Below are 461,373 nucleotides of genomic sequence, written 5' to 3'. Positions count from 1 at the left end.
TGACGGGGGCTTCGCAGCAGGCCGCGCGTGATCGGTACGAGGATTTCCGGCGTTACACCGATCCCGAAGGAGCACTGGCCCTCTGGTCGGGCTGGCTGGGCAGCGACCTGTCCCGGTTCGACCTGGACGACCCCGTCGCCGTCACCGACAACGAATACCTGAAGTCATCGGTGCAGATGTTCGGCCAGGGTCAGTGGACCCTGCGCGACTTCATCGACGCCCACGCCATCGACGCCGAGGGTGGCTTCAGTGTCGGCGGACCCACCGAGGTGGCCGACGATCTGCAGTCCTGGGTGGAAGAGACCGATGTGGACGGGTTCAACCTGACCAACGTCATCACCCCGGGGTCGTTCGCCGACTTCATCGACCACGTCGTTCCGGAGCTGCAACGACGTGGTGTCTACAAGACCGCATACGAGGAAGGTTCGTTGCGGCACAAATTGTTCGGGCGAGGCGCGCGCCTGCCGGAATCACATCGCGCGGCGCGTTACCGCCGCGTCACCGAGGAGGTAACACGATGACCACCACCACCGAACCCCTGACCTTCGGCTCCGAGCGCCTGGCCGCGCTCATCGCGGCAGTCGGCGAGGGCGCGCTGGAACGTGAGCGCCACAACGAACGTCCCTTCGCCGTCATCGACCTCATCCGCGCGTCTGGACTGGGCGCGCTGCGAATCCCGCGCGAGCACGGGGGCGGCGGGGCGAGCCTGCGCGAACTGTTCGCCACGGTGATCGCGCTGGCCGCCGCCGATGTGAACGTGGCGCACATCCTGCGCGGGCACTTCGCCCACGTGGAGGAGCGGCTGCGGCTCGACGAGGTACAACGTCAACGGGTGACCGCACTCGCGTTGTCGGGCGCCATCGTGGGCAATGCCTCCACCGAGCTCGGCTCCGAGCCTGCCGGCGGCTTCGTCTGGCAGACCAGGCTCACCCCCGACGGCGACGCCTACCGGCTCAACGGCAAGAAGTTCTTCACCACCGGGACGCTCTATGCCGACTACGCCGAAGTCCTGGCCAGCGACCCCGCCGACGCCACCGTGATCGCCCTTGTTCCCACCGATCGGGCCGGTGTCACCGTGCTCGACGACTGGGACGGTTTCGGGCAGCGCGCCACCGGCACCGGGACCGCGATCTTCGTCGATGTCGCGGTCACCGCCGATGAGCTGCTGCAGTTCTCCCCGCCGGAGAGCGATGCCGAACGGCCGCCGCTGTACCACTCCGGCGCGTTCTTCCAGCTGTATGTGACCGCGCTGGAAGTCGGTGTGCTGCATGCGCTGCGCGCCGATGCGGTCGCTCACGTGCACCAGCGGGCGCGCAGCTTCACCTGGGCGCCCAACCCGTCGGCACCGGATGACCCGCTGCTGCAGCGCGAGATAGGTGAGATCGCCGCCGCGGCCTACGTCGGCGAGTCCACCGTACTGGCCGCCGCCGATGCGCTGGCCATCGCCTACGAGGCCGACGTCGACAAGACCGATCCGAATCTCGAACTCGCGCACGAGGCGTCCCTGCAGGCCGCCGCAGCCAAAGTCGTCATCGACGGCTTGGCGCAGAAAGCGGCATCGCAGATCTTCGATGTCGGCGGTGCGTCGGTGGTGCGCCAATCGCATTTGTTGGACCGGCACTGGCGCAACATCCGGACGCTGGCCTCGCACAACCCGACGTCGTACAAGGCCCAGGCCATCGGCGCCTACTACACCCGCGGTACCAAACTTCCCGGCAGCGGCTACTTCTGACCAGCGATTTGTGGAGTCTCAGCCGTAATGATTACGGCTGAGACTCCACAAATCACGAGAAAGCCCCGCGGTAGCGGGCCGCGGGGTGCCGCTCGTTGATCAGGTCGGCACCGAACAGCTTGGCACGCACGCTGCCGGGGGCGTAGTCGCGCTGAGCCAGCCCACGCTGCTGCAACACGGGAGTGACGTGTTCGACGAAATCCTCGTAGCTGCCCGGGATGGTGGCGTTGACGACGTTGATCCCGTCCACACCGGCATCGCGCCAGCGCTGCAACTGATCGGCGATGGACTCCGGGGTACCCACCACCCGCGAGTTCCGGCCCTGCAGCAGACCAAGATCACGCACGGTGGCCGTCTGCCCGGGTGGTACCGACTCCTGTACCCACTCCACGATGCTGCGGGTCCCGTCGGTCCGGCCGATATCGCCGACTGGGGTGTCCAGGTCGTGGCCCCCGAAGTCGACGCCCACCGCACCGGACAGATGGGCGACCATCCCATCGAGATCGATCGCCTCCTCCAACTCGGCCTCCCTGCGGCGGGCCTCCTCCTCGGTGCTGCCGATGACGAAGTGCAGCCCCTGGAAGAATTTGAGGTCATCGGGTTTGCGGCCGGCGGCCACCACCCGCCTGCGGGTGTCCTCGATCAGGTCGCGCGCCTGGTTCGGCCCAGGGCTGATGATGAACTGGGCTTCGGCGTGGCGGGCCGCGAAATCTCTTCCTGCCGAGGATGATCCAGCCTGGAACAGGATGGGAGTGCGCTGCGGAGACGGTGCCACCAGATGTGGACCCTCCACCCGGTAGCGCTTTCCGACGTGATGGATCTTGTGGATCTTGGCGTAGTCGCCGTGCAGTCCCCGAACACGGTCCTGCAGCAGCGCGCCGTCGTCCCAGGACCCCTCCCACAACTTGTAGGTCACATCGACGTACTCGTCGGCCCAGCGGTAGCGCTCGTCATGTTCCTCCAGATCGTCGTACCCGAAGTTACGGGCGGCGTTGGCCAGCGCGCTGGTGACGATGTTCCATGCGATCCGGCCGCCGGTGGCATGGTCCAGCGTGGAGATCTTGCGGGCGAAGTTGAAGGGATGTTCCTGAATCACCGAGCTGGTGATGGCGATGCCGATATCGCTGGTGTTGTACGCGATCGCCGAGGCGATCACACTCGGGTCGTTGCTCGGGATCTGCAACCCGGACTGCACGTACTTCTCGTATGACCCGCCGTAGTCCCCGTACAGGCCCACCACATCGGCGAAGAAGATGAAGTCGAATCGGCCCCGTTCAAGCACTTTCGCCAGATGCACCCAGTGCTCCAGCGAATTGAAGTTCGTCTGGCCGGCGTCGGGTTGGCGCCACAATCCCTGCAGGATGTGGGATGTGGTGTTCATGACGAAGGCGGAGAAGTGCAGGTGCTGCTGATCGGACACCTCGCCGACTGTTGCTTTCAATCACCCTTGGGCGCAACGGTTATACTCACCGTGCGTTGCAGTCGCGGTAATTCTTATGATGAGCCAGAATCTCGGCAAGGCCTCGGCCGGCCCGTACCGTCGGCGCGGTGAATTCCGAAGAGCGCCGAGCGATCGACCCCATCCTGGAGCGCCTGGACACCTACGGCCTGGGGCGGCGCCAGTTCGTCAAACTGCTGGCCGGCAGCGCCGCGGCGCTCACCGCTGCGGGCGCGCTGACCGCCGTGGGCCGCCGCAGCGAGGCCCGCGGTGACGCGGTCGCCTACACCGATGGCCAGTTCGCGCTGCTGAACTGGTCGGCCACCGGCGACTACCAGGTGCAGTGGGCCAAGGCCTACCAAGAGGCCGCCGCCCAATTGGGTTACAAGAGTGTGGTGTTGGACGGCAAGAGTGACGCCGCCGTACAGTCCAACCAGTTCAACCAGTTGCTCACCCAGAAGACCACCGCCATCTTCGTCGGGCTCAACGACGCGGGCGCACTGCCCACCCTCGCCCACGACGCCAACGACCGCGGGGTGCTGTTCCAGGCCGCCTGGAACTCACCGGCCTGGTACACGCCGTGGCACAGCGATGCCGACGGCAACAAATACAACAGCTTCCTGATGCCCGACGAGTACATCGCCGTCGGCAAGGCCGTGGACGTACTGGCCAAGAAGGTCGGTGAGGAGGGCACCATCGTCCGGGTCGGGGGCTACTACCCGTCTATCGACGGCTGTGAGGTGCAGCGCCGGCTCGCGGTGCACGACACCTTGAAGAAGTACCCGAAAATCAAGTTCGCCGGTGAATTGCACGCCAAGTACGACGCCGATCTGTCCCAGCGGGCTGCGGCGTCACTGCTGGCCCGGTACCCGGATACCGTCGGCATTGTCGCGGTCAACGACGACGCCGCCACCGGGGTGGTCGCCGGTATCGAAGCCGCGGGCAAGGTTCCGGGCAAGGACGTCTTCGTGGTGGGCGCCAACGGCTCCACGGCGGGAATCGACCGGATCGTCAACGGCACCCAGCTGGTGACCACGGGCAACGTCCCGGCCTACCCGTCGTTCGTCACCATCGCGCAGTTCCACGACCGGCTCAACGGCTGGAAACCCGAAGCCGCCGAACGCTTCTACAGCTGGCACGCCGAGATCATCACCGCCGACAACGTGCAGGCCTTCAAGGCCCGCTACGTCGATGGCCCGATCGCCGAGTCGTTCGACGTCAAGCGGCTGTCCCGGGTCGAGCATCCGAACGATTTCGATCTGCAGTTCGACGGTTTCCCGGTCGAGGATCTGGAGACCATCTGGCCGGGGGTCCCCAAGCCCAAGGACTTCCAACTGCCGCAGGCCTATCTGAACGCACAACGCAACGGCGACTTCGACCGCATCCGGGCCTTGTACAAGGACCACTACCGCACGCCGGTGCTCGCGCCATCCCCTTACCAGAAGGTCTGATATGACAGCACAGAGTTCGTCGGGCCCGAGGCTGCAGGCCAGCGGCATCGTCAAATCGTTCGGTGCCAACCGCGCCCTCAAAGGTGTCGACCTTTCGGTGGGCGACGGCGAGGTCGTCGGACTGATCGGTGAGAACGGCGCAGGCAAGAGCACCATCCTCAACATCATCTCCGGGGTGCTGCCGTACGACGCGGGATCCCTGATCCTCGACGGTCGTGAAATCGCACCGAAGACCTACCAGGAAGCCAACCGGCTGGGTATCTTCCGGGTGTTTCAGGAGGCCAACCTGGTGGACTCCCTGGCGGTCTACGAGAACGTGTTCTTCGGTTGGGAGCACCTGTTCCGCTCCCGCACCGGCGGATTGGATCGACGTGCGCTGCGCCGCGCGGCAACCGAGGCCTTGGACAAAGCGGGGGTGGACGGCGTCGACATCTCAGCCCCGACCGGCAAGCTGACCCCCGGCCAGAAGCAGAACCTCGACATCGCGCGGGTCACCGCGCTGGCACAGTTGCTGGAGGTGGCGCGTCCGGTAGTGCTGTTCGACGAACCCACGACCGCGCTGGACTCCGAGCACGAGGACAACTTCCTGCGTCTGCTGGAACGGCTGCGCGGCGTCGCCGCGGTGGTGTTCGTCTCACACCGACTGCCCGAGATCATCGAATCCACCGACCGCATCACGGTATTCAAGGACGGCGAGTCGGTGGCGCACCGGCCGACCGAAGGCGTCGACGAGAACGAACTGCACCGTCTCATGGTGGGCCGGGTGCGCACCGAGAACTACTACCGCGAACACGCTCAGCGCACGATAGGCAGGGACGTGGCGCCCCGGTTGGTGATCGACGGTATCGGCGGCGCCGGCGTGTTGCGGGAGGCCTCGCTGGAGGTGGCACCCGGCGAGATCATCGGCCTGGCAGGCACCGAGGGGTCCGGGAAGCGCGTACTCGGCGAGATCATTGCCGGGGCGGTACGCCCGGACCGGGGTCGCATCCTGGTCGACGGCAAACCGGTCGGCGGCACCATCGGCGACCATGTCCGCGCCGGGATCGCCTATGTGCCACCGGATCGCGCGGACAAGGGCCTCATCGTCACGCAGTCCATCGCCGACAACATCCAGTTGGCCTCCCTGCACGACCGGTTCGCCACCCGCCGGGTCGGGTTGTGGGCGGTGGGCCGTGCCCGCAAGGTGGCCCAGCAGTACGTCGAGGAACTGGGCATCGTCGCCGAGAGCATCGACGCCCCGGTGTCCTCCCTGTCGGGCGGAAATGCGCAGAAGGTGCTCATCGCCAAATGGCTGCTCCGCCAACCGGACATCCTGGTCCTCGACGAGCCCACCCAGGGCGTGGACACCGGCGCCCGCGAAGGCATCTACGACCTACTGCGCACGGTGGCCGCAGCCGGCACCACGATAGTCCTGGTCAGCGACGACCTGCCGGAGTTGATCGGGTTGTCCCACCGGGTCGCGGTCATCACCGAAGGCCGACTGGTGGCCGTCGTGGACGCACCGGCGGATGCCAAACCCGACGAACACGATCTCGTAGCCCTGATGATCCCCGGCGCCACCGCCGTCCCTACCACCATCGGATGACCAATGACCACTGAGCTCACCGCCCCCGCCCAAGAGTCCGTCTCAACCGAACCCGTTGCCACGCCGAATAGTTCACCACCTGGACTGTTCGCCCGGGTGAACCTGGTGCGGGATGTGCTGCCGCTGGCGGCGCTGCTGGCCCTGGTGGTGTTCTTCTCGGTGCGTGCCGAGGCGTTCCTGACAGCGGCCAACCTCACCTTGATCAGCGGGCAGGCGGGCATCCTGCTGCTGGCCTCGCTGGGTGCGACCCTGGTGATCGTGGCCGGCAGCGTCGACCTGTCGGTCGGGTCCATCGCCCTGCTCACCGGGGCGGTGGTGGCCTCACTGATCAACGACGGATTCGGCAACCCGTTCCTGGTGCTGCTCATCGCCGTTGCCGTCGGTGCGGCCATCGGCCTGCTCAACGGCGTGGTGTTCGCCTACGGCCGGGTGCCGTCGTTCATCGCCACCCTGGGCACCCTGTCCCTGTTCGCCGGGATCGGCCTGACCATCCTGCAGGGCAGCACCATCAACTTCACCAACCAGGGCATCCGGGATCTGGCGATCGGGCAGTTCATCCCGAACATCCAGAATGCCGCGCTGATCGCGTTGCTGGCGCTGGCCGTGGTGTGGTTCTTCGCGCGGCGCACCCGGTTCGGGCTGTACGTGTACGCCATCGGAGGAAACGAGAAGGTCGTCGAACTCGCCGGTGTGAAGACCCGCCGGGTCAAGGTGCTCATCCTGGTGGTCTCCGGGATCACCGCCGGACTGGCCGGCCTGCTGCTGACCGCCCAACTGGGTGCGGCGGGACCGACATTGGGCTCACAGATCCTGCTCGACTCGGTGGCAGCCATCGTGATCGGTGGCACCGCGCTGTCGGGCGGCGTCGGTGGCGTCGGCCGCACCGTGCTCGGCGTGCTGATCCTCACCGTGCTGTCCAACGGGCTGAACCAGATCGGCGCGGCCGACTACACGCAGACCATCATCAAGGGCCTGGTGATCATCGTGGCAGCCGTCTTCACCATGGCCTCCCAGCGCAAGCTCATCGTCAAATAGCATGGCGCCGCGGTTCGGGGTGTGGGCGCTGGAGGAGGGCACGTTCGGGTCACCTCATCACCCGGAGGATCCGCACGACGCCCGCTGGGAACGCGTGCGTGCTCAGGTGCTGCTCGCCGAGCAACTGGGCTACGACAGCACGCTCATCGCGCAGCTGTTCATCAGTCCCTACGGTGAGGACTATGACCAGGGTGAAGCGTGGACCCTGGCGGCGGCGCTGGCCGCGCTGACCGACCGGATCGAGATCATCGCCGCGGTCAAGCCCTACACCTTCCCACCCGCGGTGCTGGCCAAGATGGCGTTGCAGATCGAGGAGATCAGTGGCGGCCGTTTCGCGATCAACCTGGTGAACGGCTGGTTCACCACCGAGGCACGCCGGCTCGGGCTGACGTTCGGTGCGCACGACGAACGCTATGCCTATGGGCGCGAATGGATCACGGTGGTGCGCGAGCTTCTGACCGGCGGACCGTCCACCTTCGACGGACGGTGGTTTCACACCGACGGCTACCGGCCGCGGCCGGTGTCGCGATGGCGGGAACGCCCACGAATCTATTCCGGCGGCGAGTCACCGGCGGCCCGGGACCTGGCCGCCGACGCCTGCGATGCCTGGTTCATCAACGGACAGCCGCTGGACCGGGTGGCCGCACTCATCGACGATGTGCGGGCCCGGTCACGCACCGGCGCGCCGGTCGAATTCGGCATGGCCGCCTTCGTCATCGCGCGCGAGACGGACGCCGAGGCTGCCGAAGCGCTGGCCTATGCGTGGGAGATCGACAAACGGGACAAGGCCGAGCAGGAGTGGATCACCGGGCAGGTGGATCCCGCGGTCGCGATGTTCAAGACCTTTCAGGAGTTCCCGCACATCGGCACCAACGGAGGTACCGCGGCCGGGCTGGTCGGCAGTTATGACACGGTGGCCGCGCGTATCCAGGAGTTCCACGAGGCGGGCGTCGAATTGTTCATGCTCCAGTTCCAGCCGTTCGAGACGGAGATGACGCGCTTCGCCGAACACGTGATCCCGCGGGTTCGCAGCCGGGCTCCGGCCCGCTCGTCGACATCCCGCTCATAGACTTGGGACATGCCCCGCACCTACGCCACCGCAGACGATGTCAGCCTCGATGAACTGCTGGAGTTCGTGCGGCCGAGGCACCGTATGGTGCTGACCACCTTCCGGGCGGACGGCTCGCTGCAGAGCTCGCCGGTCACCGGCGGCGTGGACGAGCAGGGACGCATCGTGATCGCGAGTTACCCGCAGCGTGCCAAGTCGGTGAACATCGGCCGGACGCCGCGCGCCAGCGTCACAGTGTTGTCCGACGAGTTCAACGGCCCGTACGTACAGGTCGACGGTGACGCGGAACGGATCGATCTGCCCGAGGCGGTGGAGGCGCTGGTCGACTACTTCCGCGCGGTCGCCGGTGAGCACCCGGATTGGGACGAGTACCGGCAGGCGATGGTCGATCAGCAAAAGTGCCTGCTGCGCATCACTCCTACGCGCTGGGGCCCGGTGGCCACCGGCGGGTTCCCGCCGGCACGGGACTAGGCGGTGAACGCCGCCTCGAAGAATCCGAGCTCCAGTTGCATGGCGCGCCGGTAGGTGGCGTGCACGGCGGGGGTGTCGGTATGTTGCTCGTCGAGCAGCTTCTCCAGCTGGGTGGCCAACGCTTCGAACCCGGGATCGGCGTAGGTCTGCACCCACTGGGTATAGGGTCCGGCGGTGTCGTGGTCCAGCGACTGCCCCAGCCATCCGTAGAGCCGCATGCACGGCGTCATCGCTGCGTATACGGCTGCCGGACCCTGGGTGGCGGCGGTGGCCAGCAGGAACTCGGTATAGGCCAGGGTCGCCGGCCATGGTGTGACACCGGACATGTCGATACCCCACGACTCGGCGTAGGACGCGTGCAGGCCGAGTTCATCACGGACCCCTGCCAGCAGGTCGGCCAGGGTGAGTAGCGTGGCGGTGTCGGTGCTGCGCGCCAGCGCGAAAGCGTAGGCGCGGGCGAAGGATTCGAGGAAGAACGCGTCCTGCGCGACGTAGCCGGCGAAGAGTTCCCGCGGCAGCGAGCCGTCGCCGATCCCACGTACGAACGGGTGGTCGAGGACCTGGGCGGTGACGTCGGTGTTCTCAGACCACAGCCGGGCGGACAGTGTCATACCCCGGCCATCTCCCAGAAGTCGACCTCGTGGGACAGCACCTCGGCGATCAGCGCGTCTTTGCCGTCGGGGGTGGCCAACGCGGCGAGTTCTTCGACGTAAGACGCGAACTCCGTTGTGCTCCAATGCTCTACGAACTCGCGGAACCGCGAGGTATCCGAGCGGGCGTGCGTCCAGGCGAGCAGGTACACCCGCTCCAGCACCCACAGGGCGGTGATCGCCGCGTCGAACGGTTCGCCGTCGAGAACCCGCAGCAGCTCCCGGTAGGCCAGCGTGGCGGGTAGTGGTCGCTGGTCCAGGGCGATATCGCGCAGCCGCGCCTGCGCCTCGAACCAGTCCAGTTCCGTCACCAGCGCGACACAGCCCGCGGCGAGCACCGACTGGGCCGGGCGGGGTGCGCGGGCCAGCAGCCGGGCCTGGAACGTGAGCAGGTCGGCGACGAACAGGGCGTCCTGGCACAACCAACGATCGAAGGCCTCATCGGTGATGGAGCCGTCGCGCACCGCATCCAGGAACGGATGCCGGGTCGCGCTCTCCCAGAGCTCGTCTGACACGTCACGAACAATAGCGGTGTGCGTTCAACGTGGGTGGTCGCCGGTCCGGCTCGTCACTCGCTTGGCTCACCGGCGGTGAACACCGGTGATGCCGGTGGGAATTGCGCCGCGACGGCGGGCAGGAAGAAGACGTCGAGGTAACGCCTTGTCGTCGCGGGATCCTCGGAGCCGGGGATGACGCCGAGCAGCAGGCTCATGCTGGTGGCGATGAGGAACAGGCCGAGGTCCTTTGCGCGCAGCCCGGGTCGCAGTGTCTTGCCGGCGTCGGCTTCGACCATCGCGGACATCCATGTCTCGACCAACCGGTGCAGTTCGGCGTTGTTGGCCAGCATCATGGCGACGGTGCGCTCATCCGTCTGATCCGAGATCGAGCGCACCAGGGGATCTCGATTGAGTTCGCTGGCGACGATCACCAGGCTCTCGGTGATGACGTCGAGTGGTTTGGCGTCCTTGGGCAGGCGGTCGAGGATGCCGAGCATGTGCCGACGTGTGGTCCGCTGGATCAGTGCTTCCACCAGGAGGTCCCGGGTGGGGAAGTGGCGGTACACGCTGCCCCGTGAGTACCCGGCCTCGCGTGCGATCAGTTCGATGGTGGTGGCCCGGTAGCCGCGGCTGACGAACAGTCGCTCCGCCGCGTCGAGGAACGCCTCTCGTAATTCTTCGGCTGCCGCCCCGCCGCCGGAGGGGCGGCCCCGACGGCGGCGTACCGGCTCCTCGCCCACTCGTGCTGCCCTTCGTGCTGGTCGTGACACCGAAAGGGTACTCCGGCCGCGCGGGCAGACCTCGACAGTTAAATAACATATAGTCGGCTTTGTTTAATTAGGCCGCGGCCGCGGTGTCGAACAGGAGGCTCGGATGCGTGACCGGTTGATTCGATGGCTCGGCGCCCTGGCAGCGATGACGGCACTCACGGTCGCGCTGCTCGCCGGCGCGGCCACGGCCGCGGCCGACCCCGGATCGGAGCCGTCGGCGGGAAACGACAAGCCGGCCGCAGCGGGACAGCAGGACAGCCCGACATCCACGTCGGATGAAGGCGTGCCGCATCACCCGCGACCGGCCGGCGGCGACGAAACACGCGGAGCGGCCTCCGGGCATGACGTCGAACCGGCCTCGGAAGCCGATAAGTCCGGGACCGCCAAGAAGAAGGCCCGGGCGGCGCGCCTGAGTGTGGTCCGGAGTGTGGGCACGGTGCAGCGCGACATCGCAAGCCGGCAGGAACATCCCGACGACCCGCCGACGCAACAGAAACCCGCGGTGCCGACGAGCACCGCCGCGGTGACCGAGCGCGCGGCCGACACGGCGCTGGCGCAGGCTGCTGCTCCGCGCCGCGCGACGCCACTGGATGCTGTCGGTTCGGCGGTCCTCAACGTCGTCATGGGACTCATCCAGTTCTTCGCCGGACCACCCGTGCTCCCAGCCGACGCCCACGTCACCGTGCGGACGTCGACGCTACGCATCCCGGTCGCCGGCGGGCGTACCGTCACCGCCGATTGGTATTTCCCGGATACCGACGAACCACCCACTCGCCTGATCTACCTACAGCACGGATTCGGTGCGGTCGGTTCGATGTACAGCCACACCGCTGCCGCGCTCGCCGAACGGACCCACAGCGTCGTGGTGGCGCCGACCATCACGTCGAACTTCCTCGTGTCCGACGGTGCCTGGCTGGCGGGCGCTCCGATGCAACAGGCGATCGCGGATCTGTTCGCCGGCAATCGGGATGCCCTGACGGCCAGCGCCGCCGCTGCGGCTGGACACGATGTCGTCCTACCCACCCGCTTTGCACTGGTCGGTCATTCCGCCGGCGGCAGCCTGGTGATGGGCGCCGCGGCCGGGATGACCGAGAACGGTGCGATCGCCGACTTGACCGGAATCGTGCTGTTGGACTCGGTCGATATGAACGGTACGGTACCGCACGCGCTGTCCGTCCTCACCGGTGCCAATTACCGCCCCGTGATGGATATTTCGTCGGAGAGATACGTGTGGAACATGTTCGGCGCCGTCGGCGACGAACTCGAAGACGCCCGCCCGGGCCAGTTCAACGGGGTGATGCTGACCGGTGGCCGCCACATCGACGGCCTCTCCGGTGGCAACCCCGTCATCCAGGCCGCCGAATATCTGATCGCCGGGGTCTCGGCGCCGAAGAATGTGGCGGCAGTGCAGACGGTCGCGACCGGGTGGATCAATGATCTGTTCGCCGGTACTCGCGAGGGTTACTACCCTGCACCGCGTGAGGTGATCGACATCCCCACTGTCAAGGGCACGGCCACCGCGGTGGGGTTACCCTTCACCTGGACAAAGCACATCCAGGCGACGCCATGGGACAAGGTGTCCGAAGTCATCCTGACCTGGATCGCGCGGGTGGCGCACTACGATTCGGACTCCGGATCAGTTGTGGCTCTTAAGGACTAGAGGAAGGCCTGTGCACTAGCATTGCGGCATGAGGCTGGACGGTCAGCAGTTGGCGGCCTATGCGGCGGTCATCGAGCTCGGCAGCTTCGATGCTGCGGCCACCCGCCTGCACGTCACCCCATCCGCGGTCAGCCAGCGCATCAAAGCCCTTGAGCAGCGGGTGGGGCAGGTGCTTGTGGTTCGCGAAAAGCCCTGTCGTGCAACATCAGCGGGCGTCCCATTGCTGCGCCTGGCCGCCCAGACCGCGCTCCTGGAGGCCGAGGCGCTCGCCGAGACAGGTGCGGGACCGCAGGAACACGTCAGGGTCGCCATCGCGGTCAACGCGGATTCCATGGCAACCTGGTTCACCGATGTCTTCGCCGGCCTGCCCGGCATATTGTTCGATATCAGGATCGAGGACCAGGACCATTCGGCGCGACTGCTGCGCGAGGGTGAGGTGATGGGCGCCGTCACCACCGAGCGTGCGCCGGTGTCCGGTTGCCGGACGCGGCCGCTGGGTGTCATGCGCTATATCCCGGTGGCCACCCCCGCCTACATCGCGCGGCACCTACCCGACGGATTCACCGCGAAATCGGCCGCCCAGGCTCCGTCGCTGGCCTGGAATCGCGATGATGCCCTGCAGGACAACCTGATACGCAAGGTGTTTCGCCGAGAGGTGCGTCGGCCGGTGCACTACATCCCGACGGCCGAGGGATTCCGGGCGGCGGTACAGGCAGGGCTGGGCTGGGGGATGTATCCCGAACAATTGATCGGTCCGGACTTCGTCCAGATCGCCGAGGTGCATCTCGATGTGCCGTTGTACTGGCAGTGCTGGAAGCTGGACAGCCCGGTGGTCGACACCGTGACCGACGCGGTGCGGGGCGCGGCCGAGCACCTGGGCCGGCGCCGTTAGACACTGCGGGTGAATCGGGCGCTGCGGCACGCCGGGCCCCTATAACGACTGTGATAACCGCAGCGTGAGCTATGCTATGACGGTCGTTATAGCGAGGAGTGCCGTGACTGACAGCGGAGTGGATGCACGGATGCGCATGGTGGCGGGCGCGGCGGACATGATCGGGCGCCGCGGGGTGAACGCCACCAGCGTGCGGGAATTGGCGAAGCACACCGGCGCCCCGCTGGGGTCCACCTACCACTATTTCCCGGGCGGGAAGGGGCAGCTGGCGGCCGAGGCGGTCCGGTGGGCCGACGACCTCACCGCACGCATACTGGCTCGGGCGATGGCTGCCGGGCCGGCCGAAGGCCTGGATGCGTTTCTCGGGATGTGGCGGAAGAAGTTGGTGAACAGTGACTTCCACGCGGGATGCGTGGTTCTCGGCGTCGCGGTCGAGGAAACGGCCGACGAGGATTCCGTGGCGCGCGACGCGGCGGTCTTCGCCTTCGGGAATTGGACATCGATCCTGGCCGGCGCGTTGCGGGAGCACGGTGTCGAACCTACCCAGGCGTTGGGGACCGCCACACTGATCGTGGCCTCGGTGGAAGGAGCGGTGGCGATGTGCCGGGCCGAACGCGCCACCCAACCGCTGGACACGGTGGGGCACGAGCTGCACCGAGTCGTGCGGTCGGTGCTCGTCGAATCCGCCGGATAGGGACTAGCCGCAGGCTGCCGCGCGTGTCCGTTCGGCGAGGGGTGGGCCGCCCTCAGGGCAGCGGGACCTGCCACACGACCACGATGCCGCCACTCGGGGATTCCTCGAACGACAACGTGCCGCCGCATTCCTCGGCGCGCAGGCGCAGATTCGCCAGCCCGCTCTCGGTGATCGGTCCGTTGAAACCTGTTCCATTGTCCGTGATTTCGATGGTCAGATTGTCGTCGACGCGCACCGAGACCGAGATCTCGGTGGCGCTGCCGTGCCGCACCGCATTACTGACCGCCTCGCGTGCCACGGCCTCGGCGTGGTCGGCGATCGTCGGTTCGATCACCGACAGCGGTCCGCTGTAACTCGCCGAGGTCCGGACACCGTCTGACGCGAACTGGGTCAGGGCGGCATCGATTCGCTGGCGCAGCCGAGTGCTTCCGGCGGAGGATCCACTGTGCAGATCGAAGATCGCGGTGCGGATCTCGGAGATGACATCCTGCAGGTCGTCCACGCACTGCTCGACACGCCGTTGTGCATCGGCCGGACGGATACGGGGAACGGCGCCCTGCAGCGCCAGGCCCGCGGCGAACAGCCGCTGGATGACGTGATCGTGGAGGTCGCGCGCGATGCGGTCGCGATCGGTGAGCACATCGAGTTCGTGCATCCGCCGCTGGGTGGTGGCCAGCTGCCAGGCCAGCGCAGCCTGGTCGGTGAAGGCCGCAGCCATCGACAGATCGTCCTCGCTGAACGGGGCGCCCCCGGCGCTGCGCTGGGTGATCACCACGCCCGCAACGGTTTCGGTGGTGCGAAGCGGAAGCACCATCGCCGGTCCGCCGGCACCGGCAAGATCGAGATGGCCGGTCCGCACCGGAGCCCGCCGGGCGTAGGCTTCGCCGACGATCCCCGCACCGACCGGGATCGGCGCGAAGGCCGCGATGTCCACCGGTTCGGCGCTTGCGGCCTCGACCACGACGAGCTCACGCGCGGAGTCTTCGTCGTCCTCCTCGGCGGGCACCGCGACGACCGCGATCGTCGACTCGGTGAGCCTGCGGGCCTGCTCGGCGATCACCTGGAATACGGCGGCGGGTTCGGTGCCGGACAGGAGTTCGGTGGCGATATCGCGAGTCGCCTCGATCCATGCCTGCCGTCGCTGGGACTGCTCGTACAGCCGGGCATTGTCGATGGCGATACCGGCGGCGGCGGCCAGCGCTTGCGCGAGTACCTCATCGTCCTCACTGAAGGGCTGTCCCGAGTTCTTCTCTGTGAGATAGAGGTTTCCGAACACTTCGTCCCGAATCCGGATCGGTACCCCGAGGAACGTCGACATGGGCGGATGGTGCGCAGGAAATCCCACGGACGCAGGGTGATCGCAAATGTTGTCCAACCGGATCGGCCGCGGGTCGTCGATGAGCGCACCGAGCACCCCGAGGCCCTGCGGCAGCTTTCCGATGTGCCGACTGGTGTCCGCGTCGATTCCTTCGTAGATGAACTCGACCAGTTCATGCCCGTGGCCGCGAACGCCCAGTGCGCCGTAGCGGGCGTCGATCAGTTCGATCGCGGTGTGCACGATCGTGGTGAGGGTGGCGTCGAGTTTCAGACCGGATGTCACGGCCAGCATCGCGTCGACAAGTCCGTCCAGGCGATCTCGGCCCTCGACGATCTGTTCGACACGATCCTGTACCTCGCTCAGCAGTTCGCGCAGCCGCAGCTGCGACAGCGTCTCGCGAAGGGGGCGATGGTGTCCCTCATCTGGTCCGGCCACGACAGGAGTCTATTGTCCCTGGGTGGGCCGGCGATCCAACTTTGAGACGAAGACTGCGGCCTGGGTGCGGCGGTGCATCCCGAGTTTGGCGAGCAGCCGCGACACATAGTTCTTCACGGTCTTCTCCGCCAAGAACATTCGGGCCGCGATCTGCTTGTTGGTCAGCCCTTCGCCCAGCAGGTCCAGCAGGACCCGTTCCTGATCGGTGAGCCCGGACAACGGGTCTGCCTGTTCGGCCGAGCCGCGCAGCTTGGCCATCAGTGCCGCGGCGGCGCGGTTGTCCAACAGCGAGCGGCCGGCTCCGACTTCCTTGATGGCCTGGGCGAGCTCCATCCCCTTGATGTCCTTCACCACATAGCCGCTCGCGCCGGCCAGGATCGCGTCCAGCATCGCTTCGTCGGAGGTGAACGAGGTGAGCATCAGGCACCGGAGGTCTGGCAGCTGGGACAACAGCTCTCGGCACAGTTCGATTCCGTTACCGTCCGGCAGGCGGACGTCGAGGACCGCGACGTCGGGACGCAATGCGGGGATACGTGCCAAGGCCTCGGACACCGACCCCGCTTCGCCGATCACGTCGAGTTCAGGGTCGGAGTCCAGCAGGTCGATCAGTCCGCGCCGCACCACCTCGTGGTCGTCGACAAGAAATACAGAGACCATGGGCAGACCTTTCGCGAGAGACCCTGTGGTCACCATAGTGGCGGTGTGGGTACTTCGGGGGCGAGCGAAGCGGCTGGGTTGATCAGATCTCGACACGCAGCACGTCGTGCAGCGGCCGGCGCGGCGTCGGCGGCGGCACTTCCTCCAGCGGAGGGGCAATCCCCAGTCGCACCACCACCTGCGGCGAGGCGCGATGGACCAAGGCCGCGACGATATCCCGGCTGGCGGGCACCTCGGTCAGATGGCTCAGTGTGCACGACGACATCCCGGCCATGGTGGCGTCCAGCAGCACCGCAGACAGCGCCTCGCCGGCGGCGAGGACACCCTCTCGGGTGTCGTCGGAAGCGGAGATGACCAGCAGCCGTGCCTGATCTTCGCCGACGTCGAGCCGGCGTTCCCGATTGTGCGTGATGGGGAAGGTCCGGCCGACGTCGACGCGGTCGGCCTCCTGCGCCGATACCAGCGAGGTGTGGGGGATACCGTCGTTGACCTCGTACGGCGAAGTCCACCAGGTGATCTCGTGGTGATATTCGGAATCGTAGAGCCGCAGGGCGTCGGTGAGGTGGGAGGCCTCGGCCAGGGTCTCCCGGTCGGCGGGGTCGATCACGTCGACGGCGCACCCGGAGGGGTTGGCCGTGCTGTCGACGGCGGTACGTAACGTCGGTTCGAAGGCATCCCAGTCCGGCGGTGCGGCGAACGGCAACCGGTCGGTGCGCCGGTGCAAGATGGCGTCGGCCCGACGGCGCTGAGCGACGGTGACCTCGGCCAGCCTGCTCAGGCGGATATCCGCGATGCGGTGATGGTCGTCGGGGTCGGGATAGCGATCGACGTGGCTGGCATAGCCGGCGGCCGCCATGGCCACCCGGAAATGATCCAGGGCGACACCGCAGCTGAGCAGGGCCTGCCGCCCGTCGGCATCGGAGGCGACGAGGTGGTCGGGATCGATGAACAGCGATACGGTGCCGGACTGGATTACCCACCGCCACGGCTGGCTGTTGTGATATGACGGGGCACGGCACGCGAGGTGGACCGCGTCTTCGATGACGGTGACTGGGAGCAATGTCGTCGGCATCAGTCGATCCTGCTCGAGGGCGGGGCCGGACAGCAGGGTCAGAAGTCCTCAATCGCGGGACTTTCGGCGCTTTCGAGAGGCGACCCGGCCGATTAGCGTGACCGCCATGACGAGTTCTGAGGATTCGCCCATCACGGTGCTCAGCGCGGACGAGAGCTGGGATCTGCTGTCGTCGGTGACCCTGGGCCGGTTGGCGACCAGTATCGGCGGGCAGCCCGACGTGTTCCCGGTGAACTTCGTCGTCGTGCGGCGCCAGATCATCATCCGGACCGCGGAGGGCGCCAAGCTCACCGAGATCGTGCTCAACGACCGGGTGGCATTGGAGGCCGACGACCACGGCCTGGAAAACGCCTGGAGTGTGGTGGTCAAGGGTGTGGCTGAGGTGCTCGCCACCGCGGAGGACATCGCCGCCGCCGACCGGGCCCAGGTGCTGCCGTGGACGGCAACCGTCAAACAGCGCTATGTGAGGATCACCCCGGCCGAGATCAGCGGTCGCCGTTTTGTTTTCGGGACCGAACCGGAGTGGGGTTGCGGTCTGGGGTGAGGCGCGACGCCTCCAGGTAGGCCACGATCGCGTTGGACAGGCCGCGACGGGCCTCATCGAGGTCGATATAGCTGCCGAGTTGCCGCTCGGAGGTGATGCCGCGCATCGCCCCGGGGATGAACAGCGCCACCTCCCGGACCCGGGCCGGGTCGACATCGAGATCGGCAAAAGCCTTCTGGCAGGCTTCGATCCAGGTCCGCTGCCAGGACGCCAACTCCGACGCGGTCTGTGGGAACAGCCGCTCGAGCTCGGCGCGGTCGCGGGGGAGTGCCGCGCGCAGATTCTCGATGGCGCGGGAGTCCGTCGCGGTCAGCCCGTCGTACATGACGTCGAGGATGGCCGAGACGCGCACGGCGAGCGGACCGTGCGGCGCGGCCCGGGACGGCAGTTCGCCGCGCCGTTCCGCGGTGAAGCGCAGCACCGCCGCCCACAGCCCGTCGATATCGCCGAACTGGTATTTCACCGTGCCCCAGGTGGCCCCGGCGTCCTTGGCGATCCGATTACCCGACACCGACCCCGGCTCGCCGGACGCTAATGCGTGTAGCGCTGCCTCCAACATGCTTTCGCGGGACGCTGCGCCGCGCCGGTTGGTGCGGCGTTCGGCGGCTTCGGTCATCACGCGAATGCTACGCGATGGTTGACTTTGATAGAACCCTCTGTGATTCTAGGGTCCATGGCAAAACCGCCGTTATCCATGACGCCGACGGGGTGGTTCCAGGTTGCCTGGTCGGACCAGATCGGCGTCGGCGACGTCCGTGCGATGAAGTACTTCGACACCGAAATGGTGGCCTGGCGCGCAGAATCGGGCCAGGTCACGGTGATGAACGCGTACTGCGAACACCTCGGCGCCCACCTCGGCTTCGGCGGGCATGTCGTCGGTGAGGTCATCCAGTGCCCGTTCCACGGCTGGCAATGGAACGCCGAAGGGCGCAACGTCTGCATCCCGTACGAACCACGCCCCAACCGCGGTCGCCGCATGCGCACCTACCCCGTGGCCGAACTCAACCAGTCGATCTACATCTGGCATGACACCGAGGGACGCGAGCCCTTCTTCGACGTGCCCGACGTGTTCACCGCATTCGGGGACGGCAGCACCGTCGAGGACTACTGGCCGCAACAGCGCCTGCACCGTGAAGCGCTGGAGCTGCACCCGCAGTACGTCCTCGAAAACGGTGTCGACTTCGCACATTTCAAGTACGTGCACCAAACCCCGATCGTGCCGGTGTTCACCCGGCACGATTTCGCCGAGCCCACCTCGTACGTGGACTTCACCATCACGTTCGACGGCGACGAGCAACAGTCCATAGACGATGTCCGCAGTGGCGTGGAGGCCATCAACGGCGGACTCGGCATCGCGGTGACCAAGAGTTGGGGGATGGTCGACAATCGCACCATCTCGGCCATCACACCGGTCGACGATCGCACGTCCGACGTGCGCTTCATGGCCTACATCGGGCGGGTGCCCGGCAAGGATTCACCGAGGGCGGAGGCCAAAGCCGTCGCGTTCGGCGAGGAGATCATCCGTCAGTTCGCGCAGGACATCCACATCTGGAGTCACCAGCGCTATTCGGATCCGCCCGCGCTGTCGACCTCCGAATACGAGGGTTTCACGGCGATTCGCACGTGGGCCATGCAGTTCTATCCCGACGGCCGGGGCGGAAGCGCCGTGGACCTCGCACACCAGAAGGGTTGACAGTCATATGAATACACCGATCCGGGTATTCCAGGTGGCCACCGGCAACGTTGGCTCCGAGATGATCAAGCGGTACGCTGCGCAGTCTGAACTCGAACTCGTCGGCGTGCACTGCTACTCGCCCGAGAAGGTCGGACGGGACTCCGGTGAACTCGCAGGCGCAGCGCCGAACGGGGTGATCGCCACCGGCACGATCGCCGAGATCATCGCGGCGAAGCCCGATGTGCTGACCTTTCACGGGGTGTTCCCCGATGAGGATCTGTACGTCCAGGTCCTGGAGGCGGGAATCGATATCGTCACCACCGCCGACTGGATCACCGGCTGGCACAGGGACACCAACCACCCGCACCCGTCCGGAAAGCCCGTCAGCCAAGTACTCGCCGAGGCGTGCGAGAAGGGTGGTGCCACGTTCTACGGCACCGGCATGAACCCCGGCCTGAACCAGATCCTCGGTGTGGTCTGCTCGGCCGACGTCGCCGAGATCGAGAACGTCACCACCATCGAATCCGTCGACGTGTCCTGCCATCACAGCAAGGACACCTGGATCGAGGTGGGATACGGTCTGCCCGTTGATGATCCGTCGATTCCGGACAAGTTGCGCAAGTACACCGAGGTTTTCGCCGACAGCGTACTGATGATGGCCGACTGCTTCGGACTCGAGCTCGACGAGGTCAAGTTCAGCTACGAGCTCGGCGCATGCACCAAAGACGTCGACCTGGGCTGGTACGTGCTGCCGAAGGGTTCCCTGGGTGGCAACTACATCAAGTACCAGGGCATGGTCGACGGAGTGCCGCGGGTCGAGACGCATCTCGAATGGCAGATGACCCCGCATACGGATCCGAGTTGGGATATCAAGGGCTGCTACATTACTCAGATCAAGGGCGACCCCTGCGTCTACAACAAGCACATGATCTTCCCGAAACCGGGCGTGGACCTGTCGAACCCCGACAACTTCGCCTCGATCGGCATGACGGTCACCGGTATGCCTGCGCTGCACGCCATCCGGTCCGTCATCGCCGCTCCACCGGGGCTGCTCACGAGTGCGGACCTGCCCCTGCGCGGTTTCGCCGGCCGCTTCAAATGACCTGCAGCGCAGGTCCGGTCCGGTGCCGAGGGTAGGCGCCGAGCTCATCGGTGATCACGGGCACTGGCCGTTGTTGACGCAGGTCGCCGCTGCGGTGGCTTTGTACGTGGGTGCCGCGAGCGAGGTGGCCGGCGTCGACGCGGGAATCTGAGCTGTCGCGGTCGAACCCAGCTTCATGTTGCCGGTGGCGTTGATCGTCATGGCCGGCACCACAGGCGACGAATAGGTGCCGGTGGTCGAGGAATCCCCCGACCCGCCGGCGACGATGGTGGACTGCGCTGCGCTGCCGATGACGTCGATCAACAGGCCGACGGCGACCGCCCCGCCGCCGACCACAGCACACACTCGCTTCTGGAAATCCTGCATCTCCGCTCCTTCACACGACGCCGATGACGGAAGGATCAAGAGGGTTCCAGTGCCCGGCATTCCCGGAAAATCGCTGCATCAGCGGGCTTTACGGATACTTGCAACCGACGGGCAGCGTTCGGGGTGTCTCACAGTGACATCGCGGCCCCGATCCCACTCACCGCATCCGGTGACCTACTGATTAGCCTGTCAAAGGATCCGGGGTAGAGTCACGCCGATGACGGTGTTCGACGACGGGATTGCCCTGGAAGCCCTGGGCGACGGCCTGTTACGAGGGCGGACGATTCCGCAATGGGCGAATATGGTGGGCCCGTTCGGCGGTATCACCGCGGCCACACTGCTGCGGGCCGTCGAACTCCAGAGTGACGTGCACGGGTTTCCGGTGGCGCTCACGGTGAACTATCTGGCGCCGATCGCCGACGGAGATTTCGACGTTCGGGCACGGGCCGTGCGAACCAACCGGTCCAACCAGCACTGGTACGTCGAACTGAGTCAGAACGGTGAGGTGAAGACCACGGCGACCGCGGTGTTCGCGGTGCGCCGTGAAACCTGGGCCGACACCGAGATCGCGCGCCCGGACGTGGGCGACCCGGCGTCGATCGAGGACGCGAGTGCCGGGTTCGGGGTGGCATGGACCAGGAATTACGACCTTCGATTCATCGACGGTGCATTGCCCGCTGCCGGTGCCGGTGAGTCGACGTCGTCGACAACGACGTTGTGGGTTCGCGATCGACCTGCCCGCCCGATCGATTTCGCCTCACTCACCTCGCTGTGCGACATCTTCTATCCGCGTCTCTGGCTGCGGCGCGGGCAGCTTCTGCCTGCGGGCACCATCTCGTTCACCGCGTACTTCCATGCCGGGCCGGCTGAGCTGGCCGAGCAGGGTGACGGATACCTGCTCGCCACGGCACGTGCCCAGGGGTTCTCGGGTGGGCATTTCGATCAGTCGGCGCAGATCTGGAGCCGGGCGGGCGGTCTGCTGGCGACCACGCATCAGCTGGTCTATTACAAGGCCTGAACGCGCTGGGCTGAACATGAAAAAACCTGACCGGCGAGTCGCGCGACTCGCCGGTCAGGTTTCTTGGTGATGCAGTTAGTGGGCGTGCTTGCGGTGACGGCGAACCAACGCGGTCAACCAGCGAACATCGAGCAACATGTGATCCGCCTTTCTTTGTTATGCGGTCTTGTGCAGGAGTGGGAGCAGGCGCCGGCGGGCCAGGGTGCCCTCGGCGAAGTGATGCAGTGCCTCGGGTACCGATGCGGTGATCGGGAAGGCGTCGTCGAGGAGCCGCAGAATGTCGAGCACCTGCGGGCTGGCAACCAGTGCCCATTCGACACCGGCGAGGTCGCACTCGTCATCGAGTCCGTAGAGCAGGGACACGCCGCGCGCGGACAGTCCCGTCACGCCACTGAGGTCGAGGACGAACGGCTTCTCGGTGAGCACCATCTGCCGGACCCGATGCGTGAGTCGGTCGAAGTTGGCGTCGTCGATGACTCCGGTGAGCGTCGCCACGGTCGCCAGATGGCGGCACTGTGCGCGCAGCTGGGCACCGTCACAGTCGACCGCCGGATTGCCGTACCTGAATGCGATCGTCATGTAATGCCTCCCTTCGGTGCTTCGAACTAACACCGAAGTTATCCGGCGAATTTAAGGTACCTGGGAGTACGCATTAATACTTTGCTAAGAACTGCGCCTGATGAGCCCATAAGGTTTTGCTGAGAGTTTTCTATTATGTTGAGGCGCAACACTTTTGGATTACTATAAGAGTACTCCTCAATAATCGACGACAACTTACCGTTGAGTAGCCCCGATCCGGTCTCAGCGTCGAAATTGTCCACCGGTGTAACCGACCCAGGGCGAATAGTCGGCGATCAGTGGTTCCTGTGGCGGGCGTTGGTCTTCGGGAACGTGCTGCAGATTGACGCGTACCCGGTACCAGATCGAACTCGGGCCACGCATCCCGTCGACCAGCACGTCGACCGGTGTGAGCAGGTCGGCGGCCGCGGGGTGGCGACCCCGCCACACGTCCAGTGCGGCCAGCGCCTCATCCCGGGTCTTGGTGCGGGCTACCTCGATGAGCGGCATCTGCGACACTCGCCGGCCCGTTCCACCGGACGCCTTCGCCGGCTTCTCCGGCGGCCCGAACTCCTTGGCCAGGGCGAGTAGTGGCTCCAGCCCGCCCGGTGCGTCGTCCATGCCCTCCCACGGATCGCCGATATCGGCGAACCGTGCGGGCACGGTCGCGATGGTGAAGGCCTCGGCTCGGCACCCCGGTACCTCCGCCCAGTGCAGCGGAGTGGAGACCCGGGCGTCCGGGGTGGCCCGCACCGAGTACGCCGAGGCGACGGTGCGGTCCTTGGCGTTCTGGTTGAAGTCCACGAAGACGCGCTCACCGCGTTCTTCCTTCCACCAGCGCGCGGTCGCCAGGTCGGGTACGCGCTGCTCGACCGCCCGGGCCACCGTCTCGGCGGCCAGCCGAACCTGTCTGAACGGCCAGTGCGGGTGGATGCGGGCATAGATGTGGAATCCGCGTGAACCGGAGGTCTTCGGCCAGGCGGTCAGACCGTGATCGTCGAGCACCTCGCGCGCCACCTGGGCCACGGCGAGGATCTGCTCCCATTCCACCCCGGGCATCGGGTCCAGATCGATCCGCAACTCGTCGGGATGGTCCAGGTCGGCTGCCCGCACCGGATGTGGGTTGAGGTCGACGCAACCGAGGTTGATCGCCCAGACCAGGCCCGCCGCATCGGTGAGCACGGCTTCCTTGGCCGACGTGCCGGAGGCGTACTTGAGCTCGGCGACCTCGATCCAGTCCGGCCGCTTCTCCGGGGCACGTTTCTGGAAGATCGCCTCCTGGGAGATGCCCTTGACGAAACGCTTGAGGATCATCGGCCGGTCCGCGACACCGCGCAGCGCCCCATCGGCGACGGCGAGGTAGTAGTCGATCAGCTGCCGTTTGGTGACCCCTGCGTCGGGGAAGACCACTTTGCTCGGATTGCTGATCGGTACCTGCCGGCCGCCCGCCTCGAGTGAGACCGCTTCGGCCATGGCCCCATGGTAGTTACCGACCCGGGTGCGACGTGTGTCACATATTGTGGCCGTATGCCCAGTCTTTTCGACCTGCCGGCGCAGGTGGCCGCGAAAGCCCAGCAGTACTTCGACCGCGGCTCGGCGGAGCTGCACTACGCCCGCAAGATGTTCGAGGCGGGCGCATTCAAGCTCGAGCCGCCGCAGAACTTCGTGGCGATGCTCGCCGACATCCGGCGCTGGGGAGAGTTCGGCATGATCCCGGCGCTCAACGCGCGGCGTTACCCGGACCGACCCGCCATCATCGACGACGACGGCGAGATCACCTTCGCCGAACTGGATGAAGCTGCCCACGCGGTGGCCAACGGCCTGCGCAATATGGGTGTCAGGGGCGGCGACGGTGTCGCGCTGCTGATCCGCAACCACCGCTGGTTTCTGATCAGCGTCTACGGCGCGGCCCGGGTCGGAGCCCGCATCATCCTGCTCAACAGCGAGTTCTCCGGCCCGCAGATCAAAGAGGTGTCCGAGCGTGAGGGCGCCAAGCTGGTCATTTACGACGACGAGTACACCGCGGCGGTGGCGCAGGCCGAACCCGCGCTGGGCAAGCTGCGCGCCCTGGCCACCAACCCGGACACGGACGCGCCGTCGGGCAGTACCGACGACACCCTGGCCGATCTCATCAAGCGCAGCAGCAAGCAGCCCGCGCCCAAGGCCACCAAACACTCCTCGGTCATCATCCTGACCAGTGGCACCACCGGTACCCCCAAGGGCGCCAACCGGAGCACCCCGCCGTCGCTCGCGCCGATCGGCGGCGTGCTGTCACACGTGCCCTTCAAATCCGGCGAGGTGACCTCGCTGCCGGCGCCGATGTTCCACGCACTCGGCTTCCTGCACGCCACCATCGCGATGATGTTGGGCACCACCCTGGTGCTGCGCCGCCGTTTCAAACCGGCCACCGTGCTCGCCGATATCGAGAAGCACCAGGTGACCGCGATCGTCGTCGTACCGGTGATGCTGTCCCGGATACTCGACGAGTTGGAGAAGACCCAGCCGAAGCCGAACCTGTCCAGCCTGCGGATCGTGTTCGTATCCGGCTCGCAGCTGGGTGCGGAGCTGGCCACCCGGGCGCTGAAGGACCTGGGTCCGGTGATCTACAACCTGTACGGGTCCACCGAGATCGCGTTCGCCTCCATCGCCCGGCCCAAGGACCTGTCCAAGAATCCCGCGACGGTGGGCCCCCCGGTCAAAGGCATCACGGTGAAAATCCTGGACGACAACGGGATTGAGCTTCCGCAGGGCGAGATCGGGCGCATCTTCGTGCGTAACACCTTCCCGTTCGAGGGCTATACCGGCGGCGGCGGCAAGCAGATCATCGACGGAATGCTGTCCTCGGGTGATGTCGGGTACTTCGACGAAGGCGGTCTGCTGTACGTATCGGGTCGCGACGACGAGATGATCGTGTGCGGCGGCGAGAACGTCTTCCCCGCCGAGGTCGAGGACCTCATCAGCGGGCATCCAGAGGTGGTCGAGGCCACCGCCCTGGGCGTGGAGGACAAAGAGTGGGGGCACCGGCTGCGTGCTTTCGTGGTGAAGACCGAGGGTGCGTCCGTCGACGAAGAGGCGATCAAGACGTATGTCAAGGAAAATCTCGCCCGCTACAAGGTGCCGCGAGAGGTGATCTTCCTCGATGAGCTGCCCCGTAACCCGACCGGCAAGATCCTCAAACGCGAGCTGCGTGAACTGTGATGCCCTGAACATCACCCGGTCGGCTGCGTAGTCGGGACTTAAGTCCCTAGATCGAGACGCGGACAGGTCGCAGAGTTGAGGTGCTCTGACAGTCCAGTGCCGATCACGCCGCAAGGCGGGGGAGACGAATGTGGTAGCCGAAGCACCCTCAATCCCGGACGTCCTGCCGCGCCGACCCTTTCCCGCGCGCATGGGCCCCAAGGGCAATCTGGTCTATAAGCTGATCACGACGACCGATCACAAACTGATCGGCATCATGTACTGCGTCACCTGCTTCATCTTCTTCATGATCGGCGGGCTGATGGCCCTGCTGATCCGCACCGAACTGGCGGCACCGGGCCTGCAGTTCCTCTCCAATGAGCAGTTCAACCAGCTGTTCACCATGCACGGCACGGCGATGCTGCTGTTCTACGCCACCCCGATCGTGTTCGGCTTCGCGAATCTTGTGCTGCCGCTGCAGATCGGCGCCCCCGACGTGGCGTTCCCCCGGCTGAATGCACTGTCCTACTGGCTGTTCGCGTTCGGTGCGCTGATCGCGCTCGCCGGCTTCATCACTCCCGGTGGTGCGGCGGACTTCGGGTGGACGGCCTACACCCCGCTCTCGGATGCCGTACACAGTCCGGGTGCAGGTTCGGATCTGTGGATCCTGGGTATCGCCGTCGGCGGTCTCGGCACGATCCTGGGCGCCGTCAACATGATCACCACGGTGGTCTGCATGCGTGCCCCGGGGATGACGATGTTCCGGATGCCGATCTTCACCTGGACCATCCTGGTGACCTCGGTCCTGGTGCTGGTGATCTTCCCGTTGCTGACCGCAGCGCTGTTCGGTCTTGAAGCCGACCGCCGCATCGGTGCGCACATCTACGATCCGTCCAACGGCGGGATGCTGCTCTACCAGCACCTGTTCTGGTTCTTCGGCCATCCCGAGGTGTACGTCATCGCGCTGCCCTTCTTCGGGATCATCAGCGAAGTGGTGCCGGTGTTTTCGCGTAAACCGATCTTCGGCTACACCACGCTGATCTACGCGACGTTCGGCATCGGCGCCCTGTCGGTCGCGGTGTGGGCACATCACATGTACGCCACCGGTGCGGTTCTCCTGCCCTTCTTCAGTTTCATGACGTTCCTGATCGCGGTGCCCACCGGTATCAAGTTCTTCAACTGGATCGGCACCATGTGGAAGGGACAGTTGACCTTCGAGACACCGATGCTGTTCTCGGTCGGCTTCATGGTGACCTTCCTGCTGGGTGGCCTGTCCGGCGTGCTGCTGGCCAGCCCGCCGCTGGACTTCCACGTCACCGACTCCTATTTCGTGGTGGCGCATTTCCACTACACGCTCTTCGGCACCATCGTGTTCGCCAGCTACGCGGGCATCTACTTCTGGTTCCCGAAGATGACGGGCCGGCTGCTCGACGAGCGCCTGGGCAAGCTGCACTTCTGGCTGACCTTCATCGGCTTCCACACCACCTTCCTGGTACAGCACTGGCTGGGTGACGCGGGCATGCCGCGCCGCTACGCCGACTATCTGCCCACCGACGGGTTCACCACGCTGAACGTCGTTTCGTCGATCGGTGCGTTCGTTCTCGGTGTGTCGACGCTGCCGTTCGTCTGGAACGTGTTCAAGAGCTGGCGGTTCGGCGAGCCGGTGACGGTGGACGATCCGTGGGGGCACGGCAACTCGCTGGAGTGGGCCACCTCGTGCCCGCCGCCGCGGCACAACTTCACCGAGCTGCCCCGGATCCGTTCGGAGCGACCGGCATTCGAGCTGCACTACCCGCACATGGTGGAGCGCCTGCGGGCGGAGGCCCATGTGGGTAGAGGCGAAGGCGCGCACTGAACGACCCGGGGGTCTCCACCGGGGGTAAGGGCCGTTCGGGAATAGGCGACCGGGCGCGCGGGTAGAACTATGTCATGAATATCGACCTCTCCGGAAAGACCGCACTCGTCACCGGCTCCACCCAAGGCATCGGCTTGGCCATCGCCGAGGGTTTGGCCCGCAGCGGGGCGCGGGTGGCGGTCAACGGCCGCACCTCAGCCCGCGTCGACGAAGCCGCGGAAAGGGTGCGCGGTCTCGGCGGTACCGCTTTCGGGGTGGCCGCCGATGTCAGCACGGAAGAGGGCACGGCACAACTGCTCGCGGAACTGCCCGAGGTCGACATCCTGGTCAACAATCTCGGCATCTTCGGCGCGGTGCCGGCTCGTGAGATCACCGATGCGCAGTGGCGCACCTACTTCGAGGTGAATGTGCTTGCCGCGGTGCGGCTCATCCGCGCCTACCTGCCGGGCATGGCGGACCGAGGCTGGGGCCGGGCGATCCAGATCGCCAGTGACTCGGCCATCGTCATCCCGGAGGAGATGATCCACTACGGCGTCTCCAAGACCGCGTTGCTGGCGGTGTCCCGGGGCTTCGCCAAGGATGCCGCGGGTACCGGAGTGACCGTCAACTCGGTGATCGCCGGACCGACGCACACCGCCGGGGTCGAGGATTTCGTCTACGAGTTGGTGGACAAGTCGCTGCCGTGGGAGGACGCGCAGCGCGAGTTCATGGTGAAGTACCGGCCGCAGTCCCTGTTGCAGCGGCTCATCGAGCCGGCCGAGATCGCCAACATGGTGACCTATTTGGCATCGCCGCTGGCCTCGGCCACCACCGGAGGGGCGCTGCGGGTCGACGGCGGGTACGTCGACTCAATCCTGCCTTAGCGGGGGACTCCATCCTGCCCTAGCGGGGGACTCGATCTTGCCCTAGGGGTTGTTGACGTAATAGGACAGGCACACCGGATCGTGGCGGCACGCGATGATCGCCCCGGCATCGGGTGCCGATCCGCGGATCTTGGGTGGACGGGTCCCGAGATTGCAGTTGATGACATACGGGTTGAGCGGGACCACGCCGTTGACACACGGCTGCGCCACCGTTGCGGGCCGCTCATCGCCGCCGGTGAGGCCGTGCCCCTCGATGGTCAGCGTCGGGACGAACAGCGCCAATCCCGCCACCGCAGCGCAGAGCATGCGGCCGGTGCGATCTCGTGAACTGCTCACATCAATGGGCAACCGAATTCGACGGCCGGCTGATTCCTGCTGGGCCCGAGAGGTCCGGGATCGTGGGATGGCATGCTCTCCCACGATCCCGGACGCAGTGCTTTACGGGTCGCGGGGCAGGCCCAGCAGGCGTTCGGCGATGATGTTCAGCTGTACCTCGGTGGTGCCGCCGTAGATGGTGGTCGCCCGGCTGAACAGCAGATAGTCGGCCCATTTCCCGGTGATCTGTTCCTTGTCACCGACCGCGCCGTCGGTGCCGAACGACGACACCCCGAACTCGGCGTAACCCTGCCCGGTCTTCATCGACAGCAGTTTGGAGATGGCCGCGGCGGGCATCGGATCGCCACCGGCCAGGGTGAGCAGCGTCGAGCGCAGGTTGAGCACCTTGGCGGCGTAGCCCTCGGCGATGAGCTTGCCCGCGTGATTCTGCTCGATCTGATCGAACTGTCCTTCGGCCAGGAACGCCACGAACTGATCCAGGCTGGCCAGGAACGGCGGTTCGCCGCTGCCGATGGACACCCGCTCGTTGGTCAGGGTGTTGCGGCTGACCTCCCACCCGCGGTCGACCTCACCGAGCACCATCGAGTCCGGGACGAACACATCGTCGATGAACACCGTGTTGAACAAGGCGTCGCCGGTCAGCTCGCGCAGCGGTTTCACCTCCACCCCAGGTGATTTCATGTCCAACAGGAAGTACGTGATGCCGTTGTGCTTCGGGGCACTCGGGTCGGTGCGGGCCAGTAGCGCACCCCACTGGGAGAACTGCGCACCGGTGGTCCAGATCTTCTGCCCGGTGATCCGCCAGCCGCCGTCGACCTTGGTGGCCTTGGTGGTCAGGCTGGCCAGGTCCGAGCCGGCGCCCGGCTCGGAAAACAGCTGGCACCAGATCATCTCGCCGCGGAAGGTGGGGGACAGGAACTGCTGCTGCTGTTCGTCGGTGCCGTAGGCCACGATCGACGGGATGATCCAGGCCGCGATGCCCATGTTGGGGCGGGCGACCTTCCCGGTGCTGAACTCCTGGGCGGTGATGATCTGTTCGACGGGGCCGGCGTTGCGTCCCCACGGTTTGGGCAGATGCGGCTGCACCCAGCCGCCCTCGGCGATTGCGGCGTTACGCTCTTCGCGCGGAATGGCTTTCAACGCTGCGACCTCGGCGCGAATCTCCTCGCGGAGCTTCTCGGTGTCCGGGTCGAGATCGATGTTGAGGTTGCGCAGCCCGGAGCTGGTGGCGGTGTCGACGACAAGCTGCGGGTAGTCGGCAGCCCGGCCGAAGCTGGCCGCGAGAATCAGCGAGCGACGGTAGTAGATGTTGGTGTCGTGCTCCCAGGTGAAGCCGATACCGCCGTGCACCTGGATGCACTCCTGGGCGCAGTGCTGAGAGGCGACCGGAGCGAGCGTGCCCGCGACGGCGGCGGCGAACTCCCACCTGGAATCGGGATCGCCGTTGCGGAGTTCGTCCAGCGCACGCGACGCGTCCCACACGGCGGCGGTGGCACGCTCGGTCTCGGCGATCATGCCCGAGCACTTGTGCTTGATGGCCTGGAACTGGCCGATGGGGCGGCCGAACTGCTCACGGATCTTGGCGTACTCGGTCGCGGTGTCGGTGGCCCAGCGGGCGACGCCGACGCACTCGGCAGACAGCAGTGTGGCGATGAGCGCGCGGGCATGGGCACGGGTGAGGTTGGACAGCACCTTGTCGAGGCCCACCTCGACGGCATTGGCCCGGACGTGCGCCACCGGGCGCAACGGGTCGATGCTGGCCACCGGCTCGAGCTCCAGGGTGTCGGCATCCAGGACGACCCATTGCACGCTGCTGGCTTCACCGAGGCCGGACACCGGGAGCACCAGCAACGACGCCTGCCCGGCCGCGGGGACCGCACGGACCTCACCGCGGATGACGAGCTTGTCGTCGGTGGAAGTGGCCGTCAGTCCCGAGTCGATGGCGTAGGCGGCGATGGTGTCGCCGGCGGCCAGGCCCTGCAGCAGCGGGGACTTCGGGTCGTTCGCGGAGATCAGTGCGCTGGCGATGGCCGAAGGCACAAACGGGCCCGGCACCGCGCCGTAGCCGAACTCGGCCAGGGTGATCGCCAGCTCGAGGATGCCGAACCCTTGGCCGCCAACCTCTTCGGCGAGGTGCACGCCCTGCAGGCCCTGTTCGGCCGCGGCCTTCCAGTAGCTCGGCGGGTTGGAGATCGGGGTCTCCAGCGCCTCGTGCAGGACGTCGGCGGGGGCCATCTTGGCCACCAGGGACCGGACCGAGTCGGCCAGGTCGTTGTGCTCAGGATTGATCGCGATAGGCATATGCGCCCTTCCCTATTAACCGGTCGGTCGGGAACGAGGGTACCCCGACGTGACGGGCGCCACTTCAGGGGGCTATCTCACTTCGTTAACCAAGTGGGCCAGGGGTTCGCCGTCGCGCAGGCGGCGGCAGTTCTCGACGGCCATTTCCAGATATCTGCGCATGGTGTCGACCGTGTACCAGGTGACGTGTGGGGTCACCACGACGTTGTCGAGGGTGAGCAGGGCAGCGCCCGCGGGCACCGGTTCCTCGGCGAACACGTCGAGCCCGGCTGCGGCCAGGTGACCGGATCGCAGCGCCTCGACCAGGGCCGCCTCGTCGACGATCGGCCCGCGTGACGTGTTGACCAGGACGGCACCCGGTTTCATCGCCGCCAGCTCGTCGGGGCCGATCAGATGACGGGTGTGTTCGTTGAGCGGCAGATGCAGCGAGACGATATCGGCGGTCGCCAGCAGGTCGGGCAGGGCGCGCCAGCCGGGCGTCCCGTCGTCGCGGGTGCTGGTGTGCTCCACCTGGCCGCCCATGGCCAGCACGATGCGCTCGACCTGTTTGGCGATGTTGCCGTAACCGACCAGCCCCACCGTGCAGCCGCCGATATCGCGGACGGTCTCTCCGAGACTGGGATCCGACGGCCAGCCGCGGCCCTCTCGGGTGGCCCGGTCCAGCGCCGGTAGCCGGCGTAATGCGGCCAGCATGAGGAGCAGGGTGCCCTCGGCAACCGACGGCGCGTTGGCCCCTGGCATATTCGCCACCGCGATACCGCGTCGGGTGGCGGTGTCGACGTCGATGGTGTTCACGCCGGCGCCCAGCTTGTGTATCAGCCTGGCGTGCGTAGCCCGTTCCAGGTCGGAGCCCGACAGCGGCCGCAGCACGTGCCAGATCACCTCGGCGTCGGGCAGTTCGCGGTGGAAGGTCTCGTCGTCATCCTCGGCGCACCACCGGATATCGAGCCAATCAGATTCCGGTGCAACGAAATCCAGAACCTTCGCGCCTGGGGTGAAGTGGGCGAGGACCTTGACTACTTCCACCGCTTCGCGATCCATTTGGCGATGGTATCGGCCTGTTCGCTGCGGGCACCCGGGGTGGTGAAGTAGTGGTCGGTGTCGATCGAGCACAGTGCCTTGTCCGTCGAGGCCAGTGCGGCATGGATACGCTGGGCGTCGGACGGGAAAACGCCGGTGTCCTGTTCGGCGTTGATGACCAGGGCCGGGCAGTCGATCAGCGCCAGGTGCGGTTCGGCGCGGGTCTGCGCGTGCCGCAGGCTCCACATGCCGAGCCAGTTGCGCAGCGTGCACGCCGCGGCGATCCCGCGTGCGGATCGGTTGGCGTGCATCGGGGTTCCCGCGTAGCACAGGTTGGCCTGGCGCTTGGTCGGCTCCAGTGTCGGGTCGACCATCCGGGGATCGGCCCAGGTGCGCATCACGGTGAACGGGCGGTCGGAGTGTCCGGCCGCGCGGATACGTTCGAGTTCGGCTTCGGCCCAGTCGGTGATGGCTTCGTTGCGGGCGGTCTGCGCCGCACGGTATCGCGCGACGAACTCCTCGGTATAAGGCGGGCCGTTCTTCGCCTCGAACAGATCGAGCGCGGGATCGGTGGCCACCGGGTCGTCCTCGTCGACCACCGCGGCATCCATCCACGCGGTCAGCACGTCCGGGCGGCCGGGGTGTGCGGCGCTGGCGACGTAGCCGTCGGCGGGGGGTAGGTCGGACAGGCCCGCGGCGGGGCGCATCCCGTCGAGCACCGGCCGGACATGGTGGTGTAGCGCTTGTGCCTGATAGGCCGACATCAGTGATCCTCCACCGGAATTGCCCAGCAGGATCACCGTTTCGATACCTTGCACCTCGCGCAGCCAGCGCACGCCGACCCCGATGTCGACTAGGGCGTGGTCGAGCAGGAAGCTGCTCTCGAAACCCCGGAACCGGGTGTTCCAGCCCAGGAAGCCGATACCCCGGGTGGCCATGTAGTCGGCCAGATAGTGCTCGGAGAAGTCGATCTGATAGTGCGTGGCGATCATCGCGATCTTGGGTTTGCGCCCGATGCCGCGATGGTAGAGGCCCTGACAGGGATGACCGCCGGCGCCGGCGCGGATGGCGGTAGGTGAGTCCAGTCCGACGAATTCGCGCGTGACGCCGGCGGCAGCGCTCTTGCTCATGGTGCGACGTTCTCCTTGTGGTAGATCGTCCGGTAGAAGATGTTGGCCAGCGTGGTGATGCAGGCGGCGTCGTCCGCGGTGGCCGCGCCGTCACCCGAGAGTTGGGTGTAGCAGAACTGGTTGAGCATCGACACGAGGGCCACCGCCACCAGTTTCGGGTCGTCACCTGCGCAGAAACCCTGGCGCTGAGCGTCTTCGACCATGGCGGTGATCAGGGCGATGGGCAGCGCGCAGATATCCGCCCAGTACTGCGCGAAGTCGTCGTTGATCATGGCCAGCTGCGAGACACTGATGATCTCGGCGAGCCGGTGCCGATAGGTGTTCCAGTGCGCGGCGGCCGCGGCATGTGCGCGTTCGGCGTTGCTCAGACCGGGCTCGGAGGCCGCGCGCGCCCGGTGCCGGGCCTCGTCGCGGAACCGCAGGGCCCAGTCCCGGACCATCGCCTCCTTGGAGTCGTAATAGTTGTAGAACGACGCCGTGGAGCGGCCCGCTTCGGCGGCGATATCGGCGACCGTGGTGGCCAAGATCCCTTTGCGCGCCACCACATTCCGTGCGGCCGCATCCATCGCCGCCTCGGTCTGGCGGCCACGGACCGTCGGAAGCTGCACGCGCGCGGTCACGATGTTCCCCCTCGTCCGAGTCGTGCATTGATCGAATCTGAATCTGATGTTAGGTTCAGATTCAGATCTGCGCCAGAGGGGACGTCATCATGATCAGGCCGGACAATCCCAACACCGAGTTCGCGCTCGGCGGCATCAACCACGTCGCGCTGGTGTGCTCGGATATGCAGCGCACCGTCGACTTCTACTCCGGTGTGCTCGGCATGCCGTTGATCAAGGCGATCGATCTGCCGGGCGGTATGGGGCAGCACTTCTTCTTCGATGCCGGCAACGGCGACTGCGTGGCGTTCTTCTGGTTCACCGATGCGCCGGACGGCGTTCCGGGCATCTCGGCGCCGATCGCACTGCCGGGTCTCGGCGAGATCACCAGCGCCGTGTCCACCATGAACCACCTGGCCTTCCATGTGCCGCCGGAGAAGTTCGACGAGTACCGCGAGAAGCTGAAGGCGAAGGGTATCCGCGTGGGTCCCGTGCTCAATCACGACGAGAGTGAATGGCAGGCCTCGCCCAAGGTGCATCCCGGTGTCTACGTGCGGTCCTTCTACTTTCAGGATCCCGACGGCATCACACTCGAATTCGCCTGCTGGATAAAGGAGTTCAATCCGGACGAGGAAAAGGTGGCACCCCGGACGGCGGACGACCGCCGTCCGCGCGCCGCGGTCTGACAAAGCGAAGCCCCTCCCACCCTCGTGTGCCGCGAGGGGGAAGGGGCTTCGGGCTTTTCGGTTACCGGTTCTGCAGCGCGGCGATCTTGGCGGGGCCGTGGTGTCCGTGCCAGCCGGGCTGCATCGTCGGGGCCGGGTGGGCGTGGGTGTCGGGGCTGTAGGAGTAGCCCGGGCCGGTCGGGGCGGTGCTGGTGGCCGCGGCGGCGGTGCCGGCCAGGCCGAGGGCTCCGGCGCCGATGAGGGCGGCGGTGCAGATTCCGAGGGCTGCGGCCTTCAGGTTCTTGATCATGTTCGTAATCCTTTGTGTGAGTGGCTTTCTGCGTTGAGATAAGAATGCCGGGAATCACACGTCAGATCTGTCGGGTGACCGGTGGATACACCGGGTGAAGCTGGTGTCCCCCGATCGGGGGAGTCGGCGGCACGCTCAGTACAACCGGGGGTCGACGAAACCGTCGAGCAAGGTGGTCAGCTGGTCGATGAGTTCCTCCTGGCCGAACGCGATCGACCCGGTGAGCCACGCGTTGATGGCCTGACTGACCCCGCCGACCACGAAATGCGCCACGGCATTGATCCGGGGCGTCTCGTCGCGCTGCAGTGCCGTTTGCAGGTGTTGACCGGCCAGAGCCGCGAACACCCCGCCCAGTTCCGTCCGTTTGCGCATCAGCACGGCGTTGGACAGTCGGGGATCGAACAACAGCCGGCCCACCCGGGTGTCCTCGCTGACGGTGCGCACCAGGTTGGTGATGCCGGCCCGGTTCTGCTCGGCGAACGGGACCGAGGCCACGGCGGCCTGGGTGGTGGCGGCGATCACGGCGACCACCGAGTCGAACACCGCCGCGACGAACTCGTCCTTATCGGCGAACGCCTCATAGAAGTGGCGGGTGGCCACGCCAGACTGGCGGCAGATGGCGCGGACCGTGAGCTCCTCGGTGCCGCCACCGAGCAGTTCCAACCCGGCGTCGATGAATCTGCGGCGCCGGTCGGCCATCCGCTGCGGAGCCTCGACGCCGCGATACGGCCTGACCTGCGTCACCCTGACATCTTGACACCTGTCCAATCGGAAAGGCAAGATCAGGAAACATTCGTTCTCACTTTTGTGACAGGGGTATCAATGACGATCGCCGAACGTCCCATCAACGAGACCGCACCGACTTCGACGCGTACATCGAAGTGGGGTGCCGGCTTCGACGACGGGTTGATGGGGGTGGCCCTGCTCGCCGGTCCCGCCAACGTGATCATGCAGCTGGCGCGGCCCGGAGTGGGCTACGGCGTGATGGAGAGCCGGGTCGAGAGCGGCCGGATCGACCGGCATCCGATCAAGCGCGCACGTACCACCTTCACCTATCTCGCCGTCGCGGGACGCGGCACCGACGAGCAGAAGGCGGCGTTCCGGCGCGCGGTGAACCGGGCGCACGCCCAGGTGTATTCGACCGATGAGAGCCCGGTGCAGTACAACGCCTTCGACAAGAACTTGCAGCTCTGGGTGGCGGCCTGCCTGTACAAGGGCGCGGTGGACGTACACCGGCTGTTCGTCGGGGAGATGGACGAGCAGATGGCCGCACAGCACTACCGCGAGGGCAGCACGCTCGGAACGACCCTGCAGGTGTCCCCGGAGATGTGGCCGGCTGACCGCGCCGCGTTCGACAAGTACTGGGAGGAATCGCTCGAGCAGGTGCACATCGACGACGCGGTGCGCGAGTACCTCTATCCGATCGCGGTATCCCGTGTGCGCGGGGTGCGACTGCCGGGTCCGTTGCAGCGGCACGCGGAGTACTGGGCCGGGCTCATCACCACCGGCTTCCTGCCACAGCGCTTCCGGGACGAGATGCGTCTGCCCTGGGATCTGCAACGGCAGCGCCGGTTCGACCGGTTGATGAAGGTGATCCGGACGGTCAACAATGCGGCGCCCGGTTTCGTCCGGCAGTTCCCGTTCAACGTCCTGCTGAAGGATCTGGACTGGCGCATCCGTACCGGCCGCCCGCTGGTCTGAGGAACATCGCCGCGCACGTATTTGCTGTACTACGCCAGAAGGCTGGTCGGCTGGTTGTTGTTTTCGCCCTCGAATCGCCGCTGCCAGCGAAGTTATCCCGTTCTGCGCGAATCACGCGCAGGTGACCGTTACTCGGAGCGATTCGCCCAGCTGGGGCGGTAAGCCCCCGCTCCGGTGACTGGCGTCACTGACGCAGCCGTCCCCGAACGTCTCGACAGTTAGTTAATGCAATGCTAACTTCAGCCGAGTTAGCATAGGCAAACTTAAGGAGACGGCAGGCGGCTTTGCGCCCCTGTACGAAGGCATATGGATAAGGTCAGTGGCACGCTCACGCCGAGCGCAGCAAGAGCGCGCGTCGACCGCGACGTCGCGAGCAGGTTCGCGACCTGTTGTCGCGCGCTGGGGTTGTCGGTCAACGATCGGCAGCGTCCGGCCGACCTCGCGGCCGCGCGATCGGGTTTCACCGAGCTGACTCGCATCGCCCGGGACCAGTGCGACGGCTGGGTCGGTCTGGCCGCTGCCGGTGCGGGCATCGGCCAAGACGCCCCGCGCGTCATCGAGACCATCTGGCGGACCGCGGCCACCTTCGGTGTCCTCCAGCGCGAGATCGCCCTGGAGCCCGGCGCACTCGGTTTCGTCTACGACACCGGGCTGTATCTGCAGTTCCGGGCTGCCGACCGCGACGATATCGAGCTGGCCTACGCAGCCTCCCTTGCCGACCGGGGCGAGTTCGCCGCCGCCGACCAGCTGGCCGCGGCGCTGGCCGAGCGCCGGCCGCACTGGCTGCAGGCGCGGTGGGTCCGGGTGGCGATCTTCCACCGGGCCCGGCGCTGGTCCGATGTGGTGCGTCTGCTCACCCCGGTGGTCAACGCCCCGAATCTCGAGGACCACTACGCGCACGCGGCCCGCGTGACCCTGGGGATCGCGTTGGCCAACCTGGCCATGTTCGCGCCGGCGATCTCGCACCTGGAGAACCCCGACGGCCCCGTCGCGGTGGCTGCCGTCGACGGCGGGCTGGTCAAGGGCCTGTCGTTACGGGCCCAAGGTGAAGCGGACGAAGCTGCCGATGTGCTGGCCGCGCTGTACGCCGCCAACCCCGAGCATGCCGGAACCGAAGAGGCGCTGCTGGATTCGTCGTTCGGCCTGGCGACCACCACCGCGGCGCGCATCGACGCCCGCACCGATCCCTGGGACCCGGACACCGAACCCGGGGAAGGCGATTTCGTCGATCCGGGTGCCAAGGAGCGCAAGGCACACCTGCTCACCGAGGCCGAAGCCGAACTGGCCGAGTTCATCGGCCTCGACGAGGTCAAGTACCAGGTGGCCAGGCTCAAGAGTTCGGTGGCCATGTCGATCCGGCGTCAGGAACGCGGACTGGCCGTTGCACAGCGCACCAACCATCTGGTGTTCGCCGGTCCGCCCGGTACCGGCAAGACCACGATCGCCCGCGTGGTCGCCAAGATCTATTGCGGCCTGGGTCTTTTGAAGAAGGAGACGGTGCGCGAAGTGCACCGCGCCGACCTCATCGGTCAGCACATCGGGGAGACCGAGGCCAAGACCAACGCGATCATCGACAGCGCCCTGGACGGGGTGTTGTTCCTGGACGAGGCCTACGCGTTGGTGTCCACCGGCGCCAAGAACGACTTCGGCTTGGTGGCCATCGACACGCTGCTGGCCCGCATGGAGAACGACCGCGATCGGCTGGTCGTGATCGTCGCCGGCTACCGCGCCGACCTGGACCGATTCCTGGACACCAACGAGGGTCTGCGCTCGCGTTTCACCCGCAGCATCGACTTCCCGTCCTACAGCGCACCGGAACTGGTCGAGATGGCCGTCCGGATGGCCGAGAAGCGCGACAGCGTCTTCGAGTCCGCCGCCCATGACGAGATGGAGGCGCTCTTCGCCCAACTGGCGGCGAGCAGCACCCCGGACGCCGATGGTGTGGCGCGCCGCAGCCTGGATATCGCCGGTAACGGCCGTTTCGTACGAAACCTTGTCGAGCGTTCCGAAGAGGAACGCGAATACCGATTGGACCACATGCCGCGACCGAGCGGCCCGGCCGCCGATTCCGACGACTTCACCGACGAAGAACTGATGACGATCACCGCCGACGACGTCAACCGCTCGGCCGGCCCGCTGCTGCGTGGCCTGGGACTGTCGGTGCCTGAACAATGACCGATAACAACCATGACGGTCGCCGCGAATTCGCCTCGCGCACACCGGTGAATGAGAACCCCGACCGGGTCGCCCACCGGCGTGGATTCGTCACCCGGCATCAGGTGTCGGGCTGGCGGTTCATGATGCGCCGGATCGCCTCCGGTGTCGCGCTGCACGACACCCGGATGCTGGTCGATCCGCTGCGCAGTCAAAGCCGCGCGGTACTTGTCGGTGCGCTCGTGGTGGTCACCGGCCTGGCCGGCTGTTTCGTGTTCTCGCTGATCCGTCCCGGCGGAGACGCCGGCGGCTCCACCATCCTCGCCGACCGCGACACCTCCGCGCTGTACGTACGCATCGGCGACGTGGTGCACCCTGCGCTGAACCTCACCTCGGCCCGGTTGATCGCCGGTCAGCCCGATAACCCGACCCTGGTCAAGAGTGCCGAGATCGACCGCTTCGCCCGCGGCAACCTCATCGGCATCCCGGGAGCGCCGGAACGTATGGTGCAGAACACTTCCCGGCACGGGGAATGGACCGTGTGTGACGCAGTCGCAGGCCCCGCACCGGGAGTCACCGTGGTGGCCGGCACACCCGACCAGACGGGTGAGCACGCCACGGCGTTGCCCTCCGATCACGTCGTGCTGGTGCAGAACGTCGGTGGTGTCCATGCCGGCACGTGGCTGCTGTGGAACGGCAGGCGCAGCCCGATCGACCTGGGCAGCCGGGCCGTCACCGATGCACTCGGTCTGGGTACCGATATCCCGGCGCCCCGGGTGATCGCACCCGGTCTGTTCAACGCCATCCCGGAATCGGCACCACTGGTGGCGCCGGCGCTGCCCGGCGCCGGAACCCCGCCCCGCTTCCCGCTGCCGGTGCAGGCACCGATCGGTGCTGTGCTCGCGGCATACCAGGCGAATAACGACATCCGCTACTACGCGGTGCAAGCCGATGGCCTGCAACAGATTTCGTCGGTGCTGGCGGCGATGCTGCGCAACACCAACTCCTACGGCCTGCAACAGCCCCCGAGACTGGGTGCCGATGAGGTGTCGCGGCTGCCGGTGGCCGCCGGTATCGACACGGCCGCCTATCCGTCCGATGAGGTCACCCTGGTCGACACCGCGGCCGATCCGGTGACGTGCGCCTCCTGGTCCAAGCCGGCCGATGCCACCGAGAGTTCACTGACGCTGCTGGCCGGCGCCGCCCTGCCGCTGCCGAGCGGACTGCGCACGGTGGACCTGGTCGGTGGTGGGAACGGATCCACCGCCAACCGGGTTGCCCTGTCCCCGGGCAAGGGGTACTTCGTCCAGTCGGTGGGTTCTGACGCCGGCGCGCCGCAAGCGGGTTCGTCCTTCTGGATCAGTGACACCGGGGTGCGCTACGGCATCGACACCACCGGTGACGCCAAAGCCGTTGCCGCGCTGGGCCTGATCTCGCCACCCGTGGCGATCCCGTGGTCGGTGCTCACCCAGTTCGCCGCCGGACCGACGCTGTCGCGCGCCGACGCCCTGATCGCCCACGATGCGCTGCCCGCCGACCCGAAACCTGCCGCGGTGAACACCGCCCGCGAGGGAGACAACTGATGAGCCGCTTGATCTTCGAGGCCCGGCGGCGCATCCCCGCCCCGGAGGTACGCAAAGGCGCGATCACCATCGAGGCGCCGCCCACGTTGCCGCGGCTGGTACCGCCGTCGCTGCTGCGCCGCGTGCTGCCGTATTTGATCGTCATCCTCATCGTGGGCATGATCGTCGCGCTGGTCGCCACCGGGATGCGGTTGATCTCACCGACGACCCTGTTCTTCCCGTTCGTGCTGCTGCTTGCCGCCACCGCGATGTACCGGGGCTCGGACAACAAGCTGCGCACCGAGGAGGTCGACGCCGAGCGTGCCGACTATCTGCGTTACCTGTCGGTGGTGCGGGACAACGTGCGCGCACAGGTGCAGTCCCAGCGGGCGGCGCTGGAGTGGTCGCATCCTGATCCCGAACTGCTGGCCGCTGTTCCGGGCACCCGCAGACAGTGGGAACGCGACCCGCATGATCCGGATTTCCTGGTGCTGCGGGCCGGACTGCACGACGCGCCGTTGTCGGTCGCGCTGCGCGTCAAGGATGCCGTCGATGAGGTCGATCTGGAACCGGTGTCGCACACCACGCTGCGGGGTCTGCTCGATGTGCACCGCACCGTCCGTGCGGTGCCCGCCGGAATCGACCTGGCCAAGGTTTCCCGCATCACGGTGCTCGGGGATCCCGCCGAGGTCCGGGATGCGTTGCGGGCGTGGGTCGCTCAGGCGGTTACCTGGCACGACCCCGCGGTGCTCGGCGTGGCGCTGGCCACCCCCGATCTGGAGGGGCCGGACTGGTCGTGGTTGAAGTGGTTGCCGCACAGCGATATCGCCGGCGCGGCCGACGGCGTCGGACCGGCACGCTACCTCGCGACCAGCGCACCCGAACTCGGTGGCCTGCTCGCGCCCGTGCTCACCGACCGTGACGCGTTCACCGGCGACGCGCTGCCGTCGGGCAAGCACCTGCTGATCGTGCTCGACGATCCCGAGATCGATCCCGACGATGTGCTCGGCCGCGCCGGCGCGGCCGGCGTGACGCTGGTGCACCGCGGTGCAACCGAGCCGCACCGTGAACAGTATCCGGATCCGGAGCGTCCCATCCTGAAGGTGGTGCACGGCAAGATCCTGCGGTGGGGCAGTGCGGGCTGGCAGCCGTTCGTCGACACCGCCGATGCGTTCTCCGCCGCGGCGGCCACGCACCTCGCCCGCGGGTTGGCGCGTTGGGACTCCAATCCGGACCAGGCGCGTTCCGCCGGCTCCGGCGCGTCGACGTTCACCACGCTGTTCGGTATCCCGGATGCCTCGGCGCTTGATATCGCGAGCCTGTGGGCGCCGCGTGACCGCGATGACGAGCTGCGGGTGCCCATCGGGGTCACCGCCACCGGTGATCCGCTGGTCTTCGATCTCAAGGATGAGGCCGAGGGCGGCATGGGTCCTCACGGCCTGATGATCGGTATGACCGGGTCGGGCAAGTCGCAGACCCTGATGTCGATCCTGTTGTCGTTGTTGACCACTCATTCCGCCGACCGGCTCATCGTCATCTATGCCGACTTCAAGGGTGAGGCGGGTGCCGATATCTTCCGGCACTTCCCGCAGGTGGTGGCCGTCATCTCCAATATGGCCGAGAAGCGTTCGCTGGCCGACCGGTTCGCCGACACGTTGCGCGGTGAGGTGGCCCGTCGTGAACAGCTGCTCAAAGAAGCGGGCCGCCGGGTCCAGGGCAGTGCGTTCAACTCGGTGACCGAGTACGAGGCCGCCCAGAAATCGGGCGTGCCGGGCGCCGTTGATCTGGCTCCCATCCCGACGTTGTTCGTGGTGGCCGACGAGTTCACCCTGATGCTGGCTGAGCACCCCGAGTACGCCGACCTGTTCGACTATGTGGCACGCAAGGGTCGATCGTTTCGGATCCACCTCCTGTTCGCGTCGCAGACGCTGGATGTGGGGCGGATCAAGGACATCGACAAGAACACCTCGTATCGCATCGGCCTGAAGGTGGCCAGCCCGTCGATCAGCCGACAGATCATCGGCACCGAGGACGCGTTCCACATCGAGTCGGGCCGCGAGCACAAGGGTGAGGGCTTCCTGGTGCCCGCGCCCGGGGCGACGCCCATCAAGTTCCGCAGCACCTACGTCGACGGGATCTACGACCCGCCGCGTACCGCCCGTTCGATCGTCGTGGCGGCCACCCCAGCGCCCCAGCTGTTCACCGCGGCACGGGTCGAGCCGGCACCCGACACCGTCATCATGTCCAGCGAGCCCGAGGAGGTGCCGGTCCCGCGCAAGCTCATCGCCACGATCGGTGACCAGCTGGCGGCGTACGGGCCGAAGGCGCCGCAGCTGTGGCTGCCCCCGCTGGATGAGCCGATTCCGCTGGCCGAACTGCTGGGCCGTACCGGGGCAGCGGCGAGCGCAGCCGCGGGAAGTGGCTTCGCCGAACAGCGATTCCAGTGGCCGCTCGGTGAGATCGACAAGCCGTTCGAGATGCGCCGGGACACACTGGTGTTCGCGGCCGGCTCGGCGGCCGGCAACATGCTGATCCACGGCGGCCCCAAGTCCGGCAAGTCGAGCGCACTGGCGACGTTCATGTTGTCTGCCGCTGCCTTGCACACCCCGCGTGAGGTCAGCTTCTACGTGCTGGACTACGGCGGCGGGCAGCTTGCACCGATGGCCGATCTGGCCCACGTCGGCGCGGTCGCCACACCATTGCAGCCCGAGCGGATCCGACGCACCTTCGCCGAGCTGGAACAGCTGCTGCGGCAACGACAGCAGCGCGGCGCGGTCAACCGGCCCGGCACCTACGAAGACGGTTACGGTGAGGTCTTTCTGGTCATCGACAACCTCTACGCGTTCAGCCGGGACAATGTCGACACGTTCAACACCCGTAACCCGTTGCTGGCCAAGGTCACCGAACTGGTCAACGCCGGCCTGGCCTACGGGATCCACGTGGTGATCACCACGCCGAACTGGCTTGAGGTCCCGCTGGCCATGCGCGACGGTCTCGGTCTGCGCCTGGAGCTCAAGCTCAGTGACTCCCACGACAGCAACGTGCGGGTGGTCGGGGCGCTTCGTCGGCCCGCCGACGGCGTACCGGCCGAGCAGCCGGGGCGCGGGCTCACCATGGCCGGCGAGCACTTCCTGTTCGCCGAGCCGGATCTGCGCCTCATTCCCACGATCAATGCCCGCTACCCGCAACTGCGTGCGCCCGAGGTGCGGTTGCTGCCCAGTCAGCTTCCGCCGACTGCGTTGGGCCCGTTGTACGTCGGCCCGGAACAGGTGGTCATCGGTCAGCGCGAAGAGGACCTGGCGCCGGTCGCGATCGATTTCGCCGCGCATCCGCTGATGATGGTGTTCGGCGACACCCGCTCGGGCAAGACCACCCTGCTCCGGCATCTGATCCGCACGATCCGGGACAACTCGACGCCCGACGGGGCCGGGGCGAGCGGAGCGACGGGGAATGGTGTGGCGTTCACCGTCGTCGACCGCCGGCTGCAGATGGTGGACGAGCCGTTGTTCGCCGACAACGAGTACACCCCCAACATCGACCGGATCACCCCGGCGATGCTTGGGTTGGCGGCGCTGATCGAGGCGCGGCGACCACCGGCCGGGCTGTCCCCACAGGAGCTGCGCAACTGGCGTTACCAGGGACACACCCACTACCTGATCATCGACGATGTCGACCAGATCCCGGACGGCCCGGCGGTCAGCGGACCCTATGTCGGAGCGCGGCCGTGGACCCCGCTGCTCGGCCTGTTGTCCCAAGCCGGGGATCTGGGACTGCGCGTGATCATCACCGCGCGGGCCAGCGGCTCGGCGCACGCGGTGATGACCGCGCCGTTGCTGCGCAGGCTCAACGACCTGCAGGCGACGACCGTGATGCTCTCGGGCAGCCCCGCCGACGGCGGCAAGCTGCGTGGTCACCGTTTCCACCGCCTGCCGCCGGGACGGGCCATGCTGCTCGGTGACAGTGAGGTCGCCACCTATGTCCAACTGGTGAACCCCTTCGTCCCCGAACATGTTTCGGGGATCGCTTCGAACGGAAAGGAATACAGCTGATGACCCTGCGTGTCGTTCCCGAAGGACTGACCGCCGCGGGCGCCGCGGTCGAGGCGCTGTCCGCGCGGCTGGCCGCCGCTCACGCCGCTGCGGCGCCGATGACCAACGCCGTGCTGCCGCCGGCCGCCGACCCGGTGTCGCTGCAGACCGCCGCAGGTTTCAGTGCCGCAGGCGCCGAACACAGTGCCCTCGCGGCGCTGGCCGTGACCGAACTCGGCCGGGCCGGTGCCGGTGTCGCCGAATCGGGGGCGAGTTACGCCGCCGGGGACGCCGCGGCCGCTTCGTCGTACCTGATCGCGCGCGGCTGATATGACAACCCCCGTCGCTTCGCTCGCCCCGGTCCTGACAACCCCCGTCGCTTCGCTCGCCCCGGCATGACCGCCCCCATCTGGATGGCCCTGCCACCCGAGGTCCATTCGGCGCTGCTCAGCAGTGGCCCGGGACCGGGGCCGTTGCTCGCCGCCGCGGGGGCCTGGCAGTCTCTCAGTGCCGAATATGCATCCGCGGCAAGTGAACTCAGTGCCACGCTGGGCTCCGTCGGCGCTGGGTCGTGGCAAGGTCCCAGTGCCGAGCAGTACATCATCGCGCATCAGCCGTACCTGATGTGGCTGGCTCAGGCCGCCGCCGACAGTGCGGTCGCGGCGGCGCAGCACGAGACCGCGGCGGCCGCCTACAGCACTGCTCTGGCCACCATGCCCACGCTCGCCGAACTGGCCGCCAACCACGTGGTGCACGGCGTGCTGCTGGCCACGAACTTCTTCGGTCTCAACACCATTCCCATCGCGGTGAACGAAGCCGACTACGTCCGGATGTGGATCCAGGCGGCCACGGTGATGAGCGGATATCAGGCGGTGTCGGCGGCGACCGTGGCGGCCACGCCCACACTGCAGCCGGCGCCGATGCTGCTCACCCCGGGTATCGGCGAAGCGGGTGCGGCCACCGCGACGGCCACCCAATCGGCGGCACAGGCGCAGGCCGTGAATTCCGGTACGGCGCTGGATAGTTCGAACTCCATCGTCAGCTACCTCGAGCAGTACATCAAATCGCTGCCGGGCGGAGATCTGATCTGGGATTTCCTGCAGAACCCGTTAGGGACCACCCGGCAGATCATCCTCGACTTCCTCACCAACCCGGCCGGGGCACTCGTGCAGTGGGGGCCGCTGCTGGCCGCTCTGCTCTACCAGGCGATCCTCCAGCCGGTGGGGTGGGGAACCTGGATCGGGGTGGCGATCGCGCCGTTCCTGCTCCCCGTGCTGGCCGGCGTCGGCCTGGCCATGCTCGGACTGCTCGCCCTGCTCCCGCAGCCCGATGTGCCGGTCGACACGACACCCGCACCGGCTCCGCAACGGTCCGACCAACCCAACGTCTGGCCGGTGGCCGGCGTGGCCCCGACCGTCAGCACGCCCACGGGATCCCCTGTGGGGGCGCCGGCCGGAACGGCCCCGGCGAGCGCACCGGCGCCGGCGCCGGCCGCGGCGACCACCGTCGCCTATGCGGTGCGCGGCGGTGACCCGGGCGAAGGGTTCACGCCGGTGATCCGCGACCAATCCGCAGCCAAGGCGCCGGCTTCGGGTTCGGCGGCCGCGGTGGGCTCCGCGGCGGCGCTCTCGGCAGCAGAACGGCGCAAGCGCCGCCGCAAGAAGGAAGCCGAGATCAAGGACTTCGCGTACGCCGACGAATACCTGGACTACGGCGAAGGCGAACAGCGCCCACCCGCCCCACACCGATCCGACCCGGCGGTACGTGCTTCCGCCCGCGGGGCCGGGCCGATGGGCTTCACCGGCACGCTGGACGGTGAGACGGAGAGGACCGCGGCCGCCGGGCTCACCGAGATGAGCGGCGACCAGTTCGGCGGGGGACCGGTCAATCCGATGCTGCCGGGCAACTGGTCCGCAGAACCTGAAGGGGGACAACGTAACTGAACGCAACCGGAGACTGTCACTCCATCTGATCAGCACATCCGAGAGGAAAATCCATGAGCATGCTCGACGCACACATCCCGCAGATCGTCGCCTCTGAGTCGGCGTTCGGCGCCAAGGCCGCGCTGATGCGCAGCACCATCGCGCAGGCCGAGCAGGCCGCCCAGGCCTCACAGGCCTTCCACATGGGCGAGTCCTCGGCCGCGTTCCAGGCCGCGCACGCGCGCTTCATCGAGGTGGCCGCACGGGTCAACGCACTGTTGGATGTGGCCCAGGCCAACCTGGGTGACGCCGCCGGCACCTACGTCGCGCAGGACGCGTCCGCCGCCACCACCTACACCTCCATCTAACCCACCAGCCGACCAGGAGAACCACATGTCGCAGATCATGTACAACTACCCGGCCATGCTGGGGCTCGCCGGCGAGATGGCCGGTTACGCAGGCGCTCTGAACGCGGTGGGCGCCGATATCGCCGCCGAGCAGGCCGCGCTGAGCGGCGCCTGGCAGGGCGACACCGGTATGACGTACCAGGCGTGGCAGGCACAGTGGAACACCAGCATGAGCGAGCTGGTCCGGGCCTACCAGGCGATGGCCAGCACCCACGAGACCAACACCGTCGCGATGAACGCCCGCGACCAGGCCGAGGGCGCCAAGTGGGGATAGATGGCTGCTAACGCGGTCGAGCTGACCGTCGAGCAAGCCTGGTACCTCGCCGAACTGACCGGCTCCGGCTCGTTCCCCTGGGTGCTGGCCATCACGCCGCCCTACAGCGATTCGGCGGCGGCGGAGGGATTCGCCGCCGACCGTGTCGCCGAGCTCACCGAGCTGGGTGTGCTATCCGGCGGTGGTGCTGTCAACCCCGCTGTCGCCCAGTGGATCCGAGTGAGCTGCCGGGCCCGGCAGTGGCTTGAGATCCGGGTGGTCAGTGCTGACGGCAACATGCTGCGCGGCGTGGTGGGCCGCCGGGGCGAGCGAAGCGACGGGAAGATAGCCCGGGGCGAGCGAAGCGACGGGAAGGTAAACCAAGGCGAGCGAACCGTCGTCGCGCTGCGCAGCGGAGGGCTGGTGACGTTCACCGAGATGGACATCGCACATCCGCACGACCTGGTGCCAGTACTGACGGCAGGGCTCACGGCGCGGCGCGCGGCCGACTTCGACGAATTCACCGTCCCCATGCGGGCCGGGGCGCGAGCCGACGAGAGGCTGCGCGGAGGCGCCGAACTCGCCGAAGTAGTTGAACACCTGGGCATCCCGCCTTCGGCGCGAGCGGTGGTGGAGGCGGTCTTCACCGGACCGCGCACCTATGCCGAGATCGTCGCAGGCGAACACCGCGACGGGTACCGGGTGAGTACCGAGGTGGGGGTCGCCGTCGTCGACTGCACCGCAGGCCGCCTGCTGGTCCACCCCACCCAGGCGTTCGACGGCGAGTGGGTGTCGACCTTCGCGCCCGGGCACACGTCGGCCATCGCCGCCGCGGTGGACCGGCTGACCGCCTCCCTGCCGGGGGGCTCATGGTTTTCTGCGCCCGCCGGCAGCGACCAGATTCCCGCCACCTTGCTCCATAGAGATTTCGACCAGAGAACGGAAAACCGATGCCCGACAACACTGTGATGCCGATCGTGCGGGTGGCCGTGCTGGCTGACTCCGGCCGGCTCACCGAACTGGCGTTGCCGGCCGAGCTGCCGCTGCGCGAGATCATCCCGGCCATCCAGCACACCGTGCTACCCGCCGATGACGATCGCGAAGGCACGCTTGCCCGGCTGAGCCTCGCGCCGATCGGCGGAGCGCCGTTCAGCCTGGATGCGACCCTGGACACCGTGGGGGTGGTCGACGGTGACCTGCTGGCCCTACAGCGGATTCCGGCCGGCCCCGCGGCACCGCGCATCGTCGAAGATATCGCCGACGCGGCCGTCATCTTCTCCGCAGCACGCGAACGAGCCTGGGGTGCCGCACAGATTCAGCGTGGTGCCGGTGCCGCGGTGATCGCGCTGCTGTTGCTGGCCACTGCGCTGGCCGCGACATTCCGCGTCAGCACCGGGCATGCCGGCGGGCTGTTCACCCTTGCCGGTGTTGCCGTCGCGACCGTCCTGGCAGCCCTGGTGGCCCGGGCCCGGTTCCGCGGATTCAGTACCGCGCTGGCGGTGACGGCGCTCGTTCCGGTGGCCGCGGCGTTCGCGCTGGCGGTTCCCGGCGAGTTCGGCGCCGCGCAGTTACTGCTCGCGGCGGCCGGTGTGACCGCATGGTCGATCATCGGCATCGTCGTGTTCGAACGTGCCCTCGCGACCTTCACGGCGGCCGCGGTCACCGGCTTCGGAGTGCTGCTGTTCGCCGCGCTGGGCAGTGTGTGGGAGCTGACCGATATCAGGATCGGCTGCGGCTTGATCGTGTTGGCGCTACTGGTCACCGTGCAGGCCGCGCAACTGGCGGCGTTGTGGGCCCGGCTGCCGGTCCCCGTCATCCCGGCTCCGGGGGACCCGACGCCGTCGGCTCAGCCGTTACGGGTGCTGGAGGATCTGCCGCGCCGGGTCCGCGTCACCAACGCGCATCAGACGGGCTTTCTGGCGGCCGGGGTGCTCCTGTCGGTGGCCGGCTCGGTGATTCTGGTCGGTGGCCCCGCGGTGTCGCCGTGGGCGTGGGTGCTGGTGGTCGCCGCGGCAGCGGGCACGGCGTTGCGTGCCCGAGTGTGGGATTCGGCCGCCTGCAAGACCTGGCTGCTGAGCCATTCGTTCCTGGTGACCGCCGTGCTGCTCGTCGTCCTGCTGGTCACCGGCCGCTACACCGCGGCGTGGTGGGCCCTCGGCGTCCTGACCGTCCTGGTGACCGCCTGGGTGCTGGTGGCGCTCAATCCGCGGATCGCGGCACCCGAGACCTACTCGCTGCCGGCCCGGCGCCTGCTCGGGTTCGTCGCCGCCGCGGTGGACGCCTCGGTGATCCCGCTGGCCGCCTACCTGCTGGGCCTGTTCGAATGGGTCCTGAATAGGTGAGCGGATTGCGTGTCGGTTCGGCAGTGCTCGGCGTCGTCGGGGCCGTGGCGCTGCTGATCAGTCCCTCCGCGGGCGCCATCACCCCGCCGGCGGTCGATGATCAGATCGTCCCGCCGGCGGGTGCCGCGGGCCCGGTGCAAGCGATGGCCCTGCGCAGTCCCTGCGTTACCACCGGTGTGCTGCCCGGTGGCGATCCTGCCGCGGTGAACCCGAACCAGTTGGCACTCAACCTGTCCGATGCCTGGAAGTACAGCCGCGGTGACGGGCAGACGGTGGCCGTCATCGACACCGGCGTGCACCCCGGGCCCCGGCTACCCAATGTCGAAGCGGGCGGCGACTTCGTCGAATCGACCGACGGCCTGACCGACTGCGACGGTCATGGCACCCTGATCGCCGGATTGATCGCAGGCCGGCCCGGCCCCGACGGATTCTCCGGTGTTGCGCCCGGCGCCACCCTGTTGTCGATCCGCCAGACCTCCGCGCACTACTCACCGGCGCAGCAAGGTGAGGATCCCGTGATCACCCGGGCCACCATCGACATCGCCACCCTGGCCCGCGCGGTGGTGCGGGCGGCCGACCTGGGCGCTCGGGTGATCAACATTTCCGCGGTGACCTGTGTGCCCGCCGACAGCACCGTCGACCAGGCCGCCCTGGGCGCGGCCCTGCGTTACGCGGCAGTGCAGAAGGACGCCGTCATCGTCGCGGCCGCCGGTAACAGCAGCTCCACCATCGGTACCGGAACATCCTGCACGACAAACCCATTGACGGACCCTGCCCGACCCGATGACCCGCGCAACTGGGGTGCTGTCACGTCGGTGTCCATCCCGTCCTGGTGGCAGCCCTATGTGCTGTCGGTGGGCGCGCTGACCGGCGCCGGCGCGCCGGCACCGTTCAGCATGGCCGGGCCGTGGGTGGGTATTGCCGCACCCGGACAGGACATCATCTCGGTGAGCAACGGTGCCGACGGCGGACTGGCCAACGGAATGCCCGATGCCAAAGGTGAATTGGTGCCGCTGCGCGGCACGAGTTACGCCGCGGCCTATGTGTCCGGGGCGGCGGCGCTGGTGCGCGCCCGATTCCCCGAGCTGACCGCTGAACAGGTGATACGCAGACTGACCGTGACCGCGCACGGCGCCGACCGATCGCCGTCGAACCTGGTGGGTGCGGGCAGTATCGACCCGGTGGCGGCATTGACCTGGGATGTCCCCGGCCCGGGAGGTGCGGCGCCCACGGCGAAAACCGTTGCGGGACCGCCCGCCCCGGCGCAGAAGGACCTCACGCCACGGACAGTCGCATTCATCGGTACGGGCGCGCTCGCGCTGCTCGTGCTGGTGGTGGCCGCGATCACCGCCCATCGACGGAAGGACAAAGCCGCATGACGGCCCGACTCACCCTGGCGCTGCTCTTCATCGTTCCGGCCGCGCTGGCCTACCCGTGGCAGACCGTCACCTCACGCTGGGTGCTCGGCGCGGCGGTCGCCGTGGTGGTCATCGTGTTCGCTTGGTGGCGTGGTGAATTCGTCACCACGCTGCTGGGCCGGCGGTGGGCGATCCTCGCTCGTCGGATCCGCACACCACAACCGGCTGCCGCGCCCGCCGGCCGCGCCTCCATTCTGCTGCGAATCGAGGCCTCCGACGTCGATGAACTGCCGGTGCCGCTGATCGCCGGCTATGCCGATCGCTACGGTCTGCGCTGCGACAAGGTACGGATCACCAGCCGCGATGTCGACGGCCGGCGGCAGACCTGGGTGGGGCTGACCCTGGCCGCCCAGGACAATCTGGCCGCGTTGCAGGCTCGTTCGGCGCGGATCCCCTTGTATGACACCGCCGAGATCGTATCCCGCCGCCTGGCCGATCACCTGCGGGAAAGCGGCTGGACGGTGACCGCCGTCGAAGGCGGCCAGCCGGATCCGGTGCAGGCGGAGGCGAGGGAATCCTGGCGGGCACTGTCCGACGGCGCCGGGTTCGTCTCCGCGTACGCGATTCCGGTGCAGAATCTGCCGGAGGTGCTGGCGTCGGTATGGGCCCATCCCACGCTGGAGACCTGGACCGCCGTCGAGTTCGGCCCCGATACCGCCGCGGCGCTCGTTGCCCTGCGCACCGCCGAGGCGCCGGCCAGTTCGGCGCCGGTGCCGGGGCTGGTCCGCCTGGGCGGTCGGCAGCGCCCGGCTCTGGATGCGCTGAATCTCCATGCCGCCCAGCGGCTCGACGGTCATAGCCCGGCCGGCGCGGATCTGGCCGGCAGACTGAGCTGGCCGGCAGGTGCGCAGCAGGCCCAGGTCAGAACATGAACGGGTGCATGAAACGCGTCATCCGGCGCAGGTAGTCCGGTTGGCTGACGTGCAGGATGTGGTTACCCGGGAACCAGTGGAACGCGCAGCGATCCCAGTGCCGCCACAGGATTTCGGCCTGCTGCGGCGGCGCAAGCCTGTCACCCAGTCCGGCGATGATCAGACGGCGGTCCCGGGCTACCAGCGGCTGGTAGTTCAGTGGTGAATGGAACATGGTGGCGGCGTCGGACTTGGCCTTGTCGACGCGGGCGATCCGGTTGCCCAGCGACACCAGCTTGTTGGCCGGGAACCAGTCGTCGAACGCCGCTTCCGGGGTGACCACCGGGACGTTCGGGATGACCGTCTGGATGCGGTCGTCGACACTGGCGATGAGTGCGGAGGTGTATCCACCGAGCGACATGCCGGTCAGCGCAATGCGATCGACCCCGGTGTGCTCCAGATAGTCCAGTACCGAACGGAAGTCGTGCACGGCCTGGGCCATCGCCTCGGCGAATCCGGCCATACCGTCGGCGAAGTACCCGTATCCGCTGTAGGGCGAGCCCTTTTCGGCACGCGGGCCGTGAAACGGCAACGTGTAGAGCAGCACGTCGTATCCCGAGCGGTAGAACCAGGGCAGTGCGAAGAACATCCCGTTGAGCAGATAGGGCGACCCCATGAAACCGTGGATCACGCACAGCGTCGGGTGCGGTCCGTCCTTGTGCACCCAGTGCTGGGCGTGTACCACGTTGTTTCGGGTGTAACCCCGGCGCTGATCCCGGAGTGCGGGATTGATCGCCTCGAAACTGCTCTGGAACCGGAGGTTGCGCACCTCGCCGTGCGCCATCCAGGTGGCGACGGGGTTGGCCGGGCGCGAGGACACCCGCGCCGCGGCGGTCGGCGCCGGGAACGACAGTTCCGGATCGTGTTTCGCGGCCAGATCGATGTAGAAGTCCAGCGCGTGCTCCTCGGCGGCCACGCGCGACGGGTGCCGTGCTGCTCCCGCGAGCCGGGGCAGCATGGCCGCGCCGACGATCGAGGCGATCGTGGTGCGCAGCCCGAGATCGGCGATCGCGGAGGCGTCGACGACGAGTTTCTGCTGCCAGGTCAGGTCGACTCGGCGGGGCAGGCCGCGGGCGGTCGCGTCGGCGCCGGCGACATCGGGGACAGGAATCGGAGGGACCGGGGGAGCCTGGAATGGTTCGGTCACGACCCCGATGCTAGCGGCAGCCGGCTCAGTGAAGTCCGAAGATGCGGGCGGCATTGTCGTGGAAGACCCCGCGCAACCAGTCGTCGTCGATACCGGGCAGCCGGGTCAGTGCCGTCATCGCGTCGGCATAGCCGTACGGGATGTTCGGGAAGTCGCTGCCCCAGAGGATCCGGTCGCCGCATCCGCGTAGTCGCGGGTACTCGCGGGCGGGGAAGGGCATGGTCTCCTCCGAGAAGGCGGTGAACGCCATCGTGGTGTCCAGATACACCCCGAAACGTTCGGCCAGGTCCAGGAATTCGGTGTACTCGGGCATGCCCATATGCGCCACGATGAGCCGCAGCCCCGGGTGTCGCTGCAGCAGCGCCCGGACCGGGCCGGGACCGGTGCGCGCGCCTGGCTGCGGCCCGGACCCGCAGTGGATGACGATGGGGGTGCCGGCCTCGGCGAGCACACCCCACACGCCGTCGAGCAGCGGATCCGTCGGGTCATAGCCGCCCACCTGCACATGGGCCTTGAACACGCGGGCACCGCCGGCGATGGCCGCACCGACGTATTCGGCCGCGCCGGGTTCCGGGAAGAACGTCGCCGTGGACAGGCAGTCCGGCGTGTCGGCCGCGAACTGTGCCGCCCACTGGTTCAGCCACGCCGCCATCGCGGGCTTGTGCGGATACACCAGTGAGGTGAACGCCAGGACTCCGAACGAGCGCAGCGTCTGCAGCCGGGCTTGCTCATCGCTGCGATAGGTGATGGGCCAGGGCCGCCCCACCAGCGGGCCGGCGGCGTCGAAATACTGCCAGACCTTGTCCATGACGTTCTTGGGCATGAAGTGTGTGTGTACGTCGAAGATGCCGGGCAGCCCGAGGGCCTCCCAGATCTGGCGCACCGAAGTCGGTTCGTCCATCGCCTGAGAACATACTCACGGGCTCGAGGGGCACAATCGGGGATGTGTGGAATCCCGACGTGTACCTGGCGTTCGCCGATCACCGCGGCCGCCCGTTCTTCGATCTGCTGTCGCGGGTGGCGGCCGAGAGCCCGAGGCGGGTGGCCGACCTCGGCTGCGGACCCGGCAACCTCACCGCGACCCTGAACCAGCGCTGGCCGGACGCGCAGATCGAAGCATGGGACTCATCGCCGGAGATGGTGGAGAAGGCCCGCGAGCGGGGCCTGGACGCCAAGGTCGGCGGGATCGAGGACTGGGCCCCGCAACCGGATACCGATGTGGTGGTGTCCAACGCCGCACTGCAGTGGGTGCCGCGACACCGCGATATCGTGCTGCGGTGGGTGCGTCAGCTGGCGCCGGGATCGTGGCTCGCGTTCCAGGTGCCAGGTAACTTCGACGCACCCTCGCATGAGGCGGTCCGCGAGGTCGCCCGGCGGGAGCCGTTCGTCGAGGAACTGCGGGATATGCCGTGGCGGGAGGCCGATGTCGTCGGCACGCCGGTCGAGTACGCCGGCCTGCTCCGCGACGCGGGCTGCACGGTGGACGTCTGGGAGACCACCTACATTCACGAATTGCGCGGTGACACACCGGTGTTGGACTGGATCACCGGGACCGCACTGACCCAGGTGAAGGCACGGCTGTCCGGTGAGTTGTGGGAGCAGTACCGCAACGAGATCATCCCGGTGCTCGCGCAGGCTTACCCGGTACGCGCCGACGGCAGCACGTTCTTCCCGTTCCGGCGGATCTTCGTGGTCGCCCAAACCCGGTGATTTGTGGAGCCCTAACCGGAATGGTTACGGGTGCGGCTCCACAAATCGCTTGTTGTCGAGCAGCGCGATGACCTGTCCGACCAGCTGATCGAGATCGGCATCGGTGGTGTCGACCACGAGATCCGCCGCCTCGGGTGCCTCATACGGGGCGTCAACCCCGGTGAGCCCCTTGAGTTCGCCCGCGTTGGCCCGCGCGTAGAGGCCCTTCGGATCGCGGCGTGCGCACTCCTCCACCGGGGTGGCGACATGGACCTCGATGAACGGCAGCTTGGCGGCGGCGTTGAGCGACCGGGCGATCTCGCGGTCGGATCGCAGCGGTGACACCAGCGCGGCGAGTGCGATGACACCGGCGTCGGCCAGCAGACGGGTCAGATGCCCGACCCGCCGGATGTTCTCGGTGCGATCACCCGCCGAGAAGCCGAGATCGTCGGAGAGTCCGTGGCGCAGATTGTCTCCGTCCAGCAGGTAGGCCACCCGGCCGGCCTCGACAAGTGCTCGTTCGACTGCCACCGCCAGCGTCGACTTACCCGATGCCGGCAGCCCCGTGAACCAGATGGTGGCGCCGCGCTGACCCGTCTTGCTCCACCGGTAGTCGCGGTCCAGCGATGACGGGTGCCACTTGATATCGGAACGGTTGTGACCGCTGGGCTTGACCGTGCGGGCCTCGGTGATGATGCCCGCGCCGACGGTGTCATTGGACACCTCGTCGATCAGGATGAAAGCGCCGCTGTCCCGGTTCTCTTCGTACGGATCTGCCACCACGACCGAACTGGTCCGCAAGGTCACCGAGCCGATATCGTTGAGTGCCAACTCAACCGGACCGTCGACCTCGTCGAGCGTCTCCGGGTCGAGCTTGGTGTGCAGGTCCTGCACCGTGGCGCGCACGGTGCGGGTGCCCTGCTTGAGTGCCAGCCGGTCACCGGCGCGCAGCGGGCTGTCCTGAAACCAGCACACCGTCGCGTCGATCTCGCGGGCCAGCACCGGCAGCGCACCGGCTTCTTCCGCGGCGGCGCTGACGAACACGTCACCACGGCCGACGTCGATATCGTCGGCCAATTCGATGGACACCGACAGCGGGGCCACGGCGGTGGCGCGGTCGTCGTCGAGTGTGTCGACGACGGTGACGGTGGACCGGGTGCCCGCGGGCAGGCTCACCACGGTGTCGCCGACACTGAGCGTGCCCGCCGACAGCCGGCCGGTGTAGCGGCGGCGCTGTTCGGCCGTCGGGCGCGACACCCACTGGACGGGCAGGCGCAGGTTGGCCGGATCCGGATGTGGTGCCGAAAGCTCGACGGCCTCAAGGTATTCCAAGAGTGTCGGACCCTGGTACCACGGCGTGTTGGTGGACCGCAGCACGACGTTGTCGCCCAATTTGGCGGCGATCGGGATCACCGTCAGTTCGGCTTGGGAATGGGAGAAGCCGAGCCGGCCGGCGAGCAGCTGCAGCTCGCGTTCCACTTCGGCGAAGCGCCGCTGATCGAAATCGACCAGATCGATCTTGTTGACCGTGGCGACAAAATGCTTGATACCGAGCAGTTTTGCGATTCGGGCGTGGCGGCGGGTCTGGCGCAGCACCCCGGCGCGAGCATCCACCAGCAGAATGGCCACGTGCGCGTTGGACGCGCCGGTGAACATGTTGCGGGTGTACCGCTCGTGGCCGGGTGTGTCGGCGAGGATGTAGCTGCGGGTCTCGGTGGAGAAGAACCGGTAGGCGACATCGATGGTGATGCCCTGCTCACGCTCGGCGCGCAGACCGTCGGACAGCGCCGCCAGGTCGGCCACCCCGTCGGAATCGGTGACGGCGTCCAGATGGTCCAGGGGCAGGCTGTCGGTGTCGTGCAGCAGACGGCCGATCAGTGTGCTCTTGCCGTCGTCGACCGAACCCGCGGTGGTGATCCGAAGCAACTGCCGGGTCGTCGAGCCCGTCTGAGAACCCATCAGAAGTAACCCTCTCGCTTGCGGTCTTCCATGGCCGCCACGGATGTGCGGTCATCGGCGCGGGTCTCGCCCCGCTCGGACACCGTCGCGGCCGAGATCTCGCTGATCACCTGATCGATGCGGGTGGCACGTGAGCGGACGGCGCCGGTGATGGTGAGGTCGCCGACGGTGCGGTAGCGCACCCACTCGACGGCCGCCTTCTCGTCCCCGGTCGGCTGCGCGTACTCCGACACCGCGAGCAGGATGCCGTCGCGCTCGAACACCTCACGCTCATGGGCGAAGTAGATCGACGGTAGCTCAAGGTTTTCCAGCTCGATGTAGCGCCAGATGTCCAACTCGGTCCAGTTCGACAGCGGGAACACGCGGACCTGCTCACCCTTGCGGATACGGCCGTTGTACAGCGACCACGGCTCGGGGCGCTGGGCCCGCGGATCCCACTGGCCGAATTCGTCGCGGAAACTCAGGATGCGCTCTTTGGCGCGCGCCCGTTCTTCGTCGCGCCGGGCTCCGCCGAACGCGGCGTCGAAGCCGCCGGCCTCCAGCGCGTCGAGCAGCGTGCGGGTCTGCTGCCGGTTTCGCGAGGCGCCCGGGCCCGGGTCGGCGACGCGGCCGCTGTCGATGGTCTCCTGCACCGAGCCGATGAGCAGCTTGTGGCCCTGACCCGTCGTGCGGCGGTCCCGGAACTCGATGACCTCACCGAAGTTGTGTCCGGTGTCGACGTGCAGCACCGGGAACGGCAGCGGATTGGGCCTAAAAGCCTTCTCTGCCAGCCGCAACAACACAATGGAGTCCTTGCCCGCGGAGAACAGCAGCACCGGCCGCTGCAACTCGGCGACCACCTCCCGGATAATGTGGACGGCCTCGGCCTCCAGCAGCCGCAACTCATCGACCCGAATCGTGTCGCTCGCAGTGGTCATGTCGGCAGTCCCTCCCGGTGCGCATCCGCGCGGTAGCGGTCAACCCATTCGTCGGATCGTTGATCTGCTTGGCGTTCGAGTACCGGTTGGGGCGCCAGCCGAGGATCCAGGCCCAGTTGCTCCAGCACCGTGGCGACCACCGTGGTGAGGTTGCGCCACAGGTACGGGTACGAGACGTCGATCGGCTCGACGCCTTCCTCGGCGAACCAGTTGCGCCATCCTTCTTCCTGATCGCGCAACAGCTTCACGACATGCGCGATGCCACCGGCGTGGTATTCGGCGCGGGCGTCGCGCACCGGGTCGGGCCGGCCGCGCCACACCCGGGTCTGCACCGCACGCCAGAACGACACCGCCTGGGACACCACATCGGGGCGGTAGACGTGGATCAGTACCGGATCGCTGCCGACCACATCGCGAATGGCCGCCAGCAGCCCGTCACCGGAGCGGTTCGGCAGATCCTTGGCGCGGTCGCGCAGCAGCGGCGTCTGATTCCACATCAGCTTGCCGCCCCACACTCCGTTGGGGGTCCGACCGACGGTCTGGATGTAGTCGCGCCAGATCTCGGCGGGGGCAAGATCGGGCTTGCCCTCGACGATCGGGTCGAGCAGGCGCAGGATCGACTCGTCCTCGACATCGGCGAACCATTCGCGCGGCTGCGGCGACATGCTGGTGGTGGGTAGGTACTGGAAGAACTCCTGCGGTTCCCCGGCGACACCCGTGGCGCGCAGGGATTCCACCAGCAGAGTGCTGCCGCTGCGCTGTGAGGCGAGGACCAGATACGCCGTGGGTGCCGTCGGTGAGGACATGCGCGAGAGCCTAACCGGTAGGCGTAAGTGCTGCTCAGAGGGGTTTTTCACTCACCGTGAGTATTATTCTTGCCGCTCTGCTCGCCGTCGATTCCGCGGTCCGCGGCGATACCGGATCGGCTGGTGACAGGGCGTCCGTGAACGCTCAGGTAGGTCTGGGTGTAGCGCTCTGAGATGCGGCTACCGGCGAAATCCGAGGGGATGACGTCATTGGTCTTGTGCCGCCAGTCGTCGAGTTTGAGGGCCAGCTCCCCGGCGATCTCCTCGGCAGCCCGGACGTCGGAGTCGGTAGCACTCTCGGTGAGCAGATTGCAGGTTTCGGTGGGGTCCGCCGTGAGGTCGTAGAGTTCGCGCTCCGGCCGCGGTGCGGCGACCAGCGGACCGACCGCCTGACCGGGTGGACTGTCGGCGATATCCCACGGCAGATCCAGCAGCGGACGCGCGGCGTAGTTCTCGATATAGCTGTATTCCTTGGTCCGGATCGCCCGGATCGGATCGAAGGAGTCGTGGTAGGTCTTGGTGGTGTACACCTCGGCGCGGACCTCGTCGCCGGCCGCGGCGCGCAGATTGTCGGCGTGTGAAAGCCCTTGCACCTCAACAGGAATCGGCACACCCAGCAAGTCCAACAGGGTCGGGGTGAGGTCGACACCGCTGAACAGGTCGTCATAGACCCGGGGGGCGATGTTCGCCTCCAGCGGCGGACGCACGATCAGCGCGATCCCGGTGCCGGCGTCGTACAGCGTGGACTTGGCCCGCGGCAGCGCGGGCCCGTGATCGGTGAGGAACACCACCCAGGTGCTGCGGTCCAGGCCGGTCTCGGCCAGCGTGTCCAGCAGCTCGCCGACGGCGGCGTCGGCCACCGTGATGGAGCCGTAGAAATCGGCGAGGTCCTGGCGGATATCGGGGGTGTCGGGCAGGTAGTCGGGGACGTCCACGCCCGCGGGATCGGCCGGGTCGTAGCGCTCGGCGGGATAGGGCCGGTGCGTCTCGAAGAATCCGGTGGTGAGCAGGAACGGTTCCGGATGCCCCGGGGCGCTCGCCCGGCCATTGAGCCAGGCCACGGCCCGCTCGACGACGTACTCGCAGTAGGAGTTGGACACGTCGAACTCGTCGAAACCCAGCCGCGCCGGGTAGGAGGTCTCGTGCTGCATGCCGAACAGGGCGGTGTGCCAACCGGACTCGGACAGCAGGGCCGGCAGTGTCCGCACATCAGCGCGGTACTCCCAGCCGTGGTGCGCCAGGCCGAGCAGGCCGTTGCTCTGCGGGTAGCGGCCGGTGAACAGGGATCCGCGCGACGGCGAGCACAGCGGGGCGGTGGCGTGTGCCCTGGTGAACAGGATGCCTTCGGCTGCCAGCTGATCCAGTCGCGGGCTGCTGACATCGGCATGGTGGTAGGCGCCGAGGTAGCGGCCGAGGTCGTGCCAGTGCACGAACAGCACGTTGTCGCGAGGGGGTCCGTCGGGACGGGGGGTGGTCACAGAGAGTCCTTCATCGGATCAAACACGGAACGGATCACCACGGAACATGGTGGGCCGACGTTCGGCAACCCTTTCGTGCAAGGGGATATCACTCATTTCCAGGCGAACACCGGTTGCTCGAGCTCGTCGACACGTTCGGAGTTGCCCTGCAGGCACAACCAGCGGACTTGGAGCAACACCGCGCCCGTCGGTGCGTGGATGAGGTCGTTGCCCAGCGGAATCTGCACCACCGGCCGGGGGCTTTCCGGGATGCTGATGTACCGCGGTGAATCGTCGCGCAGCAATTGGTGCAGGCCCACCCGGTAGGCGGCGACCACTTCCTGGGGTGCCGGCCGTAGCTCGAGCCGGCCGCCGCCCCACAGCACCACCGGTGTGATGACGTACCCGGACCGGGTGGGGTAGTCGTCGAGCAGACCGAGCACCGAGGAACCGGGTAGGTCGACGCCGACCTCCTCATGCGTCTCGCGCAGTGCGGCGTCCACCGCCGTCTCGCCGGGGTCCAGCCGCCCGCCCGGCAGTGCCCACTGCGCCGCATGGGAATTGAGCCGGGATGCGCGCCGGCACAACACGAAGGCGGCGCCGCCGGACACGTCGACCATGCGGCCGTCCAGACCGGCCTCGGGCATCGGCCGACCCGCGATCCAGTCGTCGACGGGTGCCGGGTCGACGCGGTCCTCGCCGAGTTCGGAGTCGACCAGCACGACCGCGACCGCGGCATGCCGCTTGGCCGGATCGGTGACACTGCGCCGCCGGTGCCCGGTCAGATTCCGCTGGATGCGCTCTCGCAGCGTCGCGTCATAGGGGATGGTCACGGGTGGTACGGCACGCCGACGGCACGGAAGACGAACTCCGGCGGGACGTCGTAGGACAGCGTCCGCCGCGGCAACTGGTCCAGCACCTCCTGCGACAGCGTGTCCTTGTAGTGCAGCGACAGGTGTCCGCTGCAGTGTGGATCGACCTGGCCCACGTCGACGTTGATGTGCAGTCCGGTCTCCGAGATGTCGGCGGTCACCGCACCGGATTGTGGTGCATCCCAGCGTTGATCGATGACCCGGCCGGCCAGCTTGGGTACCGAGGACAAGGTGGCCAGCACGCGCTGCGAGGTGAACACCAGCGATCCGGAGTAGCTGCTGACACTGCCCGCGGACCGAAGGCCCGGAACCTTACCCGAGAAGTGCCGGGTCACCGCGACGTATTCGGCCAGATGGATGATCCCTTCGGCCGTCACCGCCGCGCGCAGATCGTCGGGCAGCTTGCCGATGCCGAACAGCTTTCGAAGAACGACGGCCATGAGGCCACACTACGACGACTTGTGCACGTTTACCGGCGCTCAACGCCGGTAAACGTGCACAAATCGCGCGGTTTACTGGGCGGGTAGGACGTGCTCTCCGGTCTTGTCGGTGCTCAGGCACAGCGAGCAGATGAAGCCGTTGCCGGTCGCCGATTTGAGCATATCGGGCCGCTCGTAATCATGATGGCAGACATGGCATTTGAGGTGATCGTCGGCCGGGTTGCCGTGCTCGTCGAACATCGGCAGGTCGATCTCGTCGCTGGTGCGGCGCAGGTAGTACTTGCCCTTGGTGGCGATGGCGAAGATGGGCGGGAGTACCAGGGCCAGGCCGATCGCCACCAGCGGCGAGTAGGGCCGGATGGCCTCACCCAGTCCGCCGAAGAACGCGATGACCGACAGGCCCGCCGCGATCAGCATCGAGCCGAAACCGACCGGGTTGAACGCGTAGAGCATGCCGCGCCGGAACTCGGGCACCTTCGGTGACAACTTGAGCAGGTACTTGTTGAACACGATGTCACTGGCCACCACCACGACCCAGGCCATACCGCAGTTGGCGTAGAAGCCCAGGATCGTGTTGAGGAAGTCGAACATGTTGGCTTCCATCAGGATCAGCGCGATCAGCAGGTTGACACCGAGGAACACCAACCGGCCCGGGTAGGTCTTGGTGACGCGGGTGAACGAATTGGTCCAGGCCAACGAGCCGGAGTAGGCGTTGGTCACGTTGATCTTGATCTGGCTGATGACCACGAGCACGACGGCCAGGGTCATGGCCAGCCAACCGGGCAGGAAGTTCTGGTAGATCTCCAGGAACTGATGCACCGGCTGGTTGGCGATACCGGCGCTGCCGGCAACGTTGGCGATCAGGTAGACGGCCAGGAACAAACCGACGATCTGCTTGATGGCGCCGAAGATCACCCAGCCGGGGCCGGCCAGGAACATCCACGTCCACCAGCTGCGCTTGTTCTCCGGGGTCTTGGGCGGCATGAACCGCAGGTAGTCGTTCTGCTCGGCGATCTGCGCGATGAGTGACAGGCACACGCCCGCGGCCAGCAGCGTGGAGCCGATATCGAAGCCCTTGACCCCGTTCTCACCCTGGTAGGCGAAGAACTGGCCGACCGATTCCGGGTGGCTGATCACCAGGTAGCCGAACGGCGCCACCATCAGGATCAACCACAACGGGGTGGTCCACACCTGCAGTGTGGACAGCACTTTCATGCCGTAGATGACCAGCGGGAAGATGATGAGCGTGGAGGCCGCGTAGCCCAGCCACAGGGGGATGCCCAACCCGAGTTTGAGGCCCTGGGCCATGATCGAGCCCTCGAGGGCGAAGAAGATGAAGGTGAACGTCGCGAAGATGACATTGGTGACGACCGACCCGTAGTAACCGAAGCCGCTGCCGCGGGTGACCAGGTCGAGGTCGATGTTGTAGCGCGCCGAGTAGTAGGCCACCGGGAATCCGGTCAGCATCACCACGACGGCGAAGATGAAGATGCCCCACAGTGCGTTCGTGGTGCCGTAGGAGATGCCGATATTGGCGCCGATGGCGAAGTCGGCCAGATAGGCGATACCGCCGAGTGCCGAGATGCCGACCACCCGGGTGGACCACTTCCGATAGCTGCGCGGGGCGAAGCGCAGCGTGTAGTCCTCGAGGGTTTCCTTGGTGGCGGTGAGCCGGTCGTCGGGGTCGACGGAAGTGCCGGCCGGCTCGTCCGTGAGCTCTTGTGTCATGGTCAGCAAACTTATGGGGGCTATGTTTCGCCCGTATCACCGTGGCGTTGCCCTCAGACTGCGTCCAGCTGTGGGTGGTAGGACTGATTTGGTGACACGCATGACGAGGTGGGCGGCGGTGCTGGCGGCCGTGAGTGCCGTCGTGTTCATCGTTGTTCTCGTGGCGGTGCTGACTCATGCCGAGTGGCTGGCAACTATGGACGCGGCGATCCTGGATCCGCTGCACCGTTACGGTCTGGACCACCGGGGCTGGGTGCGGGGTTGGACGATTTTCTGCGACGTGTTCCATCCCGGAGTGTTGCGGGTTGTGGGCGGAATCTGCATCGTCGTAGCCCTACTTCGGCGCCGGTTTCGGGTGGCGCTCTTCCTGACACTGTCGGTGGAGTTATCCGGTCTGCTGGTCACCGTGCTGAAGAATGCGGTGCGCCGGCCCCGCCCGTCCTTCGATCTTGCCTATGAGGCGTCCTGGTCCTTCCCATCCGGGCATGCGCTCGGGGATATGGCCGCCGTGCTGGCTCTGACGGTGGTGGCCTGGGAGCTGTTGGGGCACCGCCGGCGGATGCCGGTGCTCGTCGCGGGCGCGGTGATCGTCATCGGGATCGGAGTGGGGCGGGTGGTGCTCAACGTGCACAACCCCTCCGATGTGCTGGCCGGCTGGGCGCTGGGCTATCTGTGGGTGCTCGGGTGTCTGCCCGTGCTGAGACGAAGGACCGTCACCAGGCCTGTCGACCCAGGGGCCGAAACACCGGCAGCGCTCGGTAGCGCACCTTGAACGTGGCCTCCTCGCAGGAGTTCTCCACCTCTCCGTCATGAGCCACCGGTGTCGGTCCGTCGACCGCCACAAAACTGAACTCGGGCACCCGCAGCTCGTGGTACAGCGGGCTGCGCACCAGACGTCCCAGCATGAGGGAGGTCAGGACCCGCACCCGAGCGAACCGGCGTCCGGTCTCCAGGATGCGGATATCGATCAGGCCGTCGTCCATCCGGCTGCGCCGGGACGGGGCGAAACCCGACGGTGCGTACACCGAATTGCCGAGGAAGAACAACGAGGTCTGCAGGGTCGTGTTGTCGAACGCGATGCGCACGGCCTGATCGCTGCGCAGCGTCCGCCACAACGCGTACGCGCCGGCCAGCGGCTTGCCGATCCGGTGTTCGAGCTTCTCCCGGACCCGCACGAACGCCGGGTAGGCGCCGATGCTGGCGGTGTTGATCACGGTATCGGCCTCATTGAAGCGAATGACGTCCACGTGCGCCGCGTGCCCGTTGCGGATCGCCGACACCGTCGCGGCCACGGTGTCACAGCCGATGTCCTTGGCGAAATGGTTGAAGGTCCCGCCCGGGAACACGGCGAGCGGTAACCCGGCGTCGACGGCGATGCCGGCCGCGCACGACACGGTGCCGTCACCACCGCCGACGGCCAGCACCTCGGCCCGGGCGGCGGCCGCCCGGAGCGCGTCGGCGATGTCGTCACCTTCGCCGACCTCGACGATCTCGGCCCGGGGCAGCTGCGCCTTCACCTCGTCGACGACCCGGGCGCCGGTGCCGCTGCCCGAGGCCGGGTTGATGACCAGCACGACGCCTTCGCCGGCGGGGCGCGGCGGGGTATCCAGGCGCAGCAGTTCCGACGCCGTCGGCGAGACCTCGACGATCGGCGGGACGATACGGGCACCGAGTACCGCCACGGCCGCGCCGATACCGAATCCGGCGAAGACGTCACCGGGGTAGTGCGCGCCGGTCGCCACCCGGGACAACCCGACGAGCCCGGCGAGCAGGGCCAGCCCGAAACCCAGCGGGGGGCTTTCCAGGCCGACACCCACGGCGAACGCAGCCGCGCTGGCCGAATGTCCCGACGGCAGCGAGTTCGATGTCGGGATGCGCAGGGACCGGCGGATCAGCGGGACCGGCGTGCGATCCGGTCGCGGTCGCTTCCACAACCGTTTGGCGCCCTGATTGGTGACCAGACTGGTCACGGCCAGTGTCATCAGGCCGCGGGTGGCCCCGCGCCGCATCGAGGGGGTACCGACCGCGGTCAGCGCGGCGCCGATGCCGATCCAGAGTTTGGAATGGTCGGCCGCAGAGGTCAGCCTGGGCATGACGGAGTCCAGCAGCGGGCTGGGGGATTCGGCGACCGCCTCGAAGATCTCGCGGTCCAGGGTGCCCAAACCCTGGCCGATCTGCTGGAGTCCGCGAGCCCGCCGTCCGATCATCTTTCCAACCTACGCAGCGCGCTCCCTGGCCAACCGCAGCCCGTGTCCAAACCTTGACTTGACCCGCGCGGTGCCGGCTGCAGACGATGGACGGATGCGCCGACTGCTGATGCTGTGTGCGGCGATGCTCCTGTGCGGTGCGGGGTCGGTGCCGCCGGTGGCCCGCGCGGTGGACACTCCGTGGTTCGCCGATTCCGTCGGCGCCGCGACCCAGGTCATCTCGGTTGTCGGGGTGGGCGGTTCGTCGGCGAAAATGGATGTCTGGCAGCGCACGACGGCGGGCTGGGAGCCGATCGGCGTGGGAATCCCGGCGCATATCGGGGCCAACGGAATGGCACCGCAGACCCACGACGGCGAAATGAAAACGCCGATGGGCATATTCACCCTCGACTTCGCCTTCGGCACGCAGCCCAACCCGGGCGGTGGGCTGCAGTACGTCCAGGTCGGTTCGGATCACTGGTGGGACGGCGATATGAAGAGCCCGACCTACAACACCATGCAGGTGTGTAAGAAGGCGCAGTGTCCGTTCGACACCGACCCGAGCAGCGGTACCGAGAACCTCAAGATTCCGCAGTACGCCCACGCCGTGGTGATGGGCGTGAACAAGGCCAGGGTGCCCGGTAACGGTGGGGCGTTCTTCCTGCACACCACCGACGGGGGTGCGACGGCGGGTTGCGTCGCGATCGACGACGCCACCCTGGTGAAGATCATGCGGTGGCTGCAGCCGGGCGCCTTGATCGCCGTCGCAAAATAGCCAAGCGCGAAATAAGTACGCGCGAACCCGTCAGTTATCCCGTCAGATATTCAGTGCACGACCGGGTTTCAGGGAGAACTTCAGGCCCTCCAGCGACATCGTGGCGTCGTAGGTGCGGTCATAGGATGTCGCGCTGATCTTCCAGCCGTCCGGTGTGCGGCGGTATCGGTCGTGGTAGAACGCCGCACCGATGAGCATGAAGTTGAAGTCGGGAGCGATGACGCGGTCCTGCAGATACCAGGTCGCCGAGGCTTCGTCGGGTCCGTCGAGGGTGATCTCGGGGTGGTCCACCCGGTGCTCGGTGATGATCTCCGGTCCCAGCGACGTGCGCATGAAGTTCACCAGCGCATCGCGGTCGGTGAAGTGCAGTTCGTTGCCCAGGGAGGGCCCGTAGTCGCCCTTGACGTCCTCGGCGAGGGTATCGGCGAAGTCCTCCCAGTGCTTGGTGTCCAGTGCTCGCAGGTACCGGTATTTGACCTGTTTGATCGCTTCGAATTCACCCAAGGTGTCACCCATACCCGACATTGCAGCACACCCGTGGTCCGTCGGATGCCGGTCCGGGCCACGAAGTTCGTCGACACCGTCGTCAAATATCCGTGTGCGCGCCTGGTGTCCGATTCGGTGCCGGCCCGGGCCGGCCGAATTGCGCAAACTTCCCCCGCTGCCCACTGCCCCGGGGAAGTGGGCAAAGCTGGTTCACAACTGATCCAAAAGTTCAGTGCCGGAACATAGTTCGAATCGGCGCGGTGTGTCCGTTCGTCGGGGTGGTGGTGGGGCGGCTAAGGTGTGCTCAATATGACCGACCCCTTGGGGTTGTCGATCGGGACGACCAACCTGGTCGCGACGAGTGTCGGCGGCCAGTCTGTGACCCGACGCGCTGTGCTGACCCTGCCCACGCACGGCACGCCGGCTATCGGCGTGTCCACAGAAGAGGGCCTGGTACTCACCGGGTTCGTCGAGCGGGTGGGCGACCCGGTACCGCTGGTGGCATCCGACGGATCGTCTTACGCCGCCGACGACCTACTGGTCGAGGCGCTGGAAGCCATGCTCGGTGCCGCCGGTGCGGACCCGGCGCCCCAGACGGCCATCGCCTTTCCCGCGCACTGGACCGCGGCGACGGTGCGGACGTTGCGCGCGGTCGTCCGCACCAACCCGGTGCTCGCGCCGAGCGGCACCCCGCCCAGGCTGGTGTCCGACGCGGTGGCCGCGCTGACATCGTTGCGCACCAACCCGGGCCTGCAGGGCGGCGGCCCGGTGGTGTTACTCGATTTCGGGGGCGGCGGCACCAGTATCACGCTCGTCGACGCCGGAGCCGCGTTCGAGCCGTTGGACGAGACGCTGCGGGTGACCGAGTTCTCCGGTGATCTGATCGACCAGGCGGTGCTGACGAAGGTGCTGGCCGCGGTCGGTGGCGCCGATCCCGCCGCCACCGCCGCGGTCGGACTGCTCGGGCAGCTGCGCGAGGAATGCCGCCACGCCAAGGAAAGACTGTCGTCGGTCACCGCCACCGAGGTGCCCGTGGCGCTGCCGGGTGAGCGGTCGGTGGTCCGGCTCACCCGTGCCGAACTGGAGGAGCTGCTTGCCGAGCCGTTCGCCGAGGTGCTGGCGAGCCTGGATAATCTGTTGCAGCGCAACAGGATCACTTTTTCCGACCTGTCCGCGGTGGCGACTGTCGGCGGTGGCGCGAGCATTCCGCTGATCACCCAACTGCTTTCGGAACACACCAGGATCCCGGTGGTGACCACGGCGCAGCCGGCGCTCGACGCCGCCGTCGGCGCCGCGCTTTTCGCCGCCTACGGGGCCGAATCCGATCTGCGCACGGGAATGGCACCGATCTCCGCGGACGCACCCACCGGGCTGGCGCCGGCGGCGCCCGACGCGCCGACGGGGCTTGCCCCAGCCGCCCAGGACATCCCGACCGAGCTCGGGCCCGCAAGCGCGGGTGCGGTCGGTGCGCTGGCCTGGTCGCAGGACGATGACGCCACCGGTGAACCGGTCCCGTACGCCGGCGGGGAGATTCCGTATGCCGGCGCAAACCCGTATGGCACGGAGAACCCGTACACGATCGACACCACCACACGGGCTGTGGCACAGCATGTTCCCGGCACGTACGACGATGCGCCGCGGGCCTGGCAGCGACTGCCGATCCTGGTGTTCGCCGGTGCGGGCGTACTGACCCTGGTCGCCCTCGGAGGGGTGGCGATCGCGCTGACCGGTAACTCGGGCACGTCCACTCCTACGCCGACGCCCGCGCCGGCAACCCGGGCGATCACCCCGCCGCCGAGCGCAACGCCGCCCGCTGCGGTGGCGCCGTCGGCCACCGAGGCCCCGCCACCCGTCCTCACCGTGACCACGGAGCCACCGGCGCCGCCCCCACCACCGCAGACCCAGACCCCGGTGCCGGAGCAGACCGTCACGGTGACCAAGACGTACACCACGCACAGCACGACCACCACGACCACACCGCCGACCACGACGACCACACCGCCGACCACCACCACCGAACCGACCACGACCACCACCGAGACGACCACCACGACCACGACGCCGGCGATGACCACCAGCTACATCAAGGTGCCGTTCCTGCCGGTACCGATCCCGATCCAGGTGCCCAACCGGGGTGCGACCACCCAGACCACCTACCCCTACGCACCGCAGTATCCGAACCAGCCGACCTACCCGTAAGTGCCCGGCTTGCGGTAACCGGTCAGTAACCATTGCGCCAGCAACATCACAGGTCGGGTTCAGCCAGCTTGCGGTTCCTGGCAGCACGATCAGGGGCATGAACACTCAAACGTCATGGCATTCGCGGCGCGCGGTTCTCGGCGTGATCGGGGCCGGCGCGATGATCACGCTCGGGGCGCTCAGCGCCACGCACGACGGTGGGGGCTCGGCCAGCATGTTGGCGGGCTCGGGCGATGCACCCGCCAACACGACCTACTCATCGCCGGTCGTGAAGGCCGCCGACATGGGCGCGACGGCCACGTGGGAGGCGCCGTCGAATGTCGAGGCCACCACGATGGCGGTACCCGCAGTGAAAGCGGGACACTGATGAAACGGCTCGCCCTCGGGGTCGGACTTGCGGCGGTCACCGCGGGTTTTGTGGCGGCGATCAGCACCGGAAGTGCCGCCGCATCGGGTACCGACGTGACCGGCCAGAAGTACAGTGACGCGTCGTCGACGCTCAGCGGCGCCGGTTACACGGTGATCGTGGGTACCACCTTCGGCGACGAGCAGGGCCGCGACGATTGTGTCGTCGTCAACGCGGTACCGCGGACGGTAGCGGCGCCGGAGAACAGCTCCGGGTCGGCCACCAAGGAGATGGTCGTCTCATTGAACTGCGATTCCGGCGCGGCGTCCAACAAGTCGGCGGGCTACTCGATGGGCAGCCCGGAAGGCCGGGCCGCCAAGGCCGCCGAAGAATCGGCGGCGGCCAAGGCGTCCGCGCAGGCGTCCCCAGCCTCGGGTGGTCAGTAGGTAGTCAGCCGGGCGGCAGGTCACCCGAACGCATCGATTCCCTGCCGAGGTGCTGTGATCCATTCTGATCCGGTGGTACGGCTTCTACGGTGAAAAGGTGTGCTGCGGCTCCTCTTCGACACCCCGGTTGTCCACCCGTCGTGAGCTGCTGCGCTACGCAGTGGCCGCCCCGGTCGTCCTGGGCACCGCGTCGGTTGTGCTCTCCGAAATGCCTGTGGCTCATGCCGCCTCGAACGTGGCAGGCCGGATCGTGTTTCTCGATCCCGGGCACAACGGTGCCAACGACTCCTCGATCGTCCGGCAGGTGACGGACGGACGCGGCGCGACCAAGGAGTGCCAGACGACCGGCACCACCACCGACGCAGGTTATCCGGAACACACCTTCAACTGGGACACCGTCTTGCGGATCCGGGCGGGGCTGAGCCAACTGGGCGTGCGGACGGCACTGTCGCGGACCAATGACGATGCGCTGGGCCCGTGTGTCGATCAGCGTGCGGCCATGGCGAATTCGGTTCGTCCCGACGCGATCGTCAGTATCCACGCCGACGGCGGACCCCGGCAGGGCCGCGGGTTCCATGTGAACTATTCGGATCCGCCGCTGAACGCCGCGCAGGCCGGTCCGGCTCGGCGGCTGGCCCAGGCGATGCGCGACGAGTTGGTCGCGTGCGGTATGCAGCCGTCGACCTACCGTGGCACGGACGGGCTCTACGGGCGAGCCGATCTCGCCGGCCTCAATCTGGCTCAGTATCCGGCGATCCTGATCGAGATGGGCAACATGAGGAATCCCGACGACGCGGCGGCGCTGACGGACGCGGGCACACGCGCGCGTCTTGCGGACGCCGTAACGCGGGGGATTGCCGGCTATCTGCAGATGCTGGCGTGAGCGTCGCCGATCAGCCGGCCGGCGGATACGGAAGATTGCTGCTGGTCTGCGGATCGACCTGGACGGGCCGGCCCACGTACGGGAAGGCCCGCTGCGGGCACGCCGACCGGTCGCAGATCCGGCAGCCCGCGCCGATCGGCACGGTGGCGTTCGGGTCGGCGAGGTCGATACCCACCGAGTAGACGAGTTTGTCGGCATGTGCCAGATCGCAGCCCAGGCCGATGGCGAAGCGTTTGGGTGTACCGAGATACCTGCTCGGGGTCGACGCCGATGTCTTGGCGAGCCAGAAGTAAGTGCGCCCGTCGGGCATCTGTGCCACCTGGGTGAGGAACTCTCCGGGTCGTGAGAACGCATGGTGCACCACCCACAGCGGACAGTTGCCACCCACCCGAGAGAAGTGGAATGCCGTGGCAGACTGGCGCTTCGAGATGTTCCCGGCGCTGTCGGTACGGACGAAGATGAACGGCACGCCACGCGCATCCGGTCGCTGAAGGGTGGACAACCGGTGGCAGATGGTCTCGAAACTGACCTCGAACCGGCGGGCCAACTGGTCGATGTCATAGCGTAATTGCTCAGCGGCACCGAGGAATTCCCGGTACGGCAGCAGGAGGGCACCGGCGAAGTAATTGGCCAGCCCGATATGGGCCACATCCCGGGCCTCGGCGCTGAGCTGGCTGTCGGTCGCCACGATCGCGGTGATGAGCTCGGAATGCAGCAGCAGGGCGAGTTGGGTGGCCAGCTGGAAGGCCCGCTGGCCGGGCAGCAGCCAGCGCGCCAGGTGGAGCACTTTGGCATCGGGCTGGTAGCGCCGCTTGACGTTGGCGCCCAACGCATCTCCGTCTTCTATCAGCACGGTGATCCCGAACGTGTCGGCCAGCAGGGTGGCCAGCTGGCCGTCCAGCCCGCCGACCCGCAGCCGGTGGGTGCTCCGAAGCTCTTCGGCCGCGCGATCGAGTGCGTCGATGTAGTTGCGCCGGTCGTAGAAGAAGTCCCGGACCTCCTCGAACGGCATCGGCTGCTGGGCCCCGGACTGACTGTCCAGATTGGCGCGTCCGTGCACCGATTCGAGCTCGGCGGTGGCGTCGTGCAGGCGCCGATGCAGATTCACCATGGTCTGCCCGACCTCGGGCATGCGCGCCACCAGTTCCTCGATCTGCGCCGTCGTGGCGGGTCCGTCGGAGAGGATCTCGCGCAGGTCGGTCACCAGCCGGGCATCGGCATCGGCGGCGAAGTAGTGGGTGGGGAGATCGAAGCGGTCGGCCAGGGCGAGCAGTACGGACACGGTGATCGGCCGCTGGTCGTTCTCCAGCTGATTGACGTAACTGGTGGACAAACCGAGGGCGCGCGCCAGTGCGACCTGGGTCAGGCCCCTCTCCTCGCGCAGCCGTCTCAGCCGGGCGCCCGCGAACGTCTTCGCCACCCGGTCAAGGCTACCGCCCGAGGAGTTCGCAACATTCGCAAAACGGGTGAGGAAAGGACACAAAATTACGCATTTACAGGTACTTTCCGTGATTCAGCGGCCTGCGTAGCGTGCGAAACATGCGTGAACACGACGTCAAGACCCGGCGCAGCGCCGACGAATTCCCCCGCACCGAGCACCTCGCCTGGAAGATCGCCGAGGTGGCGGCGGACCCCGTCGAGGTCCTGCCGGAGACCGAGGAGATGGTGATCAACCGGCTCATCGACAACGCGGCGGTCTCGGCGGCATCGGTGATTCGCCGCCCCGTCACCGTGGCCCGGACCCAGGCCCTGGCCCACCCGTGCCGCAAGGGCGCGGCCGTGTTCGGCGTCGAGGGCAGGGTGTCGGCCGAGTGGGCGGCGTGGGCCAACGGCGTGGCGGTGCGCGAGCTCGACTTCCATGACACCTTCCTGGCCGCCGAGTACTCGCACCCGGGGGACAACATCCCGGCCCTGGTCGCTGTCGCGCAGCAACTCGGCATCCGCGGGTCCGACCTGATCCGTGGCATCGCCACCGCTTACGAGATTCAGGTCGATCTGGTCAAGGGAATCTGCCTGCACGAGCACAAGATCGACCATGTCGCCCATCTCGGCCCGTCGGTTGCGGCGGGCCTGGGCACCATGCTGCGTCTCGATCCGGAGACCATCTATGCGGCCGTCGGGCAGGCGCTGCACCTGACGACCGCGACCCGGCAGTCTCGCAAGGGCTCGATCTCCAGCTGGAAGGCCTTCGCACCGGCATGGGCCGGCAAGGTGGCCATCGAAGCGGTCGACCGGGCGATGCGCGGCGAGGGGGCGCCGGCGCCGATCTGGGAGGGTGAGGACGGCGTGATCGCCTGGCTGCTGGGCGGACCCGAGCGCACCTACCACGTGCCGCTCCCGGAACCGGGCGAGCCCAAGCGCGCGATCCTGGACACCTACACCAAGGAACACTCCGCCGAATACCAGAGCCAGGCGCCGATCGACCTGGCGCGGCGCCTGCGCGAGCGCTTGACCGGTTCGGGGGGCGACCTGGACCAGATCGCCTCGATCGTCCTGCACACCAGCCATCACACCCATGTGGTGATCGGCACCGGCTCCGGTGATCCCCAGAAGTTCGACCCGGGCGCCACCCGCGAGACGCTGGACCACTCGGTGCCCTACATCTTCGCGGTCGCTCTGCAGGACGGCACCTGGCATCACGAGCGGTCCTACACGCCGGAGCGCGCCCATCGCGCCGACACCATCGAGCTGTGGAGCAAGATCTCCACCGTCGAGGATCCCGCATGGACCCGGCGCTACCACTCGAATGACCCCGCCGAGAAGGCGTTCGGCGCCAGGGCGGTGGTGACCTTGAAGAGTGGCGAGACGATCGTCGACGAACTCGCCGTCGCCGACGCGCATCCGCTGGGCGCCCGCCCGTTCGCACGCGCGCAGTACGTCGCCAAATTCACCGAACTCGCCGCCGGCGTGGTGGAATCGGCAGAGCAGCAACGCTTCCTGGATCTCATCGACGGTGTCGCCGCGATCAAACCCGGCGGGCTGGATGCGCTGAACGTGCGGGTCGACCCGCGGGTGCTGGACAAGGCGCCGACGATCCCGTCAGGGATCTTCCGATGACCGGGCTTCTGGGCGCGGCCACCTCGGCCGCCGACAAACGCACGAGGTTTCGCGACGCATTGAACTCCGGTCGTCTGCAACGCTTCCCGGGTGCCTTCTCGCCACTGGTCGCCAAACTGGTCGCGGATATCGGCTTCGATGGCGTGTATGTGTCCGGCGCGGTGCTCTCCGCCGACCTCGGTCTGCCCGATATCGGGCTGACCACGCTGACCGAGGTGACCGGCCGGGGCGCGCAGATCGCCTCCGCGACCGACCTGCCGACCCTCATCGATGCCGACACCGGCTTCGGCGAGCCGATGAATGCGGCGCGCACCGTCACGCTGCTCGAAGAGGCGGGCCTGGCCGGGTTGCACCTGGAAGATCAGGTCAACCCGAAACGCTGCGGGCATCTCGACGGCAAGGCCGTGGTCGACATCTCGACGATGGTGAAACGGCTGCGAGCAGCGGTGGCCGCCCGCCGCGATCCCCACTTCGTCATCTGCGCCCGCACCGACGCCGCGGGTATCGAGGGGATCCCCGCGGCGATCGACCGCGCCAAGGCCTATGCCGATGCCGGTGCCGACCTGATCTTCACCGAGGCGCTGCACACGCCGGCCGACTTCGAGCAGTTTCGCGCGGCCGTGACAACCCCACTGCTGGCCAATATGACCGAGTTCGGGAAGTCGCCGCTGCTCACGGCGAGTCAGCTGTCCGAGATCGGCTACAACGCCGTCATCTACCCCGTCACCACGCTGCGGCTGGCCATGCACGCGGTCGAGACCGGACTCCGTGAAATCGAGAGCACCGGAACACAATCCGGGCTGGTCGATCGCATGCAACACCGCGGCCGGCTCTACGAACTGCTGCGGTACGCCGACTACGACCAATTCGATTCCGACATCTTCAACTTCAGCCTTCAGGGGGCGCAGCGATGAGTGTTGTCGAGGACAAGCCGCAGATCTACAAGGGACTGGCCGGAGTCGTGGTCGACACCACGGCCATCTCCAAGGTGGTCCCGGAGACGAACTCGTTGACCTACCGTGGATATCCGGTCCAAGATCTGGCCACCCACTGCAGCTTCGAGCAGGTCGCCTACCTGCTGTGGCACGGGGAGCTGCCCAACGACGCGGAACTGGCCCAGTTCACGCAGCGGGAACGGGCCTCGCGGCGCATCGACCGCTCCCTGCAGTCGCTGCTGGCCAAGCTGCCCGATACCTGCCACCCGATGGATGTGGTGCGCACGGCGATCAGCTACCTGGGGGCCGAGGATCCCGAGGAAGACGATGCCTCCGAATCGGCGAATCACGAGAAATCCCTTCGGATGTTCGCGGCGCTGCCCACGATCGTCGCCGCAGATATGCGTCGCCGGCGCGGCCTGGATCCGATCGCACCGCACAGCCACCTGAGCTACTCGGAGAACTTTCTGCGGATGGCGCTGGGGGAAGTGCCCGACAAGGCGATCGTGGAGGCTTTCGAGCAGTCCATGGTGCTCTACGCCGAGCACAGCTTCAACGCGTCGACGTTCGCTGCCCGCGTCGTCACCTCGACGCAGTCCGATATCTACAGCTCGGTGACCGCGGCCATCGGTGCTCTCAAGGGCTCCTTGCACGGCGGCGCGAATGAGGCTGTCATGCACGACATGCTGGAGATCGGCTCCGCGGACAAAGCGTCGGAATGGCTGCACGGCAAACTGTCCCGCAGGGAGAAGGTGATGGGGTTCGGGCACCGGGTCTACCGCAACGGTGACTCGCGGGTGCCGACCATGAAGGCCGCGTTCGAACGCGTCGCGACGGCGCGAGACGGGCGTCGCTGGCTGGATATCTACCACCGGCTGGAGCAGGACATGTTTGCGGCCACCGCGATCAAACCGAATCTGGACTTCCCTACCGGCCCGGCGTACTACCTGATGGGTTTCGACATCGCCAGCTTCACCCCGATCTTCGTGATGAGCCGGATCACCGGGTGGACCGCGCACATCATGGAGCAGGCCGCGTCCAACGCCCTCATCCGCCCGCTCAGTGAGTACAGCGGACATCCGCAGCGCGCACTCACGTGATCACCGGAGTTCTGGTCGCGAACCCGGCGCCACGAAGGCGGATGTCGAAGTCTCAGTTGGCCGATGGGTGTGATCCGTCGGGAACCGGCGATTGGCGGAACCGGGCTCGGTGTCGGGACAGCGACCCCGACCTGTTCTTTCACCCCGACGGCGAACGTCCGCAGTCCAGGCGCCGACGACTGGCACTGGCTCGGGACATTTGCGCGACGTGTCCGGTGAAGTGGGAATGCGCGGGATTCGCGCTCGACAACGGTGAGGATTTCGGAATCTGGGGTGGTATGTCAGAGACCGATCGCGCCATGCTGTTCCTGATCCAAGACGAACGTCGGACCACCTGAACGGAACTCGTCGCCTACCGAGATCGTGCCCCGGAATCCGCGTCGGATTCCGGGGCACGATGTTGTTCACTGCTCGGCGCGTACCAGCTCGGCGGCCTGCACCAGATTCTGCAGGGCCGCGATCACTTCGTCGGTGCTGCGCGTCTTCAGGCCGCAGTCGGGGTTCACCCAGAGCCGGCCGGCGGGGATGGCCCGCACCGCGGCACGCAGAGATTCGGCGATCTCCTCGGTGTCGGGCACCCGCGGGGAGTGGATGTCATAGACACCCGGGCCCACGCTGGTGGAGAACCCGATCGCATTGAGGTCGTCCAGTACCTCCATATGTGAACGCGCCGCCTCGATCGAGGTCACATCGGCGTCCAGATCCGCGATCGCGCCGATGATCTCACCGAACTCCGAATAGCACAGGTGCGTGTGGATCTGGGTGCTGTCGCCGACTCCAGAGGTCGAGAGCCGGAAGGCCCCGACTGCCCACCGGAGGTAGGACTCTTTCTGCTCGGACCGCAATGGCAGCAACTCGCGCAGGGCGGGCTCGTCGACCTGGATGATCGCGATGCCGGCCGACTCCAGGTCGACGGTCTCGTCACGGATCGCCAGCGCGATCTGGTTCGCGGTGTCCGCCAACGGTTGATCATCACGCACGAACGACCACGCCAGGATCGTGACCGGACCGGTCAGCATGCCCTTGACCGGCCTGGTGGTGAGCGATTGAGCGTAGGTGGCCCAGTCGACGGTCATCGGTTTCGGTCGGACCACGTCGCCGTACAGGATCGGCGGACGGACGCATCGGGTGCCGTAGGACTGCACCCAACCGTTCTGAGTGGCGAAGAAGCCGTCCAGCTGTTCGGCGAAGTACTGCACCATATCGTTGCGCTCGGGTTCGCCGTGCACCAGCACATCCAGCCTGATCGCTTCCTGCAGTCGGATCACCTCCGCGATCTCGGCCTTCATCCGCCGCTCGTACTCGGCCGAGGTGATCTCGCCGGATTTCAGGGCGGCGCGCGCCTTTCGGATCTCGACGGTCTGTGGGTACGAGCCGATGGTGGTGGTGGCCAGTGCCGGAAGGTGCAAGTGGGCATCTTGGCTAGCCCGCCGCCGGTCCGCGGGCCCGCGGCCGATTCCTGAAGCCAGCACGGTCTGCAGTCGAGCCCGGACCGCACTGTTGTGCAGACGCGGGTCGGACTTACGGGATGCCACAGCTGCCGCAGAAGCGGTGATCGTGTCGGCCACCGACTCTCGTCCGTCACGCAGCGCCGTGGCCAGCGTCGCCACCTCGGCGACTTTCTCGGCGCCGAAGGCGAGCCAACTGCGCAGCGCCGCATCGAGTTCCGTCTCCTGATCCAGGGAGTACGGGACGTGCAAGGTGGAGCATGACGTCGAAACGGCCACCGCCCCGGCCGATCCCGACAATCTCGCCAGCGTGCCCAGCGCCGACTCCAGGTCGGTCGCCCAGATGTTGCGGCCGTCCACGACTCCGGCCACCAAGAGCTTGTCGGCGAGCTCGGGGATGGCTGCCGGCGCCCGGTCGCCGCCGGCGACCAGGTCGACCCCGATCGCCTCGACCGGGGTCCTCGCCAGCGCCGGCAGCGCACCGTCGAGCGCGCCGAAGTAGGTGGCGACGAAAAGTGCTGGACGGCTGCTGGTTTCGCCGAGGTACTGGTAGACGCGTTCAGTCAGAGCGGCGGGATCGTCGAGGGTGTCGGTGACCAGCACCGGCTCATCGAGCTGAACCCACCGGGCACCTGCGCCGGCCAGCTGTTCGAGCAGGTCGCGGTAGAGCGGCAGCAGTTCGTCGAGGCGCTCGATGGGTATCGGGCCCCCGTCGACGGCTTTGGACAGGGCCAGGAATGTCAGGGGCCCGATGACCACCGGACGGGCAGGGATGCCCTGTGCCTGCGCCTCGGCCAGTTCACTGAGGACCTTGTCCGGATTGAGGTGAAATGTCGTCCCGGGGCCGATCTCGGGCACGAGGTAGTGGTAGTTCGTATCGAACCACTTCGTCATCTCCAGCGGCAGGATGTCCGCGGTGCCACGGGCCGCGGCGAAATAGCGATCCAGATCGTCCGGCACGGCGCCGACCCGTGGTGGCAGGGCACCCAGCAAGACAGCGGTGTCGAGCATCTGGTCGTAGTACGAGAACGTGTTGACCGGGACCGAGTCCAGGCCGGCACCGGCGAGCGCCGCGCAGGTGGCCGAGCGCAGGCCGGCCGCCACGGATTCGAGCTGGGCACGGTCGATCCGTCCCGCCCAGTAGCTCTCGGTGGCCCGTTTGAGTTCGCGATGGGCGCCGATGCGCGGCGAGCCGAGCACGGTGGCGCGGAAGGTCGGGGATGCAGAGGGTGTCGGCGATGAAGAGGGTTCAGTCACGGCAGTGTTGTCCTTCGAACAGAGGGGAAGCCCACCGCCCTAGAACGTGCAGCCGAAAGAACCACCGCATCACGGATACGGCGGCCATGCCGGCCATACGCCCAGTCCACGAGGCGATGCGCCGCCGGACGCGGCGCGCCCGGCACAGCTGGCAGGTCTTCGGACTCACAGGCGCACACCCGTAGACGGGTATTCCTACCGGCCGTCGCTTCCCAGTGCTCGTTGTGCTGCACACCAGTGCTCATGACGGCGTTCGTTCCTGCTCACCGCTGCGGGACAGTCCCGGATTCCCACCGGGTTCCCTCTCGCAGCACCACCGTCACCGGCGATGCCGCTCGATGTCCATGAGACGTCTCCGTATCGCGGACAAACCAGCTGCGGGGAGTACTTTACGCGGTCTGGAATTACCTGTCCCCGGGCGAATAGACGTGGATGTCTTGGAGAGCCGGAAGATGCACTTGCGGCCATCCTCAACACGGGGTTCCTGCACCCGCCTGGCCATTGCCTGTGTATCACCTGCGATCAAGCTGGACATGGGAACTTCGTCTGCGCAAACACCGACCATCGCTACTGATGACTATGCCAGCGTGGTTGTGCTTTGCGCTCAGCGCGGTGTTCGTTGCAGCAGCCGCCGGTTACCTGGTTCCGCTACATGCCGGCGTGGACCGGTGGCGTCGTTGCGTGGGATTGGCTCATGGTCTGTCTGCCGTCGTCATGACGGCGATGTTATGGCCGGTGGGCATGGCGGTCTGCGCCCTGGTCTACCTCTTGTTCTTCACCGCGTTGGCGCTGTTGCTGGCATATGTCGGACTCTTCGAACGCACCGTGTCGAGCTGGCCGGTTCACGCGGCGATGTTCAGCGCGATGGCTGTCATGCCCGTGATCATGACAACGCCGACACCCGCTCCGGTGATGCCGTCGATGAGCGGGCATGCGATGGCGTCGGCGCCGATGGCGAGTGTGGAGCTTCCGACGTGGCTTGAGGTGTCGGCCGTGGTACTCGCCTCGGCCTCGTTCGCCGGTGCGCTCTGGTGGTTCTACGCCGCTGTGCGTGGACCTGAGCGACCGTGGCCGGACGCGCTGATGGCCCTGGGGATGGGAACGTGCTTCGCGCTGGGTGCGTGAGGTCAATCATTATCGAAATCGAAGGGAACACTCGATGAGAACACGTATGAAAGCAGCAACGGCGGCCGCAGTGATGGCGGCTGCAGCGGTGAGTTCGGCGGTGCCCGCGTGGGCACACGTCGAGGTGTCCGGTATCGACGCCAGTCAAGGCGGCTATGGCGTGCTCACCTTCCGGGTCCCGACGGAATCGGACACCGCCACCACGACCGATCTGCTCGTGACCCTTCCTGACGACGATCCCATTCTCTCGGTCTCCACCCAGCCGAAAGCCGGGTGGACGGCGCACATCACCAAGAAGAAACTAGCTACTCCGCAGAAAGATGATGACGGCAACGACGTCACCGATTACGTGTCGTCGGTGGAATGGAAGGCCGATAACCCCCAGGCTGCGATTCCTTCGAACCAGTTCGACACGTTCAGTATCTCGGCCGGACCGCTGCCGAAGACCGAGTCCTTGTCGATACCGGCCGTCCAGACTTACAGCGACGGCAAGATCGTCAACTGGAATGAGAAAGCCGCGCAAGGGCAGCCCGAGCCGGAACATCCCGCTCCGGTCGTCAAGCTGACAGCTGGGGGCGATACGGACAGCCCAGCTGCAGTCACGCCGCCCCCACCGGCGTCCAGCACCACTCCAGCCGCCGCACCGGCCGCCGCGCCGACCTGGCCGGGCATCGCCGGGTTGGTCGTCGCCGTCATCGCGGTGTTGCTGGGCTTGGCCAATTTGGCACTCCTGCGCCGCAAGAGTTGAGTCAGGTGGTGCGGTTGGCGGGGTCAGCGCTGGTGATGCTGGCGCTCACCCTGCTGACTGCACCAATGGCGCATGCCCACGCGGTGCTCGTGACCAGCACTCCGATTGACGGTGCGCGTCTGGTATCGAGCCCGCCATCGGTGACCTTGACGTTCGATGAGCCGGTTCGGTTGATTCCGGAAGCGGTGCTGGTGATCTCCGACACCGGCACTCGGGTCGACACCGGCCCGTCACTGCGTTCGGACGGCGCCACGATCGACCTTCCCCTTCTTCCGAACCTGCCGCGTGGCAGCTACACGGCGACGTGGCGGGTGATCTCCGCAGACACCCACGAGGTATCCGGGTCGATCAGCTTCGGTATCGGCCAAGACCCATCGGCCGCCGGCGGGGCGCAATCGGTCGACGATCGGCTGGGATGGATTTCAGATGCGGTCAGGGGCCTGATCTACCTCGGTTTGGTGTTCGGCTTCGGGACCGGGGTATGCGTGGCGCTGCTGTGGCCGTGGGTGTTCGAGCGCCGACCGGCGCGCGCACTCGTCTTGCTCGGGCTGGTGCTGGTGGGTTGCGCGACTGTCCTTCAGCTGTTGCTTGCCGGACCTCGCGCACTCGGTTTGGACTGGGCAGGTGTGTTCGATGCTGCCGGGCTCAGACAGACGCTACGTGGTGCGGCGGGCGCAGTGGCGTCGGTGCGGTTGATCGGCATCGCCGCATGGACCGCGACGCTGTGGCGCTGGTGGCAAAGCGCAGGCACAGGAGCGCCGCCCTACCGACTTGTGCTGGTCGGTGTGGGGGCAGCACTTGGCGTGGTCGGTTCGGTTGCCGTCGAAGGACACTCCGGTGTGGGTGCTGACGTTTGGTTGGCGGCCCCGGCGGCTGCGCTACACATCCTGGCCATGTCTGTGTGGATGGGCGGTCTTGTTGTTCTGACGCTGTTCGTCCTGCCCTCTGATCGAGTTGACCAGTTGAATCGATGGTCGGTAACGGCGTTTCTGTGCCTGGTGGTGCTGGTCCTGACAGGGGAGTACCAAGCGTGGCGTCAGGTGGCTCCCGTCGAGGCCTTGTGGTCGACCTCGTATGGAATCACGTTGCTGGTCAAGCTCATCGGGGTCACGGCCATGGTCGTGCTGGCCTATCTGGGGAGACGGCGTCTATCGCGAAAGGTCTTGCGTCGCACGGTACCTGTCGAGGCTGTGATCGGAATAGGGGTCCTGGTGGTCACCACTTTGCTCGTGGCACAACCGCCGGCGCGCACCGTGTACGGACCGCCGGTTGCCCTGACCGCGCCACTCGATGCAGGCAGGACTGTCCACATCGAGGTATCCAGCACCCGTCGCGGTCCTATCGACATCGACCTCACGGTGCTGGACGCGGGTGGTACTGCGGTGCGCGTGCAGAACCTGGCAGCCACCCTCGCGTCAACCGACGCAGGCATAGCCTCGCTTCCCGTCCGCTGGTCGCCTGCAATCGGGTCGGTATGGCGCAGCAGCTACGCGGTCGCGCCCCGCCCCGGGACGTGGACGCTGAATCTCACGGTGGGGTTCACCGCCACGGAGGTCATTACCACCACCACAACGTTCCATGTGTGGTGATGTTCCATGTGTGATGATGAGGTCTCCACGCACCGGATCACTGCCCGGCTTCGAGCCGCCAGCGATGCTCGGCACCACTGAGCCGCCAGTAACCGATCGCCACTGCCCACGTCACCGCGAACAACCCGACGATGACGAAACCGAAGTTGTTCAAATCGATGGCGCTCACCCAGTCGGTGGCAGGGTTGACCCAGCCGAGGTTGTCATGGAGAACTCCGACGAGTTCAATGGTGCCGATCAGAAGCGCCACTGCCACCGACAACCCGGTGATGGTGAGGTTGTAGTAGATCTTGCGCACCGGATTGGCAAATGCCCAATCGTAGGCGACGGTCATGAACAGACCATCGGCTGTATCCATCAGGCTCATGCCGGCGGCGAACAGGACTGGCAGGGTCAGCACGGCGAACCACGGCAGGCCGGCTGCGGCACCGGTCCCGGCTAGCGCGAGCAGGGCGACTTCGGTAGCGGTGTCGAAGCCGAGACCGAAAAGTACTCCGACTGGGAACATTTGAATGGGATGCTTGATGCGTTTCATGATCGGCCGCAGGATGCGGGACAGGAAACCTCGATTGTCGAGGTGTCGCTCGAGTTCCTGCTCTTCGAACTCGCCGCGGCGCAGTGCCGCGAAGACTCTCCAGATACCCACCAGGGCAACAACATTGATGATACCGATGAGCCAGAGGAACAGGCCCGAAGACAGCGTGCCGGCGAGGCCGAGCCATTGACGGACTGGAGAGTCGTCACTGCTCAGGTTGCTGGCGACCTTGGTCGCCACCACGACCAGTAGCGCCATGAACAGCACCATCGTCGAATGGCCCATGGCGAACCAGAATCCGACTGATTTGGGCCGAGACCCGTCGGCCGCCAGCTTGCGTGTGGTGTTGTCGATCGCGGCGATGTGATCGGCATCGAACGCGTGTCGTAGTCCGAACGTATAAGCTGTGACGCCAAGACCGATCCCGAACACTTGCGTGCCTACCTGGTAGTGGTGTGGTGCCACGAGCAGGAGCAGGGCGCCGAAGCCGATGAGGTGTAGTGCGGCAATGGCGCCGGCCAGGCCGGCGAACTCCCACCAATCCCTACGATCCCAGGCGCCTATCAGGCGCCCTATGGCGCCACGCCCGCCTGCCGGCTCATTGGGAGTATCGAAGACCGTCCGGTTGCCAAGTGCTTGCAGATCCTCCGGCTCCGAAGGATCGTATTTCGGCAAATCATCTTCGGACACGAATATAAACACCTCTCTGGGGATGTCGCGTCCCCAATTGCGGCGTTGTAGGTGGGCGGGTCTGGCTCCCGACTGCCATGAACTTTGGCAGTGGCGGACACAGTGGCGCGACCGCGCCGGAATGACACCGGCTTCCGCACCAACCACAACAGAACACTATGAACATAACGGGCGTTTGTGTCCGCTTGTCCCGACTGGGCTGGCAGATTGCTGTCAATTGTCTTGCCAGTGCGGTCGTTGAGCAGGCGCAAGCGCGAGAGCACGTTCGCGGTGTCAGTCAGGGATCTGGGGGGATCCGGATGGATCCGTTCTTGCTCGAAGACGCAGAAGATTCCGCCAGGCGGCGGCGATCACCACGGCTACTGCAAGGACGAAGAACGGCCACACTGGTATCTCGTCGGAACTGCCGTGCTGGGTGGCATTGGACGCCAATGGTTTCCCTTCCTCCGACACGGCCGTCCGGAACTGCCAGGTTCCTTTGGCGATGTGCCCGGCTTCCGTGTTCACCTGATAGTCGACGGTGTAGATGCCGGCGGGCCCAAGCGGCGGGAGGTCTAGGCTGATCACCGATCCGTCGACCTTGGCCCCGTCATGGGCCCAGAGACTGCCGTCGGGACCGAAAACAGTCATTTCGGAGAATCTCGCTTGGAGTCTTTCGTTGAAGGTTGCAGAAATACGCTGTGGTGCGGTCGAAAGGAGTGAGTCCTTGGGCGGGTCTGTCGCCATCCGGACGCCGTGTATCGACGTCGGTGGCGGCCCCACGGTGGCGACGAGCGCCAGCACGGTGGCCGTGACCAACTTCACCGGAGTCTTCATCTCGCTACTTCCGCTTGTATGCCTGCGGCCGTCGTCGCAATTCCGCGTCGACCACCATCGTTCAGTATGCAATGGAGCGAGCCCTGCAACTGTGTCCCGTGCGTTCAGTTGATCTGCCGATTCCGTCCTGTCCAGAATGGTTCGCGCAGTTCGCGGCGCAGGATCTTGCCACTGGGATTGCGTGGAATCGACTCGATGAAATCGAATCCGGAGGGCACCTTGAACCGGGCCAGTCTGCCGCACAGGAACTGGGTCAGCTCGTCGGCGCAAACATCGGCTCCGGGCTTGATGGCGACGAACGCGTGGACGCGCTCTCCGCGCCGATCGTCCGGCGCACTCACCACCGCACTGTCGTGCACACCGGGGTGCGCGTTGATCGCCTTCTCGACCTCGGCCGGATACACGTTCTCACCGGTGACGATGATGAGATCCTTGACACGGTCCCGAATCACGAGATAGCCGTCATCGTCCAGATATCCGGCGTCGCCGGTGCGGATCCATCCGCCCACGATGGTGGCGGCGGTCGCCATCGGATCACCAAAGTACTCGACCATCTGCGCCGGGCTGCGGAGGTACACCTCGCCCGATATACCGGCGGGCAGGTCGGTGCCGTCTGCGTCGCGTATAGAGACTCCGATGCCGGGGTATGGCCGGCCTGCTGCGTGCAAGCGCTCATGCCCGGCACGATGTTCAGACGGCGGCAGACAGACCGCGGTATTGCCGGTCTCGGTCAACCCGTAGATCTGCGCGAACTCACATCCGATGGCCTCGATGGCCCGGCGAAGCAGATCGGGGCCGATTGGTGATCCTCCGTAGACGATCTTGCGCAGGGTGGCAAGGTCCGTCGCGGAGATGCCCGGCTCGGAGAGCATCATCAACAACATCGCGGGAACGAAGCAGGCAGTGGTAACCCGGTGTTCTCGGACTGCCGCGGCGGCCCCGGTGGCGGTGAATCGTGGGATCACCACACTGGGCACGCCACTGTTGAGAGCCTGTGTAGCCCACCACATTCCGCCGATGTGAAAGGCGGGTAGCGCGATGAGGCTGGTGTCGTCGCCTCGCCAATCGATCCAGTCGAGGCCGGATCCGTCGAGCAGGGCGCGGACCGCGAAGAACGTGCGGTGCGCCAGAACGACACCTTTTGGACGTCCTGTTGTGCCACTGGTGTACATCTGGACGATGGGGGTGTCGCCGGTGATTGGGTTGTCCGGCAACGGTATATCGGCTGCGTCGTCCCGCCACTGGGCAAAGTCAGCAAGGCGCACTCGACTGCCCGACTGAAGATCTGAGCGGTCGGTGAATACCATCTGTGCCCCGGAATGCGCCACGATGAAGTCCACCTCATCGGTAGCCAACCGCCAGTTGACCGGAACCAGAACTACGCCAATACGTGCACATCCGTACAGCAACTCGTACAGCGCCGGGGAATCGGCGGCCACGTGCACGACACGGTCGCCCGGACGCAGTCCTGCCTGAAGCAGTTTGTGTGACACGGATCGTGATGCGCGCGCTAGGTCCGAGAAAGTGAGGTGCGCACCCTCGTAGATGAGCGCGGTAGCAGAGCCCCGGATCTCGGCGTTGTGGTCCAGCCTCGATGCCAGATCGTTTTTTCCTCTTAGCATGCGGCGATCTCACGCCCGAGTGGGTAGTCGTCGGTGGTGGTGATGCGGTAGGACTCGGTGGGTTCATTGGTGGGGTTGTGCAGAGCGCGATGGATCAGAGTGCGGTTGTCCCACAGCACGAGGTCGCCGAGTTCGTAGGTCTGCAGGAAGATGTTGTCATGCTCGTATTCAGAATCGAGCTGGCCTGATTGTTCGAGGAGTTCGTCGAGCAGTGTGCGGGGCAGGGCGTTGCCGTCGGCATCTTCGATGCCGTAGGTGAAGGCCTCCGAGATGTAGAGAATGCGCTCGCCGGTGTGCGGATGCGTGACCACCGTCGGCCAGCGTTGCGGCGGGGTGATGCGTTCTATATCGGCGAGTACCTCGCCGATGGGGCGGTAGACGTCGCTGGGGCGGATCTTGACGTAGCGGCGAGCACTGTGGGTGCAGTAGGTGCCCTCGATCGTCTTCTTGAGGTGGGTTGGCAGCTTCTGGTAAGCGGTGGCCATGTTGATGAAGCGGGTGCCGCGGGTGGTGCTGGGCAGCCGCTGCGGGTAGAAGATGGTGATGGCGAACGGGTTTGGCATGAACTGGTAGTCGCAGTGCCAGAACCCGCCCGTCTTGGGAACGCCCACCTGACCTCCGGGGCGATTGAGGTTGGACGAGACGAAGATCAGCTCGCTCTCGGGGTGGTGATACATCGGTTCGTAGTAGGCCACCGGAGTGCCGAAGCATCGGCCGAGTTCGACGAATGCGGCGGGTTTGAGTTCTTGAGACTTGAGAACGACGACCTTGTCGGTATAGATGTGCTGACGGATCAGGGCAAGGTCTTCGTCTGTGGCGACTGCTGGATCGAACTCGCGTACCTCGACCGTGGTCTGCGTGCCAGGGCGTACGGTGATCTTCATCGGTGATTCTCCTTGTTACACGTACCCTCGAATGGGCCGTCCAACGGCAGCGCCAATCTCGGGTCGAAGGCTGCTTGGCGTCCGCGCCGGTGAGTCGGCGGCCGCCAAGCTGACTGAGGTCGGTCGATTGGTCGGGTGCGGCGGACGGAAAGTTCCCAGAATGGTCGAAGTTCCGGCTGCGGGTCGCGTGACTTGGCGAAGGTCGGTTCTAGGACACCGTTCCGGCACTCGCAAGGACAGATGACATCAGATCGGTGATATCGCCGAGATCGACCAGAGAATTCTGTAGGGCCCGCTTGTCGACGAGTTCGGGTACGAAACTTGCGGCGAACTCGATTCCGCCGTTGGCACCGCATGCGGCGACGGTGAGGTTCTCGGGACTGGTTGGGTAGGTCATGACGGTGTACCGCGCCGTGGAGAGGTCCGTCCACCTCACGTGATCGAGCCCAGGGTTGCGCATCATCAAGTTGAAGGTAAGCGTAATTCCGGGTATCTCGGCCGGATGCGGTCTATGGCTGCGAGGAAGAAGTCCCGCTCTGAGCCCGCCGATTGCCAAGGCCGGCACCGCTCGCGCGGAATCCACTGCCAAACGTATGGCCTGCCCGATGTCGTTGGGGTCGGCCATATTAGCTGGTATGTAGACGCTCTTGGCCAAGTTCCCGGGGCGAAGGGCGTGATCCGCCGGAAGGTACCGACGCAAGTCGACCACCGTGTAGAAGCCGTCAGCGCTCACGGTCACACCATTGCGCGCCAACGCATGGTGGGTGGCCGCGGCCATCAGTGCAGACGTGGGCGCCTCCGGAAGATTGTCCTTGCGCCACTGTTGAAATCGCTGGAACTCTGCGGCATGCATCCGGTAGCCGACAGCATCGGCGCTGAGCTGTGCGGGAACCGGAATGCTTGCCGGGGCCGATGCCGGAAAGGGACGCGCTCCTCTGCGGTGGTGTTGCCACCATTTTTTGTGGTGCGACCTGAACTCGCCGAGGAGAAGTCTTCCGGCAGTGGTCATTCCGACATCGGGCTTCAGGTAGCGAAGCCCATCGACGTCGCCGAGGGTAAGCAGAACGGGGAATGCGCTGTTGGAGACGACGTCGCCGAGTATGTGTGCCCAGTAACATGTCAGCGAATCCGGTCCGACGAGTATTCGATATGCGCTGCGCTCGTTCGGTTCCGGCGCATGCTTGCGGATATAGGGATGCAGATCGACCGTGCTCATCCGCTCTGTTGAGACCACCGCCCGATCCAGAAATTGATCACGGCGCGAGCGTTCGATCGGACACCATCGCCGTCCGTTTTCGCTCAGAACGCAGTTCAGAGGATTGGTGGGATCGTTCTCCATGAATTCGGCCAGCATCGAACGGATCTCGTCGACCTCGGGTCGCACGATCGGGCCCACCGCGATCGCCGACCAGTGATTGGCCCACGTCCGGTCGATCCAGCTTGGTCGCCGGGGGCGGTCGCCGACCACGCTGTTCACGTTCGTTCTCCTGTCAGGTCTCGTGGTGGCGCCACGCCGTTCATACGATCCGCCATGAGCAGACACCGGTAGATTGCGAGAGTTCGCTCGGCTACCGAGGACCACGCAGGAATCCTTTCGGTAGGTGGCGCTTGAACCTCTTTGAGCTTGCTCTCGATCGCCGCGGCGAGCTCTCGCGGCGAGGCGTAGGAACCGATGGATGCGGCTTCGCCGAGGAATTCGGCTGCAATTTCGCGATGCGCGGGGATATCGCTGAGGATCACTCTGGCGCCCGCTGCCGCTGCCTCCAGTGGCGCCATGCCGAACGCTTCGTGCCTCGATATCGAGACAAGTACCTTCGCTGTGCGGAACCATCTGTGCAGGTCGGCGTCGGTCGCTCGGCCTATGATCTCGACCCGTTTCCCCAGTGCGGATTGACGTACCTGGGCTTCCAAGTCGCTGCGCTGTTGCCCGTCGCCGATGATGATCAGCCTGGCTGGTGGGGCGACATAGGCGAAGGCACTGATCACGTCGGCGAACCTCTTGTACTTTTCCAACCGTCCGACGCAGAGCACGATCGGATCTGTGATCGGCCAAGGCCGTGCCCGTTGTAATTTATCGATCCGAACACCGTTGGGAATCACCGTTATTTTTCCGGACGATGCAGGAAAATCTCTGGCGAGCAATGCGCTTTCGGCTTGTGAGACGCAGATGATCGCATCGCTGCGATCGATGATCCTCGCGCCGAGGTGGCGGTAAAACCGATGCAATAAACGAGCAGCCGGGCTGTGTCCCGTACTGCCATGATAGTGCGGTGTGAATACTGTCGGTCGGCTGCTTCGCAGTACAGCGAGCGCGGTGCTCGCGTGGTAGCTGTGCACATGTACCACCTGTGACCGGCGATGCCGGTGCATCCCACCGAACACGATTCGCGGTGCCACCGACATTGACCGGATGGCCCAAGCCGGATACACCGTCGAACGGCAATCCGGGTGGTCACTCCGATGGCGTCTTCGAGCAGATCGTCGACCGGTGACAACTTCAATCTGGGCGCCTAGTTGATTTGTGGCCCTGACTATCTCGGACACGTGTCCCTCGACGCCGCCGGGCTCGTCGCGAAAGCCGGGCGTCACCATGGTGATCCTGATCGTCTCGAGTGTTTCGGAGCCGGCAGGTATTTTCATGCGATGGCCGATTCGATCGCCCGTGCTGTAAGTGCGTGCCCGTCGCGATTGGGATGCGGGTCTTTGTTCGAGCAGAAGTAGGTGAGCTCGCACACCCGCGACACCGCGGTGGGAACCGTGCCGTGTCCGGGCAGAAGAGACACTTGCGAATCCGGCAGCGACCCTCCCGTCAACGAGTACATGTCGACAAAATGCGAGTCGAACTGGGCGTATGTCTTCGCGAGAACCGGATTGAGATAGTTGGTGAAGAGCACCTCCGACACCGAGGCTTGCCGTTGGGAGTTGGGTGTGTTGTCGAGAACGGCCGCGCGGTAGGGATTGATATAGGACAGTCCCACGATAGGTACCTCGTCGCCGAGCAGCGAGCGGACCGATGCAAGAAATGCGCTCAAACTCTGTCGGACCTCTACCGACGCGCTCTCGGCGCATGTCCGTGCGGCGAGGTCATCGACTATGTCCAAACACTTGAGCATGTCGTTGGCACCCATCGACACGGTCACCAACCCGACCCGGTTGCGATGTACGGCGATGAACTGTTCGGCAGCGGCCTCCTGGGTATCTCGGGGGTAGTCGATACCGCCCGTGGTACGGGCCTGTTGCTGGCACCCGTTGTCGAACTGCATGCCGTGTGCGGTCTGGCCGGTGCAGGCGAAGTTGGCCAGCTCCCAGTTTTGCTTCTCGTTGAGAGCATCCACCAATTGATAGGCGTACCCGTCTCTGGTGGTCGAACCGGACAAGCCGTCGGGGCGGTAGCCGGCGGCGTAGGAGTCGCCCACTGCAACGTAGTAAAGGTTGTTCGCGCTGCCGGCGTGCGTGGGCCTCGCCAACTGAACCGAGAGACCCATGGCCAAGGCACCGGACAGCACCGTCGCTGCCAGCCAAGCGGCCCGGGTAGCCAACGTCATGGTTCTTCCTGTAGTTGTGCGCCTACCTAAATGCCGGCGCTGCGAAGTGGATCGCAGAAAGCTGAGGTGATCTGTCGCCCCAGCGGAACTGCCGGGGATACTACGGTGCAGATCGGCGGCAGACAAGACTGGTCAGTCGGTTTGCCATGCACCGCAATAGGCGTGGTCTGTCTTGCGTGCCGTCATCGGTGTCCGGCCCGCGACCTCACGATGTGATCCAAAACTCGTCTCGTTGCCCTGGAACTAAATCGCTTTGTTTGCCGACTACTGCTGATGTGAGAGAGATTGCAGGCCGCGTAAATGGCTGGAGCGGTGACTGCTTCGCCAGTTCTGGCGGGTCGATGCATGGCCCGATTGGTCAGCATAAATGCGCGGTTGGACGGTGTTGACCCGTGGTGATCCTGTCGATCGTCATGCCGGTGTACAACGAGGTGGCAACGATCTCGCGTGCCTTGGATCGCGTTCTGGGAGTTGACTATCCATGCCCGGTCGAACTCGTCGTGGTCGACGACGGAAGCTCGGACGGTACGCCCGACATCTTGAAGAGCTATTCGGGGCGGGGCGTCACCAGCGTCTTCCAGCCGTTCAACCGAGGCAAGGGTGCGGCAGTCATCCGGGGTGTCCGGCACGCAACAGGTACCCATCTGCTGATTCTCGACGCCGATCTCGAATACGACCCAGCGGATATTCCACGATTGCTCAATCCGGTGATCGAGGGTATTTCCGACCACATCTTCGGTGCCCGTATCTTCGGCCTCAACACGAGATTTCCGTCGTACAGATTCGCCTTGGGTGGTCGGTTCACCACCGTAATCGCCAATGCGTTGTTCGATTCCTGTCTGACCGATATGCACACCTGCCTCAAACTCATCCCGGTCGAGCATTTCCGCTCACTCACGTTGCGCGAAGCGGGTTTCGGATTCGACACCGAGCTGACAGCCACCTTGCTGCGGGCAGGCGTTCGACCGTATGAGGTGCCGATCACCTACCTCGGGCGCACGGTCGACGAGGGTAAGAAGATCACCTGGCGTGACGGACTGACCTGTCTACGCCTACTCGCTTCGGTCCGGCTGAGTTCGTCGGTAGCCTTGGTGCCGGGACCGTTCCGCACTCGTCCGGTCGTGGTACCGATGCGCGCCGCGACGATCGTGCAACGACTCAACGAAGTGCAACACAGCGTGATCGATGCAGCTACCCAGCCCGCGACCTGACGCGCGTCTGTGCAGGCCCGATGACGATCGCCCGTCGCGACGGGTCCTGCTCGTAGGGGCTGGATTTCGCTTCCTCGGAGGTCTCTCTGCATATACATGCGCGTTGGCGAACACGCTTGCAGAGGACCGTCATGTCTCGGTGCTCTTGATCGACCGGCTGATTCCCACACGGCTCTATCCAGGTTCGGCGCGGGTGGGACAGCATCTGACAGCACTCAGTTACGACAACCGGGTCACCATCGCCGGTACGCTTGACTGGTACTGGGGTCCTGCAATCCGGCAACTGCCGAACCGGATACGTGCCGTCCGGCCTGATGTCATAGTGCTGCAATGGTGGACGGCGGCCACCCTGCACACCTACCTCTTGATCTCCGCTGTCGCTCGGCGCAACAGGATTCCGGTTGTCATCGAGTTCCACGAGGTCCAGGACACGGGCGAAGTCAAGGTTCCACTCGTCGCTCGGTACTGTCGGCTGTTCCTGCGCCGACTGGTGCGTGAAGCGTCTGGCGCTATTTTCCACAACCTGCATGATCGTGAACTGATTGCCCGGAATCTGGGGTCGGAGTTCGTCGAAAGACTGCCTGCCCGCGTCGCACCGCACGGACCGTATGACCATCTGGCCAAAAGATCTGCAGGGGAAGGGGTCTTGCCGCACTGTGGCAAGGATGACGGTCCCACGAGGGTGCTGTTCTTCGGGTTGATCAGACCGTACAAAGGGGTCGAGGATCTTGTCGCGGCGATCGACCAGATGACCGATGAACAGGTAGGGCGACTCGAGGTTGATATCGTCGGTGAGACGTGGGAGAACTGGAACGCTCCGGCAGATGCCATCCGCGCCAGTCGGCACCGGGAGCGAATTCGATTCGACAATCGCTACGTTTCCGATGCCGAAGCAGCCGACTACTTCGCCAATGCCGATGTCCTCGTCCTGCCCTATCGCAGGGCTTCGGCAAGCGGAGCTCTTGAAGCAGCGATGAGCAACGGGATTCCCGTCATCTTGTACGCAGTCGGCGGCCTGGTGGAAGCGGTAAGCGATTATCCCGGCGCGATACTGGTTCCCCCGAAGGATATCTCGGCTCTAAGCCAGGCAATCGTCGATGTCTCGCGCAAGAGCCGGGAGCGCTTCGTCAACCCGCACACGTGGGAACCTCTTCGGGCTGCCATCGACGCATTTGCGGAGGCTGGCCACCTATGACGGTGGTCGCCGAATCTGCTTCGTCCAGCGCGGCAAGAAGACCCCCGATGCGACGGCTGCGCTCCGTTCATTCGTGGGCCGCGCTGAGCCACCTCACCACGTGGCCTACGGTAGTGGTCACTGCCGGGGCCGGCGTACTGGTGGTCGGATACTCGTACCGCCTATCCGGCGTCGGCACCGCACCGTCGGTGTACTACCCGGTGTTTTGGCTGGGAATGCTCGCGGCGACGATGCCCTGCGCGACGAAGCTGATCGTGTACAAGACCATTCGTACCGACAGGTTGTGGGCGGTGGCCATGCTCGGTGTCGTCACCATGATTCCGAAGGTGCTCCGGAACCCGCAGGGTCCTCGTTACCATGACGAGTACGCCCATTGGCGCGCGGCAGTCGATCTTGCCACGGCCGGAAAACTCTTCCAGCCCAACACGATCATTCCGATTGTCCAGTTCTATCCGGGTACTTCAGGCATCACGGTCGCGGCGCAGTCCATCAGTGGGCTATCGATGTGGACAGCCGGCCTGCTGGTCGTCACGACCATGCACGTGGCCGGTGTTTTCGCCGTGTACGTGTTGAGCGAGCGTCTGTTGCGGTCGAACCGTGCGGGCGGGATCGCCGCGCTGGTGTACGGAGTCAACCCCTCCGCGGTGTATTTCGACACCCAGTACGCCTACGAGAGTGTGGCGATCAACTGGTATCTGTGGGTAATCGCGATGACGGCGATCGCCGCTCAGTCATCGGGATGGCGCAGGCGCATCAATTGCCTTGTAGCGGCGGCATTTTTGGTCGCTGCCATCGTCGTGACCCACCATCTGACCGTCGTGTTCCTGATATTGACAACGGTGACGGTCGGTACCACGGTGTCGATTCTGGCGTTGCTGCGCCTCGCGCGCCGTCGGCGCCGCGGCGGGCAACGACCCACGGTTGTGCCCGCTCGCGTCTGGTGGACCATGTTCGCCATCACGCTGACCCTGGCCTCAAGTTGGGTCTGGTTCTTCGCACGCCCCACCCTCGACTATCTGTCCCCCTACTTCGGGAATTCGCTCGATCAGCTGCGCAGCATGGTCGGGAAAAGCGGGTCGGGCGGCCGGAAACTCCTTGCAGCACAGATTCAACCGTTCTGGGAGCAACTGCTGACCGCGGCAGCACCGCTGCTTCTCCTGATGACCGCGCTGATGGCCGGGCTTCTCATCAAGCGGGGATATGTCCGGCTCGTGCCGACCGCATGGGGGCTGCTCGTGTTCGGCCTATGCTATTTTCTCTCGTTGCCCTTCATCCTTGCGCCCTCCGGAGCCGAAGGAGCGCGACGTTCCTGGGGTTTCACCTATGTCGGCATCGCCCTGATTGTCGCTTTGGCTGTGGACCGCTGGCCTGCGACCGGTATGAGAATCGGGCGAGGGCTGGTCTCCGCCTGGACGGTGGTTCTGACGGTGGTTCTGTTGATCGGCAATGTCGGCGGAGGCCTGAATGACCCGTACCGATTTCCGGCCCCGTTTCGGTGGGGCACCGATACGAACTCGGCGACTGCCGAAACACGCTCGGTTGCGGAGCAGTTGGAGCATCAAGTTGGCCGGGTAAAAGTTGTCAGCGATGCCTACACCGGACTGCAGTTTGCCGCAGACGGTGGCATGTTCATGGCGGCCCCGTCTCCTGGATTCCCCGCGTGGGAGCTGACGCAGCTGGATCGTGATCCATCCCGCGCGCTCGCCGGCATGCTGTTGAGCTCAGACTACCGCTACCTGGTCGTGAACATCGCAATGGGGCAGGAGGTGCCGTTCAATGGTCACAATTTCGGTCAGCACGATCCACTGCTCGGCCAGAAGACCCCGATGCAGAACCTGATCCGGCTCGATTCCATCCCGTGGGCTACTCGGGTGCTGGCCACGGAGAACCTCAGGGTGTATCGACTTCACCTCGATGACCTCGCGCTGCCGGGGGTTCGGGGATGAGTAATCGCAGCGTGCGCACGCGACGAGTGCTTAGACAGAGCATTGGGCAGGTGCTGGCGCTGGTGCTGGCGGCTGCGCCGAGTCTCATATCGTTACCAGTGACGTTGCGGGCGGCGGCATCAGCTGTCCTGGTTGTCCTCACCGGCTCTGCTCTGGTGCGGGTGTTGTTGGCCGAACCCCGAGCGGTGCGGTCGCGGGCATCGCGCGATCTGCCGTTGTCCGGGGATCCTGCTATCCGATGGCCGCTGACCGGGGTACTGGGCGCGGCCGGTCTGCTCGCCACGGTGCTCGTTCTCGCTGCAGTCGGTCTACCACTCAACGAGCGGTCGATCGGCGCTGGTGTGTGCGCACTGGGTGCCCTGGCCGTAGGTGCGGCCTGGTTGTTGCGGCGCGACAGGTGTGGCAACCAGGCCCACGAAGGTGGTGGCCAGTTGCCCATGCGACGACTCGTCAGGACGGGAACGTCGGTGCTGGCAGCCGTGGCGGTGATCGGTGGTGGGTTCGCCGGAGCCCTGGCAATTCAACCGAAGGAATCGGCGACCTACACCAGCTTGACCTTTGCCGACATCTCTTGGCTGACCGCGCAGGACCAACCGGTGAACGCCGGCGGTCTGGTCCGCATCCCATGGGAGATGAATGCGTTCGGCTATCAGCCCGATGTCGCAATGACGGCTGTGACGATCCGGATCGACGGTGCGGAGACGTCGGGTATCGCCCTCGATATCGCGACGCCGGTCAGCTCAGCGGATTCGGTGGATGTCCTGGGGGCGGTGACGTTTCGAGCCCCGATCGAACCCGGGCGTCATTTGGTCGATGTCATCGTGCATCCGTATACGCGTGACTCTCTGCAAGAGCGTGAACAGGTGATGATATCCGGATTCCTCAAGGTGATTCAGACATGACCGGACGGTTCCCGTTGTTGAAACGTATACGATCGTTCAAGGTCGTTCGCTCGTCGCTCTCGGATCCCATGACCCGAAACAGCCTGGTTCTCATGGGTAACACTGTGACAACGTCGCTGCTGGGCTATGTCTTCTGGGTGATTGTGGCACGCGGTTTCGGTGCGACCGCGAGCGGAACCGCCGCGGCGACGACGAGCGCGATCCAGGCGACGGTGCTGGTGGCCAGCATCGGGTCGGCTACGGCGCTCATCGAATGGCTACCCAGGACCACGTCGGCAGTGGAATGGCGCGAACGCGTCACGGCCGGAATCGCGGTCGCGGTGCTGACGTCGCTGTCCGGTGCGGTGGTGGTGATCACCCTGCTCGGATGGACTGTCGGAGTTCTACCTCAGATCGCGAATCCCGCCGGTGCAGCGTTGTTCTCGATCACGTGTGTGTGCTTCGCTGTGGGACAGGTCATCGATTACGTCTCGGTGTCGGATCACCGCAGCGGTATCTTGCTGGTGCGCAACTTGATTCAGTGCGGTATTCGCATTCCGCTGATATTCGCCTCGGTATCGGTGCTCACCGAGGCGGACTCGATACTCCTTGCCTGGGCCGTGGCGTCAGGGCTGTCCCTCGTATGGGCTTTCGTGGCTTACGGTTCTCGCGCCGGACGCGCGCTGCGACCCTCGTTCCGGAACATCGGACGTCATCTCGGTGAGATGGCATCCGCCCTGGCCGGTCAGCATCTGATCACCGTGTCGGCGATGCTCGCAGGCTATGTGCTACCCGTCATCGTTTACTCCCGGTTGTCGGCTGCGGAGAATGCCTACTTCTACACCACCTGGATGTTGGGCTCGGTCTTTTTCATCGTCAGCCCGGCGGTGTCGGCGTCCCTGTTCGTCGAGGGCGCAGCGTGTCCCACCGATCTGCGCCCGCTCGCGCGGCGATGTGTCGTCACGATCATGGTTCTGATGGTGCCGCCGATATTGGTGTACGTACTTGCGGGACGCTCGATCCTGGGGTTGTTCGGACGGGATTTCGCCGACCACGGATACTTGCTACTGCTGTTGCTGGCGATCTCCGCGGTTCCCGATGCGGTCACCAACGTCGCGATATCGATTCTGCGGGTGACCGGGCGGATCCGCACCGCCATGCTGCTCAATGCCGGGATGTTACTGGGCTGCCTCGGTGTTGCTTGGTTCATTGCGCCGTTGTGGGGCATCGAAGGTGTGGGTGCGGCATGGATTATCAGCCAGCTTGCGGGAGCCATCTGGGTTGTTTTGTGCTGGAAGAGAATAAGCGACCCAGCCACCGTGGTTGACGAGCAGGCTGCATTTTTGGCAGTGGCCGATACAGCAGCTCTAGGCGCCGATGGCGGTAGCCGGTGAAGGTCCTGCAGGTCACCGATGGGTTCGCACCGGCTGTCGGCGGCACCGAGCGCGTCGTCGAGGCTCTGGCGAAAGGGTTGACTGCACGTGGCCACTCGTCCACCGTCGTCACGCTGGGCCGCCCCGATGCACCTGCTCACGAGGTGGACGGCGGTGTCGACGTATACCGGATCGACGGATTCACGAGATATCTGCGCCGCTACGCATCGGATCCTGGACACTACTTTCATCCCACTTTTCCCGACCCGCTACTGGTCAATAGGCTTCAGCAACTCGTCGACGATATCCGGCCCGACGTCGTCCATGCACACGGGTGGATCCTCAATTCGTGCCTGTCGCTGCGGCTTTCTGCTGCCCCGCTGGTCGCGACGTTGCACGACTACGGCCTGAGCTGTGCCAAGAAGACCCTGATTCAGGGCTCCGCGCTGGACACCGCCTGCGAAGGTCGGCGACCCGCGCGGTGTACGAAGTGCTCGGTCGAGGCCTATGGCCTCCTCAAAGGACTTCCGACCGCAATGGGTCTATGGGAAAGTCGGCGCCGCTTTGGCCGCGTGACGCGCTTTCTGCCGATCAGTGCGGCGGTGGAGGCTGCCAGCCTGCACGACGTGCCCACCGAGCGCATCGAGCGGATCCCGTCCTTCGTCGCTGATTCGATCTTTGACGAGGCACACTCCGATCCGCCGAAGATGCTCCCCTCGGGCCCCTTCGTCATCTTCGTCGGCGCGCTCGGAGAACACAAAGGCGTAGGGCTGGCGGTCGCCGCCCACGAGATGATGCGCACTGCGGTGCCATTGGTGATGATCGGCACCGAGAGGTCCGATACCATTCGTTACCCGGGGACCCCCAGCCGGCCCGTGCTCACTTTGACGGATATCTCGCATCCGCAGATCATGGCCAGTCTGGCTGCGGCCGCGGTCGCCGTGGTGCCGTCGCGCTGGCAGGAACCACTGGGCTTGGTCGCCATTGAGGCGATGGCTGCGGGTACCGCGGTGGTCGCGACGGACGTCGGGGCGCTCCCCGAGGTGGTCCGACACGGATCAACCGGGCTCGTTGTGGCTGCCAATGATCCCGCCGCACTCGCGGTGGCGCTCGATTCCCTGGTATCCGACCGGAAACTGGCGGAGACCTTCGGTGCTGCCGGCATGACGCGCGCACATGACTACACCGCATCTCGAGTGATCCCACGTGTGATCGACGCATATGACAAGGCGCGGAGGGTGCATCGTGCAGCTTGATGCGGCGCTGTCAACGTCCCCGATTGTGAACCAGATCCACCGCGTAGGACTCGAAGAATTCGCCGGAAGTGGGTTCGCCGCGCCCGCAATCGCCATCTGACTCGCCCGGCCGCTTGATCCACAGGTATGCGTCGGCATGTGGGTAGTCGGTGTTCGCGCTGGGAGTCACTCCTAACGCACGCCCTTGCGGGTTGCACCAGTTCAGCGGTGCAGCCGGTGCCGGGCCCGTGCCATTGCGCGATGTGTCGATCACGTAACTGGAGCCGCCGGTGAGGCTGGAGACCTTCTCGCCATATGCAGCTTCCTCCTCCGTGGTGAGGAAGTTGGACACGTTAAGGCTGAAGCCTCGCGCTTTACTGAGACCTACCGATGAGAGGCGCTCCGCGAGCTTCTCCGCAGGCAACCATCGTGAGTGTCCGCCATCGATATAGACAACGGCGTTGGGGTTCTGAGTAAATGTACCGACCGCGAACCGAAGTAGGTCCAGTCGTTCGTGCTGCAACGGTGCGGAGAGACAGTCGGCGGAGACGAGGCCGTCTGGCTCGATGATGATCGTCACCGGAAAAGAGCCGAATCCCCGTGCCAATTCCGCGGTCCACAACCGGTACTCGTCGGCCGTGTTCAGACCGCCCGCTGCAAAGCCGCCGCAGTCTCGGTGTGGAATGGCGTAGGTTGCCACGATCGGCATGTCGTGACCGACGGCGGCTGCACAGACGTAATCATGCGCGGCGGCGGCGGCGGCAGTCACTGGCGTCTGCTGGTCCACCCACCACGCCGTCGGGGTGCCCGCTATCAGGTTGAGGCCGGCATTCTGCGGAGTCGCCCGGGCGGCTGCCACGGCAGCCGAGCTGGTCGGATCGACGTAGAAAGCTTTGTCCAGCAGAGGATTACCATTCTGCGTGGCGGCCGCAATGGTTGTCGGTGACGAAGTGCAGGGGGCAGGTTGGTTATCGGTTGCGGTCGCGGTGGCCCAGCCCGACGCTGTCGCCGCCAGGATCGCGATTGACAACGTTACCCATGTGCGGCTGGCTGACCACTTTGAATCCGCCATGACATCACCGTAGTGGATGCCAGTAAGACCGTGCACCCGTCCACCACCGGCACTCGCCGCCGAGACATGGTTGACGTTATTGAGATTCGGCTGGTAGATCGAGCAGGACGATCTCGACATCGCCTTGAGCATTGCCGATGGCGTCGTCGGTGAAGTCGATCTTGGTCTGTAGTGCCAACAATGGTCGTGAACGCTGCCGGAATTCGATGTCGGTGATGGTGAGTTCGCCATGGTAGTTGCGAGCGTTGATCGGCTGCCGGAATCGCGTGGACATTCTGCTGATGAGGATCGAGGGGAGCTGCCGCTGCCAATAGTCCTCCAAGTCCCAGTTTTTCAGCTCGGGGAGGAGGTGATCGCGTACGGTTGCCGCGAGGGTGTAGTAGACGAGCTGGTTGTAGGAGATGACGAACTCGACGGCGTTGAAGTGCCCGGTCTCCTCGATATAGCAGGATTGCTGGAAGCCGAAATCGCCGATGCTGGTGACAGTATCGCCCTGGCGCCGGGTGACGGCGTTCTTCAGGTAGATGGTTTCTTTCCGGGCGTATGGGGCCATGGTGCGGGCCAGCAGTGTGGTGTCCTCGCGAAGGTTGTCTACTGCGAGTGTGGGGGAGGTGGTCATAAATCGTTCTCCTTCTGAATTCAACGCTGCGCTGAATTCAACGCTGCGCTCGGGATCGCTCCAGTCCGTCTGTGGGATAGGTTCCACATTTGGTCGTCGCGGATCGCCGGATAGTTCCCGTGCAGTACTGTGCTTGCGGCAGGCCGGTGTCGGCGGCGAGAGGGGCCGCTGTTGCTGAGAAAGAGGGTCTCATGGTGCACACACCTGCTGACAACACGCTGGCGTATATGGACCAGGCATCTTTCCTGGCTCTGCGCGCGCTCGGCCGCGGCCCCGTCATCCAGTACGTCTGGATCTACGAGCACGGAGTCGATCTCAACGGGTTGCGCCGGTTTCACCGAAACCTGCACCACACACTGCTCGGCAGACTGATCGAGCGGTCGCCCCTGCCATTCGGGCGGCACAGGTGGGTCTCGTATGCCCCCGAAACTGCCAGTCTGGATATCGCGGTTGCAGAACGGAGCCGCGCTGAGGTCTGGGACTGGGTGGACGAACGATCCTTCGTGCCAGTCGATCCCGAGTTCGGACCGCCGTGGCATCTCGGCGTGCAACCCTTGACTGGAGGTGGTGCGGCCGTATGTCTGGCCATATCGCACACCACTGCTGACGCGGTCGCCGGGATTCGGTCCATCGTCTCCTCGGTGCAGGGCGTCCGGGGAGATTTCGGATTCCCGTCGGCAGCGGCGCGCGGTCGCTGGCGTGCGTTGCGTGAAGACATCGGGGTGACGGTTCGCTCGGTTCGGGAGATCCCGGCTGCGGTCACGGCGGGTGCGCGGTTGGCTCGGGAACAACAGGAAGAGTTGTCCGCCTCGGTAAAGGCCGCGCTGCCCGCACAAGAGGCTTCCCGGGGTGGTCCTGTGGTGGTACCCAGGGTCTACGGTGCGATTGATGCTCGGGTCTGGGACGATCGCGCCACCTCGCTCGGGGCCACCCGCAACGTCTTGGTCGCCGCCTTGGCTACCCGCATCGGAGATCGGCTGGGCCGGACAGATCAGCACGGCCGGGTCTTGCTGTCGATACCTGTAAGTGAACGCACCGAAGGCGACACGCGGGCAAACCCACTGAACGCCATTACAGTTCACGCCGACCCAAGTCAGGTCTGTGAAGATCTGACGGACCTCCGCGCCGCGATGAAAGCGGCACTGGTCGAACTGGGCGAGAGTCGCGAGACGATCTTGGCCCCGCTGGCGATGTTGCCGTTCACACCGCGGGCGGTGGCGAGACGGCTGGAGAACCTGGTGTTGAAGGTGGGAAAGCCGGTCGGCTGCAGCAACGTCGGTGAGGTTCCCGACGCGGCCAACCGTCCGGACGGTACCGATGCCGACTTCTTCGGCATCAGAGGCGGCGAGGCCGGCGTCACGGCCGCCACCCTGGAAAGGCTGGGCGGACATCTGCTGGTATCCGTAGTCTCGCTGCGCGGAAAGATCTGGTTCAGCGTCGCGTCGTGGGAGTCCCATGCACTCAATACGAAGGATGCTCTGCTGACCTTGGTGCGCGCTGCGCTGGACGATCTGGACCTCACGGCCGTTCTGGAATGAGGCGAAACCCGGCCGGAGTGTGGCGGTCCGGCCGCAGTGCGGCAGAACAGCCCGGTGAAGTGCCCACCTTTTGCGGACTCGGGGAACTAAAGGTGATCCGGGGCCGACTACAGCAACGTGGCAATCATGATCATCGGGTCCCTGCGTGCCCGTCGGTAGTGGCTTCCGTGCGGTCGGGGGGAGCGCTCGCATCGACGGGGAAGTTCTCAGCCGCTTCGAGACATGCTGCAGGACCCTGGGCCTGCCGGTCTACGAACGCCGCCGCCCGGTTGATCTGACCGCGGCGCGCACAGGATTCGCGGAGCTGACACGACTGGCCCCCGACCAGTGCGATGCCTGGACCGGCCTGGCCGCTGCCGGCGACACCTCCGCTCGAGTACTGGAGGCGGTCTCGGCGACCCGTGCAACATCCGGCGTCCTTTCCGGCCGTATCGAATTGACTCCGGCGGCTCTAGGTTTCAGCTACGACACCGGCCTGTACCTGCGGTTCCGCGCGTCTGCTCCCGACGGCTATCAGCTCGCCCACGCGGCCTCGTTGGCCGAAGCCCGACGGTTCGGCGAAGCACACGCAATCACCGACGACATCACCGCGAGCAATCTCGGCGATCGGGACGCACGCTGGGTCCAGACTGCGATCAACTTTCGTGCCGAACGGTGGGCCGATGTGGTGAAACTGCTCACCCCAATGGTCAACGACGTCGACGCCGACGAGGTCTTCATCCACGGGGCCAGAATCGCATTGGGTATCGCGCTGGCGCGACTGGGAATGTATGCCCCGGCGCTGTCGTATCTGGACGAACCTGACGGCCCGTGCGCGACGGCTGCCGTGGACGGCGCCCTTGCCAAGGCGCTGGCGCTGCGGGCACACGGTGACGAAGAAGCCACGATCGATGTACTTCAGGAACTCTATGCGGCCCATCCTGAAAACGTCGAGGTCGAGCACGCGCTGTCAGACCCGACCCACGGTATCGTCACGACGTCGGCCGCGCGGATCGATGCCCGTACCGATCCTTGGGACCCGGAAACCGAACCGGGCGAAGCCGATTTCGTCGATCCCGGCGCCCATGAGCGCAAAGCCGCGTTGCTGGCCGAAGCCGAGCAGCAGCTGACGGCCTTCATTGGTCTGGAGGAGGTCAAGGACCAGGTAGCGCGTCTGAGGAGCTCGGTCGCGATGGCGTTGTTGCGTCAGGAACGCGGACTCGCGGTCGCGCAGCGGTCCCATCATCTGGTGTTCGCTGGTCCGCCCGGTACCGGCAAGACCACGATCGCCCGCGTGGTCGCCAAGATCTATTGCGGCTTGGGTCTTTTGAAGAAGGAGACGGTGCGCGAAGTGCACCGTGCCGACCTCATCGGTCAGCACATCGGGGAGACCGAGGCCAAGACCAACGCGATCATCGACAGCGCCCTGGACGGGGTGTTGTTCCTGGACGAGGCGTACGCGTTGGTGTCCACCGGCGCCAAGAACGACTTCGGCTTGGTGGCCATCGACACGCTGCTGGCCCGTATGGAGAACGACCGCGACCGGCTGGTCGTGATCGTCGCCGGCTACCGCGCCGATCTGGACCGGTTCCTGGACACCAACGAGGGTCTGCGCTCGCGTTTCACCCGCAGCATCGACTTCCCGTCCTACAGCGCACCGGAACTGGTCGAGATTGCCGGCGTGATGGCCGAACAACGCGACAGTCTGTTCGAGGAGCGCGCTCTCCAGGATCTGACGTCGCTGTTCGCCCATTTGGCCTCGGCGACCACGCCGGATGCCAACGGTGTCAATCGGCGCAGCCTGGACATCGCCGGAAATGGCCGTTTCGTGCGAAATCTGGTCGAACGTTCCGAAGAGGAACGCGAATACCGATTGGACCACTCCAGCTCCGCAGGCGCCGGTAGGTTCACCGATGACCAGCTGATGACGATCACCGCAAGCGATGTCAGCAATGCGGCCGCGCCCCTACTGCGCGGACTCGGACTGGGGGCGTACGCACCGGCTGCTGGCGAGGGGACCACATGACTTTCGTTTCGCGCACCCCGGTCAACGAGAACCCCGACCGGGTCGAGTACCGGCGTGGCTTCGTCACTCGGCACCAGGTCACCGGGTGGCGATTCCTCATGCGCCGAATTGCTTCGGGGATAGCTCTGCACGATACCCGGATGCTCACCGATCCACTTCGTACACAATCGCGTTCGCTCATGACCGGGGTGCTGATCGTCGTCACCGGACTGATCGGGTGCTTCGTGTTCACCTTGATTCGGCCGAACGGAGCAGTCGGCAACAACACGGTGCTGGCCGATCGTGACACCTCCGCACTCTATGTACGAGTCGATGGCGTACTGCACCCGGTGCTGAACCTGACGTCTGCGCGGCTGATCGCCGGACAGCCGGCGCGCCCGGAAACCGTCGGCGGCTCCGCGCTCGATGCGCTCCCCAGAGGAGTACAGCTTGGCATCTCAGGTGCTCCGGAACGTATGGTGCAGAGCGACTCTCATGATGCGGACTGGACCGTTTGCGACAGTGTCGGCACGTCCTACCCGGGGCTCACCATCATCGGCGGTGCGCCGGCCCAGGGAGGCCAGTTCGCCTCGGCATTACCGGGAGATCGAGGTGTGCTGGTGGACAGCGGTTCCCAGGGTGCGCCGGTCACGTGGCTGCTATGGAACGGTAGACGAAGTCGTATCGATTTGGCAGACCGCGCTGTGACCGATGCGCTCGGACTTGGTTCAGCTATTCCACCTGCCCGGCCTATCGCCCCCGGGTTGTTCAATGTGATCCCCGAAGGCGTCCCTCTGCAAATCCCAGCGATTCCGGGTGCAGGTGCCCCGGTGCAGTTCACGCCGTCGGTGCCTGAGCCGGTGGGATCGGTGGTGGCGGCGTATGGCGATGTTCACGCGGTGAACTTCTACGCCGTGCTGCCGGACGGTCTACAGCGGATTACCCCGGCACTGGCCGCATTGCTGCGTAACTCGAATTCGTATGGGCTGGTGCAGCCTCCGTGGCTCAGTGCTGACGAGATCGCGAGGATGCCAGTATCCCGGCTATTGGACACGGACGCTTTCCCGGCGGACCAGATCGAGTTATCCGATACTTCGGGGGCGCCGGTCACCTGCGCGCGATGGGTCAAGCCGGGTGACGCGACCACGAGTTCGCTCACGTTGCTGTCGGGAGCAGCAGTTCCGATTGCCCGCAACACGGTTGATCTGCATTCTTCCGGTGCTGGTACGGCGACACGGGCGGTGTTACCTACCGGTAAAGGCTATTTTGTCCAAACGGCCGGACAGCAGCCCACAGCACCGCAAGCTGGTTCGGTGTTCTGGGTGTCCGATATCGGCATGCGGTACGGACTCGAGGCCGCGAGTCCGGAAGAACTGTCCAAGACCATTGCGGCGCTGGGATTGTCAGCGCCTCCGCTCCCCATTCCGTGGTCTGTTCTGAGGTTGTTCGCAGCGGGACCTGCGCTGTCCAGGGACGATGCGCTCACCGCGTTCATTGGGACGGAGAACTGATGAGCCGTTTGATTTTTGAGGCCCGGCGGCGCATCCCCGCCCCGGAGGTGCGCAAAGGTGCGATCACGATCGAGGCGCCGCCCACGTTGCCTCGGCTGGTGCCGCCGTCGCTGCTGCGCCGTGTGCTGCCGTATTTGATCGTCTTTTTGATTGTGGGGATGATCGTCGCGCTGGTCGCCACCGGGATGCGGTTGATCTCACCGACGACGCTGTTCTTCCCGTTCGTGCTGCTGCTTGCCGCCACCGCGATGTACCGGGGCTCGGACAACAAGCTGCGCACCGAGGAGGTCGACGCCGAGCGTGCCGACTATCTGCGTTACCTGTCGGTGGTGCGGGACAACGTGCGCGCACAGGTGCAGTCCCAGCGGGCGGCGCTGGAGTGGTCGCATCCTGATCCCGAACTGCTGGCCGCTGTTCCGGGCACCCGCAGACAGTGGGAACGCGACCCGCATGATCCGGATTTCCTGGTGCTGCGGGCCGGACTGCACGACGCGCCGTTGTCGGTCGCGCTGCGCGTCAAGGATGCCGTCGATGAGGTCGATCTGGAACCGGTGTCGCACACCACGCTGCGGGGTCTGCTCGATGTGCACCGCACCGTCCGTGCGGTGCCCGCCGGAATCGACCTGGCCAAGGTTTCCCGCATCACGGTGCTCGGGGATCCCGCCGAGGTCCGGGATACGTTGCGGGCGTGGGTCGCTCAGGCGGTTACCTGGCACGACCCCGCGGTGCTCGGCGTGGCGCTGGCCACCCCCGATCTGGAGGGGCCGGACTGGTCGTGGTTGAAGTGGTTGCCGCACAGCGATATCGCCGGCGCGGCCGACGGCGTCGGACCGGCACGCTACCTCGCGACCAGCGCACCCGAACTCGGTGGCCTGCTCGCGCCCGTGCTCACCGACCGTGACGCGTTCACCGGCGACGCGCTGCCGTCGGGCAAGCACCTGCTGATCGTGCTCGACGATCCCGAGATCGATCCCGACGATGTGCTCGGCCGCGCCGGCGCGGCCGGCGTGACGCTGGTGCACCGCGGTGCAACCGAGCCGCACCGTGAACAGTATCCGGATCCGGAGCGTCCCATCCTGAAGGTGGTGCACGGCAAGATCCTGCGGTGGGGCAGTGCGGGCTGGCAGCCGTTCGTCGACACCGCCGATGCGTTCTCCGCCGCGGCGGCCACGCACCTCGCCCGCGGGTTGGCGCGTTGGGACTCCAATCCGGACCAGGCGCGTTCCGCCGGCTCCGGCGCGTCGACGTTCACCACGCTGTTCGGTATCCCGGATGCCTCGGCGCTTGATATCGCGAGCCTGTGGGCGCCGCGTGACCGCGATGACGAGCTGCGGGTGCCCATCGGGGTCACCGCCACCGGTGATCCGCTGGTCTTCGATCTCAAGGATGAGGCCGAGGGCGGCATGGGTCCTCACGGCCTGATGATCGGTATGACCGGGTCGGGCAAGTCGCAGACCCTGATGTCGATCCTGTTGTCGTTGTTGACCACTCATTCCGCCGACCGGCTCATCGTCATCTATGCCGACTTCAAGGGTGAGGCGGGTGCCGATATCTTCCGGCACTTCCCGCAGGTGGTGGCCGTCATCTCCAATATGGCCGAGAAGCGTTCGCTGGCCGACCGGTTCGCCGACACGTTGCGCGGTGAGGTGGCCCGTCGTGAACAGCTGCTCAAAGAAGCGGGCCGCCGGGTCCAGGGCAGTGCGTTCAACTCGGTGACCGAGTACGAGGCCGCCCAGAAATCGGGCGTGCCGGGCGCCGTTGATCTGGCTCCCATCCCGACGTTGTTCGTGGTGGCCGACGAGTTCACCCTGATGCTGGCTGAGCACCCCGAGTACGCCGACCTGTTCGACTATGTGGCACGCAAGGGTCGATCGTTTCGGATCCACCTCCTGTTCGCGTCGCAGACGCTGGATGTGGGGCGGATCAAGGACATCGACAAGAACACCTCGTATCGCATCGGCCTGAAGGTGGCCAGCCCGTCGATCAGCCGACAGATCATCGGCACCGAGGACGCGTTCCACATCGAGTCGGGCCGCGAGCACAAGGGTGAGGGCTTCCTGGTGCCCGCGCCCGGGGCGACGCCCATCAAGTTCCGCAGCACCTACGTCGACGGGATCTACGACCCGCCGCGTACCGCCCGTTCGATCGTCGTGGCGGCCACCCCAGCGCCCCAGCTGTTCACCGCGGCACGGGTCGAGCCGGCACCCGACACCGTCATCATGTCCAGCGAGCCCGAGGAGGTGCCGGTCCCGCGCAAGCTCATCGCCACGATCGGTGACCAGCTGGCGGCGTACGGGCCGAAGGCGCCGCAGCTGTGGCTGCCCCCGCTGGATGAGCCGATTCCGCTGGCCGAACTGCTGGGCCGTACCGGGGCAGCGGCGAGCGCAGCCGCGGGAAGTGGCTTCGCCGAACAGCGATTCCAGTGGCCGCTCGGTGAGATCGACAAGCCGTTCGAGATGCGCCGGGACACACTGGTGTTCGCGGCCGGCTCGGCGGCCGGCAACATGCTGATCCACGGCGGCCCCAAGTCCGGCAAGTCGAGCGCACTGGCGACGTTCATGTTGTCTGCCGCTGCCTTGCACACCCCGCGTGAGGTCAGCTTCTACGTGCTGGACTACGGCGGCGGGCAGCTTGCACCGATGGCCGATCTGGCCCACGTCGGCGCGGTCGCCACACCATTGCAGCCCGAGCGGATCCGACGCACCTTCGCCGAGCTGGAACAGCTGCTGCGGCAACGACAGCAGCGCGGCGCGGTCAACCGGCCCGGCACCTACGAAGACGGTTACGGTGAGGTCTTTCTGGTCATCGACAACCTCTACGCGTTCAGCCGGGACAATGTCGACACGTTCAACACCCGTAACCCGTTGCTGGCCAAGGTCACCGAACTGGTCAACGCCGGCCTGGCCTACGGGATCCACGTGGTGATCACCACGCCGAACTGGCTTGAGGTCCCGCTGGCCATGCGCGACGGTCTCGGTCTGCGCCTGGAGCTCAAGCTCAGTGACTCCCACGACAGCAACGTGCGGGTGGTCGGGGCGCTTCGTCGGCCCGCCGACGGCGTACCGGCCGAGCAGCCGGGGCGCGGGCTCACCATGGCCGGCGAGCACTTCCTGTTCGCCGAGCCGGATCTGCGCCTCATTCCCACGATCAATGCCCGCTACCCGCAACTGCGTGCGCCCGAGGTGCGGTTGCTGCCCAGTCAGCTTCCGCCGACTGCGTTGGGCCCGTTGTACGTCGGCCCGGAACAGGTGGTCATCGGTCAGCGCGAAGAGGACCTGGCGCCGGTCGCGATCGATTTCGCCGCGCATCCGCTGATGATGGTGTTCGGCGACACCCGCTCGGGCAAGACCACCCTGCTCCGGCATCTGATCCGCACGATCCGGGACAACTCGACGCCCGACGGGGCCGGGGCGAGCGGAGCGACGGGGAATGGTGTGGCGTTCACCGTCGTCGACCGCCGGCTGCAGATGGTGGACGAGCCGTTGTTCGCCGACAACGAGTACACCCCCAACATCGACCGGATCACCCCGGCGATGCTTGGGTTGGCGGCGCTGATCGAGGCGCGGCGACCACCGGCCGGGCTGTCCCCACAGGAGCTGCGCAACTGGCGTTACCAGGGACACACCCACTACCTGATCATCGACGATGTCGACCAGATCCCGGACGGCCCGGCGGTCAGCGGACCCTATGTCGGAGCGCGGCCGTGGACCCCGCTGCTCGGCCTGTTGTCCCAAGCCGGGGATCTGGGACTGCGCGTGATCATCACCGCGCGGGCCAGCGGCTCGGCGCACGCGGTGATGACCGCGCCGTTGCTGCGCAGGCTCAACGACCTGCAGGCGACGACCGTGATGCTCTCGGGCAGCCCCGCCGACGGCGGCAAGCTGCGTGGTCACCGTTTCCACCGCCTGCCGCCGGGACGGGCCATGCTGCTCGGTGACAGTGAGGTCGCCACCTATGTCCAACTGGTGAACCCCTTCGTCCCCGAACATGTTTCGGGGATCGCTTCGAACGGAAAGGAATACAGCTGATGACCCTGCGTGTCGTTCCCGAAGGACTGACCGCCGCGGGCGCCGCGGTCGAGGCGCTGTCCGCGCGGCTGGCCGCCGCTCACGCCGCTGCGGCGCCGATGACCAACGCCGTGCTGCCGCCGGCCGCCGACCCGGTGTCGCTGCAGACCGCCGCAGGTTTCAGTGCCGCAGGCGCCGAACACAGTGCCCTCGCGGCGCTGGCCGTGACCGAACTCGGCCGGGCCGGTGCCGGTGTCGCCGAATCGGGGGCGAGTTACGCCGCCGGGGACGCCGCGGCCGCTTCGTCGTACCTGATCGCGCGCGGCTGATATGACAACCCCCGTCGCTTCGCTCGCCCCGGTCCTGACAACCCCCGTCGCTTCGCTCGCCCCGGCATGACGTGCCTGTGTTGGTCTGAAGGGGAGGCCTACCACTGAATCTCGGCTACAAGAAATGACCTAGTCACCGAAAAAGATTGGAGTTCAACAATTATGAGTCTTCTGGATGCTCACATACCCCAGCTCATCGCCTCCGAGTCCGCTTTCGCCGCGAAGACCGGACTGATGCGAAGCACGATCGCACAGGCTGAACAGGAAGCGATGTCCGCGCAGGCTTTCCACATGGGTGAGGCCTCGGCCGCCTTCCAGGCCGCCCACGCGCGATTCGCCGAAGCCGCCTCTAAGGTCAACGTGCTACTCGATCACGCGCAAGCCAATCTGGCCGACGCGAGCAGCACCTATGTCGCCCAAGACGCATCGGCTGCGAGCACTTACGGAGGTTTCTGATGTCCCAGATCATGTACAACTACCCCGCGATGCTCGGCCACGCCGGCGATATGGCCGGTTACGCAGGCGCGCTGCAGACTGTGGGAGCCGATATCGCCGCAGAGCAGGCCGCGTTGCACAATGCCTGGCAGGGCGACACCGGTATGACCTACCAAGCCTGGCAGGCGCAGTGGAACACCGCCATGGACGAACTGGTGCGGGCCTACCGGGCAATGTCGGCGACCTATGAGTCGAACACGATGGCAATGCAGGCCAGGGATGCGGCCGAAGGCGCCAAGTGGGGTTAGGTCCGTGCCCAAGGCTGTCGAGCTGACTGTCGACGCGGCCTGGTTCATCGCAGACCAGGAGGATGCGGGCTCATTTCCCTGGGTGCTTGCGATCATCCCGCCCTATCGTGACCAGTCAGACCGTGCGGCGTTTGCGTCGAGACAGACTGCCGAATTGGACCGGCTCGGAGTGGTAGAAGACGGGCAGATCAGTCCCGCAGTGCGGCAATGGATCCGAATCGTCTGCGAACCCGAATGCTGGCTCGAGTTGCGCTATGTCCGCGGGGTGGACGGTAAACGACTACGCGGGATTGTCGCTCGTCGTCACGGCGAGACAGTGGTGGCATTACGTAACGCCCAGTTCATCACGTTCTCCCCCGTCGGGGGCGATGTCGATCATCGATTCGCCGAGATCGTCACTGCCGGACTGCCCAGGCGTGAGCCGGCGGACTTCGCCGAGTTCGAACTGCCCGCCCACGTCGGCGCCAAAGCAGATGAGCAGATTCGCGACGGCGCCGATCTGTTCCGGGTGATGGATTACCTCGGTATCCCTGACTCTGCCCGTCCCGTGGTATCTGCGGTGTTCGACTCGCCGCAGAGCTATGTCGAAGTGGTTGCGGGCCAACGCTGTGGTGCGGCACGCCACACCACCGATGTCGGAGTGGCCGTCGTTGACACCGTCGCGGGCCGGGTGGTGGTGAGTCCCGCACGTGCGTTCGACGGCAGATGGGTGTCCACGTTTGCGCCAGGGACCCCCGCGGCCATCACCCGGTCGGTGACCGAACTGATCGCCACTCTCCCGGACGGCGAATATGCCGGCCAATAATGTTGAAAGAGGATGGATTAGATGACTGACGTTTCCGAGGCTACGATCGGCACTCCGGACCCGCTGATGGTTCGGATCGCGATCCTCGCCCGGGATCGGGTTGCCGACCTTGCGCTGCCGGCAACTGTGCCACTGCGGGAGATCCTTCCGGCCGTGCAACGGGTGCTTCCCGCAGATGATGCCGAGTCCGAGGGCGAGGCAAATTCGGCGCCAAGGCTCTTGAGCTTGGCGCCGATCGGCGGAGTGCCGTTCTCGCTGGACGCGAGCCTCGACACGGTGGGTGTGGTCGACGGTGATCTTCTCATGCTGCGGCCCGTTCCGGAGGGCCCTGCGTCACCCGGTGTGGTGGAGGACATTGCGGATGCGGCGGTCATCTTCTCGGAATCGCGGCTGCGTTCCTGGGGAATCAACCACATTCGTCGTTTCGCCGGGACCGCTCTGGTTCTGTTGATCATCGCGGCAACCGCGCTCGCCGCCTCGTATCGCGTAGGCACCGGCGGGGTGGTGGGTCTTTACGGAGTGATCGGGTTGGCTGTTCTCACCGTCATTGCGGCGCTGGCCATGCGCTCACACTCGGCGCGCGCGGCATCTGAACTTTCGGTGGTGGCGCTTGTGCCGATCGTTGCGGCCTGCGCAGTGGCTGTGCCCGGTACATTCGGGCCGGCGCAGGTGACACTCGCGGGTGCCGCTGTGGCGGCTTGGTCGCTGATCAGCGTCATTCTCGGTAGCCGCGGTCTGATTCTGCTCACTGCGCTGACCGTATCCGCGGTAGCTGTCACCGCGGTCGGCATCCTGGCCGAGGTCTGGAATCTGTCGATCCTGACCCTCGGTTGCGGTTTGTTGGTCGTGGCGCTCCTGGTCACCGTCCAGGCTGCCCCGTTGTCGGCACTGTGGGCGCGACTGCCATTGCCGGTGATCCCCGCCCCCGGCGATCAGGCACCCCCTGCGCCACCCATCCGGGTTCTGCAGGATCTTCCGAGACGGATCCGGATGAGCGACTCGTATCAGACCGGATTCCTCGCCGGCGCGGTAATCCTCTCGATACTGGGTTCGCTGGCCATCGTGTGGAAGCCCGAATCAGTGGGCGCCTGGGCTTGGTACACCGTGGTCGCGGTGTCCGCGTCAGCGCTGCTGCGGGCCAGGGTGTGGAATGGCGCCGCGTGCAAAGCCTGGCTGCTGGCCCAACCGTTCCTGGTTTCGACCAGCATGCTCGTACTCTTCATCGGGCAAGGACGCTTCGCCGCGGGTGCGGTGGTGTTGGCTGCGCTGTTGGTGCTGACCGCCGGGTTCGTAACCCTGGCGGTCAATCCTGATCTTGCTGCGCCCCAGAGCTATTCGCTGCCCGCACGTCGGATCCTCGGGCTGCTGGCAGCGGCGGTGGATGCATCCCTGGTCCCGGTGCTCGCCTATTTGGTGGGTCTGTTCTCCTGGGTGCTCAATCGATGATGCGGCCCAGGCTGCGTGCGGTACTGGCCGGCGCGGTGGCGACCTTGGTGGCTCATTCGTCGGCGTGGGCGGTGAGCCCACCATCGGTCGACGTCACCGTGCCGCCGCCGTCGGCCGGTTCCGGTCCTTCGGGGGAGTTGATGCAGCGGTCGGAATGTGTGACGACGGGTTTGCGGCCGGGCACCGTGCCCAGCACAGCCAGTGAACGGATGCTCAATATCCCTGGTGCGTGGCAGTTCTCCCGAGGTGAAGGTCAAACTGTTGCCGTGATCGCCACCGGGGTGACACCGGGCTCTCGATTGCCCGACGTCAAGTCGGGCGGAGACTACGTGGGCAATACCGACGGGCTGACCGACTGTGATGGGCACGGCACGCTGATCGCTGGGATCATCGGTGGTCAGCCGGGTGCGGATGTGTTTTCGGGTGTGGCGCCGGCGGCCCGAATCGTCTCGATTCGCCAGCGCTCGGCGGCCTATTCGTTGCGTGAGCAAAGCGATGATCCGGCCAGAGCACGGGCAGCCCTCGACATCACCACGCTGGCACGTGCTGTGGTCCGCGGGGCAGACTCAGGGGCCAGGGTCATCGTTATCGCGCAGGGCGTCTGCCTGCCCGCCGACAGCACGGTCGACCAGCAGTCGCTGGGCGCCGCGCTGCGGTATGCAGCCGTCGAGAAGGACGTTGTCGTCATTGCGCCGGCAGGCGATCTCGGTTCTACGGGGCTCTCTGCCGGCAACGAATGCCGGGCCAACCCGCTCACGCCTTCCGGGAATCCAGCGGACTCGCGCAATTGGGGCGGGGTGGTGTCGGTGGCGGTGCCTGCGTGGTGGCAACCCTATGTCTTGGCGGTCGCGTCGCTGGGCCCTGACGGTCAGCCATCTGAGTTCACCATGCCAGGGCCATGGGTGGGTATCGCCGCTCCGGGGCAGGACATCGTATCGCTGAGCAATGCCGGCAGCAGCGGTGGGTTGGCCAACGGCGTTCCGGGTCAACGAGGTCAATGGACATCCCTGAACGGAACCGGTTATGCCGCAGCGTATGTGGCCGGGGCTGCCGCCCTGGTTCGCAGCCGCTTCCCGGAACTAACCGCCGCTGAGGTCATCCAGCGGCTCCAGCGAACAGCGCACAACGGCGCCCGCAGTCCGTCCAACCTGGTCGGTAGCGGGATGGTTGATCCTGTCGCGGCGCTGACGTGGGAGCTTCCCCCGTCCGCCGGCGACCGATCTGCCGCTCCCGTTCGGATTGCGGCCCCAGCAGTCCCAACGCCGCCGGACCACCTACCCCGCACCATCGCGTTCGCAGGCACGGCGGTGTTGGCCGTGCTCGTTGCCTCCGTCGCGTTCGCCAGACACCGAAGAAGGGACCAACTGCAGTGAGAATCGTCGCACCCGGATCGGCTCGCATCACTGTGGCGCTGTTGGTGGGGATTCCGGCCGCCATGGCCTACCCGTGGGCCGCGGGATTGCAACGCTGGGTACTCGGCTCGGCCGTCGCGCTGGTCGTGCTGCTTCTCGCGTGGTGGCGTGGCCGGCATCTGACGACGATCGTGTGGCGTCGGCTGCGGCTGTCGCTGCGCCCTCACCGGGGATCCGGCACGCAGGCCGCGCTCGATCTGTCGGACAACGATGCGCACGCTACGGTCGTACTTCGACTACTCGATGGCCCGGATCCGTACGCACCGCTGGACTTGATCGCCAGCTATCTCGATCGCTTCGGATTGTCCTGCCGGTCGCTGAGGGTCACCAGTCGGCGCACTCCCACAGGAGCCATGACCTGGGTCGGCCTCACCATGTCCGCCCGCGCGAATCTTCCAGCGCTGCAAGCGAGATCAACGGCCATCCCGTTGCGCGACACGGCGGAGATCGCGTTGCGCCGTCTCGCCGCCGAACTCCGCGAACGTGGTTGGTCATCGACCACCTCGGAGCTGAACATCCCGGACCTGCTCGGGCCGAGACCCGAGGAGCATTGGAGGTCGGTCGCCGACGGCACGATGGGGTTCGTCACCGCGTACGGGATGGCCGACGCATCGCCTGAGCAGTTACTCGGCGAGTTGCGATCTCAGGACTTCGGGGAGGTGTGGACCGCGATCGAAGTCAGCGCGACCGGTTGGTCTGCTGCGTGTGCGGTCCGGTCCACCGTCATGGCTCCGGTTCGTCCGCCGCTATCGGGATTGACGGCGCAGCCTGGAAACCAATGGGCTGCCCTCGACGCTCTACGCCCTACGTCGACCAAACGTCTTGATTCCGAGGTCTTTCCGATTGCGGAGGGCGCTTTGGTGCGATGGCCAGTGGATGGGGTCCCGATCACGGCATGACATACTCCAGCTCCCGCGCGGTTGACAAACCGGGACGCGGTGGATCGCTGGGCCTGGCTGGGTGGATCCGGCGCTGGGCCGTGTTCATCGTTATCGGGTGGATCGGCCTCGTAGTCGTACTGAACTCGGTCATTCCGCAACTTGAGGTCGTGGGCAAGCTGCGCTCGGTGTCTATGAGCCCCGGCTATGCGCCGTCGGTGGTCGCCGTGAAGCGTATCGGCCAGGTATTCGGGGAGTACACCTCCGACAGCTCGGCAATGGTGGTAATGGAGGGCGATCAGCCACTGGCCGAGGATGCGCATCGCTACTACCGCACCGTCGTCGACCAACTCGTGGCCGACAAAGCCCATGTGCAGCATGTGCTGGACTTCTGGGGAGATCCGTTGACTGCTGCCGGGGCGCAGAGCAGGGATGGTAAGGCCGTCTATGTTCAGGTCTACCTTGCCGGGAATCAAGGTGAGGCGCTGGCCAACGAATCGGTCGATGCCATCGGTGCAATCATCGATCGCACTGATGCTCCGCCGGGGGTGCGGGCGTATGTGACCGGTCCTGCTGCGCTGGCCCATGACGAACAGGCCGCCGGTGACCGCAGCGCGCAGATTATCGAGATCGCCACGTTTGCCGTCATCATCACGATGCTGCTGCTGGTCTACCGATCTGTTGGTACCGCATTGATCGTGCTGGTGATGGTGTTCGTGGAGTTATCGGCGGCTCGCGGAGTCGTCGCCTTGCTGGCTTATCAGGGCTTGATCGGGCTGACCACTTTTGTGACCAACCTGCTGGTCACGTTGGCGATCGCCGCGGCGACCGATTATGCGATATTTCTGGTCGGCCGATACCAGGAGGCAAGGTCGGCCGGCGCAGACCCAGAAGCGGCGTATTTTCAGATGTTCAGTGGAACCGCGCACATCGTCGTGGCCTCCGGGTCGACGATCGCCGGCGCAACAATGTCCCTGTACTTCACCCGGTTGCCGTACTTCCAGACGCTTGGGGTGCCGCTCGCGACCGGGATGGTGGTGGTCACGTGTGCCGCGGTCACCCTGGGCCCGTCGGTGGTGACCTTGGCCAGCCGCTGGGGCCGGCTGGAGCCCCGACGGGCGATGCGGATCCGCGGCTGGCGAAAGGTCGGCGCCGTCGTCGTGCGCTGGCCGGGGCCCGTGCTCATCGCCACGGTCGGTATCACCCTCGTTGGTCTGCTCGCGTTGCCCGGCTACCGCACCAGCTACAACGAAAGAAAGTACATCCCCGAGGATTTGCCCGCAGCCGAGGGTTACACAGCCGCTGAACGGCATTTCACCTCCGCACGGCTCAATCCGGAGTTGCTGCTGATCGAGTCCGACCACGATCTGCGCAATTCGGCCGATTTCCTGGTGATCGACAAGATCGCCAAGGCGATCTTCCGGGTGCCTGGGATCGGCAGCGTGCAGGCCATCACCCGTCCCGACGGTAAGCCGCTGAAGTTCAGCACCATTCCGGCCCAGATGAGTATGGGCGGTACGGCGCAGCAGATGAACGAGAAGTACATGGAGGACATGTTCGCCACCATGCTGAAGCAGGCCGGCGATATGGACACCACCATCGGCACCATGAACCGGATGATCACGCTGATGACGGAGATGAGCGCCACCACCCACAGCATGGTGGGCAAAAGCACCGACATGGCCGTCGACATCGCCGAGTTGCGGGACCACATCGCCGATTTCGACGACTTCCTGCGCCCCATCCGCAACTATCTGTACTGGGAACCGCATTGCTATGACATCCCGGTGTGCTTCGCCATGCGCTCGGTGTTCGACGCGCTGGACGGTATCGACGCCACGACGGATCAGTTCCAGAACCTGCTGCCCGATCTGCAGCGGCTTGATCAGTTGATGCCGCAGATGCTGGCGACCCTGCCTGCGCAGATCTCCACCATGCAATCCTCCCGGGACATGATGCTGCGGATGTACCAGACGCAGAAGGGCATCCAGGATCAATCCAACGAGATGCAGGCGAACCAGTCCGCCATGGGCGACGCCTTCAACAACTCGAAGAACGACGACACGTTCTACCTGCCGCCGGACACCTTCAACAACGCCGATTTCAAGCGCGGTATGAAGAGCTTCATCTCCCCCGACGGAAAGTCGGTGCGCTTCATCATCACTCACGAAGGTGATCCGTTGTCCCCAGAAGGGATCGGTCACGTCGAAGCAATAAAGTCGGCGGCGAAGGAAGCAGTGAAAGGTACCCCGCTGGCAGGATCGAGGATCTACCTGGGCGGGACGGCATCCCTATTCGAAGATATGCAGCACGGCAACAACGACGATCTCGTGATCGCCGGGGTCGGCGCGCTCGCGCTGATCTTCATCGTCATGCTGGCGATCACCCGAAGCCTGGTCGCCGCAATCGCGGTCGTCGGTACCGTGGTCATCTCACTCGGTGCCGCGTTCGGCTTGTCGATACTGTTGTGGCAGCACCTGATCGGAATCGAACTGCACTTCATGGTGATGGCCATGTCGCTGATCATCCTGTTGGCGGTCGGGGCAGATTACAACCTCTTGCTGGTGGCGAGGTTCAAGGAGGAGCTGCGTGCCGGACTGGACACCGGCATCATCCGTGCGATGGGCGGCACCGGCTCGGTGGTGACTGCCGCCGGTTTGGTATTCGCCTTCACGATGATGTCGATGGTGGCGAGTGAGCTTACGGTGGTGGGTCAGATCGGCACCACGATCGGCATCGGCTTGATATTCGACACTTTGATCATTCGTTCGTTCATGACACCGGCGGTGGCAGTGCTGCTGGGTAAGTGGTTTTGGTGGCCGCAGCTGGTGCGGTGGCGGCCACGTCCTTCGCCCTGGCCGCAGCCGTCAGCCGGCCCTCCGTCAGTCGAATTCGACGAGCGTGACGGGTGCTCGGAACCTGGCCAGCTGGGGCAGCCGGTATGACTGCCGAGTGGCCCACCGCAACACCCTGCCTCGGCCAGGCGGGTACGGCAGCTCCCGCACCTGGCGAATTCCGCCTATCGAGTAGAGCTCAGCGTATTGGGCTGCGGTGAACCAGAACGGCATGGGTGGAGAAGTGTAATGCTCACTCAGCTTGAAGCCGCGGCGCTGCGAGTATGAACTCACGAAGCGCGGAATGCTGTCGAACACCAGCCACCCCCCGGGAAACCGCTCGGCGCAGGCAGCGATCAGCTCGAACACCGCATTGCGGTCTAGGTACTGGAAGAGTCCCTCAGCGGTGATGATGACGCCGTCGGGTGCGTGCACGTCCTCCATCCAGGAGCGATCGAGCGCGGACTGAGAGAGATGACGCAGCCGGCCCGAGGGCGGTAGGAGTTTTCGACGTAATTGGATGATCGGTTCGAGATCGACAGACAACCAGGTGATCTCACCGTTGTCGAGACGCCAGAAGCTCGTCTGAAGCCCCTCGGCCAGCGCCACCACCGTTGCGCGGGGGTGCGCGGCCAGATACTCGCGCGTCACGGTGTCGAACACCAGCGCCCGAAGTGCCGTCGCTTGATGGGGCCGGCCGAAGTTTCCGTAGTCGTAACTGAGACTGTCGCGCAGTGCGACCGCCCACGGATCGTCGATGATGTGGTCCGGCCGCGCGGCTTCGGTTGCTCGCTGATGGAGAGTCAGCAGAGCGGTTTCGGAAACTCCGTCAAGATGACGGGCGTCGGTTGCAGGCATGGGACAACCGTACTTTGTGGCGGCGTCCTGTCGGTCGATGGCTCAAACAGCTTGTGGCCAGTCGGGATCCACGCCGCATCGGCGGCCCGGGAACTTATCGAGGGAGTGCTGCGACCAATGACCAGGGTGCGTTATGGCATGCACCCGCGAAGGACAGTGATGAGGAGACGCAGTGACAGCGCCGGTATGGATGGCTTTGCCGCCAGAGGTTCACTCCGCCTTGCTCAGCGCCGGGCCGGGACCAGGATCGCTCTTGGCCGCGGCAGCGCAATGGCAACAGCTCAGTGCCCAGTACAGCGCGGCTGCTGCCGAGCTGAGTAGCTTGGTGAGTGAGGTGGCAGCCGGCAGTTGGGAGGGGCTGAGCGCCGTGCAGTATGCGGTCGCGCATCTGCCGTATGTGGCCTGGTTGGAGCAGTCCTCGATCAACAGTGCGGTGGTTGCGCTGCAGCATGAAACGGCCGCGGCTGCCTACAGCGCCGCGCTGGCTGCCATGCCGACATTGGCTGAACTCGCTGCCAACCATCTGGCCAACGCCGTGCTGGTGTCCACCAACTTCTTCGGTATCAACACGATCCCCATCGCGGTCAACGAGGCCGACTATGTGCGTATGTGGATACAGGCGGCCGAAACCATGACGGTCTACCAGGCGGTCGCCGGGACTGCAACGGCAGCTGTGCCGCCCGGTCAGCCTGCGCCGGCCATTCTCAAGTCCGACTTTCAGGCCCAAGGCCTGCTGCTCAACCCTCCCAGATCGCTGAGCGAATTCTTCAGCGATCTTTGGCAATTCATCTCACAGCTGGGTACTCAGGGCCAGATCGATCAGTTGCTTGCGAACTTTCGGTATTTCTTCGAACAGCTGGGTTTCAACCCTGCGACGGCGGCGGTTCTGGCCTTCGTCGCGCTGTGGTTGTATGACGTGCTCTGGTATCCCTACTATGCGTCCTACGGACTGCTGCTCCTGCCCTTCTTCGCTCCGGCGCTGAGCGCGCTGAGTGCGCTTGCCGCGCTTGCCCTGCTGAACGAGTCCCCGCTGGAAACGTTACCGTTTCCCGCAGCTGGCGCCCCGAGCCATCCGGCCGATTCGAGCCCCAATCCCGTTGTCACGCTGGCGCCACCGGCGGCTGGTGTGCCCGTCACCCATACCACTGGCTCCGCTGCACCGACGTCGGCGTCGGCCACCGCAGGCAGTCCTCCAGCTGCCTCCACTGTCGGCTATGCCGTCCTGGGCCCGCAGCCGCCTACCGTCGGTTCCGGGCCGAAAGAAGGCGGGAAGACGCCCGATACGGCAGTGGACGTCGCCGCCGCGGTCGCTGCGGCCCGCGCCTCCGGCGCAATGCGGAACAAGGCCAGACAGAAACGCAGCAGCAGCGCAGGGGCCCGTGGCTATCGACACGAGTTCATAGAGTCGACAGCATCGATGGACGACGGGGGCCGCGTGCCGGCAGCCGCCGCGGCTGCATCCTCTACCGCGAGCAATCAAGGCGCGGGCCTGATCGGGTTCGCTGGCACGGTCGGCATGCCTTCCGGTGTCGCCACGGGACTCGTGCGGGACGACGGCCTGGATACCGCCGTCCCGATGCTTCCGAGCACCTGGGAAGCCGACGATAGGGCGAATACCCAGCCGGAATAGGTCCGACGTACCGGCAATCATTGGCAGCCGGGAACTTTTCGACGACATGGCGCGACTTTTGCTGTGAAGACCAAATGGGTTACAGCGCTATGCCGCAAAGGTTTTAGATCACCGCCGGGTCAGGACAGTGCAGGATGCGAATCAGGAGAAGAAGGTCGATGACGCTCAATGTGAAAGGACGGGGGCTGGGGGCTGTGGTCACCGGGATCGACCCGAAAAATCTGGACAGCATCACGACCGCCGAGATTCGGGACATCGTCTACGAGAACAAACTGGTCGTCCTGAAAGATGTTCACCCGTCTCCCGAACAGTTCATCGAGCTCGGCAGGATCGTCGGAGATATCGTCACCTACTACGAGCCGGTGTACCACCACAAGGAGTACCCCGAGATCTTCGTGTCCTCTACCGAGCAGGGCCAGGGTGTCCCGAAAACCGGGGCGTTCTGGCATATCGACTACATGTTCATGCCGGAGCCTTTCGCGTTCTCGATGGTGCTCCCGCTCGCCGTCCCCGGTAGCGATCGCGGGACCTACTTCATCGACCTCAACAAGGTGTGGGAGTCGCTCCCGGCATCACAGCAGGAGCCGGCACGCGGGACGTTCAGCACTCATGATCCGCGCCGCCACATCAAGATACGCCCAAGTGACGTATACAAGCCGATCGGCGAGGTGTGGGATGAGATCAACAAAACAACTCCGCCGATCAAATGGCCGACAGTGATCAGGCACCCGAAAACGGGCCAAGAGATCCTCTATATCTGCGCGTCGGGAACCAGCAAGATCGAGGACCACGACGGAAATATCCTCGATCCCGAGATACTCCAGGGACTCATGACCGCGACAGGACAGCTCGACGCGGACTTCTCCGCGCCTTTCATCCACACCCAACACTATGAGGTCGGCGATATCATTCTGTGGGATAACCGTGTTCTGATGCATCGTGCCAAGCACGGCACCGCCACAGGGACATTGACCACATATCGATTGACGATGCTCGATGGTCTGACCACGCCGGGTTATGCGGTATGAGCACCGATGTGACGCCGGTCGGGATGGCTGAGGACCAGCCGACCGCGACGACCCCGATTCCCGAGGATCTGATCGCCCGAGTGCTTGAGCCCTACTCGTACAAGGGGTGCCGCTACCTGATCGACGCGGCCTACAGTGCAACCGAAGACTCGCTCGTAGCCGAAGGTAGCTTCAGCATTCCGGAGCCGGTGTACATTCGCAGCACCGGCCACTTCAACGCCGTGGAACTGGTCTTGTGCTTCAATCAACTGGCCTACACGGCCTTCGCGCCTGCTGTGATCAACGGTGAGATAGCACCTCTGCGCGGTTGGTCGATTGCAGATTACTTCGACAACCAGCTGCCCAGTATGTTGATCCGGACCACCTCGTCACGGTATAAGCGGCCCATCAATGCCCAGAAGTTCTCGGCTCGACTGGTTTGCCAGGATCTCGAAGTCGTCGAGCGTTCGTGGCGCTATCTGAAAGTTCCCTGTCGGATCGAGTATTTCGACGAGTACGGTGGGTCGGCCCTTGGTGAGTTCGAGCTCGCGGCCCTGAACATCCCGTGACCGCTCGACAGGAGAGCAGCCCGAGTTCACGTGCAACCACGGTGTGGGGGCGCGTCGTCGAGCAGGCACAGTTGCGGCGCGATGCGGTGGCCTTACGACGGGTCGACGGATCCAGTGCGCTCACCTACGGCGAGCTGGTGACCGAAGCGGCTCGGCTCGCCGAATTACTCGGTGAGCAGTCAGTGGTCAGCGGCGCAAGGGTGTTCGTCATCTCGGACAATGGTCCCGAGACCTATCTGTCCGTATTGGCCTGCGCCAAGCTCGGGGTGGTCGCCGTGATGGTGGACCGCAGCATTCCGTCAGCAACCGTGGCCCGCTTCGGTGAGGTGACTACTCCCAGCGCCGTTCTCCTGACACCGGGCGCCGATTCCGGTTCGCTGCCCGTATCGCTGGCGGAGGTGCCGGTGATCTCGGTGAACTTCGAATCCGGAGTTACCGACACCGCGGCGGCGGCCGACTCGTCCTCGGACACCGGCAGCGCCACCCTGGGTGCCGAGGATCCGCTCGCCATGATCTTCACCAGTGGCACCACCGGGGATCCAAAGGCCGTACTGCTGCCGAATCGCACGTTCTTCGCGATAGCTGACACCCTCGAACGCGAGCAGCTTGACTGGATCAGCTGGGTCGTCGGAGAGGCCACGTATTCTCCGCTTCCTGCTACGCATATCGGCGGTTTGTGGTGGATACTGAACTGCCTCATGCACGGCAGCGTCTGTGTCACCGGCGGTGAGAACACATCATCGCTTGCCGAGATACTCAACGCGAACGCGATCGCCACGACGTGCCTGGTTCCGACCTTACTGACCCGACTTGTAGCCGAGGTGAAGGCAGGGGCATCCCTGCCGCCCCTGCGGATGCTCGGTTACGGCGGATCCCGCGCCGTGGCCGCCGACGTGCAGTTCGCCGAGGCAGCCGGTATCCATACCGCGCAGGTCTACGGTCTCAGTGAAACCGGTTGCACCGCACTGTGTCTTCCTACGTCGGATGGCTCGATCATCCGTATCGAGGAGGGCGCGGTGGGTCGCCCCTACCCGGGGGTGGAAGTCCATCTCGTCGCCGACCACGGAGTCCCCGACTTCACCGCGGCCCCGGCCGCCTCCGGCACGCTGTGGATCAAGTCGCCGGCGAACATGCTGGGCTACTGGAACAACCCCGAGCGAACCCGCGAGGTTCTGGTGGACGGGTGGGTGAATACCGGCGATATTCTGGAGCTGCGTGCGGACGGCTACTTCTACATCAGGGGCCGGTCCTCGGAGATGATCATTTCCGGCGGTGTGAACATCGCCCCCGATGAAGTGGACCGTATCGCCGAGAGTGTTCCCGGTGTCAGTGCCGCAGCATGTTTCGAGATACCTGACGCGGAGTTCGGCGCGCTCATCGGTCTGGCAGTGGTACCTTCGGCCGGACTCGACGAAGCGGCCGGCCGCAAACTCAAACAGACCATTGCGGCACGATTCCGATCCGAATCGGAATCGATCGGGCGACCGTCGAAGATTGTTATTGTGGAACAGATTCCTCGGACCCACTCGGGCAAGGTGATGCGCACAGCTCTGGCCTCAACCGCGCATGCTTGACCGGGACCGGATCTTCGCGGCACTGTCGGAAGTGCTCTACGTCGACGAATCCGACTTCTTCGACGGCGATCTCACCGATCTGAGGGATCTCGGCCTCGATTCGGTCAGGTTTGTGCTCCTGATGAAGAAACTCGGGGTGGATCGGGAGTCGGATATGCCGTCCCGCCTGGCCGCAGATCTTTCCCTTGCTGCGTGGGTCCGAGAGTTGGAGAAGGCACGTGACGCTGGCTGACGATCACCGGGTTCGACGCGTCCCGCTGAGTAGTGCCCAGCGCAACATCTACAACGGCGTCCTGCAGGATCCAGATCCTGCGCTGTACCTGATCGGCAAAGCCTATCGTTTCCCTGGTCTGAACCTCCCTGCCTTCCTTTCCGCCCTCGAACAGGCAGTTCTGGACCATCCTGTTCACCTCTGTGTACTCGCGCCGACCGACGGCAGGGACTACCCCGACCTGGTCGCCGAGCTGCAGTTCGATGACATCGTCTGCGTGCGGGGGGATCACGAGCGGCCCGATCTCGACGCCGGTGACCTGGTGGAGTCCTGGGCTGCCGGGATTCACGACAAGTCTCTGGCGCGCTACACCATTCGAATCGACAACGCCGGACTCGTGGTGGGTATGCACGCCCACACCCACCACATCCTGTTCGACGGTGGAGCGACCGGAATCATCGAAGCCGACCTGGCTCGATACCTGGCGGTCGGCAACACCGCGCGGAAGCCCGGACTGGTGCGGTCGATGGACATCGTCGCCGAAGCGCACCGACACGAGGGCGAGCTGGTCGAGCGGGCACGACAGCGTTATTCCGCTGTTGTGCGTCGCGAGCTCAGCGAGGAAGCGTTGTCCGTCGGCGACGTTGTAGGTGTCACGGCATCCACGCCTGGGACGGCGGCCCGGGGCGTGCTTCGTGATTCGGTGCGGCTGCAGGCAGAAGCTCACGACGCGATCGTCGCGCTTGCTGCGGCCAGGCAGATCCCGATCAACGTGTTGGTAGCGGCGGCTGCAGTCGCCGTGCACGCGAGCGAGCGCCTCAGCACCCAGACGCTGCTGGTGCATCCCGTGGACAACCGATTCGGCGACCCGACGTTGGATGTGGCCACTTGCCTTGTGAATTCGGTCGCACAGATGATCCGGTTCGCACCCTTCGCCTCCGTCGGCGATGTCGTCCATGCTCTCGACCGTGGATACGTGAAGGCGGTTCGTCGGCGGTGGTTCCGTGAGGAGCTGTACCGACGCATATACCTGACCATCAACCGGCACACGCACATCGAGGCGTTGACGGTCAACTACATGCGTGGCCTGTGCGCGCCGGAGCTGCGTCCCCATCTTTGCGAGGCACCGGTGGTCAGCGATATCGGGCCCGTCGAAGGTACGACAGTGACCTGCGTTCATGACGAGGAGAGTCGGACCTTCGACATCAGTATCTGGAGGCGTGCGGATTCGGCCGACCGCGGCGAGGAACGCCCGATGGCGCAGAGGATCGCGGCGACGCTGGAAGGCATGAATGCAGGGTGGGAACGCCCGTTCGCGTCGGCCGTCGGCGAATGGTCTGCGGTTGCCGACAATGGCGATCTGGTTTCGAGCGACACGTCGGGCAGCGCTGAGTCGGCACCTGCCTGGTTTGCAGACCCCACCGTGGACGTTGCCAGGCTGCGGACTGCCGAGGTCGACAGGTGGATCGCGCGGATCCTGTTGGAAGGGGCGGTTCCCGGTGATGTCGTGGTGTTCACCGACGACGGCACCAGCCGCACCACCGACCTTCTGATCGCATGTCATCTGGCTGGCTGTGGCTACAGTGTGTGCGCCGCTGTCGACGACCTTGGCGTGCGAGCCTCATCAATACATGAACACGGCCGAGTGGCCACGCGTGTCATCGATGTCTCGGCCGACGTGCCGCCGCTTGACGACGCGTCGTCCACTCTGGTCGACGGTCACCTCGAACAGGTGGTGCGAGATCCCCGGCTGGCAGACTGGACGGCCTACGTCATGCCGACGTCAGGGTCGACCGGACAGCCGAAGCTCGTACCGGTATCGCATGGAGCCCTGGCGCTCTTCTGCACGGCGATCCGCCGCCACTACGTCTGGGGGCCGGATGACACCGTGCTCCAATGCGCCACACTGACTTCCGATATCAGCGTCGAGGAGATTTTCGGGGCGGCGTATTGCGGTGCAGGCCTGGTGCGGACACCGGCGCTGCACTCGGGTGACCTCCCGGCGCTCGTACGGTCCGTAGTCGATGAACGGGCGACCATCGTCGACCTGCCCACCGCGATCTGGCACCTGCTTTGTGAAGACACCGACACCATGCAGACACTCGGTCAGTCGGCGTTACGTCAGGTCATCATCGGTGGTGAGGCCGTCCGCCCCGCTGCCGTGGATAAGTGGTCGCGGTCGATTGACCCGGAGCGCATCGAACTGGTCTCGACGTATGGGCCCACGGAGACCACTGTGGTGGCCACTTACCTGGCCATCACCGATGGGGAAGGGGTCATCGCTACGGCGCAGCGGTCACGGCTGGGCCGGCCGTTGGTGCCCGGCACGGTGTTCATCGCATTCGGTGAGGTGGTGATCGTGGGCGGCCTGGTCAGCCGTGGCTACCTGGGGCGTGACAGCACGAGCTTCGGTGCTGTCTGCTCGGAACACGCTGTGCGTCAACGCGCTTTTGCCACCGCTGATCGCGTGGTCATCGACGACGAGGGATTTCCCGTGTTTGCCGGGCGCCGGGACGCGATCGTCAAGATCGCGGGCAGACGGGTGGACACCGCCGCCATCGCCACGAGCATCACATCGGATCCGCTGGTATCCGACCTGGCTGTCGAACCGGTCGATGGTGTCCTGGAGATCTGGTTCCAGAGCCCCCTGACCCGCGACGGCGACGACGATCCGATTCTGGAGGCACGCATTCGCAATGTGCTGGTCCGCTCGGGTGTTGCCTCGTTCCGCGTGACGGGTGTGCCCGGCATCCCCAGAAAGCCCAACGGCAAGATTGACGCCGGGGCGTTGCCAACCCGGCTGCCGCACTCGGTGACCGCCGTCGGTGACGATAGAGCGGCTGGTCTCGCGGAACTGTGGAGCGGGTATCTCGGCCGGGCCATCGCTGCGGATTCGTCATTGCTTGACCAAGGAATCGGATCCCTTGACCTCATCAAGATCCTGCCCGAAACGCGGAAATACCTGAATTGGCAATTATCGGTCCTCGATCTGATCGGTGCCGACACTGCCGCAAATCTGGTTGGGGCCTCTCCCGATTCGGATACCTGGATGGACAGCGCCACCGCTTCCTTGATCGCGGACGATGTCGAGGATCTGGTGCGGCCGCCCGCTCCGGCACTCCGGCGGCTGTCGATCGGTAGCGCGGACAGTTCGGTCGTGGTATTAGGTGCGGCCGGCATCCTCGGAACGGGGTTTGCCAAAGGCATACTACAGCTTGGACATTCGCATGCATGCCGGCCCGAGGTGGTCTTCGTATCGAGATCACCACTACCCGAGATCGAACCTTGGTCGAGTCTGCGTACTGTCGATGGCTTCCGCTTCATCACTGCGACAGACGGTTTCGGAGTCGACGCCCTGGGTGAGATTCTGCGTGCCGCCCGTGCCCGGACTTTGGTGAACTGCGTCGGTAACACGAACGTGCTCTTACCGTATCAGGAACTGCGCCCTGCGAACGTTGAAGTGGTATCAGCAGCGACGCAAGCGTGCGCTCGCAATGGTTCTCGTCTGGCGCATCTGTCGACTTTCGTGGTGAACGCGGAGGTCGATGCACCGCGTGTCACCGACCCCCGTCACGCGCCGTACCCCTACGCTGCGTCCAAATCGGTGGCCGAACTCGTGGTGGCCAACGCCTCCGACGATCTGGATTTCACCATCGTGCGGCTTCCGAGAGTGCTCAGGGATACCGAGTCGATGCGTGGATCCGCCGACATCCTGGCGTCGGTCGTCGATGCCTGCAAGGCCCTGGGCATCTTTCCGGATGTGGAACTCGTCGAAGAGGTCACCACCAACACGGCTGCGGCGCTTAGCATTATTGACGCATTGCCGGAATTCTCCGCAGCGGTCGAGCTCGGAGGTGGTATCACCGTTGTCCGCGGCGAACCGGTGAGCTATACCGAGCTCCTCGGTGGCGTCGTGGACGAGGTGGTCGGTATCGAGGAATGGAAACAGCGCCTGGATCAGAGTGCCTGGGCCAGGGCTCATCCGGGGCGATGGGCGGTGATCGATGCGTGGATCTCGCTGGGCTCCAAGTTGGGTGGTCGGTCGTACACCGAATACCTGAGCGAGCGCCCGACCATCGACTTACCGGTCGAGTCGTGCCGAGAAGTTGCCGCGGCACCGATGTCGTTGCGAGAGATGCTGACCCGTTGATGCTGTGCGGGAACTTGTATGAGCCCAAAGACGACTGCTTTGTCGAGGGGACGCCGTCCCATGACTGTGAGGAATGAAGTTGACGGATACTCGAACGTTCTACCTGGATGTCCATGGTATGTCGTGCAAGATGTGCGCCGGCCGTATTGAAAGAACGCTCAACAGAATGACCGGTGTGCGCGCGTCGGTTGACTTCCCCGCGAAGGTTGCGGTGATCCAAGCCGGCCATGATCGCAAGGCGGCCGAGTTCTGTGAGGCCATCCGCGAGGCTGGGTACGACGCACAAGTGCGAGTGGATGGAACCGACCACCTCCTAGACGCCCCCTTGCCGAGCAAGCCGGCTCTGCTTGAACGTGTCACGTCTGTTGCAGAAGGTATCTTTCGTAGGCTTTCACCCAACTGAAGTTGGTCCGGCAGAGATTCCTGCCCCGTACTTCCGCTCCTGTGAGAGGCTGTATCACTTGAACTTCTCGACTCGGCGGGTCGTCATTCTCGGCTACAGCAGTGCGCAAGCGCTTGACGTCATCGGACCGCTGGAGGTATTGCACTTCGCCACAAGGCAAATCGCCGGAGATGGTGCCGAAGGCGGCTATCGAGCCGAGCTGAAATCACTTGATGGATCGTGCATCAGCACGTGGGGTGGGTTGAAACTCACCACCGAGATCGCACCGAGTCCGGATTCGTCAATCGACACTGTTTTGATTCCAGGCGGCGTCGGTGCTCCAGATGAATCGCATCGCGGTCTGGTCGGATGGATCCGCGATGCTGCTTCGCATGCGCGAAGGATGGTCGGTATAGGTACCGGTGCCTTCCTTTTGGCTGAAGCGGGTCTGCTCGACGGTTGTCCTGCCACCACACATTGGGCTTCGGCAGACGCGATGAGGCGCAAGTTTCCCCAGATCGCGGTCGATTCCACACCGATGTCTGTTCGAAGCTCTCGCCAAGTCTGGACGGCGGGCGGAGCAACCGCAGGAATCGATCTGGCCTTGCGTCTTGTGGAGGATGACTTCTGTACTGAGATCGCGCGCGAGGTTGCTCGTTGGCTCGTTCTGCCACTTCGCCGCCGTGGAGGGCAGCCACAGTATGCTCCGGCATTGAGCTTTCCGCATTCAGCACGTGAATCAATTTGTCGTGTACAGGAATTTGTCGAATCCGAACCTGCGGCAGCGCACAGTATTGCCGAACTCGCGAAGCGCGCCGGTATGAGCCCGCGCCACTTCACTCGAGTCTTCACGCATGAGGTGGGCATGGCTCCCGGCGCCTATGTCGAATTGGTACGGACAAACATCGCTCGCCGCGAACTCACAGAGACGACCGACGGCTTGGTCATCATTGCGGCGCGGTGCGGTTTTGGCAGTACCGAGTCGCTCCGGCGGATCTTTCTCAAGCGGGTGGGTGTATCACCTGACCACTATCGCAAGAGCTTCGTCTGAGCAGGACTGCAGCAGCTCTGCCGGGGATTACCCTCAGCGTCCGGTTCATGACGCCGTACGTTCCGGCAACGCGAGTTCGATTGGAGCGCGAGAGACTTCTCCATTCGCCGCATTGCGAATGGCAATATCGGCGAGGGCGCCACGGAGGGCTTCGATTTCGTCTGCGCCGACCTGTCCGATGAAATGGATCAGCGCAGCCTGGCGATCACGTCGATCGGCAACTTCGTCCAGGGCGTCCACCATCAGGGCGGCGACGAGTTCGTCGCGGGTGCCCAGCGGCGTGTACCGAAATGCTCGGTCATCGCGGATCTGAATGACCAAGTCCTTCGTGGCCAGCCTCTGCAGCACGGTCATGATCGTCGTATAAGCCAGACGTCGCCGCGTGCAGACGGCGTCGTGCACCTGGCGCACGGTCTGCGGTTCCGTGTTATCCCACAGATGGTCCATCACCGAGCGTTCGAGGTTGCCGAGGCGTTGCAGCCTTGCCATGTCTGTCCGGACCCCCTATCGACGTTGCACCACGTGCTCGTCCACTTAGTCGTTCGGGAGGTCGCGCAGGTTCCCGCTGCGCTGGCTTATGCGGTTTCGCGCCGACTTCGGGCCGACGGGGACGGGTCAACCGGCCCGGTTTTCCTCACGGGTCGCTTGCAGTAGATCGTCGCGCGCGCGTGCGATGCGGGAACGGATGGTGCCGATCGGGCATCCGGCGACCTCAGCAGCCTCGGCGTAACTCAGTCCCAAGACCTGGGTCAGGACAAGAGCCTCACGCCGGTCGGGTTCCAGCCCGTCCAGCAGGATCCTGATCTCCACCATGTTCTCGATCCGGCTGCCGTCACCACATCCGCCGAGTACGTCATCGAGGTCGACCACATACGCGGGACGGGGCCGACTGGTGTTATACCGAATCTGATCGACCACTACTCGCCGCGCGATCGACAGCAGCCAGGTCTTGGCGGTGGACCGGCCGGAGAACCGTGGCAGCGATTTGATCGCACGCAGGAACGTCTCCTGGGTGAGGTCGTCTGCGCTGGCCGGGTCGGCGAGGTAGGCAACGGTGCGCCACACGTCACGCTGGGTGGCTTCGATGAACTTGCTAAGGGCCGCCCGGTCGCCTCGGCTTGCCGATTTGGCGAGCTGAGTAACTTGGTCATCGTCGGCGCATGTAGCCACGGCTTCAGAGAGTAAGCCATGAGGGCCGGGAACTCATTGTCGAGTGGTAACGACTGTAATGGGTGGGACGTGTGAGAGCACAGAAGTGAGGTTGGGCGATGCCGGCGTTGGCAACGATCACAGGTGATGACACCGACAGGGCTCGCATCCAACTCGATGTGGCCGGTATGTCGTGTGCAGCATGCGCTGCGCGTGTCGAGTCCGTGCTCAACAAGCTTCCTGGCGTCCAGGCATCGGTGAACTTCGCGACCCGAGTGGCCACCGTCGCTGCCTCGGACGAAGTGTCGGCCGCGCAACTGTGCGATGTCATCGAGCGCGCCGGGTATGAGGCGCACCCACGATCTTCTGGGGCCGATCCCGAAGCGGACCCCGACGCTGATCATGCCCGGTACCTACTGATCCGGCTGGCGGTCGCCGCGGTGCTGTTCGTCCCGCTGGCGGACTTGTCGATCATGTTCGCCGTCGTGCCCAGCACACGCTTCACCGGTTGGCAGTGGGTTTTGACGGCGTTGGCCCTACCGGTCGTGACCTGGGCGGCTTGGCCGTTCCACCGGGTGGCATTGCGGCAGGCCCGACGCGGTGGGGCCTCGATGGAGACCCTCATCTCAGTGGGGATCACGGCGGCCACTCTGTGGTCGTTCTACACGGTGTTCGGTGACCACCATGCCCGAAACGGCGGTGGCATCTGGCAGGCCATCGTCGGCAGCGATGCGATCTATTTCGAAGTGGCCGCCGGTGTGACAGTCTTCGTGCTGGCCGGCCGGTATTTCGAAGCCAAGGCCAAATCAAAGGCCGGCGGGGCGTTGCGTGCTCTTGCTGCCCTCAGCGCCAAGGACGTGTCGATCCTGGTCGATGACGGTTCGGAGATGGTCATCCCGGTCGACCAGTTGGCCGAGCAGCAGAGATTTGTGGTCCGGCCCGGCCAGACCATCGCGGCAGACGGTTTGGTGCTGGAAGGGGCGGCAGCAATCGACATGAGCGCGATGACCGGAGAGGCCAAGCCGATCCGCGTCCAACCGGGCAGCAATGTCGTCGGAGGAACTGTCGTACTGGACGGGCGCCTCGTGGTGGAAGCCGCCGCTGTCGGTGCGGACACGCAGTTCGCCGGAATGGTTCGCCTTGTCGAAGAAGCGCAGGCCCAGAAAGCAGACACCCAAAGACTGGCGGATCGGATCGCGTCGGTGTTCGTCCCGTGCGTCTTTGCCATCGCTGCGCTGACAGTGGCTGGGTGGCTCCTCGGTGGCGGTGATGTGAATCACGCCTTCGCGGCTGGGCTGGCCGTCCTGGTGATCGCGTGCCCGTGTGCGCTCGGCTTGGCTACCCCGACCGCGATGATGGTGGCCTCGGGTCGTGGAGCCCAGCTTGGCATCTTTCTCAAAGGGCACCGGTCCTTGGAGGCGACCCGGGCCGTGGACACGGTGGTGTTCGATAAGACGGGCACGCTGACGGTCGGCAGGCTCGCGGTGGGTGCGACCGTCGCCGCGCAGGGTTGGGATATCGGCGACGTGTTGACCTATGCAGGGGCCGTGGAGTCGGCGTCCGAGCATGCCGTCGCCAAGGCAATCGTGTCGGCAGCAGCTGGCGACTTGACTGTCGATGATTTCGTGGCGGTACCCGGTCGCGGCGTGACAGGCGTGGTTCAAGGCCGTTCCGTGCGTGTGGGCAAGCCGTCGTGGATTGCGCCGACGTGTGCGGTGCAGCCGTTGGTGTCCGCCCGGCGCCAGGGCGAGTCACGTGGTGAGACTGTGGTTTTCGTTGAGATCGACGGTGAACCGTGTGCGGCGATCGCGGTGTCCGACGCCGTGAAGGAATCTGCAGCCGCGGCGGTGGCTGCCCTGCACGAGCGTGGCTTACGGACGGTTCTGCTCACGGGAGACAACCCGGCATCGGCCGCCGCCGTCGCGGCTGCAGTCGGCATCGAAGAGGTGATCGCCGATGTCCTTCCGGACGGCAAAGTCGACGTCATCGAGCAACTGCGAGATCAGGGCCGCGTCGTGGCGATGGTTGGCGATGGCATCAACGATGGACCGGCATTGGCGGTCGCCGACCTGGGAATGGCGATCGGGCGGGGCACGGATGTGGCCATCGGTGCAGCCGACATCATCCTCGTGCGGGAGGACCTGACCGTGATCCCGATGGCTCTGGATCTGGCCGCCGCGACGATGCGGACGATCAAGATGAACATGCTCTGGGCGTTCGGCTACAACGTTGCGGCGATTCCGATCGCGGCTGCCGGTTTGTTGAACCCGTTGATCTCGGGTGCGGCAATGGCATTTTCCTCGTTTTTTGTCGTGTCCAACAGTCTTCGCCTGCGCAAGTTCGCGTCACGGCCAGGTTTCTCCACGCCTGGTGAAGGAGCGCAGCTGTGACACGGCAAGCGTTCGACGTGGAGGGCCTGCGGTGCGGCGGGTGCGTCAATACCGTTCGGGACGCGATGACCGGACTCGAGGGGGTGCAGGAAGTGGACATCGACTTACAGCCTGGGTCGGTGTCCACCGTGACTGTCGAGTCCGAGTATGGACTGGACGCCGACGCCGTGCAGAAGCTCTTGGCAGAACATGGTGATTTCCTGATTCGCCGCTGATTTCATGGCGGGAAGCCATTGCCGTAGCGCAGAATTACGGGGGGCGCAGTCCTGCGCTTCTCCGCACCGAGCGGATACAGGTGATGATGTAGGGGAGCTGTGATGGCACGGGCAGCTGGAGAACGCTACGAATGTGGTGAGTGCGGGTCGACTCTGCTCTATGAGAAGGCGTGCCCATGTTGCGCTGATTCGGCGCATACCGAGGTCTGCTGCGACAAAACGATGACGAAGGTGACCAGTTGACGGTTGCCTCATGAGAAGCGTCTGCTCAGCGCAGTTGTGATGCGCGCATTTCGGGTTGGGATCGCTCGATGGGCGTCACGATCACCAGCATCCATCCGGCTGTCAGCAGCACCGCTGCGATATCGGCGATGGTCAACCACCCCAATGAGGCACCGGGACGGCCTGTCCTGAGCCACCAGAATGCGCCGATTCCGATGACTGCAGCCAGGCCGCCCGCATAGGCCGCGGCGCACACGCCCCGAAATCGCTGCAGCCGGAGGGCGAACGCGGAGACCACCGCGGCCGCGAACAACACGAAGATCGTTATGGATGGCACCCGATTCAGTCCGTGCGATGAGTGCCCGCCTATCGTGTTGAACCACCACATCGTCGCCGAAACCGCCAGCATCAGAGTCAAGAAGCCTTGCGCGGCAACGCGACCGGGCCCAAGCCAAATGTCGTCGAGCACGCGACTTTCGATACCTGCGAGCGTGCGCTCGATGGGTTCGTGGCGTAAACCGGCCAAGACTGATCCTCCCTCTAGAGCGGGACGAGATGTCCGCCTCCCATATGGTCGGATCGCTGTCCGTTTCGGTTCCGGTCTGCACGGTTTGGGTGTGAGTGGAACTCCGAGACCATTGGCGACGACTGATGGGTATGGCCGGTGACACCACACAAAGCAATCAAGCAGATTCGCGCCCCGCGACACTTGGTCACCTGCGCGCTCTAGAGCCCCGTGCTGACCCTTGGCATTGGCAGACGGCAGCGCATTGCCGTGGCCACGACGTATCCGTCTTCTTCGGCAGTGATGGCGAAGACCGACGGGGACGACAAGCGCGTGAAGCACGCGCCAAAATGACATGTGCGCAGTGTGTGGTCATCCGGCAGTGCAGGGAGCACGCCATGCAGATCGGCGAGAAGTTCGGAGTCTGGGGAGGATTGTCCCCAGCCGAACGGGCCAAGACTCCGGTGGGCCGCTTTAGGCGGGATTGAAAAGCCTGCGCTCCACCACGGTGCTGTCGCTCAGACGGCGCAGAGCCTTCGCACCCGCCAGCACGGCCAGATCCGCGAGCGGCTCGATGATGATGACCGTCATGTACGCCGCCCCGAAGGTGACGATGTCTGTCACCGTCTGGCTCGCGAAGCCCTCACCGTAGAGTGCCCAGAACGCCACCCACGACACGATCCCTGCCTGGTACGTGGTCGACAGAGCCAGGGCCTGACGGTATTTCAGATCCACGTACGGAGTTTCCGGGGCGATCACCTTGTGCGCGACGAACTGCAGGGCAAAGAGCGGGACCAATAGTGTGGTCACGTTCATGCCGTACTGCGGGAGATCGAACGGCGCGAAGAACAATCCCTGCAGGAGAAGGCCACTGGCCAATCCGAAGGCCGCGGGAGCGGCACCGAAAATCAGGAACAGCGTTGACCCCAGGATCAGGTGGACCTCGGAAATGCCGACCGGATAGTGCGGCAACAACTGGAAGAAGGAGAAGACCAATGCCGTCGTCGCGATGGTGCGAACGGCAAAGGCGCCCAATCCGCGGTCCTTGATGAGCTTTCCTGCGAGATACAGCGCGTATGCTCCGGCACCGCCTGCGGTGAGGTAGCTCAGGACGATCTTCGGCCCCTCGACGATACCCGGTTCTATATGCACGCTTCGACAGCCTCTTTCAGAGTAGACCCTTTACGTGCGACAAGTTAAACACGAAAGACCCTCCACCTTGGAGTTCACTGTCGATTTCGTGCCAATTCGCGAAGCATCGCGTTGTACGCGTCGAGATCGTCATCGGCGTAGGCGGCGTCGGAGTGCCGGTCGGAGCGGGTGGCGGCCCGCCGGTCTTGGCGGGCCCACTGCGCCACGAGGGCGACGACCACGACGATCACCGGGAGTTCGCTGGATCCCCAGGCGATCGCGCCACCGAGGTGCTGATCGTCCTGAATGCTCGCCAACCATGGCAGGTCGACCAGGTGGTAGAACTGGCCGCCGATGGTCGTCGTCATGGACATGGTCGCGATGCCGAAAAAAGCGTGAAAGGGCATGACAGCGAACAACAAACCCAGCCGGCCGAGAAATGGCAACTTCTGCGGTCCGGGGTCGATGCCGATGATGCCCCAGTAGAACAGGTATCCGACGAGCAGGAAGTGCACGCTCATCAGTTCGTGGCCCCAGTGATAGCGCACCAGCGTGTCGAAAATGGGTGTGAAGTACACCGCGTACAGCGATGCCACGAAAAGCACGAAGGCGATGATCGGATTACTGACGAACGCGGTCGGTTTCGAGTGAATCAACCACAACAACCACTCACGCGGCCCGGGTGGCCGGCCTGAGCCCGATGTGGGTAATGCCCGCAACGCGATGGTCACCGGTCCGCCGAGCACGAGGAGCACCGGGACGAACATGTTCAACGTCATGTGTTCGGCCATGTGCACGCTGAACATGGCCGATCCGTAAGCCTTGACCCCCGAACTGCTCGTGAACAGCAGGACCCCGCAGCCAAAGAGCCAGGCAACAAGGCGTCCAACCGGCCAGCTGTCCCCGCGCCGTTTTAAGCGGATGTATGCGAACAGGTACAGCGCACCCAACGTCGCCGCCCCGACGCCGATGAAAGTATCGAATCGCCAGGCCGTCAGAATGTTGAGAACGCTCGGTGGCGCAGGCAGCGAGTACCCGAGGAAGACATCCCATGTCGTGAACTGGTGGGTCAGGAAACGCGGCGCGGGTTGCGTGGCCATCGATGCCGACAACGCCATCGCCGTCATGACCGCGGCCGCTTCCAATACCTGCCAGGCCCGCCCGCCCGTCAACGAGCGTCGCCATGCGATCACATCGCCGACCCACGCGGTCCCGATGAGGACAGCCGCCGCGATTCCGGCCCTGCCATAGACCGAGTGCGCCGGCCCTGCCGGACCGGCCAACAGGGCGAGGAGCATGCCGCCGTAGCCGAGCACCAGAGCGCCGGCGACCACTGAGATGGCGCGTACGCGCCCTGCCGAAGCATCACGGGGCGGGTTGAGCGCGACAGCAACCTTGACCCCCACCAGCACAGCAAAGAGCACCGCGAAAACGATTGCCGCGCTGGTTGCATAGTCGTGGTCGGGCCCTTGCCCGGCATTGCCACTCACCGGCACCGCAATGACTCCCACCAGGGCAGGCAACAACAGCACAACATGGGTGACCCAGGCCAGCGACAGCCGGATGGCGGCGGTTATTACCGCAGCGACCAGCGTGACAACCACCCATGCACGGGCCATTTCGGAGGCGGCGACGATCTGCGGAAGACCGGCACTTCCCAAGACCTCGAAAACGGTCGCCCCGGCATCGCTGGCCGCCTGCACGATGACCATGACGATCGCGCTCAGCGTCCACAGCAACGCCGTCCGTTCGACGACCACGTGCGTAGCGAATGCCCGATCATCGATCAAGCCGCGATCGCTCGGCAGCGCCGTCGTAGCGATGTACACCAACCCGCCGAGGGTGAGCGCGCCCATGAACATTGCCACGAAGTAGCCGACCGGTTCGGCCACCGCAGTCAGAGGTCCCGGATACGAATCGCCGGTGGACGCATAGACACGGTGGCCGGACAGAAGGACATACCAAATGAGACCGGCGCAGGCAGTCGTGAACGCCGCGGCGAGCCACCAGAACGGGCGCACCGCACCAATCCGCGGAGCATGTCGCTTCTGGGTCGACTTCAACGTCGTGGCGCCTTCCACCTACTGCAATACAATTGCTCTAGTCTACGACTGTCGGTCGTAGACGGTGTCTGCCGGCGGAACTTTCTGGTCTCGTTCATCGACCATTGCAGACGACCCCCTACTGTCTCTGCGGAAAGCCTTGACTCTTGTGACTCGCTTACCTGTCGGCCTCGATCACATTCCGGCCAGCCAAGCGGTGTTGTCGTCATGATCGACGATCTCTTCGTGCGCTGGGTGGTAACCGCTCTTTTCGCCTTCGCCGCGGCCGAATGTGTCTACACCGTGGTCACGGGACGGTTTTCGCCCACGCGTCTGGTAAGTCAGTTGCTTCACGTCGTCATGGCCGTGGCGATGATCGCCATGGCCTGGCCTGCAGGACTCGCCCTGCCGACCACCGGACCGATGCTCTTTTTCCTGGTCGCGACCGTCTGGTTCGTCATCATCGCCGCCGCACAGGCGGGCCATCGCGGTGTCAACCTGTATCACGGCGCCATGATGTTGGCGATGGCTTGGATGTATGCGGTGATGGGTGGCGATCTAAGCCCGGTTCCCGCAGAAGGGTCGTCACAGAGTACGCACGGGGGCCCCATGTCGATGCCCGGAATGCCGGGGATGCTGATGCCAGGGATGGACGCAAACCACACCGCGGGACCTCCGCCGTTCGTCGTCGGCCTCAACGCACTGTGCGCCGGCGTCTTCGGTGTGGCCACGGTCTGGTGGCTGGTCCGAGTCGCTACTTACAGACGCGCAGATCCAGACTCGTCCAACCGACATGGGGTCGGGATGTCCGCGCAAGCCATGATGGCGGCAGGCATGGCGGTGATGTTCGGACTGATGGTCTGACGTCCCGGTCAGGCAGCCGAACCGTCGGTGGGCCAGAGGTGCCCACGTCTGCGGCCCCGTGATGCGTTGCGCGGCAGAGTGATTTCGTTGTCTTCCGCAGCGGGCTGGTCTTCGGGTCCGGGCCGATTGCTGCGGCGCCACACCAGCAACGCCAGCACCGCCCCCAAGACGACCGGCAGGTGTGTCACTACCCGGACTGCCGTCACCGCACCGGATGCCGCATCGGCAATGACATAAATTGTCAGGACCCCGGAGAAGGCGCTCAGCACCCCGCCCAACCCGGCAGCGGCACCGGGCCATGCCGCTGCCCCCACCATGACGATTCCGAGCGCCATCGACCAGGCAGTCGACTCATTCAGCAGATGGCCGGCTGATGCCATGCCGTGCTGATGAGCCAGGCCTACGCTCAGCCCAAATGCTTGAGCGGCGGCAATCAGAATCTGCGCCGCGCCGACCACTAGCAGGGCTACGCGTGCCCAGTCGACGTGTCGCGGTCGGCGGTTGCGGATGTACTCCTTTGCCTGCGGTGCGACCGCGATGACCGGAGGACGGGCGAGGCGCTGGAGCAGGACGGCCTGGGCTGACACCTGCTCGAACCAGGACCGGCATTCCGCGCAGCCGGTCAGATGCTCGTTCACCCGAGCAGACGGCACGGGTTCACGCTCATTGTCAACGCGTGCTGACAGCGCTTCGCGGGCGACCTCGCATTCCACCTCTATATAGTCGCCGACAGAGTGCAGATCGTTCCCTTGGCACTCGCTGGGAACTTTTTCGCGGATTATTCCGACTAATGCGACGATGCGCGCCGTTAGCCCACTCGGCCGCGATCTACACAGCCGAAGGGAACCGATGAGCACAACAGACACCTCGACGCGAAAAGGCGAGGCCGCCGTCCTTCGCCGGATCTGGCGTCTGCATTTCTGGGTCGGACTCTTCTCCGCACCGGTACTCGTCGTCCTGGCGCTGTCCGGACTGGTGATCCTCTACAGCCAACCCCTGGACAACTGGCTCAACGGTCACCTGTTCGTGGTGGCGCAGGGGTCGGAGACCGTCCCCTTGGACGCGCAGATCGCCACCGCCAAACAGCATGTGGGACAGGAATATTCGTTCGACGCGGTGACGCCACCCGATGCGCCGAACCACTCGACGCGGGTGGACTTCCTGCCGCCGGACGCGCTCGCATACCCGGCGGGGGAGACGGACATGACCCAGGTGTTCATCGACCCCCATACCGGCCAATACCTCGGGCAGCGCAGCCAACTGTCCGGACTGGTCGGGTTCGCCAACAACGTGCACCGCATGTTCGGCAATGACGGTCCACAGATCCAGCTGCCGTCCCTGGGGCATCTGATCGACCCGGCGGCCTACCCGGACGCCACGATCCCCGTCGGCGTGGGCAACCTGTGGATGGAACTCACCGCAGTCTGGATTCTGGTGCTGCTGGCCAGCGGCATCTACCTGTGGTGGCCGCGGGCGATCGAGAGCACGAAACCACTGCTGAAGGTCCGATGGGGTAAAGGCGGCCGGATCAGATGGCGAGATCTGCACGCCCTCACCGGCGTGATCATCGCCGTCATCCTGATCTGCTACGTCCTGTCCGGGCTGACCTGGTCGCGCTATTGGGGTGAGAACTGGCGCGCCTTTTCGGCCACCGTCGCACCGTCGACCTCGGTCGACGCGCCCTCGACGCCGGCGAAGATGGGCGACTACGACCGGCTGGGCCGGCGTATCGCCTGGGCTGCCACCGACGACCCGGTGTACGCCTCCCAGCACGACGGGCCCGCTCCGGCTCCGTTAACGTTCTCCGACGTCGACAAGATCGCCAAAGACGAGCACATGGTCCCCGGCTATGCCATCATCCCGCCCGCCGACTCGACTGTGAACGGTGAAACCGTCTATGGCAGTTACACAGTCGTGAACCGCTGGCCACAGAAGACCTCCGAACAGCGCACCCTGTACCTCAACCAGTTCACCGGGCAGACGATCACCAACGCCACCGCTGCTCAAGACGGTGCACTGTCACGGCTGACCAGCTTCGGCATCGCCATGCACATGGGCAACCAACTCGGCGTGCTGACCCGGATCACGGCGACACTTGCCTGCCTGGGTGTCCTCACCAGTGTGCTGACCGGGCTGCTGATGTGGTGGAAGCGGCGACCGTCGGGACGTACCGGTGTGCCCGGGCCGGCCAGCCCCGCGACCCGGGCGGCAACACCGAAGAAGGCGGTGCTCACCGTCTCGGTCGCCGCTGTGGTCCTGGGAGTGCTCTTCCCGGTGTTCGGGGTATCGGTTCTGGTGGTCCTTGCCGTGGAGGCTGTCCTGGCGCTCAGGCGCCGGTCGAGGACTGGTGGCGAGCCGACGTCCGCACCACCCGAGGACACGCCCGAGGAGACAAGCGGCGGCGGCGATATCCCGGTGGGCGCGCTGGGCGGCTGACCTCCGGGGAGCGTAGGGGTGACAAACGGTCGCGATTGTCACTGCCATCGTGGGCTTTTCGCTATACCGCGAACCTGATTCTGAATCTCGAGTTGCCGACCGCCAGTTTTGCTCAAAGATGGTCCACAGCCCGTTGGGGTGGCGTACAGCTTATGGACATCGGATGGGCATCCGAGGCAAGCAAGGGGGAGCGGATGAGCAGGCTGCGCAGAGCGCGGACTTTCGGAACGATGGCGCTCGTGGTCGCGCTGACCGCGTCAGCGGTCGCGGCGTGCGGTGGCGACTCTTCGGAGAAGGCCGGAGGCGGGGGCGAGATCAACGTCTCGATGACGTCGTTCCCCGACTATGTGGATCCGCAGCTGTCCTACACCGTCCAGGGCTGGGAGGTGCTCTACAACGTCTACACCCCGCTGCTGACGTACAAGCACGCCAAGGGTGAGGACGGCACCAAGGTGGTGCCTGCCCTCGCCGAGGCCATGCCGGACATCTCCCCCGATGGCAAGACCTACAAGCTCAAACTTCGGCCCAACATGAAGTACTCCGACGGCACACCCATCAAGGCCTCGGACTTCACCTACGCCATCCAGCGATTGTTCAAGGCCAACTCCGGCGGATCGGTGTTCTTCAATGGCATCGTCGGCGCCAGCGACTATGCCGACGGCAAGGCGCCCACCATCACCGGTATCACCACCGACGACGCGACCGGCGATATCACCATCGCGCTCACCGAAGCCAGCGGCACGTTCAACAACGTGCTCGCGCTGATGTTCGCCGCTCCGGTACCGCCCAGCACCCCGCTGGACAAGGACGCGACCAACACTCCGCCGCCGTCCAGTGGACCCTTCATGATCTCCAAAGTCGATGCGCCGCAGACGTTGACCATGGAGCGCAATCCGAACTTCAAGACGGTGAAAGACGCTGGGGCTACCGAGGTCGCCGACGCAGGAGTGGACAAGATCACCGTCACCCAGAACAAGAGCAATGCGGCACAGGTCACCGGTGTCGAGCAGAACACCATCGACTTCATGGTCGACCCGCCCGACGCCGATCGGCTGGCCGAGGTCAAGGCGAAGTTCGGGGATCGGTTCCGCCTCGACGAGTCGATCAACACCTACTACTTCTTCATGAACAACAAGACGGCCCCGTTCAACGACGTCCGGGTTCGCCAGGCCATCAACTACGCGATCGACCCGGAGGCGCTCAACCGGGTGTTCGGCGGCCGCCTTCATCCCACCCAGCAGATCCTGCCGCCGGGGATGCCCGGCTACGAGGAATACAAGTTGTATCCCGGACCGGACATGGCCAAGGCGAAACAGCTTCTGGCCGAGGCCAACCCGACGGACAAGGACATCACCGTCTGGACCGATGACGAGCCGGAGCGCAAGCGCATCGGCGAGTACTACCACGACCTGCTGACCCAGCTCGGCTTCAACGCCACCCTCAAGGTGGTCGCCGGCAACGTCTACTGGGCCACCATCGGCAACCAGTCCACCCCCGATGTCGACACCGGGTTCGCCGACTGGTTCCAGGACTTCCCGCATCCGGACGACTTCTTCCGACCGTTGCTCAACGGTGCGAGCATCCTGCCGACCAACAGCAACAACTTCTCGCGGGTGAGCATCCCCGAACTGGATGCGAAGGCCAATGAGCTGCGCACCCAGCAGATGTCCGACGATGTCAAGAAGCAGTATGCCGAGCTGGACCGCAAGTACATGGAACAGGCGGTGTGGGCGCCCTACGGAAACGAGGAGTTCGCCACCTTCGTCTCGGAGCGCATCGACTTCGACAAGACGATTCCGCATCTCCTGTTCAACCAGGACTGGTCCGCGCTGGCGCTCAAGTAGATGGGCGCCCCTGTCGGGGACGTCGTAGTGCCGGGTGAGCCTGTTCTACCCGTCGGCGTCCCGCCGGAGCAGATCCGAGGCCGCAGCCCCTGGTACCTGGCGTGGATCCGGTTGCGCCGCAACCGGACGGCGCTCGCGTTCGGTGTGCTGTTCCTGCTGATCGTGCTGACGTGTCTGGCGGCACCGCTGTGGTCCGAGCATGTCGCCCATACCGGTCCCAACGAGAACCACATCACCGACAAGACCCTGGTCGACGGTCACCAGACCGACGTGGTGTCGGCCGACGGCACGCCGATCGGTCCGGGACTGCGCGGGCGCTACCTGCTCGGCGCCGATCAGAACGGCCGCGATGTCATGGTCCGGCTGCTCTACGGCGGGCGCACCTCGATCTTCATCGGTGTGGCCGCGGCCGTGGTGACCACGGTGCTCGCCGTGGTGGTGGGACTGCTGTGCGGTTTCTACCGCGGCTGGATCGACGCGGTGCTCTCCCGGGTGATGGATGTGGTGTGGGCCTTCCCGGTGTTGCTGCTGGGTATCGCCCTGGGCACGGCACTCGCGCTGGGTGGTTTGAAGATCGGCTCCCTGACCATTGCCGGCGACTCGCTGTGGATCCCGATCCTGATCATCGGCCTGGTGTACGTGCCCTATATGGCGCGACCCATCCGTGGCGAGGTGCTCGCGCTGCGGGAGAAGGAGTTCGTCGAAGCCGCGGTCTCCCAGGGCATGGGGCCGTGGCGGATCATGTTCTCCGAACTGCTGCCCAATACGGTGTCCACCGTCATCGTGTTCTTCACGCTGAACATCGCGAACAACATGCTGCTGGAATCCGCGCTGTCCTTCCTGGGTGCCGGCGTGCGGGCGCCTAACGCCTCCTGGGGCACGATGATCGCCGATGGCTATCAGACCATCTACACCGCGCCGCACCTGACGATCGTTCCGGGCGCGATGATCGTGCTGACCGTGCTGTCGCTGAACGTGTTCGGTGACGGCCTGCGCGATGCGCTGGATCCGCGGGCCAAGATCCGGATGGAGCACTGAGACATGCTCCGATTCGCCGCGCGCCGTGTGCTGGGCATGATCGCCGTCTTGTTCGCGATCACCGTCCTGATCTTCGTGATCTTCAACGTGATTCCCAACTCCGACCCGGCGGTGCGCATCGCCGGCAAGAACGCCGACCCGGCGCTGATCGCGCGGGTGAGTGCCGACCTCGGTCTGGATCAACCACTTCCGGTGCAGTACCTGACCATGATGAGGCAGATCTTCACCGGCGAACTCACCTCGTATGCCAGCTCGCAGAATGTCGTCGAGCAGATCTGGAAGGGCCTGCCCGCCACCTTCTCACTCTGCATCGGTGCGGCGGTGCTGTGGATGACCCTGGCGATCGTCTTCGGATATCTGTCGGCGGTGCACTCGGGGAAGTTCACCGACCGGCTGCTGTCCATCCTGGCATTGACCGGGATCTCCATGCCGGTGTTCTGGCTCGCCGCAATCCTGTTGTACTACTTGAGTTTCAAGGCCCAGTTGTTCCCGACGAGCAGTTATGTCCCACTGACCAAGAACCCGGCGCAATGGGCATACCACCTGGTGCTGCCGTGGATCACCCTGGCGGTGCTCTACGTGGGCTTCTACAGCCGGGTGCTGCGCGCCAACATGCTCGACGTGATGAACGAGGATTACGTCCGCACCGCGCGGGCCAAGGGAATCGGTGAGAGGCAGGTGCGGTTGCGGCATGTGTTGCGTAACTCGATGATTCCGATCGTGACGATGTTCGGGCTCGACTTCGGAGTGGTCGTCGGTGGCGGCGCGATCCTCACCGAAACGGTGTTCAACCTCAACGGGGTCGGGTTGTACGCCGGGCAGGCGATCGGCAGTCTGGACCTGCCGCCGCTGATGGGAGTCACCATGTTCGGTGCGTTCTTCATCGTGTTGTTCAACACCATCGTCGACATCCTGTACGCCTTCCTCGACCCACGGATCCGGCTCGGAGAGGCGGCACCGGCATGATGCTGCAAGTCGACGGGCTGACCGTCAGTTTCGCCACCGACGGCGGGGAGGTGCGTGCCGTCGACGGTGTGTCGTTCGGGCTCGATGCGGGCGAGATCTTGGCCATCGTCGGCGAATCGGGCTCGGGCAAGAGCGTGACAGCACAGACTCTGCTCGGCTTGACCCGAGCACCGAACGCCACTATCGGCGGCGCGGTGCACTTCGACGGCACCGATCTGAACGAGCTGGACGACGATGGCTGGCGGGCGGTGCGCGGCGAGCGGATCGCGATGATCTTCCAAGACCCGATGACCTCGCTGAATCCGGTCTATCGCGTCGGCGACCAGCTGATCGAGATGATCCGGGCGCACCGCAAGGTGTCCAAGGCCGAGGCGCGGGACCGTGCCGTGGAGCTGCTGCGCTCGGTGGGTATCCCGAATCCCGAACGGCGCGTGCGGGACTACCCACACGAGTTCTCCGGAGGCATGCGGCAGCGGGTGATGATCGCGATGGCGCTGTCGCTTGATCCCGACGTGCTGATCGCCGACGAACCGACCACCGCCCTCGACGTCACGGTGCAGGCGCAGATCCTGCGGCTGCTGGCGCGGCTGAACTCCGAACGTGGCCTGGCCGTCGTGTTGATCACCCATGATCTGGGTGTGGTCGCCGAGGTCGCCGACCGGGTGGCGGTGATGTATGCCGGTCAGATCGTCGAAGAGGCGAGCCTGGATGAGCTGTTCTACGACCCGCAGCATCCCTACACCTGGGGCCTGCTGGGTTCACTGCCCCGACTCGACCAGCCCAACCCGGAGCGGCTGGCTCAGATCGCCGGGGCACCACCGTCGTTGACCGACCTGCCGCCCGGCTGCCGGTTCGCCCCCCGCTGTCCACACGTCTTCGACAAATGTGCCGAACCGCCGCCGCTGCACCGGGATCGGTGCTGGCTCTCCGCCGAGCAGAAGCGCACCCTGCGGGTGGTGGACGGCCGAATCGGGCTGCGCAAGCCGGTGACCACATGAGCCCCCTCCTGGAGGTCACCGACCTGGTGAAGCACTTCCCGATCAAATCCGGTGTCGTCATCGACCGGGAGATCGGCCGGGTCCGTGCGGTCGACGGCGTCAGCCTGACCCTGGACGAGGGGGAGACCCTCGGGCTGGTGGGCGAATCCGGTTGTGGAAAGTCGACGCTGTGCCGGCTGATCATGCAGCTGAGCACACCGACCTCGGGATCGGTGCGTTTCGCCGGCGAGGAACTGGTGGGCAAGAGCCCCCGTGAACTGCGTGCCGTGCGCCGCCAGATGCAGATGATCTTCCAGGACCCCTATGCCTCGCTGAATCCGCGTAAGCGGGTCGGTCAGATCATCGGTGCGCCGATGGAGTTGCATGGCCTGGCCAGCGGGCGGGACGTCACGACGAAGGTCCGTGACCTGCTGGACCGGGTCGGATTGCGGCCCGAACACGCCGACCGCTTCCCGCACGAGTTCTCCGGTGGCCAGCGACAGCGCATCGGGATCGCCAGGGCGCTGGCGCTGCGGCCGAAGCTGATCATCGCCGACGAACCCGTCTCGGCGCTGGACGTGTCGGTCCAGGCGCAGATCGTCAACCTGCTCAAAGACCTGCAGGACGAGTTCGGGTTGTCCTATCTGTTCGTCGCGCACGATCTCGGTGTCGTCCGGCACGTGTCGAACCGGGTCGCGGTCATGTACCTGGGCAAGGTCGTGGAGAGTGCCTGGGCCTCGAACCTGTACGACCACCCGATGCACCCGTACTCCACCGCCCTGCTGTCGGCGGTGCCTGTCCCGGATCCGCGGCGCAACGCCGCCCGGGAACGGCTGGTGCTCGAGGGTGATGTCCCCAGTCCCATCGACCCACCCGGGGGGTGTCGATTCCACACCCGCTGCCCGTGGTCGACGGGGGTCTGTGAGAGCGACGAGCCCGCGCTGGTCGACCACACCGCGTCGGCCGAATCCGGGCATGTCGCGGCCTGTCACCACCCGCGACATCTCGACTGAGGACTCCTGCCAGCAGCTTCTGCCCGCGTCACAGCATTCCCGCTGAATTTGAGCGCCAGCGACACGCCCGGTTATGATCACGAAACTGTAACAACCAGTGCACGGTCAGATATCGGAAGTTGCTGCGTATGCCCCGTCTCGGTCGTAATGTGCAGTCGGTGAGCCGACACGCATTAGTCCGCAGGCGTGCCCCCAGGCCGTCTTCGCTGGTTCTGGCCGCGCTCGTACCAGCGGCGATGCTGGCCGCAGCGGCAGGCGATGTGCAGCCACTGGCCGCCGGCCGAGCGGCCGAACCCGTGGTCGAGCACGTCGTCACGGTCGCCGACGACGTGCCCTACGGCCTGGAGATCGTTGCCGCGCCCGCAGCCTTCTCCTCGGCGCCCACCGCGGTGCAACCCCAGGTCAGCTTCGCCGCAGCCCAGACCGGCACCGCGTCGCGCTGGCGGCTGGACACCCGGCCGCTGCTGCTGCCCGTCGGTCTGGCCCCCGAGCGGGGCCTGCAGGTCCGCACCATCCTGGTGTCGCGGACCATCAGCGCGACGTTTCCGGAGATCCACAGCATCGGCGGCGTGCGTCCGGACGCGCTGCGCTGGCATCCGGACGGTCTGGCCCTCGATGTCATGATCCCGAACCCCGGTTCGGCCACCGGGATCGCGCTGGGCAACGAGATCGTCTCCTTCGTCCTGAAGAACGCGGTCCGGTTCGGCATCCAGGACGCCATCTGGCGCGGCGTCTACTACACGCCGGGCGGCGCGCAGAGCGGCGGCTACGGACACTACGACCACGTCCACATCACCACCACCGGTGGCGGCTACCCCACCGGCAGCGAGGTCTATCCCCGCTGAATGCGGGTTTCACCGCGCTCGCGCTCCCGCCATACCGCATCCTGATCTCGACATTGCGAGAGAAGGTGGCACTCATTGGCCCAATCCATTGCCGCTGCGCCGCGGTTGATCTGGCGCAGCCTGGGCATGCTCCGTGCGGTGCGGGGACTCATCGTGATCTCCCTGCTGCTCGGCGTCATCGCCTCGTCGCTGCCGTACGTCTCGGCGGCGGCGTTCGGGCCGATGATGCAGGTGGTCGCCGATGCTGGACAGGGCGGCAACCTGAGCGGGGTGTGGGAGCTGCGGGGGCCGCTGGTGGCCCGCGAGGACGGGTTGCTGCATTCGGTGGCCGGTTCGGTGCCGTTCGCGGTGCTGTTGGCCACCTGGGCGGTGTCGCTGGTGCTGACCCAGTTGATGTATTTCGTCAACGGCTGGGTGGGTGCGAAGGTCGAACAGATCCTGGTGGTCGACATTCGGCAGCGGGTGCACGACCACCTGCAGACGCTGTCGATGGATTTCTTCGCCCGCTCACGCACCGGTGAGTTGATCCAGCGGGTCACCGCGGAATCCTCGGGTGTGCAGAGGTTGTTGACCGGATGTCTCATCCCGCCGCTCATCGACAGCCTCGTGCTGCTGTCGGCCATCGGGTATCTGATGATCATCTGCTGGCAGATGACGGTGGCCTCGCTGGTACTCACCCCCCTGGCGCTGTTCACGCTCCGGTTCGCGGGTGCGCGCGTCCAGTCCGCGGTGCACCACGAGATGACCGCCGACCGTGCCATGTCCACGGAGCTGGAGCAGACCGTCAGCGGTATCTCCGAGATCCAGATGTTCAATGCACAGCCGTTGCGCAGCAAGCGCTTTCACGAGGTTTCCGAGAATGCGGCGAAGGCGGGCGCGTCCTCGGTGGCGTGGATGCAGGCCACTGCCAACGGTTCTCAGATCTTCGTCGCGCTCAGCACGGTGGTGGTGCTGCTCGTCGGGGTGAGTTTCAGCGACGACTTCGGGTTGACCTTCGCCGGGCTGCTGGTGTTCGCGGGCATGGTGCCGACGATGTTCGGTGCGGCGCAACGGGTCATGGGTGCGTACACGACGTACAAATCTGTGGCGCCCAACGCGACCTCGACCTACGAATTGCTGGACACCCGCCCGTCGGTGGTGCAGATCCCCGGCGCCACCGCACTCGGGCCGGTACGGGGCAATCTGGTGTTCGATGAGGTCACCTTCGGCTATACGCCCGATCATGCGGTGCTGGACGGACTCTCGTTCACCGTCGCCGACGGGGAGACTGTCGCGCTGGTCGGCGGTATCGGTTCGGGAAAGTCGACCGTGTTCAACCTGATGCTGCGGTTCCTGGATCCACAAGGCGGACGCATCCTGCTCGACGGGCATGACATCGCGGCCGTCACCGTCGACTCGTTGCGCGAGCAGGTCTCCAAGCTCGCCCAATTCCCGTTCTTCACCAAGGACACCATCCGGGCCAACCTGAGGCTGGCTCGCCCGGAGGCCAGCGACGCCGAGATCGAGGCGGCGTGTACCGAGGCGGGTATCCATTCCGTCATCACCGACCCGGTGAAGATGTTCGACGGCTACGACACGGTGATCGACGTCCAGGTGCCCTCCGGGGGACAGAAACGGCTCATTGCACTGGCGCGTTGTCTGCTGCGCAGGCCCGAGGTGCTCCTGCTCGACGAGCCGACCGAGAATCTCGACGCCGATCAGCGGGCCCGGCTGACCGGTGTGATCCGGGGTTATGCCCGGGACCGTACCTGCCTGGTGATCAGCCACGATATGGATTTCATCGCCGCCGTCGCCGACCGGATCATGGTGCTCGAAAACGGCCGGATAGCCCAGTCGGGCGATCACCGTTCGCTGATTGCGCAGGGTGGCCTCTACAAGCGGCTCTACGAGGCGCAGAACGCCGAGGTGCGCTGAAGATCGGCGGTCAGTTAACAGGACCCGAACAGAGGTTGAACGACCGCCGTCACTTGGATCGTCTAAGGTTCTGCTGTGCCTGAGATGGATCGCCGCAAGGTGATGATGATGATGGGCCTCGGCGCTGCTGCAGCCGTGCTGCCCACCCAGACCGCCCACGCAGAGCCGCTTCCCGGTGATCTGGGACCCGTTCCAGGACCCGGTCCGGCGGCCCCGGGTGCGCCTGCACCGGCTGCCGCGGTCGCCGGTCCCACGTTCCTGTTCCAAGACGAATTCAACGGTCCGGCCGGTGCGCCGCCGGATCCGGCGGCGTGGTTCGTCGTGCCGGCTCGCGAGGTCATCAGGAACCCGGTCGAGTGGGACAAGCCCTACAACATGGGCCGTTACGTCACCGACCAGGAGCACGTGTTCCAGGACGGCAAGGGCAACCTCGTCATCCGGGCCACCCGCGGGCCGGGCAACAACATCCAGGAGCGCTACGCCGGCGCCAAGGTCATCGGCAACTGGCGTGGCGGGATCGGCACCACGTGGGAGGCCCGGGTCAAGCTGAACTGCCTGACCGACGGCGCCTGGCCCGCGTTCTGGCTGCTGAACGACGATCCGGTGCGTGGCGGTGAGGTGGACCTGGTCGAGTGGTACGGCAACCGCGACTGGCCCTCGGGCACCACGGTGCACGCCCGGCTGGACGGCACCTCGTTCGCCACCGACTCGCACCCGATCGACAGTGGCTGGCACACCTGGCGGATGACCTGGCTACCCACCGGCATGTATTTCTGGAAGGACTACGCGCCCGGGATGGAGCCGTACTTCACCGTCCCGGCCAATTCGCTGGACGACTGGCCGTTCAACGACCCCGGATACACGCTGGCCCCGGTGTTCAATGTCGCCGTCGGCGGTTCCGGTGGGCGTGAGCCCGGCGGGGGTAACTACCCGGCCGAGATGCTGATCGACTGGATCCGCGTCTTCTGATCTCACCCCTCACCCGGGTGAGAACCCGCAGCGTGCGATGAGCGGGTGTTCGGCACCGACGAGTTGGTGGGTGACGTCGTCATAGGCGGTGATGTGGCCGAAGATGATGTCGTCCGGCGCCGGTTGCCGGCGGACCTGTTCGACGATGGTCACGGCTCGGGTGGACAGGTCGGCTATCTGCCGCAGCGCGTTGACGATATCGGGTTCGCCACGACGCGCGGCGTAGTCGTGAAGTTGATCTGACCATCCCCGATAGGTCGCCAGACTGGGCCCGGTCGAGGTGATCAACCACGGGTTGAGCAGCTTGTCGTTGTCGGCCACGTACGTGATGGCGATGTCGGCGGTGTGGCATTCATAGGTGTCGGTTCGGCTGATGACCCAGGCCGGCAGCGCCGCGGCACCGATCACGAGCAATGCCAGAGCCGGGGCGACCCAGCGCGGGCGCCGCCCGGCCGGCGCGATGGCAGCCGGGGTTGCGGTGACGGTGTCCATGAGGCTCCCCCTCGGTACCGTCGGCGTTCCCCTCCCCGGGAGCCCCGCCGGCCACATTGCAAACTGATACCTCAGTCATTTAATTCGACGGTAGGGATCCCGTCAAGATGTGTGGGTCACTGGTGCATCCGGCGGGCGCCGGCGACGATGGCGTCGTGCAGGGCCTGCTCGGGCTCGGACAGGGTGCTGCGCCGGCACACCAGGACGAACTCCAGCTCGCCCAGCTGTGGCAACCGGTCGTCATCGACTCGGTGAAGACCTTGGGGCAGAAGGGTTTCGGCATGCGGGACGATCCCGAGTCCGGCCAGCACGGCAGCCTGTAGGCCCAGTTGGCTGTCGCTGACGCACGCGATGCGCCAGGTGCGTTGCTCGCGTTCCAGGGCCCGCAGTGCCACATGACGAGTCAGGCTCGGCGGGGGATAGGTGACGATGGGGACCGGGTCGCCGACATCGGTCGTTCCGGCGCGCCCCGCCCACACCAACCGGTCCTGCCACAGCAGTTCGCCGTGCTGCTCGCCGGGCAGGCGCTTGGCGACCATCATGTCCAACTCCCCGGCGGCCATCCGGATCTTGAGGTTCTCGCTGAGTCCGACGACGAGTTCGAGGTCCACGGCCGGATAGGCGCGCTGGAATTCGACCAGCACGTCCGGCAGGTCTCGGGTGACCAGGTCGTCGGACGCGCCGAGCCGGATGAAACCGGTCAACCGGGATTCGGAGAAGTACCGGTCGGCCTGGGCCTGGGCGTCCAGGATGCTGCGTGCGAAGCCGACCATGGCCGCCCCGTCGGCCGTGAGGGCCAGGTTGCGGGTGTCCCGGCGGAACAGCTCGCGGCCGACCGCCTGTTCGAGGCGGGCGATGTGCCCGCTCACGGTCGACTGCCGCAGGCCGAGTACGCGGCCGGCGGCGGTGAACCCGCCTGCGCGTTCGACGGCCAAGAACGTGCGCAACTTTTCCGGATCCAACACATTCATCACGCTACTCGATGCGATTTATCTTGTTAATCGCCTTTCGCAATGAGTCTCCCGGCTTCTACGGTGAACCGGTGAGACTTCTGGCCAAACTCCGCATCGACGGATTCCTGCTCGGGTTGTTCGCCGCCATGGCGATCGGGCTGTTGCTACCCGCAAGCGGTGGTGCCGCCGGCGTACTGGACTGGGCCACCAAGGTCGCGATCGCGGTGCTGTTCCTGTTGTACGGGACCAGGCTGGAGCCGCGTGAGGCGTTGCAGGGTCTGCGGCATTGGCGTCTGCACACCACTGTCCTGACCGCGACCTATGTGCTGTTCCCGCTGCTGGGTCTGGCGCTCAAGCTGCTGGTGCCCTCGGTGTTGACCAATGATCTCTACACCGGCGTGCTCTATCTGTGCCTGCTGCCGTCCACCGTGCAGTCGTCGATCGCGTTCACCTCGATAGCCCGCGGCAATGTCGCGGCCGCAGTGGTCAGTGCGTCGGCGTCGAACATGCTGGGGATCTTCATGACCCCGCTGCTGGTCACCCTGCTGATGCAGACCACCGGCGACGCGACGGTGTCGGCGCGGTCGATCCTGGAGATCGTCGTCCAACTTCTGCTGCCGTTCGTCGCCGGACAACTGTTGCGGCCCAAACTGCATCGGGTGTTGTCGCACACCACCTTGACCAAGATCGTCGACCGCGGCTCGGTGTACCTGGTGGTGTATGCGGCCTTCAGTGCGGGGATGACCGAACACATCTGGGCCGGTATGACGGTGACCCACCTCCTGGCCGTCGTCGGGGTGTGCGTACTGCTGCTGGCCGTGGTGCTGGGTGTGACGGCGGGGGCGGCCAGGCTGATGGGCTTCAACCGGGCCGACCGCATCGTGGTGATCTTCTGTGGTTCCAAGAAGAGCCTGGCCACCGGGCTGCCCATGGCGACGGTGCTGTTCGCCGGGCACCCGGTGGGCCTGATCGTGTTGCCGTTGATGATCTTTCACCAGATTCAGCTGATCACCTGTGCGACGCTGGCCGGCCGCTGGGGTCGGGCGGCCGACGCGGAGTGCCTCGCGGAACAGCACACCGTCGGCGTCCGGTGATCACCGTCCGCTCGGCTTTCAGCCGAGCGGCGGGACCGACCCCCACGAGCCGTATGGGCCGTTCATCACCCCGGTCCTGGGCTGCGGCACATCGAATCCGTCGATGCCCTGCGGTCCCAGACAGCGTGACGTCGACACCGCCACACTGCACGGGTCGTTGATGGCTGCTGCGGCGGCGGTCGGCGCGGTGAGCGAGGCGGCGGCGATACCTGCCGCAGTGATGAACGGGACGGCGATGATCGTGAACCGCATGGTGGTTCCTTTCTCGGTGTGGATGCTTGACATCCTGTCTACCCGCGCCGGGCTGGCACGGAAACGCCCTCATAGACAATGCATATGAAGGCAGTCGGCCGTTTTTGGCGCGAGCCGATCGGCAGGACGGATTACTATTCGCCGATGACCAAAGAGTCGAAAAAGGGCAACGCGGAGAAGAAGGCCAAGAAGCGCGACTCCGCCGGCAAACTGTCCAACCGCGTGTATGAAGCTGAGTTATTCCGTCTCCAAACCGAATTCGCCAAACTCCAGGAGTGGGTGAAACACACCGGGGCGCGCGTCGTGGTGGTGTTCGAAGGACGTGACGCCGCGGGTAAGGGCGGGACCATCAAGCGGATCACCGAATACATGAGCCCGCGCATCGCACGGATCGAGGCACTGCCCGCTCCGAGCGACCGCGAGCGCGGTCAATGGTACTACCAGCGCTATATTTCGCAGCTGCCCGCCAAAGGCGAGATCGTGCTTTTCGACCGGTCCTGGTACAACCGTGCGGGCGTCGAGAAGGTGATGGGTTTCTGCACCCCGGAGGAACATGCCCTGTTCCTGCACCAGACTCCCCGCTTCGAGCAGATGCTGATCGAAGACGGCATCCTGCTGCGCAAGTACTGGTTCTCGGTGTCCAATGAAGAGCAGCTGCGCCGGTTTCGGTCGCGCTTGAATGACCCTGTGCGCCAATGGAAGCTGTCTCCGATGGATATGGAGTCGGTGTACCGGTGGGAGGACTACTCGCGCGCCAAGGACGAGATGATGGTGCACACCGACACCGCGCTGAGCCCATGGTTCGTGGTGGAGTCCGATATCAAGAAGCACGCGCGACTGAACATGATGAGCCATCTGCTCTCGACCATCGACTATCACGACGTGGAGAAGCCGGAGGTCATTCTGCGTGAGCGGCCCGCCGTCAGTGGCGGCTACCAGCGGCCGCCCCGGGAATCGTCGACGTACGTCGACGATTTCGTGGCGACGCTGCTGGGGGACATCGAGTAGCCCCCAACCCTTGCGTGATTACCAATGCGGTGCCAGCGGGGTCTAAAGACCCTGCCCAAACCGTTCCGCGAAGGCGGACGGTGAGACCCCGGAGTGACGTTGTCTAGACGGAGAGCCCGTCGGGAACAGGGGGCCGATCGTGGTTTCGCCCGAGACCATCACCAAGCCGTTGAGCGCAGTCGGCGGGTTCTACGCGTTGGCACTGGACACCCTGGTCGCGATGTTCAAGCGGCCCTTCGCCTGGCGTGAGTTCGTCCTACAGACCTGGTTTGTGGCGCGGGTGGCGATTGTCCCGACTTTCCTCCTGGCGATCCCCTTCACCGTGCTCGTCGTCTTCACCCTCAATGTCCTACTGACCGAATTCGGCGCCACCGACTTCTCCGGCACCGGCGCGGCCAGCGCCTCGGTCACCGAGATCGGACCGATCGTGACCGTTCTCGTCGTGGCTGGAACGGGCGCCACTGCGATGTGCGCGGACTTGGGTTCGCGTGCCATCCACGACGAGATCGACGCGCTGCGGGTGATGGGCGTCGACCCCGTCCACCGCCTGGTGGTGCCACGGGTGGTGGCCGCCAGCCTGATCGCCGTATCCCTGGTTTCCTTGGTGACCTTCGTCGGGCTGGCCGGCTCCTACTGCTTTGCCGTCTTCGTCCAGCACGTCACCCCCGGTGCCTTCGCCGCAGGCCTGACCTTGTTCACCGGGCTGCCCGACATCATTCTGGGTTTGGTCAAGGGCGCGCTGTTCGGCATCGCGGCCGCTCTGATCGCCTGCTACAAGGGCATATCGGTACGACGAGGCCCGCAAGGCGTCGGCAACGCCGTCAACGAGACCGTCGTGTACTCGTTCGTCGCATTGTTCGTCATCAACATCATCGCGACGGCCGTCTACTACACGAGTTTCACATGACGGACAGCATTGCCGATCGTCCGTTCCTCGGGGGGCTCCCCAGGGCGGTGAGCGGCATCGCCGAAGGCTGGAACCGCGTCGGAACTCAGCTCGCGTTCAACGCCAGGTCGATCCGCGAGATCGGGATAGCGACCACCCGGTACAGAACGGAGATCCTGCGCCTTGTCGCCCAGATGAGCCTGGGCACCGGCGCGCTGGCGCTCGTCGGGGGCACCGTGGTCATCGTCGGCTTCCTCACCCTGTCGACGGGCGCCGTCGTCGCCGTGCAGGGCTACAACGAGCTGTCCGGCATCGGTGTGGAGGCGATGACGGGTTTCATCTCCGCATATGTCAATGTCCGCATCATCTCCCCGGCGGTGGCCGGCATCGGCCTGGCGGCCACGATCGGTGCGGGTGCCACCGCACAACTGGGGGCGATGCGCATCGCCGGCGAGATCGACGCGCTCGAGGTGATGGCGGTGCGGTCGGTCGCCTATCTGGTGTCCACCCGGGTCGTGGCCGGCGTGGCGGTGGTGGTCCCGCTGTACTGCGTGGCGATGGTGTGCGCGTTTCTGTCCGCCAGGTTGGGTACCACGGGTTTCTACGGTCAGTCCACCGGCGTCTATGACCACTACTTCAACACCTTCCTCAAGTCGACGGACCTGCTCTGGTCGGTTCTCACGGTGATCCTGATGGGGACGGCCGTCATGCTGGTGCACACCTACTACGGCTACACCGCGTCGGGCGGACCGGCGGGAGTCGGCAGGGCGGTCGGGCATTCGGTGCGCACCTCGCTGATCGTGGTGGTGCTGTTGCTGTTGGCGGTCGCCATGTCCGTCTACGGACAGTCCGGCAACTTCCACCTCTCGGGGTAGCAACGATGTCCGATCCGCGCTCAGAAGGAATGCATCCCGCTTGGTGGACACTGCTTTTCGTGATCGCCACCGCGAGCACGGTTGCGCTGACGTCGGCGTTCTTCTCCGGATCGTTCCGTGCCTACGTACCGGTGACGCTGACCTCGGATCGGGCGGGCCTGGTGATGGACCGGGGCGCCAAGGTCAAGATGCGCGGGGTGGAGATCGGCCGGGTCGGCCAGGTCACCGGAAGGCCGGATTCCGTGAGCCTGAAACTGGAGATCGACCCGGAACAGCTGAAGTTCATCCCGGCCAACGTGGGCGCGCGCATCCGCGCGGGAACCCTGTTCAGCGGCAAGTTCGTCGAACTGGTCTATCCGAGCGACCCTAGTCCGCAACGGTTGGCCGCGGGCGCGGTGGTCACATCCACGAACGTCAGCGCCGAGATCAACTCCCTGTTCCGAGACCTGGCTGCCGTGCTCAAACAGATCGACCCCGCGAAGCTTCAGGCGGTGTTGTCCGCACTGGACGAGGGACTGAGCGGCCACGGCGCCATGATCGGTCAGGCCATCACCGACGCCGACGAGGTACTGGTCGCGGTCAACGCCCGCGCGGACACGATTACCGCCGACCGGCAGGCAGTCAGAGAGGTCAGTGACTCCTATGGTGTTGCCGCCCAGGACATTCTGAGCGCACTCGACGCGGCCGCCACCACCAGCGGTACCGTCGCCGACAGCGCGCAGGGACTGGATGCCCTGCTCACCGGCGTGGTCGGATTCTCCCGCAGTGGTATCGAGTTGCTCGGTTCACACCAGGACAACCTCATCAGAGCGGTCGACGTCTTCGATTCGACGGCTCAGCTGTTGCTGAAGTACGCCCCGACCTTCACCTGCACGCTGGTGGGCGCCAAAACCGCCCTCGATACCGGCTACCTGGACGCCACCGGCGGGGCGAACAGGAAGTCGTTGATCCTCGACAGCGCTCTGCTTCTGGGGCCGGACGCATATCGGTACCCGCAGAATCTGCCGGTCATCGGCGCCAAGGGCGGGCCCGGGGGCAGACCAGGCTGCGGATCTCTGCCCGACGTCGCCGCCAATTGGCCGGTGCGCCAACTCATCACAAACACCGGCTGGGGGACGGGCCTCGACATCAGGCCCAACCCGGGAATCGGTTTCCCCGGCTTCGCCGACTACTTCCCGGTCACCCGGGCGGTACCCGAACCGCCCAGCGTCCGCTATCCGGGCGGCCCGGCACCGGGGCCGATCCCGTACCCCGGCGCGCCACCCTATGGCGCACCGCTGTACGCCTCGGACGGAACACCGTTATGGCCCGGGCTGCCGCCGGCTCCGCCACCAGGTGCGCCGCGAGAAGCCGGGCCTGCACCGCCGGGTTCCGAACCGTTCCAGATTCCAGCGCCCGCTCTGCTTCAACCCACCCCGGCACCGTCACCATGACAAGGCATCCATGAAAGAGAACTTGCGAGGAGCAATCTGGCGCGTCGGCATCTTCATGGTGGTGTGCGCGCTGGGTTTCGTCGCCATGTTGGCGGTGTTCGCTCAACTGCGCTTCCAAGGCGAAAAGACGTACACCGCTGAGTTCCACACCGTATCGGGTCTGGAGAACGGCAACTTCGTCCGCATTGCCGGAGTCGAAGTGGGCAAGGTGCGCAACATCAGGATCCGCGACGACGGTACCGCTTTGGTGGATTTCGGCACCGACGACTCGATGGTGTTGACCCAAGGAAGCCGAGCGGTCATTCGCTACCGAAACCTCATCGGCGAGCGCTATCTGGCACTCGAGGAGGGCGCGGGTGGTACCAGGCCACTGCAACCTGGAGCCACCATCCCGGTGTCACACACCGCGCCGGCGCTGGACCTGGACGCTCTGCTCGGCGGATTCCGCCCGCTGTTCCAATCGCTGGATACCGACCAGGTCAACGCGCTGTCCAATCAGCTGATCGCGGTACTGCAGGGCGAAGGCACGACGATCACCTCGTTTCTGGTCCAGACGGCAGCGCTGACCAACAAGCTCGCCGACCGGGATCATCTGATCGGTCAGGTGATTTCGAATCTGGGCGCGGTCGTGGGATCGCTCGGCGACCAGAGTTCACAGTTCGCTGAGGCCGTCGATTCGTTGTCGGCACTGTTGACCACGCTGGCAGCGCGTAAGCATGATCTCAGCAACGGACTGGCTTACGCCGACGCGGCGGCCGGGCCGATCGGCGATCTGCTCGCCCAGGGCCGCCCACCGCTGGCGAAGGTCGTCGCCGAGACGGACCGGACTGCGAGCGTCGTGCTGGCAGATCGCGACTATCTCGACCACCTGCTCAACACGTTGCCCGATGTCTACCAGATGCTGAACCGTCAGGGGCTCTACGGCGACTACTTCAGCTTCTATCTCTGCGACCTGGTGCTCAAGCTGAACGGCAAAGGCGGGCAACCGGTTTACGTCAAGGTTGCCGGCCAGGACAGCGGGAGGTGCACACCTCGATGAAGACGTTCGCTGAACGCAATCCGCTCATCGTCGGCGCGGTCGGTATCGCGGTGACCGTGGGCGTGGTGCTCGGTGCACTCAACTACGGCAAGCTGCCGTTCGTCAACACCAACCGGCAGTACTCGGCCTATTTCGACGAAGCCGGTGGGTTGCTCACCGGTGCCGCGGTGGAGGTTTCCGGCTTCGCGTCGGGCCGGGTGAACAGCATCGACCTCGACGGGGCGCGGGTGCTGGTCAGGTTCGAGGTCGACAAGAGCATCCGGCTCGGTGACCGGACCGAGGCGGCGATCAAGACCAAGAGCATCCTGGGTGCCAAGGTCCTCGAACTGACGCCAGGTGGCGACGGCGTGCAGTCCGGCCCGATTCCCCTGGAGCGGACGAGGTCGCCCTACCAACTGCCAGACATGCTCGGCGATCTGAGCACCACCATCAGCGGGCTGGACACCAACCGATTGTCGGATTCGTGGGCGGTGCTGGCCGACACGTTCTCGGAGACCCCGCCCGCCCTCGAAGGCGCGATCCAGGGCGTGGCCCGCTTCTCCCAGACGTTGAACAATCGGGACGCTGCGCTGCGAAAGATGTTGACCGACGCCAACAAAGCCACCACGGTGCTGGCCGAGCGCAGCGGCAGCATCGTCAGCCTGATCAACGACACCAATGCGGTGCTCGTCCAACTGCGGAGCCAAGGACGGTCACTGGACCGGCTTTCCGGCGACGTCACGGCGGCCAGCCGCGAGATCAAGGCAACGATCGCCGACAACAGGCAGACACTGCGGCCCGCGCTGGACAAGCTCAACCAGGTATTGGCGATCCTCGACGACCGCAAGGACCGTGTGCAACTCGCGATCAAGAAATTCAACCAGTATGCGATGACTCTGGGCGAGTCGATGTCGGCCGGACCATTCTTCACGTTCTACATCGCGAACTTGCTACCGGGGCAGTTCGTTGCGCCGTTCGTCGACGCGGCATTCTCGGACCTGGGCCTTGACCCGAACGTGTTGGCGCCCTCGCAGCTCACCGACCCGCCGACGGGGCAGCCCGGAACGCCGGCCCTGCCCATACCGTTCCCCCGCACGGGGCAGGGCGGTGAGCCACCGCTGAACCTGCCCGACGCGATCACGGGCAACCCGGGCGATCCGCGCTATCCGTACCGGTCGCCTGAGCCGGCGCCGGCGCCGGGCGGCCCCCCTCCTGGTCCGCCCGCCGAGGCATCACCCGCGCCGAACCGGGAGGGCGAATGACCAACCGCACCAACGCCCGCATCGGCTCGGCTGCCATACTGGTGTCCACGCTCATCGCCGCCGTCGTGCTCATGATGCACTCGGCCCACGTGGCGAATCGCCGAACCGCTGTCGCGTACTTCGCGAACAGCAACGGCATCTTCGTCGGCGACGAGGTCCGCATCCTCGGGGTGACCGTCGGCAAGATTGAGGCGATCGAGCCGCAAGTCAACCTCGTCAAGATCAGCTTCTGGTATGACGACAAGTACAAGGTGCCCGCCGACGCCAAGGCCGTCATTCTCTCCCCGGCCATCGTGACCGCCCGAATCCTGCAGCTGACCCCGGCGTACACCGCCGGCCCGGTGATGCAGTCCGGTGCAGTGATCTCCGAGGATCGCACCGCGGTCCCCGTCGAGTGGGACGAACTGCGCGAGCAACTCGCGAGGATCAGCGAAATGGTGCAACCGACGCAACCGGGTGGTTTCAGCACGCTGGGATCCGTGGTGCACACCACCGCGAACACCCTGCGCGGTGAGGGGGCGAATATTCGTGATGCCATAGTCAAACTGTCGCAGGCGGTTTCGGTACTCGGTGAACGCAGTGGTGATCTGTTCAGCACCGTGAAGAATCTGTCCATCCTGGTCTACGCGCTGCGAGACAGCGGCAATCTGATGCGGCAGCTCAACGACAATCTCGCCTCGGTCACCGGCCTGCTTGCCGACGATCCGGACGAGATCGGCAATGCCGTGGTTGCCGTCAGTGCGGTGCTCGGTGACGTGCAGAGCTTTATCGCCGAGAACCGCGAGTCGCTGGGCGCCACGGCCGACAAGCTCGCATCGGTGTCGAGCGCACTGACCGCCGGCATCGATGACATCAAGCAGGCGCTTCACGTCGCCCCGAACGCACTGCAGAATCTGATGAACACCTATCAGCCCGCACAGGCCACGATGGGTGGAGCGTACGCGTTCAACAACTTTGCGGATCCGATCACGTTCCTGTGTGGGGCGATCCAGGCCGCTTCGCGGCTGGGTGCCGAACAGTCGGCCAAGCTGTGCGTCCAGTATCTGGCGCCGATCGTCAAGAATCGCCAGTACAACTTTCCGCCGCTCGGGGAGAACCTCATCGTCGGCGCCGCCGCCCGGCCGAATGAGGTGACCTACAGCGAAGACTGGATGCGCCCGGATTACGTTCCGCCGCAGCACAACGTGGATCCGGTGCGACTGCCGGCCGAGCCGCAGTCCACCGACCCGGACCAGGGATTGCGCGGCATCATGGTGCCAGACGGCGGTGGATCGTGAAGCGCGGCGCATGGACGTGGTACACCGCGTTGGCGGTTCTCCTCAGCATGCTCGCCGGTTGCGGTTGGCGTGGCCTCAACTCGTTGCCACTTCCGGGGACCGCGCGTGGTGGACCCGGCGCGTACACGATCCAGGCCCAGCTGCCGGACGTGCGAACGATCGAGCCTAACTCCCGCGTGCAGGTCAACGACGTCACGGTGGGCACTGTCACGAAGATCGAGCGCCAGGGCTGGCATGCGCTGCTGACCATGAGGATCGACGGGGACGTCGACCTGCCGGCCAATGCGACCGCGACGGTCGGCCAAAGCGGTCTGCTCGGGTCTCTGCACGTCGAGTTGGCTCCCCCGACCGACCTTCCGCCGCAGGGCAAGTTGGCGAACGGGTCGCTGATCCCGCTGTCAGCGGCCGGAAGCTACCCGTCGAGTGAACAGATGCTGACCGCAGTCTCGTTGTTGCTCAATGGTGGTGGGATCGGTCAGGTCCAGGACATCACCGAGTCGCTGAGCACTGCACTGACCGGGCGCGAGCAGGACGTGCGCAGCCTGATCCAGCAGTTGGACACGTTCACCGGGTACGTCGACAACCAGGCCGGCGACATCATCGCCACCACCGAGAGCCTGAACAATCTGTTCGGCCGGTTCGCCGATCAGAAGCCCGTGGTGGACAGGGCGTTGACGACCATCCCGGCCGCGCTTCAGGTGCTCAGCGACCAGCGGCAGACCTTGGTCGACGCGGTCGATCAGCTCGGCAAGTTCAGTGCGCTGGTGGCGGACTCCACCAACCAGACCAGAGACGGCCTGCTCGAGGAACTGAGAGACCTGGGTCCGGTGCTGGAATCACTGGCCAACGCCGGGCCTGCTCTGACCCGGGCGCTGGGCCTGTTCGCCACCTTCCCGTTTCCCACCGACACAGTCGGCAATTGGGCCCGTGGGGACTTCGCGAACCTGACTGCCATCATCGATCTGACCTTGAGCCGGCTGGACGCCTCCTTCTTCACCGGGACGCGCTGGGAGGGCAACCTGACCGAGCTGGAACTGCAGTGGGGCCGCACCATCGGACAGCTCCCCAGCCCGTATACCAGCGGCAATCCGCTCGTCGCTCCGTATCGCTGGGACCAGGGGCGATGACATGCCTCCATTGACACGGCGAATCCGGCTACAGCTTGCACTGTTCGCCGTGGTGGCCCTGATCTTCGGTGCGGCAATGGTTTTCGGCTACATCAGGCTGCCGTCCATGTTCGGGATCGGGCGCTACCAGGTGACCGTCGAGCTGCCCCGGACCGCGGGGCTCTACGCCGGGGGAAACGTGACCTACCGCGGAGTCGAGGTCGGCCGTATCACAGCAGTGCATCTGACCGAGACCGGTGCTGCGGCCGTGCTGTCGCTCAGGTCCGGTGTCGACATTCCGTCGGACCTCGACGCCCAGGTGCACAGCCAGTCGGCCGTCGGTGAGCAGTATGTCGCGCTGCGGCCGCGCCGGGCTTCGCCGCCGCTGAGGGCCGGCGACGTGATCACAGCGGATCGCGCCTCGGTGCCGCCGGATTTCGATGCGACGCTCGACGCGTTGGCCGTTGGTCTGAAAGCCATCCCACACGACGATCTCAAAACGGTTGTCGACGAGGCGTACACCGCCGTCGGCGGGCTGGGGCCACAACTTTCCGAACTGGTGACGGGTGGTAGCGCGCTGGCCCGCGACGCCCGTAACAACCTGGGTCCGCTGCTGACCCTGATCGACGAGTCGAGACCGATCCTGGAAGCGCAGACCGATTCCGCCGATGGGGTGGCGGGCTGGGCCGCCAATGTGGCCACGATTAGCCGACAGTTACAGCGTAATGACGTTGCCGTCCAAGATATCCTGCTGCGCGGCAGCCCGTCGGTCGAGGAAGCCCGCACGCTCGTGGACCGGCTGCGTCCGACCATTCCGATCGTGCTGGCCAACATGGTCAGCGTAGGTCAGGTGCTGCTCACCTACCAGCCCGCCCTGGAACAGCTGCTGGTGTTGTTGCCTCAGGCCGCGGCGACCGCGCAGGCGATCGTGGTGGCCAACCGGGACACCAACCAGGCGTACCGGGGTGCGTTCCTGAGCCTGAATCTGAGCCTGAATATGCCGCCGCCGTGCACGACCGGCTACCTGCCCGCGCAGCAACAGCGGGCCCCGGCCTTGGAGGACTTCCCGGACCGGCCCGTCGGCGATCTGTACTGCCGGGTGCCGCAGGATTCACCGCTCAACGTACGCGGTGCGCGCAACCTACCCTGCGTCACGCGACCGGGTAAGCGTGCCCCAACCGTCGCGATGTGTGAGAGCGACGAGAACTACGTGCCGCTCAACGACGGGTTCAACTGGAAGGGTGACCCGAACGCCACCGTGACCGGCCAGCCTGTCCCGCAGCAGGCGGCGGGCGCGCCCGTGCCGAATTCCGCTCTGCCGCCGATTGCGGCCGCCGAGTACGACCCGACCACCGGGATGTACCTTGCCCCGGACGGGCAGGTCTACACACAGCGTGGTCTGGTCAGCGGTGCCGCGGGCGAGCCGACCTGGCAGTCGATGCTGTGGCCGGTCGGGAATTGAGCGTCAGAACGGCAGGTCCACTTCACCGTTCGTCGTGATGCCCTCGTCGTGATTGCGGTTGACGAACCCGGTCGTGACGGGGGCTTGCGGCTCGGTTCCGTAGGGCACGAGGGGATCCGGGCCGGCCTTGGTGTCGCCGAGTGGCGCGCCGGTGTCGGCGGAGAGCGCAGTGTCCTGCTGCCATGAGGTGGTGGAGGTGGGGCCGGCGGCGACCGCAACGGTCGAGCCGACGGGTGCCAGAGCCACGAAACCCGCCGCGAGGCCGACGGCCAGCAGGGGTGTCGCGAAAGCGATCGGGGTCTTCATGATGATCTCCTCTTCCTGGTCGGATGAATTGATCAAACGCCTTGATCCTGGCCGAATCGCCACGGCTAGCTGCCAAGATGTGATTGCAGCTAGCCGGTAATCGACCGTGACGGCCGCCAGGCAGCAAAACCGATGACGAGTCCCAGGAACGGGATCGCGGCCAGGATCGTGCTGAGCGTCGTGCTGCCGCCCGTGACCAGGGTGAAGTTCGAGAGCACCAGCCACAGGCTGCCGAGCAGTCCGAGTACCGCCAGCGCGGGCGCGATCCGTGTCGTCCACAGGTGCCCTGGCACCCGGTCCCGGTTGCGCAGGAAGAACACCAGCACGGCGATCGAGGTGGTCAGCATCAGCACGACCATGCCGACCGTGGCGACGCCCGCCATCGAACCGAACACCCCGACCAGCGGATCGATGCCCAGAATCGCCAGCACACCGACGATGACTGCGGCGGTCACCGTCTGTACCACCGACGAGAACGACGGCGCCGCATGAGTGTCGTGGACCTGGGCGAGCCGGGCGGGCAGCAGGCCCTTGCCGGCCAGCACGAACTGGTAACGGGCGATCACGTTGTGGAAGGACAGCACGCAGGCGAACAGGCTGGTCAGCAGCAGCACGTTCACGATGTCGCGGCCGACGGTGCCCAGCATGTCAGCGGTGGTGTCCAGCAGCATGTTGCCCTCGCCGTCGAGGGTTTTCTGTGCCACGGCACCGACCTGGTCGGGCCCGATGGCCACCACGAACGCCCACACGGTGATCGCGTAGAACGCGCCGATGATGATGACCGCGGCATAGGTGGCCCGCGGAATGGTGCGCTCCGGGTCGCGCGCCTCGTCGCGGAACACGGCGGTGGCCTCGAAGCCGATGAAACCGGTGAGGGCGAACAGAATCGCGATGCCGATGGTGCCCTGGGTGAAGGTGGCGGGATCGAAGGAGGTGAAGGTGAGGCCGGCCGGGCCGGGCTTGGCCACCATCACCACGTCGAGCACCACGACGATGCCGATCTCGCATGCCAGCGCCACGCCCAGGACCTTCGCGCTGAGCTCGATGTGCCGGTAGCCGAGCACCGCCACGATCAGCAGGACCGCGAAAGCATAGACAGGCCAGGGGATCACGGGTCCGCCGTAGTGCGTCACCGTGTCGTTGATGGCCCAGCCGATGTACCCGTAGATACCGATCTGGATGGCGGTGTACGCGATCAGCGCGACGACGGCGATACCTTTGCCCATGCGTTCACCCAGGCCGACGGTGACGTAGGAGAAGAAGGCGCCGGCCTCGGGGACATGGGGCGTCATCGTCACGAAGCCGATGCTGAAGACCAGCAGCACCAGGGCCGCGATGACGAAACCCATGGGTGCACCGGCGCCGTTGCCGAGCCCCATGGCCAGTGGCATGTTGCCACCGATCACGGTCAGCGGGGCGGCCGCGGCGACGACCATGAACACGATTCCGATGGGGCCGAGATGCCCGGTGAGGCGCTTGCCGGTGCCGTCCGGGACGGTCTTCTCCGGTGTGGTGGTCATGAGATCTCCTGAGCGTCAGAGGTATTGGTGCGCATGGCCTGGCGCAACAGGTCGTGGTCCACGGCGTGCGCGGTGAAACCGCGGTGGCCGGTCAGGGTGGTGGCGGCGACCATGGCGTTGACGATGGCCTCCTCGGTGGCCTCGATCGTCAGGTCGAACAGCCGGGTCATCAACTGCGGTGCGACCATCCGCAGGGGGATCTCGGGGCGTGGCGTCGACGCGTCCTCGTCCCACGCGTACGGGGGGATGCCGCGGTTGCCGGTGGAGAAGGCCAGCATCAGGTCCCCGCTGTACTGCTCGCCGGTGCCGCCGACCCGGCTCACCGCGAGCGCGCTGCGCTGAGCCAGCCGGGTGCACTGATGGGGGAGCAGCGGGGCGTCGGTGGCGACGATGACGATGATCGAGCCCGAGCCCGGTTCGTACTGCCTCGGCAGGTCGGGCAACGGAACTCGGTCCGGTCCGATCAGCTGCCCGACGGGGACACCGTTGATCCGGAGTCGTTCGCGCCGACCGTGATTGGCCTGAACCAGGACGCCGATCGTGTACTGGCCGGAGACCGTGTCGGTGACGCGTGACGAGGTGCCGATGCCACCCTTGAAGCCGTGGCAGATCATGCCGGTGCCGCCCCCGACATTGCCCTCGGTGGGCGCGGCGGAGGAGGCATTCTCGAGCGCGGCCCGGGCATGCTCGGGCCGGACATGGAAACCGTTGATGTCGTTGAGCAGGCCGTCGTAGGTCTCGCCGACGACGGGCAGGGACCAGTAGATGCCCTCACCCCGGGCGCGCACCTGCGCTGCCACCAACTCGTCGCGGACGACGCCGACGCTGTGGGTGTTGGTGAGCCCGATCGCGGTGGTGAGTTCACCGGATTCCCGGATCCATTCCAGGCCGGTCAGCTCGCCGCTGCCGTTGAGGCGATGTGAGCCGGCGAACACCGGTTCGGTCCAGATGCCGTCGTGGGGGACGACCACCGTGACGCCGGTGTTGATGCCTTCGCTCTGCAGGGTGGTGTGTCCCACCCGTACCCCTGGGACATCGGTGATGGCGTTCTTCGGTCCGGTGGGGTGTTCCCCGATGACCACGCCGAGGTCTCTGGCACGCATTGGTTCCGCCCGATTCATCGAGAGTTATTTTCCTGATTGGAAAAGAACTATGCGCCCGGGTGCCGCACGGCGCAACAGAAAGGGCAAAATTGGTCCCATGGCACGGCCGAACAAGCAGGTGGAACGGCGTCACGACATCATGGATGCGGCGATCGCGCTGATCGAGCGCCATGATCTGGCCACCCTGAAGCTTGCTGACGTCGCCGAACAGCTCGGACTGACCACCAACGCGGTGCGCTACTACTTCAAGGACATGACGCAGCTGCTCTCGGAGCTGGCGCTGCGTTCCGACGTCCGGTTCTACGACGAGCGACTCAAGCTGCAGAGCCCGTCGGGTGATGCGCGCGAGCAGTTGGTGATGACCATCGCCGCCGGCCTGCCCACCGGTCCCGACGATGCCGAGTGGCGGGCGATCTGGCGGGCCGTGCTGTCCGCCGGATTTGAGCTCGATCAACGCAGGGATGTGCAGGGCATCTACCACCGCCAGGTCGACCTGTACACGGACCTGCTGCTGGCGGGGGCCAAGCGTGAGGTGTTCCGGCTGCAGCAGCCCGCGCGCGATATCGCCATGACGCTGATGTCCATGGAGGACTACTTCGGTTACCGGATCGTCGCGCGCGATCCCGGGTTGAGCCGGGCTGTTGCGCTGCGGTTGATGCGGCAGTACGCGGAGTTGGCGACCGGGGCGTCGTTGCCTGAGGTCGATTGACGCTCGGCGCTGCCCCTGACTCGTGGCGCCTTGGTGGCTGCTGTCCGTCGAACGTCGGATATCGGCAAATGGCGACTCGGCAGCGTCGGTGGGTGGCTACGCTGATGCGGCAAAGTTACATGGTCGTCAATATTGAAGTGGGAGCTGTGCATGCTTGTTCGGGCTTTCTTCGCTGGTGCCTGTATCGCCATGGCTGGCTCGGTATTCGCACCCATCGCCGCGGCCGCTCCCTACAAGAACTGCACCGAGGCGAAGGCGGACGGCGCCTGCAACATCCCGTCGAGCTCGGACAAGTACCAACCGAAGCTCGACCGCGATGGGGACGGCCTCGGGTGTGAATGCTGACCGGATTTTCCTGGGGTGAAGGGGGGCAACAACATTGGGGGCAGGTGCGGGGTGGTACGGCGATCCGTGGAATGAGTCGGATCTGCGGTGGTGGGACGGCCGTGAGTGGACGGGCCACGCGGCGACGGCGGGGTCACAAGCCGGTGCGACGCGCGCTCAGGCACCATTTGCCAACGCGGGCATCGAACACCTGATCGGTCGCGACGGCCGCATCGCGGCTGTCGACGTGGAGACCACGGGCGTCTACAACACTGATCGAGTCGTCGAGATCGCCATCGTGACGCTCGACTGCGACGGACGCGTTCACGACGAGTTCGAGACCCTGATCCAGCCGATGAGAGACGTCGGGCCCACGTGGCTGCACGGTATCGATGCGGCCATGCTTCGGAGCGCGCCGGCCTTTGTCGAGGTGGCGCACCACGTCGCGTCGAGGCTGGACGGCGCGGTCGTCGTGGGCCACAACGTCAGGTTCGACATGCGCATGATCGGAAACGAGCTGTCGGCGGCGGGAATCGACATCGACTGGGGTTCGGCGATCGACACGCTGCGCGCGACGGGCTGCAAGCTCGACCAGGCGTGCTCGGAACACGGTGTGGTGTTGGAGGCCGCCCACCGTGCTATCGCCGACGCGCGCGCGACAGCACGTCTGCTGTTCGCGACGCGCGACCGCTACCTCGACACCCGCCGGCCGGCGGTCGCTCGGCCGCTGCGGGTGACGCCGTTACGGGTATGCGCGCGTGCGGGGCACGTCGAGGTGTTGCCGCCCGCGCCCTATCTGGCGGCGCTCGCCGGCGGCCTGCACAGCAGTCCCGACGTTGCCCCATATGTGCAATTGCTCGCCACCGCGATCGCCGATCTGCGATTGACGGCCGACGAACGCGCCGCACTGCGATCACTCGCCCAAGAGCTCGGACTTGACGAGTGGGAGATCGCGCGAGCGCACCGCGAGTTCGTCAATGGGCTCATCGATGCCGCGGTGGAGGACGGCGTCGTCACTGATGACGAACATGGCGATATGTGCCGCGCTGCAGCTCTGCTCGGCGTCGACATCGACGCGGTCATGGTCCGGATCGAGCCCTTCCGTGCTGTCACCGGCGATATGGATCTCGTCCCGGGCATGTCGGTGTGCTTCACCGGGCAGGGCAAGCTCGGCGGTGTCGCGATCGACCGGAAGACCCAGGAGGCCATGGCGCAGAAGCGCGGCCTGGTAGTCGTCACGTCGGTCACCAAGAGCGGACCAGACCTTGTCGTTGCCGCCGACGGCGACTCGCGTTCGAGCAAAGCGCGCAGAGCTCGCGAACTCGGCATCCCCATATGCTCGTTCTCCGAGTTCGCGCACGCCCTCGAATCCGGCGGCCCCGTGTCGTCCGCGAGAGCCGCGTCTGCCGGTGCCGCGATGGTGTGCATCACCTGCGGATCGTCATGGATGGCACCGAGGAAGGTCTTGGCCTCCGTGTGCGTCGACTGCTCCCGAGCCAGGCTCCTGGGACCGAAGCCGACGGAGACCGCATCATCGACAGCTGAAGCCGACTCTGCATGCAGGCCAGGCGCATTGGACGTTCTGGTCTGCGGCGCGTGCGGGATCGAGTGGGAACGGACGCGCAGACAGGGTCGGCGTCCGGCCATGTGTCCGGACTGCGACAAGAAAGAGCAGATGGCGTGAGGCGAACGCGACAAGCTCGAACTCCTGACGCAGGCCCTGAGAGGGGCCGATGCTGAGATTTACCGGCTGCAAGCGGCTTTCGAGGATGCTAGAGCTTCAGCCGTTGTCACGGTTACTCTTGGATGGCCGACAAGCACCGGGCGTATCGGAGGGTGGATCGCTGCCCGGATCTTCGGCATCGAGTAGGGAGACGCCACCAATGCCACTGGGCGACAGGCACTTCCGGACCGGTCCGTCGTCTGGTCGTTCCGTGAACGTGAAAGCGTACGGCAAGCGCGAAGGCATCCTCGACATCAATCCGAACGCAGGGCTCGATTGCTACACGCTCGCTCCGCGGCGGGCGCGCCGCGCAGTTTCATGGCCACCGTGTCTGCCAGTTGAGCGGTAGCCCGATGGAGGGTGTCAGCCAGCAGCGCCTTGCCCGACTGCCTGAACTGCAGCATGCGCGTGTAGGGCCATTTCGGCGTCGGGGGATGCTGGGGTGAGGTCGAAGATGACCTCCTCCACTGTGCCGGTGAACTTGTACGGGGCTTTGTCTTCATAGTCGCGGTCGACCACCAGGCCGTTGTCACGGCCAATGTCCATCCCGCCGTACGAGGTGAACGCAATCGGGACCGTCCGGGGCATGTCACCTCCGCCGACGAGGTCGTCGCCGATCCACAACGACACGTGCCCGCCCGTACCGGGTATGGGTTGGTCGGCTTTGAAGACCATCTTCACCGTGACGTCGCCGGTGGGCAGCGCTTGAGTGGACACCTGCCTGTACGTCTCCATGCCCAGGTACGAGTAGGTGTGATGCAGCAGACCCTTGCCGTCAACCCATAGTGCGAATCCGCCGATGAAGTCGGCGTTGGCCACGAGCACTCCCTCAGCACCACCGTCGGGGACGTGCACGTGCGCTTCGATTGAATAGGAGCGGCCCAGAATGCGCGGAACCATGCCGCGCTGGATGTTCTGCACGCTGCCCTTGAAAGTGAATCGCGTGATTGTGGGCAGCGGGGGCAGAATGCCGAAGAACACCGCCATTCCACCGAGCAGCGGTAGCACCCGGTTGCGTTCGGCTTCCTGCCAGAACAGCGCCGTGAGCTCCTCGACCTTCTCAGGTCGGTCGGCCGCCAGATTCTTGGCTTGCGAGAAGTCGTCGGGCAGGTAGTACAGCTCCCACACGTCGTCGGCGGGGTCGTAGGGGCCGCCGGGCGCGAAGCGTTTCAGCGTCTCCGGTGAGAAGTCCCAGGGCGCCTTGTCCAGTCGGGTGCAGGCCCACCACCCGTCCTTATACATGGCGCGGCTGCCGAACATTTCGAAGTACTGCACGGTGTGCTGCTCGGCGGCGGCGGCGTCGCCGAAGGTGGCCAGGAAACTCGTGCCGTCCATGGGCTCCTGGTCGATGCCGTCGACCGTCCTCGGCACGGGCAATCCGATGGCCTGCAGGACGGTTGGGGCGATGTCGATGCAATGGGTGAACTGATTGCGTATCGCCGTGTCGGGTGAGATCCGGTCGGGCCAGGCGACGACCATGGGGTCCCGGGACCCGCCGAGGTGGCTGGCCATCTGCTTGCCCCACTGGAACGGGGTGTTGTTGGCATGCGCCCAGGCGGCGGCGAAGTGCGGTGCGGTGTGGTCGCCGCCGAGCGACTCGATTCCGCCGTACTGGTCGATGAGCGAAAGCTGATGCTCGGCGTCGAGCACGACGCCGTTGAGGAAGGTCATCTCGTTGAACGAACCGGTGACCGTTCCTTCCATACTCGCGCCGTTGTCGCCCCAGATGTAGAAGACCAGCGTGTTGTCGAGGTCGCCCAGATCTTCGACCGAGTCGAGAAGTCGTCCTACATTCCAGTCGGCGTTCTCGGAGAACCCCGCGAAGACTTCCATCTGACGCGCGTACAGCTTCTTCTGCGCATCAGACAAGCTGTTCCATGCTGGAAACAGATCGGGCCGCTCGGTCAATTCGGTTTCCTGCGGGACGATTCCCAGTTTCTTCTGCCGTTCGAGGGTCTTTTCGCGGTAGACGTCCCAGCCATCGTCGAACTCGCCCGCGTACTTGTCCGCCCACTCCTTGGCGACGTGGTGTGGCGCGTGGCTGGCGCCGGTGGAGTAGTACATCATCCACGGCTTGTCGGCGTCTTGCGCCCGGACGCCCTGTAGCCACTGCACCGCCTTGTCGGTCAGGTCATCGGGGAAGTAGTACTGCTCGCCGTCCTCGCCCCGTGGTACTCCCAGCACCGAGTTGTCCTGGGTGATCAGCGGGTCGTACTGACCGGCAGCACCGGACAGGAACCCCCACCAATGGTCGAAGCCCCAGGCTTGGGGCCAGTGGTCGAACGGCCCTGCTGCGCCCTGCACGTTGTCCGGCGTCAGATGCCATTTACCGAATCCACCGGTGACGTAACCGTTCTCGCGCAGGATGCGAGGCAACGCGGCGCAGCTTCGGGGCTTGGCGGCGGTATAGCCGGGGAACGGTCCGGGATATTCGGCGATTGATCCGAATCCCACCCGGTGGTGGTTGCGCCCAGTCAGCAGGGCGGCGCGGGTCGGTGAACACACGGCGGTGACGTGAAACCTGTTGTAGGTCAGCCCCCGTTGCTGAACCCGGGTCAGGTTCGGCGTGCGTATGCCGCCGCCGAAGGTGTCCGGGCCACCGAATCCCGCATCGTCGATCAACACGATCAGCACGTTCGGCGCGTTCTCGGGTGCGTGAGGACCAGCCACGATGGTCCAGTCGGCGACCGACTCCCCGAACGTGCGTCCGACGGTCCCAGTGAAGTCCCGGTCCGGTATCGGCAGCCGCGTCCGATCCGGGTCAAACCCATGCGCGCCTGTTCCACTCATCGGCTGCTCCGTCTCCAAGGTCGCCGCCTTCGAGTGAAAGCGCCCCATCGATGGTGGGCGCTGCCTGACGTTGCCCACTAGAGGCGAAGGTCACACTGGTGCGCTCTGTAAACACCGGGGCCTCCCACCAATGTCGGATAGACCAGGCAGGCGCCTTCCCACTGGGTAACCCACGAACATGGGTGGTGAGTGGGGCCCCGGCCCGCAACCCCCAGCTCAACGCCGACGGTCACCCATACCGTCTAGCCCTGCCGGTTGGCCCAACCGTCGTCATTGTGCGCGAACAGGCGAATCTCGCGCTCCCAGGCGCGGTCCCGGGCCCGGTCCAGGCCGCGCCGGATCATGTGGGTGCAAAACGCACTGCACAACACCATGCCGATCCAGAGGGTCACGGCGATGGCGACCGAGTTCAGCTCGGCATCGTCCGGCGTCAGCGGCGCGGCGACCACCTTGCCGCTGTCGTCCAGCCAGATGGTCATGTGGTCCCCGACTCTGACCGTCGCGGTGCCGGCGACCGACTCGGTACGCGTCCGCGTGCCCTCGCGCCACTGTGCTTCGACGTATGCCGGCGTTTCGAAGTCTGTCGGCAGACCGACGCCCTCGACGACCGTTGCCTGCACCGGATGCCGGTTGTGCGCCTCCTGCTCGGCTGTCTGCATGCCCCACCCGCGAACGAGGGCGCCTGCCGATACCGCCACCGGGATCGCCACGAGTGCGGTGATCACGATGCCGAGAACCGCCAGGGCCTCGATACGGTCGACGACGCGGACCAGCGGATTGAGACCGAGCGCACGGAGGTACCATCCACTACGTCCAGCAAACAATGTGAGGCGCGTTACATCCCGACTAGCGGTGCTTTTGTCTTTTCGCGCAAACATTACTTGCAGCCTTGCACCGCGGCGGGCGGCCTGCCAGTCGAACGGCGACCCCGGCGACGGATATCACACCGTCGGGCTTGCCTCGCGCAATCGGAGCAGCTGCCGATCGCGCCACCGCACACGCTCGTCCCAGTCGTCGAGGTCTAGTAGCGCCCTGCGCTGCGCGGTGACCTCGGCGACCAACTCGGGTGTCCAGGGATCGGACTGTCCGCGCTCGGCCCCCATCCGTTGGTAGGCCGGCCCCATCTTGTCCGCGTGCGATTCGATGCCACCCCGGGTGTTCAGGTCGGCGGTCTCGAACGGGCCGATGACGCTCCAGCGGCGACCCAATCCGCTGCGCACCACTTCGTCGATATCGTCCACGCTCGCCACCCCATCGCGTACCAGGCAGTAGGCCTCGCGCAGGAGCGCACCCTGCAGGCGATTGAACACAAAACCCTCGACCTCGCGGCGCACCAGCACGGGCCGCAACCCCGCCGTGCGGTACACCTCGACCGTGCGCTCGGTGATGGGCCCGGCGGTCGACGGTGACGGCACCACCTCGATGACGGGCAACAGGTAGGGCGGGTTTCCCGGGTGGCCGACCAGGATGCGTGCCGCGATGGCGGTATCGAGCCCCTCGGCGAGCCGGCTCGCCACGATCGCCGAACTCGAGCTCGCCAGCGGCACCTCCTGGGCGGTCTGAATTGCTGCCTGCCGCAGCAATTGCTGCTTCACGTCGAGCCGTTCGGGTGCGCATTCCTGGACGAACCCCACGCCGAGCAGTGCGGAGTCCAGATCGGAGGTGAACCGAACCCGGGCCTCGACAACGGCGGGGTCGGTGATGCCCAGTAGCGTGAGCCGCTCCCGCAGATCCTCGGCAGCCCGGGGCAGCGCCGCGGCGACGGGATCGTAGACGGCGACGTCGACGCCGCTGCAGGCGAACAGGATCGCGAACGACACCCCGATGGAGCCCGCCCCGAGGACTGCCACGGGTGGCCGGCTCACAGCTGCCACCAACTCCGGTCACCGTCGTAGCCACGCTCCAGGATCGCCACGACCGATCCGGTGGTCAGCTCACGCGGGTTGTTGGCGGTCAACCGGGTGGCCAGCATCGCCTGCTTGGCGACGAAGTCGAAGTCCTGCGGCGTGAGGCCGAGCGTGCGCAGATCCAGGGGCGCGCCGAGTGTCTCCAGAATGGCTTCGATCCGCTCGATCGCCGACCGTGCCTGCCGCTCTTCGGAATCCGACGAGTGAGCCACCCCGAGGATGCGGCCGATCTCGGCGAACTCCGGGATGCGGGCGGGCAGGTTGTAGCGCATCACGTATGGCAGCAGCGCGCTGATCCCGAACCCGTGCGGGGTGTGGGTCAGGTTGCCGATCGGGGACTGGATGGCATGCGCGCCCGCCGTTCCCGCGGTGTTGATGGCCATACCCGCGCAGTACGCGCCGAACAGCGTGTCGGACCGGGCGGCGAGATCGACCGGATTCGCCGCCACCGCCGGCAGTGACGTGTTCAGCAGTGCGAGCCCGGTGCGGGCGTAGACGTCGGCCAACACGTTCTTGCCCGCGTACAGGGTGGTCGCCAGTTGGTCGGCGTCGGGATTCTTCGCCCGCCCCGTGAACGACTCGATGAGGTGAGACAGCGCGTCCGCGCCCGATGCGGCGGTCAACCCCGGCGGGCAGGTGAGTGTCAGTTCGGGATCGATGATCGCTGCGTAGGCCTCCAGGTGCGGGCTCGCGACCCCGACCTTCATGCCCTGGTCCTCGTCGAAGACCACCGAGATACAGGTGACCTCCGCGCCGGTGCCCCCGGTGGTGGGGACCGTGATGACCGGTATCCCCGGGCCGGGCACCAGGAACTGTCCGTAGTAGTCGCGGACGTCACCGCCGTGCGTGAGCACCACCGAGGCGACCTTGGCCAGATCCATGCACGACCCGCCGCCGATCCCGACGATGGCCTGGATCGAGTCACCGCCGAACCGCTCGGCGATGTCGACGACGTTGCGGCGCGGCAGATCTGGCTCGGTCCCGTCGTACACCGATACCGAAACACCCTGCTGTGTCAGCGCTTCCACGATGGCGGCGAACTCCGCGCTGGTCGCCATCCTGGCGTCGGTGACGATCAGGACGCGCTGGGCGATCTCGCCGACGACACGGGCGATCTGTCGGCGCTGGCCCGGCCCGAACAAAACCATGGCCGGCTGGCGGAGCAGTCCCAGGCCCAATTCGTTGGCGGTGTGCAACGGCGAGGTGACGGTGGCGGTCATGACAGGCCTTCCTTCTCATCGACGGTGACGGCGAGGTACTTGGCCTCGAGATAGTCATAGATGGCGTCGTGCCCGCCCTCGCGACCGAGGCCGGAGGCCTTCACACCGCCGAAGGCTGCCGCGGGGTCGGCCATGATCCCGCGATTGATGCCGACCATGCCGAAGTCCAGGCGCTCACCGACGGCGACGGCTCGCGAGAGGTCCTTGGTGAACACGTAGGCGGCCAGGCCGTACCTGGTGTCGTTGGCGAAGGCGACCGCGTCGGCCGTCGATCCGACCTCGTAGATGGTGGCGACGGGAGCGAATAGCTCGCGGCTGCACAATTCGGCGGGCCTGCCGGTGACGCGAAAGACGGTGGGTTCGAAGAAGAATCCGGGACCGGGACGTGCGGAGCCACCGACGAGGAGCTCGGCGCCCGTCGAGCGCAGTGTCTCGACCAACTCGACGACGGTGTCACGCTGGCGCTCCGAGATGATCGGTCCGACGTCCACACCGGGCTCGAATCCGTTGCCGACGTTCAGTGCCCGAGCGAGCTCGACGAAGCGCGCGGTGAACTCTTCGGCCACCGCGGTGTGCACGATGATCCGGTTGGCCGCCACACATGCCTGACCCGCGTTGCGGAACTTGCAGATGACCGCCTGCCGAGCGGCGAGTTCGACGTCGGCGTCGTCGAGCACGATGAACGGTCCGTCACCGCCGAGTTCCATGGAGGTGTTGATGATCCCGGGTGCGGCCTGCTCCAGCAGGGTGGCGCCCACGCCGGTGGATCCGGTGAAGCTGATCTTGCGCAGCCGCTCATCGGCCATCAGGGCGGCGGACACCGGAGCCGACGCCGTGGTGTGGATGAGGTTCACCACACCTGCGGGAAAGCCCGCCTCGCGCAGGGTTTCGACGAACAGCGCACACGTCAGCGGAGTTTCCTTGGCGGACTTGACGATCACCGGGCAGCCGGCGGCCAGCGCCGCGCCCGCCTTGCGCGCGATCATCAGCATGGGGAAGTTCCACGGTGTGATGAGCAGCGCCGGCCCCACGGGCTGATGCGTGGTGATCACGCGGTAGCCGCCGTGCGACGCGGGTGCCCAGGTGCCTTGCAGATGAGCGATCTGCTCGGTGTACCAGAGGAAGAACTCCGCGGAGAGCGCGAACTCCGCGCGGGATTCCGTCAGCGGCTTGCCGCTCTCGGCGGTCATCACGTCGGCGAAGGCGTCGGCGCGGGCCAGCAGCAGACGATGGGCGCGGGTGAACAAGTCGGCGCGCTCGCGCGGCGCGATATGGCGCCATTGGTCCTGCACGCCGGCTGCCGCATCGAGCGCCGCGATCGCCTCGGCGGCACCGCCGTCGGCCACGGTCGCGATCTGCTCGCCGGTGGCGGGATCGACGACCGCGAACGTCGAGTCCGCCGAGCGCCATTCACCTCCGATGAACAGTCCGGTGGGGATACGTCGGCCGTGCACCACGGCCGTGTCGAGGGGTGTGGCCAGCGTCGTCGTCATGCCCAGTGACGCTAGGACGGGATGGTGACGCCGGATACGACTGCGTCTTTTTGAGACAGTCGGAGGATCCGGTGGGCCGGCCCTCCTACGGTAGGCTGTGTGATTCAGCTCTCACTTGAGGAGTGGTCGGTGTCGACACGGCCCAGCGGTTCGCGGCTCGAAGAACTGCGCGCGCAATTCCTCACCGCCTCCGACCCGGACCTGGCCGTGCCGCCGGACCTGCTCGAATCGTGGTTGCGCTCCAAGAGTGCGCTGGGCGCCCCGGCCAACGTCCGCGACGTGCCGCGCGTCGACGAGGACCTGCTGGACAACCATCTCCTGGAGATGTTCCAGGCACCGATGGCCCGCGCCGCGGAGGACCTGGCCGGGTCGGGGATGGGCCTGCTGCTGGCCGACGCCCAGGGCCGCATCGTGCAGCGGTGGTCCCTGGACTCGTCGGCGATGACGCAGCTGGATCGCATCGGCACCGTGCGCGGCGCGGTGCTGGCCGAGGACGCGGTCGGCACCAACGGCGTGGGTACCGCGATCGCCTCGGGTAAGAGCGTGCTGATCGAGGGTGCCGAGCACTTCGCCGACGTCTACCGCGACGCCCTGTGCACGGGGGCGCCGGTGTGGCACCCGATCACCGGCAAACTCCTGGCCGCGGTGACGATGTCGACCAAGATCGACGAGCGGAGCGGCCTGCTGCTACCGCTGACGAATTCGCTTGCCGCCCAGCTGCAACAGCATGTGCTCGATGTCGCCCAGCCCGGGGCACGGGCGATGCTCGCGGCCTTCCTCGACGCCTCGAAACGTCACGACGGGCCAGTGGTGGCGTTCGGTCCCGACGGGCTGACGATGCGCAGCCGACGTGCGGGGGAGCTGACCCAGACCGATGTCGACTTGATCGGACACCTGTGCGCGGGTCTGCGGCACGACTCGCGGGTGACCGCCGACCTGTCCACTGGGCACACGGCGATCGAGGCCCGTGTGCTCGATGGCGACGCCGGGGTGGTGGCGGCCCTGCGGCCCGCCCCGCGTGTCATGGCCGGACACGGTAAGCCGTCGTCGGATGGGCTGGTGGGACAGACGAAGTCGTGGCTGTCCGCCGCACACCACGTCAGCCGGCACATAGCGGCCCGCACCGCGCTGTTGATCGCCGGTGAACCGGGCAGCGGCAAAACCTCGCTGGCGCTGGGCCGCCCATATCGGCCTGGCTCAGCGCAGTCCGACGTCACGGTGCTGCACACCGCCCAGCGTCAGATCGTCGGTGATCAGGTCTGGTTGCAGGAACTCTCCGATGCCGTCGCCGGTGCGGCGCGGGTGGTCGTCCGCGGCGTGGAGCATCTCGACTCGCAGTCGTTATCCGCCCTGCGTGCACTGGCCGACGCGTATGCGGGCCGGGGTTCGCTGCTGCTGACGGTGAGTGCGGCCACGCAGGCCGATGCCGAGGCCGCCGCGACCAGGCTCGGGGTCGCGATGGTGTGGGTGCCCCCGCTGCGCGAGCGGGCCGCAGACATCCCGGCGCTGTGGAATGCGCTTGTCGCACAACGCGCTCCGGGCCTACGGCTGGCATTGAGTGACGGGGCGCGCCAAGCACTGGAGGCGGCGGGCTGGCCGGGCAACCTCGCCGAACTGCGCACCCTGGTCGCGCAACTGGTGACCGACGGCGTGCGCGGTGTGGTGCACGCCGACCACCTGCCCGACTCGCTGCGCGCCCACCGCTCCTGGTCGATGATCGAGCGGACCGAGATGGAGACGATCCGCCGGGCCCTGCAGGAGGCCGGCGGCAACCGATCCAAGGCGGCCGAGCTGCTCGGCGTCTCCCGCGCGACGATCCATCGAAAGCTCAAGACCTACAACCTCTCCGGCTGAATCACTGGGCCAGGTAGCCGCCGTCGATCACCAGTTCCGAGCCGGTGACGAAGCTCGCCTCGTCGGAGGCCAGGAACACCACGCCGTTGGCGATCTCCTCGGGTCGGCCGGCACGGCCCATCGGCGTCTGCGCGACGACGAACTCGTTGATCTCCACTTCCTGCGCATCGGTCAGCGGTGTCTTGATGAATCCCGGGTGTACCGAGTTCACCCGGACGTTGTCCTTGGCGTAGCTGATGGCCGCGCTCTTGGACATGTTGCGTACCGCGCCCTTGGTGGCGTGATAGGCGTGCGCGCCGGCGACCGCGGCGTTACCCCAGATCGATGAGACGTTGATGATCGAGCCGCTGCGCCGGCTCACCATGTGCGGGATCACCGAACGCATGCCCAGGAAGGTGCCGGTTTGGTTGGTGGCGATGACGCGCTCCCATTCGGCCACGCTCAGCTCGTGTAGGCCCTGGTAGGCGATGATCCCCGCGTTGTTGGCGAGCACGTCGATGCGGCCGAAGCGGTCGAGCATGTCCTCGATCACCGTCGCCCAGTCCTCTTCTTGCGACACGTCGAGCTGGCGGTAGTGGATACCCGGATGGCGCGGGCCGAACGACTCGTCGGTCTTGGACCGACCGGTCGCGATGGTGGTGGCGCCCTCGCGGGCGAAGGCCTCGGCGATGGCGTGGCCGATACCCCGGCACGATCCGGTGACCAGTGCGACCTTGTCGTTCAAACGATTCATGGCGGCTTCTCCTATGAGTGGGTGCCGCAAGCGTGGCGCGGCGGTCGGCGGCGTCGGTGAGCTGCGTCACGCTGAGACAGCACTGCATCAATTTGCGACACCTTTCGAATGTGCTTGTGAGGCAATCACACACTGACTTCAGTGCGGCAGATCACAGTCGCTGCCACCGAGAGTTCAGGAGTTCCTATGACCGCGCGACCGACGGATCCGCTGGGGCGCATCTACGCCGAGTGGACCGAGGAGTTCATCGCCCACCCCGACATGTCGCTGAGGCTGATGCGCTGGCTTTTCGAGGATTGGCAGCGCGTCACCACCGAACCCGAAGGTGTGACGTACACGTCGACCGAGATCGGCGGCGTCCCGGGCATTCTCGTCACCCCGCTGGCCGCCGACCCGTCGCAGGTGCTGGTGTTCCTGCACGGTGGAGGGTTCGCCCTGGGCTCCTCGGCGAGCCACCGCAAGCTGGCCGGGCACGTCGCCGGTGCCTGCGGCACCCACGCGTTCGTCGCGGACTTCCGGCGCGCGCCGGAGCATCCGTACCCGGCTCAGCTCGACGACGCCACCGCGGTGTTCGACGCGCTCGTGGCCGACGGTACCGACCCGGCCGACATCACCTTCGTCGGCGACAGCGCGGGCGCCAGCATCGCGATCGCCACGACCTTGCGTCTGTTGCAGGCAGGCCGGCCGACTCCCGGACTGGTTATCACGGTCTCGCCGTGGCTCGACATGGAGAACACCGGGGAGACGTTGGTGTCCAATGACGACACCGACTTCCTCATCACCCGAGAAGGGCTGCAGGGCAACATCGACCGCTATCTGTCCGGCGGGGCCGATCCGACCGACCCGCTGGTCAATCCGCTGTATGCGGACTTCACCGGATTCCCGACGCTGTACATCACCGCCTCCGACATCGAGTCCCTCTACGCCGACGCCACCCGGTTGCACGCGCTCGCGCAGGGCGCGGGTGTCGATGTCACCTTCGATGTGGCGGCCGGGCAACAACATGTATTCCCGCTGCAGGCAGGGCAACTCGCCGCCGCGGATGCCGCCATCGCCACGATTGCGCAGTGGTATCACACCCGCCGCGCCGCCAACGCCCACCGCACCGCCACCCAACCCGCGACCGCCTGACGAAGGACCTGACCATGACCGAAACGCATGACGCCATCGTGATCGGGGCCGGCTTCTCCGGTCTCGCGATCCTGCACCACCTTCGCGAGATCGGCTTGGACACCGTCGTTCTCGATGCTCAGGACGGAGTCGGGGGTACCTGGTTGGCCAACCGCTATCCGGGAGTCCGCACCGACAGCGAGTACAGCTACTACTCCTTCTCGTTCTCCAAGGAGGTGCGCGAGGAGTGGACCTGGACTCAGCGGTACCCCGCCGGCGCAGAGGTGCTGGCGTACCTCAACTTCGTCGCCGATCGTCTCGATCTGCGTCGGGACATCCGGCTTGAGACCCGGGTCGAGTCGGCGGTGTACGACGAAACCGCCAACACCTGGACGGTATACATCGAAGGTGGTGCTCCGCTGGTCGCCAAGTACCTCATCAGCGGTATGGGGGTGCTGTCGCAGGCGATCTACCCGGATATCCCCGGCATCGACAGCTTCGCGGGCGAGAAGCACCACACCGCCCACTGGCCGCGGGACGGCGTCGACCTGGCGGGCAAGCGCGTCGGGCTGATCGGACTCGGCGCCTCGGGCATTCAGCTGGTGCCCGAGATCGCGCCGCAGGTGGGCGAGTTCGTGGTGTTCCAGCGCACGCCGAACTTCATCGTGGAATCGACGAACGACGCGGTGACCGCCGAGGACATGGCGTGGCTGCGCGACAACTACGACGCGATCTACGAGAAGGCGGCGAACCACCCCTTCGGGGTGGCGATGGAACCCGCGGAGTTCAGCGCCCTGGAGGTGTCCGACGAACGGCGTCGGGAGATCTTCGAGGGTAAGTGGAACGAGGGTGGATTCCACTTCGCCAACGAGTGCTTCAACGATCTGGCCACCAACCACGCGGCCAGCGAGCTTGCCTCGGAGTTCATCCGATCTAAGATCCGCGAAATCGTGAAAGATCCGGCCACCGCCGATCTGCTGAGCCCGAAGACCTACTCGTTCAACGGGAAACGCGTCCCGACGGGCCACGGCTACTACGAGGCGTTCAACCTCGACCATGTGCGGCTTGTGGACACCGCGACCACGCCCATCACGGCGATCACCCCAACCGGGGTGCGTGTCGGTGATACCGAGTACGAGCTCGACGTGCTGATCTTCGCCACCGGCTTCGATGCGATGACCGGCACGCTGACCAACATCGACATCATCGGCCGTGAAGGAATCACGTTGCGCGACAGGTGGGAACGGGACGGGTTGCGCTCGCACCTGGGCATCGGGGTGCACGGCTTCCCCAACTTCTTCATGTCGTTGGGGCCGCAGACCCCATACTCGAACCTGGTGGTGCCGATCCAGCTCGGGGCCCAGTGGCTGCAGCGCGCTCTGCGCTGGGCGCGCGAGAACGATGTGGACGTCTTCGAGGCCAGTCTCGAATCCGAGGACTGGTGGGCCGAGGAGACCGCGCGCACCGGCAAGGCGACGGTGATGTACACCGAGGGCAAGAAGGCAAAGGCATGGTTCCTCGGCGAGAACGTGCCGGGCAAGCCGGAGGCGTTCCTGGTCTACATGGGTGGTGGGCAGGTGTACCAGCACTACTGCCGCGAGCTCGAGGAGTCCGGCTACGCGTCGATGCTCGCGGAGCGCCGGGTGCCGGAGGCGTTGAGTTCATAGAGGCCTACAGGAAAAGCCCTGATCCCGCGGATGCGGGGTCAGGGCTTTTTGATGGAGCCGATGACGGGAATCGAACCCGCGTATTCAGCTTGGGAACACGGTCTGATCCGTTTCGGAGGGTGTTACGGAATTCCGCAATATCGATGAACTGCGGCGATGCAGCCCGGCGGGTGTGGGTAAATGCCGCTAAATCCGGGTGGCTTGTGACCCGCAGGTGACCCTGACGGTGAAGCTGTAAGTCCTCCTTAGCTGATGTAGACGATCAGGGGGTCGCCTTGCGGATTGGTGCCAGTGCAGCGCTGCGCTGCTGGCCACGCGGTCGTGTTCGCCGCGGCGCAGCGCATTGTGTACAGCCTGCCCGTCACTGGGCTGTAGGCCGTGATGACCGAGCCTGGTTGGCCGTACCAGGACTGGCGAACGTTGTCGGCGAACGCGCAGCTGGTTTCAGCGGAGGCGACGCCGGTCAGACCGGACGGACACAGTCTGAAATCCTCGACGACGCCTGGCCCCAAGGGTGGGGGCGGCGGGGGCCGAGGAGCCGGGGGGCGTGGAGCCGGCGGCGGTGACGGCCGGCTTTCCGCGAAGGCGAATGCCCCGGGTGGGGACTCCCACAGCACGTTCTCGTCGTCGGCGGTGACGTCGACTGGAACGTCATGCTTGGTGTCGTCCGCCGCTTTCACTGTGGCGATGCCCTTGTATTCGTTGCCGGCCTTATGGACCAGTCGCACCTCGACCACGGTCAGGTTTTTGAGGTCCGGGTCGCCGTCCAGCTTCCGCTGCATTGCGGACTTCACTTCGCCCGCGACTGCTTCCGTCGGGGCTGGCGTCGGGATTCGCGCGGCGGTCGTCGACGCGGAGATCGGGGCAGCTGTGGGGACGTTCGGTGTTGGGCGTGTCAGTACGAATACCGCAGAGCCGATGGCAATCGCGACGGTGGCGGCGAGTCCAGCCCAAACTGGCCAGATGCGTCGCGACACAGTCTCCGTCGGCGGTGGCGACTCGGGGAACTCCTGGGGATCCGGGTTGATCGCGCCTTCCCATTGGGCGCCATCCCAGTATCGGGCACCTTGCCCGCCTAATGGGTCGGGGTACCAGCCGGGAGCGGTCATAACCGCGCAGCGTATCGCCAGCCGTGTTGGCTTGCAGGCTGTTCACCGGTGGCGTCCATCCAACGGGGGACAGTGACTGATACCAGTCGCGGCGCCTGGCTGCGTGGAGGGTCAGGGGCAACCACGGTTTTGATCACCCCACGACGTGAGCGTGCCTTCGACGACCGCGTGCATCTGTATCCCAAACGGGTGATACCGGCCCTCGCTGTGCGGCTCCGCGGGAACAGGCGACCTAGATCTATCAGAACCGCGCGCGGTGGATCGACCCGCCGGAATACCTCACGGGTCGACTGTCCGCAGTAGCCGATGCCTTGGAGGTCGCCCACCGTTCGATCGTACGTTCGATGAGCTAGATCGGCGGATGTCCTGCCGCGCACTCTTCCTGTCAGTACGCTTTATACGCGTGAGTTCTTCAATTTATTACGCTGGATACGAGATCCCCAACGCCTCCCAAGAGTTGGTGAATAAGCTTTCCGGCGCAGTAGAAGCTTCGCTCAAGACTGGCGGCACTGCACTATTCAAATCCGAAGTGATCGTTGACATGGAAACCGGGGAGACGACGGTCTACAGCTTCCTGGTTGGGCCAGGAATTCCCATCCTCGTGCGGACGACGACCGAAGCGCCCAAAGAAGCGATATAGCCCCACTCGCTCTCTGCGAGCCTAGATCGCAGAAAACTGGTCGTACGTTCGGTTGATTTCTGTGGATCGACGAGAAAAACGCGCTCCTCGGAATCTGCAGCGTCCGTAATATCCGCGCCCGTACTCGCAGAAATCGAGCCGGAGGGATCTACACGAGATGGTGAAACGAATGGATGTCGCCGAAGTGCCGGTCGAACACATCGACAACGGCATGACTCTGGTCGTTGAAGAGGGCGGCCACTCCCTTCAATTCAACGTCGAGGAGAGAGGGGCCCGGCATAGACCAGGAAGCCCGGTCATCTACACGTTGAAGTCGGAACCACTTGACGACGGGAAGCCCTGGGTACTCGAATATCCGGCCGGCACCATCGTCACGAGAGTGCTGCGAATCTACGACGACGGCATCGAGTAAGGACCCGGGCTAAGACGTGCAGATCGAAACCAACAAACTCACCACGCTCGAAGAGCAACTCGTTCGCTTTGTGGACGCCCAGCCGCCGAGAGCCCTCTACACCGCACTTCTCTCACTCGTTGATCCCACGAGGCACGTTGCTTCATGGACTGAATGGGAACCCGGGTTGCCCACCTTCTGGAGGTGCTGGTTTCTCACCGATTCAGCGCTGGCCTACGTTCACCTTCAGTTCGACAAGGAAAATTACTATCGCGCGGTGGAGGAAGACCTCTACAGCAGAATGGAATTCATCCCGACCGTGACCCGTGAGGCCTGGGTCTTGCCGCTGAATTCCGTGGTGAAGGTGCAGTTAGATGGATACGGAACTCCGCTGGGCAACGAGCGACAAGAGATGCCGCTCGACGGGCTTGTTCTAAGCTTCGCGAACGGTGATGAAGTCAAGCTGCCTTCTCAGATTGCCCGCCGCATCGACGAACGCCAGGGGCTAGACGAGTTCACTGCTGCGCTACGCGCCGCGATTCCATTTTGGAGCTAACGCCCACCGGTGGCACCCCTCCCCCTGGCTGAGGTCCGCCACGGCCAGGCATAGCGTCTGCCAGTCCGTATGAAACGTGAACCCATCACCCGAGACGGGTTTCATACGTGCCCCGCCCGCCCGATTCGGAGGTGGTGATTCGTAGAAGAACTTCCACGAATACGGACAAAGAGAAAAATTTCCGGGGGGACGCCTATGCCGGCCGTGGCGGGTGGCGGTGGGAGGGGCAATCCCCTGCGGTTTGGGTCGGGTGACGGGACCACCTGGATGGTCACTCCGATGGAGTCAGCGAGGAAGGCGTGGCACGAGTCGCCCGTCGATTCTGGTCTGGGGTGTGCGCGCTATCAAAAAGCGGATCAACCCGGCAGCGCCTTCTCGACATCGCGTGTCGAGAACTCCCGCACGCCATCTTCGATCCAATCGGGACTTGTGGTGAACAGGTCAACCACCATGCCGATGGTCTGGCCCGGAGCGGAGTCCAACACCTCACCGGTGGTCGTAAATTTGCCCCGCCCAGCATGCCGCGCGAACTTAATGCGCTTCCTGTCCGGAAAATAGCAGGCGATTTCGCCGCCATCGGGAAAGTACTGGGTCGCCAGACGCTGCACGTCGTCGAGGAGGTCTGATTCGACGCACACAAACACATTCCGAAGGTTGGGGAACGCTCGACGAAAAGCCGGGTCACGCTGTAGGTGCGCGTAGGCGATCGTGGCTACCGTGTGTGGGTCCCTGTCAGCCATCGATCCACCTCCAAAGTCTCTGTTCCCACTCACTTAATGCTAAGTCGAGCTGCGTGACGTACGCATCGTTGACTGTAGTCTCTCCGCCTCGATGTAGAGGGGCAAGGACAGTCCTACGCCCCTGGTCGTCCTCTGGATCGTCGCTTTGGCGAAAGCTGTGGACATGCACTTCAGAGTGGCAAATGTCGATTCTCTCTACGCATCTGCTCGTTCGAGACCCGTCATCCTCGTCGCGGTAAACGTCGATCATGATCGCCCAGTCGATGCACAAACCTCGCCACATTGAGTACCTATGGATCAGCACAGGTGTCCAGCCGGAAACCGGAGGGCCGAGCTGACTCGCTGTCGTATCTTCGAATATTTCTTCGGGCGGGTATACGGCAGGGTCATACTCGGCGACCACCGACCGCATTTCGACGGCCTCTTGTTGGCGCCGCAGCCGATTCCGGTTTCCCTTCCCCACGGCGCCTCAGCATGCACGAAAACCGTCGGCCTGTCGGGACCAATTGCGGTTATCTGAAGGCAGGTTCCTCCGAACGAACTACATCTTTGGGGCGGCGGAGATGTATTCGTAGGCAATACTCCGATGCGTGGCCGACCCTGCTATGCCTAGTAAACCCGACTGGACGGCTCGTTGCTACGTGCACGAGTTGGACGAGATTGGGCCTGGCAACCCCTACATGTTGCGTACCTCCGATGACCCCGAGAGTCCATGGCGGTCGGTCAAGGACCGCCATCAGGGTTGGTGGACAGACGAACAGTCGGGTGCTCGCTTCGAGTACACGACTGTGGAGTTTCACCGAGACGATGCTCAACGTATCTTGAACCACTCCGGCGAGGTCGAGGTTGGACTGATCAGGCCACCTTGGTGGCCGCCCGACATGGAACCAATTGTCTGGCCGAACCGCGAATGATCGTGATGGAAGAAGCTCGCGATGTCTGATGGCCCGGCCGAGGAACCCGGCTCCGCTGAAACGCCAGCTGATCAAGCATTCGTTGATGGCAGGACTGACTACGAAAAGCTTGTGGAACTGCTCGCATTCCCGGAGGGCACGCATCTCGACTTCAAGGCCGAGCTGGACCTAGGTTCGACTGCGTCGAAGTTGAAGTTCGCCAAAGATGTTGTGGCGATGTCTAACACTCCCCCCGGTGGCTACCTCGTGATCGGTGTCGCCAACGACGGCAAGCCGAGCCTTCCAATCGGAACCATCAACCGTCCCAGCTTCGACGGCGCCCGCCTAGGTGACGTAGTCCGCGCTTACGTCGAGGCACCCGTAAATCTGCAGTCTGCGATCCACGAACACCTTGGCAAGGAATATGTAGTGATCCTCGTTGTGCCTCACCGGGACGGATTGCCGGTGCCGATGGCGACGGCAGGCAACCATCAAGATCCTAACAATCCGAAGAAGCAGATCCCGGTCTTCCGCCAAGGCGAAGTACCGGTCCGCGAAGGCCCAGCGAATGTCCCTCTACGTCATGCACATTGGCGGCAGATCCTCGCGGCCTACACGCGCCAGGTTCGCGCCGAAGGCACAGAACTAGCGCAGAACATGCTGCGCGAGTTTCTTGACGAGCGGGGGCAGTCCCGCAGTGAGTCAGTCGGCAATGCAGCCGTGCCTGTTCCGTTGCTTGTCGACATGGACGAATCTACTTTCGCTAGCACGATGCAATCGCTGCTGGACGCGAAAGACGACATGCGGTTGCGGAGGTTTCTGCGAAAGCTCGCCAAGTTATCGTTGACCCCGGCGCGGGGCGAAGACGCTTTCGAGAACGCCTTGAACAAGTGGACAATCTTCTGCGCGCAAGCACTCTTCGCGGAGCGCGCCGATCTCGTTCTTACCGGCATCGAGGCGTTGCTGGAGAACTACGCCAACCTGGGAATCGGAAATGCGGAGACGAGGAAACGGCTCGCCACCGTGATCCGTATTTACGCTCTAGGCAGTCTCGCGGTTCGCCTAGCGGAATGGCAGGTCGTCCACCACCTTGCGCTGCAGCCAGTGCCTTCTGGCCCTTATGACCGGCAGTATGTGTACTCCTCGTGGATTCGGCACGGCCAGGTTGACGCGAGCCGCGGGGAGTTGCTGCCCGACCGAGGCGGTTACCTGATCTCGGCAGCGCGTGACCTCTTGGTTCGACATCCGGAGATGCGGCCCGACATAGAGGACGAGGAGATTTCGCCTGCTGATGAACTCGCGGCCGACGACATTCTCTTGAACTCCCTGGCCGAGTTTGACATTGCATACTGCTTCATCGTGGCGGCGGAAGGCCAACATCACGGCGGCGGGTATCCGATGTCGGCGGCGCTCAGAGACGATCGCTCGGCCTCCATGGCCGAGCGGATCGTAGCCAAGCCAGAAGTCCGCAAGGCCTTGTTCCCAAACTCCGATGACACGGCAATCGCGGGAGCGTTGAAGGAAACATACGAGTCGGCCAGCACCGAGTCTGCGCGATACGGAATGTTCTGGGATTCTCCACAGTCGGTGCGACGGTTCATCCTCGACCAATCATCGTGACGTTGTTGACGCACCAGCCTTTCGACCTTTGCGTCGAAACTCTTCGGGATCACGCTTGGGCACGGACCCGGCTCCTTCAAGGGACGTCGTGACCAAAAGTCAAGCAAACCGACTCCATGCAACCCAGGGCACATCAAAGTCTCCGGACATGCCGGGGCGGTTCACGCTGAAGGCTGCGGGGTGTCTTTGGAGCGTCCGAACAAGAGTTCCATCTGACTTGTGACCCTTGGTGACCCTGACCGTCCCAGTCGAAGACGTTCGAACGCTAAAAGCACTGGTAGATGCGGAGCCGATGACGGGAATCGAACCCGCGTATTCAGCTTGGGAAGCTGATGTTCTGCCATTGAACTACATCGGCGTACCGGCGAGGCCGGTGATCAGGAAGATTAGCACCGCGTCCCTCGGGCACCCCAACCGACGTCCGTCATCAGATGATGACAACTTTCACGAGACAGTCCCCGGGCAGCGCGTCGCGAACACCGCGGTCTGGTTAGGCTCGTCGCGTGCTGCTCTCCGATCGTGATATCCGGGCCGAGATCTCCGCTGGGCGTCTGGCGCTCGACCCCTTCGACGACTCCTTGATCCAGCCGTCCAGCGTCGATGTCCGCCTCGACAACCTGTTCCGGGTGTTCAACAACACCCGTTACACCCACATCGACCCCGCGCAGCGCCAGGACGACCTGACCTCCCTGGTCGAACCCAAGGAGGGCGAGCCGTTCGTGCTGCACCCCGGCGAGTTCGTGCTCGGGGCGACCCTGGAACGCTGCAGCCTGCCCGACGATCTGGCGGGGCGGCTGGAAGGCAAATCGTCACTCGGCCGGCTGGGCTTGCTGACGCACTCGACCGCGGGGTTCATCGACCCCGGCTTCACCGGCCACATCACGCTGGAGCTGTCGAATGTGGCGAACCTTCCGATCACCTTGTGGCCCGGAATGAAGATCGGCCAGCTGTGCCTGCTGCGGCTGACCAGCCCCGCGGAGAACCCGTATGGCAGCGCCGCGGCGGGCTCCAAATATCAAGGCCAGCGCGGCCCGACACCCTCGCGTTCCTACCAGAACTTCATCAAGCCATAGCTCCTGCACAGGCTGCGCTGGCATGGTGTGCATCGGAGACGGCCGAGCCTTCTGACCGACACCCGAGTAGGGTCGGTTAAGTGGTCTAGCTAACGCCGTCGGTGGGTAACGACGCCGCTGTTGAGGGCGATGAACTATCTAGTCGGCGCTTTGTGCCGCAGGGGGCGGGCTCGGCGACCTGGATAGTGCAGCAAACACTTTGGAGGGGTTAAGTGGACATCGTATTAGGTGTGTCATTGACACCTACGACGGTGCGAATGGTGCTGGTTGAGGGCGCGAAGGCCGACGGAGCCACCGTCGATCACGATGTCTTCCCGGTGTCGCCGTCGAATGACTCGGCAACTCCCAGCGCGGCCGATCAAGTGGTCGCAGCGGTGCTCGGAACGCAGGAGAGCGCGCAAGCCGGCGGGCACCATCTGGCCCATATTGGAGTCACCTGGACCGACCACACCGAAGCCGCGACACTGCGCGACGCACTCGCCGCGCACGGCATCGCCGACGTCATGCTGGTGTCCGAATTGCACGCCGCCAGCGCACTGGCCCAGGCGGCCGGCGCCGCGGTGGGTTACCACTCGACCGCGCTGCTGTTCCTGGACCGCGACACCGCCACCCTGTCGGTCGTCAACGGCGACGACGGATCCGTGGTCAAGGTGCTCAGCCGCAGCCTGCACAGCACCGACGCCATGGCCGTACTGGCCGATATGGCCGCCGCCGTCGCCGGCCGGGAATCCGCGCCGCAAGGCATGTTCGTCGTCGGCTCCGGCGTCGACGTGTCCTCGGTGAAGGAGCACCTGGAGCACCTGGTCGACATCCCGGTCAGCGCACCGGAGGAATCCGAGCTGGCGCTGGCCCGCGGTGCCGCACTGGCCGCCGCCAACGCCCCCACTTTCGAGGCGTCCACCGTCGGCCTGGCGTACTCACAGGATCCCGACGGGCCCACCGCCGGCTCGGCATTCGCCCTGGCTTCCGCGGACACCCAACTGGCGATGCCGCCGGCAGCGGCACCGCTGTTCGCCGGCGACGTCGACGCCGCGTTCGCCGAAACACCCGCGCCGGTGGAGGAGGACCGCAAGCCGTTCCTCCTGGTCGGCAGCGCGTTGACCTCGATCTTCGTCGTCGGTGTCGTGGCGCTTGCGGTGTCGTTGGCCGTGAGCATCCGGCCCACCGCCGATCAGCGTCCCTCGCCGGCGCAGAACGCGGTCGCGCCGAGCGCACAGCCGGCCGCACCCGCACCGGTGCCCGAGGCCGCGCCCGTACAGCCGGCCACACCGCCACCTCCGGCAGAGACCATCAAGGCCCCGATCCCGGTGGTGCAAGAAGCCCCGCAACCACGCAAGGTCTACGTCGAGCAGGCGCCCGCTCCGGCGGCGCCCGCCCCCGAGCCCGCCGCTCCGCCACCGGCGCCGGCCCCCGCGGCACCGGTGCCTGACCCGGTCCCGGTCTACGTCCCCCCGCCGGCACCGGCGCCGGTATTCCAGTGGCCGCACCCGGTGTTCCGTGCCCCATGGGATCCGCCCAAACAGCAGTACCCCGACAACGACTACCCGGATCAATATCCGGGCGGCGCCAACGGTGGTTACCCGGGCCAATACCCGGGTGGCTCCAACGGCGGCTATCCCGGCCAGTACCCCGGTAACTCCAACGGCGGCTATCCCGGCCAGTACCCCGGAAGCTCCAACGGTGGGTACCCCGGCTCGGGCAATCAGGGCGGCTACGGCAATGGGAACGGCAACGGCAATGGCCGGGGCGATCGCGGCGACGACGGGCCGAAGAAGAGCGGCCCGTGCTTCCTGATCTTCTGCGCGCCCCGCTGACAGCCGTAAGCTCGCACCCATGCGGCAACGGATTCGTTGGCTTGCTCTACACGGGGTGGTGCGCGGACTTTCCGCGGTGGCGGCGCGACGGGGCGACCCTCAGGGTCGGCTGATCGCCGATCCGCAGGCCCGCGCCGACCCGGGCGCCTTCGCCGATGAGATGCGTGCGATGGGCCCGGTCATCCGGGGCCGCGCGGTACTGCTCACCTTCGACCACGCCGTCGCACACGAGGTGCTGCGGTCCGAGGACTGGCGGGTCAGCTCGCTGGGCATCAACCTGCCCAAGCCGCTGCGCTGGATCGTCGAGCACACCTCCAACGACCTGCTGCACCCGATCGAGCCGCCGTCCCTGCTGTCCATCGAACCGCCCGAACACACCCGGATGCGCAAGCTGGTCTCCTCGGTGTTCACCACCCGGGCCGTCGCCCGGCTGCGCGAACGCGTCCAGGAACGCGCCGATCAACTGCTCGACGAACTCGGCGGTGACACCGTCGATGTCGTCGACCGGTACTGCTCGCAGCTGCCTGTCGCGGTCATCGGTGACATCCTCGGGGTCCCGGAACCGGACCGTCCCAACATTCTGCACTTCGGCGAATTGGCCGCCCCCAGCTTGGATATCGGGTTGACCTGGGCGCAATCGCAGCAGGTCGACGAAGGTATCGCCGGATTCGACAACTGGCTGGGCGGACACCTGCGCAAGCTGCGCCGTAACCCCGGTGAGGATCTGCTGAGCCAGATCATCGCGGCCTCCGACGGCGGCGCGGCCGGCGAACCGCTGACCGAACGCGAGCTGAAGGCTCTGGCCGGGCTGGTGCTGGCGGCGGGCTTCGAGACCACGGTGAACCTGTTGGGCAACGGCATCAGGATGCTGCTGGACCACCCCGAGCACTTGGAGACCCTGGCCGCGCGGCCCGAACTGTGGCCCACTGCCGTCGAGGAGATCCTGCGGCTGGATTCGCCGGTGCAGATGAGCGCCCGGATCGCCGGCCGCGACGTCGATCTGGCCGGCACCGCCGTGCAGCGCGGTGAGCTGATCATCCTCCATCTGGCCGGCGCCAACCGCGACCCCGCGGTGTTCGCCGATCCGCACCGCTTCGACATCGAACGCGAGAACGCCGGACGGCACCTGTCGTTCTCCGCGGGCAGGCACTTCTGCCTGGGTGCGGCGCTGGCGCGGGCCGAGGGCGAGGTCGGACTGCAGACGTTCTTCGCGCGCTATCCCCACGCACGGCTGGCCGGGACCGGCGTCCGGCGCGACACCCGCGTGCTGCGCGGGTGGTCGACCCTGCCGATCGCCCTCGGGGAAGCCCGTCCCGCGCTACGGTCGTAGGTGTGGACTTCCGGGCGGTGCTGCTCGAGCAGACCGAGCTCTTCGGCGAGGTGATCCGCCAGGCGGATCCATCGACACCCGTCGGCACCTGTCCGGGCTGGACGCTGAACAAGTTGTTCCGTCATGTGGGTCGCGGAAACCGTTGGTGCGCAACCATTATCAGCGAACGGTTGACCGAACCGCTTGATCCGCGCGACGTTCCGAACGGTAAGCCACCCGAGGATCTCGACGCCGCCATCGACTGGTTGAACGCCGGCGCCCAGCTGGTCCTCGATGCCGTGGACCACGTGGGTTCGCAGAAGGTGTGGACGTTCCTGCGGCCGCGCCCGGCCGGATGGTGGGTGCGCCGCCGCGTGCACGAACAGACCGTGCACCGCGCCGATGCCGACCTCGCCGTCGGCGCGGAATTCACCCTGCCCGTCGGACTGGCCGCGGACGGCGTGAGCGAGTGGATCGAGCTGAGCACGGCACGCGGACACGGGCTCGCCCCGGGGCAGCGACTACACCTGCATGCCACCGACGACGGGCTGGGCCCGACGGGGGAGTGGCTGGTGGTCAACGACGAAGACGGCCTGGCCTGGTCGCATGCGCACGCCAAAGGTGATGCCGCCGTGCGAGGTCCCGCACTGAACCTGCTGCTGGCCATCACCCGCCGCCGTACCGACGGTGTCGAAGTCCTCGGTGACACCGCCGTATGGGATGACTGGCTGGCCAACACCCCGTTCTAGAGTTGGCGCATGAGTACTTCCGAGATCGCGACCGTCCTCGCCTGGCATGACGCCCTGAACGCCCGGGATTTCGACACGCTGGATCAGTTGTGCAGCGATGACATCGAGTTCGGCGATCCCGGTGGCGCCGCGCAGGGACGCACCGCGTTACGGGATTGGGCGCAGACGCTGGGCGATACGGTGACCGTGGGCCGGCTGTATGTGCACGACGGCGTGGTGGTGGCCGAGCAGACCGTCACCGGCGATGACGGCGCGGACGCCGACACCTTCGGCTCGGCCTTCCGGGTGGTGCACGACCACGTCACGTCGGTGTTCCGGCATGACAGCCTGGACGCGGCGCTGGCGGCGACGGAACTCTCCGACGACGATCTGGTCTAGCCGCCCGGCTTCTGGTGCGGCGGTCCCGGCGTCGCCAGCACCGCCGCGATACCCGTCGTCAACGGCACCGACAGCGCCAGCGCGATCCCACCCACCGCGGACCGGGCGATCTCGATGGCCACGCTCTCACTGGTCAGCACGTCACCCAGCGAACGGTTGGCCACGCTGAACAACAGCAGCAGGGGCAACGCGCTACCGGCGTAGGCCAGCACCAGGGTGTAGACGGTGCTGGCGATGTGATCGCGGCCCACCCGCATGGCGCCGGTGAAGATGGCCCGCCGGGAGGTCGCATGCTCGGCCAGTTCGAAGGCCGTCGACGCCTGGGTGACGGTGACGTCGTTGAGCACACCGAGGGAACCGATGACGAACCCGGCGAGCAACAGGCCGGTGATCGACACATGTCCCAGATATGCCGCGACCTCGTTGTTCTGGTCCTCCGAGAGCCCGGTCAGCTGGGCCAGTTCGATTGCACCCCAAGACAACACAGCGGCCACGAGGAGTGCGGTCAAGGTCCCCAGCAGGGCCGCGCTGGTGCGCAGGCTGACGCCGTGGGCCAGATAGATGACCGCGTACAGGATGGCCGAAGACGCCACCAGGGCGACCGGAACGGCCGAGGCGCCGTCGCGCAGGGCTGGTAGCAGGAACACCACCAGGACGGCGAACGCGACCACGATGCCGATCAGTGCCCGCAGGCCACGCCAGCGCGCCACCGCGACGACCACGATGGCGAACGCCGCGGCCAGCCCGACCAGCGCCCAGGTCCGCTCGAAGTCGAAGAAGGCGTAGGTGGTGGCGCCGGCGTCGTCGACCTGGCGGCTCAGCCGTACGTGATCGCCCGCGGCCAGCTGCGGCTGGCCCGGGCCGCCGCTGAACTCCAGCAGGGTGTCGGCACCGGCATTGGGTCCGGACTCGATGGACACCAACGAGTGCACGCACCGGCCGCCGCCGTCGGGGGCCTCCTGCGGGGTGCCGGTGAGCACGGCGCCGGTGGACGGGCTGCCGCAGTTGGCCATCTGCGTGGACAGCACGCGGCCGGCTTCGGTGGTGACCGCGCCGCCGGTCGAGTTCTGGAAGGGCAGCGGGATATCGACCCGCTGCTGGGTCGGCCACAGCCACACCGCGCCGATGGCGGTCGCGATACCGATGGCCACGAGCAGGCCGACCACGATCCGGGCGGCCAGCGGCCCCAGGGGGGAGGGGCCGTCCAGTGAGTGCGAATGCCCGTGCGAGTGCGTCACCCGCCCAAGGGTAGGCGGTCCGGCTGAGCCGCTACTGGCGGTAGCTCACCAGGAAGTTACCCAGCCGCTCGATGGCCTTGGACAGGTCGCGGGCCCAGGGCAGTGTGACGATGCGCAGGTGATCCGGTGTGGGCCAGTTGAATCCGGTGCCCTGGGTGATCAGGATCTTCTCCTGCAGTAGCAGGTCCAAGACCAGCTGCTCGTCGTCGTGGATGTCGTAGACCTCGGGATCCAGCCGCGGGAACGCGTAGAGGGCGCCCTGGGGTTTGACGCAGGACACCCCGGGGATCTCGTTGAGCTTGGTCCATGCGACATCGCGCTGTTCGAGCAGGCGTCCGCCCGGCAGCACCAGGTCGTCGATGCTCTGGTGTCCGCCGAGGGCGACCTGAATGGCATGCTGTGCAGGCACATTCGGGCACAGGCGCATATTGGCCAGCAGGCTGATGCCCTCGATGAAGCTGGTGGCGTGTTCCTTGGGGCCGGTGATGACGAGCCAGCCCGACCGGTAACCGGCGACCCGGTAGGCCTTGGACAGCCCGTTGAACGTCAGGCACAGCAGGTCGGGCGCCACGGACGCCATCGCGATGTGCTTGGCGTCGTCGTAGAGGATCTTGTCGTAGATCTCGTCGGCCAGCAGCAGCAACTGGTGCTTGCGGGCGAGATCGGCGATCTGCGTGAGGGTTTCGCGGGTGTACACCGCGCCGGTCGGGTTGTTCGGGTTGATCACCACGATCGCCTTGGTGCGGTCGGTGATCTTGGATTCCAGATCGGCGATATCGGGATTCCAGCCCTGCGTCTCGTCGCACAGGTAGTGCACCGGGGTGCCGCCGGCCAGTGAGGTGGATGCCGTCCACAGCGGGTAGTCCGGCGCGGGGATGAGCACCTGATCGCCGTTGTCCAGCAGGGCCTGCAGCGTCATGGTGATGAGCTCGGAGACACCATTGCCCAGGAAGACGTCGTCGACGTCGAACTTCGGGAAGCCGTCGACCAGTTCGTAGCGGGTGAACACCGCGCGCCGCGCACTGGGGATGCCCTTGGAGTCGGAGTAACCCTGCGCATTCGGCAGGGCCTGGATCATGTCACGCATGATCACATCGGGTGCCTCGAAACCGAACGGGGCCGGGTTGCCGATGTTGAGCTTGAGGATGCGGTGGCCTTCGGCCTCCAGTCGTGAGGCGTGTTCGTGGATCGGCCCGCGGATCTCGTAGAGAACGTCCTGCAGTTTGGTGGACTGCGCGAACGTCCGCGGCCGCGGGTGCTGGCCAGTGTTCTGCCACGACAGCTGATTGGTGCTCACGCGGCTAATTCTCCCACGGGCCCGCAAACCGATTTTCCGGACAAGGTTGCAATTTGACGTCGGGGTCGAAGTTTTCTGCGTGATCGGTGTTAAGTTCCTGAACCACTATGACGTCGATGACACGTTTGATGGGCGCGGCATTCGGGATCGCTGCTGCCACCGCGCTCGCATTTGCTGCGTCGGCGCAGGCCGACCCACCACTGCTCAACGGGACCTATGCGGGCGGCGACGCCGAGAATGTCTGGACCATTGCCAGCACCTGCGGTCTGACCGGCTGTACCGGCTCGGTCGCGAGCAATCAGGGCTGGACCAGCCCCATGACCTTGACGGACGGCCGCTGGAATTTCTCGGTCACCAAACCCGACGGCTTCATTTGCGATGAAGGCAGTTACCAGCCGGCCGTCATTTCGATATCAATCGATCCGGCAACACTGGGCGGGGTGATTTCCGCCGACTCGAATGGCGCCTGCCCGGGCGGCATTCTGAGCCAGACGCCATTCCAATTACGTCAGATCTGACGCGATTCGTGCACGTTTAGCGGCGGTAACCGCCGCTAAACGTGCACAAATCGCTGAGATTTAGCGCTTGCCGGGGCGGCGTGCGCCCTTGGCGATGCCGAGGCCCTTCACCGGGGCCTCGTCGCCCACCACGCGGTCGTCGTTGCCGGTCGCACCGTTCGACGACGGTGCCGCGGGGGCTTCGGCGACTGGCTCGGGCTCTGCCGCTGCAGGCTCGGCCGCCGGAGCGGGCGCGGCCGGGGCAGCGGCCGGGGCCGCCTTCTTGGCGCCGGGACGGCGGGCGCCGGCGGCGAGACCGAGACCGACGACCGGGGGCTCCGGCTTTGCCGGCTCGGCGGGAGCCGCCGGCGCTTCGGCCACGGGCTCAGGTGCCGCCGCCGGTGCGGCCGGAGCCGCCTTCTTGGCGCCGGGACGCTTGGCTCCACCCGCGATACCCAGACCCTTGACCGGGGCAGCGGGAGCTGCGGCCTCGGCGGCGGGCGCCTCGGCGGACGGGGCGGCAGCCGCGGGAGCGGCCTTCTTGGCGCCGGGGCGCTTGGCCCCACCGGCGATACCGAGACCCTTGACCGGTGCGGCGGGTGCCGCCTCGGCGGACGGGGCGGCAGCCGCGGGAGCGGCCTTCTTGGCGCCGGGGCGCTTGGCCCCACCGGCCATACCCAGCCCGGTGACCGGCTTGACGTCGGCGGCAGCGGTCGAAGCGGATTCGGTAGCGGCTTCTGGCTCGGCCTGTTCCACCGCGGGAGCAGCTGCTGCGGCGGTGGCTTGCGCCTTGGCCTCGGCCTCGGCTCGTGCTTCGGCGCGGGCGGCGGACGCCGCGGCGGCCGTGCCCTTCTCGGGCAGCGTGTAGATGCTGGTGTCCAACGAGTTCAGCAGCAGCTGAGCGACGTCGAGCACCTCGACCTTCTCGATATCCCGGGTAGCGGCGACATCGTCGACACCGTCGGTCATCATCACGCGGCAGAACGGGCAACCGGTGGCGATCGCCGAGGCGCCGGTGTCGATGGCTTCCTCGGTGCGCTCGGTGTTGACGCGCTTGCCGATGTGCTCTTCCATCCACATCCGGGCTCCACCGGCGCCACAGCACAGGCCGCGATCGGCGTGCCGGGGCATCTCGGTGAGCTTCGCGCCGGCGGCACCGACCAGCTCACGCGGTGCCTCGTACTCCTTGTTGTGCCGACCCAGGAAGCACGGGTCGTGGTAGGTGACCTCTTGGTCGACCGAGGTCACCGGGATCAGCTTCTTGTCCCGGACCAGGCGGTTGAGCAGCTGGGTGTGGTGCACGACGGTGTAGTCGGAACCGAGCTGCGGGTACTCGCGGTTGATCGTGTTGTAGCAGTGCGGGCAGGTCACCACGACCTTGCGCTTGGCCGTCTCGACACCCTCGAACAGCTCGTTGATGGTCTCGACGTTCTGCGCCGCGAGCTGCTGGAACAGGAACTCGTTACCGGCGCGCCGCGCCGAGTCGCCGGTGCAGGTCTCGCCGGTGCCGAGCACCAGGTACTTGACGCCCGCGGTGGCGAGCAGCTCGGCGACGGCCTTGGTGGTCTTTTTCGCGCGGTCCTCGTAGGCGCCGGCGCAGCCGACCCAGAACAGGTACTCGAAGCCCTCGAAGGAGTCCACGTCCTGGCCGTAGACAGGGACGTCGAAGTCGACCTCGTCGATCCAGTTGGTGCGGTCCTTGGCGTTCTGGCCCCAGGGGTTGCCCTTGTTCTCCAGGTTCTTGAACAGCACGCCGAGCTCACCGGGGAACTCCGACTCGACCATCACCTGGTAGCGGCGCATATCGACGATGTGGTCGATGTGCTCGATATCGACCGGGCACTGCTCGACGCAGGCACCGCAGTTGGTGCAGGACCACAGCACGTCGGGATCGATGACGCCGCCCTGCTCCAGGGTGCCGACCAGGGGGCGCAGCGCCTGCTCGGGGCCGTGGCCCTCGATGCGCGCAAAGCCGTCCTCGGGCACCCCGTGCCCGTGCAAACTGTCGCCCAGTTCGGCGAAGTCGACCGAACCGTCCTCGGGCATCGGTTTGCCCTCGATCAGGTAGGGCGCCTTGGCGAACATGTGGTCGCGCAGGTTCATGATCACGAGCTTGGGCGACAGCGGCTTACCGGTGTTCCAGGCCGGGCACTGGGACTGGCAGCGGCCGCACTCGGTACAGGTGGTGAAGTCGAGGTAGCCCTTCCAGGTGAAGTCCTCGATCTTGCCGCGACCGAAGACGGCGTCCTCGGCGGGATCGTCGAAGTCGATCAATTCGCCCTTGTGCTCCATGGGCAGCAGCGGACCCAGACCGTCGGGCAGGCGCTTGAAGGTGACGTTGATCGGGGCCAGGCCGATGTGCAGGTGCTTGGAGTGCAGCACGATCAGCAAGAACACCAGCATGACGCCGATATGGCCCATCAGTGCGATGGTCTCGATCCAGGCGTTCGCGGTGTGTCCCAGCGGGGCCAGCAGGGCGGCCATGCCGTCGGAGAAGAACGCGCCGAACTGGTACGGGAAGTCCTCGCCGAGCACGTTGACCGCGGCACCGCGGAAGATGGCGTAGGTCAGGATGACCAGGAAGATCATGAAGAGGATCTCCCACGCACCACCGGTGTGCGAGCCGTAGAAGCGGGACTCGCGACCGAGCTTCTTGGGTTCACGGGTCACCCGGATGATGGCGAAGACGATGATGCCGGCCAGCACGGCGAGGGCGAAGAAGTCCTGCAGGAAGCCCAGGACCGCCCAGCGGCCGACGATCGGGATGTGGAATTCGGGGTCGAACAGGACACCGTAGGCCTCGACGTACACCGAGCCGAGGACGAAGAAGCCCCACATCGTGAAGAAGTGCGCGATACCGGGGATCGACCACTTCAGCAGCTTCGACTGGGCGAAGACTTCCTTGTTCTGGTTGAGGAAGCGCCGGACCAGATGGTCCTTGCGGCCGCGCTCGTCGCCGACCTTCTGGCCCGAGTTGATCAGCTTCGTCAGCCACAGCACGCGCCTGGCGGCGAACACCAAGACGATCGCGGTCATCAACAAACCAAGGATCAACCGCCCCGTCGTGAGCATGTGCTCCAGGCTGTCTTCCACCGCGGGCCTCCCGTAATTTAAGTTACTCATTGGTAACTTAAGGTGTGTTACTCGCCAGTAACTTAGGCTAGATGCCTGCTCATAGTTGCATCCGGCCGGGAAGCGCCGCTAGCAAGGCTGACCTAACTCACTCTTTGTCACCCAGCGGAGCCCCGTGACGGGACCCGGCGACCTGGGTCCGCCGGTACCGGAAAAGTCTTGGTGACACTGGCCGATGGCTGTGTAAAGGCATTGCGGTCGGTATCCGGCAAACGCCAGATGTGGTGGTCACCACAGTCGCGTCTCAGGCCGGCGTGCCCACCAGCGCCCGCAACATCGACAACATCTCCGACCGCGATTCGGCGCCCAGCCGGCGGCGGATGCGGGCGACGTGGTGTTCGACGGTCTTGGCGGAGATCAGCAACTGATTGCCGATATCGCGGTAGGGCATCCCCTGCAGCACCAGCTCGGCGACCTCACGTTCCCGGTCGGACAACCGGGCCCAGGTCGGCATCGAGGTGGCCGGCTCAGCGGCGGCGCGGGCCGGTGCACTCGGCACGTCCCGTTCGGCCGTCTCGGCATTCTGGATATCGGATTTGAGATCGCGGGCCAGCGCCAGCATGGCACCGGACACCTTCCCGTCCGGGGTGTGTAGTGCGGCCTGGCTCGCGAGTCGGGTGGCATCCCAGGTCAGGCCGAACCGGGTCAACCCGCGCGCCGCGACGGTCACCTCGTCTGGATCGACCTGATGGGCCAGCACGCGCAACCAGGTGCGGCCCGCGGTGGCCAGGCTGCGGGCGAACGGACTCTGCCCGGCCGCGGCGGCCAGCGCCTGACCGTGCGGGGCGACGGCATCGGGGGAGTTGGCCAGGATCCCGGCGTGCACGCCCGCCCAATGCAGTGGCACCGACCAGAGCACCGGGTCGCCGAGCGCGCTCAAGAGGGCGAACGCCTCGTCGATATGGTGTTGGACCCGGTCGACCTGGCGCAGCCGGGCCGCCGCCACCCAGAGTTCCCCGAGCGGCAGCGTGCAATAGATGTCGAGGGAGTATTCGGCCAGCACGTCCATGGCGGCGTACCAGTACTTCTGCGTCGCCCCGCCGTCACCTCCGCGGCGGGCGATCGCTGTGCGCAGCGCCGCCGACCACAGCGCGTCGCGGCGATGCAGCGACGACGGCACCGACGCGGCATCCGCGCTCGCCGCACTCAGTTGACCGTCGAGCATGCGCACCCAGCCCAGCAGCAGTCGGTGCCGGGGCCCGGTGAAGCCGTGATCGTCGGACGCGTCGGCACCGACGGCTCGTCCGATGATGCTGCGGGCCCGCACCGCGTCACCCCCGTGCAGGGCGGCCAGCGTGACAAGCGCGGCGGGACTGTCCGGGGCGACGCCGGTATCGGTGCGTTCGGCCGTGATCGACTGGCTCAACCGCCCGATCGCGGCGGCGAACGGCTGATCCAGGGTCTGCAGCAGACCGTCGGCCAGGTTGCGTGCCGCTCGCGCAGTCGAGGTGGGCGGCCCGGAATCCGGTACCGAGAGTGCGGCTCGGGCCGCCTCGGCATTGCCGGCCCCGATGGCCACGATCGCCGCGGCCGATCCGACGAAGGCATCGGGGTAGGGCCCCAGCCAGGCGAACAGATCGGCGGCCTGCCCCGCGGCGCCGTCGTGGACGGCGACACTGGCGGCGATCCGGACCGCGGCCGCGCGCTCGGCCGGATCTGCCGAACCGAGGAGCCCGTCGGCCAACCGGGCCGCCGTCGCGCAGTCACCGGTCATCGCCAGGGCGTCGGCCAATCCGGCGCTGTGCGCGCCCGGTCCCGCACCGGCGTCGGCGGCCGCCCGGTACAGCCGGGCCGCGCGCGCGGGCTGGGCGCGGTTCGCCGTGGCCAGGGCGATCAGCGTGTCGGCGAGCAGGGCGTCCCGCATTCCGTGCTCGGCCATCCTGAGTGCGAGATCTGCGGAGAGCAAGCCGATTTCGGTTTGCGATCGGAGCAGGGCGAGCTCGGTGTCGTGATGCCGGGCAGCCCCGAGGATCTCGGCGACCGCGCGGTGCAGGATGCCGAGGAACGGCCGGCGGTGGGCGGCGTCGAGGAGCCCGGTGGCCCGCGCGCGGTCCATCAGATCCTGTGCGCTGTCGGCGTCGACCCGCAGCGCGGCGGCGATATCGTCGGCGCCCAGTCCGGGGCTCAGTGAGCAGAGCAGCAGGGTGTCCAGCACCGCCCGATCGAGGCGGTGCAGTCGCTCCACGAGCGCGACCCGGGTAGCGGCGCCGATGACCGTGACCGCGGATTCCCCGTCGGGCGCACCGATGGCCTCCGCGATGGCCCGCGCCGCCGGGCCCACCAGAAACGGCAGGCCGGAGGTGGCCGCCTGCACGGTGCGCACCAATTCGTGTGGAACACCGGCAAATTCGGTGGGCGGCAGGGCGCCGAGGGTGAGCACCGGATTCTCCCGGGCCAGGGCGGTGAACAGGCCGCCCAGGGCGGGACGGTGTGCCAGCGGTTCGGCGGCGACCAACACGGTGAGCTCGGGCCGGGCGACCAGCGCGGTGAGCCGAACCAGGTCGGCGTCGTCGAGCAACTGGGCATCGTCGATGACGATTGCGGCACTGCCGATTTCGGATCCGGCGGGTACCGACGAGGACACCGGCCGGCCGGCTCCGCGCAGCGCGGTGCGCACGGCGTTGATCCGCGTGGTCTTGCCGGTGCCGATACCCCCGGACACCAGGACCTTGGCCGGTTCGGTCGGTGCGTCGATCAGGGTGGCGAGCGGGTCACCCGGCTGGCCCCCGTCGCTGCGCTCGCCCAGGCCCACGGGCGCGCGCTATTCGTTACCGGACACGACGACCGTCGTCTGCGGCGCCTGGGTGACGGTGGCCGCCGCGGCGGCCGTCGTGGTGACGGGCTCCGGCGCCTTGGTCGTCGTCGGCGGCGCGGCCGAGGTGGTCGGCGGTTTCGTCGTGGTCGGGGGCTGGGTGGTGGTGGTCGTCGTCGTGGTGGGCGGGGTGGTCGTGGTGGTGGTCGTCGTGGTCGTAGTGGTGGTTGTCGTGGTGGTGGTGGTCGTGGTCGAGCTGGTGGTCGACGGTGTCGTCGTCGTGGTGGTGGTGCTCGCCGGGGGCGGCGGCGGTACCTCGGAGGTGGTGACGATGCCGTCGGAACCGGTGACCGTCACCGTTTCCGTCGTCAGCGGGGCCGCGGTGCTCTCACCGGGCTGGGTGGAGAAGCTCGTCGCCGTCTCGATCACTGTCCCGCCGGGACCGCTGGTGCCGGTCAGGGTGACCGCGAGGCCACCGCCGGCCAGCAGTACCGCTGCGGCAGCCGCGCCGAACAGCAGCGGCGGGCGCTTGTACCAGGGCAGGGGTGCCGCCTCGTCCTGGAGTTCCTCCTCCTGCGGGGTGAAGGCCACCTCGGGACGGGCGCTGCTGAACCCGGTGTCGTAATCCGGGCCCTCGTAGGGCAGGGGTTCACCGGTCGGAAGCGGGTTGTCCTCTGACCACGCCAAACCCGGGGCGGCCGCGGTCGGCGGCGCGGCGGCTCCGGCCCACCCCATGGTCGGGGCCAGGCCGGTCGGCGCGGCATCCGGGCTTGCCGCCGGCGCCAAACCCGTTGCGGCCGCGGCCTCGGAGGCCAGACCGGCCACCAGGGCCGCGCCCACGGCCGTGTTGACCTGGGCATAGGGGGTGGTGATCACCGGCGCCTGCAACCGCTCGGACAGCCGCTGCGTCACCAGCGGGATCGCCGCGCCCCCACCGACAGTGGCGATGGCCGACACGCTGGAGACGGGAATTCTGTTGTGCTGCAAGACTTCGTCGATGGCACCGAGCAGGCCGGCCAGCGGGGCTTCGATCACCTGATCCAGCTCGGCGCGGGTGACCCGGATGTCGGAGGTGTAGCCCGGTAATTCGGCCCGCACCACCGCGGTGGTCTCGGCGGACAGCCGCTCCTTGGCCCGTCGGCACTCATCGCGCAGCCTGCCGAGCGAACCGACCGCCGCGGTGCTGCCCGGGTCGGTGTTGTTGGCCTCGGCGATGCCGGCGAGGACGTGGTTGAGGAGCACCTGGTCGATCTGGTCCCCGGAGAAGTCCGGATAGCGCTGGGTGGCGCCGATGGGCGCCAGATTCCCGCCGGCGTCGGCCAGCGTGATGCTGGTGCCGCTGCCGCCGAGATCGATCAGGGCGACAACACCCTGGGCGGGCAGACCGGGGCCGCTGCGCAGGCCGGCCAGGGCCGCGAGCGAATCCGGCACCAGGGTTGCCGACGACAGGCCGGGCTTGGCGCGCAGGGCGATCTGCAGGGCGGATACCGCGGCCGGGCTCCAGTGCGCGGGCACGGCGATGGTGATGGGCTGGCCACCGCCGACGGTATGGGCCATCGCGTCCAGCGCCTCGGCGAGCACCTGGTCGCCGGGGTGTGACGAACCGTCGGAGGCCACCAGGGGGATGGGATCGCCCACGCGGTCCACGAACCCACCCAGCACCAGACCCGGCTGGTTCAGATTGGGGTTCTCACCTGGCACGCCGACCTCGGCTGGGCGGTCGTTGAACAGGGTCAGCACCGCGCGCCGCACGACCGGCGGCCGGCCTTCGCGGGCCGCCACCAGATTGGTTGTCCCTATCGACAACCCGAGCGAGTCGCCCATGTGATCTCCCGTCGACAGCCGTGACGCCCTCACCTTAGTGGTAGCCGAGACCGGTACGCGTCAATCCCCCTAACGTGTCGAAACCCCTAATGGGGCATCCCCTAACCCGGGCGTCGTCGCGGTGGGTTCGACACCGATTTGCGCCTCGACGTGCACCGATAACATCGAGGGAACTCACAGAAAGGACGGTGGCACGATGGCCAATGAACTGCTGGACTTCGTCATGTCGCTGGTGCGGGATCCCGACGCGGCCGCGCGCTACGCCGCGGATCCGAATCAGGCCATCGCCGATGCACACCTGACCGATGTCACCACCGCCGATGTCAACCACCTGATCCCCGTGGTCAGCGAGTCGCTGTCCTCGCCTGTGTCGACCGGCGGCGCCGACCTGGGATTCGACCCCGGCGGCAACGTCTGGACCAGTGGAGCCGCGACGGCGGCCTTCGACTCCTTCGGTGACTTCGGTGGCGTGAGCGATCACGTGCCGGTCGTGGTCACCGACGATCTGCACGCGGCGGTGAACTCGCTGCCGGATGCCTTCGATCACGGTGTGCCCACCGTGGTCGATGACTACTCCGCCGACGTCCCGACCTTTGCTGCGGATCCGCACCCGGTCGACGACGTGCCGGTCGTCGACACCGGCCTGGACACCCACTGGAACCAGGCCACCGACAGCGATCATCACCTGCCGGTCGATGACGGTGGTTTCGACATCTTCGGCTGACCTGCCTAGAAAAGCCCGCTCACCTGCAAGGGAGCGGGCTTTTTCGTGTCCGGGAGCGGTCGTCCCCCGCCATCCCCTAACCCCCTAATGGGCCTACCCCCTATACCCCTGATGGGGGTTGTGAAGGCAGGGGTTTCGACCCCGTTTCCGCCGTCGCTCGCCACCCATAACGTTGTCTTCAGTTCGCCGGACCACCCGGAAACAGACCAGAAGCACCTACCGAAGCGCCACCCAGAAAGCCACTCAGAAAGGCACTCCCATGACCACGATCATCGACTACATCCTCGACCTGTTCCGCAGCCCCGACATCGCGGCCGCCTTCGTCGCCGACCCCGACCAGGCGATGCGGGACGCGGGCCTGCCGAACGTCAGCGCCGCCCAGCTCGCCTCGGTCGCCGCCAGCGTGGCACCGGCCGGCGTCGCACTCGGCAACGGCGACCCGGTGTACGGGCTGCAGAACGCGGTCTCCAGCTACCACAACTTCGCTTCCCCGTTCTCGCCGCAGACCTCCTACACCTCGCAGCCGACGTTCGCGCCGCAGACCGACTTCGCCAGCCACAACAGCACCGATTTCGCCAGCCACAACAACGTGCCGGTGCTCAGCCCGAACCAGGACGCCGGCGCCAACGCCCAGCAGGGCGCGTTCAACCTCGGCTTCGGTGACATCACCCTGTTCGGCAGCAAGACCACCACGACGACCACCGCCACCAACGGCGGCGTGGTGGTCGACGGCGAGAACAAGGGCACCGTCACCACCGGCCACGACAACACCGTCGGCGACGGCAACACCAACGTCCACGACGTGCTGACCGGAAGCCACTCGCCGGTGATCGTCGGGGCCGGCAACCAGGTCCACGACAGCTCGCAGACCGCCGGTGGCGACGTCATCTCGCACAACAGCGGGCCCGTCATCAAGGATGTCGACACGAGTGGCGGCAACGGTGGCGGCGCCAGCGCCGGCGGCGGCATCCTGGGCGGCGGGCACGCCGGCGGCGGTAGCGGTGGCAGCGGTGGCAGCATCGTCATCAACGACAGCCACGGCTCGACCAACACCACCTCCGTCGGCGGCAGCCAGACCACGGTCGGACACGACCTGGGCAGCGGGAACACCAGCGTGGTGGACACCTCGAGCCACACGACGACCACCACCTCGGTCAGCGGACACTCGACGATCGACAGCTCGGTGCACGCCGACAGCTCGGTCCACGAGGACAGCTCCGTGCACACCACGGTGACCGACGAGTCGGTGCACCAGGCCGGCGGTATCAACACCTACGCCGATACCGACCTGCACAACACCACGAACATCGAACCGCACACCGATTTCCACGCGTTCTGATCGACACCCGATTGGCGGGGACCGCAAGGTCCCCGCCAATCGGCGCGCATGGGAGTGTGATGGTCTGGAGAGGATGAGATGACAGCACCGCAGGATGGCAAGGTCGCGGCCGGCAGGCCGGCCAGACCCGTCGACGTGATCGTCGAGCTCATCGACCACAGCTCCCGGATCGCCGGCGCGCACGACCGCGCCGACCTGGTGGAGCGCCTCGGCATCGCCAAGGACAGGATCACCGACCCACAGATCCGGGTGGTCATCGCCGGCCAGCTCAAGCAGGGCAAGAGCCAGCTGCTCAACTCACTGCTGAACATGCCGGTGGCGCGGGTCGGCGATGACGAGAGCACGGTGCTGGCCACCGTGGTGCACTACGCCGAGACCGCGTCGGCCCGGCTGGCGGTCGCCGGGCCCGACGGCGAACCGGAATTCGTCGATATCGACATGTCGGAGCTGCGCAACGATCTGCGCCAGGCCCCGGCGGCGCAGGGCCGTGAGGTGTTGCGTGTCGAGGTCGGGGTGCCCAGCCCGATGCTCAAGAACGGTCTGACCTTCATCGACACCCCCGGCGTCGGCGGCCACGGCCAACCGCACCTGTCGGCCACCCTGGGACTGCTACCCGAGGCGGATGCGCTGCTGATGGTGAGCGACACCAGCCAGGAATTCACCGAGCCCGAACTGACCTTCATCCGGCAGGCCGTCGAAATATGCCCGCTGACAACAATTCTGGCCACCAAGATCGACCTGTACCCGCACTGGCGGGAGATCGTCGCGGCGAACGCCGCCCATCTGCAGCGCGCCGGCCTCAGCACGCCGATCACTCCGGTGAGTTCGGTGCTGCGCAGCCACGCCATCACGCTCAACGACAAGGACCTCAACGAGGAGTCCAACTTCCCGGCGCTGGTCGCCTTCCTGGGCGACAATGTGTTGTCCCGGGAGACCGATCGCGTCCGCGATCACGTGATCGACGAGATTCGCGCCGCAGCAGATCATCTCGCACTCGTGGCCGAAGCCGAACTGTCAGCGCTCAACGACCCCGACACCCGCGAGAAGCTCGCCGCCGACCTCGAACGGCGCACGCAGGAAGCCCAGGACGCGCTGGCCCAGACCGCGTTGTGGCAGCAGGTGCTCAACGACGGGATCGCCGACCTGACCGCCGATATCGATCACGATCTGCGGAACAGGTTCCGGCACATCACCGCCCACACCGAAGGCGTGATCGACGGCTGTGACCCCACTCAGCACTGGGCCGAGATCGGCGCCGAACTGGAGAACGCCATCGCCACCGCCGTGGGCGACAACTTCGTCTGGGCCTTCCAGCGGGCCGAGGCGCTGGCCGCCGAGGTGGCCCGCACCTTCATCGAGGCGGGCCTGGATGTCATCGAGGCGCCGCACGTCAGCGCGCGTGAGATGGGCGCCAGTCTGGGCGAGTTCAAGGCACTTGCGCGGTTGGACGCCAAACCGATCAAAGCCGGCCACAAGGTGGTCACCGGGATGCGCGGGTCCTACGGCGGGGTGTTGATGTTCGGCATGCTGACCTCGTTCGCGGGGCTGGGCATGTTCAACCCGTTGTCGCTGGGTGCGGGACTTCTGTTGGGGCGCAAGGCGTACAAGGAGGATATGGAGAACCGGATGTCGCGGGTGCGCAACGAAGCCAAGACCAGCATGCGCCGGTTCATCGACGACGTGTCGTTCGTGGTCAACAAGGAGTCTCGAGATCGGCTGCGCGCCATCCAGCGTCAGCTGCGCGACCACTACCGGGGTATCGCCAACCAGGCGTCGCGCTCACTCAACGAGTCGCTGCAGGCCACTCTGACATCGGCCAAGCTGGAAGAGAACGAGCGCAACACCCGCATCAACGAGCTGGAGCGCGAGCTCAACATCCTGCGGCAGGTCATCGACAACGCGGACAAACTGTCCGCGGCAGGTTGACCCGCTTAAACTGGTCGCCCGTATGAGCACCAGTGACAATGTGCGCGCGATTCTGGGCGGCACCATCCGCGCGTATCAGGCTGATCCGGCATACCGGGACCGGCCCGACGTGCACAACGAACTGCTGCGGATCGGCAACCGGCTCAACGAGCCGATGCGCATCGCCCTGGCCGGCACCCTCAAAGCAGGTAAATCGACCCTGGTCAACGCCTTGGTGGGGGAGGACATCGCCCCGACCGACGCCACCGAGGCGACCCGCCTGGTCACCCGGTTCCGGCACGGTCCCACCCCGAAAGTCACCGCCAACCACCGCGGCGGCCGGCGCTCGAACGTGCCGATCGTGCGGGTTCCGGGCGACCGCCCGGATCGGCGAAGTCTGACGTTCAGCTTCGACGGCCTGGACGAAGGTGACATCGAGGACCTGGACGTGCAGTGGCCGGCCGCCGAACTCATCGACACCACCATCATCGACACGCCCGGCACCTCGTCGCTGTCGCGCGACGTGTCCGCGCGTACGTTGCGGCTGCTGATTCCCGAGGACGGTGTGCCGCGGGTGGACGCGGTGGTGTTCCTGCTGCGCACCCTCAACGCCGCCGATATCGGGCTGCTCACCCAGATCGGTGAACTGGTCGGCGGTGAGGCGGGCGCGTCCAGTGCGTTGGGCGTGATCGGGGTGGCGTCGAGGGCCGACGAGATCGGCGCCGGCCGCATCGATGCCATGCTGTCGGCCCGGGATGTGGCGACCCGGTTCACCGCCGAGATGGAGAAGACCGGGATCTGCCAGGCGGTCGTCCCGGTGTCCGGGCTGCTGGCGCTCACGGCACGCACCCTGCGGCAGAGCGAGTTCGTCGCGTTGGAGAAGCTGGCGGCCGTCGAACCGGCCGAGCTGACCAAGGCGATGCTCAGCGTGGACCGGTTCGTCCGAGAAGACAGCTCGCTGCCGGTGGACGCCGCGACCCGGGCCGCCCTGCTCGACCGGTTCGGGATGTTCGGGATCCGGATCTCGATCGCGGTGCTGCGCGCCGGGATCAGCGACTCGGTGGCGCTGGCCGACGAACTGCTGGAACGCAGCGGGCTGATCGCCCTGCGCGATGTCATCGACCAGCAGTTCGCGCAGCGCTCCGATCTGCTCAAGGCACATACCGCACTGCTGGCCCTGCGGCGGTTCGTCCAGGTCCACCCGATCTACGCCAGCAGGCAGATCCTGGCCGACATCGACCCGCTGCTGGCCGATGCGCACGCGTTCGAGGAACTCCGGCTGTTGAGTCAATTGCGTTCCCGGCCAACCACGTTGAACGACGACGAGATGGCGTCGCTGCGCCGGTTGATCGGCGGGTCCGGCACGGACGCGGCCAGCCGGCTGGGGCTGGGATCGGCCGATCCCTACGACGGCCCGCGGGCGGCCTTCGCGGCGGCGCAACGCTGGCGCCGCCGCGCCGACCATCCGCTCAACGATCCGTTCACCACCAGGGCGTGCCGGGCGGCGGTGCGCAGCGCTGAGGGGCTGGTCGCCGAGTATCACGCGCAAGGCAGGTAGTCGCGCTACGGGGACAGCGTCCTGGTCTCGTTGAAGCGAGGCCGGCGGCGGGTCGTGGTGGTCTCGTCGTCGCGGGATTGACTCGTCGTGCGGCGGGTCGTCGTCGTGGTGGTCGAGGACGTCGTCGATGACGTGGTGGCGTCCGGGTCGTTGATATCGGTGGTGGCCGGCGGGCTGGTGCTGGTGATCGTCTCGGTGGTGGTCGTGGCAGCCGAGGTCGACCGTCCCGAAGTGTCGGAGAAGCTGGGGGTGACGAATTCCGTCGGAGCCTGTTCGGGCTGGTTGAACTGGCGGGACACGAACAACGCCCCCCAGACGATCAGCGCGATGGCGGCCAACGCGGCGAGGCTGGCGGCGGTCAGCGTGGACGTGCGTTCATGCCACTTACGCTCGTCCGTCACGGGCACCGATAGTAATCACGCGGTGCGCCATCCTGCTGGGTCAACCGAGTTGCCCGATGACCTCGGATGCGAAGAACTCCAGGTGATCGAGATCTGACATATCCAGAACCTGCAGGTAAACGCGTTGCACACCGGCCGCGGTGAAAGCGCCCAGCTTGTCCACGATCTCCGCCGGGGTGCCGACCGTCGGGGAGTTTCCGCGCATCTCGTCCAGTTCGCGCCCGATGGCGGCGGCGCGGCGGGTCAGTTCGGCCTCGTCGCGACCCGCGCACAGCACGAACGCCGCGGAGTAGGTGACCGACTCGGGTGCGCGGCCGGCCGCGTCGACGGCCGCGGCCACCCGCTCGAACTGGGCCGAGGTCGCCTCGAGGGAGTCGAACGGGATGTTGAACTCCGTGGCGAACCGGGCGGTCAGTGCCGGGGTGCGTTTGGGTCCCTTGCCGCCGATGATGATCGGCAGCGGCGCCTGTACGGGCTTGGGCAGTCCGGGCGAATTCTTGACGGCGTAGTGCGTGCCGGTGAAGTCGAAGGTCTCGCCAGCGGGCGTACCCCACAGCCCGGTGAGGATCTCCAGTTGCTCGGTGAGCCGGTCGAACCGCTCGCCCAGCGCCGGGAACGGAATGGCGTAGGCCTGGTGCTCTTCCTCGAACCAGCCCGCGCCGATCCCCAATTCGACTCGGCCACCGCTCATCTCGTCGACCTGGGCAACGGCGATGGCCAGCGGGCCGGGATGGCGGAAGGTGGCCGAGGTCACCATGGTGCCCAGTCGGATGGTCGAGGTCTCGCGGGCGATCCCGCCGAGAGTCACCCACGAATCGGTGGGGCCGGGCAGGCCGTCACCGCTCATGGCCAGGTAATGGTCCGATCGAAAAAACGCGGAGAACGCCAACTTCTCGGCGGCCTGCGCCACGGCGAGTTGATCACCGTAGGTGGCACCCTGTTGCGGTTCGACGAAGACACGGAAGTCGGTTGTTCCCATGTCAACAACACTAGAGCCCGCGACGGGCCGCTCGCAGCGCGGCGACCGCATCGTCGTCGCCACGCAACGTCACCTGTGCGGGTTCGCGGCCCGCGGCGAACAGCAGCAGCTCGCCCGGTTCGCCGGTGACCGTCACCGGGGCACCCTTGCCGGCGGTGGCCAGCACCTTGCCGTCCGGGGTGGCGAGACTGACCCTTGCCGGTGATTTCGACAGCGTCATCCGCGCGAACTGAGCAACCTGGCGAGTCAGGGCCTTCACCGTCTCGTCATCGAGAACCCTTGGCTCCCAATCTGTTCCAGCACGACGGACATCCTCGTGGTGGATGAACATCTCGGCGACGTTCACCAAGGGGTCCAGGACGGCGAACGGGGAGTAGGCCGGCGGACCCGAGGCGACCTTGTCGATCAGTTCGGCCCAGTCGTTGGCGGCGGTCACCTGCTCCTGCACCTTGGCCGTGTAGCCGGCCAAGGCGGGTATCAGGATGCCGGGCGCGGCATCGATCCGGCGTTCCCGTACGACCAGGTGCGCGGCCAGGTCGCGGGTGGTCCAGCCCTCGCACAGGGTGGGGGCGTCGGGCCCGGTCCCGCGCATCGTCGCGACCAGCGCCGCGCGTTCGCGTCGTGCCACCGACATCTGTTCGTCTCCCGTCTAGAAGGTCTGCACGCCCTCGGTGCGTACCAACATGCCGTGTCCGGTGCCATCGTTGGTGAACCGGGTCCCGTCCGCGGACGCGGCAATGGTCCAGCCCAACGCCCGATACGTCTTGTAGTCCAGGGGGACGGTCGGGATATCGCCGAGATTGCCGAGGATCCACTGGACCTGTCCGTCGGCGGTGAGCCGCACGCCATTGGCCGGGGCGCCGTCCACCACGGGGGCGTTCTGGAACTGGGATTCGCAGCCCACCTCGGATGTGGAGATCTGGCAGCGGGTCAGCCCGGACTTCGTCTCGATGAAGACGTACCCGTTCTGCGGGGCGAGGGTGTCGGCGCCGGGAGGTGCGGCGGTGGCCGTCGGAGCGGTGGGTGACGGACTGGGCGGGCTCGATGGTACGGCCGTGCTACGACTGGGGCGCGGGGTCTGCACCGTCGGCTCGACACCGTTGTTGTCGGGCGATCCGGTGGGTTTTCCGTGGATCAGGTCAGAACAACCGCCCAGGGTGACCACGATCGCGGCCGCGCACACCGCTGCTCGTATCCCCCTGCCCGTCACACGTCGAGGCTACCGGCTGGAGTGTCGCTGCTTCGGGAACGTTTGGTCGCATCTGGGTAACTTCACAGCATGCCGACCTAGGGTCGGCGAAATGCTCGGAATGAAAGGCGCCAGACACGGTGCCCACCTGTGGGTCCAGTTTCTGGACTCGCCGTTCTCCGGCCTCGCGCCGTGGGTGTGGATGGCGATGCTGGCCGGGCCGGGCCGGTTCGAGGTGGCCGTGTCCGGCGCGTTGGCGGTGTCCGTGCTGGTCCTGACGATGTGCTGGCAACGCGGGATCCCGGTGCACGTCATCGAGTTTCTCGGGGTGTCCTACTTCGTGGTACTGGCGATCATCGGGCTGCACGCCTCGAGCGCCACGAAGGCATGGCTGGAATTGTGGTCCGGTGACATCACCAACGCGCTGCTGGCGCTGTACGCGACGGTCACACTGGTCCTGCGGCGGCCCTACACGATGGTCTATGCGCGGCACAAGGTGCGCCCCGAGCGTTGGGGCACATCACTTTTCGTGCGGGTCCACCTGGTGGTCACCGGTGTGTGGGCCGGTGCGTTCGGGTTTGCCGCGACGGTCGGTTTCATCGGCGATGCGGCGGTGCACGATACGGACAACTTCTGGACCGGCTGGGTCCTGCAGCTGGCGGCGCTGCTGTTCGCGGTGGCGTTCAACGATTTCTATCCGGACTACGCACGGGCCAGGGCGCACGGCCACCCCGAGGTGCCATCGTGGGTTCGGCTGGTCGAATGGGTGCCGCCATTCCTGTTCGGCACCGCGGTGGCCGGCTGGGTGCTCGGCGCCGTCGTCGATGCGGGTTGTCTGGCGTTGGTGCTGGCCGCCCTGGCGTGCGGAGCGCTCATGCGCCGGCCGGGCGCACCCCGTTCGGCGGCCGCTGACCGGATCACTGCCTCAGGATGACCCGGGTCAGCTCGGACAGCGCGGCGTGTGGTGGCTCGTTGCCGAAATTCTCGATCAGCTGCACCTGGATCTCGCCGACGACCCCGCCCAGGACAGCGCCGACGGCGATCATCGTCGGCTCGTCGTCCTTGAACACCGGGCGCAGGATGGACTCGTACTCCTCATTGGAGAGCTGACCCATCTTGTCGATGATGGTGCCCTCCAGGTCCATGGCGCCGACGGCGTAGTCCTGGGCATATTGCAGGGTGTCGGGGAGCCGCTGCAGCACCATCTCCACCAGCGTGTTCTTCAGTGCGTTGTACCGTTCGGTGCCCACCGCGAACTTCACCAGCGGGGTGGCGATCCCGGTCTGGGCGTCGATGGCCGCGTCGACCTCCTTGGCGATCAACGAGAACACCTTGTCCGAACCCGGGCCGCGCAGAACCCCGTCGAAGAGGATCTCGGGGGAGAACAGATCCTCGGACAGGATCCGGGCGTAATCCGCGGTGACGGTCTCGCGTTGGGCGTGCAGCAGGCCCTGGAACGGGATGAAGCCCAGGATCTTGGTCGGCTTGACCGGCCGGAACAGCATGTTGAGCGCGATGTAGTCGCTGATGAACCCGACGCCGAAGCCGAACGCGGGCATGATCCAGGGGTTCTGGAACAACGCCCAGGCCACCATCTGCACCAGACCGATGACGAGCCCGAAGTAGATGCCGCTGCGCCGCACGAATGCCATGGCATCGTCGCCGAGCCCACGCATCAGCTTGTTGAGTTTGTCCTTGTTCTTCACCAGGGTCGTGATGGCCAGGTACTGCACATCGATATAGCGCGGCAGGTCGGCGCGCATCTCGTTGAGCATGTTCTCGATCACCTGGGGGATCGTGGTGTTGATGCGGGACTGGATCGCTTTGCGACCCGCCTCGGGCAGGGAGTCCCACAACCCTGGCCGGATCTGTTCGGCGATGTCCCGGGAGATCTCGTCGGCGGCCCGGATCAGCGGCTCCCGCAGGGCCTCGACGGCCTCGGCGGCGTCGACCTTCTCCAGCATCTCCTCGGGTTTGAGCAGATTCTGGGTGAGCAGCTCGATGGTCTTGGAGCCGACCTTGCCGGCGCGGCGCGGCACGATGCCCTGCCAGCCGAAGGGGCCGATGCCCTTGAACTCGAGTGGCCGGTACAGCATCTCCAGCGCGACGATCTTCGTGCTCCAGCCGACGAAGGCGGCCACGAACGGCATGGACAGATAGATCAGCCAGTTGACGCTGAAGTCGGCCTTGATCTCCTGCCAGGTCTGGATTGCGAGAATCGTCTCGCCGCTCATGCGCGATCCGCAAGCTGCTCGCTGGTGCTCATGCGCGATCCGCAAGCTGCTCGCTGGTCCTCAATCTCCGCGATCCGCCCCGGGCTTCTCGCTGCAACGTCACGGACCGTCCTGTTGCATTGCTGCCTCCCACAATCCGCGACCCAGACCGGACAGGCCCAGGGTCTGCTTCTCCACCCGCGCGGTGAGTGGTCCGCGGGACGCGCCCTTGATGGCCCGCAACACCATGGGCTCGGCCATGAGTATCTCGTAGTCGGCCTTCTTGGCCGGATCCTCCGGGCCGATCTCAACCAGACCAAGTGATAGCAGATGACCGACGTATTGCGGGACCATATTCGGCAAAGCCACATTGGCCGTGCGGCCGATCAAGCAGGCGTTCTCCAGCACCGGCTGGCCGGTGTTGCGGGACCGGGAGTAGACGTGCACCAGCGGTGAGGCCGAGCCGTCGGACAATGCGCCGACGATGCGCGCCTCGTCGGCCACCAGCTGATCCAGCAATCGGTGGAACAGTTCCACCTGGCTGCCGGCGGTGCTCTGATCCAACGCCCGGTCGAGCAGTTTGCCCATCTTGGTGTTCAGGGACTCCGGCGCATCCGGGTCGGCCGACGGCGGGGTGCGGGGCGCGGAATCGAGTTGCTCCAGCCTGTTCTTCACCATCGTGGCCAGCTGCTCCTCACCCCAGGTGGCGAGTTTGAACCCCACCTTGGCGGCGTCCAGGGCACGGTCGGCGATACCGAACGGGTCGAATCGCTTCGGGACCAGCGGGCGCCTGCGGGGGGTGCGGATGATCACCGCGAGATCGCCGACGGGGGTGGCCAGCTTGAAGGCCCGACGCTCGTGGCCGTCCCGGTTCTGTGGCTGGTCCACGGTGATATCCGCGCCGACGTCGGGGTCGACGTCCGGTACGTGCTTCGAAATGTCTTGCGCCATCGAACTCCCCAGGTGCGCCGAGGTCAGCCGTGGTCGAACGCGACCGACGGTTGGTGATTACGGGCACGGTACCCGGTGGAACCGCGCGACGGGCCGGGTGGGCCTTTGCCTAATTGCAGCTGCCTAATTGCGGCTGCCTATTGCGGCGGCAGCAGCGGTGGGCGGCACACGTTGCCCACCGGATCCCACCACCAGCCGTCATCGCACGCCAGCGGCACGGTGGCGACCGCGGGGCGGCAGGTGCTGGCCACCGGATCCCACCAACCGTTCTCACAGTTGGGCACCAGCGGCGCCTGACAGGTGTTGGCCACGGGGTCCCACCACTGCCCGCCCTCGCAGTCGGCGTAACCGATGGCCGGGTTCACCGCGGCGGTGAACGCGAGGGGGAGGAAAGCTACGGCGGCGGCCGTGGACAATCTCCGGGCCGCGCGCTTCACGGTCGTCTGCATGGTCTGAAACCTTAAGACGAACGTGGCGTACCGGCATCGGTCAGGGGCGCGGATCCCGGGTGGTGTCGCCTGGCGAGCCTTTCCTGCCGCCGTTCGCCGGGTGGCACTGGCTCGGGCGTCGCGATCGCGCCCGACACTTTCCGGCCACACGCCGGGGACCGCTCTCTTACGCTTCGGTGGTGCGCATGTCCTGGCCGCTGACCGGCCGGGCTGCCGAGATGAGCGTGATCGAGGCGGCCATCCTGGCCCCGGGTGTTCCCGGGGTTGTGGTGTGCGGCGCCGCGGGCGTGGGCAAGAGCAGGATCGTCCGGGAGGCCCTGTCTGCTTCGGCAGCGCGGGGAGCCCGCACGCGTTGGGCGGTGGCCACTTCGTCGGCACGAATAGTCCCGCTGGGCGCCTTCACCGCATGGGCGCAGGCGGGGGTGACCGATCCGATCCGGTTGGTCCACGGGGTGATCGAGGCGCTCACGGCGGCGCAGCCCGGCACTCCGGTGGTCATCGGCGTGGACGACGCGCCGCTGTTGGATGATCTGTCGACGTTCGTCGTGCAGCAGATCGTTCAGCGGGAGGCGGCGAAGGTGGTCCTCACCGTGCGCGACGGTGAGCCGATTCCCACTGCCGTGCGGGAGATCTGGCACGGCGCGGAGTTCGACCGCATCGACCTGGCGCCGCTGACCCCCGACGAGGTGGCCGCGCTGTTGTCGGCAACCCTGACCGGGCCGGTGGATCCCGATGCGGCGCAGCGACTGTGGGCACTGACGAAGGGCAACGCGCTGTATCTGCACACTCTTGTCGAGCGCGAGTTGGCCGACGGGCGGCTGGCGAACCGGCACGGCCAATGGCGCTGGACGGGCGACCCGGTCGTGGCTCCGAGCCTGGTCGAACTGATCGAATCCCGGATGGGCGATCTGCCGGCGCCGGTGAGCGATGTGCTGGACGTGCTGGCGGTCGGGGAGCCGATCGAACTGGCGGCGCTCACCCGAATCACCGGCGCCGGTGCGGTGGAAGAGGCCGATGCCCGCGGGCTGATCAGGCTGGAGAACATCGACGGTGCGGTGGAGGCGAGGGTCGCGCATCCGCTGTACGGCGAGGTGCGCCGCGCCCGTGCGGCGCCCACCCGATTGCGGCGGCTGCGCGGCTTGGTGGCAGGCGAACTGGCCGGATCGGCCGAACGTGACGACGTCCGGGTAGTGGTGCGCCGCGCCACCTTGACGCTGGACTCCGACGTGGCGCCCGACGCGGCGCTCCTGGTCCGGGCCGCACACGGTGCGGTGTGGCTGGCGGATCTGCCCCTCGCCGATCGGCTCGCCGAGGCGGCGATCAGAGCCGGGGCGGGTTGGGAGGCCAACTTCGTTCGCGCCCATGCGCTCTCCTGGCTGAGTCGGGGTGACGCGGCCGAGGCGGTCCTCGCGGACATCGACGTCGCTGAACTGAGCGATGAGGAACGGGCCAGATTCGCGTTCCTGCGGGCCAGCAACATGCTGTGGGTGCTCAGCGATCCGGCCCGAGCCAGGGAGCTCATCGACAGCGTGTCGGACCGTCTTGCACCCCGGACAACCGGCTATATCCAGGCGTTTCGCACGGTCTACTGGTTCGCCATGGACCGGCCGGCGCAGGCGATCGAAGCGGCCGAGGGTCTCGCGCTGGACAACCTTCCGGCTGTCGCCGACGCCGAGGTGGCGTGGGCGCTGGCGGCGATATACGCCGACGCCGGCCGCACCGAGGAAGCGGTGGCGATCGCCGATGCCGGGTACACCATCGCGGCCCGCTCTTTCGATGCTCCGCAGATGCGGTTCAACATCGCCGACGCGCATGTCTCCGCGCTACTCCTGGCCGGGCGGGTGGGCGAGGCCCTCGACGTGGCCGAGCGGGTGCGCGCCCAGGCGGCGGATCTGCCGGGGGCGGCGCATCTACTGGGGGCCGCCGTGGTGGGACGCGCTGCCCTCGGCGCCGGCCGGCTCGACACCGCCCGGATGTTGTTGGAGGACGCGGCCTCGGCTCTGTCGGCATCCGGTCATGCGATCGGATGGGGTTTCCGCTACCACTTCCCGCATGCCATGGCGCTGGCCATCCAGGGCCGTGCCCGTGAAGCGGCCGATGTGCTTGCCGAATTCGATGATCTGCCGCGCCCGTTCCGCTCGCTGGACCACGAGCGCAGCCTGGCCCACGCCTGGGTGAGCGCAAGCGCGGGCACGCTCGGTGAAGCCGTCGCCATCCTGCTCTCCGCCGCTGAACGTGCCTGTACCAGAGGGCAATTCGGAGCCGAGGTGATGTGCCTGCAGACCGTGGCCCAGTTCGGGGACTGCTCGCGAGCAGCTCGACTGCGTGAACTCGCCGAGCAGATCGGTGGGACCCGGGCGCGCGTCGCCGCCCGGTTCGCCGCGGCGCTGCGCGACGGTGACGCCGGTGAACTCGCCGCGGTGGGCGAAGAATTCGAGCAGATCGGTGATCTCGTCGCCGCCGTGGACGCGACGGCCCTTGCCAGTGTCGAGTATCGCCGCCGGGAACTGCGCGGGTCGGCACTGACCGCCGCGAGCCGGGCGGAATCGCTGGCCGCCACGTGCGGAGGTGCCGACACGCCCGCACTACGCGCGGCCGCCGAACGGCTGCCGTTGACCGACCGGGAACGCGAAATCGTCATGCTGGTCGCCCACGGGCTGTCCAACCGGGCCATCGCCAAGCGGCTGACGGTAGCGGTGCGCACCGTCGAGAGCCATGTCTACCGGGCGATGGCGAAGACGGGCACCTCCAGCCGACAAGAGCTGGCGGCGCTGTTTCCCGGCGCTAAGTAGCAGCCGGCCGTGCGGCGGCCAGATTGCAGTGGTCCGCTACTCAGTCCACCGGGTCCGAACCGGCCCACGATTGCCTTCATCGGGACCTGAACGGAGGTTCCGCCGGACACCCGAGGAAGGCACGATCATGAAGAACATCCTCATCTGCGCCGTCGGTACGGCCGCGCTGCTCGCCGCGTTGCTGGGCGACGCCCCGCCCGCCGTCGCCGCCCCCGCCGGACCCTCCACCGTCGATGCGACCATCGCCGATCTGGAGGCGCAGGGCTACACCGTCATCGTGGACCGGGTCGGCACCGCGGTGGGCGCGGACTGTTCGGTCCGGTCGGTCCGGCCCGGTCAGCTGTACTCCCGCACCGACACCGGCGCGCCCGGGGCGGGCACCAGCCTGGTCACCACCTTGCTCAGCAAGACCGTCTACGTCGATGTCGGGTGCTGACCGACGACGCCCGACGCGAGTGCTTGCTTCGGCAACTATGTTGCGGCGCAGGGCAGCCGGGCTTCATGCCCGGCTGGGCACCGTCAAACGGTCATTGCCCGCCGCCGCGTCGAACGGGCGGTTACCATCGCCTCGAAGAGGGCTGACGATAGAGGGATCATGAGCGATCGGGGCACTCTGGCGGCCACCGCGCGGATGTGCGAGACCTTCGGATGACGACGTGCGCCGGGGGGCATTCGTCGGCCGCCGGGGACTTCTGCGATATCTGCGGCGAACCCGTCGCCGGTGCCGGTGAAAGCGCACCGGCACAGCCCGTTTCGCCCGCCGTCACGGTATGTCCCACCTGCGGGGCGCACCGCAGCGGACGGTTCTGCGAGGGCTGCGGGGTCGACACCGGACCGGTTGCGCAATGGGTGGCCGTGGTGACCGCCGACCGCGACTTCTACGACCGCGTCGCCGCACGCAGCGAACTCGATTCTCCTGCCTACCCGCAGGCCTTCGAGGAACGCCGAATCACTCTGCGGGGCAAGGAGACTCTCATCGGAAGGCGGGCCGACGGCCGGGATGCGGTACCGGATATCGACCTCGGCGCCGAGCCCGCCGACCGCGGGGTGTCCGCCCGGCATGCCATGGTGCGGTTGCGGGAGACCGGGCCGACGATCATCGATCTGGGGTCCACGAACGGCACCAGCCTCAACGGCAGTGCAGACCTGCTCGGCAGCGATGTCGAGACGCCGCTGAAGGACGGTGACCGCATCCACGTCGGTGCGTGGACCACGATCACGCTCGTGCGGGTCGCGAACGAGCAAGCGGCACCCGATCCGGGCGAGCGGACCGCCCGCACGTCGAGAGACTCGTTCCAGCTGCACCGCGAGCTGCGGGACGCCCGCGAACAATCCGCGTCCAGCCGGGAGATCCTGTCCGCGCTGGCGCGCGATGTCGCGAATCCCGGTGCCGTGCTCGACACGGTCGTCGAGTACGCCGCCAGGCTGTGCCGGGCGCGCGCCGCCCAGCTCTTCCTGCTCAGCGGCGATATGTTCCATGTCTCACGCGTGTCCGCAGAGACCCCGGAGGAGTATCGCCGGCTGCTGGTGGCCCATCCGATCGCCAGGAACAGGCTGTCGACCGTCGGGCGGGCTGCCGAGGACATGTGCACCCATCAGGTTGCCGATGTGCTCAAGGACGACGACTACGGGCGCCTGGACCTGCAGCGGCTGGCCGGGTTCCGCACCTTGTTGTCCACCCCGATGATCGTGGCCGACGAGGTGGTCGGCGTGCTGTCCATGTGGCGCACCGAGGTGGCGCCGTTCGACGCCAGGGAACGGGAGTTGCTCGAAGAGTTCGCCGCGCAGGGGGCGATCGTGCTGCGGCAGGTCGACCTGATGCGCAGCCTGGAATCCAGGGGAGCCGAGCTGGCCAGCAAGGTTGCGCAGCTGGAGGCGCTGCGGGAGGTGGGTGAGGCGGTCGGCTCCAGCCTCGATCTGGATGAGGTGCTCGACCAGATCGTCCGGAATGCGGTGCGCCTGACCAATCTGGGTTTCGGTGACATCACCCTGGGCACCGACGGCGGATCGATCCTGGAGTACCACGAATCCACCGACTCGTTCGATGTGCGCGCGTCGTTCGGCGGCAGTGCGGAACTGCTCGCCCGGCTGCGGCTGATGGCGATCGATCGCCACTCCACGGTGGTGGCACGGACGGCGCTGCAGCGCAGGGTGTTGGAGATCGCCGATATCGCACAGGCGGAGCCCGACCCTTATCTGGACGCCGTGTTGCGTGAGGGCTGGCGCTCGATGCTCGCGGTCCCGATGGTCCGCAGCGACACGATGGTCGGGGTCCTGGTGATCCGGCGGCGCGGAACGGGATCGTTCCCACCCGATGTGATCGAGATGCTCGAGGCGTTCGCCAGCCAGTCGGCCCTGGCCATCGTCAACGCGCGGCTGTTCGGCGAACTGGAGACCAAGACCCGCGAGCTCGAGATCGCAGGCAGGCACAAATCCGAGTTCCTGGCGAGCATGTCCCACGAACTGCGAACCCCGCTCAACGCGGTGATCGGATTCTCCGAGGTGCTGCTGGACCGGATGTTCGGTGAGGTCAACGAACGCCAGGACGAGTATCTGCGCGATATCCGCAACTCGGGTCAGCACCTGCTCGAGCTCATCAACGAGATCCTGGATCTGTCCAAGGTCGAGGACGGCCAGATGGAGCTTGAGCCAAGCACTTTCGTGGTCGGCACCGTCGTGGAGGCCGCGCTGGCCATGGTCCGCGAGCGGGCCGCCCAGCACGATATCGAACTCACCGTCCACATCGGCGGCGATGTCGAACTGATCGAGGCCGACGAGCGGAGGTTCAAGCAGGTGCTGCTCAACCTGCTGTCCAACGCGGTGAAGTTCACCCCGGACGGCGGGAGTGTCTCCGTGCGTGCCGAACGGGAGGGCACCCACCTGGTGGTGACGGTGACCGACACCGGAATCGGGGTGCCGCCGGAGGATCAGGACCGGATCTTCGAGTCCTTCCAGCAGGGCGGCCGCGGCGCCCCGAAAGAGGAGGGCACCGGCCTCGGCCTGACCTTGTCGCGGCGCATCGTCAGACTGTTCGGCGGCCGGATGTGGCTGGACAGCACCGTGGGGGCAGGGAGCACCTTCGGGTTCTCGGTCCCGGGCCTGCCCGCGCGGGCCGCCGCCGACGGCGTGGCCCGTCCCGACGGGCAGCCGGTGGTGCTCGTGTTCGACGAGGACCGGGCATCGCAGGATCTGGTCGACGCCTACCTGGGGCAGTTCCCCGTCGATGTCATGCGCGCGTGGGACGGCGACAAGGCCGTCGACCTGATACGCGCGGTGCGGCCCGTCGCCGTGGTGCTCGAAGTAAGGCTGCCCCGGCTGGACGGCTGGCAGGTGCTCGAAGCGCTCAAGGCCGATCCCGCCACCGCGACGATCCCGGTGGTGATCGCCTCGACGGTGGACCACCGCTCGCGGGGGCTGGCCTTGGGTGCGGCCGCGTATCTGCTCAAGCCGGTGCGCCGGGACGAACTCGTCGGTGCGCTGCGCAGCGTGGGCGTGCTGCCCGCGGCGGGGTCGTCGTGACCGGCCGGCGCGTCCTGGTGATCGAGGACAACACGCTCAATCTCAAACTGGTGCGCGACATCCTCCAGTTCGCCGGGCACCAGGTGTCCGAGGCGCGATCGGGGGAGGACGGTCTGCGTCTGGCCCAACAGGACCCACCCGATCTCGTACTGATGGACCTGCAGCTTCCCGGAATCGACGGCTTCGAGACGCTACGCCGGTTGCGGCAGGGCATTCTCCGGCCCGGCGTACCCGTCGTGGCCGTCACCGCCCTGGCGATGGCCGAGGATCCGGAACGCGCCGCGCAGGCCGGATTCGACGGTTACATCGAGAAGCCGATCAGTGTGCGTGCCCTGCCCGGGCAGATCGAGGAGTTCCTGGCCGCGGCCCCGGCCGCGACCGACGAGGCCGCCGCCGTGACCATCCTCGCGGTGGACGACGCGCCGGCCAATCTGCGGTTGCTGGAGGCGGTACTGACACCGCACGGCTACCGGATCGTCACGGCGGCGTCCGGCGCGGAGGCACTGGACATACTGTCCCGCGAGAACATCGACCTGGTGCTGCTGGACGTCGTGATGCCGGAGATGGACGGACACCAGGTCTGCCGCCGGATCCGCGCCGTCCCGTCGACCGAGTTCCTGCCCGTGGTGATGATCACCGCCAGCGGCGGTGAACAACGGCTCACCGCACTGGAATCCGGGGCCGACGATTTCGTCTCCAAACCCTTCGACCAGAGCGAGTTGCTCGCCCGGGTCGCATCGTTGGCGCGGATCAAACGATTCCAGGACACCATCCGGCGTCAGGCCGACGAGTTGGCGGAATGGAACCGCGAGTTGGAGGCCCGGGTGGCCCGGCAGGTGGCCGATCTGGAGCGCACCAACCGGTTGCGCCGTTTCCTGTCGCCACAATTGGCCGATCTGGTGGTGGGCGACGAGAGCCTGCTCAGCAGTCACCGTCGCGAGGTCGTGGTGCTGTTCACCGACTTGCGCAAGTTCACCCCGTTCGCCGAGACCAGCGAGCCCGAGGAGGTGATGGGGGTACTCGCCGAGTATCACCGCGTCATCGGTTCGCTGGTCCACGCCTACGGGGGCACCCTCGAGCGGTTCACCGGCGACGGGATCATGGTGTTCTTCAACGACCCTGTGCCGTGCGAAGATCCAGCCGAACGCGCCGTTCGGACAGCCTTGGGCATCCGCGACGAAGTGCGAGAGCTCGCGGTGCGCTGGGAGCGTAACGGCTACGACCTGGCGCTGGGTATCGGTATCGCGCAAGGCTTTGCGACGCTGGGCCGGATCGGGTTCGAGGGCCGATTCGACTATGCCGCCATCGGCAGCGTCACCAATCTCGCGGCCCGGTTGTGCGGAGACGCCGGGCCGTGGCAGGTGCTGGTCACCAACCGGGTCCTCGCGCCCATCGCGGAGATCTGCACCTCGGAACTGTTCGGGGATGTGCAACCCAAGGGATTCAGCCGATCGGTGCGTGTCCACCACGTCAACGGCATCGCACCGCCACCGGAGCCAGACAAGAAGGATTGGTGACACCATGCCCGATACCCGGACGTTGGCACTTCTGGACGACGCGGAGCGCTACCGCACCTTCGAGGATCTGCAGCGGACCATGCCCTCGGTGTGGGAGTCGATGCGGCTGGGACTCGAGGACGAATCGGTGGTCGTGGTTCCCTCGATCAGCATCGAGCGACCGACCGCCCGCAGTGGAACCATCATGGCCGCCATGGAGGAACGGGCGCTGTTCCTGCTCCTGCTGCTGCGCCAACCGCGGTTGCGGATGATCTATGTGACATTGCAGCCGGTCTCCGAATCGATCGTGGAGTACTACCTCGGGCTGCTGCCCGGCGTGATCCCCACCCATGCCCGCGCCAGGCTCACGCTGGTGGCGGTCGGCGATGCCGCACCGGAACCGCTGAGCGCGAAACTGCTCGCCCGGCCAAGGCTGCTCCGTGAGATCCGGGCGCTGATCCCGAATCAGCGCCGCAGCCACCTGATCCCGTACAACACCACACCGTTGGAGCGGGACATCGCACTGGCCCTGGGTATCCCGATGTACGGCTCGGACCCCCGCTTCGCCGACCTCGGGGGCAAGAGCGGGTGCCGGCGGATGTTCTCCGAACTCGCGGTGCCGTGCCCGGTCGGAGCCGAGGGGCTCCGCTCGGTCGACGATATCGTCGCCGGCATTCAGGCGATGCGGGTGCGGCGCCCGTCGCTGACCGAGGCGATCGTGAAACTCAACGAGGGTGTCTCCGGCGAGGGTAACGCGCTGGTGGACCTGCGGGGGCTGCCCGCCTGTGGGTCGCCCGACGAGGCGGCGATCATCACCGAACGGGTGCACGCGATGCGGCTGGAGGCCGAGAACCTGGCGCTGAGTGCGTATCTGGAGGCTTTCGGCCGGCACGGCGGCATTGTCGAGGAGCGGATCACCGGGCGCGTGCTGACCAGCCCAAGTGTGCAGATGCGGGCGTTGCCGGACGGCACCGTCGAACTGTTGTCCACCCACGACCAGTTGCTGGGCGGCAAGAGCGGCCAGCAGTATCTGGGCTGCCAGTTCCCGGCCGATCCCGCCTACGCCGCGGCCATCGCCGAATCAGCGATGGTGATCGGGCGGCACCTCGCCGGCCTCGGTGTGCTCGGCCGATTCGCGGTGGATTACGTGGTGGTGCAGGACGACAGCGGTGGCTGGACCCCGTACGCCATCGAACTGAACCTTCGCAAGGGCGGTACCACCCACCCGTTCCTGACCCTGCAATTCCTCACCGGCGGGAGCTACGACGGCGCGGACGGGATGTTCCGCACCCCCGCGGGTGTGCCCAAGTACCTGGTCGCCACCGACCACCTGGAAGACGACCGGTTGAAGGCACTCACGGTCGCGGACCTGTTCGACATCACGGTGGTCCACGGCCTGCACTTCGATCAATCACGTTGTACGGGGGTCGTTTTCCATATGATCAGCTGCCTCACCGAGTGCGGACGGGTGGGACTGACCGCGGTGGGTGACAGTCCCGGGGAGGCCCGGCTGGTGTACGAGCGGGCGCAGTCGGTGCTGCTCGCCGAGGCGACCGCGGCCCGCGAAGAAGGAATCCTCGTCGGTTGATCCCGAGACCGGGGACCGCGGATCCCGTCTGGTACGTCGCGTACGGATCGAACCTGTGCGCGGCGCGTTTCCACTGTTACCTCGCCGGCGGCCGGCCGGTGGGTGCGCGCCGCACGTACACGGGGTGCCGCGATCAAGCCCTGCCGACCGAGAGTGCCGCGACGGTGCTCCCGGGTGGGCTGGTCTTCGCGGGCCGCTCGACGGTGTGGGGCGGCGGTATGGCGTTCTACGACCCCGCCCGCGGAGGGGGGCTGGCCGCTCGCGCCTACCTGGTGCGGTTCGGCCAGCTCGTCGACGTCGTCGCCCAGGAGATCCGGCATCCGGTGGGCAGCGATCTGGTGCCCGGCGCGGAGGTCGGACACGGGTGGGCGCTGCCGTCGGAGACCTACGAGACGCTGTTCTACGTGGACGAGCTGGACGGGCTGCCCATGCTGACCCTCACGTCGCTGCGCGACCTGGAGCCGTCGACGCCGTCGGCGCCTTACCTTCGCACGGTGCTGGACGGCCTCGGTGAGACCTTCGGCTGGACCGCGGAACAGCGGAGCGACTATCTGCTGGGAGCTCGTGGTATGGCCCCCGGATGGACGGCCGAGCAGCTGCGGCTGGTGGCCGAGACCGACGACATGGCTGCTCGTGACCCCTCAGTGACAGCCATTTCGTCGATTTCGGGCGTGGGGGAACAAAACGGCGGGACGGCCCGTTGACCATTTCGACAACTTGAGTGCATCAGACTCAACTCTGGCTTGACAGGCAGCCGCCCGCAGGTGCAGGCTTGAGCGAGGTTCGCTCAGATCCGAATCAGTGTCATCGAACAGCAATTATTCAGGAGGAACCAACTATGGCTCGTGCGGTCGGTATCGACCTCGGGACCACCAACTCCGTCGTCTCAGTGCTGGAAGGTGGCGACCCCGTCGTCGTCGCCAACTCCGAGGGCTCCCGGACCACCCCGTCGGTCGTCGCGTTCGCGCGCAACGGCGAGGTGCTGGTCGGACAGCCCGCCAAGAACCAGGCGGTGACCAACGTCGACCGGACCATCCGTTCGGTCAAGCGTGAGATCGGCACGGACTGGACCGTGGAGATCGACGGTAAGAACTACACGCCGCAGGAGATCAGCGCCCGCATCCTGCAGAAGCTGAAGCGCGACGCGGAGGCCTACCTCGGCGAGGACATCGCCGACGCCGTCATCACGGTGCCCGCGTACTTCAACGACGCTCAGCGTCAGGCCACCAAGGAAGCCGGCCAGATCGCCGGCCTCAACGTGCTCCGCATCGTCAACGAGCCGACCGCGGCCGCGCTGGCCTACGGCCTGGACAAGGGCGAGAAGGAACAGACCATCCTGGTCTTCGACCTCGGTGGCGGCACGTTCGACGTCTCGCTGCTGGAAATCGGCGACGGTGTCGTCGAGGTCCGCGCCACGTCCGGCGACAACCACCTCGGTGGCGACGACTGGGACGACCGGATCGTCGAATGGCTGGTGGAGAAGTTCAAGGGCACCAGCGGCATCGACCTGACCAAGGACAAGATGGCCATGCAGCGGCTGCGTGAAGCGGCCGAGAAGGCAAAGATCGAGCTCAGCTCCAGCCAGAGCACCTCGATCAACCTGCCCTACATCACCGTCGACGCCGACAAGAACCCGCTGTTCCTCGACGAGCAGCTGACCCGGTCGGAGTTCCAGCGCATCACCCAGGACCTGCTGGACCGCACCCGCAAGCCGTTCCAGTCGGTCATCAAGGACGCCGGTATCTCGGTCTCCGAGATCGACCACGTCGTGCTGGTGGGTGGTTCCACCCGGATGCCCGCCGTCACCGATCTGGTCAAGGAATTGACCGGCGGCAAGGAACCCAACAAGGGTGTCAACCCCGACGAGGTCGTGGCCGTGGGCGCTGCCCTGCAGGCCGGTGTCCTCAAGGGTGAGGTGAAAGACGTTCTGCTGCTTGACGTCACCCCGCTGTCCCTCGGTATCGAAACCAAGGGTGGCGTGATGACCAAGCTGATCGAGCGCAACACCACCATCCCCACCAAGCGGTCGGAGACCTTCACCACGGCCGACGACAATCAGCCGTCGGTGCAGATCCAGGTGTTCCAGGGCGAGCGCGAGATCGCTTCGCACAACAAGCTGCTGGGCTCCTTCGAGCTGACCGGTATCCCGCCGGCCCCGCGTGGTGTCCCGCAGATCGAGGTCACCTTCGACATCGACGCCAACGGCATCGTGCACGTCACCGCGAAGGACAAGGGCACCGGCAAGGAGAACACGATCAAGATCCAGGAGGGCTCCGGCCTTTCCAAGGAGGAGATCGACCGGATGATCAAGGATGCCGAGGCGCACGCCGAGGAGGATCGTCAGCGTCGCGAAGAGGCCGACGTCCGCAACCAGGCCGAGTCGCTGGTCTACCAGACGGAGAAGTTCGTCAAGGAACAGCGTGAGGCCGAGGGCGGTTCGAAGGTCCCCGAGGACACCTTGACCAAGGTGGACTCCGCGATCGCCGAGGCCAAGGCGGCACTGGCCGGTACCGATATCGCCGCCATCAAGTCGGCGATGGAGAAGCTGGGCACCGAGAGCCAGGCCCTGGGCCAGGCCATCTACGAGGCCACCCAGGCCGAGCAGGCGTCCGGCGAGTCCGGTTCGGCCGGCTCGGACGACAACGTGGTAGACGCCGAGGTCGTCGATGAGGATCAGGAGCGCAAGTGAGCGAGAGCGATTCGCACGAGCCGGTGACCATCACCGACAAACGGCGCGTCGATCCGGTCACCGGTGAAGTTCGTGAGCAGGGGCCGCTCTCCTCAGAGGAATCTGGGGAGGCGGCTCCCGCGGACACCGCGCCAAGCGATGAGAAAATCGCCGAACTGACCGCGGACCTGCAACGGGTCCAGGCCGAGTTCGCTAACTACCGCAAGCGGGCGCTGCGCGACCAACAGGTCACCGCGGACCGCGCCAAGGTTGCCGTGCTCACCCAGTTGCTGGGCGTGCTCGACGACCTGGAACGGGCCCGAAGCCACGGTGACCTGGATTCCGGGCCGCTGAAGTCGGTGGCCGAGAAACTGGTGACCGCCCTTGAAAACCTTGGGCTTTCGGCGTTCGGCGCCGAGGGGGATCCGTTCGATCCGTCGCTGCACGAGGCCGTGCAGCACGAGGGTGACGGTTCCAACCCGGTGCTGGGCACCGTGATGCGCCAGGGCTACAAGGTCGGAGACCAGGTGGTGCGGCACGCCATGGTCGGTGTGGTCGACACGGTCGGCAATGCCGCGCCCAGCACCGAACAACCCGCAGAATCAGAAGACTAGGCACCGTAAGGAGGTGACGCATGGCCCAGCGTGAATGGGTCGAGAAGGACTTCTACAAGGAGCTCGGCGTCTCCTCCGACGCCACCAAGGACGAGATCAAGCGCGCCGCGCGCAAGATCCTGGCCGAGAACCACCCCGACCGTAACCCCGGTGACACGGCTGCCGAGGACCGCTACAAGGCGGCCTCGGAAGCCAAAGAGGTGCTGACCGACGACGCCAAGCGCAAGGAGTACGACGAGACCCGTCGGCTCTTCGCCAGCGGCGGATTCGGCCGGCGGTTCAGTGGCGGCGGCGGTGCGGGCAATTTCGGCCCCGGTGGGTTCAGTTCTGATGGCGCCGAGTTCAATCTGGGCGATCTGTTCGACCAAGCCGGCCAGGCCGGCGGGGCGAACATCGGTGACCTCTTCGGTGGCCTGTTCGGCCGGGGCGCACAGCAGCCCAGGCCGAGCCGGCCCCGGCGGGGCAACGACCTGGAAACCGAAACCGAGCTCTCGTTCATGGAGGCCACCAAGGGCGTGGCGATGCCGCTGCGGCTCACCAGCCCGGCTCCGTGCACGAATTGCCATGGCAGCGGGGCACGTCCGGGCACCAGTCCGAAGGTGTGCCCGAACTGCAACGGTGCCGGGGTGATCAACCGCAACCAGGGCGCGTTCGGATTCTCCGAGCCGTGCACCGAGTGCCGCGGCAGCGGTTCGATCATCGAGCACCCCTGCGACGAGTGCAAGGGCACCGGGGTGACCACCCGGACCCGCACCATCAACGTCCGGATTCCCCCGGGCGTCGAGGACGGCCAGCGGATCCGGTTGGCCGGCCAGGGTGAGGCGGGGCTGCGCGGCGCACCGTCGGGCGACCTGTACGTCACCGTGCATGTGCGCCCGGACAAGGTGTTCGGGCGCGACGGTGACGACCTGACGGTCACCGTTCCGGTGAGCTTCCACGAGTTGGCGTTGGGCGCAACGCTTTCCATTCCGACCCTGGAGGGGAAAGTGGGCGTGCGGGTGCCGAAGGGCACCTCCGACGGCCGGATCCTGCGGGTCCGGGGCCGTGGTGTGCCCAAGCGGTCCGGTGGTCACGGCGACCTGTTGGTCACGGTGAAGGTCGCGGTGCCGCCGAGCCTGGAAGGTGAAGCGGCCGAGGCGCTGGAGGCCTATGCCAAGGCCGAACGCGCCAGCGGGTTCGATCCGCGGGCGGGATGGGCGGGGAATCTGTGATGAACATGGAGTCCCGATGAGCAAGCAGAACGACGCTCGCACCTTCCTCATCTCGGTGGCCGCCGAGCTGGCCGGTATGCATGCGCAGACCCTGCGCACCTACGACCGGCTCGGTTTGGTCAGCCCGCAGCGCACCTCCGGGGGTGGCCGCCGCTACTCGCAGCACGATGTCGATCTGCTGCGCGAAGTCCAGCGGCTGTCCCAGGACGAAGGTGTCAACCTGGCCGGGATCAAGCGCATCATCGAGCTGACCAACCAGGTCGAGGCGTTGCAGGCCCGAGTCGCGGAGCTGTCCGCCGAGCTCGACCGGGTGCGCAAGCCGAGCACCGCGGTGGTGCTGTGGCAGCCCGCGGCCACGCGGCGCCGACATCAGGCCTGAAAACCGAGGCGCTCACGCACCCAGTCTTTTGGTTGGGGTAACCCGATAAATGGACTAACCCTTTACGAAAACGGTCCAGTCAGGGCAGGATTTGGTACATGGCCGAATCCTCGCCCCAGCTGGGCCGTTTTCGTGTGCTGGACGCCAAACCCGTCAACCTCGACGGGTTCAGCGTCACCGCGCCCGAACTCGGGCTGGCCGCCATGCACAGCCCGTTCGACCCCGAGCCCTCGCTGGTCATCCGTGCCGGCAGGGTCGTCGAACTGGACGGGAAACCGGCCGAATCCTTCGACGTGATCGACGAATTCATCGCTCAGTACGGTATCGACCTGTCCGTGGCGGAGGAGGCCATGGCGCTCGACGATGTCACGCTGGCCCGGATGACCGTCGATATCAACGTGCCTCGCGCCGAGGTGGTGCGCCTCATCGGCGGCACCACGCCGGCCAAGCTCGCGCGCGTCGTGGCGGTGCTCAGCCCGGCCGAGATGCAGGTCGCGATGCACAAGATGCGGGCCCGGCGCACCCCGAGCAACCAGGCGCATGTCACCAACCAACTCGACGACCCCCTGCTGATCGCCGCGGACGCGGCCAGCGCGGTGGCCTACGGCTTCCGCGAGGTCGAGACCACCGTGCCGGTGCTCGGCGATGCCCCCTCGAACGCGGTCGCGCTGCTGATCGGCTCGCAGGTCGGGTTGCCCGGGGCCATGGCACAGTGCTCCATCGAGGAGGCGCTGGAACTCCGGCTGGGGCTGCGCGGCCTGACCAGTTACGCCGAGACCATCTCGCTGTACGGCACCGAGCAGGTCTTCACCGACGGTGACGACACCCCGTTCTCCAAGGCGATACTCACCTCGGCCTACGCATCCCGGGGCCTGAAGATGCGGGTCACCAGTGGCGGCGGGGCCGAGGTGCTGATGGGCGCGGCCGAGAAGTGCTCCATCCTCTATCTCGAATCGCGCTGTGTGTCACTGGCGCGGGCGCTGGGTTCTCAGGGTGTGCAGAACGGCGGTATCGACGGGGTCGGTGTGGTGTCCTCGGTGCCCGAGGGCATGAAGGAACTGCTCGCCGAGAACCTCATGGTGATGATGCGCGATCTGGAATCCTGTGCGGGTAACGACAACCTGATCTCGGAATCCGATGTGCGCCGCAGCGCGCACACCCTGCCGGTGCTGCTGGGCGGCGCCGATTTCATCTTCTCCGGCTTCGGTTCCATCCCGCGCTATGACAACGCCTTCGCGCTGTCCAACTTCAACGCCGACGATATGGACGACTTCCTTGTCCTGCAACGGGACTGGGGCGCCGACGGCGGGCTGCGCACGGTCAGCCAGGAACACCTGGCCCGGGTGCGGCGGCGGGCCGCCACCGCGGTGCAGGCGGTGTACCGCGATCTCGGTCTGGCCGACTACGACGATGACCGCGTCACCGCCGCCGTCGTCGCCAACGACTCCCGCGACCTGCCGCCCGGTGACCCGAAGGCCGTCGCCGAAGCCGCGGCGTCCATCGAGGCCCGCCAGTTGACGGTGTTCGACGTGGTGGCCGCGTTGCACCGCACCGGCTACACCGAGGAGGCCGAGGCCATCATGGCCCTGACCGCCGAACGACTGCGCGGAGACCAGTTGCAGACCTCTGCCATCTTCGACGAACAGATGCGGGTGCTGTCCAAGGTCACCGACCCCAACGACTACCGCGGTCCCGGAACGGGATACGCGCTCACCGCGGCGCGCCGGGCCGAGATCGACGATATCCGGCAGGCCCGCACCACCGCCGAACTCACCGCCGACCAGGCCGACCATCAGGGCCACCTGGTGCTCACCGAGATCGAAGAAGCCCGCCAGGGCGCCAACCCCCGCGAGGTCTGTATCGGGCTCTCCCCGGCGCTGGGTCGCACCGTCTGGCTGACGCTGTGCGGGCTGACCGTCGGTGAGGCGATCCGGCAGCTCACCGCCGGGCTGGAGGAGGAGGGCTGCGTGCCCCGGTTCGTCCAGGTGCGCTCCACCATCGACGTCGGGCTGATCGGCCTCACGGCCGCCAAACTGTCCGGCTCCGGTATCGGAATAGGGTTGCAGGGCAAAGGAACTGCGCTCATACACCGCCGTGATCTGGCCCCGCTGGCCAACCTGGAACTGTTCAGCGTGGCCCCGCTGCTCACCGCGCGCAACTATCGCGAACTCGGCCGCAATGCCGCCCGGCACGCCAAGGGCATGGCTCCCGTCCCGATTCTCACCGGAGGCACCGATGAATCGATCTCGGCGCGGTATCACGCCCGGGCCGTCGCACTGGTCGCCCTGGAGCGCGACGCCAGCGAGCCCGGCGCCGCTCCCGTCACGGTGTCGGTGACCCGCGCATGAGCGAGAAGTTCAGCGTCGAGGCTGCCGTCAACGGCCGGCTGACGTTGTCGGATCTGCAGATGGACCCGGCCACCCTGGCGCATCAGGCCGTCGTCGCCGAAGAACACGGCAACCCCCAACTCGCCGAGAACTTCCTGCGCGCAGCCGAATTGGCGCTCATGGACGGCGAAGAGGTGATGGCGCTGTACGAGGCGCTGCGCCCGTACCGCTCGACCGCCGCCGAATTGGAGGCGCTGCGGGTGTCGCTGCACACCCGCGGTGCCACGCGCTGCGCCGCCCTGGTCGAGCAGGCCGCCGTCGTCTATGCCAGGCGGGGCTTGTTGCGTTGACGACAATCGCCGGGATCGATATCGGCAACCACACCACGGAGATCGTGCTGGCCCGGGTGGGATCCGGTCGCGCCGAACCCCTGGCCCACGGTCAGGCGCCGACGCGCGGCCGTAAGGGGTCCCGAGATTCGCTGGAGGGGGCGGCGGCACTGCTGACCCGGATCGAGGTGGACGCCGGGGTGGCCGCCGACCGGGTGGTGCTCTCGGCGATCCGGCCGGTGGACACCGCAACCGCCCCGCTGCCGCCGGCCGCCTCACCGCGCTCGCCGGTGATCAGCCTGCGCCGCCCCGACGCCAGTACCCCGGCCGGCACCGGCTATGGGGTCGGCCGGCACGTGCCGGTACACGCACTGACCGGGCCCGTCGCGCCGGATCCGGTGGTGGTCTCGATCGGTCCGTCGATCGACTACGAGGAAGCCGCACAACATATCTGCGATGCGGTGGCCGCCGGGTGGACCATCGCCGGGGTGCTCGCCGCCGAGGACGACGCGGTGCTGATCGCCAACCGGATCCCGATCCGGGTGCCCGTCGTCGACGAGGCCGACACCCACCTGCTTGACCCCGATGTGCTGGTCGCCGTCGAGGTGGTCGCCGACGGCAGCGCCTACCGCCTGCTCGCCGACCCCGTCGCGCTAGCCGCCGCCTTGCAGATCAGCACCGACGAACTGCCGTGGGTCGCCGAGTTCACCAGGGAGCTCGCCGATGCGCCCGCCATCGCGGTGACCCGCCGCACCCGGGCACCCGAACCGCCGGCGAGCGAGGACGATTACGTCGACTGCGTCGTGCGGGGTGAGACCGTACGGTTCTCACCCGAACAGGCCTACCCGCTGCTGCGGACCGAACCGCCGGGCACCGCCGTGCGGGTGCGGCTGCGGTCGTGTAAGCACGCCGAGGACGGGGTCGCCGTCGACGACGCCTATTTCACCGATCTGGCGGCCATCGACAACGGGGCCTGGCTGCGGCGTGGCGTCGCCGATACCCGGGGTGCCGTGGTGGCGTTGTTGGCCGCCGACCATGTCGCCGACGCCGCCGAGACGATGACCGAGCTGACCGGCCGGCCCGCGCACACGCTGGCCGCGGAGCCCGCGGCCGCCGCACGGGGTGCCTTGACCACACCGGGGCTGCCCGACGATGTCATCGTCTGCGATATCGGCGGTGGCACAGTCGATCTGGTCGGTGCGGGCCGTACGGTCACCGCGGCGGGCGCGGGGGAGACCATCACCTCGGCGGTGGCCCGGGTGCTGTCCATCCCGCGGGCACTGGCCGAACGCGTCAAACGCAGCCCCGCGCTGCGTGTCGAGGGACCGCATCTCGCCCACGAAGAGGACGGCCGGCGGGTGTTCCTGGACACCCCGGCCACCGCGGACGCGATCGGGCGGTTGTGCACCCGCGGTAGTGCGGGTCTGGTGCCGTTCTCCCGCACGCTGGCCGCCGAGGAATGGCGCAGCCTGCGGCTGGCGGTCAAGGAGGCGACGGTGGCCTCCAACATCGTGCGCTGCCTGCGCGTGTTCGACCGGATGCCCGCGGTGCTCGTGTTGGCCGGCGGCGGGGCGCTGGACGACGAACTGATCCGCACTGTCGGGGAGGCGCTGCGCGGTGAAGTGGTGGTGGGCCGCGCCCACATCGACGGGATGCACGGACCCCGCTACGCGGTGGCGTCCGGGCTGGTGCACCTGGCCGCTGAGCAGGAATGGGCGTCCGAGGTCAGCTGACCCGGATGGAGAACCGCGCCGTCACCGGGCCACCGGCGGCCACCGCGTAGTCGCCGCGGCGCAGCGCGTCGGTGGTGGCGGCCATCGGTTCGACGGCCACCAGATCGTCGCCCGCGGGCGCCAACAGCTGCGCCGCCGGGTAGCCCTGCTCATAGGTCACCTCAAGACGGCGCCCACCACCGGACAGCGCGAACACCGCACCGTCTTCCACCCCGGTGAAGCCATCGTCGAGCGTGCGCGTCCCGAGGGGTTCGGCCGAGGCGGGCCACTCCTGCTGCGCACCGGTCGGGATGCCGGCCTCGTCCACCGGCAGGTGCCGCAACGCAGGGGTCTCCAACACCCATTCGGCCCGCGGTACCCCCGGGATCTGCAGATAGGGGTGGTATCCAAAACATAGTGGCACAGCGGCACTCGTCGTCGGCGTGACCGTGGTGGCGATGGTCAGGGTGCGGTCGGCCAGGGTGACGTCCTGGGTCAGCACATGCGGAAACGGGAACGCGGCTAGCAGCCGCGGGTTACCGCTGTAGTCGAGGGTGGCCGTCAGCCGGTTGTCGGTGCGGGCGGTGACCAGCCAGCCCGGGTAGGCGGCCAACACACCGTGGATGGGCAGGCCGTTCGCGTCGGCGCGCACCCCGCCGGCGCCCGGGGTCAGTGTCACCACCGCACCGTCGACGGTATAACTGTTGGCGCTCAACCGGTTCGCCCACGGGTACAGCAGCGGGATACCCATCGTCTTCCCGTCGGCCACGTAGGCGGCCAGGCCGCGCCGCTGCCCCAGGTATTCGGCGCCGTCCTCGGCCAGTGAGGTGCCGATCATGCCCGCACCCGGCACGACGGTGGCGGTCAGCGCGGACGACGGATCGTGCAGGGTGACGTTCTGGAACGCCGGATCGGACTGAGCCACCGGTGCATCCTCTCTCAGTGCAGCGGATCGTGCTGGATACGTTCGGGGGGTGCGCCTTTGGCGATCAGGGCGGCCTTGGTCGCGGTGACCATACCGGGACCCCCGCACACCAGGATCTGCCGGTCGCCCCAGCCGCCGTAGCGCGTCACGACGGCGGGGAGCAGGCCGTTCTGGCGAACGTGCAGTCCGCGCGGCGGCTGGACGTCCGGGTAGTCGGCGGCCCATGGCGGGTCGGTGGCGAACTCCGACACCGGGGTGACGGACAGCCACGGATTGGTCGAGGCGATCTCCCACAGGGTGCGCAGATCGTAGAGATCGCAGGGGAACCGGCCGCCGAAGAACAGGTGCACCCGCGGATTCACCCCGTACCGGCACAGGTCCATGATCAGCGCGCGCAACGGTGCCAGCCCGGTGCTGCCGGCGACCATCAACACGTCACCGCCATCGCGGTCGACATGCAGCGCGCCGTGGGGATTCGACAACCGCCAGCGGTCACCCGGCCTGGTTTCGCCGACGATCGCGGTGCTCACCATGCCGCCGCTGACCGATCGCACGTGGAATTCGATGGCCCCGCCGGGATCGGCGGGGATGGACGGTGACAGACAGCGCCAGCGCCGCGGCCATTGCGGCACCTGCACGGTCAGGTACTGACCGGGGTGATAGTCCAGCGGATGGTCGAGCTGCAGCCGGATCATCGAGACGTCGCGGGTGACGCGGATGTGGTCGATGACGGTGCCGTCGTGATACGGGAGCCCGGGTTCTGCCTCGGCGGCGCCGCTCATCACGCCGGTCAGGAGTTGCACGACGTCCCCGGCCGCCTCGGCGACCCGGGCGTCCCAGCTGCCGGGCAATTCGGCGCGCAGCGTGCCGAGTAAGGCCGTGGCCAGGGTCTGATAGTGCGCGGCGGTGACGCCGTACTTGCGGTGGTCGCGCCCGAGCTGGGCCAGAAATGCGACCGGCTCGTCGGCGCGTTGCGCGATCAGCTCCGCCAGCAGCCAGGTCAGCGCGTGGGCGAAGTTGTCGCGCTGGTGGGCCAGGTCGGGCGGGAACAGGTCACGCGCCGACATATCGGTGGCGAACCAGCGGGTGTAGAACCGGCCGACCATGTCGGCGTCGACGGCGGCGCGCAACGTCTGCAGCGCGTCACGGTCGTCGAGTCCCACGTGCGACGAGTGTAGTTATCGTCGCACCCGGCGGCGCTACAGGGCGTGAATTCCCTTGTACAACACGAGAAGACCGATGACCAGCAGGATGGCGGCCACCAGGGCGGCGTGCTGGCGTTCCATCCACTCCTTCAGACGCTCCAGCGGCTGGGCCAGCCGGTCGCCCGAGACGGCGTAGCCCAGGATCGGGATCGCCGCGGTGGAGGCCGAGACCGCGACGAAACACGCCAGTGCGGTCCACGCGTGCATCGTCCCGATCCCGGCGGTGCCGATCGCCAACCCGGCTGCGGCGCAGATGAACAGCACCTTGGGGTTGACCACCGCCAGCACCATCGCCGTCACCAGGGCCCGGCCGGGGGTCAGATCGGCCATCTTGCGCATCCACGCCGGCGAATGCGCCGACTGCTTGCGGGTGAACCATCGGTAGCCGCCGAACACGATGAGCAGGGCGCCCACCGCGATCCGCAGCCAGGACGCCCATGCCGGCGGCTTGTCCAGATTGCCCATCAGGTCGGCGACTTCGACGAAGATCGCCGTCAGCGCACCGGTGCCCAGAATCCAGCCGAGCAGGAACGCCAACCCGGTCTGGCGCGGCCGCGCGGTGTGCAGGGCCAGGACCGCCGGGATGATGGTCAGGGGGGAGAGCGCGATCACCAGGGCCAGTGGGATGAGTTCGGTGAGGGTCGAGCCGAAGTTCCCGGACATAGCGCAGAACCTAACACCCGTACCGGCACCCGCGGTGGCGGCAAACTGACAATCCGGTAAAAAACCGGCCGGGCGTGTCCTCACTCGGTAGTCTGCGATGCGGTCCACCGTCGCGTGGACATCATGTCCTGGGAACGGGGACCGCGTGAAGATTCGCACAGGTCGACGGCGGTTCACCGCAGTAGTCGCCGCCATCGCGCTGATCGCGGCACCGACCGCCGCCTGCGCCGGATCGAAGGTGGCGCCCGCGCCGGCGGCCGGTGTGAACGCTGGGCCGGATGGCAAACCTGCGCCCTTCCGCGAACCGGTCCGGCTCAAGTCCAGGGACGGTGTGCTGGAGGTGCGCCTGTCGGCGCACCAGGGCACCGTCAACCTCGACACCGTCCCCGAGCCGGTCACCAACTTCCTGGTGTTCGGCTACGACCTGATCAAGGGCACCGCCTCCGACGGCTCCACCAAGGGTGACAACCTCTATCCGGCACCCACCCTGCGCGTGGACCCCGGCGAGAAGCTGGTCGTGCACTACGACAACGATCTGGCGGGTCTGACGATCAAGGACTTCTACGATCCGGCGTTCACCCCCAAGGGCGGTGAGGTGCCCATCTACCCGCCGACGCTCACCGAGGCGCCACTCAATCTGCACACCCACGGCCTGCACGTCAGCCCGTCCGGCAATGCCGACAACGTGCTGTTGAGCATCCCCGCGGGGATGGGCAACACCTACACCTACGACGTCCCGAAGAACATGCCCAACGGGCTGTACTGGTACCACAGCCACCGTCACACCATGACCACCCAGCAGACCTACCTCGGGCTGGCCGGTCTGCTGGAGATCGGCCGTCCGGACGGCAATCTCCCGCTGGTCACCCAGAACAACATTCCCGTGCGCGACATGGCGTTTCAGTACAACTATGTGTTCGACCGCAAGGGCAAGGGCCACCAGCTGAACAACTACAGCTGGCCGCAGTTCGTCAGCACGCTCACGCCGCCGCAGGGCAACCAACTGGCCGACGGCACCTACCGGCCCAGCCTGGCGCCGGTGAACATCGCCGACACCAGCATGGGCGCCCAATACCTCACCCCGTGGTGGGCCGGACCGCTGTCGCCGCACAACAACCGCGGCCAGACGCAGTTCATCCCGCAGAACCTGATGAGCTTCGACAGCCCGACGGTGAAGATCCCCGAGAACGACCGGCTCCCGGAGAACGAACGCGACGTGCAGTTCACCGTGAACGGCCAGTTCCAGCCGGAGCTGAAGATCAAACCGGGCCAGACCGAGATCTGGGCGGTGGCCAATATCAGCGATATCGGCTACATGACCGTCCGGTTGACCGAGACCGCGACCGGAAACCATCCGAAGTTCACCATCGTCGGGCAGGACGGCAATCCCTACACCCAAGTACAGCGGCCCGTCTACGGCGACGGCACCACGCTGAGCGTCCCGCCGGGTTCTCGGTACGCCATCGCGGTCACGATGCCCAAGGAAGGCGACCTCGTCCTGGAGTTCCCACCGAACCCGGAGGCCAAGCCGCTGGTACTTCCCGGTGTGGTGTACACCAACAACGGCACCGAGAACACCCCGGCGGTACTCGGCACGCTCACCGTGGATCCGAAGTACATGAGCTTCGCCGACGGATTCTTCGTGTTCCCCACCCAAACCCTGATCCGCGCCACCCCGGACCCCAGCGGGCCGGGCCAGACCACGGTCTTCGCACCAGGCCAGAACCTGGACGCCTACACGTCATTCGTGGACACCTCGGTGATGACGCCCGCGGTCAACCGGGCGATGACGATCACCGACACCATCGGTGGCGACAAGGCCAGCAACAACGATCCCAAGGCCGTCATCTACATGTTCGAACCGGCCGGGTTCCCGAACGTCCCGCTGATCCAGCCGAGACTGAACTCGGTGGAGGAGTGGAAGATCACCAACTTCAACAACGATGCGCATCCGATGCACATCCACGTCAACGACTTTCAGGTGATGGCAATCGACGACCCCAACCGGGGGAAGACCGGTGTGCAGCCGTGGGGACTGGACAACGTCAATGTGCCCGCACCGGTGTTCAACGACATGCACGTCGTGAGCACACCGGCCACGCTGACCCTGCGGCAGGAGTTCCTGGAGTTCGTGGGCACCTACGTCATCCACTGCCACCGGCTCAACCACGAGGACAACGGATTGATGGCCACCATCAACGTCATCCCCGAGGTGTCGTCGTATGCCGTCGCCGTGCCCGGCGGCAACGGTAAACCGGCCTCGATACAGGTCCGGGATGGCGGCGAGAATGGGGCCGGCGACAAGGTGTTGCAGACCGTCTATCCGTTCCCCGATTTCGAGGGCACCCCGTCGGTGGCGATGGCCGATGTGAACGGCGACGGCATCCTGGATCTGGTGGCCGGCACCGGGAAGGGCGTGGCGCCCGAGGTGGTCGCGTACGACGGCAACAACACTCGGGACGGACTGTTCAAGACCGAGCTCGCCCGGTTCGCGCCCTTCGATGCGGACTTCACCGGCGGGGTGTCCGTGGCGGCCACCGATATCGACGGAAACGCGCTGGCGGACAACATCATCGTCGGATCGGGTCCGGGGATGGAGTCGCAGATCAAGGTGTTCTCATCCAGATTGCCCGACATCGGTAAAGCCCCGGAGGTGTTCTCCGCCTTCACGCCCTATCCCGGCTCCCAGGCCGGTGTCACCCTGGCCACCGGCATGGTCGAACTTGGATCGGGCCGGGAGTCCCTGGTGACGGCGCCAGGCCCCGGTGAGCCGCCGCTCGTCAAGACGTTCCGATGGGACCTATACACCCCGACAGCAAGGTCGCAGGCCAACGGCACCACACCACAACAGCATTCGGGCAAGCCGAGTGATCCCCGGATGACATCGCAGTTCCTGGCATACGACGAGAACTATCGCGACGGTGTCGCGCTGTCCACGGGCTGGGTGGCGGGGGCGCAGGGCGGCTCGAAGAGCATCATCACCAGCCAGCTCGGCGGTTCGGGCACGGTGGTGGTGTGGTCCAGCGGGTCGCTGCTCGACGGTCAGCCGGCGATATACCTGGACAATCCCAACCATCACGAGGAAGACGTCAAGTACCAGCAGATCTCGTCATTCGCACCCTTTCCGGCAGGGGGTGCCACCGTCGCCACCAGCAGCACCGTCTACGGCGCCGACCTGCTGGTGGCCGGCGGCAACGGCGAGGTACGCAAGTACGGGCTCGCGCGGTCCGCGCCCGACGCGAAATCCTTGACGCCCAAGCTGATCACCTTGTTACCGCCGATCGCGGGCGTGGCGGGTGTGGTGCCGCTGGGCGGTCGCTAGGGCAGGTGCCAGAACACCCTGGTGCCCAGATATACCGCCGCGGTGGTGGCTGCCATGACCGCGGCCACGGTGCCGATTCCCCGCCAGTTCGTCTTGGCCACAGGCACATCCGGTGGTGGACGCAGCCAGTGTTTCAGCAGCGGGTTGACGTAACAGGGCATGGTGATGAAGCTCATGGCGAAGCTCGACAACAGATTTCCGACCAGCATGCCCAACCACAACGGCATCTTCAACGGCGACAGCGCCAGTGACAGCAGTACCACCGTGGGGTAGAGGCCGACCCATACGGCCAGGGAGGTCTTGACGTCCGAGGGCGGCGTCGCGGGTGCGCCGTGCTCGTCGAAGGCGAACCAGCTGCCGAATGAGTTGTCGATGGTGCGGGCGTGGAAGTCGGAGAACCGCTCGCCCTCGGCGAGGAGTGCACGGCGTTCGGGGGAGATCAGCCAGGCATCCAGATCGTCGGCGTTCTCGTAGCGGTACAGCGCTGTCCACTCATCCTGCACCCCGGCGACCGGGCGGAACAGTTCGGCACCGCGGAACCCGCGGAATTTGCTCTCCGCCAACCGAAGCCGCTGCTGCCAGGCCAGGAAATCCTCGACGTGCTCCGGGCTCACCCGGTGACTGACCACCACCGTCACCAGCGGGTCGGTCGGGCGGGCGCCGCCGCCGATGACCTGCTGCGTGCCGGGGCCGTCGAGATAGTCCGCACCCGCGGCGAGGCGGTCCTGCCGGGTGGCGCTGTTGATCCAGGCCTGCACGTGGGCCACCGAATCGAACCGGTACACCACCACCCAGTCGGGTTGCACCGCGGTGGGCGGACTGACCTCGGCGGCCAGGAAGCCGGGGTACTCCGAGGCCGCCCGGTTCAGATCCAGTTGCCACGCTTCGAATTCACGCTCTCGGCCGGCGCGGACCCGCTGGCCGATGATGACGGTGGCCGCCACGTCGGTGTTCCTCTTCGCATCCATGGCTCAGGGGACCGGGACGAGTTCGTTGAGCCGCCGGAAGATTCGCTCGGGAGTCAACGGCAGCTCGCGAAACCGTACCCCGGTCGCGTCGTACAGGGCATTGGCCAGCGCCGGCGCCACCGGGTTGATACAGCATTCGGCCATCCCCTTGGACCGCATCGGTCCGACGGAATCTGTGGAGGGGACCAGCAGCACCTCGGTGCGCGGCGCGTCGGCATAGGTGGGAATGCGGTAGTTGCGCAGGTTCGGATTGGTCATCACACCGTCGGCATCGACATGGTGGTTCTCCGTCAGCACGAAGCCGATACCCTGCGCCACACCGCCTTCCACCTGTCCACGGACCTGAGCCGGATTGATCACCACCCCGGCGTCGGTGGCCTGCACGCTGTACAGGATGCGGACCTCCCCGGTGACCCGGTGCACCGCGATGCGGAACCCGTGGGTGTTGGACGTGACGCTGCGCGGCGACCCGTACGCCTTGCGGGCCTCGGTGAACCGGATACCGCGCTCGCGGCCGGCCGCCAGAATCTCGGTCAGGAGCAGCCGGGTACCTGCGCAGTCCACCCCGTCGTCGAGTAGGACACAGTCGGCGACCGGCACTCCGGTGTGCGATGCGGCGAAACCCCGCAGCCGGTCCCGGAGGGCGAGGGCGGCCCGGTCCACCGCGTTACCGGCGACGAAGAGCCCGGCGCTGGCGAACGCCCCGGTGTCGAAGCCGGTCCGGTCCGTGTCGGACTGCACCAGGTGGATGCGCGACGGTGTGGTGCCCAGCCGGGTGGCGGCGATCTGCACGTGCGCGGTGGAGGTGCCCTCACCGAATTCGACGGTGCCGACCGCGATCTGGTAGCTGGCGTCCTCACCCAAGGTGGCCCAGGCCTCCGAGATGTGCTCGGTGGGCGGGGCGGTCTCGTGCAGCGATGTCGCGGTGCCGACCCCGACCAACCAGTCCGGGCCCAGCGGCGGACCGTTCGCGTTGCGGGCCAGCGCCGCGTCCACCAGGTCGATGCACGCGGCGATGCCGTCCTCGGTGAATTCGACGTCGTCGGGATGGTCGTCCAGGGCCAGCAACGCATCCCCCGGCCGCACGATGTTGCGGCGGCGCAGCTCCAGTGGGTCGATGCGCAGCTTCACGGCCAGTTCGTGGATGGCGGATTCGACGGCGAACGCCGGCTGTGTCATACCGTAGCCGCGCAGGGCACCGCTGGGCACCGTGTTGGTGTACACCGAGTAGGCATCGAATTTCTTGTTGGCGCAACGGTACAACGCGATCGCGGCGGCCGCGGCGAACAACGTCTCCCCGCCGTGGTTGCCGTAGGCGCCGGTATTGGACACGTTGCGGAACTGGAATGCGGTCAGGGTGCCGTCGGCCTTCGCGCCGAGTTTCACCGTCACCTTCATCGGATGCCGGGGGGAGGCGGTGGTGAACTCCTCCTCACGGGTGTATTCGAAACTCACCGGCCGGCCGGTGTCGAGCGCGGCCAGCGCGGCCAGATCCTCGGAGATCACTTCCTGCTTGCCGCCGAAGCCACCGCCGACCCTCATGCAGAACACCCGTACTTGGTCGGGGCGCAGGTCGAACAGGTGTGACAGTTTCACCTTCGCGATCGACGGCGACTGGGAGGCGGTGCGCACCACGAGCTTGATGTTCTTCCCGTCGCTTCGCTCGCCCCTGACGCCTCCCCCGTCGCTGCGCTCGATCCAGGCGATGGACCCGTGTGTCTCCAGGTGCGCATGCGCCACCCGCGGGGAGAAGTAGGTGGCCTCGTGGATCACGTCGGCCTCGGCGAAACCGGTGTCCACATCGCCGATCTGGCCGTGCAGCTCGAGCAGGACGTTACGCTCCGGGTCGCGCACGAACGGGTCGTCGGAGCCGTGCAGCTGCGGCGCCCCGTCCGCCATCGCCTGCTCCGGGTCGAACACCGCGGGCAGCACCTCGTATTCGACGGCCACCCGGCGGCAGCCCTCCTCGGCGGCGGCGACGGACTCCGCCAGCACCGCGACCACCCGCTGCCCGACGAACCGCATCACGTTGTCCAGGATGTAGGTGTCGTCGGGGTCGACCAGATGATCGGTGTGGATGGCGGTGGTGAACCGTTTGCGCGGCACGTCTTTCCAGGTGTAGACGCGGTGCACCCCCGGTATCGCCAGCGCGGCGGTGGTGTCGATGGACACGATGCGGGCGTGCGCGTGTGGCGAGTGCAGCACCTTCAGGTGCAGCAGTCCGTCGATGGCGGTGTCCATGGTGAACTCGGCCCGTCCCGTCACCACGTCCCGGCCCGCGGGGGCGCCCACGCTGGCTCCCACCGCATCACCGGGTGCGGCCTCCTCGATTCCCACCCGGCCGTGCACCGCGTCTTCGACGGCCCGGTAACCGGTGCAGCGGCACAGGTTACCCTTCAGCGCCCGGGGCAGGTCCTGCTTCTGCTCCTCGGTGAGTGCGGCCGAGGTCATGATCATCCCGGCGGTGCAGAACCCGCACTGAAATCCCGGGGCGTCGAGGAACCGGCGCTGCATCGGGTGCAGATCGTCCGGGGTGCCCAGCCCTTCGATGGTGGTGACCTCACGGCCGTCGGCCCGGAACGCCGGGGTGATACAACTGTGCACCGGCTTGCCGTCCAGCCACACCGTGCAGGCGCCGCAGTCACCGGCATCGCAACCCTTCTTCACCCCGTGCCAGCCGAGCGAACGCACGAAGGTGCGCAGGCACTGACCGGGTTGCGGTGCGGCGTCGGACGATCGGCCGTTGACGGTGTAGGTCATTCGCGCAGCTCCTGGGCGATCTCGGCGGCGAAGTGCTTGGTCAGGTGCCGCCGGTGGTCGGGGGCGCCGTTCGCGTCGTCGAACCAGACATCCTCGGCGAGTTCGTCGATACGGTCCCGCAGCGCCGCCGGGTCGGGGTCGCCGGCGAAGGCCAGCCGAACCGGGTGGGTGGTGCCCGCGGTGACGGTGATCAGGGTCGCGCCGTCACGGCCTTTGGTGCCGATCAGGAACACGGTGGAGCGGCCCAGTTTGGTGAGCGTGAAACGGCGATGGGCGACCCGCTTGCGCAGCGCGCGGTCGGGAATGTCGATACCGCGCAGCAGTTCGCCGGGGGCCAGCACGTTGCGATTGTTGCCCGTCACGAAATCGGCTGCGGGAAATCGGCGTGCGGTCCCGTCGGCGGATTGGAGCAGATACTCGGCCTCCAGCGCCACCGTGAGCGTGATCATCGGACCCGCGGGCAGGGACATGCAGATGTTGCCGCCGACGGTGGCCGCGTTCCAGACCTTGAACGAGGACAGAAAGGCCTCGCAACTGATCGGGATCAGCCGGGCTGCCGGCCACTGCGCGGGTGGGGCGAGCGCGTACAGGTCGCCGATGGTGCACATGGCGCCGATGTGCAGCCCAGCCTGCGACACGTCGAGTTCGCTCCAGCCCAACGGGGCCAGATCGATGAGCCGGCGCAGCTTCGGTTGCGGATCGGAGAACAGCCACGTGCCGCCGGCCAGCCATGCGTCACCGGGACGCCACAGCGCGCCGGGAGGTTCGGTGGGTCGCCGGATGACCTCGGTGACGGTGTTGAGATCCAAGCCGGGCTCCTTCGGTCGAGTGCCCCCTGGCGTGTCGCTGACACTAAAGCCTGCCGGGCCCCCGGGCACGGGTTTTACCCACTTGCCCGGCGATCCACCGTTGGCCGTGGTCCCCTAGACACCGTGAGTCAAATCCACTTCGGACACATCTTCCACGTCTCGGGCAGCCCCGCGATCACCGACGCGCCCGGTGCCCTGAAGTCGATCCCCGACGGTGCGCTGGTACTCGACGGCCGCGGCCGGATCGCATTCTGCGGCAGCCGAACCGATATCCCGTCCGAGTACGCGGCGTCGGTGGTGCACGATCACCGGCACGGGTACCTGCTGCCCGGCTTCGTGGACACCCACATCCACTTCCCGCAGACCTACGCCGGAGACTCCTACGGCGGCGGGCAGCTACTGGAATGGCTCACCCAGTGCATCTTCCCGTCGGAGTCGCGGTTCGCCGATCCCGACTTCGCCACCCGGGCCGCCGTCGAGTTCTGCGATCGGCGGATCGCCGCGGGTACGACGGCGGCCATGGTGTTCGGCTCGGCGTTCCCGCAGGCACAGGACGCGCTGTTCGCCGAGACGCGACGGCGCGGGCTGCGGATCGTCAGTGGTCGCGGTATCCAGACCGTCGGCCCGGAATCGGCGGGCCCACTGCTGACGTCGGAGGCCGACGCCATCCGGCTCACCCGGGAGGAGATCGACACGTGGCATGCCGCCGACACCGGTGATGTGGACACGGCCATGCTGCATGTCGCCGTGGTGCCGCGGTTCTCCCTGTCGGTCACCACCGAGACCTTGAAAAACCTTGGCGACCTCTATGATTCGGTCCGCGACAGGGGTGTGTATGTGCACACTCACCTCAACGAGAACAACCGCCCGGGTACCGGGGAGATCGACGTGACGAAGTCGACCTACCAGGTGAATTCGTATCTGGACACCTATGACGGCAAGTTCCTGCCGGGGTCCGCGGTGGGCGGAACGAGCCTGTTGGGCCGGCGGACCATCTTGGCGCACAGCGTGCACTGCACCGACGAGGAACTGGCCCGGATGGCCGAGACCGGCACGTCCATCTCGCACTGCCCGGTATCGCAGCTGTTCCTCGGGTCGGGCACCATGCCCTGGCGACGTACCGTGGCGGCAGGGGTGAACCTGTCGGCCGGAACGGATTTCGGCGGCGGCGACGAATGGCTGATCCCCCGCGTGCTGGGCGATGCATTCAAGGTGCACATCTCGGAGGACGGCATCGCAGGAACGTCACTGCACCCGGCCGAGATGCTGTTCCTGGGCACCCTCGGCGGGGCCAGGGCACTGGACATGGAAAGCCGGTTCGGCAATTTCGATATCGGCAAGGAGGCCGACTTCGTGGTCGTCGACCCGGCCCGGACCCCGACGCTGGATGCGACGCTGACCTACGGGGTGCGCTCGGCGGATCCCGATTTGGCTTGCGAACAAACACTTTTCGCGTTGCTGATGGGTCTTCGAGAATCGTCGATCGCGCAGGTTTACGTGCAGGGCCGGAAGTTGAATCCGGCGTAGGGGGGATGTCATGAGTGCCATCGCTGTCACCATCTTCCACCGTCCCGTCGACCGGCCGGCCTTCGATACCTGGGCCGGTGAGCTGCTCGCCGCGGCGCGCACCGCACCCGGATTCGTCGATGCGGTGGTGTCGGTGTACGACGACCCGCGCCTGGAACCGGCGATCTCGGCGACCTTCGCCGGCGAGGGCCAGTTGCATGCCTGGCTGGACGGTGTGCAGCGCGCGGAGCTGCTGCGCGCCGGGCGGTTGCGCGGCGTGCACCAGGCCTCCTCCGATCTGGTGGTGGTGGAAGGACAGCTCACCCCGCCGGGCATCGCGGTGTTCCGGCACCGCGTGTCCGCGGGCCGCGAGACCGACTTCATCACGGCGCAGAGCGATCTGACGGAGGCGAGCTCACGGTTCTCCGGCTATGAGGGCACCGTGGTGTTCCCGGCCGGCGCGGGGGAGCAGTGGATGACGCTGATCCGGTTCCGCACCGAGAGGCTGCTGTCGGGCTGGCTCAAATCACCACAGCGCCTGGACGCGCTGCCGTCGTTGCGGTCGGCGCTGGACGACGACTTCTCCACCTTCTCGCACACCACCCCGTTGGGTACCACGGTCCGGTTCGAGAACGGTGAGACCGAGATGACGCCGAGCTGGAAGACGGCGATGCTCGTGCTGATGGTGCTCTACCCGACGGTGATGCTGCTGGCCCGGTTCGTGGGCCCGGTGCTGGACCGGATCGGTGCGGAGCCCTGGCTGGCGATGTGGCTCAGCCAGGTGGCCAGTGTGTCCCTGCTGCAGTGGGTGCTGATGCCGTTCGCGGTCGCGCGGATGCGGCGCTGGCTGGACCCCGTGGAAGGGCGGAGCGGGACGGTCACCGTGCGCGGAACCGCGGTGATATTCGCTGTCTACGCCGTCACGTTGGTGGTGTTCGCGAGTATCACCTGGTTGCAGTTCTGGGACTACCCGCACTGACGTGGTGGGTCCGTTTTCGGCCGATCACGCGTGGTCGTTCGATAAACTCCGGCGCACCGGTTTTCGTGCCCTGTCCACAAAACCCGGGGTCGCCGTCCCCAGATTCGTCTTGTAGGGTCCGACCCGGGGCGTCGACTTGGGGCGATGGGGGGTTTGCGTTGTTGGCTTTCATTACGTCGCTGCGTCATCCGGACACCGCGCGGGACTACGCGCAGAACGAGCGTCTTCTCAAGGACACCTTGGACTCCATTGCGCTGCAGACGTCGGATGACTATGCCGTCATCGTCGTCAGCAATGTGTCGTTGTCTTTTCCGCTGCCCGACCGCGTCACGTCGGTCGTCGTGGATTTTCCCCCGCCGGTCGCGCCCGGCGCGCCGACGTCGTACCTCGACGTCGTGTGGGACAAGGGCACCAAACTCGGGATCGGGCTGATCGCCGCCCGTGACCTCACGCCCGATTACGTGATGATCATCGACGCCGATGATTTCGTTCATCGCGATCTCGTGGCGTTCACCTCCGCGCATGCCGGCGCGCCCGGGTGGTACATCTCGCGCGGCTGGCGCTATTCCCGCGCGCGCAACGTATACCGCAGTCTGCGCGCGTTCCATCTCCAATGCGGCTCGTCCTACATCCTGCCCTTCGCCGCGTATGGCGTGCCGGCCGATGCGTCGGTCGCCTTCAGTCAAGCGCAGGTTCTCGATGCCTTCGGTGACCGGCTGGCGACGATCATCGGGTCCCATATGCGGGTGGTGCAGTGGGCGAGGCGACATGGCTATCCCCTTGCCCCACTGCCGTTCCGGGGCGCGGTGCACCACGTGGACACCGGCGAGAATCACTCCGGCGGCACGCTGAGCGGGTGGGCCAGAACGCTGTCGCCGACGATGCAACAGACCTACGGCATACCCTTGCGGCCTCCCACCGGGTCTCCGGTGCCCGAGGCGAACAGGCTCAGGTTGGTCATCGACACCCCACCGGCGCTCGCCACGGGTGCCTACAAGTATCTGCAGCGCACGCTGTTCTCGATGGTGACCGACGACAGACCGAGGTTCGATCTGAGGTCGCACCTCGCGCACCTCGAGCGCTGATCCACCGGACTACCCGGACCGATCCGGCAGTGTCGCCGCCGCTGCACGTAGCCGCCGGTGCATACCGCCGTAGGGGCTCACGGCCGGCAACAGACCTGTCGGGATCTTGGTGACCGCGCTGTAGTTGACATCGACGACGTTGGCCAGCGGTGACAGGCACAGCTGGCTGCACAGCTGATACGCGTCGATCTCGCCGATGCCGTGCAGGTCCGCCAGCCAGCGCACCATCTCCACCTGACTGCACCGCCAAGCGTCCTCGAGCGGTCGCGCCGAACCCACGGTCAGCAGGGCGTCGTCGTGTTCGAAACGCGGCCAGGCGGGCGCGCCGCCCTTGATCAGCTCGACGATGAGCGTCACGTGCATGGCACCCTCGAGCGCGGTTCCGCAGGTCTCGCCCTCGCCCTGGCGGTAGTGCCCGTCACCAACCGAGAACAGCGCACCCTCGACATTGACGCCGAGGTAGACGGTGGTCCCGGCACGCAGCTCGGGGGTGTCCATGTTCCCGCCGAAATAGTCGGGCACCAGCGTGGTGCGCACCTCGCGCAGCGCGGGCGCCACACCCACCGTGCCGAGCATCGGGGCCAGCGGCAGGTCGACGGTGAAATCGCTCTCGTGTGCGACGAACGTGGCGGTGCCCCGAGCCGCGTCCACCTGGTAGATCCAGGTCAGTTCGGGCAGCGGCGCCTGCAGCGTGGCGGTCCGGTCGGTACCGGTGAGCGCGCCGAACAACGGGATCGTGGTGGACGCCGCCCAATCCCTGGCCGGTTCGATCGACACGAAGTGCAGCGCGAGCGTGTCACCCGGTTCGGCCCCGGTCACATAGAAGGGGCCGGTCTGCGGATTGAGTTCCTTGGGATTGAGCACCTGGCTGGGTTTGTCCTCGCGTGAGGTGACCCGGCCCGCGAAGGCATCCTCGGTCCACAGCCGCAGCACCGTGCCCGGTGCCACCTCCAGCGCTGGTTCGGCACCGCCGAATGTCCACACGTACTGGTCTCGGGTCGGCGTGAACTCAACGATCTGCATATGCAACCTTTCTGTCGGACGTGCGATGCAGCAGCATCGAGAAAGCGGTGCCGAGCACCACCCACATGAGTGCCGCCGCGGTGAGCGAGTCGGCGCGGAAGTCGGCGAGCAGCGGCGCGGGGAAACCCGGGAACACCACCGCCCCGGAGGTGTCGACCAGCGGCGTCGGGACCTCGTCGAACCGCGGCAGTGCCGCGGTGATCAGGCAGACCGCCAGCACATAACCCCACCCGGCCAGCATGACCGAGGACCAGCGCCCGATCCGCGGTATCAGCCTGGCCGCGACGACGGTCGCCACCGCGGCCAGCAGCACCGACGCCACCAGGGCTGCCAGATAGCCGGCCGTGCGCGCGCCCGCGGAGTCCTCGTGACCGACGCCGGGGGGATTGGCGGGGAAGACCATGAACGGGACGAGTGTGACGGCGACGAAACCGGCGGCGGCCAGCGTCGTCGACACCCAGCGCGGATCGGCGGCGATCCGGCGCCGGGCCAGGAAGGCGGTCAGCATCCAGAAGGCGACCGCGAACAGCGCGCCGACGATCAGTCCGTACGCCACGATGCCCGTGCCCGCTCCGACGTTCTCCTGGACCACCCTGGTGAACACCTCGTGCTCGTGTGCGTGCTCACCGGTCAGTGTCTGTTCGGCGTGCGAACGCGCCTCCTCGAATCCGACGGCCTGCTCGACCAGTGGAGCGATCTGCCACCTCGTGTAAGCGAAGGTGACAAGACCTGCGATGAGTCCGGAAGCCAGCCCGCAGCCGACGATCTTGTTCATGTCCGTGCGCTCAGTGGCAGGGGAAGCCCAGGACGTGCCGGGCGTCGTGGAGGAATTCGTGGACGTGGGTGTCGGCGCCGAACACCGAGACCGCACCCTGGTCGAACCCGACGAAGTAGAACGCGATCAGTGCGAGCGCCGTCGTGGCGGTCAGCCAGAGCGCCGTTGCGGCCGTGGTGGCATCGGGTAGGGCGATGGCGGGTGCCTGCTCGATTGCGGACCGTGGTGTGTCTGAGGACATCTGAAGTACTCCTGGTTCTGTGTAATTACTTCCAAAACGCAAATATTGCGTATGAACTAGTTACGCCTATGTGGTGCCGCCGGTCAACCGGTGCAACACGACATCAACGGAGGGAAATCTCCAGGTAACGAGAAGCGGGCTCTTGTAAATGCTCTGTTACGCATCGGGTTTACGGTTTGCTTACCTGCGGAGATGGCGAGCATAGTTCCAGATGGAAGTATTAAGAACGAGAACTAATGATGGGAGATGTGCCGATATGCACGGTCCACATGACCTCGGTGGTCGCGAGGGCCTCGGCCCCGTCGATCCGGAGTTCCTCAAACCCGGCATCCCGGACTGGCGTTACCCGTTCGAGGGCCGGATGCATGCCATCACCGCGATGGCGATCGCCAAGGGTGCGTTCAACCTCGACGAGCAACGGCACGGTATCGAGCTCATGAAATGGAGCGACTACCTGGATTCGACGTACTACGCGCACTGGCTGTTCTCCGTGGAGAAGCTGCTCAACGACAAGGGCTACATCTCCCACGAGGAGGTCGACGACCGGATGCGTGAGCTCGGCGCACCGTCGATGACGCCGCACCCGCAGAAGCCGGACACGTTGTCGCCATTCGCCGAACAGATGATCGACGTGTTGTGGAAGGGTACGCCGCACGATGTACCCGCGGAGGCGCCGCCGGCCTACGAGGTGGGCGCCGAGGTGATGGTCCGCAACCTGCGCGAGGCCACGCACAACCGGTTGCCGGGCTACCTGCCCAAGGCCAAGGGGGTCGTCGTCAAGCAGTACGGCGCGTTCCACGACCCCGCGGCGAGTGCGCACCGGCAGGTCGACGAGGCCAACCAGCTCTACATGGTGCGTTTCACCTCCACGGAGTTGTGGGGTGCCGAAGCCGCCGAGGAATTCGATCTGTACGCCGACCTGTTCGAGACCTACCTCGAGCCGGCCTGAACCAAGGAGAACACTGAAATGGATTGGCTTTCACTGTCCGACGTCGAGGCGCGGGTCAACGCGCTGGAATCGTTGATGGTCGAGAAGGGCTTGGCCGAGCATGAGGCCGTCGACGCCGTGGTGGCGTCGTTCGAGAACGATATGGGCCCGGTCAACGGGGCCAGGGTGGTGGCCCGGGCCTGGACCGACCCGGCGTACCGGCAATGGCTGCTCGACGATGCCACCGCGGCGATCGCGGATATGGGCTTCACCGGCTTGCAGACCGAACACATGGTGGCGGTGGAGAACACCGCGGAGCGACACAATGTCGTCGTGTGCACGCTGTGCTCGTGCTATCCGTGGACCCTGCTGGGCATCCCGCCGGCGTGGTTCAAGTATCCGCAGTACCGGGCCCGGGTGGTGAAAGAGCCGCGCAGCGTGCTCGCCGAATTCGGGGTGACCCTGCCGGACGGGGTGGCGATCGACGTATGGGACAGCAGTGCCGAGATCCGGTACCTGGTGATCCCGCAACGCCCCGCTGGCACCGAAGATCTGACCGTCGACGAACTGATCCCGCTGATCAGCCGGGACTCGATGGTGGGGACAGCGCTCGTGACGGCTGCGGGAGCCGCGTGATGAGCGCGCCGGTGATCGACCTGGCCGGGTTCGACGACCCCGAGGGTGTCGCGGCACTGCCGCGGTCCAACGGCGAGCTGGTGTTCGATGCGCCTTGGCAGGGGCGGCTTTTCGGGCTGGTGGTGCATCTCTGCAGGGCGGGTGCGTTCGAATGGGATGAGTTCAAGGCCCACCTGATCGCGGCCATCGACGATTCGGGAATCGATGAAACATGCGATCCCGCAGTGTATTACCGGCAGTTCGGGGAGGCCTTCTGTCGTCTCGCCGCGGAGAAGGACTTCTTCGACGCGCAGGCATTCGAGCAGCGGACGGTGCTGGAGGCGCAGCGGCTGTCGCACGATGACCATGATCACGACCATGATCACGGCCATGACCACCACCACGGCCACTGAACGGGAGACAGCGTGACCATGTCGAAAGCCACGGCGCTGTCGATCAGCGTCGGCGTGTTCGGGATGCTGTCGACGTTGATGACGGCGACGGTGTGGAACCTGCCCGTGTGGGTGCTGTTCCTGGCCTGGGCGTCCTTCTTCTTCGTCGGATCCGGCCCGTCCGGGCTGGTCAAGTCGGTGGCCTGTAACTGGACCGGCATCGTGATCGCCACGGTGACGCTGCTGGCGGTCAGCGGGACGACGGGTGCGGTGTGGCTGTCCATCGCGGTCGGCGTCGGAAGCTTTGCCATGGTGCAGGTTTCGCGCCTGCGCTGGGTATCGGCGACACCGGCCATCGTGTTCGGATTCGCCATGACGGTCGGCACCATCGCGGCGACCGGCAACGGGATCACGTCGGTCGGCCTGTCCCATCCGGCGTTGGTCGCCGGGGTGACGGCACTGGTCGGCGCCTGTTTCGGGGTGGCCTCCGAGTACGGGGCCGCGGTGATCGAGCGGATGGCCGGCGCACGCAATAGTGAAGCGCCGCAGCCCGTCTAGGGCTGCGGCACAGCACCGGTTGAGATACCCTCTATCTGCAATAGTTCATGATGAAATCAATTGCCACCGAAGCCCCCGGGAGCGTCGTGCCGATCTCCACCAGCATCGAAAGTGTTGCGGAAGTGTTCTTTCGAGCCGAACGCAGCTGGACCGATGCGTTGTTGCGCGGTCTGCTGGATGCGGACGTGAGCAGTATCGAAGGCTGGCGGGTGCTGGGCGCGTTGCGCAGCGGCGATGGTTTCACGATGAGCGATATGGCGACCACGATGGCGATCCCACCGCCCACGCTGACGCGGATCGTGGACAAGCTCGTCGACGGCGGGTTCGTCCTGCGCCGGGTCGATGCGACCGATCGGCGCCGGGTGCTCATCTACCTCTCGGCCAGAGGGAAGACCAAGGTGCGGCGGCTGACCAAACAGGAGTCCGTCGTCAAGGGTGCGCTCGTCGAGGAGCTCGGCGAGGACGCCGCCATGCACTTTCTGCAGACGCTGGCCCGCGTCGGCGATCTGTCGCTCTAGGACCGCCGAACGCGAGCACGGCGCGACTTTTCCGGATACGAACAGTTGCGCAATGCGCAGGTAACCGGGATCCGTCACGATAGCCAGACACGCCAGGACAACGGGTGGACGGAGACACAACGGTGAAGCTGAGCCGATCCGATGCCCCCACGGTCAACGTCGCCCTGGTGATTCCGCGCAGCGGGTCGGCCGGTATCTACGGGCCCTCCTGCCAGGCGTGCGCCGAACTGGCCATCAGCGATCTCAACGACACCAGCGGACTGTTCGGCCGCCAGGTCCGCCTGGTGCCCGTCGACGGCAGTCGCGCCCCGGCCGCCGTCGCCGCCGATATCGCCCGGATGATCGACCACGGCGCGATCGACGCGGTCACCGGCTGGCACATCTCTCCGGTGCGCAAGGCGATCGCCAGGGTCACCGCCGGGCGGGTGCCCTATGTGTACGGCCCCCTGTACGAGGGCGGTGAACGCACCCCCGGCCTGTTCCTGACGGGGGAGACCCCGTCGCGGCAGCTGCTGCCCGCGATGGACTGGATGAAGGCCGAGTACGGCATCGACCGCTGGATCGTGATCGGCAACGACTACATCTGGCCGCGACAGACCGGAGCGGCGGCGGCCTCGCACGCCAGGGGCAACGGTGTGCCGTTGGTCGCGGAGATCTACGTCCCGCTGGGCACCCAGGATTTCTCGGCGGCGATCCGCGATGTCGAACTCACCTCGGCCACCGGTGTGTTGTTACTGCTGGTGGGCGGTGACGGCGTCGCATTCAATCGACAGTTCGCCGCGACCGGACTCGACGGCACGGTGCCCAGGCTCAGCCCGCATGTCGAGGAGAACATGCTGATGGCCAGCGGTAGCGACAGCAACCACGGATTATTCGCCGCCGCAGGCTATTTCGAGGCCCTCAACACCACCGCGTCGATGGACTTCGCGGCGCACTACTACCGCCGGTACGGGCCGGCCGCGCCCGCGCTGAACAGTATCGGCGAGTCCTGCTATGAGGCGCTGACACTGTTCGTCGCGCTGGCGTCGCGGGCCGGATCGCTCGATATCGCGGCCATGACCGCAGCCGCGGCGAACCTGACCTACATCAGCCCGCGCGGCGAGGTCACCATGTGCGGGAACCAGATGTCACAAGACGTCTACGTGGCGGAGGCGATCGATCTGGAGTTCGAGGTGCGGGCCCGCATTTCGGCGGCGTGAGCGACGCTCAGAACTCGCACCACTTCCATGCGTCGTCCTCACGGAGGAACGCGATGTCATCGGGATCGTCGCCGTCGTTCTCGATGACGGCCTCGGCTGTGTCGCCGGTGATCGCCAGTTCGGTGATGGCAAGGTCCAGCCGGCCGGACCCGCTGCGCGCCTCCTGCAACGCGTCCTCGTCGAACTCGCTCTGACCGCGCATCTCCGTGCACATGAGGTCGCGCAGTTCGTCGAACCGGCGGTCGTTCCAGGCCTGCGCGAAGCGCTCGACCAGGTCGGTGATCTGGTCCTCGTCGGATTGGGGCAGCGCGGTGACACCTGGGGGCGCCATCGCCGTACCCGAAGTCTCCCGGGTGCAGCCGGTCAGCGCGATGGCCGAGCCGATCAGCGCGGGAACGAGAAGGCCGGCCAGCCGCATATCAGGTCCCTTCGAATCGGTTGTGGCCCAGCGTGTCGACAAAGCTCGGTCCCTGCCGGGTGAGCTGGCTCCGGTAGGCGTCCGCCCAGGCGCTGAACGGATGGTGTGCCAGGTACTCGTTGCGGAACCGGTCGTCCTCGGACACCTCGGTGGCGCAGAACTCGGGGATCGCCAGGTCGACCACGGGCCCGCCGCGTTCGACTTCGGCCAGCACCAGCGGGGCGTTGGCGCCTAGGAACCGGTCGAGTACCCAGCCGTCCTCGCCCAGCCAGACCGAGTAGCGGATCTTGGCGACCACATGATCGGCCCGGCGCACGATCTGTCCCGCGACCATCGGATCGAGTTCGCGCTCGGCCTCGTAGCGGGTGCCGCCGGCCGCGGGGCCCTTGGCGGTCATGGTGCCGATCGACTCGTCGCCCAGCGCCTCCACCAGTTCGCCGGGAGTGCGGTGCGGATCTGTGGGGGCCGGACCCTGGACCCGGATGCGCACCGCGTACCCGTCGGCGGCGAACACATAGGCCTGCACGATCAGGGCGGGGCTCGGATCCGAGGCGGCGAGGGCGGGCAGTTCATGGACGACGAACTTCCGCTCGAACTCGAAATCACCGTAGCCGGACATATCCCGACGCTAGCCCGGTACCTGGCCGAATGCGTGATGACGGATGCCGCGATTCGGGGCGTGGCGGATTCGGTATCCGGAATCAGCGGACAAATCCGACAAAATTCTCTAGAGTTGAGCGGAACAGACTCAACATTGACGGCGTTGTTCAAGGCGACAAGCATTTTCGGCAGCCCCTTGAAGGCTGCTCAACTCAAGAAGGAGAGGTGTCGTGGACTCGTTCAATCCGACCACGAAGACCCAGGCGGCACTGACCTCGGCGCTGCAGGCGGCCACCGCCGCAGGCAACCCGCAGATCACCCCCGCTCATCTGTTGATGGCGCTGCTGACCCAGAACGACGGTATCGCTGCGCCGCTGCTCGAAGCGGTCGGAGTCGAACCCGCAACCATCCGCGCCGAGGCCGAGCGTCTCATCGGCCGGCTGCCCAGCGCCAGCGGTTCCAGCTCGCAGCCGCAGCTCTCGCCGGAGGCGATCTCGGCGATCACCACCGCGCAGCACCTCGCGACCGAGATGGACGACGAATACGTCTCCACCGAGCACCTGCTCGTCGGCCTGGCCACCGGCCAGTCCGAGGTCGCCAAGGTGCTCACCAACCACGGCGCGTCCCCGCAGGCCTTGCGTGAGGCGTTCGTGAAGGTGCGCGGCAGTGCCCGCGTCACCAGTGCCGACCCCGAGGGCACGTATCAGGCGCTGGAGAAGTACTCCACCGACCTGACCGCGGCCGCCCGCGAGGGCAAGCTCGACCCGGTCATCGGGCGCGACAACGAGATTCGCCGGGTCGTGCAGGTGCTGAGCCGGCGCACCAAGAACAACCCGGTGCTCATCGGCGAACCCGGTGTCGGCAAGACCGCCATCGTGGAGGGCCTGGCCCAGCGCATCATCGCCGGCGACGTGCCGGAAAGTCTGCGCGACAAGACCGTCGTCTCGCTGGATCTGGGATCGATGGTGGCCGGCGCCAAGTACCGCGGTGAATTCGAGGAACGACTCAAGGCCGTCCTCGACGACATCAAGAACTCGGCCGGCCAGGTCATCACGTTCATCGACGAGCTGCACACCATCGTCGGCGCCGGTGCCACCGGTGAGTCCGCGATGGACGCCGGCAACATGATCAAGCCCATGCTGGCCCGTGGCGAGCTGCGGCTGGTCGGCGCGACCACGCTCGACGAGTACCGCAAGTACATCGAGAAGGATGCCGCCCTGGAGCGCCGGTTCCAACAGGTGCTCGTCGGCGAACCGTCGGTGGAGGACACCGTCGGCATCCTGCGCGGGCTCAAGGATCGCTACGAGGTGCATCACGGCGTCCGCATCACCGACTCGGCGCTGGTCGCCGCGGCGACGCTGTCGGACCGCTACATCACCTCCCGCTTCCTGCCGGACAAGGCCATCGACCTGGTCGATGAGTCCGCGTCGCGGCTGCGGATGGAGATCGACTCCCGCCCCGTCGAGGTCGACGAGGTGGAGCGCATCGTCCGGCGTCTTGAGATCGAGGAGATGGCGCTGGCCAAGGAGACGGACGACGCGTCCGTGGACCGGTTGGCGAAGTTGCGCGCCGAGCTGGCCGATAAGAAGGAACAGCTCGCCGAGCTGACGACCCGCTGGCAGAACGAGAAGGGCGCCATCGACATCGTCCGCGACTTCACCGAGCAGCTGGACCGGCTGCGTGGCGAGGCCGACCGAGCCGAGCGCGACGGCGACCTCGCCAAGGCCTCCGAGCTGCGCTACGGCCGGATCCCCGAGCTCGAGAAGAAGCTCGAGGCGGCGCGGCCCGTGGCCGAGGCTCGCGAGAATGTGATGCTCAAGGAGGAGGTCGGACCCGATGACATCGCCGATGTGGTGTCGGCGTGGACCGGGATCCCGGCGGGGCGGATGCTCGAAGGTGAGACCGCCAAGCTGCTGCGGATGGAAACCGAGCTGGGCAAGCGGGTCGTCGGCCAGACGAAGGCCGTGCAGGCGGTGTCTGATGCGGTGCGCCGGACTCGCGCCGGGGTCGCCGATCCCAACCGGCCGACCGGCTCGTTCATGTTCCTCGGGCCGACGGGCGTCGGCAAGACCGAGCTCGCCAAGGCGTTGGCCGAGTTCCTGTTCGACGACGAGCGGGCGATGATCCGCATCGACATGAGTGAGTACGGCGAGAAGCACTCCGTCGCACGGCTCGTCGGTGCACCTCCCGGATACATCGGCTACGACCAGGGCGGTCAGCTGACCGAAGCGGTCCGTCGCCGGCCGTACTCGGTGGTGCTGTTCGACGAGGTCGAAAAGGCTCATCCGGACGTGTTCGACGTGCTGCTCGCCGTGCTCGACGAGGGCCGGCTGACCGACGGCCAGGGCCGCACGGTCGACTTCCGCAACACGATCCTGATCCTGACGAGCAACCTCGGCGCCGGCGGCACCGAGGATCAGGTGATGGCGGCCGTGCGCTCGGCGTTCAAGCCCGAGTTCATCAACCGGCTCGACGATGTGATCGTCTTCGACAGCCTGCGGCCGGACGAGTTGGTGTCGATCGTCGACATCCAGCTGGCTCAGCTGCAGAAGCGGCTCACGCAGCGCAGGCTCACCCTCGAGGTGTCGCTGCCCGCCAAGCAGTGGCTGGCCGAGCGCGGGTTCGACCCGCTCTACGGCGCCCGTCCGCTGCGCAGGCTGATCCAGCAGGCCATCGGTGACCAGCTGGCCAAGCTGCTGCTGGCCGGCGATGTGCACGACGGCGACGTGGTGCCGGTCAACCTGAGTGCCGACGGCGACGGGCTCATCCTGGGCTGAATCCCGCTGAACCCCGCTGAATCCCCCGGTGGCCACTTGTTGCACGGTTTCGTTCCCCACCTGTGCAACAAGTGGCCATTGGGTTCTGTGTTTGTGCAAGTAACCGGGTTGTGACCTTAACGAGTTCGAGACAAACGGGTCCCAGCAAGTAGGCTAGGCCCCAATGGTCCCTCTCTGGTTCACACTCTCCGCCCTCTGTTTCACAGGGGCGGCAGTGTTGTTGTATGTCGATATCGACCGTCGGCGCGGGTTGGGCCGGCGGCGTAAGTCGTGGGCGAAGTCGCATGGCTTCGACTACGAGCACGAATCCAGCGAAATCCTGGATCGCTGGAAGCGCGGCGTGATGTCCACCGTCGGCGAGCACGTCACCGCCCGCAACGTGGTGCTCGGTCAGATTCGGGGCGAGGCCGTGTTCATCTTCGATCTCGACGATGTCGCCACGGTGATCGCCCTGCACCGCAAGATCGGCACGAACGTCGTCGTCGATCTGCGGCTCAAGGACATCAAGGAACCCCGCGAGAGCGATATCTGGCTGCTCGGCGCGATCGGCCCGCGGATGGTGTACTCCACCAACCTCGACGCCGCCCGCCGCGCCTGCGACCGTCGGATGGTCACGTTTGCCCACACCGCACCCGACTGTGCCGAGATCATGTGGAACGAGCAGAACTGGACGCTGGTGGCCATGCCGATCAGCAGCAGCCGCGCCCAGTGGGACGAAGGCCTGCGCACGGTGCGGCAGTTCAACGATCTGCTGCGCGTCCTGCCGCCCGTTCCGCAGCCCGGCCGCAACGGCGTCGGCGTGCACGCCGGTCAGCCCGCCCTCGCTCGCCGCAGCGGTTCGCCGAGCCGTCCGTTGCTGCCCAGGCCGGCCGAACTGCCCGCCGGGCGTGGTGACCAGCCGCCCAGCCGTGCGGACGTGAGTCGCTACGTCGACCAGCGCACCCCGGTGCGCAATGGCCGGCAATCGCCGCACTACCAGCGGTGACCCGACCTGCCAAACCCGTAGCGCTGATCACCGGGCCCACCTCGGGTATCGGTGCGGGCTTCGCCCGCCGCTACGCCGCCGACGGCTACGACCTGGTCCTGGTGGCCCGTGACGCCATCCGGCTGGAACAGCTGGCCGACGAACTGCGTGATCATGCCGGTGTCGGCGTCGAGGTGCTGCCTGCCGATCTGGCGATCGAGGCCGACCGCCGCAGGGTGTGCGACCGGCTGGCCGCCGGGGTGCAGGTACTGGTCAACAACGCCGGCTTCGGCACCTCGGGTGAGTTCTGGAAAGCGGACTACGCCACGCTGCAGTCCCAGCTCGACGTCAATGTCACCGCCGTCATGGCGCTGACCCACGCCGCTCTGCCGCCCATGCTGGCCGCAGGGCAGGGCACCGTCATCAACGTCGCCAGCGTGGCCGGGCTGATGCCGGGCCGCGGCTCGACCTATTCGGCATCCAAGGCCTGGGTCATCGCGTTTTCCGAGGGACTGGCCAACGGGCTGAGTGGCACGGGTGTGAGTGTGCACGCGCTGTGCCCGGGCTTCGTGCACACCGAGTTCCACGACCGTGCCGGCATCGAGATGTCGGGCACGCCGTCATGGTTCTGGCTGGAAGTGCCCGACGTGGTGCGCGACTGCTTGACCGCGGTGGCCAAAGGCGAGGTGGTGATCATCCCCGGCGTGCAGTACAAGGCGCTGACCACGGTGAGCCGGTTGATACCTCGGAGCCTGGTGCGCGGCGTGACCAAACGCGTGGGTAAGGGTCGCGGGCGGACCTGAATGCGGATGAGGACCGTGTTGGCGGCAGCGCTGGTGCTGATGCTCGCGGCGTGTTCTGACGGTGACACCTCGGGTGGGCCGTACGGCGCGCAGCAGGCGCGCATCGGTGAGTCGCTGACCGTTGCGGGCTGGAACGTGTCGGTGGCCAATCTGCGTTTCGACACCGACCGGGTGCTCGTCGATATCGACGCCGCGCCGGCCCAGTCCGGGGGAGCGCACGTCAAACCCGAGAGCCTGCGCCTCGGCCTGTACGGTGCGCTGGCCCATCCGATCGAGTCGAACGCGATCGGCGGTTGCGCCGACGCGGCCAACCTCGGTCTGCAGCCCGCCGCCGTGCAAGCCGGGGGAGGGGGCCCCGAACATCTCAGTGGCACAGTCTGTCTGGGACCGCTGCGGGACCAGAGTCAGGTTCGCGGGGTGTACCTGTACTCACCCGAGGAGCGCATCCCGAAGACCACGGTGGCCTGGCCCGCGGCCTTCCCCGTCGGGCTGATGCCCACCGGGGACAGCGAAGCGGGTCTGGTGCTGCAGTCCACCAGCGTGGACGCGTTCCGTGCCGACGGCGCCCAGCTCGCGCCGTCCGCGCTCGGCGATCCGACGGCCTTCTCCGGCAACGGTTACATGCTGATCGGGCTGTCCATCGACGGCACGGCGCAGCGATACCGCGACGACTCGGCCAAACGCGGCGGCCCACTCATGGTGCTCACCGGTCCGACCCTGCCGGGAAACGGCCTGTCCCATGCCTGCTCGGCGTACGGGGCGTCGCTGCTCGTCCTGCCCGAGGCTTCCCTGGACGCGGTGGCCATCCGCGCCTCGATGTGCACGCAGGGCGAGATCAACGCCGCACTGCTCTATCCCACGGTCTCGGTGGTGGGTACTCACGCGGCGCTGTGGACCACGGCGTGAGCCTGGGCCCCGGCCCTACCGAGTGGGGCGAGACGCCCGGCGTAGGCCCCTGGGCGGGATCGCTGCCGGATGATCCGCGCTATGACCCGGAGTTGTTGCGCGACGGCGATACCCGCAATGTCGTCGACGCCTACCGGTACTGGACCCGTGAGGCGATCATCGCGGACATCGACCAACGCCGACACGCGCTGCACATCGCGATCGAGAACTTCGGCAGCGATGCCAACATCGGCACCGTCGTGCGCACCGCCAACGCCTTCGCCGTGCACACCGTGCACATCGTGGGCCGGCGCCGCTGGAACCGGCGCGGGGCCATGGTCACCGACCGCTACCAGCGGCTGCAGCACCACGACAGCACCGCCGAACTGCTGGACTTCGCCCGCGGGGCGGGACTGAGCGTCGTCGCCGTGGACAATGTGCCGGGCTCGGTCCCACTGGAAACCACCGTCCTGCCCCGCGATTGCCTGCTGGTGTTCGGACAGGAGGGACCGGGGATCACCCCGGAGATCAGCGCCGGCGCCGAACTGACCGTGTCGATCGCCCAATTCGGCTCGACCCGCAGCATCAACGCCGGGGTGGCCGCCGGCATCGCCATGCACGCATGGATCCGCACCCATGCCGACGTAACAGGCGCATGGTAGGCCCTCGTAAGCCCTGAGTAGGGCAGTATCGACGCATGGATCAGGTGTGGGCCAACCGTGCAGCCAGTTCCGAAGCCGCCATCGCCAAACGGCACCTGAAAAAACTGTGGGGTCTGCCGGGCACCCAGCTCGGTGTCGTGGCCTGGCCCGCGGCCCGCAAGCAGAAATCCTTCGGGACCTGGCACTACTGGTGGCAGGCCCACCTGCTGGACTGCCTTGTCGACGCCCAGCTGCGCGATCCCGACCCGGTCCGGATCGCGAAGATCACCCGGCAGATCCGCGGACATCACCTGCGCAACCTCAGGTGGACCAACGATTACTACGACGACATGGCATGGCTGGCGCTGGCCCTCGAACGGGCCGGACGGCTGGCCGGGGTCCACCGGGAAGGCGCGCTCAAGACACTGTCCGAACAGTTCCTCAACGCCTGGGTCCCCGAGGACGGCGGCGGCATCCCATGGCGCAAACAGGACCAGTTCTTCAACGCGCCGGCCAACGGCCCGGCCGGCATCTTCCTGGCTCGTTACGAGGACCGGCAACGCCGCGCGCAGCAGATGGCGGACTGGATCGACGAAACCCTCATCGACCCGGAGACCCATCTGGTGTTCGACGGCATCAAGGCCGGCTCGTTGGTGCGGGCCCAGTACACCTACTGCCAGGGCGTGGTGCTGGGCCTGGAAACCGAACTCGCCGCCCGCACCCAGGACCCGGAACACGCGCCCCGGGTGCACCGGCTGGTGGCCGCGGTGCGGGAACACATGACCACCGACGGCGTCATCCAGGGCGCCGGCGGCGGCGACGGCGGGCTGTTCAACGCGATCCTGGCGCGGTATCTGGCATTCGTGGTCACCGACCTTCCCGGGGACACCGCGCAGGACGACGCGGCGCGGGCGACGGCGCGGGAGGTGGTGCTCACCTCCGCGCAGTCGGCGTGGGACTACCGCCAGACCGTCGACGGGCTGCCGTTGTTCGGTGCGTTCTGGGACCGCGCGGCCGAACTGCCCACCGCGGGCGGTGCCGAGGCGCAGTTCGTCGAGGGGGCGGTGAACGCGTCCGCGATCCCCGAACGCGATCTGTCCGTGCAGTTGTCGGGCTGGATGTTGATGGAGGCGGCGCACACCCTCACCGTCGAGGCACCGGCACCGGCACCGGAATGAACGCGGGCGTCAGCCGGGCGAGCGGCAGCGCGCACAACGCCGCCCAGGCTCAGACGCTGTCGGTGGAGTTCTTGGCGGCTTTGCGGCGCTTGTACCACTCCCAGATCATCGGAGCCAGGGACGCGACGGCGATCAGGATGAAGATCGGCTCCAGCAGTTTCTGGATGACCTCGAACTGGCCCAGCCCGTAGCCGAGCAGCGTCAGGCCGACACCCCAGAGCACCGCGCCGATGATGTTGTAGAGCGTGAACACCGCGTACCGCATCTTGGCCGCACCGGCGGTGATCGGCGCGAGGGTCCGCACGATCGGGATGAACCGGGCCAGCACGATGGCGAACGGGCCGCGCTGCTCGAAGAAGGCGTGAGCCTCATCGAGGTATTTCTGCTTGAGCACCTTGGCATCCGGTTTGAACATCGCGGTGCCCAGGTAGCGGCCGACGAAATAGCCGACCTGGCCGCCGAGGATCGCCGCGATCGGGATGAACACCAGCAGCTGCCACAGCTGGAAGTTGGTGTCCACCTGCGCGCTCTGGGCGGCGGTGCCGGCGGCCAGCATGCCCGCCACGAACAGCAGCGTGTCCCCGGGAAGGATGGGGAACAGCACCCCGGATTCGATGAAGACGACGACCAGGATGCCCACCAGGGCCCAGGTGCCGAACTGCTCGATCAGCTTCAGCGGGTCGAGGAAATCCGGCATCAGGGCCAGATGGGTGGTGGTCATGAGGCCCCAAGATACCGGGGAAATGGTCAAGGGCAGGCGACGGCGAGCTGGTAGGTGGTCGGGACGACGCGCGCCGGATTCGTCGAATCGGTGCCGGCGCCGCTCCCGGTGACCGTGAGGGTGTCGCCGTGTCGGAAGGCCTGCGGTGCGTCCTCGGAGACATCGGCGGCGTAGCCGATCGAGATCCCGCCGGCATCCCCGATGGTCACCGACCGTACCGACGGCATGTCGTCATCGGTGATCACCACCGTCACCCCGAACGAGGTCTGGCCGATGGTGTAGCGGGCGAATCCGTCGGCGGCGGAGCAGACCACCGGGCCGATGGGCCCGACATCGCGGCCGTTGACGATCAGCTGCGCCTGCCCCGCGGGCAGGGTGGTGGCCAGCACCGGCGGGGGCGGAGCGGCGGGCGGCGGCGGGGTAGTCGACGTCGGTGCGGGTGCCGGCTGCGGGGCGCATCCAGCCGCCAGCAGCACGGCACCCGAGGTGAGGAAAGCGAGTGCCGGACGGGTGCGCACCCGGGCAACGCTAACCGAGACGGTCACTTCGGTCAGGGCTCGCCCGAGAACGAAGGGCCCCAGTGCCGGCCCACCAGCTTCTTGTCATACTGACCGGGTCAGCCGGACAGCCGAGAGGAAGATCGAAATGCCCATCGCCACGCCCGAGGTCTATGCCGAGATGCTGGGCCGTGCCAAGGAGCACTCCTTCGCTTTCCCGGCCATCAACTGTGTCGGCTCGGAGAGTATCAACGCCGCAATCAAGGGCTTCGCCGACGCCGGCAGCGATGGCATCATCCAGTTCTCCACGGGCGGAGCGGAATTCGGTTCCGGTCTCGGTGTGAAGGACATGGTCACCGGTGCGGTTGCGCTGGCCGAGTTCGCCCATGTCATCGCCGCCAAGTACGACATCACCGTCGCGCTGCACACCGATCACTGCCCCAAGGACAAGCTCGACACCTACGTGCGTCCGCTGCTGGCGATCTCCGCCGAACGGGTGGCCAAGGGTCAGGACCCGCTGTTCCAGTCGCATATGTGGGACGGGTCGGCGGTGCCGATCGACGAGAACCTGCAGATCGGCCAGGAGCTGCTGAAGCTGGCCGCTGCGGCCAAGATCATCCTCGAGGTCGAGATCGGCGTTGTCGGTGGTGAAGAGGACGGTGTCGAGGCCGAGATCAACGACAAGCTCTACACCACGGCCGCCGACTTCGAGAAGACGATCGAGGCGCTCGGCGCAGGCGAGCACGGTAAGTACCTGCTGGCCGCGACGTTCGGCAACGTGCACGGCGTGTACAAGCCGGGCAACGTCAAGCTCAAGCCCGAGGTGCTCAAGGAAGGCCAGGAGGTGGCCGCGGCCAAGCTCGGCCTGCCCGCCGGCAGCAAGCCCTTCGACTTCGTCTTCCACGGCGGTTCGGGCTCGCTGAAGTCCGAGATCGAGGATTCGCTGAAGTACGGCGTGGTCAAGATGAACGTCGACACCGATACCCAGTACGCGTTCACCCGGCCGATCGTCGGGCACATGTTCACCAACTACGACGGTGTGCTCAAGGTCGACGGTGAAGTCGGCAACAAGAAGGTCTACGACCCGCGCAGCTACCTGAAGAAGGCTGAAGCGTCGATGACCGAGCGTGTCATCGAGGCGTGCAACGACCTGCACAGCGCCGGCCGGAGTGTCTCCGCGGGCTGAGCCGCTTGTGATTTCGGCGTGATTCGTTGCGGTGCACGCAGCGAATCACGCCGAAGTCGTCTCTAGGAGTTCTGGCAGATCTTCCACTGGTCGTCGCGGAGCTGCAGATCGAAACTGCGGGTGGAGCGGGTCTGCGGGGCGTAGGCCATGAACGTCGTGACATTGGCCTCGGCGTGGTCGTCGTGCACGATCACCTGGTCGATGCTGGCCACCACCGGATACTGCTTGGCGGCGGCCACTCTGGCATGCGTCTCGGCCCAGGCCTTGTCGTTGTACTGCGCGTAGCTGTCGCGGGTCGCGCCGCAGGTGATGCTGCGCAGTGTCGCCAGATCACCCTTCTGGATTGCCCCGTCGAAACTGCCGATCGTGGTGCGGACCAGCTCCTCCTGTGACACCGCGGCCGTGCTCTTGCGGGTCAGCAGCACGGTGCCCAGCACCGCCAGGGCCACCAGTGCCGCGATGACCAGCACCACCGCGATGACCCAGCCCCAGCTGCGCCGCGTCCGGACCGGCCTGGCGGCCTCGCCTCGCGGTGGGATGACTTGCGGTGCAACGTTCTTGGTGACAGCACTGTTCTGCGCCGCCATGAGTTCGGTGGTGTCCTCGGCGGAGAAGATCTCGGTCGGGGGTTCGGGCACCGCATCGATGATCTGCGTGGAGCCGTCGAATCCCGACGGCGCGGTGAAACGACGCTCTTGCCCGTCGCCGTCCGGTGTCTCTTCTCCTGTTCGGCTGGCGGATTCCTGCTCTTCGTCCGGCCCTGTTGGGTTCGACATTCCTGCTGCGGTCCTCCCTTGCCGACGCTACTGCGCAAGCCTAGCGATTGCCTGTAAATGTCGGCACGGCACAATGGCCTTATGACACGCATGGGTGATCTGCTTGGGCCGGACCCGGTGTTCTTGCCGGGTGATGTCGAGGCGGAGGAGGAGCTGGACGCGGGGGAGAACCCGGCGATCGTCGCAGCCGCGCATCCCAGCGCGTCGGTGGCCTGGGCCGCGCTGGCCGAGGAAGCGCTGGCCGACGACAAGGCGATCACCGCCTACGCCTACGCCCGCACCGGTTACCACCGCGGCCTGGACCAGTTGCGCCGCAACGGTTGGAAGGGTTTCGGGCCGGTGCCCTACAGCCACGAGCCCAATCGCGGCTTCCTGCGCTGCGTGGCGGCGCTGGCGAAAGCCGCCGACGCCATCGGCGAGACACCCGAGTACGCGCGCTGCCTCGATCTGCTCGACGACTGCGACCCGGCCGCACGTTCGCAGCTGGGTCTCGGCTAGTTCCCAGGAACCGCTGCCAGGCTCAGTGAATGGGCAGGCTGCGGACATCGGTGATCGCCGTTCTCGGCGTCGCTGCGGTGGTGGGTGCCGGTGCGGGGGGCGTCGTCGCCGAGGCCCTGCACCGCCCGGGTGCCGACAGCCCGGTCGCCAAGGTCGCCGAATGGGCGCGGGACCACGGCTTGGGCGATGAGGTCACCTGGCTGGAGCGCTGGCAGTATCGGCTGGACCAGCCGGCGGTCGGTGGTGCGCCCCCGGGTGGCATCCCGACCCCGGAGGGTGTGGTGCAGGCCGCCACCTCGGCGACCTTGCCCCCGGCGCCGTTGCCACCGCTGGCCGGCGGCAACCCGCTACCCGGTGAGGGGATGTGGCGCACCGTCGTCGCCGTCGGTGGACGGCCCGCGGTGCAGGTGGCCGCGCTGCGTCCGGACGCCTCGCACACCTCGTTCGTGGCCGGGGTGATGCGCATGGATCCGGCTCTGGTGCGCGGCCAGTTGCGGCCGGGCACCATCGATCCGGGCGGTTCATGGCAGGCGTCGGCGGCATTGACCGCAGCGGAGCGTGCGGGCACGGCGGTCGCGTTCAATGCCGGTTTCCGGCTGAACGACCACAGCTACGGCGGCTACTACAGCGAGGGCCGCACCGTCGTACCGCTGATCGACGGTGATGCCAGCCTGGTGCTGCACACCGACGGCACCGCCGATGTCGGCGCGTGGAACCGCGAGGTGCGGATGGGGCCGACGGTCGCCAGCGTCCGGCAGAACCTGGTGCCCTTGGTGGACGACGGACAGGTCAACCCGTCCTGTGCCACCGGAGGGCCGCGGGAGTGGGGCAAGACGGTCGGGCAGGCGGCCTACATCCATCGCTCCGGATTCGGGATCACCGGCACGGGTGCCGAGGTGTACGTCGCGGGTCCGGCACTGTCGGTGTGCACCCTGGGGCACCTGTTGACCGATGCGGGTGTGGTGCGCGGGATGGAACTCGACATCAACCCGGACTGGGTCAGCGGGGCGTACTTCCAGAGACAGCCCGACGGTTCCCTGTCGGGGCACAAGTTGTTCCCGGCCGAGAAGGTGGACGCCGGGCACTACCTGCAGCCGTCCAGCCGCGACTGGTTCGCCTGGTTCGTCCGCTAGCCGGGCCCGATCAGCAGTGGCTCGACTGCTCACAGTCGCCGGCGCCCTCGGGCGGTTCGACCTGCACGGTCGCGTGCTCCAGCCCACGGGCGGCCAGCACCGCGCGGGTGTCTTCCAGCACCTGGGCCGAGTTGCCGCGGCAGGTGACGTGCGCGGTGGCCATGTCCTTGCCCGGCACCAGCGTCCACACGTGCAGATCGTGCACCCCGGTGACCCCGTCGACGGCGGCCAGCGCGGTGCGCAGTTCGTCGACGTCGATGTGGTGCGGTGACGATTCGGACAGGATCCGCAGCGCGGCCCGGGCCAGCGCGAAGGCGCGGGGCAGCACCCACAGCGCGACCAGGACGGCGACCACCACATCGGCGTAGGGCCAGGCGGTGGTGACGGTGACGATGCCGGCGATCAGCACGCCGATGCTGCCGACGGTGTCGGCGACGACCTCCATGTAGGCGCCCTTGACCGCCAGGCTCGCCTCGGACTGCGACCGCAGCAACAGCACGACCACGGCGTTGGCGAGCAGGCCCACCAGCGCGACGACGATCATCGGCATGCCGGGCACCTCGGGTGCGTCGCCGAGCCGCTCGAACGCCTCGTACAGGATGAATCCGGCGACTCCGAGCAACAGGACGGCGTTGGCGACGGCGGTGAAGACCTCGGCGCGATGCCAGCCGTAGGTGCGCGCGGCGGAGGTCGAGCCGCGCCGGGCCAACAGCACCGCCGTCAGGCCCATGAACATGGCGACCAGGTCGGTGAGCATGTGGCCGGCGTCGGCGAGCAGGGCGATCGAGTTGATCGTCAGCGCGGTGACGAGCTCCACGACGAAGAACACCGACAGGATGGCCGCGCCGAGGATCATCCGGCTGACGCGGGTCTCGCTGCCGTGGCTGTGGTCATGTCCTGCACCCATGCCCGTGAATATATGCGCAAACTCGCATATGTTGCAAGGGTCAGACCCAGGCGGACCAGAACCGGGTCAGCTGTCCGCCGATGGCCACCAGCTGCTGGGGTACCCCGGACAGGTCGACGAACCAGAACACCAGGTCGAAGAACACCCGGTTGAGCTGGGGGACCATCAGCAGGATGAACAGGATGATGAATCCCCACTGCTTGGCCGGTTCCAGTGCCCGGCGGGTGTCGGCACTCAGATGCGGTTCCAGCGCGCCGTAGCCGTCCAGGCCGGGGACCGGAAGCAGATTCAGCAGCAGCGCCGTCACCTGCAGGAAGCCCAGGAAGGCCACACCGGACCAGAACACGCCATGGGCGGAGTCGAAGAACAGGGCCGTGACGGCGAGCAGCAGCACCGCCAGCACCGCATTGGCCAACGGACCGGCCAGGCTGACCTGCGTGCGCTGCCTGGCGGTCATCCAGGACGTCCGCACGTACACCGCTCCACCCGGCAGGCCGATCCCGCCGATGGCGATGATTGCCAGGGGCAGCGCGATCGACAGCAGTGGGCTGGAGTACTTCAGCGGGTTCAGGGTCAGGTAGCCGCGGATCTCGACATCGCGGTCGCCGAACCGCCACGCGGTATAGGCATGGCCGAACTCGTGCAGGCACAACGACACCAGCCAGCCCGCGACGACGAAGATGAACACCGCCACATAGGCGAGGGGAGCGAGCGGCCACGTGGCGGGTCCGCAGAACCAGGCCAGGCCCCCACCTGCCGCCGTGAGCGCAACGATCGCCAGGAAGACCGGGCTGGGGCGCACCGATTGATGCAGGGGCCGGATGTTCACCCCACGAAAGCTACCGGCCCGGTTCCTCTGCGCGCTGCGCTCGCGTCAGTCCACCCGTAGCCACCCCTGCGTGTGCCGGTAGAACGTCGACCGCCGTACCGGGCGCGGCGCCTGGGCCCCGTCGCGCACCACCACGGCTCCGGTGGTGCCCAGCTGCACAGCGCGACCGGCGACCCAGCGGCGGGCCCGCATACGCGGGCTGAGCACGCTGGCCCGTAGCCCTGGTGGCGCGTCGGTCGGCTCGATCCGGACGGCGGTGGCCGTGCCGTCGAAGAGCACGGTGTCGTCCACGACCGCCTCGCCCTCGATCTGTCGGGCGGAGTCGTCCGGCGGCAGCCAATATCCGGCGCCGACGAGAACCGCGCCGGTCTCGTCCCGGATCAGCGGGACCCGGTGGGCCCGCCCGGTGCGCGCCCGCCGACCGGAGCGGAACGGCGGCACCACGGCGACCTCGATATCGAGTCGATCGGCCCGCAGCAGCCTGCTCAGCACCGTCGCGACGTCGGCATCCGAGCCCGCCACGGCAAGTCGGCCCGCCGTGAATGACGCGTCGACATCGGCCGGCTCTACGATCATCACCGCAGGACAGTCGGCCAATGTGCGTGGGATGCGACGGTCACCGAAGAGCAGCACGCTGATCTCTTGGCCGCTGTCTGTGGTGGTCAACGCCGCTCCTGTGGCTCCGCTCGGATATGGTGGGTCACCGGCTGCATCACTTTAAGCGGGAGAAATGCCATGCCGGCAATCGTGCTCATCGGGGCCCAGTGGGGTGACGAGGGCAAAGGTAAGGCCACCGATCTACTCGGTGGACGCGTGCAATGGGTTGTGCGCTATCAGGGCGGTAACAACGCGGGTCACACCGTGGTGCTGCCCACGGGCGAGAACTTCGCGTTGCACCTCATCCCCTCGGGCATCCTCACCCCAGGCGTCACCAACGTCATCGGCAACGGTGTCGTGGTGGACCCGGGGGTGCTGCTCAAGGAGCTATCGGGGCTGGAGGAGCGCGGTGTCGACACGTCCGGCCTGCTGATCTCTGCCGACGCCCACCTGCTCATGCCGTATCACGTCGCCATCGACAAGGTGACCGAGCGCTACATGGGCAGCAAGAAGATCGGCACCACCGGCCGCGGGATCGGTCCCTGCTATCAGGACAAGATCGCCCGGATCGGCATCCGGGTGGCCGATGTGCTCGACGAGGAACAGCTGTCCAACAAGATCGAGGCCGCCCTGGACTTCAAGAACCAGGTGCTGGTCAAGATCTACAACCGCAAGGCGCTGGACCCGGCCGAAGTGGTGGAGAACCTGTTGGAGCAGGCCGAGGGCTTCAAGCACCGCATCGCCGACGCCCGGCTGCTGCTCAACCAGGCGCTGGAGGCCGGCGAGACCGTGCTGCTCGAGGGTTCGCAGGGCACGCTGCTCGACGTCGATCACGGCACGTATCCGTTCGTGACGTCGTCCAACCCGACCGCCGGCGGCGCGGCGGTGGGCTCCGGTATCGGGCCGACCCGCATCACCACGGTGCTCGGCATCCTGAAGGCCTACACCACCCGGGTGGGCTCGGGCCCGTTCCCCACCGAACTGTTCGACGAGCATGGCGCCTACCTGGCCAAAACGGGCGGCGAGGTCGGGGTGACCACCGGCCGGCCGCGTCGCTGTGGCTGGTTCGACGCCGTCATCGCCCGGTACGCGACGCGGGTCAACGGCATCACCGACTACTTCCTGACCAAGCTCGACGTGCTCTCCAGCCTGGAGACGGTGCCGGTGTGCGTGGGCTACACCGTCGACGGCAAGCGCACCGACGAGATGCCGATGACGCAGGCCGATATCGCCCGCGCCGAGCCGATCTACGAGGAACTGCCCGGCTGGTGGGAGGACATCTCCACCGCGCGCGAGTTCGACGAGCTGCCCGCCAAGGCGCGTGACTACGTGCTGCGGCTGGAGGAGCTGGCCGGTGCGCACGTGTCGTGCATCGGTGTCGGCCCGGGCCGGGAACAGACGATCGTGCGCCGCGACGTGCTTGGCGCAAGGTGACAGCGGACCGGCCGGAGTCGGTTTTCGAACAGCACGGCGGCTTCCCGGTCTTCACCCCTGCCGACCCGGGGCCCGGCTTCGCGCGGTTCCTCACCGCGATGCGCCGGGCTCAGGACCTCGCGGTGTCGGCGGACCCCGACAGTGCCACCTGGGACGAGGCAGCAGACCGCGTGGAGGCACTCGTCGCGCTGCTGGAGCCGTATCGGGCCGAGGAGGGCGTCGGCCCGGCCAGCCGGATGCCGAGTCTGCCCGGTGCGGGCAGTCTGCTGATGCCGCCGTGGCTGGTCACCAAGTTCGATCCCGACGGGGTCGAATTGGAGGTTCAGTTCAGCCGCTATCACGTCGGCGGGAACTACGCGGTGCACGGCGGCGTGCTGCCGCTGCTGTTCGATTCGGTGTTCGGCATGGTCATCCACGCGGCCGGCCGGCCGATCAGCCGGACCGCCTACCTGCACGTCGAGTACCGCAAGGTGACTCCGATCGACACCCCGTTGATCGCCCGCGGACGGGTCACCGAGGCCGAAGGGCGCAAGGCATTCGTCGAAGCTCAACTGCTCGACGGGGCGGAAAATGTGCTCGCCGAGAGCAACGGTTTGATGATCAGGCTGCTGCCGGGTCAACCTTAGCCCGCAGACGTGCTACCGTCAGTTGCGCGCATTTTGGTTGACGCGCTTGTAAATGAGGGAAGTAAGTTCAATGGCACAGGGCACTGTGAAATGGTTCAACAGTGAAAAAGGCTTCGGCTTCATCGCTCCCGATGGTGGGGCTGCCGACGTTTTCGTTCACTACTCCGAGATCACCGGAAACGGTTACCGCTCGCTCGAGGAGAACGCTCGCGTTCAGTTCGAGGTCGAGCAGGGCGCGAAAGGCCCGCAGGCGGTAGGCGTCTCGCTCATCTGAGCGAGAATCAGAGCTTCTGAGGGCCGGCGCGGTGAGACCGCGCCGGCCCTTCTCGCTTGCCTGATGGTCATCGACGATTCACGCCACCGACGCGTATCCGCCGATGGAATTGTGAAGACTGGAAATCGATGACTTACTTGAATTTGATTCATATGAATCGCGCGTGCCGAAGCCCGGGCTGCACCGCCGCGCCCGTCGCCGGGACCCGCCATTGCGGCCACCACGGCATCGCCCGGCATTTCGCGAGTCTGCGGCAGAAGTAGATTCGCCCGCAGCGCCCACCGCGGGATGCGAACATGACGCGGTGAGCACGCCACTTCAGTTTCACCACCTGACCACCCCGCGGGCCGCGGCCGTCGCGGGCGTGCTGTTCTCCGTGTTGTTCACCGCCTCTTTGGTGCTGTTGTGGACCACAGTGCCCGAAGGCGGTGCGCACGGCAGCCAGTGGACCGTGGCCGGCAGCGGTCACCTCAAAACGGCGGCGGCGCTGATGCCGTTCGCCGGGATCGCGTTCCTCTGGTTCATCGGCGTGGTGCGTGACGGGTTCGCCGGTGTGGAGGACAAGTTCTTCTCCACGGTGTTCCTGGGCGCTGGCCTGCTGTTCCTGGCGATGGTGTTCGCCACCACCTCGGTGGGAATCGGCTTGGCGCACAGCAGTACTGACGTGACAGATCCGGGCGCGCGCGCCGAAGTGGTGGCCTTTGCCACCATGGCGCTGACCGCGCTCGGCAAGACCTACGCACTGCGGATGGCCGCGGTATTCATGATCTCGTTGGCGACGATCTGGCTCAAATCGGGTGTGATGCCGCACTGGCTGGTGTGGACCACCTATGTCACGGCGGTGGTCGTTCTGGTGGCCGCCGATACGTCCGTCTGGCTGATGCTCGTCTTCCCGATATGGGTGCTGTTGGTCAGCGTCATGCTGCTCGGGCGCTCCGGGGTGATCCCCCTGCCCGACGCCATCGAGTGATGAGTTCTCTCAGAACGGTGGTGGTTTGGCGTTCTGTTCGAGGGTTTGTTGGTTGAGGCGGCGTTCGGTGTTGATGCGGGCGGCGTGGGTGTGGGCGCGGGTGCGCCGGCGTCGGGGCATGGCCAGTCGCCGATCCCCGATGCCGGTGGGGACTGGTGTCGGTGGTGGTGGCGGGGTGTGGATGCGTTTGTCGGGGAACAGGATCCGGGTCAACGGCACCGTGGTGTAGGTGTGCCCGGTGGGGTTGGTCCAGGTGTGTGTCCCGTCGGGGTGCTGGAGGGTGGTCCATCCGCCGAAGGTTTTGAGTAGGTGATGGGTGCGGCACAGCGCGGAGAGGTTGCCGGGGTGGGTGGCCCCGCCCGGCCACGGCACGCTGTGGTCGAGGTCGCAGTGCTGGGCGCCGCGGTGGCAGCCGGGAAAGATACAGGTGAGGTCGCGGGTGCGGACCCAGGCCGCCAGTCTTGCCGAGGGCCGGTACCGCGGCTCAGCGGTCAGTGCCGCGGGGTCGGTGAGGGTGTTGACCCGGGCGCCGGTGGCGACGAGTTCGGCGACCAGCGGGGCGGGCAGGACACCGCCACCGACAATGACCGCCGGTGCGCCGGTGACCGCGGCCGGGGCGCGCAGGCCCTGCAGGCCTGCACCGTGCACGGCGGGGTCGCGCGCCGGGGTGTCGGGTTCGGGGGCGGGTTCTGGGCCTGGTTGTGGGTCCTCGGGTCCCGGCGCGGGATTTCCGGGAACCACACCCGTTGCTACACCGGGCACTGTGTCGGTGAGGACATAGACCGTCACCGCGGCCGAGCGGGGATCCACCCCGGCGGCCGGGCAGTCAGGCTCCCCGCACAAACACGCCAGCCGGTCGGCGTTCGGATCGACGGCCAGTAATCCCATGGCATCGGCGCGGCGTTGCCCCACCGTCCGCGGATCGGCGTCGCACACCGTGGCCGCGAGGGCGGTGAGCCGGGCCCGCAACACCGCGGCGTCGGTGGCCAGCAGCCGCCCCCACACCGCGACGGTGCCGGCGGGATCCTCCTGCGCCCCGAACTCGATACACCGGGACCGGGCCGCGGTGCGGGCGCAGAGCACCGCGACCGGATCGAACTTCTCGATCCACACATCGATAGCGGTTTCGGTGTTCTTCTGCGAGAGCACCCCCAACGTCGGGGCGACCCCGGCCAGCGCGGCGTCGATCAACGCCAACGCCTCGAGGTCGGTGACCAGCCGGGTCCGCCAGGTGATCGCGGCCGCGGTTTTGGCCGAAATCTCCCCGTGCTCCAGTAGCGCCCCCACTTTCGGGAGCCGATCCCGCAAGGCGAGGGCGATGCGCATCTGCCCGGCCGCGCTCTCCCGGGACAACCCACAGGCCGCCGACACTTCGGCGGCGGCGTACTCCCACCCATCTAGCGCGGCAGAGGCCCGCGCCTGGTCTTCGTCCTTGCAGTGCCAGTCGACCAGGGCGGCGATGATCGCCCACCGCTGCGCCGCGGCCACCGCCTCAGCCCGGGTCGCTGCGCGTAGCGCATCGATCAGTGCCGCGTCATCCGCACCGGCTAGATCGAACATATGTTCACACTACAACGACTCGCCGACACCAGACGGAAGTTATCCACAGGCTCGAAACTATCCACAACCCCACGCCCGCACCAGGATTCGGTTCTGGGCTATCCGCGTTTCGTATCCCGCCAGTCCACCAGTTTCTCGACGGTGCTGAAGTCGAACTTGCCCTCGGATGCGCGAATCTCGGTGTGGAACAACGATGCTCCAGCGGAAAGGTATGCGTCCGCGGACTTCGGGTCCGTCCACAGCGTGGAGCGTTCGATATCGGTGTCCGCGCGGCCGAAGCCGGCGGCCAACTCGGCGACCCGGGCGCTGGCCTCGCGGTAGGAATCCAGCGGCAGGAAGGTGTGCCAGATGTCGGCGTGCCGGGCGACGGCAGGCAGGGTGCGCTTGGGGCCGGAGCCGCCGATCAGAATCGGGATCTTGCGCAGCGGTGCGGGCTGTAGCAACTCGAATCGGCGCTCGATCCGCAGCAGTCCCTCATCGAACAGGTCGGCACGAGACTTCACCGTGCCGTAGTCGAAACCATAAGTGGTGTAATCCTTCTCGTACCACCCCGCGCCGACGCCGAGAATCGATCGTCCGCCGCTGATGTGGTCGACGGTGCGCGCCATATCCGCCAGCAGATCCGGGTTGCGGTAGCCGATCCCCGCCACCAGAAGGCCGAGTTCGACGCGTGTGGTGATCTCTCCCCACGACGCCAGGGCGGTCCAGCCCTCGAAGTTGTTCACGTCGGGCTGGACTTCGGCCAGCACCGGCTTGGCATCGGCGATGGACTCGATGAACGGCGCATGGAAATGGTCGTAGCCGAAGATGACGTCCACCCCGATCTCCTCGGCATGTAGGACGGCTTGCCGCCAGGTGGCGTAGTCAGGAGTGTCGGCGGGCTGTATCTGGACTGCAACGCGCACGGGATAGGCCATGAACCCGACAAGCAGGGCTCACGGAGATTTATTCCAGAGCTTAGGGAACTTCGCGCAGTGCGCTGGCCGGGCAGAGCTTGACGGCTTCGCGGGCGTGGTCCTCCTCGCCGGCAGGCACCTCGTCATTGAGCAGTACCACGATGCCGTCCTCGTCCTGATCGAACACGGCCTCGGCAACCATCACGCAGTTGCCCGCGGAGATACACGCGTCGCGGTCGGCATCGATATGCATGGTCCTCTCACCCCTTCTCATCCCTCCACGTCACTGCCAACGAACGTAGTCCGTAGATGAAGTGGAACGATCGGAATTCGACATCGGCGAAATCCTCGGCCAGCTCCAGTCCGGGAAACCGGCGGAACAACGCCGGGAAGGCGATACGCATCTCCATCCGGGCCAGCGGAGCACCCAGGCAGTGGTGCACGCCGTGGCCGAAGGCGAGGTGCCCCGGCGCGCCGCGGCGCACGTCGAGAAGATCAGGGTCGGTGACGAACGCGGGGTCCCGATTGCCCGACGGCAGCGAGGCGAACACCAGGTTGCCCGCCGGAATCACTGTCCCGGCGACCTCGACATCGGCGGTGGTGAACCGCGGAATCGCGTGCTGTACCACCGACAGCCAGCGCAGCAGTTCCTCGATGGCGGGTGCGACGGCGTCGGGATCGTCGCGGATCAACGCCAGTTGGTCGGGGTGGCGCAGCAACGCCAGCGTGCCCAGCCCCAGCATGTTCGACGTGGTCTCGTGGCCGGCCAGCAACAGCAGACCGGCGATGCCGACCAGTTCGTCGTCGGTCAGTTCGGTGCCGTGCTCGCGGATCAGCATGCCGAGGATGTCCTCGCCGGGAGTGCGCCGAGCGGTGAGCACCAGCCCCCGCATGTAATCGCGGCTTTCGCGCTGCAACGTCATCCGCTGCGCGATCGGCAGGGACAGATCGAGCTGGCGCCCCGAGCGTTCCTGGAAGTCGGCGCGGTCCTCGTACGGCACGCCGAGCAGCTCGCAGATCACCAGCGACGGTATGGGCAGCGCGAATTCGGAGATCAGATCTGTGCTTGATCCCCCGTCGCTTCGCTCGCCCCCGACTGGCGCCGCTGCCGCGGCCATCGCGTCCAACCGCTGGTCGACGATCTCGGTGATCCGCGGCTCCAGCCGCTTCATCCGGCGGATGGTGAACTCCGGGGTGAGGAACCGGCGCAGCCGTTGATGCTCCGGCGGATCCTGCGCCAGCAGATTGCCCGCCCGGGCGCTGGCCTGCTCCTCCGCCGAGACCTCCGGTGCCCCGGGCAGAGTGAAACCCGGCGGTCGGCTGTTGGAGAAGTGCTCGTGATCAGCGAGGACGGCCTTGACGTCGTCGTGCCGGGTGATCAGGTAGGCGCGGTTGCCCAGCGGGCCGGTGACGGACTGCACGCCCGCCGAATCCCGCAGGGCGGCAAGTTCTGGTGTCGGGTCGAAGCCGTTGCGCCGCATGTGCACCGGCGGTCGCGGCTCCTCGGTGAGGGTCATGACCAGACGTTACCCGCCGAACACAAAGTCCTTGATCAGCGCGTTGACGACGACCGTCAGGCGAGGATCGGCAGCAGGGAGTGCACGATGTGGACCGCGGCGTGGGCAACCTGAGTGGTGTACAGGGTGAAGTCGATATCGGGGTCGTGCCCGGCGAGGTCGGACAGGGCGCGTATCACCAGCCAGGGCACGCCGAACGCGGCGCAGACCTGGGCCACCGCGGCGCCTTCCATCTCGATGGCCGATCCGCCCAGATCCTGGTGCAGGCGCATCCGGGTGGCGTCGCAGTGCAGGTAGGCATCGCCGGACACGATGGTGCCGAACGTGATCAGCGGAGCACGGTCCTGCCCGCCCGCCTCGGCGTCGAGAAACGGCAGCAGAACCGAGGACAGTTTGTGCTGCACCCGGCCCAGGAGGTGCTCGTCCACGCTGAAACCGAGTTCGTCGGTCGGGTTGAAGAACCGTACGTGCCCGGGTTGATACAGCGAAAGCTGTTCATCTTCAATGATTCCGGAGTCCATAACCACGATCTTCTCGGCGACGACGATATCGCCGATGGCCAGTTCCGGGCTGAGCCCGCCTGCGACACCGGTGAAGATGACGGCGTCACAGCCGAACCTGTTGATCAACAGGGTCGTCGCGGTCGCGGAGTTCACCTTGCCCATCCCGGATTCGGCGGCCACCACGCGATACCCGTCGATGGATCCGGCGGCGAACGTCCACTGCGCCACCTCGGTCTGCGTGACATCCCCCATGAGTTCGGTGAAGCTGGCAAGCTCCTCCGGGATCGCGCACAGCACGCCAATCGTCATACAGCCACGCTATCGGTCGGCCTGCAGTCCCGGCCACCAGATGCGCGGCCCGATCAGGGTGAACAGTGCCGGGATGATGACGGTGCGCACCACGAACGTGTCCAGCAGGATGCCCAGGCCGACAATGATGCCCAGCTGGGTCAGCACGATCAGCGGCAGAACACCGAGCACGCAGAACACCGCGGCCAGCACGATGCCCGCGCTGGTGATCACGGCACCGGTCGCAGACACCGCCCGCACGATGCCCTGCCGGTTGCCGAACGCCGGGGTCTCCTCGCGTGCGCGGGTGACCAGGAAGATGGTGTAGTCCACGCCCAGCGCCACCAGGAACAGAAAGGCGAACAGCGGGGTTCCGTTGTCCAATGCGGGGAATCCGAACAAGTGCACACTGGCCCAGCCGCCGAGGCCCAGTGCCGCCAACGCGCTGAGCACCGTCACCGCCACCAGAAGCACCGGCGCCAGCATCGAGCGCAGCAGCACGAACAGCACCGCCAGCACCACGGCCAGGATCGCCGGGATCACCACCAGCCGGTCCCGCTGGGCCGCCGCGGCGGTATCGCGGGCCTGGGCATCCGAGCCGCCCACCACTGCGGCGCCGTCCACGCGGTGCACCGAGTCGCGAAGGGCGTCAACGATGGTGAACGCCTTCGAGGAGGCGGGCGCGGCGTCGAGCACCACCGACCATTGCGTCAGCCCCGTATTCGACTGTCCCGCAGGGAGGACCGATGTCACGCCCGGGGTGCCCGCGATGGCGCGCTGGATTGCGTCGGCCGAGGCGCTGGGGCCGATGACGCGGGTGGGATCGGTCAGTCCACCGGGGAAATGGGCGGCCAGGATGTCGTACCCGGCCACCGATTCGGCCTGCACCCGGAACTGTTGGGTCTGGGACAACCCGACCGGGGTGGTGAACAGGCCGGCGCACAAGGCGGCCAGGCCGGCCAGGGCCACCGTCGCGACCACGGCCGGCCGGCGGGCCACCCCGGCGGCGATGCGGTGCCAGATACCGCTCTCGGTAAGCGGTTTGGCGTGCGACCCAGTTGTCGGGACGAACGGCCAGAACAGCTTGCGGCCGCACAACCCCAGCAGTGGGGGCAGCACCAGCAGCACGAAGACGGCTGCGACCACCAAACCGGAGGCGGATTGCACACCGAGGCTGCGGTTGCTCGGCGCCGAGGCGAACAGCAGGGTCAGCAGGGCCAGTACCACGGTGGCGTTACTGGCCAGGATGGCCGGGGCGGCGGCGCGCAGTGCCACGCGCAGCGCGTCGCGGTGGTCTTCGCGTACGTGCAGTTCCTCGCGATAGCGCGAGATCAGCAGCAGCGCATAGTTGGTGCCCGCGCCGAAGACCAGCACGCTGGTGATCCCGCCGGTGGATCCATCCGGGCTGAGCCCCACGCCCGAGGCCACCGCCGACCCCACGACGCTGCCCACCCGGTCGGCGAAGGCGATGACCAGCAGCGGTACCAGCCACAACACCGGCGAGCGGTAGGTGATGATGAGCAGCAGCGCCACCACCGTCGCGGTCACGGCCAAGAGCGTGATGTTGGCTCCGGCAAAGGAATTGGCGATATCGGCGCCAAACGCGGGGCCGCCGGTGACCTGTGCCTGCACACCTGGCGGCAAGCGCTTGGCGGTGTCGGCGCGCAGGTCGCGCACCGCGTCGTTGAGTGCGAAGCCGGACAAGTCCGCAGGCAGCGGCGCGACCACCACGGCAGCCTTGCCGTCCTCGGAGACGCGGGCCCCGGCGCCGGCCGCGGTGACATCGGCCGGGGACAGCGCAGCCCCGTCCGTGCGCGTCACCACGATGATCGCGGGAACGCGATCACCGCCCGGGAAGTCGGCCCGCAGTGCGTCTGCGCGGGCCGATTCGGCGGCGGCCGGGACAGACACCGGTGACTGCGATGCGGAATCGCCCGCACCGAGCAGTGCCATCAGGGCGCCGGAGGTGACCACGACGATCAGGGCCAGGACCCACGAGAGACGAGCAGACATACCCAGAATATTTCAGATACTTAACTATTAATCAACTGTATGATCCGCGCATGCCACCGCAGCGTCACCGCGCCGATCTGGAAGCCCAGATCGCGGCGGACGCACGGGCACTGACCGCCGAGTCCGAACAGATCGGCCGCTCCTTCGCGAGCCAGCACGACCTGGGCGCCAACGACTTTCGGGCGCTCCTGCACATCATGGTGGCCGAATCCGCGGGAACCCCGCTGACCGCCGGGGATCTGCGCAAACTGCTCGGGACCTCGGGTGCGGCCATCACCTACCTGGTGGAGCGGATGATCGCCTCCGGACACCTGCGCCGCGATATCGATCCCGCCGACCGGCGAAAGGTGATCCTGCGCCACGACGACCACGGCCTGACCGTTGGCCGGAAATTCTTCGCCCCGCTGGCCCAGCTCAACTCACGTGCCCTGGCCGACCTGCCCGATGCGGACCTGGAGGCGGCCCATCGGGTGCTCACCGCGCTCGTCGGCGCCATGCAGGAGTTCAGCGGCGGTTGAGCGTCGCCTCTTCCAGATCCAGTCCGCGCAACACCGAGCGCAGCACCTCGTCGTCGATGTTCCCGGCGTCGCGCTCGGCGATGAACGTCGCGCGTTCGGCGGCCAGCATCTCCAACCGCAGCCGGCGGAACGCCGAGGCCGGGCTCTCGCCGAGCTCTTCCTCGCTGCGTCCCAGTCGTTCCCAGGCCGAATTGCGCCGGGCGGTGTTCCATTTGTGCAGGACCGCCGCCGCGCCGTCGCGCATGGCGTTACCGCCGGCGCGCTGCTCTTCGAGGAGTTCGTCGAGCCGCTCGGCGGCCGCCCGGGCCGCTTTGTCCTGCGCGGCGGCCTCGGCGAGGGCGTCCTGCTGTTCGTCGTCACCGCGCACGCAGAAGTGCCGGATCACCCAGGGCAGCGTCAGGCCGTGCAGCAGCAGGGTGCCGACCACCACCACGAACGTGAGGAACACCAGTTGGGGGCGGCCCGGGAACGGGTCCCCGCTGAGCGTCGTGAGCGGCACACCGAACGCCGCGGCCAGTGACACCACGCCGCGCATCCCGGCCCACGCCAGGACGAACACCTCGGCGGGGCCGGGGCGCGGTTCGTTCTCGCGGACCCGCTTGATCAGCAGACGCGGCGTGTAGGCGAACACGAACACCCAGACGATGCGCACCGCGATCACCGTCGCCAGAACCGAGACCGAGGACACGGCGATCCTGACGAACGAGATACCGGTGAGCTCGTGCACCACCTCGGGCAGTTGCAGCCCGATCAGCAGGAAGGCGAACGATTCCAGGATGAGCTGCAACGCCTTCCACACGGCGTCGTCCTGCAACCGGGTGGCGTAGCCGGCCTCCGTCGAGCGTTGCCCGAGGATGAGGGCGGCGACCACGACCGCCAGCACACCGGAGCCGTGGATCTCCTCGGCCAGCAGATAGATGACGAACGGGGCGATCAGCCCGATGGCGCTCTCCACCAGCGGGTCGTCGAGCCGGTGCCGGATGAACGCGATCACCCAGCCCACGGCCAGCCCGACCACGAGTCCGCCGGCCACCGCCAGCCCGAATGTGGCCAGTCCCGAGCCCCAGGTCGCCGACGCCCCGATCGCCGCCGCCAGCGCCACCTTGTAGGCGGTCAGGGCGGTGGCATCGTTGAGCAGGCTCTCCCCGCCGAGCAGCGTCATGATCTGCCGGGGCAGCCCGAGCCGGCGGCCGACCGCCGTCGCCGACACCGCGTCGGGCGGCGCCACGATCGCTCCCAAGGTCAGCGCCGCGGCGACGGTCAGCTCCGGCACGGTGTGGAACGCGACGAACCCGACGGCCAGCGTCGTCGCCAGCGGCAGGCCCACGGCCAGCAAGCCGATCGGCCGGATGTGCTGGCGCATGGTGACGTAGCTGCTCTCCAAACCGGCCGACCACAACAACGGCGGCAGGATGACGTTGAGCACCAGCTCGGGGTCCAGCTCGACGGAGCCGAAGCCCGGGATGGCGCTGGCCGCCAGCCCGGCCACCACCAGGGCCAGCGGAGCCGACACGTCGAAGCGGCGGCTGACACCCGCCAGCAGCACCGCCGCCGCCAGCACCGCCAGCAGTGTGCCTTCCATACCGCGAACCCCCCTTGCCGGACGGTGCGCGTGTTCGCCCGCCCGTATCCTTGATCAATATGCTGAAGAGATCACGTCGGCGCGAGGCGGGCACTCCTGCAGCCGCCGGAACCACTGCCTCCCGCTCGTGTGAGCATCTTCAGGCCGCGGTGGGCATCGTAGAGCCGGAGCCCGTCACCCCGGGACGCTGCCAGGAATGCGAAGCCGATGGCGAGCACGCGTGGGCACACCTGCGTATGTGTCTGACCTGTGGTCATGTCGGCTGCTGTGATTCCAGCCCGCTCCAGCACGCCTCGGCGCATTTCCACCAGACCGGACATGCCGTGATGCGCTCGGCCGAACCGGGTGAATCCTGGCGTTGGTGCTACATCGATATCCGGTTGGGCTGACGATCTGGCAGGCTGGGTGGGCAATGACTGACGCGAAGAACGCCCCGGTTCCCAGCCCGGCACCCATCGTGATGCTGCTCGGCTCGGGTGAAACGAGTCGCGAACTGGCGCTGGCTTTTCAGCGGCTGGGCGCCTCGGTGGTCGCGGTGGATCGGTACGCGGACGCACCCGCGCACCTGGTCGCCGACCGTGCCCTGGTGGTCAAGATGAACGATCGGGACGCGCTGGCCGCGGTGATCGCCAAGGAACAGCCGCATTTCGTGGTGGTCGAATCGGGTGTGGTCGCCACCGACGCACTGGCTGTCGTCGCCGACGGTGCGCAGCACGTCCCGATGGTCGTCCCGACCCCCGAGGCCACTCGCCTGAGCCTGGACCGCGAGGGTCTTCGCAGGCTGGCCGCCGATGAGCTCGGCTTGCCCACCGCGCCGTTCTGGTTCGCCGGGTCGGCCGCAGAATTGGCCACCGTCGCCGAACACGCCGGTTTCCCGCTCACCGTGACACCGGTGCAGGGCGCCCCCGGCGACGGCGTATCGGTGCTGCTGCGTGCCGAAGACGTCGAGCCGGCCTGGAACCGCGCGGTCGCCGCCGGGCACACCACCCACAACCGGGTGATGGCCGAGACGGTGGTCGACGTGGACGACGAGGTGACGCTGCTGACGGTCCGCACCACCGGGCCGACCGGGCCGGCCGTGCATTTCTGCGAGGTGATCGGGCGCCGCACCGCCGGGGACGGCACCCTGTCCACCTGGCAGCCGCACCGGTTGTCGCCCGCCGCGCTGGACGCGGCCAAGTCGATCGCGGCCCGCATCGTGAATTCGCTGGGCGGGCGCGGGGTCTTCGGGGTGGATCTGCTGGTCCGCGGCGACGAGGTGTATTTCGCCACGGTGCGGCCCCGCCCGGACGACACCGGCCTGCTGACGGCGCGCACCCAGCGGTTGTCCGAGTTCGAACTGCATGCCCGCGCGGTACTGGGCCTGTCGGTGGACACCATCATGGTGTCGCCCGGCGCGGCGGAGGTGGCCTACGGCGGCGCCGATACGACCACCGAACCCGCGGACCCGGGGGAGGTGCTCGCCGTCCTGGCCGAAGCGCTGGCCGTGGCCGAGAGCGACGTCCGCCTGTTCAACCGGCTCGACGAGTCCGACGGCCGGTACCGGCTGGGCGCCGCCCTGGCGACCGCACCCGATGTGACGGTGGCCCGGGACCGTGCGCAGCGCACCTCGCATGTGCTGCGTAAGCTCTGGCAGTCGTGAGCGACCAGGACGACCAGCAGGACCGCCCGACCGCCGCCCCCTTCCTGGGCGCGCTCGTCATCATCGTCATTGTGATCACCGCGATTTTTGTGCTGAACCGCCACAGCGGCGGCGGGGATCCCGAACTGATCGGCACTGCCGTATCGGGTCAGAACGACGCCCTGCAGCGGCAGGACTACCGGGATTTCGTGAAGTACACCTGCAAGGAACAGCAGGGCACGCAGGATGACGTCCTTGCCCGGCAACGTAATTCAGCGGCCACGCGCGGAGAACGCTATGTGGACGGCGTCGGCAATGTGGTGGTGAACGGCGATCGCGCCACCGCCAAGGCGACCTACCACTTCAACAACGCGCCGGACACCAAGGTCGGCGCCGATCTGGTACTCGCCCGCGAGGACGGGTCGTGGAAGATCTGCTCGGCGACTCCGGGCTAACCCTTGTTACCCCTGCGGACCACGCGCTACTACGGTGTGAGGTGTGTCCACACCTTACGCAGGAGACATCACGCCGCAGGAAGCCTGGAAGCTCCTCGCCGACGACCCCAGCGCTGTCCTGGTCGACTGTCGCACCGAGGCGGAATGGCGGTTCGTGGGTGTGCCTGATCTGGCCGAACTGCGGCGCGATGTGGTCTATGTCGAGTGGAACAAGAGCAACGGCTCACACAACGACGGCTTCATCGACGATCTGACCGGGGCGGGTGTCACGCCCGGCGAGCGCCCGGTGATCTTCCTGTGCCGGTCCGGGAACCGGTCCATCGGCGCGGCCATCGCCGCCACCGAAGCCGGTATCGCGCCGTCGTACAACGTGCTCGACGGATTCGAGGGCAATCTCGACGAGAGCGGCCATCGGGGCGCAACCGGCTGGAAAGCGGTCGGCCTGCCTTGGAAGCAGACGTAGCGGCAGACCTAGCGGCAGACGTAGCAACAGAGTGCACAACAGAGCGAGGGTCAGTTCATGAGTGAGGTTCCATCGGTGCGTATTCCGGCGGCCCTGCCCGACGGTGTCAGCCAGGCCACCATCGGTGTCCGTGGCGGGCTGCTGCGGTCGGGTTTCGAGGAGACCGCGGAAGCCCTCTACCTCACCTCCGGCTATGTCTACGAGTCGGCGGCGAGTGCCGAGCAGGCGTTCACCGGTGAGATCGACCGGTACGTGTACTCGCGCTACGGCAACCCCACCATCTCGATGTTCGAGGAGCGGCTGCGGCTCATCGAGGACGCCCCGGCGGCCTTCGCCACGGCCACCGGGATGGCGGCGGTCTTCACCGCGCTCGGCGCGCTGTTGGGTGCGGGGGACCGGCTGGTGGCTGCCCGCAGCCTGTTCGGGTCCTGTTTCGTGGTGTGCAACGAGATCCTGCCGCGCTGGGGTGTCGAGACGGTGTTCGTCGACGGCGAAGACCTCTCGCAGTGGGAGGAAGCCCTGAGCAAGCCCACCCAGGCCGTGTTCTTCGAGACCCCGTCCAACCCGATGCAGTCGCTGGTGGATATCGCCGCGGTCTCCGAGCTGGCGCACGCTGCCGGCGCAAAGGTGGTGCTGGACAACGTCTTCGCCACCCCGTTGCTGCAGCAGGGTATGCCGCTGGGTGCGGACGTGGTGGTGTACTCGGGCACCAAGCACATCGACGGTCAGGGCCGGGTGCTGGGCGGGGCGATCCTGGGCGACAAGGAGTACATCGACGGCCCGGTGCAGAAGCTGATGCGCCACACCGGTCCGGCGATCAGTGCGTTCAATGCCTGGACCCTGCTGAAAGGACTTGAGACGCTGGCCGTCCGGGTGGACTATTCGAACCGGTCCGCGCAGCGCATCGCCGAGTTCCTGGAAGGTCAGGCCGGGGTGAACTGGGTGAAATACCCGTTCCTGGAATCGCATCCGCAGTTCGACCTGGCCAAACGGCAGATGCGCGGCGGCGGGACAGTGGTCACCTTCGAGCTGGCCGGGGGTAAGGACCGCGCCTTCGAGGTGCTCGACAAACTCCAGGTCATCGACATCTCCAACAACCTGGGCGATGCCAAATCGCTGATCACCCACCCGGCCACCACCACGCACCGCGCGATGGGTCCGGAGGGCCGGGCCGCCATCGGCCTGGGTGACGGGGTGGTGCGCATCTCGGTCGGCCTGGAAGGGACCGAGGACCTGATCGCGGATCTGGACCGGGCGCTGGGCTGAGCGGTGTCACGGGACAACGCAGCCAAGAAGGCCCGCCGCAAGAAGCGTCAGGCCGCGCACCGGATCTCCACCGCGGCCTTCGAGCAGGTGGCGGCCATCGAGGATGCGGTGGTGGCCGACCTCGCCGAGTTCGACGAGCGAATCACCTTACGCGGCTGGATCTTTGACGAAGAAGAATCCAACGACGACTACGCGGTCTGGTTCTTCGAGCCGTCCGGGGCGCAGGTCGGAGACGGGCTGCCGGTGACGTCACTGTGGCTGGACGCCACCGAGGACGGCGCGATCGTGCGGGTGGTACTGGTCGGCACGACGGCGCAGCACCCGTTCACCCATGACCAGCTCTTCGAGCACCTGCAGGTGATCGAGGATTACCGGAACGGTGACCCGGTCCCGGAGTTCGGCTAGGGTCTGCAACCCATGGCCCTCATCGCGGGAATCGACTCCTCCACGCAGTCCTGCAAGGTGCTCATCTGCGACGCCGATACCGGGCGCGTCGTGCGGGAGGGTCGGGCCCGCCATCCCGACGGCACCGAAATCGAGCCGTCGGCATGGGAATCCGCTGCCGCGGTGGCCATCGCGGACGCCGGCGGGCTCGATGACGTCTCCGCGGTATCGGTCGGTGCGCAGCAACACGGCATGGTGTGCCTGGACGACCGGGGCCAGGTGGTGCGCCCCGCGCTGCTGTGGAACGACACCCGTTCGGCGCAGGCGGCAGCGGATCTGGTGACCGAGCTCGGCGGGCCGCAGGCCTGGGCCGACGCGGTGGACGTGGTGCCGTTGGCCGCCATCACGGTGTCCAAACTGCGGTGGTTGGCCGACCACGAACCGGCCGCCGCCGACCGCACGGCCACGGTGTGCCTGCCGCATGACTGGCTGAGCTGGCGGTTGGGTGGCCAGACCGATCCGGCCGCCGTGGTCACCGACCGCAGCGATGCCAGCGGCACCGGCTACTACGACGCCGGCACCGGCGAGTACCGCGCCGATCTTCTGGAGCTGGCCCTGCGTGGCCGCCGCCCCGCGCTTCCGCGGGTGCTGGCACCCGGAGCCGGCATCGCGGCCACAGGCCCGGTGTTCGGCGCCGGATTGGGCGACAATGCCGCTGCCGCAATGGGTTTGGGGGCCGTCGAGGGGGACGTCATCGTCTCGATCGGCACCTCGGGGGTGGTCTCGGCGATCGCTGCGGTCCCGGCCAGGGACGCCGAAGGGTTCGTCGCCGGTTTCGCCGACGGGACCGGCCGGCACCTGCCGCTGGTGTGCACGCTCAACGGGGCACGGGTGCTCGACGCCGCGGCCACCCTGCTGCGCGTCGATCACGACGAGCTGTCCCGGCTGGCATGCTCGGCCCCGCCCGGCAGCGACGGCCTGGTGATGGTGCCGTACCTGGAAGGGGAGCGGACCCCCAACCGTCCCGACGCGACCGGTGCGGTGCACGGCCTGCGGGTGGGCAATGCCACCGCCGCCAACCTGGCCCGGGCCGCGGTGGAAGGTCTGCTGTGCGCGCTGGCCGACGGGCTCGACCACCTCACCGATCTGGGGGTGCCGGCGCGGCGGGTGTTGCTGGTCGGTGGCGGCGCCAAATCGCAGGCGTTGCGTGAGATCGCGCCCACCGTCTTCGGTGTCCCCGTGCAGGTGCCGGACCCGGCCGAATACGTCGCGCTCGGCGCGGCGCGGCAGGCCGCGTGGGCGCTGACCGGTTCGCTGCCGGAGTGGAACCCGCCGGCCGCCGCGCGCTACGAGGCCGATGCCGTGCCCGCGGTGCGGGCGCGTTACGCCGAGGTCCGCGACCTCACGTCCTCGGTGCCGGCCGGCCGCCGTGAGTGAAGTGACGCTGCGGCAGTTGCGCTACTTCGCCGTCCTGGGCGAGGAGCTGAACTACCGCCGCGCCGCCGAGCGCCTGTTCATCACCCAGCCGGCACTGTCCACCGCGATCAAAGCGCTGGAGCAGGCGTTCGGGGTGGTGCTGTTCACGCGCAGCACCCGTGAGGTCGCGCTCACCGATCTGGGGGCGGCCTGGCTGCCGCAGGTGCAGCAGGCCCTGGCCGGGGTGGACGCGGTGGTGGACAACCTGGTGACGTTGTCGGGTACCCGCCAGGGCCGGCTGCGGCTGGGATATCTGATCGGCACCGGCGCCGACCTGCTCTTCCGCATCGTGCGGCATTTCGAGGCCGCCTATCCCGAGGTCAGCGTCGAACCGATCGAGTTCGATTTCGCCGATCCGACCGCGGGATTGTCCTCGGGTGCCACCGAGGTGGCGCTGATCAGGCCACCGGTGGATCTTCCCGAACATCGGATGCTCATCCTGGATTCCGAATCCTGGGTGGCCTGCCTGCCCAGGGATCATCCGCTGGCCGATCGGCATGAGGTGGGGATCGCCGAGCTGCTCGACGACCCGATCGTGTGCGCACCGCTGACGGCCGGCCCGTGGCGGGATTACTGGCTGGCGATGGATGTCCGCGGGAACCGGCCGCCGACCATCGCCGCGGTCGCCGCGACGTACGAGGCCGAGACGACGTCGATCGCGCGGGGCCTGGGCATCAGCTTCACCACCTCGTCGGTGGCCCGGTTCTACGACCGCCCCGGCATCGTTTACGTGCCGATAACAGACCGGCCGCCGAGCCACACGGCGCTGGCGTGGAATCCGGCGGCCCTGTCTCCCCAGGCGGATGCCCTGGTCAGGCACGTGCAGTCGCATTGGAGCTTCGGGGACACCCCGGACGAACCAGCCCGCTGATAACCAGCGGTTATCAATCCATCAAAACATCGAACTTCCGGTGAACGACCGTCGGCGTTTTCCTTACATCAGTCGCCGTTCCATTCCGCCTGACCTGGAGTGACCATGACCGATACCCCGGTACGACCCGCTGGAACCCCTGATACATCGCCGCCCGCATTCGACTCCGAGGACGCCAAGTTGGCCGAACTCGGATATACCCAGAAGCTGGACCGCTCCGTCGGTACCCTGGCGTCCTTCGCCATCGGCTTCGCCACCATCAGCGCCACCACGGCGGTGTTCACCGGCTTCGGCGCGGGCTACTTCACCGCCGGGGCGCCGTTCGTGTGGACCCTGCTGCTGGCCGGTGCGGTGTTCGCGCTGTGGGCGTTCATCGCCGCCGACCTGACCGCCAAGCTGCCCCTGGCCGGGTACTCGTACCAGTGGATCAGCCGGATCAACGGACCGAACCTGGCCTGGTTCACCGGGTTCATCGCGCTGATGGGCTGGGTCTGCGGGATGACCGGTGTCGGCTTCATCCTGTCCGGCTACCTGGGCGGCCTCTTCGGTTGGACCATGAGCCAGAGCGCCCAGATCCTGCTCGCCATCGCGGTGGTCTTCGTCTGCGTGCTGATCAACATCTACGGCGTCCGGTTCGCCACCATGGTGAACAACATCGGCGTCAGCCTGGAACTGGTCATCACGGTCGGCGCCACCTTGCTGGTGGCCATCATCGCCTTCTCCGCGCCGGAGAACCACCAGCCCATCTCGGTGCTGTTCACCGGCGGCGAATCCGGGGACAAGGACTCCTACATGCTGGCCTGGCTGGCCGCCGCGCTCGGCCCGTTCTTCGGGCTCATCGGTGTGGAGTCCGGCGCCGACGTCGCCGAGGAGACCAAGAACGCCCGGCATGTGGTGCCCAAGACGATGTTCTACGCGCTGGTCACGTCGATCGTCATCGAACTGCTGATGTACATCGTCTACGTGTTGGCCATCCGCGACACCGCCGCCGTCGCCGCCAACCAGGGCGCGCCCATCGAGGAGATCATCAACCAGCAGGCCGGCCCCGTCGTCACCAAGATCGTGGTGGCCGTGGCACTGACGAACATCCTGGCGTGTCTGCTGGCCAACATCCTGGTGGCCACCCGGCTGACCTACTCAATGGCCCGGGACAACATGCTGCCGTTCTCGCACATCTGGCGGCACGTCTCACCCAAGAGCAAGGCGCCCACCTACGCGGTGCTCGGACTGGGTGTGCTGTCCGCGCTGCTGCTGTGCTCGGCACTGGTGAACGAGCAGGCGTTCAACTACATCATCGGCATCGCCTCGCTGCTGTTCTTCTTCGTCTACATCCTGCAGACCATCGGCCTGCTCATCGGGTACAAGCGCGGCACCATCCCGGTGGGCGAGCCGGGCACGTTCGACCTGGGCCGCTGGCGGCTCCCGCTGTACGTCACCGCGCTGGTGGTGTTCCTCGGCGTCGCCGTCGCGCTGCTGTTCCTGCCGCAGTTCACCAACAACAAATGGGTCTTCCTCGGCATCGTCGCCCTCGCGGCGCTGTGGTGGGCCACCGGCCTGAAGGCGCTGCTGGCCCGCGGCGACGCCGGTGCCGACTACGTCAAGACCCACGCCTCCTAACCCCGAAAGGACCTGTCCGACATGACTATTGCAGACGCAGGCACCAGCAATCTCGTCGCCGTCGAGCCCGGCGCCGCCATCCGCGAGGACACCCCGGCCGGTTCGGTGATCCAGTACAGCGATTACGAACTCGACACCTCCAGCCCGTTCGCGGGCGGGGTGGCCTGGATCGAAGGCGAGTACATGCCCGCCGAAGAAGCCAAGATCTCGATCTTCGACACCGGCTTCGGTCACTCCGACCTGACCTACACCGTGGCGCATGTCTGGCACGGCAACATCTTCCGGCTCGGCGATCATCTGGACCGGCTCCTCGACGGGGCCCGCAAGCTGCGGTTGGATGCGGGGCTGACCAAGGACGAGCTCGCCGAGATCACGAAGAAGTGTGTCTCGCTGTCGCAGCTGCGGGAATCGTTCGTGAACCTGACCGTCACCCGCGGATACGGAAAGCGCAAGGGCGAGAAGGATCTCACCAAGCTCACCCATCAGGTGTACATCTACGCCATCCCGTACCTGTGGGCGTTCCCGCCGGCCGAGCAGATCTTCGGCACCACCGCCATCGTGCCGCGCCACGTCCGGCGGGCCGGCCGCAACACCGTCGACCCGACCATCAAGAACTATCAGTGGGGTGACCTCACGGCCGCCAGCTTCGAGGCCAAGGATCGTGGCGCGCGCACCGCGATCCTGCTCGACTCGGACAACTGCGTCGCCGAGGGCCCCGGCTTCAACGTGTGCATCGTCAAGGACGGCAAGCTGGCCTCTCCGTCGCGAAATGCCCTGCCCGGCATCACCCGTAAGACCGTCTTCGAGCTGGCCGACCAGATGGGCATCGAGGCCACCCTGCGTGACGTGACCAGCCACGAACTCTACGACGCCGACGAACTGATGGCCGTCACCACCGCAGGTGGGGTCACGCCGATCAACTCCCTCGACGGTGAGGCGATCGGGAACGGCGAACCCGGCCCGATGACCGTGGCGATCCGGGACCGGTTCTGGGCGTTGATGGACGAGCCGTCCCCGTTGATCGAAGCGATCGAATACTGAGTCCCGAGGCGGTCGTCGACCTGGCGGCCATCACGCACAACGTCGGTATTCTGCGCGAGCGGTCCGGCGCCGAGGTCATCGCGGTGGTCAAAGCCGACGGGTACGGGCACGGCGCGGTCGCCGTGGGCCGTGCCGCGCTGGCGGCCGGGGCCACCGAGATCGGGGTCGCGACCGTGGGCGAGGCGCTTGCGCTACGGGCGGCGGGTGTCTTGGCCCCGGTGATCGCGTGGTTGCACACGCCGTCAACGGATTTCGCCGCTGCGGTGCAGGTCGATGTCGAGGTGGTGGTGTCCACGCCGGGGCAGCTGGACGCGGTCATCGCCGCGGCGCACCGGCTGGGCCGCGCCGCCACCGTCGGCGTCAAAGTCGATACCGGTCTGGCCCGCAGTGGGGTGTCCGAACGCGACTGGCCCGATATCTGTGCGCTGCTCAAAGACGAGGCGCTGGTGCTGCGCACGGTGATGTGTCACCTGGCCCGCGGCGATGAACCGGGTCATCCGCTCAATGCCGTCCAGGCCGCCGGGCTCGATGACCGCGTGGTGGACCTGCGTCGGGCCGGACTGCGACCGCAACGGGTGCATCTCGCCAATTCGGCTGCCGCGCTGACGGATCGGAGCCTGGCCCGGGATATCGTGCGAACGGGTATCGCGATCTACGGGCGCAGCCCGGTGCCGGCCCTCGGCGACTTCGGGTTGATACCCGCGATGACGATGACCGCCGAGGTGGCGCAGGTCAGGAGAATCTTTGGCGGGCAGGGTGTTTCGTACAACCACGCCTGGGTTGCGCCGGCTGACACCGTGGTGGGCGTGCTGGCCTGTGGGTATGCCGACGGGGTGCCGCGCGCGCTGAGTAATCGGCTGCCGGTGTACATCAACGGCCGCCGCTTCGACGGGGTCGGCCGGATCTGCATGGACCAGCTGGTGGTTGACCTCGGCCACGACGGCGGTGGCGTGACCGAGGGGGATCGGGCGGTGCTGTTCGGTGGTGCCGGTGTGACCGCCGGCGACTGGGCGAACGCCACCGGCACCATCGACTACGAGATCCTGACCGGGATCGGCGGGCGCACCGAGCGGCGCTATTTGCCGCCGGACTCGATGACGCCCTGGGCGGCCCTCGCGCGGTCCTCGTAGGCCTTGCGCTTGGACTTGTCGAATTCCAGGAACACCTTGTCCAGGCCGAGCGCCTTGTTCAGTGCCCTCCGGCCCTTGGGCGGGAGCATCTGCGCGGCCTGCGCGGTGAACCGCAGCGGCGGCGGCACCGACACGTGGGTCTTGGGCTTGTCCAAGGTTTTGACGATGGCTGCCGCAATATCTTCGGGTTCGACGGGCTTGATCGCGCCGCTGGACTTGGTGCCCGAGATCAGCTCGGTGTTGGTGAACGGCGGCATGACCACCGAGACGTTGACGCCGTACGGCGCCATCTCGTCGGCCAGCGCGGTGGACAGTCCGACCACGGCGTACTTGGCGCCGACGTAGACCACCTGACCGGGCAGCGGGATCAGGCCCGACAGCGAAGCGATGTTGATGACGTGACCGCTGCGCCGCTTGACCATCTCCGGCAGTGCGAGCTGGCAGCCGGTGAGCACGCCGTAAACGTTGACCTCCAGCGATGACCGGATCGACTGTTCGGTCTCGTCCAGGAACGCCCCGACCGGCATCACGCCGGCATTGTTGATCAGCACGTCGATGTGGCCGCCACCGTCGGTGCGGGCCTTGTCCAGGAACGTCGCGAAGGACTCCCGGTCGGTGACGTCCAGGGGATAGCCGGACACCTGTCCCAGCTTGGTGAGTTCGACGACGGCCGACTCCTGCAACGCGACGTCGCGGTCACCGATGACGACGCGGGCGCCGCGAGCCAGCAGGGCCTTGGCGGTGGCATAGCCGATACCGCGAGCGGCGCCGGTGATCGCGATGGTCTTGCCCCTGATGTTGTCCATGGGACCGAACTTTACATGTGTCAAGTTTTTCGCGAAAGCGTGCTCCCGGTTCCGTACGGGCACGGTGCGCGGATCGAGCGGTCCGTCGGTTTGACGGCTGCCGACCGGCCGGTGGCCGGCCGATGATCACCGCGTGGGGTTTGCCGGAGCGGGCGCACTGCCTCGCCTCGGCGGAGCATGCGCGGCCGTTCTCGCGAGATCGTGTTGCTGAAACCGGCGGTTCTCCGCATATTGACGGAGAGGTCATTATTGCGTTTGCAAATAACTCGGAACGGCGAGAGGAATCTCGGTGACGGTTCTCTCAGGTTGCGTTAAGGTTCCGGAATCGCCCTGATTCGGCGATATCGCTTATGTCTGAAGATCATTCGCGGGGGATTGATTTGCAGCACCGTACCGAGCGTGACAAGCCACAATGCCTGGTGATCATTCCGGCCTACGGGCGCGTCGAACTCACCCATGCCGTGTTGTCGGATATCCGTGCCCAGGCGTCTCGACCCGATGTCCTGGTGGTCGACAACGGGGGTGGGTACGTGCCGCTCGGCGGTGAAGAGGTCATCCGACCCAAGGGGAACATCGGGTGGGCGGGCGCCTCCAATCTCGGCTTCCGAGTGGCGTTTTCCAGTGGATACCGGGTGGCGTTGACGCTGAACAACGACACGAGGTTGTCTTCGGGCTTCTTCGACGGCGTGCTGGATCCACGGCTGCCCGGCGATATCGGCCTGCTGTCCCCGTTGTACGACCAGGGATCGTGGGGGGCGCAGGTTTCCGAATACAAGGGCCCCGCTTCGCAATACCGTCCTCGTGACTACTACCGCAGCGTGGCCGGGATCGACGGAACGGCGATGGCGTTCTTCGCCGATGCGTGGGCGGCGGTCGGCGATCTGGACTGCAGGACGTTCGGCAAGTTCGCCTGGGGGGCGGATGTCGACTTGTGTATCCGCGTGCGTGAGGCCGGCTTCGGCATCTATGTCACCGAGCGCTCATTCGTCAATCACCTGGGCAAGGTCAGCGCCTCGGAATGTCACGGCAGGCGGCGTTACACCAACACCGCGCTGCTCGACATGCGACGCGGTATGCGCCGGCAGTACGGCCGGTACAAGCTGGCGGAGATCAAACACGTTGAGGCCGTGCGCTATCCGCTGCGCGACCGTTCCACTGCGGATCTGTCCGGCTAGCCTTCGCGCGAGAGGGTGCTCGTCAGCTCGGACTGCGCGTGCGCACCGCCGAAGGAGGCCTGCATCCGGAGTGCTTCCAGGGCGGCGGACTCGCTTCGGGGGAACATCACCGCCTCGTAGGCCGTCAGCGCCGCCTCGGTGTCGCCCGGGTGGGCGGCGAGCGCCGCGCCGAGTTGGGCGCCGTCCATCATCGCCAGGTTCGCGCCCTCGCCGGACGGCGGCGACAGGTGGGCGGCGTCGCCGAGCAGCGTCACGCCAGGGGTGCGATCCCAGCGGTGATCGGTCGGCAGGGTGTGGATCATCCGGACCGTCGGTCCCGCGTCGCAGTCGGTGATCAACGCCGTGAGTTCGGGTGCCCAGCCGTCGAATTCGGCTGCGACGCGGGCGGTGTCGGTGAGGTCGACGGCCGCGATCCATTCGGCGGGCCGGTGCAGCGCGACATAGGCGTGCAGCACGGCGTTCGGCTCACGATGGGCGCCGATCCACTTGCCCGGCGCGACGGCGAACATCGAGCCCGCGCCGACCGCCGCGGCGGCGCCGGGGTGACGCGTATCGGCGTCGTGCAGATAGGTCTCGACGAACGTCATGCCGGCGTAGCCGGGTGCGGCGTCCGAGACCAGTGGTCGGATCTTCGACCATGCGCCGTCGGCGCCGACCAGCAGTTCGGTATGTACCGAGCCGCCGTCGGTGAAGCTCAGCTCATGCCGGCCGGCGCCGAGCGGTCGGGCGCCGGCCACTTTGTGGCACCACCGCACCGTGTCCCCGGGCAGTGAGTCGAGCAGCACCCGGCGCAGTTCACCGCGCAACACCTCGGGACGACGGCCGGCGCCATCGTCGGGCTCGTCGATGAGCACCGTGCCATCCGGCGCCAGCAGTCGGTCCGCCTCGGCACCCACGTGGATGATCGCGCGGAATTGTTCGGTCAGTCCGGCCAGTTCCAGCGCGGGCTGACCGGTGTCGTGATGAATGTCGAGCTGTCCGCCCTGGGCGCGGCTGCCCGCGGACGACTCCGCCTCGTACACCGTGCTGGGGATGCCGTGCACGTGCAGCACCCGCGCCAGCACCAGACCGCCGATGCCTGCGCCCACGATCGTCACGTGCGTCGTCATCCAGCCCCCTTTGGAACGTTGTTCCAATCAGGTTGGAACAACGTTCCAAACATGTCAAGATGAGGTGTGGCCGAACGCCGGACGGATGCCCTGTCGAAGGAGCGCATCGTCGAGGCGGCGATCGAGATACTCGACACCGACGGCGAGGGCGCGCTGACCTTCCGGGCGCTCGCCGCCCGACTGGCCACCGGCAGCGGGGCGATCTACCACCACATCCCAGACAAGAACGCGCTGCTCGCTGCGGCGGCCGACAGCATCGTCACCCGCGCCATGGCCGGGGTGGCCGGCGATCTGGCGCCGGCAGACGCGATCCGGGCCATCGCGGTGGGTCTGTTCGATGCGATCGACGAGCATCCCTGGGCCGGTGCCCAGCTGCACCGCCACCCCTGGTCGGCACTGCTGCAGATCTTCGAAGGTATCGGCGGCCGGATCCGGGCGCTCGGTGTTCCCGAAGCGGCACAGTTCAATTCGGCATCCGCGCTGATGAACTACATCCTGGGCGTCGCGGCGCAGAACGCCGAGAACGCCCGGTCACAGGTGGCCGGGGCGGACCGCACCGCGTTTCTCGCCGACGTGGTGCGGCAGTGGACACGCAACGACCCCGCGCGGTACCCGTTCGTCCACTCGGTGGCCGCCCAGCTCTGCGATCACGACGACCGCGAGCAGTTTCTGGCCGGAGTCGACCTGATCCTGGCGGGGATGGACACCCTGAGCTAGTTGTTCTTCAACCACAGGTCGACGCCGTTGTCGACGAACACCCGCAGCAGCGTGCTCCACACCGGTTCGCCGATCGCCGCCCTGGCCCCCTGATACGGGGCCAGGACGAACCGGAAACCGCCTTCCTCCGGTGTGCCGAAACCGCCGCGCAGGCAATCGGCCAGGGCGTCGAGGTTCGACCCGAAATAGCCGCCGTCACCGTTGACCGCGCGGCCGACCTCGGTGTAGAAGTCCGCTGCCGACCCGATCCGGGACCCGTCGATCCGGTACGTCTTCACACGCCTCCGATCAGGCAGAACGATTCGTAGTGATCGCCGGTGTAGTAGAACTCGGGCGGCCGGATCAGGGGTTGCCCACCGGTGATGATGCGGCGGGTGCCGCGGTTGGACTGGCCCGGGGTGGGCACCGTGTACTCGTGGTAGTAGCCGCGCTCCCGCTTGGGCAGCCTGCCTTCGTAGTTGCCGAACACCACACCGTCGTTGCGGGGGTAGGGGAACGGGCCGCCGGACTCGATGCGGTGCACCGTCTCGCCGGCCTGCGGGGGCAGGCCACCCAGCTCGCACGTGCCGTCCGCGTGGGTGGCTGTCGGGGTGGCCGTCGGAGCAGTGGTGGTGCAGCCGGCCAACAGGCCGCACACCAGTGCCGCCACCGCCGCCGCCCGCATCGGCACGACGCTAGCAGGCCGGATTTCAGATCATGGTGATCCGATCAACCCCATCTGGAATGCACCTGGCGCGGACACGTTAGACATGACGTGATGACCGTTCCGCTCTCCGTTCTCGACCTCGCGCCGATCAGCGCGGGCAGCGACGCGGCCACGGCACTGCGCAACACCGTCGACCTGGCCCAGCACGCCGAACGGTGGGGCTACCGCCGGTACTGGTTGGCCGAGCATCACTATGTCGCGGTGGCCAGCTCGTCGCCTGCGGTGCTGATCGGCCAGATCGCCGCGGCGACTCGCACCATCCAGGTGGGCGCGGCCGCGGTGCAACTCGGATACACCACCGCCATCGCCGTGGTCGAGAGCTTCGGCATCCTGGACGCGTTCTACCCGGGCCGGATCGATCTGGGGGTCGGCCGGTCGGGCCAGCGCCGCACCGAGTCGCTGCGGGAAGCACCGAGCGCCCCGAAGCCGCCCAGAGAACGGCACGTGGTGGACGGCGTGGTGGTGCCCGCCCCGTTCGATGTCGGCGCGTTGATGCGCACTCCGCGGCTGCGGGCGATCATGGCGACCCTGCAGCAACCCGATGCGGTCTCACCGGATTTCGGTGAGCAGGTGGCCGATATCGTGGCGCTGCTCGGCGGTACCTATCAGACCGGGGGATTCGAGGCGCATGCCACCCCCGGTGAATCGACATCGTTGCGGCCGTGGATCTTCGGCAGTTCCAAAGGTCAGAGCGCCCGGGTGGCCGGGGAGCTCGGACTGCCTTTCGTCTCCGCGTACCACATCGTCCCGTCCACCGCACTCGAGGCGATCGACGCGTACCGCAACGCTTTTCAGCCGTCCGCCGAGCTGTCCGAACCGTATGTGGTGGTGTCCGCGGATGTGCTGGTCGCCGACGACGAGAAGACCGCGCGCCATCTGGCCGGCAGCTACGGCCACTGGGTGCATTCCATCCGCGCCGGAGGCGGTGCCGCCCCGTATCCGGACCCCGACACCGTGGCCCCACTGACCGAGGAGCAGCTGGCCCTAGTGCAGGACCGGATCGACACCCAGTTCGTCGGTGATGCCGATCAGGTGGCCGACCGGCTGGCTGCGTTGCAGCGTGTGACCGGCGCCGACGAACTCGTCATCACCTCGGTGACCCACCGCCACGAGGACAGGCTGCGGTCCCATGAGCTGATCGCCAAGAGGTGGGCGAGCTAGGCTCGTGTCGTGTCGCAAACGACCGTCGGGCTGCTGATCCTGGCGGCGGCCCTGTTGACGGCGCTGGCCGGGGTCGGCCTGCGTCTCGTCGTCGGCCGCAACAGCGATTCCCCTGGGATGCGACGGACCGTGATCGCCTTGCGTGGCAATGTGATCGGCCGGGTGCTGTTCGGCCGTGTCCTCACCGACCCGTTCGACGACGATGAGCTGGACGGGATGATCCTGATGCCGGCCATCGTCTTGGCCTGCGGACTGTTCCTGACCGGGGTGTTCCTGCTCGGTTATGACGTGCTCACGTGAGGCGGGTGCACAGCACCGCCAGCGCGTCGTTGGTGGCGTGGACACCGGCCGCGCCGATCGTCGCGGTCAGCCGGGACCGCAGTTCGCCCTGTTCGGATTGAGGCAGCCGCAGCACATTGGAGTAGGTCGTCACCAGATCCACCCAGTCCCCGCACGTGTAGTGCGGGTGCTCGACATAGCGCCGGCGTTCACCTGACAGGCCGGCGGCGGCGAGCAGCGGGTCGAGGTGCGCGCCCTCGATATCGGTCGAGGGCCGCTGCCATTCCTCGAGGATGCCCTCGTAGGCGCGGCCGAGTTCGGCCGGGCTCGGGGTGATGGGCACGATGCGGTTCCACAGCAGTGCCAGCCGGCCGCCGGGGGCCAGCAGGGTGCGGACCTTGCGCAGCCCCGCTTCTGGATCCACCCAGTGAAACGACTGCGCGAAGACCACCAGGTCGAAGGTGCGGTCCATGGCGTCCCAGTCCTCGAAACTGGACACCTCCACGGCGAGGCCCTTCCGTGCGGCGATCCCGGCCATCTGCGGATCGGGTTCCACCGCCAGCACGTCGGCGCCCGCGTCGCGCAACTGCGCGGTCGCGATACCGGTGCCCGCCCCGACATCGAGCGCCCGAATGCCTTGGCGCTCAACCAGATCCGCGATGAGTGCGGCGGGGTAGCGCGGGCGGTGCCGGTCGTAACGCGCGGCGGCGGAGCCGAACGAGTTCGCCCGCTCCCGGTCACGATGGACCGGCGCCCGGCCGGTCACCGGGCGGCCTGCCGGACGGCGTCGCGGACCGCGCCGCGCCACACCGGTCCGTGACCGGGGAGCACCACCTCGGTGTCGAGCATGCCCAGCGCGTCCAGGCTGCGCAGGCAGCTCTGCTGATCGTGGTTGAACAGGCCGGGCAGCAACTGCGGACCTCGTCGCGAGCTCAACGGGTGCCCCGTCACCAGGGCGTCGCCGCTGACGAGCACGCCGTCCACCAGATAGGAGCAGTGCCCCCCGGTGTGGCCGGGGGTGGGGATGGCCGTCGGGGTGCCCGGCAGGGTGGCCGCGATGTCCTCACCCAGGGCCTGGGTGCCCGGAATGCCTTCCTTGGTCAGCGCGCCTTTGCCGATGATGGCGGCCGTCCAGGCCAGGTACCGGGGCTGCCAGATCCGCGTCACCAGATCGATCGGCGCCACCTGCTCCAGGTATTCGCGCTTGGCGTGACCGACCTCGGCTGCGTGCGTATACACCGGTGTGCCAAGGGTTTTGGCGAAACCGATGGCGGAACCGAAATGGTCGACGTGCGCGTGGGTGAGCAGGAAGGCGCGCACGTCCTGCATCTGGAAGCCGAGCCGGCGCACCGATTCGACGACGTCCCCGCGTTGACCCGGATAGCCGGCGTCGATGATCAGCACACCGTTGCCGTCGGTCACCAGCGTCCAGTTGACGAGGTCGGTCTGCACGAAATGCACGGTGTCGGTGACAGCTGTCAATTCGATCGAGGCGCCCACCGGGTCGAGTCTAGGCGGGCCCCTGGCCGGGGCTTGGGAATAGAAGTGCAGGGCAGGGAGTAGAAAAGACACGTGGCTGAACTCAAATTGGGGTACAAGGCATCAGCGGAACAGTTCGCTCCGCGCGAACTCGTGGAGTTGGCCGTGGCGGCAGAGGCGCACGGCATGGACAGCGCCACCGTCAGCGACCACTTCCAGCCGTGGCGGCACGAGGGCGGACACGCCCCGTTCTCATTGGCATGGATGACGGCGGTCGGCGAGCGCACCGAACGGTTGGTCCTGGGCACCTCGGTGCTGACCCCGACCTTCCGGTACAACCCGGCGGTCATCGCCCAGGCATTCGCCACGATGGGCTGCCTGTATCCGGACCGGATCTTCCTCGGTGTCGGTACCGGGGAGGCGCTCAACGAGATCGCCACCGGTTACGAGGGCGAGTGGCCGGAGTTCAAGGAGCGCTACGCGCGGCTGCGCGAGTCGGTCCGCCTGATGCGCGAACTGTGGCTCGGCGACCGCGTCGACTTCGACGGCGAGTTCTACAAGACCAAGGGCGCCTCGATCTACGACGTGCCCGAGGGCGGTATCCCCATCTACATCGCCGCGGGCGGGCCGCAGGTGGCCAAGTACGCGGGCCGCGCGGGCGACGGTTTCATCTGCACCTCGGGCAAGGGTGAGGAGCTCTACAAGGACAAGCTCATCCCGGCCATGCGCGAAGGTGCCGAGGCCGCCGGGAAGAACGCGCAAGATATCGACCGGATGATCGAGATCAAGATCTCCTATGACACCGACCCGGAGCTGGCGCTGGAGAACACCCGATTCTGGGCGCCGCTGTCGCTGACCGCCGAGCAGAAGCACTCCATCGACGACCCGATCGAGATGGAGAAGGCCGCCGACGCACTGCCCATCGAGCAGGTGGCCAAACGCTGGATCGTCGCATCGGATCCCGACGAGGCCGTCGAGAAGGTGGCCGACTACGTCAAGTGGGGCCTGAACCACCTGGTGTTCCACGCGCCCGGTCACGACCAGCGCCGCTTCCTCGAACTGTTCAAGCGGGACCTGGAGCCCCGGCTGCGCAAGCTGGGGTAGTGACCGGCGGGCTGGAGCGAAGCGACCGGGGAATGATCAGGCGCTCACGATGCGCTCCACCATGCCGTCGTCGGCCCGGCGTTCCCGTGCCGGGTGTGCGTGGGCGACGGCGGACACGGTGGCGGTGAGCCGCACCCGGTCCGCGCGGAACAGGTCGTAGGCGTACTCGAACGGCCTGCCGGCCGCGTCGCGGGCCACCCGGGTGATGGCCAGCAGCGGTTTGCGATGCGCGATGTCCAGCCACTGCGCCTCGCGCGGACTGGCGCTGACCACTTCGATGGTCTCGTTGGTCGTGGCCGGCACCAGGCCGTAGCGCACCCGCAGCAGCTCGTAGAGGGAACCACCCAGGGGCTGCTCCAGCAGATCACCGACCTGCTCGGTGATGAAACAGGACATGTCCACCGACAGTGGTACCCCGTCGGCGTAGCGCAGTCGCCGGATGACGAAGACCTCGGCTTCCTCGGCGATCTCCAGCGCCGCGGATTCGGCGACGGTGGCCGGCCTGCGGTCGGTGGCCAGCACCTTGGTGGCGCTGGTGTGGCCGCCGCTCTGCAGGAGCGCGGGCAGCCCGGCCTGTTCGGCGGCGCCGCGCTGCACCATATCCGCGCGGATGAAGGTGCCGCCGGCGCGACCGGTGCGCCGTTCCAGCACGCCGGCCTGGCTCAGGGGTAGCAGCGCGCTGCGCAGCGTCGCACGCGACACCACGAACCTCTCGGCCATCTCCCGCTCGGTGCCCAGCCGCGAACCCGGCCGCAATGCCCCGCTGGACAGCATCGACAGAATGCGCCGGCGCACATCCTCGGCGACCGCACCTCCCGCCGTCTCTTCCATGGTCAGGCCTCTTCCGCGATCAGTTGACGATCGCATCCAGGGATTCGGGAAGCACCTGACCGCCGTCGACGGCGATGGACTGACCGGTGATGTAGGCCGCCTCGGCGGTGGCCAGGAAGGCGGCCAGGTGGCCGATGTCCTCCGGGGTGCCCAGGGCGCCGGCCGGAATGGACCGCGCCATGCTGGCGATGTACTCCTCGCCGTTTTCCATCATGCCCTCACTCATGATGTTGCCGGGCAGGATCGCGTTGACGGTGATCTTGTGCGGCGCCAGTTCGATCGCCGCGGTGCGCATGAACCCCAGCTGCGCCGCTTTGGTGGCCCCGTAGTGCGACCAGCCCGGGTAGCCGGTGATGGGCCCGGTGATCGACGAGGTCAGGATGATGCGGCCGCTCCCGGAGGCGATCAGCGCGTCCAGGCAGGCCTGCACCGCGAAGAAGGTGCCATTGACGTTGATGCCCATGATCTCGTTGAGCTGCTCCGGGGTCATGGTGGCCAAGGGCGCATCGGGGAAGATCCCGGCGTTGGCGCACAACACGTCCAGGCCGCCGAAGGCCTCGATGACCGTCGCGGCCATCTCGGTACAGGACTGCCGGTCGCTGACATCGACGCGAACCCCGACGACCTTCCCGGGTCCCAGCTCGTCGAGGGCGGCGACGGTCTCGTCCAGGCCGGCCGCCGAGCGTGCCGCGACGGCCACGTCGGCCCCGGCGCGGGCGAAGACGCCGGCGATCCCGCGGCCGATTCCCTTGCTGCCGCCGGTCACCAGTACCGAGCGGGACTGCAGGTCGAACATGTGTCTCCTTAACGTAACCAGGTGTGATCGTCGAGATAGCGCTCGGCCAGCCGGGCGGTCCCGACGGCGTAGCCGGGACCGATCGCGATGGCCGCGTCGGCGTCGGCATGTGAGGCGATCCACGCGGTGAGCTGGATGCGCCGCAGCATGACGAATGTCGGGATGAGCGCCAGATGCTGCTCGGGCAGCGTGCGCACCTTGGTGTACCCGCGCAGCCACTCGGCCACTATGCGCTCGGCTTCGGGGGTGTCCTCGATCCATGACACCACCGCGCCCAGATCTGCCAGGTGCCAGCCCCACCCGGAATCGTCGAAGTCGATCACGGTGATCCCGTCCGACGGTGCCGCCGGGTCGACCATCAGGTTCGACAGCCGCAGGTCCGCATGGATCAGCCCGAATCTGTCCGCACCGGTACCGAATTCGGAAAGTTCTTCGGTGACGCGATGTACCGCACGCGTGATGGATGCCCGGTCGGTGTCGGCGAGGGCCGATGCCTCCCGCCAGTCGCCCCATCGCGCACCGGGGCCGAGGATATCGTCGAGATCCCAGCGGAACCGGGTGAATCCCACCGGCATGGGCCAGCCCTGCACGTGTTCGTGCATGATCGCCGTCAACTCGCCCAGGGTCGCGAACCCGACGGAGTCCGGGACCTCCTCGGCGGTGCAACCCGGGATCACGGTGACGGCGTCGACATAGAGGTGACGGTCGCCCACGATGGCGGTCACCACCTCGTCACCGGCGCAGGAGTGCACCAATTCGGGTGTCTTGACCGCGGTTTCGGTGCGCAGGGCGCCCATCCAGGCCAGCTCCGAGCGGATGGCCTCCAGTGAGTGATATCCGGGCCGGTGTACCCGCAGCACGATCGGGTCGTCGTCGCACACCAGGTAGGTGGCGTTCTCGGACAGACTCAGCAGGCGCAACGGGGTATCGAGATCGCGCCCATAGGCGGGGAGTGCCGCCCGGGCGAAGCGCTCATGGTCGGCAGGCAATCCCGGCATGCCGACCAGTGTGGGCCAAGTATCGACCCAAAGCAGACCAAATAGCCGAGATTTACCTCGCTGTTGCAAAAGCTGCCAGGCTCGAAACGTGCCGGAAACAATGCGTTGTGACGACTGAGTTTCCCAGTTGACCAAGCAATCTCGACGAGGTAACAATGGCCGACGTTGCAGTTCGTCACCGACATCGGCGCCGGTGACATTCGGATACCAGACCAAATAATGGTCACCAGAAATGCCCTCAGATTGGGATTCAATGAGCGAGATCATCGATCCACCGGCGCCCGCGGGCGCCGACACCATCCAGCGCCTCAAACCGAACGCGGTCGGGCTGGTCGGTGTGCTGTTCATGGCGGTCGCCACCGCTGCACCGATCACCGCCATGGTCGGCAACGTGCCGATCTCGGTCGGCTTCGGTAACGGCGCGTACGCGCCGGCCGGCTATTTCGTCGCCACCATCGTGCTGACCCTGTTCGCCATCGGCTACGCCAAGATGAGCAAGCACATCACCGCGACGGGTGCCTTCTACGGTTACATCTCACACGGCCTGGGACGCATCGTCGGGTTGGGTGCGGGCTTCTTGACCGCGCTGGCGTACATGGTGTTCGAGGCGTCGTTGATCGGCATCTTCTCCTTCTTCGGCAACGACCTGTTCTCCTCCCTGTTCAACGTGCACGTGCCGTGGATCGTGTTCGCGTTGGTGATGCTGGCCGTCAATGCCCTGCTGACCTACTTCGACATCAACCTGGCCGCCAAGGTGCTCGGCGTCTTCCTTGTCACCGAGATCGTCATGCTCGCGCTGATGGCGTTCTCGGTGCTGTTCACCGGTGGCGGCCCGCAGGGCTGGTCCTGGGGTTCGCTCAACCCGCTCAACGGTTTTCACAGCCTGTCGGGTGTCGTCACGGGCGCCGACGGTTCCACGATCGCCGTCGCCGGCTCCGCGGGTGTCGGCCTGTTCTTCGCGTTCTGGTCCTGGGTCGGTTTCGAGTCCAGCGCCATGTACGGCGAGGAGTCGCGTAACCCGAAGAAGATCATCCCGATCGCCGTGGTGAGCTCCGTCATCGGCATCGGTGTGTTCTACGTGCTGGTGTCCTGGCTGGCGATCGTCGGCACCGGGCCCGAGAACGCCGTTGCGCTGGCACAGGATTCGGCGACCGCGGGCAACATCTTCTTCAACCCGGTGCACGAGCACCTGGGCCAGTGGGCCGTGGACCTGTTCAAGATCCTGCTGATGACCGGTTCGTTCGCCTGCGGTATGGCGTTCCACAACTGTGCGGCCCGCTACCTGTACGCCCTGGGCCGCGAGGATGTCGTGCCCGGTATGCGCAAGACCGTCGGTGCCACCCATCCGGTGCACGGTTCTCCGCACGTCGCCGGCTTCGTCCAGACCGGGTTCGCCACCCTGGTGGTGCTGTTCTTCGAGGTGACCGGTCGCGATCCCTACACCGGCCTGTACGGCCTGATGGCTCTGCTGGGCACGACGGCGATCATGATCGTGCAGGCACTGGCCGCGTTCTCGGTGATCTCGTATTTCCATGTGCAGAAACGTCATCCCGAGACCGCCAACTGGTTCAGCACCTTCCTGGCTCCGCTGCTCGGTGGGCTCGGCATGGTCTACGTGATCTACCTGCTGGCCATCAACGCGTCCTTTGCGGCGGGAACGGCGGCCTCGGACTGGGTGTTCGCGGCCATCCCGTGGATCGTCGGCGTGGTCGGGATCGGTGGCCTGCTGTGGGCCGTCTTCCTGAAGTACAAGGAACCCGCACGGTACGCCGAACTGGGTCGTACCGTGTTGGAAGAAGCTCACGAGCGCTGACGAAGACGCTGACAAGAATCATGGCATTTTCCAACATCATGGACTCCAACAGCTATCAGGGCGGTCAACAGGACGACCCCCTGATAGCTGCTCGGGGCCGGATGCTGGGACCGGCGTACCGGCTGTTCTACGAACGGCCGGTACATCTGGTCCGCGGCCAGGGCACCCTGTTGTATGACGCCGATGGGCGCGACTATCTGGATGCCTACAACAACGTCGCCAGCGTCGGGCACTGTCACCCGCACGTCGTCGACGCGGTGACGCGGCAGCTGGGCATGATCAACACCCACACCCGGTATCTGCACGAGGGGATCGTCGACTACTCGCGCCGGCTGCTCGCGAGCATGCCGGAAGAGATCGACCAGGTGATGTACGCCTGCACCGGATCTGAGGTCAACGATCTGGCGCTTCGGGTGGCCCAGACCTACACGGGGGCCACCGGGGTCATCATCACCAGCGATGCCTATCACGGGAATACTGCTGCGGTGACGGCGATTTCACCGTCCATCGGCGGTGCGGCAGCCGTCGGCGCACATGTCCGCACGGTTGCCCCCGACCTGGCCGGGGTGCAGGCCGCCATCGCCGACCTGCAGGAGTCCGGTCTCGGGGTCAGCACACTGATCGTCGACACCATCTTCTCCTCGGACGGTATCTACCCGGACCCGTCGGTGCTCGAGCCGGCGGTGGCCGCAGTGCGGGCCGCCGGCGGGGTGTTCATCGCCGATGAGGTGCAGCCCGGGTTCGGGCGTACCGGCGAGGCCATGTGGGGGTTCGAGCGCCACGGTGTGGTGCCCGACCTGGTCACCATGGGTAAGCCGATGGCCAATGGGATGCCAGTGGCGGCGATGGCGGCACGTTCGCAGGTATTGGACGAATTCGCGCGCGGAATACCGTATTTCAACACGTTCGGCGGGAATCCGGTGTCGATGGCTGCGGCGTCGGCGGTGCTCGACGTGATCGAGGACGAGAAGCTGGTCGCCAATGCCCTGGAGGTGGGCACCGCACTGCGCGAGGAGCTGGCCCGGTTGGCGGGTACCCGTGAGGAGATCCGTGAGGTGCGTGGCGCTGGTTTGTACGTCGGGGTCGAGGTGGACGGCCGTGACACCGCGCGGCGGCTGGTGAACGCGATGCGGGAGCGCCGGGTGCTCATCTCGGTGTGCGGGGCGCACGGCGACGTGCTCAAGATCAGGCCGCCGATGGTGTTCTCCCTGGCCGACGTGGACCGGTTCTGCACGGAGTTCGAGGCGGTGCTGGCGCAGCTGTGACTCCCGGGCACGTGGTTGCGGCGTGCGAGGGCCACTCCAGCGCGCAGGTTTAGTCGCCTGTCAAGATCCAATTCCTTTGCAGCAGTAGATCTGTGGATGAATCGGCGACTGTGGATAACGTCGGTACCTGTCGGTGGCTCGTACTAGTGTTCGAATCATGGAAGGCGTCGGCGATCTCGCGGTCATCGTGGACAAGCTGTCCACGGCTGCGTTCGACGAGGTCCCCGTCGCCGAGTTGCTCGAGGTCCAGTCTGCGCTGGAGCAGGTGTACCGGAGGCTGCCCGCGGTTCAGCACCGAGTCATGGCGGCGGTGAAGGCACAGTCCAGCCCGGCCGAGCTCGGCATCCGTAGCTGGGCCGATGTGCTGTCCATCCGGTTGCGCATCTCGAACACCGAAGCCTGCCGGCGGCTCGCCGAGGGCGAGCTGCTGGGACCGCGGCGGTCGATCGCCGGCGAACCACTGGAGCCGCAGTATCCGGCGACGGCGGCCGCGTTGGCGCGCGGTGAGCTCTCGGCCGAACATGTCCGCATCATCACCCGGACGATGAAGAAGATCCCGCCCCGAGTCGATGCACAGACCCGTGCCCAAGCCGAGGCCGATCTGGCCGGGGTCGCGTCGATTCAGGCCCCCGAGGCGCTGCGCGGGGCGGCGTCGTTACTCCTGGAGTTGCTCGATCCCGACGGGCCCGAACCCAACGACGAGGACGTCGTCGATCGGCGCGAGATGTTCCGCCAGCTGATCCTGGGCCCGCAGGATGCCGACGGGCTGAGCGACCTCCGTGCCAAGATCACCCCGGAATTGCGTGCCTATCTGGAGCCGGCCCTGGGCAAGCTCGCGGCCATGGGCATGTGCAACCCCGCGGACGAAACTCCGATCACCAAAGGGACCCCGTCGGCCGAGGCGGTCGCCGCCGACACCCGCAGCCTCGGGCAGCGCCAGCACGATGCGTTGATGACGATCGCTCGCACGGCCCTGACCTCGGGGGAGTTGGGTGAGCACAACGGGCTGCCCGTCACCGTCGTCGTGAGCACCACCTTGACCGAGCTGGAGGACGCCGCGGGGTTCGCGCGCACCGGCGGCGGCTCGAAGCTGCCGATGGGCGATCTGATCCGGATAGCCGGCCACGCCCGGCACTATCTGAGCGTCTTCGACGGGCATACGGCGGTGCCGCTGTATCTGGGCCGGGCCAAGCGGACGGCCTCACCAGGGCAGCGGTTGGTGCTCCACGCCCGCGATCGCGGGTGCACGTATCCCGGCTGCCGCGTCCCGGCGTACCTGTGCCAGAGCCATCACGCCGAAACCGACTACCGAGCAGGCGGAAAAACCGACATCCCGAACTTGGGGTTGGCCTGCGGGCCGCACAATCGGCTGGTCAAAGAGGGTGGCTGGCAGACCCGCATCGGCAAGGGCGGCCGGGTCGAATGGATTCCGCCACCGCAGTTGGATGCCGGCCCGCCTCGGGTCAACCCCCTTCACCACCCCGAAGATCTCCTCAGACCCGGGGAGGACCCATGATGAGTTGGCTCACGTTCACTCATTTGGTTGGCTCTACCCATGGCTGCGTCCGCGATCTACATCGCCTCACCCGAGGGTGACACCGGGAAGTCCACCATTGCGCTCGGAATCCTGGCGCGGCTGGCGGCCACCGTCGCCAAAGTGGGCGTGTTCCGGCCGATCGCCCGCTCCGAGGGCGAGCGGCGCGACTACATCCTGGAACTGCTGCTGGCCCACACCACGGCCGGGCTGAGCTACCAGGACTGTGTCGGGGTCAGCTACCAGCGCCTGCACGAAGACCTCGACGGCGCCATCACCGAGATCGTCGAGCGCTACCACGAGGTGGCCGCCCAGTGCGATGCCGTCGTGATCGTCGGCAGTGACTACACCGATGTGGCCAGCCCCAGTGAGCTGGCGGTCAACGCGCGGATCGCGGTCAACCTGGGCGCCTCGGTGGTGCTGTCGGTGCGGGCCTCGGACCGCACCCCGGACGAGGTGACGCAGGTCGTCGAGCTGTGTCTGGCGGAGCTGACAGCCCAACACGCACACACCGCGGCGGTGGTGGCCAACCGATGCGACCCCGCGCAGCTGACCGCCCTGATCGACACCTTGGCCGCCGCGCTCACCCCGAACGGCCCGAAAAGCTATGCGCTGCCCGAGGAGCCGCTGCTGGTCGCACCGTCGGTCGCGGAACTGCGTGATGCAGTGCAAGGCACCCTGACCGACGGTGACGAGGCGCTGCTGAGCCGTGAGGCGCTCAGCGTGCTGGTCGCCGGTATGACGGCCGAGCATGTGCTGGAACGCCTGAGCGACGGTATGGCCGTCATCACCCCCGGCGACCGCTCCGATGTGGTGATGGCGGTGATGGGTGCGCATGCCGCCGAGAACTTCCCGTCCCTGGCCTGCCTGATCCTCAACGGCGGACTGGAACTGCACCCGGCGGTGGCCAAACTGGTCGACGGGCTCAACCTCCGGCTGCCGGTCATCGCCACCGAGGCGGGTACCTATGACACGGCGCGGGCGGTGGCCAAGGTTCGCGGACGGGTGACGGCGACCTCGATTCGCAAGATCGACACGGCCCTGGCGCTGATGGAGTCCCATGTGGACACCGCGGATCTCCTTGCTCAGCTGGCCATTCCGATCCCCGAGGTGATCACCCCGCAGATGTTCACCTACCAGCTGCAGGACCGGGCGCGCAGCCACCGCAAACGCATCGTGCTGCCCGAGGGCGACGACGACCGGATCCTGAAGGCCGCCGGCCGGTTGCTGGCGCACCGGGTGGCCGACCTCACCATCCTCGGCGACGAATCCGCGGTGCGGGCCCGGGCCGCCGAGTTGGGCGTCGACCTCGACGGTGCCCAGCTGATCAACCCGCGCACCAGCGAGCTGTGCGACCGGTTCGCCCGCCAATATGCCGAACTGCGCAGCAAGAAGGGGGTCACCGTCGAGCAGGCCCGCGAGATCATCCATGACGTGTCGTACTTCGGCACCATGCTGGTGCACAACGACATGGTCGACGGCATGGTCTCGGGTGCGGCGCACACCACCGCGCACACGGTGCGCCCGGCTTTCGAGATCATCAAGACCCAGCCCGGGGTCTCGACGGTGTCGAGCATCTTCCTGATGTGTCTGGAGGACCGGGTGCTCGCCTACGGCGACTGCGCCATCGTGCCCGACCCGACCTCCGAACAGCTCGCCGATATCGCGATCTCCTCGGCGCGGACCGCCGCGCAGTTCGGCATCGCCCCGCGGGTCGCCATGCTGTCGTATTCGACCGGTACCTCGGGTACCGGTGCTGATGTCGACAAGGTCAGGGCCGCAACAGAACTGGTGCGTGAGCGGGAACCGGACCTACTGGTGGAGGGCCCCATCCAGTACGACGCCGCGGTGGAACCGTCGGTGGCGGTCACCAAGATGCCGGACTCCCCGGTGGCCGGCCAGGCCACGGTGCTGATCTTCCCGGACCTCAACACCGGCAACAACACCTACAAGGCGGTGCAGCGCAGCGCGGGGGCCATCGCGATCGGCCCGGTGCTGCAGGGGCTCAACAAACCCGTCAACGACCTGTCCCGAGGTGCGCTGGTGGAGGATATCGTCAATACCGTGGCGATCACGGCGATCCAGGCGCAGGGCAAATGAGCGTACTGGTGCTCAACTCCGGGTCCTCCTCGGTGAAATACCAGGTGCTGGAGGCTGATTCCGGCCGCTCACTGTGCAGCGGCATCGTGGAACGCGTCACCGACTACAGCGCCGCCTTGCGGGAGGTCTTCGACGCCCTGGCCGCGGCGGGGGTGCACACCGACGACCTGGTGGCGGTCGGGCACCGGGTGGTGCACGGCGGGCGCCGCTTCTATCAGCCTGCCGTCATCGACGACGAGTTGCTGGCCAAGATCGACGAGCTGGCGCCGCTGGCCCCGTTGCACAACCCGCCGGCGGTGCTGGGTATCCGCGAGGCCCGCAAGCTGCTGCCCGGACTGCCCCATATCGCGGTGTTCGACACCGCGTTCTTCCACGATCTGCCCGCGGCCGCGGCGGAGTATGCCATCGACCGCGAGGTGGCCGAGCGGTGGCACATCCGGCGGTACGGTTTCCACGGCACGTCGCACCGGTATGTCAGCGAACAGGCCGCCCTGTTCCTGGACGCGCCGCTGGACTCGCTGAATCAGATTGTGCTGCACCTGGGTAACGGCGCCTCGGCCTCGGCGATCGCCGGCGGCCGGGCGATCGACACCTCGATGGGCCTGACCCCGATGGAGGGCCTGGTGATGGGCACCCGGTCGGGTGACCTGGACCCCGGCATCATCATGTACCTCTGGCGCGCCGCCGGGATGACGGTCGAGGACATCGAGAGCATGCTCAATCGCCGCTCCGGAGTGTACGGGCTCGGCGGCGAGACCGACTTCCGGGAACTGCACAAACGCATCGATGCCGGCGACGACGACGCGCGCCTGGCCTACGAGGTGTACATCCACCGGCTGCGCAAGTACATCGGCGCGTACCTGGCGCTGCTGGGCCGTGCGGATGTCATCACCTTCACCGCCGGGGTGGGGGAGAACGACGCACTGGTGCGTCTGGACGCGCTGACCGGATTGTCCTCGCTGGGAATCGAACTCGACGAGACGCTCAACAGTGCACCGGAGCGGGTGGCCCGGCGCATCTCGGCCGACAAATCGCCCACGACGGTGCTGGTCATCCCGACCAACGAGGAACTGGCCATCGCCCGCGCCTGCGCGGCCCTGCTGGAGGGGTAGCCGTGCGCCTACAGCGCATTCACCACGTCGCGGTGATCTGCTCGAATTACGCGGTGTCCAAACGCTTCTACACCGATGTCCTGGGGCTGACGGTGATCAGGGAGGTGTATCGCGCCGAACGCGGCTCGTACAAGCTGGATCTGGCGCTGCCCGACGGCACCCAGATCGAGCTGTTCTCCTTCCCGGATCCGCCGCGGCGGCCGAACGGGCCCGAAGCGCAGGGACTGCGGCACCTGGCCTTCGCCGTCGACGACCTCGACGCCACGGTGCGTGACCTGGAAGCCGAAGGTGTTGCGGTGGAACCGATCCGCGTCGACGAGCACACCGATCGCCGCTACACCTTCTTCAAGGACCCCGACGATCTTCCGCTGGAACTCTACGAAGTCTAGAACGTGCTCATCGGTCGCACGCTGTTGGCCAGGTCGACCAGTGCGTACCGGTGCGCCTGGGTCGGGGCCACCCGGGCCAGGCTGCGCAACGACGCCTCCACGCCCAGTTGCAACCCGTGCTGGGTGAACGGGAAACCCAGAATGTGGTTGGTGCTGGCCGTATTGTCGGCCAGCCAGTCCATGGCGGTGCCCAGCACCAGCGCGCGGATCTGGAGCACCCGTGGTTCGCTCTCGGGCAGTGCTTCAACCCGCCGTGCGGCATCGCGGATCTGCTGCTCGGACACCTCGTTGATCGACCGGCCGGACAGCAGCGTCACCGCACTGGTCAGTCGCGCGGTGGTGAAATGCCGCGAGGTGGCGGGCACCAGATCCAGGGTGCGCACGGCGTCGTCGCGATCCCCATCCGCCGATTGGGCGCGGGCCAGGCCGAAACCGGCGGAGATGATCCCGTTGTCGGTGCGCCACACCGTCTCGTAGAAGCGCCGCTCATCGGCGGTGCCGGCCAGTTCGGCCGTGGCGGCAAGTGCCACCTTCGGCGCCAGCTCGCCGGGCAAGGTGTCGAGCACCTCGGTGAAATACTTGGTGGCCGTCTCGAAGTCGGCGGTCAGCAGCGCCGCCACGCCGCGGAACCAGACCAGCCGCCAGCGCCAGCCGATCCGCTCGGCCAGATCGTCGAGCTTGCGGGTGGCCTTGGAGACGTCGCCGAGATCGAGCAGGGCGCGCACTTCCATCAGTGGCAGTTCCACCGACTCGGACAGGTCGATACCCTCGGAATCCAGGGTGCCGTGCCGGGCGGCGCGCAGCGAATCCAGGGTCTGCACAGGCTGACTGAGCACCGTGGCGGACAAGATCGGCGCGCCGACATCGGCCGGATCGACCAGGGGCACCTGCAGGGCTTTGACGATCTCGGGGGCGGTCAGCTTCGCCGAATGCACCTGACCATCCCGGTAGACATCGGTGTGTGCGACCAGCAGGTCCACCCCGAAGGTGGATCGCGGCGGGCTGAACACCGTGGACAGGCCGGGCCGGGGCACCCGGGTGTCCTGGGCGACCACTTCGCGCAGCACACCGAGCAACTGGCCGGACATCTCCTCGGCGCTGGTGAAGCGGCGCCGGGGGTCCGGGTCGATGGCCCGGCGCAGCAGCCGGCCGAACGAATCGTAGGTGGTCAGCACCGGATCGTCGTCGGGCAGCCCCTCGACGTAGCGGCCCTTGCGGGTACGCAGGTTCAGGGTCAGCGCGGCCAGCGTACGGCCCACGGTGTAGATGTCGGTCTGCACCGTCGGGCCGGTCCGCACGATCTCCGGTGCCTGGTAACCCGGTGTCCCGTAAAGGAATCCGAACGAGTTGATCCGGGATACCGCGCCGAGGTCGATCAGCTTGAGCTGCTCCTCGGTGACCATGATGTTCTCGGGCTTGAGATCGTTGTACACCAGCCCGAGCGAGTGCAGGTAGCCCAGCGCCGGCAGGATCTCCAGCATGTAGGCGATCGCCTGCGCGACAGGCAGTCTGGTTCCCTTGCCCTGCTTGAGCGAGGTACCGCCGACGTACTCCATGACGATGTAGCCGACGGGATCACCGTGCTTGTCGGCGTGTTCGACGAAGTTGAAGATCTTGACGATGGCCGGGTGGGTCACCTCGGCCAGGAACTGGCGTTCGGCCATCGCGGTGGCCTGCGCCTCGGCGTCGCCGGAATGCACCAGGCCCTTGAGCACCACCGGGCGGTAGTTCACGTTGGTGTCGAACGCCAGGTACACCCAGCCCAGGCCGCCGTGTGCGATGCAGCCCTTGATCAGGTACTGGTCCACCACCATGTCACCGGGACTGAGTTGCGGCAGAAACGAATACGCGCTGCCGCAGTAGGGGCAGGTGCCCTCCGAACGGGCCGGCGTGCCGTCCTTGGCAGAGGCGCGTCCCACCCGTTTGCCGCAGTTCCAGCAGAACCGTTTCGACTCGGCCACCACCGGATTGGTCATCAGCGCGGCCAGCGGGTTGCGTTCGGTCACCCGCGGGATCTCGACCAGTCCACCGCCCAGGCGGCGGGTGGGGGAGCGCGGCCGGGTCGCCGCCGTCAGGTGTTCGGTCGGTTCGGTGGTGGCGGTCCCACCAGAGGATCGGGCGAACCGCTCCGAATCCCCGAAGTCCGGGCGGTATACGGCCTGGGTGGCCATCGGCCGCACGGTCGCCACGGAGTCGCTGTCGAAGTCCTCGAACTCCTCCAGGTCGGCCAGGCTGGCCGGCCGGGTGCCGGGGTCGTCGGGTTCGGTGCCTGTGTCGGGGTCGGCCATCAGTCCACGTACCTCGCCACCGGAGGCGCGGGTGTCGGACCCAGCACGGTCAACCACTTGCGGTACAACGTGTTCCACGTCCCGTCCCGGCGGATACGTTCCAGGGTGCCGTTGACGAAGCGGACCAGGCCGGGATTCTCCTTGCCGATCCCGATTCCGTAGGGCTCCTCGGCCATGCTCGGGCCGACGATGTGCAGGTACGGATCCTGGCTGACCAGACCGGCCAGGATGGTGTCATCGGTGCTGACCGCGTCGACCTGGCGCTGTTGCAGGGCGACCAGACAGTCCGCCCAGGTCACCGTCTCGACGATGACCGGCGGCGGATCGATCTGTTTCACCCGTTCCAACGATGTGGTGCCGGTCGCCGCGCACACCCGCTTGCCCGCCAGATCCGCGGCCTGTCTGATCTGTGAATCGCGCGGGGCCAGGATGCGCTGGTTGGCCGAGAGGTACTCGGTGGAGAACGCCACCAGCTCCTTGCGCGCGCAGGTCATGCTCATGGTCTTGACCACGATGTCGACCTGGTCGTTCTGCAGTGCGGTGAGCCGGTCGGCCGACGAAAGGATGCGGTATTCCACCTGCGACGGGGTGCCGAAGATATCGCGGGCCACCTCGCCGGCGATATCGACGTCGAAGCCGGTGATGGTTCCCGTGATGGGGTCGCGGAAGGAGAACAGATTGCTGCCGATGTCCAACCCGACGATGAGCCGGCCACGGTTGCGGATCTTCTCCACGGCCTCTTCGGCCTGCCGGCGGTCCGGGAACGGGCGCAGGCTGGCGGTGCGGTCGCAGTGCTCGGTGCGCGCGGGGGCCGGCGACGGATCCGGAGCCAGCTGCTGCATCCCGGCCGGGGTCGGGGGAGCCAGCGTCACCTCCGGGATCGGTGCCGCGGGTGCGCTCTGGGAGCAGCCCGCGACGACCAGCGTCGCGGCCAGCACACACCAGATCTTGTTCATCAGCGATACTCACTCAGCCGGGGCCACAGGCCCAGGGTGACGGCGATCGCCGCGATCACGCTCAGTGCCGCCGCGCCGACCGTCGCCCCCGACAGCACCCGGCGGGCGTTGAGGATATCGGTGCGCAGCTGGTTGCGGCTGTCCGCGATGCCCTTGGTGAGTGCCTCGTCGAGCTTGCCGAACGCGGGGGTGGAGTCGTCCTCGCCGGTGCCCAGGGCCACCTGCGTGGCCGCCTGGTAGTCGCCGACGGCGATATAGGCGTTGATCCGGTCGTCGGCGGCCCGCCACTTGCGCAGCAGCTGCTCGGCATCGACGAGATCGCCCTTGTTGACGTCATCGCCGCTCAGGTAGATCGACAGCTGCTGTTGCATGGCGTCGATGCGTTGGTAGTAGGACTGCTTGCGCACGTCCACATCGCCGCGGCGCACCAGGGCCAGGGTCTCGTCGGCGCGGGCCTGCTGCGCCGTGATCGCCATCGTGGTGACCGTCTTCAGCGATTGCGCCGCAGTGTTTTTCGCACTGCGGCTGTCGGTGGTCGAGATGACCAGTGCGGTACCCACCCAGACCACCATAATCAGCACCGCCAGTCCGCCCGCGACGAAACCGATGTTGACCCGCCGCCGGGTCCGCCGGGCCAGCCAGCGGTTGGCGAACAACCCGAACAGGATGGTGGCGGTCACCACGATGATGACCGAGGCCGGGATGCGCGCCGAGGCGGCGGTCTCGGTGTCGACGCGTGCCGAGGTGGCCTCGTAGAGCCGTTGGGCATCAGGCAGGATCTGGGTCTGCATCAAGGCCGACGCCTCGGACAGATAGGCCGAACCGACCGGATTGCCGGCCCGGTTGTTGGTGCGGGCCGTCTCCACCAGCCCGGTGTAGATGGCCAACTGCCCGTTGACCCGGCCGAGCAGCTGGATCATCGGCTCGTCGGTCAGCCCGCTGGACGCCCGGGTGACGGCGACCGAGGCATCGGTGATGGCCTGTTCGTAGCGCTGCCGGACATCGGTGGGTTCCGCGCCGGCGATGAACGCCGTGGCCGCGGCGGCGTCGGCGACCGAGAGCGTGGTGTAGAGCTGACCGGCGGCGAAGGACAGCGGTTCGGTGTGGTTGAGCACCGTCGTCAGCGCCTGCTGACGGTCGCCGACGGTGCGTGACGTGGCGAACGCGCAGGCGATGACGAGCGCGGACAGCACCACACCGATGGTGAGGATGCGGCCCGGGGTGGTCCACAGGAACGCCCACCGCGGATGTGCAGGGGTGGCCGGCGACCGTGAGGCCAGCGGTTCGGTCGACGGATGCGCCAACTCCACGGTCACGGGTGCGCGAACCTCCCTCACAGAGTGGTTTGGTGGGCGATTAATGAAAGTCTAAGAGAGATTGGTGGGACGTGTGGGAATTCGCGGAGCCTTATCCTGAACGCGTGCGTGGCGACGGTGACGGTTGGGTGATGTCCGACGGCGGTGGGCATTTCTGGGGCCGCCATGGTGCGGCCGGGTTGCTGCTGCGTGCGCCGGGTCCCGGCGGTGGCGCCGCGGTGCTGCTGCAGCATCGCGCCCCGTGGAGCCACCAGGGCGGAACCTGGGGTCTGCCCGGCGGAGCCAGGGACAGCCACGAATCGGTCGAGGAGGCGGCGTTCCGCGAAGCCTTTGAAGAAGCTGGATTGGAAGCGGTCCACTTGACGGTCCGGATCTCGGTGGTCACGCACGAGGTACCGGGCTGGTCGTACACCACCGTCATCGCCGACGCCACCGAGATGCTGACCACCACGCCCAACCGCGAGAGTTCCGAACTGCGCTGGGTCGCCGAGCACGAGGTCATCGACCTGCCGCTGCACCCCGGGTTCGCGGCCAGCTGGGACCGGCTGCGCAGCGTCACCGCGACCATCCCGCTGCTCAGGCCGTGAGCGCGTCTTTGAGGTGACGCGCGGCGGCCTCCGGGTCGTCGGCCTCGGTGATCGCGCGGACCACCACGATGCGGCGTGCCCCCGCCTCGAGGACCTCGGGCAGCCGCTCGGCGTCGATACCCCCGATGGCGAACCACGGCCGCTCCGGTGCCAGCGCCGCGGTGTGCCGGACCAGGTCCAGACCCAGCGCGGGACGGCCCGGTTTGGTCGGGGTGGGCCAGCACGGCCCGGTGCAGAAATAGTCGACGGCCTCGGCCAGCGCGGCGGCGACCTGGTGTTCGTCATGGGTGGAGCGGCCGATGACGGGACGTTCCCCGATGATCGAGCGCGCCACGTCCAGTGGCAGATCGTCCTGCCCGAGGTGCAGCACATCCGAACCCGCGGCCCGCGCCACATCGGCGCGGTCGTTCACCGCGAGCAGGGCGCCGTGCCGCCGGGCGGCGTCGGCCAGGATCTCCAGGGCGGCGAGCTCCTGGCGGGCCTCGATGCTTTTGTCGCGTAGTTGGATGATGTCCACCCCGCCGGCGAGTGCGGCGTCGGCGAACTCGGCGAGATCACCGCGGGCCAGTCTGGCGTCGGTACACAGATACAGGCGGGAGTCGGCGAGACGCGTACGTGGATCCACAGGCCCGAGGTTAACCACGCCGGGATCTCGGGCGGGGCCGAGTACCCTGGACAGCCGACACGGGAGTCCCGGGACCGGGGCTGAGAGTGGGCCAATGACCAGCCCTGACCGTTACACCTGATCCGGGTCATGCCGGCGAAGGGAGAGGGAATGTCTGAACGTGCACTCGCCGTGATCGGTGGCGGCGTCATCGGGCTGTCGATCGCCCGCCGCGCCGCGCAGGACGGCTGGTCGGTGCGCCTGCACCACACCGGGGAGCGCGGGGCCTCCTGGGTGGCCGGCGGCATGCTCGCCCCACACAGCGAGGGCTGGCCGGGGGAGGACGCCCAGCTGGCACTGGGATTGGAATCGCTCAAACTGTGGCACACCGGGTTCCTGCAGGGACTGCCCGCCGAGGTCGTCACCGCACGCGAATCGCTGGTGGTGGCGGTCGACCGGGCCGACGTCGCCGATCTGCACACCGTCGCCGACTGGCTCTCGGCGCAGGGACAGCCGGTCAGCCCGACGACCGCGGCCCGGGATATCGAGCCCCTGCTGGCCCCGGGCATCCGGCACGGTTTCGTCGCCGAGACGGAACTCGCGGTGGACAACCGCGCCCTGGTCGACGCCCTGGCGTCGGCCTGCGAGTCCGCCGGCGTGCAGTGGGCGCCCCCGGTCACCGACCTGGCCGAGGTGCCGGGGCAGCGGGTGATCGCCAACGGGATCGACGCCCCGGCCCTGTGGCCGGGCCTGCAGGTGCGTCCGGTCAAGGGCGAGGTGCTGCGGCTGCGCTGGCGCAAGGGCTGTATGCCGGTGCCGCAGCGGGTCGTCCGGGCGCGCGTGCACGGCAGGCAGGTCTATCTGGTGCCCCGGGCCGACGGGGTGGTGATCGGCGCCACCCAGTACGAACACGGCCGCGACACCGCCCCGGTGGTCACCGGGGTGCGCGACCTGCTTGACGATGCGTGCGCCGTGATGCCTGCGCTGGGGGAGTACGAGCTGGCCGAGTGTGCCGCGGGGCTGCGGCCGATGACACCCGACGGATTGCCGATCGTGGGCAGGCTGGACGAACGCACGCTGGTGGCCACCGGGCACGGGCGTAATGGATTCCTGTTGGCGCCGTGGACCGCGGAGCGGATCGCATGCGAGTTAGGAGCGCGATGATACTGCTGGTCAATGGCGAGGAGGCCGAGGTGAGGGATGCGATCACGGTCGACGAGCTGGTGCGTGACTTGGGTTTTCCGGAGAAGGGCATCGCGGTGGCCGTCGACTGGGAGGTGCTGCCGCGATCGGAGTGGCACACCGTGCTCGCCGACGGTGCCAGGGTGGAAGTGGTGACGGCGGTGCAGGGTGGCTGACCGTGATGCTCTTCGCGCGAGCGGCTCATCGACAAAACTCACCATCGCCGGCCGGGAGTTCGGCTCACGGCTCATCATGGGCACCGGCGGTGCGGCCAACCTCGCGGTGCTGGAGGAGGCGCTGATCGCGTCGGGCACCGAGTTGACCACGGTGGCCATGCGCCGCGTCGACACCGAGACCGGCACCGGGGTGCTGGATCTGCTCGGCCGGCTCGGCATCACGCCGTTACCCAACACCGCGGGGTGTCGCGGCGCGGCCGAGGCGGTGCTGACCGCGCGACTGGCCCGGGAGGCGCTCGGTACCGACTGGGTGAAACTCGAGGTCATCGCCGACGAGCGCACCCTGCTGCCCGACGCCATCGAGTTGGTCAGGGCCGCAGAGCAATTGGTGGACGACGGCTTCGTGGTGCTGCCCTACACCAATGACGACCCGGTGCTGGCGAAGCGACTGGAGGACACCGGCTGCGCGGCCGTCATGCCGCTGGGCTCCCCGATCGGGACCGGACTGGGTATCGCGAACCCGCATCACATCGAGATGATCGTGGACCGGGCCGGGGTGCCGGTCATCCTGGACGCCGGTATCGGCACCGCCAGCGATGCCGCGCTGGCCATGGAACTCGGTTGTGACGCCGTGCTGTTGGCCAGCGCCGTCACCCGTGCCGCCGATCCGCCGGTGATGGCCGCCGCGATGGCCGCGGCCGTCACCGCCGGATATCTGGCGCGAGCGGCCGGCCGGATCCCGAAACGGTTCTGGGCACAAGCGTCGAGTCCCGCCGCCCCGTGAAACGCTATGTCGCGCTGGGCAGCTCGATGGCCGCCGGACCCGGTATCGGACCGCGCGCCGCCGGATCGCCCGTCCTGGCGATGCGCTCGGCGCGCAACTACGCGCACCTGACTGCCGCGCGGCTCGGGCTGGATCTGGTGGACGTCACCTTCTCCGGGGCCACCACCGCGCATATCTTGAGCGAACGTCAGCACGGAGCGCCGCCGCAGATCGAGGCCCTGGACGGGTCCGAGGCGGTGGTGACGGTGACCATCGGCGGCAATGACGTGGGCTATGTGCCGCTGTTGAGTGTGGCGGCGCTGCCGGGGCTGCTGCGCCGGATGACGCCGGTGGGCGACCTGTTCGACCCCGAAGCCAGGGACGCCGCGCTCGCGGCGGTGCACGACTCGCTGGTCCGGGTGGGCACCGCGATCCGGGCGCGAGCGCCCCGGGCGCGGGTGTTGTTCGTCGACTACCTCACCCTGCTGCCGCCGGCCGACACCGCGTCGCCGCCGCTGCCCGCGGAGCTGTTCGCGCTCGGGCACCGCCTCGCGGACGGACTGGAACGCGCCACCGCCGCCGCCGCGGCCGAAACCGGCTGCGACGTGGTGCGCGCCGGGGCGGCCAGCCGTGATCACCACCCGTGGTCGCGGGATCCCTGGACCACGAAACCCAGCTGGATCGTGCTGCCGCTGCCCGGCCGCGGTCCGGCGCCGCTGCACCCCAATGCCGCGGGTATGCGCGCGGTCGCCGACCTGGTGGTAGCCGCGCAATGATCGAACTCACCGGCCTCACCAAACGTTTCGGTGCCACCACCGCCGTCGACGATCTCACCTGCACCGTCGAATCCGGCGTGGTCACAGGCTTTCTCGGCCCCAACGGCGCCGGGAAGTCGACCACCATGCGAATGATCCTCGGTCTGGACCGGCCGACCGCGGGGACGGCGACGGTGCTCGGCAAGCGCTATCACGAGCTCACCCACCCGCTGCGCACCGTCGGCGCGCTGCTAGATGCGCGACAGGTGCACCCGAACCGGTCGGCCCGCGCGCACCTGCGCTGGATCGCGGCCAGCAACCGGATCGCCGCCTCCCGGGTGGGCGAGGTGCTGGACCAGGTGGGGCTCACCGAGGTGGCCGGGAAACGGGCCGGGGCGTTCTCCCTGGGCATGAGCCAGCGTCTCGGTATCGCGGCGGCGCTGCTGGGCGACCCGCAGGTGCTGCTCTTCGACGAACCGGTCAACGGACTGGACCCCGAGGGCATCCGCTGGGTGCGCACCTTCATGCGTTCGCTGGCCGACGAGGGGCGCACCGTGTTCGTCTCCAGCCATCTGCTCGCCGAGATGGCCAACACCGCCGACCGGCTGGTGGTGATCGGCCGCGGCCGATTGATCGCCGCGACCTCGATGGACGAGTTCCTGGCCTCCGCGGCCGACGCACTGGTCCGCAGCCCGCAGGCCGACCGGCTGGCCGCGGTGCTGACGGCCGAAGGCATCTCGGTCACCCGGGACGGCGGCGCACTGCGGGTCGGCGGTGCCACGCTGGAGCGGATCGGCGAGCTGGCAGCCCGGCACGGCCTCACCCTGCACGAGCTGACCGCGGTGCGGGCCTCGCTGGAGGAGGCGTACCTGAGCCGCACCGACGGTGCCACCGAATACCGGGCCGGCGCATGACCATCAGGTCCGAATACCTCAAACTGACCAGCACCCGGTCCCCGGCCTGGACGGCGCTGGCGGTGCTGGTGCTCAGTCTGGGGCTGGCCACGGCGATCCCGGACCGGCCCGAGCTCGGGGCCGCCGCATTCGGCGTCCCGGTCCTGATGATCCTGTCCGCACTGACGATCACCGGCGAGTACCGCACGGCGATGATCCGGACCACCTTCTTGGCCACCCCCAGCCGGATCCGCGTGCTCGCGGCGAAAGCGGTTGTCGCCGTGTCATTCTCCGTCGTGGTCAGTGGCCTGGCCACCGTGGGGTCCATGGTGCTGGCCGGCGGGGTGCCGGTGTGGCACACGGTGGGTGCGGTGACGCTCTACGCCGCACTGGGGGCGGTGCTGGCCGTCGGGCTGGGCGCTCTGGTGCGGCACAGTGCCGCCGCCGTCGCCGTGCTGCTGCTCCTGCCGTTCGTGGTCGAACCGCTGATCGGGGTGAGCCCGGAGCTGGGGGCGCGGGTCGGCCCGTTGCTGCCCTTCACCAATGCGAATGCCTTCACCGGCGTCACGTGGCTGCAGACTTTCACCATGTGGTGGGGCCCGGCGGGCTCGGCGCTGTACTTCGGCGCGGTGGCGGCCGCGGTCTTCGCGGTGGCGGCCGTGGTGGTGACCCGCCGGGATGCCTGAGGGCGTCGGCTACCGTGGGTCCTATGCGGCTCAGATCACACGCGGCAACCGTCTTCGTTTCCGTGGCGGTCCTGGCCGGTTGCGGCCACGCGCCTGCGCCGCAGCCCACCGCCGTGCAGCCCACGCCGGCGCCGGACACCGGGTACGCCGCCACCATCCGGGACCGGATCACCACCGACGCGATGATGGCCCACCTGACGAAGCTGCAAGAGATCGCCGACGCCAACAACGGCACCCGGGCGATGGGCACGCCGGGATACCAGGCCAGTGTGGACTATGTGGCAAATGCGCTGCGGGGCAAAGGCTTCGATGTGCAAACGCCGGAGTTCGAGGTGCGCCTGCCGTTCGCCGAGGACCCGGTGCTGACGGTTGCGGGGGCGCGGGTGACCGCCAAGCCCCTCAACTACACCATCGGCACACCGGACGGCGGGGTGAGCGGCCCGCTGGTCGTGGCGCGCGCCGACGACACGCCGGGCTGCGCCGAGTCGGATTACGACGGCCTCCCGGTGCAGGGCTCGGTGGTGCTGGTCAATCGCGGCTCGTGTCCGTTCGGCGACAAGCAGTCCGTCGCCGCCAAGCGCGGCGCGCTGGCGCTGATCGTCGCCAACAACGTGGACGGCGACGAATTCGGCGCCACCCTCGGTGAGGGCACCGACGTCAAGATCCCGGTGGTCGGCGTGACCAAGGCCGAGGGTGCCCGGCTGCGCGCCGCCCCGGGACCGGTGACCATGACGATGAAAGCCGGCGTGAACGTCGAACGCACCCGCAACGTGATCGCCCAGACCAAGACCGGATCCGCCGCCGATGTGGTGATGGTGGGCGCGCACCTGGACAGCGTGCCCGAGGGCCCCGGTATCAACGACAACGGTTCCGGAACCGCCGCCGTGCTGGAAACCGCGCTGCAGATGGGTAGTTCGCCGGACGTCCGCAATGCGGTGCGCTTCGGGTTCTGGGGTGCGGAGGAACTGGGTACGCTCGGTTCCACCAACTACATCTCCACACTGGACGTCGATCAACTCAAAGACATTGCGCTGTATCTGAATTTCGACATGCTGGCCTCGCCGAACCCGGGCTACTTCACCTACGACGGCGACCAGTCCCTGCCGCCGGACAAGGACGGTGGCGTGCCGAGGGTGCCCGAAGGCTCCGCGGGTATCGAACGCACCCTGGTCGCCTACCTGGACGGCGCGGGTAAGCCGGCGGAGGACACGTCGTTCGACGGTCGCTCCGACTACGACGGGTTCACCCAGGCCGGGATCCCGTCCGGTGGACTGTTTTCCGGCGCCGAGGTGGATATGACCGAGGAGCAGGCCCAGCGCTGGGGCGGTAAGGCCAACGAGCCGTTCGACTCGAACTATCACCAGGCCACCGACACCCTCGACCACATCGACCGCACCTCGCTGGACATCCAGGGCAAGGGCGTCGGCTACGCAGTGGCGCTGTATGCCCAGGATCAACGCGGACGCAACGGGGTTCCGGTCCGCGACGACCGCACCCGGCACACCCTGTCCGGCTCATGAGACGCCTCATCGTCACGGCATGCGCCGTCGTCACGCTGAGCGCCTGCTCACCCCCGCCACCGCCGTCGCCGGAGATCTCGGCCCAGTACCTGGCGGGCAAGGTGACCGCCGACGCGATGTACACCCATCTGCAGAAGCTCAGCGATATCGGCAACCGCGAACCGGGCACCCCCGGTTTCGACGCCGCGGTGGACTACATTGCCGGGGTATTGCGCGACAAGGGTTTCGACGTGCAAACCCCGGAGTTCGAGTGGCTCAAGACCGGTGACCCCGGCACACCGACGCTGGAAGTGGCCGGTAAGCGCTATCCCGTCGACCAGGGTTCGCCGTTGGCGCCGACGGCGCCCGGCGGGCTGAGCGCACTCAGCGTCCGCCCGGCCAAACCGGCAGGCTGCACGGCGGCGGACTACCGCGGCGCCCCCAGCGCGACCGGCGCGCTGGTGATCGTCGATGCCCTGGGGTGTTCGGTGGTCGACAAGCAGAATGCGGCCGTGGCGGCGGGTGCCGCCGGCCTGCTGGTGGTGGCCAACGAAGCCGTACCCGGCCTGTTCCCGCGGGGCTATTACCAAGACCTCAAGGTTCCCGTCGCGATCATCGACCGCGATGTGGACGCCGCGCTGCGCCGCACCAACGCCCCCGTACGGCTGACCCTGAACGGTAAGGCCAGTCTGGCGCGGTCCCGCAGCGTCCTGGCCCAGACCAAGACCGGCGCCACCGGGAACGTCGTGATGGCCGGGGCGCAACTGGACAGCGCACCGGGCAGCCCTGGCATCAACGACAACGGGACCGGAGTCGCCGCGCTGCTGGCCACCGCGACGGCGCTCGGGCCGTCGCCGACCATCGCGAACACGGTGCGGTTCGCGTTCTGGGGGTCGGAAACCCTTGGCGCCGCGGCGAAATACCTCGCCGGTCTGGGGGCCGACCAGCTCGACGACATCGCCGTCTACCTGGATGCCGAGATGCTGGGATCGCCGAACGCCGGATTCTTCACCTACGACGGCGACCAGTCCGGCCCACCCAACCCGGAGATCACCTCGGTCCCGGAGGGCTCGGCCGGGGTGGAACGCACACTGGCCGGATATCTCAACCTGGCCGGCGTCCGACCCGCCGACATGCCGCTCGACCGCGTGAGCGACTACAGCCCGTTCCTGGCGGCCGGGATCCCCGCCGGCGGCGTCACCACCGGCGGACTGCAGAAGAAGACGCCGGTACAGGCCCGGCTCTGGGGCGGGACTGCCGGCCGGCCGTTCGACCCGAATACCGGCGGTCCCCGCGACGGGATCGACAACGTCGACCACCGTGCGCTTTCCCTCGCCGGCCCGGCGATCGCCTTCGCCGTCGGCGCCTACGCCGCATCCACCGACGGACCCAACGGCGTCCCGGCCCGGGACAGCCGCCACCGCAAGCCCTGAGGAGTGCCGTGTACCTGCGTGTCGACACCCGTACCACCCCACCGGATGTCCAGGTCTGCGAACCCGAGGATTTCACCGCGTTCAAGGTCGTCGTGGTGACCGCTGCGCATTCCTGGGTGGATCCGGCCGACCTCAGCGAACTCGCCGGCCGCGGTGGCGACGCACAGTGGCAGCAGAAGCTGGCCGCGATGATCGACTTCGCCCGGTCCAAGGGCTGGACCGACGAAAACGGCCGCATCCGCGCGCATATCGAGCTGGACGTCGAACGGGAAGAGGAAACCCACCGCGACTGACCGGCATCGGGCACGATGGGCCGGTGGAACGTCTCGCCCGGATGGCCCTTGCCGCACCCAGGCGGATCCTCATCACCGCGGCGCTGATGGCGGTGGCGGCGGCCGTGTTCGGCGTGCCGGTGGCGCAGAAGCTGACCGCCGGCGGATTCTCCGACCCGGGAGCCGAGTCGTCGCGAGCCGCCGATCTGCTGACCCGGAAATTCGACCAGGGCGATATGCAGCTACTGATCGTCGTATCGTCACCCGACGGTGCGATGAGCCCGGCCGCGCGCGCGGTGGGCACGGAGACCGCCGCCGAACTGCATGCGTCCCCGAACGTCGCGACGGTGAACTCCGCCTGGGACACGCCGCATCCCGCACTCGCCGAACTTCTCAGCAAGGACGGCAAAGCCGGGTTGATCGTCGCCGGGATAGGGGGCGGCGAGAAGCATGCGCAGGACAACGCCACGGAACTCACCGACCGCCTGGTGCATGACCGCGACGGGGTGAGCGTCCTGGCCGGCGGTACCGCGATGGTCAATTCGCAGATCACCAAACAGTCGCAGCGGGATCTGCTGCTGATGGAGTCGATCGCCATACCGTTCAGCTTCCTGGTGCTGGTCTGGGTGTTCGGCGGGCTGCTGGCGGCGGCGCTGCCCGTGGTGGTCGGGGTGTTGGCGATCCTCGGATCCCTGGCGGTGCTGCACGTGATCACGTGGTTCGCCGAGGTGTCGGTGTTCGCCCTGAACCTCTGTATGGCAATGGGTTTGGCGTTGGCGATCGACTACACGCTGTTGATGATCAGCAGGTATCGCGATGAGCTGGCCGACGGTGGGGAACCCGGGGATGCGCTGGTGCGCACCATGGCGACGGCCGGCCGGACCGTGGTGTTCTCGGCGACGACTGTGGTGCTGCCGATGTCCACCCTGGTGCTGTTCCCGATGTACTTCCTGAAATCATTCGCCTACGCGGGAGTGGCCACCGTCGTGTTCGCGGCCCTCGCCGCGCTGGTGCTGACCCCGGCGGCGATCGTGCTGCTGGGGGACAGGCTGCGCGGCCGGGCCGGCCACTCCAAGCCGGTGGAACGGCAATTCTGGTACCGGTCAACCAGATTCGTGCTGCGCCGACCGGTGTCGATCGGTCTGGCGGTGGTCACCCTGCTGGTCCTGCTCGGCCTGCCCTTCACCGGGGTGCGATGGGGCTTCCCCGACGACCGGGTGTTGCCGGCGTCGGCGTCGGCGCACCAGGTGGGCGACCGGTTGCGCGACGATTTCGTGAACAACTCGGCCACCGCCGTGACCGTCGTGCTACCCGACTCCGCCGGGATCCCCGCCGCCGAGATGCAGCGCTATGTCACCGAACTGGATGCCGTGATCGACGTGTCGGCGGTGTCGCCCCCGGTCGAGAAGGACGGCAGCAGCTACCTCACCGTGTCGAGCACCGCACCGTTGTTCTCCGATGCCTCCGAGACACAGCTCGACGGTCTGCATGCGGTGGCGGCACCGGCCGGCCGGGAGGTGCTGATCACCGGAGCGGCCCAGCTGAACCGGGACAGCGTGGACGCGATCACCTCGCGCTTGCCGGTGGTGCTCGGTCTGATCGCCGTGATCACCTTCGTGTTGCTGTTCCTGCTCACCGGAAGCCTCGTGCTGCCCTTGAAAGCACTTGTGCTCAATGTGCTCTCGCTGTCGGCGGCGTTCGGCGCGCTGGTCTGGATCTTCCAGGACGGTCACCTCGGCGCATTCGGGACCACGCCCACCGGCACGCTGGTGGCAAACATTCCGGTGCTGCTGTTCTGTATCGCCTTCGGGTTGTCCATGGACTACGAGGTGTTCCTGCTGTCGCGAATCCGCGAGTATTGGCTGGCATCCGGGCGCACCGCGGCCGATGTCGGCGAAAGCGTGGCGCTGGGCCTGGCCAGAACCGGTCGCGTGGTAACCGCTGCGGCGCTTGTGATGTCGATCTCATTCGCCGCACTCATTGCGGCAAACGTGTCATTCATGCGGATGTTCGGCCTCGGCCTGGCGATGGCGGTCCTGATGGATGCCACCCTGGTGCGGATGATGCTGGTGCCCGCGTTCATGCAGGTGATGGGCCGGTGGAACTGGTGGGCGCCGAAACCATTGGCGCGGCTGCACGATCGGTTCGGATTCACAGACTAATTCCAGGAACCGGATTGAACCGGATGACGTGGCCCCCCGTGTCCTTGGTATGGGAACTAATGTCGCCGACGTGTCCAGCTACAGCACCATCGCCGGAGTCCACGGCGTTCTTCCGCCGCACCGATACACCCAAGCCGAGGTCACCGAAACGCTGTTGGCCCTCCCTGGCTATCGGGAGCACGAGCAGATGGTCCGCGCTCTGCACAAGAGCGCCAAGGTGCAGAGCAGGTACACGGTGCTGCCGATCGAGGAGTATGCGCGGCTCACCGACTTCGGGGAAGCAAACAATCTCTTCATCGAGCACGCAACCGATCTGGGGTGTGCTGCGCTGTCCGGCGCGCTCGACGAGGCCGGTCTGGGCCCCGAGGACGTCGACCTGATCATCACCACCACCGTGACCGGAGCGGTGGTGCCGTCCCTGGACGCCCGCATCGCCGGCCGGCTCGGTCTCCGCCCGGACGTCCGCCGGATCCCGATCTTCGGCCTGGGATGCGTCGCGGGGGCCGCCGGGGTCGCCCGGCTCAACGATTACCTGCGCGGTGCCCCGGACAAGGTCGCGGTCCTGGTCTCGGTGGAGCTGTGTTCGCTGACCCGCAAACACCATCCGTCGATGCCGACCCTGGTCGCCGGCGCCCTGTTCGGCGACGGCGCCTCCGCGGTGGTCGCGGTGGGACGGGACCGCGCCGAACGGATGAATCCCACCGGACCGGATGTGCTCGACTCCACCAGTCATCTGTATCCGGATTCGCTGCACGCCATGGGCTGGGATATCGGCACCCAGGGTTTCGAGATCGTGCTCAGTGCCGAGGTACCCGGATTCGTCGGGCGCTATCTCGGCGACGATGTCACGAATTTCCTTGGCGCCCATGACCTCACCATCGACGATATCGGTACCTGGGTCAGTCATCCCGGCGGCCCCAAGGTGATCGAGGCCATCATCGACACGCTGGGCCTGCCGGCGGATGCCCTCGACCTGACCTGGCAGTCGCTGGCGGAGGTGGGCAACCTGTCGTCGTCTTCGGTGCTGCACGTACTGCGGGACACCATCCGCAAGCGGCCGCCCGCGGGTACGCCGGGGGTGCTGATGGCCATGGGGCCGGGATTCTGCTCGGAACTCGTCCTGCTGCGCTGGCGCTGATCGCCATGCGAGGCTTTCTGACCCTGATCTTGCTGGTGGCCGTCGAGCGGGTGGCCGAACTGGTGGTCTCCAATCGCAACCTGAAGTGGAGTAAGGCGCACGGCGGCAAGGAGTTCGGCGCGGGTCACTATCCCGTGATGGTCGCGCTGCACACCGGTCTGCTGGTCGGCGCGGTCGCCGAGGCGCGGGTGCGTAAGCGCCGGAGCCGGGTGGCGCTGTGGGTGGTGCTGGCCGCACAGGTGCTGCGCTGGTGGTGCATCACCACGCTCGGAAAGCAGTGGAACACCCGGGTGGTCGTCGTACCCGGTGCCGACCGTGTCGTCGGCGGGCCGTATCGCTATGTGCCGCACCCGAATTACGTGGCGGTGGTGGCCGAAGGGGCGGCGCTGCCCCTGGTCGGCGGCGCATGGGTCACGGCGCTGGTGTTCTCCGTCGCCAATGCGATGCTGTTGCGCACCCGGATCCGCGTGGAAGACGAAGCGCTGCGGAGCCTGGCTTGATGAACGGCCCGTCGTGATCGACCTGCTCGTCGCGGGAGGTGGTCCGGCCGGTCTCGCCACCGCGGTGCACGCCGCGCGGGCAGGGCTGGAGGTCGTCGTCGTCGAACATCGCCGCGGTCCGATCGACAAGGCGTGCGGCGAAGGGTTGATGCCTCATTCGTTGCGGCAGCTGGAACGCATCGGTGTGCGTCCCGTCGGTCAGGATTTTCGGGGCATCCGCTACCTCGATGGACGGCGTACCGCCGAAGCGCGATTCAGGCACGGTCCCGGTCGAGGGGTTCGGCGGACCGTACTGCACACCGCGCTGTCCGAGGCCGCCGCCGCGGCCGGGGTGCAGGTGGTGCACGGCGAGGTCGGTGAGGTCACCCAGGATTCGGAGTCGGTATCCGCGGCGGGGTTGCGGGCGCGGTATCTGGCCGCGGCGGACGGTCTGCACTCACCGATCCGCCGCGCGCTGGGGCTGTCGGCGGGTGAGGCGGCGCAGCGCCGGTGGGGGATACGGCGGCATGTGCAGGTCCCGCCCTGGTCGGACTGTGTGGAGGTGCACTGGTCCAGGGACACCGAAGCGTATGTCACGCCGGTGAGTCCGGACTGCGTCGGCGTGGCCATCCTGAAGTCGACGCGCGGTGGCTTCGAGGAGCACCTGAGACAGTTTCCGGCACTGATGGCACGGCTGGACGGTGCGCCGCACGGCCAGGACCGGGCGGCCGGGCCGCTGCGGCAGAAGGTGCGTGACCGGACCGCCGGGCGGGTGCTGCTGGTCGGCGATGCCGCGGGGTATGTCGATGCACTGACCGGGGAGGGCATGGGACTGGCCTTCGGCGCGGCCGAACTCCTGATCGACTGCGTACTCACCGGGCGCACAGCGGATTACGACAGGCGGTGGCGGTCCCTGACCCGTCGCTACCGCTTTCTGACGGCGGCCCTGCTGCACGCCACCGGGATCGGGCCGGTGCGCGCCGGCATCACTCCGGTGGCGGCCGCGCTGCCCGCGGTGTTCTCGCGTGTCGTCAGTGCGCTGGGGGACTAGGTTCGTGGCGGCTGGGGGCGCCCAGCAGCCGCATCCCGTGGTACACGACGAGTGCCGCGATGGCGCCCAGCGAGATACCGGTGAACGTCAACGAGCCGATCTGCCAGGTGAAGTCGGCGATCCCGATGATCAACGGAATGGCGGCGGTCATCTGGTTGACGGGCAGCGAGAAGTCCACGTGATTGGTCAGCCAGATCCGGATGCCGAGCACCCCCACCAGCCCGTAGAGCACGATGGTCGCGCCACCGAGAACACCGGGTGGGATGGCTGAGATGGTGGCACCGACCTTGGGGCACAACGACAAGACGATGGCCACGACGGCGGCCACCCAGTACGCCGCGGTCGAGTAGATGCGCGTCGCCGCCATCACACCGATGTTCTCCGCGTAGGTGGTGGTGGCAGACCCGCCGCCCACGCCGGCCAGTACGGTGGCCACCCCGTCGGCGGCCAGGGCCCGGCCCATCACCGGATCCAGGTCGGTACCCGTCATCTGGCCGACGGACTTGACGTGCCCGATGTTCTCGGCGACCAGGGCGATCACCGCGGGCAGGAAGAGCGGCAGCACCGAGAGGTTGAAGGACGGCGCGTGGAACTGCGGCAGCCCGATCCACGGCGCCGCCGCGATGGCTGCGGTGTCCACCTCGCCGAGGGCCAGGGCCAGCAGATAGCCGAGCACGACGGCCAGGAAAATGGCGAGCCTGCCCACCAGCCCCTTGAAGAAGGCCAGCGTGCCGACCAGCAGGACCAGCGTCACGATGCCGACCAGCGGTCCCTTCTCGAAGTTGTTCTTCGCCGCGGGCGCGAGGTTGAACCCGATGAGCGCGACGATCGCCCCCGTCACCACCGGCGGTAACGACGCGTCGAGCCAGCGGGTACCGACGACGTGCACGATGCCGCCGATCAGGATCAGCAGCACGCCCACCGCCACCAAACCGCCCAGCGCACTGCCCGTCCCGTGCGCGGCCACGGCCGCGGTGACCGGTGCGATCACCGCGAAGCTGGACCCGAGGTAGCTGGGCAGCCGGTTGCCGGTGATGAGCAGGAAGGCGATGGTCCCCACCCCGGAGAACAGCAGGGTGGTCGCCGGCGGGAACCCGGTCAGCACCGGGACCAGGAAGGTGGCGCCGAACATGGCCACCACGTGCTGGGCCCCGATGCCGATGGTGCGCGGCCAGCTCAGCCGTTCGTCGGGGGCCACGACGAACGTGCCGTCATGGGTTGGTTCGACGTGCTTCCAGCTGAGCATGCTCACTGCGGGATGTTAACCCGCCAGCCGCGGGATCACCTGTTCTCCGAGACGCTCGATGAACCCGACCGGGTCTGGGTTGCCCGGGTGTGGTCCGGCATTGATGAGGTCGATCCCGAAGCCGGCCAGCCGTTCCGCGGTGCGCAGGTACGCGTCGAGATCGTTGAACGGGTCAGCGAAATGGCTTGCGGTGAGCTTTATTTCGTCGAAGTCGCGGTCGACGTCGTCGCAGTGCCGTTTGAGCACCTCGATCTTGTGCGGCAGTTCCTCGGCCGCCGCCGTGCTGTTCCACACGTCGGCGTACCGCGCGACGAGCCGCAGGGTCTTCCTCTCGCCGTCACCCCCGATGAGGATGGGTGGGCGGCGCACCGGCTGGGGCGAGCAGATGGTCTCGGCCAACTGGTAGTGCGTGCCGTTGTACGGTCCGTTGTTCTCGCTCCACATCTGCAGGCAGATCTGCAGTGTCTCCTCCAGCATCTCGAACCGGTCGCGCAGCGGCGGATACGGCACGCCGAGGGCGAGGTGCTCGCGCTCGTACCACGCCGCACCGATGCCGAACATGCTGCGGCCCTGGGCCAGGACATCCAGCGTCGTCATCGTTTTGGCGAGCACGCCGGGGTGGCGGTAGGTCACCCCGGTCACCAGCATGGCCAGCGTGATGCGCTCGGTACGGCCGGCCAGGAACCCCATGCTGGTGTAGCCCTCCAGGAACGGATCCTCGGCCCGGCCCACCGCCTCCATCTGGAACAGGTGATCGGCGAGGGTGAACATGGTGGCCCCGCCGTCTTCGGCGGCCTTCGCCGCGGCGGCCAGGGTGGGGCCGAGTCCGGCGGGGTCACCGGGCAGAAAGTCGATGAAGTGTACGCCCAATTCCATTGTTGCTCCTCACTTTTCGTTGAGCCGGTCCAGTAGCCCGAGCGCCTCGTTGATGACCTGTCGCTCACGTTCGGTGAAGCGGTCCTGCATGGCCTGCTCCAGCCAGACATTGCGTACCTGGCGATCGCTCTCGGCGTGCGTGCGGCCCGCGGCGGTCAGCGATACCGTCATCCGGCGGCCGTCCTCGGGGTCGGGTGCGCGCTGGATCAGGCCGTGCCGGTCCAGTCCGGTCAGGATGGTGGCCATCGACTGCGGCCGTACCCGCTCCGCGCCGGCCAGTTCACTGGCCGAGGCGGGCCCGTTCTTCAGCAGCCGGATGAGTACCGCGGTCTGTGCCGGGGACAGGTCGTCAGCTGTGGTGACATCGCGCAGACGCCGCCGCAGCCGGCCGAACAGCACTCGGATATCGCGGGCCGCGGTGACGGCTGACTCACTGACCTCGGACACAATAGACAGCCTAGACTGTTCAGTCTGAACTGTCGATCTTCCCGAAGATCGCCACCGCCACCGCGCCCGCCACGGCAGCGCAGAATGCCAGCACGACCAGCCAGTCGAATCCGGGGCGCGCGGTGTCGCCGAACAGCACGACGCCGAGGATTCCCGGAATCACCGTCTCACCGACGACGAGGGCGGCGGCCGCCCCGTTCACCGAGCCGAGTTGCAGGGCGACGGTGAACAGGTAGAAGCCGCCGAGTCCGGCGATGGCGATCGTCCACGCGGCCGGATCGGTGACCAGCGCGCTCAGCCGGAAGGGGTCGATGCCGTCGGCCGCCCGCACCGCGACCGCCATCGTGCCGTACAGCACGCCGGCGATCAGGCCCGCGGGTATCGCGGCCCGGGCTCCGAGAAACCGGACGAGCAGCACTCCCGCGGCGAGGATCACCAGCGCGGTGACCAGCAGTGCCCCATGCAGCCCGGGCGGTCCTGTCCCGGTGCCCAGATGACCCGTCGTGAATCCCAGGACCAGGAGCGAAACGACCACGGTGCCGATCGCCAGCCAGTCCCGGCCGCCCAACCGCACCCCGAGCACCACGATCCCCAGCAGCGCCGTGACCACCAGGTTGGCGCTGATGATGGTCTGCGACAGGAACAGCGGGATCAGCCGGGCGGACACGAGGCTGGCCAGGAAGCCCAGACCGTCGAGCACCATGCCGGCGAGGAAGGCCGGGGTGATCGCCGCGCTCACCGTCGAGTGCAGGGTCGGCCCGCCGGTGTGGGCGGGGTCGCGGGAACTCCGCGCCCCATAGGCCTGCAGCACGGATGCGGTTCCGTAGCTGAAGCAGGCGGCCAACGCGGCCAGCAGGCCGATCAGCGGTGGCGAATCGCGTTGGCGGCGAGGTAACCGACGTAGCCCAGCGCGCCGAACTTCGCCAGCTTTCGGGTCTTCGGGATCAGCAGGCCGATACCGAGGGCGGTCTCGATGCTGCCGTTGACCTTGATGTGACGGTCGGTGTCACGCGGGAACGCCGGCTTGGTGATCGGCTCGAACAGCTGCGGCGCGACGAAGTGCGTGACACCGGCTCCCGCGAGTGCCAGTCCGGTGAGGACAACGGCCGGGGACTTCTTCTTCTCGGACACGGGACCGACGGTACCGCAGTCAGTTCTTGAGCGATCCGGGTCTCGGGCTGTCCGTCGTCGCGATACACGTGACGGCCCGGTCGCCGCGCTTCCAGGAGGCCTCGGTCGGGTAGAGCACGAACATACCCACCTCGGGATCCGTCATCGCCTTCGACGAGTAGGTCTGCAGCGCGGGCTGGCACTTGTCCTGATAGCCGGAGATCTTGGCCTGGCCCGGGAAGTCGTTGCCCGGCAAGGTGATCACGGCGAACACCTCGCCCTTGTGCGGTTCGGTGCAGTCGACCGTCTTCACCGACGCCACCAGGCTGGCATCCGACGGGATCTCGGTGAGGCAGTCGCCGAGGCCGACGTCGGCGGCGTCGACCACGTCCGAGTTCTTCACCAGCAACACGATTCCGATGACGCCGACGACGGCGAACAGCACGAACGCGGCCGCGATCAACCCGACGATCAGACCCCACCGGGTCTTGCGCGGTGGCGGGAGTGGTGCCTGATACGGATAGCCGTACGAATACGGCTGCGGCGGCGGCGGTGGTGCCCCGTGCGGTGGCGGATATCCCCCGTCGCCTCGCTCGCCCCAGGGCGGCCCGTAGGGCGGCTGTGTCATGCAATGACGATAACCGCGGCCGACACCGCGAGCGCGGGAACGTCCAGGGTCTTCGACCCGAGATCGTGGCGGGCGCCGGTGATCTCGACGACGGTCACCGGACCCGTCACCAGGTCCGCCGCGGCCCGGATCTCCTCGATGCCGCCGAACGGGTCGGCGGTGCCGTGGGTGAACACCGTCGGGACCGTGATCTGCGGGAGATGCTCGGTGCGGGCGCGTTCCGGTTTACCCGGCGGATGCAGGGGATAGGAGAACAGCGTCAGCACGTCGGGGCCGGCCTGCGAGGCCGTCACCATGGACGTCATCCGCCCGCCGTACGAGTGCCCGCCGGCCACCACCGGCCCGTGACCCAGGCTGCGCGCCCAGGCGATGGCCTCGGCGATGCCGTCCTGATCGGCCTTCGCCGAACCCGACGGAGGGCCCTTGGGGCGCCTGCGCCGGTAGGGCAGGTTGTACCGGACCGCGAGGAATCCGTGGCGCGCCCACTCATCACAGAGGCGGATCAGCAGCGGGGAGTCCCGGTTACCGCCGGCGCCGTGGGTGAGCAGCACCACGCCTTTCGGGCCCGTCGGGCCCACCTCGGGCTCGTGGGCCACGCCGGCCAGGTCCTCAAGACCCATACTGCAACCTGAACAGTGCGTTCACCGGACCGTGTCCATGGCCCAAAGGGTATGCGGCGCGCAGACATTCGGTCACCCAGCGCTTGGCGAAGGCCACCGCGTCGGGCACCGGGTAGCCGTGCGCCAGGGCGCAGGTGGTGGCAGCGGCCAGGGTGTCACCGGCGCCGTGGTCATGGCCGGTGTCGATGCGCTCGGCGTCGAATTCGTAGAAGTCGGTGCCGTCGTAGAGCAGGTCGGGGCTGTGCGTCGAGGAGCGCAGGTGCCCACCCTTGACCAGTGCCCAGCGCGGACCCAGCGCATGCAGGGCCTTCGCCGCATCGCGCTGGGTCGCCGCGTCCACCACGTCGATCCCGGTGATCAGTCGCACCTCGTCGAGATTCGGTGTCACCAGGGTGGCGATCGGGAACAGCTGGTGACGCACCGAATCCAGTGCCGAGGGATGCAGCAGCGGGTCGCCGTGCATGGAGGCGCACACCGGGTCGACCACCAGTGGTGCGTCGGTGTTCAGGCCGCGCCAGGTCTGGGCCACCACGCCGATGATGTCCGCCGAGGCCAGCATCCCGGTCTTGGCGGCCTGGATCCCGATATCGCCGGCGACCACCTCGATCTGGCCCGCGATGACATCCAGTGGGATCTCGTGAAAACCCTTGACGCCCAAAGAGTTCTGCACCGTCACCGCAGCGACTGCCACGCATCCGTGCAGCCCGAGCATCGCGAAGGTGCGCAGGTCGGCCTGGATACCGGCACCGCCGCCGGAATCGCTGCCGGCAATCGTCATCACCCGGTGCGGTGTCTGCCCGGGCGGTGTCAGCGGCAGAAAGCTCATGAACTCAAGGGTAGATACACCCGGTTGCCCTGCTCGGCGAACTCCAGGGATTTCTCGTCCATGGCGTCGCGGATATCCTGGGTGATCCGCATGGAGCAGAACTTCGGTCCGCACATCGAGCAGAAATGGGCGGTCTTGGCCGGTTCGGCGGGCAGGGTCTGGTCGTGGAATTCGCGGGCGGTGTCGGGGTCCAGGGACAGGGCGAACTGGTCGTGCCAGCGGAACTCGAAGCGTGCCTTGGACAGGGCGTCGTCGCGTTCCTGGGCGCGTGGGTGACCTTTGGCCAGGTCCGCGGCGTGTGCGGCGATCTTGTAGGCGATCACCCCGTCCTTGACGTCTTTGCGGTCCGGCAGGCCCAGGTGTTCCTTGGGGGTGACATAGCAGAGCATCGCCGTGCCGGCCTGGGCGATGATGGCCGCTCCGATCGCGCTGGTGATGTGGTCATAACCGGGGGCGATATCGGTGGCCAGCGGGCCCAGCGTGTAGAACGGGGCCTCCTCGCAGAGTTCCTCCTCCAGGCGCACGTTCTCCACGATCTTGTGCATGGGGACGTGGCCGGGGCCCTCGATCATCACTTGCACGCCATGGGCTTTGGCGATCTTGGTGAGTTCGCCGAGGGTTTCCAACTCGGCGAACTGCGCGGCGTCGTTGGCATCGGCGATCGATCCGGGACGCAACCCGTCACCCAGGGAGAAGGTGACGTCATAGCGGGCCAGGATGTCGCACAGGTCGCCGAAGCGTTCGTAGAGGAAGGATTCCTGGTGGTGTGCCAGCATCCAGGCCGCCATGATCGAGCCGCCGCGGGACACGATGCCGGTGACCCGCTTGACGGTCAGCGGGATGTAGCGCAGCAGCACCCCCGCGTGCACCGTCATGTAGTCGACACCTTGTTCGCACTGCTCGATCACGGTGTCGCGGTAGACCTCCCAGGTGAGTTTGGTCGGGTCGCCGTTGACCTTCTCCAGGGCCTGGTAGATCGGCACGGTGCCGACCGGTACGGGGGAGTTGCGCAGGATCCACTCGCGGGTGGTGTGGATATCGGCACCGGTGGACAGATCCATGATGGTGTCCGCGCCCCACCGGGTCGCCCACACCATCTTGTCGACCTCTTCGGCGATCGACGACGTCACCGCCGAGTTGCCGATATTGGCGTTGATCTTCACCGCGAACGCTTTGCCGATGATCATCGGTTCGCATTCGGGGTGGTTGTGGTTGGCCGGGATGACCGCGCGGCCGCGGGCGACCTCGTCGCGCACCAGCTCGGCGGGCATTCCCTCGCGTTCGGCGATGAACGCCATCTCGGCGGTGATCTCCCCGGCGCGGGCGCGCTGCAGCTGGGTGCCCTTGTCGCGCACCACACCGGGCCGCGGAGCCAGGCCTTTCTCCAGGTCGATGGTGGCGTTGTCGTCGGTGTAGGGCCCCGACGTGTCGTACAGGTCGAAATGCTCACCGGTGCTCAGATGCACGCGGCGCAACGGCACGCCACCTCCGGTGTACACCTTGGAGCTGCCAGAAATAGAGCCAACGGAAACAGTCATCAACAGATCTCCCTACGCCGGCATTACCCGGTCAGGTTCATACGGTCGACGGCCCGGTCCTTCGCGGTGCGAAGAATTTGGTCTAGCCGTCCTCTCAGCGCACTTGGGTGCACTCCCGTGTCGGACGAGCTCCAAGCTAGCTCACGGCACCGGGAATGTGAATTGCCGGGTGATCGTTTGGATAGCTAATATATGTTTTTCCGATACCCAGAGCTGAAGGCTGATGACGACCGAGATTGAGCTGACCGCCGAGGCCGAAACCGCCCGCCGTCGCACGCGGATGGACCACGATCACCCCTTCTACAAGTGGGTGGTGCTGTCCAACACGACGTTGGGCATCCTGCTGGCGGCCATCAATGCCTCCATCGTGCTGATCTCGCTGCCCGCCATCTTCCGGGGGATCGGGCTCAACCCGCTGGCCCCGGGCAATGTCAGCTACCTGCTCTGGATGCTGATGGGCTACCTCGTGGTGACGGCGGTCCTGGTGGTCCCGTTCGGCAGGCTCGGCGACATGTACGGCCGCGTGAAGATCTACAACCTCGGGTTCGTGGTGTTCACGGTGGCGGCGATCGCGCTGTCCTTCGACCCGTTCCATCTCGGCGGCGGCGCCGTGTGGTTGATCGCCTGGCGAGTCATCCAGGGCATCGGCGGCGCCATGCTGATGGCGTCCTCGTCGGCGATCCTCACCGATGCGTTCCCGGCCAACCAGCGCGGCATGGCGCTCGGCACCAACATGGTGGCCGCCGTCGCCGGATCCTTCCTCGGTCTGCTGATCGGCGGATTCCTCTCCGAATGGCACTGGAAGGCCGTGTTCTGGGTCGGCGTGCCCATCGGGGTGCTCGGCACGATCTGGAGCTACCGCTCACTGCGCGAACTCGGCAGCCGCACATCCGGCCGGCTGGATTGGGCCGGGACCGTGACGTTCGGGCTCGGTCTGACCGTGCTGTTGATCGGTATCACCTACGGCATTCAGCCCTACGGGGACTCGACCACCGGGTGGACCAGCCCGTGGGTGCTCGGCTCGATCGCGGCGGGTCTGGCACTGCTGGTGGGGTTCTGCTTCATCGAGTTGCACGTCGACTCCCCGATGGTCGACATCCGGCTGTTCAAATCCGCGGCGTTCGGCATGGGCAATCTGGCCGGGCTGATGTCGTCGATGGGCCGCGGTGGGCTGCAGTTCATGCTGATCATCTGGTTACAGGGCATCTGGCTGCCGCTGCACGGCTACACCTTCGAGTCCACCCCGCTGTGGGCCGGGATCTACCTGCTTCCGGTGACGGTCGGATTCCTGGTGGCCGCGCCGATTGCCGGGTGGCTCTCCGATCGTTTCGGCGCGCGCCCACTGACCGTCGGCGGCATGTTGCTGATGGCCGCGACATTTGTGGCCCTACTGCTGATTCCGGTCAATTTCGACTACTGGATGTTCGCGATCCTGGTGTTCCTCAACGGGCTCGGCGGCGGCATCTTCACCGCTCCCAACACGGCGGCCATCATGTCCAGCGTGCCGGCCGATCAGCGTGGTGCCGCCTCCGGTGTGCGGTCGACGTTCTTCAACGGCGGCAACTCGTTGTCGATCGGCATCTTCTTCTCGCTCATGATCATCGGCCTGGCCAACACCCTGCCTGCCGCGATGTCGAGCGGTCTTGCCGCTCAGGGTGTTTCGCCACAGGTGGCACATGAGGTGGCGAACCTGCCCCCGGTGGGCAGCCTGTTCGCGGCCTTCCTGGGCTACAACCCGATGGCCGAGCTGCTGGCGCCCTCGGGCGCGCTGCATCAGCCCGGCGTGAACGCCGACGTGCTGACCGGGCAGACCTTCTTCCCGCAGCTGATCACCACGCCGTTCCACTCCGGCCTGGTGGTGGTGTTCAGCGCCGCCGCGGTGATGATGGTCATCGGTGCGATCGCCTCGCTGTTCAGTGCGGGCCGCTACGGCACGGCGCCGGGCGCGGACAACGCGGCCTGAGATCCGGGCACGGCTTTCTCAGGCGATCAGGAGCCAGGCCAGCAACACCATCAGGGCCATACCCACCAGCACGGCGCCGACGATCCACACGATCAAGAAACTGGGCGCGTCGTCGGCCAACGAAGCGCATTCGCATTCGTCGGGATTCTGGCAGTCGCACGTGTATGCGGATCGTCTCATGGCAGCCCCCTGCCTGCGAGAATAGCAAAGATCTAGCGGTGCTCCGGTAGTGGGCAAACCACCTATTTCCTGGGCATCATCTGACTATTCGCGGTACGGCGGAGATGCGAGTGGGAACGGATCGTGCTCGGATAGTTCCTTAGGTCCAGCTCTTTGGATCTAGTCGGTGAGCAGAAAGTTCGACCGGTTGCCCTCCGTGGCCGGGCGCGAGATTCTGCAGACCCGACCTTTGGATTGCGTCATGGCAACCTCAACCCGCTATCGGCACCTGCGAATCGCGGCGGCTGAGCGCTGACACCTGCGGCCCGTCAGGAAATATGTTTGCGCTAATCCGGGTGCACCTCGGGATAGGCTGCCGTGGCGCGAATTTCGACGAGGAGCCCAGGGCTCGCGAGTGCGCTGACGCCGATGAGTGTCCAGGTCGGATAAGGAGGGCGGATCAAGGATGCCTTGGCCTCGATGAAACCGGGCAGGTGCTCGTGGATGTCGACGTGATAGCTCGTGACGTCGACGAGCGCCGACAGATCGAGGTCTTCGAGCCGGAGGACTTCCTCGATTTTCCGGATGGCGATCTCGGTCTGTTCCACGATGTCGTTCGGGATGGTGCCGTCGGCGCGTCGACCGATGGTGCCTGCGATGAAGAGATGTCCGTGTGAGCGGACCGCTGCGGAGTAGCCGAAGCCGGCGAAGGCGCCCACTGTTTTTCCGAAGATCTCGGAGTCTTTGGGAACTTCGACGGTATGGATGGGCATGGTGCGGATTCCTTTTCGTGGTCGCCTGAACGCGTTGACTCTCGCCTGCGCGATGGGCCGCTGCGGCGCTGTGCCGGGGGCCTGCCCTCAAGGATTCTCAAGAGAGTGCTAGACCGGCGATAGGCAGAAACGACGAAGTTCGACAGGATTCTGTCTGCCGCACGCTGTCATCCGGTCCTTCGACCCGACCGACGACCAGGCTGGCCGAATCCTGACGATGTTGGGCAGAACAGCCACTGGTCGTGCCGGTACGGGTTAGACCACCATCGCATTCGATGGATACACACCGCATCGCAGTCGTGGCCCTCGACGGCGTCACGGCACTGGACCTCGCGATCCCGCTGGACGTCTTCACCGTGGAACCCGGCCTTCCGTACGAGGTCAGGATCTGCGGGTTGGCAGAGCGCGTGACGGCCTCGTCCGGCCTGACCATGGCGATCGACCACGGGCTGGACACGATGGATGAGGCCGATACCGTGATCGTGGCTGGGTATCAGCCGGTCCAGCGCCCCGTCCCGGCCGCCGTGTTGGACGGACTGGTAGCCAGCCTGGGGCGCGGCGCCAGAGTGGCGTCGATCTGCACCGGTGCGTTCGCGCTGGCGGCCGCCGGCCTTCTCGACGGCCGACGAGCCACCACACATTGGCAGCACCTCGGGGACCTCGAAGCACAGTTTCCCCTCGTGCAGATCGACCGGGATGTCCTCTATGTCGACAACGGCAGCGTTCTCACCTCGGCCGGCATGTGCTGTGGCATCGATATGTGCTTGCACCTGCTGATGCGCGATCTCGGCGCCGCCACAGCGAATCGGGTAGCTCGCGCGTTGGTCGCCCCACCGCACCGCGAGGGCGGCCAAGCACAATACGTGCCGGCGGCGGTTGCGATGGTCGGGGAGGCTTCGTTGGCCGCCACCCGGGCATGGGCTTTGAACCGTCTCTGCGAACCGATCACCGTGCCGGAAATGGCCAAGCACGCGCGAATGTCTGTGCGAACCTTCATGCGACGCTTCACCGACGAGACGGGTACGACCCCGTTGCAGTGGCTGGTCAACGCGCGCATCACTGCTGCCCGGGAACTGCTTGAAACCACCGACTACTCAATCGATCGGGTTGCCGAGAAGTCAGGGCTGGGATCGGCTGCGAATCTTCGGCTTCACTTCCGTCGCAGCCTGGCCACGACGCCCACCGCGTACCGTCGAACCTTCGCCTGCCACTACGGCACGGCGGCAGCGGTCTGAGGAGTCGGACAAAGACGGCGGTTCCCCCGACACGTGAACGTATCGGCGGAGCCGCCGCTCGAGCTTCTGCTAGTCGCTACCGGATCCGATGATGGCCTCGACTTCGACCTCGATGTTCATCTCAGGTAGCCCAGCCGCTTTCACGCCGATCGCAGTCCACAGCGGCAGGTGCCTTCCGGCCCGCTTTCGGAACTGACCGACGACCGCTGCCAGATGGTCCTCGCCGATCGAGTCGCCCCGGGTGGGGACGTGGTAGGTGCGCACGTTGACGACGTCTTGCCATGTCGCCCCCGCTGCGGCCAGGGTTCGTTCCACGTTGTCAAAGGCCTTGTCAATCTCCGCTTCCAGGGAGTCGACTGTGACGGTCTGGTCATCGTCCCATCCACCCTGGCCGGAGATGTCGACGCGATTCCCGATCCGCAGCGCCTGACTGTAGCTGTAGTTGGCGCGCACGAGTTCGCCGTAGCCGGGGGTATCGAAGAATTCGGGTTTGGACATGCAGGTGCTTCCTTTCATCGTTACTTCCAGTGATCTGAGATGTGGCATCCCACATCGGTCAGCCGACCGACCCGGACCAAATCCGCGTTGACGGAACAAGCCCGCGGCATTCAATTGCCCCAGCGCGAACGGCCTTCGGCGATGAGTTTCTCGGCCGAGGTGGAGCCGAATTCTGCACGCTCACGCAGGATCTCGCCCGGAGGGGTATAGCGCGGCGCAGTGTCGGGGCCGCTGGCAGCGTGTTCTGCAACCGCGTCGATGACTGACGTGGCCATGTCGAAACGTGGGTAGGCATCATGAATCACCGCGCCTATCTGTGCGGTGACCGCGGCCAGGTGCGACGCGGGTAAACCGAGAGCTCCACCGAAGTCGATGGCGACACCCTGGTAGGTCAGCGAGGTCAGCGCACCCATGCGCTCGGGAATGACCGCGGTGTTGTGCAGCGCGATCGCTTCCCACACGGCGTCGACCTTCTGGGCTTCCAGTCCTTGACCGCTGAGGAATTCGGCGGCGCGGTCCGCGCCGTCGACCTCGAAACGGATGTTTCTCTTCGCGAGCGGCGACAGTCCGACATCATGCAGGACGCACGCAAGGTACAGCAGCTCTTCGTCGAAGTCTTCACCAGCCACGAGACCGATGTGCGGGGCCAGTAACCGGGCGAAGAGGAAGCTTCGCACGCTGTGATTGGCGATGGCCGGCGACTCGGCAGTCTGCACAAGATCGAGCGCCGCTACCGACAGCGGCGTGCTCGGCAAAGTCAGGAGCGCAGCGTCGGCGATGAGCGTTTCATTTTGGGGTGGAACAAGATTCGTTGATGTCATGTGACGAGTGTGCAGTGATCTCGCGGGTGCGGCCAGAGGCGGAATTGCCGGTTGTCAAGAGGTTTCTGCCAGATCTGCCGAACCGGTACTGCCGGCTTGTCGGATGGGACGAGCCGACCGCCCGTGTATCCCGACAACGGAATGAAACGCCGCTATCAACTGTGCCATTGACAAATGACACAGTTGGTGATGATCTAGTCGGCGTGACGGACACCGAGGTACCGACCCGTGCGACGCCGCGCGCACTGCTGTCCGCCGCGGCCACCCGTGCGACGCTGGGATCGTTGACCAGTGCCATCCCGATCAACCGGGCGGGCGTCGGGTTCGGGCGCACCCTGATCGCCGCCATCATGGCGGTGGGCGGCTCCATGCCTGCCGGCAGCACGATCATCCCGGACGAGGGGGGTGAGTGGGTGCTGGGCCCGGGCGTCGAATTCGGAAGGCGGGCAGGCTATTACGTGCACGGCAGCGCCTACGTCATCTGCTCGGCCAAAACCCACCGCAAACTGGTCGCCCGGCTGTCGGAGGCCACCGGTCTGCCCATGTTCGTGGTGGACTACCGGCTCGCACCCGAGCACCGGTTCCCGGCCGCGGCCCAGGACGTCGAAGCCGGCTATCGCCGACTGCTGGCGCAGGGCTACGGGGCATCCGACATCGTGATCGGGGCGGATTCCGCGGGCGGACACCTGACCTGCGACATGCTGCTCGCCCACGCCGGCGACGCGGCCTTCCAGCCTGCCGGCGTGGTGCTGTTCTCACCGCTGATCGACCTCACCCTCGGGCTCGCCGAACGGCAGGAGACGGTACGCCGCGATCCGGCCATGTCGGCGGGTGCTGCGCGCAGGATGGTGGGCCTCTACACGCGGGGACAGGATCCGGACCATCCACGGCTCAAGCTCGATTTCAGCGCGGCACGGGCACTGCCACCCATGCTGATCCAGGTCGGCGGGTGCGAGATGCTCGCCGCCGATGCCAGATACCTGGACGCCCAACTGCGGGAAGCCGGTGGCGTCAGCACTCTGGAGATCTGGCCCGGCATGGTGCATGTCTTTCAGGCGCTGCCGAAGCTGGCTCCCGAGGCGACGGTCGCGCTGCGCCGGGCGGCGAACTTCATCGCCGACCGGTTCTCCGACGAACTGCAGGAGATCGGCTGATGTTCACTCTGTTCGGACTATTCGGTGGGCCCGCCCGCACCGCCGACGCGAAGGCCGTGGTGACCGGTGCGGGCAGCGGTATCGGAAGGTCGTTCGCCCTCGAGCTCGCCCGGCGGGGTGGCGAGGTCATCTGCGCGGATATCGATGCCGCCCGAGCGGCCGACACCGTCGGGCTGATCGACCAGCTGCCGACCGGCAAGGGCCACGCCGTGCAGTGCGATGTGTCCGATCGCGGCGCGATCGAACTACTGGCCAAGCAGGCGCAGGAGATCTTCGCCGGTGCACCCACGCTGGTGATCAACAACGCCGGCGTCGGTATCGGAGGAAAACCGGTAGGGGACATCGGGTTCGACGACTGGGACTGGGCGCTGGGCATCAACCTGTGGGGCGTGGTGTACGGGTGCGAGGTGTTCACCCCCATCCTGCGCGAGGCGGGCCGGGGCGGCATCATCAACGTGGCCTCCGCGGCCGGTTTCGCCGCGGCCCCGTCGATGGCCGCCTACAACGTGTCCAAGGCCGGGGTGATGTCACTGTCGGAGACCCTGGCCGCGGAACTGAACGGCACCGGTATCGCCGTCACCGTGCTGTGTCCGACGTTCGTGAAAACCAACGTCTTCACCGACGGCCGCATCACTCCGGCATCGATGAACCTGAGCCAGCAGCTGGCGCGCTGGACCGGCCTGTCCGCCGACAATGTCGCCGCGCGCACCCTCGATGCGCACGACGGTGGCCGGCTGTACGTCGTCCCGCAGTTGGACGCGACCGTCATCTGGCATCTCAAGCGGCACTTCCCAGCGCTCTACGTACGCGGCGCCGGGCTGCTCGGCCGCCTCCTCCCCGACAACTGAAAGGACCGGCAATCATGGCGATGAACCTCGACGACATGCTGCAGAAGATCAAGGACAAGCAGTGGGCACTGGTCGACATCGACTGGGACGCACCGGGATCCGAACTGATCGAACCCGAGCTGTGGGCCAAGCTCAAGCCGTTCATGACCGATCTGATGTGGATTGAGAACGTCGGCGCCCGGGGCTTCGCGGCCCTGGCCAAGAAGGCGCCGACGCCGACGCTGAAGAGCATCTACGAGCACTTCCACGCCGAGGAGCAGAAGCACGCCAACGCCGAGCTTGCGCTGATGCGGCGGTGGGGCATGCTGGAGAATGACGAGATCCCGCCGCCGAGCGTCAACGTGCAACTGGTGATCACTTGGCTGGACAAGTTCTCCGACGGCATGTCCCTGTCCATCCTGGGCACCGTCATCCCGATGCTGGAGGTCGCACTCGATGGTGCGTTGATCAAGTTCATCACCGACGAGGTGAAAGATCCGGTGGCGCAAGAGGTGTTCAAGCGGATCAACTCCGACGAATCCCGGCATCTGGCGGTGGACTTCGAGGTCATGGACATCCTGGGCCACGCCGGAATGCGCAAGTTGGCAGTCGAATTCGTCGGCAGCTGGATGAATCCCGCACTGGTGATCGGCACGCTCAGTTACTTCCCGCTGCTGAACAAGATGCGCGACAACATCGTCGCCATGGGCGTCAACGAGGAACGGCTGTACCAGGCCATGCGCCGCTTCCGGAGTGTCGGTGAGCGAAGCGAATTCGTGCACCGGGTACCGATGTACCGGTTCATCTCGTGGCACAGCAAGAAGGTCATCGACCGTAGCTCCAAGTATCACTGGCTGGCCGACTCGCTGGTGAAGGTCACCGGCGTCATCCCGATCTCGATGGTGCGCAACACCCCGACCTGGTCGCAGGAACTGACCTACGAGCCCGTGGCGTAAAGGAACCAGACCGTGACCATCTCTGTAGCCATCATCGGCGCCGGCTTCGCCGGTATCGGCGCGGCCATCCGGCTCAAAGACCAGGGCATTACCGATTTCGTGATCTACGAACGTGACAGCCGGGTCGGGGGCACCTGGCGCGACAACACCTATCCCGGTGCGGCCTGCGATATCCCGTCGCGGTTGTACTCCTACAGTTTCGCGCTCAACCCGGACTGGTCACACACCTATTCCGGCAGCGCCGAGATCCTGCAGTACATCGACGGCATGGTCGCCACGGCCGGCCTCGAGTCGCAGATCCGCTTCGGGCACAACGTCACCGGTGTGGTCTACGACCAGGCCGCGGGGGAGTGGACGGTGAAGTTCAGGGGCCGTAAACCCTTGCGCGCCCGTGCCGTGATCGTCGCCTCCGGCCCGCTGGCGAACGCGAGCCTGCCTGACATCCCGGGCATCGACTCCTATGAGGGCAAGAAGATCCACAGCGCCCGTTGGGATCACGACTTCGATTTCGCGGGCAAGAAGGTCGCCGTCGTCGGCACCGGCGCCAGCGGGGTGCAGATCGTCCCGGAACTGGTGAAAGTCGCCGAGTCGGTGAAGGTCTTCCAGCGCACGGCCGGCTGGGTGCTGCCGCGCGTCAACACTCCCACCGCGGACTGGGTCAAGAATATCTACCAGAAGGCACCGCTGGCCGAGAAGCTCATGCGCGCCGCATGGTTCTGGGGCCACGAGTCGGTGGCGCTCGGCGTGGTGTGGGACACCCCGTTCACCCGCCTGGTGGAGGCCGTCAGCCTCGCGAATCTCCGTATTCAGGTGAAAGATTCGTGGCTACGCCGGCAGTTGAAACCGGACTTCTCCGCAGGCTGCAAGCGGCTGCTGATGACCAGCGAGTACTACCCCGCGCTGCAGGCAGACAACTGCAAGCTGGTGACGTGGCCGATCGCGCGGTTGTCCCCGAAGGGAATTCGCACCGTGGAGGGTATCGAGCACCAGTTCGACGCCATCGTCTTCGCGACCGGTTTCGACGTGTCCAAGGCGGGCACGCCGTTTCCGGTCACCGGTATCGGCGGGCGGGATCTGGCCTCGGAATGGAGCCGGGGCGCCTACGCCTACCGCAGCGTGGCGGTATCGGGTTACCCCAACCTGTACTTCACCTTCGGGCCGAACTCCGGGCCCGGCCACAGCTCGGCCCTGGTGTACATGGAAGCGCAGATCGACTACATCACCGGGGCGATCGCCAAGCTGCTGCAGTTCGGCTGGAAGGCGCTCGACGTCCGGCCGGAGGTGCAGGCCCGCTACAACGAGGACATCCAGCGCAGGCTGGCTTCCACCACCTGGAACTCGGGCTGCCAGAGCTGGTACCTGACCGAGGACGGCTTCAACGCGACCATGTTCCCCGGGTTCGCCACCCAGTATGTCAACCAGCTGAAGACGGTGGACCTGGCCGACTACCGGATCACCGTGGCGGATACCAGCAGTGCCCCCGTGCTGACCGCATAGAATTCGCTGGTGACCGAGTACCGGATCGACGACCTCGCACGCGTTGCGGGGACGACCACCCGGAACGTGCGCGTCTACCAGGAGAGCGGCCTGCTGCCCCGCCCCCAGCGTCGGGGCCGGGTCGCCATCTACACCGACAAGCATCTCAGTCAGCTGCAGGCGATCATCCGGTTGCTCAGCGAAGGGTTCACGGTCAAGCACATCCTGAAATTCCTCACCGGGCTGCAGCGCGGGGAGGGGCTGGTCGAGGTGCTCGATCTGGCGGACCTGGGCGAGCTGGTGACCGAGCCGTGGTCACACCCGGTGTCCGAGACGATGACGCGCGAACAACTGGAAGCCCAGCTCGGCCCGCTCAACGCCGCGACCCTGCGGCGGCTGACCGCCAACGGGATCATCGAGGTGAGCGGACCGACGGGTTCGGCCGCAGAGTCCACCGAGCCCGCAGAGGATGCCGATACGTACCTGGTGCGGGACCGCCGGGTCATCGACGACTTCGGGAAGCTGATCTCCCGCGGGATGCCGTTGTCGGCGATCCTCAAGACGACCGCGGCGGTGGACGAGAAGCTCGACGAGGCGGCGCAGGCACTGTCCGGCGCCGGGCACAGCGAGGTGGTCCGCCAACGTGGCACCGGCTGGTATCCCGGAAACGACGCGGAACTCGCCTGGGCCGCGGATCTCATCGATGTCATGCGCCGGGTGGCACGGCGTTCGGCGCACGCCAGCCTGGACCGCGCGCTGGACGCGGCCGTGCGCGCCGAGTTGCGGCGCTACCAGCAGGGAGAGCGGAAGTCATGAGAAGGCCGGGAATCCTCAGAAGAATCAAGGTCCTCGAGGACATCGCCGAGCTGCGGCGGTCGGCACAGTTCATCGCCGAGAACATCGCCGCGCTGAGTGAGAGCGCGGCGGGTATCAACCGGCACGCGGAGATGATCGCCAAGGAGATCACGACGTTGACTGAAGCGGCGGCCGGGATCGACTCCTCGGCGGAGAAGATCGCCGAGGGGGCCCATTCGATCGCCGCGACGCTGCCCCGGATCCAGCGGCTGGCCGAAGTGGTGGACCCGTTGGAGAGCACCGTGGCCCGGTTGGGCTGGGTGGTGGACCGGATTCCCGGCGGAAAGCGTAATCAGTCATGACGACCACCCCGCGCAGAGGCTTCAACGACGCCGTCACCCGGTTCTGGAGTTTCGCCGCCCCGGTGTACAACCAGCAGTGCCTGCAGCGCTGGGTGTACCAGCCCGCCCAGGATGAGGTGATCGCCCAGCTGCGGCAGCACGGGTCCCGCCAGATCGCCGATATCGCCTGCGGAACCGGCATTCTCGCCGACCGCATCCAGCGCGAACTACAGCCCGACGAGGTGTACGGGATCGACATGTCCGACGGGATGCTCGCCCAGGCCCGCAAACGGTCCGACCGGGTGCGTTGGATGTCGGCGCCCGCCGAGGAACTGCCCTTCGAGGACGGTTTCCTGGACGCCGTGGTGACGACGTCGGCGTTTCACTTCTTCGATCAACCGGCGGCGCTGCGGGAGTTCCACCGGGTGCTGGCGCCGGGCGGCCTGGTGGCGGTGACGACCATCAGCCCACGCCAGGCGCTGCCGCTACATGCGCTCTCGGCGGCCCTGTGGAATCCCGCGCACAATCCCAGCGAGCAGGAGATGCGGGCACTGTTCCAGGCCGCCGGTTTCACGATCGCCGATCAGCACCGGGTGCGCCGGCCCATCTGGACGCCCATCTCGGACCTCATCACAGTCGGTGTGAAGCCGCCGCAGACGTAGCCACGGCGGCCAACAGCAGCGTGGCCAGCCCCAGCGCCCAGGCGTGATACCCGTGCACCACCAGCGCGGCCCCGACCAGCGCGCCGAGGAACATGGCCAGCACCGGCACCAGCCTGCGGCCCGCCTTGCTGCCATGCCCCGACGCGGCGTCCGCGGCGATCCCGGTGAGGGTCAGGGTGAGCACCGTGGTGGTCAGGTCGGGCACCGCCAGCGCCCGCGCCGTCGCGTTCTGCAGACCCATACCGATACCCAGTAAGACGATCAGCGTACTCAGAATCCAGCTTCGGTAGGGCACCGGCGCGGCGATGACCACCGCCAGAGCGGCTGCAACGCAGATCAATTCGATGACCGTCGCGGTCAGCAGGTGCTTTCGCCGGTCCTCGCCCAGGCGCTTGCGCAGCGACCCGCCGAACGCGGCGCCGATCAGAAAGGTGACGACGGCGAGCAGCAGGGCCCACCACACGAAACCCGGCGCCCCCGCCAGCGCGAACCCGCTGAACACCACGTTGCCGGTCATATTGGCCACCAGGACGTGCCCGAGGGCCAGGTAGCTGAACGCATCCACCACGCCGGTGACGACCGTCAGGATCAGCAGCAGCCTGGGGAGCGGGGCGCTCAATCCCTCGGTCATGCCAGTTCGACCAGCACGGGAGCGTGATCGCTGGGCTGCTTGCCTTTGCGCTCCTCGCGGACGATCTCGGCATGCGTGACGCGGGCGGCGAACTCCGGCGAGCCCAGGATGAAGTCGATCCGCATGCCCTGCTTCTTCGGGAAGCGCAGCTGCGTGTAGTCCCAGTAGGTGTACACGCCGGGGCCCGGGGTGTACGGCCGCACCACGTCGGCGAACCCGGCGTCGTTGAAGGCGCGGAACGCGGCCCGCTCCGGCTCGGAGACATGCGTGGCGCCTTCGAAGAACGCCGGATCCCAGACGTCCTCGTCGGTGGGTGCGATGTTCCAGTCGCCCATCAGCGCCACCGGGCCCGGCCACACCGCAGAAGAAACGCGCAGCGCTTCAAGCCATTCCAGCTTGTAGGTGTAGTGCTTGTCGGCCAGCGTGCGGCCGTTGGGGATGTACAGACTCCACAACCGCACCCCGCCGCAGGTCGCCCCGATGGCGCGCGCCTCGGCCAGGCCATCCCACAGCGGCTGGCCCGGGAAGCCGATCTCGACATCGTCGAGCCCGATCCGGGAGGCGATGGCCACACCGTTCCACTGGTTCAGCCCGATATGGGCCACCTCATAACCCAACGCCGCGAAGGGCATCGACGGGAACTGCGCGTCGGTGCACTTGGTCTCCTGCATGGCCAGCACGTCGACATCGGCACGCGCGAGCCAGTCGGTGACACGGTCGACACGGGTGCGGATGGAGTTGACGTTCCAGGTGGCTACACGCATGCGAGATCCTTACGCAGGGCGGTGAAATCGGTGATGGTCTTGGTGGCGACGGAGGCCACGGGGCGGGCGTTGCGCCCGGTCGCCTCGGTCTTGGACACCATGACCACACCGTCGATATAGGGCTGGATGGTGGTGGCGTTCTGCACGGTGGCCACGATGACCAGCTGGAAACCGAACTTGCGGAACGCTTCCAGGGCCTGCGAGGCGAACTGCGGGTCGGACTTGGAGAACGCCTCGTCCAGCATCAGCTGGGCGAAAACCGGTGTGTTGTCCCCACTCTCGGGGTTGGCCAGGTTGAAGCTCAGCGCCCCGGCCAGGCAGAACGCCATCAACTTCTCCTGCTCGCCGCCGGAGTTGTCGCCGGCATTGCTGTGGGTGCGGATCAGCTCATCGCTGCGCACATCCCATTCGGCGCAGTCGAAGGTGAACCGGTTACGCACATCCAGCGCGTCGCGGGTCCAGGTGCGGTCCTCGGGTGCGGTGCTGGCCAAGCGGTTACGCAGCCGCAGGATATCGGCGTACTGGTCCAGGATGGCCTTCTTGTCACCCATGCTCACCTCGGTGACGCGACGGGAGATGGCCTTCACGATCTCGGTGAGCTCGGAGACCGCGGCCAGGCTGCGCGGGGTGGCCCGCAGCGTCAGCCGGGTGCCGCGGTTGAACTCCACCGCACTCAGTCCGCCGTTGACCCGGTCGATCTGCTCGCTGATGCGCCGGGTCTCCTGCTCGGCCACCCGGTGCAGGGTCAGGATGGCATCCGGGGCCTGCTCGGTGATCAGTCGCATCATCCGCTCATAGGCGTCCGGGAGTTCGCGTTCGTCGATGTGCCGGCACACCGCCACGTAGTCGTGCACGCGCTCGTCGAGGTCATCGGAGTCGTTGGGGATGGCATCCGGGAACGACGTGTCGAACGTGGCGATGATGCGGGACAGTTCTTCGTAAGAGCGCCTTCGGCTTTCGGTCAGCTGATCGCGTTCCCGGCGGATCGCGGCGAACAGCGCGTCACGATGCGGCTCGGGGTTGAGCAATTCCAGGGTGACGGGCACCTCGGCCGCGTACCGGCGCAACAGATCGGTTGCCGGCTCGGACACCGCCGCCGGGGAGAGCCGATCGGCCAGGTCCATCAGCCGGGTGCGGCGGCCGTCCAGATCGTCGCGACGGGTCTGGATCGCCCCGCGTTTGGTCATCAGTGCCTGGATATCGGCCCAGCACTCCTCGGCGCGGGCACTCAACGCCTCGATGTCCGGGTGGTCGGCCAGCAGCAGTTCGTACTGGTCGCGCAGCCGGTCGGCGTGCCCGTCCGCGGTGTCGATGTCGATCTGGCTCCACTGCGGGAACTGTTCGTAGATGGCCTTGCAGGCGCCGGCCCGGTCCCGCCACTGTTGACGCTGCGCGGCGATGTCGTCGGCGGCCTTGCGGGCCCGGGTGAAGGTCTCCTCCGCCTCGGCCAGTTCGGTGTGCAACGCCTCCAGCTTGGCGCTGATATCGCCCTGGTAGATGAACTCGGACGGTTTGAGCGGGCGCCGGTCATCCTTGATCGACAGCCGATCGGAGTCCTTGTACAGACCCGCGTCGGTGACCGCGCGGCGGAACCGGGCGAACACGTCCGGGGTGTCGACGCAGATGTGGTCACCGGCGGCGGCGATGACGTCGAGCGCCTCGGCCGCACACGTGTGGTCCGGATTGACCAGGAACAGCTTGCCCGCCAAGGTGTTCGGCTCGGGCTGGGTTCCGGTTGCGCTGGTGCGCACATGATGCAGGGCCAGCCGGCCACGCATATTGGTCTCGTTGACGAACCGCAGCACCTTGGCGTGGTGGCGGTCGGGCACCAGCAACCGCAGACCGACACCCCGCAGCACCTTCTCCACCGCGACGCGCCAGCGCTGCTGGTCGGGCCGCAAGTCGAAAAGCTCTGCCACATAAGGTAGCTCGCCGGGGTCGACGCCGATCGCGGTGCAGATGTGATCGCGCATCGTGACGGCGAACTCGGGGAGTGCCGAGCCCACCTGCTCCACCCGTTTGAGTTCCTTCGCGGCGTTGTCGCGCAGGATGCGGGCCGACTTCTGGGCGTACTCGGCGTCGGTGGACGCTTCGCGGCCCCACTCCAGCTTGCCGAGCATCTCGGTGGCCTGTCTGGTCAGGTCCTCCCGCAGATTCCAGAACTCGTCGGCGCTGTCCGGGATCTCGATGCCCTGAGCGGTGACGAGTTCCTCGAAGGCGGCGCGCCGGCGGGACACCTCCTCGGCCTGGGATTCGGCGGCGGCCACCTGAGCCTGCAGCGGGCCGACGTTGGCGCTGGCGCCGCTGATCTGCGCGTTGAGCGAATCACCTTCGGCTTTCGCGAGATTGAGCTGACGGGTCAGGTCGGCGTACTCGTTGTCCAGCTGGGTGATGGTGGTGTCCAGCGCGGCCACCTGGGCCGGACACTCCCGCAGCCGCACGTGATCGGTGTAGGCCCGCACCATCGGCAGGTCGACCAGATCGATGATGCCCAGATCGCTGGACTCCGACGCGTAACGCACCTGGATGGCCTCGATATCGCCGAGGATCTTGCGTTTGCGCTGCGCGACCGCCAGCAGCTCGCGGGCCTCCACCAGCGGGTCGATCTGCTTGAGTGCCTCGGGCAGCCGGGCCAGGCTGTCCGGTTCGTCGAGCATGAAGTCCCGGACGAACTGCTCCAGACCGCCCACGCTTTTCAGCGACTTCGCCTTGCCGAGCAGCTGTTGGGCGGCGTCGGAGGCGCGGATGCCGATGGACGAATAGAGCTGGGCCAGATACTGGGACTCGACCTTGGTGGAGAACCTCCAGTGGTTTTTGAACACACTCGCGTCGAAACGTCCCGCCGCCCAACGGTTACAGACATCCTCGATATCGAGGTCGCCGTCGCCGAGCACGTAGCGGCTGGAGGAATCAGACCGCGATTCACCGGTGAGCCATTTGAGCACCAGCCCGGTGATGGTGCGCCCGGTGTTACTGGCATAGGTGACGGCGATCGCCGACCAGGTGGTGCCGTCACCGCGCAGGTACATCACCTGGCTGCTGCCGGCGTCGCTGCGCTGGCCCCACGCCCCGCGCACATACTTGTCCACGGTGCGCCGGCCCGCGCTGGACCCGGCGGCGGTGTTATCGCCGGAGGCATTGAAGTTGCGCCGGTTGAACGGCAGGAAGCCCAACGAGATCGCGTCCAGCAGTGAGGATTTGCCGCTACCGGAGGCGCCCGCGATGAGCGCCCCGCCGGGGCCGAACCCGATGCTGTGGTAACCGTCGAACACGCCCCAGTTGATGACCTGGAGCCGGGACAGATGGAACTGCTCACTCATCGGTGCTGCCTCCCTTGCGCAGCTCTTCGAACTGCTGCTGCAACTCGGTGATCACCGAGGCCGTCATGATGGCGCTGATCACCGGGCTCACGGTGTAGCTGTCCTCGTCGTCGCGCGTCTTGCGCAGGATCTCCAGCCCGGCCAGCCGGGCGACGGCGGCGTCGACGCGCGCGGTGAAGGTGACGGCGTCGCGGTCGGTGTCGTTGAGCACCCCGGAGAACAGACCATGGATCTCGTCGCGGCTGATGACGAAGCTCGCGTCGCCGCCGGCACGCATCATCTGGGCCAGATGCAGCGCCAGGATGGAGTCGTAGGTGCCCAGCGGTTCGCGACGCAGAAGTTTGACACCCCGCGCCGATTCGTACCGGGCCTGTTCGATGAACGCGATCTCGACACCCTCGGCGATCTGCAGTTGCAGGTCGAGTTCGGACAACCGCACCGCCAGGTCCGCGCGATACTCCTTGATCCAGCTGTAGATGTCGGCATCGGACTCGTTGCTGACGAAGCGGCGCGTCAGTAGGTGCTGCAGCGCCCAGCACGCCCGGTCGGGCAGCGCACTGACATCCCCGTCGAACCGCGGCCGGCGTTGCTGCGGCTGCGTCGGGCGACCGGTGCGGTCGACCTCGGGCAGGGAGGCGAAATCAACTGGTGTATCTGTCATGACGCCACTCCAACAATCGGTTCGGTGAACATCAGCCGCGGAACCTCCATCTCACGGTCGCGGCCGTCTAGCGAATGGAACCGGATGCGTACCGGTTCGGTGTCGGTCTGGCTGGTATCTGGATTGCCGCCTCCGGCGGCGGGCTGCTTGAGCGCCCACGACCACAGCACGATGACATGCCCGAGATACGCGGTGTCCAACATCGACACCGCGTCCGGCAGCGACAGCGGGGCGTCGCGCAGTGCGGTGTTGATCATCGCCGACATCGCCGGTGCGTCGACCTGGGTGGTCAGCGCGGCGAAGGTGGACAGATCGACATCGCCGTCGGCGACGGCCGCAGGCTTGGGGGCGGACACGTCGTTGATCCGGAAACTCAGGGCGCCGATCGAACTGATGGTGTGCCGGGCCAGCGGCACATCGAGGTCCAGCCGCGAATCCGTCAGCGACACCTTCAACAACGCGCGGGCCGCGCCGATCGCCTCGTTCAACTGCCGGGCCACCCCGCGGCTCTGCTCCAGCGTGCCGAACGCGGTGAACCGCTTGACCCGCTGCGCGCAGCGCTGCTGGATGCGTTCCACCTCGTCGATCTGATGGCCGACCAGTTCGAAGAACCCGGCCATCACCTTGCGCAGCGCCGGGTCCAGCTCGGGCAGGGCCCCGGCGACGGCGGCGATATCGCCCTCGAACGCGGTGCGCTGGTCCGGGTCGTTGATCATCCGCAGGAACGCCCGGTGCGAATCGCGGCCCGCCGACTCCCACGCCTGTTGATAGTCGGCGTACATCTGGCGCTGCCGGTCGCGGTACTCGGTGTTGGTGTCGATCGGATCGTCGAGCGCCTGGGTGGCCTGTTCGATCATGGTGCCGTACAACCCGATATCGGTGATCAGCCGTTCCATCTGCAGGGCGATCGCGCGGGCCTCGTCGTACATCGAGGTGACGTCGGGCTCGGGGCGCAAGCCGGCGTCCAGCTCGTCGAGCTCACGGTGCAGCTCGGCGATCTCGGCCTCGATGCCGGCCCGGATGCGGGCCGGGTCGTTGTCGACGCGCACCGCGACCTGTTTGAGCCGGGACGCGATGCCGTTGATCGAACCGCCGGTGGCGATGGTGTCGTTGCGGCGCATCCCGCGCACGAAATCCAGGGCCCGGCGGGCGTCCTGGGTCAGGTAGCAGACGTTGCGTTCACTCCCGGATCGGACGTCGAGCACACGGTGCAACCAGCCCTGGCTGGCCCACGTCTTGATCAGGGCCAGGCCGGACTGCTCGATCTCGTCGAGGGTTTCGAGGTCGCGGTCCAGGCGCACCACCAGATCGGTCTCGGCCACCACCCCGTCGAGCAGATGACGCTCCATCAGCGTGGCGTAGATCCCCAGGTTCTGGGTGGCGAGCAGCCGGACCGCACGCGAGGACTGCACATCGCGGTTGAGTTGGAGTAACTCATGCATGGGGTAGAAGGCTTTCTGCGCGCAGGTACCGCAGCGTGTGGTGCAGGCGGAAACCCATCGAGTGGTACAGCGTGGCGGCGGGGGAGTTGTCGGCGAGCACCTGCACGTAGGCGCGGGTGGCGCCGCGGGTGGCCGCCCAGCCGAGCAGTGCCGAACATACCGCGCGGGCGTGACCCCGGCGCCGGGAATCCTCGGCGACCCGCACCGCCGACAGCCCGGCCCAACGGGTGCCCCCGGGTGCCGCCGTCACCGCGGCGCGGCCGACGGCGGCACCCGCGACAGCGGCGAACGTCACCTCGCCGGCCTCCTGCCCGGTGCCGACGGCGGTCAGCACCTCGACGGGGACGGCGCGTTCGTAGATGCGGAGCCACTCGGCGTCCGGGGTGGGGCGCAAGGTGCCGTCGCCCGGGACGTCCTCGGGGGTGATGTCAGGAGTGATATCGCGCACCAGGACGCGGGTCGGTTTGGTGCCCGGCGTCTTGACGGGCAGCAGACGCTCGGGCAGCGCCAGCCACGCGGGCAGACCGCGGCGGGCGTACCAGTCCACGATCGTCGGCAGCGCGTGCAGGTTCGCCTCGAACAACAGGGGCACCGCCGAATTGGCACGGCTGGTGTGGCCCTCCCCGATCCCTGGGCCGGCGCGCAGCAGCCAGCCGTGGCACCAGTGTTGCTCGGTGCCGGGCCAGGCCAGCGCCGCGGCATGCTCAAGCTCACGGATCTCCGAGTTGCGCACGGTGACGTGGGAGAGTTCGCGCATCGAAACCACGTCGGCGGGCGCGATGTGCACCATCTCGCCGGATTTGGTCCGCACCGAGATCAACGGGCTCAGGGCTGCCAGCTCACCGACGACATCGGTCAGGCCGTCGGGCAGCCGGTAACGCAGCGACACCCGGTCACCGACGCTCGTCATCTAGCGGGCACTAGTGGCCGAACGGGTCGGGATCCTCGCCGGGCGTCCAGCTCAACCCCGGCACACCCCACTTGTTGGACTTGACCATGCGCTTGGCCGCGCGGGCGTGCCGGCCGATCAACCCGTCCAGATAGGTGAAACCGTCGAGGTGACCTGTCTCGTGCTGGAGCATCCGCGCGAACAGCCCGGTGCCCTCCAGCGTGATCGCGGTGCCGTCGGCGTCCAGGCCGGTGACGCGGGCCCACTCGGCCCGGCCCCGCGGGAACGACTCGCCCGGCACCGACAGGCAACCTTCGTCGTCGTTGTCCGGGTCGGGCATGGTCTCGGGCAGCTCGGAGGTCTCCAACACGGGGTTCACCACCACGCCGCGACGGCGTGCCGTCTTTCCGCGCTCGTCGGCGCAGTCGTAGACGAAGACCCGCGCGGTCATGCCAATCTGGTTGGCGGCCAGGCCAACCCCGTTGGCAGCGTCCATCGTGTCGTACATGTCGGCGATCAGATCCGCGAGATCAGCAGGAAGCGAACCGTCGGCTCCCACGGGAACCGGGGTGGTCGGGGTGTGCAGGACGGGATCGCCCACGATACGAATAGGTACAACAGCCACGGTTGGCAAGCTTAAGTCAGCCGACTCGCGGGTAACGATCACGCCCGCACTACCGCAGCCGTGATTGAATGAGCGCCGAACAACAGTCGTGTAATTCTCAGATCTGTCGGAAGGGCCCAAGGAGCGATATGGACGGCGCTATCGCGCGGACTGAGCGATCCGGGGATGATTCCGAGCCTGCCGACGGCCTGAGTCGGCGCGAACACGACATCCTGGCCTTCGAACGCCAGTGGTGGAAGTACGCGGGGTCCAAAGAGGAAGCCATCAAGGAACTGTTCGGGTTGTCGCCGTCGCGGTACTACCAGGTGCTCAACGCACTGGTGGAGCGACCGGAAGCACTCGCCGCCGACCCGATGCTGGTCAAGCGGCTGCGCCGGGTGCGCGCCAGCCGGCAGAAAGCCAAGGCCGCGCGGCGGCTGGGCTTCGAGGTCACCTAGACCGCTAGTCTGGGCTCCGATGAATCAGCGAGACTCTTCCGGGCTGCCCCTGCGCGCCATGGTCATGGTGCTGTTGTTCCTCGGTGTGGTGTTCCTGCTGATTGCATTCCAGTACCTGGGACCCAACGACGACAACGACAGCAGCGCCTCGACCTCGGCGACCCCGGCCACCAGCTCCACCGTCACCAAGACATCGGCCACACCCGCGCCGGCCAAGGTCGATGTGCGGGTGTTCAACATCTCCGAGGTGGCCGGCGCCGCCGAGAACACCGCGACCAAACTGCGCGACGCGCAGTGGAACGTCACCGAGACCGGGAACCTCACGCTGGAGGGTGTCACCGCCACGACGGTGTACTTCGGGGAGGCGCCCGGCGAGAAGGAAGCTGCCGATGAGGTGGGCAAACTGCTCGCCGCACCGGTCGAACCACGGGTGCCCGCACTGGCAGACCAACCGCCGGGCGTCATCGTGGCGGTCACCGGCTAGGCTCTCGGACATGCCGATCTCAGCCTCGCTTCGTCTGCTCGCCGCGGCCGCGGTCATCGCGCCGATCGCCAGTGCCTGTGCACCCTATGAGCCGGTCGCCACCCAGCCCGGAACCACGCCCGCCATCTGGACCGGTTCGCCCGCCCCGTCGGCCGAAGCCGGACACGGAACACCGCAGGCGCCCGCGGCGGCCGGCGAGAAGCTGAGCGCGGTCCTGAAGCTGGCCGACGGCACCGCCGTGGCCACCGCCGACTTCGAGTTCGCCGACGGCGTCGCCACCGTCACCGTCGAGACCACCGCCCCGGGCAAGTTGACGCCGGGCTTCCACGGGCTGCACATCCATTCGGTGGGTAAGTGCGAGGGTGACTTCACCAGCGCCGGGGCACATCTGCAGGTGCCCGGACATACCGCACACCCGGCCAGCGGTGACCTGAGCTCGCTGCAGGTACGCAGTGACGGCTCCGGCAAGGTGGTGACGACGACGGACGCGTTCACGGCCGAGCAGCTGCTCGCCGGGACCCAGACGGCGATCATCATTCACGAGAAGGCCGACAACTTCGCCAACATCCCCGCCGAGCGCTACCAGCAGGTCAACGGCACCCCGGGTCCGGACGAGACCACCATGGCGACCGGCGATGCCGGCAAGCGGGTAGCTTGCGGTGTCATCGGCGCCCAATAGAACCCGGATCGATTTCGCCGGGTCTCCCCGGCCGACCCTCGGTGTCGAATGGGAGTTCGCTCTCATCGATCCGGTGACCCGCGATCTGGCCAACGAGGCCGCCGCGGTGATCGCCGAACTCGGCGAAACCCCGCACGTGCACAAGGAACTGCTGCGCAACACCGTCGAGGTGGTCACCGGGATCTGTGACACCGTCCCGCAGGCCATGGACGATCTGCACGAGACGCTGGTCACCGTGCAGCGCATTGTGCGCACCCGCGGCATGGAGCTGTTCTGCGCCGGCACCCACCCGTTCGCGCAGTGGGAGATGCAGGAGCTGACCGAGGGGCCGCGGTACGCCGAACTGATCAAGCGCACCCAGTGGTGGGGCCGGCAGATGCTGATCTGGGGTGTGCACGTGCACGTCGGCATCTCGTCGGCGCACAAGGTGATGCCGATCATCACGTCGCTGTTGAATCAGTACCCGCACCTGCTGGCGCTGTCCGCGTCCTCGCCGTACTGGGACGGCGAGGACACCGGGTACGCGAGTAACCGGGCGATGATGTTCCAGCAGCTGCCGACCGCCGGGCTGCCGTTCCAGTTTCAGAAGTGGTCGGAATTCGAGGAGTTCGTCGCCGATCAGAAGAAGACCGGCATCATCGACCACATGAACGAGATCCGTTGGGACATCCGCCCATCGGCGCACCTGGGCACCATCGAGGTGCGGATCTTCGACGGTGTCTCCAATCTCGCCGAACTGGGCGCGCTGGTCGCGCTGACCCACAGCCTGATCGTCGACCTGGATCGTCGCCTCGACGCCGGCGAGCAGCTGCCCACCATGCCGCCGTGGCATGTGCAGGAGAACAAATGGCGCGCGGCCCGGTACGGGCTGGATGCCGAGATCATCCTGGACGCCGACAGCAATGAGCGACTGGTCACCGACGACCTCGACGACCTGCTGACCCGGCTGGAACCGGTGGCGGCCTCGCTGGGATGCGCGCCGGAGCTGGCCCGGGTCGAGTCGATCTACCGGCTGGGCGGGTCGTATCAGCGGCAGCGCCGGGTGGCCGAGGAGCATGACGGTGATCTGCGGGCCGTCGTCGACGGACTCATCGGGGAGTTGGTGTTGTGAAGGTTCTCGCGGTGGGATTGCTGGCGGTCGCGCTGGGGTTGGCGGGCTGTAGCAAGGAGATCGTGGGCACACCGATGGCCGATCCCGCGGCCACCGCGATCCAGACCCCGCAGACCCGCGCTCCCAGAACCATTCAGATCCCGATTCCGTCGTTTCCCAATCTGCCGATCCCGAGCCTGCCCAACCTTCCGGGTTCGGGTCCGTCAGGGCCGCCGCCGACCGGGCTGGCCGCCACCACCTGTGGTGACTACCAGACCATGGACAAGACCCAGCAGCGGCAAGTCATCGATGCCATAGGCAAGGACAATGAGCTGGTCCAGATGAATCCGGAACTGTGGCTCGGGCTGGCCGGCGCCATGTGTGCGTTCACCCCGAAGACCACCCTCGTCAAAGATGCGGTGGCGGGCCAGGGTTTTCGGTGACGCCGACACCGATGTTCCCGCTCGAGGTGGCGATGCTGCCCGGCGAGCAGCTGCCGCTGCGGATCTTCGAACCACGCTATTCGGCAATGATCTCCGATTGCCTGGCCGGGGACCGGGAATTCGGGGTGGTCTTGATCGCGGCGGGCCGGGAGGTGGGCGGCGGCGACATGCGCAGTGACGTCGGCGCGATGGCCCGGATTGTCGAGCACACTTCGCAAGGCGGTGGCCGGTACCGGCTGCGGTGCGAACTGGGGGACCGGTTCCGGGTGACACAGTGGCTCGACGACGCCCCGTATCCACGCGCCGAGGTGCGGGCGTGGCCCGACGAGCCCGGCACTGCGGTCACCGGTTCCGATATCGCCGACGTGGAAGACGCTGTGCTGAGCGTGTTCTCGCTCGTGGCATCGGCGCGCGACGAGGAATTGCCTTCTCGGGAAGAACTTCTCGGCAGTGCCGAGCCCGGGCAGCAGGCCGGCGAGCGGTTGTACGCGCTGGCCGCCCGCATCCCGATCGGCCAGGCCGACCGCTACGCGGTGCTGGCCGCGCCGTCGGCGTCAGCGCGGCTGGCGGTGCTGCAGGAGGCGGTCGAGACGCTGCGGGCGATGGTGGAGTTCCAGCTGTCGGAGTAGTCAGTCCGACAGTTCGCCCAGCTCATCGGCGGCCAGCTGGTCCTTCACATTCTGTTCGCGGTAGGCCAGCTGACCCACCCGGTTGGCCACCACGGGCGCGGTGATCAGGGTGAACAGCCCGGCCAGGATGACCATGCCGACATCGGCGTTGCCGCGCAACCGGATCGCCGCGCCGGCCAGCACCAGCAGCAGCCCCAGCACCTGCGGCTTGGATGCCGCGTGCATGCGCGACAAGGTGTCCGGGAAGCGCACCACGCCGATGGCCGCGGTCAACGCCAGCGCCGAGCCACCCAGCACCAGCACGGCGGCGAGCACGTCGAGGATCATGAGCGGTTCCCCGCATCGTGTGCGGCGTCGGACGGCACATCGTCTCGGACCCGGAACCGGGCCACACTCACCGATCCGACGAAACTGATCAGCGCCAGTGCGGTCAGGCTGTAGGTGACCGTGGTGTCCAGGCTGAAGGCCGCCCAGGTGCCGATCGCGCACATCGACACGGCCACAAAGGTATCCAGTGCCACCAGCCGGTCCAGGGTGCTGGGGCCGGCCAGCAGCCGGAACATCGTGATCATCGCCGCGGCAGTCAGCATCACCGCGGCGACCACCCATACCCAAATCATGCGCGATCTCGCTTCGCTTCTCGCTGGACGATCATGCGCGGTCCCGCTTCGCTTCTCGCTGGGCCATCATCGGGGTACCCCCTGCCAATCGGCATCGCGCTCGAACGCCGCCACCATCAACCGTTCCACCGTGGCGGTCTGGCGGTAGAACCGGTCCACGGCGCGCTGCGAGCCGACGTCGATCACGTGTACATAGATCAGCCGGCGGGTCTGGTCGATCTCCAGCACGATCGACCCCGGGATCAGGTTGATCACGTTGACCGCCAGGGCGAGCACGAGATCGGACTTGATGTTCAGATGCGCCCGCAGCACCGCGGTCGGCGGAAGTGGGCCCGGTTTGACCGCGAGCCATGCCACCTGTGTGGAGGACACCACCAGTGACCAGCTGACGTAGGCCGCCAGCACCACGAACGACCACGGGCGCAGCCGCCCCTCGACGGGCACCGCGGGCAGGGGCAGCAGCACGGTGATCAGCAGGGCGATCGCCAGCCCGCTGAGGATGTTGGCCACGGACACCGTGCCCCACAACAGAATCCACACCAACGCCAGCCAGAGCAGCGTCCAGCCGCGAAGAGTCCACCTTCTCACGTCAGCACCGCCCTCATTTCAGCACCGCGGCGATGTACTGGCTGCGGTCGAGCACCTGCGCCGCCGCCCGCTCGCTGTAGGCGAAGATCGGCCCGGCCGCGACCGTGAGCACCAGGCCGACGACGATCAGCGCGCCGGTGGGAATCAACATCCCCACCGGCATCCGGCCGACATCGTCACGGTCGGCGAAGTCGATATCGTCGGCATCGTCGATCAGGGCGACCGGTACCGCCGCGGCCAGGTAGCCCTCGGGGGCGTCGGCGCGCGCCCGCCAGAACGCCTTGGTCCACACCCGCGCCACCGCGTACAGCGTCAGCAGGCTGGTGACCACGCTGCCGGCGACCAGCACCCAGGCCAGAACGGAACCCGCAGCTCCGCCGGCCTCCAGCAGCGCCACCTTGCCGATGAAGCCGGAAAAGGGCGGGATACCGCCGAGATTCAGCGCCGGGATGACGAAGACGAAGGCCAGCACCGGGCTCGCCGCGGCCAGGCCGCCGAGGCGCTGCAGGGTCGACGCCCCGGCTTGGCGCTCGATCAGGCCGACCACCAGGAACAGCGTGGTCTGCACGACGATGTGGTGCGCCACGTAGTAGATGGCGCCGGACATCCCGAGTTGGTTGGACAGCGCGATCCCGAACACCATGTAGCCGATATGGCTGACCAGGGTGAAGGACAGCAGTCGTTTGATGTCGTTCTGGGCCAGCGCGCCGAGGATGCCGACCACCATGGTCAGCAGCGCGGCCACCAGCAGCACATTGTCCAGAGCGCCACCGGGGAAGAGCAGTGAATGCGCCCGGATGATGGCGTACACACCGACTTTGGTCAGCAGGCCGGCGAACACCGCAGTGACCGGGGCCGGCGCGGTCGGATAGGACTCGGGCAGCCACGCCGACAGCGGGAACACCGCCGCCTTGATCCCGAAGGCGACCAGCAGCACCGCGAACAACGCGGTGCGGGTACCGGCCGGCACATGCTCCAGCCGGACCGCGAGCTCGGCCATGTTCAGGGTGCCGGCCGCGGCGTACACCATGGCCAGGCCGATCAGGAAGACCAGCGACGACACCATCGACACCATCACGTAGGCGATGCCGGCGCGCACCCGATCGGCACTGCCGCCGATGGTCAGCAGCACGAAGCTCGCCGACAGCAGCACCTCGAACCCGACGAACAGGTTGAACAGGTCGCCGGCCAGGAATGCCGTGCACACACCGGCCGACAGGATCAGATAGGTGGGCAAGAAGATCGACACCGGCTGACGGTCGTTGCCGTCGCGGATACCCTGCCCGATGGCGTAGAAGACGACCGCCAGCAACACGATTGACGACACCACCAGCATCAGCGTCGACAACCGGTCGGCCACCAAGGTGATGCCCAGTGGACCCATCCCCGGTTGGCTCTGGCCCCAGCCGCCGACCTGCACGGCGGTGGTGCCGTCGCGGTCCACGAGGTAGAGCAGCGTCGCACATACCGCGACCACGGAGGTCAGCGACGCCAGGGCCACCAACTGCTGCAGCCGCGGGGTGCGGCCGGCGAACAGCGTCACCGCCGCGGCGATGGTGGGAATCAAGACCGGCAGTGGGGTCAGGACCTGGGAGAGGGTCATCGGGACCCCTCCGCACCCGGCAGGGCGTCGAGCTCGTCGGCCGCGTCGGTGTCGCGGGACGGCACCACATCGGGGATGTCGTCGGCATCCATCTCGGTGCCCTCGGCGACCCGTGCGGTTTCGGGATCGGTCTCCACATCTTCTGCGGTGGTCAACTGATACGACCGATACGCCAGCGCCAGGACGAACGCCGCGATGCCCATGCTGATGACGATGGCGGTCAGGATCATGCCCTGCGCCAAGGGGTCTGCGGTGGTGGTGTGCCCGTCGCTGGTGCGTCCGCGGATCGGCGGGTTACCGGCGTCGCCGCCGACGGTGAGGATGAGCAGATTGACCGCGTTGCCGATCAGTAGCAGCCCCAACAGCATTCGGGTCAGGTTGCGTTCGAGCAGCAGGTAGACACCGGCGCTGGTGAGTCCGCCGATCATGACAAGGGGGGCGACGTGCACGACGAGGGGATTCATGTCCGGGCCATCTCCACGTCGACGCGGGCACCCAGGCTGCGCAGGATATCGAGCACCAGGCCCACCACGATCAGGTAGACCCCCAGGTCGAAGAACAATGCCGTCACCAGCTTGACCGGGCCCAGCACCGGGATGTCGAGATGGATCACCGCCGAGGACAGCACGGGTGCGCCGAGGAACAGGGAGGTGACCGCGGTGCCCGCCGAAAGCGCGAGGCCGGTGCCGAGAATCTTGCCGGCGTCAAGGGGCAGGGTCTCGCCGAGTTCGTAGCGGCCCCCGGCCAGATAGCGCAGCACCAGCGCCAGCCCGGCGGTCAACCCGCCGGCGAATCCGCCGCCGGGGGTGTTGTGCCCGGCGAAGAAGAAGTACGCCGACAGCACCATGATGAGCGGGAAGATGAGGCGGGTGGCCACCTCGAGCACCAGCGAGCGGTGCTTGGGATCGCGCAGATCGCTGCCGCGCAGCCAGGTGATATCGCCGACGGCGGGACTGTAGGCGGTGACCGGGCCGATATCGGGCTGGCCGGCCGCGCTCCCGCCGGCCTGGGGCACCCGCGGCGCGGCCCCGAAACGCCGGTGCCGGAACACCAGTGATGCCACACCCGTCGCGGCGACCAGCAGCACCGAGATCTCGCCCATGGTGTCCCAGGCCCGGATGTCGACGAGGAGGACGTTGACGGTGTTGGCGCCGTGCCCGCGGTAGTAGGCGGCGTCGGGCAGCAGGGTGGCGATCGGCGTGGTGCGCCGGGCCGCCATCGCGAACACCGCGAGCCCGGTGACGGACGCGCCGACAGTCAGTGCCAGGGCGGCGCGCGGGAGCCGGTTGCGCTTGATGTTGGAGCTGTTCGCCTCGGCGGGCAGGGTTCGTAACACGAGCACGAAGATCACCAGCACCAGCGTTTCCACCAGGAACTGCGTCAGCGCCAGGTCGGGTGCGCCGTGGAAGGCGAAGATCACGCCGCAGCCGTACCCCGTCACCCCGACCAGCAGGACGGCCGCCAGCCGATTGCGCATGACGGTCGCGCCGACGGCCGCCGCCAGCATCAGCAGACCCACCACCACCTGCAGCGGGGAATCCCACAACCGCAGTTCGGGCCGGTCCCTGGCACCGGACAGCAGGGCACCGACCGGAAGCACGACCAGCGTGCACAGGATGACGGCCTGGGTGGCCGGGATGGAACCGCGCTGGGTCTGGCCGGTCAACCGGACGGCCACGATGTCGAGTCCGCGCATCACCGCGTCGTAGATCCGGTCGGCATTACCGAGCGGCAGGTAGGCGCCCCGGGCGCGGGGCAGCCGGTTGCGCCCGAAGAACAGCGCGGCGCCGGCGGCCAGGACCAGGGCCGACAGCAGCAGCGGCAGGCCCAGGCCGTGCCACAGCGCCAGGTAGTAGTCGGATTCGCCGGGAATCGTCTCGGAGTAGTCGTCGAGTTTGTCGTCCAGCGTGCCCGGGAACAGGCCGAACAGCAGGCCCGCCGCGGCCAGGATGGCGGGGGAGGCCAGGAAGCTCGGTGACGGCCGGTGCATTTCGGCGACCCGGATACTGGGGGTGACCGCACCCTTTCCCGAACCCTTTGCTGCGAACGCGCCCCACAGGAACCGCAGGCTGTAGACGGTGGTGAACACCGACCCGATCACGATGCCGGCCAACACGAACGGCGCGGCCGAGCCCAGCGAGGCGCTGTGCAAGACGGTCTCCAGGTCCGCCTCCTTGGCGACGAAACCGAAGAACGGCGGCAGCGCGGCCATGCTCGCGGTGGCCCCCACGGCGATGACGAACAGCGGTGGGTACTTCCGGCCGAGCCCCGCCAGCTTGCGGATGTCGCGGGTGCCGGTGGCGTGGTCGATGACGCCGACCACCATGAACAGCGCGGCCTTGAACATGGCGTGCGCACACAACATGGCCAGTCCGGCCAGCATCATGTCCGGCCCGCCCGCCCCGACCATGACCGTGATGAGGCCCAGCTGGCTGACGGTGCCGAAGGCCAGAATCAGCTTGAGGTCGTATTCGCGGACCGCGCGCCAGCCGGCCATCAGCATGGTCAGCAGGCCGAGGCCGACCACCATGGGCCGCCACAGCGGGTTGTCGGCGAAACCCGGGGTCAGCCGCGCCACCAGATAGACACCGGCCTTGACCATCGCCGCGGCGTGCAGATAGGCGCTGACGGGTGTGGGCGCGGCCATGGCGCCGGGCAGCCAGAAGTGCAGGGGCACGATCGCCGATTTGGACAGCGCGCCGACGAGGATCAGCACGATGGCGATCGAGGCCGCGGTCCCGGTGGGCGGCGCCGCGATCAGCTCGGAGAGCAGATAGGTACCGGCCAGCTGGCCGAGCACGATGATGCCCACCAGCGTCGCCAGACCGCCCAGGGTCGTCACCAGCAGCGCCTGGGTGGCGGCGCGGCGGCTGGTGGCGCGCTCCGCGTAGTGGCCGACCAGCAGGAAGGACAGCACGGTGGTGGTTTCCCAGAAGATGTAGAGCACCAGCATGTTGTCGCTGGCGACCAGCCCGAACATGGCGCCGGAGAAGGCCACGAGTTCGGCGGCGAAACTGGGCAGCCGCTTCTCGGTGTGCCCGTCGTGATGCTGGAAGTATCCGGCGCAGTAGAACAGCACGAGCGCGCCGATACCCAGGACCAGGACGCTCATGATCGCGGCCAGCGAATCGAAGCGCAGCGTGATGTCCATCGAGAGTTCGGGAACCCACGGGATGTCCAGGGTGGGCACCCGGTCGGCACTCGGCCAGTTCTGTGCCACCCAGATCAGCGAGCCGAGCGGGACGAGTGCCAGTGGATAGAACGCCGCTCGGCCCCACCTGGCCACCAGAAGTGGCGCCAGCGCGGTCGCGACCGCGTGGGCGAGCAGGACGGTGAGCATGGCACTCCGATCGGGTTGGGGTCGGGGTGTCCCTCTATGACTTTGTCTTGACACGCATTCTACGTGGGTCGCGGTGGCTAACCTCAGCCCGAGCGGCGAAGGAGCGAAAGCCCTTGGCAAGTAATGGGGTTGTGCTAATCCGTCCGCACGGGGATACCGCGTCGGGTCGTCGGGTGTGAAAGGCACGCCGTGACGGGCACGATGTGCGAGGCGACGCCGATGCCCCAGCCGAGGATCGGCCACACCGGCCAGAAGTACCACTGGTCCGCGGTCAGCCCGACGATCAGCCACGTCGCGAGCATGAGGACGGACCCGGCGAGGTAGGCGCCGAGGTGGATCTGCACACCCAGCCGGGCGGCCCGGCGCTGGGCGGCCCGGCGGCGTGGATCGTGGCGGCGTAATCGGGACGTGGGCAGGTCGGCGGTCAGTGCGCACAACTCGTCGGTGGTGTGGGCGGCGAAGGCCCGGTTCAGCCGCTCCTCGTACTCGGTGAGCTGCAGGTAGCCCTGCGTCAACGCCAGGCCCAGATCGCCGGCGGTGCGTTCCCGTTCCCGATCTCCTACCAAGGTGGCCATGGCATCTCCCCAAATCTAGTCAGTGACTAGTTCACTATCGCACCCCGAACTTGGCACCGTCAAGATGTGGGCGCGGCGACCGTCCGTAAGCTCTTCGGCGTGAGCACCATTGTCTCGGTCAGCCGGACCATCGACGCCCCCGCCGACACGATTTTCGAGTTGATCGCCGACCCTGCTCAGCAGCCGCGCTGGGATGGCAACGACAACCTCGCCGAGGCTCCCGCCGGTCAGCGGGTGCATGCCGTCGGCGACGTGTTCCGAATGCGCCTCATCCAGGGTCCGGTCCGGGAGAACCACGTCGTGGAGTTCGCCGAGGGCCGGCTCATCGCCTGGCAGCCCGCTCCGGAAGGCGAGCCCGCGCCCGGGCACCTGTGGCGCTGGGAGCTCGAGCCGGTCGACGAGCGGACGACCCGCGTCACGCACACCTACGACTGGACCCGCCTGACCGACGAGAAGCGGATGGCGCGGGCGCAGGCCACCACGGCCGACAAACTCATGGCGTCGATCGACCGATTGGCCGCGCTGAGCGAAAGCTGAATTCAGGTAGTCCACTACGCGTTCCTCATCGGCGCTCGTCGAGCAGTCTGTACTGCAATCAAAACGAGGGGAACGACGACGGTAGTCATTCGGTGAAATCGAATTGGTTCTCCAAGATTTCGCCAAGTCTGATCGTGTTCGCTCTGTTCGCGATTGACTTGTTGTGCCGACCGATTCCCCTACCGTCTCACGAGGGACCCGATGACATTTCTCATCACCGACCAGGCGCCGCGCGGTGATCTGCGCGCACGGGTGGGCGGCAAGGCGCACAACCTCTTTGAGCTCACCGATGCCGGCTTTCCCGTCCCGCGCTGGGCCGTGTTGGGGACCGAAGCCTTCGATATCGCCCTGGCCGCCGCCGATGTACAGGTGAGTGATAGCCAGATGACGTTATCGGAGCGACTGGCCGAGGCCGCACACGCCGAGGCGGCGCTCAAAGAATCGGTGATTCCGCAGCAGGTCGGGGAGGCGATTTCGGCCGCCTTGGAATATGTGGGCGACGGCAATGTCGCGATCCGGTCCTCGGCAAAACATGAGGACGGCGCCGCGAATTCCTTTGCTGGATTATTGGACACATTTCTCAACATTGCGGGAATCGAGGCGGTCGAGGACGCGGTACGCCGTTGCTGGGCATCGACGTTCTCGCCGCGCGCCACGCGGTACCGGCAGATGCGCGGGCTGGACTTCGGCGACGTCGCCGTCGCCGTCATCGTGCAGCAGCTGATTCAACCGGTGAGCAGCGGCGTGATGTTCACGGCCGACCCGGTCACCGGTGCACGGGACAGGATCGTCATCAACGCCGTGCTCGGGCTCGGTGAGGGACTGGTATCCGGTGCCGTCGATGCGGACTCCGTCATCGTGGCCAAACACGGCGGGGCCGTCATCGAAGAGACGGTCGGCACCAAAGGGCAGATGATCGTCGCCGGGGACCAGGGCGGTGTCCGCACCGCCGAGGTGCCCGGACACCGACAGCTGGTGTGCAGTATCGGCGCCGACCTGCGCTCGGGCCTCGCCGAGCTGGGCGCGCGGCTGGAGCGGCACTTCGGGGCGCCGCAGGACATCGAGTGGGCGGACACCGGCGACGCGCAGATCTGGCTGCTGCAGACGCGCCCCATCACCACCCTGGAAGACGAATCAGGTTTCGAGGCAGAACATTTCGGTGAAGCCGTGGCGCCCGACGCGCTGCGTATCTGGGACAACTCGAACATCATCGAGAGTTTCGCCGGCGTGACCTCGCCACTGACCTTCACCACGGCCCGTGCCCTGTACGCCGACGTCTACCGAGAATATGCGCGCAGCCTGAAAGTGGCTCCCGCGCAACTGGACCAGATGGAAGCGTGGCTGCCGGTCATGCTCGGACAGTTCAACGGCCATGTCTACTACAACCTGCTGCACTGGTACCGCATGGTCGGCATCGCCCCCGGCTATCCGCTCAACCGCCGGGTGCTCGAAGTCGCGCTCGGTGTCGGCGAACCCCTGGACAACACGACGGCGCGACAACTCAAGCCGTTCACCTACGCCGGCCCCGTGCAGAAGGCGTTTCACCGGTCCCGCAGCACCCTGACCTACGCGCGCCGGTTCCGCGGCATCGATGCGCTGGTGCAGGATTTCGACGCCGCGTTCGAGGAGTTCGTCGAACGCCACGGCCTGTCCGATGTCTCCACGCTGGACGGCCCGCAGGCGTACCGGAAGTTCCGCCAGATCCATGCCGAGGTGGCCCGGATCTGGGGGCCGATGATGGTGCTCGATGCCGTCCTGCTGACCTCGGTGGGCGTGCTCGCCGCGATGACGAAGGCCTTCCTGCCGCACGCACCCGAATGGTTCGGCTTCGCGATAGTCAACCCCGGCTCCGGGGCGGTGTCCCTCGAGCCCGCGCGGGCCCTGAGCGATATCGCCGCATTCGCGCGCAGCAGCCCGGAGCTGTGGGCCTTCATCGACTCGGCGGATCCCGCGACCGCGTACCCGCAACTGGTGGAGTACGCCGAGGACGGGGACCGCAGCTGGCAGGAACTGCGCCGCAAGGTGGACGACTATATCGACCGGTTCGGCTACCGCTGCCTCGACGAACTCAAGCTCGAGGCGCCCGATCTGCGGCAGGACCCGTCCGGCATCTTCCACATGCTGCGGATGGCCGCGCCGGAGGACGCCGCTCGCCCGAACGACTCCGCGCAGGCCTATCTCGACGCGCACCTGCACGGCCCGCGCCGGACGATCTACGATGCGTTACGCACCAAGATCCAGCGTGCCGCGACCCACCGCGAGCACCTCCGATTCGCCCGCACGCAGGGTTTCGGGATCTTGAAATCCCTTGTCGCGGTGATGGCGCGGGATCTGCAGCGGCGCGAGCTCATCGATGACGCGGCCGAGGTGTACCTGCTCACCCGTGATGAACTGTTCGGCCTCTACGACGGGCCGACGGGCCGCGCCGAGGCCCGTGCTGCCGTCACCCGCCGCCGGACCCTGCAACGGTACTACCACGAGCTGAAGGCGCCCCCGCGGTTCACCACCATCGGATCCTCCTATACCACAACGGAATTGACCGCTGCCGGCTGGAGCCGTGCCGGCGCCGCAGCCGAGGCGCCCGCCGGGACGGTGCTGACCGGAACGCCGTCTTGCCCCGGAGCGGTCACCGGACGTGCAGTGGTGGTGCAACGGCCGGAGGACTTCTCCAGCGGCATCCTGGTGGCCTACCGCACCGATCCGGGCTGGGTGGCCGCTCTGCCGTTCGCCTCGGCCCTGCTCATCGAACGTGCCTCCCCGCTGACCCACGTGGCGATCATCGCCCGCGAACTCGGCGTGCCCACCGTCGTGCAGATCGGCGGCCTGACCGACGCCGTGCGGACCGGTATGACGATCCATGTCGACGGCGGGACGGGTACCGTCACCCTCCTCGAGGAACGACCCGATGCGTGACGTCGAGAGCATCCGCGGCTGGCTGAGCGCACCCTCCGTCGACACCGGGATTCATCTGGCCGGCGACGACGGCGGCTGGGATTTCGTGCCGTATGTGGCGCTGGCCGAACGGGTGCTGCGGATCGCCCGGCTGCTCACCGACCGGGGTATCGGGGCGGGCGACACGGTGGGTGTCCTGATGCCGACCTCACATCTGTGCCTGGCGGCGATGTTCGCGGTGCCGGCGGCCGGCGCGACCCTGGCACCGATCGCCCCACCGCTGTTCCACGACCCCGAGCAGTACCTGCGCCACCTCGGGGGTGTGCTCGACGGCGCACAGGCCCGCGTCGTGATCACCACGTCCGCCTTCGCCGGGCTGGTCACCGCCGCGGGTGGCCGGGCGCAGCTGGTGCTCGACGACGTGCCGGCCGCAGAACCGCTACGCGATCTGGGCGAACCCGGACCGGATGTGCTGCTGCAGATGACCTCCGGGTCGACCGGCCGTCCGCGTGGGGCCCGGATCAGCTGGCACAACCTGGCGGTCAACCTGGACGCCATCGATGCCGCCTGCCACCTGACGCCGGCGGATGCCACCGCGTCCTGGCTGCCGCTCTATCACGACATGGGCTTGATCGGCGCCGTCTTCCAGACCGTCACCCGGCAGCGCGGGCTGTACCTGATGCGCCCCGATCAGTTCGTCCGCGATCCGGCCCGCTGGCTGCGCGCCGCCGCCGACACCCGGCACACCGTCGCCCCGCCGTTCGGGCTGGCCTACACCGCGCGGCGGTTGACACCGGCCGATATCGAGGGCATCGACCTGTCCCGGCTGCGCACGATCGTGATCGGCGCCGAGCCGATCAACCCCGACCACCTTCGGGCGTTCACCGAACTGACCACCCGGCAGGGCTTCTCGCCGAACGCATTCCTGCCGTCCTACGGGCTGGCCGAGGCCACCCTGATCGCCACCGCACACCCGATGGGTGACCCCCTGCAGGTGGTCGGCATCGACAAAGCCGCACTGCGCCACGGCCGACCGGTGACCTTCGTGCCGGGCGCGGCGACGGGGGTCGTATCGGTGGGTGTGCCGATGCCCGGGCATCAGGTGCGTATCGACGGAGCGGCAGCCGACGGCGTGCTCGGCGAGATCGTGGTGTCCGGGGACTCGGTGTTCGGTGGCTACCGCGGTGACCCGGACGGCGCGACCCGCCTGGCCGGCGGTGCACTGCACACCGGCGACGCCGGATTCCTGCTCGACGGGCGACTCTATGTCCTCGGCCGGATGGGGACGAGCCTGAAGGTCAACGGCCGCACCGTCTTCGCCGAGGATCTCGACGTCACCGCGAAGGTGATGGCGGTGGCGGTCAACGAAGGCAACCGGCCCGGCGTCGCGCTGTTCATCGAACAGCCCTGCAAGACACCACTGTCCGAACTGCGCACCGCGCTGGTCGCCCACATCGGCGAGGACACCCCGCTGTGGTTCATCGGGGTGCCTCGCGGTGGGCTGGCCCGCACCTCCAGTGGCAAGCCACGCCGCGCGCACATGTGGGAGCAGTGGCGTTCGGGGCGTCTTGCCGGGGCCGAGCTGCTGTCGGTCCCCGGTTCCGGCCTGCTGGACACGGTGCGCGCGCTGTTCGCCGAAGCACGCCGGCTCGCGGTGATTCCCGAGGACGCCACCGTGCATTTCGAGGGCTCGCTGGCCGAAGGCTTCGGCAACGACGGGTCCGATATCGACCTGCTGCTGCTGGTGCCCGGGGCCGGAGCCGAGGCCGTCATGCCGACGGTGCTGTTCATCGGTGGGCACCGCGTCGAGATCCGCACCCAGTCACACGCACAGGTGCGCAGCCGCCTGCGACGGGTGCGCGAGGCGGTGGATCGGGGGAGCAGCGCGGTCACCGAGGACACCCTCAACCGGGTGCAACGGTTCCTGCGGGGCACCGTGCTTCGCATCGGACCGGGCTACGGCGAGCTGCGCGATATCGTGTCCTACCCGGAGCTGACCGACCTGCTGGCGCGGTGGTGGCAGCGTCGTGCCGACCAGTGCCTGCGCCAGTCCGCCGCACTGGCCCTGCTGGGGCAGGAGCCCGAGGCCGTCAGCTGGGCCCGGGAAGGGCTGACCCAAACCATGAAGGCGTTCCTGGCCGCGCACGGCGAAGGCTACGTCGAGGTGAAATGGCTACCGCTGCAAATGGATCGGCTACACCGGTCCGGTGTGGCCACCGAACTGCTGGATGAGTACCGCAGGCTGGACAGTGCCCCGACCGTCGCGGGCGTACTGGCGCTCGCCACCCGGCTGGGCGGGCCCACCCTCACCCTGGACCCGCGCAACGTGATCCTGAAGAGGGTCCCCGGCGTGACCACCTGGCCGATCCGATCCACCATCCACGTGGTCCGCGGCAAGTCCGACCTGTTCGTGCTGTCACCCGAATGCGCCGAATCCTGGCGGCACGTGGTGTTCGAACAGACGCTCGCACAAACCCGAGCCGAGGCCGCGCACCTGCGGATGTTCGCCCGGTACGGGCTGATCGCCCTGGCCTGGCGAGGCGCGGGAATCGTCAAACCCGTTGCCACGATGTGTGATCCGGTGCGTCCGCTGACACCGCCACCGTCGCGCGCGCGACCCGTTCTCACCATCGAGGGCGCGCCCTACGACGGGGCGATCGCGCGGTCACCGCTGCCGGCAAAGGCTTTCGCCGAAGCGGCGAGCGCGCTGATCCTGGCCAACATGGTGGTGGAGAACGCCCGCGAGGATTTCGACGGCTCGGTCAAGGACGGACAGTGGCAGGTGAGCACCCTGTGCGGACGGCGCATCGCCACCATGGCCGTGCGGATCCTGGCCAGCGCATGGGGTGTCACGCCGCTGCCCGGTGACCAGGTGCTGCTACACGATCTGGACACGCTGGTTCCGGAGCACCCCGAATTGGCCGGCCAGGCACGCCGGCTCGCCGGGCTGACCATCGGCGACCACGACGAGGCGTTACGCGTTCAAGCCGATCTGGACCGGTTCGTCGCGGACGTGCAGACGGTGACCGGCGGCCAGATGTTCCCGTCGTCGTTCGCCTCACGCGAGCAGTGGCAGGAGACCCTCAGATACGGCTACCAATGGCTGCGGATGGGCGGATACCTGGACGCGTACGTGGAATTGGACGAGGCCAGGGACCTGCTGTCCACCGGCGGTGCCCAACCCTCGGTGCGGGGGCAGGCGTGACCACCCTCACGCGTGAGGTGCTCACCCTGGTCGCGGCCATGGCGCCGGACGGCACCGCCCGACCCCACCTGGACAGCGCCCTGGTCGCCGATCTCGGGTACAGCTCGCTGCGACTGCTCGAACTGTCCATCGCGGTGGAGCGGGCCTTCGCCCTGGCGCCGCTGAGCCAGGAGAAGCTGGCCGGGATCACGACGGTCGGCGATCTGGTGGAACTCGTACGCGACCAACGGGATCCGTCATGAACGTACTGTTCACCGGCGCGGCCGGACACGTGGGTGCCGACGCGGTGGCCCGGCTGGTCGGTCAGGGTGCCCACGTGATCGCGTTGGTGCACTCCCGATCCGAGATCATCGCGAACAACGGCCGGCGGGTGCGTCCCGCCGAGGTGGTGCGCGGTGACGTCCGGGCCGCCGGTCTGGGCTTGGACACCGACACCGTGCGTCGTCTCGCCGGTCAGGTCGACCTGATCGTGCACTGCGCCGCGGTCACCGACTTCGGCCTGCCCAAACACCGGTACACCGAGTTGAACGTCGACGGCACCGCCCACGCCCTGGCCCTGGCCCGCACATGGGGCTGCGGTTTCCTGTACGTGAGCACCGCGTACGTGTGCGGCGAGTATGACTGCACCTTCGCCGAGGACCAGCTCGACATCGGCCAGCGCTTCGGTAACGACTACGAGCGCAGCAAGTTCCGGGCCGAACACCTGGTGCGCGATTCCGGACTGCGCTGGGCGATCGTTCGCCCCGGCATCGTCTCCGGCGAATACCGCACCGGTCACAGCCGCGAACACAAGCACATCTACCAGGTGCTCAAACTCATCGTCGAGGGCAAACTGCGCACCCTGCCAGGGCATTACGGTGCCACCCTGGGGCTGTCACCGATCGGCCATGTCGCCGACACCATCGCCGCGGCGGCCTCGCGGTTCGCCGACCATGTCGGTCACACCTTCCACGCTGTCGGCGCGACCCCGCTGTCCTTGCGGGCGATATCGGATGTCCTGGCCGAGTATCCGTCGTTCCGGGTGGCGGATTTCGTGCCACCGAGCACGTTTCGTCCCGACGATCTCGACGGTATCGAGCGGGGCTACTACCAGAAGGTCGGGCGCCTGTACGCGAGCTACCTGTCCCGGCGCCTGGACTTCGACTGCACCAACACCCGCGACCGGCTCGGCCTCCCGGCGCCGGCGACCGGCGCGTGCTATCTGCGGCGGATCCTCGATTCCTGTCTGCGCACAGGTTATCTGGGCCGCCCCGAACCCTCGGTCGCCGAGGCGCTGGCCGCATTGCAGCGAGAGGGGAGTCGCATATGACCGATGTCGTCACCAGTAGGTACCAGACCGACACCTACTTCGTGCAGACCCGGGACGCCCTGGCCCGGCTCAGGATCGATGCGGACGAATTCTCCTTCCACCGGGCGGTGTTGCTGCTCAAACCCGACGCCGCCATCACCGGGGGAATGAGTCGGGCGGTGGCCTGGCTGAGGGAGCACCGGTACGGCATCGTCGGGGCCCACCCGGTAGCGCTGACCCCGCTGCACCTGCGCGCCCTGTGGTATTTCAACTGGCACCGGGCCACCGCGGAACGCCGCATGCTCGCCGATCAGCTGGCGCAGCTCTCCCCGTCCCTCGTCCTCATCGTCACCCATCCCGACCGGGATCGGCCGGTGTCGGTGCGGCTGACGGCGGACAAGGGGCCCGCGGATCCGGACCAGCGGGTGCCCGGGCAGCTCCGGTACGCCCTGTCGTCGGGCACCTATCTGCTCAACCAGGTGCACTCCCCGGATGACCCGGATGACGTGCTACGTGAGCTGAGCATCTACTTCTCCGAAGTCGTTCTCGGCGAGGTCATCTCGGCAGCAGCGCTGGGAGACGACGCGTCGGCGGACGCGCTGCGGATCGCCGCCGAGATCGAATCCGGGGTACCGCGGCGCAGCGGTGACCTGGCCGCCGCGCACGCGGACACCTGGAACCGCCTCCAGGGATCGGGCGCCGTGCCGCAGCCGGAGACCGGCCGACACTGGATCGCGGCCATCGAGGCCGCGGACCGCCACCGTATACCGCTCGACACGTGGTATCGCATCGTCCTTCAGTCGGCCTATCTGCCCATGCACAGGGCACAACCGGAACGGTGAATCATGAACGCCTGCACCTTTTCTCAGACCATCGCCAGGGAGCTGGTACACAAGCGTGCGGTATCGGAGGTGCTGGTCACCGCTGTCACTGGAGCCGCCGAGTCGACTGATCCGTGGCTGTGCCACGCGCAGCTGCCGCGCCGGCACAGCTTCCACACGGACCTGACCGGTGAACAGGGCGGCTACCATGACGCGCTGTTGGTCATGGAGGCCTTCAGGCAGGCCTGCATCGCGGCCAGCCACCTGTTCTACGACGTACCGCTGGATGCCCGGCACACGGTGCGCTATTACGAGTTGACCGTCGTGGATCCGGCCGCGCTCAGACAGGGCCCGGGCCCGATGGATCTGGAGTTCGCCATCGCGGTGCGCAAGGAGTTCCGGCGCGGTGACGGGGGTCCGGTGCAGGGGCTCGATGTCGCGGCGGTGGCCACCCACGACGGCACCAAGCTGATGGAGCTCTCGGGCGCCTTCGGCTGGATGTCCGCCGCCACGTGGACGGCCTTCCGGGCCGGCGCGAGCTGGGACCCGGGACCGCAGCCGGCACCGGTGGATCCGGCCCGGGTCGGCCGCGGCCGCCGGGAGAACGTGGTGATCGGGCATCCGGTGCCGTTGGCCGACGGCGCGAGCGCGCCGGTACTGGTGGACATCGCCCACCCGATCATCTTCGATCACCCACTGGATCACCTGCCGGGCGGTCTGATCATCGAGGCGGGCCGCCAGCTCGCGTGGGCGCTGCTCGGCCCCCGCGCCGCAACGGTCACCGGCCCGGCCCGGGTGCGGTGTGACTTCCAGTCCTTCACCGAACTGGACGCGCCGAGCACCGTCACCATGGCCTCCGACGGCGACGATGCGCTGACCTTCCGCGGCGCGGTGACCCAGTCCGGGCAGACCAGGGCGACCGTCGAACTGGCCTTCGCCTCCGATGACCGTATCTAGGTATCTGGCCGAACGATATCTGCCGGTCTACCCGGTCTATCTGACCCTGTGGGTGGTGGCCGTCGAGTCCCTGGCCTATGTGCTGGGCGGTGCCGGACCGTGGCGCCCGACGTGGGACACCGCTCTGAAGGCGTTGGCACTGATCGCCGCCGGGGCTTTCCTGCGGATGGTGGACGATCAGAAGGACCTGGACTACGACCGGCGCTACAACCCCTCGCGCCCGCTGGTACAGGGCCGGATCACCACGCGGGAGCTGCAGGTGGCGATGGCGCCTGCCGCCACGGTGGCGCTGCTGTTGGCGGCGGCGGTGTCGCTGCCGTCGGCCGCGATGCTGGCCGCAGCGCTGGGATACGGCCTGGCACTGTGGTGGGCCGAATCCCGGGTGGCCCGGATCCGCGACGATCCACTGGTCAACCTCGCGGTGGTGTGCCCGGCCCAGTTCCTGGTGACGGGATTCATCATGGTCGGCCAGCCGGGTCTCGGGGTGTCCGCGCTGGCGGTCCCGCTGGTGTTCACCAGCGCGTTCCTGCACCTGGAGTTCGCCCGGAAGACGTCGCGGATCTCCGATCCTGATGACCCGCATTGCTATTCGCGTGTTCTCGGTGCCACCGGGAGCGCACTGACGTCATGGGCGTTCGGGGTGTCGGCGGTGCTCCTGGAGGTCGGGGTGACCGGGAATCCGCTGCCGCTGCCGGTGGTGCTGCTGCCCTGCGTGTCGGCCTGGATCTTCTTCGCCCGCAAGGCCGATGAGCATCCCCGAAGCTGGCCGACGGCCTTCGTGATCGCGTTCTACCTCTGCATCGTCGTCCAGGGTCTGGCCCACACCTAGAAAGGTCCCTCGTGCATATCCTCATCCCTCTCGTCGGCAGCCGCGGCGATGTCCAACCCGGTATCGCGCTGGGTCTGGAACTGCAGCGCCGCGGACATACCGTGGTCGTCGGTGCGCCCCCCAACTTCGTCGATTTCGTCGGGAAGACGGGACTGACGGCCCGCCCGTTCGGGCCGGATGTGCACGCCCTGTACTCGTCACCCGAGGGTCAGCGTGCGCTGGCGGCGGGCAATTCGTTCAAGCTCATGAAGATGGTCAGCGGCCAGATGGCCGACTACGCCGACCGGATGGACGACGAGCTCATCGACATCTCCCGCGACGCCGAGATGATCGTGTGCACCACCTTCAGCGAGGACCGATCGGTGATCCTGGCGCAGGCCCGCGATATCCCGGTGGTCACCCTGCACACCTATCCCAGCCGCAAGAACAGCACCTACGCCCCGCCGGGCGCGCTGCCGCACCAGTGGCCGATCCCCGGTGTGGTGAACCGCGGCGCGTGGTCGGCGGTGGAGCGTTTGCGCACCGTGGTCTTCGGCAAGTACCTCGACAATCTGCGCAGGAAACTGGATCTGCCGCCGTCGCGGGCCAGCACCGAATCGTTGCTCGCCGCGCGCCAGGTGCCCGAGTTGCAGATGTATGACTCGGCGCTGGTGCCCGGGCTGGCCGAGGAGTGGGGCGACAGCAAGCCGTTCGTCGGTTTCCTGTGGCTGCCGCGGTCGGCCCGGGAGGCCATCGGTGAGCTGGCCGAACAGCACACCGAGGTGGTGGACTGGGCCGATGCCGGGACCCCGCCCATCTTCTTCGGTTTCGGCAGCCTGCCGATCCAGGACTTCACCTCGGTGATCGGGCTCATCCAGCAGATCTGCGACCGCACCGGTCAACGGGCCCTGATCAGTGTCGGCGGTGCGGATCTGAGTGAGGCCGTGTCCACCGGGGCGAACGTGAAGGTCGTGGATGCGCTGGCGCACGACCTGATCTTCCCGCACTGCGCTGCGGCCGTGCACCACGGCGGCATCGGCACCCTGTTCGAGAGCCTGCGTGCGGGTCTGCCGACCTTGGTGTGCTCGGTGTCCTTCGACCAACCGCTGTGGGGAACTCAGGTGCACCGCCTCGGTGTCGGGGCGCACGTGCCGTTCACCAAACTGGGCGCCGATACCCTCAGCCGGGCGATCGGTACCCTGATGGACGACGGAACACGTTCCCGGGCAGCAGCTTTGGGCTCGCAGCTGCGGGACACCGGGGACGGCGTGCCGCGCGTGTGCGATATCGCGGAGAAGGTGGCGGCGGGCTAGCGGGGCACGAGGGTCACGGGTAAGGCGGCCGGCGACAGCACGAAATCCTTGCCCTGCGCCTTGACCTCGAAATCGGGGGGAAGCGTCACGCGCCAGCGCGAGAACAGCGCGACAGCCTGCACGGTGAGGGACAGCAGCGCGAACTGACTTCCGGGGCAGTGCCGTTGCCCCACACCGAACGGCATCATCGCCTGGCGGTCGCCGCCGTCCCCGTCCCACCGGTCCGGGTCGAACACCGCCGCGTCCGGGAAGTAGGTGTCTCGGTGATGGATCAAATACGGGCTGAACAGGATATTGGTCCCGTCCGGGAAGTCGACTGGGCCTATCCGTCCCGGACCGTCGGAGGTGATGAGACTGATCCAGGGCGCCCACACCCGCAGCGTCTCGGTGAGCACATTGCGCAGGAACGGCCGTTGTGTGTCTGTGGCGGAATCTGATTCGGCGTACACCCGCTCGGCGATCTCGGGTGCACGGGCCACCTCGTAGATGAGCCAGGAGAAGATCGACGATTGGGAACCGATCCCGGCCGCGAGCGCCAGCAGCAGCTCGTCGGCCGTCTCGTCATCGGAGAGCGTCGCGCCGGTCTCGGCGTCCACGTGGTGCAGCAGCGCCGAGAGCATGTCGCCGCGATCGGGGTGGTCGCGACGCTGCCGGATCAGGGTCTTCATGGCGGCACGGACCTCGCGGGACTGGCCGGCGAATCGCCGGTCGGCCCGGAATCGCAGCCGGCGCAGCGGTGCGGGCAGCGCACCCCGGATGATGACCTCGGACAGCAACCACGGGACCCGTTCCCGGATGAAGCCGATCTCACCGCCGCCGGTATCGGACTGGAACAGGGTGGCGAACATGGTGCGGGTCACCAGGTCGTGGACCCGGATCCGCAGCTCGCCGCAGGGGCCCGGGCGCAGGGACGCCGACCATTCGTCGGCGATCGTCGCCACCGTCTGCGCGTATTCGGCCAGCCGGCCCTGCCGGAATACCGGGGCGATCATCCGCCGGCGCAGATCGTGCTCGTCGCCGCTGAGCACGTTGGTGGCCCCGCTGACCAGATCGCTGATGGCTTCCCGCAGGGCCTCCCGGTGGAAGCTGCCCGCGCGGCCCAGGCTGACATCGCGGATCAATTCGGGTGTGGTCAGCAGATAGGACGGCTTGGGGCCGAGATACACCCGCACGATCGGTTCGTCGGCGGGCAGCTTCAGCAGGAAGGTGCGCGGGTCGCCGGTGACCAGGTGCGCATGCCCGAGCACGGGCAATCGGCCAGGGGCGGTGGGTATCTCAGGCATCCCGCATCGCCAGCAGCAGCGTCCTGATCCGGTCGGCGAAGGCGCGGGCGCGCTCGGCGGTGAGAACTGCGGCCGGATAGGTGGTCTGCAGGTTCAGCCTGCCGTCGTAGCTGAACACGGCGTGGTGACGTCCGGTGGACAGCGGCAGATTCTCCGGTGGCCCGCCTGCGGCGAGCACACCGTAGTTCGCATTGCCGCGGATCCGGAAGTCCGAGACGGGGATCGGCAGGGATCCGAAGTCACCCATGTTGGACACCGAGATCGGTTCGAGGTTGTCGCTGCTGGCCCACCTGGCGACGATCTCGGGGATGTGCAGGCAGGTCTGCTGTACCACGCCGTCGGCCAGATCGGTGTGCAGCTGGTCCAAGATCTCCTCGCCGATGGCGCGCGGGTCGTCGGTGGGGCCGACGCTCACCTAGGCGCAGGAATAGCCCAGCACGTTGGTGCCGTCGGCATCCTCGGCCGGTGGGCTCAGCCACTTGCGGATGTTCACATGCGAGATCAGCCCGATCGGCAGTGCGCCGTCGGATTCCAGTAGCTCACGCTCGGCCGAAAGGACTGCCCCGCAGATCAACCCGTGCAAGGTCTCGTGGTGTGCTTTGGCCGACGCGCGCAGTGCGGCGGTCTCCTCGCGGCTGAACACGGTGATCAGCCGGTGCAGGGCGAACGGGTCGGTGCCCGGGGTGCGGCCGACCGGATCGCGAAACGGGTACACCACCACGCCGTCCAGGCGCTCCGCCCCGGTGCGGGTGCCCTTGACGACACCGCGATCGGCCAGCAGTGTCTCTGTGGCGGCCGGGACGGGGACCGGGGCCGGCTCCGGAACCGTTGCACCGGAAAGTATCTGTGTGTAGTTCTGCCACAGCGTGCTGAACCAGTGGTACAGCAGGATGCCGTCGGCGATGGCGTGGTGGGTCAGCAGCGTGACCCAGTCCTCGGTGACGTCGAGTCCGGCGACCGGTTGGCCGAAGCCGATCGGGGTGGTGGTGTTGTGTTCGGGATCGACCCGACCGGTGCTGACGGGTTCGGGTGCGCCGCCCGGCACGACGAGTTCCAGGCCCGCCGCACCGAATTCGATCCGGCCGGTCAGCACGGGGTGCTGCCGCACCAGCCGTTCCCATGCCGCTGTCAGCGCGGAAAGGTCGAGCGGCGCCGCCACCCTGGCGGTCATGACCGTCGTCTCGGACACCAGCGCATGAATCGACTCGAACGGGGAAAGCGGCCGTCCTTGCGGGCTCACGGGGCCAATCTAGCCCGATATTGACGGCTTGGTCGGCGGATGACGCTAGCGGTTCTCGCTGAACGCCCGCAACGACGCCACCTGCTCGGGATCCAGGGACGGGCGCACATTGTCGCGGGCCTTGGCCACATCGTCGGTGGTCACATCGGCCGCGTCGATCGACCGACGCATCGCGGTCAGGGCCGCCTCGCGCAGCAGGGCCACGCAGTCGGCGGCGCTGTAGCCGTCCAATTCGTCGGCCAGGCTGTCCAGGTCGACATCGGGTGCCAACGGGATCGACTTCCCGGCGGTCCGCAGGATGTCCCGGCGTGCCTGCGCATCCGGCGGTTCGACGAACACCAGCTTCTCCAGCCGGCCGGGCCGCAGCAGGGCCGGGTCGATCAGGTCCGGCCGGTTGGTGGCGCCGACCACCACCACGTCACGCAACGGGTCGATACCGTCCAACTCGGTCAGCAGGGCGGCCACCACCCGATCGGTGACACCGGAGTCGTGGCTCTGCCCGCGCCGCGGCGCCAACGCGTCGATCTCGTCGAGGAAGACCATCGACGGGGCGGAATCGCGTGCGCGGCGGAACAATTCACGAACCGCCTTCTCCGATGCGCCGACCCACTTGTCCATCAGCTCGGCACCCTTGACGGCGTGCACGGACAGCCGGCCCGAACTGGCCAGGGCGCGCACCACGAACGTCTTACCGCAGCCGGGCGGTCCGTAGAGCAACACCCCACGCGGGGGCTGCACCCCGAGGCGGGCGAAGGTGTCCGGGTGCTGCAGCGGCCACAGCACCGCCTCGGTGAGGGCTTGTTTGGTCTCGACCATGTCGCCGACGTCGTCGAGGGTGACCGAACCGACGGCCACCTCTTCGGTGGCCGAACGGGACAGCGGGCGGATCACCGACAGCGCGCCGGTGAGGTCGTCCTGGCTCAGGGTGGGCGTCTGTCCGTCGGTGCTGGCCCGTGCCGCCGCGCGCAGCGCAGCTTCTCGGACCAGGGCGGCCAAGTCGGCCACGACGAAACCCGGTGTGCGTTCGGCGATCTCGTCGAGCTGCAGATCGGCTACGGGTACTCCCCGCAGCAACACCTCGAGCAGGGCCTTGCGGGTGCCGGCGTCGGGCAGCGACAGCCCCAGTTCCCGGTCGCACAGATCGGGTGCGCGCAGCCGGGTGTCGAGGTTGTCGGGCACCGCCGAGGTGGCGACGAACGCGACGCCCCTGGTGGCGATGGCATTGCGCAGCTCGGTGAGGATCAGCGTGGCCACGGGTTCCGGCGGCGCGGGCAGCAGCGCATCGATATCGGTGATGAGCAGCACCCCGCCGTCGCGAACCTTGGCGACCGCCGCGGCCACCGCGGACAGCCGGTCCTCGGCGCGCAACGCCCCGATCTCGGGGCCGTCGAGTTCGACCAGCGTGCGCTGGGCGCACACCGCCCGCACCAGCGTCGCCTTGCCGACACCGGCCGGACCGGAGACCAGCACGCCGAGATTGGCGGTGGCGCCCAGGGACTCCAGCAGCTGTGGTTCGTCGAGTGCGAGCTTGAGCCACTCGGTGAGTTTGCCGGCCTGCAGATGGGCGCCCTTGAGATCGTCGAACGGCACCGCCGAGGGTTCGGTGGCGGTGGTCCGCACCGGACGGGACTCGGAGATCCCGTCACCCCAGGACACCATCGAGTTGGGTTGCACGCTCACCGTTCCCACCGGGTCGACGCCGGTGACCGTGAGCAGCTCCGAAGTCCAGGTAATGCCGACCGAGGTGGTCAGTGCGGTCGTCGCATCCGAGGTGGAGGTGCCCGGACCCAGATCGCGCGGCAGCAGCGAGACGGTGTCGCCGACGGACAACACCTTGCCCAGCAAGGCCATTCGCAGGGTGGCGGGCGACACCGACTGGGTGGCCAGCCGGGACCCGGTCAACGTCACCGATTTCGCGCCGTACACCGTCACCGGCGCCACCACCACCGTGGCGTTCTCGCGCAATCCGGCGTTGGACAGCGTGACATCGTCGAGCAGGGCCACCCCGGCGGGCGTGCCGGCCGGGGCCACGCCGACGACTGCTGCGGTCGTGCGCGACCCCAGCAGCGAGACCGCATCCCATTCCCGGATGCCCAGCGCGGCGATGGCCTCCGGGTGCAGGCGCACCACACCGCGACGTGAGTCCAGGGCGGACGTGTTGAGCCGTGCGGTCAACGACAGCGTCATTGGCGGCCGGGCGGCTTGCGCAGGCCGAGACGGGATACCGAGCGACGGTGCGGCTGGGTGCGGCGGATGGCCCGCCGGGCCGCGCGCTGCTGGCGCGGTTTGTCGTTCCAGGCCTCCGGATGTGCGGCCACCCAGCGCTTGCTGCGCACCGCGAAGGGGATGTGGATGACGTAGGCGAGGATGATCAGCATGATCACCACGTAGCCGTACAGCACCGAGGCGGCCACGCCGAGGGCCAGCAGGGCCAGCAGCGGGGCGACCATGTTGGGTGGGACGGAGAAGGTGTGCACCTTGCGCATCGGGATGGCGCTGACCACCAGCAGTGAGACGCCGATCATCCAGGCGATCACCAGGAACTCGGCGGCCGGGGTGTTCCACCATTCACCGGGGAACTGCAACTTGGCGGCGATCGGGCCGATGGCTCCGATCGCGCCGGCCGGGGCCGGCATGCCCATGAAGTATTCCTTCTCGTACGCCGGCAGGTCGGCGTCGAGCATGGCGTTGAACCGGGCCAGCCGCAGCACGATGCACACGGAGAAGAACAGCACCACGATCCAGCCGATCTGCGAATGCGACAGCAGCGTGGCATAGACGATGAAGGCCGGTGCCACACCGAAGTTCACGGCATCGGCCAGCGAGTCGATCTCCTCGCCCATCTTCGAGGTGGCGTTGAGCATCCGGGCGGTGCGACCGTCGAGGGCATCCAGGATCGCGGCGACGGCCAGCAGCGCCATCGCCTCGGTGGGCCTGCCGTCCAGCGCGAACTTCACCCCGGACAACGCCAGGCAGATGGCCGCCACCGTCATGGCGCTGGGCAGGAACCGCAGACTCACCGTCGGCGATTTGATCCGGGCCTTGATCATTTTTCTCCGGCGATCATCGCAACTCAGCCAACACGGTTTCGCCGCCGATCGCACGCTGACCGATCTCGACGGCCACCTTGGCCGACTCGGGCAGGTACGTGTCCAGGCGCGATCCGAACCGGATCAGCCCGTAGGTCTCACCGAGAGCGAGTTTGTCACCGGCACGGGCGGTGCACACGATGCGCCGCGCCAGCAGGCCGGCGATCTGTACCGCGACCACGTCGACTCCGTCCGGCGTGCGGATCAGCAGGCTGTTGCGCTCGTTGGCCTCGCTGGCGGTGTCCTTGTCCGCGGACTGGAACCGGCCGGGCCGGTGTTGCACGGCCACCACTTCACCGGCCGCGGGTGCGCGCTGCACGTGCGCGTCGAACAGCGACAGGAAGATGCTGATCCGCAGCATCGGGGTGGCGGGCAGGCCGAGTTCGGCAGGCGGCAACGCCTGGTCTATCAGCGTCACCCGGCCGTCGGCGGGCGCCACCACGACGCCGGGCCGGGTCGGGGGTACGCGGGAGGGGTGCCGGAAGAACAGCGCGGAGAAGCTCGCGGCGCTCAGCCCGGCGTTGCGCAGCCAGCGGCGGTGCCGGCCGAGTGCGGCGATTCCCAGCCCACCCGCGATGAACGGCAGGCCGGCCGGATGAACCGGAGGGACGGTGGAACGGACGAGTTCGGCGAAGCGTTGCGCTTCGGACGCGTTGTCGTCGGAGGGGCGGGCAGGTCTGGCCATGGCGGCTCCCGATTCTACGTGGACTCAGCCGGTTGACAGGTCCCAGACCAGAACCGGCGATCCGGCTGCCAGATGCTCGACATCTTCGGGGATGTCGAGCAGACAGTTCGACGACGCCAGCCAGCGCAGATGGTGGGAGGCGGGCGGCCCGTAGCCGGTGACGGTGGTTCCGGCGAGCACACCGCGACGGAACTGCCGCTTACCTCGCGGCGAGGTCAGGTCTTCGGTCAGGGTTGCGGTCACCCGTGGGCGGTCGGCCGGTAGGCCCATGGCCGCGCGCAGCGGGGCACGGACGAACACTTCGAAGGAGACCAGCGAGCTCACCGGGTTGCCGGGCAGCGTGACGACGGGCGTGCCGGTATCGGAAATCCGGCCGCTACCCTGCGGCATCCCCGGCTGCATCGCCACCTTCACGAACTCGACTTCATCGGCCAGCGCGTCCTTGACCACCTCGTAGGCGCCCGCGCTGACCCCGCCGGTGGTGATGATCAGATCGGCGTCGCCGGTGTGGGTGACCAGCGCGTTCCGGAAGGCGTGCACATCGTCGCTCACCACGGGGGAGAAGAGCACCTCGCCGCCGGCGTCGCGGACGGCGGCGGCCAGCATCACGGCGTTGGATTCGTAGATCTGGCCGGGCAGCAGCGGGGTGCCCGGCGCCACCAGCTCCGAACCCGTCGACATCACCAGCACGCGCTGGCGGGGCAGCACCGTCAGCTCGCCGAAGCCCAGCGCGGCGGCCAGGCCCAGCGCCGCCGGCGTGAGTACCTGGCCCCTGCGCAACACCGTCGTACCGGCGGCCACGTCCTCACCGGCGCGTCGGATGTGCTGGCCGGTCCGGGCGGCGGTGCGGATGGCCACCGTGGTCGCGGTGGTCGAGAAGTCTGCGTCGGTGGCCTCCACCGGAACGACGGCGGTCGCCCCGGCGGGGAGCGGTGCGCCGGTCATGATCCGTTGTGCGGTACCGGGTTTCAGTGCGCCGGTGTCGGTCCGTCCGGCCGGGATGTCGTCGGCGACCGGCAGCCTGACGGGATGTTCGGCGGTGGCCGCGGCGATATCGTCGGCGTACACCGCGAACCCGTCCATCGCCGAGTTGTCGAACCCCGGCAGCGGGAGCGGGGCCACCACGTCGGCGGCCAGCACCAGTCCGAGCGCATCGGTCAGCGGCACCGCGACCGGGTCGCGTGGCGCGATCAGACTCGCGACGACGCGTTGATGTTCCTCGACGGATCGCATCAGACCGGGAACGTCACGCCGGTCAGCTCTTCGGATACCGCCCACAGTCGGCGCTGCAGTTCCGGATCGTGGGACTGCGCCGAGGAGGTGACCAGTTCGGGGTAGCCGACCAGTCCGAAAGAGGCGACCGGGAGGGACGGGCCGTAGTACTGGGCGCCACGTACGGCCGGATCGGTGGCGGCGCGCAGGGTGGCCAGCGCGCCGACTGCAGGGCTGTTGGTGACCAGACCGGACAGCGTGCTGAATCCGGGCAGGCCGTTGCCCGGGGTGTGGCGCATCAGCTCGGTGTTGGAGATACCCGGATGCGCGGCCACCGCGATGGTCGGGTTGTGATGGGAGGAGAGCCGCCGTTGCAGCTCATAGGTGAACAGCAGATTGGCCAGTTTGGACTGCCCGTAGGCGGCGACCCGGTTGTAGCTCCGTTCCCACTGCAGATCGTCGAAGTGGATGCCGGCCTGGATGCGGTGCGCGATGCTGGCGACCGCCACCACCCGCGAACCGGCAACCGGCAGAAGGCGATCCAGCAGCAGTCCGGTCAGTGCGAAGGCACCCAGGTGGTTGGTGCCGAACTGCAGCTCGAAACCGTCGGCGGTGGTCTGCTTGGGCGGGTACATCACCCCGGCGTTGTTGATCAGCAGGTCGATCTTCTCGAACCGGGTCCCCAGCTGTTCGGCGGCTTCCCGCACGGAGGCCAGCGAACCCAGGTCCAGTTTCTGGACCGTCACATCGCCGGTGATCCTGGCTGCGGCGGCCTCACCTTTGGCGGTGTCGCGGACCGCGATGACCACGCGCGCGCCGCGGCCGGCGAGCACCCGGGCCGTCTCGAAACCGAGCCCGGTGTTGGCGCCGGTGACGATCGCGATCCTGCCGGTCTGGTCCGGAACATCTCTCTCGGTCCAGCGTTCTCCAAAAAGCGCGAGTGGCCCCATGACGCGCAACACTACTGGGCGGCCCGAGTTGCGCAGAAAGGTTGGCCGTTTACTGTCGGCACATGGCGATCGGTGGCGTGCTGTTCGATATCGACGGTGTCCTGGTGACATCGTGGCAACCGATTCCGGGCGCGGCTCAAGCGTTGCGCACCCTGTCCGAACACCAGATCGCCCGCAGCTACCTGACCAACACCACCACCCGTACCCGCACCCAGATCGCCGACCTGCTGAGCACCGCGGGGATGACCGTCGCGCCGGACGAGGTCGTGACATCGGCACTGCTCACCGCCGAATACGTGCGCGACCGGTATCCGGGGGCGCGATGTTTCCTGGTGAACAGTGGCGATATCGCCGAGGACATGGCGGGGGTGGACATCGTCTACTCGCACGAGTTCACCGGGCCCACCGCACCGGAGACCCCGGATGTGGTGCTGCTCGGCGGGGCCGGGCCGGAGTACACCCACCTGACCTTGAGCTGGGTCTACGACTGGATGGCCCAGGGCGTGCCGGTGGTGGCGATGCACCGCAGCACCGCGTGGACCACCAGCCACGGCCTGCGGGTGGACACCGGGATGTATCTGATCGGGATGGAGGAGACGTCGGGGCGCAAGGCCACCGCCGTCGGTAAGCCCGCGCCGCAGGGTTTCCTGGCGGCCGCGAACCGGCTCGGGGTGGACCCCGAGGAGATGTACATGGTCGGTGACGACCTCAACAACGATGTGCTCGCCGCCCAGGTGGTCGGCATGACCGGGGTGCTGGTGCGCACCGGAAAGTTCCGGCAGGCCACCTTGGACCGTTGGGCCACAGACGAATTCGCGATGCAGCCGAACCACGTCATCGACTCGGTGGCCGATCTGCCGGCGCTGCTGGGGCTCTAGCCGCCGGCGACCTCGCGCTGCATCTCGCGCACCGCGTCGATACGTTCCTGCAACTGCTCACGGGTGGCCGCGGCGACCGGCGGCCCGCCCCGGCGGCGGCGCAGCTCGTTGTGGATCCAGCCGTGCGGCCGGCCGGTGCGGTGGTGGAACGCCGACACCAGCACGTTGAGCTCGCGGCGCAGATCGCGCAGCTGGTTGTGGGTGGTGGGGGGCGGCACCGCGCCGGACGCCGTGCGCTTCTGCAGCTGCGCGTCCTGGCGGCGGTTCAGCAGGTCGCGCATCTGGGTGGTGTCCAGCAGGCCGGGGATACCGAGATAGTCGGCCTCCTCGTCGCTGCCCGCGGGAGTGGCGGTGCCGAAGGACGACCCCTCGAAGATCACCTGGTCCAGTTCGGCCTCGGCGCCGAGGTATTCGAAACCCCGGTCCATATCCGACTTCTCGTCCTTGCGCTTCTCGGCGTCGGCAAGCAGCTCGTCGTCGAGCCCGTCGGATTCCCGGTGCGGTTTGCCCAGCACGTGATTGCGCTGCGCCTCCATCTCCGAGGCCAGCTGCAGCAGGTTGGGCACCGAGGGCAGGAAGATGCTGGCCGTCTCGCCGGGCCGGCGGCTGCGCACGAACCGGCCGATGGCCTGGGCGAAGAACAGCGGGGTGGACGCGCTGGTGGCGTACACGCCGACGGCCAGGCGGGGCACGTCGACACCCTCGGACACCATGCGGACCGCGACCATCCAACGGCTGCTGGAGTCGGAGAACTGCGAGATCTTGTTCGAGGCCGTCGGGTCGTCGGACAACACGACGGTCGGTTCCTCACCGGTGAGGGTGGTGAGAAGTTTGGCGTAGGCGCGGGCGGCGGTCTGGTCGGAGGCGATGACCATGGCGCCGGCGTCCGGGACGTGCTGGCGCTTCTGCTGCAGCCGGGTGTCGGCGGCCGCGAGCACCGCGGGCATCCATTCGCCCGCTGGGTTGAGTGCGGTGCGCCAGGCGCGCGCGGTCTGCTCGGCGGTGAGCGGCTCGCCGAGGCGCGCGGCGTGTTCTTCGCCGGCGCTGTCGCGCCAGCGGGCCTCACCGGAGTAGGCCATGAAGATCACCGGGCGGACCACGCCGTCGGCGAGCGCATCGGCGTAGCCGTAGACGTGGTCGGCCTGCGAGCGCTGGAATCCGGCGCCGTCGGTCTCGTAGTTGACGAACGGGATGGGGCTGTCATCGCTGCGGAACGGGGTACCGGTCAGGGCCAGCCGGTGGGTGGCGTCGCCGTACGCCTCGCGGATGCCGTCACCCCAGCTCTTCGCGTCTCCGCCGTGGTGGATCTCGTCGAAGATGACGAGCGTCTTGTGGTTCTCGGTGCGCACCCGGTGCCGGGTGGGGTGGCTGGCCACCTGGGCGTAGGTGACGGCGATGCCGTGGTAGTCGCTGGAGGTGTGGCCGGCGGAGTTGCTGAATTTGGGGTCGATCGCGATGCCGAGCCGGGCCGCGGCCTGTGACCACTGGGTCTTGAGGTGTTCGGTGGGCACCACCACGACGACCTGCTCGACGGTGCGGTCGCTCAGCAACTCTCCGGCGATGCGCAGGGCGAAGGTGGTCTTGCCGGCGCCCGGGGTCGCGACAGCCAGGAAGTCCTTGGGCTTGGCGGACAGATACTTCACCAATGCCCGGCGTTGCCAGCCCCGCAAAGCCTGGGTGCTGGGTCCCCCGGCGCCGGAATTCGGCACTTCGTACGGCCGCACCCGAGACTCCTATCTGGTCGAAGGGCAGTCTAGGGCAAGGGGTTCCGGGTGCGCATACCCGCAGCACGTGTCGCGGGTGGGCGCGCCGGTCAGACGAAGAAGTTGTCGTTCTTGACGAACCATTCCGCGCGTTCGGCATCGGTCATGTCGGCGAGCGCGCCCATGTTCTCGAAGTAGTGCTCGCGGGGCGCGCCGGGAGCAAAGAGCATCAGCAGCGAGGCGGGCGCGTCGGCGGTGTTGCGGAAGCCGTGGATACCGCCCGGCGGTACGTAGAGGAAGTCGTTGACCCCGGCGGTCGACCAGTCGGTGCCGTCGTGGATCTCCACTTCGCCGACCAGCACGAAGAACGTCTCGCTCATCGCGCGGTGGTAATGCGGGGCCGGGCCGCCGCCGAGGGGGCTGATCTCGACCCGGTACAGGCCGTAGTCACCATCGGTCTGCTGTTGATTCGCCAGGTAGTGATACTTGACCAGACCGAAGGCGTCGTAGTCGGCGGGCTGGTCGCCGCGGCGCACCCAGGCGCTCACCTCGGGATCGTCCGCGGTGTAGCGGGGCGGCGGGTAGGGCGGCACGATCAGCGACATCCGGTTCACCCTACGTCGGCCGCGCCCCAGCAAACCCACAGTTGCGCGACACAGTCCGTTCAGAGTCGGTGCCTAGCCTCCGGACAGGTGATGACCAGGCGGATGTTCCTGGCGGCCGGGTCCGCCACCGTCGTGGCCTGTGTGTCGGCGCCGCGGGCGTCGGCCGCGCTGGACCCGGCGGCGGTGGTGGGACAGAACGGCCGGCGGGTGCCCACCCAGTGGGGGATGGCGCTGCCGGGGATCGCCACGTCGTTCGTGCCGAACGGCCGGGAGCTCGCCCTGACCTTCGACGCCTGCCGGGGCGGCTGCGATGACGCCCTGCTGGACACCTTGAGGCGCAACCAGGTTCCTGCCGTGCTGTTCTTCAACGCCAAGTGGATCGACCAGCACCCCGACCGGGCCGCCGAGCTGGCCGCCGACCCGTTGTTCGAGATCGGCAACCACGGCACCAGGCATGTGCCGCTGTCGGTGACCGGCCGTTCCGCCTACGGCATCGCAGGCACCCGCTCGGCGGCTGAGGTGGTCGACGAGGTGTGGGCCAGCCATCAGAAGATCGCCGCGCTGACCGGAAAGCCCCCGACCTGGTTCCGGCCCGGCACGGCGCACTATGACGATGTCGCGGTGGCGAGCGTGTCGGAACTCGGTGAGCGGCCGCTGGGGTTCACGGTCAACGCGGACGCTGGTGCGACCCTGCCTGCGGCGAAGGTGTGCGCCAGTGTCACCGGCGCCGCCCCCGGGGCGATCGTGATCTCGCACATGAATCACCCGGAGGCGGGCACCGCCGCCGGCTACGCCGCCGCGATCCCGCAGTTACGCGCGGCCGGATGGGAGTTCGTCCCACTGCGTGACCGGGTGGTCCAGTGAATCGGGGTAGGTCACGCCGGTGAGCTCCTCGGACACCGCCCACAGCCGGCGCTGCACCTCGACGTCATAGGAGTATTCGCTGGACGTCACCACCTTGGGGTGGCCCTTCTGTTCGGCGAAGCCGTCGGGCCCGTAGTACTGACCGCCCAGCGCACCGGGATCGGTGGCGGCCCGCAGTGTCGGCAGCGCGCCCATCGCGGCTTCCTGGAACAGCGCCCGTGCGACCGGGAGGGCCAGCTGGAAGGCGCGCGGCAGGTGTCGCGCGAGTTCGGTGTCGGAGCCGCCCGGGTGCGCGGCCAGCGCTGTGGTGCGCTGTCCGGACAGCCGGCGCTGGAGCTCATAGGTGAACATCAGATTGGCCAGCTTGGACTGGCCGTACGCGATGAGCCGGTTGTAGTCGCGCTCCCACTGCAGATCCTCGAACCGGATGGCGCGGGCGAAGCGGTGCCCGATGCTGCTGACCGTCACCACGCGGGAACCGGGCACCGGCAGCAGCCGGTCGAGCAGCAGGCCGGTGAGGGCGAAGTGGCCGAGGTGATTGGTGCCGAACTGCAGCTCGAAGCCGTCGGCGGTGGTCTGCTTGGGCGGGGTCATCACCCCGGCGTTGTTGATCAACAGGTCGATGGTGTCGTACGTGCTCTTGAGTTCGTCGGCGGCCTCCTGGACCGAGGCGAGCGAGCCGAGGTCCAGTCGCTGCACCACGACATCGCCGCCGATCCGCTCGGCGGCCGTGCGGCCCTTGTCCAGATCGCGGACGGCGAGTACGACGTGTGCACCCTTGGCGGCGAGCGCCGTCGCGGTTTCGTACCCGAGGCCGGTGTTGGCGCCGGTGACGACGGCGGTGCGGCCGGTCTGATCGGGAATGTTGGCGGCGGTCCAGTTCGGCATGAGAAACTCCTTGAGAGGGTTAAGCGGAGTGTGTCCTCCGGTTGGTTCCGACTATACGGAACGCACGCCCCGCTTGTTTGTTCCCGGAGGTGGTTATCGATGCGCGCCGATGCGGCCCGTAACCGTGCGCGGGTGCTCGAGGTCGCCTACGAGACCTTCGCGTCCGACGGCCTCGGTGTGCCGATCGATGAGATCGCGCGCCGGGCCGGCGTCGGTGCAGGCACGGTCTACCGGCACTTCCCCGCCAAGGAGGACCTCTACCGGGCCGTGGTCGCCGAACGGATCCGCACCATCGTCGACGAGGCCCGAGGCCTGCTGGGCTCGGGGGATCCGGGCGCCGGGTTGTTCGACTTCCTGCGGTCGATGGTGCTGCAGTGGGGTGCCGCCGACCGGGGTCTGGTGGACGCACTGGCCGGTGTGGGCATCGACATCAACTGCGTCGTCCCGGAATCCGAAGGGGAGTTCCTGGCGATCCTGGGCGAGCTGCTGGCCGCCGCGCAACGGGCCGGGTCCGTGCGCGCGGACGTCACCGTGCCCGAGGTGAAGGCGTTGCTGGTGGGCTGCCAGGCCATCCAGGCCTACAACCCCGCGGTGGCCGAACATGCCACCGACGTGGTGCTCGACGGGCTTCGCGCTCAGTGAAGCACCTTGCACTCGCCATGGTCGAGTGCTAAGAACGTAGTTGGCACTCTCGATACGTGAGTGCTAGGTCGGGACGGTGAGGCTAGGGAGCACACCCCAGCCGTCCGTCGCGGGCACTGCGCCCGACCAACAGACGTGCAATTCCCAACCGGAGGAATCACTTCGCAATGGCCAAGACAATTGCGTATGACGAAGAGGCCCGTCGCGGCCTCGAGCGGGGCCTCAACGCCCTCGCCGACGCCGTAAAGGTGACGCTCGGCCCCAAGGGTCGCAACGTCGTCCTGGAGAAGAAGTGGGGCGCCCCCACGATCACCAACGATGGCGTGTCCATCGCCAAGGAGATCGAGCTTGAGGACCCGTACGAGAAGATCGGCGCCGAGCTGGTCAAAGAGGTCGCCAAGAAGACCGATGACGTCGCCGGCGACGGCACCACCACCGCCACCGTGCTGGCCCAGGCCCTGGTTCGCGAAGGTCTGCGCAACGTCGCGGCCGGCGCCAACCCGCTCGGCCTGAAGCGCGGTATCGAGAAGGCTGTCGAGGCTGTCACCGCTCGCCTGCTCTCGACCGCCAAAGAGGTCGAGACCAAGGAGCAGATCGCTGCCACCGCCGGCATCTCCGCCGGTGACCAGTCGATCGGTGACCTGATCGCCGAGGCTCTGGACAAGGTCGGCAACGAGGGTGTCATCACCGTCGAGGAGTCCAACACCTTCGGCCTGCAGCTGGAGCTCACCGAGGGCATGCGCTTCGACAAGGGCTACATCTCGGGTTACTTCGTGACCGACGCCGAGCGTCAGGAAGCGGTCCTCGAGGATCCCTACATCCTGCTGGTCTCCGGCAAGGTGTCGACGGTCAAGGATCTGCTCCCGCTGCTGGAGAAGGTCATCCAGTCCGGCAAGCCGCTGCTGATCATCGCCGAGGACGTCGAGGGCGAGGCCCTGTCGACCCTGGTCGTGAACAAGATCCGTGGCACCTTCAAGTCCGTCGCCGTCAAGGCCCCGGGCTTCGGTGACCGCCGCAAGGCCATGCTGCAGGACATCGCCATCCTCACCGGTGGCCAGGTCATCAGCGAAGAGGTCGGCCTCTCGCTGGAGACCGCCGATGTCGCACTGCTGGGCACCGCCCGCAAGGTCGTCATCACCAAGGACGAGACCACCATCGTCGAGGGCTCGGGCGACTCCGACGCCATCGCCGGCCGGGTGGCCCAGATCCGCGCCGAGATCGAGAACAGCGACTCCGACTACGACCGCGAGAAGCTGCAGGAGCGCCTGGCCAAGCTGGCCGGCGGTGTTGCGGTGATCAAGGCCGGAGCTGCCACCGAGGTGGAGCTCAAGGAGCGCAAGCACCGCATCGAGGACGCCGTCCGCAACGCGAAGGCTGCCGTCGAAGAGGGCATCGTCGCCGGTGGTGGCGTGGCTCTGCTGCAGTCGGCTCCGGCGCTCGACGAGCTCAAGCTCGAGGGTGACGAGGCCACCGGTGCCAACATCGTGCGCGTCGCGCTGTCGGCCCCGCTGAAGCAGATCGCCTTCAACGGTGGTCTGGAGCCGGGCGTCGTCGCCGAGAAGGTGTCGAACCTGCCCGACGGTCACGGCCTGAACGCCGCGACCAACGTGTACGAGGACCTGCTGGCCGCCGGCGTTGCCGACCCGGTCAAGGTCACCCGCTCGGCGCTGCAGAACGCGGCGTCCATCGCGGCGCTGTTCCTCACCACCGAGGCCGTCGTCGCCGATAAGCCGGAGAAGGCCGCCGCACCTGCTGGCGACCCGACCGGTGGCATGGGCGGTATGGACTTCTAAGTCCCTTCACGAGAAAAGCCCCGGTGCGCTCAGCGCGCCGGGGCTTTTTCGTTATCCCGGTTCGTTATCCCCAGTGTGGGATTCATGCACAGGTAGTCGCCGATTCCGGTGCGCAGGACCCACACTCGTCGGGGTGCGCGGCGACTGTTCGCACATGCAACCGTTCCTCGGCAGTGTCGCGATCCGCCGTGGTGCGCTCACCCGACGCGGGCTGGCGCGTGGCCACATCGCCCTCTACCGCGATGTGTACGTTCGGCGCGATATCGAGCTGACGGCACGGATCAGAGCGCAGGCGGCGTGGTTGTCTTCGGGTGCCACCCTGGCGGGTATCTCCGCCGCGGCGGTGCTCGGCACGAAGTGGCTCAACCCCAACATGCCTGCCGAGATCATCCGCGCGGACAGGCATGCGCAGGCGGGAATCGTCGTACACACCTGGCAGCTCGACGAGGACGAGACCTACCGAGCGGGCGGAGCGGAGTGCACCACACCTGCGCGTACGGCGTTCGATCTGGGTCGGCGCTATGCCGCGCAGGTAGCCGTTCCGGTGCTCGATGCGTTGATGAACGCGACGGGCGTGACACGCGACGAGGTGGCGGTCGTCCTCGACGCCCATCCCGGGTTTCGTGGGGTGGCCAACCTGCGAGCCGTGCTGGATCTCGTCGACGGTGGTGCCGAGTCGCCGCAGGAGAGCAGGCTTCGGCTGCTTGTGGTCGAGGCGGGACTGCCGCGTCCGGAAACCCAGATAGTGTTTCGCGATCTGCGAATCAGGGTCGACCTGGGGTGGCGCAAATGGAAGGTGGCGGTCGAATACGACGGCGTCCAGCATTGGTCCGACGCCCGGCAACGCTCCTGGGATATCGACCGGATCGCGCTACTCGAGGATGCTGGTTGGGCGGTGGTGCGCGTCAGCGCCGAGATGATGGCACGTCCGGACGTCATCGTGGCGCGGGTCCGCGCGAAGCTGCGGGCGGCGGAGTGCCCGATCTGACGAGTGCGGGTGCTGTGTACGCGAATTCGCCTTTCTGCGAACGCAGCACCCACACTCGCGCCGTCTTCCCTAGATATCGGCCAACGGCGTCGGCTTGAGCGCCAGCGTGGCGGCCACACTGATCACCGCAGTGCCGACCAGGTACGCGCACGCGATCCACGGTGCACCGCCCGCGGCACCGATCAGCGCGGTGAGGATCAGCGGGGTCAGGCCCGACGCGTACACCCCGGACAGCTGATACACCGTCGACAATCCGGTGTAGCGGATCCGAGCCGGGAACAAGGACGCGTACAGCGTTCCCTGCGCCCCGTAGAACAGGGCGTGGATGACCCCGAACACCACCAGCATGGCCACCGCGTACAGCGCGATGTCCCTGGTACCGAACAAGGCAAACACCGGGAACACGGCCACCCCATAGGCCGCGATGCCGGTGGCGTAGACGCGTTTGGCGCCGTACCTGTCGGTCAGCAGCCCCGAGACCGGAAGCAACGCGGCCATCAACAGTGCGGCCACCGTGACCGACACCAGCACCGGCACCTTCTCCAGCTTCAGCGTGCCGGTGGCGTAGGAGATGGCGAAGACGCCCCAGGTGTTGAAGGCCGCGCCCTCGCCCCAACGCGACAGCATGCCCAGCCCCGTCGAGCGCAGCACCGGCGGCTTGAACACCTCGCGCAGCGGCACGGCGGCGCGCTCGTCGCTATCGCGCACCTTCTCGAAAGCCGGTGTCTCACTGGCGCGTAGCCGTACCACGACACCGAACACCACCAACGCGATGCTGAGCAGGAACGCGATGCGCCAACCGTAGGCCAGGAACGCCGCATCCGAGAGCGTGGCTTGCAGAACGGCGAACACCCCGGTTCCCAGCGCCAACCCGAGGGCCAGCCCGATCTGAGGCACGCTGCCGAACAGGCCCCGCTTCTGGGTAGGACTGTGCTCGACGGCCAGCAGCACCGCGCCGGCCCATTCACCGCCGAGTGCGAAACCCTGCACGATGCGCAACAACAGCAGCAGGATCGGCGCCGCGATACCGATCTGCGCCGCCGTGGGCAGCAGGCCCATCAGCGCGGTGGCCCCGCCCATCAGGAACATCGTCAGCGCGAGGGTCTTCTTGCGGCCGATGCGGTCCCCGACGTGGCCGAACACGAACCCGCCGATGGGGCGCACCACGAAGCCGACCGCGAATGTCGCGAACGACAGCAGCGTGCCGACGAACGTCGTCTGGTCCGGGAAGAACGCATGGCTGAATACCAGGCTCGCCGCGGTGGCGTAGAGGAAGAAGTCGTACCACTCGATGGTGGTGCCGACCAGACTCGCCCACAGCGCGGTGCGCGCCGCAGGAGTGAGGGTCCGGCCCTGGTCGCCGGGGGCCGGTGCGGTGACAGTCACGGAAATCAATCAACCCACATGGCTGGGGCGGGTGAACAGATTTGGACACAGCGTGATTCGAAATGGCGCCGCGGCTCACGAGGCGGCGCGCAGCCATATCTCCGTGCAGGTCTTGCGTGCCTGTGTCAGGCGGGCGGGCGACACCCGGGAGGCTTGATAGAAATTGCGTTCGATCATCCAGCACAGTGCCTCGGCGATCGCCGACGACTGGTCGGGCCGCTTGCCGGCGGGCACGCCCATGTGCTCGAGGATGGCCGTGATCGCCCCGATGAAGATGTCGGCGGTCGCCTTCCACAGCTCGTCGAGCTGCGGGATGGTGGCGGCAAGGTCGATCGCGGTGCGCATGACGACACCGTGCTCGCGCCACAGGTCCTCGGTCCGCCTCATGGCGGTGTCGATCGCCTGCGCCCCGCGGGCGGCGTCTTCGGTTGCGGCGCGCGACTTCTCGTGCAGTACCGCGACGGTGCGAGCGAACAGGGCGGTGATGACCTCTTGTTTCGATCCGAAATAGAAGTAGAGCGCGCCTCGGGTGATGCCGGCACCGTCGGCTACGTCGGCGATCGTCATCGCGTCGTACCCGATGGTGCTCAGCAATTGTTCGGCCGCGTCCAGGATCGCGGCCTCGCGGAGGTCGCCCTTGCGTGGTTCGCCGGATCGCCGCCTGGTCAACTGGCCACGATCTGGTGTCCGTCGGCGAAATCGGTGCTGCGCGACAACGAGTCCCAGGCCGCGATATCGGCGTCGACGGCGTCCCGTCCGGCACGCACCAGTCGCAGTGCGTCGGATCCCAGCACGAGATGGCGGGGCGGCTCGGCGGCATCGACGATGGTCAGCATGGCCGCGGCCGCCTTTGCCGGATCGCCGAGCTGATTGCCGCTGGCCTGTTGCCGCGCGCGGCGGATCGGCTCGAACACCGCGTCGTAATCGTCGATGGCGCGCTCGGCGCGGACCATCGACCGACCCGCCCAATCCGTCCGGAACGACCCGGGTTCGATTGCGGTCACGTGGATCCCGAACCCCGCGACCTCCTTGCCGATGCTCTCCAGCAAGCCTTCGAGTGCGTACTTGCTGGCGCAATACGCCGAAAGTCCCGGCACCGTCATCAGTCCACCCATCGAGGTGACGGCGATGATGTGCCCGGCCCGCCGTTTCCGCATGTACGGCAGGACCGCCTGCACGGTGGCGGCAGCACCGAAGACGTTGGTCTCGAACTGCGCGCGCAGCTCCGACAGTGGCGTCTCCTCGAAGACGCCCTCCAATCCGTAACCTGCGTTGGCGATCACGACATCGATGGGTCCGATCGACGCCTCCACCTCGGCGACGGTGTCGACGACTGCCCCGTGGTCGGTGACGTCGACGATCCGGCCATGTGCGCCAGGGTGCAGGCTCTCGAAAGCGGCGAGGTCGGCGGACTTGCGTACCGTGCCGATCACGGTATGTCCGGCGTCCAGCGCCCCTTGCGCAAACGCGCGGCCGAGCCCGGTGCTGACTCCGGTGATGAAGAACGTCTTGGTCATGGCACCACAGTACGCGCTAATCGACACTCTGTCGATTATTGTATTCGTTGTGCAGATCAGGAGGGTGCCGGTTGCCGGCCGCGGATGAGCTTGCCCGGCAACGCATCGGTGGGCACACCCCGCTCGGCGATGATCTCGCCGGACACGATCGTGGCGACGTAGCCTTCCGCGGTCTGGTCGAGGCGGCGCCCGCCGGCGGGCAGGTCGTAGGCCACCGTCGGCTTGTGCAACCGCAGCGCGCCGTGGTCGATGACGTTGAGGTCGGCCTTGTAGCCGACGGCGATGCGGCCGCGGTCGGCCAGCCCGGCCACCCGGGCCGGCACGGTGGTCAGCTCCCGCACCGCGTCGGCGACACTGAGCCGACCGGTGGCCCGGTCCCGCGCCCAGTGCGTCAGCATGTAGGTGGGAAAGCTTGCATCGCAGATCATTCCGTAATGCGCTCCGCCGTCGCCGAGGCCGAGCACCACATCGTCGCGGCGCACCAGCTCCGCGACGGTGTCCAGCGAACCGTCGCGGAAGTTGGCCAACGTGATCAGCAGCATGGCGTGGCCGTCATCGTCGAGCAGCCGGTCGTATGCCTCCTCGGCGGGAGTGACCCCGCGGGCGGCGGCGCGCGCGGCGATACTGTCCGACCGGCTCGGTTCGTAGTTCGGCGGGTCGCCCAGCGGGAAGATCCAGTCGAACGCCTGCACGGCGAACATCAACGGATGGCCGTCGCTGCCCGGGGAGTCGTTCAGGATGCGTTCCCGCACTTCGGGTTTGCGCATCTCGGCGACACGTTCGGCCAGTGGCAGATGGGCGATCTCACGGTAACTCGGATACGTGATGAACGGATTGCCGGACAACTCGAGACCGATCACCAGGCCGATGGGTCGCGGGAAGATCTGCGCGGTGATCATCGGACCGTTCGCTCCGGCATTCTGATTGGCCTTCTCCACCATGCGCAGCGCATCCAGATGCAGTGCCGGTCCGGCATTGCCGATCGCCAGCGTGAACGTGACGGGCAGGCCGACATCGGCCGCCACGTCGAACACCGATTGCAGCGCCTGTTCGTAGTCGGCGGCCAACAGGTCGGGGACGAATTGGATCAGTCCGCCACCGGCGTCGTCCAGACCCCGCGCGATGGCCTCGATCTCGGCCTGGGCCGCGTCATAACTCGGAATCGGTTGCCCGCTCTCGGTTTTGTGGATGGTCAGCCGCGACGAGGCGAAACCGAGGGCGCCGACGTGCACCGCCTCGGCGGCGAGCTTGCGCATCTGGGACAGGTCTTCCGCGGTGGCGGGCTCACGGTCGACGCCGCGCTGACCCATCACGTACACCCGCAGCGGGGAGTGCGGCAGGAACGCGGCGACGTCGATGTCGCGTTGTCGCGACGCCACCGCGTCGAGGAATTCCGGGAAGGTCTCCCAAGTCCACGGCAGGCCGTCGACCATCACCACGCCGGGGATGTCCTCGACACCGGCCATCACGTCCACCAGCGTCTCGTGGTCCGCAGGCCGGCAGGGCGCGAAACCGACCCCGCAGTTGCCCATGACGGCCGTGGTGACGCCGTGCGAAGAGGACGGGGTCATCCGGTCCGACCAGATGGCCTGCCCGTCGTAGTGGGTGTGCAGGTCGACGAACCCCGGGGTGACCAGCAGACCGGTGGCGTCGATCTCCCGGGAGCCGCGGCCGGTGACGGACCCCACCGCGGTGATCACACCGCCGGTGACGGCGACATCGCCGCGGTACGGCTGCCGGCCCGATCCGTCGACGATGGTGCCGTTGCGGATCACGAGGTCGTGGATTGTCATACCTCGAACCTACGATGCCAGGATGATCGATCACCTGGGAATCAACTGTGCCGACTTCGCCAAGTCGCGGGAGTTCTACGACACCGTGCTCGGTGTCCTCGGTGTCACCCGGCAGATGGATGTCGAGGTGGCCATCGGCTACGGCCGCAACGGCAAACCCGATTTCTGGATCGCCGATATCAACGCCGGGGACGCCACCGGGCCCAACCGTGAGGTGCACGTGGCCTTCCAGGCCGCCGACGCCGAGGCCGTGCAGAAGTTCTACGACGCGGCCGTCGGCCTGGGCGCCGAATCGCTGCACGCGCCGCGGCTGTGGCCGGAGTACCACCCGGGTTACTTCGGTGCGTTCGTGCGCGATCCCGATGGCAACAACGTGGAAGCCGTTTTCCACGGGGCCTGACGGGAATCATTCCGCCGGGCGGCGGTTGGTACCGGGTATGAGCACACCGACCGTTGAAGCGCGCCTCACGACACCCTTCGGCTTCGACTCCACCGCGGCCGACGTGATCGCCGGGGTCGATCTGTCCGGTAAGACCGCGATCGTCACCGGCGCCTCGTCCGGCATCGGTGTGGAGACGGCGCGCGCCCTGGCCGGGGCCGGGGCCGCCGTCACCCTGGCGGTACGGGATGCGGACGCCACCGAGCCCATCGCCGAGGAGATCCGCCACAGCACGGGCAACGACGCCGTCTCGGTCTCGACGCTCGATCTGAGCCGGCCGGACAGTGTCGTGGCCTTCGCGACCGCCTGGACCGGGCCGTTGCACATCCTGGTCAATAACGCCGGGGTGATGGCCGTCCAGCACCTGACCCGCACCGAAGCCGGCCACGAGCTTCAGTTCGCGACCAACCACCTCGGGCATTTCGCCCTCGCGATCGGCCTGTACGACGCGCTGCGGCAGGCGGGCGGGGCGCGCATCGTCTCGGTGAGTTCGGCGGGGCATCTGCGTTCGCCGGTGGTGTTCGACGATATCGACTACGCGTTTCGCGAGTACGACCCGTTCGGCGCGTACGGGCAGAGCAAGACCGCGAACGTGCTGTTCGCCGTCGAAGCGAGCCGGCGCTGGGCCGGGGACGGGATCACCGCCAACGCGCTGATGCCCGGCGGGATCGCCACCGCGCTGCAGCGGCACCTCCCGCTCGGCTACAACGACGAGGCCCGGGAGCAGTTCCGCCAGGCGGGCTCCCGGTTCAAGAGCGTCGAACAGGGCGCGGCCACCTCGGTGCTGCTGGCCGCCTCGCCGTTGCTCGACGGGGTCGGTGGCCGGTACTTCGAAGACTGCAATGAGGCCGTCGTCGTCGAGTCTCGCGACGGGGGGATCGGCGGAGTGGCGCCCTACGCGCTGGATCCGGAGAACGCCGAGCGGCTGTGGGACGTGTCGTTGGCGATGCTGTGATCGGGTGCTGTGATCGGGGTTGTCGTCGGTGGCCGCGGGTAGCGTCGGGACCGTGGCCGAATCCGATATCACCGCCGCCCGTGAACTGCTGAGAGACTCCTTCACCCGACTCATCGAGCATGTCGATGAGCTGACGGGCGACCTCACCGAGGAGCTGTCCTCGTGGCGCCCGACGCCCGAGGCCAACAGCATCGCCTGGCTCATCTGGCACAGTGCGCGCTGCCAGGATCTGCAGCTGTGCGATATCGCCGGTGCTGAGCAGGTGTGGACACGCGACGGATGGCGTGAGCGGTTCGCGCTCGACCTGCCGGCCAACGACATCGGCTACGGGCACACGCCCGACGACGTCGGGAAGGTGCAGGCGCCCACCGCACTGCTGGCGGGCTACTACCACGCGGTGCACAAGGTCACCCTGGAGTACATCGCCTCGGTCACCGATGAGGAGCTGGCCCGCATCGTCGACGAGCGCTGGACCCCGCCGGTCACCGCGAGCGCGCGGTTGGTCAGCATCATCGACGACTGCGCCCAGCACCTCGGGCAGGCGGCGTATGTGCGAGGTATCGCGCCGCGAAGTTGACAGGTGTCAACCCCGGTGCGAGCTACGTCACACGTGCGGTTTAGCATGGCTCTATGACTGCCACTGCAGACCGTTCTGATATCGCGACCATCGTCAGTCCCGCCACGGGTGCCGTGGCCGGCGAGGTGCGCTGGACCGCTCCCGCTGACGTCCCGCGGATCGCTGCCGGGCTCCGCGAGGCGCAGCGCGAATGGGAGGCCCGGGGCGCGAAAGGCCGCGCCAAGGTGCTGGCCCGCTATGCCGTCTGGCTGGGCGACCACCGTGACGAGATCGAGAAGCTGCTGATCGCCGAGACCGGCAAGTCGGCAACGGACGCCGCTCAGGAGGTGCCGCTGCTGATCATGATCCTGTCGTACTACATCAAGGCGGTGGAGAAGGCGATGGCGCCGGAGACCCGGCCGGCCCCGCTGCCCTTCCTCTCGATCAAGAAGATCGAGGTGCACTACCGGCCCCGGGCGGTCGTCGGCATCATCGCCCCGTGGAACTACCCGGTGGCCAACGCCTTGATGGACGCCATCGGCGCGCTCGCCGCCGGCTGCTCGGTACTGCTCAAACCGTCCGAGCGCACGCCGCTGACCGCCGAGGTGCTGCTGCGCGGCTGGTTGGATTGCGGGGCTCCGGAAGTATTGGCCCTGGCCCAGGGTGCGCGGGAGGTGTCCGAGGCCGTCATCGACAACTCCGACTACATCCAGTTCACCGGCTCCAGCGCCACCGGCGTCAAGGTCATGGAGCGGGCCGCGCGCCGGCTCACGCCGGTCAGCCTGGAACTCGGCGGCAAAGACCCGATGCTGGTACTCGAGGATGCCGATATCGAGTTGGCGGCCAACGCCGCGGTCTGGGGCGCGATGTTCAACGCCGGTCAGACCTGTGTGTCGGTCGAGCGGGTGTACGTCCTGGAGCCGGCCTATGACCAGTTCGTCGCGGCCGTGGTGAAGGCGGTCGAGAACCTGAAGATGGGTGCGGGTGAGGGCTATGACTTCGGCGCGCTGATCGACGAGTCGCAGGTCGCGGTGACCGCGCGGCACGTCGATGACGCCCTGGCCAAGGGCGCGAAGGCGCTGACCGGTGGTAAGCGCACTGAAGGTGCGGGCAGCTTCTACCCGCCGACCGTGCTGGTCGATGTCGACCACTCGATGGCGTGTATGACCGAGGAGACCTTCGGCCCGACGCTGCCCATCATGAAGGTGTCCTCGGTGGGTGAGGCGGTCCGACTGGCCAACGACAGCCCCTACGGGCTGAGTGCGGCGGTGTTCTCCAAGGATGTCGACCGGGCCAAGGATGTTGCGCTGCAACTGGATTGCGGTGCCGTCAACATCAACGACGTCATCTCCAACCTGATGTGCACGACGGCCCCGATGGGCGGCTGGAAGACCTCGGGGATCGGTGCGCGGTTCGGCGGTGTCGACGGGGTGCGCAAGTTCTGCCGGCAGGAGACGGTGGTGGCGCCGCGGCTGAGCGTGGGTGCCGGCGGCAACTACTACAACAACTCGCTCAAGGCGCTGGCCCGGATGAACAAGATGATGACCAAGCTGGCGCTGGCGCGTCCGAAGCGCGAGGCCAAGTAGCTCACCTTCTGTTCACCTGGGCGACACCGGCTGGTACGTCCGGCTCGATAACTTCGTCCGGTGACTGTGGACCTGTCCTGCTACGCCGTCCGTGACGATGACGACGACGATCCCGAATTGTTGCTGATGCCCGGTGGCGATGTCGTCGACACCTGGCGTGAGGGCTACCCGTACGACGAGCGGATGAAGCGCAGCGAGTACGAGGAGCAGAAGCGGCTGCTGCAGATCGAACTGCTCAAGCTGCAGAAGTGGAGCCAGTCCAACGGCCTTCGGCACGTCATCGTGTTCGAGGGGCGCGACGCCGCAGGCAAGGGTGGCACCATCAAGCGGTTCATGGAGCACCTCAACCCCCGCGGCGCCCGGGTGGTGGCACTGGAGAAGCCGACCGAGAAGGAACGCACCCAGTGGTATTTCCAGCGCTACGTCAACCATCTGCCCGCAGCCGGTGAGATCGTGCTGTTCGACCGGTCCTGGTACAACCGGGCCGGGGTCGAACGGGTGATGGGCTACTGCACGCCCAAGCAGCACGCCGAGTTCATCCGGCAGGCCCCGCTGTTCGAGCAGATGCTGGCCAATGACGGCATCAGCCTGACCAAACTGTGGTTCTCGGTGACCCAGAACGAACAGCGCACCAGGTTCACCATCCGTCAGGTCGATCCGGTCCGCCAGTGGAAACTCTCGCCCACCGACTTGGCATCGCTGGACAAATGGGACGGCTACACGGCGGCCAAAGAAGACATGTTCGCCTGGACCGACACCGAGATCGCGCCGTGGACCGTCGTGAAAAGCAACGACAAGAAACGCGCCAGGATCAACGCGATGCGCTACGTCCTGGGTAAGTTCAACTACGACAACAAGGACCATGAGGTGGTCGGCCAGGCCGACCCGTTGATCGTGGGGCGCGCACTCAGCGACTAGCGCTGATGAGGCGTCCCTCGTGAGGAGGACGCCGTGCGGTTTCTGCTGGCGGCCTTGCTGTGGCTGATCACCACGGCGCTGCTGGTGGTGACGGTACCGGCGTTGTGGGCGCAGCACACGATCGTGGACCGGGACGGATACACGGCGTTTGCCGCGGCGGCGGCCAAGGATCCGGCGCTGCAACAGGCGATGGCGTCGGAGCTGGGCAGCCAGCTCAAGAATCTGGCCAGCGGTACCGGCTACGACGTGGGAACCGACGTGCTCAGTCGCGGTGCCGGTATCTACACCGCCAGTTCGGCGTTCCCCGGGCAGTTCGCACAGGTCAACGGCCTCGCGCATGACTGGTTGTTCACCGACCGGGTTTCGCGTTCGGATGCGACGGGCCGGTGGGTGGTCGACATATCGCCGATGTTGGCGGACAGCTCCTTCCGCGAGACGCTGACCTCGTTCGGTATCGCGCCGCCCTCGAAGCTGGAGGTGCCGCTCACCGAACAGGTGTCGGAGCATCTGCGGCCCGGGCAGTTGCGCCTGGTCGCGGTCTGGGGCCCGTGGGCGAGTGTCGGGGCGGCGGTGCTGACCGGCGTGTTCGCCCTGTTGACGCTGGCGGCGGCCCGCGCGCGTGGCAAAGCCTTTGCCGCACTGGGGATTTCGGCCCTGCTGGTGGGTGCTGCGGGGTGGGTGGGTATCGAGATCGGCCGGCGCTACGTCGATGACGCGCTGAACCGCACCTCCGGGGATGTGCACGCGATCGCCGATGTGATGGTCGACCACGCGGTGGGCAGTATGCACATGTGGCTCAACCTCACGCTGACCGTGGGCGGCGGCCTGGTGATCATCGGGGTGATCGTGGCGCTGCTGAGTGGATTGGGTTCACGGCGTGATGAGGTGTGACCGGTCCGAGCGCCGTTCCTGCGCCAATCGTTCTTGATTGACCCAGTTCTGGGTGAGCCCCAGCGCGATGAGAACGTCTGCGGCGGTGATGAACAGGCCGATGAAGTACATCCACTTCATGCCGGGATCCCGCGGGACGGTGAAGAAGATGACCAGAAAGATCGGCCCGACGATGCCGAAGACGAACGTCATGCCCTGAAACACCAGATAGCGGCGGAGCACGGTGAGCGGTGTCATCGGCGTCAGCATAACGGCGCGGTGTCGGATCCGGCACTGGCTGCGGGACGCGGCTGGCACGTCACCGTCGAGGGCAGTCCCTCGATGGGGCAGAGCTCGCGGATCGCCAGTGCCGCCCGGTGGCCTGCTGTTATGGCAAAGTCGCGTCACCCGGGCCGGTAGGGATTCCTTCTTTGCTCGTCGAACCGATCAGCAGGCACGTAGCTGGTAGGGGCCCGTTCGCGACCGTGTGCACGTCCACGCGAGTCGTGTCGGGACCATGTAATTCCAGCAATTTGACGCTAGGGATATTTTCAGGCATTACCCTGTAGCGACATAGCTAGCTGTGCCCTGGTGCCCGCTGCGATCTGGACGTTGGGAGTTGTGGTGGGTGCTGGGCGATTCGTGGGCCGCGTCGGCGGTCTCGCGGTGGCGCTGGGCGTCGGCGCGGCGGTATCCCTGGGTCAGGGGACCGCATGGGCAGATGACACGGCCACAAGCGGCACGGAATCCAGTGGCACAGCCGGGCCCTCGGAGTCCTCCGGTGGCACGGTCAAGAACCCTGACACCAGCGCGAACGCCCCGGCCGCAGACTCCACCACCGACACCAAGGCCGGCGACGAGCCCGCGACGAAGGCCGCGACGGGCACATCGCACAAGCGCAAGAAGCCGCCCGCTGCAGAGCCGAAGCGGGAGACCGCCGACGCGCCCAGATCGTCGGTGACGTCGCGGCCGGTCCGTCACGAAGACGACGATGACGCCACCCCGGCGAAGAGTGTGCAGACGACGCCGGTCGCGGTGAGCGCGACAGCCCCGTCGACCGCCGCGCCGGCGGCGCAGGTGGCACCGGCCGCTGCGGTGGTGGCGGAGTCGGTCGGGGTGGTCTCGGGGGCGGTGGTGGATTCGTCGCTGTTGGGTGGCGTACCGGCGGGCCCCCTGGTCAACTCGCCGTTGCTGTGGGTGGCCGCGGCGGCCTCCCGGCGTGAGTTCGGTGCCGACGACGGTGCGGACACCGAGGCCGAAGCCGAGACCACGGCGAAAGCCGCCCTGGCACTGGCGACCGCCGCGACCGACAACCACAGTCCGACGCTGGGCACGCCCACCGTGGGAACGCCGAATGCCACCACCGGAGTCGTCACCGGTTCGGTCAAAGGCGCCGATGCCGACAAGGACGCGTTGACCTATTCGGCGCCGGCGACCAGCACCAAGGGTGGCACCGTGGTGGTCAACGCGACGACGGGCGCCTTCACCTACACCCCGACGGTCGCCATCCGGCATGCCGCCGCGGTGACCGGGGCGACGACGGCGGACAAGACCGACACGTTCACCATCACCGTGTCCGACGGGTTCGGCGGGACGGCGGACAAACTCGTCACCGTCGCGGTGAAGCCGATCAACGCGGCGCCGACGGCATCGCCGACGGTGAACGCCCCGGACGGTTCGGGTGTGGTGACGGGCAGCCTCGGTGTGGCCGATGGTGATTCGGATGGCTTGACGTTCAAGGCGGCCCCGAAGAAGGGGACGGTGACGTTCGCCCAAGATGGGTCGTTCACCTATACCGCCTCGGATGCGGCGCGGCACGCTGCGGCGGTGCCCGGCGCGAACGGATGGGTGACGACCGAGACCTTCGCGGTGACGGTCACCGACGGTCACGGTGGGACGGTGACCAGGAACGTGAAGGTCGCGATCGCGCCGGCCGATGCGAATCCGGAGATCTCCACCGTGACCGCGGGGTCGCCGAACACCAAAGGCGTGGTGTCGGGCCAGATCTCGGCCACCGATGCCGACAACGACACCTTGACCTACAAAGGAACTTCCACGGTCAACGGCAAGGTGGTGGTGAACGCCAAGACCGGCATCTTCACCTACACCCCGACCGCGGCGGCCCGGCACGCCGCCGCAGGGGGCGGCGTTACCTCGGAGGCCATCACGCTGACGGTCACCGATGGCCATGGCGGCACCGCGTCACAAACCGTTGTGGTGGACATTCTTCCCTCCAACGCTGCCCCCACGGCCACGGTGTCGGTGGGGAAACCGAATACCACCACCGGAATCGTCACCGGGACAGTCAAGGGCGCTGATGCCGAAAAGGACCCGCTGTCCTATTCCGCGGCGCCGGGGACGTCCAAGGGCACGGTCACCCTGAACGCGAGCACCGGTGCGTTCACCTACACCCCGACCGACGCGGCGCGGCACGCGGCCGCCACCGGTGTCACCGCGGACAAGTCCGACTCGTTCCTCGTGACCATCACCGACACCCACGGTGGGGTCAGCACCAAGACAGTGACGGTATCGATATCGCCGATCAACGCGGTGCCGACGGCGAACGCGTCACCGACGGTGAACGCGCCCGATGGTACGGGTGTGGTGACGGGCACTCTTGGTGTGGCCGATGGCAATTCGGATGCATTGACCTTCACGGCCACCCCGAAGAAGGGGACGGTGACCTTCGCGCAGGACGGGTCGTTCACCTACACGGCGTCGGATGCGGCACGGCATGCGGCGGCCGCCACCGGGGCGCTCGCCGCGGTCAAGACCGAGACGTTCACCGTGACGGTCACCGACGGGCACGGCGGGACGCTGACCAAGAGCGTGAAGGTCGCGATCGCGCCGGCCAATGCCAATCCGGTGATCGGCGATGTCACTGTGGGCGTGCCCAATTCGGCAACCGGGGTGGTGTCGGGCCAGATCTCGGCCACCGATGCCGATAACGACGCGCTGACCTACAGCGGTGCGTCCACGGCCAACGGCAAGGTGGTGGTGAACGCCAAGACCGGCGCCTTCACCTACACCCCGACCGCCGCGGCGCGCCATGCGGCGGTAGGTAACCCGGCGGCGAGCGACACCGTCACGGTGACCGTGACCGACGGCTACGGAGGTACCGCCACCAAAAACGTTGTGGTGAGCATCCTTGCGGACAATCTGCCACCCACCGTCGGCGTGTCGGTGAACCAGCCGGACACCGCGACGGGTGTCGTCACCGGCAAGGTGACCGGCACGGATCCCGACAACGATGTGCTGACCTACAGCGCTCCCGCGAACACCGTCAAAGGCGCGGTGAGCGTCAATGCGGCGACGGGGACATTCACCTACACCCCGACCAATGATGCGCGGCATGCCGCGGCCGTCGCCGGGGCGCCGGCCGCGGACAAATCAGACACCTTCAATGTCATGGTCAGTGACGGCAAAGGCAACGTCGTCGCGGTGGCCGTCACCGTGGCGATCGCGCCGGACAGGGCCAACTCCGCGCCGACGAATCTCACTGCCACTGTCACAGAACAGAATCCGACCTCGGGAGCGGTGACGGGCACGCTCTCGGCCACCGATGCCGACGGCGATACGCTGACCTATACCGGCCCGGCAACCACACCCAAGGGCACACTGACCATCGTGGGTGGCACCTTCACCTACACCCCGACGGCGGCAGCCCGGCATGCGGCGGCTTCGCCGACGGCGACGGACGCGGACAAGACCGACAGCTTCACCGTGACGGCGACCGACGAGCTCGGTGCCGGCACATCGACCACGGTCACGGTGGCGATCCTGCCCGCCGACACCGCGCCGACGCTGTCGGTGACGACGGGTTCCCCGGACTCTTCGACCGGTGTGGTGACCGGGACGGTCTCGGGGGTCGATGCCGATGGTGACGTACTCCAATACTCGGCTCCGGCAAGCACTTCCAAGGGTACGGTCACGATCGACGCGTCGACCGGTGCCTTCACCTACACCCCGACGGCGGCGGCCCGGCACGCGGCGGCGTCGGTTTCCGGGACCGACGCGACCGACAGCTTCACGGTCACGGTCACCGATGGTTACGGGGCCAGCGTGCCGGTCACGGTGACGGTGAACATCGTGGCCACCAATACCGCGCCGACGCTGTCGGTGACGACGGGCTCGCCCAATTCCACCACCGGGGTGGTCACCGGCAAGGTCACCGGCACCGACGCCAACGGTGACACGCTGACCTACTCCGCACCCGCGTCAACCAGCAAGGGCACCATCACGATCGACCCGTCGACCGGGGCGTACATCTACACCCCGACGGATGCGGCGCGGCACGCCGCGGCCTCTCCCACCGCGACCACCGCCGTCAAGTCGGACAGTTTCACGGTCACCGTCACCGACGGGTACGGGGCCAGTGTGCCGATGACGGTCACCGTGTCGATTCAGCTGGCCAACACCGCACCGACCTTGTCGGTGACGACGGGTGCACCCGACACCTCCACGGGTGTGGTCACCGGGACCGTCGCCGGAACGGACGCCGACGGCGACACCCTCAAATACGCCGGACCCACCAGCACGTCCAAGGGCAGCATCAACATCAATGCCACCACCGGTGCCTTCACCTACACCCCGACGGCGGCCGCCCGGCACAAGGCGAGCGCACTGACCGCGACCGACGCCGACAAGGCCGACAGCTTCACCGTGACGGCGACCGACGGCTTCGGGGCGAGTGTCACCACCACCGTGTCGGTGAGCGTTCAGCCCGCCAACGCCGCACCGACGGCCACGGCGACGGTGGGCACGCCGAACACCACGACCGGCGTGGTGACCGGCAAGGTCACCGGCACCGACGCCAACAGCGACACGCTGACCTACTCCGCGCCCGCGTCGACCGGCAAGGGCACCATCACGATCAATGCGTCGACGGGTGCGTACACCTACACCCCGACGGCGGCGGCCCGGCACGCGGCGGCCTCGACGACGGCGACCGCAGCCGACAAAGCCGACAGCTTCACGGTCACGTTGACCGACGGTTACGGCGCGAGCGTCCCGATCACCCTCTCGGTGACCGTGCGGCCCGCCAACACCGCGCCGACGCTGTCGGTGACGACGGGCTCACCCGATACCTCGACAGGTGTGGTGGCCGGCACCGTCACCGGCACGGATGCCGACACCGACACGCTGACCTACGCCGCGCCCGCATCAACCACCAAGGGCGCCATCACCATTGACGCCAGCACGGGTGCGTTCACCTACACCCCGACCGCGGCGGCCCGCCATGCCGCATCGTCGACGACGGCGACCGCCGCCGCCAAGGCCGACAGCTTCACCGTGACGGTGACCGACGGCTTCGGGGCCACCGTCACCACCACGGTGTCGGTGAGCATCGCGCCCGTCAATACCGCGCCCACGGCGACGGTGACGACGAATACGCCGAACGCCACCACCGGTGCGGTGACCGGCACGGTGTCGGGCACCGACCCCAACGGGGACACCCTGAAGTACGCCGCCGCGGGTGCCTCCAAGGGCACCGTCACGATCAACGCCACCACGGGTGCGTTCACCTTCACCCCGACCGCGGCGGCCCGGCACGCGGCGGCGTCGGTCACGGCGACCACCGAGAAGACCGATACCTTCACCGTGACCGTCACCGACGGGTACGGCGCCAGTGTGCCGGTCACGGTGACGGTGAACATCGTGGCGGCCAACACCGCGCCGACGGTGACGGTGACCAAGGGCGCCCCGGACACCTCGACCGGTGTGGTCACCGGTAAGGCGACCGGCACCGACGCCAACGGCGACGTACTCCAATACTCTTCTCCGGCAAGCACTTCCAAGGGCACCGTCACCATCGACGCGTCGACCGGCACCTTCACCTACACCCCGACGGCGGCGGCGCGACACGCGGCGGCCGCGCTGACGGCGACCACGGCCGACAAGGCCGACAGCTTCACCGTCACCGTGACCGACGGATTCGGCGGCACCGCCACCACCACGGTGTCGGTGAGCATCCAGCCCGCCAACAGCGCACCGACCCTTTCGGTGACCACCGGGTCGCCCAACGCGACCACCGGCGTGGTGACCGGGACGGTGTCGGGTGCCGACCCCGACGGCGACCCGCTGACCTATACCGCGCCCGCATCCACCAGCAAGGGCACCGTCACGGTCAATGCCTCGACCGGTGCGTTCACCTACACCCCGACCGAGGCGGCCCGACTCCTGGCGGCGGCGGGCAGCGCCACCGCCGCGGACAGACAAGACACCTTGACGGTCACCGTCAAGGACGGATACGGCGGCACCACGGCCATCAGCGTCACCGTCGACATCGCGCCGGTGACACGGACCGCGACAACCGTGGGCACCATCACCGTCAACGGCGTCGCCCACGACGCGTACTTCAGCGCCGACGGCACCCGTGCCGTCGTGGTCACCAAGGCGGCCGCCGGCGGGGTCGTCGCCTTCTCGGTCGTCAACACCGTCACCGGTGCCAAGGTCGGGAACTTCATCACCCTCTCGGGTACCGCGCCGAGCTTCGTGGCGTTCAGCGCCGACGGCACCCGCGCGGTCATCGCCACCAGCGACGACTACTCCAAGAACGTGCGGGTCGCGATCCTCGACGTCGCGACCGGTGCACAGGTCGGCACCACCTACACCTCCTCGAACTACTTGGGGGACAAGGCGGTCGGCCCGGCAGTCCAGACGAATGCCGATGGTAGCCGCGTGGCCGTGGCGACCACCGGACTGTCCGGTGACGCCAAACCGTCCGGCCGGCTGGTCCTGATCAACACCGCGACGGGCGCGCTCGTCTACGACACCGGTCAGGTCGTGGGTACCGCGGCCTCGTCGTTCAGCGCCGACGGATCCCGGGCCGCCGTCGTCACCGGCGGGCAGATCGGCGGCGTCAGCGCGGCCACGACCATCACCGTCGTGAACGTGGCGACGGGCGCCACGATCGGTGCGCCGCTCACCCGGGCCGCTGCGTCCGCGACGACCTACAACAGCTCCACCCTGGCCACTCTCAACGCCGATGGTTCCAAGATCGTCGTCACCGATTTCGTGCAGACCAGCGACACCGGCCTGAGCTACAAGGTCTCGGTGTACAACGCCGGCGGCAGCCAGATCGGGGCCGGTTTCACGGTCTCGTCCTACGCACCGGTGGCACGGGCCCAGTTCAGCGCCGATGGCAGCCGGGCGGTGCTGACCTCGCAGGGAATCGACGGCAGCTCGCAGACCGACGTCTTCCGGGCCGGCCTGGTGGTGGTCAACATGACCACCGGTGCGCAGGTGGGTTCGGTGATCCAGACCAGCGGATGGCCTTCCGGTTCAGGGGATTCGAAGAGTTCCTACGACCGGCTGGTACTCAACTCGGCCGGCACCCGGGCGGTGCTGGTGGCCCAGGCGGCCGACCAGTCGACGACCAGGGTGATGGTGATCGACCTCACCGCGGGCACCCAGGTGGGCAGCACGCTGAGCCTCGACGGCGGCTGGGTCGCCGGCTCCGGCTTGGTGTCGACGGCGCAGTCGAGCAGCGACGGGGCACGCGTGCTGATCGTCGCCAACACCGACAACGGTGACGGCCAGTTCACCACGAGTGCCATCGTCATCGACACGGCCACGGGGACACAGGTATCCGCCGTCGGCAGTACGGCCGACCAACCCGCCGGGATGCAGTTGAATTCCGACGGGACCAGGGTGGTGGTGACCTCGGTGACCGCCGGCGTGACGACGGTGTCGGTGCGCGACGCACTCACCGGCGCACAGGTCGGCGACAGCCTCACGCTGGCCGGCAGCGCCGCCGGGCAGCCTCAGCTCAGCGCGGACGGCACCCGGGTGGTCGTGACCGCGGCCGCGAGCGGCACCACCGCGGTGGCGATCCTCAACACCGTCACCGGCGCGCAGATCGGTACCACGGCCGTGCTGGCCGGGACGCCGGTGAACCCCGCGCGGATCAGCGCCGACGGCAGCTACGTCGTCGCGTCCGCCTCGACGAGTGCGGGACCCACCAAGGTGACCGTGATCCAGATCAGCTGAGCGTCCGCCACAGGTAGGAGTAGATCAGCGCCGCCCGGAACGCCGCCTGCGAGTTGTCGGCCGCGCCGCCGTGCCCGCCCTCGATGTTCTCGTAGTAGCTCACCGGGTGGCCCGCTGCCTCCAGTGCGGCGGTCATCTTCCGGGCATGCCCGGGGTGCACCCGGTCATCGCGGGTGGAGGTGGTGATCAGGATCGGCGGATAGCTGCGGTCTGCCGAAATATTCTGGTACGGAGAGTATTTGGAGATGAACTCCCAGTCGGCGGGGTCGTCCGGGTTGCCGTACTCGGCGACCCACGACGCGCCGGCCAGCAGCAGATGGAAGCGCTTCATGTCCAGCAGCGGAACGCTGCACACCAGCGCGCCGAACAGCTCGGGGTAGCGCGTCAGCATGATGCCCATCAGCAGTCCGCCGTTGCTGCCGCCCTGGGCGCCCAGGTGGGGCACCGTGGTGATCCCGCGGGCGACCAGGTCGCGCGCCACGGCCGCGAAGTCCTCGTCGACGAGGTGGCGGCCGGCCCGCATCGCCTGGGTGTGCCAGCCCGGCCCGTATTCGCCACCGCCGCGAATGTTGGCCAGCACGTAGGTGCCACCGCGGGCCAGCCACAGCCGGCCCAGCACACCGTCGTAGGCGGGGGTGCGCGACACCTCGAATCCGCCGTACCCGCCCAGCAGGGTCGGGCCGGTGGCGCCCGGCCGCCCCACCACGAAGTAGGGGACCCGGGTGCCGTCGGCGGACACCGCGAAATGCTGGCTCACCTCGATGCCGTCGGCGTCGAAGAAGGCGGGCGCCCGCTTGATCTCGCCGAACGCGCCATCGTGGGATCCGAGCAGCAACCGCGACGGCGTGGTGAATCCGCTTGAGTCCAGGAAGATCTCGTCACCGTACGGATCGGCTCCGGCGATCACGATATTGGTGTTGTCCGGAAGTCCGGGGACGTCGGCGGCTTTCCAGTCGCCCGGGGTGAGGATCTGCACGCGGCTGGCGACATCGGCGAGCGTGACCACGACGAGTTTGTCGCGGGTCCAGGAGTACTGGTGCAGGCAGGTGTGCTGGTCGGGTGTGAACACCACGGCGATATCTGCTGTGCCGTCGAGGAATTCGCGGTAATCGGCGGCCAGCAGTGAGCCGGCGGCATGGCCCTTCCAGTCGGTGCGCAGTTCGATCAGCAACCAGTCCCGGTGCACGGACACCGTCGCGTCGGTGGGCGCGTCGATCGGGATCAGCTCGGCGCCGCGAAGCTCATAGATCTCGTCGTTGAAGAAATCCACCGCCCGGCTGATCAGCGTCCGCTCGAAGCCCGGTGTCCGGTCCACCGATGCGACGACGATCACGTCGGTGCGCTCTCCGGCGTATACCGTCGGGGCGTCGGCCAGATCCTGACCACGCTGCCACCGTTTGACCAGCCGGGCGTAGCCGGAGTCGGTCAGCGAGCCTTCGCCGAAATCCGTGCCGACCAGCACCGTATCCGGGTCCGCCCAGGAGATATGGGTCTTGGCCTCAGGTAGTTCGAACCCGCCGAGTTCAGCGCTGACGAATTCCCTTGTGAACATGTCGAATTCACGAACCACCACGGCGTCGGCGCCGCCACGGGACAAGCTGATCAGCGCGCGTGAATGGTCGGGCTCGATCACCTCGGCGCCCGCCCACACCCAGTTCTCGTCGTCGGCGCGGGCAAGTTCATCGAGGTCGATGACGACATCCCACACCGGCGCTTCGGTGCGGTAGGACTCCAATGTGGTGCGCCGCCACAGTCCGCGCGGGTTGGCCTCATCGCGCCAGAAGTTGTAGAGGTGCTCGCCACGGCGGCGCACGTACGGGATACGGGCGTCGGTGTCGAGGACTTCCAGCGCCTCGGCTCGCATCGCCTCGAACTGCTCACCGGCCAGCGCGGCCAGCGTCGGCTCGTTGTGGGCACGCACCCAGGCCAGCGCGTCGTCGCCGGTGATGTCCTCTAGCCAAAGGTTGAGGTCCGGGGCGAGCGAAGCGACGGGATCTGTTCCAGAACTCATGTGACCTTTCTACCGTGGGCGTAGCGTGGGTACATGACCAGCCGAGCGTTGATCACCACCGAGGCCGCCGATCTGCTCGCCACACTGCAGAAACGCCACGGCGCGTTGATGTTTCACCAGTCCGGCGGCTGTTGCGACGGCTCGTCGCCGATGTGTTACCCGGCCGGTGATTTCGTAGTGGGCGATCGCGACATCCTGCTGGGTGTGCTGGACGTCGGGGACGGCGTGCCGGTGTGGATCTCCGGGCCGCAGTTCGAGGCCTGGCAGCACACCCAGCTGATCATCGATGTGGTACCCGGCCGCGGTGGCGGGTTCAGCCTGGAATCCCCCGAAGGGATGCGTTTCCTGTCCCGCGGCCGGGTCTTCACCGACGAGGAGAACACCGAGCTGGACCGGCAGGCGCCGATCACCGGCGCGCGATACGCCGAGGGGGTGCGCCCCGCCGATGACCGGACCCGGATCGTGGCCGAAGCCGCCGACGCCTGTCCGATGCCGGGAGCTACTTCTCCAGCGTGAACTGATCCACGTCGACCTGGCGGTTGCGGAACAGATCCGCACAACCGGTCAGGTACTTCATGTAGCGGTCGTAGACCTCTTGAGACTGGATGGCGATGGCCTCGTCCCGGTTCGCCTCCAGATTCGCGGCCCAGATGTCGAGCGTCTTGGCGTAGTGCGGCTGCAGCGACTGCACCCGGGTGACCTTGTACCCGGCGGCGGTGGCGTGCTCCTCGACCATCGGCACCGACGGCAACCGGCCACCGGGGAAGATCTCGGTGAGGATGAACTTGATGAACCGGGCCAGCTCGAAGGTGAGCGAAATGCCCAGCTTCTTCGCGTCCGCGGGGTGGATACCGCAGATGGAGTGCAGCATCATCACGCCGTCGGACGGCAGGATCCGGTAGGTCTTCGCGAAGAACTCCGCGTACCGGTCGTGTCCGAAGTGCTCGAAGGCGCCGATGGAGACGATCCGGTCCACGGGTTCGTCGAACTGCTCCCAGCCCTGCAGCAGCACCCGTCGGGTCCGTTCGGTGTCCATGGCATCGAAGCTGCGCTGGACGTGCGCGGCCTGGTTCTTCGACAACGTCAGTCCGATGACGTTGACGTCGTATTTCTCCACCGCGCGCCGTGCCGTGGCGCCCCACCCGCAGCCGATGTCCAGCAGCGTCATACCGGGCTGTAGACCCAGCTTGCCCAGCGACAGGTCGATCTTGGCCAGCTGGGCTTCTTCCAGGGTCATATCGTCGCGCTCGAAATAAGCACAGCTATACGTTTGGGTGGAGTCCTGGAAGAGCCGGAAGAAATCGTCGGACAGGTCGTAGTGTGCCTGTACGTCTTCGAAATGAGGTTTGAGTTGTTCGGGCATGGGCCATCGGCCTTTCGCTTGCGTGCGTTCTGGGATACCCGCCGATCACCTCTTTGAACCAGATAAGCATCCCCCGGAAAATCCCCTCCCGCAGCATTCGTAGCTGGTTCAGGTGCGGATGGGAGCGACTTCGCAGAACCGGGGTCGGTCTCGTGCCGACCGGGACGCCGCCCCGATAGGGTGATGGCGTGACCCACTATGACGTCGTCGTACTCGGAGCTGGCCCCGGCGGATACGTCGCGGCCATCCGCGCTGCCCAACTCGGCCTGAACACCGCCATCGTCGAACCGAAGTACTGGGGTGGCGTGTGCCTGAACGTCGGGTGCATTCCGTCCAAGGCGCTGCTGCGCAATGCCGAACTGGCCCACATCTTCAGCAAGGAAGCCAAGACCTTCGGTATCAGCGGGGAGGTGAGCTTCGACTACGGCGCCGCCTTCGACCGCAGTCGTAAGGTTGCCGACGGCCGCGTCGCCGGTGTGCACTTCCTGATGAAGAAGAACAAGATCACCGAGATCCACGGTTACGGCAAGTTCACCGACGCCCACACCGTGGTTGTCGACCTCAACGAGGGCGGGACCGAGACGGTCACCTTCGACAACGCGATCATCGCGACCGGGTCGTCCACCCGGCTGGTCCCGGGGACCTCGCTGAGCGAGAACGTCGTCACCTACGAGAGCCAGATCCTCTCGCGGGAGCTGCCCGGCTCGATCATCATCGCCGGCGCCGGTGCCATCGGCATGGAGTTCGCCTACGTCTTGAAGAACTACGGCGTCGACGTCACCATCGTCGAATTCCTGCCGCGGGCGCTGCCCAACGAGGACGCCGAGGTGTCCAAGGAGATCGAGAAGCAGTACAAGAAGCTCGGCGTGAAGATCCTCACCGGCACCAAGGTCGAGTCCATCACCGATGACGGCTCGACGGTCACCGTCGCGGTCAGCAAGGACGGCAAGAGCGAGGAGCTCAAGGCCGACAAGGTGCTGCAGGCCATCGGTTTCGGGCCGAATGTCGAGGGTTTCGGCCTGGAGAACACCGGTGTCGCGCTGACCGAGCGCAAGGCCATCGCCATCGACGACTACATGCGCACCAACGTGGGCCACATCTACGCCATCGGTGACGTGACCGCGAAGTTGCAGCTGGCCCATGTCGCCGAGGCGATGGGTGTGGTCGCCGCCGAGACGATCGCAGGTGCCGAGACGCTGGCCTTCGGGGACTACCGGATGATGCCGCGGGCCACCTTCTGTCAGCCGCAGGTGGCCAGCTTCGGGCTCACCGAGCAGCAAGCCCGTGACGAGGGCTATGACGTCGTCGTCGCGAAGTTCCCGTTCACCGCCAACGGCAAGGCGCACGGCCTGGCCGACCCGACCGGCTTCGTCAAACTGGTCGCCGACAAGAAACACCTCGAGCTGCTCGGTGGCCACCTCATCGGCCCCGACGTCTCCGAGCTGCTGCCCGAGCTGACGCTGGCGCAGAAGTGGGATCTGACCGCCAACGAGCTGGCCCGCAACGTGCACACGCATCCGACCCTGTCGGAGGCGCTGCAGGAGTGCTTCCACGGCCTTACCGGCCACATGATCAACTTCTGATCGCCGGTGCGCGAGAGGGTAGTCGCCGCCATCGGCGGGCTGGTGATCGGCCACGTCCTGTGGCTGCTCGCCATCACCGCGGCGATCAACACCAGTGACGTGAGTTTCTGGGTGCTGATCGTCTCGGTGGTGATCATCGGCCTGTCGGCCGGCATCGGGGTGATGGGCCTGCGGGCGTACCGACGCAAGCAGCAGGTGCGGACGGCGTTCCTCTGGGCGCTGCCGATCGCCCCGGTGTTGATGACGATCGCGGTGCTCGGGGTTACGTATCTATAACCCCGGGTCGCTGCGCTCCTGCCCGCCGGATCCTCTAGCTAGTCCGGGAAGTCCAGCGGGATCCGCAGCGTCGCCATGGTCGCTGCCAGCGCATCGTATTGCCCTGCGAGCGTGCAGAATTCGATGATCTGGGCGCGGTTGTACAGCTTGGCCAACGCGGTCCACGTCTCGGTGGACATGGACCGGGTGATCACGAACTCGTCGGTCGCGGTGACCAGCACCCGCTGCCGGGCGGTGAGCCCGTCGGCGTCCGGGCCCTCGAAGATCGCGGCTTGCGTGGCGGCATCCAGACCGCGGCTGCGCGCCAGCCTGCGGTGCTGCTGCAACTCGTACTCGCTGTCGCGTAGATGCCCCACCCGCAGGATGACCACCTCGGCGTCCTGGCGGGACAACTTGCCGGCGTAGAGCAGATACCCGGAGAACGGCAGCCAGGCCAGGAACAGCAACCGGTGCTGGCCGAGCACGTTGAACAGGTGGAACTTCGGTGCCCGGATTCCGCGTGCACCGGCCTTCGCGATCACCCAGTTGACCGGGCCGAGTTCCCGGAATCCGCCGGGTGGGATTCGGGCGGGCATCGGAGCGGGGGAGGACTCGGGCGGTGTCAGCTCGGAACCGGTCATGTCTGCTTCACCAGGTAAGGAGACACCGTGCTGCGGTGCTCGTCGAGGTCGAGGGCGCGGCCGAGTGCGGGGAACGCGCGCTGGGGGCAGTTGTCACGCTCGCACACCCGGCACCCGGCGCCGATCGGAATCGCTGCGACGTTGGGGTCACCGGTCAGTTCCAGCCCTTCGGAGTAGACCAGTCGGTGCGCATGACGGAGTTCACAGCCCAAACCGATCGCGAACGTCTTACCCGGCTGACCATAGCGCGACGCGCGGCGCTCGACCGTGCGCGCCACCCACATGTACTGCCGGCCGTCGGGCATCTGGGCGATCTGCACAAGGATCTTGCCCGGGTTGGCGAACGTCTCGTACACGTTCCACAGCGGGCAGGTGCCACCCGAGGACGAGAAATGAAAACCGGTCGCGGACTGGCGTTTCGACATGTTGCCGGCCCGGTCGACGCGCACGAACGACAGCGGCACGCCGCGCATGGACGGCCGCTGCAAGGTGGACAGCCGGTGCGCGATGGTCTCGTAGGACACCGCGTAGTACGCCGACAACCGCTCGACGTCGTAGCGGAACTCCTCGGCCACGGCGTGGAACTGCTGGTACGGCAGCACGGTGGCCGCCGCGAAATAGTTGGCCAGGCCCAGCCGGGCCAGCGTGCGGGACTCGTCGCTGGTGAACTTGCCCTCGTCGACGAGCTTGTCGATGAGGTCGCCGAACTCCAGGTAACCCAGTTCGGCGGCGAGCTTGAAGACGTACTGCCCACTGGCCAGGTGGCTGCCGATCTCCAGCGTGCGGGTGGCGGGATCGAAGCGGTGCAGCACGGTCTCGCCCATGTTCTGCCGCTTGACGATGTGCACCCCGTGCACGGCGGTCAGCCGCGCCGACAGCTCACCGGCCAGATCGGCCCGGTTCATCCGCATCCGGATGGTCAGGTCCTCCGCGGCGGTGTCGAGCTCGTGTAGATAGTTCTGCCGCTGGTAGAAGTAGTCGCGCACCTCTTCGTGGGGCATGGTGATGGACCCCGACCCGGAGCCGCTGCCTCCGACGTTCACCCCGAACCTGTCCTCGGTGGCCGCGGCCAGCTGCGTCGTCGTCAACCGGTAGCGCTGGTGCAGGTTGACCATGGCGCGGGCGATCGCGGGATGGGTGGCCACCAGATCGGCGATCTCGGCGGCGTCGATGTCGATGTCGACATCGCGGTCCATGGTGACCTCGCGCAGTTCGGCGACCAGCCGGGTGTCGTCCTGGGACGCGAAGAAGGTGGCGTCCACCCCGAACACCTCGGTGATCCGCAGCAGCACGGCGACCGTGAGGGGCCGCACGTCGTGTTCGATCTGGTTGAGGTAACTCGGCGAGATCTCCAGCATCTGGGCCAGCGATGCCTGGCTGAAACCGCGTTCGTTTCTTAGTTGGCGGACCCTTGATCCGACGAACGTCTTGGCCACTCGTCCAGGGTAGTGACCATTGCAAAGATTGGCTTTGCATTGTTCGCAGACCAATATGGAAGACATGAGTGGTTTGGCCAAGACGATGATGCCCGTGCCCGACGGCCACCCCGACGTGTTCGATACCTCGTGGTCGCTGCGAATGGCCGATGTGGACCGCGACGGCCGGCTGCGTTTCGACGGTGCCACCCGCCACATCCAGGACGTCGGCCAGGACCAGCTGCGGCAGATGGGTTATGAGGACGTGCACCCGGCGTGGATCGTGCGCCGCACGATGATCGACATCGTCGAGCCCATCGAGTTCCCCGACATCCTGCGGTTGCGCCGGTGGTGTTCGGGGACGTCGACGCGCTGGTGTGAGATGCGGGTGCGCATAGAAGGTAGGCGGTCAGGCCTCATCGAGTCGGAAGCGTTCTGGATCTGCTTCAGCCGCGAGACCCAGAGTCCGGGCCGCATCTCCGATGACTTCCTCGCCGGGCTGCGACGGACGACGGACGTGGACCGGCTGCGGTGGAAGGGGTACCTCAAGGGGGGAGCCCGCGAGGACGCGGTCGCCATCCGGCGCTACCCGGTGCGCGTCACCGATATCGACCTGTTCGACCACATGAACAACTCGGTCTATTGGAGCGTGGTCGAGGACTACCTGGAGACCACTCCGGAACTGCTCTCCGCGCCGCTACGGGTGACCATCGAGCACGACTCGGCGGTGGCACTGGGCGACGACCTGGACATCATGGTGCACGTGTATCCGCCCGGATCGACGGAAAAATTCGGCCCGGAGCTGACGGACCGGACTGTTACAACGCTCACATATGCGGTGGGCGAGGAGACCAAAGCCGTCGCCGCGTTGTTCGCTCGCTGATGGTCCGCCGTTTAACAGTACGGGCGTACTGACCAGCGGCAATTGGCTACCGGTGGGTAGATTCTGAACCGGTTAAGCCGTTCGCGATCTTCGCAATCTTCGCAACTTAACGCGGGGCGTTAGCCAAAATTGGCAACTGAAACGGGTGGACCTGCACATATGCAGTAGGGCATCCTCGGATTAGCACACCCCGCGAGGCCGCGGTGGCATTAACAACCTGAGGGTTGATGGGCCGCAGCGACAGTCGCAACCTGTTAACCCGTTAAGGAGAGCCATGTCCACCGTTGGCACGCCGAAGAGCCCGGAACAGATCCAGCACGATTGGGACCACAACCCCCGCTGGAAGGGCATCACCCGTACCTACACCCCGGCCGACGTCGTCGCGCTGCAGGGCCACGTCGTCGAGGAGAACACCCTCGCCCGCCGCGGCGCCGAGGTGCTGTGGGACCAGCTGCACAACATGGACTTCGTCAACGCCCTCGGTGCGCTGACCGGCAACCAGGCTGTCCAGCAGGTGCGGGCCGGCCTCAAGGCCATCTACCTGTCGGGTTGGCAGGTCGCCGGTGACGCCAACCTGAGCGGTCACACCTACCCCGACCAGAGCCTCTACCCGGCCAACTCGGTGCCGCAGGTCGTGCGCCGCATCAACAACGCGCTGCTGCGCGCCGACCAGATCGCCAAGGTCGAGGGTGACACCTCGGTCGAGAACTGGCTCGCCCCGATCGTCGCCGACGGCGAGGCCGGCTTCGGCGGCGCGCTGAACGTCTACGAGCTGCAGAAGGCGATGATCGCCGCCGGCGTGGCCGGTTCGCACTGGGAAGACCAGCTCGCGTCGGAGAAGAAGTGCGGCCACCTCGGTGGCAAGGTGCTCATCCCGACCCAGCAGCACATCCGTACGTTGACGTCTGCCCGGCTCGCGGCTGACGTGGCTGACGTTCCTACCTTGGTCATCGCCCGCACCGACGCCGAGGCCGCCACGCTGATCACCTCCGATGTGGACGAGCGCGACCGCCCGTTCATCACCGGTGAGCGCACCAACGAGGGCTTCTACCGGGTGCAGAACGGCCTGGAGCCGTGCATCGCGCGTGCCAAGGCCTACGCGCCGTACGCCGACCTCATCTGGATGGAGACCGGTACCCCGGATCTGGAGCTGGCCAAGAAGTTCGCCGAGGGCGTCAAGAGCGAGTTCCCGGACCAGATGCTGTCCTACAACTGCTCGCCGTCGTTCAACTGGAAGCAGCACCTGGACGACTCGACGATCGCGAAGTTCCAGAAGGAGCTCGGCGCGATGGGCTTCAAGTTCCAGTTCATCACGCTGGCCGGCTTCCACGCCCTGAACTACTCGATGTTCGATCTGGCCCACGGCTACGCCCGCAACCAGATGAGCGCCTACGTCGAGCTGCAGGAGCGCGAGTTCGCCGCGGAGGAGCGTGGCTACACCGCCACCAAGCACCAGCGCGAGGTCGGCGCCGGCTACTTCGACCGGATCGCCACCACGGTCGACCCGACCAGCTCGACCACCGCGCTGGCCGGTTCCACCGAAGAGGGTCAGTTCCACTGAGCGAAGCGAAGTGAAACCGACGACCTGAGCCACTGATCCTTCGGTGCCACTCGGCGCCGAGTTACTGAGTTGATAGCGTCAGGCCCCGTCCGCCACCGCGGGCGGGGCCTGACGCCGTATCGGGAGTCTGAGGAGAGCAAGTGAGTATCGAACGCGTGGGCGTGATCGGCGCCGGGCAGATGGGCGGCGGTATCGCCGAGGTATGCGCCAAGGCCGGCGCGCAGGTCGTCGTCTACGAACCTGCTGCCGAATTCCTGGACGCGGGCAAGGCCCGCATCACCGCGTCGCTGGACCGCGCCGCCGCCAAGGGCAAGCTCAGCGCGGAGGACCGTGACGCCGCGCTCGGCCGGTTGACCTTCACCACGAACCTGGCGGATTTCGCCGATCGGCAGCTGGTGATCGAGGCGATCGTCGAGGACGACAAGGTCAAGGCGAAGGTCTTCGCCGAGGTTGACGAGATCGTGACCGACCCGGACGCGGTCCTGGCGTCGAACACCTCCAGCATTCCGATCATGAAGATCGCAGCGGCGACCAAGAATCCGCAGCGGGTGCTGGGCTTGCACTTCTTCAATCCGGTGCCGGTGCTTCCCCTGGTCGAGCTCATCTCGACCCTGGTCACCTCGGACGACGCGCTCAAGCGCACCGAAGAATTCGCTGGCAAAGTGCTGGGTAAGCAGGTCGTGCGCTGCTCGGACCGGTCCGGCTTCGTGGTCAACGCGCTGCTGGTGCCGTATCTGCTCGCCGCCATCCGGATGGTGGAGGCCGGATTCGCCACCATCGAAGACGTCGACAAGGCCGTGGTCGCAGGGTTGTCGCACCCCATGGGTCCGCTGCGGCTCTCGGACCTGGTCGGCCTCGACACGCTGAAGCTGATCGCCGACAAGATGTACGAGGAGTTCAAGGAGCCGCTCTACGGTCCGCCGCCGCTGCTGCTACGCATGGTGGAGGCGGGGCAGTTGGGGAAGAAATCCGGTCAGGGCTTCTACACGTACTAGCGCTGGGAAACATTTAGCCTAGCTAATATGGGGTACCATCGTCGCGTACGGTTCGAAAATGCCTTCGGGGGGTATCCGGGCCGCGGCCGCCAAATCAACAAACGAGGTTATTTTTCGCATGTCAAACGTCGAGTCCGATCTTGCGCCGTACTACGAGGAGTCGCAGTCGATCTACGACATCTCGAATGAGTTCTATGCCCTCTTCCTCGGACCGACCATGGGCTACACCTGTGGTTACTACGAGCGCGAGGATATGAACCTCGAGGAATCGCAGAACGCGAAGTTCGACCTGGCGCTGGGCAAGCTGGGCTTGGAGCCCGGCATGACACTGCTCGACGTCGGCTGTGGCTGGGGCGGCGCGCTGGAGCGGGCGCTGACCAACTACGACGTCAACGTCATCGGCATCACCCTGAGCAAGGAACAGTCCGACTACGCCCGCAAGCGGCTGGCAAAGATCGAGACCAAGCGCAACGTCGAGATCCGGCTGCAGGGCTGGGAAGAGTTCAACGAGCCCGTCGACCGCATCGTGTCGATCGGCGCGTTCGAGGCCTTCAAGCAGGAGCGCTACCCGGTGTTCTTCGAGCGGGCCTACAGCATCCTGCCCGACGACGGCGTCATGCTGCTGCACACCATCCTCGCCCACACGCAACAGTTCTTCCGCGAGAACAACATCAAGCTGACCATCAGCGATCTGAAGTTCATGCGGTTCATCGCCGCGGAGATCTTCCCGGGTGGGCAGCTGCCTGCCGTCGAGGATATCGAGAAGCTGGCCGCCGACTCCGGGTTCGAGCTCAAGCGCACTCACCTGCTGCAGCCGCACTACGCCCGCACGCTGGACATGTGGGCCGCCAACCTGGAGGCCAAGAAGGACGAGGCCATCGCCCTGCAGGGCCAGGAGGTCTACGACCGCTTCATGAAGTACCTGACCGGTTGCGCGGACTTCTTCCGCCGCGGGATCACCAACATCGGCCAGTTCACGCTGGCCAAGTAAGGCTGCTCACCAGAAGGGGCCGACACCACGGTTTCTGACGAGGTTCGTGTCGATTCTCGTCATTTTCCGTGGTCTCGGCGAACCTAGGCCCGCGCCAACCGCTTCTTCTCGGTCTTCACGTCGAAGTCCGGTGGCGGCCAGGCGAAGTTGAACTCCTTGAGCGCCTCGATGAGCAGCTCCAGGATGGCCAGCCGGCTGTACCACTTGCGGTTGCACGGAATCACATGCCAGGGCGCATAGTCGGTCGACGTGCGGTCCAGCATCACCTGATAGGCCTCCTGGTATTTGGGCCACAGCAGCCGCTCGTCGATATCGGCAGGGTTGTACTTCCAGAACTTGTCGGGCCGTTCCAGTCGCTCGGCCAGGCGCTTCTTCTGCTCGTCCAGCGAGACGAACATCGCCACCTTCACGATCTTCGTGCCGCCCTCGACGAGTTCCTTCTCGAACGCGTTGATCTCGTCGTAGCGCGCACCCCACACCTCGGGCGGGACCAGGTTGTGGACGCGCACGATCAGCACGTCCTCGTAGTGTGAACGGTCGAACACCCCGATGTGGCCGGCCGCGGGCAGGGCGTTGCGGATCCGCCACAGATAGTGGTGGGCCAGCTCCTCCTCCGTGGGTTTACCGAAGCTGGCGTAGTCGATTCCCTGCGGATTGCCTGCTCCTACAACATGTTTGACGATGCCGCCCTTGCCCGCGGTATCCATGCCCTGCAGCACCAGCAGCAGTGATCGGGTATCGCCGGCGCGGCTGTTGGCGTACAGCATCTCCTGCAACTCGGCGAAGCGGATATTGCGCTCGGCCTGCAGCACGGGGGCGTCGCGTTTGGAGCCGACGAATCCCGGTGTGGCGTCCGGGTCGATCCCGGTGACCGAGGAGCCGGGCTTGAATTCCAGATGGGTGTGCGGCTCGTGGGTCCACAGCGCCGGGAGGTCGGTGTCACTGGTCGTCACGGCCGGGCTCCCGCCCGTTGCGGTCCTCGCCCGTGCCTGGCTCGCGTTCGCCCTCGGAAAGTCACCCGGCCAGTCAAACAGCTACGCGGGCAATGTGGGCGACGGATGCGCCTGCGAGTTGAACTTCTCCAACGATCCACCGACCTCGACGATCCCGCACAGCGCGCTCCAGGACAGCATCGTCAGATAGTCGATCAGTTCGTCGGTGGTGATCCGCGGGTTGGACATCCAGGAGTGGGTGGACAGCTGGACGCCGCCGACGATCATGAACGCCCACGATTCCACGCCCTGGGTGTCCATACCGTTCAACTGCATGCGGCGGCGCAGCATCACCGCCAGCATGCGGGCGATGATCTGCTCGGAGTCGGCGATGGCCTTCGTCCGGCTGGCCGAATTGTTCGACATGACGAACCGGTAGGTCTCCGGCTCGGCGGCGACGGTGTCGACGTAGACCCGGATGATCTCGCGCACCAGCGCATAGCCGTCGGACGTCGAGGACAGGGCGGCCGCCATGTTCGGGATCAGCGTGGTCTGGGCGAATCGCATCATCACCGCGGTGGTGAGGTCGTTCTTGTCGACGAAGTAGCGGTAAAGCACGGTTTTGGACACGCCGATCTCGGCAGCGATCTCGTCCATGCTGACGTTGCTGCCCCGCTGGCGAATCGCTTCCAGGGTGCCGTCCACGAGCTCATTACGACGGTCAACCTTGTGCTGATGCCAGCGTCGTTTGCGGCCGTCGGTTTTTACCGCTGCCGCCGAGCTCTGCTGTGGCACTGTCGTGAATATCCGTTCACTAGGTCATCTTGATAATACGGTGATTCGGTGCCCTCGGTCGATCGCCGCGGCGCGTCGGCGGCGCGTTAGCGGATGATGGAGGGGTGGCGCACAGACCAGCCCCGGGCCCGCCGTCGCTGACGGCCAGTTTTGCTGCGGCGATGACGGCGGCAGACGCCGGACCGGATGCGAAGGCCGACCGTGAACGCCGCCGCGCGCTGCGGCGGATGAAGGCCGTCGCACTCGGGTTTCTGATCGGCGCGACGGTGATCTTCCTCGCATGTGCGTGGGCCCAATCTCGCGGCGCCGGCAACTGGGTGGGTTACGTCCGGGCCGCCGCCGAAGCCGGGATGGTCGGCGCGCTGGCCGACTGGTTCGCGGTGACCGCGCTGTTCAAGCATCCGCTGGGCATCCCCATCCCGCACACCGCGATCATCAAGCGCAAGAAGGACCAGCTCGGCGAGGGGTTGGGCACCTTCGTCCGGGAGAACTTCATGTCCGCCGAGGTGGTGGCGACGAAGCTGCGCGATGCCGAGATCGCCGGCCGGGTGGGCAAATGGCTGTGCGAGTACAGCCACGCCGAGCGGGTGGCCGCGGAGGCGTCGACCGTGCTGCGGGTGCTGGTCGAGATGCTGCGAGACGAGGACGTCCAGCACGTCCTGGACCGAATGATCGTCAAACGCATCGCCGAGCCGCAGTGGGGACCGCCGGTGGGCCGGGTGCTGTCCGGCCTGCTCGCCGAGCAGCGCCAGGAAGCGCTGCTGCAACTGTTGGCCGACCGGGCGTTCCAGTGGTCGCTGAACGCCGGCGAGGTGATCGAGCGGGTCATCGAGCGTGATTCGCCCACCTGGTCGCCGCGCTGGGTGGACCACCTGGTGGGCGACCGCATCCACCGCGAGCTCATGGACTTCACCGACAAGGTGCGCCGCGACCCCAATCACGAGCTGCGCCGCTCGGCCACGAAGTTCCTGTTCGAATTCGCCGACGACCTGCAGTACGACCAGGCCACCATCGCGCGCGCCGAGAAGGTCAAAGAGCAGATCATGGCGCGCGACGAGGTCACCAAGGCGGCCGAGACGGCGTGGAGTGCCGCCAAGCGCATCGTGCTGGAATCGGTGGACGACCCGTCGTCGGCGCTGCGCACCCGGATCGCGGACTCCGTGGTGCGGGTAGGGGAGTCGTTGCGTGACGACGCCGACCTGCGCGACAAGGTGGACGGCTGGATCATCCGCGCTGCTCAGCACCTGGTTTCGCAGTATGGGACGGAGATCACAGCGATCATCACCGAGACGATCGAGCGCTGGGACGCCGACGAGGCCAGCCGTCGTATCGAACTGCACGTGGGCCGTGACCTGCAGTTCATCCGGATCAACGGCACGGTGGTCGGATCGCTGGCCGGCCTCGTCATCTATTCGGTGGCGCAGCTGATTTTCTGAGCACTGCTAGCAAGTGCTTGCAATAGTTAGCACTCGCTCGTACCGTGGGTTGTGTCAGTGGAACCCGGCGGATGGAGGCTCAGATGTCGCCCGACGACAAGATCGCTTCCGTGGTGAACAACGACAAGATCACGGAAGTCGTGAGCAGCGCGGCATCCGATATCGGCAGCTTCATCCGTGCTCAGCGGGAGGCGGCCCAGGTCTCGGTGCGCCAGCTCGCGGAGAAGGCCGGCGTCAGCAATCCCTACCTCAGTCAGATCGAACGGGGATTACGCAAACCGTCGGCCGATGTGCTCAACCAGATTGCCAAGGCGCTGCGGGTCTCGGCTGAGGTCCTCTATGTGCAGGCCGGGATGCTCGAGCCATCCGAGGGCAGTCAGGTCCGTGACGCGATCATCCGAGATCACGCGATCACCGAGCGGCAGAAGCAGGTGCTGCTCGACATCTACACGTCGTTCTGTCAGCAGAACGAGGCCGAAGCCGAAGCCGAATCCGGCACGCAGGGGGCAGCGGAAGGGGTGACGACCACGCCTGAATCCATGTTTCACGCCATCACATCAGAACCACACACATCACACAGCTGACCTGAAAGGAAACAAATCATGACCGAGAAGACCGAGAAGACCATCGAGGATCTCAAGACTCCGCTGCTCGCCGCCGTGGGTGCCGCCGACCTGGCCCTGGCCACCGTGAACGAGATCGTCGCCACCCTGCGTGAGCGTGCCGAGGATGCGCGCACCGACGCCCAGGGCCGCGTCGAGGAGGGTCGCGCCCGCCTGACCAAACTGCAGGAGGAGCTGCCGACCCAGTTCGACGAGCTGCGCGACAAGCTCAGCACCGAAGAGCTGCGCAAGGCGGCCGAGAAGTACGCCGACGAGGCGCAGACCCGGTACAACAAGCTCGTCGAGCGCGGCGAGGCCGCCCTGGAGCGGCTGCGCAACCAGCCGGCGCTGGAGGAAGCCGCCGCTCGTGTCGAAGAGGTCACCGACCAGGCCGTCGAGCTGACCCAGGACGCGCTGGGCACCGTCGCGTCGCAGACCCGTGCCGTCGGCGAGCGTGCCGCCAAGCTGGTCGGCGTGGAACTGCCCAAGAAGGTCGAGAAGGCTTCCGAGACAGCCACTGCTCCGGTCACCGCCGCGCCCGCCAAGAAGGCCGCGCCCGCCAAGAAGGCCCCGGCCAAGAAGGCTGCGCCCGCCGCCTCGACGGCCACCCCGGCCGCCAAGAAGGCCCCGGCCAAGAAGGTCACTCAGAAGTAGGTTCGACGTTCTGATGGCACCCGCCTAGGCTGCACGTGTGATGCTTGCAGACCTGGCGGGTGCCATTATGTTTGTGCTGGTCGGGATCGTCGCCCTGGTCGGCGTGTATTCATTCGTCCACGCGGCCATCCAGCGGCCCGACGCGTATACGGCCACCGGCAAGCTCACGAAGCCGGTGTGGTTGCTCATTCTCGGTGCGGGCGTGCTGCTCGCGCTGCTGATGCGCGATGCGTTCGGCGCCGCGATCTGCGCGTGCGCGGCGGGTGTGTACCTCGTGGACGTCCGGCCGAAAATTCTTGAGATCCAGGGAAAGTCGCGCTGACCCCCGACGATCCAGCGGTGCGGAGTGCGGCGCTCCGGCACCGTGCGATGCGCACCCTGATCGCCGCGCTCGGCGCGGCGTCAGTCCTCGTGGGGACGGCACCCGTTGCCGCGGCCGCCGGCCACTATGTCGACCACACCGCGTGGGTGAAATGGGGCGACCTGTCCAGCCTGCGGGTCTATCCCACGGCGGCCGCCCGGGCCGAGTCCGCCCGCCCGAACACCCTCGCCCAGGCCGACCAGGCATGGGCCGAGGTGCTGACCGATGCGCCCGACGCCGACCTGCCCGGGATGCGCGCCCAGTTCCTCTGCCACTGGCAGTTCGCCGAGATCGCCGAGCCCGGCAAGACCAGCTGGAACCTCGAGCCGTGGCGGCCCGAGGTCAGCGATACCGCCATGTTCGCCGCCGGCTGCAATCCCGGTGGCACCGAGGAACCGTTCTAGTCCAGCCCCGCGAAGCACGGATCGCCGCCGCTACCGCTGCGGCCCGGAGGCATCGTCGCGTTGCGGGTCACGTACTTGGCCGTCACCCCGGTATCGGTCACCTGCACGCTCTCGGCATGGATGCCCAGGGGGATGTTCTTGGTGATCTGCTCGAGGAACGCATCGAGTGCGGGCTGCACCGTCTCGCGCGGCAGCATGAAGCCCAGCCCGGACAGGCTCTGCACCGTCAGCGTCAGATTGTTGTTCTGCACTTCCGGCTTCACGACGATGCTGCCCAGGGCGGCCTGCAGTTCGATGGTGCCGTCGCTGGGGTGGGTGGACACGCTGCTGACGAAGCTGCCCACCAGGGGGATCTGGTTCTGGATGGTGTTCTTGATGCCGTCGGCGGTCCAGGTGATGTTGGCATCCAAGGCGCCGATGGTCCCGGGTGCGCTCTGGTTCCCGGTCAGCCGGATGTCGTTGATGACGATCTCGGCCTTCATCCCGTCGGCCTCGCGGACGCGGTGGCCCGCGGTGGTCACGGTGACGTTGTTGTAGTGGTCGGCGAAATACTGCAGGAGGATCGGGGTCTTGCCGAAGGACACGTCGACATCGTCCTGCACCACGCAGGACGTGATCTGGGTGACCGTCTTGTCCGCGATATGTCGAGCCACCAGCTCCGACCCGACCACCCCCGCGACGACCAGCGCCAGGACGATGACCACCACGAGCACGATCGACAACGGATCGCGGAACAGGCCGCCGATCCTGGCGCCCAGCGATTTCGCCGGCTCGGGAGCCGCCGGAGGCGGAGGCACGGGCGCGCCTGCGGGCGCAGGAGACCCGGCGGGCGCTGCGTCGGTGGGTTGAGGAGCCCAGGGATCGGTCACGCAGTCGATTGTGCCTTAGCGAACTGCGTGCGATTGCGCAGCACCGCGATCGTCTCCCGGATGCGGGCGGCCGCGTCGAGGTCGACATCGGTCACGACCAGCTGCGGTTCCTCCCCGGCCGCCTGCAGAATCTCGCCCGCCGCGGAGGCGACGAGGCTGCCGCCGACCCCGGTCGGCCCCAGTGCGGCGATCTCGTCACCGGGGTAGGCCTGGTCGACCGCGGCCACCACGCCCGTGGTGTCGATGGCGCGTGCCCGGGCCAACAGCGTCCACTGGTCGAGCTTGCCCGGACCGGTGCCCCACGAGGCGTGCACCGTGATCAGCTGGGCGCCGCGGTCCGCGAGGTCGAGATACAGCTCGGGGAACCGGACGTCGTAGCAGAGGGTCACACCCACCGCCACGTCGTCGACGCTGATCACCACCGGCTGGTGGCCGGGGGCAACGGTCTTGGATTCGGCGAAACCGAAGGCGTCGTAGAGGTGGATCTTGTCGTAGTGCGCGTCGACGTCCGGCCCGGACGCGATCAAGGTGTTGGTCACCCGGCCGTCTCCGGACGGGCAGAACATCCCGGCCACGACGGTGATCCCGGACCGCTGCGCGGCGGCCCGCACCCCGTCGGCCCACCGGCCGTCGAGCGGTTCGGCCACCGGTGCCAGCGGCACGCCGAACCGGCACATCGTCGCCTCGGGGAACAGCACCAGTCGCGCCCCGGCCTCGGCGGCGTCCCGGGTGTACTGCGCGACGAGGTCCAGATTCGCGGCCGGGTCGGTGCCCGACCGGATCTGTGCCAGGGCGATCCGCATAAGCCCAGCCTAGACGGGTGCGACGGTCGGCCACGGCACGGTCAGCACACCGTCGCGCATCCGGCGGCGTGAGGTCTGCACGGGCAGCCCCTGGGCGCGCAGATCGTCGAGCATGGCCCGCCAGCGCACTCGCGGGCCGAACACGCCGTGGCCGGCCGCGCCGGCCCACGCCCGGTCGGCCGCGGTCAACAGCTCGTGGATCGGCTGGCCCGCCACGTTGTGGTGGATGAGGACTTTCGGCAGCCGCTCGGCCAGATCCGAGGGCCGCTCGATGGCGAACGGATCGCACGCCAGCGTCAGGCTGACCGGGCCCGCCGCGTCCAGCAGCACCCAGCAGCAGCGCCGGCCCAGCTCATCGCAGGTGCCGTCGATGATCAGCCCGCCGGTCGCCAACCGGGTGCGCAGCCGCTCCCATGAGGCGTCGACCTCGTGCACCGGGTACTGGCGCAGCACGTTGAAGGCTCGGACCAGCACCGGCCGCAGTCCGGCCAGCTCGAAGCCGCCGAGGGCGAATTCGACATCGGTGTCCGCGGCGCGGGCGGTTGCCACCCGCTGCGGGTCGATCTCCAGGCCGACGACGCGGACATCGGCGCGGACCGTGCGCAGCCGCGACGCCAGCTCGACCGTGGTGACCGGCAGAGCCCCGTAACCGAGGTCGACCACCAGTGGTTCCGGCGCGGTCAGCAGTGCCTCGCGCACGACCGGGGAATGCACCAGCCAGCGGTCGCTGCGGCGCAGCCGGTTGTACCCCGTGGTGCCTCGCGTCGGTGAGCCGACAGGTTTACCCTGCGCGTGGCCGATGGGCTCGTTCAGCCGTGGTCCCTGATCCACTCGCTGGTGAAGACCTGTTCGAGGCGCAGCATCTCGACCAGGTGCCCGCCGATGAAGCTCTCCAGCTTGCCGCCGACCAGCGGGATCTTCACCTCGACCGTGACGCGTATCTGGGCGTGCGCTCCGGTGCCGGTGTCGGACAGTGCCGCGCTGGCGGTGACCAGTGCCGGTGTGCCGGTCAGATCGCCCGTGATGACGGCGCTGGAACTGCCACCGGTCAGCGGGCTCCAGCGTTCCTCCCGGATGAGGGTGAGATCGCCACGGTGGAACTGCGTCACGACGGCGGGCAGCTTGGTCGGCCGGACGGTCTGGGTGGTGACCACTTCGATGGTGCCGTCGGCAGCCTTCTCCAGGACATCCAGTGAGGTTTCATCGCAGCCGGACTTCTCCAACCGAGTCAGCCAGTACGGCTTCTCGGAGAACGCCGCGAGGACCTGGGCGGCGGGGCATTCGTAGGTGGCTGCCATGTCGAATGAACGTGGCATGACAGCCACGCTACCGTTATGACCCGTGGTCAGTGAGTTTTTCGAAGGCGCCTCGGTCGCCGGGGATGTCGCGCTGGCACCGCTGACCACGCTGCGGGTCGGTCCCGTCGCCCACCGTGTCATCACCTGCGATACCACCGACAAGCTCGTCGACGTGTTGCGCGCCCTGCCCCTCGGTCCGGACGTGCTGGTGCTCGCGGGCGGCTCGAACGTGGTCCTGGCCGACGACCTGACCGGCCTGACTGTGGTGGCGGTGGCCAACACCGAGATCACCGTGCACGAATCCACTGTGCGTGCCGAGGCCGGTGCGCTGTGGGACGACGTGGTGGTGACCTCGCTGGCACACGGGCTGGGCGGGCTGGAGTGCCTGTCCGGTATTCCCGGCTCGGCGGGTGCCACGCCGGTACAGAATGTGGGCGCCTACGGCGCCGAGGTCGCCGACACGCTGGCCCGGGTGCGTCTGCTGGACCGCCGCACCGGGGAGGACCGCTGGGCGGACCCGGCGGAACTGGGATTCGGGTACCGGCACAGTGTGTTGAAGAACTCGCCGGACGTGGTGGTGCTCGAGGTCGAGTTCGGCCTGGACCCGGCGGGACAGAGCGCGCCACTGCGTTACGGCGAGCTGGCCACGGCACTGGGCGTGGCGCCGGGGGAGCGCACCGATCCGCTGCGGGTCCGAGAGACCGTGCTGAAGCTGCGCGCCGCCAAGGGCATGGTGCTCGACGCCGACGATCACGACACCTGGAGTGCCGGGTCGTTCTTCACCAATCCGGTGGTCCCGGCCGAGGTTTTCGAGCGTATCCAGGCCGCGTGTGAGGGCAGGGTGCCGAACTATCCGGCGCCAGACGGGGTGAAACTGGCGGCTGGTTGGCTGGTTGAGCAGGCCGGATTCGGTAAAGGATTCCCCGGTCCGGGCGCGGCCGCGACATTGTCGACCAAACACGCGCTGGCGCTCACCAACCGTGGCCGGGCCACCTCCGCCGACGTGATCGCCTTGGCCAGGACGGTGCGGGACGGCGTGCGCAACCGATTCGGGATCGATCTCACACCCGAACCGGTTCTGTTTGGCTGCCGACTCTAGGTACCGTTGATTCACGTGAGCCCCGCAGGTGAGACGTCCCCGCTAGTGAATCGGCGGCGTGCCCTCACCGTGCTTGCAGCCGGCGGTGCCGGCCTGCTGGCCGCGTGTGCGGGCAAATCAAGCCAAACCCACGCCGAATCCGCGGCCCCGGCGCCGGCCCCGGTGATCACCTACACGCCTGAGGACAAGTCCGACGGCGTCGTGCCCACCTCGCCGATCGGCGTCGCCGTCAGCGACGGATGGTTCCAGCATGTGAGCCTGACCAACGCCGAGGGCAAGCCCGTCGCCGGCGCGCTCAACCCCGACCGCACCGGGTTCAGCGTCACCGAACCGCTCGGGTACGGCGCGCAGTACACCTGGGCGGGGTCGGTGGTCGGCAAGGACGGCAAGGCCGTCAAGCTGACCGGCAGCTTCACCACCGTCAACCCGACGACCACGGTCAACGGCCAGTTCCAGCTGGCCGACGGACAGGTCGTGGGTGTCGCGGCGCCGATCATCTTGCAGTTCGACGCGGCCATCGACACCAAATACCGGGCCGATGTCGAGAAGGCGCTGAAAGTCACCACCACCCCACCCGTCGAGGGCAGCTGGGCGTGGCTACCCGACGAGGTCGGGGGGTCCCGCGTGCACTACCGGACCAAGGAGTACTACCCGGCCGGTACCACCGTCCACGTGAAGGCCGGCCTGTACGGCGTGCCATTCGCCGAAGATGCCTTCGGCGCAACGGATTCCACGCTGGACATCAGCATCGGCCGCCGTCAGGTGGTCAAGGCGGAGGCCTCCAGCCACCGGATCCAGGTGATCACCGACGAGGGCGTGCTGTTCGACTTCCCGTGCAGTTACGGCGAAGCCGACCTGCCGCGCAACATCACCCGCAGCGGGGTGCACGTGGTGACGGAGAAGTACGAGGACTTCTACATGTCCAACCCGGCCGCCGGGTACACCAACGCGCACGAGCGGTATGCGGTGCGGATCTCCAACAACGGTGAGTTCATCCACGCCAACCCGTCGAGCGCCGGAGCGCAGGGCAACACCAACGTCACCAACGGCTGTATCAACCTGTCCACCGAGGACGCGCAGCAGTATTTCAACACCGCCATCTACGGCGACCCGGTCGAGGTCACCGGCACCTCGATCGAACTGTCCTACGCCGACGGCGACATCTGGGACTGGGCGGTGCCGTGGGACGAGTGGAAGTCGATGTCCGCGCTGACCTCGCAGAAGCCGCCGGCGGGCATCCCGGCCTCGGCGCCGGCGACGCCCAGTGGTGCCCCGACGCCGACCGCGACGCCGGAGCCGGTCGCCACGTCGAGGCCCGCGCCGACGGCTACACCCGGCGGTTGAACCGTCCGTGCGGCGCCTGGTCGCGCGGCCGGATGACGATCTGATCCAGGTTGACGTGTGACGGTCGGGACGCGACGAACCCGATGACCTCGGCGACATCGTCGGCCACCAGCGGGGTGATGCCTTCGTACACCTTGTCGGCGCGGTCCTGATCGCCCTTGAAACGCACCAGGGAAAACTCTGTCTCGACCGCCCCTGGCGCAATCTCGGTGAGCCGCACCGGTTTTCCGAGCAGCTCGCCGCGCAGCGTGCGATGCAGGGCGCCCTGGGCGTGTTTGGCGGAGGTGTAGCCGGCGCCGCCGTCGTAGGTCTCGAAGGCTGCGATCGAGGTGATGGTGACGATCAGGCCGTCACCGGAGTCGACCAGTTTGGGTAGCAGGGCCCGGGTGACCCGCAGCGTGCCCAGCACGTTGGTCTCCCACATCCAGCGCCAATGCTCGAGGTCCGCGTCGGCGACCGGCTCGAGGCCCATGGCCCCGCCGGCGTTGTTCACCAGCACGCAGACGCTGTCCAGCGTGTCGGCCAGCCGTGCCACATCCGAGTCGGAAGTGACGTCCGCCACAATCGCAGACCCGCCGATCTGGGCTGCCAGCGCCTCGATGCGGTCGGCTCGGCGGGCCACGCAGACCACGTGAAAACCAAGTGCGGCAAGGGTTTTGGCGGTCGCCTCGCCGATGCCGGAACTGGCGCCGGTGACCACGGCGACGCGAGGGGTGGCTGATGTCGAAGTCATATCCCGAACTTTAGTTGGCGTGCTAAGTTCACCGTGTGTTGCAGACCAGTCCGGTGAACCGCGTTCTCTCGCGGCGTGCGTGTTGTTGTTGCGCATCCCGCCGCGCCCGACTGATCTAGCGGACCTTACGTCCTCGCTGAAGTCGACGGTGTGGCAGAAGCCCCCACCCTCGAAACTTCACCAAAAGGACACCCCCTGTGCGTACCGCCACCGCTTCCGCTTCTGTTTCCTCCGCTACCGCTGCTGCGTCGGTAGCCCACGCCAAGCGCGCCCTGCTCTCCCGTCATCACATCGTCGCCCCGTCGCTGAAGGTCGCCGACGCGGCCGCGGCAGCCGTCTTCGGGGCGGCGCGTCAGCGCGGCCCGATCGCCCGCGACGCCATCGCCCGGGTCACCGGCCTGAGCATCGCCACGGTGAACCGCCAGGTCACGGCCCTGCTCGACGCCGGCGTGCTGCGTGAGCGTGCCGACCTCGCCGTCTCCGGCGCGATCGGCCGGCCGCGGGTGCCGGTCGAGGTCAACCACGAACCGTTCCTCACCCTGGGCCTGCACATCGGTGCCCGCACCACCAGCATCGTCGCGACCGATCTGTTCGGCCGCACGCTCGACGTCGTCGAGACGCCCACGCCGCGCGGCGCGCAGAACGCCGCGCTGGCCTCGCTGGCCGGCAGCGCCCGGCGCTACCTGAGCCGTTGGCACCGCAGGCGCCCGCTGTGGGTCGGCGTCGCCAGCGGCGGCGTGGTCGACAGTGTGTCGGGCTACCTCGACCACCCGCGGCTGGGCTGGTCGGAAGCACCCGTCGGCCCCGTGCTGGCCGAGACGCTGGGCCTGCCGGTATCGGTGGCCTCACACGTCGACGCGATGGCCGGTGCCGAACTGCTGCTCGGGGTGCGCCGGCCGGGCACCCAGGCCGGAACCAGCCTCTATGTCTACGCGCGCGAGACCGTCGGCTACGCGCTGTCGATCGGCGGCCGGGTGCACTCACCCGCCAGCGGCCCCGGCACCATTGCCGCACTGCCGGTGCACTCCGAATTGCTGGGCGGCACAGGGCAACTGGAGTCGACCGTCAGCGACGAGGCGGTGCTGACGGCGGCCCGCGCGCAGCGCATCATCCCGGCCGAAGGGCCGGCGTCGACGTTGACCGCCGTGTTGCGCGCGGCGCGGGCAGGTCATGACGGCGCCCGCGCCCTCCTCGCCGAACGCGCCCGCGTGCTGGGTGAGGCCGTGGCGCTGCTGCGCGACATGCTCAACCCGGACGACCTGGTGGTCGGCGGGCAGGCCTTCACCGAATACCCCGAGGGCATGGAGGTGCTGGAACGGGCCTTCACCGCGCGGTCGGTCCTGCCCTCGCGCGATATCAGGGTGACCGCCTTCGGCAACCGGGTCCAGGAGGCCGGCGCGGGCGTGGTGTCCCTCGGCGGGCTCTACGCCGATCCGATCGCCGCGATGCGCCGTGCCCAGCTGCGCCGGGGCGAGCTCGTGACGCCCGGGGTGTAGACATGTCAGTGTGCGTCCTTCAAGCGATCTGAGCACCGCAGGTCCGTCGGCCAAACGAGTGGCGGTGCTGTCGGTGCACACCTCACCGCTGGCCCAGCCGGGCACCGGGGATGCCGGCGGGATGAACGTCTACGTGCTGCAGACCGCCCTGGAGATGGCGCGGCGCGGCGTCGAGGTGGAGATCTTCACCCGGGCCACCTCGTCGACGGACGAACCCGTCGTGCGGGTGGCCCCCGGGGTACTGGTGCGCAACGTGGTCGCCGGACCGTTCGAAGGCCTGGACAAGACGGATCTGCCGACGCAGCTGTGCGCGTTCACGGCCGGAGTGCTGCGGGCCGAGGCCAACCACGAACCCGGCTACTACGACATCGTGCACTCGCACTACTGGCTGTCCGGGCAGGTCGGCTGGCTCGCCAGGGATCGCTGGGCTGTGCCGCTGGTACATACCGCGCACACGCTGGCCGCGGTGAAGAATGCGGCGCTGGCGCTCGGGGACGTCCCCGAGCCCGCGATGCGGGCGATCGGCGAACAACAGGTGGTCGACGAGGCTGACCGTCTCATCGTCAACACCGAAATCGAAGCACAACAACTGGTTTCGCTGCATCACGCGGATCGGGCGCAGATCGACGTCGTGCACCCCGGCGTCGATCTCGGCGTCTTCACCCCGGGGGACAAGGACGCCGCGCGGGCCGCGGTCGGGCTGGACCCGGCCGAACGGATCGTGGCGTTCGTGGGCCGGATCCAACCGTTGAAGGCACCCGACGTGCTGCTGCGTGCGGCGGCGAAGGTGGCGGAGGGCAGGAGCGAAGCGGCCGGGGAATGTGGACGCCTGCGCGTGGTGGTGGCCGGCGGACCGTCCGGATCCGGTCTGGCGACACCCGACGGTTTGATCCGGCTGGCCGACGAACTCGGCATCGCCGACCGGGTCACCTTCCTGCCGCCGCAATCCCGCGAACAGCTCGTCGATGTCTACCGGGCGGCCGACCTGGTCGCGGTGCCGAGTTATTCCGAATCCTTCGGGCTGGTCGCGGTCGAGGCGCAGGCCTGCGGCACGCCGGTGGTGGCCGCAGCGGTCGGCGGTCTGCCCGTGGCGGTCCGTGACGGTGTCACCGGCGCGCTCGTCGACGGGCACGACCCGCAGGACTGGGCAACCGCCATCGACGCACTGTTGGCAGGCGGGCCGGAGCGGATGCGGGCCGCCGCGATCGCCCATGCCGCCACATTCTCGTGGGCGCATTCCGTCGACGCCCTGCTGGCCAGTTATGGGCGGGCGATCGGCGACTACCGCGCGCGGCACCCGCGCCGCGATGCGACGGCACGGCGCAGCGGCCGGCGGTTCACGATGCGCAGGGGGGTGCGGGCGTGAGCGAAGTCGAGCGCGAGTGAGGATCGCAGCGAGGGACGAGCGAGGACCGGAGCGAGTGGGAGACGAGTATTGAGTAGCGTGCAACAGCTCATCGAGGCGACGCTGCAGGAGCACGAGCTCGAATACACCCACCACAAGGGCAGCCACGGTGGGCTTCCCGGCCTGGTGGTCGCGCTGCCGGGCGAACGGCGGCTCAAGACGAACACCATTCTGAGCATCGGTGAGCACTCGGTGCGGGTGGAGGCGTTCGTCTGCCGCAAGCCGGACGAGAACTTCGAAGCCGTGTACCGGTTCCTGCTCAAGCGCAACCGCCGGCTCTACGGCGTGGCGTACACCCTGGACAACCTCGGCGATATCTACCTGGTGGGCCGGATGGCACTGGAATCCGTCAGCGCCGATGAGCTCGACCGGGTGCTGGGTCAGGTCCTCGAAGCCGTCGACTCGGACTTCAACACCTTGCTGGAGTTGGGTTTTCGCTCGTCCATCGAGAAGGAATGGGAATGGCGGGTGGCCCGCGGCGAGTCGCTGAAGAACCTGCAGGCTTTCGCTCATCTCATCGACGATGACGGTGAGTGACGCGCTGTGACAGGATGAGCGCCATGGCGAACCTGATCCTGCTGCGCCACGGCGAGAGCCAGTGGAACGAGAAGAACCTGTTCACCGGATGGGTCGATGTCGACCTCACCGACAAGGGCCGTGCCCAGGCGGTACGTGGCGGCGAGCTGCTCGCCGAGCAGGGCGTGCTGCCGGATGTGCTGTACACCTCGCTGCTGCGCCGGGCCATCATCACCGCCAACCTCGCGCTGGAGGCCGCCGATCGGCTCTGGATCCCCGTGCACCGCGACTGGCGCCTCAACGAGCGGCACTACGGCGCATTGCAGGGTCTGGACAAGGCCGAGACGCTGGCCAAGTACGGCGAAGAGCAGTTCATGGCCTGGCGGCGCAGCTACGACACGCCGCCGCCGCCCATCGAGAAGGGCAGCGAGTTCAGCCAGGATGCCGACCCGCGCTACGCCGATATCGGTGGCGGGCCGCTGACCGAATGCCTGGCCGATGTGGTGGCCCGGTTCGTCCCGTACTACGAACAGGCCATCGTGCCCGACCTCAAGGCCGGTAAGACCGTGCTGATCGTCGCGCACGGTAATTCACTTCGCGCCCTGGTCAAGTACCTGGACGGGATGTCCGACGCCGATATCGTCAGCCTGAACATCCCGACCGGCATCCCGCTGCTCTACGAGCTGGACGCGGACCTCAAGCCGACGGTGCCGGGCGGTCGATACCTGGACCCGGAGGCGGCCGCGGCGGGTGCCGCCGCGGTGGCTGCGCAGGGTGCCAAGAAGTAATCCGGCAAATAGCCGGTTAACTCAGGTGAACGCGGGCCGAACTCCTGTGTTTGCTTATGTGACTTGTCCCGATTTGGCCTCACGCTGCTGGGATGACGTTCACCGGATGCGTACGATTTCCGCGTGAGTGTGGCCTCCGTGCTGCTGTTGACGGCAGCCGTGTCGCTGCTCGCGCTCGGAGTCGGCGTGGCGGCGGGCGCCGTCATCTCCCGGGTGCGGCAGCAGCGACGAGCGCGTCGTGATGCGGAGCAGGGCGGCATCACCGTCTCGCAGATGCTCAGCCACGTGGTGGGGCTTTCGCCGATGGGGATCGTCGTGGTCGACGCGTTCCGCGATGTCGTCTACATGAACGAGCAGGCGGCCGAACTGGGCCTGGTACGTGACCGGCTGCTCGACGAGCGCGCCTGGCAGGCCGTGCAACGCTGCCTGTCCAGCGGCGACGATGTCGATATCGACCTGTCGCCCCGCAAACGCACCCCCACGGGACGATCCGGCCTGTCGGTGCGCGGTCACGTGCGTCTGCTCACCGAGGAAGATCGGCGCTTCGCCGTCGTGTTCGTCGGGGATCAGTCCGAGCAGGCGCGGATGGAGGCGACCCGTCGAGACTTCGTCGCCAACGTCAGCCATGAGCTCAAGACCCCGGTGGGCGCCATGGGGGTACTCGCCGAGGCGCTGCTGGCGTCCGCCGACGACCCCGAGACCGTGCGCCGGTTCGCCGACAAGATGCTCGTCGAATCCCACCGGCTGGCCAGCATGGTGGGCGAACTGATCGAACTGTCCCGGCTGCAGGGCGCCGAACCCCTGCCCGACCTGGAGGTCGTCGAAGTCGACACCGTCGTCTCCGAGGCGCTGTCCCGGCACAAGGTGTCCGCCGATATGGCCGATATCGCCATCACCACCGACGCGCCGACCGGTTACCGCGTCCTGGGCGACCAGGGTCTGCTGGTGACCGCCATCGCGAACCTGGTGTCGAACGCGATCGCGTACTCCCCGCACGGCTCGGGTGTGTCGATCAGCCGGCGCAGGCGCGGTAACGATATCGAGATCGCCGTCACCGATCGCGGTATCGGCATCGCCCGCGCCGATCAGGAGCGGGTCTTCGAGCGGTTCTTCCGGGTGGACAAGGCGCGATCGCGGGCCACCGGAGGCACCGGTCTGGGGCTGGCGATCGTCAAGCATGTCGCCGCCAACCACAACGGCACCATCCGGCTGTGGAGTCAGCCGGGCACCGGCTCGACGTTCACCCTGTCGATTCCCGCATACCCCGACACCGACGACGACTCGTACGAACGAGACGACCGAGAGGATTAGCAATACCGATGACCAGTGTCCTGATCGTAGAAGACGAAGAATCCCTGGCCGATCCGTTGGCCTTTCTGCTGCGCAAGGAGGGGTTCGAGGCCACGGTGGTGTCCGACGGCCCGTCGGCTCTCGCGGAGTTCGAGCGGGTGGGCGCGGATATCGTCCTGCTGGACCTGATGCTGCCGGGCATGAGTGGCACCGACGTCTGTAAGCAGCTGCGCTCCCGGTCCAGCGTGCCGGTCATCATGGTGACCGCGCGGGACAGTGAGATCGACAAGGTGGTCGGGCTCGAGCTGGGTGCCGACGATTACGTCACCAAGCCGTACTCGGCCCGTGAGCTCATCGCCCGCATCCGCGCGGTGCTGCGGCGCGGTGCCGACAACGAAGAGGCCGGGTCCGGTGACGGTGTGCTGGAGGCAGGCCCCGTCCGGATGGACGTGGAGCGCCATGTGGTCAGCGTGAATGGTGAGGCGATCACGCTTCCACTCAAGGAGTTCGACCTGCTGGAGTACCTGATGCGCAACAGCGGCCGGGTGCTGACCCGCGGCCAGCTGATCGACCGGGTCTGGGGTGCGGACTACGTCGGTGACACCAAGACCCTCGATGTGCATGTGAAGCGGCTACGCAGCAAGATCGAGGCCGACCCGGCGAACCCGGTGCACCTGGTGACGGTGCGTGGGCTGGGCTACAAGCTCGAAGGGTAGCCGGTCCAGCAAAGTGTGGACTGGCCGCGGGGCTACTCCGCGGCGCGGGTCGCGGGGTGCACCGCGATGAGCCCGAGCATGCCCCGCCGCTTGCACATGGCGGCGAGTTCCGCGTACGCCTTCTCGCCCAGCAGTTCGGTGAGTTCGGGGGCGTAGGACTGCCACACCGGTCGGGCCCCGACATGTGCCGCGGGATCGCCGGTGCAGTACCAGTGCAGGTCGGCGCCGCCTTCGCCCCAGCCCCGCCGGTCGTACTCGGTGATCGTGGTCTTGAGGATGTCGGTGCCGTCTGGCCGGGTCACCCATTCCTGGGTGCGCCGGATCGGCAGCTGCCAGCAGACCTCCGGCTTCATCGTCAGCGGTTCCACCCCCAGCTTCAGCGCCTTGCTGTGCAACGCGCAACCGATACCACCGGCAAAGCCGGGACGATTCAGGAAGATGCAGGCGCCCTTGTATTTGCGGGTGCGCAGATTGGGTTTGCCGTCGTACTCGTCCATTTCCAGGTAGCCCTTACGGCCCAGGCCTTTGTCCCGGAACTGCCAGTCGTCGTCGGTGAGGGTCTTCACCGCATCGTCGAGACCGGCCCGGTCGTCGTCATCGGACAGGAACGCCCCGTGTGAGCAGCAACCGTCGTCGGGCCGGCCGGCCACCGTGCCCTGGCATGCCGGGGTGCCGAAGACGCAGGTCCATCGCGACAGCAGCCATGTCAGGTCCGCGGCGATGACGTGTTGGGGATTGTCGGGGTCGAAGAACTCCACCCATTCGCGGGCAAAGTCGAGTTCGACTTCGCCTCCCAAACCGCCGACGTGCGATGTGCTCACGGAAGTAAACGGTAAACCCACTAACGTGGTCCGCGTGCGATTGGGCGTGCTGGACGTAGGCAGCAATACGGTTCACCTGTTGGTGGTGGATGCGCGCCGTGGCGGGCACCCCACGCCGATGAGTTCCACCAAGGCGGCGCTGCGGCTTGCCGAGTCGATCGACTCGTCGGGCAAGCTGACCCGCAAGGGCGCGGACAAGCTGGTGGACACCGTCACCGAGTTCGCGAGCATCGCCACCAGCTCCGGCTGCGCCGAGCTGATGGCGTTCGCCACCTCGGCGGTTCGGGATGCCACCAACTCCGAGGACGTGCTGGCCCGGGTGCAGACCGAAGCCGGGGTGTCGCTGCGGGTGCTCAGCGGCGTCGACGAGTCCCGGCTGACCTTCCTGGCGGTGCGCCGCTGGTACGGCTGGAGCGCGGGCCGGATCATCAACATCGATATCGGCGGGGGCTCGCTGGAGCTGTCCACCGGCGTGGACGAGGAGCCCGAGGTGGCGCTGTCCCTTCCGCTGGGCGCCGGACGGCTGACCCGGGAGTGGCTGGCCGACGATCCACCGGGCCGGCGCAAGGTTGCGGCGCTGCGCGACTGGCTGGCCACCGAGATGTCGGAGGCCGGGTCGACGATCCAGGCGGCGGGCAGCCCCGACCTGGCCGTCGCCACGTCGAAAACGTTCCGTTCGCTGGCGCGACTGACCGGCGCGGCGCCGTCCGCGGCGGGGCCGCGGGCCAAACGTACATTGACCGCGGCGGGATTGCGGCAGCTCATAGCGTTCATCTCTAGGATGACAACGGCCGACCGAGCCGAGCTTGAGGGGGTGAGTGCCGAACGGGCGCCACAGATCGTGGCCGGCGCGCTGGTAGCTGAGGCGAGTATGCGCGCGCTGGGTATCGAGACGGTGGAGATCTGTCCCTGGGCGTTGCGAGAAGGGTTGATTCTGCGGAAACTCGACAGTGAGGCCGACGGCACAGCCTTGGTGGAGACCGCATTGTCACCAGCGTCAGGATCGGTATCCCGCGCTTCCCGGCCCAAAGGCAACACACGATGACTGAACCGAACGACACCACCAGCACCCGCCCCATCTCGGTGGCGGAGCTGCTGGCCAAGAATGGCAGTATCGGCGCTCCGTCGCCGGGCGGCCGCCGGCGTCGACGCCGCGGCAACGCCGATGCCGTCACGGTTGCCGAACTCACCGGTGAGATCCCGATCGTCAACTTCCGGACCGACGAGCACCAGGCGATCGATGCCGAGCAGGAGGCGATCGACGCGGATGTCGCCGCCGAGGCGCAGTCCGCGCTCGAACAACCCCAGGTCACCGAAGACACAACCGAGGACACAGCGGAGGCTCCCTCAACTCCCGAGACGGCAGCGGCCCCCGAGACGACAGCTGCCCCCGAGGCGGCAGAGACGTCCGAAGAGGCCGAGGTCGCTGAAGAGCCCGTCGAGCCGCACGAGGAAGCTCCGGAAAAGGCAGCCGAAGCCGACTACGAGGCACACGTGCAGCAGCGGGCGGCCGAATTCGAGCCGCTGGTGTTCGATCCGCGAGCCCATCGGACCCACCACGGCCTGCGGCGATCCGCGGCGCTGCCCGCGGGCGGGGCCGAGGAGATGAGCCCGGATCCGCTGATCGACGACGAGGAGGTCGCGGTCGAGTCCCGCGCCGACACCGACGCCACGGCCGCGCTGCCGTCCTACCTGCGCTCGTCGGCGGACACGCTCTTCGGCGGGGACACCGTCGCCGACGATGTGGCCCGCCGGCCGCGGATCCCGGGGCCGGAGAGCATCGACCTGGACGGATCCGACGGAGCCGCGACGCTGGCGGATACGGCGGTCGTCACCGGCGACCTCGACGAGGATCTGGACGAGGAACCGGCCAAGGCCCGATCGCCGTTCCTGAGCGGGCTGTGGATCGTCGCGCAGAGCATCTTCGCCGTGGCGTTCGGCGCCGGTTTGTTCGTGGCCTTCGACCAGCTGTGGAAGTGGAACAACATCGTCGCTCTGGTGCTGTCGGTTCTGGTCATCCTCGGTCTGGTGGTCGGTGTGCGCGTGGTGCGCAGGACCGAGGACATCGCCAGCACGCTGATCGCGGTGGCGGTCGGGGCATTGGTGACGCTCGGACCGCTGGCCCTGCTGCAGTCCACCTGACCGGATTCCAGAAGACACAGTGCGCCCTGCCATCAAGGTCGGTCTTTCGACTGCCTCGGTGTACCCGTTGCGGACCGAGGCGGCCTTCGACTACGCCGCACGCCTGGGTTACGACGGCGTCGAGCTGATGGTGTGGGCCGAGCCGGTCAGCCAAGATATCGACGCCGTCGCTGCGCTGTCGAAGCGATACGGCATCCCGGTGCTGTCCGTGCACGCCCCCTGCCTGTTGATCTCGCAGCGTGTGTGGGGGGCCAACCCGATCTCCAAACTGGAACGCAGCGTGCGGTCCGCCGAGCAGCTGGGCGCCCAGACCGTGGTGGTGCATCCGCCCTTTCGTTGGCAGCGCCGGTACGCGGAAGGCTTCTCCGAGCAGGTCGCGGAACTGGAGAGCAGCAGCGATGTGCTGGTCGCCGTGGAGAACATGTTCCCGTTCCGCGCCGACCGGTTCTGGGGTACCGGGGCGCCGTCGATCGAGCGGATGCGTAAACGCGGCGGCCACCCCGGACCCGGCATCTCGGCCTTCGCGCCGTCCTACGACCCTCTCGACGGGGGCCATGCGCACTACACGCTCGACCTGTCGCACAGCGCCACCGCGGGCACCGACGCGGTGGAGATGGCGCAGCGGATGGGCATCGGCGATCAGGGGGGCCTGGCGCATCTGCACCTGTGCGACGGCAGCGGCGCCTCGACCGACGAGCATCTGGTGCCGGGACGTGGAACCCAGCCGGCGGCGGAGATCTGCCGGATGCTGGCCGCCAGCGATTTCACCGGGCACGTCATCCTTGAGGTCACGACCTCGCAGGCCCGCACCGCCGCCGACCGTGAGGCGCTGCTGGTCGAATCGTTGACCTTCGCCAGGGAGCACCTGCTGCGATGACGGTGTAGTGATGACGGTGTAGTTCAGCGAGGCGATGCACGGTGGGGCGATGCTCGCGCTGTGCGCCAACGCGGCGCGGGCGGAGCTCGGACTGGCCGGCGGGGGAGAGCGAAGCGACCGGGGGGATCGATACCGGCGTGGAACCGATTGCGGTGTCGGGAAATTTTCTCTGGGCGCCGGATCAGTCTGGTCGATGTGGAGCTGACACAGGGGGAGCGGGTGGCCGTGCGGGCGGCGATCACCCTCGGCGTGCCCGAACACGCTGTGCCACCGCTGCTTTCGATGAACCCGGTGGTGCCGCTGATGACACCGGAACCGCCGCCCGGGCTCGAGCCGATCGGGCCGGGTCATCCGATGGCCGATATCGTGCGTCTCGCCCGGGGCTGGGATATCCGGCCGTCGCTGACCACCATGGCGCCGCGGACCGACGGTGGACCGCCGGTGATCGAGTACTGGGTGCGGCCCCGGGTTGCGGCGCCGGACGTGCTGTTCGCCCTCCTGTGCGGCGATGTGTCGGCCCCGGTCACCTACGGGGTCAACCGGTTCGGTTGGGCGCCCACGGTGCAGCTGACGGCCTTTGTGCGGGCACTGCCGGCCGACGGCTGGCTTCGGGTGCTGTGCACCACCACTCAGATCGGCCAGGAGTGGTTCGGCGAGGACCACATCGTGGTCGACTGCGAGGGCCGCATCGTGGTGCAGACGCGGCAACTCGCGTTGGTGCCCGGCGCGTCCCGACGGGGGCGCCGTGTCTTCTGCGCCCTGACGGGGGCGCCGTGTCTTCTGCGCCCTGGCGGGGGCGCCATGTCCTACGCGCCGTGACCGCGGTGCCGTGCAATGCTTTGACCCGTGCCAAGGATTGCAATCATCGGCGGGGGCAGCATCGGCGAAGCGCTGCTCTCGGGTCTGCTGCGAGCCGGCCGCCAGGTCAAGGATCTGGTCGTCGCGGAGAAGTTCCCTGAACGGGCCAAGTATCTGGCCGACACCTATTCGGTGCTGGTCACCTCGGTGGCGGACGCCGCCGAGAACGCCACCTACGTGATCGTCGCGGTCAAGCCCGCCGACGTGGACGCGGCCATCGGCGAGATCGCCGGGGCGGTCGCCAAGGCCGACGACAACAGTGAGGAACAGGTCGTCGTGAGTGTCGCGGCGGGCGTCAGCACCTCGTTCTACGAGTCCAAACTGCCGGCGGGTGCGCCGGTGATCCGGGTGATGCCCAACGCGCCGATGGTGGTCGGTGGCGGCGTGAGCGCGCTCTCGCGTGGCCGGTTCGCCACCGACGAGCACCTCAAGGAGGTGTCGGCGATCTTCGACACCGTGGGTGGCGTGCTGACGGTGCCGGAGGTCCAGCTCGATGCCGTCACCGCGGTATCGGGATCCGGTCCGGCGTATTTCTTCCTGATGGTCGAGGCCCTCGTCGACGCGGCAGTCGCGTCGGGTCTGTCGCGCGGGGTCGCCACCGATCTGGTGTCACAGACGATGGCGGGTTCGGCAGCGATGCTGCTGGACCGTCTGGACAGCGCACCAGATACCGCATTGGACACCACTGCGGCCCAGTTGCGGGCTATCGTGACCTCACCGGGTGGTACCACCGCGGCTGGGCTGCGCGAACTCGAACGCGGAGGCCTGCGGGCCGCGGTGGCCGACGCGGTCGCAGCTGCGAAAACACGCTCTGAGCAGCTAGGAATTACATCAGAGTAATTCAAGAATTTCGGACGGATTACCCCACACCCGTCGCAATAACCCCAATGGCCACGCTATTCTCCTCGTTGTATGCACGCGTTCGTGCCAACGGTGGGGAAGCCGCTGGAACTGGCCGTGCCTTAAGGATTGGGTAGCGATGACGTCAATGAACGGGCCATCGGCGCGGGATTCGGCTGGCGATGGCCAGCCTAAAGCTCAATTTTTGACCGTTGCCGAGGTGGCCAGCCTGATGCGGGTCAGCAAGATGACGGTCTACCGACTGGTGCACAACGGCGAGTTGCCGGCGGTGCGGGTCGGGCGGTCGTTCCGTGTGCACGCAAAGGCGGTTCACGACCTTCTGGAGACGTCGTACTTCAGCGCAGGCTGAGGTCTCCCTGCCCATCGGGCGGGATGCGTTTTCATCATCACGGGCCTGCCCGGGTAAAGTAACCCGGTCAGTCCTTCATTCGTAGGTAGCGGAGTTCATGGGTTCAGTCATCAAGAAGCGGCGTAAGCGCATGTCGAAGAAGAAGCACCGCAAGCTGCTTCGCCGTACACGGGTTCAGCGCAGAAAACTCGGTAAGTAGCCTTCCAGCTTCTCGGTAGGCTCGCCTGAATGGATAGCCAGGGATCCGGTGATAACCGGGACGCCACCACTGACCGCTCAGACCACCCCAAGGTGGTCCTGGTCACGGGTGCGTGCCGGTTTCTCGGTGGCTACCTGACGGCGCGCCTGGCCCAGAACCCGGCGATCGACCACGTCATCGCGGTCGACGCCATCGCTCCCAGCAAGGATTTGTTGCGCCGGATGGGGCGCGCGGAGTTCGTCCGCGCCGACATCCGGAACCCGTTCATCGCCAAGGTCATCCGAAACGGCAATGTGGACACCGTCGTGCATGCCGCGGCGGCGTCCTATGCACCGCGGGCCGGTGGCCGGGCCACTCTCAAAGAGCTCAACGTGATGGGCGCGATCCAGCTGTTCGCCGCCTGCCAGAAGGCTCCGACCGTGCGGCGGGTGGTGCTCAAGTCCACCTCTGAGGTGTACGGGGCGAGTGCGCGGGATCCGGTGCTGTTCACCGAGGATGGCAGTGCGCGGCGTCCCCTCGGCGAGGGGTTCGCCCGGGACAGCATCGATATCGAGGGGTACGCGCGTGGCCTGGCCAGGCGTCGACCTGATATCGCGGTGACGATCCTGCGGCTGGCGAACATGATCGGCCCCGCGATGGACACCGCGCTGTCGCGGTATCTCGCCGGTCCGGTGGTGCCCTCGGTGCTCGGTCATGACGCACGACTGCAGCTCCTGCACGAGCAGGATGCCCTCGGTGTGCTGGAGCGCGCCACCATGGCGGGCCGGGCCGGCACCTTCAACGTGGGCGGTTCGGGCATCATCATGATGAGCCAGGCGATCCGCCGGTCAGGGCGGGTGGCGCTGCCGGTCCCGCGTTCGGCGCTTCAAGTCGTCGATTCACTGAGGCGCGCAACCAGTTACACTGAGCTCGATCGCGAACAGTTGAACTACTTGAGCTATGGCCGGGTCATGGACACCGCGCGGATGCGCAACGACCTAGGTTACAGCCCCAAGTGGACCACTGTGGAGGCATTCGACGACTACGTGCGTGGCCGTGGATTGACGCCGATCATCGACCCGAAATGGGTACGCTCAATGGAGAGCCGAGCCACTGCAGTCGCGCAGCGATGGGGACGTTAGCGGCGGTCGGGTCTGAATACTCCAACCGGGGCGGGGAGAAGGTAACGACGTGGCGGGTGAATCAAAAGCCAAAGTCATTCCGCTGCATTCGAATTCGGGTCGCTCCGCGGCTGCGCAGCGCCGGGCCGCCCAGCGTGCGGACAGCGCCCGCCGCCATCCTTCGCTGCTGACCGATCCGGGTACCCGCGCCTCGGCCGAACAGATCGCCGCAGTCGTGCGGGAGATCGACCAGCATCGCGGCGTCATGCCCGGCGACGAGCAGGACGCTCCCAACGAACTGTCCAAAGCCATCGCCGCTGTCGCGGATTTCGTCACCAAGCGGATGACCGGCGACTACACCGTCGACGAGTTCGGGTTCGACCCGCATCTGACCAATGCCGTCGTAATGCCTTTACTGCGAGTGTTTTTCAAGTCGTGGTTCCGTGTTGAGGTCAGCGGGATCGAAAACCTTCCGCTGGACGGCGCCGCCCTGATCGTGGCCAACCACGCCGGCGTGCTGCCATTCGACGGTCTGATGGCCTCGGTCGCCGTCCACGACCATCACCCGCTGCGCCGCGATCTGCGGCTGCTGGCCGCGGACCTGGTGTTCGACCTGCCGGTGGTCGGCCAGGCCGCCCGCAAGGCCGGCCACACCGTCGCGTGCGCCTCGGACGCGCACCGGCTGCTGGCCGCCGGTGAACTGACGGCGGTGTTCCCGGAGGGTTTCAAGGGCCTCGGCAAGCCGTTCAAGGACCGCTACAAACTGCAGCGGTTCGGCCGCGGCGGATTCGTGTCGGCGGCGCTGCGCGCGCAGGTGCCGATCGTGCCGTGCTCGATCGTCGGTTCCGAGGAGATCTATCCCAAGATCGGCGATATCAAGCTGCTCGCCCGGCTGTTCGGCCTGCCGTACTTCCCGGTGACGCCGCTGTTCCCGTTGGCCGGCCCGCTCGGAGTGGTGCCGCTGCCGTCGAAATGGCATATCCAGTTCGGCGAGCCCATCTCCACCGAGGGCTATGACGAGACGGCCGCCGAGGATCCGATGGTGACCTTCGAACTCACCGACCATGTCCGCGAGACCATCCAGCACACTCTCTACCAGCTGCTGGCCGGCCGCCGGAACACGTTCCTGGGCTGATCAGCCTTTCTGACCGGCCACCATCTTGGCGATGGCGGCGTCGCGGGCGGCGGCGATCTGCGCGCTCATCTCATTGGCCTCGTCGATCTGGGCCTCGCCGAGCATCGTGACGATGCTGGTGGCCACGGGCGCGCCGTCGTTATCGGTCACCTCGGCCCTGACCTCGCAGATCACGGTGCCGTGCGACTCGATCACCGAGTCGAGGTAGGAGTCGAACCACAGCTTGTCGCCGACCTTGATGGGACGGTGGAAGATCAGCTTCTGGTCGCGATGCAGCACCCGTTCCAGGTTGATCGGCACGTCGAAGTTCTCGAACAACTCGAGCTGCACCCGCCGCCCGGCCACCGCCAGGAAGGTCAGCGAGGCGACGATGGTGTCGTGGCCCGCTTCGGCCGCGGCTTCCTCGGAATGGTGCGCCGGGTGGAAGTCCTGCACGGCAGTGGCGAACTCCCGGACCTTCTCCCGGCCCACCTCGAAAAAATCGGGGGAGCGGTAGTGGGTTCCGATGATGTTCTCCGCAATGCCCATGGCGGAAGAGCCTATCAGCGGCGCCGGGACGCGACCGCTGCCAGCGCCCCGCCCACCGCACCCAGGGCCAGCGCAGATGGCACGCCGATCCGGGCGGCCTTGCGTGCGGTGCGGAAGTCGCGGATCTCCCAACCACGTTCCCGAGCAACGTCGCGCAGTGCCGCGTCGGGATTGATCGCCACCGCGGTACCCACCAGGGACAGCATCGGCACATCGTTGAAGCTGTCCGAGTACGCGGTGCAGCGCCGCAGGTTGAGGCCTTCCCGGATGGCCAGCGAGCGGACCGCGTGCGCCTTGCCCGGGCCGTGCAGGATGTCCCCGACCAGCCGGCCGGTGAACACCCCGTCGACCGATTCGGCGACGGTGCCCAAGGCGCCCGTCAGGCCCAGCCGGCTGGCGATGGTCGCGGCCAACTCGTAGGGAGTGGCGGTGACCAGCCACACCTGTTGGCCGGCGTCGAGGTGCATCTGCGCCAGCTCGCGGGTGCCGGGCCAGATCTTGTCGACGATGATCTCGTCGTAGATCTGTTCGCCGAGGGCGGCCAGTTCAGCGGTGGACCGGCCTTCGATGAAGGCCAGGGCTTTGCGCCGCCCGGCCGCGACATCGTCGCTGTTCTCTTTGCCGGTGAACTGGAACTTGGCCTGCGCGTAGACGATTCCGAGGATGTCCTGATAGGTGAAGTACTTGCGTGCGGCCAGCCCGCGGGCGAAGTGCACCAGCGAGGAGCCGTGCACCAGGGTGTTGTCGACATCGAAGAACGCGGCCGCGGTGAGATCCGGCGGCGGCGGTGGGGGCGGGGTGAGGGCAGCTTCGGCGCTGGCTTCCCCGGCCAGCGCCTCGGCACTCTCGAACGCGCTCTCTGCGGCGCTCTCGACCCCGTCGATATCGGCGGCACCGGACTCGGACACGACACAACCCTAAGTCACGGCGGTCCGGACCCGCCGCCGATACTGGTGGCGTGGAGCATGAGGTGGTGTTGCTCACCCGGTCGGGGTGCAGCATTTGCGAACGCGCGGCGCAGACACTGGCCGCACTTGCCGGCGAGTTGGGCTTCACCTGGACGGCCACCGATGTGGACCAGGCTGCCGCCGCCGGCGATCCTTCGCTGCGCAGCGAGTTCGGGGATCGGGTGCCGGTGGTGCTGCTCGACGGAGTCGAGCACAGCTACTGGGAAGTGGATGAGGACCGGCTGCGTGCGGATCTGGAGTCCGGCCGGTAGGAGCGCAGCACGGGGGCTAGATCCGAGCTGAACCGGTACAGCAAATTTGGTAGGTGGGCTGGTAAACGGCTACTTTGGACCTGGTCCGGGCGAGCGAGGCGACGGGGAGAAACCTAGGTGATGATGCCGTGAGCGTGCTGCTATTCGGGGTCTCGCACCGAAGTGCGCCGGTATCCGTACTCGAGCAGTTGAGTACCGATGAGTCCGATCAGGCCAAGATCATCGATCAGGTGCTGCAATCCTCCCTGGTGACCGAGGCCATGGTGCTCTCGACGTGCAACCGGGTCGAGGTCTACGCGGTCGTCGAGGCGTTCCACGGTGGCTTGTCGGTGATCGGCCAGGTGCTCTCGGAGCACTCCGGGATGGGTCTGAACGACCTCACCAAATACGCCTACGTGCGGTACGCCGAGGCCGCCGTCGAGCACCTCTTCGCGGTGACGAGCGGCCTGGACTCCCTGGTGATGGGTGAGCAGCAGGTGCTGGGCCAGGTGCGCCGGGCCTACGCCTCCGCCGAGGCCAACCACACCGTCGGCCGCACCTTGCACGAACTGTCCCAGCGCGCCCTGTCCGTCGGAAAACGGGTGCACTCGGAGACCGGCATCGACAGCGCGGGCGCCTCGGTGGTGTCGGTATCGCTGGACATGGCGCACAAACGCCTGGACCAGGGCCTGGTCGGCACGACGGCCGTCGTGATCGGCGCCGGCTCGATGGGTGCCCTGGCCGCCAAACACCTGGTCCGGGCCGGTGTGTCACGCATCGACGTGGTCAACCGCTCGCTGCCGCGAGCCCGGCGCCTCGCCAACAACATCAAGGAACTCGGCGTCGAGGCGCACGCGCACGTGCTCGATGACATCTCGTCGGTCCTGGTCGACGCCGACGTGGTGATGAGCAGCACCGGCGCGGTCCGTCCGGTGGTCTCCCTGGCCGATGTGCACCACGCCCTGACCCAGCGGAACACCGGAGCCACCGGCGACCGGCCGTTGGTGATCTGCGATCTGGGTATGCCGCGCGATGTCGACCTCGCCGTTGCCGGCCTGCCGGGTGTGCATGTCATCGACATGGACCGGATCCAGCGCGAACCGGCGTCCCGGGGCGCCGCGTCCGATGCCGAGGCGGCCCGTGTCATCGTGGCCAACGAGGTTGCCCAGTACCTGGCCAGCCAGCGCATGGCCGAGGTCACCCCGACGGTGACCGCGCTGCGTCAGCGCGCCGCCGACGTGGTCGAGGCCGAACTGCTGAGGTTGGACAATCGGTTGCCCGGTCTCGATTCGGCCCACCGCGACGAGGTCGCCCGCACGGTCCGGCGCGTCGTCGACAAGCTCCTGCACGCCCCCACCGTGCGCGTCAAGCAACTGGCCGGTGCGCCCGGTGGCGACAGCTACGCCGAGGCGCTACGCGAGCTCTTCGAGCTCGATCCACAAGCTGTCGATGCGGTGTCGGGCGGCGAATTGCCTTTGATCGCAACCGAGAACGACAAGCCTGAGTTGTAGATTGGCCATTCGCGAAGACGCTGAGACCGTGATCCGGATCGGCACCCGGGGTAGCCTGCTGGCGACCACCCAGGCCGGCGTCATCCGCGACGCACTCGTCGCGCTGGGACACCCCGCAGAGTTGGTCATCATCAGCACCGACGGCGACCGATCGGATGCCCCCATCGCCGAGATCGGCGTCGGGGTGTTCACTGCCGCGCTGCGCGAGGCCATCCACGACGGCCGCGTGGACATGGCGGTGCACTCCTACAAGGATTTGCCGACCGCGCCCGATGAACGTTTCACGATTGCGGCGATCCCGCGCCGCGAGGACCCCAGGGATGCCCTGGTGGCCCGCGACGGCCTGGTGCTGGGGGAGTTGCCGGCCGGCTCGGTGATCGGCACGTCGAGCCCGCGCCGGGCCGCGCAGCTTAGAGCACTGGGTCTCGGTTTGGAAATCCGCCCCCTACGAGGCAACCTAGACACCAGGTTGAACAGGGTAAGTAGCGGTGATCTCGACGGCGTCGTCGTCGCCCGGGCGGGTCTGGCCCGCATCGGACGGCTGGCTGATGTCTCCGAGTCCCTGGAACCGGTGCAGATGTTGCCGGCACCGGCTCAGGGCGCGCTCGCGGTGGAATGCCGCGCACGTGACACCGACCTTGCCGCGGTGCTGGCGGAGTTGGACGACGCCGACACTCGCGCAGCGGTCACCGCTGAACGAGCCCTGCTCGCCGAGCTGGAGACGGGGTGTTCCGCGCCGGTGGGTGCGATCGCGGAAGTGGTCGAGTCCATCGATGAGGAAGGCCGGGTCTTCGAGGAGCTGTCGCTGCGCGGATGCGTGGCGGCGCTGGACGGATCCGACGTGATCCGTGCGTCCGGTATCGGGTCCCCCGAGCGGGCACGAGAGCTGGGGCTCTCGGTGGCCGCGGAGCTGTTCGAACTGGGTGCACGAGACGTGTTGGCAATTGAGCGGAGTGACAGATGACTGGGCACGCAGGGACCCGAGGCCGCAAGATCAAGCCCGGCCGCATCACCTTTGTGGGGTCCGGTCCGGGTGATCCCGGCCTGCTGACCAGCCGGGCGCGCGCGGTACTGACCAACGCCGCACTGGTGTTCACCGACCCCGATGTACCCGATGCGGTGCTGGCGCTGGTGGGTGCCGAGCTGCCGCCGCCGTCGGGACCACAGCCCGAGGCCGCGGCCGTGACTGCTGACGGCGTCGCCGAGTCGGCGCCCCCGGTCATCCCCGGTGGCCCGGATGTCCGGCCCGCGCTGGGGGATCCCGCGGAGGTCGCCAAGACCCTGGCCAACGAGGCCCGGCACGGCATGGACGTCGTGCGCCTGGTGGCCGGTGATCCGCTGTCGGTGGATTCGGTCATCACCGAGGTCAACACGCTGGCCCGGACCCACCTGAACTTCGAGATCGTGCCGGGTCTGCCGGACACCACTGCGGTGCCGACCTACGCGGGTCTGCCGCTGGGCTCGTCACACACCGTCGCCGATGTGCGTGGTGACGTGGACTGGGCGGCGCTGGCCGCCGCGCCCGGCCCGCTGATCCTGCACGCCACGGCGTCTCACCTGCCCGACGCCGCGCGCACGCTCATCGAGTACGGCCTGTCCGAAGGCACGCCCGCCGTTGTCACCGCGCATGGCACCACCTGCCAGCAGCATTCCGTCGAGACCACGCTTTCGGGCTTGGGGGACAAGACAATTCAGCAGGCCGCCGAGATCAGCGGGGGAACCCCGGGTCCGCTGTCGGGGCCGCTGGTGGTCACCATCGGCAAGACCGTGGCCAACCGGGCCAAGCTGAACTGGTGGGAGAGCCGGGCCCTGTACGGCTGGACCGTGCTGGTGCCGCGGACCAAGGACCAGGCCGGCGAGATGAGCGACAAGCTGGTCGGCCACGGCGCACTTCCGGTCGAGGTGCCCACCATCGCCGTCGAACCGCCGCGTAGCCCGGCTCAAATGGAAAGGGCCGTCAAGGGTTTGGTGGACGGCCGGTTCCAGTGGGTGGTGTTCACCTCCACCAACGCCGTGCGCGCCGTGTGGGAGAAGTTCAACGAATTCGGTCTGGACGCCCGAGCGTTCTCGGGTGTGAAGATCGCGTGTGTCGGTCAGGCCACCGCCGACCGGGTGCGTGCCTTCGGCATCAACCCCGAACTGGTGCCGGCCGGTGAGCAGTCGTCGCTCGGTCTGCTCGACGAGTTCCCGGAGTACGACGACATCTTCGACCCGGTGAACCGGGTGCTGCTGCCGCGCGCCGATATCGCCACCGAGACGCTGGCCGAGGGCCTGCGCGAGCGGGGCTGGGAGATCGAGGACGTCACCGCCTACCGGACGGTGCGAGCCGCTCCGCCGCCGGCGCACACTCGCGAGATGATCAAGACCGGTGGCTTCGACGCGGTCTGCTTCACCTCCAGCTCCACCGTGCGCAACCTGGTCGGTATCGCGGGTAAGCCGCATGCCCGCACTATCGTGGCCTGCATCGGCCCCAAGACGGCCGAAACCGCTGCCGAATTCGGCCTGCGGGTGGACGTGCAGCCGGAGACGGCCGCGGTCGGTCCGCTCGTCGAGGCGCTCGCCGAACACGCCGCCCGGCTGCGCGCCGAGGGTGCGCTACCGCCGCCGCGCAAGAAGAGCCGCCGGCGCTAACCGGCGGGATCCCGACTGTGTTTCCACGGCATAGGCCTCGCCGGCTGCGCTCCACGCCGGCGATGCGCCGACTCGTTGCGCAGACCTCCTTGGAGCCACGGCACCTGGTGCTGCCGATGTTCGTCGCCGACGGTATCGCCGAGCCGCGACCTATTTCCTCCATGCCGGGAGTGGTTCAGCACAGCCGGGATTCGCTGCGCCGAGCGGCCGCCGACGCGGTGTCGGCGGGCGTCGGTGGCCTGATGCTGTTCGGGGTGCCCCGTGACGAGGACAAAGACGCCAAGGGGTCGGTGGGTATCGACCCCGACGGTGTGCTGAATGCCGCCCTGCGCGATCTGTCCGCCGACCTGGGTGATGCCACCGTGCTGATGGCCGACACCTGCCTGGACGAGTTCACCGACCACGGCCATTGCGGTGTGCTGGACGCCGCCGGCCGGGTCGACAATGACGCCACCAATGAGCAGTACGTGAAACTGGCTGTCGCCCAGGCGCATTCGGGTGCGCAGGTGGTCGGTCCGAGCGGCATGATGGATGGTCAGGTGGCCGCGATCCGGGACGGGCTGGATGCCGCCGGGCACGAGGATGTCGCGATCCTGGCCTACGCCGCGAAGTTCGCGTCCGCCTTCTACGGGCCGTTCCGGGAGGCGGTGTCCTCCAGTCTGGTCGGCGACCGCCGCACCTACCAGCAGGATCCGGGCAACATCAGGGAAGCCGTGCACGAGATCGAGCTCGATATCGATGAGGGCGCCGACATGGTGATGGTCAAGCCCGCCATGAGCTATCTCGATGTGGTGCGCGCCGCCGCGGATATCTCACCGGTGCCGGTGGCGGCGTATCAGATCTCCGGCGAGTACGCGATGATCAGCGCCGCCGCGGCCAACGGCTGGATCGACCTGCAAGCCTCGGCGTTGGAGTCGCTGATCGGTATCAGGCGGGCCGGCGCCGATATCGTGCTGACCTACTGGGCGGCCGACGTCGCCGGCTGGCTGGCGTGACTCCGCCCGACCAGCCCGCCCAGCGTCCGCAAGGCCGCCAGGATGGCCGCCCGGAAGATGTGATCACGGGATTCTGGCTCTGGATGACGGCCCTGCCGTTGATGGTGATCACCAACATCATCGACACGGTGACGGCGCCGACGCCCAAGACGGCGGGGCTCGCGTACGCATTGACCGCGTTGTTCCTCGTGATCGTCACCGCGTTGGTGGTCACCTTCGCCCTGTTGATGCGCGCGGGCTACCGGTGGGCACGCACCCTGCTCACCGCGGGCGGCCTCACCGCGGTGATGTATTCACTCACCAGTCTGTTCACGGTGGACCGCGGCACGGGAGCGGCGGTGGCCTATGCGGTCTGCGCGATCACGGGTTCGGTGCTGATCGTCGGCGGGGTGTTCTTGCTGCACCGTCGGGACAGTCACGAATATCTCACCCGCTAGGCTGGCCCGACCATGTCAACAGCACCGCGTCCCCGGATCATCACCATTGCTTTCTGGCTGACGATGGTGGGTGCGGTCCTGTTGCTGGCCGGCGGAATCCTGGGTATCACCACGTCGTTGACCACACCGGTGAGCGCGTTCCCGGCGTCGATGGGCCAGGGGCAGGCGCACCGCATTCTGCTCATGCACGGCGGTGTCGGTGCCGTCCTGGCGCTCGCGGGTCTCGGCCTGAGCTTCCTGGCCGGGCGGACCCGCAACGGCGACAAGCGGTTCCGCCGGGCGCTGGCGGCGCTGGCGGGTGTGGTGGTCTTCCTCGTGTTCGTGATCGCCTTGTTCGCGCCCTACAACCTCGAACTGCTCACCCTCATCGGCGTGGTTCCGGTGGCGATCGGTGCGACGCTGTTCACCCGGCCTCCGGCCGCGGACTGGTTCGAGGATGCGTCGTGACCTCCGCTGATCATCAGGACGAGCCGGAGGTGCTGTTCTACGAGCCGGGCGCCAGCTGGTGGTGGCTGCTGGTGGGTCCGCTGTCGGCACTGGCGATGGCGTCGATTCAGCTGACCGGCGGCGCCGGCGTGCAGTTCGGTGTGCCGGCGGTGTTCCTGGTGCTGGTGAGTGGTTTCCTGGCGATCCAGATCAAGGCGGCCCGTATCCACACCTCCGTGGAGCTGACGCCGCACACCCTGCGCCAGGGCACCGAGACGATCGACACCGCCGATATCGTGCGGATCTTCCCCGAGGCGAAGGGGGCCGAAGCCGAGAAGTGGCAGTCCTACCGCGCGCTCGGTGAGCTGACCGGGGTACCGCGCGGCCGGACCGGGATCGGGCTCAAGCTCTCCGGTGACCGCTCCGCGCAGGCCTGGGCGCGGCGGCACCGTACCCTGCGGGCCGCGCTGCACAGCGTGGTGGAGGAACCGGCCCTGTGAACCGCCGTGCCCTCGTCGAACTCGTGCTGGCGTCCGTCGCGCTGGTGGGATGTGTGCTGAGCTGGCAGTCCGCCGGCGAGACCGCGCAGGCCGCCCCCATCACCGACGGCGAGCCGTCGACCACGTCGGTGGTCTACTACCCGCCGTTGATCGTGCTGGCGCTGGTGCTGGCGACGGCGGCGGGGGTGCTTGCGGTGCTGGGCATCGCGCGCCTTCGTCGGCGCTGATCTGCGCCGCACTCCTTTTTCGGTAGACATTTCACCCCCGCACGTGAGCTCCGCCACACCCGCTTGGAACAAAGTTCAAAAGTTGTAACACTGTACCCATGACCGAACTGGCCGAGCAGCCGCAGCAAGCCGACTCCCTCCCGCTGGGCCCCGAATCGCTGGTGTGGAAGTACTTCGGTGACAACCGGATGTATCTGATTGGGCCGCGCCCCGCCGTCCTGCAGAACATGCTGGCCGAGTTGGGCCAGGGCGTGCTGGATCACTCGGTGTTCTTCGCCGACACCGCCGCGCGCGTCAAGCGGTCGATTCCGCCGATCATGATGACGGTGTACGGCTCCGACGACGACAACCCCGGCCAGAAGGTGCGCGATTTCCACAAGGGCATCAAGGGTGAGATGCCCAGCCAGGATGGACAACCGGCGGCCCGCTACCACGCGCTGGATCCCGAAACCTACTACTGGGCGCACGCCACCTTCGTCGAGCAGGTGCTCTACTTCGCCGATACGTTCGTCAAGCGGCTGAGCGACGACGAGAAGGAGCGGATCTATCTGGAGTCCAAGGCCTGGTACCGCCGTTACGGCGTGAGTGACCGCGCCATGCCCGCCAGCTACGCGGAGTTCGTCCAGTACTGGGACCGGATGATGGACGAGATCGTGGTCGGCCACAAGACCGCCCAATACGGCGTCGGTTATGTCACCAAGGGATTCCCCAAGCCCAAGGGCGTCTCGCCGCTGGCGTGGAAACTGATTGCGCCGGTGTTCAACCCGATGGCGGCGTTCCTCACCACCGGCGGCCTGCCGCCGCGGGCCCGGGTGCTGCTGGACCTGCCGTGGACGGAGCGCCAGGAGCGCAACTATCAGCGTTTCGCCGCGTTCTGGCGGTCCAGGCCGGTGAACTGGATCTGGGATCGGCTGCCGATGTCGGTGCGCTACAACAAGTTCGCACAGCGGGGTTATGCCAGCCAACAAGCCCGCCAACATGCCGGCGCCTGACGCCACGCAACTGATCCTCGACGCCGCGCTCGTCGAGTTCGAACGGCACGGGTTTCGCCGCGTCGCGCTTGACGACGTCGCGAAGCGGGCCGGCGTCAGCCGCACCACCATCTACCGCCGGTTCGTCAACCGTGACGAACTGGTGGGTGCGGTCATCGAGCGCGAGAACGTGGCGCTGTTCGCCGATATCGCACATGAGCTGAAAGCGGCAGGCCCGCAATCGAATTACTACGTCGAGGCGTTCACCCTGTCGATCCTGCGGTTCCGCAGGCACCGGGTGCTCAACCAGATGGTCATCGACGAACCCGCACTGGTGATGGAGCTGATGCACCGGCACTACGGGGCGGCGGTCGGGCGGATGGCCGACGCGCTGCGGGTGATCTTCCCGCCGGGTTTCGCCGACCGGATCGGTGAGCGGGCTGTCAACGACCTGGCCGACACGATCCTTCGTTATGCGGCAATGGCGTTGCTGCTGCCGAGCGTGGAACCGTTGCAGACCGCCGACGATATCCGGGCGTTCGCCGTCACGCATTTCCTGCCGAGTCTGCCGGCGGCGCTGCGCACCATCTCGGCGTGATCGCGCCGTGCAGTGTTTGGTGGGTCACAGTTGCGGGCAGCCTGACATATGAGTAACGAAGGCCAGCTGCCCGCGCAAGAGCCACTGGAAGTCACCGAGGAACACCACAAGAAGGCCGAAGACGTCATGAAGTCCTATGACGACTCTCGGCCGACCGTCACGCTGCCCGGCAGCGACGGCACGGTCTCGGGGACTGCCATCAACGATTGGCTGGATGGCTACGGCAAACCCCGCTACGGCGAGGCCGACAAGACATAACCTGACCGGTGTGACCCCGCTGGAGCGAATCGCACCTGCCTTCATCGAGATGGCTCATTCGATCGTGTGGGCCTCGGTGGCCACCGTCGACGCCGACGGCCGGCCGCGCAGCCGGATTCTGCATCCCATCTGGGAGTGGGACGGGACCGATCTGCTGGGCTGGATCGCGACCGCGCCCACCCCGGTCAAGAAGGCGCACCTGGCGGTGCACCCGTACGTGTCGGTGAGCTACTGGACGCCCAGCCACGACACCTGCAGTGCCGAGTGTCTGGTCGAGTGGTACACCGACGATGAGACCCGCACCCAGGTGTGGGACAAATTCGCCAGCGGCCCGGCCCCGGTCGGCTACGACCCGAGCATCATCCCCGGCTGGGACGGCCCGACCTCACCGTCGTTCGCGGCGCTGCGACTGACGCCCCATCGCCTGCGGGTGATGCCGGGTTCGGCGATGATCACCGGCGCCGGGGTGCTCAACTGGCACGCGTGAGCAGCAGGGTGAATTCGACACCCGTCGCCTGGAGGAGTCTGCGCCACGGGGTCCGGGCCACCGCCAGCGCATCGAGGGTCGGCACCACCCGGGGGTCGGTCACGGCGAACGTTCGGCCGAGCATCTGAACCCGGCCGCCGCCGGCGGCCAGCAGGTTGCGCACCCAGTCGGTATCCGTCCCGTAGGGCAGCAGCACGGCGACGCCGTCGGTGGTGGAGAAGGCCGTCACCGGCGTGCGGTACGCCTTGCCCGATCGGCGGCCGACATGTTCGACGGTCGACCACAACGGCAGCCAGCCCGACAGCGGTGCGACCACCCGGTTGGTGTACTTCCGGTTGAACTCCGCCCGCCCCCGTGCGGTCACGAGC

432 protein-coding genes, 1 tRNA gene, 2 pseudogenes and 2 riboswitches (2 of these 437 only partly in view) are annotated in these 461,373 nt (G+C 67.0%); of the genes and pseudogenes, 265 read left to right on the top strand and 170 right to left on the bottom strand.

Annotated elements, in window-relative coordinates:
* Positions 1-521: the 3' portion of an LLM class flavin-dependent oxidoreductase gene (locus QN239_RS30200; RefSeq protein WP_499016115.1), read on the top strand. 850 nt of this gene lie to the left of the window's left edge; the window shows 521 of its 1,371 coding nt (coding positions 851-1,371); its start codon lies beyond the left edge, outside the window; its stop codon occupies positions 519-521.
* Positions 518-1,732, top strand: coding sequence for an acyl-CoA dehydrogenase family protein (locus QN239_RS30195; RefSeq protein WP_499016112.1), 1,215 nt, complete (start codon positions 518-520; stop codon positions 1,730-1,732). The genes QN239_RS30200 and QN239_RS30195 overlap by 4 nt, the downstream gene beginning before the upstream one ends.
* A gap of 52 nt (positions 1,733-1,784) precedes the next feature.
* On the opposite strand, the gene QN239_RS30190 is transcribed toward QN239_RS30195, so the two are convergent.
* Positions 1,785-3,152, bottom strand: coding sequence for an LLM class flavin-dependent oxidoreductase (locus QN239_RS30190; RefSeq protein ID WP_499016110.1), 1,368 nt, complete (start codon positions 3,150-3,152; stop codon positions 1,785-1,787).
* A gap of 128 nt (positions 3,153-3,280) precedes the next feature.
* Here QN239_RS30190 and QN239_RS30185 point away from each other — a divergent pair, with 128 nt between their 5' ends.
* From QN239_RS30185 to QN239_RS30165, 5 genes are read left to right on the top strand one after another with little or no spacing between them, the layout of a single operon-like run.
* Entirely contained in the window at positions 3,281-4,621 is a 1,341-nt protein-coding gene (locus QN239_RS30185; RefSeq protein ID WP_499016107.1) for a sugar ABC transporter substrate-binding protein, read from the top strand.
* Position 4,622: 1 nt separating this feature from the next.
* Positions 4,623-6,206, top strand: coding sequence for a sugar ABC transporter ATP-binding protein (locus QN239_RS30180; protein WP_499016105.1), 1,584 nt, complete (start codon positions 4,623-4,625; stop codon positions 6,204-6,206).
* Between the two features lie 3 nt (positions 6,207-6,209).
* The gene (locus QN239_RS30175; protein ID WP_499016103.1) at positions 6,210-7,241 is read left to right on the top strand and encodes an ABC transporter permease; all 1,032 of its coding nucleotides are present in this window, start codon (positions 6,210-6,212) and stop codon (positions 7,239-7,241) included.
* Position 7,242: 1 nt separating this feature from the next.
* Complete coding sequence (locus QN239_RS30170; RefSeq protein ID WP_499016100.1) at positions 7,243-8,310, top strand: LLM class flavin-dependent oxidoreductase; 1,068 nt, start codon at positions 7,243-7,245, stop codon at positions 8,308-8,310.
* A 9-nt stretch (positions 8,311-8,319) separates the two neighbouring features.
* Positions 8,320-8,781, top strand: a complete 462-nt coding sequence (locus tag QN239_RS30165) for a PPOX class F420-dependent oxidoreductase (RefSeq protein ID WP_499016097.1) — start codon at positions 8,320-8,322, stop codon at positions 8,779-8,781.
* Here the strand turns inward: QN239_RS30165 and QN239_RS30160 are convergent.
* From QN239_RS30160 to QN239_RS30150, 3 genes are read right to left on the bottom strand one after another with little or no spacing between them, the layout of a single operon-like run.
* Positions 8,778-9,392 (bottom strand): TenA family protein, encoded by a 615-nt coding sequence (locus QN239_RS30160; RefSeq protein ID WP_499016094.1) that lies wholly within the window; start codon positions 9,390-9,392, stop codon positions 8,778-8,780. The genes QN239_RS30165 and QN239_RS30160 overlap by 4 nt on opposite strands.
* Positions 9,389-9,946 (bottom strand): TenA family protein, encoded by a 558-nt coding sequence (locus QN239_RS30155; RefSeq protein ID WP_499016091.1) that lies wholly within the window; start codon positions 9,944-9,946, stop codon positions 9,389-9,391. The genes QN239_RS30160 and QN239_RS30155 overlap by 4 nt, the downstream gene beginning before the upstream one ends.
* A 53-nt stretch (positions 9,947-9,999) precedes the next feature.
* Complete coding sequence (locus QN239_RS30150) at positions 10,000-10,668, bottom strand: TetR/AcrR family transcriptional regulator (RefSeq protein WP_499016089.1); 669 nt, start codon at positions 10,666-10,668, stop codon at positions 10,000-10,002.
* 133 nt (positions 10,669-10,801) lie between these two features.
* On the opposite strand from QN239_RS30150, the gene QN239_RS30145 reads away from it, so the two are divergent.
* The 3 genes from QN239_RS30145 to QN239_RS30135 all read left to right on the top strand — a co-directional run bounded on the left by QN239_RS30145 (position 10,802) and on the right by QN239_RS30135 (position 13,944).
* Positions 10,802-12,358, top strand: coding sequence for an alpha/beta hydrolase family protein (locus tag QN239_RS30145; RefSeq protein ID WP_499016086.1), 1,557 nt, complete (start codon positions 10,802-10,804; stop codon positions 12,356-12,358).
* 28 nt (positions 12,359-12,386) lie between these two features.
* Positions 12,387-13,250, top strand: a complete 864-nt coding sequence (locus tag QN239_RS30140; protein ID WP_499016084.1) for a LysR family transcriptional regulator ArgP — start codon at positions 12,387-12,389, stop codon at positions 13,248-13,250.
* Positions 13,251-13,353: 103 nt separating this feature from the next.
* On the top strand, positions 13,354-13,944 hold the full coding sequence (locus tag QN239_RS30135) for a TetR/AcrR family transcriptional regulator (protein ID WP_499016082.1): 591 nt from the start codon (positions 13,354-13,356) through the stop codon (positions 13,942-13,944).
* A 52-nt stretch (positions 13,945-13,996) separates the two neighbouring features.
* Here the strand turns inward: QN239_RS30135 and QN239_RS30130 are convergent, their stop codons facing one another.
* The 3 genes from QN239_RS30130 to QN239_RS30120 form a co-directional block, all read right to left on the bottom strand.
* Complete coding sequence (locus tag QN239_RS30130; RefSeq protein ID WP_499016081.1) at positions 13,997-15,697, bottom strand: GAF domain-containing sensor histidine kinase; 1,701 nt, start codon at positions 15,695-15,697, stop codon at positions 13,997-13,999.
* 9 nt (positions 15,698-15,706) lie between these two features.
* The gene (gene dosR / locus QN239_RS30125; RefSeq protein WP_090358425.1) at positions 15,707-16,354 is read right to left on the bottom strand and encodes a hypoxia response regulator transcription factor DosR/DevR; all 648 of its coding nucleotides are present in this window, start codon (positions 16,352-16,354) and stop codon (positions 15,707-15,709) included.
* Between the two features lie 82 nt (positions 16,355-16,436).
* The gene (locus QN239_RS30120; protein WP_499016078.1) at positions 16,437-17,426 is read right to left on the bottom strand and encodes an Acg family FMN-binding oxidoreductase; all 990 of its coding nucleotides are present in this window, start codon (positions 17,424-17,426) and stop codon (positions 16,437-16,439) included.
* A gap of 106 nt (positions 17,427-17,532) precedes the next feature.
* On the opposite strand from QN239_RS30120, the gene QN239_RS30115 reads away from it, so the two are divergent.
* The gene (locus QN239_RS30115) at positions 17,533-17,970 is read left to right on the top strand and encodes a pyridoxamine 5'-phosphate oxidase family protein (protein ID WP_499016076.1); all 438 of its coding nucleotides are present in this window, start codon (positions 17,533-17,535) and stop codon (positions 17,968-17,970) included.
* Here QN239_RS30115 and QN239_RS30110 read toward each other — a convergent pair.
* On the bottom strand, positions 17,912-18,586 hold the full coding sequence (locus QN239_RS30110) for a TetR/AcrR family transcriptional regulator (RefSeq protein ID WP_090358431.1): 675 nt from the start codon (positions 18,584-18,586) through the stop codon (positions 17,912-17,914). The genes QN239_RS30115 and QN239_RS30110 overlap by 59 nt on opposite strands.
* A gap of 57 nt (positions 18,587-18,643) precedes the next feature.
* On the opposite strand from QN239_RS30110, the gene QN239_RS30105 reads away from it, so the two are divergent.
* Together QN239_RS30105 and QN239_RS30100 are read left to right on the top strand one after the other, a co-directional pair.
* Positions 18,644-19,663 (top strand): aromatic ring-hydroxylating dioxygenase subunit alpha, encoded by a 1,020-nt coding sequence (locus QN239_RS30105; RefSeq protein WP_499016072.1) that lies wholly within the window; start codon positions 18,644-18,646, stop codon positions 19,661-19,663.
* Positions 19,664-19,670: 7 nt separating this feature from the next.
* Positions 19,671-20,747 (top strand): NAD(P)H-dependent amine dehydrogenase family protein, encoded by a 1,077-nt coding sequence (locus tag QN239_RS30100; protein ID WP_499016070.1) that lies wholly within the window; start codon positions 19,671-19,673, stop codon positions 20,745-20,747.
* Positions 20,748-20,801: 54 nt separating this feature from the next.
* Here QN239_RS30100 and QN239_RS30095 read toward each other — a convergent pair whose 3' ends face one another.
* Entirely contained in the window at positions 20,802-21,113 is a 312-nt protein-coding gene (locus tag QN239_RS30095) for a hypothetical protein (protein WP_499016069.1), read from the bottom strand.
* Between the two features lie 217 nt (positions 21,114-21,330).
* Between QN239_RS30095 and QN239_RS30090 the strand changes: the two genes are divergently transcribed.
* Positions 21,331-22,131 (top strand): acyl-CoA thioesterase, encoded by an 801-nt coding sequence (locus tag QN239_RS30090; RefSeq protein ID WP_499016067.1) that lies wholly within the window; start codon positions 21,331-21,333, stop codon positions 22,129-22,131.
* A 156-nt stretch (positions 22,132-22,287) separates the two neighbouring features.
* Here the strand turns inward: QN239_RS30090 and QN239_RS30085 are convergent, their stop codons facing one another.
* Positions 22,288-22,710, bottom strand: coding sequence for an STAS domain-containing protein (locus QN239_RS30085; protein ID WP_090358440.1), 423 nt, complete (start codon positions 22,708-22,710; stop codon positions 22,288-22,290).
* A 222-nt stretch (positions 22,711-22,932) separates the two neighbouring features.
* Positions 22,933-24,162, bottom strand: a complete 1,230-nt coding sequence (gene ligD, locus QN239_RS30080) for a non-homologous end-joining DNA ligase (RefSeq protein WP_499016064.1) — start codon at positions 24,160-24,162, stop codon at positions 22,933-22,935.
* 54 nt (positions 24,163-24,216) lie between these two features.
* Between ligD and fadD2 the strand changes: the two genes are divergently transcribed.
* The 3 genes from fadD2 to QN239_RS30065 all read left to right on the top strand — a co-directional run bounded on the left by fadD2 (position 24,217) and on the right by QN239_RS30065 (position 28,584).
* Entirely contained in the window at positions 24,217-25,887 is a 1,671-nt protein-coding gene (gene fadD2 / locus QN239_RS30075) for a long-chain-fatty-acid--CoA ligase FadD2 (protein WP_499016062.1), read from the top strand.
* Between the two features lie 130 nt (positions 25,888-26,017).
* Complete coding sequence (gene ctaD, locus QN239_RS30070; RefSeq protein ID WP_499016060.1) at positions 26,018-27,721, top strand: aa3-type cytochrome oxidase subunit I; 1,704 nt, start codon at positions 26,018-26,020, stop codon at positions 27,719-27,721.
* Between the two features lie 74 nt (positions 27,722-27,795).
* Entirely contained in the window at positions 27,796-28,584 is a 789-nt protein-coding gene (locus QN239_RS30065; RefSeq protein WP_499016056.1) for an SDR family NAD(P)-dependent oxidoreductase, read from the top strand.
* Between the two features lie 42 nt (positions 28,585-28,626).
* Here QN239_RS30065 and QN239_RS30060 read toward each other — a convergent pair whose 3' ends face one another.
* The 5 genes from QN239_RS30060 to QN239_RS30040 form a co-directional block, all read right to left on the bottom strand.
* Complete coding sequence (locus QN239_RS30060) at positions 28,627-28,920, bottom strand: hypothetical protein (RefSeq protein ID WP_499016054.1); 294 nt, start codon at positions 28,918-28,920, stop codon at positions 28,627-28,629.
* A gap of 102 nt (positions 28,921-29,022) precedes the next feature.
* Positions 29,023-31,221, bottom strand: coding sequence for an acyl-CoA dehydrogenase family protein (locus QN239_RS30055; protein WP_499016051.1), 2,199 nt, complete (start codon positions 31,219-31,221; stop codon positions 29,023-29,025).
* Between the two features lie 72 nt (positions 31,222-31,293).
* The gene (locus QN239_RS30050) at positions 31,294-32,262 is read right to left on the bottom strand and encodes a 2-hydroxyacid dehydrogenase (protein WP_499016049.1); all 969 of its coding nucleotides are present in this window, start codon (positions 32,260-32,262) and stop codon (positions 31,294-31,296) included.
* Entirely contained in the window at positions 32,238-33,371 is a 1,134-nt protein-coding gene (locus QN239_RS30045; protein ID WP_499016046.1) for an alpha/beta hydrolase family protein, read from the bottom strand. Before QN239_RS30045 ends, QN239_RS30050 begins: the two co-directional genes overlap by 25 nt.
* The gene (locus QN239_RS30040) at positions 33,368-33,937 is read right to left on the bottom strand and encodes a TetR/AcrR family transcriptional regulator (protein ID WP_499017020.1); all 570 of its coding nucleotides are present in this window, start codon (positions 33,935-33,937) and stop codon (positions 33,368-33,370) included. Before QN239_RS30040 ends, QN239_RS30045 begins: the two co-directional genes overlap by 4 nt.
* Before the next feature lie 143 nt (positions 33,938-34,080).
* Here QN239_RS30040 and QN239_RS30035 point away from each other — a divergent pair, with 143 nt between their 5' ends.
* Positions 34,081-34,656 carry a VOC family protein gene (locus tag QN239_RS30035; protein ID WP_499016043.1) on the top strand — a complete coding sequence of 192 codons (576 nt, stop codon included), beginning with the start codon at positions 34,081-34,083 and terminating at the stop codon, positions 34,654-34,656.
* Between the two features lie 61 nt (positions 34,657-34,717).
* Here QN239_RS30035 and QN239_RS30030 read toward each other — a convergent pair whose 3' ends face one another.
* Positions 34,718-34,945 (bottom strand): hypothetical protein, encoded by a 228-nt coding sequence (locus QN239_RS30030; RefSeq protein ID WP_499016041.1) that lies wholly within the window; start codon positions 34,943-34,945, stop codon positions 34,718-34,720.
* A 135-nt stretch (positions 34,946-35,080) separates the two neighbouring features.
* Entirely contained in the window at positions 35,081-35,644 is a 564-nt protein-coding gene (locus QN239_RS30025) for a TetR/AcrR family transcriptional regulator (protein WP_499017019.1), read from the bottom strand.
* 123 nt (positions 35,645-35,767) lie between these two features.
* On the opposite strand from QN239_RS30025, the gene QN239_RS30020 reads away from it, so the two are divergent.
* The 12 genes from QN239_RS30020 (at position 35,768) to eccE (QN239_RS29965) (ending at position 51,604) form a co-directional block, all read left to right on the top strand.
* Positions 35,768-36,646 (top strand): oxygenase MpaB family protein, encoded by an 879-nt coding sequence (locus QN239_RS30020; protein WP_499016039.1) that lies wholly within the window; start codon positions 35,768-35,770, stop codon positions 36,644-36,646.
* A gap of 306 nt (positions 36,647-36,952) precedes the next feature.
* Positions 36,953-38,821, top strand: coding sequence for a type VII secretion AAA-ATPase EccA (eccA, locus tag QN239_RS30015; protein WP_499016037.1), 1,869 nt, complete (start codon positions 36,953-36,955; stop codon positions 38,819-38,821).
* Positions 38,818-40,383 carry a type VII secretion protein EccB gene (gene eccB / locus QN239_RS30010; protein WP_499016034.1) on the top strand — a complete coding sequence of 522 codons (1,566 nt, stop codon included), beginning with the start codon at positions 38,818-38,820 and terminating at the stop codon, positions 40,381-40,383. Before eccA (QN239_RS30015) ends, eccB (QN239_RS30010) begins: the two co-directional genes overlap by 4 nt.
* The gene (eccCa, locus tag QN239_RS30005) at positions 40,383-44,411 is read left to right on the top strand and encodes a type VII secretion protein EccCa (RefSeq protein WP_499016031.1); all 4,029 of its coding nucleotides are present in this window, start codon (positions 40,383-40,385) and stop codon (positions 44,409-44,411) included. The genes eccB (QN239_RS30010) and eccCa (QN239_RS30005) overlap by 1 nt, the downstream gene beginning before the upstream one ends.
* Complete coding sequence (locus QN239_RS30000) at positions 44,411-44,719, top strand: PE family protein (protein WP_499015931.1); 309 nt, start codon at positions 44,411-44,413, stop codon at positions 44,717-44,719. Before eccCa (QN239_RS30005) ends, QN239_RS30000 begins: the two co-directional genes overlap by 1 nt.
* A gap of 66 nt (positions 44,720-44,785) precedes the next feature.
* The gene (locus tag QN239_RS29995; protein ID WP_499016030.1) at positions 44,786-46,333 is read left to right on the top strand and encodes a PPE family protein; all 1,548 of its coding nucleotides are present in this window, start codon (positions 44,786-44,788) and stop codon (positions 46,331-46,333) included.
* Between the two features lie 53 nt (positions 46,334-46,386).
* Positions 46,387-46,680: a type VII secretion protein EsxS gene (locus tag QN239_RS29990; protein WP_167156113.1), complete on the top strand. Its 294-nt coding sequence runs from the start codon at positions 46,387-46,389 to the stop codon at positions 46,678-46,680.
* Positions 46,681-46,705: 25 nt separating this feature from the next.
* Complete coding sequence (locus QN239_RS29985) at positions 46,706-46,993, top strand: WXG100 family type VII secretion target (RefSeq protein WP_090358481.1); 288 nt, start codon at positions 46,706-46,708, stop codon at positions 46,991-46,993.
* The gene (locus QN239_RS29980; protein ID WP_499016027.1) at positions 46,994-47,941 is read left to right on the top strand and encodes an ESX secretion-associated protein EspG; all 948 of its coding nucleotides are present in this window, start codon (positions 46,994-46,996) and stop codon (positions 47,939-47,941) included.
* Positions 47,923-49,314, top strand: a complete 1,392-nt coding sequence (gene eccD, locus QN239_RS29975; RefSeq protein ID WP_499016024.1) for a type VII secretion integral membrane protein EccD — start codon at positions 47,923-47,925, stop codon at positions 49,312-49,314. The genes QN239_RS29980 and eccD (QN239_RS29975) overlap by 19 nt, the downstream gene beginning before the upstream one ends.
* On the top strand, positions 49,311-50,693 hold the full coding sequence (mycP, locus tag QN239_RS29970) for a type VII secretion-associated serine protease mycosin (protein WP_499016022.1): 1,383 nt from the start codon (positions 49,311-49,313) through the stop codon (positions 50,691-50,693). The genes eccD (QN239_RS29975) and mycP (QN239_RS29970) overlap by 4 nt, the downstream gene beginning before the upstream one ends.
* Complete coding sequence (gene eccE, locus QN239_RS29965; RefSeq protein WP_499016021.1) at positions 50,690-51,604, top strand: type VII secretion protein EccE; 915 nt, start codon at positions 50,690-50,692, stop codon at positions 51,602-51,604. Before mycP (QN239_RS29970) ends, eccE (QN239_RS29965) begins: the two co-directional genes overlap by 4 nt.
* Here eccE (QN239_RS29965) and QN239_RS29960 read toward each other — a convergent pair.
* Together QN239_RS29960 and QN239_RS29955 are read right to left on the bottom strand one after the other, a co-directional pair.
* Complete coding sequence (locus tag QN239_RS29960) at positions 51,594-52,844, bottom strand: alpha/beta hydrolase family protein (protein ID WP_499016019.1); 1,251 nt, start codon at positions 52,842-52,844, stop codon at positions 51,594-51,596. The two genes, eccE (QN239_RS29965) and QN239_RS29960, sit on opposite strands and share 11 nt — an antisense overlap.
* Complete coding sequence (locus QN239_RS29955) at positions 52,816-53,691, bottom strand: amidohydrolase family protein (RefSeq protein ID WP_499016017.1); 876 nt, start codon at positions 53,689-53,691, stop codon at positions 52,816-52,818. Before QN239_RS29955 ends, QN239_RS29960 begins: the two co-directional genes overlap by 29 nt.
* A 44-nt stretch (positions 53,692-53,735) precedes the next feature.
* Between QN239_RS29955 and QN239_RS29950 the strand changes: the two genes are divergently transcribed.
* Positions 53,736-54,500: a trans-aconitate 2-methyltransferase gene (locus tag QN239_RS29950; RefSeq protein WP_499016015.1), complete on the top strand. Its 765-nt coding sequence runs from the start codon at positions 53,736-53,738 to the stop codon at positions 54,498-54,500.
* A gap of 24 nt (positions 54,501-54,524) precedes the next feature.
* On the opposite strand, the gene cysC is transcribed toward QN239_RS29950, so the two are convergent.
* From cysC to QN239_RS29915, 7 genes are all read right to left on the bottom strand, one after another.
* Entirely contained in the window at positions 54,525-56,438 is a 1,914-nt protein-coding gene (gene cysC / locus QN239_RS29945; RefSeq protein WP_499016013.1) for a sulfate adenylyltransferase subunit CysN, read from the bottom strand.
* Positions 56,438-57,355, bottom strand: a complete 918-nt coding sequence (gene cysD, locus QN239_RS29940; protein WP_499016011.1) for a sulfate adenylyltransferase subunit CysD — start codon at positions 57,353-57,355, stop codon at positions 56,438-56,440. The genes cysC and cysD overlap by 1 nt, the downstream gene beginning before the upstream one ends.
* Complete coding sequence (gene stf0, locus QN239_RS29935) at positions 57,352-58,161, bottom strand: trehalose 2-sulfotransferase (RefSeq protein WP_499016009.1); 810 nt, start codon at positions 58,159-58,161, stop codon at positions 57,352-57,354. The genes cysD and stf0 overlap by 4 nt, the downstream gene beginning before the upstream one ends.
* A 47-nt stretch (positions 58,162-58,208) precedes the next feature.
* A complete protein-coding gene (locus tag QN239_RS29930) occupies positions 58,209-59,639 on the bottom strand; it encodes a sulfatase family protein (protein ID WP_499016006.1) in 1,431 nt (476 codons plus the stop codon).
* 92 nt (positions 59,640-59,731) lie between these two features.
* Positions 59,732-60,451 carry an NUDIX hydrolase gene (locus QN239_RS29925; RefSeq protein ID WP_499016004.1) on the bottom strand — a complete coding sequence of 240 codons (720 nt, stop codon included), beginning with the start codon at positions 60,449-60,451 and terminating at the stop codon, positions 59,732-59,734.
* Entirely contained in the window at positions 60,448-60,930 is a 483-nt protein-coding gene (locus QN239_RS29920; protein WP_499016002.1) for a hypothetical protein, read from the bottom strand. The genes QN239_RS29925 and QN239_RS29920 overlap by 4 nt, the downstream gene beginning before the upstream one ends.
* A 72-nt stretch (positions 60,931-61,002) precedes the next feature.
* On the bottom strand, positions 61,003-62,658 hold the full coding sequence (locus QN239_RS29915; RefSeq protein ID WP_267291138.1) for a purine-cytosine permease family protein: 1,656 nt from the start codon (positions 62,656-62,658) through the stop codon (positions 61,003-61,005).
* A gap of 100 nt (positions 62,659-62,758) precedes the next feature.
* On the opposite strand from QN239_RS29915, the gene QN239_RS29910 reads away from it, so the two are divergent.
* Positions 62,759-63,430: a phosphatase PAP2 family protein gene (locus tag QN239_RS29910; RefSeq protein ID WP_499015998.1), complete on the top strand. Its 672-nt coding sequence runs from the start codon at positions 62,759-62,761 to the stop codon at positions 63,428-63,430.
* Here QN239_RS29910 and QN239_RS29905 read toward each other — a convergent pair.
* Positions 63,372-64,865 carry a bifunctional phosphatase PAP2/diacylglycerol kinase family protein gene (locus tag QN239_RS29905; protein WP_499015996.1) on the bottom strand — a complete coding sequence of 498 codons (1,494 nt, stop codon included), beginning with the start codon at positions 64,863-64,865 and terminating at the stop codon, positions 63,372-63,374. The two genes, QN239_RS29910 and QN239_RS29905, sit on opposite strands and share 59 nt — an antisense overlap.
* Before the next feature lie 94 nt (positions 64,866-64,959).
* Between QN239_RS29905 and QN239_RS29900 the strand changes: the two genes are divergently transcribed.
* Entirely contained in the window at positions 64,960-65,619 is a 660-nt protein-coding gene (locus QN239_RS29900) for a L,D-transpeptidase family protein (RefSeq protein ID WP_499015994.1), read from the top strand.
* A 42-nt stretch (positions 65,620-65,661) separates the two neighbouring features.
* On the opposite strand, the gene QN239_RS29895 is transcribed toward QN239_RS29900, so the two are convergent.
* Positions 65,662-66,144, bottom strand: coding sequence for a nuclear transport factor 2 family protein (locus tag QN239_RS29895; protein ID WP_090358514.1), 483 nt, complete (start codon positions 66,142-66,144; stop codon positions 65,662-65,664).
* A gap of 270 nt (positions 66,145-66,414) precedes the next feature.
* On the opposite strand from QN239_RS29895, the gene QN239_RS29890 reads away from it, so the two are divergent.
* The 4 genes from QN239_RS29890 to QN239_RS29875 all read left to right on the top strand — a co-directional run bounded on the left by QN239_RS29890 (position 66,415) and on the right by QN239_RS29875 (position 69,979).
* Positions 66,415-68,304: an Hsp70 family protein gene (locus tag QN239_RS29890; RefSeq protein WP_499015992.1), complete on the top strand. Its 1,890-nt coding sequence runs from the start codon at positions 66,415-66,417 to the stop codon at positions 68,302-68,304.
* 97 nt (positions 68,305-68,401) lie between these two features.
* Entirely contained in the window at positions 68,402-68,671 is a 270-nt protein-coding gene (locus QN239_RS29885; RefSeq protein WP_181953092.1) for a hypothetical protein, read from the top strand.
* Complete coding sequence (locus QN239_RS29880) at positions 68,671-69,096, top strand: hypothetical protein (protein ID WP_499015990.1); 426 nt, start codon at positions 68,671-68,673, stop codon at positions 69,094-69,096. Before QN239_RS29885 ends, QN239_RS29880 begins: the two co-directional genes overlap by 1 nt.
* Before the next feature lie 208 nt (positions 69,097-69,304).
* Positions 69,305-69,979, top strand: coding sequence for an Rv3717 family N-acetylmuramoyl-L-alanine amidase (locus QN239_RS29875; RefSeq protein ID WP_499017018.1), 675 nt, complete (start codon positions 69,305-69,307; stop codon positions 69,977-69,979).
* Between the two features lie 10 nt (positions 69,980-69,989).
* On the opposite strand, the gene QN239_RS29870 is transcribed toward QN239_RS29875, so the two are convergent.
* On the bottom strand, positions 69,990-71,399 hold the full coding sequence (locus QN239_RS29870; protein WP_499015988.1) for a type II toxin-antitoxin system RelB family anti-toxin: 1,410 nt from the start codon (positions 71,397-71,399) through the stop codon (positions 69,990-69,992).
* Positions 71,400-71,518: 119 nt separating this feature from the next.
* Between QN239_RS29870 and prpD the strand changes: the two genes are divergently transcribed.
* From prpD to QN239_RS29850, 4 genes are read left to right on the top strand one after another with little or no spacing between them, the layout of a single operon-like run.
* On the top strand, positions 71,519-73,036 hold the full coding sequence (prpD, locus tag QN239_RS29865) for a 2-methylcitrate dehydratase PrpD (RefSeq protein ID WP_499015987.1): 1,518 nt from the start codon (positions 71,519-71,521) through the stop codon (positions 73,034-73,036).
* Positions 73,033-73,950 (top strand): methylisocitrate lyase, encoded by a 918-nt coding sequence (gene prpB, locus QN239_RS29860; protein WP_499015985.1) that lies wholly within the window; start codon positions 73,033-73,035, stop codon positions 73,948-73,950. Before prpD ends, prpB begins: the two co-directional genes overlap by 4 nt.
* On the top strand, positions 73,947-75,071 hold the full coding sequence (locus QN239_RS29855) for a bifunctional 2-methylcitrate synthase/citrate synthase (protein WP_499015984.1): 1,125 nt from the start codon (positions 73,947-73,949) through the stop codon (positions 75,069-75,071). The genes prpB and QN239_RS29855 overlap by 4 nt, the downstream gene beginning before the upstream one ends.
* A gap of 41 nt (positions 75,072-75,112) precedes the next feature.
* Positions 75,113-75,409 (top strand): WhiB family transcriptional regulator, encoded by a 297-nt coding sequence (locus QN239_RS29850; protein WP_499015982.1) that lies wholly within the window; start codon positions 75,113-75,115, stop codon positions 75,407-75,409.
* Positions 75,410-75,475: 66 nt separating this feature from the next.
* On the opposite strand, the gene metE is transcribed toward QN239_RS29850, so the two are convergent.
* The gene (gene metE, locus QN239_RS29845; protein ID WP_499015980.1) at positions 75,476-77,776 is read right to left on the bottom strand and encodes a 5-methyltetrahydropteroyltriglutamate--homocysteine S-methyltransferase; all 2,301 of its coding nucleotides are present in this window, start codon (positions 77,774-77,776) and stop codon (positions 75,476-75,478) included.
* A 133-nt stretch (positions 77,777-77,909) separates the two neighbouring features.
* Positions 77,910-78,118, bottom strand: a riboswitch (cobalamin riboswitch).
* Positions 78,119-78,349: 231 nt separating this feature from the next.
* On the opposite strand from metE, the gene QN239_RS29840 reads away from it, so the two are divergent.
* Genes QN239_RS29840 through QN239_RS29830 form a run of 3 tightly spaced genes read left to right on the top strand, consistent with a single transcriptional unit; the run spans position 78,350 to position 81,238 of the window.
* On the top strand, positions 78,350-78,901 hold the full coding sequence (locus tag QN239_RS29840) for a DUF5134 domain-containing protein (protein ID WP_499015977.1): 552 nt from the start codon (positions 78,350-78,352) through the stop codon (positions 78,899-78,901).
* Entirely contained in the window at positions 78,894-79,649 is a 756-nt protein-coding gene (locus QN239_RS29835; RefSeq protein WP_499015975.1) for a YcnI family protein, read from the top strand. The genes QN239_RS29840 and QN239_RS29835 overlap by 8 nt, the downstream gene beginning before the upstream one ends.
* A gap of 14 nt (positions 79,650-79,663) precedes the next feature.
* Positions 79,664-81,238: a copper resistance CopC/CopD family protein gene (locus QN239_RS29830; RefSeq protein ID WP_499015973.1), complete on the top strand. Its 1,575-nt coding sequence runs from the start codon at positions 79,664-79,666 to the stop codon at positions 81,236-81,238.
* Between the two features lie 37 nt (positions 81,239-81,275).
* On the opposite strand, the gene nicT is transcribed toward QN239_RS29830, so the two are convergent.
* The 7 genes from nicT to QN239_RS29795 form a co-directional block, all read right to left on the bottom strand.
* The gene (gene nicT, locus QN239_RS29825; RefSeq protein WP_499017017.1) at positions 81,276-82,349 is read right to left on the bottom strand and encodes a Nickel transporter NicT; all 1,074 of its coding nucleotides are present in this window, start codon (positions 82,347-82,349) and stop codon (positions 81,276-81,278) included.
* 387 nt (positions 82,350-82,736) lie between these two features.
* The gene (locus QN239_RS29820) at positions 82,737-83,279 is read right to left on the bottom strand and encodes a copper resistance CopC family protein (protein WP_499015972.1); all 543 of its coding nucleotides are present in this window, start codon (positions 83,277-83,279) and stop codon (positions 82,737-82,739) included.
* A 104-nt stretch (positions 83,280-83,383) separates the two neighbouring features.
* Complete coding sequence (locus QN239_RS29815) at positions 83,384-84,901, bottom strand: AMP-binding protein (protein WP_499015969.1); 1,518 nt, start codon at positions 84,899-84,901, stop codon at positions 83,384-83,386.
* Complete coding sequence (gene scoE, locus QN239_RS29810) at positions 84,895-85,785, bottom strand: (3R)-3-[(carboxymethyl)amino]fatty acid oxygenase/decarboxylase (RefSeq protein WP_499015966.1); 891 nt, start codon at positions 85,783-85,785, stop codon at positions 84,895-84,897. Before scoE (QN239_RS29810) ends, QN239_RS29815 begins: the two co-directional genes overlap by 7 nt.
* Positions 85,786-85,993: 208 nt before the next feature.
* Positions 85,994-87,262, bottom strand: a complete 1,269-nt coding sequence (locus QN239_RS29805; protein ID WP_499015963.1) for a hypothetical protein — start codon at positions 87,260-87,262, stop codon at positions 85,994-85,996.
* Positions 87,259-88,377 (bottom strand): glycosyltransferase family 4 protein, encoded by a 1,119-nt coding sequence (locus tag QN239_RS29800; protein ID WP_499017016.1) that lies wholly within the window; start codon positions 88,375-88,377, stop codon positions 87,259-87,261. The genes QN239_RS29805 and QN239_RS29800 overlap by 4 nt, the downstream gene beginning before the upstream one ends.
* Before the next feature lie 44 nt (positions 88,378-88,421).
* A complete protein-coding gene (locus QN239_RS29795) occupies positions 88,422-89,330 on the bottom strand; it encodes an SGNH/GDSL hydrolase family protein (RefSeq protein ID WP_499015962.1) in 909 nt (302 codons plus the stop codon).
* A 392-nt stretch (positions 89,331-89,722) separates the two neighbouring features.
* Here QN239_RS29795 and QN239_RS29790 point away from each other — a divergent pair, with 392 nt between their 5' ends.
* The 4 genes from QN239_RS29790 to QN239_RS29775 are packed head-to-tail and all read left to right on the top strand — an operon-like array spanning position 89,723 to position 94,584.
* Entirely contained in the window at positions 89,723-90,541 is an 819-nt protein-coding gene (locus tag QN239_RS29790) for a glycosyltransferase family 2 protein (protein ID WP_499015960.1), read from the top strand.
* Positions 90,516-91,736 (top strand): glycosyltransferase, encoded by a 1,221-nt coding sequence (locus tag QN239_RS29785; protein WP_499015956.1) that lies wholly within the window; start codon positions 90,516-90,518, stop codon positions 91,734-91,736. The genes QN239_RS29790 and QN239_RS29785 overlap by 26 nt, the downstream gene beginning before the upstream one ends.
* A gap of 47 nt (positions 91,737-91,783) precedes the next feature.
* Positions 91,784-93,682: a putative glycosyltransferase family protein gene (locus tag QN239_RS29780; RefSeq protein WP_499015954.1), complete on the top strand. Its 1,899-nt coding sequence runs from the start codon at positions 91,784-91,786 to the stop codon at positions 93,680-93,682.
* Positions 93,679-94,584, top strand: a complete 906-nt coding sequence (locus QN239_RS29775; protein ID WP_499015952.1) for a hypothetical protein — start codon at positions 93,679-93,681, stop codon at positions 94,582-94,584. The genes QN239_RS29780 and QN239_RS29775 overlap by 4 nt, the downstream gene beginning before the upstream one ends.
* 124 nt (positions 94,585-94,708) lie before the next feature.
* On the opposite strand, the gene QN239_RS29770 is transcribed toward QN239_RS29775, so the two are convergent.
* A complete protein-coding gene (locus QN239_RS29770; RefSeq protein WP_499015950.1) occupies positions 94,709-94,942 on the bottom strand; it encodes a hypothetical protein in 234 nt (77 codons plus the stop codon).
* Here QN239_RS29770 and QN239_RS29765 point away from each other — a divergent pair.
* Positions 94,932-95,957, top strand: a complete 1,026-nt coding sequence (locus QN239_RS29765; RefSeq protein ID WP_499015948.1) for a lipopolysaccharide biosynthesis protein — start codon at positions 94,932-94,934, stop codon at positions 95,955-95,957. The two genes, QN239_RS29770 and QN239_RS29765, sit on opposite strands and share 11 nt — an antisense overlap.
* The gene (locus tag QN239_RS29760; protein ID WP_499015946.1) at positions 95,954-97,192 is read left to right on the top strand and encodes a glycosyltransferase family 4 protein; all 1,239 of its coding nucleotides are present in this window, start codon (positions 95,954-95,956) and stop codon (positions 97,190-97,192) included. The genes QN239_RS29765 and QN239_RS29760 overlap by 4 nt, the downstream gene beginning before the upstream one ends.
* A gap of 10 nt (positions 97,193-97,202) precedes the next feature.
* Here QN239_RS29760 and QN239_RS29755 read toward each other — a convergent pair whose 3' ends face one another.
* Positions 97,203-98,243, bottom strand: coding sequence for a glycoside hydrolase family 6 protein (locus QN239_RS29755; RefSeq protein ID WP_499017015.1), 1,041 nt, complete (start codon positions 98,241-98,243; stop codon positions 97,203-97,205).
* Between the two features lie 76 nt (positions 98,244-98,319).
* The gene (locus QN239_RS29750; protein ID WP_499015944.1) at positions 98,320-98,862 is read right to left on the bottom strand and encodes an FcoT family thioesterase; all 543 of its coding nucleotides are present in this window, start codon (positions 98,860-98,862) and stop codon (positions 98,320-98,322) included.
* Positions 98,863-99,089: 227 nt separating this feature from the next.
* Between QN239_RS29750 and QN239_RS29745 the strand changes: the two genes are divergently transcribed.
* The 12 genes from QN239_RS29745 (at position 99,090) to QN239_RS29690 (ending at position 116,460) form a co-directional block, all read left to right on the top strand.
* Positions 99,090-100,400 (top strand): hypothetical protein, encoded by a 1,311-nt coding sequence (locus tag QN239_RS29745; protein WP_499015941.1) that lies wholly within the window; start codon positions 99,090-99,092, stop codon positions 100,398-100,400.
* A 145-nt stretch (positions 100,401-100,545) separates the two neighbouring features.
* Positions 100,546-102,405, top strand: a complete 1,860-nt coding sequence (gene eccA / locus QN239_RS29740) for a type VII secretion AAA-ATPase EccA (protein WP_499015939.1) — start codon at positions 100,546-100,548, stop codon at positions 102,403-102,405.
* A complete protein-coding gene (eccB, locus tag QN239_RS29735) occupies positions 102,402-103,895 on the top strand; it encodes a type VII secretion protein EccB (protein ID WP_499015937.1) in 1,494 nt (497 codons plus the stop codon). The genes eccA (QN239_RS29740) and eccB (QN239_RS29735) overlap by 4 nt, the downstream gene beginning before the upstream one ends.
* On the top strand, positions 103,895-107,923 hold the full coding sequence (eccCa, locus tag QN239_RS29730) for a type VII secretion protein EccCa (protein ID WP_499015934.1): 4,029 nt from the start codon (positions 103,895-103,897) through the stop codon (positions 107,921-107,923). The genes eccB (QN239_RS29735) and eccCa (QN239_RS29730) overlap by 1 nt, the downstream gene beginning before the upstream one ends.
* Positions 107,923-108,231 carry a PE family protein gene (locus QN239_RS29725; protein WP_499015931.1) on the top strand — a complete coding sequence of 103 codons (309 nt, stop codon included), beginning with the start codon at positions 107,923-107,925 and terminating at the stop codon, positions 108,229-108,231. The genes eccCa (QN239_RS29730) and QN239_RS29725 overlap by 1 nt, the downstream gene beginning before the upstream one ends.
* Before the next feature lie 162 nt (positions 108,232-108,393).
* On the top strand, positions 108,394-108,687 hold the full coding sequence (locus QN239_RS29720) for a WXG100 family type VII secretion target (protein WP_499015930.1): 294 nt from the start codon (positions 108,394-108,396) through the stop codon (positions 108,685-108,687).
* On the top strand, positions 108,687-108,974 hold the full coding sequence (locus QN239_RS29715; protein WP_499015927.1) for a WXG100 family type VII secretion target: 288 nt from the start codon (positions 108,687-108,689) through the stop codon (positions 108,972-108,974). Before QN239_RS29720 ends, QN239_RS29715 begins: the two co-directional genes overlap by 1 nt.
* A gap of 4 nt (positions 108,975-108,978) precedes the next feature.
* Complete coding sequence (locus QN239_RS29710; protein ID WP_499015925.1) at positions 108,979-109,779, top strand: ESX secretion-associated protein EspG; 801 nt, start codon at positions 108,979-108,981, stop codon at positions 109,777-109,779.
* Positions 109,780-109,800: 21 nt separating this feature from the next.
* Positions 109,801-111,225: a type VII secretion integral membrane protein EccD gene (gene eccD / locus QN239_RS29705; RefSeq protein ID WP_499015923.1), complete on the top strand. Its 1,425-nt coding sequence runs from the start codon at positions 109,801-109,803 to the stop codon at positions 111,223-111,225.
* The gene (gene mycP / locus QN239_RS29700; protein WP_499015921.1) at positions 111,222-112,598 is read left to right on the top strand and encodes a type VII secretion-associated serine protease mycosin; all 1,377 of its coding nucleotides are present in this window, start codon (positions 111,222-111,224) and stop codon (positions 112,596-112,598) included. Before eccD (QN239_RS29705) ends, mycP (QN239_RS29700) begins: the two co-directional genes overlap by 4 nt.
* Positions 112,595-113,536: a type VII secretion protein EccE gene (eccE, locus tag QN239_RS29695; protein ID WP_499015919.1), complete on the top strand. Its 942-nt coding sequence runs from the start codon at positions 112,595-112,597 to the stop codon at positions 113,534-113,536. Before mycP (QN239_RS29700) ends, eccE (QN239_RS29695) begins: the two co-directional genes overlap by 4 nt.
* Positions 113,533-116,460, top strand: a complete 2,928-nt coding sequence (locus QN239_RS29690) for an MMPL/RND family transporter (RefSeq protein WP_499015917.1) — start codon at positions 113,533-113,535, stop codon at positions 116,458-116,460. The genes eccE (QN239_RS29695) and QN239_RS29690 overlap by 4 nt, the downstream gene beginning before the upstream one ends.
* On the opposite strand, the gene QN239_RS29685 is transcribed toward QN239_RS29690, so the two are convergent.
* Entirely contained in the window at positions 116,398-117,207 is an 810-nt protein-coding gene (locus QN239_RS29685) for a class I SAM-dependent methyltransferase (protein ID WP_499015914.1), read from the bottom strand. The genes QN239_RS29690 and QN239_RS29685 overlap by 63 nt on opposite strands.
* Positions 117,208-117,397: 190 nt before the next feature.
* Between QN239_RS29685 and QN239_RS29680 the strand changes: the two genes are divergently transcribed.
* The 8 genes from QN239_RS29680 (at position 117,398) to QN239_RS29645 (ending at position 127,781) form a co-directional block, all read left to right on the top strand.
* On the top strand, positions 117,398-118,837 hold the full coding sequence (locus QN239_RS29680) for a PPE domain-containing protein (protein ID WP_499017014.1): 1,440 nt from the start codon (positions 117,398-117,400) through the stop codon (positions 118,835-118,837).
* 158 nt (positions 118,838-118,995) lie between these two features.
* On the top strand, positions 118,996-119,865 hold the full coding sequence (gene scoE / locus QN239_RS29675) for a (3R)-3-[(carboxymethyl)amino]fatty acid oxygenase/decarboxylase (protein WP_499015912.1): 870 nt from the start codon (positions 118,996-118,998) through the stop codon (positions 119,863-119,865).
* Positions 119,862-120,413 (top strand): FcoT family thioesterase, encoded by a 552-nt coding sequence (locus tag QN239_RS29670; RefSeq protein WP_499015910.1) that lies wholly within the window; start codon positions 119,862-119,864, stop codon positions 120,411-120,413. Before scoE (QN239_RS29675) ends, QN239_RS29670 begins: the two co-directional genes overlap by 4 nt.
* Positions 120,414-120,454: 41 nt before the next feature.
* Positions 120,455-121,987 (top strand): fatty acid--CoA ligase FadD10, encoded by a 1,533-nt coding sequence (gene fadD10 / locus QN239_RS29665; RefSeq protein WP_499017013.1) that lies wholly within the window; start codon positions 120,455-120,457, stop codon positions 121,985-121,987.
* Positions 121,980-122,219 carry a phosphopantetheine-binding protein gene (locus QN239_RS29660; protein WP_499015908.1) on the top strand — a complete coding sequence of 80 codons (240 nt, stop codon included), beginning with the start codon at positions 121,980-121,982 and terminating at the stop codon, positions 122,217-122,219. The genes fadD10 and QN239_RS29660 overlap by 8 nt, the downstream gene beginning before the upstream one ends.
* Positions 122,206-126,348, top strand: coding sequence for an AMP-binding protein (locus QN239_RS29655; protein WP_499015906.1), 4,143 nt, complete (start codon positions 122,206-122,208; stop codon positions 126,346-126,348). Before QN239_RS29660 ends, QN239_RS29655 begins: the two co-directional genes overlap by 14 nt.
* A gap of 73 nt (positions 126,349-126,421) precedes the next feature.
* Positions 126,422-126,751 carry a heavy-metal-associated domain-containing protein gene (locus tag QN239_RS29650; protein WP_499015903.1) on the top strand — a complete coding sequence of 110 codons (330 nt, stop codon included), beginning with the start codon at positions 126,422-126,424 and terminating at the stop codon, positions 126,749-126,751.
* Positions 126,752-126,809: 58 nt separating this feature from the next.
* Positions 126,810-127,781, top strand: a complete 972-nt coding sequence (locus QN239_RS29645) for a GlxA family transcriptional regulator (protein ID WP_499015900.1) — start codon at positions 126,810-126,812, stop codon at positions 127,779-127,781.
* A gap of 45 nt (positions 127,782-127,826) precedes the next feature.
* Here QN239_RS29645 and QN239_RS29640 read toward each other — a convergent pair whose 3' ends face one another.
* Entirely contained in the window at positions 127,827-128,270 is a 444-nt protein-coding gene (locus QN239_RS29640) for a BlaI/MecI/CopY family transcriptional regulator (protein WP_499015898.1), read from the bottom strand.
* Positions 128,271-128,396: 126 nt separating this feature from the next.
* Entirely contained in the window at positions 128,397-128,951 is a 555-nt protein-coding gene (gene sigC / locus QN239_RS29635) for an RNA polymerase sigma factor SigC (protein ID WP_499015894.1), read from the bottom strand.
* Between the two features lie 98 nt (positions 128,952-129,049).
* Between sigC and QN239_RS29630 the strand changes: the two genes are divergently transcribed.
* Entirely contained in the window at positions 129,050-131,320 is a 2,271-nt protein-coding gene (locus QN239_RS29630; protein WP_499015890.1) for a heavy metal translocating P-type ATPase, read from the top strand.
* Positions 131,317-131,535 carry a heavy-metal-associated domain-containing protein gene (locus tag QN239_RS29625; protein ID WP_499015886.1) on the top strand — a complete coding sequence of 73 codons (219 nt, stop codon included), beginning with the start codon at positions 131,317-131,319 and terminating at the stop codon, positions 131,533-131,535. Before QN239_RS29630 ends, QN239_RS29625 begins: the two co-directional genes overlap by 4 nt.
* Positions 131,536-131,803: 268 nt before the next feature.
* On the opposite strand, the gene QN239_RS29620 is transcribed toward QN239_RS29625, so the two are convergent.
* Complete coding sequence (locus tag QN239_RS29620; protein ID WP_499015881.1) at positions 131,804-132,283, bottom strand: hypothetical protein; 480 nt, start codon at positions 132,281-132,283, stop codon at positions 131,804-131,806.
* 125 nt (positions 132,284-132,408) lie between these two features.
* On the opposite strand from QN239_RS29620, the gene QN239_RS29615 reads away from it, so the two are divergent.
* On the top strand, positions 132,409-132,750 hold the full coding sequence (locus tag QN239_RS29615) for a WhiB family transcriptional regulator (protein WP_499015877.1): 342 nt from the start codon (positions 132,409-132,411) through the stop codon (positions 132,748-132,750).
* Here the strand turns inward: QN239_RS29615 and QN239_RS29610 are convergent.
* The gene (locus QN239_RS29610; RefSeq protein ID WP_499015876.1) at positions 132,737-133,414 is read right to left on the bottom strand and encodes an energy-coupling factor ABC transporter permease; all 678 of its coding nucleotides are present in this window, start codon (positions 133,412-133,414) and stop codon (positions 132,737-132,739) included. The two genes, QN239_RS29615 and QN239_RS29610, sit on opposite strands and share 14 nt — an antisense overlap.
* Positions 133,415-133,488: 74 nt before the next feature.
* Complete coding sequence (locus QN239_RS29605) at positions 133,489-135,285, bottom strand: cytochrome c oxidase assembly protein (RefSeq protein ID WP_499015874.1); 1,797 nt, start codon at positions 135,283-135,285, stop codon at positions 133,489-133,491.
* A gap of 378 nt (positions 135,286-135,663) precedes the next feature.
* Here QN239_RS29605 and QN239_RS29600 point away from each other — a divergent pair, with 378 nt between their 5' ends.
* Positions 135,664-136,299, top strand: a complete 636-nt coding sequence (locus QN239_RS29600) for a DUF5134 domain-containing protein (protein ID WP_499015873.1) — start codon at positions 135,664-135,666, stop codon at positions 136,297-136,299.
* 8 nt (positions 136,300-136,307) lie between these two features.
* On the opposite strand, the gene QN239_RS29595 is transcribed toward QN239_RS29600, so the two are convergent.
* Positions 136,308-137,012 (bottom strand): zf-HC2 domain-containing protein, encoded by a 705-nt coding sequence (locus tag QN239_RS29595; RefSeq protein ID WP_499017012.1) that lies wholly within the window; start codon positions 137,010-137,012, stop codon positions 136,308-136,310.
* A 136-nt stretch (positions 137,013-137,148) separates the two neighbouring features.
* On the opposite strand from QN239_RS29595, the gene QN239_RS29590 reads away from it, so the two are divergent.
* From QN239_RS29590 to QN239_RS29550, 9 genes are all read left to right on the top strand, one after another.
* Positions 137,149-138,735, top strand: coding sequence for a PepSY-associated TM helix domain-containing protein (locus QN239_RS29590; protein WP_499015872.1), 1,587 nt, complete (start codon positions 137,149-137,151; stop codon positions 138,733-138,735).
* Between the two features lie 230 nt (positions 138,736-138,965).
* Positions 138,966-140,579 (top strand): ABC transporter substrate-binding protein, encoded by a 1,614-nt coding sequence (locus QN239_RS29585; RefSeq protein ID WP_499017011.1) that lies wholly within the window; start codon positions 138,966-138,968, stop codon positions 140,577-140,579.
* Entirely contained in the window at positions 140,580-141,617 is a 1,038-nt protein-coding gene (locus QN239_RS29580) for an ABC transporter permease (protein WP_499015871.1), read from the top strand.
* A 3-nt stretch (positions 141,618-141,620) separates the two neighbouring features.
* Positions 141,621-142,583: an ABC transporter permease gene (locus QN239_RS29575; RefSeq protein ID WP_090358532.1), complete on the top strand. Its 963-nt coding sequence runs from the start codon at positions 141,621-141,623 to the stop codon at positions 142,581-142,583.
* Complete coding sequence (locus QN239_RS29570) at positions 142,580-143,581, top strand: ABC transporter ATP-binding protein (RefSeq protein WP_499015869.1); 1,002 nt, start codon at positions 142,580-142,582, stop codon at positions 143,579-143,581. The genes QN239_RS29575 and QN239_RS29570 overlap by 4 nt, the downstream gene beginning before the upstream one ends.
* Positions 143,578-144,573, top strand: coding sequence for an ABC transporter ATP-binding protein (locus tag QN239_RS29565; protein ID WP_499015868.1), 996 nt, complete (start codon positions 143,578-143,580; stop codon positions 144,571-144,573). Before QN239_RS29570 ends, QN239_RS29565 begins: the two co-directional genes overlap by 4 nt.
* Positions 144,574-144,731: 158 nt before the next feature.
* A complete protein-coding gene (locus QN239_RS29560) occupies positions 144,732-145,418 on the top strand; it encodes a VldE C-terminal domain-containing protein (RefSeq protein WP_499015867.1) in 687 nt (228 codons plus the stop codon).
* A gap of 75 nt (positions 145,419-145,493) precedes the next feature.
* A complete protein-coding gene (locus QN239_RS29555) occupies positions 145,494-147,332 on the top strand; it encodes an ABC transporter ATP-binding protein (RefSeq protein ID WP_499015866.1) in 1,839 nt (612 codons plus the stop codon).
* Positions 147,333-147,416: 84 nt separating this feature from the next.
* Entirely contained in the window at positions 147,417-148,301 is an 885-nt protein-coding gene (locus tag QN239_RS29550) for a glycoside hydrolase family 16 protein (protein ID WP_499017010.1), read from the top strand.
* A 9-nt stretch (positions 148,302-148,310) separates the two neighbouring features.
* Here the strand turns inward: QN239_RS29550 and QN239_RS29545 are convergent, their stop codons facing one another.
* Together QN239_RS29545 and QN239_RS29540 are read right to left on the bottom strand one after the other, a co-directional pair.
* Positions 148,311-148,793 (bottom strand): hypothetical protein, encoded by a 483-nt coding sequence (locus QN239_RS29545; RefSeq protein ID WP_499015864.1) that lies wholly within the window; start codon positions 148,791-148,793, stop codon positions 148,311-148,313.
* 116 nt (positions 148,794-148,909) lie between these two features.
* Positions 148,910-149,764 carry a LysR substrate-binding domain-containing protein gene (locus QN239_RS29540; protein ID WP_499015863.1) on the bottom strand — a complete coding sequence of 285 codons (855 nt, stop codon included), beginning with the start codon at positions 149,762-149,764 and terminating at the stop codon, positions 148,910-148,912.
* A gap of 71 nt (positions 149,765-149,835) precedes the next feature.
* Between QN239_RS29540 and QN239_RS29535 the strand changes: the two genes are divergently transcribed.
* The gene (locus QN239_RS29535) at positions 149,836-150,840 is read left to right on the top strand and encodes a bile acid:sodium symporter family protein (protein WP_499015862.1); all 1,005 of its coding nucleotides are present in this window, start codon (positions 149,836-149,838) and stop codon (positions 150,838-150,840) included.
* An 18-nt stretch (positions 150,841-150,858) separates the two neighbouring features.
* On the opposite strand, the gene QN239_RS29530 is transcribed toward QN239_RS29535, so the two are convergent.
* A complete protein-coding gene (locus QN239_RS29530) occupies positions 150,859-151,092 on the bottom strand; it encodes a hypothetical protein (protein WP_499015860.1) in 234 nt (77 codons plus the stop codon).
* Between the two features lie 144 nt (positions 151,093-151,236).
* Between QN239_RS29530 and ppk2 (QN239_RS29525) the strand changes: the two genes are divergently transcribed.
* The 9 genes from ppk2 (QN239_RS29525) (at position 151,237) to QN239_RS29485 (ending at position 161,419) form a co-directional block, all read left to right on the top strand.
* Positions 151,237-152,100, top strand: coding sequence for a polyphosphate kinase 2 (ppk2, locus tag QN239_RS29525; protein ID WP_499015859.1), 864 nt, complete (start codon positions 151,237-151,239; stop codon positions 152,098-152,100).
* A 139-nt stretch (positions 152,101-152,239) separates the two neighbouring features.
* Positions 152,240-153,007 carry an MlaE family ABC transporter permease gene (locus QN239_RS29520; RefSeq protein WP_499015856.1) on the top strand — a complete coding sequence of 256 codons (768 nt, stop codon included), beginning with the start codon at positions 152,240-152,242 and terminating at the stop codon, positions 153,005-153,007.
* Positions 153,004-153,861 (top strand): ABC transporter permease, encoded by an 858-nt coding sequence (locus QN239_RS29515; protein ID WP_499015854.1) that lies wholly within the window; start codon positions 153,004-153,006, stop codon positions 153,859-153,861. The genes QN239_RS29520 and QN239_RS29515 overlap by 4 nt, the downstream gene beginning before the upstream one ends.
* Before the next feature lie 5 nt (positions 153,862-153,866).
* The gene (locus QN239_RS29510) at positions 153,867-155,294 is read left to right on the top strand and encodes an MCE family protein (RefSeq protein WP_499015851.1); all 1,428 of its coding nucleotides are present in this window, start codon (positions 153,867-153,869) and stop codon (positions 155,292-155,294) included.
* Between the two features lie 10 nt (positions 155,295-155,304).
* On the top strand, positions 155,305-156,333 hold the full coding sequence (locus tag QN239_RS29505; protein ID WP_499015848.1) for an MCE family protein: 1,029 nt from the start codon (positions 155,305-155,307) through the stop codon (positions 156,331-156,333).
* A complete protein-coding gene (locus QN239_RS29500) occupies positions 156,330-157,574 on the top strand; it encodes an MCE family protein (RefSeq protein ID WP_499015845.1) in 1,245 nt (414 codons plus the stop codon). Before QN239_RS29505 ends, QN239_RS29500 begins: the two co-directional genes overlap by 4 nt.
* Complete coding sequence (locus tag QN239_RS29495; protein ID WP_499015842.1) at positions 157,571-158,851, top strand: MCE family protein; 1,281 nt, start codon at positions 157,571-157,573, stop codon at positions 158,849-158,851. Before QN239_RS29500 ends, QN239_RS29495 begins: the two co-directional genes overlap by 4 nt.
* On the top strand, positions 158,848-159,978 hold the full coding sequence (locus tag QN239_RS29490; RefSeq protein ID WP_499015840.1) for a virulence factor Mce family protein: 1,131 nt from the start codon (positions 158,848-158,850) through the stop codon (positions 159,976-159,978). Before QN239_RS29495 ends, QN239_RS29490 begins: the two co-directional genes overlap by 4 nt.
* Position 159,979: 1 nt before the next feature.
* Positions 159,980-161,419, top strand: coding sequence for an MCE family protein (locus tag QN239_RS29485; protein ID WP_499015837.1), 1,440 nt, complete (start codon positions 159,980-159,982; stop codon positions 161,417-161,419).
* Between the two features lie 3 nt (positions 161,420-161,422).
* Here QN239_RS29485 and QN239_RS29480 read toward each other — a convergent pair whose 3' ends face one another.
* The 3 genes from QN239_RS29480 to QN239_RS29470 form a co-directional block, all read right to left on the bottom strand.
* A complete protein-coding gene (locus QN239_RS29480; protein WP_499015835.1) occupies positions 161,423-161,725 on the bottom strand; it encodes a hypothetical protein in 303 nt (100 codons plus the stop codon).
* Between the two features lie 89 nt (positions 161,726-161,814).
* Positions 161,815-163,245 (bottom strand): APC family permease, encoded by a 1,431-nt coding sequence (locus QN239_RS29475; protein WP_499015833.1) that lies wholly within the window; start codon positions 163,243-163,245, stop codon positions 161,815-161,817.
* A complete protein-coding gene (locus tag QN239_RS29470) occupies positions 163,242-164,348 on the bottom strand; it encodes a DmpA family aminopeptidase (protein WP_499015831.1) in 1,107 nt (368 codons plus the stop codon). Before QN239_RS29470 ends, QN239_RS29475 begins: the two co-directional genes overlap by 4 nt.
* A 97-nt stretch (positions 164,349-164,445) precedes the next feature.
* Here QN239_RS29470 and QN239_RS29465 point away from each other — a divergent pair, with 97 nt between their 5' ends.
* The 3 genes from QN239_RS29465 to QN239_RS29455 all read left to right on the top strand — a co-directional run bounded on the left by QN239_RS29465 (position 164,446) and on the right by QN239_RS29455 (position 167,065).
* Complete coding sequence (locus tag QN239_RS29465) at positions 164,446-165,057, top strand: TetR/AcrR family transcriptional regulator (protein WP_499015829.1); 612 nt, start codon at positions 164,446-164,448, stop codon at positions 165,055-165,057.
* Positions 165,058-165,207: 150 nt separating this feature from the next.
* Positions 165,208-165,402: an excalibur calcium-binding domain-containing protein gene (locus tag QN239_RS29460; RefSeq protein ID WP_499015827.1), complete on the top strand. Its 195-nt coding sequence runs from the start codon at positions 165,208-165,210 to the stop codon at positions 165,400-165,402.
* A gap of 34 nt (positions 165,403-165,436) precedes the next feature.
* Positions 165,437-167,065, top strand: a complete 1,629-nt coding sequence (locus QN239_RS29455; protein WP_499015823.1) for an exonuclease domain-containing protein — start codon at positions 165,437-165,439, stop codon at positions 167,063-167,065.
* 402 nt (positions 167,066-167,467) lie between these two features.
* Here the strand turns inward: QN239_RS29455 and QN239_RS29450 are convergent, their stop codons facing one another.
* From QN239_RS29450 to QN239_RS29430, 5 genes are all read right to left on the bottom strand, one after another.
* Entirely contained in the window at positions 167,468-169,894 is a 2,427-nt protein-coding gene (locus tag QN239_RS29450; RefSeq protein WP_499015819.1) for an arylsulfatase, read from the bottom strand.
* A gap of 242 nt (positions 169,895-170,136) precedes the next feature.
* Positions 170,137-170,718 (bottom strand): Rv1733c family protein, encoded by a 582-nt coding sequence (locus tag QN239_RS29445; RefSeq protein ID WP_499015816.1) that lies wholly within the window; start codon positions 170,716-170,718, stop codon positions 170,137-170,139.
* Positions 170,719-170,835: 117 nt separating this feature from the next.
* Entirely contained in the window at positions 170,836-171,759 is a 924-nt protein-coding gene (locus QN239_RS29440) for a 3-hydroxyacyl-CoA dehydrogenase (RefSeq protein WP_499015813.1), read from the bottom strand.
* Entirely contained in the window at positions 171,756-173,021 is a 1,266-nt protein-coding gene (locus QN239_RS29435; protein WP_499015810.1) for an iron-containing alcohol dehydrogenase, read from the bottom strand. Before QN239_RS29435 ends, QN239_RS29440 begins: the two co-directional genes overlap by 4 nt.
* Entirely contained in the window at positions 173,018-174,514 is a 1,497-nt protein-coding gene (locus QN239_RS29430; RefSeq protein WP_499015808.1) for an NAD-dependent succinate-semialdehyde dehydrogenase, read from the bottom strand. Before QN239_RS29430 ends, QN239_RS29435 begins: the two co-directional genes overlap by 4 nt.
* 129 nt (positions 174,515-174,643) lie before the next feature.
* Here QN239_RS29430 and QN239_RS29425 point away from each other — a divergent pair, with 129 nt between their 5' ends.
* On the top strand, positions 174,644-176,368 hold the full coding sequence (locus tag QN239_RS29425; protein ID WP_499015806.1) for a sigma-54-dependent Fis family transcriptional regulator: 1,725 nt from the start codon (positions 174,644-174,646) through the stop codon (positions 176,366-176,368).
* 1 nt (position 176,369) lies between these two features.
* On the opposite strand, the gene QN239_RS29420 is transcribed toward QN239_RS29425, so the two are convergent.
* A complete protein-coding gene (locus QN239_RS29420) occupies positions 176,370-177,101 on the bottom strand; it encodes an SDR family NAD(P)-dependent oxidoreductase (RefSeq protein ID WP_499015804.1) in 732 nt (243 codons plus the stop codon).
* Between the two features lie 186 nt (positions 177,102-177,287).
* On the opposite strand from QN239_RS29420, the gene QN239_RS29415 reads away from it, so the two are divergent.
* Positions 177,288-178,232, top strand: coding sequence for an alpha/beta hydrolase (locus tag QN239_RS29415; protein ID WP_499015801.1), 945 nt, complete (start codon positions 177,288-177,290; stop codon positions 178,230-178,232).
* 14 nt (positions 178,233-178,246) lie between these two features.
* Positions 178,247-179,878: a flavin-containing monooxygenase gene (locus QN239_RS29410; protein WP_499015799.1), complete on the top strand. Its 1,632-nt coding sequence runs from the start codon at positions 178,247-178,249 to the stop codon at positions 179,876-179,878.
* 245 nt (positions 179,879-180,123) lie between these two features.
* Here the strand turns inward: QN239_RS29410 and QN239_RS29405 are convergent, their stop codons facing one another.
* Positions 180,124-180,987 (bottom strand): DUF2510 domain-containing protein, encoded by an 864-nt coding sequence (locus QN239_RS29405; protein WP_499015796.1) that lies wholly within the window; start codon positions 180,985-180,987, stop codon positions 180,124-180,126.
* Positions 180,988-181,390: 403 nt separating this feature from the next.
* Between QN239_RS29405 and QN239_RS29400 the strand changes: the two genes are divergently transcribed.
* The 3 genes from QN239_RS29400 to QN239_RS29390 all read left to right on the top strand — a co-directional run bounded on the left by QN239_RS29400 (position 181,391) and on the right by QN239_RS29390 (position 182,574).
* On the top strand, positions 181,391-181,627 hold the full coding sequence (locus tag QN239_RS29400; protein ID WP_499015794.1) for a hypothetical protein: 237 nt from the start codon (positions 181,391-181,393) through the stop codon (positions 181,625-181,627).
* A 169-nt stretch (positions 181,628-181,796) separates the two neighbouring features.
* Positions 181,797-182,039: a hypothetical protein gene (locus QN239_RS29395; protein ID WP_499015792.1), complete on the top strand. Its 243-nt coding sequence runs from the start codon at positions 181,797-181,799 to the stop codon at positions 182,037-182,039.
* A 16-nt stretch (positions 182,040-182,055) separates the two neighbouring features.
* Complete coding sequence (locus tag QN239_RS29390) at positions 182,056-182,574, top strand: hypothetical protein (RefSeq protein ID WP_499015790.1); 519 nt, start codon at positions 182,056-182,058, stop codon at positions 182,572-182,574.
* A 356-nt stretch (positions 182,575-182,930) separates the two neighbouring features.
* Here the strand turns inward: QN239_RS29390 and QN239_RS29385 are convergent, their stop codons facing one another.
* Positions 182,931-183,314, bottom strand: a complete 384-nt coding sequence (locus QN239_RS29385) for a hypothetical protein (RefSeq protein WP_499015788.1) — start codon at positions 183,312-183,314, stop codon at positions 182,931-182,933.
* Between the two features lie 935 nt (positions 183,315-184,249).
* Between QN239_RS29385 and QN239_RS29380 the strand changes: the two genes are divergently transcribed.
* Positions 184,250-185,827: an AlbA family DNA-binding domain-containing protein gene (locus tag QN239_RS29380; protein WP_499015786.1), complete on the top strand. Its 1,578-nt coding sequence runs from the start codon at positions 184,250-184,252 to the stop codon at positions 185,825-185,827.
* 287 nt (positions 185,828-186,114) lie between these two features.
* On the opposite strand, the gene QN239_RS29375 is transcribed toward QN239_RS29380, so the two are convergent.
* A tRNA-Gly gene (locus QN239_RS29375) sits at positions 186,115-186,185 on the bottom strand.
* 145 nt (positions 186,186-186,330) lie between these two features.
* On the opposite strand from QN239_RS29375, the gene dcd reads away from it, so the two are divergent.
* From dcd to QN239_RS29350, 5 genes are all read left to right on the top strand, one after another.
* Positions 186,331-186,900 (top strand): dCTP deaminase, encoded by a 570-nt coding sequence (gene dcd / locus QN239_RS29370; protein ID WP_499015783.1) that lies wholly within the window; start codon positions 186,331-186,333, stop codon positions 186,898-186,900.
* Positions 186,901-187,112: 212 nt separating this feature from the next.
* Positions 187,113-188,714 (top strand): DUF7159 family protein, encoded by a 1,602-nt coding sequence (locus tag QN239_RS29365; protein WP_499015781.1) that lies wholly within the window; start codon positions 187,113-187,115, stop codon positions 188,712-188,714.
* A gap of 19 nt (positions 188,715-188,733) precedes the next feature.
* Positions 188,734-190,044, top strand: a complete 1,311-nt coding sequence (locus tag QN239_RS29360; protein WP_499015780.1) for a cytochrome P450 — start codon at positions 188,734-188,736, stop codon at positions 190,042-190,044.
* A gap of 2 nt (positions 190,045-190,046) precedes the next feature.
* Entirely contained in the window at positions 190,047-190,772 is a 726-nt protein-coding gene (locus QN239_RS29355) for a maleylpyruvate isomerase family mycothiol-dependent enzyme (RefSeq protein ID WP_499015778.1), read from the top strand.
* A 9-nt stretch (positions 190,773-190,781) separates the two neighbouring features.
* Positions 190,782-191,150 carry a nuclear transport factor 2 family protein gene (locus QN239_RS29350; RefSeq protein WP_499015777.1) on the top strand — a complete coding sequence of 123 codons (369 nt, stop codon included), beginning with the start codon at positions 190,782-190,784 and terminating at the stop codon, positions 191,148-191,150.
* Here QN239_RS29350 and QN239_RS29345 read toward each other — a convergent pair.
* Both QN239_RS29345 and QN239_RS29340 read right to left on the bottom strand, forming a co-directional pair.
* On the bottom strand, positions 191,147-192,388 hold the full coding sequence (locus QN239_RS29345) for a YibE/F family protein (RefSeq protein ID WP_499015776.1): 1,242 nt from the start codon (positions 192,386-192,388) through the stop codon (positions 191,147-191,149). The two genes, QN239_RS29350 and QN239_RS29345, sit on opposite strands and share 4 nt — an antisense overlap.
* A 31-nt stretch (positions 192,389-192,419) precedes the next feature.
* On the bottom strand, positions 192,420-193,694 hold the full coding sequence (locus QN239_RS29340; protein ID WP_308206723.1) for a pyridoxal phosphate-dependent aminotransferase: 1,275 nt from the start codon (positions 193,692-193,694) through the stop codon (positions 192,420-192,422).
* 107 nt (positions 193,695-193,801) lie between these two features.
* On the opposite strand from QN239_RS29340, the gene QN239_RS29335 reads away from it, so the two are divergent.
* Positions 193,802-194,203: a hypothetical protein gene (locus QN239_RS29335; protein WP_499015773.1), complete on the top strand. Its 402-nt coding sequence runs from the start codon at positions 193,802-193,804 to the stop codon at positions 194,201-194,203.
* A 60-nt stretch (positions 194,204-194,263) separates the two neighbouring features.
* On the opposite strand, the gene QN239_RS29330 is transcribed toward QN239_RS29335, so the two are convergent.
* From QN239_RS29330 to QN239_RS29320, 3 genes are all read right to left on the bottom strand, one after another.
* Complete coding sequence (locus QN239_RS29330; protein ID WP_499017009.1) at positions 194,264-197,254, bottom strand: heterodisulfide reductase-related iron-sulfur binding cluster; 2,991 nt, start codon at positions 197,252-197,254, stop codon at positions 194,264-194,266.
* A gap of 304 nt (positions 197,255-197,558) precedes the next feature.
* Positions 197,559-200,066 (bottom strand): isoniazid response ATPase/transcriptional regulator IniR, encoded by a 2,508-nt coding sequence (iniR, locus tag QN239_RS29325; protein WP_499015771.1) that lies wholly within the window; start codon positions 200,064-200,066, stop codon positions 197,559-197,561.
* Positions 200,067-200,075: 9 nt separating this feature from the next.
* Positions 200,076-201,890, bottom strand: a complete 1,815-nt coding sequence (locus QN239_RS29320) for an Hsp70 family protein (RefSeq protein WP_499015768.1) — start codon at positions 201,888-201,890, stop codon at positions 200,076-200,078.
* 196 nt (positions 201,891-202,086) lie between these two features.
* Here QN239_RS29320 and QN239_RS29315 point away from each other — a divergent pair, with 196 nt between their 5' ends.
* The 4 genes from QN239_RS29315 (at position 202,087) to QN239_RS29300 (ending at position 207,416) form a co-directional block, all read left to right on the top strand.
* Complete coding sequence (locus QN239_RS29315; RefSeq protein WP_499015766.1) at positions 202,087-202,614, top strand: Rv0340 family IniB-related protein; 528 nt, start codon at positions 202,087-202,089, stop codon at positions 202,612-202,614.
* Positions 202,615-202,873: 259 nt separating this feature from the next.
* Positions 202,874-203,953 carry an IniB N-terminal domain-containing protein gene (locus tag QN239_RS29310; RefSeq protein WP_499015764.1) on the top strand — a complete coding sequence of 360 codons (1,080 nt, stop codon included), beginning with the start codon at positions 202,874-202,876 and terminating at the stop codon, positions 203,951-203,953.
* A 78-nt stretch (positions 203,954-204,031) separates the two neighbouring features.
* Positions 204,032-205,879, top strand: a complete 1,848-nt coding sequence (locus QN239_RS29305) for a dynamin family protein (protein WP_499015763.1) — start codon at positions 204,032-204,034, stop codon at positions 205,877-205,879.
* A gap of 22 nt (positions 205,880-205,901) precedes the next feature.
* A complete protein-coding gene (locus tag QN239_RS29300) occupies positions 205,902-207,416 on the top strand; it encodes a dynamin family protein (protein WP_090358626.1) in 1,515 nt (504 codons plus the stop codon).
* Positions 207,417-207,421: 5 nt separating this feature from the next.
* Here QN239_RS29300 and QN239_RS29295 read toward each other — a convergent pair whose 3' ends face one another.
* The 4 genes from QN239_RS29295 to QN239_RS29280 are packed head-to-tail and all read right to left on the bottom strand — an operon-like array spanning position 207,422 to position 210,006.
* Entirely contained in the window at positions 207,422-207,817 is a 396-nt protein-coding gene (locus tag QN239_RS29295) for a hypothetical protein (protein WP_499015760.1), read from the bottom strand.
* 40 nt (positions 207,818-207,857) lie between these two features.
* A complete protein-coding gene (locus tag QN239_RS29290; protein ID WP_090358630.1) occupies positions 207,858-208,796 on the bottom strand; it encodes an LLM class F420-dependent oxidoreductase in 939 nt (312 codons plus the stop codon).
* Positions 208,797-208,806: 10 nt separating this feature from the next.
* Positions 208,807-209,430: a TIGR03085 family metal-binding protein gene (locus QN239_RS29285; RefSeq protein ID WP_090358632.1), complete on the bottom strand. Its 624-nt coding sequence runs from the start codon at positions 209,428-209,430 to the stop codon at positions 208,807-208,809.
* A 15-nt stretch (positions 209,431-209,445) separates the two neighbouring features.
* Complete coding sequence (locus tag QN239_RS29280) at positions 209,446-210,006, bottom strand: hypothetical protein (protein WP_499015757.1); 561 nt, start codon at positions 210,004-210,006, stop codon at positions 209,446-209,448.
* Between the two features lie 91 nt (positions 210,007-210,097).
* On the opposite strand from QN239_RS29280, the gene QN239_RS29275 reads away from it, so the two are divergent.
* Positions 210,098-210,919 carry a hypothetical protein gene (locus QN239_RS29275; protein WP_499015755.1) on the top strand — a complete coding sequence of 274 codons (822 nt, stop codon included), beginning with the start codon at positions 210,098-210,100 and terminating at the stop codon, positions 210,917-210,919.
* On the opposite strand, the gene QN239_RS29270 is transcribed toward QN239_RS29275, so the two are convergent.
* The 3 genes from QN239_RS29270 to QN239_RS29260 all read right to left on the bottom strand — a co-directional run bounded on the left by QN239_RS29270 (position 210,903) and on the right by QN239_RS29260 (position 213,586).
* On the bottom strand, positions 210,903-212,219 hold the full coding sequence (locus tag QN239_RS29270) for a DUF445 domain-containing protein (RefSeq protein WP_499015753.1): 1,317 nt from the start codon (positions 212,217-212,219) through the stop codon (positions 210,903-210,905). The genes QN239_RS29275 and QN239_RS29270 overlap by 17 nt on opposite strands.
* Before the next feature lie 99 nt (positions 212,220-212,318).
* A complete protein-coding gene (locus QN239_RS29265; RefSeq protein WP_499015751.1) occupies positions 212,319-213,149 on the bottom strand; it encodes an Abi-alpha family protein in 831 nt (276 codons plus the stop codon).
* A gap of 137 nt (positions 213,150-213,286) precedes the next feature.
* Positions 213,287-213,586 carry a hypothetical protein gene (locus tag QN239_RS29260; RefSeq protein ID WP_090359006.1) on the bottom strand — a complete coding sequence of 100 codons (300 nt, stop codon included), beginning with the start codon at positions 213,584-213,586 and terminating at the stop codon, positions 213,287-213,289.
* A 197-nt stretch (positions 213,587-213,783) separates the two neighbouring features.
* Here QN239_RS29260 and QN239_RS29255 point away from each other — a divergent pair, with 197 nt between their 5' ends.
* The 13 genes from QN239_RS29255 to QN239_RS29195 all read left to right on the top strand — a co-directional run bounded on the left by QN239_RS29255 (position 213,784) and on the right by QN239_RS29195 (position 232,254).
* On the top strand, positions 213,784-216,390 hold the full coding sequence (locus QN239_RS29255) for a LuxR C-terminal-related transcriptional regulator (RefSeq protein WP_499017008.1): 2,607 nt from the start codon (positions 213,784-213,786) through the stop codon (positions 216,388-216,390).
* 127 nt (positions 216,391-216,517) lie between these two features.
* Entirely contained in the window at positions 216,518-216,826 is a 309-nt protein-coding gene (locus QN239_RS29250) for a hypothetical protein (RefSeq protein WP_499015750.1), read from the top strand.
* A gap of 212 nt (positions 216,827-217,038) precedes the next feature.
* Complete coding sequence (locus QN239_RS29245; RefSeq protein ID WP_499015748.1) at positions 217,039-219,909, top strand: ATP-binding protein; 2,871 nt, start codon at positions 217,039-217,041, stop codon at positions 219,907-219,909.
* Entirely contained in the window at positions 219,906-221,426 is a 1,521-nt protein-coding gene (locus tag QN239_RS29240; RefSeq protein ID WP_499015746.1) for a response regulator, read from the top strand. The genes QN239_RS29245 and QN239_RS29240 overlap by 4 nt, the downstream gene beginning before the upstream one ends.
* 4 nt (positions 221,427-221,430) lie before the next feature.
* Positions 221,431-222,993: a peptide ligase PGM1-related protein gene (locus tag QN239_RS29235; protein WP_499015745.1), complete on the top strand. Its 1,563-nt coding sequence runs from the start codon at positions 221,431-221,433 to the stop codon at positions 222,991-222,993.
* Positions 222,990-223,697 (top strand): histone deacetylase, encoded by a 708-nt coding sequence (locus QN239_RS29230; RefSeq protein ID WP_499015743.1) that lies wholly within the window; start codon positions 222,990-222,992, stop codon positions 223,695-223,697. The genes QN239_RS29235 and QN239_RS29230 overlap by 4 nt, the downstream gene beginning before the upstream one ends.
* A 134-nt stretch (positions 223,698-223,831) precedes the next feature.
* Complete coding sequence (gene dnaK / locus QN239_RS29225) at positions 223,832-225,682, top strand: molecular chaperone DnaK (protein ID WP_499015740.1); 1,851 nt, start codon at positions 223,832-223,834, stop codon at positions 225,680-225,682.
* Positions 225,679-226,275, top strand: coding sequence for a nucleotide exchange factor GrpE (gene grpE / locus QN239_RS29220; RefSeq protein ID WP_499015739.1), 597 nt, complete (start codon positions 225,679-225,681; stop codon positions 226,273-226,275). Before dnaK ends, grpE begins: the two co-directional genes overlap by 4 nt.
* Positions 226,276-226,295: 20 nt before the next feature.
* Positions 226,296-227,486 carry a molecular chaperone DnaJ gene (dnaJ, locus tag QN239_RS29215; RefSeq protein ID WP_167156263.1) on the top strand — a complete coding sequence of 397 codons (1,191 nt, stop codon included), beginning with the start codon at positions 226,296-226,298 and terminating at the stop codon, positions 227,484-227,486.
* 16 nt (positions 227,487-227,502) lie between these two features.
* Positions 227,503-227,865 (top strand): heat shock protein transcriptional repressor HspR, encoded by a 363-nt coding sequence (locus QN239_RS29210; protein WP_499015737.1) that lies wholly within the window; start codon positions 227,503-227,505, stop codon positions 227,863-227,865.
* 98 nt (positions 227,866-227,963) lie between these two features.
* The gene (locus QN239_RS29205) at positions 227,964-230,213 is read left to right on the top strand and encodes a propanediol/glycerol family dehydratase large subunit (RefSeq protein ID WP_499015734.1); all 2,250 of its coding nucleotides are present in this window, start codon (positions 227,964-227,966) and stop codon (positions 230,211-230,213) included.
* Positions 230,210-230,542 carry a diol dehydratase small subunit gene (locus tag QN239_RS29200; RefSeq protein ID WP_499015732.1) on the top strand — a complete coding sequence of 111 codons (333 nt, stop codon included), beginning with the start codon at positions 230,210-230,212 and terminating at the stop codon, positions 230,540-230,542. The genes QN239_RS29205 and QN239_RS29200 overlap by 4 nt, the downstream gene beginning before the upstream one ends.
* Complete coding sequence (locus QN239_RS29195) at positions 230,539-232,254, top strand: diol dehydratase reactivase ATPase-like domain-containing protein (RefSeq protein WP_499015731.1); 1,716 nt, start codon at positions 230,539-230,541, stop codon at positions 232,252-232,254. Before QN239_RS29200 ends, QN239_RS29195 begins: the two co-directional genes overlap by 4 nt.
* On the opposite strand, the gene QN239_RS29190 is transcribed toward QN239_RS29195, so the two are convergent.
* From QN239_RS29190 to QN239_RS29180, 3 genes are read right to left on the bottom strand one after another with little or no spacing between them, the layout of a single operon-like run.
* Complete coding sequence (locus QN239_RS29190) at positions 232,247-233,158, bottom strand: aldose 1-epimerase (protein ID WP_499015729.1); 912 nt, start codon at positions 233,156-233,158, stop codon at positions 232,247-232,249. The two genes, QN239_RS29195 and QN239_RS29190, sit on opposite strands and share 8 nt — an antisense overlap.
* Before the next feature lie 14 nt (positions 233,159-233,172).
* Positions 233,173-234,321: an FAD-binding oxidoreductase gene (locus QN239_RS29185; protein ID WP_499015727.1), complete on the bottom strand. Its 1,149-nt coding sequence runs from the start codon at positions 234,319-234,321 to the stop codon at positions 233,173-233,175.
* Positions 234,322-234,357: 36 nt separating this feature from the next.
* Positions 234,358-235,026, bottom strand: coding sequence for a GAP family protein (locus QN239_RS29180; protein ID WP_499015724.1), 669 nt, complete (start codon positions 235,024-235,026; stop codon positions 234,358-234,360).
* Positions 235,027-235,171: 145 nt separating this feature from the next.
* Between QN239_RS29180 and QN239_RS29175 the strand changes: the two genes are divergently transcribed.
* Positions 235,172-238,348 (top strand): multicopper oxidase domain-containing protein, encoded by a 3,177-nt coding sequence (locus QN239_RS29175; RefSeq protein ID WP_499015722.1) that lies wholly within the window; start codon positions 235,172-235,174, stop codon positions 238,346-238,348.
* Here the strand turns inward: QN239_RS29175 and QN239_RS29170 are convergent.
* The 3 genes from QN239_RS29170 to QN239_RS29160 are packed head-to-tail and all read right to left on the bottom strand — an operon-like array spanning position 238,345 to position 242,885.
* Positions 238,345-239,316 (bottom strand): antibiotic biosynthesis monooxygenase, encoded by a 972-nt coding sequence (locus QN239_RS29170; RefSeq protein ID WP_499015720.1) that lies wholly within the window; start codon positions 239,314-239,316, stop codon positions 238,345-238,347. The two genes, QN239_RS29175 and QN239_RS29170, sit on opposite strands and share 4 nt — an antisense overlap.
* 3 nt (positions 239,317-239,319) lie before the next feature.
* On the bottom strand, positions 239,320-242,076 hold the full coding sequence (locus QN239_RS29165) for a molybdopterin-dependent oxidoreductase (RefSeq protein ID WP_499015717.1): 2,757 nt from the start codon (positions 242,074-242,076) through the stop codon (positions 239,320-239,322).
* Positions 242,073-242,885, bottom strand: a complete 813-nt coding sequence (locus QN239_RS29160; RefSeq protein WP_499015715.1) for an FAD binding domain-containing protein — start codon at positions 242,883-242,885, stop codon at positions 242,073-242,075. The genes QN239_RS29165 and QN239_RS29160 overlap by 4 nt, the downstream gene beginning before the upstream one ends.
* 123 nt (positions 242,886-243,008) lie before the next feature.
* Here QN239_RS29160 and QN239_RS29155 point away from each other — a divergent pair, with 123 nt between their 5' ends.
* From QN239_RS29155 to QN239_RS29145, 3 genes are all read left to right on the top strand, one after another.
* The gene (locus QN239_RS29155) at positions 243,009-244,412 is read left to right on the top strand and encodes an amidohydrolase family protein (protein ID WP_499015712.1); all 1,404 of its coding nucleotides are present in this window, start codon (positions 243,009-243,011) and stop codon (positions 244,410-244,412) included.
* 10 nt (positions 244,413-244,422) lie between these two features.
* Positions 244,423-245,370 carry a putative antibiotic biosynthesis monooxygenase gene (locus tag QN239_RS29150; protein ID WP_499015710.1) on the top strand — a complete coding sequence of 316 codons (948 nt, stop codon included), beginning with the start codon at positions 244,423-244,425 and terminating at the stop codon, positions 245,368-245,370.
* Between the two features lie 161 nt (positions 245,371-245,531).
* On the top strand, positions 245,532-246,455 hold the full coding sequence (locus tag QN239_RS29145) for a glycosyltransferase family A protein (protein WP_499015706.1): 924 nt from the start codon (positions 245,532-245,534) through the stop codon (positions 246,453-246,455).
* Between the two features lie 9 nt (positions 246,456-246,464).
* On the opposite strand, the gene QN239_RS29140 is transcribed toward QN239_RS29145, so the two are convergent.
* From QN239_RS29140 to QN239_RS29130, 3 genes are read right to left on the bottom strand one after another with little or no spacing between them, the layout of a single operon-like run.
* The gene (locus tag QN239_RS29140; RefSeq protein WP_090358690.1) at positions 246,465-247,478 is read right to left on the bottom strand and encodes an acetamidase/formamidase family protein; all 1,014 of its coding nucleotides are present in this window, start codon (positions 247,476-247,478) and stop codon (positions 246,465-246,467) included.
* Entirely contained in the window at positions 247,465-248,253 is a 789-nt protein-coding gene (locus tag QN239_RS29135; RefSeq protein WP_499015701.1) for a CbtA family protein, read from the bottom strand. The genes QN239_RS29140 and QN239_RS29135 overlap by 14 nt, the downstream gene beginning before the upstream one ends.
* 10 nt (positions 248,254-248,263) lie before the next feature.
* Complete coding sequence (locus tag QN239_RS29130) at positions 248,264-248,494, bottom strand: CbtB domain-containing protein (protein WP_499015698.1); 231 nt, start codon at positions 248,492-248,494, stop codon at positions 248,264-248,266.
* A 256-nt stretch (positions 248,495-248,750) separates the two neighbouring features.
* Here QN239_RS29130 and nthB point away from each other — a divergent pair, with 256 nt between their 5' ends.
* The 6 genes from nthB to QN239_RS29100 all read left to right on the top strand — a co-directional run bounded on the left by nthB (position 248,751) and on the right by QN239_RS29100 (position 252,704).
* Positions 248,751-249,443, top strand: a complete 693-nt coding sequence (gene nthB, locus QN239_RS29125; RefSeq protein ID WP_090358696.1) for a nitrile hydratase subunit beta — start codon at positions 248,751-248,753, stop codon at positions 249,441-249,443.
* Positions 249,444-249,461: 18 nt separating this feature from the next.
* On the top strand, positions 249,462-250,058 hold the full coding sequence (nthA, locus tag QN239_RS29120; protein WP_090358698.1) for a nitrile hydratase subunit alpha: 597 nt from the start codon (positions 249,462-249,464) through the stop codon (positions 250,056-250,058).
* Positions 250,058-250,450 (top strand): nitrile hydratase accessory protein, encoded by a 393-nt coding sequence (locus tag QN239_RS29115; RefSeq protein ID WP_090358700.1) that lies wholly within the window; start codon positions 250,058-250,060, stop codon positions 250,448-250,450. The genes nthA and QN239_RS29115 overlap by 1 nt, the downstream gene beginning before the upstream one ends.
* Positions 250,451-250,468: 18 nt before the next feature.
* Positions 250,469-250,987 carry a DUF1097 domain-containing protein gene (locus QN239_RS29110; RefSeq protein ID WP_499017007.1) on the top strand — a complete coding sequence of 173 codons (519 nt, stop codon included), beginning with the start codon at positions 250,469-250,471 and terminating at the stop codon, positions 250,985-250,987.
* Positions 250,988-251,037: 50 nt separating this feature from the next.
* A complete protein-coding gene (locus tag QN239_RS29105) occupies positions 251,038-251,505 on the top strand; it encodes a MarR family winged helix-turn-helix transcriptional regulator (RefSeq protein WP_499015694.1) in 468 nt (155 codons plus the stop codon).
* 104 nt (positions 251,506-251,609) lie between these two features.
* Positions 251,610-252,704 carry a substrate-binding domain-containing protein gene (locus QN239_RS29100; protein ID WP_499015691.1) on the top strand — a complete coding sequence of 365 codons (1,095 nt, stop codon included), beginning with the start codon at positions 251,610-251,612 and terminating at the stop codon, positions 252,702-252,704.
* Between the two features lie 7 nt (positions 252,705-252,711).
* Here QN239_RS29100 and QN239_RS29095 read toward each other — a convergent pair whose 3' ends face one another.
* Complete coding sequence (locus QN239_RS29095) at positions 252,712-253,122, bottom strand: Rv0361 family membrane protein (RefSeq protein ID WP_499015687.1); 411 nt, start codon at positions 253,120-253,122, stop codon at positions 252,712-252,714.
* 1 nt (position 253,123) lies between these two features.
* Positions 253,124-253,741, bottom strand: a complete 618-nt coding sequence (locus QN239_RS29090; RefSeq protein WP_499015685.1) for a CYTH domain-containing protein — start codon at positions 253,739-253,741, stop codon at positions 253,124-253,126.
* Between the two features lie 211 nt (positions 253,742-253,952).
* Between QN239_RS29090 and clpB the strand changes: the two genes are divergently transcribed.
* The 6 genes from clpB to QN239_RS29060 all read left to right on the top strand — a co-directional run bounded on the left by clpB (position 253,953) and on the right by QN239_RS29060 (position 260,970).
* Entirely contained in the window at positions 253,953-256,499 is a 2,547-nt protein-coding gene (clpB, locus tag QN239_RS29085; protein ID WP_499015681.1) for an ATP-dependent chaperone ClpB, read from the top strand.
* Between the two features lie 163 nt (positions 256,500-256,662).
* Complete coding sequence (gene ttfA / locus QN239_RS29080; RefSeq protein ID WP_090358712.1) at positions 256,663-257,484, top strand: trehalose monomycolate transport factor TtfA; 822 nt, start codon at positions 256,663-256,665, stop codon at positions 257,482-257,484.
* Positions 257,481-258,266: an SDR family NAD(P)-dependent oxidoreductase gene (locus tag QN239_RS29075; RefSeq protein WP_499015678.1), complete on the top strand. Its 786-nt coding sequence runs from the start codon at positions 257,481-257,483 to the stop codon at positions 258,264-258,266. The genes ttfA and QN239_RS29075 overlap by 4 nt, the downstream gene beginning before the upstream one ends.
* Positions 258,267-258,272: 6 nt before the next feature.
* Complete coding sequence (locus QN239_RS29070; protein ID WP_499015677.1) at positions 258,273-259,172, top strand: hypothetical protein; 900 nt, start codon at positions 258,273-258,275, stop codon at positions 259,170-259,172.
* Positions 259,169-259,813: a TrmH family RNA methyltransferase gene (locus tag QN239_RS29065; protein WP_090359011.1), complete on the top strand. Its 645-nt coding sequence runs from the start codon at positions 259,169-259,171 to the stop codon at positions 259,811-259,813. The genes QN239_RS29070 and QN239_RS29065 overlap by 4 nt, the downstream gene beginning before the upstream one ends.
* A gap of 35 nt (positions 259,814-259,848) precedes the next feature.
* Positions 259,849-260,970, top strand: coding sequence for a glycoside hydrolase family 76 protein (locus QN239_RS29060; RefSeq protein ID WP_499015674.1), 1,122 nt, complete (start codon positions 259,849-259,851; stop codon positions 260,968-260,970).
* Between the two features lie 49 nt (positions 260,971-261,019).
* Here the strand turns inward: QN239_RS29060 and QN239_RS29055 are convergent, their stop codons facing one another.
* Together QN239_RS29055 and QN239_RS29050 are read right to left on the bottom strand one after the other, a co-directional pair.
* On the bottom strand, positions 261,020-261,691 hold the full coding sequence (locus QN239_RS29055) for a DedA family protein (protein ID WP_090358733.1): 672 nt from the start codon (positions 261,689-261,691) through the stop codon (positions 261,020-261,022).
* 26 nt (positions 261,692-261,717) lie between these two features.
* Positions 261,718-262,209, bottom strand: coding sequence for a lipoprotein LpqH (locus tag QN239_RS29050; RefSeq protein ID WP_499015670.1), 492 nt, complete (start codon positions 262,207-262,209; stop codon positions 261,718-261,720).
* Positions 262,210-262,336: 127 nt separating this feature from the next.
* Here QN239_RS29050 and fbaA point away from each other — a divergent pair, with 127 nt between their 5' ends.
* The gene (fbaA, locus tag QN239_RS29045) at positions 262,337-263,374 is read left to right on the top strand and encodes a class II fructose-bisphosphate aldolase (RefSeq protein ID WP_499015667.1); all 1,038 of its coding nucleotides are present in this window, start codon (positions 262,337-262,339) and stop codon (positions 263,372-263,374) included.
* Positions 263,375-263,436: 62 nt separating this feature from the next.
* Here fbaA and QN239_RS29040 read toward each other — a convergent pair whose 3' ends face one another.
* Positions 263,437-264,150 (bottom strand): Rv0361 family membrane protein, encoded by a 714-nt coding sequence (locus tag QN239_RS29040; RefSeq protein WP_499015662.1) that lies wholly within the window; start codon positions 264,148-264,150, stop codon positions 263,437-263,439.
* Between the two features lie 81 nt (positions 264,151-264,231).
* Here QN239_RS29040 and QN239_RS29035 point away from each other — a divergent pair, with 81 nt between their 5' ends.
* Both QN239_RS29035 and QN239_RS29030 read left to right on the top strand, forming a co-directional pair.
* Positions 264,232-264,648 (top strand): DUF3151 domain-containing protein, encoded by a 417-nt coding sequence (locus QN239_RS29035; RefSeq protein WP_167156314.1) that lies wholly within the window; start codon positions 264,232-264,234, stop codon positions 264,646-264,648.
* A gap of 29 nt (positions 264,649-264,677) precedes the next feature.
* On the top strand, positions 264,678-265,781 hold the full coding sequence (locus QN239_RS29030) for a hypothetical protein (protein WP_499015656.1): 1,104 nt from the start codon (positions 264,678-264,680) through the stop codon (positions 265,779-265,781).
* A 10-nt stretch (positions 265,782-265,791) separates the two neighbouring features.
* Here the strand turns inward: QN239_RS29030 and QN239_RS29025 are convergent, their stop codons facing one another.
* The 3 genes from QN239_RS29025 to QN239_RS29015 are packed head-to-tail and all read right to left on the bottom strand — an operon-like array spanning position 265,792 to position 268,183.
* On the bottom strand, positions 265,792-266,688 hold the full coding sequence (locus QN239_RS29025) for a cation diffusion facilitator family transporter (protein ID WP_499015653.1): 897 nt from the start codon (positions 266,686-266,688) through the stop codon (positions 265,792-265,794).
* A gap of 40 nt (positions 266,689-266,728) precedes the next feature.
* Positions 266,729-267,517, bottom strand: a complete 789-nt coding sequence (locus QN239_RS29020) for a site-2 protease family protein (protein ID WP_499015651.1) — start codon at positions 267,515-267,517, stop codon at positions 266,729-266,731.
* 45 nt (positions 267,518-267,562) lie between these two features.
* Complete coding sequence (locus QN239_RS29015; protein ID WP_499015647.1) at positions 267,563-268,183, bottom strand: peptidase M50; 621 nt, start codon at positions 268,181-268,183, stop codon at positions 267,563-267,565.
* Positions 268,184-268,252: 69 nt separating this feature from the next.
* On the opposite strand from QN239_RS29015, the gene QN239_RS29010 reads away from it, so the two are divergent.
* From QN239_RS29010 to QN239_RS28995, 4 genes are all read left to right on the top strand, one after another.
* On the top strand, positions 268,253-269,548 hold the full coding sequence (locus QN239_RS29010) for an adenylosuccinate synthase (RefSeq protein ID WP_090358757.1): 1,296 nt from the start codon (positions 268,253-268,255) through the stop codon (positions 269,546-269,548).
* Entirely contained in the window at positions 269,545-270,174 is a 630-nt protein-coding gene (locus QN239_RS29005; protein ID WP_499015645.1) for a PaaI family thioesterase, read from the top strand. Before QN239_RS29010 ends, QN239_RS29005 begins: the two co-directional genes overlap by 4 nt.
* A gap of 70 nt (positions 270,175-270,244) precedes the next feature.
* Complete coding sequence (locus tag QN239_RS29000) at positions 270,245-270,448, top strand: cold-shock protein (RefSeq protein WP_090358761.1); 204 nt, start codon at positions 270,245-270,247, stop codon at positions 270,446-270,448.
* A gap of 304 nt (positions 270,449-270,752) precedes the next feature.
* Complete coding sequence (locus tag QN239_RS28995; RefSeq protein ID WP_499015642.1) at positions 270,753-271,418, top strand: hypothetical protein; 666 nt, start codon at positions 270,753-270,755, stop codon at positions 271,416-271,418.
* Between the two features lie 9 nt (positions 271,419-271,427).
* Here the strand turns inward: QN239_RS28995 and QN239_RS28990 are convergent, their stop codons facing one another.
* The 6 genes from QN239_RS28990 to QN239_RS28965 all read right to left on the bottom strand — a co-directional run bounded on the left by QN239_RS28990 (position 271,428) and on the right by QN239_RS28965 (position 278,195).
* Complete coding sequence (locus QN239_RS28990; RefSeq protein WP_499015639.1) at positions 271,428-272,978, bottom strand: HNH endonuclease signature motif containing protein; 1,551 nt, start codon at positions 272,976-272,978, stop codon at positions 271,428-271,430.
* Positions 272,979-273,076: 98 nt separating this feature from the next.
* On the bottom strand, positions 273,077-273,895 hold the full coding sequence (locus QN239_RS28985; protein WP_499015637.1) for an LLM class F420-dependent oxidoreductase: 819 nt from the start codon (positions 273,893-273,895) through the stop codon (positions 273,077-273,079).
* 40 nt (positions 273,896-273,935) lie between these two features.
* On the bottom strand, positions 273,936-274,127 hold the full coding sequence (locus QN239_RS28980; protein WP_090358765.1) for a ferredoxin: 192 nt from the start codon (positions 274,125-274,127) through the stop codon (positions 273,936-273,938).
* A 7-nt stretch (positions 274,128-274,134) separates the two neighbouring features.
* Positions 274,135-275,391: a cytochrome P450 gene (locus QN239_RS28975; RefSeq protein ID WP_499015632.1), complete on the bottom strand. Its 1,257-nt coding sequence runs from the start codon at positions 275,389-275,391 to the stop codon at positions 274,135-274,137.
* 56 nt (positions 275,392-275,447) lie between these two features.
* The gene (locus QN239_RS28970; protein WP_499015627.1) at positions 275,448-276,203 is read right to left on the bottom strand and encodes a 5'-methylthioadenosine/adenosylhomocysteine nucleosidase; all 756 of its coding nucleotides are present in this window, start codon (positions 276,201-276,203) and stop codon (positions 275,448-275,450) included.
* 9 nt (positions 276,204-276,212) lie between these two features.
* Positions 276,213-278,195, bottom strand: coding sequence for an MMPL family transporter (locus QN239_RS28965; RefSeq protein WP_499015623.1), 1,983 nt, complete (start codon positions 278,193-278,195; stop codon positions 276,213-276,215).
* Between the two features lie 50 nt (positions 278,196-278,245).
* Here QN239_RS28965 and QN239_RS28960 point away from each other — a divergent pair, with 50 nt between their 5' ends.
* Positions 278,246-278,713, top strand: coding sequence for a MarR family winged helix-turn-helix transcriptional regulator (locus QN239_RS28960; protein ID WP_090358773.1), 468 nt, complete (start codon positions 278,246-278,248; stop codon positions 278,711-278,713).
* Here the strand turns inward: QN239_RS28960 and QN239_RS28955 are convergent.
* Entirely contained in the window at positions 278,700-280,295 is a 1,596-nt protein-coding gene (locus QN239_RS28955) for a Na+/H+ antiporter (protein WP_499015618.1), read from the bottom strand. The genes QN239_RS28960 and QN239_RS28955 overlap by 14 nt on opposite strands.
* Before the next feature lie 62 nt (positions 280,296-280,357).
* On the opposite strand from QN239_RS28955, the gene QN239_RS28950 reads away from it, so the two are divergent.
* From QN239_RS28950 to alr, 11 genes are all read left to right on the top strand, one after another.
* Complete coding sequence (locus QN239_RS28950; RefSeq protein ID WP_267292863.1) at positions 280,358-280,684, top strand: UBP-type zinc finger domain-containing protein; 327 nt, start codon at positions 280,358-280,360, stop codon at positions 280,682-280,684.
* A 23-nt stretch (positions 280,685-280,707) separates the two neighbouring features.
* Positions 280,708-281,937, top strand: coding sequence for a formate-dependent phosphoribosylglycinamide formyltransferase (purT, locus tag QN239_RS28945; protein WP_499015615.1), 1,230 nt, complete (start codon positions 280,708-280,710; stop codon positions 281,935-281,937).
* Positions 281,934-282,371: an Rv0361 family membrane protein gene (locus QN239_RS28940; protein ID WP_499015610.1), complete on the top strand. Its 438-nt coding sequence runs from the start codon at positions 281,934-281,936 to the stop codon at positions 282,369-282,371. Before purT ends, QN239_RS28940 begins: the two co-directional genes overlap by 4 nt.
* A gap of 43 nt (positions 282,372-282,414) precedes the next feature.
* Positions 282,415-282,834 carry a rhodanese-like domain-containing protein gene (locus QN239_RS28935; protein ID WP_499015607.1) on the top strand — a complete coding sequence of 140 codons (420 nt, stop codon included), beginning with the start codon at positions 282,415-282,417 and terminating at the stop codon, positions 282,832-282,834.
* A gap of 57 nt (positions 282,835-282,891) precedes the next feature.
* Entirely contained in the window at positions 282,892-284,100 is a 1,209-nt protein-coding gene (locus QN239_RS28930) for an O-succinylhomoserine sulfhydrylase (RefSeq protein WP_187098125.1), read from the top strand.
* A 3-nt stretch (positions 284,101-284,103) separates the two neighbouring features.
* Positions 284,104-284,505: a hypothetical protein gene (locus QN239_RS28925; RefSeq protein WP_499015604.1), complete on the top strand. Its 402-nt coding sequence runs from the start codon at positions 284,104-284,106 to the stop codon at positions 284,503-284,505.
* A gap of 12 nt (positions 284,506-284,517) precedes the next feature.
* Entirely contained in the window at positions 284,518-285,921 is a 1,404-nt protein-coding gene (gene xylB, locus QN239_RS28920; RefSeq protein WP_499015601.1) for a xylulokinase, read from the top strand.
* Entirely contained in the window at positions 285,914-286,831 is a 918-nt protein-coding gene (locus QN239_RS28915) for a LysR family transcriptional regulator (RefSeq protein WP_235632895.1), read from the top strand. The genes xylB and QN239_RS28915 overlap by 8 nt, the downstream gene beginning before the upstream one ends.
* Positions 286,832-286,936: 105 nt before the next feature.
* Positions 286,937-288,448 (top strand): APC family permease, encoded by a 1,512-nt coding sequence (locus tag QN239_RS28910; RefSeq protein WP_499015597.1) that lies wholly within the window; start codon positions 286,937-286,939, stop codon positions 288,446-288,448.
* Positions 288,449-288,469: 21 nt separating this feature from the next.
* Positions 288,470-289,489 (top strand): aminotransferase class IV, encoded by a 1,020-nt coding sequence (locus QN239_RS28905; protein WP_090358794.1) that lies wholly within the window; start codon positions 288,470-288,472, stop codon positions 289,487-289,489.
* Positions 289,483-290,619, top strand: coding sequence for an alanine racemase (gene alr, locus QN239_RS28900; protein WP_499017006.1), 1,137 nt, complete (start codon positions 289,483-289,485; stop codon positions 290,617-290,619). The genes QN239_RS28905 and alr overlap by 7 nt, the downstream gene beginning before the upstream one ends.
* Here alr and QN239_RS28895 read toward each other — a convergent pair.
* The gene (locus tag QN239_RS28895) at positions 290,565-291,425 is read right to left on the bottom strand and encodes an SDR family oxidoreductase (protein WP_167156350.1); all 861 of its coding nucleotides are present in this window, start codon (positions 291,423-291,425) and stop codon (positions 290,565-290,567) included. The two genes, alr and QN239_RS28895, sit on opposite strands and share 55 nt — an antisense overlap.
* Before the next feature lie 419 nt (positions 291,426-291,844).
* Between QN239_RS28895 and QN239_RS28890 the strand changes: the two genes are divergently transcribed.
* Positions 291,845-292,600 carry a glycosyltransferase family protein gene (locus QN239_RS28890; RefSeq protein WP_499015595.1) on the top strand — a complete coding sequence of 252 codons (756 nt, stop codon included), beginning with the start codon at positions 291,845-291,847 and terminating at the stop codon, positions 292,598-292,600.
* Here QN239_RS28890 and QN239_RS28885 read toward each other — a convergent pair.
* Positions 292,597-293,709: an FAD-dependent oxidoreductase gene (locus QN239_RS28885; RefSeq protein ID WP_499015592.1), complete on the bottom strand. Its 1,113-nt coding sequence runs from the start codon at positions 293,707-293,709 to the stop codon at positions 292,597-292,599. The genes QN239_RS28890 and QN239_RS28885 overlap by 4 nt on opposite strands.
* Before the next feature lie 66 nt (positions 293,710-293,775).
* Here QN239_RS28885 and QN239_RS28880 point away from each other — a divergent pair, with 66 nt between their 5' ends.
* The gene (locus QN239_RS28880) at positions 293,776-294,426 is read left to right on the top strand and encodes a TetR/AcrR family transcriptional regulator (RefSeq protein WP_499015590.1); all 651 of its coding nucleotides are present in this window, start codon (positions 293,776-293,778) and stop codon (positions 294,424-294,426) included.
* Here QN239_RS28880 and QN239_RS28875 read toward each other — a convergent pair.
* Together QN239_RS28875 and QN239_RS28870 are read right to left on the bottom strand one after the other, a co-directional pair.
* Entirely contained in the window at positions 294,423-294,704 is a 282-nt protein-coding gene (locus tag QN239_RS28875; protein WP_499015589.1) for a barstar family protein, read from the bottom strand. The two genes, QN239_RS28880 and QN239_RS28875, sit on opposite strands and share 4 nt — an antisense overlap.
* The gene (locus tag QN239_RS28870) at positions 294,701-295,090 is read right to left on the bottom strand and encodes a guanyl-specific ribonuclease (protein WP_499015587.1); all 390 of its coding nucleotides are present in this window, start codon (positions 295,088-295,090) and stop codon (positions 294,701-294,703) included. Before QN239_RS28870 ends, QN239_RS28875 begins: the two co-directional genes overlap by 4 nt.
* Positions 295,091-295,183: 93 nt before the next feature.
* Between QN239_RS28870 and QN239_RS28865 the strand changes: the two genes are divergently transcribed.
* Complete coding sequence (locus QN239_RS28865; RefSeq protein ID WP_499015585.1) at positions 295,184-296,293, top strand: LLM class flavin-dependent oxidoreductase; 1,110 nt, start codon at positions 295,184-295,186, stop codon at positions 296,291-296,293.
* A gap of 9 nt (positions 296,294-296,302) precedes the next feature.
* Positions 296,303-296,593 (top strand): hypothetical protein, encoded by a 291-nt coding sequence (locus QN239_RS28860; RefSeq protein WP_090358807.1) that lies wholly within the window; start codon positions 296,303-296,305, stop codon positions 296,591-296,593.
* Here the strand turns inward: QN239_RS28860 and QN239_RS28855 are convergent.
* Positions 296,586-297,338 carry a class I SAM-dependent methyltransferase gene (locus QN239_RS28855; protein WP_499015582.1) on the bottom strand — a complete coding sequence of 251 codons (753 nt, stop codon included), beginning with the start codon at positions 297,336-297,338 and terminating at the stop codon, positions 296,586-296,588. The genes QN239_RS28860 and QN239_RS28855 overlap by 8 nt on opposite strands.
* Positions 297,335-298,072, bottom strand: a complete 738-nt coding sequence (locus QN239_RS28850; RefSeq protein WP_499015581.1) for an MBL fold metallo-hydrolase — start codon at positions 298,070-298,072, stop codon at positions 297,335-297,337. Before QN239_RS28850 ends, QN239_RS28855 begins: the two co-directional genes overlap by 4 nt.
* 72 nt (positions 298,073-298,144) lie before the next feature.
* Between QN239_RS28850 and fgd the strand changes: the two genes are divergently transcribed.
* A complete protein-coding gene (gene fgd, locus QN239_RS28845) occupies positions 298,145-299,155 on the top strand; it encodes a glucose-6-phosphate dehydrogenase (coenzyme-F420) (RefSeq protein WP_499015580.1) in 1,011 nt (336 codons plus the stop codon).
* Between the two features lie 36 nt (positions 299,156-299,191).
* On the opposite strand, the gene QN239_RS28840 is transcribed toward fgd, so the two are convergent.
* The 3 genes from QN239_RS28840 to QN239_RS28830 are packed head-to-tail and all read right to left on the bottom strand — an operon-like array spanning position 299,192 to position 301,780.
* Positions 299,192-299,986, bottom strand: a complete 795-nt coding sequence (locus tag QN239_RS28840) for a GntR family transcriptional regulator (protein ID WP_499015578.1) — start codon at positions 299,984-299,986, stop codon at positions 299,192-299,194.
* Between the two features lie 19 nt (positions 299,987-300,005).
* On the bottom strand, positions 300,006-300,782 hold the full coding sequence (gene fabG, locus QN239_RS28835; RefSeq protein WP_499015577.1) for a 3-oxoacyl-ACP reductase FabG: 777 nt from the start codon (positions 300,780-300,782) through the stop codon (positions 300,006-300,008).
* 8 nt (positions 300,783-300,790) lie between these two features.
* Complete coding sequence (locus tag QN239_RS28830) at positions 300,791-301,780, bottom strand: phosphotransferase enzyme family protein (protein ID WP_499015575.1); 990 nt, start codon at positions 301,778-301,780, stop codon at positions 300,791-300,793.
* A gap of 253 nt (positions 301,781-302,033) precedes the next feature.
* Here QN239_RS28830 and QN239_RS28825 point away from each other — a divergent pair, with 253 nt between their 5' ends.
* The 6 genes from QN239_RS28825 (at position 302,034) to gloA2 (ending at position 309,993) form a co-directional block, all read left to right on the top strand.
* A complete protein-coding gene (locus QN239_RS28825) occupies positions 302,034-303,593 on the top strand; it encodes an APC family permease (RefSeq protein WP_167156375.1) in 1,560 nt (519 codons plus the stop codon).
* Between the two features lie 20 nt (positions 303,594-303,613).
* On the top strand, positions 303,614-304,858 hold the full coding sequence (locus QN239_RS28820; protein WP_499015573.1) for an aspartate aminotransferase family protein: 1,245 nt from the start codon (positions 303,614-303,616) through the stop codon (positions 304,856-304,858).
* A gap of 157 nt (positions 304,859-305,015) precedes the next feature.
* Positions 305,016-306,374, top strand: a complete 1,359-nt coding sequence (locus QN239_RS28815; protein WP_499015572.1) for an HNH endonuclease signature motif containing protein — start codon at positions 305,016-305,018, stop codon at positions 306,372-306,374.
* 39 nt (positions 306,375-306,413) lie between these two features.
* Entirely contained in the window at positions 306,414-308,492 is a 2,079-nt protein-coding gene (gene pta, locus QN239_RS28810) for a phosphate acetyltransferase (RefSeq protein ID WP_499015569.1), read from the top strand.
* Positions 308,489-309,604, top strand: a complete 1,116-nt coding sequence (locus QN239_RS28805) for an acetate kinase (protein WP_499015568.1) — start codon at positions 308,489-308,491, stop codon at positions 309,602-309,604. The genes pta and QN239_RS28805 overlap by 4 nt, the downstream gene beginning before the upstream one ends.
* 2 nt (positions 309,605-309,606) lie before the next feature.
* Positions 309,607-309,993: an SMU1112c/YaeR family gloxylase I-like metalloprotein gene (gene gloA2, locus QN239_RS28800; RefSeq protein ID WP_499015566.1), complete on the top strand. Its 387-nt coding sequence runs from the start codon at positions 309,607-309,609 to the stop codon at positions 309,991-309,993.
* On the opposite strand, the gene QN239_RS28795 is transcribed toward gloA2, so the two are convergent.
* Genes QN239_RS28795 through glnX form a run of 3 tightly spaced genes read right to left on the bottom strand, consistent with a single transcriptional unit; the run spans position 309,990 to position 314,553 of the window.
* On the bottom strand, positions 309,990-312,281 hold the full coding sequence (locus QN239_RS28795; RefSeq protein ID WP_499015563.1) for a serine/threonine-protein kinase PknG: 2,292 nt from the start codon (positions 312,279-312,281) through the stop codon (positions 309,990-309,992). The two genes, gloA2 and QN239_RS28795, sit on opposite strands and share 4 nt — an antisense overlap.
* On the bottom strand, positions 312,281-313,237 hold the full coding sequence (locus QN239_RS28790) for a glutamate ABC transporter substrate-binding protein (protein ID WP_499015561.1): 957 nt from the start codon (positions 313,235-313,237) through the stop codon (positions 312,281-312,283). Before QN239_RS28790 ends, QN239_RS28795 begins: the two co-directional genes overlap by 1 nt.
* Positions 313,237-314,553 carry a protein kinase G-activating protein GlnX gene (gene glnX, locus QN239_RS28785; protein WP_090358836.1) on the bottom strand — a complete coding sequence of 439 codons (1,317 nt, stop codon included), beginning with the start codon at positions 314,551-314,553 and terminating at the stop codon, positions 313,237-313,239. Before glnX ends, QN239_RS28790 begins: the two co-directional genes overlap by 1 nt.
* 104 nt (positions 314,554-314,657) lie before the next feature.
* Between glnX and QN239_RS28780 the strand changes: the two genes are divergently transcribed.
* Complete coding sequence (locus QN239_RS28780; protein WP_167156398.1) at positions 314,658-315,140, top strand: NUDIX hydrolase; 483 nt, start codon at positions 314,658-314,660, stop codon at positions 315,138-315,140.
* On the opposite strand, the gene thiE is transcribed toward QN239_RS28780, so the two are convergent.
* Positions 315,130-315,783, bottom strand: a complete 654-nt coding sequence (gene thiE, locus QN239_RS28775; RefSeq protein ID WP_499015557.1) for a thiamine phosphate synthase — start codon at positions 315,781-315,783, stop codon at positions 315,130-315,132. The genes QN239_RS28780 and thiE overlap by 11 nt on opposite strands.
* A gap of 31 nt (positions 315,784-315,814) precedes the next feature.
* A riboswitch (TPP riboswitch) is annotated at positions 315,815-315,926 on the top strand.
* Here thiE and thiO point away from each other — a divergent pair.
* The 13 genes from thiO to QN239_RS28710 all read left to right on the top strand — a co-directional run bounded on the left by thiO (position 315,916) and on the right by QN239_RS28710 (position 328,233).
* Positions 315,916-316,908 (top strand): glycine oxidase ThiO, encoded by a 993-nt coding sequence (thiO, locus tag QN239_RS28770; RefSeq protein ID WP_499015555.1) that lies wholly within the window; start codon positions 315,916-315,918, stop codon positions 316,906-316,908. Its footprint overlaps the riboswitch before it by 11 nt.
* The gene (thiS, locus tag QN239_RS28765; RefSeq protein ID WP_499015553.1) at positions 316,905-317,102 is read left to right on the top strand and encodes a sulfur carrier protein ThiS; all 198 of its coding nucleotides are present in this window, start codon (positions 316,905-316,907) and stop codon (positions 317,100-317,102) included. Before thiO ends, thiS begins: the two co-directional genes overlap by 4 nt.
* The gene (locus tag QN239_RS28760) at positions 317,095-317,886 is read left to right on the top strand and encodes a thiazole synthase (RefSeq protein WP_499015552.1); all 792 of its coding nucleotides are present in this window, start codon (positions 317,095-317,097) and stop codon (positions 317,884-317,886) included. The genes thiS and QN239_RS28760 overlap by 8 nt, the downstream gene beginning before the upstream one ends.
* A complete protein-coding gene (locus tag QN239_RS28755) occupies positions 317,883-318,641 on the top strand; it encodes an SGNH/GDSL hydrolase family protein (protein WP_499015548.1) in 759 nt (252 codons plus the stop codon). Before QN239_RS28760 ends, QN239_RS28755 begins: the two co-directional genes overlap by 4 nt.
* A complete protein-coding gene (locus QN239_RS28750) occupies positions 318,638-319,534 on the top strand; it encodes an ABC transporter ATP-binding protein (RefSeq protein ID WP_499015545.1) in 897 nt (298 codons plus the stop codon). The genes QN239_RS28755 and QN239_RS28750 overlap by 4 nt, the downstream gene beginning before the upstream one ends.
* Positions 319,531-320,199, top strand: coding sequence for an ABC transporter permease (locus QN239_RS28745; protein WP_499015543.1), 669 nt, complete (start codon positions 319,531-319,533; stop codon positions 320,197-320,199). Before QN239_RS28750 ends, QN239_RS28745 begins: the two co-directional genes overlap by 4 nt.
* A 23-nt stretch (positions 320,200-320,222) precedes the next feature.
* Entirely contained in the window at positions 320,223-321,719 is a 1,497-nt protein-coding gene (locus QN239_RS28740) for a M28 family metallopeptidase (RefSeq protein WP_499015541.1), read from the top strand.
* Positions 321,716-323,131 carry a M28 family peptidase gene (locus QN239_RS28735; RefSeq protein WP_499015539.1) on the top strand — a complete coding sequence of 472 codons (1,416 nt, stop codon included), beginning with the start codon at positions 321,716-321,718 and terminating at the stop codon, positions 323,129-323,131. Before QN239_RS28740 ends, QN239_RS28735 begins: the two co-directional genes overlap by 4 nt.
* 8 nt (positions 323,132-323,139) lie before the next feature.
* The gene (locus QN239_RS28730; RefSeq protein ID WP_187098156.1) at positions 323,140-323,424 is read left to right on the top strand and encodes a hypothetical protein; all 285 of its coding nucleotides are present in this window, start codon (positions 323,140-323,142) and stop codon (positions 323,422-323,424) included.
* 41 nt (positions 323,425-323,465) lie between these two features.
* Positions 323,466-325,565 (top strand): MMPL family transporter, encoded by a 2,100-nt coding sequence (locus QN239_RS28725; RefSeq protein ID WP_499017005.1) that lies wholly within the window; start codon positions 323,466-323,468, stop codon positions 325,563-325,565.
* A 70-nt stretch (positions 325,566-325,635) separates the two neighbouring features.
* Positions 325,636-326,703, top strand: coding sequence for a type III polyketide synthase (locus QN239_RS28720; protein WP_372517253.1), 1,068 nt, complete (start codon positions 325,636-325,638; stop codon positions 326,701-326,703).
* Positions 326,704-326,708: 5 nt separating this feature from the next.
* The gene (locus QN239_RS28715) at positions 326,709-327,203 is read left to right on the top strand and encodes an isoprenylcysteine carboxyl methyltransferase family protein (protein WP_499015537.1); all 495 of its coding nucleotides are present in this window, start codon (positions 326,709-326,711) and stop codon (positions 327,201-327,203) included.
* 13 nt (positions 327,204-327,216) lie between these two features.
* On the top strand, positions 327,217-328,233 hold the full coding sequence (locus QN239_RS28710) for an NAD(P)/FAD-dependent oxidoreductase (protein ID WP_499015535.1): 1,017 nt from the start codon (positions 327,217-327,219) through the stop codon (positions 328,231-328,233).
* Here the strand turns inward: QN239_RS28710 and QN239_RS28705 are convergent.
* From QN239_RS28705 to thiC, 9 genes are read right to left on the bottom strand one after another with little or no spacing between them, the layout of a single operon-like run.
* Positions 328,214-329,479: a uracil-xanthine permease family protein gene (locus QN239_RS28705; RefSeq protein WP_499017004.1), complete on the bottom strand. Its 1,266-nt coding sequence runs from the start codon at positions 329,477-329,479 to the stop codon at positions 328,214-328,216. The two genes, QN239_RS28710 and QN239_RS28705, sit on opposite strands and share 20 nt — an antisense overlap.
* A 15-nt stretch (positions 329,480-329,494) precedes the next feature.
* The gene (locus QN239_RS28700; RefSeq protein WP_499015533.1) at positions 329,495-330,355 is read right to left on the bottom strand and encodes an LLM class F420-dependent oxidoreductase; all 861 of its coding nucleotides are present in this window, start codon (positions 330,353-330,355) and stop codon (positions 329,495-329,497) included.
* A 9-nt stretch (positions 330,356-330,364) separates the two neighbouring features.
* Positions 330,365-330,802 carry a MarR family winged helix-turn-helix transcriptional regulator gene (locus QN239_RS28695; RefSeq protein ID WP_499015531.1) on the bottom strand — a complete coding sequence of 146 codons (438 nt, stop codon included), beginning with the start codon at positions 330,800-330,802 and terminating at the stop codon, positions 330,365-330,367.
* A 19-nt stretch (positions 330,803-330,821) separates the two neighbouring features.
* Entirely contained in the window at positions 330,822-331,667 is an 846-nt protein-coding gene (locus QN239_RS28690; RefSeq protein WP_499017003.1) for a DMT family transporter, read from the bottom strand.
* On the bottom strand, positions 331,664-331,933 hold the full coding sequence (locus QN239_RS28685; protein ID WP_499015529.1) for a DoxX-related protein: 270 nt from the start codon (positions 331,931-331,933) through the stop codon (positions 331,664-331,666). The genes QN239_RS28690 and QN239_RS28685 overlap by 4 nt, the downstream gene beginning before the upstream one ends.
* Before the next feature lie 19 nt (positions 331,934-331,952).
* Positions 331,953-332,540 (bottom strand): septum formation family protein, encoded by a 588-nt coding sequence (locus tag QN239_RS28680; protein WP_499015527.1) that lies wholly within the window; start codon positions 332,538-332,540, stop codon positions 331,953-331,955.
* A complete protein-coding gene (locus QN239_RS28675; RefSeq protein WP_499015525.1) occupies positions 332,537-333,160 on the bottom strand; it encodes an alpha/beta hydrolase family protein in 624 nt (207 codons plus the stop codon). Before QN239_RS28675 ends, QN239_RS28680 begins: the two co-directional genes overlap by 4 nt.
* Positions 333,150-333,986, bottom strand: coding sequence for a bifunctional hydroxymethylpyrimidine kinase/phosphomethylpyrimidine kinase (thiD, locus tag QN239_RS28670; protein WP_499015523.1), 837 nt, complete (start codon positions 333,984-333,986; stop codon positions 333,150-333,152). The genes QN239_RS28675 and thiD overlap by 11 nt, the downstream gene beginning before the upstream one ends.
* On the bottom strand, positions 333,983-335,524 hold the full coding sequence (gene thiC, locus QN239_RS28665; RefSeq protein WP_499015521.1) for a phosphomethylpyrimidine synthase ThiC: 1,542 nt from the start codon (positions 335,522-335,524) through the stop codon (positions 333,983-333,985). Before thiC ends, thiD begins: the two co-directional genes overlap by 4 nt.
* Positions 335,525-335,747: 223 nt before the next feature.
* Between thiC and QN239_RS28660 the strand changes: the two genes are divergently transcribed.
* The gene (locus tag QN239_RS28660; RefSeq protein WP_499015518.1) at positions 335,748-337,487 is read left to right on the top strand and encodes an MFS transporter; all 1,740 of its coding nucleotides are present in this window, start codon (positions 335,748-335,750) and stop codon (positions 337,485-337,487) included.
* An 18-nt stretch (positions 337,488-337,505) separates the two neighbouring features.
* Here QN239_RS28660 and QN239_RS28655 read toward each other — a convergent pair whose 3' ends face one another.
* Together QN239_RS28655 and QN239_RS28650 are read right to left on the bottom strand one after the other, a co-directional pair.
* Positions 337,506-337,667 carry a hypothetical protein gene (locus QN239_RS28655; RefSeq protein ID WP_499015517.1) on the bottom strand — a complete coding sequence of 54 codons (162 nt, stop codon included), beginning with the start codon at positions 337,665-337,667 and terminating at the stop codon, positions 337,506-337,508.
* 326 nt (positions 337,668-337,993) lie between these two features.
* The gene (locus QN239_RS28650; RefSeq protein WP_499015515.1) at positions 337,994-338,419 is read right to left on the bottom strand and encodes a Rid family hydrolase; all 426 of its coding nucleotides are present in this window, start codon (positions 338,417-338,419) and stop codon (positions 337,994-337,996) included.
* Between the two features lie 275 nt (positions 338,420-338,694).
* Between QN239_RS28650 and QN239_RS28645 the strand changes: the two genes are divergently transcribed.
* Positions 338,695-339,654, top strand: a complete 960-nt coding sequence (locus QN239_RS28645; RefSeq protein WP_499015513.1) for a GlxA family transcriptional regulator — start codon at positions 338,695-338,697, stop codon at positions 339,652-339,654.
* A 69-nt stretch (positions 339,655-339,723) separates the two neighbouring features.
* On the opposite strand, the gene QN239_RS28640 is transcribed toward QN239_RS28645, so the two are convergent.
* Both QN239_RS28640 and QN239_RS28635 read right to left on the bottom strand, forming a co-directional pair.
* Entirely contained in the window at positions 339,724-340,152 is a 429-nt protein-coding gene (locus QN239_RS28640) for a Rid family hydrolase (protein ID WP_499015509.1), read from the bottom strand.
* 110 nt (positions 340,153-340,262) lie between these two features.
* Positions 340,263-340,973: an HD domain-containing protein gene (locus QN239_RS28635; RefSeq protein ID WP_499015507.1), complete on the bottom strand. Its 711-nt coding sequence runs from the start codon at positions 340,971-340,973 to the stop codon at positions 340,263-340,265.
* Between the two features lie 203 nt (positions 340,974-341,176).
* Here QN239_RS28635 and QN239_RS28630 point away from each other — a divergent pair, with 203 nt between their 5' ends.
* From QN239_RS28630 to QN239_RS28600, 7 genes are read left to right on the top strand one after another with little or no spacing between them, the layout of a single operon-like run.
* A complete protein-coding gene (locus QN239_RS28630; protein WP_499015505.1) occupies positions 341,177-342,127 on the top strand; it encodes an alpha/beta hydrolase in 951 nt (316 codons plus the stop codon).
* On the top strand, positions 342,127-342,975 hold the full coding sequence (locus tag QN239_RS28625; RefSeq protein WP_499015502.1) for an SDR family NAD(P)-dependent oxidoreductase: 849 nt from the start codon (positions 342,127-342,129) through the stop codon (positions 342,973-342,975). The genes QN239_RS28630 and QN239_RS28625 overlap by 1 nt, the downstream gene beginning before the upstream one ends.
* A gap of 14 nt (positions 342,976-342,989) precedes the next feature.
* Positions 342,990-343,910 carry a ferritin-like domain-containing protein gene (locus tag QN239_RS28620; RefSeq protein WP_499015501.1) on the top strand — a complete coding sequence of 307 codons (921 nt, stop codon included), beginning with the start codon at positions 342,990-342,992 and terminating at the stop codon, positions 343,908-343,910.
* A 12-nt stretch (positions 343,911-343,922) separates the two neighbouring features.
* The gene (locus QN239_RS28615) at positions 343,923-345,407 is read left to right on the top strand and encodes a flavin-containing monooxygenase (protein ID WP_499015499.1); all 1,485 of its coding nucleotides are present in this window, start codon (positions 343,923-343,925) and stop codon (positions 345,405-345,407) included.
* A 9-nt stretch (positions 345,408-345,416) separates the two neighbouring features.
* On the top strand, positions 345,417-346,202 hold the full coding sequence (locus QN239_RS28610) for a MerR family transcriptional regulator (protein WP_499015496.1): 786 nt from the start codon (positions 345,417-345,419) through the stop codon (positions 346,200-346,202).
* On the top strand, positions 346,199-346,543 hold the full coding sequence (locus tag QN239_RS28605) for a hypothetical protein (RefSeq protein ID WP_499015493.1): 345 nt from the start codon (positions 346,199-346,201) through the stop codon (positions 346,541-346,543). The genes QN239_RS28610 and QN239_RS28605 overlap by 4 nt, the downstream gene beginning before the upstream one ends.
* The gene (locus QN239_RS28600) at positions 346,540-347,184 is read left to right on the top strand and encodes a class I SAM-dependent methyltransferase (RefSeq protein ID WP_090358886.1); all 645 of its coding nucleotides are present in this window, start codon (positions 346,540-346,542) and stop codon (positions 347,182-347,184) included. The genes QN239_RS28605 and QN239_RS28600 overlap by 4 nt, the downstream gene beginning before the upstream one ends.
* On the opposite strand, the gene QN239_RS28595 is transcribed toward QN239_RS28600, so the two are convergent.
* Genes QN239_RS28595 through QN239_RS28565 form a run of 7 tightly spaced genes read right to left on the bottom strand, consistent with a single transcriptional unit; the run spans position 347,153 to position 355,516 of the window.
* Positions 347,153-347,815, bottom strand: a complete 663-nt coding sequence (locus QN239_RS28595) for a YoaK family protein (protein ID WP_499015488.1) — start codon at positions 347,813-347,815, stop codon at positions 347,153-347,155. The genes QN239_RS28600 and QN239_RS28595 overlap by 32 nt on opposite strands.
* Positions 347,812-348,579 (bottom strand): exodeoxyribonuclease III, encoded by a 768-nt coding sequence (locus QN239_RS28590; protein WP_499015485.1) that lies wholly within the window; start codon positions 348,577-348,579, stop codon positions 347,812-347,814. Before QN239_RS28590 ends, QN239_RS28595 begins: the two co-directional genes overlap by 4 nt.
* Entirely contained in the window at positions 348,570-351,899 is a 3,330-nt protein-coding gene (locus tag QN239_RS28585; RefSeq protein WP_499015482.1) for an ATP-binding protein, read from the bottom strand. Before QN239_RS28585 ends, QN239_RS28590 begins: the two co-directional genes overlap by 10 nt.
* Complete coding sequence (locus tag QN239_RS28580) at positions 351,892-352,560, bottom strand: DUF4194 domain-containing protein (protein ID WP_090358894.1); 669 nt, start codon at positions 352,558-352,560, stop codon at positions 351,892-351,894. Before QN239_RS28580 ends, QN239_RS28585 begins: the two co-directional genes overlap by 8 nt.
* On the bottom strand, positions 352,557-354,002 hold the full coding sequence (locus tag QN239_RS28575; RefSeq protein WP_499015477.1) for a DUF3375 domain-containing protein: 1,446 nt from the start codon (positions 354,000-354,002) through the stop codon (positions 352,557-352,559). The genes QN239_RS28580 and QN239_RS28575 overlap by 4 nt, the downstream gene beginning before the upstream one ends.
* A complete protein-coding gene (locus QN239_RS28570) occupies positions 353,995-354,912 on the bottom strand; it encodes an N-acetylglutamate synthase, CG3035 family (RefSeq protein ID WP_499015475.1) in 918 nt (305 codons plus the stop codon). Before QN239_RS28570 ends, QN239_RS28575 begins: the two co-directional genes overlap by 8 nt.
* A 10-nt stretch (positions 354,913-354,922) precedes the next feature.
* Complete coding sequence (locus QN239_RS28565; RefSeq protein ID WP_167156466.1) at positions 354,923-355,516, bottom strand: peptide deformylase; 594 nt, start codon at positions 355,514-355,516, stop codon at positions 354,923-354,925.
* A 128-nt stretch (positions 355,517-355,644) separates the two neighbouring features.
* Between QN239_RS28565 and napA the strand changes: the two genes are divergently transcribed.
* From napA to QN239_RS28535, 6 genes are read left to right on the top strand one after another with little or no spacing between them, the layout of a single operon-like run.
* On the top strand, positions 355,645-355,953 hold the full coding sequence (napA, locus tag QN239_RS28560) for a nucleoid-associated protein NapA (protein WP_090358903.1): 309 nt from the start codon (positions 355,645-355,647) through the stop codon (positions 355,951-355,953).
* Between the two features lie 19 nt (positions 355,954-355,972).
* Positions 355,973-356,437, top strand: coding sequence for a LytR C-terminal domain-containing protein (locus QN239_RS28555; RefSeq protein ID WP_499015470.1), 465 nt, complete (start codon positions 355,973-355,975; stop codon positions 356,435-356,437).
* A gap of 10 nt (positions 356,438-356,447) precedes the next feature.
* The gene (gene sodC / locus QN239_RS28550) at positions 356,448-357,116 is read left to right on the top strand and encodes a superoxide dismutase[Cu-Zn] (RefSeq protein WP_499015467.1); all 669 of its coding nucleotides are present in this window, start codon (positions 356,448-356,450) and stop codon (positions 357,114-357,116) included.
* Positions 357,097-358,227, top strand: a complete 1,131-nt coding sequence (locus tag QN239_RS28545) for a glutamate--cysteine ligase (RefSeq protein ID WP_090358908.1) — start codon at positions 357,097-357,099, stop codon at positions 358,225-358,227. The genes sodC and QN239_RS28545 overlap by 20 nt, the downstream gene beginning before the upstream one ends.
* On the top strand, positions 358,224-358,649 hold the full coding sequence (locus QN239_RS28540) for a superantigen-like protein SSL4 (protein ID WP_499015465.1): 426 nt from the start codon (positions 358,224-358,226) through the stop codon (positions 358,647-358,649). The genes QN239_RS28545 and QN239_RS28540 overlap by 4 nt, the downstream gene beginning before the upstream one ends.
* An 11-nt stretch (positions 358,650-358,660) precedes the next feature.
* Positions 358,661-359,278, top strand: a complete 618-nt coding sequence (locus QN239_RS28535; RefSeq protein WP_499017002.1) for an LON peptidase substrate-binding domain-containing protein — start codon at positions 358,661-358,663, stop codon at positions 359,276-359,278.
* Here QN239_RS28535 and mnhG read toward each other — a convergent pair whose 3' ends face one another.
* From mnhG to QN239_RS28500, 7 genes are all read right to left on the bottom strand, one after another.
* Positions 359,279-359,605: a monovalent cation/H(+) antiporter subunit G gene (gene mnhG, locus QN239_RS28530; protein WP_499015464.1), complete on the bottom strand. Its 327-nt coding sequence runs from the start codon at positions 359,603-359,605 to the stop codon at positions 359,279-359,281.
* The gene (locus QN239_RS28525) at positions 359,602-359,898 is read right to left on the bottom strand and encodes a monovalent cation/H+ antiporter complex subunit F (protein ID WP_090358916.1); all 297 of its coding nucleotides are present in this window, start codon (positions 359,896-359,898) and stop codon (positions 359,602-359,604) included. Before QN239_RS28525 ends, mnhG begins: the two co-directional genes overlap by 4 nt.
* A gap of 66 nt (positions 359,899-359,964) precedes the next feature.
* A complete protein-coding gene (locus QN239_RS28520; protein WP_499015462.1) occupies positions 359,965-360,486 on the bottom strand; it encodes a Na+/H+ antiporter subunit E in 522 nt (173 codons plus the stop codon).
* A 13-nt stretch (positions 360,487-360,499) separates the two neighbouring features.
* Entirely contained in the window at positions 360,500-362,089 is a 1,590-nt protein-coding gene (locus QN239_RS28515; RefSeq protein ID WP_167156472.1) for a Na+/H+ antiporter subunit D, read from the bottom strand.
* Entirely contained in the window at positions 362,086-362,553 is a 468-nt protein-coding gene (locus QN239_RS28510; protein ID WP_090358921.1) for a Na(+)/H(+) antiporter subunit C, read from the bottom strand. Before QN239_RS28510 ends, QN239_RS28515 begins: the two co-directional genes overlap by 4 nt.
* Positions 362,550-365,429: a Na+/H+ antiporter subunit A gene (locus QN239_RS28505; RefSeq protein WP_499015456.1), complete on the bottom strand. Its 2,880-nt coding sequence runs from the start codon at positions 365,427-365,429 to the stop codon at positions 362,550-362,552. Before QN239_RS28505 ends, QN239_RS28510 begins: the two co-directional genes overlap by 4 nt.
* 134 nt (positions 365,430-365,563) lie before the next feature.
* The gene (locus tag QN239_RS28500) at positions 365,564-366,004 is read right to left on the bottom strand and encodes a DUF1707 domain-containing protein (RefSeq protein WP_499015454.1); all 441 of its coding nucleotides are present in this window, start codon (positions 366,002-366,004) and stop codon (positions 365,564-365,566) included.
* 99 nt (positions 366,005-366,103) lie between these two features.
* Here QN239_RS28500 and QN239_RS28495 point away from each other — a divergent pair, with 99 nt between their 5' ends.
* The 9 genes from QN239_RS28495 (at position 366,104) to QN239_RS28455 (ending at position 377,825) form a co-directional block, all read left to right on the top strand.
* A complete protein-coding gene (locus tag QN239_RS28495) occupies positions 366,104-366,541 on the top strand; it encodes an SRPBCC family protein (protein WP_372517252.1) in 438 nt (145 codons plus the stop codon).
* A gap of 201 nt (positions 366,542-366,742) precedes the next feature.
* On the top strand, positions 366,743-369,454 hold the full coding sequence (locus QN239_RS28490; RefSeq protein ID WP_499015451.1) for a phosphoenolpyruvate synthase: 2,712 nt from the start codon (positions 366,743-366,745) through the stop codon (positions 369,452-369,454).
* Positions 369,447-372,638: an AMP-binding protein gene (locus QN239_RS28485; protein ID WP_499015449.1), complete on the top strand. Its 3,192-nt coding sequence runs from the start codon at positions 369,447-369,449 to the stop codon at positions 372,636-372,638. Before QN239_RS28490 ends, QN239_RS28485 begins: the two co-directional genes overlap by 8 nt.
* Complete coding sequence (locus QN239_RS28480; RefSeq protein ID WP_499015447.1) at positions 372,635-372,880, top strand: acyl carrier protein; 246 nt, start codon at positions 372,635-372,637, stop codon at positions 372,878-372,880. The genes QN239_RS28485 and QN239_RS28480 overlap by 4 nt, the downstream gene beginning before the upstream one ends.
* Positions 372,877-373,947 carry an SDR family oxidoreductase gene (locus tag QN239_RS28475; RefSeq protein WP_499015444.1) on the top strand — a complete coding sequence of 357 codons (1,071 nt, stop codon included), beginning with the start codon at positions 372,877-372,879 and terminating at the stop codon, positions 373,945-373,947. Before QN239_RS28480 ends, QN239_RS28475 begins: the two co-directional genes overlap by 4 nt.
* A complete protein-coding gene (locus QN239_RS28470; RefSeq protein WP_499015442.1) occupies positions 373,944-374,768 on the top strand; it encodes a nucleoside-diphosphate kinase in 825 nt (274 codons plus the stop codon). Before QN239_RS28475 ends, QN239_RS28470 begins: the two co-directional genes overlap by 4 nt.
* 3 nt (positions 374,769-374,771) lie before the next feature.
* Positions 374,772-375,704 carry an AfsA-related hotdog domain-containing protein gene (locus tag QN239_RS28465; RefSeq protein ID WP_499015438.1) on the top strand — a complete coding sequence of 311 codons (933 nt, stop codon included), beginning with the start codon at positions 374,772-374,774 and terminating at the stop codon, positions 375,702-375,704.
* Positions 375,691-376,533, top strand: coding sequence for a UbiA family prenyltransferase (locus QN239_RS28460; RefSeq protein WP_499015435.1), 843 nt, complete (start codon positions 375,691-375,693; stop codon positions 376,531-376,533). The genes QN239_RS28465 and QN239_RS28460 overlap by 14 nt, the downstream gene beginning before the upstream one ends.
* An 11-nt stretch (positions 376,534-376,544) precedes the next feature.
* Positions 376,545-377,825: a glycosyltransferase gene (locus QN239_RS28455; protein WP_499015433.1), complete on the top strand. Its 1,281-nt coding sequence runs from the start codon at positions 376,545-376,547 to the stop codon at positions 377,823-377,825.
* On the opposite strand, the gene QN239_RS28450 is transcribed toward QN239_RS28455, so the two are convergent.
* The 7 genes and pseudogenes from QN239_RS28450 to QN239_RS28420 all read right to left on the bottom strand — a co-directional run bounded on the left by QN239_RS28450 (position 377,822) and on the right by QN239_RS28420 (position 386,284).
* A complete protein-coding gene (locus QN239_RS28450; protein ID WP_499015431.1) occupies positions 377,822-379,108 on the bottom strand; it encodes a cytochrome P450 in 1,287 nt (428 codons plus the stop codon). The two genes, QN239_RS28455 and QN239_RS28450, sit on opposite strands and share 4 nt — an antisense overlap.
* A pseudogene (locus QN239_RS28445) lies at positions 379,101-380,279 on the bottom strand (phthiocerol/phthiodiolone dimycocerosyl transferase family protein). Before QN239_RS28445 ends, QN239_RS28450 begins: the two are co-directional and overlap by 8 nt.
* 114 nt (positions 380,280-380,393) lie before the next feature.
* Positions 380,394-382,535, bottom strand: coding sequence for an AAA family ATPase (locus QN239_RS28440; protein ID WP_499015427.1), 2,142 nt, complete (start codon positions 382,533-382,535; stop codon positions 380,394-380,396).
* Positions 382,532-383,398, bottom strand: a complete 867-nt coding sequence (locus QN239_RS28435) for a CDP-alcohol phosphatidyltransferase family protein (protein ID WP_090358945.1) — start codon at positions 383,396-383,398, stop codon at positions 382,532-382,534. The genes QN239_RS28440 and QN239_RS28435 overlap by 4 nt, the downstream gene beginning before the upstream one ends.
* A gap of 13 nt (positions 383,399-383,411) precedes the next feature.
* Positions 383,412-384,122 (bottom strand): phosphatidylserine decarboxylase, encoded by a 711-nt coding sequence (locus tag QN239_RS28430; protein ID WP_499015422.1) that lies wholly within the window; start codon positions 384,120-384,122, stop codon positions 383,412-383,414.
* A gap of 24 nt (positions 384,123-384,146) precedes the next feature.
* Positions 384,147-385,355, bottom strand: coding sequence for a molybdopterin molybdotransferase MoeA (moeA, locus tag QN239_RS28425; protein ID WP_499015419.1), 1,209 nt, complete (start codon positions 385,353-385,355; stop codon positions 384,147-384,149).
* Positions 385,355-386,284: an SDR family NAD(P)-dependent oxidoreductase gene (locus tag QN239_RS28420; RefSeq protein ID WP_499015415.1), complete on the bottom strand. Its 930-nt coding sequence runs from the start codon at positions 386,282-386,284 to the stop codon at positions 385,355-385,357. Before QN239_RS28420 ends, moeA begins: the two co-directional genes overlap by 1 nt.
* A 62-nt stretch (positions 386,285-386,346) precedes the next feature.
* Here QN239_RS28420 and QN239_RS28415 point away from each other — a divergent pair, with 62 nt between their 5' ends.
* Positions 386,347-387,162: an HAD-IIA family hydrolase gene (locus QN239_RS28415; protein ID WP_090358950.1), complete on the top strand. Its 816-nt coding sequence runs from the start codon at positions 386,347-386,349 to the stop codon at positions 387,160-387,162.
* On the opposite strand, the gene QN239_RS28410 is transcribed toward QN239_RS28415, so the two are convergent.
* A complete protein-coding gene (locus QN239_RS28410; RefSeq protein ID WP_235632896.1) occupies positions 387,159-388,886 on the bottom strand; it encodes a DEAD/DEAH box helicase in 1,728 nt (575 codons plus the stop codon). The two genes, QN239_RS28415 and QN239_RS28410, sit on opposite strands and share 4 nt — an antisense overlap.
* Before the next feature lie 89 nt (positions 388,887-388,975).
* On the bottom strand, positions 388,976-389,470 hold the full coding sequence (locus QN239_RS28405) for a cupin domain-containing protein (RefSeq protein WP_499015410.1): 495 nt from the start codon (positions 389,468-389,470) through the stop codon (positions 388,976-388,978).
* 90 nt (positions 389,471-389,560) lie between these two features.
* Between QN239_RS28405 and QN239_RS28400 the strand changes: the two genes are divergently transcribed.
* The gene (locus tag QN239_RS28400; RefSeq protein ID WP_499017001.1) at positions 389,561-390,334 is read left to right on the top strand and encodes a polysaccharide deacetylase family protein; all 774 of its coding nucleotides are present in this window, start codon (positions 389,561-389,563) and stop codon (positions 390,332-390,334) included.
* Here QN239_RS28400 and QN239_RS28395 read toward each other — a convergent pair.
* Positions 390,281-391,222 carry an SDR family NAD(P)-dependent oxidoreductase gene (locus QN239_RS28395; RefSeq protein WP_499015408.1) on the bottom strand — a complete coding sequence of 314 codons (942 nt, stop codon included), beginning with the start codon at positions 391,220-391,222 and terminating at the stop codon, positions 390,281-390,283. The two genes, QN239_RS28400 and QN239_RS28395, sit on opposite strands and share 54 nt — an antisense overlap.
* 99 nt (positions 391,223-391,321) lie before the next feature.
* Here QN239_RS28395 and QN239_RS28390 point away from each other — a divergent pair, with 99 nt between their 5' ends.
* From QN239_RS28390 to QN239_RS28380, 3 genes are all read left to right on the top strand, one after another.
* A complete protein-coding gene (locus QN239_RS28390) occupies positions 391,322-391,864 on the top strand; it encodes a TetR/AcrR family transcriptional regulator (RefSeq protein WP_499015405.1) in 543 nt (180 codons plus the stop codon).
* A gap of 167 nt (positions 391,865-392,031) precedes the next feature.
* A complete protein-coding gene (gene groL / locus QN239_RS28385; protein WP_090358955.1) occupies positions 392,032-393,657 on the top strand; it encodes a chaperonin GroEL in 1,626 nt (541 codons plus the stop codon).
* 154 nt (positions 393,658-393,811) lie between these two features.
* On the top strand, positions 393,812-394,645 hold the full coding sequence (locus QN239_RS28380; RefSeq protein ID WP_499015401.1) for an endonuclease domain-containing protein: 834 nt from the start codon (positions 393,812-393,814) through the stop codon (positions 394,643-394,645).
* Positions 394,646-394,714: 69 nt separating this feature from the next.
* Here QN239_RS28380 and QN239_RS28375 read toward each other — a convergent pair whose 3' ends face one another.
* The 4 genes from QN239_RS28375 to QN239_RS28360 all read right to left on the bottom strand — a co-directional run bounded on the left by QN239_RS28375 (position 394,715) and on the right by QN239_RS28360 (position 399,341).
* Positions 394,715-396,031: an MFS transporter gene (locus QN239_RS28375; protein ID WP_499015399.1), complete on the bottom strand. Its 1,317-nt coding sequence runs from the start codon at positions 396,029-396,031 to the stop codon at positions 394,715-394,717.
* Between the two features lie 75 nt (positions 396,032-396,106).
* Entirely contained in the window at positions 396,107-396,700 is a 594-nt protein-coding gene (locus QN239_RS28370) for a TetR/AcrR family transcriptional regulator (protein WP_499015396.1), read from the bottom strand.
* Entirely contained in the window at positions 396,697-397,548 is an 852-nt protein-coding gene (locus QN239_RS28365; protein ID WP_499015394.1) for an oxidoreductase, read from the bottom strand. Before QN239_RS28365 ends, QN239_RS28370 begins: the two co-directional genes overlap by 4 nt.
* A gap of 56 nt (positions 397,549-397,604) precedes the next feature.
* Complete coding sequence (locus QN239_RS28360; RefSeq protein ID WP_499015393.1) at positions 397,605-399,341, bottom strand: N-acyl-D-amino-acid deacylase family protein; 1,737 nt, start codon at positions 399,339-399,341, stop codon at positions 397,605-397,607.
* Positions 399,342-399,363: 22 nt separating this feature from the next.
* Between QN239_RS28360 and QN239_RS28355 the strand changes: the two genes are divergently transcribed.
* The 6 genes from QN239_RS28355 to QN239_RS28330 are packed head-to-tail and all read left to right on the top strand — an operon-like array spanning position 399,364 to position 404,686.
* On the top strand, positions 399,364-399,741 hold the full coding sequence (locus QN239_RS28355; protein ID WP_090360447.1) for a VOC family protein: 378 nt from the start codon (positions 399,364-399,366) through the stop codon (positions 399,739-399,741).
* A gap of 37 nt (positions 399,742-399,778) precedes the next feature.
* Positions 399,779-400,735 (top strand): SDR family NAD(P)-dependent oxidoreductase, encoded by a 957-nt coding sequence (locus QN239_RS28350; RefSeq protein ID WP_499015391.1) that lies wholly within the window; start codon positions 399,779-399,781, stop codon positions 400,733-400,735.
* A gap of 52 nt (positions 400,736-400,787) precedes the next feature.
* Positions 400,788-401,312, top strand: a complete 525-nt coding sequence (locus QN239_RS28345) for a mycothiol transferase (protein WP_499015387.1) — start codon at positions 400,788-400,790, stop codon at positions 401,310-401,312.
* A gap of 53 nt (positions 401,313-401,365) precedes the next feature.
* The gene (locus QN239_RS28340) at positions 401,366-402,877 is read left to right on the top strand and encodes an aldehyde dehydrogenase family protein (protein WP_499015384.1); all 1,512 of its coding nucleotides are present in this window, start codon (positions 401,366-401,368) and stop codon (positions 402,875-402,877) included.
* 60 nt (positions 402,878-402,937) lie between these two features.
* Positions 402,938-403,795 (top strand): polyphosphate kinase 2, encoded by an 858-nt coding sequence (gene ppk2, locus QN239_RS28335; RefSeq protein WP_499015381.1) that lies wholly within the window; start codon positions 402,938-402,940, stop codon positions 403,793-403,795.
* Between the two features lie 33 nt (positions 403,796-403,828).
* Positions 403,829-404,686: a hypothetical protein gene (locus QN239_RS28330; RefSeq protein ID WP_499015377.1), complete on the top strand. Its 858-nt coding sequence runs from the start codon at positions 403,829-403,831 to the stop codon at positions 404,684-404,686.
* Here QN239_RS28330 and QN239_RS28325 read toward each other — a convergent pair.
* Positions 404,666-404,923 (bottom strand): hypothetical protein, encoded by a 258-nt coding sequence (locus QN239_RS28325; protein WP_167156505.1) that lies wholly within the window; start codon positions 404,921-404,923, stop codon positions 404,666-404,668. The genes QN239_RS28330 and QN239_RS28325 overlap by 21 nt on opposite strands.
* Before the next feature lie 333 nt (positions 404,924-405,256).
* On the opposite strand from QN239_RS28325, the gene QN239_RS28320 reads away from it, so the two are divergent.
* On the top strand, positions 405,257-412,657 hold the full coding sequence (locus QN239_RS28320) for a beta strand repeat-containing protein (protein WP_499015373.1): 7,401 nt from the start codon (positions 405,257-405,259) through the stop codon (positions 412,655-412,657).
* Here the strand turns inward: QN239_RS28320 and QN239_RS28315 are convergent.
* The gene (locus QN239_RS28315) at positions 412,650-414,668 is read right to left on the bottom strand and encodes a prolyl oligopeptidase family serine peptidase (protein WP_499015370.1); all 2,019 of its coding nucleotides are present in this window, start codon (positions 414,666-414,668) and stop codon (positions 412,650-412,652) included. The genes QN239_RS28320 and QN239_RS28315 overlap by 8 nt on opposite strands.
* 33 nt (positions 414,669-414,701) lie before the next feature.
* Here QN239_RS28315 and QN239_RS28310 point away from each other — a divergent pair, with 33 nt between their 5' ends.
* Positions 414,702-415,184 (top strand): DUF779 domain-containing protein, encoded by a 483-nt coding sequence (locus QN239_RS28310; protein WP_499015368.1) that lies wholly within the window; start codon positions 414,702-414,704, stop codon positions 415,182-415,184.
* On the opposite strand, the gene QN239_RS28305 is transcribed toward QN239_RS28310, so the two are convergent.
* Entirely contained in the window at positions 415,168-416,031 is an 864-nt protein-coding gene (locus tag QN239_RS28305) for a cyclopropane mycolic acid synthase family methyltransferase (RefSeq protein WP_499015365.1), read from the bottom strand. The two genes, QN239_RS28310 and QN239_RS28305, sit on opposite strands and share 17 nt — an antisense overlap.
* A 188-nt stretch (positions 416,032-416,219) precedes the next feature.
* Between QN239_RS28305 and lpdA the strand changes: the two genes are divergently transcribed.
* Positions 416,220-417,614 (top strand): dihydrolipoyl dehydrogenase, encoded by a 1,395-nt coding sequence (lpdA, locus tag QN239_RS28300; protein ID WP_499015363.1) that lies wholly within the window; start codon positions 416,220-416,222, stop codon positions 417,612-417,614.
* A gap of 6 nt (positions 417,615-417,620) precedes the next feature.
* Positions 417,621-417,890 (top strand): hypothetical protein, encoded by a 270-nt coding sequence (locus QN239_RS28295; RefSeq protein ID WP_499015360.1) that lies wholly within the window; start codon positions 417,621-417,623, stop codon positions 417,888-417,890.
* 38 nt (positions 417,891-417,928) lie between these two features.
* Here QN239_RS28295 and QN239_RS28290 read toward each other — a convergent pair whose 3' ends face one another.
* Together QN239_RS28290 and ramB are read right to left on the bottom strand one after the other, a co-directional pair.
* Positions 417,929-418,510: a carboxymuconolactone decarboxylase family protein gene (locus QN239_RS28290; protein WP_499015358.1), complete on the bottom strand. Its 582-nt coding sequence runs from the start codon at positions 418,508-418,510 to the stop codon at positions 417,929-417,931.
* Complete coding sequence (gene ramB / locus QN239_RS28285; RefSeq protein WP_167156522.1) at positions 418,507-419,946, bottom strand: acetate metabolism transcriptional regulator RamB; 1,440 nt, start codon at positions 419,944-419,946, stop codon at positions 418,507-418,509. Before ramB ends, QN239_RS28290 begins: the two co-directional genes overlap by 4 nt.
* Before the next feature lie 64 nt (positions 419,947-420,010).
* On the opposite strand from ramB, the gene QN239_RS28280 reads away from it, so the two are divergent.
* The 4 genes from QN239_RS28280 (at position 420,011) to QN239_RS28265 (ending at position 424,355) form a co-directional block, all read left to right on the top strand.
* The gene (locus QN239_RS28280; RefSeq protein ID WP_499015354.1) at positions 420,011-420,808 is read left to right on the top strand and encodes an acyl-ACP thioesterase domain-containing protein; all 798 of its coding nucleotides are present in this window, start codon (positions 420,011-420,013) and stop codon (positions 420,806-420,808) included.
* Between the two features lie 274 nt (positions 420,809-421,082).
* Positions 421,083-422,369, top strand: coding sequence for an isocitrate lyase (aceA, locus tag QN239_RS28275; protein ID WP_090360404.1), 1,287 nt, complete (start codon positions 421,083-421,085; stop codon positions 422,367-422,369).
* A 140-nt stretch (positions 422,370-422,509) separates the two neighbouring features.
* On the top strand, positions 422,510-423,364 hold the full coding sequence (locus QN239_RS28270) for a 3-hydroxybutyryl-CoA dehydrogenase (protein ID WP_090360401.1): 855 nt from the start codon (positions 422,510-422,512) through the stop codon (positions 423,362-423,364).
* 118 nt (positions 423,365-423,482) lie between these two features.
* The gene (locus QN239_RS28265; protein WP_090360400.1) at positions 423,483-424,355 is read left to right on the top strand and encodes a cyclopropane mycolic acid synthase family methyltransferase; all 873 of its coding nucleotides are present in this window, start codon (positions 423,483-423,485) and stop codon (positions 424,353-424,355) included.
* 83 nt (positions 424,356-424,438) lie between these two features.
* Here QN239_RS28265 and QN239_RS28260 read toward each other — a convergent pair whose 3' ends face one another.
* Positions 424,439-425,308 (bottom strand): polyphosphate kinase 2 family protein, encoded by an 870-nt coding sequence (locus tag QN239_RS28260; RefSeq protein WP_499015350.1) that lies wholly within the window; start codon positions 425,306-425,308, stop codon positions 424,439-424,441.
* An 81-nt stretch (positions 425,309-425,389) separates the two neighbouring features.
* Positions 425,390-426,082: a TetR/AcrR family transcriptional regulator gene (locus QN239_RS28255; protein ID WP_187098205.1), complete on the bottom strand. Its 693-nt coding sequence runs from the start codon at positions 426,080-426,082 to the stop codon at positions 425,390-425,392.
* A gap of 161 nt (positions 426,083-426,243) precedes the next feature.
* On the opposite strand from QN239_RS28255, the gene QN239_RS28250 reads away from it, so the two are divergent.
* The 5 genes from QN239_RS28250 (at position 426,244) to QN239_RS28230 (ending at position 429,539) form a co-directional block, all read left to right on the top strand.
* Positions 426,244-427,518: a DUF445 domain-containing protein gene (locus QN239_RS28250; protein ID WP_499015348.1), complete on the top strand. Its 1,275-nt coding sequence runs from the start codon at positions 426,244-426,246 to the stop codon at positions 427,516-427,518.
* Between the two features lie 83 nt (positions 427,519-427,601).
* Positions 427,602-428,102, top strand: a complete 501-nt coding sequence (locus tag QN239_RS28245; protein WP_499015345.1) for a helix-turn-helix domain-containing protein — start codon at positions 427,602-427,604, stop codon at positions 428,100-428,102.
* An 18-nt stretch (positions 428,103-428,120) separates the two neighbouring features.
* The gene (locus tag QN239_RS28240; RefSeq protein ID WP_499015342.1) at positions 428,121-428,774 is read left to right on the top strand and encodes a heparin-binding hemagglutinin; all 654 of its coding nucleotides are present in this window, start codon (positions 428,121-428,123) and stop codon (positions 428,772-428,774) included.
* Positions 428,775-428,814: 40 nt separating this feature from the next.
* Positions 428,815-429,096 carry a DUF2516 family protein gene (locus QN239_RS28235; protein ID WP_181953104.1) on the top strand — a complete coding sequence of 94 codons (282 nt, stop codon included), beginning with the start codon at positions 428,815-428,817 and terminating at the stop codon, positions 429,094-429,096.
* Between the two features lie 47 nt (positions 429,097-429,143).
* Complete coding sequence (locus QN239_RS28230) at positions 429,144-429,539, top strand: DUF2599 domain-containing protein (RefSeq protein ID WP_499017000.1); 396 nt, start codon at positions 429,144-429,146, stop codon at positions 429,537-429,539.
* Here QN239_RS28230 and QN239_RS28225 read toward each other — a convergent pair.
* Genes QN239_RS28225 through QN239_RS28210 form a run of 4 tightly spaced genes read right to left on the bottom strand, consistent with a single transcriptional unit; the run spans position 429,536 to position 432,527 of the window.
* Positions 429,536-430,408, bottom strand: a complete 873-nt coding sequence (locus tag QN239_RS28225; protein ID WP_499015340.1) for an LmeA family phospholipid-binding protein — start codon at positions 430,406-430,408, stop codon at positions 429,536-429,538. The two genes, QN239_RS28230 and QN239_RS28225, sit on opposite strands and share 4 nt — an antisense overlap.
* On the bottom strand, positions 430,405-431,211 hold the full coding sequence (locus QN239_RS28220; RefSeq protein WP_499015338.1) for a carbon-nitrogen hydrolase family protein: 807 nt from the start codon (positions 431,209-431,211) through the stop codon (positions 430,405-430,407). The genes QN239_RS28225 and QN239_RS28220 overlap by 4 nt, the downstream gene beginning before the upstream one ends.
* Positions 431,212-431,220: 9 nt before the next feature.
* A complete protein-coding gene (locus tag QN239_RS28215) occupies positions 431,221-432,042 on the bottom strand; it encodes a class I SAM-dependent methyltransferase (protein ID WP_499015336.1) in 822 nt (273 codons plus the stop codon).
* The gene (locus QN239_RS28210) at positions 432,021-432,527 is read right to left on the bottom strand and encodes a DUF2505 domain-containing protein (protein WP_499015334.1); all 507 of its coding nucleotides are present in this window, start codon (positions 432,525-432,527) and stop codon (positions 432,021-432,023) included. The genes QN239_RS28215 and QN239_RS28210 overlap by 22 nt, the downstream gene beginning before the upstream one ends.
* 25 nt (positions 432,528-432,552) lie before the next feature.
* Between QN239_RS28210 and QN239_RS28205 the strand changes: the two genes are divergently transcribed.
* Positions 432,553-433,608 carry a UDP-N-acetylmuramate dehydrogenase gene (locus QN239_RS28205; RefSeq protein WP_499015332.1) on the top strand — a complete coding sequence of 352 codons (1,056 nt, stop codon included), beginning with the start codon at positions 432,553-432,555 and terminating at the stop codon, positions 433,606-433,608.
* A 15-nt stretch (positions 433,609-433,623) separates the two neighbouring features.
* Positions 433,624-434,952, top strand: coding sequence for a L,D-transpeptidase (locus QN239_RS28200; protein WP_499015330.1), 1,329 nt, complete (start codon positions 433,624-433,626; stop codon positions 434,950-434,952).
* On the opposite strand, the gene QN239_RS28195 is transcribed toward QN239_RS28200, so the two are convergent.
* Positions 434,936-435,685: an SDR family NAD(P)-dependent oxidoreductase gene (locus tag QN239_RS28195; protein ID WP_499015328.1), complete on the bottom strand. Its 750-nt coding sequence runs from the start codon at positions 435,683-435,685 to the stop codon at positions 434,936-434,938. The genes QN239_RS28200 and QN239_RS28195 overlap by 17 nt on opposite strands.
* 197 nt (positions 435,686-435,882) lie before the next feature.
* Between QN239_RS28195 and QN239_RS28190 the strand changes: the two genes are divergently transcribed.
* From QN239_RS28190 to regX, 6 genes are all read left to right on the top strand, one after another.
* Positions 435,883-437,181 carry an ROK family protein gene (locus QN239_RS28190; protein ID WP_499015326.1) on the top strand — a complete coding sequence of 433 codons (1,299 nt, stop codon included), beginning with the start codon at positions 435,883-435,885 and terminating at the stop codon, positions 437,179-437,181.
* 10 nt (positions 437,182-437,191) lie between these two features.
* Positions 437,192-438,547: a D-inositol-3-phosphate glycosyltransferase gene (mshA, locus tag QN239_RS28185; RefSeq protein ID WP_499015324.1), complete on the top strand. Its 1,356-nt coding sequence runs from the start codon at positions 437,192-437,194 to the stop codon at positions 438,545-438,547.
* Between the two features lie 69 nt (positions 438,548-438,616).
* The gene (locus QN239_RS28180) at positions 438,617-439,123 is read left to right on the top strand and encodes a type III secretion system chaperone family protein (RefSeq protein WP_499015323.1); all 507 of its coding nucleotides are present in this window, start codon (positions 438,617-438,619) and stop codon (positions 439,121-439,123) included.
* A gap of 23 nt (positions 439,124-439,146) precedes the next feature.
* A complete protein-coding gene (locus QN239_RS28175; RefSeq protein WP_187098214.1) occupies positions 439,147-439,890 on the top strand; it encodes a phosphoglyceromutase in 744 nt (247 codons plus the stop codon).
* 123 nt (positions 439,891-440,013) lie between these two features.
* Positions 440,014-441,201 carry a sensor histidine kinase gene (locus QN239_RS28170; RefSeq protein WP_267290807.1) on the top strand — a complete coding sequence of 396 codons (1,188 nt, stop codon included), beginning with the start codon at positions 440,014-440,016 and terminating at the stop codon, positions 441,199-441,201.
* A gap of 8 nt (positions 441,202-441,209) precedes the next feature.
* Complete coding sequence (gene regX, locus QN239_RS28165) at positions 441,210-441,896, top strand: two-component sensory transduction protein RegX (protein ID WP_090360358.1); 687 nt, start codon at positions 441,210-441,212, stop codon at positions 441,894-441,896.
* 32 nt (positions 441,897-441,928) lie between these two features.
* Here regX and QN239_RS28160 read toward each other — a convergent pair whose 3' ends face one another.
* On the bottom strand, positions 441,929-442,738 hold the full coding sequence (locus QN239_RS28160) for a DUF3109 family protein (RefSeq protein ID WP_170847348.1): 810 nt from the start codon (positions 442,736-442,738) through the stop codon (positions 441,929-441,931).
* A 13-nt stretch (positions 442,739-442,751) separates the two neighbouring features.
* On the opposite strand from QN239_RS28160, the gene QN239_RS28155 reads away from it, so the two are divergent.
* The 9 genes and pseudogenes from QN239_RS28155 to QN239_RS28115 all read left to right on the top strand — a co-directional run bounded on the left by QN239_RS28155 (position 442,752) and on the right by QN239_RS28115 (position 450,238).
* Positions 442,752-443,762 (top strand): Ppx/GppA family phosphatase, encoded by a 1,011-nt coding sequence (locus QN239_RS28155; RefSeq protein ID WP_167156558.1) that lies wholly within the window; start codon positions 442,752-442,754, stop codon positions 443,760-443,762.
* Complete coding sequence (locus tag QN239_RS28150) at positions 443,759-444,859, top strand: Rv0497 family membrane protein (protein WP_499015319.1); 1,101 nt, start codon at positions 443,759-443,761, stop codon at positions 444,857-444,859. The genes QN239_RS28155 and QN239_RS28150 overlap by 4 nt, the downstream gene beginning before the upstream one ends.
* Positions 444,860-444,878: 19 nt before the next feature.
* On the top strand, positions 444,879-445,736 hold the full coding sequence (locus QN239_RS28145; RefSeq protein ID WP_499015317.1) for a sugar phosphate isomerase/epimerase family protein: 858 nt from the start codon (positions 444,879-444,881) through the stop codon (positions 445,734-445,736).
* A 34-nt stretch (positions 445,737-445,770) separates the two neighbouring features.
* Positions 445,771-446,465, top strand: a pseudogene (locus tag QN239_RS28140) (thioesterase family protein); the annotation flags it as partial.
* A 117-nt stretch (positions 446,466-446,582) separates the two neighbouring features.
* Positions 446,583-447,434 (top strand): pyrroline-5-carboxylate reductase, encoded by an 852-nt coding sequence (proC, locus tag QN239_RS28135; RefSeq protein WP_090360344.1) that lies wholly within the window; start codon positions 446,583-446,585, stop codon positions 447,432-447,434.
* A 139-nt stretch (positions 447,435-447,573) separates the two neighbouring features.
* Positions 447,574-447,804: a cell division/environmental response transcriptional regulator gene (locus QN239_RS28130; protein ID WP_167156567.1), complete on the top strand. Its 231-nt coding sequence runs from the start codon at positions 447,574-447,576 to the stop codon at positions 447,802-447,804.
* Positions 447,805-447,901: 97 nt separating this feature from the next.
* On the top strand, positions 447,902-448,003 hold the full coding sequence (locus tag QN239_RS28125) for a 30S ribosomal protein bS22 (protein WP_003402602.1): 102 nt from the start codon (positions 447,902-447,904) through the stop codon (positions 448,001-448,003).
* Between the two features lie 29 nt (positions 448,004-448,032).
* Positions 448,033-449,124, top strand: coding sequence for an SDR family oxidoreductase (locus QN239_RS28120; protein WP_499015312.1), 1,092 nt, complete (start codon positions 448,033-448,035; stop codon positions 449,122-449,124).
* Between the two features lie 49 nt (positions 449,125-449,173).
* Positions 449,174-450,238, top strand: coding sequence for a lysophospholipid acyltransferase family protein (locus tag QN239_RS28115; protein ID WP_499015310.1), 1,065 nt, complete (start codon positions 449,174-449,176; stop codon positions 450,236-450,238).
* On the opposite strand, the gene QN239_RS28110 is transcribed toward QN239_RS28115, so the two are convergent.
* Both QN239_RS28110 and QN239_RS28105 read right to left on the bottom strand, forming a co-directional pair.
* Positions 450,239-450,766, bottom strand: coding sequence for an FAS1-like dehydratase domain-containing protein (locus QN239_RS28110; protein WP_167156572.1), 528 nt, complete (start codon positions 450,764-450,766; stop codon positions 450,239-450,241). It lies immediately after the preceding gene.
* 14 nt (positions 450,767-450,780) lie between these two features.
* Entirely contained in the window at positions 450,781-451,650 is an 870-nt protein-coding gene (locus tag QN239_RS28105) for an HAD family hydrolase (RefSeq protein ID WP_372517298.1), read from the bottom strand.
* A gap of 74 nt (positions 451,651-451,724) precedes the next feature.
* On the opposite strand from QN239_RS28105, the gene QN239_RS28100 reads away from it, so the two are divergent.
* The 13 genes from QN239_RS28100 (at position 451,725) to QN239_RS28040 (ending at position 461,005) form a co-directional block, all read left to right on the top strand.
* On the top strand, positions 451,725-451,985 hold the full coding sequence (locus QN239_RS28100; protein WP_499015307.1) for a glutaredoxin family protein: 261 nt from the start codon (positions 451,725-451,727) through the stop codon (positions 451,983-451,985).
* Positions 451,986-452,113: 128 nt separating this feature from the next.
* A complete protein-coding gene (locus QN239_RS28095; RefSeq protein ID WP_499015306.1) occupies positions 452,114-453,475 on the top strand; it encodes a glutamyl-tRNA reductase in 1,362 nt (453 codons plus the stop codon).
* A 28-nt stretch (positions 453,476-453,503) separates the two neighbouring features.
* Positions 453,504-454,439 (top strand): hydroxymethylbilane synthase, encoded by a 936-nt coding sequence (gene hemC / locus QN239_RS28090; protein ID WP_499015303.1) that lies wholly within the window; start codon positions 453,504-453,506, stop codon positions 454,437-454,439.
* Entirely contained in the window at positions 454,436-456,106 is a 1,671-nt protein-coding gene (locus QN239_RS28085; protein ID WP_499015301.1) for a bifunctional uroporphyrinogen-III C-methyltransferase/uroporphyrinogen-III synthase, read from the top strand. Before hemC ends, QN239_RS28085 begins: the two co-directional genes overlap by 4 nt.
* Positions 456,107-456,114: 8 nt before the next feature.
* Positions 456,115-457,101, top strand: coding sequence for a porphobilinogen synthase (gene hemB / locus QN239_RS28080; RefSeq protein ID WP_499016999.1), 987 nt, complete (start codon positions 456,115-456,117; stop codon positions 457,099-457,101).
* Positions 457,098-457,538, top strand: a complete 441-nt coding sequence (locus tag QN239_RS28075) for a hypothetical protein (protein WP_499015300.1) — start codon at positions 457,098-457,100, stop codon at positions 457,536-457,538. The genes hemB and QN239_RS28075 overlap by 4 nt, the downstream gene beginning before the upstream one ends.
* A 12-nt stretch (positions 457,539-457,550) precedes the next feature.
* Positions 457,551-457,985 (top strand): hypothetical protein, encoded by a 435-nt coding sequence (locus QN239_RS28070; protein WP_090360322.1) that lies wholly within the window; start codon positions 457,551-457,553, stop codon positions 457,983-457,985.
* Complete coding sequence (gene mce1N, locus QN239_RS28065; protein ID WP_499015297.1) at positions 457,982-458,464, top strand: transport-regulating membrane protein Mce1N; 483 nt, start codon at positions 457,982-457,984, stop codon at positions 458,462-458,464. The genes QN239_RS28070 and mce1N overlap by 4 nt, the downstream gene beginning before the upstream one ends.
* Positions 458,461-458,691 (top strand): hypothetical protein, encoded by a 231-nt coding sequence (locus QN239_RS28060; protein WP_499015296.1) that lies wholly within the window; start codon positions 458,461-458,463, stop codon positions 458,689-458,691. Before mce1N ends, QN239_RS28060 begins: the two co-directional genes overlap by 4 nt.
* A gap of 98 nt (positions 458,692-458,789) precedes the next feature.
* Entirely contained in the window at positions 458,790-459,683 is an 894-nt protein-coding gene (locus tag QN239_RS28055) for an oxygenase MpaB family protein (RefSeq protein WP_499015294.1), read from the top strand.
* Positions 459,670-460,260, top strand: a complete 591-nt coding sequence (locus tag QN239_RS28050; RefSeq protein ID WP_090360594.1) for a TetR/AcrR family transcriptional regulator — start codon at positions 459,670-459,672, stop codon at positions 460,258-460,260. The genes QN239_RS28055 and QN239_RS28050 overlap by 14 nt, the downstream gene beginning before the upstream one ends.
* A 48-nt stretch (positions 460,261-460,308) precedes the next feature.
* Positions 460,309-460,518 carry a hypothetical protein gene (locus QN239_RS28045; RefSeq protein ID WP_499015290.1) on the top strand — a complete coding sequence of 70 codons (210 nt, stop codon included), beginning with the start codon at positions 460,309-460,311 and terminating at the stop codon, positions 460,516-460,518.
* A 10-nt stretch (positions 460,519-460,528) separates the two neighbouring features.
* Positions 460,529-461,005, top strand: a complete 477-nt coding sequence (locus QN239_RS28040) for a pyridoxamine 5'-phosphate oxidase family protein (RefSeq protein WP_499015288.1) — start codon at positions 460,529-460,531, stop codon at positions 461,003-461,005.
* On the opposite strand, the gene QN239_RS28035 is transcribed toward QN239_RS28040, so the two are convergent.
* Together QN239_RS28035 and QN239_RS28030 are read right to left on the bottom strand one after the other, a co-directional pair.
* The gene (locus QN239_RS28035) at positions 460,989-461,369 is read right to left on the bottom strand and encodes a nitroreductase family deazaflavin-dependent oxidoreductase (protein ID WP_499015286.1); all 381 of its coding nucleotides are present in this window, start codon (positions 461,367-461,369) and stop codon (positions 460,989-460,991) included. The genes QN239_RS28040 and QN239_RS28035 overlap by 17 nt on opposite strands.
* Positions 461,366-461,373, bottom strand: the 3' end of a protein-coding gene (locus tag QN239_RS28030; RefSeq protein WP_499015284.1) for a nitroreductase family deazaflavin-dependent oxidoreductase. Its footprint extends 379 nt past the window's final position; the window shows 8 of its 387 coding nt (coding positions 380-387); the start codon falls outside the window, past its right edge; it ends in the stop codon at positions 461,366-461,368. The genes QN239_RS28035 and QN239_RS28030 overlap by 4 nt, the downstream gene beginning before the upstream one ends.

Origin of the sequence: Mycolicibacterium sp. Y3, assembly GCF_051188035.1 — a bacterium.
GTDB lineage: Bacteria > Actinomycetota > Actinomycetes > Mycobacteriales > Mycobacteriaceae > Mycobacterium > Mycobacterium fluoranthenivorans.
Note: the sequence above shows the minus strand (reverse complement) of the source record. Positions and strands in the feature narration are given on the sequence as shown.

Coding starts and splice junctions, on each gene's coding strand:
- QN239_RS30195 (WP_499016112.1), top strand. CDS start 518: ATGACCACCACCACCGAACCCCTGACCTTCGGCTCCGAGCGCCTGGCC.
- QN239_RS30180 (WP_499016105.1), top strand. CDS start 4,623: ATGACAGCACAGAGTTCGTCGGGCCCGAGGCTGCAGGCCAGCGGCATC.
- QN239_RS30175 (WP_499016103.1), top strand. CDS start 6,210: ATGACCACTGAGCTCACCGCCCCCGCCCAAGAGTCCGTCTCAACCGAA.
- QN239_RS30170 (WP_499016100.1), top strand. CDS start 7,243: ATGGCGCCGCGGTTCGGGGTGTGGGCGCTGGAGGAGGGCACGTTCGGG.
- QN239_RS30165 (WP_499016097.1), top strand. CDS start 8,320: ATGCCCCGCACCTACGCCACCGCAGACGATGTCAGCCTCGATGAACTG.
- QN239_RS30160 (WP_499016094.1), bottom strand. CDS start 9,392: ATGACACTGTCCGCCCGGCTGTGGTCTGAGAACACCGACGTCACCGCC.
- QN239_RS30145 (WP_499016086.1), top strand. CDS start 10,802: ATGCGTGACCGGTTGATTCGATGGCTCGGCGCCCTGGCAGCGATGACG.
- QN239_RS30140 (WP_499016084.1), top strand. CDS start 12,387: ATGAGGCTGGACGGTCAGCAGTTGGCGGCCTATGCGGCGGTCATCGAG.
- dosR (WP_090358425.1), bottom strand. CDS start 16,354: ATGGTCTCTGTATTTCTTGTCGACGACCACGAGGTGGTGCGGCGCGGA.
- QN239_RS30120 (WP_499016078.1), bottom strand. CDS start 17,426: ATGCCGACGACATTGCTCCCAGTCACCGTCATCGAAGACGCGGTCCAC.
- QN239_RS30115 (WP_499016076.1), top strand. CDS start 17,533: ATGACGAGTTCTGAGGATTCGCCCATCACGGTGCTCAGCGCGGACGAG.
- QN239_RS30110 (WP_090358431.1), bottom strand. CDS start 18,586: ATGACCGAAGCCGCCGAACGCCGCACCAACCGGCGCGGCGCAGCGTCC.
- QN239_RS30105 (WP_499016072.1), top strand. CDS start 18,644: ATGGCAAAACCGCCGTTATCCATGACGCCGACGGGGTGGTTCCAGGTT.
- QN239_RS30100 (WP_499016070.1), top strand. CDS start 19,671: ATGAATACACCGATCCGGGTATTCCAGGTGGCCACCGGCAACGTTGGC.
- QN239_RS30095 (WP_499016069.1), bottom strand. CDS start 21,113: ATGCAGGATTTCCAGAAGCGAGTGTGTGCTGTGGTCGGCGGCGGGGCG.
- QN239_RS30090 (WP_499016067.1), top strand. CDS start 21,331: ATGACGGTGTTCGACGACGGGATTGCCCTGGAAGCCCTGGGCGACGGC.
- QN239_RS30085 (WP_090358440.1), bottom strand. CDS start 22,710: ATGACGATCGCATTCAGGTACGGCAATCCGGCGGTCGACTGTGACGGT.
- ligD (WP_499016064.1), bottom strand. CDS start 24,162: ATGGCCGAAGCGGTCTCACTCGAGGCGGGCGGCCGGCAGGTACCGATC.
- fadD2 (WP_499016062.1), top strand. CDS start 24,217: ATGCCCAGTCTTTTCGACCTGCCGGCGCAGGTGGCCGCGAAAGCCCAG.
- QN239_RS30065 (WP_499016056.1), top strand. CDS start 27,796: ATGAATATCGACCTCTCCGGAAAGACCGCACTCGTCACCGGCTCCACC.
- QN239_RS30055 (WP_499016051.1), bottom strand. CDS start 31,221: ATGCCTATCGCGATCAATCCTGAGCACAACGACCTGGCCGACTCGGTC.
- QN239_RS30050 (WP_499016049.1), bottom strand. CDS start 32,262: ATGGATCGCGAAGCGGTGGAAGTAGTCAAGGTCCTCGCCCACTTCACC.
- QN239_RS30045 (WP_499016046.1), bottom strand. CDS start 33,371: ATGAGCAAGAGCGCTGCCGCCGGCGTCACGCGCGAATTCGTCGGACTG.
- QN239_RS30040 (WP_499017020.1), bottom strand. CDS start 33,937: ATGGATGCGGCCGCACGGAATGTGGTGGCGCGCAAAGGGATCTTGGCC.
- QN239_RS30035 (WP_499016043.1), top strand. CDS start 34,081: ATGATCAGGCCGGACAATCCCAACACCGAGTTCGCGCTCGGCGGCATC.
- QN239_RS30030 (WP_499016041.1), bottom strand. CDS start 34,945: ATGATCAAGAACCTGAAGGCCGCAGCCCTCGGAATCTGCACCGCCGCC.
- QN239_RS30025 (WP_499017019.1), bottom strand. CDS start 35,644: ATGGCCGACCGGCGCCGCAGATTCATCGACGCCGGGTTGGAACTGCTC.
- QN239_RS30020 (WP_499016039.1), top strand. CDS start 35,768: ATGACGATCGCCGAACGTCCCATCAACGAGACCGCACCGACTTCGACG.
- eccA (WP_499016037.1), top strand. CDS start 36,953: ATGGATAAGGTCAGTGGCACGCTCACGCCGAGCGCAGCAAGAGCGCGC.
- eccB (WP_499016034.1), top strand. CDS start 38,818: ATGACCGATAACAACCATGACGGTCGCCGCGAATTCGCCTCGCGCACA.
- eccCa (WP_499016031.1), top strand. CDS start 40,383: ATGAGCCGCTTGATCTTCGAGGCCCGGCGGCGCATCCCCGCCCCGGAG.
- QN239_RS30000 (WP_499015931.1), top strand. CDS start 44,411: ATGACCCTGCGTGTCGTTCCCGAAGGACTGACCGCCGCGGGCGCCGCG.
- QN239_RS29995 (WP_499016030.1), top strand. CDS start 44,786: ATGACCGCCCCCATCTGGATGGCCCTGCCACCCGAGGTCCATTCGGCG.
- QN239_RS29990 (WP_167156113.1), top strand. CDS start 46,387: ATGAGCATGCTCGACGCACACATCCCGCAGATCGTCGCCTCTGAGTCG.
- QN239_RS29985 (WP_090358481.1), top strand. CDS start 46,706: ATGTCGCAGATCATGTACAACTACCCGGCCATGCTGGGGCTCGCCGGC.
- QN239_RS29980 (WP_499016027.1), top strand. CDS start 46,994: ATGGCTGCTAACGCGGTCGAGCTGACCGTCGAGCAAGCCTGGTACCTC.
- eccD (WP_499016024.1), top strand. CDS start 47,923: ATGCCCGACAACACTGTGATGCCGATCGTGCGGGTGGCCGTGCTGGCT.
- eccE (WP_499016021.1), top strand. CDS start 50,690: ATGACGGCCCGACTCACCCTGGCGCTGCTCTTCATCGTTCCGGCCGCG.
- QN239_RS29960 (WP_499016019.1), bottom strand. CDS start 52,844: ATGCCGCCCGCATCTTCGGACTTCACTGAGCCGGCTGCCGCTAGCATC.
- QN239_RS29955 (WP_499016017.1), bottom strand. CDS start 53,691: ATGGACGAACCGACTTCGGTGCGCCAGATCTGGGAGGCCCTCGGGCTG.
- cysC (WP_499016013.1), bottom strand. CDS start 56,438: ATGGGTTCTCAGACGGGCTCGACGACCCGGCAGTTGCTTCGGATCACC.
- cysD (WP_499016011.1), bottom strand. CDS start 57,355: ATGACCACTGCGAGCGACACGATTCGGGTCGATGAGTTGCGGCTGCTG.
- stf0 (WP_499016009.1), bottom strand. CDS start 58,161: ATGTCCTCACCGACGGCACCCACGGCGTATCTGGTCCTCGCCTCACAG.
- QN239_RS29920 (WP_499016002.1), bottom strand. CDS start 60,930: ATGGCCGTCGTTCTTCGAAAGCTGTTCGGCATCGGCAAGCTGCCCGAC.
- QN239_RS29915 (WP_267291138.1), bottom strand. CDS start 62,658: ATGACACAAGAGCTCACGGACGAGCCGGCCGGCACTTCCGTCGACCCC.
- QN239_RS29910 (WP_499015998.1), top strand. CDS start 62,759: ATGACGAGGTGGGCGGCGGTGCTGGCGGCCGTGAGTGCCGTCGTGTTC.
- QN239_RS29905 (WP_499015996.1), bottom strand. CDS start 64,865: ATGATCGGACGGCGGGCTCGCGGACTCCAGCAGATCGGCCAGGGTTTG.
- QN239_RS29900 (WP_499015994.1), top strand. CDS start 64,960: ATGCGCCGACTGCTGATGCTGTGTGCGGCGATGCTCCTGTGCGGTGCG.
- QN239_RS29895 (WP_090358514.1), bottom strand. CDS start 66,144: ATGTCGGGTATGGGTGACACCTTGGGTGAATTCGAAGCGATCAAACAG.
- QN239_RS29890 (WP_499015992.1), top strand. CDS start 66,415: ATGACCGACCCCTTGGGGTTGTCGATCGGGACGACCAACCTGGTCGCG.
- QN239_RS29885 (WP_181953092.1), top strand. CDS start 68,402: ATGAACACTCAAACGTCATGGCATTCGCGGCGCGCGGTTCTCGGCGTG.
- QN239_RS29880 (WP_499015990.1), top strand. CDS start 68,671: ATGAAACGGCTCGCCCTCGGGGTCGGACTTGCGGCGGTCACCGCGGGT.
- QN239_RS29875 (WP_499017018.1), top strand. CDS start 69,305: ATGCCTGTGGCTCATGCCGCCTCGAACGTGGCAGGCCGGATCGTGTTT.
- prpD (WP_499015987.1), top strand. CDS start 71,519: ATGCGTGAACACGACGTCAAGACCCGGCGCAGCGCCGACGAATTCCCC.
- prpB (WP_499015985.1), top strand. CDS start 73,033: ATGACCGGGCTTCTGGGCGCGGCCACCTCGGCCGCCGACAAACGCACG.
- QN239_RS29855 (WP_499015984.1), top strand. CDS start 73,947: ATGAGTGTTGTCGAGGACAAGCCGCAGATCTACAAGGGACTGGCCGGA.
- QN239_RS29850 (WP_499015982.1), top strand. CDS start 75,113: ATGTCGAAGTCTCAGTTGGCCGATGGGTGTGATCCGTCGGGAACCGGC.
- QN239_RS29840 (WP_499015977.1), top strand. CDS start 78,350: ATGACTATGCCAGCGTGGTTGTGCTTTGCGCTCAGCGCGGTGTTCGTT.
- QN239_RS29820 (WP_499015972.1), bottom strand. CDS start 83,279: ATGAAGACTCCGGTGAAGTTGGTCACGGCCACCGTGCTGGCGCTCGTC.
- QN239_RS29815 (WP_499015969.1), bottom strand. CDS start 84,901: ATGCTAAGAGGAAAAAACGATCTGGCATCGAGGCTGGACCACAACGCC.
- scoE (WP_499015966.1), bottom strand. CDS start 85,785: ATGAAGATCACCGTACGCCCTGGCACGCAGACCACGGTCGAGGTACGC.
- QN239_RS29800 (WP_499017016.1), bottom strand. CDS start 88,377: ATGGTGACGCCCGGCTTTCGCGACGAGCCCGGCGGCGTCGAGGGACAC.
- QN239_RS29795 (WP_499015962.1), bottom strand. CDS start 89,330: ATGACGTTGGCTACCCGGGCCGCTTGGCTGGCAGCGACGGTGCTGTCC.
- QN239_RS29785 (WP_499015956.1), top strand. CDS start 90,516: ATGCAGCTACCCAGCCCGCGACCTGACGCGCGTCTGTGCAGGCCCGAT.
- QN239_RS29780 (WP_499015954.1), top strand. CDS start 91,784: ATGCGACGGCTGCGCTCCGTTCATTCGTGGGCCGCGCTGAGCCACCTC.
- QN239_RS29775 (WP_499015952.1), top strand. CDS start 93,679: ATGAGTAATCGCAGCGTGCGCACGCGACGAGTGCTTAGACAGAGCATT.
- QN239_RS29755 (WP_499017015.1), bottom strand. CDS start 98,243: ATGGCGGATTCAAAGTGGTCAGCCAGCCGCACATGGGTAACGTTGTCA.
- QN239_RS29750 (WP_499015944.1), bottom strand. CDS start 98,862: ATGACCACCTCCCCCACACTCGCAGTAGACAACCTTCGCGAGGACACC.
- QN239_RS29745 (WP_499015941.1), top strand. CDS start 99,090: ATGGACCAGGCATCTTTCCTGGCTCTGCGCGCGCTCGGCCGCGGCCCC.
- eccB (WP_499015937.1), top strand. CDS start 102,402: ATGACTTTCGTTTCGCGCACCCCGGTCAACGAGAACCCCGACCGGGTC.
- eccCa (WP_499015934.1), top strand. CDS start 103,895: ATGAGCCGTTTGATTTTTGAGGCCCGGCGGCGCATCCCCGCCCCGGAG.
- QN239_RS29725 (WP_499015931.1), top strand. CDS start 107,923: ATGACCCTGCGTGTCGTTCCCGAAGGACTGACCGCCGCGGGCGCCGCG.
- QN239_RS29720 (WP_499015930.1), top strand. CDS start 108,394: ATGAGTCTTCTGGATGCTCACATACCCCAGCTCATCGCCTCCGAGTCC.
- QN239_RS29715 (WP_499015927.1), top strand. CDS start 108,687: ATGTCCCAGATCATGTACAACTACCCCGCGATGCTCGGCCACGCCGGC.
- eccD (WP_499015923.1), top strand. CDS start 109,801: ATGACTGACGTTTCCGAGGCTACGATCGGCACTCCGGACCCGCTGATG.
- mycP (WP_499015921.1), top strand. CDS start 111,222: ATGATGCGGCCCAGGCTGCGTGCGGTACTGGCCGGCGCGGTGGCGACC.
- QN239_RS29690 (WP_499015917.1), top strand. CDS start 113,533: ATGACATACTCCAGCTCCCGCGCGGTTGACAAACCGGGACGCGGTGGA.
- QN239_RS29685 (WP_499015914.1), bottom strand. CDS start 117,207: ATGCCTGCAACCGACGCCCGTCATCTTGACGGAGTTTCCGAAACCGCT.
- QN239_RS29680 (WP_499017014.1), top strand. CDS start 117,398: ATGGCTTTGCCGCCAGAGGTTCACTCCGCCTTGCTCAGCGCCGGGCCG.
- scoE (WP_499015912.1), top strand. CDS start 118,996: ATGACGCTCAATGTGAAAGGACGGGGGCTGGGGGCTGTGGTCACCGGG.
- QN239_RS29670 (WP_499015910.1), top strand. CDS start 119,862: ATGAGCACCGATGTGACGCCGGTCGGGATGGCTGAGGACCAGCCGACC.
- QN239_RS29660 (WP_499015908.1), top strand. CDS start 121,980: ATGCTTGACCGGGACCGGATCTTCGCGGCACTGTCGGAAGTGCTCTAC.
- QN239_RS29650 (WP_499015903.1), top strand. CDS start 126,422: ATGAAGTTGACGGATACTCGAACGTTCTACCTGGATGTCCATGGTATG.
- QN239_RS29640 (WP_499015898.1), bottom strand. CDS start 128,270: ATGGCAAGGCTGCAACGCCTCGGCAACCTCGAACGCTCGGTGATGGAC.
- QN239_RS29630 (WP_499015890.1), top strand. CDS start 129,050: ATGCCGGCGTTGGCAACGATCACAGGTGATGACACCGACAGGGCTCGC.
- QN239_RS29615 (WP_499015877.1), top strand. CDS start 132,409: ATGGGTATGGCCGGTGACACCACACAAAGCAATCAAGCAGATTCGCGC.
- QN239_RS29600 (WP_499015873.1), top strand. CDS start 135,664: ATGATCGACGATCTCTTCGTGCGCTGGGTGGTAACCGCTCTTTTCGCC.
- QN239_RS29590 (WP_499015872.1), top strand. CDS start 137,149: ATGAGCACAACAGACACCTCGACGCGAAAAGGCGAGGCCGCCGTCCTT.
- QN239_RS29585 (WP_499017011.1), top strand. CDS start 138,966: ATGGCGCTCGTGGTCGCGCTGACCGCGTCAGCGGTCGCGGCGTGCGGT.
- QN239_RS29580 (WP_499015871.1), top strand. CDS start 140,580: ATGGGCGCCCCTGTCGGGGACGTCGTAGTGCCGGGTGAGCCTGTTCTA.
- QN239_RS29575 (WP_090358532.1), top strand. CDS start 141,621: ATGCTCCGATTCGCCGCGCGCCGTGTGCTGGGCATGATCGCCGTCTTG.
- QN239_RS29570 (WP_499015869.1), top strand. CDS start 142,580: ATGATGCTGCAAGTCGACGGGCTGACCGTCAGTTTCGCCACCGACGGC.
- QN239_RS29565 (WP_499015868.1), top strand. CDS start 143,578: ATGAGCCCCCTCCTGGAGGTCACCGACCTGGTGAAGCACTTCCCGATC.
- QN239_RS29550 (WP_499017010.1), top strand. CDS start 147,417: ATGGATCGCCGCAAGGTGATGATGATGATGGGCCTCGGCGCTGCTGCA.
- QN239_RS29545 (WP_499015864.1), bottom strand. CDS start 148,793: ATGGACACCGTCACCGCAACCCCGGCTGCCATCGCGCCGGCCGGGCGG.
- QN239_RS29540 (WP_499015863.1), bottom strand. CDS start 149,764: ATGAATGTGTTGGATCCGGAAAAGTTGCGCACGTTCTTGGCCGTCGAA.
- QN239_RS29530 (WP_499015860.1), bottom strand. CDS start 151,092: ATGCGGTTCACGATCATCGCCGTCCCGTTCATCACTGCGGCAGGTATC.
- ppk2 (WP_499015859.1), top strand. CDS start 151,237: ATGACCAAAGAGTCGAAAAAGGGCAACGCGGAGAAGAAGGCCAAGAAG.
- QN239_RS29515 (WP_499015854.1), top strand. CDS start 153,004: ATGACGGACAGCATTGCCGATCGTCCGTTCCTCGGGGGGCTCCCCAGG.
- QN239_RS29510 (WP_499015851.1), top strand. CDS start 153,867: ATGTCCGATCCGCGCTCAGAAGGAATGCATCCCGCTTGGTGGACACTG.
- QN239_RS29505 (WP_499015848.1), top strand. CDS start 155,305: ATGAAAGAGAACTTGCGAGGAGCAATCTGGCGCGTCGGCATCTTCATG.
- QN239_RS29500 (WP_499015845.1), top strand. CDS start 156,330: ATGAAGACGTTCGCTGAACGCAATCCGCTCATCGTCGGCGCGGTCGGT.
- QN239_RS29495 (WP_499015842.1), top strand. CDS start 157,571: ATGACCAACCGCACCAACGCCCGCATCGGCTCGGCTGCCATACTGGTG.
- QN239_RS29485 (WP_499015837.1), top strand. CDS start 159,980: ATGCCTCCATTGACACGGCGAATCCGGCTACAGCTTGCACTGTTCGCC.
- QN239_RS29480 (WP_499015835.1), bottom strand. CDS start 161,725: ATGAAGACCCCGATCGCTTTCGCGACACCCCTGCTGGCCGTCGGCCTC.
- QN239_RS29475 (WP_499015833.1), bottom strand. CDS start 163,245: ATGACCACCACACCGGAGAAGACCGTCCCGGACGGCACCGGCAAGCGC.
- QN239_RS29470 (WP_499015831.1), bottom strand. CDS start 164,348: ATGCGTGCCAGAGACCTCGGCGTGGTCATCGGGGAACACCCCACCGGA.
- QN239_RS29465 (WP_499015829.1), top strand. CDS start 164,446: ATGGCACGGCCGAACAAGCAGGTGGAACGGCGTCACGACATCATGGAT.
- QN239_RS29460 (WP_499015827.1), top strand. CDS start 165,208: ATGCTTGTTCGGGCTTTCTTCGCTGGTGCCTGTATCGCCATGGCTGGC.
- QN239_RS29450 (WP_499015819.1), bottom strand. CDS start 169,894: ATGAGTGGAACAGGCGCGCATGGGTTTGACCCGGATCGGACGCGGCTG.
- QN239_RS29435 (WP_499015810.1), bottom strand. CDS start 173,021: ATGACCGCCACCGTCACCTCGCCGTTGCACACCGCCAACGAATTGGGC.
- QN239_RS29430 (WP_499015808.1), bottom strand. CDS start 174,514: ATGACGACGACGCTGGCCACACCCCTCGACACGGCCGTGGTGCACGGC.
- QN239_RS29420 (WP_499015804.1), bottom strand. CDS start 177,101: ATGAATCGTTTGAACGACAAGGTCGCACTGGTCACCGGATCGTGCCGG.
- QN239_RS29415 (WP_499015801.1), top strand. CDS start 177,288: ATGACCGCGCGACCGACGGATCCGCTGGGGCGCATCTACGCCGAGTGG.
- QN239_RS29410 (WP_499015799.1), top strand. CDS start 178,247: ATGACCGAAACGCATGACGCCATCGTGATCGGGGCCGGCTTCTCCGGT.
- QN239_RS29405 (WP_499015796.1), bottom strand. CDS start 180,987: ATGACCGCTCCCGGCTGGTACCCCGACCCATTAGGCGGGCAAGGTGCC.
- QN239_RS29395 (WP_499015792.1), top strand. CDS start 181,797: ATGGATGTCGCCGAAGTGCCGGTCGAACACATCGACAACGGCATGACT.
- QN239_RS29385 (WP_499015788.1), bottom strand. CDS start 183,314: ATGGCTGACAGGGACCCACACACGGTAGCCACGATCGCCTACGCGCAC.
- QN239_RS29380 (WP_499015786.1), top strand. CDS start 184,250: ATGTCTGATGGCCCGGCCGAGGAACCCGGCTCCGCTGAAACGCCAGCT.
- QN239_RS29360 (WP_499015780.1), top strand. CDS start 188,734: ATGCGGCAACGGATTCGTTGGCTTGCTCTACACGGGGTGGTGCGCGGA.
- QN239_RS29350 (WP_499015777.1), top strand. CDS start 190,782: ATGAGTACTTCCGAGATCGCGACCGTCCTCGCCTGGCATGACGCCCTG.
- QN239_RS29335 (WP_499015773.1), top strand. CDS start 193,802: ATGACACGTTTGATGGGCGCGGCATTCGGGATCGCTGCTGCCACCGCG.
- QN239_RS29330 (WP_499017009.1), bottom strand. CDS start 197,254: ATGCTCACGACGGGGCGGTTGATCCTTGGTTTGTTGATGACCGCGATC.
- QN239_RS29320 (WP_499015768.1), bottom strand. CDS start 201,890: ATGGGCGACTCGCTCGGGTTGTCGATAGGGACAACCAATCTGGTGGCG.
- QN239_RS29315 (WP_499015766.1), top strand. CDS start 202,087: ATGGCCAATGAACTGCTGGACTTCGTCATGTCGCTGGTGCGGGATCCC.
- QN239_RS29310 (WP_499015764.1), top strand. CDS start 202,874: ATGACCACGATCATCGACTACATCCTCGACCTGTTCCGCAGCCCCGAC.
- QN239_RS29305 (WP_499015763.1), top strand. CDS start 204,032: ATGACAGCACCGCAGGATGGCAAGGTCGCGGCCGGCAGGCCGGCCAGA.
- QN239_RS29300 (WP_090358626.1), top strand. CDS start 205,902: ATGAGCACCAGTGACAATGTGCGCGCGATTCTGGGCGGCACCATCCGC.
- QN239_RS29290 (WP_090358630.1), bottom strand. CDS start 208,796: ATGGGAACAACCGACTTCCGTGTCTTCGTCGAACCGCAACAGGGTGCC.
- QN239_RS29285 (WP_090358632.1), bottom strand. CDS start 209,430: ATGTCGGTGGCACGACGCGAACGCGCGGCGCTGGTCGCGACGATGCGC.
- QN239_RS29275 (WP_499015755.1), top strand. CDS start 210,098: ATGCTCGGAATGAAAGGCGCCAGACACGGTGCCCACCTGTGGGTCCAG.
- QN239_RS29270 (WP_499015753.1), bottom strand. CDS start 212,219: ATGAGCGGCGAGACGATTCTCGCAATCCAGACCTGGCAGGAGATCAAG.
- QN239_RS29265 (WP_499015751.1), bottom strand. CDS start 213,149: ATGGCGCAAGACATTTCGAAGCACGTACCGGACGTCGACCCCGACGTC.
- QN239_RS29255 (WP_499017008.1), top strand. CDS start 213,784: ATGTCCTGGCCGCTGACCGGCCGGGCTGCCGAGATGAGCGTGATCGAG.
- QN239_RS29250 (WP_499015750.1), top strand. CDS start 216,518: ATGAAGAACATCCTCATCTGCGCCGTCGGTACGGCCGCGCTGCTCGCC.
- QN239_RS29245 (WP_499015748.1), top strand. CDS start 217,039: ATGACGACGTGCGCCGGGGGGCATTCGTCGGCCGCCGGGGACTTCTGC.
- QN239_RS29235 (WP_499015745.1), top strand. CDS start 221,431: ATGCCCGATACCCGGACGTTGGCACTTCTGGACGACGCGGAGCGCTAC.
- dnaK (WP_499015740.1), top strand. CDS start 223,832: ATGGCTCGTGCGGTCGGTATCGACCTCGGGACCACCAACTCCGTCGTC.
- dnaJ (WP_167156263.1), top strand. CDS start 226,296: ATGGCCCAGCGTGAATGGGTCGAGAAGGACTTCTACAAGGAGCTCGGC.
- QN239_RS29210 (WP_499015737.1), top strand. CDS start 227,503: ATGAGCAAGCAGAACGACGCTCGCACCTTCCTCATCTCGGTGGCCGCC.
- QN239_RS29205 (WP_499015734.1), top strand. CDS start 227,964: ATGGCCGAATCCTCGCCCCAGCTGGGCCGTTTTCGTGTGCTGGACGCC.
- QN239_RS29200 (WP_499015732.1), top strand. CDS start 230,210: ATGAGCGAGAAGTTCAGCGTCGAGGCTGCCGTCAACGGCCGGCTGACG.
- QN239_RS29180 (WP_499015724.1), bottom strand. CDS start 235,026: ATGTCCGGGAACTTCGGCTCGACCCTCACCGAACTCATCCCACTGGCC.
- QN239_RS29170 (WP_499015720.1), bottom strand. CDS start 239,316: ATGGATGCGAAGAGGAACACCGACGTGGCGGCCACCGTCATCATCGGC.
- QN239_RS29165 (WP_499015717.1), bottom strand. CDS start 242,076: ATGACCTACACCGTCAACGGCCGATCGTCCGACGCCGCACCGCAACCC.
- QN239_RS29150 (WP_499015710.1), top strand. CDS start 244,423: ATGAGTGCCATCGCTGTCACCATCTTCCACCGTCCCGTCGACCGGCCG.
- QN239_RS29140 (WP_090358690.1), bottom strand. CDS start 247,478: ATGCAGATCGTTGAGTTCACGCCGACCCGAGACCAGTACGTGTGGACA.
- QN239_RS29135 (WP_499015701.1), bottom strand. CDS start 248,253: ATGAACAAGATCGTCGGCTGCGGGCTGGCTTCCGGACTCATCGCAGGT.
- QN239_RS29130 (WP_499015698.1), bottom strand. CDS start 248,494: ATGTCCTCAGACACACCACGGTCCGCAATCGAGCAGGCACCCGCCATC.
- nthB (WP_090358696.1), top strand. CDS start 248,751: ATGCACGGTCCACATGACCTCGGTGGTCGCGAGGGCCTCGGCCCCGTC.
- nthA (WP_090358698.1), top strand. CDS start 249,462: ATGGATTGGCTTTCACTGTCCGACGTCGAGGCGCGGGTCAACGCGCTG.
- QN239_RS29115 (WP_090358700.1), top strand. CDS start 250,058: ATGAGCGCGCCGGTGATCGACCTGGCCGGGTTCGACGACCCCGAGGGT.
- QN239_RS29110 (WP_499017007.1), top strand. CDS start 250,469: ATGTCGAAAGCCACGGCGCTGTCGATCAGCGTCGGCGTGTTCGGGATG.
- QN239_RS29105 (WP_499015694.1), top strand. CDS start 251,038: ATGAAATCAATTGCCACCGAAGCCCCCGGGAGCGTCGTGCCGATCTCC.
- QN239_RS29095 (WP_499015687.1), bottom strand. CDS start 253,122: ATGCGGCTGGCCGGCCTTCTCGTTCCCGCGCTGATCGGCTCGGCCATC.
- QN239_RS29090 (WP_499015685.1), bottom strand. CDS start 253,741: ATGTCCGGCTACGGTGATTTCGAGTTCGAGCGGAAGTTCGTCGTCCAT.
- ttfA (WP_090358712.1), top strand. CDS start 256,663: ATGGTCCCTCTCTGGTTCACACTCTCCGCCCTCTGTTTCACAGGGGCG.
- QN239_RS29070 (WP_499015677.1), top strand. CDS start 258,273: ATGAGGACCGTGTTGGCGGCAGCGCTGGTGCTGATGCTCGCGGCGTGT.
- QN239_RS29060 (WP_499015674.1), top strand. CDS start 259,849: ATGGATCAGGTGTGGGCCAACCGTGCAGCCAGTTCCGAAGCCGCCATC.
- QN239_RS29055 (WP_090358733.1), bottom strand. CDS start 261,691: ATGACCACCACCCATCTGGCCCTGATGCCGGATTTCCTCGACCCGCTG.
- fbaA (WP_499015667.1), top strand. CDS start 262,337: ATGCCCATCGCCACGCCCGAGGTCTATGCCGAGATGCTGGGCCGTGCC.
- QN239_RS29040 (WP_499015662.1), bottom strand. CDS start 264,150: ATGTCGAACCCAACAGGGCCGGACGAAGAGCAGGAATCCGCCAGCCGA.
- QN239_RS29035 (WP_167156314.1), top strand. CDS start 264,232: ATGACACGCATGGGTGATCTGCTTGGGCCGGACCCGGTGTTCTTGCCG.
- QN239_RS29030 (WP_499015656.1), top strand. CDS start 264,678: ATGGGCAGGCTGCGGACATCGGTGATCGCCGTTCTCGGCGTCGCTGCG.
- QN239_RS29025 (WP_499015653.1), bottom strand. CDS start 266,688: ATGGGTGCAGGACATGACCACAGCCACGGCAGCGAGACCCGCGTCAGC.
- QN239_RS29010 (WP_090358757.1), top strand. CDS start 268,253: ATGCCGGCAATCGTGCTCATCGGGGCCCAGTGGGGTGACGAGGGCAAA.
- QN239_RS29000 (WP_090358761.1), top strand. CDS start 270,245: ATGGCACAGGGCACTGTGAAATGGTTCAACAGTGAAAAAGGCTTCGGC.
- QN239_RS28990 (WP_499015639.1), bottom strand. CDS start 272,978: ATGTTCGATCTAGCCGGTGCGGATGACGCGGCACTGATCGATGCGCTA.
- QN239_RS28985 (WP_499015637.1), bottom strand. CDS start 273,895: ATGGCCTATCCCGTGCGCGTTGCAGTCCAGATACAGCCCGCCGACACT.
- QN239_RS28980 (WP_090358765.1), bottom strand. CDS start 274,127: ATGCATATCGATGCCGACCGCGACGCGTGTATCTCCGCGGGCAACTGC.
- QN239_RS28975 (WP_499015632.1), bottom strand. CDS start 275,391: ATGACCCTCACCGAGGAGCCGCGACCGCCGGTGCACATGCGGCGCAAC.
- QN239_RS28970 (WP_499015627.1), bottom strand. CDS start 276,203: ATGACGATTGGCGTGCTGTGCGCGATCCCGGAGGAGCTTGCCAGCTTC.
- QN239_RS28965 (WP_499015623.1), bottom strand. CDS start 278,195: ATGTCTGCTCGTCTCTCGTGGGTCCTGGCCCTGATCGTCGTGGTCACC.
- QN239_RS28960 (WP_090358773.1), top strand. CDS start 278,246: ATGCCACCGCAGCGTCACCGCGCCGATCTGGAAGCCCAGATCGCGGCG.
- QN239_RS28955 (WP_499015618.1), bottom strand. CDS start 280,295: ATGGAAGGCACACTGCTGGCGGTGCTGGCGGCGGCGGTGCTGCTGGCG.
- purT (WP_499015615.1), top strand. CDS start 280,708: ATGACTGACGCGAAGAACGCCCCGGTTCCCAGCCCGGCACCCATCGTG.
- QN239_RS28930 (WP_187098125.1), top strand. CDS start 282,892: ATGAGTGAGGTTCCATCGGTGCGTATTCCGGCGGCCCTGCCCGACGGT.
- xylB (WP_499015601.1), top strand. CDS start 284,518: ATGGCCCTCATCGCGGGAATCGACTCCTCCACGCAGTCCTGCAAGGTG.
- QN239_RS28910 (WP_499015597.1), top strand. CDS start 286,937: ATGACCGATACCCCGGTACGACCCGCTGGAACCCCTGATACATCGCCG.
- QN239_RS28905 (WP_090358794.1), top strand. CDS start 288,470: ATGACTATTGCAGACGCAGGCACCAGCAATCTCGTCGCCGTCGAGCCC.
- QN239_RS28895 (WP_167156350.1), bottom strand. CDS start 291,425: ATGGACAACATCAGGGGCAAGACCATCGCGATCACCGGCGCCGCTCGC.
- QN239_RS28885 (WP_499015592.1), bottom strand. CDS start 293,709: ATGACGACGCACGTGACGATCGTGGGCGCAGGCATCGGCGGTCTGGTG.
- QN239_RS28870 (WP_499015587.1), bottom strand. CDS start 295,090: ATGCGGGCGGCGGCGGTGGCGGCACTGGTGTGCGGCCTGTTGGCCGGC.
- QN239_RS28865 (WP_499015585.1), top strand. CDS start 295,184: ATGACCGTTCCGCTCTCCGTTCTCGACCTCGCGCCGATCAGCGCGGGC.
- QN239_RS28840 (WP_499015578.1), bottom strand. CDS start 299,986: ATGGAAGAGACGGCGGGAGGTGCGGTCGCCGAGGATGTGCGCCGGCGC.
- fabG (WP_499015577.1), bottom strand. CDS start 300,782: ATGTTCGACCTGCAGTCCCGCTCGGTACTGGTGACCGGCGGCAGCAAG.
- QN239_RS28830 (WP_499015575.1), bottom strand. CDS start 301,780: ATGCCGGGATTGCCTGCCGACCATGAGCGCTTCGCCCGGGCGGCACTC.
- QN239_RS28825 (WP_167156375.1), top strand. CDS start 302,034: ATGAGCGAGATCATCGATCCACCGGCGCCCGCGGGCGCCGACACCATC.
- QN239_RS28820 (WP_499015573.1), top strand. CDS start 303,614: ATGGCATTTTCCAACATCATGGACTCCAACAGCTATCAGGGCGGTCAA.
- QN239_RS28815 (WP_499015572.1), top strand. CDS start 305,016: ATGGAAGGCGTCGGCGATCTCGCGGTCATCGTGGACAAGCTGTCCACG.
- pta (WP_499015569.1), top strand. CDS start 306,414: ATGGCTGCGTCCGCGATCTACATCGCCTCACCCGAGGGTGACACCGGG.
- QN239_RS28805 (WP_499015568.1), top strand. CDS start 308,489: ATGAGCGTACTGGTGCTCAACTCCGGGTCCTCCTCGGTGAAATACCAG.
- QN239_RS28795 (WP_499015563.1), bottom strand. CDS start 312,281: ATGGCCGACCCCGACACAGGCACCGAACCCGACGACCCCGGCACCCGG.
- QN239_RS28790 (WP_499015561.1), bottom strand. CDS start 313,237: ATGAACAAGATCTGGTGTGTGCTGGCCGCGACGCTGGTCGTCGCGGGC.
- thiO (WP_499015555.1), top strand. CDS start 315,916: ATGTCTGAACGTGCACTCGCCGTGATCGGTGGCGGCGTCATCGGGCTG.
- thiS (WP_499015553.1), top strand. CDS start 316,905: ATGATACTGCTGGTCAATGGCGAGGAGGCCGAGGTGAGGGATGCGATC.
- QN239_RS28750 (WP_499015545.1), top strand. CDS start 318,638: ATGATCGAACTCACCGGCCTCACCAAACGTTTCGGTGCCACCACCGCC.
- QN239_RS28745 (WP_499015543.1), top strand. CDS start 319,531: ATGACCATCAGGTCCGAATACCTCAAACTGACCAGCACCCGGTCCCCG.
- QN239_RS28740 (WP_499015541.1), top strand. CDS start 320,223: ATGCGGCTCAGATCACACGCGGCAACCGTCTTCGTTTCCGTGGCGGTC.
- QN239_RS28735 (WP_499015539.1), top strand. CDS start 321,716: ATGAGACGCCTCATCGTCACGGCATGCGCCGTCGTCACGCTGAGCGCC.
- QN239_RS28725 (WP_499017005.1), top strand. CDS start 323,466: ATGGCCCTTGCCGCACCCAGGCGGATCCTCATCACCGCGGCGCTGATG.
- QN239_RS28715 (WP_499015537.1), top strand. CDS start 326,709: ATGCGAGGCTTTCTGACCCTGATCTTGCTGGTGGCCGTCGAGCGGGTG.
- QN239_RS28705 (WP_499017004.1), bottom strand. CDS start 329,479: ATGCTCAGCTGGAAGCACGTCGAACCAACCCATGACGGCACGTTCGTC.
- QN239_RS28700 (WP_499015533.1), bottom strand. CDS start 330,355: ATGGAATTGGGCGTACACTTCATCGACTTTCTGCCCGGTGACCCCGCC.
- QN239_RS28680 (WP_499015527.1), bottom strand. CDS start 332,540: ATGACACAGCCGCCCTACGGGCCGCCCTGGGGCGAGCGAGGCGACGGG.
- QN239_RS28675 (WP_499015525.1), bottom strand. CDS start 333,160: ATGGGTCTTGAGGACCTGGCCGGCGTGGCCCACGAGCCCGAGGTGGGC.
- thiD (WP_499015523.1), bottom strand. CDS start 333,986: ATGAGCTTTCTGCCGCTGACACCGCCCGGGCAGACACCGCACCGGGTG.
- thiC (WP_499015521.1), bottom strand. CDS start 335,524: ATGACTGTTTCCGTTGGCTCTATTTCTGGCAGCTCCAAGGTGTACACC.
- QN239_RS28660 (WP_499015518.1), top strand. CDS start 335,748: ATGACGACCGAGATTGAGCTGACCGCCGAGGCCGAAACCGCCCGCCGT.
- QN239_RS28655 (WP_499015517.1), bottom strand. CDS start 337,667: ATGAGACGATCCGCATACACGTGCGACTGCCAGAATCCCGACGAATGC.
- QN239_RS28650 (WP_499015515.1), bottom strand. CDS start 338,419: ATGCCCATCCATACCGTCGAAGTTCCCAAAGACTCCGAGATCTTCGGA.
- QN239_RS28645 (WP_499015513.1), top strand. CDS start 338,695: ATGGATACACACCGCATCGCAGTCGTGGCCCTCGACGGCGTCACGGCA.
- QN239_RS28640 (WP_499015509.1), bottom strand. CDS start 340,152: ATGTCCAAACCCGAATTCTTCGATACCCCCGGCTACGGCGAACTCGTG.
- QN239_RS28635 (WP_499015507.1), bottom strand. CDS start 340,973: ATGACATCAACGAATCTTGTTCCACCCCAAAATGAAACGCTCATCGCC.
- QN239_RS28625 (WP_499015502.1), top strand. CDS start 342,127: ATGTTCACTCTGTTCGGACTATTCGGTGGGCCCGCCCGCACCGCCGAC.
- QN239_RS28620 (WP_499015501.1), top strand. CDS start 342,990: ATGGCGATGAACCTCGACGACATGCTGCAGAAGATCAAGGACAAGCAG.
- QN239_RS28605 (WP_499015493.1), top strand. CDS start 346,199: ATGAGAAGGCCGGGAATCCTCAGAAGAATCAAGGTCCTCGAGGACATC.
- QN239_RS28600 (WP_090358886.1), top strand. CDS start 346,540: ATGACGACCACCCCGCGCAGAGGCTTCAACGACGCCGTCACCCGGTTC.
- QN239_RS28595 (WP_499015488.1), bottom strand. CDS start 347,815: ATGACCGAGGGATTGAGCGCCCCGCTCCCCAGGCTGCTGCTGATCCTG.
- QN239_RS28590 (WP_499015485.1), bottom strand. CDS start 348,579: ATGCGTGTAGCCACCTGGAACGTCAACTCCATCCGCACCCGTGTCGAC.
- QN239_RS28585 (WP_499015482.1), bottom strand. CDS start 351,899: ATGAGTGAGCAGTTCCATCTGTCCCGGCTCCAGGTCATCAACTGGGGC.
- QN239_RS28580 (WP_090358894.1), bottom strand. CDS start 352,560: ATGACAGATACACCAGTTGATTTCGCCTCCCTGCCCGAGGTCGACCGC.
- QN239_RS28575 (WP_499015477.1), bottom strand. CDS start 354,002: ATGCATGAGTTACTCCAACTCAACCGCGATGTGCAGTCCTCGCGTGCG.
- QN239_RS28570 (WP_499015475.1), bottom strand. CDS start 354,912: ATGACGAGCGTCGGTGACCGGGTGTCGCTGCGTTACCGGCTGCCCGAC.
- napA (WP_090358903.1), top strand. CDS start 355,645: ATGGACGGCGCTATCGCGCGGACTGAGCGATCCGGGGATGATTCCGAG.
- QN239_RS28555 (WP_499015470.1), top strand. CDS start 355,973: ATGAATCAGCGAGACTCTTCCGGGCTGCCCCTGCGCGCCATGGTCATG.
- sodC (WP_499015467.1), top strand. CDS start 356,448: ATGCCGATCTCAGCCTCGCTTCGTCTGCTCGCCGCGGCCGCGGTCATC.
- QN239_RS28535 (WP_499017002.1), top strand. CDS start 358,661: ATGTTCCCGCTCGAGGTGGCGATGCTGCCCGGCGAGCAGCTGCCGCTG.
- mnhG (WP_499015464.1), bottom strand. CDS start 359,605: ATGATCCTCGACGTGCTCGCCGCCGTGCTGGTGCTGGGTGGCTCGGCG.
- QN239_RS28525 (WP_090358916.1), bottom strand. CDS start 359,898: ATGATTTGGGTATGGGTGGTCGCCGCGGTGATGCTGACTGCCGCGGCG.
- QN239_RS28515 (WP_167156472.1), bottom strand. CDS start 362,089: ATGACCCTCTCCCAGGTCCTGACCCCACTGCCGGTCTTGATTCCCACC.
- QN239_RS28510 (WP_090358921.1), bottom strand. CDS start 362,553: ATGAATCCCCTCGTCGTGCACGTCGCCCCCCTTGTCATGATCGGCGGA.
- QN239_RS28505 (WP_499015456.1), bottom strand. CDS start 365,429: ATGCTCACCGTCCTGCTCGCCCACGCGGTCGCGACCGCGCTGGCGCCA.
- QN239_RS28500 (WP_499015454.1), bottom strand. CDS start 366,004: ATGGCCACCTTGGTAGGAGATCGGGAACGGGAACGCACCGCCGGCGAT.
- QN239_RS28490 (WP_499015451.1), top strand. CDS start 366,743: ATGACATTTCTCATCACCGACCAGGCGCCGCGCGGTGATCTGCGCGCA.
- QN239_RS28485 (WP_499015449.1), top strand. CDS start 369,447: ATGCGTGACGTCGAGAGCATCCGCGGCTGGCTGAGCGCACCCTCCGTC.
- QN239_RS28475 (WP_499015444.1), top strand. CDS start 372,877: ATGAACGTACTGTTCACCGGCGCGGCCGGACACGTGGGTGCCGACGCG.
- QN239_RS28470 (WP_499015442.1), top strand. CDS start 373,944: ATGACCGATGTCGTCACCAGTAGGTACCAGACCGACACCTACTTCGTG.
- QN239_RS28465 (WP_499015438.1), top strand. CDS start 374,772: ATGAACGCCTGCACCTTTTCTCAGACCATCGCCAGGGAGCTGGTACAC.
- QN239_RS28460 (WP_499015435.1), top strand. CDS start 375,691: ATGACCGTATCTAGGTATCTGGCCGAACGATATCTGCCGGTCTACCCG.
- QN239_RS28450 (WP_499015431.1), bottom strand. CDS start 379,108: ATGCCTGAGATACCCACCGCCCCTGGCCGATTGCCCGTGCTCGGGCAT.
- QN239_RS28440 (WP_499015427.1), bottom strand. CDS start 382,535: ATGACGCTGTCGTTGACCGCACGGCTCAACACGTCCGCCCTGGACTCA.
- QN239_RS28435 (WP_090358945.1), bottom strand. CDS start 383,398: ATGATCAAGGCCCGGATCAAATCGCCGACGGTGAGTCTGCGGTTCCTG.
- QN239_RS28430 (WP_499015422.1), bottom strand. CDS start 384,122: ATGGCCAGACCTGCCCGCCCCTCCGACGACAACGCGTCCGAAGCGCAA.
- moeA (WP_499015419.1), bottom strand. CDS start 385,355: ATGCGATCCGTCGAGGAACATCAACGCGTCGTCGCGAGTCTGATCGCG.
- QN239_RS28420 (WP_499015415.1), bottom strand. CDS start 386,284: ATGGGGCCACTCGCGCTTTTTGGAGAACGCTGGACCGAGAGAGATGTT.
- QN239_RS28415 (WP_090358950.1), top strand. CDS start 386,347: ATGGCGATCGGTGGCGTGCTGTTCGATATCGACGGTGTCCTGGTGACA.
- QN239_RS28405 (WP_499015410.1), bottom strand. CDS start 389,470: ATGTCGCTGATCGTGCCGCCCTACCCGCCGCCCCGCTACACCGCGGAC.
- QN239_RS28400 (WP_499017001.1), top strand. CDS start 389,561: ATGACCAGGCGGATGTTCCTGGCGGCCGGGTCCGCCACCGTCGTGGCC.
- QN239_RS28395 (WP_499015408.1), bottom strand. CDS start 391,222: ATGCCGAACTGGACCGCCGCCAACATTCCCGATCAGACCGGCCGCACC.
- QN239_RS28390 (WP_499015405.1), top strand. CDS start 391,322: ATGCGCGCCGATGCGGCCCGTAACCGTGCGCGGGTGCTCGAGGTCGCC.
- groL (WP_090358955.1), top strand. CDS start 392,032: ATGGCCAAGACAATTGCGTATGACGAAGAGGCCCGTCGCGGCCTCGAG.
- QN239_RS28380 (WP_499015401.1), top strand. CDS start 393,812: ATGCAACCGTTCCTCGGCAGTGTCGCGATCCGCCGTGGTGCGCTCACC.
- QN239_RS28365 (WP_499015394.1), bottom strand. CDS start 397,548: ATGACCAAGACGTTCTTCATCACCGGAGTCAGCACCGGGCTCGGCCGC.
- QN239_RS28360 (WP_499015393.1), bottom strand. CDS start 399,341: ATGACAATCCACGACCTCGTGATCCGCAACGGCACCATCGTCGACGGA.
- QN239_RS28355 (WP_090360447.1), top strand. CDS start 399,364: ATGATCGATCACCTGGGAATCAACTGTGCCGACTTCGCCAAGTCGCGG.
- QN239_RS28350 (WP_499015391.1), top strand. CDS start 399,779: ATGAGCACACCGACCGTTGAAGCGCGCCTCACGACACCCTTCGGCTTC.
- QN239_RS28340 (WP_499015384.1), top strand. CDS start 401,366: ATGACTGCCACTGCAGACCGTTCTGATATCGCGACCATCGTCAGTCCC.
- QN239_RS28325 (WP_167156505.1), bottom strand. CDS start 404,923: ATGACACCGCTCACCGTGCTCCGCCGCTATCTGGTGTTTCAGGGCATG.
- QN239_RS28315 (WP_499015370.1), bottom strand. CDS start 414,668: ATGAGTTCTGGAACAGATCCCGTCGCTTCGCTCGCCCCGGACCTCAAC.
- QN239_RS28310 (WP_499015368.1), top strand. CDS start 414,702: ATGACCAGCCGAGCGTTGATCACCACCGAGGCCGCCGATCTGCTCGCC.
- QN239_RS28305 (WP_499015365.1), bottom strand. CDS start 416,031: ATGCCCGAACAACTCAAACCTCATTTCGAAGACGTACAGGCACACTAC.
- QN239_RS28290 (WP_499015358.1), bottom strand. CDS start 418,510: ATGACCGGTTCCGAGCTGACACCGCCCGAGTCCTCCCCCGCTCCGATG.
- QN239_RS28280 (WP_499015354.1), top strand. CDS start 420,011: ATGAGTGGTTTGGCCAAGACGATGATGCCCGTGCCCGACGGCCACCCC.
- aceA (WP_090360404.1), top strand. CDS start 421,083: ATGTCCACCGTTGGCACGCCGAAGAGCCCGGAACAGATCCAGCACGAT.
- QN239_RS28265 (WP_090360400.1), top strand. CDS start 423,483: ATGTCAAACGTCGAGTCCGATCTTGCGCCGTACTACGAGGAGTCGCAG.
- QN239_RS28250 (WP_499015348.1), top strand. CDS start 426,244: ATGACGGCGGCAGACGCCGGACCGGATGCGAAGGCCGACCGTGAACGC.
- QN239_RS28245 (WP_499015345.1), top strand. CDS start 427,602: ATGTCGCCCGACGACAAGATCGCTTCCGTGGTGAACAACGACAAGATC.
- QN239_RS28240 (WP_499015342.1), top strand. CDS start 428,121: ATGACCGAGAAGACCGAGAAGACCATCGAGGATCTCAAGACTCCGCTG.
- QN239_RS28235 (WP_181953104.1), top strand. CDS start 428,815: ATGCTTGCAGACCTGGCGGGTGCCATTATGTTTGTGCTGGTCGGGATC.
- QN239_RS28230 (WP_499017000.1), top strand. CDS start 429,144: ATGCGCACCCTGATCGCCGCGCTCGGCGCGGCGTCAGTCCTCGTGGGG.
- QN239_RS28220 (WP_499015338.1), bottom strand. CDS start 431,211: ATGCGGATCGCCCTGGCACAGATCCGGTCGGGCACCGACCCGGCCGCG.
- QN239_RS28210 (WP_499015334.1), bottom strand. CDS start 432,527: ATGCCACGTTCATTCGACATGGCAGCCACCTACGAATGCCCCGCCGCC.
- QN239_RS28195 (WP_499015328.1), bottom strand. CDS start 435,685: ATGACTTCGACATCAGCCACCCCTCGCGTCGCCGTGGTCACCGGCGCC.
- QN239_RS28175 (WP_187098214.1), top strand. CDS start 439,147: ATGGCGAACCTGATCCTGCTGCGCCACGGCGAGAGCCAGTGGAACGAG.
- regX (WP_090360358.1), top strand. CDS start 441,210: ATGACCAGTGTCCTGATCGTAGAAGACGAAGAATCCCTGGCCGATCCG.
- QN239_RS28150 (WP_499015319.1), top strand. CDS start 443,759: ATGACTGAACCGAACGACACCACCAGCACCCGCCCCATCTCGGTGGCG.
- QN239_RS28130 (WP_167156567.1), top strand. CDS start 447,574: ATGACGTCAATGAACGGGCCATCGGCGCGGGATTCGGCTGGCGATGGC.
- QN239_RS28125 (WP_003402602.1), top strand. CDS start 447,902: ATGGGTTCAGTCATCAAGAAGCGGCGTAAGCGCATGTCGAAGAAGAAG.
- QN239_RS28120 (WP_499015312.1), top strand. CDS start 448,033: ATGGATAGCCAGGGATCCGGTGATAACCGGGACGCCACCACTGACCGC.
- QN239_RS28110 (WP_167156572.1), bottom strand. CDS start 450,766: ATGGGCATTGCGGAGAACATCATCGGAACCCACTACCGCTCCCCCGAT.
- QN239_RS28085 (WP_499015301.1), top strand. CDS start 454,436: ATGACTGGGCACGCAGGGACCCGAGGCCGCAAGATCAAGCCCGGCCGC.
- QN239_RS28070 (WP_090360322.1), top strand. CDS start 457,551: ATGTCAACAGCACCGCGTCCCCGGATCATCACCATTGCTTTCTGGCTG.
- QN239_RS28055 (WP_499015294.1), top strand. CDS start 458,790: ATGACCGAACTGGCCGAGCAGCCGCAGCAAGCCGACTCCCTCCCGCTG.
- QN239_RS28050 (WP_090360594.1), top strand. CDS start 459,670: ATGCCGGCGCCTGACGCCACGCAACTGATCCTCGACGCCGCGCTCGTC.
- QN239_RS28045 (WP_499015290.1), top strand. CDS start 460,309: ATGAGTAACGAAGGCCAGCTGCCCGCGCAAGAGCCACTGGAAGTCACC.